296 protein-coding genes, 2 tRNA genes and 2 pseudogenes are annotated in these 336345 nt (G+C 66.9%); 145 read left to right on the top strand and 155 right to left on the bottom strand.

Translation table 11 applies throughout. The annotated features are described in order from the left end of the window. Positions 1 to 2162, bottom strand: a 2162-nt coding sequence (locus QZ951_RS15465) for a CarD family transcriptional regulator (protein ID WP_293002144.1), incomplete at its 3' end; no start/stop codon positions are given. Between the two features lie 33 nt (positions 2163 to 2195). Further along, entirely contained in the window at positions 2196 to 3116 is a 921-nt protein-coding gene (locus QZ951_RS15460) for a metal-dependent hydrolase (protein ID WP_293002142.1), read from the bottom strand. Positions 3117 to 3199: 83 nt separating this feature from the next. Here QZ951_RS15460 and QZ951_RS15455 point away from each other — a divergent pair, with 83 nt between their 5' ends. Both QZ951_RS15455 and radA read left to right on the top strand, forming a co-directional pair. Continuing rightward, positions 3200 to 3682 (top strand): hypothetical protein, encoded by a 483-nt coding sequence (locus QZ951_RS15455; protein WP_293002139.1) that lies wholly within the window; start codon positions 3200 to 3202, stop codon positions 3680 to 3682. A gap of 16 nt (positions 3683 to 3698) precedes the next feature. Further along, the gene (radA, locus tag QZ951_RS15450; RefSeq protein ID WP_293002137.1) at positions 3699 to 5069 is read left to right on the top strand and encodes a DNA repair protein RadA; all 1371 of its coding nucleotides are present in this window, start codon (positions 3699 to 3701) and stop codon (positions 5067 to 5069) included. A 6-nt stretch (positions 5070 to 5075) separates the two neighbouring features. Here the strand turns inward: radA and QZ951_RS15445 are convergent, their stop codons facing one another. The 3 genes from QZ951_RS15445 to QZ951_RS15435 form a co-directional block, all read right to left on the bottom strand. Next, positions 5076 to 5657, bottom strand: a complete 582-nt coding sequence (locus QZ951_RS15445) for a redoxin family protein (protein ID WP_293002135.1) — start codon at positions 5655 to 5657, stop codon at positions 5076 to 5078. Between the two features lie 82 nt (positions 5658 to 5739). Then, positions 5740 to 7077 (bottom strand): chromate efflux transporter, encoded by a 1338-nt coding sequence (gene chrA / locus QZ951_RS15440; RefSeq protein ID WP_293002133.1) that lies wholly within the window; start codon positions 7075 to 7077, stop codon positions 5740 to 5742. Then, positions 7074 to 8243 carry an aromatic ring-hydroxylating dioxygenase subunit alpha gene (locus tag QZ951_RS15435; RefSeq protein WP_293002131.1) on the bottom strand — a complete coding sequence of 390 codons (1170 nt, stop codon included), beginning with the start codon at positions 8241 to 8243 and terminating at the stop codon, positions 7074 to 7076. The genes chrA and QZ951_RS15435 overlap by 4 nt, the downstream gene beginning before the upstream one ends. A gap of 154 nt (positions 8244 to 8397) precedes the next feature. Between QZ951_RS15435 and QZ951_RS15430 the strand changes: the two genes are divergently transcribed. Then, positions 8398 to 9702 (top strand): amino acid permease, encoded by a 1305-nt coding sequence (locus tag QZ951_RS15430; protein ID WP_293002129.1) that lies wholly within the window; start codon positions 8398 to 8400, stop codon positions 9700 to 9702. A gap of 22 nt (positions 9703 to 9724) precedes the next feature. On the opposite strand, the gene QZ951_RS15425 is transcribed toward QZ951_RS15430, so the two are convergent. Both QZ951_RS15425 and ccsA read right to left on the bottom strand, forming a co-directional pair. Further along, positions 9725 to 10993 (bottom strand): HlyC/CorC family transporter, encoded by a 1269-nt coding sequence (locus tag QZ951_RS15425; RefSeq protein WP_293002127.1) that lies wholly within the window; start codon positions 10991 to 10993, stop codon positions 9725 to 9727. 106 nt (positions 10994 to 11099) lie between these two features. Further along, on the bottom strand, positions 11100 to 11885 hold the full coding sequence (gene ccsA / locus QZ951_RS15420; protein WP_293002125.1) for a cytochrome c biogenesis protein CcsA: 786 nt from the start codon (positions 11883 to 11885) through the stop codon (positions 11100 to 11102). Between the two features lie 188 nt (positions 11886 to 12073). Between ccsA and QZ951_RS15415 the strand changes: the two genes are divergently transcribed. The 3 genes from QZ951_RS15415 to QZ951_RS15405 all read left to right on the top strand — a co-directional run bounded on the left by QZ951_RS15415 (position 12074) and on the right by QZ951_RS15405 (position 14784). Then, positions 12074 to 12838, top strand: coding sequence for a 3',5'-cyclic-nucleotide phosphodiesterase (locus QZ951_RS15415; RefSeq protein WP_293002123.1), 765 nt, complete (start codon positions 12074 to 12076; stop codon positions 12836 to 12838). Positions 12839 to 12923: 85 nt separating this feature from the next. Beyond that, positions 12924 to 14294 carry a signal recognition particle protein gene (ffh, locus tag QZ951_RS15410; RefSeq protein WP_293002121.1) on the top strand — a complete coding sequence of 457 codons (1371 nt, stop codon included), beginning with the start codon at positions 12924 to 12926 and terminating at the stop codon, positions 14292 to 14294. A gap of 4 nt (positions 14295 to 14298) precedes the next feature. After that, the gene (locus tag QZ951_RS15405; RefSeq protein ID WP_293002119.1) at positions 14299 to 14784 is read left to right on the top strand and encodes a GNAT family N-acetyltransferase; all 486 of its coding nucleotides are present in this window, start codon (positions 14299 to 14301) and stop codon (positions 14782 to 14784) included. On the opposite strand, the gene QZ951_RS15400 is transcribed toward QZ951_RS15405, so the two are convergent. From QZ951_RS15400 to QZ951_RS15385, 4 genes are all read right to left on the bottom strand, one after another. After that, a complete protein-coding gene (locus tag QZ951_RS15400; RefSeq protein WP_293002117.1) occupies positions 14781 to 15416 on the bottom strand; it encodes a nucleotidyltransferase family protein in 636 nt (211 codons plus the stop codon). The genes QZ951_RS15405 and QZ951_RS15400 overlap by 4 nt on opposite strands. Further along, the gene (locus QZ951_RS15395) at positions 15413 to 16519 is read right to left on the bottom strand and encodes an XdhC family protein (RefSeq protein ID WP_293002115.1); all 1107 of its coding nucleotides are present in this window, start codon (positions 16517 to 16519) and stop codon (positions 15413 to 15415) included. The genes QZ951_RS15400 and QZ951_RS15395 overlap by 4 nt, the downstream gene beginning before the upstream one ends. Before the next feature lie 121 nt (positions 16520 to 16640). Then, positions 16641 to 18935: a xanthine dehydrogenase family protein molybdopterin-binding subunit gene (locus tag QZ951_RS15390; RefSeq protein ID WP_293002113.1), complete on the bottom strand. Its 2295-nt coding sequence runs from the start codon at positions 18933 to 18935 to the stop codon at positions 16641 to 16643. Between the two features lie 20 nt (positions 18936 to 18955). Next, positions 18956 to 19414: a (2Fe-2S)-binding protein gene (locus tag QZ951_RS15385; RefSeq protein WP_293002111.1), complete on the bottom strand. Its 459-nt coding sequence runs from the start codon at positions 19412 to 19414 to the stop codon at positions 18956 to 18958. Between the two features lie 345 nt (positions 19415 to 19759). On the opposite strand from QZ951_RS15385, the gene rpsP reads away from it, so the two are divergent. From rpsP to QZ951_RS15345, 8 genes are all read left to right on the top strand, one after another. Beyond that, a complete protein-coding gene (gene rpsP / locus QZ951_RS15380) occupies positions 19760 to 20014 on the top strand; it encodes a 30S ribosomal protein S16 (RefSeq protein WP_293002109.1) in 255 nt (84 codons plus the stop codon). Position 20015: 1 nt separating this feature from the next. Beyond that, complete coding sequence (gene rimM / locus QZ951_RS15375; protein ID WP_293002107.1) at positions 20016 to 20552, top strand: ribosome maturation factor RimM; 537 nt, start codon at positions 20016 to 20018, stop codon at positions 20550 to 20552. 18 nt (positions 20553 to 20570) lie between these two features. Beyond that, a complete protein-coding gene (gene trmD, locus QZ951_RS15370; protein WP_293002105.1) occupies positions 20571 to 21314 on the top strand; it encodes a tRNA (guanosine(37)-N1)-methyltransferase TrmD in 744 nt (247 codons plus the stop codon). Positions 21315 to 21353: 39 nt separating this feature from the next. Next, positions 21354 to 21704 (top strand): 50S ribosomal protein L19, encoded by a 351-nt coding sequence (gene rplS, locus QZ951_RS15365; protein WP_293002103.1) that lies wholly within the window; start codon positions 21354 to 21356, stop codon positions 21702 to 21704. Between the two features lie 246 nt (positions 21705 to 21950). Beyond that, a complete protein-coding gene (gene glsA / locus QZ951_RS15360) occupies positions 21951 to 23780 on the top strand; it encodes a glutaminase A (protein WP_293002101.1) in 1830 nt (609 codons plus the stop codon). A 141-nt stretch (positions 23781 to 23921) separates the two neighbouring features. After that, positions 23922 to 25814 carry a molecular chaperone HtpG gene (gene htpG, locus QZ951_RS15355; RefSeq protein WP_293002099.1) on the top strand — a complete coding sequence of 631 codons (1893 nt, stop codon included), beginning with the start codon at positions 23922 to 23924 and terminating at the stop codon, positions 25812 to 25814. Positions 25815 to 26087: 273 nt separating this feature from the next. Beyond that, entirely contained in the window at positions 26088 to 26459 is a 372-nt protein-coding gene (locus QZ951_RS15350) for a hypothetical protein (RefSeq protein ID WP_293002097.1), read from the top strand. Between the two features lie 116 nt (positions 26460 to 26575). Next, on the top strand, positions 26576 to 27019 hold the full coding sequence (locus QZ951_RS15345; protein WP_293002095.1) for a hypothetical protein: 444 nt from the start codon (positions 26576 to 26578) through the stop codon (positions 27017 to 27019). A gap of 33 nt (positions 27020 to 27052) precedes the next feature. Here the strand turns inward: QZ951_RS15345 and QZ951_RS15340 are convergent, their stop codons facing one another. Continuing rightward, on the bottom strand, positions 27053 to 27508 hold the full coding sequence (locus QZ951_RS15340; RefSeq protein WP_293002093.1) for an NlpC/P60 family protein: 456 nt from the start codon (positions 27506 to 27508) through the stop codon (positions 27053 to 27055). Between the two features lie 86 nt (positions 27509 to 27594). After that, the gene (trxB, locus tag QZ951_RS15335) at positions 27595 to 28548 is read right to left on the bottom strand and encodes a thioredoxin-disulfide reductase (protein ID WP_293002091.1); all 954 of its coding nucleotides are present in this window, start codon (positions 28546 to 28548) and stop codon (positions 27595 to 27597) included. A 400-nt stretch (positions 28549 to 28948) separates the two neighbouring features. Between trxB and sppA the strand changes: the two genes are divergently transcribed. Continuing rightward, positions 28949 to 30808: a signal peptide peptidase SppA gene (sppA, locus tag QZ951_RS15330; RefSeq protein ID WP_293002089.1), complete on the top strand. Its 1860-nt coding sequence runs from the start codon at positions 28949 to 28951 to the stop codon at positions 30806 to 30808. 75 nt (positions 30809 to 30883) lie between these two features. Here the strand turns inward: sppA and QZ951_RS15325 are convergent, their stop codons facing one another. Continuing rightward, complete coding sequence (locus QZ951_RS15325; RefSeq protein WP_293002087.1) at positions 30884 to 31735, bottom strand: DUF1003 domain-containing protein; 852 nt, start codon at positions 31733 to 31735, stop codon at positions 30884 to 30886. A gap of 225 nt (positions 31736 to 31960) precedes the next feature. On the opposite strand from QZ951_RS15325, the gene QZ951_RS15320 reads away from it, so the two are divergent. From QZ951_RS15320 to QZ951_RS15310, 3 genes are read left to right on the top strand one after another with little or no spacing between them, the layout of a single operon-like run. Continuing rightward, positions 31961 to 33778: a thiamine pyrophosphate-binding protein gene (locus tag QZ951_RS15320; protein ID WP_293002085.1), complete on the top strand. Its 1818-nt coding sequence runs from the start codon at positions 31961 to 31963 to the stop codon at positions 33776 to 33778. A gap of 31 nt (positions 33779 to 33809) precedes the next feature. Next, on the top strand, positions 33810 to 35519 hold the full coding sequence (locus QZ951_RS15315) for an FAD-dependent oxidoreductase (RefSeq protein WP_293002083.1): 1710 nt from the start codon (positions 33810 to 33812) through the stop codon (positions 35517 to 35519). Next, on the top strand, positions 35512 to 36516 hold the full coding sequence (locus tag QZ951_RS15310) for a hypothetical protein (protein WP_293002081.1): 1005 nt from the start codon (positions 35512 to 35514) through the stop codon (positions 36514 to 36516). The genes QZ951_RS15315 and QZ951_RS15310 overlap by 8 nt, the downstream gene beginning before the upstream one ends. Positions 36517 to 36600: 84 nt before the next feature. Here the strand turns inward: QZ951_RS15310 and QZ951_RS15305 are convergent, their stop codons facing one another. The 4 genes from QZ951_RS15305 to QZ951_RS15290 form a co-directional block, all read right to left on the bottom strand. Then, the gene (locus QZ951_RS15305; RefSeq protein ID WP_293002078.1) at positions 36601 to 40494 is read right to left on the bottom strand and encodes an AAA family ATPase; all 3894 of its coding nucleotides are present in this window, start codon (positions 40492 to 40494) and stop codon (positions 36601 to 36603) included. Between the two features lie 88 nt (positions 40495 to 40582). Further along, positions 40583 to 41452, bottom strand: coding sequence for a carboxylating nicotinate-nucleotide diphosphorylase (gene nadC, locus QZ951_RS15300; protein WP_366943932.1), 870 nt, complete (start codon positions 41450 to 41452; stop codon positions 40583 to 40585). 39 nt (positions 41453 to 41491) lie between these two features. After that, positions 41492 to 42388 (bottom strand): ornithine carbamoyltransferase, encoded by an 897-nt coding sequence (gene argF, locus QZ951_RS15295; RefSeq protein ID WP_293002074.1) that lies wholly within the window; start codon positions 42386 to 42388, stop codon positions 41492 to 41494. Between the two features lie 212 nt (positions 42389 to 42600). Continuing rightward, entirely contained in the window at positions 42601 to 43176 is a 576-nt protein-coding gene (locus QZ951_RS15290; RefSeq protein WP_293002072.1) for a Fe-Mn family superoxide dismutase, read from the bottom strand. A 200-nt stretch (positions 43177 to 43376) separates the two neighbouring features. On the opposite strand from QZ951_RS15290, the gene grxD reads away from it, so the two are divergent. Then, the gene (grxD, locus tag QZ951_RS15285; RefSeq protein WP_293002070.1) at positions 43377 to 43697 is read left to right on the top strand and encodes a Grx4 family monothiol glutaredoxin; all 321 of its coding nucleotides are present in this window, start codon (positions 43377 to 43379) and stop codon (positions 43695 to 43697) included. A 105-nt stretch (positions 43698 to 43802) separates the two neighbouring features. On the opposite strand, the gene QZ951_RS15280 is transcribed toward grxD, so the two are convergent. After that, positions 43803 to 44369 (bottom strand): DJ-1 family glyoxalase III, encoded by a 567-nt coding sequence (locus QZ951_RS15280; RefSeq protein WP_293002068.1) that lies wholly within the window; start codon positions 44367 to 44369, stop codon positions 43803 to 43805. A 174-nt stretch (positions 44370 to 44543) separates the two neighbouring features. On the opposite strand from QZ951_RS15280, the gene icd reads away from it, so the two are divergent. The 7 genes from icd (at position 44544) to QZ951_RS15240 (ending at position 53316) form a co-directional block, all read left to right on the top strand. Beyond that, the gene (gene icd / locus QZ951_RS15275; RefSeq protein ID WP_366943930.1) at positions 44544 to 46325 is read left to right on the top strand and encodes an isocitrate dehydrogenase (NADP(+)); all 1782 of its coding nucleotides are present in this window, start codon (positions 44544 to 44546) and stop codon (positions 46323 to 46325) included. Between the two features lie 193 nt (positions 46326 to 46518). Continuing rightward, a complete protein-coding gene (locus QZ951_RS15265; RefSeq protein WP_293002066.1) occupies positions 46519 to 47280 on the top strand; it encodes a molybdopterin-binding protein in 762 nt (253 codons plus the stop codon). Between the two features lie 39 nt (positions 47281 to 47319). Beyond that, the gene (locus QZ951_RS15260; protein ID WP_293002064.1) at positions 47320 to 48579 is read left to right on the top strand and encodes a Coenzyme F420 hydrogenase/dehydrogenase, beta subunit C-terminal domain; all 1260 of its coding nucleotides are present in this window, start codon (positions 47320 to 47322) and stop codon (positions 48577 to 48579) included. Between the two features lie 97 nt (positions 48580 to 48676). Next, positions 48677 to 50968: an NADP-dependent malic enzyme gene (locus tag QZ951_RS15255; RefSeq protein ID WP_293002063.1), complete on the top strand. Its 2292-nt coding sequence runs from the start codon at positions 48677 to 48679 to the stop codon at positions 50966 to 50968. Positions 50969 to 51202: 234 nt separating this feature from the next. Next, positions 51203 to 51724: a molybdopterin-dependent oxidoreductase gene (locus QZ951_RS15250; protein WP_293002062.1), complete on the top strand. Its 522-nt coding sequence runs from the start codon at positions 51203 to 51205 to the stop codon at positions 51722 to 51724. A 153-nt stretch (positions 51725 to 51877) separates the two neighbouring features. Continuing rightward, positions 51878 to 53062 (top strand): pyridoxal phosphate-dependent aminotransferase, encoded by a 1185-nt coding sequence (locus QZ951_RS15245; protein WP_293002059.1) that lies wholly within the window; start codon positions 51878 to 51880, stop codon positions 53060 to 53062. 178 nt (positions 53063 to 53240) lie between these two features. Continuing rightward, positions 53241 to 53316 (top strand) — tRNA-Asn (locus tag QZ951_RS15240). Here QZ951_RS15240 and QZ951_RS20420 read toward each other — a convergent pair. The 18 genes from QZ951_RS20420 to QZ951_RS15145 form a co-directional block, all read right to left on the bottom strand. Continuing rightward, positions 53275 to 54867: a recombinase family protein gene (locus QZ951_RS20420; protein WP_366943943.1), complete on the bottom strand. Its 1593-nt coding sequence runs from the start codon at positions 54865 to 54867 to the stop codon at positions 53275 to 53277. The genes QZ951_RS15240 and QZ951_RS20420 overlap by 42 nt on opposite strands. Positions 54868 to 55855: 988 nt before the next feature. Then, the gene (locus tag QZ951_RS15225) at positions 55856 to 58723 is read right to left on the bottom strand and encodes a toprim domain-containing protein (protein WP_293002053.1); all 2868 of its coding nucleotides are present in this window, start codon (positions 58721 to 58723) and stop codon (positions 55856 to 55858) included. A 6-nt stretch (positions 58724 to 58729) separates the two neighbouring features. Next, positions 58730 to 58999 (bottom strand): hypothetical protein, encoded by a 270-nt coding sequence (locus QZ951_RS15220; RefSeq protein ID WP_293002051.1) that lies wholly within the window; start codon positions 58997 to 58999, stop codon positions 58730 to 58732. Continuing rightward, positions 58999 to 59220: a hypothetical protein gene (locus QZ951_RS15215; RefSeq protein WP_293002049.1), complete on the bottom strand. Its 222-nt coding sequence runs from the start codon at positions 59218 to 59220 to the stop codon at positions 58999 to 59001. Before QZ951_RS15215 ends, QZ951_RS15220 begins: the two co-directional genes overlap by 1 nt. After that, entirely contained in the window at positions 59217 to 59453 is a 237-nt protein-coding gene (locus QZ951_RS15210) for a hypothetical protein (protein WP_293002047.1), read from the bottom strand. The genes QZ951_RS15215 and QZ951_RS15210 overlap by 4 nt, the downstream gene beginning before the upstream one ends. Further along, positions 59450 to 59689, bottom strand: coding sequence for a hypothetical protein (locus QZ951_RS15205; RefSeq protein ID WP_293002045.1), 240 nt, complete (start codon positions 59687 to 59689; stop codon positions 59450 to 59452). The genes QZ951_RS15210 and QZ951_RS15205 overlap by 4 nt, the downstream gene beginning before the upstream one ends. Then, the gene (locus QZ951_RS15200; RefSeq protein ID WP_293002042.1) at positions 59686 to 60288 is read right to left on the bottom strand and encodes an ASCH domain-containing protein; all 603 of its coding nucleotides are present in this window, start codon (positions 60286 to 60288) and stop codon (positions 59686 to 59688) included. Before QZ951_RS15200 ends, QZ951_RS15205 begins: the two co-directional genes overlap by 4 nt. Beyond that, positions 60285 to 60848: a hypothetical protein gene (locus QZ951_RS15195; RefSeq protein ID WP_293002040.1), complete on the bottom strand. Its 564-nt coding sequence runs from the start codon at positions 60846 to 60848 to the stop codon at positions 60285 to 60287. Before QZ951_RS15195 ends, QZ951_RS15200 begins: the two co-directional genes overlap by 4 nt. Then, positions 60845 to 61015, bottom strand: a complete 171-nt coding sequence (locus tag QZ951_RS15190) for a hypothetical protein (RefSeq protein WP_293002038.1) — start codon at positions 61013 to 61015, stop codon at positions 60845 to 60847. Before QZ951_RS15190 ends, QZ951_RS15195 begins: the two co-directional genes overlap by 4 nt. After that, positions 61012 to 61365, bottom strand: coding sequence for a hypothetical protein (locus tag QZ951_RS15185; protein WP_293002036.1), 354 nt, complete (start codon positions 61363 to 61365; stop codon positions 61012 to 61014). Before QZ951_RS15185 ends, QZ951_RS15190 begins: the two co-directional genes overlap by 4 nt. Before the next feature lie 43 nt (positions 61366 to 61408). Beyond that, positions 61409 to 61762 carry a hypothetical protein gene (locus tag QZ951_RS15180; protein ID WP_293002034.1) on the bottom strand — a complete coding sequence of 118 codons (354 nt, stop codon included), beginning with the start codon at positions 61760 to 61762 and terminating at the stop codon, positions 61409 to 61411. Then, on the bottom strand, positions 61763 to 62239 hold the full coding sequence (locus QZ951_RS15175) for a hypothetical protein (RefSeq protein ID WP_293002032.1): 477 nt from the start codon (positions 62237 to 62239) through the stop codon (positions 61763 to 61765). Further along, positions 62236 to 62511 carry a hypothetical protein gene (locus QZ951_RS15170; RefSeq protein WP_293002030.1) on the bottom strand — a complete coding sequence of 92 codons (276 nt, stop codon included), beginning with the start codon at positions 62509 to 62511 and terminating at the stop codon, positions 62236 to 62238. The genes QZ951_RS15175 and QZ951_RS15170 overlap by 4 nt, the downstream gene beginning before the upstream one ends. Beyond that, a complete protein-coding gene (locus QZ951_RS15165; RefSeq protein ID WP_293002028.1) occupies positions 62508 to 63122 on the bottom strand; it encodes a tyrosine-type recombinase/integrase in 615 nt (204 codons plus the stop codon). Before QZ951_RS15165 ends, QZ951_RS15170 begins: the two co-directional genes overlap by 4 nt. A 36-nt stretch (positions 63123 to 63158) precedes the next feature. After that, complete coding sequence (locus QZ951_RS15160; RefSeq protein WP_293002026.1) at positions 63159 to 63458, bottom strand: hypothetical protein; 300 nt, start codon at positions 63456 to 63458, stop codon at positions 63159 to 63161. Continuing rightward, complete coding sequence (locus QZ951_RS15155; protein ID WP_293002024.1) at positions 63446 to 63619, bottom strand: hypothetical protein; 174 nt, start codon at positions 63617 to 63619, stop codon at positions 63446 to 63448. Before QZ951_RS15155 ends, QZ951_RS15160 begins: the two co-directional genes overlap by 13 nt. Next, entirely contained in the window at positions 63606 to 64073 is a 468-nt protein-coding gene (locus QZ951_RS15150) for a phage regulatory CII family protein (RefSeq protein WP_293002022.1), read from the bottom strand. Before QZ951_RS15150 ends, QZ951_RS15155 begins: the two co-directional genes overlap by 14 nt. Before the next feature lie 164 nt (positions 64074 to 64237). Next, positions 64238 to 64489, bottom strand: coding sequence for a hypothetical protein (locus tag QZ951_RS15145; protein ID WP_293002019.1), 252 nt, complete (start codon positions 64487 to 64489; stop codon positions 64238 to 64240). 14 nt (positions 64490 to 64503) lie between these two features. On the opposite strand from QZ951_RS15145, the gene QZ951_RS15140 reads away from it, so the two are divergent. Continuing rightward, positions 64504 to 65253: a hypothetical protein gene (locus tag QZ951_RS15140; protein WP_293002017.1), complete on the top strand. Its 750-nt coding sequence runs from the start codon at positions 64504 to 64506 to the stop codon at positions 65251 to 65253. Here QZ951_RS15140 and QZ951_RS15135 read toward each other — a convergent pair. From QZ951_RS15135 to QZ951_RS15090, 10 genes are all read right to left on the bottom strand, one after another. Further along, the gene (locus QZ951_RS15135) at positions 65237 to 65581 is read right to left on the bottom strand and encodes a hypothetical protein (RefSeq protein WP_293002015.1); all 345 of its coding nucleotides are present in this window, start codon (positions 65579 to 65581) and stop codon (positions 65237 to 65239) included. The two genes, QZ951_RS15140 and QZ951_RS15135, sit on opposite strands and share 17 nt — an antisense overlap. Then, complete coding sequence (locus QZ951_RS15130; protein WP_293002013.1) at positions 65578 to 66054, bottom strand: hypothetical protein; 477 nt, start codon at positions 66052 to 66054, stop codon at positions 65578 to 65580. Before QZ951_RS15130 ends, QZ951_RS15135 begins: the two co-directional genes overlap by 4 nt. Next, positions 66051 to 68798: a hypothetical protein gene (locus tag QZ951_RS15125; RefSeq protein ID WP_293002011.1), complete on the bottom strand. Its 2748-nt coding sequence runs from the start codon at positions 68796 to 68798 to the stop codon at positions 66051 to 66053. The genes QZ951_RS15130 and QZ951_RS15125 overlap by 4 nt, the downstream gene beginning before the upstream one ends. Beyond that, positions 68795 to 71506: a host specificity factor TipJ family phage tail protein gene (locus tag QZ951_RS15120; RefSeq protein ID WP_293002009.1), complete on the bottom strand. Its 2712-nt coding sequence runs from the start codon at positions 71504 to 71506 to the stop codon at positions 68795 to 68797. Before QZ951_RS15120 ends, QZ951_RS15125 begins: the two co-directional genes overlap by 4 nt. Next, a complete protein-coding gene (locus QZ951_RS15115; RefSeq protein ID WP_293002007.1) occupies positions 71503 to 71973 on the bottom strand; it encodes a DUF1833 family protein in 471 nt (156 codons plus the stop codon). Before QZ951_RS15115 ends, QZ951_RS15120 begins: the two co-directional genes overlap by 4 nt. Next, complete coding sequence (locus tag QZ951_RS15110; RefSeq protein ID WP_293002005.1) at positions 71970 to 72758, bottom strand: hypothetical protein; 789 nt, start codon at positions 72756 to 72758, stop codon at positions 71970 to 71972. The genes QZ951_RS15115 and QZ951_RS15110 overlap by 4 nt, the downstream gene beginning before the upstream one ends. Next, positions 72758 to 75322: a tape measure protein gene (locus QZ951_RS15105; protein ID WP_293002003.1), complete on the bottom strand. Its 2565-nt coding sequence runs from the start codon at positions 75320 to 75322 to the stop codon at positions 72758 to 72760. The genes QZ951_RS15110 and QZ951_RS15105 overlap by 1 nt, the downstream gene beginning before the upstream one ends. A 166-nt stretch (positions 75323 to 75488) precedes the next feature. Beyond that, positions 75489 to 75671: a hypothetical protein gene (locus QZ951_RS15100; RefSeq protein ID WP_293002001.1), complete on the bottom strand. Its 183-nt coding sequence runs from the start codon at positions 75669 to 75671 to the stop codon at positions 75489 to 75491. Then, positions 75668 to 76060, bottom strand: coding sequence for a BRO family protein (locus tag QZ951_RS15095; protein WP_293001998.1), 393 nt, complete (start codon positions 76058 to 76060; stop codon positions 75668 to 75670). Before QZ951_RS15095 ends, QZ951_RS15100 begins: the two co-directional genes overlap by 4 nt. Further along, a complete protein-coding gene (locus tag QZ951_RS15090) occupies positions 76057 to 76575 on the bottom strand; it encodes a hypothetical protein (RefSeq protein WP_293001995.1) in 519 nt (172 codons plus the stop codon). Before QZ951_RS15090 ends, QZ951_RS15095 begins: the two co-directional genes overlap by 4 nt. A gap of 260 nt (positions 76576 to 76835) precedes the next feature. Between QZ951_RS15090 and QZ951_RS15085 the strand changes: the two genes are divergently transcribed. Together QZ951_RS15085 and QZ951_RS15080 are read left to right on the top strand one after the other, a co-directional pair. Then, positions 76836 to 77423, top strand: coding sequence for a hypothetical protein (locus tag QZ951_RS15085; RefSeq protein WP_293001992.1), 588 nt, complete (start codon positions 76836 to 76838; stop codon positions 77421 to 77423). Between the two features lie 28 nt (positions 77424 to 77451). Continuing rightward, the gene (locus QZ951_RS15080) at positions 77452 to 77727 is read left to right on the top strand and encodes a hypothetical protein (protein WP_293001990.1); all 276 of its coding nucleotides are present in this window, start codon (positions 77452 to 77454) and stop codon (positions 77725 to 77727) included. Between the two features lie 10 nt (positions 77728 to 77737). On the opposite strand, the gene QZ951_RS15075 is transcribed toward QZ951_RS15080, so the two are convergent. The 28 genes from QZ951_RS15075 to QZ951_RS14940 all read right to left on the bottom strand — a co-directional run bounded on the left by QZ951_RS15075 (position 77738) and on the right by QZ951_RS14940 (position 98042). Further along, entirely contained in the window at positions 77738 to 77938 is a 201-nt protein-coding gene (locus QZ951_RS15075) for a type II toxin-antitoxin system HicA family toxin (RefSeq protein ID WP_293001987.1), read from the bottom strand. 32 nt (positions 77939 to 77970) lie between these two features. Further along, entirely contained in the window at positions 77971 to 78330 is a 360-nt protein-coding gene (locus tag QZ951_RS15070; RefSeq protein WP_293001984.1) for a hypothetical protein, read from the bottom strand. A gap of 193 nt (positions 78331 to 78523) precedes the next feature. Further along, positions 78524 to 79540, bottom strand: coding sequence for a tyrosine-type recombinase/integrase (locus tag QZ951_RS15065; protein ID WP_293001981.1), 1017 nt, complete (start codon positions 79538 to 79540; stop codon positions 78524 to 78526). Continuing rightward, positions 79527 to 79763 carry a hypothetical protein gene (locus QZ951_RS15060; RefSeq protein WP_293001978.1) on the bottom strand — a complete coding sequence of 79 codons (237 nt, stop codon included), beginning with the start codon at positions 79761 to 79763 and terminating at the stop codon, positions 79527 to 79529. The genes QZ951_RS15065 and QZ951_RS15060 overlap by 14 nt, the downstream gene beginning before the upstream one ends. 44 nt (positions 79764 to 79807) lie before the next feature. Next, positions 79808 to 80221: a hypothetical protein gene (locus QZ951_RS15055; protein ID WP_293001975.1), complete on the bottom strand. Its 414-nt coding sequence runs from the start codon at positions 80219 to 80221 to the stop codon at positions 79808 to 79810. A gap of 9 nt (positions 80222 to 80230) precedes the next feature. Then, on the bottom strand, positions 80231 to 81196 hold the full coding sequence (locus tag QZ951_RS15050) for a phage tail tube protein (RefSeq protein WP_293001971.1): 966 nt from the start codon (positions 81194 to 81196) through the stop codon (positions 80231 to 80233). A 15-nt stretch (positions 81197 to 81211) separates the two neighbouring features. Then, a complete protein-coding gene (locus QZ951_RS15045) occupies positions 81212 to 81628 on the bottom strand; it encodes a hypothetical protein (RefSeq protein WP_293001969.1) in 417 nt (138 codons plus the stop codon). After that, positions 81625 to 82152 carry a hypothetical protein gene (locus tag QZ951_RS15040; protein WP_293001967.1) on the bottom strand — a complete coding sequence of 176 codons (528 nt, stop codon included), beginning with the start codon at positions 82150 to 82152 and terminating at the stop codon, positions 81625 to 81627. The genes QZ951_RS15045 and QZ951_RS15040 overlap by 4 nt, the downstream gene beginning before the upstream one ends. Beyond that, positions 82149 to 82796 (bottom strand): hypothetical protein, encoded by a 648-nt coding sequence (locus QZ951_RS15035; protein ID WP_293001965.1) that lies wholly within the window; start codon positions 82794 to 82796, stop codon positions 82149 to 82151. The genes QZ951_RS15040 and QZ951_RS15035 overlap by 4 nt, the downstream gene beginning before the upstream one ends. After that, the gene (locus QZ951_RS15030) at positions 82793 to 83206 is read right to left on the bottom strand and encodes a hypothetical protein (RefSeq protein ID WP_293001963.1); all 414 of its coding nucleotides are present in this window, start codon (positions 83204 to 83206) and stop codon (positions 82793 to 82795) included. Before QZ951_RS15030 ends, QZ951_RS15035 begins: the two co-directional genes overlap by 4 nt. Before the next feature lie 12 nt (positions 83207 to 83218). Next, entirely contained in the window at positions 83219 to 83512 is a 294-nt protein-coding gene (locus QZ951_RS15025; RefSeq protein ID WP_293001961.1) for a hypothetical protein, read from the bottom strand. Further along, positions 83509 to 85140 carry a hypothetical protein gene (locus tag QZ951_RS15020; protein WP_293001959.1) on the bottom strand — a complete coding sequence of 544 codons (1632 nt, stop codon included), beginning with the start codon at positions 85138 to 85140 and terminating at the stop codon, positions 83509 to 83511. Before QZ951_RS15020 ends, QZ951_RS15025 begins: the two co-directional genes overlap by 4 nt. Then, positions 85140 to 85493, bottom strand: coding sequence for a hypothetical protein (locus tag QZ951_RS15015; protein WP_293001957.1), 354 nt, complete (start codon positions 85491 to 85493; stop codon positions 85140 to 85142). The genes QZ951_RS15020 and QZ951_RS15015 overlap by 1 nt, the downstream gene beginning before the upstream one ends. Next, the gene (locus tag QZ951_RS15010; RefSeq protein WP_293001955.1) at positions 85493 to 86101 is read right to left on the bottom strand and encodes a hypothetical protein; all 609 of its coding nucleotides are present in this window, start codon (positions 86099 to 86101) and stop codon (positions 85493 to 85495) included. The genes QZ951_RS15015 and QZ951_RS15010 overlap by 1 nt, the downstream gene beginning before the upstream one ends. 6 nt (positions 86102 to 86107) lie before the next feature. After that, positions 86108 to 86833 carry a hypothetical protein gene (locus QZ951_RS15005; protein ID WP_293001953.1) on the bottom strand — a complete coding sequence of 242 codons (726 nt, stop codon included), beginning with the start codon at positions 86831 to 86833 and terminating at the stop codon, positions 86108 to 86110. Then, positions 86830 to 87303 (bottom strand): DUF5675 family protein, encoded by a 474-nt coding sequence (locus QZ951_RS15000; protein WP_293001951.1) that lies wholly within the window; start codon positions 87301 to 87303, stop codon positions 86830 to 86832. Before QZ951_RS15000 ends, QZ951_RS15005 begins: the two co-directional genes overlap by 4 nt. A 7-nt stretch (positions 87304 to 87310) precedes the next feature. Next, complete coding sequence (locus tag QZ951_RS14995; RefSeq protein ID WP_293001949.1) at positions 87311 to 87631, bottom strand: hypothetical protein; 321 nt, start codon at positions 87629 to 87631, stop codon at positions 87311 to 87313. A 63-nt stretch (positions 87632 to 87694) separates the two neighbouring features. Continuing rightward, on the bottom strand, positions 87695 to 87886 hold the full coding sequence (locus QZ951_RS14990) for a hypothetical protein (protein ID WP_293001947.1): 192 nt from the start codon (positions 87884 to 87886) through the stop codon (positions 87695 to 87697). Further along, on the bottom strand, positions 87856 to 90249 hold the full coding sequence (locus QZ951_RS14985) for a hypothetical protein (protein ID WP_293001944.1): 2394 nt from the start codon (positions 90247 to 90249) through the stop codon (positions 87856 to 87858). The genes QZ951_RS14990 and QZ951_RS14985 overlap by 31 nt, the downstream gene beginning before the upstream one ends. Positions 90250 to 90357: 108 nt before the next feature. Beyond that, positions 90358 to 90693: a hypothetical protein gene (locus QZ951_RS14980; protein WP_293001942.1), complete on the bottom strand. Its 336-nt coding sequence runs from the start codon at positions 90691 to 90693 to the stop codon at positions 90358 to 90360. Beyond that, complete coding sequence (locus QZ951_RS14975; protein WP_293001940.1) at positions 90690 to 90911, bottom strand: hypothetical protein; 222 nt, start codon at positions 90909 to 90911, stop codon at positions 90690 to 90692. The genes QZ951_RS14980 and QZ951_RS14975 overlap by 4 nt, the downstream gene beginning before the upstream one ends. Then, a complete protein-coding gene (locus QZ951_RS14970; RefSeq protein ID WP_293001938.1) occupies positions 90908 to 92044 on the bottom strand; it encodes a hypothetical protein in 1137 nt (378 codons plus the stop codon). The genes QZ951_RS14975 and QZ951_RS14970 overlap by 4 nt, the downstream gene beginning before the upstream one ends. Before the next feature lie 552 nt (positions 92045 to 92596). Beyond that, complete coding sequence (locus tag QZ951_RS14965; RefSeq protein WP_293001936.1) at positions 92597 to 93991, bottom strand: hypothetical protein; 1395 nt, start codon at positions 93989 to 93991, stop codon at positions 92597 to 92599. Then, positions 93991 to 95574: a hypothetical protein gene (locus tag QZ951_RS14960; RefSeq protein WP_293001934.1), complete on the bottom strand. Its 1584-nt coding sequence runs from the start codon at positions 95572 to 95574 to the stop codon at positions 93991 to 93993. Before QZ951_RS14960 ends, QZ951_RS14965 begins: the two co-directional genes overlap by 1 nt. Continuing rightward, a complete protein-coding gene (locus QZ951_RS14955; protein WP_293001932.1) occupies positions 95571 to 95822 on the bottom strand; it encodes a hypothetical protein in 252 nt (83 codons plus the stop codon). Before QZ951_RS14955 ends, QZ951_RS14960 begins: the two co-directional genes overlap by 4 nt. Next, positions 95803 to 96717, bottom strand: a complete 915-nt coding sequence (locus QZ951_RS14950; RefSeq protein WP_293001930.1) for a hypothetical protein — start codon at positions 96715 to 96717, stop codon at positions 95803 to 95805. The genes QZ951_RS14955 and QZ951_RS14950 overlap by 20 nt, the downstream gene beginning before the upstream one ends. Before the next feature lie 189 nt (positions 96718 to 96906). Continuing rightward, positions 96907 to 97458 (bottom strand): DUF4142 domain-containing protein, encoded by a 552-nt coding sequence (locus tag QZ951_RS14945; protein ID WP_293001927.1) that lies wholly within the window; start codon positions 97456 to 97458, stop codon positions 96907 to 96909. Then, positions 97455 to 98042 (bottom strand): hypothetical protein, encoded by a 588-nt coding sequence (locus QZ951_RS14940; RefSeq protein WP_293001925.1) that lies wholly within the window; start codon positions 98040 to 98042, stop codon positions 97455 to 97457. The genes QZ951_RS14945 and QZ951_RS14940 overlap by 4 nt, the downstream gene beginning before the upstream one ends. 273 nt (positions 98043 to 98315) lie before the next feature. On the opposite strand from QZ951_RS14940, the gene QZ951_RS14935 reads away from it, so the two are divergent. The 3 genes from QZ951_RS14935 to QZ951_RS14925 all read left to right on the top strand — a co-directional run bounded on the left by QZ951_RS14935 (position 98316) and on the right by QZ951_RS14925 (position 101840). Continuing rightward, positions 98316 to 99245, top strand: coding sequence for an alpha/beta hydrolase (locus tag QZ951_RS14935; RefSeq protein ID WP_293001923.1), 930 nt, complete (start codon positions 98316 to 98318; stop codon positions 99243 to 99245). Positions 99246 to 99366: 121 nt separating this feature from the next. Beyond that, complete coding sequence (locus QZ951_RS14930) at positions 99367 to 100320, top strand: cupin-like domain-containing protein (protein ID WP_293001921.1); 954 nt, start codon at positions 99367 to 99369, stop codon at positions 100318 to 100320. Between the two features lie 71 nt (positions 100321 to 100391). After that, positions 100392 to 101840: an oligosaccharide flippase family protein gene (locus QZ951_RS14925; RefSeq protein ID WP_293001919.1), complete on the top strand. Its 1449-nt coding sequence runs from the start codon at positions 100392 to 100394 to the stop codon at positions 101838 to 101840. Between the two features lie 3 nt (positions 101841 to 101843). On the opposite strand, the gene QZ951_RS14920 is transcribed toward QZ951_RS14925, so the two are convergent. The 10 genes from QZ951_RS14920 to QZ951_RS14875 form a co-directional block, all read right to left on the bottom strand. Then, positions 101844 to 102254 (bottom strand): GtrA family protein, encoded by a 411-nt coding sequence (locus tag QZ951_RS14920; protein ID WP_293001916.1) that lies wholly within the window; start codon positions 102252 to 102254, stop codon positions 101844 to 101846. Continuing rightward, positions 102251 to 103858 (bottom strand): hypothetical protein, encoded by a 1608-nt coding sequence (locus QZ951_RS14915; RefSeq protein WP_293001913.1) that lies wholly within the window; start codon positions 103856 to 103858, stop codon positions 102251 to 102253. The genes QZ951_RS14920 and QZ951_RS14915 overlap by 4 nt, the downstream gene beginning before the upstream one ends. A 14-nt stretch (positions 103859 to 103872) precedes the next feature. Next, a complete protein-coding gene (locus QZ951_RS14910; protein ID WP_293001911.1) occupies positions 103873 to 105471 on the bottom strand; it encodes a hypothetical protein in 1599 nt (532 codons plus the stop codon). After that, complete coding sequence (locus QZ951_RS14905; RefSeq protein WP_293001909.1) at positions 105468 to 106964, bottom strand: hypothetical protein; 1497 nt, start codon at positions 106962 to 106964, stop codon at positions 105468 to 105470. Before QZ951_RS14905 ends, QZ951_RS14910 begins: the two co-directional genes overlap by 4 nt. A 165-nt stretch (positions 106965 to 107129) precedes the next feature. After that, entirely contained in the window at positions 107130 to 108107 is a 978-nt protein-coding gene (locus QZ951_RS14900) for a cupin-like domain-containing protein (protein ID WP_293001907.1), read from the bottom strand. 91 nt (positions 108108 to 108198) lie between these two features. Continuing rightward, positions 108199 to 112266, bottom strand: coding sequence for a condensation domain-containing protein (locus QZ951_RS14895; RefSeq protein WP_293001905.1), 4068 nt, complete (start codon positions 112264 to 112266; stop codon positions 108199 to 108201). A 30-nt stretch (positions 112267 to 112296) separates the two neighbouring features. Next, entirely contained in the window at positions 112297 to 120453 is an 8157-nt protein-coding gene (locus tag QZ951_RS14890; RefSeq protein WP_293001903.1) for a non-ribosomal peptide synthetase/type I polyketide synthase, read from the bottom strand. Next, a complete protein-coding gene (locus QZ951_RS14885; protein ID WP_293001901.1) occupies positions 120450 to 122333 on the bottom strand; it encodes a non-ribosomal peptide synthetase in 1884 nt (627 codons plus the stop codon). Before QZ951_RS14885 ends, QZ951_RS14890 begins: the two co-directional genes overlap by 4 nt. A 774-nt stretch (positions 122334 to 123107) precedes the next feature. Next, complete coding sequence (locus QZ951_RS14880) at positions 123108 to 123557, bottom strand: hypothetical protein (protein ID WP_293001899.1); 450 nt, start codon at positions 123555 to 123557, stop codon at positions 123108 to 123110. Further along, a complete protein-coding gene (locus tag QZ951_RS14875) occupies positions 123554 to 124942 on the bottom strand; it encodes a GMC family oxidoreductase (protein WP_293002146.1) in 1389 nt (462 codons plus the stop codon). The genes QZ951_RS14880 and QZ951_RS14875 overlap by 4 nt, the downstream gene beginning before the upstream one ends. Before the next feature lie 501 nt (positions 124943 to 125443). Between QZ951_RS14875 and QZ951_RS14870 the strand changes: the two genes are divergently transcribed. The 3 genes from QZ951_RS14870 to QZ951_RS14860 all read left to right on the top strand — a co-directional run bounded on the left by QZ951_RS14870 (position 125444) and on the right by QZ951_RS14860 (position 129274). Beyond that, positions 125444 to 126415, top strand: coding sequence for an NAD(P)-dependent oxidoreductase (locus QZ951_RS14870; protein WP_293001896.1), 972 nt, complete (start codon positions 125444 to 125446; stop codon positions 126413 to 126415). Then, positions 126412 to 127329 carry an NAD(P)-dependent oxidoreductase gene (locus QZ951_RS14865; protein ID WP_293001894.1) on the top strand — a complete coding sequence of 306 codons (918 nt, stop codon included), beginning with the start codon at positions 126412 to 126414 and terminating at the stop codon, positions 127327 to 127329. Before QZ951_RS14870 ends, QZ951_RS14865 begins: the two co-directional genes overlap by 4 nt. Positions 127330 to 127423: 94 nt before the next feature. Further along, positions 127424 to 129274, top strand: coding sequence for a hypothetical protein (locus QZ951_RS14860; RefSeq protein WP_293001892.1), 1851 nt, complete (start codon positions 127424 to 127426; stop codon positions 129272 to 129274). An 82-nt stretch (positions 129275 to 129356) separates the two neighbouring features. On the opposite strand, the gene QZ951_RS14855 is transcribed toward QZ951_RS14860, so the two are convergent. The 6 genes from QZ951_RS14855 to QZ951_RS14830 all read right to left on the bottom strand — a co-directional run bounded on the left by QZ951_RS14855 (position 129357) and on the right by QZ951_RS14830 (position 136154). Then, a complete protein-coding gene (locus tag QZ951_RS14855; RefSeq protein WP_293001890.1) occupies positions 129357 to 130094 on the bottom strand; it encodes an SDR family oxidoreductase in 738 nt (245 codons plus the stop codon). Then, positions 130091 to 131398 carry an FAD-binding oxidoreductase gene (locus QZ951_RS14850; RefSeq protein ID WP_293001888.1) on the bottom strand — a complete coding sequence of 436 codons (1308 nt, stop codon included), beginning with the start codon at positions 131396 to 131398 and terminating at the stop codon, positions 130091 to 130093. Before QZ951_RS14850 ends, QZ951_RS14855 begins: the two co-directional genes overlap by 4 nt. Continuing rightward, positions 131398 to 132828 carry a UbiA family prenyltransferase gene (locus tag QZ951_RS14845; protein WP_293001886.1) on the bottom strand — a complete coding sequence of 477 codons (1431 nt, stop codon included), beginning with the start codon at positions 132826 to 132828 and terminating at the stop codon, positions 131398 to 131400. The genes QZ951_RS14850 and QZ951_RS14845 overlap by 1 nt, the downstream gene beginning before the upstream one ends. Before the next feature lie 4 nt (positions 132829 to 132832). Continuing rightward, a complete protein-coding gene (locus tag QZ951_RS14840) occupies positions 132833 to 133813 on the bottom strand; it encodes a lysylphosphatidylglycerol synthase transmembrane domain-containing protein (RefSeq protein ID WP_293001884.1) in 981 nt (326 codons plus the stop codon). A gap of 191 nt (positions 133814 to 134004) precedes the next feature. Then, entirely contained in the window at positions 134005 to 135894 is a 1890-nt protein-coding gene (gene dxs / locus QZ951_RS14835; protein ID WP_293001882.1) for a 1-deoxy-D-xylulose-5-phosphate synthase, read from the bottom strand. Positions 135895 to 135908: 14 nt separating this feature from the next. Further along, a complete protein-coding gene (locus QZ951_RS14830; RefSeq protein ID WP_293001880.1) occupies positions 135909 to 136154 on the bottom strand; it encodes an exodeoxyribonuclease VII small subunit in 246 nt (81 codons plus the stop codon). A 147-nt stretch (positions 136155 to 136301) separates the two neighbouring features. Between QZ951_RS14830 and QZ951_RS14825 the strand changes: the two genes are divergently transcribed. From QZ951_RS14825 to htpX, 8 genes are all read left to right on the top strand, one after another. Then, on the top strand, positions 136302 to 136724 hold the full coding sequence (locus QZ951_RS14825) for a DUF6249 domain-containing protein (RefSeq protein WP_293001878.1): 423 nt from the start codon (positions 136302 to 136304) through the stop codon (positions 136722 to 136724). Positions 136725 to 136746: 22 nt separating this feature from the next. Next, a complete protein-coding gene (locus QZ951_RS14820) occupies positions 136747 to 137358 on the top strand; it encodes a sigma-70 family RNA polymerase sigma factor (protein ID WP_293001876.1) in 612 nt (203 codons plus the stop codon). 50 nt (positions 137359 to 137408) lie between these two features. Continuing rightward, positions 137409 to 137780, top strand: coding sequence for a hypothetical protein (locus QZ951_RS14815; RefSeq protein ID WP_293001874.1), 372 nt, complete (start codon positions 137409 to 137411; stop codon positions 137778 to 137780). A 155-nt stretch (positions 137781 to 137935) separates the two neighbouring features. Further along, positions 137936 to 139891, top strand: coding sequence for a DNA topoisomerase IV subunit B (gene parE / locus QZ951_RS14810; RefSeq protein WP_293001872.1), 1956 nt, complete (start codon positions 137936 to 137938; stop codon positions 139889 to 139891). A 92-nt stretch (positions 139892 to 139983) separates the two neighbouring features. Beyond that, a complete protein-coding gene (locus QZ951_RS14805; RefSeq protein ID WP_293001870.1) occupies positions 139984 to 140241 on the top strand; it encodes a hypothetical protein in 258 nt (85 codons plus the stop codon). Beyond that, positions 140238 to 141887 carry a GMC family oxidoreductase gene (locus QZ951_RS14800; RefSeq protein ID WP_293001868.1) on the top strand — a complete coding sequence of 550 codons (1650 nt, stop codon included), beginning with the start codon at positions 140238 to 140240 and terminating at the stop codon, positions 141885 to 141887. The genes QZ951_RS14805 and QZ951_RS14800 overlap by 4 nt, the downstream gene beginning before the upstream one ends. A gap of 189 nt (positions 141888 to 142076) precedes the next feature. Beyond that, positions 142077 to 144320: a DNA topoisomerase IV subunit A gene (gene parC, locus QZ951_RS14795; RefSeq protein WP_293001866.1), complete on the top strand. Its 2244-nt coding sequence runs from the start codon at positions 142077 to 142079 to the stop codon at positions 144318 to 144320. A 59-nt stretch (positions 144321 to 144379) separates the two neighbouring features. Further along, a complete protein-coding gene (gene htpX, locus QZ951_RS14790; RefSeq protein ID WP_293001864.1) occupies positions 144380 to 145252 on the top strand; it encodes a protease HtpX in 873 nt (290 codons plus the stop codon). 366 nt (positions 145253 to 145618) lie between these two features. On the opposite strand, the gene QZ951_RS14785 is transcribed toward htpX, so the two are convergent. The 6 genes and pseudogenes from QZ951_RS14785 to metG form a co-directional block, all read right to left on the bottom strand. Continuing rightward, positions 145619 to 147724 (bottom strand): GGDEF domain-containing response regulator, encoded by a 2106-nt coding sequence (locus QZ951_RS14785; RefSeq protein WP_293001862.1) that lies wholly within the window; start codon positions 147722 to 147724, stop codon positions 145619 to 145621. 2 nt (positions 147725 to 147726) lie between these two features. Continuing rightward, positions 147727 to 148743, bottom strand: a complete 1017-nt coding sequence (epmB, locus tag QZ951_RS14780; RefSeq protein ID WP_293001860.1) for an EF-P beta-lysylation protein EpmB — start codon at positions 148741 to 148743, stop codon at positions 147727 to 147729. Positions 148744 to 149078: 335 nt separating this feature from the next. Next, positions 149079 to 149705 (bottom strand): annotated as a pseudogene (gene nth, locus QZ951_RS14775) (endonuclease III); the annotation flags it as partial. Between the two features lie 16 nt (positions 149706 to 149721). Then, positions 149722 to 150348 (bottom strand): RnfABCDGE type electron transport complex subunit B, encoded by a 627-nt coding sequence (locus QZ951_RS14770; protein ID WP_293001856.1) that lies wholly within the window; start codon positions 150346 to 150348, stop codon positions 149722 to 149724. A gap of 118 nt (positions 150349 to 150466) precedes the next feature. After that, the gene (locus tag QZ951_RS14765) at positions 150467 to 150826 is read right to left on the bottom strand and encodes a hypothetical protein (RefSeq protein ID WP_293001854.1); all 360 of its coding nucleotides are present in this window, start codon (positions 150824 to 150826) and stop codon (positions 150467 to 150469) included. After that, positions 150826 to 152958, bottom strand: a complete 2133-nt coding sequence (gene metG / locus QZ951_RS14760) for a methionine--tRNA ligase (protein WP_293001852.1) — start codon at positions 152956 to 152958, stop codon at positions 150826 to 150828. Before metG ends, QZ951_RS14765 begins: the two co-directional genes overlap by 1 nt. A 153-nt stretch (positions 152959 to 153111) precedes the next feature. Here metG and aqpZ point away from each other — a divergent pair, with 153 nt between their 5' ends. The 3 genes from aqpZ to QZ951_RS14745 all read left to right on the top strand — a co-directional run bounded on the left by aqpZ (position 153112) and on the right by QZ951_RS14745 (position 157301). Continuing rightward, the gene (aqpZ, locus tag QZ951_RS14755; RefSeq protein WP_293001850.1) at positions 153112 to 153819 is read left to right on the top strand and encodes an aquaporin Z; all 708 of its coding nucleotides are present in this window, start codon (positions 153112 to 153114) and stop codon (positions 153817 to 153819) included. 97 nt (positions 153820 to 153916) lie between these two features. Further along, a complete protein-coding gene (locus QZ951_RS14750; RefSeq protein ID WP_293001848.1) occupies positions 153917 to 155362 on the top strand; it encodes an aldehyde dehydrogenase family protein in 1446 nt (481 codons plus the stop codon). Between the two features lie 250 nt (positions 155363 to 155612). Next, complete coding sequence (locus QZ951_RS14745; protein ID WP_293001846.1) at positions 155613 to 157301, top strand: acetolactate synthase large subunit; 1689 nt, start codon at positions 155613 to 155615, stop codon at positions 157299 to 157301. A gap of 18 nt (positions 157302 to 157319) precedes the next feature. On the opposite strand, the gene sbcB is transcribed toward QZ951_RS14745, so the two are convergent. Next, positions 157320 to 158765 carry an exodeoxyribonuclease I gene (gene sbcB / locus QZ951_RS14740; RefSeq protein WP_293001844.1) on the bottom strand — a complete coding sequence of 482 codons (1446 nt, stop codon included), beginning with the start codon at positions 158763 to 158765 and terminating at the stop codon, positions 157320 to 157322. Positions 158766 to 158837: 72 nt separating this feature from the next. Here sbcB and apbC point away from each other — a divergent pair, with 72 nt between their 5' ends. From apbC to QZ951_RS14720, 4 genes are all read left to right on the top strand, one after another. After that, positions 158838 to 159926 carry an iron-sulfur cluster carrier protein ApbC gene (gene apbC, locus QZ951_RS14735; protein ID WP_293001843.1) on the top strand — a complete coding sequence of 363 codons (1089 nt, stop codon included), beginning with the start codon at positions 158838 to 158840 and terminating at the stop codon, positions 159924 to 159926. A 16-nt stretch (positions 159927 to 159942) separates the two neighbouring features. Continuing rightward, positions 159943 to 160557: a hypothetical protein gene (locus QZ951_RS14730; RefSeq protein WP_293001841.1), complete on the top strand. Its 615-nt coding sequence runs from the start codon at positions 159943 to 159945 to the stop codon at positions 160555 to 160557. Between the two features lie 61 nt (positions 160558 to 160618). Beyond that, entirely contained in the window at positions 160619 to 161188 is a 570-nt protein-coding gene (gene dcd, locus QZ951_RS14725) for a dCTP deaminase (RefSeq protein WP_293001839.1), read from the top strand. A gap of 159 nt (positions 161189 to 161347) precedes the next feature. After that, the gene (locus QZ951_RS14720; RefSeq protein WP_293001837.1) at positions 161348 to 163015 is read left to right on the top strand and encodes an amidohydrolase; all 1668 of its coding nucleotides are present in this window, start codon (positions 161348 to 161350) and stop codon (positions 163013 to 163015) included. 43 nt (positions 163016 to 163058) lie between these two features. Here QZ951_RS14720 and rlmKL read toward each other — a convergent pair whose 3' ends face one another. Then, on the bottom strand, positions 163059 to 165473 hold the full coding sequence (gene rlmKL, locus QZ951_RS14715) for a bifunctional 23S rRNA (guanine(2069)-N(7))-methyltransferase RlmK/23S rRNA (guanine(2445)-N(2))-methyltransferase RlmL (protein ID WP_293001835.1): 2415 nt from the start codon (positions 165471 to 165473) through the stop codon (positions 163059 to 163061). A gap of 277 nt (positions 165474 to 165750) precedes the next feature. On the opposite strand from rlmKL, the gene QZ951_RS14710 reads away from it, so the two are divergent. After that, positions 165751 to 166467 carry a YjbF family lipoprotein gene (locus tag QZ951_RS14710; protein ID WP_293001833.1) on the top strand — a complete coding sequence of 239 codons (717 nt, stop codon included), beginning with the start codon at positions 165751 to 165753 and terminating at the stop codon, positions 166465 to 166467. Between the two features lie 114 nt (positions 166468 to 166581). Here QZ951_RS14710 and QZ951_RS14705 read toward each other — a convergent pair whose 3' ends face one another. After that, positions 166582 to 166845 carry a hypothetical protein gene (locus QZ951_RS14705; protein WP_293001831.1) on the bottom strand — a complete coding sequence of 88 codons (264 nt, stop codon included), beginning with the start codon at positions 166843 to 166845 and terminating at the stop codon, positions 166582 to 166584. Between the two features lie 395 nt (positions 166846 to 167240). Between QZ951_RS14705 and QZ951_RS14700 the strand changes: the two genes are divergently transcribed. The 22 genes from QZ951_RS14700 to QZ951_RS14595 all read left to right on the top strand — a co-directional run bounded on the left by QZ951_RS14700 (position 167241) and on the right by QZ951_RS14595 (position 193948). Further along, positions 167241 to 170108 (top strand): SLBB domain-containing protein, encoded by a 2868-nt coding sequence (locus QZ951_RS14700; RefSeq protein WP_293001829.1) that lies wholly within the window; start codon positions 167241 to 167243, stop codon positions 170106 to 170108. Positions 170109 to 170133: 25 nt separating this feature from the next. Continuing rightward, entirely contained in the window at positions 170134 to 172302 is a 2169-nt protein-coding gene (locus QZ951_RS14695; RefSeq protein ID WP_293001827.1) for a YjbH domain-containing protein, read from the top strand. Positions 172303 to 172484: 182 nt separating this feature from the next. Continuing rightward, positions 172485 to 173270, top strand: coding sequence for a flagellar basal-body rod protein FlgG (flgG, locus tag QZ951_RS14690; protein WP_293001825.1), 786 nt, complete (start codon positions 172485 to 172487; stop codon positions 173268 to 173270). Further along, positions 173267 to 173923, top strand: coding sequence for a flagellar basal body L-ring protein FlgH (locus QZ951_RS14685; protein WP_293001823.1), 657 nt, complete (start codon positions 173267 to 173269; stop codon positions 173921 to 173923). Before flgG ends, QZ951_RS14685 begins: the two co-directional genes overlap by 4 nt. 14 nt (positions 173924 to 173937) lie before the next feature. Further along, positions 173938 to 175062 (top strand): flagellar basal body P-ring protein FlgI, encoded by a 1125-nt coding sequence (locus QZ951_RS14680; RefSeq protein ID WP_293001821.1) that lies wholly within the window; start codon positions 173938 to 173940, stop codon positions 175060 to 175062. After that, the gene (gene flgJ / locus QZ951_RS14675; protein ID WP_293001819.1) at positions 175062 to 176057 is read left to right on the top strand and encodes a flagellar assembly peptidoglycan hydrolase FlgJ; all 996 of its coding nucleotides are present in this window, start codon (positions 175062 to 175064) and stop codon (positions 176055 to 176057) included. Before QZ951_RS14680 ends, flgJ begins: the two co-directional genes overlap by 1 nt. A gap of 2 nt (positions 176058 to 176059) precedes the next feature. Beyond that, on the top strand, positions 176060 to 177943 hold the full coding sequence (flgK, locus tag QZ951_RS14670; protein ID WP_293001817.1) for a flagellar hook-associated protein FlgK: 1884 nt from the start codon (positions 176060 to 176062) through the stop codon (positions 177941 to 177943). A 25-nt stretch (positions 177944 to 177968) separates the two neighbouring features. Further along, positions 177969 to 179165 (top strand): flagellar hook-associated protein FlgL, encoded by a 1197-nt coding sequence (flgL, locus tag QZ951_RS14665; RefSeq protein ID WP_293001815.1) that lies wholly within the window; start codon positions 177969 to 177971, stop codon positions 179163 to 179165. 209 nt (positions 179166 to 179374) lie between these two features. Beyond that, positions 179375 to 180526, top strand: a complete 1152-nt coding sequence (locus tag QZ951_RS14660; protein ID WP_293001813.1) for a flagellin — start codon at positions 179375 to 179377, stop codon at positions 180524 to 180526. A gap of 79 nt (positions 180527 to 180605) precedes the next feature. Then, positions 180606 to 180989, top strand: coding sequence for a flagellar protein FlaG (locus QZ951_RS14655; RefSeq protein ID WP_293001811.1), 384 nt, complete (start codon positions 180606 to 180608; stop codon positions 180987 to 180989). A gap of 13 nt (positions 180990 to 181002) precedes the next feature. After that, positions 181003 to 182334, top strand: a complete 1332-nt coding sequence (gene fliD, locus QZ951_RS14650; RefSeq protein ID WP_293001809.1) for a flagellar filament capping protein FliD — start codon at positions 181003 to 181005, stop codon at positions 182332 to 182334. Positions 182335 to 182441: 107 nt separating this feature from the next. Next, entirely contained in the window at positions 182442 to 182843 is a 402-nt protein-coding gene (gene fliS, locus QZ951_RS14645) for a flagellar export chaperone FliS (RefSeq protein ID WP_293001807.1), read from the top strand. 161 nt (positions 182844 to 183004) lie between these two features. Next, complete coding sequence (locus QZ951_RS14640; RefSeq protein WP_293001805.1) at positions 183005 to 183190, top strand: DUF1843 domain-containing protein; 186 nt, start codon at positions 183005 to 183007, stop codon at positions 183188 to 183190. Position 183191: 1 nt separating this feature from the next. After that, entirely contained in the window at positions 183192 to 184631 is a 1440-nt protein-coding gene (locus QZ951_RS14635; RefSeq protein WP_293001803.1) for a radical SAM protein, read from the top strand. A 73-nt stretch (positions 184632 to 184704) separates the two neighbouring features. Next, positions 184705 to 185268: a PilZ domain-containing protein gene (locus tag QZ951_RS14630; protein WP_293001801.1), complete on the top strand. Its 564-nt coding sequence runs from the start codon at positions 184705 to 184707 to the stop codon at positions 185266 to 185268. A 110-nt stretch (positions 185269 to 185378) separates the two neighbouring features. Beyond that, entirely contained in the window at positions 185379 to 186014 is a 636-nt protein-coding gene (locus tag QZ951_RS14625; RefSeq protein WP_293001799.1) for a response regulator transcription factor, read from the top strand. Between the two features lie 223 nt (positions 186015 to 186237). Beyond that, positions 186238 to 187716, top strand: coding sequence for an RNA polymerase factor sigma-54 (gene rpoN / locus QZ951_RS14620; RefSeq protein WP_293001797.1), 1479 nt, complete (start codon positions 186238 to 186240; stop codon positions 187714 to 187716). Positions 187717 to 187820: 104 nt separating this feature from the next. Further along, the gene (locus QZ951_RS14615; protein WP_293001795.1) at positions 187821 to 188216 is read left to right on the top strand and encodes a response regulator transcription factor; all 396 of its coding nucleotides are present in this window, start codon (positions 187821 to 187823) and stop codon (positions 188214 to 188216) included. Then, the gene (locus tag QZ951_RS14610; protein ID WP_293001793.1) at positions 188209 to 189768 is read left to right on the top strand and encodes a sigma-54 dependent transcriptional regulator; all 1560 of its coding nucleotides are present in this window, start codon (positions 188209 to 188211) and stop codon (positions 189766 to 189768) included. Before QZ951_RS14615 ends, QZ951_RS14610 begins: the two co-directional genes overlap by 8 nt. Positions 189769 to 189944: 176 nt before the next feature. Continuing rightward, on the top strand, positions 189945 to 190874 hold the full coding sequence (locus tag QZ951_RS14605; RefSeq protein ID WP_293001791.1) for a hypothetical protein: 930 nt from the start codon (positions 189945 to 189947) through the stop codon (positions 190872 to 190874). A gap of 180 nt (positions 190875 to 191054) precedes the next feature. After that, positions 191055 to 191702, top strand: a complete 648-nt coding sequence (locus tag QZ951_RS14600; protein WP_293001789.1) for a hemerythrin domain-containing protein — start codon at positions 191055 to 191057, stop codon at positions 191700 to 191702. Positions 191703 to 191827: 125 nt separating this feature from the next. Beyond that, a complete protein-coding gene (locus tag QZ951_RS14595) occupies positions 191828 to 193948 on the top strand; it encodes a catalase (RefSeq protein ID WP_366943942.1) in 2121 nt (706 codons plus the stop codon). On the opposite strand, the gene QZ951_RS14590 is transcribed toward QZ951_RS14595, so the two are convergent. Next, positions 193949 to 194953, bottom strand: a complete 1005-nt coding sequence (locus QZ951_RS14590) for a GGDEF domain-containing protein (RefSeq protein ID WP_293001785.1) — start codon at positions 194951 to 194953, stop codon at positions 193949 to 193951. A 263-nt stretch (positions 194954 to 195216) separates the two neighbouring features. On the opposite strand from QZ951_RS14590, the gene fliE reads away from it, so the two are divergent. The 8 genes from fliE to QZ951_RS14550 all read left to right on the top strand — a co-directional run bounded on the left by fliE (position 195217) and on the right by QZ951_RS14550 (position 204242). After that, positions 195217 to 195552 (top strand): flagellar hook-basal body complex protein FliE, encoded by a 336-nt coding sequence (fliE, locus tag QZ951_RS14585; protein ID WP_293001782.1) that lies wholly within the window; start codon positions 195217 to 195219, stop codon positions 195550 to 195552. A 13-nt stretch (positions 195553 to 195565) separates the two neighbouring features. After that, entirely contained in the window at positions 195566 to 197299 is a 1734-nt protein-coding gene (gene fliF / locus QZ951_RS14580; protein ID WP_293001780.1) for a flagellar basal-body MS-ring/collar protein FliF, read from the top strand. A 20-nt stretch (positions 197300 to 197319) separates the two neighbouring features. Beyond that, positions 197320 to 198306, top strand: coding sequence for a flagellar motor switch protein FliG (gene fliG, locus QZ951_RS14575; protein WP_366943941.1), 987 nt, complete (start codon positions 197320 to 197322; stop codon positions 198304 to 198306). A gap of 30 nt (positions 198307 to 198336) precedes the next feature. After that, complete coding sequence (locus tag QZ951_RS14570; protein ID WP_293001776.1) at positions 198337 to 198981, top strand: FliH/SctL family protein; 645 nt, start codon at positions 198337 to 198339, stop codon at positions 198979 to 198981. Next, positions 198978 to 200330, top strand: coding sequence for a flagellar protein export ATPase FliI (fliI, locus tag QZ951_RS14565; protein WP_293001774.1), 1353 nt, complete (start codon positions 198978 to 198980; stop codon positions 200328 to 200330). Before QZ951_RS14570 ends, fliI begins: the two co-directional genes overlap by 4 nt. Positions 200331 to 200333: 3 nt before the next feature. Further along, on the top strand, positions 200334 to 200774 hold the full coding sequence (gene fliJ, locus QZ951_RS14560; protein WP_293001772.1) for a flagellar export protein FliJ: 441 nt from the start codon (positions 200334 to 200336) through the stop codon (positions 200772 to 200774). Next, complete coding sequence (locus QZ951_RS14555; RefSeq protein ID WP_293001770.1) at positions 200771 to 202105, top strand: flagellar hook-length control protein FliK; 1335 nt, start codon at positions 200771 to 200773, stop codon at positions 202103 to 202105. The genes fliJ and QZ951_RS14555 overlap by 4 nt, the downstream gene beginning before the upstream one ends. A 103-nt stretch (positions 202106 to 202208) precedes the next feature. Next, entirely contained in the window at positions 202209 to 204242 is a 2034-nt protein-coding gene (locus QZ951_RS14550) for an NADPH-dependent 2,4-dienoyl-CoA reductase (RefSeq protein WP_293001768.1), read from the top strand. Here the strand turns inward: QZ951_RS14550 and QZ951_RS14545 are convergent. After that, a complete protein-coding gene (locus QZ951_RS14545) occupies positions 204212 to 205411 on the bottom strand; it encodes a GNAT family N-acetyltransferase (RefSeq protein ID WP_293001765.1) in 1200 nt (399 codons plus the stop codon). The genes QZ951_RS14550 and QZ951_RS14545 overlap by 31 nt on opposite strands. Positions 205412 to 205853: 442 nt before the next feature. Between QZ951_RS14545 and QZ951_RS14540 the strand changes: the two genes are divergently transcribed. From QZ951_RS14540 to QZ951_RS14520, 5 genes are all read left to right on the top strand, one after another. Then, positions 205854 to 209468 carry a hydantoinase B/oxoprolinase family protein gene (locus tag QZ951_RS14540; protein ID WP_293001763.1) on the top strand — a complete coding sequence of 1205 codons (3615 nt, stop codon included), beginning with the start codon at positions 205854 to 205856 and terminating at the stop codon, positions 209466 to 209468. Between the two features lie 2 nt (positions 209469 to 209470). After that, positions 209471 to 210151 (top strand): DUF969 domain-containing protein, encoded by a 681-nt coding sequence (locus QZ951_RS14535; RefSeq protein ID WP_293001760.1) that lies wholly within the window; start codon positions 209471 to 209473, stop codon positions 210149 to 210151. After that, complete coding sequence (locus QZ951_RS14530; RefSeq protein ID WP_293001758.1) at positions 210148 to 211104, top strand: DUF979 domain-containing protein; 957 nt, start codon at positions 210148 to 210150, stop codon at positions 211102 to 211104. The genes QZ951_RS14535 and QZ951_RS14530 overlap by 4 nt, the downstream gene beginning before the upstream one ends. Positions 211105 to 211140: 36 nt before the next feature. After that, on the top strand, positions 211141 to 212160 hold the full coding sequence (locus QZ951_RS14525) for a DUF2891 domain-containing protein (protein ID WP_293001756.1): 1020 nt from the start codon (positions 211141 to 211143) through the stop codon (positions 212158 to 212160). A 236-nt stretch (positions 212161 to 212396) separates the two neighbouring features. After that, positions 212397 to 213035 (top strand): hypothetical protein, encoded by a 639-nt coding sequence (locus tag QZ951_RS14520; protein WP_293001754.1) that lies wholly within the window; start codon positions 212397 to 212399, stop codon positions 213033 to 213035. A gap of 658 nt (positions 213036 to 213693) precedes the next feature. On the opposite strand, the gene QZ951_RS14515 is transcribed toward QZ951_RS14520, so the two are convergent. The 6 genes from QZ951_RS14515 to QZ951_RS14490 form a co-directional block, all read right to left on the bottom strand. Continuing rightward, positions 213694 to 214905, bottom strand: coding sequence for an acyl-CoA dehydrogenase family protein (locus QZ951_RS14515; RefSeq protein WP_293001752.1), 1212 nt, complete (start codon positions 214903 to 214905; stop codon positions 213694 to 213696). 12 nt (positions 214906 to 214917) lie between these two features. Continuing rightward, positions 214918 to 216213 carry an acyl-CoA dehydrogenase family protein gene (locus tag QZ951_RS14510; RefSeq protein ID WP_366943940.1) on the bottom strand — a complete coding sequence of 432 codons (1296 nt, stop codon included), beginning with the start codon at positions 216211 to 216213 and terminating at the stop codon, positions 214918 to 214920. Between the two features lie 29 nt (positions 216214 to 216242). Next, positions 216243 to 216776, bottom strand: coding sequence for a hypothetical protein (locus QZ951_RS14505; protein WP_293001748.1), 534 nt, complete (start codon positions 216774 to 216776; stop codon positions 216243 to 216245). Between the two features lie 37 nt (positions 216777 to 216813). After that, positions 216814 to 218628, bottom strand: a complete 1815-nt coding sequence (locus tag QZ951_RS14500; protein ID WP_293001746.1) for a long-chain-acyl-CoA synthetase — start codon at positions 218626 to 218628, stop codon at positions 216814 to 216816. Between the two features lie 5 nt (positions 218629 to 218633). Then, positions 218634 to 219527: a metal-dependent hydrolase gene (locus tag QZ951_RS14495; RefSeq protein WP_293001744.1), complete on the bottom strand. Its 894-nt coding sequence runs from the start codon at positions 219525 to 219527 to the stop codon at positions 218634 to 218636. Between the two features lie 90 nt (positions 219528 to 219617). Further along, complete coding sequence (locus QZ951_RS14490; protein ID WP_293001742.1) at positions 219618 to 220481, bottom strand: class I SAM-dependent methyltransferase; 864 nt, start codon at positions 220479 to 220481, stop codon at positions 219618 to 219620. On the opposite strand from QZ951_RS14490, the gene QZ951_RS14485 reads away from it, so the two are divergent. The 7 genes from QZ951_RS14485 to QZ951_RS14455 all read left to right on the top strand — a co-directional run bounded on the left by QZ951_RS14485 (position 220444) and on the right by QZ951_RS14455 (position 230425). Beyond that, the gene (locus tag QZ951_RS14485; RefSeq protein WP_293001740.1) at positions 220444 to 221325 is read left to right on the top strand and encodes a helix-turn-helix domain-containing protein; all 882 of its coding nucleotides are present in this window, start codon (positions 220444 to 220446) and stop codon (positions 221323 to 221325) included. The genes QZ951_RS14490 and QZ951_RS14485 overlap by 38 nt on opposite strands. Positions 221326 to 221416: 91 nt before the next feature. After that, positions 221417 to 223606, top strand: a complete 2190-nt coding sequence (locus QZ951_RS14480; RefSeq protein WP_293001738.1) for a DUF1302 family protein — start codon at positions 221417 to 221419, stop codon at positions 223604 to 223606. Between the two features lie 106 nt (positions 223607 to 223712). Beyond that, the gene (locus tag QZ951_RS14475; protein WP_293001736.1) at positions 223713 to 225260 is read left to right on the top strand and encodes a DUF1329 domain-containing protein; all 1548 of its coding nucleotides are present in this window, start codon (positions 223713 to 223715) and stop codon (positions 225258 to 225260) included. Between the two features lie 115 nt (positions 225261 to 225375). Next, positions 225376 to 226485: a YCF48-related protein gene (locus tag QZ951_RS14470; RefSeq protein ID WP_293001734.1), complete on the top strand. Its 1110-nt coding sequence runs from the start codon at positions 225376 to 225378 to the stop codon at positions 226483 to 226485. Positions 226486 to 226530: 45 nt separating this feature from the next. Next, positions 226531 to 229122, top strand: a complete 2592-nt coding sequence (locus QZ951_RS14465) for an efflux RND transporter permease subunit (RefSeq protein ID WP_293001732.1) — start codon at positions 226531 to 226533, stop codon at positions 229120 to 229122. Between the two features lie 12 nt (positions 229123 to 229134). Continuing rightward, positions 229135 to 229368 (top strand): hypothetical protein, encoded by a 234-nt coding sequence (locus QZ951_RS14460; protein WP_293001730.1) that lies wholly within the window; start codon positions 229135 to 229137, stop codon positions 229366 to 229368. A gap of 4 nt (positions 229369 to 229372) precedes the next feature. Beyond that, complete coding sequence (locus QZ951_RS14455) at positions 229373 to 230425, top strand: hypothetical protein (RefSeq protein WP_293001728.1); 1053 nt, start codon at positions 229373 to 229375, stop codon at positions 230423 to 230425. Positions 230426 to 230503: 78 nt separating this feature from the next. On the opposite strand, the gene QZ951_RS14450 is transcribed toward QZ951_RS14455, so the two are convergent. Next, positions 230504 to 231286, bottom strand: coding sequence for an SDR family NAD(P)-dependent oxidoreductase (locus tag QZ951_RS14450; protein WP_293001726.1), 783 nt, complete (start codon positions 231284 to 231286; stop codon positions 230504 to 230506). A gap of 310 nt (positions 231287 to 231596) precedes the next feature. On the opposite strand from QZ951_RS14450, the gene QZ951_RS14445 reads away from it, so the two are divergent. The 3 genes from QZ951_RS14445 (at position 231597) to QZ951_RS14435 (ending at position 235813) form a co-directional block, all read left to right on the top strand. Continuing rightward, positions 231597 to 231992 carry a hypothetical protein gene (locus tag QZ951_RS14445; RefSeq protein WP_293001724.1) on the top strand — a complete coding sequence of 132 codons (396 nt, stop codon included), beginning with the start codon at positions 231597 to 231599 and terminating at the stop codon, positions 231990 to 231992. Positions 231993 to 232191: 199 nt separating this feature from the next. After that, complete coding sequence (locus tag QZ951_RS14440; protein ID WP_293001722.1) at positions 232192 to 234429, top strand: CehA/McbA family metallohydrolase; 2238 nt, start codon at positions 232192 to 232194, stop codon at positions 234427 to 234429. A gap of 163 nt (positions 234430 to 234592) precedes the next feature. Next, complete coding sequence (locus QZ951_RS14435) at positions 234593 to 235813, top strand: aspartate aminotransferase family protein (protein ID WP_293001720.1); 1221 nt, start codon at positions 234593 to 234595, stop codon at positions 235811 to 235813. Positions 235814 to 235886: 73 nt separating this feature from the next. Here the strand turns inward: QZ951_RS14435 and QZ951_RS14430 are convergent, their stop codons facing one another. The 5 genes from QZ951_RS14430 to QZ951_RS14410 all read right to left on the bottom strand — a co-directional run bounded on the left by QZ951_RS14430 (position 235887) and on the right by QZ951_RS14410 (position 240757). Next, positions 235887 to 236822, bottom strand: a complete 936-nt coding sequence (locus QZ951_RS14430; RefSeq protein ID WP_293001718.1) for a general secretion pathway protein GspB — start codon at positions 236820 to 236822, stop codon at positions 235887 to 235889. Positions 236823 to 236832: 10 nt separating this feature from the next. Further along, a complete protein-coding gene (locus tag QZ951_RS14425; protein WP_293001716.1) occupies positions 236833 to 238521 on the bottom strand; it encodes an ExeA family protein in 1689 nt (562 codons plus the stop codon). 73 nt (positions 238522 to 238594) lie between these two features. Then, the gene (locus tag QZ951_RS14420; RefSeq protein ID WP_366943938.1) at positions 238595 to 239056 is read right to left on the bottom strand and encodes a GNAT family N-acetyltransferase; all 462 of its coding nucleotides are present in this window, start codon (positions 239054 to 239056) and stop codon (positions 238595 to 238597) included. A gap of 17 nt (positions 239057 to 239073) precedes the next feature. Then, positions 239074 to 239418: a 4a-hydroxytetrahydrobiopterin dehydratase gene (locus tag QZ951_RS14415; protein WP_293001712.1), complete on the bottom strand. Its 345-nt coding sequence runs from the start codon at positions 239416 to 239418 to the stop codon at positions 239074 to 239076. A gap of 169 nt (positions 239419 to 239587) precedes the next feature. Then, positions 239588 to 240757, bottom strand: coding sequence for a PLP-dependent aspartate aminotransferase family protein (locus QZ951_RS14410; RefSeq protein ID WP_293001710.1), 1170 nt, complete (start codon positions 240755 to 240757; stop codon positions 239588 to 239590). A gap of 170 nt (positions 240758 to 240927) precedes the next feature. Between QZ951_RS14410 and QZ951_RS14405 the strand changes: the two genes are divergently transcribed. Together QZ951_RS14405 and QZ951_RS14400 are read left to right on the top strand one after the other, a co-directional pair. Beyond that, entirely contained in the window at positions 240928 to 242952 is a 2025-nt protein-coding gene (locus QZ951_RS14405; protein WP_293001708.1) for a TonB-dependent receptor, read from the top strand. A 456-nt stretch (positions 242953 to 243408) separates the two neighbouring features. After that, positions 243409 to 245397, top strand: a complete 1989-nt coding sequence (locus QZ951_RS14400) for a TonB-dependent receptor (protein WP_293001706.1) — start codon at positions 243409 to 243411, stop codon at positions 245395 to 245397. A gap of 135 nt (positions 245398 to 245532) precedes the next feature. Here the strand turns inward: QZ951_RS14400 and nikR are convergent, their stop codons facing one another. Beyond that, positions 245533 to 245988 (bottom strand): nickel-responsive transcriptional regulator NikR, encoded by a 456-nt coding sequence (gene nikR, locus QZ951_RS14395; protein WP_293001704.1) that lies wholly within the window; start codon positions 245986 to 245988, stop codon positions 245533 to 245535. 60 nt (positions 245989 to 246048) lie between these two features. Then, positions 246049 to 247416, bottom strand: a complete 1368-nt coding sequence (locus tag QZ951_RS14390) for a pyridoxal-phosphate dependent enzyme (RefSeq protein WP_293001702.1) — start codon at positions 247414 to 247416, stop codon at positions 246049 to 246051. A gap of 128 nt (positions 247417 to 247544) precedes the next feature. On the opposite strand from QZ951_RS14390, the gene orn reads away from it, so the two are divergent. Continuing rightward, on the top strand, positions 247545 to 248090 hold the full coding sequence (orn, locus tag QZ951_RS14385; protein WP_293001700.1) for an oligoribonuclease: 546 nt from the start codon (positions 247545 to 247547) through the stop codon (positions 248088 to 248090). A 171-nt stretch (positions 248091 to 248261) separates the two neighbouring features. Here orn and QZ951_RS14380 read toward each other — a convergent pair whose 3' ends face one another. Together QZ951_RS14380 and QZ951_RS14375 are read right to left on the bottom strand one after the other, a co-directional pair. Next, the gene (locus tag QZ951_RS14380; protein ID WP_293001698.1) at positions 248262 to 248393 is read right to left on the bottom strand and encodes a hypothetical protein; all 132 of its coding nucleotides are present in this window, start codon (positions 248391 to 248393) and stop codon (positions 248262 to 248264) included. Positions 248394 to 248638: 245 nt separating this feature from the next. Beyond that, on the bottom strand, positions 248639 to 250891 hold the full coding sequence (locus QZ951_RS14375) for a S8 family serine peptidase (protein ID WP_293001696.1): 2253 nt from the start codon (positions 250889 to 250891) through the stop codon (positions 248639 to 248641). A 241-nt stretch (positions 250892 to 251132) separates the two neighbouring features. Here QZ951_RS14375 and QZ951_RS14370 point away from each other — a divergent pair. Continuing rightward, a tRNA-Ala gene (locus QZ951_RS14370) sits at positions 251133 to 251208 on the top strand. A gap of 99 nt (positions 251209 to 251307) precedes the next feature. On the opposite strand, the gene QZ951_RS14365 is transcribed toward QZ951_RS14370, so the two are convergent. Genes QZ951_RS14365 through QZ951_RS14355 form a run of 3 tightly spaced genes read right to left on the bottom strand, consistent with a single transcriptional unit; the run spans position 251308 to position 253309 of the window. Continuing rightward, entirely contained in the window at positions 251308 to 251499 is a 192-nt protein-coding gene (locus QZ951_RS14365) for a DUF1272 domain-containing protein (protein ID WP_293001693.1), read from the bottom strand. Positions 251500 to 251525: 26 nt separating this feature from the next. Then, positions 251526 to 252287, bottom strand: coding sequence for an alpha/beta hydrolase (locus tag QZ951_RS14360; protein WP_293001691.1), 762 nt, complete (start codon positions 252285 to 252287; stop codon positions 251526 to 251528). Then, positions 252284 to 253309, bottom strand: a complete 1026-nt coding sequence (locus QZ951_RS14355; RefSeq protein ID WP_293001689.1) for a M14 family zinc carboxypeptidase — start codon at positions 253307 to 253309, stop codon at positions 252284 to 252286. The genes QZ951_RS14360 and QZ951_RS14355 overlap by 4 nt, the downstream gene beginning before the upstream one ends. A gap of 216 nt (positions 253310 to 253525) precedes the next feature. Here QZ951_RS14355 and QZ951_RS14350 point away from each other — a divergent pair, with 216 nt between their 5' ends. Then, positions 253526 to 253666: a hypothetical protein gene (locus QZ951_RS14350; RefSeq protein ID WP_293001687.1), complete on the top strand. Its 141-nt coding sequence runs from the start codon at positions 253526 to 253528 to the stop codon at positions 253664 to 253666. A gap of 50 nt (positions 253667 to 253716) precedes the next feature. Here QZ951_RS14350 and QZ951_RS14345 read toward each other — a convergent pair whose 3' ends face one another. Beyond that, positions 253717 to 254334, bottom strand: coding sequence for an ABC transporter substrate-binding protein (locus QZ951_RS14345; RefSeq protein ID WP_293001685.1), 618 nt, complete (start codon positions 254332 to 254334; stop codon positions 253717 to 253719). A 134-nt stretch (positions 254335 to 254468) separates the two neighbouring features. Between QZ951_RS14345 and QZ951_RS14340 the strand changes: the two genes are divergently transcribed. From QZ951_RS14340 to QZ951_RS14330, 3 genes are all read left to right on the top strand, one after another. After that, entirely contained in the window at positions 254469 to 257087 is a 2619-nt protein-coding gene (locus QZ951_RS14340; protein ID WP_293001683.1) for an MMPL family transporter, read from the top strand. Between the two features lie 34 nt (positions 257088 to 257121). Continuing rightward, positions 257122 to 257664, top strand: coding sequence for a molybdenum cofactor biosynthesis protein B (gene moaB, locus QZ951_RS14335; protein WP_293001681.1), 543 nt, complete (start codon positions 257122 to 257124; stop codon positions 257662 to 257664). Between the two features lie 182 nt (positions 257665 to 257846). After that, positions 257847 to 259211, top strand: a complete 1365-nt coding sequence (locus QZ951_RS14330; protein ID WP_293001679.1) for a hypothetical protein — start codon at positions 257847 to 257849, stop codon at positions 259209 to 259211. A gap of 10 nt (positions 259212 to 259221) precedes the next feature. Here QZ951_RS14330 and QZ951_RS14325 read toward each other — a convergent pair whose 3' ends face one another. From QZ951_RS14325 to QZ951_RS14295, 7 genes are all read right to left on the bottom strand, one after another. Continuing rightward, entirely contained in the window at positions 259222 to 259449 is a 228-nt protein-coding gene (locus QZ951_RS14325; protein ID WP_293001677.1) for a formate dehydrogenase subunit delta, read from the bottom strand. After that, the gene (gene fdhD, locus QZ951_RS14320; RefSeq protein WP_293001675.1) at positions 259446 to 260330 is read right to left on the bottom strand and encodes a formate dehydrogenase accessory sulfurtransferase FdhD; all 885 of its coding nucleotides are present in this window, start codon (positions 260328 to 260330) and stop codon (positions 259446 to 259448) included. Before fdhD ends, QZ951_RS14325 begins: the two co-directional genes overlap by 4 nt. Next, positions 260305 to 263241: a formate dehydrogenase subunit alpha gene (gene fdhF / locus QZ951_RS14315; protein ID WP_293001673.1), complete on the bottom strand. Its 2937-nt coding sequence runs from the start codon at positions 263239 to 263241 to the stop codon at positions 260305 to 260307. The genes fdhD and fdhF overlap by 26 nt, the downstream gene beginning before the upstream one ends. Positions 263242 to 263350: 109 nt before the next feature. After that, a complete protein-coding gene (locus tag QZ951_RS14310) occupies positions 263351 to 263728 on the bottom strand; it encodes a GxxExxY protein (protein WP_293001671.1) in 378 nt (125 codons plus the stop codon). A gap of 36 nt (positions 263729 to 263764) precedes the next feature. After that, the gene (locus QZ951_RS14305; RefSeq protein WP_293001669.1) at positions 263765 to 265360 is read right to left on the bottom strand and encodes an NADH-quinone oxidoreductase subunit NuoF; all 1596 of its coding nucleotides are present in this window, start codon (positions 265358 to 265360) and stop codon (positions 263765 to 263767) included. After that, entirely contained in the window at positions 265357 to 265875 is a 519-nt protein-coding gene (locus QZ951_RS14300) for a formate dehydrogenase subunit gamma (protein ID WP_293001667.1), read from the bottom strand. Before QZ951_RS14300 ends, QZ951_RS14305 begins: the two co-directional genes overlap by 4 nt. A gap of 25 nt (positions 265876 to 265900) precedes the next feature. Further along, positions 265901 to 267571, bottom strand: coding sequence for an OFA family MFS transporter (locus QZ951_RS14295; RefSeq protein ID WP_293001665.1), 1671 nt, complete (start codon positions 267569 to 267571; stop codon positions 265901 to 265903). A 162-nt stretch (positions 267572 to 267733) separates the two neighbouring features. Here QZ951_RS14295 and QZ951_RS14290 point away from each other — a divergent pair, with 162 nt between their 5' ends. After that, positions 267734 to 268837 carry a substrate-binding domain-containing protein gene (locus QZ951_RS14290; RefSeq protein WP_293001663.1) on the top strand — a complete coding sequence of 368 codons (1104 nt, stop codon included), beginning with the start codon at positions 267734 to 267736 and terminating at the stop codon, positions 268835 to 268837. Here QZ951_RS14290 and folD read toward each other — a convergent pair whose 3' ends face one another. After that, positions 268838 to 269695 (bottom strand): bifunctional methylenetetrahydrofolate dehydrogenase/methenyltetrahydrofolate cyclohydrolase FolD, encoded by an 858-nt coding sequence (gene folD, locus QZ951_RS14285; RefSeq protein ID WP_293001661.1) that lies wholly within the window; start codon positions 269693 to 269695, stop codon positions 268838 to 268840. It abuts the gene before it with no gap. Between the two features lie 112 nt (positions 269696 to 269807). Here folD and ccmA point away from each other — a divergent pair, with 112 nt between their 5' ends. Continuing rightward, positions 269808 to 270398, top strand: a complete 591-nt coding sequence (gene ccmA, locus QZ951_RS14280; RefSeq protein ID WP_293001659.1) for a heme ABC exporter ATP-binding protein CcmA — start codon at positions 269808 to 269810, stop codon at positions 270396 to 270398. Next, the gene (ccmB, locus tag QZ951_RS14275) at positions 270395 to 271060 is read left to right on the top strand and encodes a heme exporter protein CcmB (RefSeq protein ID WP_293001657.1); all 666 of its coding nucleotides are present in this window, start codon (positions 270395 to 270397) and stop codon (positions 271058 to 271060) included. Before ccmA ends, ccmB begins: the two co-directional genes overlap by 4 nt. Positions 271061 to 271213: 153 nt before the next feature. On the opposite strand, the pseudogene QZ951_RS20415 reads toward ccmB, so the two are convergent. Then, positions 271214 to 271408 (bottom strand): annotated as a pseudogene (locus QZ951_RS20415) (LysR family transcriptional regulator); the annotation flags it as partial. A gap of 263 nt (positions 271409 to 271671) precedes the next feature. Here QZ951_RS20415 and QZ951_RS14265 point away from each other — a divergent pair. The 11 genes from QZ951_RS14265 (at position 271672) to odhB (ending at position 283658) form a co-directional block, all read left to right on the top strand. Further along, positions 271672 to 272466 carry a heme ABC transporter permease gene (locus QZ951_RS14265; RefSeq protein ID WP_293001653.1) on the top strand — a complete coding sequence of 265 codons (795 nt, stop codon included), beginning with the start codon at positions 271672 to 271674 and terminating at the stop codon, positions 272464 to 272466. Then, complete coding sequence (ccmD, locus tag QZ951_RS14260; RefSeq protein WP_293001651.1) at positions 272463 to 272612, top strand: heme exporter protein CcmD; 150 nt, start codon at positions 272463 to 272465, stop codon at positions 272610 to 272612. Before QZ951_RS14265 ends, ccmD begins: the two co-directional genes overlap by 4 nt. Further along, entirely contained in the window at positions 272609 to 273076 is a 468-nt protein-coding gene (ccmE, locus tag QZ951_RS14255) for a cytochrome c maturation protein CcmE (RefSeq protein WP_293001649.1), read from the top strand. The genes ccmD and ccmE overlap by 4 nt, the downstream gene beginning before the upstream one ends. A 16-nt stretch (positions 273077 to 273092) precedes the next feature. After that, positions 273093 to 275066 carry a heme lyase CcmF/NrfE family subunit gene (locus QZ951_RS14250; protein WP_293001647.1) on the top strand — a complete coding sequence of 658 codons (1974 nt, stop codon included), beginning with the start codon at positions 273093 to 273095 and terminating at the stop codon, positions 275064 to 275066. A gap of 22 nt (positions 275067 to 275088) precedes the next feature. Next, positions 275089 to 275619: a DsbE family thiol:disulfide interchange protein gene (locus QZ951_RS14245; RefSeq protein WP_293001645.1), complete on the top strand. Its 531-nt coding sequence runs from the start codon at positions 275089 to 275091 to the stop codon at positions 275617 to 275619. 31 nt (positions 275620 to 275650) lie between these two features. Next, positions 275651 to 276160, top strand: a complete 510-nt coding sequence (locus tag QZ951_RS14240) for a cytochrome c-type biogenesis protein (RefSeq protein ID WP_293001643.1) — start codon at positions 275651 to 275653, stop codon at positions 276158 to 276160. 4 nt (positions 276161 to 276164) lie between these two features. Further along, complete coding sequence (gene ccmI, locus QZ951_RS14235; protein ID WP_293001640.1) at positions 276165 to 277460, top strand: c-type cytochrome biogenesis protein CcmI; 1296 nt, start codon at positions 276165 to 276167, stop codon at positions 277458 to 277460. 111 nt (positions 277461 to 277571) lie between these two features. Then, positions 277572 to 278447: a MaoC/PaaZ C-terminal domain-containing protein gene (locus tag QZ951_RS14230; RefSeq protein ID WP_293001638.1), complete on the top strand. Its 876-nt coding sequence runs from the start codon at positions 277572 to 277574 to the stop codon at positions 278445 to 278447. 85 nt (positions 278448 to 278532) lie between these two features. Continuing rightward, positions 278533 to 279465, top strand: a complete 933-nt coding sequence (gene galU, locus QZ951_RS14225) for a UTP--glucose-1-phosphate uridylyltransferase GalU (protein WP_293001636.1) — start codon at positions 278533 to 278535, stop codon at positions 279463 to 279465. A gap of 28 nt (positions 279466 to 279493) precedes the next feature. Beyond that, positions 279494 to 282358: a 2-oxoglutarate dehydrogenase E1 component gene (locus QZ951_RS14220; protein WP_293001634.1), complete on the top strand. Its 2865-nt coding sequence runs from the start codon at positions 279494 to 279496 to the stop codon at positions 282356 to 282358. A gap of 67 nt (positions 282359 to 282425) precedes the next feature. Continuing rightward, positions 282426 to 283658, top strand: a complete 1233-nt coding sequence (gene odhB / locus QZ951_RS14215; protein ID WP_293001632.1) for a 2-oxoglutarate dehydrogenase complex dihydrolipoyllysine-residue succinyltransferase — start codon at positions 282426 to 282428, stop codon at positions 283656 to 283658. A 90-nt stretch (positions 283659 to 283748) separates the two neighbouring features. Here odhB and QZ951_RS14210 read toward each other — a convergent pair whose 3' ends face one another. Then, on the bottom strand, positions 283749 to 286565 hold the full coding sequence (locus tag QZ951_RS14210; protein ID WP_293001630.1) for a PAS domain S-box protein: 2817 nt from the start codon (positions 286563 to 286565) through the stop codon (positions 283749 to 283751). A 323-nt stretch (positions 286566 to 286888) separates the two neighbouring features. Between QZ951_RS14210 and QZ951_RS14205 the strand changes: the two genes are divergently transcribed. Further along, positions 286889 to 287119: a DUF1653 domain-containing protein gene (locus QZ951_RS14205; protein ID WP_293001628.1), complete on the top strand. Its 231-nt coding sequence runs from the start codon at positions 286889 to 286891 to the stop codon at positions 287117 to 287119. Positions 287120 to 287300: 181 nt separating this feature from the next. Here the strand turns inward: QZ951_RS14205 and QZ951_RS14200 are convergent, their stop codons facing one another. Beyond that, a complete protein-coding gene (locus QZ951_RS14200; protein ID WP_293001626.1) occupies positions 287301 to 288764 on the bottom strand; it encodes a wax ester/triacylglycerol synthase family O-acyltransferase in 1464 nt (487 codons plus the stop codon). 232 nt (positions 288765 to 288996) lie between these two features. Between QZ951_RS14200 and QZ951_RS14195 the strand changes: the two genes are divergently transcribed. From QZ951_RS14195 to QZ951_RS14140, 12 genes are all read left to right on the top strand, one after another. Then, positions 288997 to 289584: a TIGR00730 family Rossman fold protein gene (locus QZ951_RS14195; RefSeq protein ID WP_293001623.1), complete on the top strand. Its 588-nt coding sequence runs from the start codon at positions 288997 to 288999 to the stop codon at positions 289582 to 289584. 137 nt (positions 289585 to 289721) lie between these two features. Then, positions 289722 to 290837 (top strand): M48 family metalloprotease, encoded by a 1116-nt coding sequence (locus QZ951_RS14190; RefSeq protein ID WP_293001621.1) that lies wholly within the window; start codon positions 289722 to 289724, stop codon positions 290835 to 290837. A gap of 58 nt (positions 290838 to 290895) precedes the next feature. After that, positions 290896 to 291753 (top strand): DMT family transporter, encoded by an 858-nt coding sequence (locus tag QZ951_RS14185; protein WP_293001619.1) that lies wholly within the window; start codon positions 290896 to 290898, stop codon positions 291751 to 291753. A gap of 25 nt (positions 291754 to 291778) precedes the next feature. Beyond that, on the top strand, positions 291779 to 292537 hold the full coding sequence (gene phbB, locus QZ951_RS14180; protein WP_293001617.1) for an acetoacetyl-CoA reductase: 759 nt from the start codon (positions 291779 to 291781) through the stop codon (positions 292535 to 292537). Positions 292538 to 292662: 125 nt separating this feature from the next. Continuing rightward, on the top strand, positions 292663 to 293031 hold the full coding sequence (locus QZ951_RS14175) for a thioredoxin family protein (protein ID WP_293001615.1): 369 nt from the start codon (positions 292663 to 292665) through the stop codon (positions 293029 to 293031). Between the two features lie 114 nt (positions 293032 to 293145). Beyond that, positions 293146 to 294210 (top strand): ABC transporter substrate-binding protein, encoded by a 1065-nt coding sequence (locus QZ951_RS14170; protein ID WP_293001613.1) that lies wholly within the window; start codon positions 293146 to 293148, stop codon positions 294208 to 294210. Between the two features lies 1 nt (position 294211). Then, complete coding sequence (locus tag QZ951_RS14165) at positions 294212 to 294970, top strand: ABC transporter permease (protein WP_293001611.1); 759 nt, start codon at positions 294212 to 294214, stop codon at positions 294968 to 294970. Beyond that, a complete protein-coding gene (locus QZ951_RS14160) occupies positions 294967 to 295725 on the top strand; it encodes an ABC transporter ATP-binding protein (RefSeq protein ID WP_293001608.1) in 759 nt (252 codons plus the stop codon). Before QZ951_RS14165 ends, QZ951_RS14160 begins: the two co-directional genes overlap by 4 nt. Next, on the top strand, positions 295725 to 296501 hold the full coding sequence (locus tag QZ951_RS14155; RefSeq protein WP_293001606.1) for an ABC transporter ATP-binding protein: 777 nt from the start codon (positions 295725 to 295727) through the stop codon (positions 296499 to 296501). The genes QZ951_RS14160 and QZ951_RS14155 overlap by 1 nt, the downstream gene beginning before the upstream one ends. Continuing rightward, the gene (locus QZ951_RS14150; RefSeq protein ID WP_293001604.1) at positions 296498 to 297463 is read left to right on the top strand and encodes a PQQ-dependent catabolism-associated beta-propeller protein; all 966 of its coding nucleotides are present in this window, start codon (positions 296498 to 296500) and stop codon (positions 297461 to 297463) included. The genes QZ951_RS14155 and QZ951_RS14150 overlap by 4 nt, the downstream gene beginning before the upstream one ends. A gap of 5 nt (positions 297464 to 297468) precedes the next feature. Then, positions 297469 to 298674 carry an ABC transporter substrate-binding protein gene (locus QZ951_RS14145; RefSeq protein ID WP_293001602.1) on the top strand — a complete coding sequence of 402 codons (1206 nt, stop codon included), beginning with the start codon at positions 297469 to 297471 and terminating at the stop codon, positions 298672 to 298674. Next, a complete protein-coding gene (locus QZ951_RS14140; RefSeq protein WP_293001600.1) occupies positions 298671 to 299477 on the top strand; it encodes an ABC transporter permease in 807 nt (268 codons plus the stop codon). Before QZ951_RS14145 ends, QZ951_RS14140 begins: the two co-directional genes overlap by 4 nt. 75 nt (positions 299478 to 299552) lie before the next feature. Here the strand turns inward: QZ951_RS14140 and QZ951_RS14135 are convergent, their stop codons facing one another. The 8 genes from QZ951_RS14135 to QZ951_RS14105 form a co-directional block, all read right to left on the bottom strand. Beyond that, the gene (locus tag QZ951_RS14135; protein ID WP_293001598.1) at positions 299553 to 300107 is read right to left on the bottom strand and encodes a PepSY domain-containing protein; all 555 of its coding nucleotides are present in this window, start codon (positions 300105 to 300107) and stop codon (positions 299553 to 299555) included. Positions 300108 to 300265: 158 nt separating this feature from the next. Next, positions 300266 to 300706 (bottom strand): hypothetical protein, encoded by a 441-nt coding sequence (locus QZ951_RS14130; protein WP_366943937.1) that lies wholly within the window; start codon positions 300704 to 300706, stop codon positions 300266 to 300268. Positions 300707 to 300889: 183 nt separating this feature from the next. After that, positions 300890 to 302023, bottom strand: coding sequence for a pyrroloquinoline quinone biosynthesis protein PqqE (gene pqqE / locus QZ951_RS14125; protein ID WP_293001594.1), 1134 nt, complete (start codon positions 302021 to 302023; stop codon positions 300890 to 300892). 10 nt (positions 302024 to 302033) lie between these two features. Further along, the gene (gene pqqD, locus QZ951_RS14120; RefSeq protein WP_293001592.1) at positions 302034 to 302342 is read right to left on the bottom strand and encodes a pyrroloquinoline quinone biosynthesis peptide chaperone PqqD; all 309 of its coding nucleotides are present in this window, start codon (positions 302340 to 302342) and stop codon (positions 302034 to 302036) included. Beyond that, the gene (gene pqqC, locus QZ951_RS14115) at positions 302335 to 303123 is read right to left on the bottom strand and encodes a pyrroloquinoline-quinone synthase PqqC (protein ID WP_293001590.1); all 789 of its coding nucleotides are present in this window, start codon (positions 303121 to 303123) and stop codon (positions 302335 to 302337) included. Before pqqC ends, pqqD begins: the two co-directional genes overlap by 8 nt. A gap of 10 nt (positions 303124 to 303133) precedes the next feature. Beyond that, positions 303134 to 304048: a pyrroloquinoline quinone biosynthesis protein PqqB gene (gene pqqB / locus QZ951_RS14110; RefSeq protein ID WP_293001588.1), complete on the bottom strand. Its 915-nt coding sequence runs from the start codon at positions 304046 to 304048 to the stop codon at positions 303134 to 303136. Between the two features lie 156 nt (positions 304049 to 304204). Further along, complete coding sequence (gene pqqA / locus QZ951_RS20410) at positions 304205 to 304279, bottom strand: pyrroloquinoline quinone precursor peptide PqqA (RefSeq protein WP_156891444.1); 75 nt, start codon at positions 304277 to 304279, stop codon at positions 304205 to 304207. Between the two features lie 248 nt (positions 304280 to 304527). Then, entirely contained in the window at positions 304528 to 306603 is a 2076-nt protein-coding gene (locus QZ951_RS14105) for a sigma-54-dependent Fis family transcriptional regulator (protein ID WP_293001586.1), read from the bottom strand. Between the two features lie 451 nt (positions 306604 to 307054). Here QZ951_RS14105 and QZ951_RS14100 point away from each other — a divergent pair, with 451 nt between their 5' ends. The 10 genes from QZ951_RS14100 (at position 307055) to QZ951_RS14055 (ending at position 319747) form a co-directional block, all read left to right on the top strand. After that, positions 307055 to 308566, top strand: a complete 1512-nt coding sequence (locus tag QZ951_RS14100) for an aldehyde dehydrogenase family protein (RefSeq protein WP_293001584.1) — start codon at positions 307055 to 307057, stop codon at positions 308564 to 308566. A gap of 150 nt (positions 308567 to 308716) precedes the next feature. Beyond that, positions 308717 to 309343, top strand: a complete 627-nt coding sequence (locus QZ951_RS14095) for a response regulator transcription factor (RefSeq protein ID WP_293001582.1) — start codon at positions 308717 to 308719, stop codon at positions 309341 to 309343. Next, the gene (locus QZ951_RS14090; RefSeq protein WP_293001580.1) at positions 309336 to 310748 is read left to right on the top strand and encodes an ATP-binding protein; all 1413 of its coding nucleotides are present in this window, start codon (positions 309336 to 309338) and stop codon (positions 310746 to 310748) included. The genes QZ951_RS14095 and QZ951_RS14090 overlap by 8 nt, the downstream gene beginning before the upstream one ends. A 329-nt stretch (positions 310749 to 311077) precedes the next feature. After that, on the top strand, positions 311078 to 312307 hold the full coding sequence (locus tag QZ951_RS14085) for a porin (RefSeq protein ID WP_293001578.1): 1230 nt from the start codon (positions 311078 to 311080) through the stop codon (positions 312305 to 312307). 514 nt (positions 312308 to 312821) lie between these two features. Continuing rightward, positions 312822 to 314606, top strand: a complete 1785-nt coding sequence (locus QZ951_RS14080) for a PQQ-dependent methanol/ethanol family dehydrogenase (RefSeq protein ID WP_293001576.1) — start codon at positions 312822 to 312824, stop codon at positions 314604 to 314606. A gap of 161 nt (positions 314607 to 314767) precedes the next feature. Next, complete coding sequence (pedF, locus tag QZ951_RS14075) at positions 314768 to 315202, top strand: cytochrome c-550 PedF (protein ID WP_293001574.1); 435 nt, start codon at positions 314768 to 314770, stop codon at positions 315200 to 315202. After that, entirely contained in the window at positions 315199 to 316092 is an 894-nt protein-coding gene (locus QZ951_RS14070) for a transporter substrate-binding domain-containing protein (protein ID WP_293001572.1), read from the top strand. The genes pedF and QZ951_RS14070 overlap by 4 nt, the downstream gene beginning before the upstream one ends. A gap of 144 nt (positions 316093 to 316236) precedes the next feature. After that, positions 316237 to 317028 (top strand): quinoprotein dehydrogenase-associated SoxYZ-like carrier, encoded by a 792-nt coding sequence (locus tag QZ951_RS14065; RefSeq protein ID WP_293001569.1) that lies wholly within the window; start codon positions 316237 to 316239, stop codon positions 317026 to 317028. Then, positions 317028 to 317960, top strand: a complete 933-nt coding sequence (locus tag QZ951_RS14060) for a quinoprotein relay system zinc metallohydrolase 1 (protein ID WP_293001567.1) — start codon at positions 317028 to 317030, stop codon at positions 317958 to 317960. The genes QZ951_RS14065 and QZ951_RS14060 overlap by 1 nt, the downstream gene beginning before the upstream one ends. After that, complete coding sequence (locus QZ951_RS14055; RefSeq protein WP_293001565.1) at positions 317957 to 319747, top strand: PQQ-binding-like beta-propeller repeat protein; 1791 nt, start codon at positions 317957 to 317959, stop codon at positions 319745 to 319747. Before QZ951_RS14060 ends, QZ951_RS14055 begins: the two co-directional genes overlap by 4 nt. 98 nt (positions 319748 to 319845) lie before the next feature. Here the strand turns inward: QZ951_RS14055 and QZ951_RS14050 are convergent, their stop codons facing one another. From QZ951_RS14050 to QZ951_RS14025, 6 genes are read right to left on the bottom strand one after another with little or no spacing between them, the layout of a single operon-like run. Then, positions 319846 to 320553: a hypothetical protein gene (locus QZ951_RS14050; protein ID WP_293001562.1), complete on the bottom strand. Its 708-nt coding sequence runs from the start codon at positions 320551 to 320553 to the stop codon at positions 319846 to 319848. 11 nt (positions 320554 to 320564) lie between these two features. Beyond that, positions 320565 to 321080, bottom strand: coding sequence for a hypothetical protein (locus QZ951_RS14045; protein WP_293001560.1), 516 nt, complete (start codon positions 321078 to 321080; stop codon positions 320565 to 320567). 28 nt (positions 321081 to 321108) lie between these two features. After that, positions 321109 to 321720: a hypothetical protein gene (locus QZ951_RS14040; protein ID WP_293001558.1), complete on the bottom strand. Its 612-nt coding sequence runs from the start codon at positions 321718 to 321720 to the stop codon at positions 321109 to 321111. A gap of 4 nt (positions 321721 to 321724) precedes the next feature. Continuing rightward, entirely contained in the window at positions 321725 to 322399 is a 675-nt protein-coding gene (locus QZ951_RS14035; protein WP_293001556.1) for a MotA/TolQ/ExbB proton channel family protein, read from the bottom strand. Further along, positions 322374 to 323666: an NAD(P)/FAD-dependent oxidoreductase gene (locus QZ951_RS14030; RefSeq protein WP_293001554.1), complete on the bottom strand. Its 1293-nt coding sequence runs from the start codon at positions 323664 to 323666 to the stop codon at positions 322374 to 322376. Before QZ951_RS14030 ends, QZ951_RS14035 begins: the two co-directional genes overlap by 26 nt. Then, a complete protein-coding gene (locus tag QZ951_RS14025; protein WP_293001552.1) occupies positions 323663 to 324127 on the bottom strand; it encodes a hypothetical protein in 465 nt (154 codons plus the stop codon). The genes QZ951_RS14030 and QZ951_RS14025 overlap by 4 nt, the downstream gene beginning before the upstream one ends. A gap of 376 nt (positions 324128 to 324503) precedes the next feature. Between QZ951_RS14025 and QZ951_RS14020 the strand changes: the two genes are divergently transcribed. Both QZ951_RS14020 and QZ951_RS14015 read left to right on the top strand, forming a co-directional pair. Beyond that, on the top strand, positions 324504 to 324785 hold the full coding sequence (locus QZ951_RS14020) for a DUF768 domain-containing protein (RefSeq protein ID WP_293001550.1): 282 nt from the start codon (positions 324504 to 324506) through the stop codon (positions 324783 to 324785). Between the two features lie 285 nt (positions 324786 to 325070). Then, on the top strand, positions 325071 to 326444 hold the full coding sequence (locus tag QZ951_RS14015; RefSeq protein WP_293001548.1) for an FAD-dependent oxidoreductase: 1374 nt from the start codon (positions 325071 to 325073) through the stop codon (positions 326442 to 326444). Here QZ951_RS14015 and QZ951_RS14010 read toward each other — a convergent pair. Continuing rightward, complete coding sequence (locus QZ951_RS14010; RefSeq protein ID WP_293001546.1) at positions 326438 to 326743, bottom strand: ferredoxin family protein; 306 nt, start codon at positions 326741 to 326743, stop codon at positions 326438 to 326440. The genes QZ951_RS14015 and QZ951_RS14010 overlap by 7 nt on opposite strands. After that, complete coding sequence (locus QZ951_RS14005) at positions 326743 to 328881, bottom strand: molybdopterin-dependent oxidoreductase (RefSeq protein ID WP_293001544.1); 2139 nt, start codon at positions 328879 to 328881, stop codon at positions 326743 to 326745. The genes QZ951_RS14010 and QZ951_RS14005 overlap by 1 nt, the downstream gene beginning before the upstream one ends. Before the next feature lie 246 nt (positions 328882 to 329127). On the opposite strand from QZ951_RS14005, the gene QZ951_RS14000 reads away from it, so the two are divergent. Continuing rightward, the gene (locus QZ951_RS14000) at positions 329128 to 330558 is read left to right on the top strand and encodes a hypothetical protein (RefSeq protein WP_293001542.1); all 1431 of its coding nucleotides are present in this window, start codon (positions 329128 to 329130) and stop codon (positions 330556 to 330558) included. Positions 330559 to 330668: 110 nt separating this feature from the next. Here the strand turns inward: QZ951_RS14000 and QZ951_RS13995 are convergent, their stop codons facing one another. Both QZ951_RS13995 and QZ951_RS13990 read right to left on the bottom strand, forming a co-directional pair. Further along, a complete protein-coding gene (locus QZ951_RS13995; protein ID WP_293001541.1) occupies positions 330669 to 331553 on the bottom strand; it encodes a metal-dependent hydrolase in 885 nt (294 codons plus the stop codon). 108 nt (positions 331554 to 331661) lie between these two features. Beyond that, positions 331662 to 332723, bottom strand: a complete 1062-nt coding sequence (locus tag QZ951_RS13990) for an AraC family transcriptional regulator (RefSeq protein WP_293001539.1) — start codon at positions 332721 to 332723, stop codon at positions 331662 to 331664. A gap of 114 nt (positions 332724 to 332837) precedes the next feature. Here QZ951_RS13990 and QZ951_RS13985 point away from each other — a divergent pair, with 114 nt between their 5' ends. Continuing rightward, entirely contained in the window at positions 332838 to 333236 is a 399-nt protein-coding gene (locus QZ951_RS13985) for a nuclear transport factor 2 family protein (RefSeq protein ID WP_293001537.1), read from the top strand. Positions 333237 to 333386: 150 nt separating this feature from the next. On the opposite strand, the gene QZ951_RS13980 is transcribed toward QZ951_RS13985, so the two are convergent. The 4 genes from QZ951_RS13980 to QZ951_RS13965 form a co-directional block, all read right to left on the bottom strand. After that, on the bottom strand, positions 333387 to 333887 hold the full coding sequence (locus tag QZ951_RS13980; protein WP_293001535.1) for a hypothetical protein: 501 nt from the start codon (positions 333885 to 333887) through the stop codon (positions 333387 to 333389). Positions 333888 to 334446: 559 nt separating this feature from the next. Further along, on the bottom strand, positions 334447 to 335079 hold the full coding sequence (locus QZ951_RS13975; RefSeq protein ID WP_293001533.1) for a hypothetical protein: 633 nt from the start codon (positions 335077 to 335079) through the stop codon (positions 334447 to 334449). Positions 335080 to 335165: 86 nt separating this feature from the next. Continuing rightward, the gene (locus tag QZ951_RS13970; protein WP_293001531.1) at positions 335166 to 335630 is read right to left on the bottom strand and encodes a hypothetical protein; all 465 of its coding nucleotides are present in this window, start codon (positions 335628 to 335630) and stop codon (positions 335166 to 335168) included. Between the two features lie 79 nt (positions 335631 to 335709). Continuing rightward, positions 335710 to 336207 (bottom strand): hypothetical protein, encoded by a 498-nt coding sequence (locus QZ951_RS13965; RefSeq protein ID WP_293001529.1) that lies wholly within the window; start codon positions 336205 to 336207, stop codon positions 335710 to 335712. Positions 336208 to 336345 lie beyond the last annotated feature (138 nt).

The raw sequence follows: 336345 nt of genomic DNA, 5'->3' as shown, positions 1-336345 counted from the left end.
GTGCCGATGACGATGTCGACCTGACCCTTGGCCAGATCGTCGAGCAACTGGTTCTGCTCCTTGCCGGTGCGCAGCCGCGACAGGCCGGCGATGCGGATCGACGGCGTGCCGGCCGGCTCGCCGATCGCTTCGCAGTACTGCGCGAAGCGGTCGCGGAAGTTCTTCTCGTGCTGCTGCACCAGCAGCGTGGTCGGCGCCAGCACGCAGACCTGCTTGCCGTTGGCGGCCGCCGCGAATGCCGCGCGCAGCGCGACTTCGGTCTTGCCGAATCCGACATCGCCGCAGACCACGCGATCCATCGGCTTCGGCAGCGCCATGTCGGCGAGCACGGCGTCGATCGCCTTCTGCTGGTCCGGCGTGGTCAGGAAGCGGAAGCCTTCGTTGAACACCGCGAAGGCATCCTCGTTGACCGGCAGCGCCATGCCTTCGCGCGCCGCGCGGCGGGCCTGGATCTGCAGCAGCTCGGCGGCGACGTCGGCGGCGCGTTCCTTGGCCTTGGCGCGGGCCTTCGACCAGCGGTCCGAACCCAGGTTGTGCAGCGGTGCCGCCTGTTCCTCGGCGCCGGTGTAGCGGTGGATCTGGTTGAGGCTGGCGACCGGCACATACAGCTTGTCGGCGTCGGCGTACTCCAGCACCAGGTATTCGGCTTCGACACCGCCAGCATCGAGCCGGATCAGGCCGCGATAGCGCCCGACGCCGTGCTCGACATGCACCACCGGCGCGCCGAGCTTCAGATCATTCAGATCGCGGAGGATGGTTTCCGGATCGCGCACCTTGCCGCGCTTGCGCATCGACACCGGCGCGCGCGAGCCGAACACCTGCGCTTCGGCGATCAGCGCGACGTTGGCGGCCGCCAGATTCAGGCCGTCCTGCAGCGGCCCGAGCACGATGCCGTAGCGGTTGGCATCCGCCGCGAATGCCGCCCAGCGCTCGTACTGGCGCGGCAGGATGCCGAGGCCCTTCAGCCAGCCGATCAGCGCTTCGCGGCGGCCGGCCGATTCGGCGACGAACAGCGCGCGGCTGGTCGAGGCCTTGAGGAAGGCTTTCAGTTCGTCGGCGGTGCCGGCGATCGGCGTGCAGCCGAAATCGGCTGCGTCATCAACGACTTCCGCAATCCGCACCTGCGGGTAGTAGCCCAGTTCCTCGAGCGCGGTCGCAGGCGTGACGAACAGATCGGCCGGCCGCATCAACGGCCGTTCGAGGTTGCCGGAGTAGCGCTCGAAGCGTTCCTCGATCTGCTTCCACTCGGCGGCGAGCGCGGTATCCAGATCATCGGTCGCGATGATCAGCGCGTGCACCGGCAGGTAGTCGTAAATCGTGGCCGCAGCCGCGGTTTCCGGCGCGAAGAACAGCGGCAGATAGGCTTCGATGCCACCCGGCATCAGGTTCTTCGAGACTTCCGAGTAGATGCGAGAGCGCGCCGGATCGCCGGGGAAGTATTCGCGGTAGCGGCGGCGGAAGACCTCGACGCCGGCCTTGTCGGTCGGGAACTCGCGGGCCGGCAGCAGACGGATCTCGTCGACCTTGGCCGACGAGCGCTGGGTGTCCGGATCGAACACCCGGATCGTTTCGACTTCCTCGTCGAACAGGTCGAGCCGGTAGGCCTCCGACGCGCCCATCGGGAACACGTCGATCAAGGCACCTCTGACGGCGAACTCGCCCTGCGTCTGCACCTCGGACACACTCTGGTAGCCGGCGGCGATCAGGCGCTCGCGGAAGGCGTGCGGCGGCAGCTTGTCGCCGATCTTCAGCAGCAGCGCTCGGCCATCGAGCCAGCTGCGCGGCGGCAGCCGTTCGAGCAGGGTGCCGGCGGTGACGATCATCACGCCGCGCGTCTGCGACGGCAGCCGATACAGTGCTGCCAGCCGATCGGACAGGATTTCCTGGTGCGGCGAGAACGGGTCGTACGGCAGGGTTTCCGCGTCCGGGAAATGCATCACCGGGATCGACGGATGGGCGAAGAAGCGCAGTTCCTCTTCGAGCTTGTAGGCGTGCTGCTCGCCGTTGGTGACGGCGATGACCAGCCCGTCATGGCGGGCCGCGGCCTCGGCGATCGCCAGCGCCGCCGAGGCGCCCGGCAGGCCGGTCCAGTGCAGGCGTGCGCCAGCCTCCGCAGGCAGCGGCGGCGACAGCAGGATCGGCAGGGACGGCGTCTTGCTCAAGGGCGCGGATTATGGCCGCGCCGGGCCGGGCTGTCAGCCTGTGACCGCCGCTTCCGGCGCTGCAATCCGCAGCATCGTCGCCAGTTTGGCGTGGTCGATCGCCAGCACGTCGCCGCCGTCGGCTTCGAAACGCCGCCACGCGATCTGGATCGGATTCTGCGCGGTGGTTGCGATCGGGTGATTGCGCGGGTGGTAGCGGCGGCCGAACACCGGCAGGGCTGCGATGAACAGGCGGCCGAGCATCTCGCCGCCGAAGGCCAGGGTCTTCAGCGCCTGCCACGGCGAACGCAGCCAGCCTTCGCGGCGCGCCATGCGTGGATAGATTCGGATCGTTTCGCGGGCAATATGCAGCGCGGCTTTGAGCACCATCCACTTGCGGTACCACTCGTGCTCGCCGTACAGGTGCTGCCAGACTTCGAACGCGACCGCGCCGTGCTCGATCTCCTCGACCTGATGCCAGACCCAGACCGCCTTCATCAGCGGATCGGCGTCGGCGAACCAGCGGTCATGGTTCTGCAGGATGATCATGCCGGCGAGGAAGGTGAAGGTTTCGTAGCCGGCGGTGAAGCCGATCCGCGCTTTCATGCCGTCTTCGGCCGCATGCTGCGTGAACCAGGCGATCGAGGCGTCGTCGATCGCCACCACGTCTGGATAGCGGGCGCGCAGGTGCTGGTTGAACGCGGTCAGATTGTGCGAATGGTTCGCTTCCTGGCCGATGATCGCGGTGACATCGCGCTTCAGCTTCGGGTCCGTGATCTGCTCGCGCGCCTTGCGCAGCGACACCACCAGATAGCGCTCGAAGTGCGGCACATGCATCGCCAGCGCGTTCAGGAACACCGCAAACGCGGGCTTGGTGCGGCTCCAGACCACGTCGACCGGCTGATCGGCGGCCAGCGGGAAGCGCAGCGGCCGGACCGGAAAATCATCCATCGGATGTAGCGAGTGCTGGGCCATGGCGCGCCTCGGTCGTGGTTTGTCTCCTCGCGGCCGAGCCTAGGGCAAACTGCGCCAGAAACCAACCACGACGGGAGCAGGAGATGACCAGCAAGACTTCGGCCGCATTGATCAAGCACGGGCTCGCTGCACTTCTCGTGGCCCTGATCGGCGGCTTCATGCTGACCTTCAAGATGCTCGGCGGCATCTCGTTCTCGCCGGTGCCGCTGTTCATCGAATACGACCTGCCGGGCACGGCCGCCGGCTGGCGCGCGGTGCATCTGGGCATGCTGACGAACGGCCTGATGGCGATCGTCCTCGGCATGGTCGTGCGCCTGTTCGTGCTGGCCGATGGCAGCGCCAACACCGTGCGCTGGGGCGTGCTGGTCGCGATCTGGGGCAATTTCTGCTTCTACCTGTTCAGCATGTTCGGCTACAACCACGGCCTGAGCCTGGGCACGAACCGGCTCGGCGAAGGCAACTGGGCCGGCGCTGCGGCGTTCATTCCGGCGCTGGTCGGCGCGGTGACCCTGATCACCGCGGTGATCGTGCTGTTGCGCGCGCCGCTGAAGTCCACCTCGAACTGAGCACTGATCGTCCGCGATGGCCAAGTCCCTGAATCCCGGCAGCGCCAAGCTGCGCTACGTCTGCAACAACTGCGGTGCCGATGCGCCGAAGTGGCAGGGCCAGTGCGCCGACTGCGGCGAGTGGAACACGCTGGTCGAGACCACGACGTCGAAGCCGAAGACCCGCGCCGGCAGCTTTTCGGTCGAACGCAGCGCCGTGCGGCGGCTCGACGAGATCACCGGCGAGGACAGCGAACGCGTTCCGACCGGCCTGTCCGAACTGGACCGCGTGCTCGGCGGCGGCATGGTGCCGGGTGCGGTGATCCTGATCGGCGGCGAGCCCGGCATCGGCAAGTCGACCCTGCTGCTGCAGGCACTCGCCGCGCTCGAAGGCCGGGTCAACACCTTGTACGTGACCGGCGAAGAATCGCTGACGCAGGTGTCCTTGCGCGCCCGCCGGCTCGGCCTGCCGCGGTTGGATCTGCCGGTGCTGGCCGAAACCGGGCTGGAGACCATCCTCGACACCCTGAGCCGAACCACGCCGGGCTTCGTCGTGCTCGATTCGATCCAGACGCTGTACACCGATGCCCTCGATGCCGCGCCCGGTTCGGTCTCGCAGCTGCGCGAGTGCGCTGCGCAACTGGTGCGCTACGCCAAGGGCAAGAGCTGCACGATCGTGCTGGTCGGCCATGTGACGAAGGAAGGCGCGATCGCCGGGCCGCGCGTGCTCGAACACATGGTCGACACCGTGCTGTATTTCGAGCAGGACGTCGGCTCGCGTTATCGCATCGTCCGCGCGGTCAAGAACCGCTTCGGCGCGGTCAACGAGATGGGTGTGTTCGCGATGACCGATGCGGGGCTCAAGGAAGTCAGCAACCCGTCGGCGCTGTTCCTGTCGCGCCACGAGCAGCCAGTGCCGGGCAGCGTGATCACCGTGACCCGTCAGGGCTCGCGTCCGCTGCTGGTCGAGGTGCAGGCGCTGGTCGATGCGACGCAGGGCAGCAATCCTCGCCGCGTGGCGCTCGGCCTTGAAGGCAATCGCCTCGCGATGCTGCTGGCGGTGCTGCATCGCCACGCCGGCATCGCGCTCGGCGATCAGGACGTGTTCGCCAATGTCGTCGGCGGCATGCGCATTCAGGAAACCGCAGCCGACCTGCCGCTGCTGCTGGCGGCGCTCTCCAGCTTTCGTGGCAAGCCGGTACCGAACGACACCGTGGTGTTCGGCGAGGTCGGGCTGGCCGGCGAGATCCGTCCGGTGCAGAACGGCGAGGAACGACTGCAGGAAGCCGCCAAGCACGGTTTCAAGCGCGCGATCGTGCCGGAGGCGAACAAGCCGCGGAAGAACGTGAAGCTCGATCTGGAAGTGGTGCCGGTGCAGCGGCTGACGCAGGCGCTGGACGCGGTCTGAACCGGGTTATGGCGTTTCCGCCAGCAGCCGGTCGATCGCCGATTCGATCTGCCGGGCATTGCTGTCGCCGGGATGGGTTTCGCCGGCGAACGCGCCGCGCACGCGGCCTTGTCGGTCGACGAGATACCACGCCGGCCAATAGCGGTTGCCGAACGCGTTCCAGTACGAGTAATCGTTGTCGATCATCACCGGGTGCTTCAGGTCGAACTTCGCGACCTTGGCCACGACGTTGTCGCGCACGTACTCCTGCGGCAGTTCCGGCGTGTGCACGCCGATGACCTGCAGCCCCTTCGCTTCGTACTTCGCTTCCAGTTCCTTGAGCCACGGGAACGAGCGGTAGCAGTTCCAGCAGTCGAAGGTCCAGAAGTCGATCAGCACGACCTTGCCGCGCAACGCTTCCCACTTCAGCGGCTTCGAATTCAACCAGTCGGCGTCGCTGCCGTGGGTGAACGCGGGGGCGATGGGCGCGTCCGACGACGCGGCCTCGGCCACGGCAATCGGCTGCGGAAGGCCGCCGTGCCCGCCAAAGCTCCAGATGCCATAGCCGATGACGGCGACGGCAATCGGCCACCAGCGCAGCTTCGTCATGTCCGTCGGCTCCTGTCCCGCGTGCGTGAAGCCACGAGTATAGGTTTGCCGCGTCCGTCGCTCGGCAGTGCGTTGATGGCGGTCAACGCAGGCCGAACTGCACCGCTAGCCCGGCGAGCGCGCAGGCGCCGATCAGCTTCGGCACGCTCACCTGCAGGCGCAGCAGCGCGACCAGCGCCACCGCACCGATTGCCGCCGCGGGCCATTCGAACGCGCCGTCGAAGCCCTGCGGCCACAGCACGTGATACGCGAAGAACAGCGCGAGATTGAGGATCACGCCGACCACGGCGGCCGTGATGCCGGTCAGCGGCGCCGTCAGCCGCAGATCGTCGCGCGTGGCTTCCACCAGCGGCCCGCCGGCGAGGATGAACACGAACGACGGCAGGAAGGTGAAAAAGGTCGCGACACCGGCGGCCAGCGCACCCGCGGCCAGCACATGGCCCGGGCCCAGCGCCGCCGCCAGCGCATCGGTCTGCCAGCCACCGACGAAGCCGACGAACGCGACGATCATGATCAGCGGCCCCGGCGTCGTTTCGCCGAGGGCGAGGCCATCGATCATCTGCGGCGCGGCCAGCCAGCGGAACTCGTTCACCGCGGCCTGATAGACGTACGGCAGCACCGCGTAAGCACCGCCGAAGGTCACCAGCGCGGCGCCGGAAAAGAACATCGCCATCTGCGTGATCGGATTGCCCGCGCCGAGGCTCGCCAGCAGCGCGAGATAGACGCCGATCCACAAGCCGAGCCCGGTGGCCAGCACCCGCGCCAGGTGCGTGTGGCGGTAGGCCGCGTGCGGGACCACCGTATCGTCATCGATCAGGCATGGGCCGTGGCCGCCTTTTGCTGCGCTGTGCGTGCCGCCGGTGCGGAAGCGCTCGGGCGCCAGCTTGCCGCCGATGACGCCAAGAATCGCGGCGCCGACCACGATCAGCGGAAACGGCAGGTGCAGCGCGAAGATCGCGACGAACGCCGCCGCCGCGATCGCCCACAGTGCGGCGTTGTTCAGGGCCCGCTTGCCGATGCGCCAGGCGGCCTGCACGACGATCGCGGTCACCGCCGGCTTGATGCCGTACAGCACGCCGGCGATCAGCGGCACGTTGCCGAACGCCAGATACGCCCAGGTCAGGCCGATCAGCAGCACCAGCGACGGCAGCACGAACAGCGCGCCGGCGACGATGCCGCCGCGCGTGCCGTGCATCAGCCAGCCGATGTAGGTGGCGAGCTGCTGCGCTTCCGGCCCGGGCAGCACCATGCAGTAGTTCAGCGCGTGCAGGAACCGCCGTTCCGACAGCCAGCGCCGGCGTTCGACCAGTTCCGCATGCATCACCGCGATCTGGCCGGCCGGGCCGCCGAAACTGACGCAGCCGAGCCAGAACCAGAAGCGCAGTGCCGTGACGAACGGCACCGGCGGCGCGGGTGTCACGCGCGACGGCCCCAGCCGGCCGGCGGCGGCTGCCGCAGGCGGCTTTCGGGGATCAGGTCGCGCAGCCGCCGCGCGAAGCTGCGCATGCAGACTTCGCCATCGCCGAGCGGCCCGGTGCTGTAGCTGGACGAGGCCATGCCGGCCTGCACGCGCGCGATCAGCGTGGTGTCCTCGCGGTTGACCTGCCGGTTGATGCGCCAGTTCAGGTAGCGGGCAGCCTTCATCTCGCGTCGGCCATCCGGATGGACGTAGGCGATCTCGCGGATCAGCGTCTCGGTCGGCGAAATCGGCAGGAACTGCATGAAGTCGACCTGATCCGGATACAGGTCGAAGGCCACGTTCGGCCACAGCTTGAAGTAGGTCCACTGGCGCTGATGACTCGCCGGAAGGTGGGGCGCGGGCGGCAGGAAATGCTGGTAGCCGCGCTCGCACCAGTTCTTCGACGGCGCGTCGACGAGGGTGCCGACCATCCGGTCGACCCAGGGCTGGGCCTCGATCGCGTAGCTGCCGCCGAACAGCCGGGTCAGCCCCGGATGCGCGACCGGGATGTGCAGGCCGTCGGAATAGTTGTCGCTGACGTTCTTCCAGTTGACCGGGCGCGGCCGCAGCCGGACCTTGCCTTGCGGCTGCAGCGCATCCAGCCGGTACAGCGCCAGTTCGTCGAGGTACGGCGCCATCATCTCGCGCACGCTCGGCAGGCCCGGTTCCAGCCGCACGAAGACGAAGCCCATGAAGATTTCGACATCGACCGGTGCCAGCCCGTGCGCGGCGGGATCGAGACCGGTGAAGTTCTTGCGCTGCGGGAGTGCGGCGAGCTGGCCGTCCAGCGCGTAGGTCCAGTGGTGATACGGGCAGGTCAGCCGCCGGCCGCAGTGGCCCTTGCCGGGTTCGACGAGGCGCGACGCGCGGTGCCGGCAGACGTTGTGGAAGCCACGCACCACGCCGTCATCGCCACGGACGACCAGCAGCGATTCATCGAGGAATTCCAGCGTGTGGTAATCGCCAGCGGCCGGGATGTCGCTGACATGGCACACCACCTGCCAGCTCGGCCGGAACACGGTGCGGACTTCCTCGGCAAAGAAATCCGCATCGCGATATGTCCACGCCGGCAGGCTCAGGGCGTCGTCGGCGGTGGATGCGGTGGCGGGCGAGACATCAAGGCTCATGGCGCGATGCGGGGCAGGTCGAACGGGAAAGCGCGGCGGCGAGCGAAGCGTTCCGGAATTGCGGATCGACAAGGCCCAAGCGCGTGGCGCATGGTAAACCGGCAGCGCCGGCCCGGACCGGCCGCCTTCTCCATCGAATCACTCAGGGCCATCGATGATCCGCAACCGCAAGATCGGGCCGGTGCTGGCCACGGCACTGGTCGCCAGCAACATGGTCGGTTCCGGGCTGTTCCTGCTGCCGGCAACACTCGCCACCGTCGGCAGCATCACCGTGTTCGGCTGGCTGATCGCGACCGTCGGCGCGCTGCTGGTGGCCTCGACTCTGGCGCGGCTCGGTCAGGTGTCGCCGCAGGCGGGCGGGCCGTGCGCCTATGCCGATGAAGCGCTCGGCCGCTACATGGGCTTTCAGTCGACGACGATCTACTGGCTGTCGTGCTGGACCGGCAACATCGCCATCGCGGTCGCCGCGACCGGCTATCTGGCGAGCTTCTTCACCGCACTGATCGACCCGCTCACGGGCTCGCTGGCCACGGTGGCACTGATCTGGCTGCTGACCCTGATCAACATTTACGGCGCGCGGCTGGTCTGCAAGCTGGAATCGGTCGCCATCGTGCTCGGCCTGATTCCGATCGTGCTGGTCGCGACCCTCGGCTGGCGCTATTTCGACGGTGGGCTGTTCCTCGCCTCGTGGAACGTGCAGCAGTTGCCGGCCACGACAGTGATCCCGGAGTCGCTGGTGCTGGTGTTCTGGGCCTTTACCGGGCTCGAAAGTGCGTCGGTCGCCGCGAGCGTCATCGAGAACCCGCAGCGCAACGTGCCGATCGCCACCATCGCCGGCGTGCTGCTGGCAGCCGTGGTTTACATCGCCTCGACCACGGTGATCATGGGTCTGATTCCGGCACGCGAACTGGCGACGTCATCGGCCCCGTTCGCCGATGCCATTCGGCTGATGCTCGGGCCGGCGGCCGGTGCGCTGTTCGCAGTCATGGTGCTGATCAAGGCCATCGGCACGCTCGGTGGCTGGATCCTGCTGACCGCGCAGACTGGCAAGGCCGGGGCCGATCGGGGTCTGTTTCCGGCCGTGTTCGGGCAGGTGGATCGCCACGGCATCGCCGTGCCGAACCTGCTGATCATGGCGGTGATCATGACCGTCGTCGTGTTCGCCACCGCTTCGCCGACGCTCGGCCAGCAGTTCGGCAAGCTGATCGAGATCTCGGCGATCTTCTGCCTGCTGGTCTATGTCTACGCCGCACTCGCGGTCTGGCATTACGACCGCCAGGCGCAGCCGCCGCGCGGCTTCAATCGCCATCAGGTGGTCGCGGCGCTGGCGATCGTGTTCTGCCTGTGGGTGATCGTGAAATCCGGCGATGGGCTGCTGATCTGGTCCGGCTGCACGCTGGCCGTGACAGCGCTGCTGTATCCGTTGATTGCGAGGCGGGCGGTGCTGGCAAGCCCGTGATCGCCGCTGCTGCCGCTGGCGCTCAGCCGGTGGCCAGCTTCGCCGGCCGCACCCGGGCGCTCTTGATCGCGTTGGCGCGGATGTCGGTGATTTCGATCTGGTAATCGCCGATCACGAGCTTGCGGCCCGGCTTCGGCAGTTCCTGCAGCTGTTCCATCACGAGGCCATTCAGGGTCTTCGGGCCGCCGGTCGGCAGCTTCCAGCTCAACGAGCGATTGAGGCTGCGGATGGTGACCGAGCCGTGCACCAGCACGCTGCCATCGGCATCGAGATAGACGTTCTTGACGCGCGTTGCCGGGTCGGACGTGAACTCGCCGACCACCTCTTCGAGGATGTCTTCCAAGGTCACCAGCCCCTGGATGTCGCCGTACTCGTCGACCACGAAGCCGATGCGTCGCTTCTGGTCCTGGAAGTTCAGCAGCTGCTGGTTCAGCGGCGTGCCTTCGGGGATGTAGTACGGATCGCGCACCAGGGTCAGCAAGGTGTCGAGCGTCAGGTTGTCCTGCACGGTCAGGCGCAGCACCTTGCGCAGGTGGACGATGCCCTTCAGATCGTCGATCGAGCCGTCGAATACCGGCAGCCGGGTGTGGCTCGACGCGACGATGGTCTCTCGGATCTTTTCCCAGGGCTCGGAGATATCGATGCCGACGATCTCGTTGCGCGGCACCATGATGTCTTCCACCGTCGCCTTTTCCAGATCGAGGATCGACAGCAGCATGCGCTGGTGGCGCTCGGGAATCATCGCGCCGGCTTCGGCGACGACCGAGCGCAGCTCTTCGCTCGACAGGCTGTGCTCGGCGGCATCCTCGGAGCTGACGCCGAACAGCCGCAGCACGCCGTTCGACAGCAGGTTGACCACCCAGACGATCGGATAGACCACCCACTGCAGCACCGAATAAATGTAGGCCGACGGAATCGCGACCCGTTCCGGATGCAGCGCGCTGAGGGTCTTCGGCGCGATCTCGCCGAAGATCAGGATGAACACGGTCAGGATGCCGGTGGTCGCGGCGATCCACGCGTTGCCGTACAGCTCCAGCGTGATGATCGTGGCGATCGCGGTCGATGCGGAATGCACGGCGATGTTGCCGAGCAGGATCATGCCGATCAGCCGGTCCGGCCGTTCGAGCAGTTTTTCGGCCAGGCGGGCGCCGCGGTGCCCGGTGCTGGCGAGATGGCGCAGGCGGTAGCGGTTGAGCGCCATCAACGCCGTTTCCGATCCGGCGAAGAAGGCCGATAGCAGAATCAGGAAAACCAGCAGGAACAGCAGCGCCACTAGCGTTTTGTCGTCCAACTGGAAATCGGCCCCGTCACCTCGTTACCCGCATTAAAGCGGACGGGCCGGGTAGCCTGTCAAGCCGCCGCAACGGTGGGCGCGGCGACCGCGCCGGTGCCGGTCGTCAGTACCAGCTGCGGCCGAGCACCTGTTCCAGGATCAGCTTCGAGCCGAAATACGCCAGCACCAGCGCGACATAGCCGGACAGCGCCCAGCGAACGGCGGTGCGGCCACGCCAGCCATGACGCACGCGGCCCCACAGCAGCAGGCCGAAGATCAGCCACGCGAAGAAGCTCAGCACGGTCTTGTGCACCAGGTGCTGGGCGAACAGGTTGTGCACGAACAGCAGGCCGCTGACCAGGGTCATCGACAGCAGGAAGAAGCCGAAGAAGATCAGCTGGAACAGCAGCCGTTCCATCGTCTGCAGCGGCGGCAGGCGGCGCACCAGCATCATGTTGCCGGGCTTGCGCAGCATCCGGTCGAGGCTCAGCGTCGCCACGGCCTGGATCGAGGCGAGGGTCAGCAGCCCGGCACTGAGCAGCGAGAACACGATGTGCAGGCCGATGCGCCAGTCCGCCAGCGGAATCGGGTGGCCGTGATCGGTGAACACGGCCGGTGCCAGCACCCACAGCGCGGTGACCGGGTAGTGCACCGCGCCGATGGCGTGCAGCGGCTCGCGGAAGCAGAAGATCCACAGCATCAGCGACGACAGGAACGCCAGCATCGACAGCGATTCGGCGATGCCGATCACCAGATTGCCGCCGGACACCACCTGCTGGGACAGCGCCAGCCCATGCGCCAGCAGCGCCAGCGTCAGCACCAGCCGCTCGCGGTCGTACTGGGCGCGCAGGGCACGCCAGCCGGCAAAGGCGTAGAAGGCGCTGGCGATCAGGCTGAAGAGCAGGGACATGGGCACTCGCAAGGGACGCGCAAAGATAGCATCGCCCGGCCGCGCCGAAGGTCTCGCCGGCGCTGATGGCACCGCATCGACAGGCCGCGTTTCCGGCCGGCGTCCGGCTTGTGCTTGGGCGGTGCGGGCCCGGGAACACGGAAAGTTCGCGTGCTACATTCGGGCTTCGATCGTCTTCGCGCCTTTCGATGCAGATCAGGATCCTCGGTTGCAGTGGCGGCATCGGCCCGGGGCTGCGCACCACCAGCCTGCTGGTCGATGGTCACCTGCTGATCGATGCCGGTACCGGCGTCGGCGATCTCGACGCGCGGGCGCTCGCCGCGATCCGCACGGTGATGCTGACGCACAGCCACCTCGACCACGTCTGCGGCCTCGCGTTCATGGCCGACAACCTGTTCGGCGAGATCGACCACCCGCTGCAGGTTCACGCCATTCCGGAAACGCTTTCCGTGCTGCGCGAGCACATCTTCAACTGGAAGGTCTGGCCGGATTTCACGGCGCTGCCAAGCCCGGAGCAGCCACTGCTGGTGTTCAACCCGCTGGCGGCCGGGCAGTCGCTGACCATCGACGACCTGACGCTGACGCCGTTCCGGGTCTGCCACACGGTGCCGGCCATCGGTTACGCCGTGGCGACCGATGCCGGGCTGTTCGCCTTCAGCGGCGATACCTGCGCCGGCGACACGCTGTGGAACGCGCTGAACGCGCTGCCGCGACTCGATCACCTGATGATCGAGGTGGCATTTCCGAACCGCGACGGCGAGTTGGCCGAATTGGCGCGGCATTTCACCCCGGCCGTGCTGGGCGCCGAACTGGCGCGGTTGCGGCATCGCCCGATGCTTCACCTGACCCACGCCAAGCCCGGCGCCGAAGCCCGCATTGCCGATGAATGCGCGGCGGCGCTCTCGGGCTGGCGCTACCGCCATCTGAAGACCGGCGACAGCATCACGCTGTAGCGCCGCCGGCCGATTCGGGCCCGCGCGGCGGCGGCGCCGTCCGGCATAATCGCGCGGCCTCCAGACCCACCGGCGACCGCGCTCCATGTTCGAAAACCTAAGCTCCCGCCTGACCCGCACGCTCGACGTGCTGCGCGGTCAGGGCCGTCTGACCGAAGACCAGGTCAACACCGCCGCGCGCGAACTGCGCATGGCGCTGCTCGAAGCCGATGTCGCGCTGCCGGTCGTCCGTGATTTCATCGACAAGGTCAAGGCGCGCGCGGTCGGCACCGAAGTCACCGAAAGCCTGACGCCGGGCCAGTCGATGTTGCGCGTGGTGCAGCAGGAACTGACCGCCACACTCGGCGGCAGTGCCGAACCGCTGAACCTGCGCACGCAGCCGCCGGCCGTGATCCTGATGGCCGGCCTGCAGGGATCGGGCAAGACCACGTCGACCGGCAAGCTCGCGCTGCGGCTGCGCGAGGTCGAGAAGAAGAAGGTCATCGTCGTGTCCTGCGACGTCTACCGCCCGGCGGCGATCGAGCAGCTGCGCGTTGTCGCCGGCCAGGTCGGCGTCGACTTCTTCCCGTCGACCGGGGCCGACCAGCCGGTCGAGATCGCCAAGGCGGCGCTGGCGCACGCCAAGCTGCAGTTCGCCGATGTGCTGATCGTCGACACCGCCGGCCGTCTCGGCATCGACGAGGAAATGATGCAGGAAGTGGCCGCCCTCCACGGCGTGCTGAATCCGATCGAAACCCTGTTCGTCGTCGACTCGATGACCGGTCAGGATGCCGCGAACACCGCCAAGGCGTTTGCCGATCGCCTGCCGCTGACCGGCGTGATCCTGACCAAGACCGATGGCGACTCGCGCGGCGGCGCGGCGCTGTCGGTGCGCCATGTCACCGGCAAGCCGGTGAAGTTCATCGGCGTCGGCGAAAAGAGCGGCGCGCTCGAGGTGTTCCATCCGGACCGCATCGCGGCGCGCATCCTCGGCCAGGGCGACATGCTCGGCCTGATCGAGGAAGCCGCACGCAAGGTCGACAACGATGCCGCGATCAAGCTTGCGAACAAGATCAAGAACAAGAAGGGCTTCGATCTCGAAGACTTCCGCCAGCAGATGGCGCAGATGGAGCAAATGGGCGACATGGCCTCGATGCTCGAAAAGCTGCCGGGCGGGGCGAAGCTGCAGGCGCAGATGAAGAACGTGAAGCCGGAGAAGGAAATCAAGCGCGCGGTCGCGATCATCAACTCGATGACCAGGCAGGAACGCCGCTTTCCGGACCTGATCAAGGCCTCGCGCAAGAAGCGCATCGCCACCGGCGCCGGTGTCGAGGTGCAGGAAGTCAACAAGCTCATGCGTCAGTTCGACCAGACCAAGGAGATGATGAAGAAGCTCCAGGGCGGCGGCATGATGAAGATGATGCGCGCGCTGTCCGGGCGCATGCCGCCGGGCTTCGGCGGTCCGCCGGGGCGCTGAGCCCTTGGCAACGGTCGTCCGGGTTGCCGACTGCGACCCCGGCCACCCCGAAACCGCGGCCCTGATCGCGCGCAGCGATGCCTACATGAGCGCGCTGTACCCGGCCGAGAGCAATCACTTCGACGGTCTCGACACGCTGCGCCTGCCGAACGTGCGCTTCGTCGCCGCGTGGCTCGGCGAGCGCATCGTCGGCTGCGGCGCGGTGAAGCGCCTCGACGGGCCGCCGGCATATGGCGAGATCAAGCGCGTGTTCGTGGCCGAGGACTGCCGCGGGCAGGGCGTTTCGAAGCAGATCATGGCGGTGCTCGAACAAACCCTGGTCGAGGCCGGCGTGCATCTGGCGCGGCTGGAGACCGGCATTCACCAGCCCGAGGCGATCGGCCTGTATCGCGCGCTGGGCTATGCCGAACGCGAGCCGTTCGGTGCGTATCAGCCGGATCGCTTAAGCCTGTTCATGGAGAAGCGGCTGGTCGCAGGCACGTCGCCCTAGCGATTCGGCTGCACGATGCGCCGGTAGTCCGCTTCGGTATCGACGTCATCGAGCCCTTCCGGCAGCCACACCGTCCGGACAGTGGCGGCATGGGTCTTGAGCACGGCGCGCGCGCCTTCGTCGCCGTCGAGTGCGGCCAGTTCGGCAAAACACCGCGGCGGGAACAGGCATGGCGGGCCGCGCGTGCTGCCGTAGTCGGAGACGATGATCGCGTCCGGATGCGCGGCGGCGACATCCAGCAGCCGTCGCAAGGCTTCCGCGCCGACGCGCGGCTGATCGGCGAGGCACAGCAGGGCAGGGCGGTCGACGCCATCGGCGATCAGTGACGCGAAGCCGGCAGCGATCGATCGGCCCATGCCGCGTGCCCAGTCCGGGTTGTCGACGACTTGGACATCAATCCCGGCGAGGGCTTCGATCACGGCTTCGCGATGGGCGCCGACGATCACGCGCACGTCATCGGCGACGGCCAGCGCGGCGCGTGCGGCGTGCTGCACGAAGCGGCTGCCGTCCGGCAGCGTTTCGACTTGCTTGGCGCGGCCATAGCGGCGGGCGGCACCGGCGGCGAGCACGATCGCGACCGGCCGCCGCGCAGCGGGCAATGGCGCGCGCGGCGATGCCGGATCGCGGCTCACCGGTGGATCGGCCCGTCGGTGCGGCTCAGCGGCTGCGAGGCGCGGCCGCTGGTGACGGCGAGAATCTCGGCGGCGATCGCCAGTGCGATTTCCTCGGGCGTTTCGGTGCCGAGATCGAGGCCGGCGGGGGCGTGCAGCCGCTCGGCGTCGAGTCCCGATCCGGCGAACAATTGCGCCACGCGCTTGCGCGAACCGAGTGCGCCGAGGTACGCCAGCGGGGCGTCGGCGAGCGCCCGCAGGTAATCGATGTCGCGGCCGATGTTGTGGGTCATCACGACGGCGAAGCTGCGGCTGTCGAATTCGAGCCGGTCGCGGATCTGTTCCGGGCGGGCGGCGATGCGGCGAGCGGCGAGCGGCACTTCACCGGGCATCGCGCGATCGTCGCGGTCATCGACCAGAGTGAGGTCCCAGCCGAGGATCGTGGCGTAGCGCGCCAGCGCAAGAGCAGCTGAATTGCTGCCGACGATGGTCAGCGCGTACGGCGGAATCAGCGCTTCGAGCAGCACGTCGTACTGATTGCCGCCATGCTGGAACGGCTCGATGGTCGGCGACGACGGCGTGCGCTCCAGCGCGAGATCGGCGAGGACGCCGCTGATCAGACCGGCGCCGAAGTCGTTGACCAGGATGCGGCCTTCGTCGATCAGCATCCGGCGCGGTTTCGGCAGCATCACGGCGCCGTCGCGACGGAAGACGGTGGCCAGCACGCCGCTGCGACGGGCGGCGAGCGTGCTCGACGCCGCTTCGATGAACGCGATGTCGCGCGGCTGCACCAGCGGTTCGATCAGCACTTCCAGCTCGCCGCCGCAGCCGAGTTCGAGCAGCGCGTCGAGGCCGGATTCGCGGTCGTAGCGGACGATCCGCGCGTCGCCGGCCGCGATCACGTCCTTCGCGCGGCTGATGATGTCGGCCTCCGGGCAGCCACCGGACAGACCGCGCACCACGGTGCCGTCGCCGCAGACCAGCATCCGGGCGCCGGCGCGGCGGAAGGTCGAGCCGCGGGTCTGGGTCAGGGTCGCCAGTGCGCCGCCGCCGTTGGCGAAACCGCTGGCGGCCAGCGCGCGCAGGCCCGCGAGCAGGGTTCCGAACTCTTGCGGGGTGTTCACGGATCGCGGGTGGGATTTTGCTTGGAAATCAGGATCATGCGGCGGAATTCGATGAAGCCTGCAACGCCGAAAGCCCGGAGCCGGCGATGAGGCCGACTCCGGGCTTTCGAGGGCGTGCGCGTCAGGCGCTCAGCTGATCGCCGAACGGCAGCTTGCGGATGCGCTTGCCGGTGGCCGCGGCCACGGCGTTCGCGACGGCCGGACCGATCGGCGGCGTACCCGGCTCGCCGACGCCGGTCGGCGGCTCGGCCGACGCCACAAGATGCACGTCGATCTTCGGCATCTCGGTCAGCCGCAACGGCGGGTAGCTGTCGAAATTGCCCTGCACCGGGCGGCCCTTTTCGAAGGTGATCTCGGAATGCAGGATCGCGGCGAGGCCGAAGCCGATGCCGCCCTCCATCTGCGCCTTGATCACGTCCGGATTGATCGCCAGCCCGCAGTCGACGGCGCAGACCACGCGGTCGACGGTCAGCGTGCCGTCGGCATCGATCGACACTTCGGCGACTTCCGCGACGTAGGTATTGAACGACTCGTGCACGGCGATGCCGCGGCCGCGCTTTTTGCCGGCGACGGCCGGCAGCGGCGTGCCCCAGCCGGACTTCTCGGCGACCAGATTCAGCACGCCGAGGTGGCGCGGATGCTTCTCGAGCAGGCCGCGCCGGAACGCGACCGGATCCTGGCCGGCGGTCTGCGCCAGTTCGTCGATCATCGTTTCCATCACGTACGCGGTGTGCGTGTGGCCGACCGAGCGCCACCACAGCACCGGCATCGAATACTCGATGGTATGCAGTTCGACCTGCAGGTTCGGGATGTCGTAGCGGGTATCGGCCGAGCCTTCGACCGAGGTGCCATCGACGCCGTCCTTGACCATGAACGCCTCGAACGGCGTGCCCTTGGCGATCGACTGACCGACCGTGCGCTGCTGCCAGCCGGTCAACTTGCCGCCGGCATCGAGACCGGCGCGCACGCTGTGGAACATGGCCGGGCGGTAATAGCCGCCGCGCATGTCGTCTTCGCGGGTCCAGACCATCTTGATCGGCGCCTTCACGCCCTGCGTTGCCGCGGCCTTGGCGATCTGCGCGGCTTCCAGCACGTAGTCGGACTTCGAACTGGCGCGGCGGCCGAAGCTGCCGCCGGCGTACATCTGCTTGATCCGGACCTGCTCCGGCTTGATGCCGAGCAGCGCCGCCACCGAACCCTGATCCGGCGTGTGCATCTGCTCGCCGTTGACGATGTCGCAGCCGCTGTCGCTGATCGTGACGATGCAGTTCAGCGGCTCCATCGGTGCGTGGGCGAGGTACGGGAACTCGTACTCGGCGACAACCTGCTTCGCCGGTTCCTTGAGCGCGGCGGCGACATCGCCGCGCTTGATCGCGACCGCGCCCGGCTTGGCTGCCAGTTCCTTGAATTCCTTGAGGATATCGGCGGAGCTGAGCTGGAAGGCCTTGCTCTCGTCCCACTCCAGCACCAGCGCGTCCCGGCCCTGCTTGGCGACCCAGGTGTTCTTCGCCAGCACCGCGACACCGGCGCGGAAGATGCCGTTGTACGACTCGAACGGGATAACAGCGGTCACGCCGGCGATGGCCTTGGCCTTGCTGTCGTCGACCTTCTTCAAGGTGGCGCCGAAGCTCGGCGCATGCGCGACGACGGCGACCAGCTGGCCATCGAGCTTCACGTCCTGCGTGAACATCGCGGTGCCGTCGGTCTTGGCCTTCGAATCCTTGCGCGGCGTGCCGAGCGTGCCGATCAGCACGAAATCCTTCGGATCCTTGAGCTTGACCGCCGTCGGCGACGGTACCGGCTGCTTCGCCGCGGCCTCGGCCAGTTGGCCGAAGGTGGCGGTCTTGCCCGATGCGGCATGGCTGACCACGCCCTTCGACACGGTGATCTCGCCGGCCGGCACCTGCCATTCGGCCGCCGCGGCGCCGACCAGCATCGAGCGGATCGCGGCGCCGGCGCGGCGCATCTGGTCATGCGAGTTCGCCATCGCGGTCGAGCCGCCGGTGACCTGCACGCCCATCAGCGTGTTCGCGTACTTCGAATTGTCGGCCGGCGCGGCCTCGACCGTGACCTGCGACCAGTCGGCGTCCAGCTCTTCGGCCGCCAGGGTGGCGAGGCCGGTGAAGGTGCCCTGGCCCATTTCGAGGTGCTTCGAGATCACCGTCACCTGATTGTCGGTGCCGATGCGGATGAACGCCGTCGGTTCGATGGGCGGCGGCGCCGCAGCCGGGGCGGGTGTCGGCGCAGGGGCCGGCGCCGCGTCCTTCGACGAGCAGCCGGCGACGCCGCCGAGGAACACGCCGACGACGAGACCGCCGCTACCCTGCAGGAAGCCGCGCCGGCTCAGGTTGACCAGCGGCTCGGACGGCGCCGACGGAGCCGGACCGTTGCCGGCGATGCGATTGAGGATGCCCATGTCAGTTCTCCGGATGCGGTTCAGGCCAGCGACGCGGCGGCGTCGTGGATCGCCGCGCGGATGCGGGCGTAGGTCGCACAGCGGCAGACGTTGCCGTTCATCGCGGTGTCGATGTCGGCATCGCTCGGCTTCTTGTTCTTCTTCAGCAGCGCCACGGCCGACATGATCTGCCCGGACTGGCAGTAGCCGCACTGCACCACGTCGAGCTTGCGCCACGACGCCTGCACGGCCGCGCCGACCTTGTCGGACGCCGCGCCCTCGATCGTGGTGATCGATTTGCCGGCGGCGACCGACACCGGTGTCACGCAGGAGCGGATCGGCTGGCCGTCGAGATGCACGGTGCAGGCACCGCACTGGGCCACGCCGCAGCCGAACTTGGTGCCGGTCATGCCGACTTCGTCGCGGATGAACCACAGCAGCGGCATGTTGGGGTCGCCGTCGTGGTGCTGCTTGACGCCGTTGATCGTCAGATCGGTCATGGCTGGAACTCTCGAGGAAAGGTGTCGATGCAAAATGATAGGCGGCGGGCGGCGCACGAAGGTGACGGCCGCGTGACCGGGGACGAATCGCTTCGACGCCCGTCAGGCGTGCTGCGGCTGGCCGATTCCATCAATAGGGAGTGTACCCGGCAGGAATCAAGCCAGAAGTCGCTCGAAAGGAGGAGATCGGTCTCGAAGCGGCAGCCGGATGCCGGCAATCGCCGGAACAGGACGGGGCGGGTGCGACCATCGGGCGAACGCGGGGTGGCAATCCGGGGCACTGCGCATTATCATTCCGCGCTTTCGCGTTCCCAGCGTCAGTATTTCCCGAGAGTTCAAAAGATCATGATGAAGATTCGTCTGGCCCGCGGTGGCGCCAAGAAGCGTCCGTTCTATCACGTCGTGGCGACCGACAGCCGTTCGTCGCGCGACGGCAAGTTCGTCGAGCGCCTGGGCTACTACAACCCGAATGCCCGCGGTCAGGAGCAGAAGCTGGTGGTCGACGCCGCCCGCATCGCCTACTGGCAGCAGAACGGCGCCCAGATCTCGGAGCGCGTGGCGTTCCTGGTCAAGGGCGTGACGGCGCCGGCCGCCGTCTGAAGTGACGGCAGCCCAACGCCGGGTGACGCTCGGTCGCGTCGCCGGCGTTTTCGGCATCAAGGGCTGGGTCAAGATCGTTTCGAACACCCGCCCGGCCGACAACCTCCTGAAGTATCCGCAGTGGTGGCTCGGTGCCGAAGACGGCTACCTCGCCACGCTGGTCGATGCCAAGGCGCAGGTCAACGGCATCATCGCCCAGGTCACCGGTCGCGATGGCCAGCCGATCGCTGATCGCGACATCGCGGCTCGTCTGGTCGGGCGGGACATCGCGGTCGATCGGTCGGAACTGCCGCCGGCTCCGGCCGGCAGCTACTACTGGGCCGACCTGCTGGGTTGCGTCGTCACCTCGAAAGAGGACGAGGCGCTCGGCACGGTCACCGCGATGATGGAAAACGGCGTGCAGGACGTGCTGGTGCTGACCGACGGTGAAGGCGAAGCTGCGAAGGAGCGCCTGATTCCGTTCGTGCAGGGGCCGATCATCGTCTCGGTCGACATCGACGCGAAACGGATCGTTGCTGACTGGTCGCCGGATTACTGATCCGATGGCCGGGTGGTCGTGAAGATAGAAGTCCTGACCCTGTTCCCGGAGTTCGTGGAGCAGGTGGTCAAGGTCGGCATTCCGCGCAAGGCGGTGGAGGTCGGCGCGCTGAGCCTCTCGGCGCGCGATATCCGCAACTACAGCGACGGAGCGGATCGCCGGGTCGATGACCGTCCTTACGGCGGCGGTCCGGGGATGGTGATGGAACCGGGGCCTCTGGCCGATGCGATCGCCGCCGCGAAAACGGCGATCGGCAACGCCAAGGTCGTCGCGCTGAGCCCGCAGGGCTTGCCGATGACGCAGGCGCTGGTGAAGCAGTTGGCCGTGGAACCGGCGCTGGTACTGGTTTGCGGACGCTACGAAGGTCTCGACGAGCGGGTCACGCCGCTGATCGATTTCGAAGTGTCGCTGGGAGATTTCGTGCTGTCGGGCGGGGAGCTCGCCGCGATGGCACTGGTGGACGCGGTGTCGCGCTGGTTGCCGGGCGTGCTGGGGCATGAAGGGTCTGCGGAAGCGGATTCGTTCAGCGCCGGCCTGCTCGACCATCCGCACTACACGCGGCCGCCGTCGTGGCGCGGTGAAGCGGTGCCGGACGTGCTGCTGTCCGGGGATCATGCGAAAATCGCGCGATGGCGTTTGAAACAGGCGTTAGGGGCCACGTTCCTGAAGCGGCCTGATCTGCTGGAAGAGCTGGAATTGAGTCGTCCCCATGCCGAGTTGCTCAAGGAATTCCTCCACGAGCGCTCCGGCGAGAAAAACTAGGCGTCGAAATGACGTCGTCTTTGAACGAGGTGTAGTGACATGAGCAAGATCATTCAGCAGCTGGATGCGGAAACGATGGCCGGCAAGGTCGTCCCGGATTTCCGTCCCGGCGATACCGTCGAAGTGAAGGTCAAGGTCAAGGAAGGCGACCGCGAGCGTCTGCAGGCCTATGAAGGCGTGGTCATCGCCAAGCGTTCGCGCGGCGTCAACTCCGCGTTCACCGTGCGCAAGATCAGCCACGGCGAAGGTGTGGAGCGCGTGTTCCAGACGTACAGCCCGCAGGTCGCGGAAATCGTGATCAAGCGCCGCGGCGAAGTCGCCCGCGCCAAGCTTTACTACCTCCGCGGCCGTCAGGGCAAGGCGGCGCGCATCAAGGAAAAGCTGGGCTGAGGCAGTCGATCGGCGCGCCCTGCGCGCCATCGCCCGGCACGAGCCGGCATCGGAAACGATGCCGGCTTTTTTTTCGTGGTCGCCGGATCGCGGCGCAGCCGCTCAAGGCGTACGGCTCGCGAGAACCGCATCGCAGAACGACTGCACGCTGACGGTCGCAGACGCTTGATCGGCATGGCTATTGCTCCCAGGGCGGCTGCCATGGACGGCGAACGATCCCCCTGTTCGCAGCCGAGACCTTGCCGAATGCCGTCCCCGATTGCCGACTATCTCTCCCGGTTGCATGCCGACCTGTCGTCGCTCGATGCCGGCGCGCTGGCTGACTACATCCCGGAACTGGCGAAGGCCGAGCGCTCGGATTTCGGCATCTGCATCGTCACCCTGGATGGCATCGCCTACTCGGCCGGCGACGCCGACAAGCGCTTCACGATCCAGTCGATCTCCAAGCCGTTCGTCTACGCCGCGGCACTGGCGGATCGCGGGCAGGCTTTCGTCTCCGGCAAGGTCGGGGTCGAGCCCAGCGGCGATGCCTTCAACTCGATCAGTCTCGATCCGAAAACAGGTGCGCCGAAGAACCCGATGATCAATGCCGGTGCAATCGCGAGCACCAGTCTGGTGCGAGGCGACACCGCGGACAGCCAGTGGCAGCGGATCCGTGCCGCGATGGCGGCGTTCATCGGTCGCGAGGTCGAGATCGAAGAGTCGATCTACCGCTCGGAAAGCGAGACCGGTCATCGCAATCGCGCAATCGCGTGGATGCTGAAGAACTTCGGGATCATCGATCACGACGATCCGATGGCGCCGCTCGAAAACTACTTCCGGCAGTGCTCGATTCTCGTCGACTGCCGCGATCTGGCAATGATGGCGGTGACGCTGGCCAACCGCGGCGTCAATCCGGTGACTGGCCAGCGGGCGCTGCCGGCCGAACTGACCGCGCCGGTGCTGTCGGTGATGGCGACCTGCGGCATGTACGACTACGCGGGCAGCTGGCTGTACGAGGTCGGCATGCCGGCCAAGAGCGGCGTCGGCGGCGGCATCATCGCCGTGCTTCCGGGCCGCTTCGGCATCGGCATCTATTCGCCGCTGCTCGATGCCAAGGGCAACAGCGTGCGCGGCATCGAGGTCTGCAAGCGCCTGTCGCAGGACCTGCAGCTCAACGTGTTCAGCCACAGCAGCCAGCCGAGCATGGCGCTGAGCCGCGTCTACACGGCAGCCGAGGTGCCGTCGAAACGGCATTACCCGGCGGCATTGCGTGCCCGGATCGATCCTCGCGCCTCGCGCATCAAGTACTACACGCTGCACGGCCCCCTCGCCGCCGACGGCGCGGAGTTCATCACCCGCCGGATGCTGGCGCTGGCCGATGACAGCGACTGCTGCATCCTCGACCTGCACCAGGTCACGCAGATCACCGACAGCGCCGCGCGCCTGTTCGGGCACACGCACGCGCAGCTCGCCGCGCGCGGCATCGCGGTGGTGTACTCGCGCCTGCACGGGCGGGAAAGCCTGCGCGCGGCGCTGCGTCGCGGCATGCGGGCGGTGGACGGGCCGCACGGCTTCCTGTCGTTCGAGGACAACGATCTGGCGGTGCAGTGGTGCGAACGCCGGCTGATCGAGGCCGACGGCGATGTCGGCGCCGAGATGTCGTTCGCCGAGGCTCCGCTGTTCCGCGGCCTGTCGGCGGCGCTGCTGGCGCAGGTCGAGGCGATGAGCTGGACCGAGCACTTCGCCAAGGGCGACCTGATCCTGACCGCCGGGCAGCAGAACGACCGCCGGATCTTCGCGATCGAAAGCGGCTTCGTCAGCATCCTGCTGCCGCTGATGAACGGCGATCACCATCGCATCGAATCGATGGGGCCGGGCAGCAACTTCGGCGAGCTGATCCTGCTCGGCGCCACCGCGCGCAGCGCCTCGGCCAGCGCCGACAGCGACGTCCGGCTGCGGGTGCTCGATGCCGACGACGTCCATCGCCTGTCCGCCACGCACCCGGAACTGAAGATCGCGCTGCTCGAGAATCTGGCGCGCGATGTCACCTACAAGCTGCGCCGCACCAACCAGTCGATCACCGCGCTGGGCTGACGCGGCAGCACGCTCCGGTCTTGATTCGTGCCATGCCCGCCCGCCGCAGACGGGTCGGCGACCCGGCGCGGCTCTTGAAAAGCGCGCGGCCTGAGCCCAACAACACGGCGTCCGCATCTTCTGCAACCGGAGCGCCCCACGATGACGACTGATACCGCCACGCCGCAACAGCATGAGTTCCAGACCGAGACCCGTCAGCTGCTGAAGCTGATGATCCACTCGCTGTACTCGAACAAGGAAATCTTCCTGCGCGAACTGGTCTCGAACGCTTCGGACGCCGCCGACAAGCTGCGTTTCCTCAGCATCCAGAACCCCGGGCTGCTCGATGGCGATGCCGATCTGGCGGTGGATCTCGTCGTCGACAGCGCCGCCGGCACCCTGACCATCCGCGACAACGGCATCGGCATGAGCCGCCAGGACATGGTCGACAACCTCGGCACGATTGCCCGCTCCGGCACCAAGGCGTTCATGGAGCAGCTGTCGGCGGACGCGAAGAAGGATGCGCAGCTGATCGGCCAGTTCGGCGTCGGCTTCTACTCGGCGTTCATCGTCGCCGACCGCGTGACGGTGACCTCGCGCAAGGCCGGCGAGACCGAGGCCCACGTCTGGGAATCGACCGGCGAGGGCAGCTACTCGCTGGAGCCGGCGGACAAGGCCAGCCGCGGCACCGACGTCACGCTGCACCTGCGCGAGGACGAAAAGGAATTCCTTGAAGAGCACCGCCTGCGCCATCTGGTGCGGAAGTATTCCGATCACATCGGCCTGCCGGTGCGGCTGAAGATCGGCGACAAGGACAGCGAAACGCTGAACAAGGCCGCCGCACTGTGGACGCGCCCGAAGGCCGAGCTGACCGACGACGACTACACCGGCTTCTACACGCACCTGTCGCATGACCCGGCCAAGCCGCTGACCTGGGCCCACCAGCGAGTCGAAGGCAACCTCAGCTACATCTCGCTGCTGTACATCCCGAGCGTCGCGCCGTTCGATCTGTGGGACCGCGACAAGTCGCGCGGCCTGCAGCTGTACGTCAAGCGCGTGTTCATCATGGACCACGGCGCCGAACTGCTGCCGGCCTACCTGCGCTTCGTGCGCGGCCTGGTCGATTCCGACGACCTGCCGCTGAACGTCTCGCGCGAGCTGCTGCAGGGCAATCGCAATGTCGAGAAGCTGAAGGCCGCGCTGACCAAGCGCGTGCTCGACCTGCTCGACGACATGGCCAAGAACAAGCCGGAGGACTACGGCAAGTTCTACGACGTGTTCGGCGCGGTGCTGAAGGAAGGTCTGGTCGAAGACACCGTCAATCGCGAGCGCATCGCCAAGCTGTGCCGCTTCGAATCGACGGCCAGCACCGATGGCAGCCGCGTGTCGCTGACCGATTATGTTGCCCGGATGCCGGAAGGCCAGTCCAAGATCTACTACGTCACCGCGGACACGCCGGCTGCGGCGCGTGCCGTGCCGCATGTCGAAGGCTTCCGCAAGAAGGGCTGGGAAGTGCTGCTGCTGACCGACCGGATCGACGAATGGGTGGTCATGCACCTGCCGGAGTTCGACGGCAAGGCGCTGGAATCCTGCGCCACCGGCGGGGCTGATCTGGATTCGGCGATCGCCACACCCGAGAAGGAAAAGATCGAGACCGAATTCGCGCCGCTGCTGGCACGGATCGGCACCGCGCTCGGTGCGAAGATCGAATCGGCGAAGGTGTCGTCGCGGCTGGTCGAATCGCCGGCCTGTCTGGTGGCGCCGGACTACGGCATGAGCCGCCGCCTCGAAAAGATCCTGAAGCAGGCCGGGCAGGCCGCGCCGGCGCTGCCGCCGGTGCTCGAGATCAACCCGGACCATCCGTTCGTCACGCGCCTGCAGAACGCGACCGACGACGCCGAGTTCGGCGATCTGGCCGCGATCCTGTACGACCAGTCGGTGCTGGCCGAAGGCGGGCAGCTGGAAGACCCGGCGGCGTTCGTGCGCCGCCTGAACGCGCTGATCCTGTCCGGCGCCAAGCCGGCAGGCGAGGCGAGTCGGATTATCGTCAGCTGAGTCGATGTCGCGGCGCCGGTGCCGGATCGACCGGCATCAGCGCCCCGGCGGCGTCGGAATCCGATCACGATCCGCGACTCGACGGACGCCGGGCGCGGCTGACGCATCGCGCAAAACGGCTGATTCATCAGGGATTTGATGAATGGGAGGCGCCGCCCGAGACCGCTGCTGCCGGCCCCGCCGTCGCGGGAACGGAACTTGTAAGGCGCCACCCCGGAGCAACACAGGAGGTGGGCCATGTTCCGGATGCCGTGGTCACGACAAGCGCTCACGATGATCGTCAGCCCAGCCGGACGTCAGCGGGTTCGCGCGATCCGCGCACGACAGACGCAGGTCAGGCGCTGGTCCGAAGGCGGGCTGGTCGCGCTCAGCGTGCTGGTGATGGTTGCCCTGTTCGCCATCATGGCCAAGCGTCACGGCGTGCTGGATTCGTCGCGCTCGATGGCGCAGGCGTTCGATGTGCTGAACGAGAACATCCTGTCGGGCACGCGGCTCGACGGCAGCCGCGGCAACCGGGCCTACGGCGCCTGTGGCGACCTCTGCGACGCCCAGGGCGCTTGCCGGTTCGTCGTGCTGACGGACGGCGTGCACAACCGCCAGCAGGTCTCGCGGGACTATCTGAACGCGGCGCAGCCCTGCCACTGAGACCCGCTGCGCGCTGTTGCATCGGAAAAGGTGACGGGCGGCAGCCGGGGCAAGGCCGGTTCGGCTATCCTCGATCCGGGTCGGCAGGGCAGCGACCCGACCATCGGAGCACACGGATGTCCCGTTCGATTTCACTGGCAGCCGCGGCGCTGCTGGCCAGCGTCAGCACCGCGTCGTGGGCCGGCCCGTTCGCCGACGATCTGTCGAAATGCATGATCACCGCGACGACGCCGGCCGACCGTGCCGCCCTGGTGCGCTGGATGTTCACGGCCGGCGCGGCCCATCCGGACCTCGCGTCGATCGTCAAGGTCACCGCCGAGCAGGTCGAGGCTTCGAACAAGGCAGTAGGCGAACTGACGATGAAGCTGGTCACCGAAGCCTGCCGCGAGCAGGCGAAGAAGGCGATCCAGCTCGAAGGCCCGAACACCTTCCAGACCGCCTTCCAGGCGCTGGGACAGGTGGCCGGCACCGAGCTCTACAGCAACCCGGGTGTCACCGCCGCAATGTCGGGACTGCAGAAGTACATCGATCCGGTCAACCTGCAGGAACTGGCGAAGTAAGCGCCGACCTCGCGCGCCTTGCCAACGCGCAGCTCAGCGCAGCAGCCGCACCGTTTCGACGTAGCGCTTCTTCCACTCCGGCGCTTCGACCGCCACCAGACTGACCTGCTTGCCCGATGCCGGCGCGTGCACCATGCGGCCGTCGCCGATGTACAGGCCGACATGCAGGCCATTGCCGCGTTCGAAGCGATAGAACAGCAGATCGCCGGGCCGGGCTTGATCGAGCTCGATGGTCTTGCCGAAGTCGCGCTGGGATTTCGTGTCGCGCGGCACGATGACACCCGCCTCGGCATACGAGAACTGCACCAGCCCGCTGCAATCGAAGCCGGACGGATCGCGCCCACCATAGCGATACGGCCGGCCGAGCTGGCCGAGCGCGGTCTCGATGATCGCCTGCCGCTGCGCGCCGAAATCATCCTTCGGCGCGCTGGCGCATCCGGCCAGCATGGCCAGAACGACGATCAGCAGCAGAGTTGCAAGGCGGCGCATGTGGCGAGAGTGCCATCGCCGCGGCCACAAAAAAACCCTCCTGTGCGGGGAGGGTTCGGGGCTTCCGCGCGTCGACGCGGACGGCCTCAGTGGCCGTGCAACTTGTCCAGATACTTCTCGGCATCGAGTGCGGCCTGGCAGCCGGTGCCGGCGGACGTGATCGCCTGACGGTAGACGTGATCCATGACGTCGCCGGCGGCGAACACGCCGTCGATGCTGGTCGCCGTGGCACCACCCTCGCTGCCGCTCCTGACCTTGAGATAGCCGCCCGCCATCTCGAGCTGCCCGTCGAAGATCGCGGTGTTCGGCGAATGGCCGATGGCGATGAAGACACCGGCCAGCTTGACCTCGCGGGTCGCGCCGTCCTGCACGTTCCGGACCCGCATGCCGGTCACGCCGCTGGCATCGCCAAGCACTTCGTCGAGTTCGGAATTCCAGATGATCTCGACCTTGCCTTCCGCCTGCCGCTTGAACAGCTTGTCGTGCAGGATCTTCTCGCCCTTGAACTTGTCGCGGCGGTGCACGACGGTGACCTTGTTCGCGATGTTCGACAGGTACAGCGCTTCCTCGACAGCGGTGTTGCCACCGCCGATCACGGCGACGTCCTGACCCTTGTAGAAGAAGCCGTCGCAGGTCGCGCAGGCCGACACGCCCTTGCCGCGGAAGGATTCTTCCGACGGCAGGCCGAGGTACTTGGCGCTGGCACCGGTGGCGATGATCAGCGCATCGCAGGTGTATTCGCCGCTGCCGCCGGTGAGCTTGAACGGCCGATTCTTGAGATCGACCGCGTCGATGTGGTCATAGATGAACTGGGTGTCGAAGCGCTCGGCATGGCGGCGCATGCGGTCCATCAGATCGGGGCCCATCAGGCCTTCGACATCGCCCGGCCAGTTGTCGACTTCGGTGGTGGTCATCAGCTGGCCACCCTGCTCGATGCCGGTGATCAGCACCGGCTTCAGGTTGGCGCGCGCGGCGTAGACGGCGGCCGTGTAGCCGGCGGGGCCGGAGCCGAGAATGATCAGGGGATGGTGGTTGCTCATGGACGGGCTGAAAGTTTCCTGTAAGCGGCAAGACGTTGATCGTGCAGGGATTGCCGGTGAATCTGGATGAACGCGGCGGAGCGGTGCCAGCGACCTGACCGCCAGCCGGCGCGAGTCCGCCACATGCCGCCATTTTCGCTGTTTCGATCATGGGGTGTCGCCGCCGGCAGACAAGGCCGCCGTGCCGGCTGCCTGCCGCAACGTGCGCAGAGGTGCCGACCACGCGCGGGGCGGCAGGGTAGCAAACCCGGACGGCGACCGACGCATCCCAAGGCGTTGCGCCTCAGCGTCACAGCGATTCGCCGGTCGCGACGACACGCGCGTTCGCCGAGCGCGCCGCGCTTTTTGCGGGCCTGTGGGATACATTCGCTGCTCCCCCTTATTCCCGGATTTTTCACGAATGAAAGAACCGCGCTCCCTGATCGTGCGCCTGTTCAGCTGGATCTGGACCCTGATCGTCTTCTGCTGGCGCGCCCTCGTGGTCATCACGCTGGTCGTGATCGGCGTCAGCCTGTGGGCGGGCTCGAAGAACACCGCACCGACGATCGAGGACAACCTGGCGCTGACCGTCATCCCGTTCGGCGAACTCAGCGATCAGGTCGTCGATGATCGCGGTCGCCACTTCCTGCGTCAGTTCAGCGATGCCAAGCCGACGCAGACCTCGCTGCGCGAAGTGGTCGAGGCGATCGACGCCGCGACCACCGATCCGCGCATCCCGTACCTCGTGGTCAAGCCGGACGAGATGGAAGGCGCCGGGCTGCCGCAGCTCGAGGAAATCGCCGTCGCGCTGCGCAAGTTCAAGGCCGCCGGCAAGCCGGTCTACGCCTACGGCGACTCGTTCGACCAGAAGCAGTACTACCTCGCGGCACAGGCTGACGAGATCTCGCTCGACCCGTTCGGCTCGGTGCTGCTCGAAGGCTTCTCGGTCTACACCAACTACTTCAAGGACGCGCTCGACAAGCTCGGGGTCGAGGTCAACATCTTCCGCGTCGGCGAGTTCAAGTCGGCAGTGGAGCCGTACGAGCGCAACGACATGTCGCCGGAAGCGCGTACCGCCAACCAGGCCTGGCTCGGCGACCTGTGGAAGGAATACGGCAAGAACGTCGGCGAGGCGCGCAAGCTGACGCCGGATGCCGCCGACCGCTACATCACCGGTCTGTCGGCCGGGCTGGAAAAGCATCGGGGCGACATCGCCGCCTACGCGCTCGACGCCAAGCTCGTCACCCGAGTCGAAACCCAGGCCGAGTTTCGCAAGCGGATGATCGAGAAGGTCGGCGAGGACAGCGACCACGGCTCGTTCCGGCAGATCGACACCGGCAGCTATCTGGCGGCGGTCAAGGCCGAGAAGGCGGCGCAACTCGCGTCGAAGCAGATCGCGGTCGTCGTGGTCCAGGGCGAGATCGTCGATGGCGAAGGCGACGAAGGCACGGCCGGCGGCGACACCGTCAGCGAGCTGCTCGAAAAGGCCCGGCGCGATGACAAGGTCAAGGCCGTGCTGCTGCGCGTGAACTCGCCCGGCGGCAGCGTCTTCGCGTCCGAAAAGATTCGCCGCGGCGTGCTGGCGCTGCAGGCCGACGGCAAGCCGGTGGTCGCATCGATGTCGACGCTCGCGGCGAGCGGCGGCTACTGGGTGTCGATGGACGCCAACAAGATCTTTGCCGAGCCGACGACGATCACCGGCTCGATCGGCATTTTCGGCATGATCCCGACGTTCGCCGAGCCGCTGAACAAGATCGGTGTCCACACCGATGGCGTCGGCACCACGCCGCTGGCCGGCGCGCTGCGCATCGACCGGCCACTGGGGGCGGAGATCAAGACCCTGTTCCAGCTGCAGATCGAGAAGGGCTACCGCAACTTCATCGAAGGGGTGGCCAAGGGCCGCAAGATTCCGGTCGAGCAGGTCAACTCGATTGCCCGCGGCCGGGTCTGGAGCGGCAAGGCGGCCAAGGAACTGGGTCTGGTCGACGAACTCGGCAGCTTCGGTGACGCCGAAGCCGCGCTGGCCACGATCGCGCAGCTGGAACCGGGCAGCTACCGGATCAACGAGCTGCAGCCGGATCGCGATTTCTTCAAGCAGTTCGTCGGCGATCTGTTCGGCAGCAGGAGCCGGATCGACCTGTCGCAGTTGCTGGCCGCGCTGCCCGGGGGCAAGGCGCTCGCCGCACCGGCCGATGCGCTCGGTGATGCCGTGAAGCGTCTCGATGACCCGAAGCGGATCTACGCGATCTGCTTCTGCACGCCGTCGCTCGGCGGTCGCTGAAACTTACCGGCACGTGCATCGTCGGGTGCGCGTGCCGGGTTCACCGTCGATCCGACCCGACCATCGCCGGAGGCATCAGCCGCCGGACGTCTCGCTGGACGAACGGGCCTGCTCCCGGCGCAGCATGTCGAGCTGATCGCGCAGTTCGGCAATCTCGAACAGGATGCGGTGGATACCGGTCTCGTTCTTCAGGTTGACCTCGTAGTCGGCATCGGCGTGCAGCCGTTCCTTCCGGGTCTGCCGGTTCTGGCTCATCATCAACAGGGGCCCCTGGATCGCGACCAGCAGCGCCAGGAAGAAGTTGAAGAACTGGAACGGGTAGGGGTCGAACTTCAGCGCCGGAATGCTGTTGATGCCGGCCCAGATCGCCGTGCCGATGATCAGGATGAGCAGGAACGACCAGCTGCCGTTCCACTCCGCAACGCGATCCGCCAGCCGCTGCGACCAAGTCAGTTCGGCATCCGCCTCCTTGTTGATGTCGCGCGAGGCCGTGGTGCCGAGCAGCTCGGCGGCGATCCGCAGGCGCTTCGACATGATCGCCAGCATCGCGATGCCGACTCTCGGGGAGCCGTCGAGCTGCAGCATGAAGTTCTCGCGAGTCAGTTCGAGCAGGTCTGCCCCGCCGGGGGAATCGACGCTGGCCATGCGCGGCGCGCTGTCGATCAGTCCCATCTCGCCGACGAATTCGCCGGCATCGAGCTGTTCCAGCACCACCGGCTTCCTGCCCGGCTTGGCCGACGGCAGCAGCACGCGCACCGTGCCGCGCAGCACGACATACAGGGCGGAACCCGGATCGCCGCGCTCGAACAGCGTTTCGCCAGCGCCGAGGCGGCGCAGGGTCATGCGATCGGCAATGCTGCGCAGATCCTCGTCGGTCAGTTCCGAAAACAGCGGCACGCGGCGCAGCAGGTGCAGGTCGTGGCTCAAGTCAGGGCTCCTTGGCGTGTCATGCCGCACCGAACCGGATTCGGCAGCGCTCGCGCGAAGGCTAGCAGGCAAGGTCCGCTTTCGGCACGAAGCCGGTGCAAATTGCGACACAGCGCTCGCACCGGGCGCCCGCGGCGGCCTGCAGGGCTGTTCATGCGATGGGCTCGGGGCCATTCTTCGGGCATGCCGCTGCAGACGGCATTTCGGCTCAGGAGCCACCCGCACATGTCCCCATCTCCCTCTCCCGCCGCGCTGGTGACGCCGCCGGCACCGGTCGATGTCACGGTCGCCGACACCATCCTCCATTACCTGAAGCTCGAAGGCGCGCGACACGTCTTCGGCATCCCCGGCGGCGGGCTGCAGAACCTGCTGGTCAATTTCAAGAATGCGCGGGACGAGGTTCGCTACGTCATCTGCCGGCACGAGACCGGCGCCGCCTACGCGGCCGACGGCTACGCCCGGATCAGCGGCGGGCTCGGCGTGGTCATGGTCACCACCGGTCCCGGCGCCACCAATGCCCTGACCGGCACGATGAATGCCGACAACGACGGCTCGCCGCTGCTGACCATCACCGGCGAAGTGGCCCAGCAGTTCTTCGGCAAGGGTTATCTGCAGGAGGGCACGGACTTCAGGCTCGACGTCAATCGCCTGTACGCGGCCAGCACCGATTTCAGCGCGATGATCAGCACCGGCAGCAATGCCCAGGAACTGATCGAGCAGGCGCTGCGCATCGCGCTCGGCACGCCCGGGCGCTCGACCCACCTGAGCCTGCCGGACAACGTGTCGCTCGAAACCCTGCCGGCCGCGGGTCTGGCCAAGGCGACGACCCGCTACCGCTGCGGCCCCGGCGGCATTGCCGCCAGCGACGTCCAGCGCATCGCCGAAATCCTCAGTCGGGCGAAACGGCCGCTGGTCTTCCTCGGCAACGGCTGCCGCAAGGCGCTCGCGGCCGGCGGGCTGGCCAGGCTGCTGGCCTTCGTCGAGCAGTACCAGATTCCGGTGATCACGACTGCCGACGGCAAGGGAATCTTCCCGGAATCGCATCCGCTGTCCTTGCGGGTCTACGGCTTCGCCAGCTGCCAGTGGCCGCAATACTGGATGAAGCCGACGCTGGCCGATCCGAACGCCGAACCCTACGACGCGCTGCTGATCATCGGCTCGGCGCTCGGTGGGCTGGCCACGCACAACTGGCTGCCGATGATCGAACCGCAAGGTCCGATCGTGCAGGTCGATGTCGACAGCCGCGCGCTCGGCCGCGGCCTGCCGCTGGCGCTCGGCGTCGTCGGCGAGGCCGGCGCACTGTTCGACGCGTTGCCGGCGGCCGCCGCCGCGTGCACCTGGAGCGCGGCGGACATCGAAGCCCGGCGCGACTTCCTCGCCGGCATCAAGCGCCGCTTCTCGCCGTTCGTGGCGCCGAACGACTACAAGGGCAAGGCCCGGCCGATCAAGCCGCCGGCGCTGATCCGCGTGCTGCAGGACGCGCTGCCGGACGATGCCATCGTGATGCTCGACTCCGGCAACTGCGTCGGCTGGGCCTCGCACTACTTCGTGATCGACCCGCCGCGGCAGATTCATCCCTCGCTGGCGATGGGGCCGATGGGCTTCGGCGTCGGCGCGGTCATCGGCGCCAAGTTCGCGGCACCGGAGCGGGTCTGTCTCGCGGTGGTCGGGGATGGCGCCTTCCTGATGCACGGTGCCGAAGTCTCCACCGCGCAGGCCTACCGGCTCGGCGCGATCTGGGTCGTTCTCAACGACGACGACCTGCACATGGTCACGCAGGGCATGAGCATCCTGCATCCCGATCCGACGGACCCGAAGGTCTACGACGGCCTGTACGGGCTCGGCAAGCCCGATCTGGTCAAGTTCGCCGAAGGCCTCGGCGCCGACGCCCATGGCATCGATTCGCCGGACGATCTGGCGGCCGTGATGCCCGCGGTGCTGAAGGCGGCGGCGAAGGGCCGGCCGCAGGTGATCGTGGCCCGCATCGATCGCAAGCAGGTGCCGCCGTACTACAACCCGGCCTATCTGCCGCCGCATGCCTGACGCGCCATCACGCTCGCCGAGGAACCCGCGCATGACCCGCAAGACCAGCACTGATCTGCAACCCGATGTCGATGTCGCCATCGTCGGCGGCGGCGTCTCCGGCCTCTACACCGGCTGGCGCCTGATGACGGCCGATCCGGCGTCATCGCCGATCCTGTCGAAGTGGACCCGAGGCGGCCGCACGCTCAGCGTCACCGTCATCGAAGGCAGCGCGCGGATCGGTGGCCGACTGCTGTCGGCCCGGCCGCCGACGATGCCGAAGGTCACCTGCGAGCTCGGCGGCATGCGCTACGTGTCGAGCCAGACGCTGGCGCGCAGCCTGATCGAGAACGAGCTGAAGATGGCGCGCCATCCGCAGATCGTCGACACGGCCGCGAACCTCGCGTACCTGCGCGATCACCGGCTGCGCAACCGCGATCTCGGCGATGCCGCAAAGCTGCCGTATCGCCTGCGCTGGGCCGAGCAGCAGGCGCTGGACGCGAGCAACCCGGCGCCGACCCTGATCGGCTGGGCGGCCGAGCAGTTGCTGCCCGGCATCTCGACCTTGAGCGGCGACGCGCTGCGCAGCTTCCTGCACACCGCCCGCATCGACGGCCAGCCGCTGCATCGCTGGGGCTTCTGGAACCTGCTGGCGCGCGTGCTGAGCCCGGAAGCGCACGAGCTGGCGATCAAGACCATCGGCTACGACTGCCTCGGCTCCAACGCCAACGCGGCGGACCTGCTCGCCGAATACTTCGACTTCACGCCGACGGTGAAGTACTCGCTGCTCGATGACGGCTACGAAAGCCTGCCGTGGCAGCTCGAACGGCGCTTCAAGGCGGTGGGTGGCCGCGTCGCGACCGAGACCTGGGTGGCCGGCTTCGATGCCGTGACCTTTGCCGATGGCAGCACCGGCGTCGAGATCCGTCATCACGATGGTCGGCCGAGCCTGAAGGCGCGGGCGATCGTGCTGGCGATGCCGAAGCGCGCGCTGCGCCTGCTGCGGCCGGAAGGTCCGGTGCTCGATCCGGCGCGGGCGCCGGCCGTGCAGTCGCTGCTCGACTCGGTCGAAGGCGTGCCGCTGTTCAAGCTGTTCGTGGTCTATCCGAACGCCTGGTGGCAGGCGGTCGGCGTCAGCCAGGGCCGTTCGCTGACCGACCTGCCGCTGCGCCAGTGCTACTACTGGGGCTCGGAGCCGACCAGCAAGGTCGATCCCGAATCCGGCCACGCCGCGATCATGGCCTACAACGATGCCACCAGCGTCTCGTTCTGGGCCGGGCTGCGGCAGCGGCCACCGTCGCTGGACGAGGGCCGTCCCGCGCACTTCCGCGGCGCCCGCGACCACGCGCACGGCCAGACCGCGAACGCGTTCGGCCCGGCGCACAAGTCCGTGCGCAACGAGCATCCGTACCGGCGCAACTGGCGCACGCACAAGGCGCCGGACGTGATGGTGGCCGAGATGCATCGCCAGCTTCAGCAGATGCACGGCGTGCTGCACGCGCCGGCCCCGATCGACGCGGCGTACATGGACTGGGCCGATGATCCGTACGGCGGCGCGGTGCATTTCTGGAACCCCGGCTATCGCTCCGAGCAGGTGCTGCAGACGATGACGCAGCCGGTGGCCGACTTCCCGGCCTACGTCTGCGGCGAGGCGTATTCGACCAATCAGACCTGGGTCGAAGGGGCGCTGCAGACGGCCGAGATCGTGCTGCAGCAGCGTCTGCAGCTGCCGGCGCCCACCTGGGTGACGCCGAATGCATGAGGCCAGAACCGAGCCGCGCATCCTCGGCACCGGCTACTGCGTGCCGAAGACGATCCGCGGCAACGACGATCCGATCTTCGCGTGGCTGCACGCCAACGACCCGCCGGGCAAGCACCTGTTCGCCGGCTACGAGCAGCGCCGGGTGCTGGCGCCGGGTGAGGACCTGATGACGATCATGGTGCCGGCCGCCAGGTCGGCGCTGGCGGCGGCGACGCTTGCGGCCGGCGATGTCGACCTGCTGCTCGGCATCGGCTCGGTCAGCGCGTTCGACCCGCCGAATGCCCTGAGCCAGCTGCATCGCGAGCTCGGCCTGTCGGCGACCTGCTGGGTGCTGCCGCTGGCCAACGACTTCTCGAACTTCAACGCCGGCCTGCTGCTGGCCGACGCGATGATCCGGGCGGAGCGCGCGACGAACGTGCTGGTGGCGGTCGGCACCAACTGGACGCGGCATGTCGACTACCACACACCACAGGCGATCAGCGCCGCCGATGGCGCGGCGGCGGCCGTGGTCGGTTCCGGCCGGCGCGGCTGGCGCATCGTCGACCAGCAGGTGCTGATGGCGACCGAGCACTACGGTTCGATGATCATGGCCGGGCAGCCGGTCACGCTGGCGCTGCCGGTCGAGGGCTACAGCAGCCTCGACACGCCGCCGACGTTCGTGATCACGCCCGACGGCGCCAAGGCGTTCGGCAGCTTCGGAGTCGATGCCTCCGTCGGCGCGGTGTTCGAACTGCTGAAGCGCAACCATCTCGCGGGTGCCGACATCAGCCTGATCAGCCATCAGGCATCGAGCGTGCTGACCAACGCATGGCAGGCCGCGATCCAGCCGGCGCAGTACCTCGGCACGCTGGCGCTGTTCGCGAACATGACGGCGGCGAACATTCCGGTGAACCTCGCGTGGGCCGAGCTGAACGAAGGCATCGCGAAGGACCGGCTGGTGCTGTTCGCGCTCGGGCCGGACATGCACGCGCACGCGCTGCTGCTGGCGCGGGACTGAAGCCGCGGCACCTGACAGCGCGGGTCTGCCGAGCCGTCATTCCCGCGAACCCGGGAATGACGCGTTTCCGAAAGGCGGTTCGAATCAGGCGCTGCGCAGTCGCCGCGCCATGGCCCGCGCGCCCCAGGCCTGCCAGGCGTCCGCTGCGCGCTCGCGCAACGCCGGTGCCGCCGCCGGTGCCGCGGCACGCGCAGCCCATTCCAGCGCCAGCGCGTGGTCCTGCGCGTAACCAGCGCTGGCGGCGGCATCGGCGGCTTCGATCAGCAGGGCTTCCGCTCGCGGGTGCTCACCGGCGGCCAGCGCCAGTGCACCATCGAGCAGCCGTGCCTTGTGCGCGAAGTTCGGCGGACACAGCGCCGCCCACGCGCGCATCTGGTCGGCGAAGGCGGTGGCGCGCGCGTCCACAGGCGCACCCGACGCCAGTGCCTGCCCGGCACCGGCGAGCGCGGCGTACTGCACCAGCTCGAATTCCGCGGTCTGGCCGCCATAGGCCTGCCGCGCGGCTTCGGCGCGCTCGGCCCAGGCCAGCGCGTCCGTCCAGCGGCCAGCCAGCGCGTGGACCTTGAGCTTGGACACGAGGAAATAGCCGATCTGGTTGCTCAGCGTCGTGTCGAGGATCGACGCCAGCTCGCGCGCCTCGTCGTGCTCGTCGTCGCCGAAGCTGCACAGGTCCGCCGTCTGCCCGGCCAGTGCCTTGGCCACCTGCATCTCGTGAATCAGGTGGAAGGCCGAGTTCTTGACCCGGCCGCCGTTGCGGTCCAGGTGCCGGCGCGCGGTGTCGATCACGGTCTCCAGATGCACGCCGGCCGCTTGCTGGTAGATCACGTGGCCGGCGAGGTTGAAGCAGGCGTACAGCAGGTTGCCGGTCGCCAGTGCGCGCTCGGCGGCGTCGAGGCTGATGCGCAGGCTGTCGCGCAGCGGCCGCTGCCAGTGGCTGTGGAACCAGGTGTGGACGAAGCCGACTTCGCCGTAACGGCTGCCGCCATCGCGCAGGTCCAGCATCAGGGCCAGATCGCTCCACGCGGCGGCACCGGCGCGGTCGCCGGTCAGCGCGCCGTGCACGACCGAGTACAGCGAATAGACCTGCGCGGCATCGGCGCCATTGCCGTGGCGCAGCGTGCGCTGCATCGCGGTGATCGAAGCCAGTGCATAGAGATCGATGCGATTGCTCTGGAACGCCAGCGGCGCGACGGTCAGCAGGGTGGCGACGGCGCGCGCGGCGTCGGCATCGGTCATCGCCGGCAGGTCGGCGTGATCGGCTGGCGTGCGGTTGCCGATCAGGCTCTGGATCTCGCCCATGCCGGCGCCGATGGCGGCACCGACCTCGGCCGGATCGTTCGGCAATTCGACGCCGAGCAGTGCCAGCGCCGCGAGTCCCGTCGTCAGCGCCTGCTGCGCGTGGCCGTTGCTGAACACGCGCACCGCCTCGCGTTCGAGGTAGCGCGCGGCACGCTCCGGATGACCGGCCGCGGCCCAGTGCGAGGCCAGCACCGGGTAGCAGCCGGCCAGATCGTCGCCGCGGGTCGACTCGTACCAGCGTGCGAGATCGGCATGCAGCATCCGCCGCATTTCGGGCAGCACGAGGTCGTAGACCACTTCGCGGGTGATGTCGTGGCGGAATTCGAAGCCCGGCCCGGCATCGACGGTGATCATGTCGACCAGCCCCATGCGCTGCTGGGATTGGACATGTTCGGCCAGCGTGCGGCTGTCGATGTGCAGCGGGTGCACCTGCTCGACCGCCGCCAGCGGCCCGCGATGGCCGGACACGCTTTCGACCTTCAGCGTCAGCCGCGCCGATGGCGCCATGTTGTCGATGCGATTGGTGATCGTCGCCCGCACCGTGGTCGGCAGGCTGGCCGGGCGTCCGGCCTCGCGCGGCGCGCGGCGGACCTCGCCGTCGGCGCTGCGTTCGAGATCGCCGCTGTCGAACAGGTAGCGCGCCAGTTCGGCGGCGAAGAACGGATTGCCGGCGGCGCGCTCGTGCAGGCTGGCCACGACGTCCGGTGCCACGCTGACGGCGCCGAGCTGGGTCACGATCAGCGTGCCGCACTCGTCCGCCGTCAGCGGACGCAGTTCGATCAGCGTCGCGCCGCTGTCGATCAGATCGTTCAGCGCGAGGGTCGGCGGCCGGGTGCTGATCAGGATCGCGGCGCCGGCGAGCCGGCGGCCGAGTCGCTCGAGCAGCAGCAGGCTTTCGTCATCGGCCCACTGCGCATCCTCGATCACCAGCAGCAGCGGGTGTTCGCGCGCGGCGGCCTGCAGCAGTTCGGCCAGCAGGCTGCGGATGCTGGCCACGCGCTCGGATGGCAGCAGGCCGGCAGCCCACGGGCTGTCGTTGAAATCGAGCGGAATCACGGCGTTCAGCAGGCACAGGCGGTCGCCGTGCGCAGCGCCCCAGACCGCCTCGAGATGCGCGCGCCGGGCGCTGTTGTCGGCCAGCGTGTCGAGCCCGAGCAGGCTGGTGTAGATGCCGCGCAGCGCCTGGAACGGCGTGTTCTGCTCGATGCGGGCGCATTCGCCGACCAGCACGTGCAAGCCCTGATCGATCGCGGAGCGCCGTGCCGCCCCGATCACCACCGACTTGCCCATGCCCGACTCGCCGACGACGACACAGGTCGCGCTCTTGCCGTTGCGGGCGCGGGCGAGGGCGGCGTTGACGGTGTCGAGCACGTCGGCCCGGCCGACCAGCGTGACCGGGGCGCGGACTTCAGCTTCGTGGTCGGGCGACCAGATCGGCAACGGCTCGGACCAGCCCTTGACCGTCACCCGTGGCAGCGCCGTGAAGCGCGCGCGGTCGGCGCAGTCGCGCACGCTGGCCTCATCGCACAGCACCGGTGCGTCCTTCAGGTGCGACAGGCGCGACGCGAGGTTCACGGCGTCGCCGATCACCGCGTAATGGCGGCGCAGATCGTTGCCGAGCACGCCGATGAAGGCATCGCCGGCGGCGATGCCGATGCTGGACGCGACGCCGCGCAGCGCGAACTCGGCATGCAGCTCGCGGGCGCTGCGCAGGGCGCGCAGGGCATCGTCGTTGTGCGACAGCGGCGGCAGGCCGAACACCAGCTGGAAGCCCACGCCCTTGTCGTCGACCGCGAGGCAGCGCAGCACGCCTTCATGGCGCCGGCATACCTGCTGCACCAGCCGCGACAGCTCGTGGATGCGCGGCGGAAAGTCGGCCGCGGCCTGATCGACGCCCGGCAGCTGCACGCAGACCGCGATCACATGGCGCAATTCCGCCGCCCAGCGCAGCTCGCCGATGGCGATGCCATGGCGCACCGGCGGGGCCAGAAAGGCCTCCAGTCCCGGCGGCGGCGGCGCGGCGTCGGGTAACGGCACCGCCGTGCCCGGCGAGAGCGGTCCCTCGAACACGAGGCCGCCATGCGGCAGGCGGTCGACGATCACCGGCCGGTCGACCAGGGCCGCGAGTTCCGGCGACACGATGATCCGGTTCGGCGACTGGTCGCGCGTGATCTGCGCCAGCTGCGCCAGTGCATCGCCGGCGACCGCGTGCAGGCGCTCGCCGCCGACGCCGCCGAAATCGAGCAGTTGCAGCGCGCCGGCGGTCAGATGCAGATGCAGCGACAGTCGCAGGCCGGGTTCCAGCTCGTCACGACATTCCGCGATGATCGCGGCAGCGCAGGCCAGTGCCTGGCGCGACGCATCGGCGAGCCCCTGTTCGGACGCCGCGGCGAAGATCACCAGCACGCCGTCGCCGAAGAATTCGCTGCAATCGCCGCCGTGGCGATGGACGATGCCGGTGACGCGGTCGAAATGCCGCTGCAGCAGGCGGGACAGTCGTTCGACCCCGGTGCTGCCCTGCGCGACCAGCGCCTTCGCCAGCGGCGAGTACTTCGCGATGTCGCACCACAGCACGGCACCATGACTGCCGAAGCTGGCATGCGCGTCGTCGGGTGTCGGCCGATGCTGCCAGCCTCGGCGCAGCATCTCGGGAACCAGCGACGCGGAAAGGTTCGACATGAATTAGGCAGTGGCGCGTGGTCTGGGCGAGTCGAAAGTAACCGATGCCCGTGTGTCGCGTCCGTGCGCGGGGTTCAATCAGCCTGCATCAGGCTCCGATGAAGCGCATCGACAGGTCGATGGCCCGCAGATGCTTGGTGATGGCGCCGATCGAGATCCGGTCGACGCCGGTTTCGGCCAGCTGCCGGATCGTCGCAAGGGTCGCGCCACCGGAGTATTCGATCAGCGTCTTGCCGCCGGCGGCACGGTGCGCGCGGGTCAGGCGCACGGCTTCGCGGATGTCGGCATCGCTGAATTCGTCGACCAGCAGCAGGTCGACATCCGCGGCCAGCGCGGCACGGGCCTCGTCGAGGTTTTCCGCTTCCGTCATCAACTGCACGCCGGCGTTCAGCGCGCGTGCGGCGGCAATCGCGTGGACGATGCCGCCGGCCGCCGCAATGTGGTTTTCCTTGATCAGGATGCCGTCGTACAGGCCGATGCGGTGATTGGCGCCCCCACCGCACAGCACCGCGTACTTCTGGCCGTTGCGCAGGCCGGGCAGGGTCTTGCGGGTGTCGACGATCGCGGTACCGGTGCCGGCCACGGCATCGACGTAGGTCCGCACCGCGGTGGCGGTGCCGGACAGGGTCTGCAGGAAGTTCAGCGCGGTGCGCTCGCCGGTCAGCAGCGCACGCGCCGGCCCATGCAGGCGATACAGCTCCTGATCCGGCGCCACGCGCTCGCCGTCGGCGACCTGCCAGTCGACGCGCACGGCCCGGTCGATCTGCGCGAACACGGCATCGACCCAGGCCTGCCCGCAGATCACCGCCGCCTCGCGCGAGATCACGCGCGCAGCCGCCTGACGATCGGCCGGGACCAGCTGCGCGGTCCAGTCGCAGGCACCGACATCTTCGGCAATCGCCTGGGCGACCACGGCATCGAGGTCGTTGACGTACACCGGTAGTCTTCCTGCAATCATCGCCTCACGCCTCACGCCTCACGCCTCACGCCTCACGCCTCACGCCGACAGCAGGAATTCCAGCAGCGCCATCTGCGCCCACATCCGGTTCTCGGCTTCGTCCCAGACCACGGACTGCGGGCCGTCGATGACCTCGGCCGACACTTCCTGACCGCGGTGTGCCGGCAGGCAGTGCATGAAGATCGCGTCCGCCTTGGCGCGCGCCATCAGCGGGCCGTCGATCTGGTAGTCGGCGAACGCCAGCACCCGGCGGTTGTACTCGGCTTCCTGACCCATGCTGGTCCACGTGTCGGTGACCAGCAGGTCGGCGCCGTTGGCGGCGAACGTCGCACCGCGCAGGATCTCGATCGAATCGCCCGCGGCCTTGACGATGTCGGCCTGCGGCTCGAAGCCTTTCGGGCTGGCGATGCGCAGCTTGAAGCCGAACAGCGGGGCTGCCTCGATCCACGAATGGCAGACGTTGTTGCCGTCGCCGATCCAGGCGGCGACCTTGCCCGACGGATCGCCGCGGTGCTCGAACCAGGTCTGCATGTCGGCCAGCAGCTGGCAGGGGTGGTGCAGGTCGGACAGGCCGTTGATCACCGGCACGCGCGAGGCCTGCGCCAGCGCTTCCTGATCGGCCTGCGAGTCGTTGCGGATCATGATCGCGTCGCACATGCGCGACAGCACTTTCGCCGTGTCTTCCAGCGGCTCGTCACGGCCGAGCTGGGTCGCGTTGGAGTGCAGGAACAGCGCGTGGCCGCCGAACTTGGCCATGCCGGCCTCGAAGCTGACGCGGGTCCGGGTCGAGTTCTTGGTGAAGATCATCGCCAGCGTCTTGCCGGCGAGCACGCCGGTCCGGTTCGGGCCCGCAGTCTTCATCTCGATCGCGCGGCGCACGATGGCGCGCAGTTCGTCGGGGCTGAAGTCGCTGAGCTTGAGCAGGTGACGGGTCATCTCGGTATCCGGTGGCGCGCCGCCCGGGTCACGGCGGGCGGCGGGAACTGCCTGTGAATGCTTGAAAATCCAATTGAAACAATTATTTGCCGCTGAAACGAAAAGAGTCGCCGAAGCGACTCTCGACACCATAATGAACTTGCAGTCAGACGTCCATGCCGCGACTGTTTCCGCGCCGCGAACCGGAGACCCGGCCCGCGGCGCGTACGACCTCAGTTCAGGTTCTTCTCGACGAATTCCCAGTTCACGATCGACCAGAAATGCTCGAGGTAGGTCGGACGGGCATTGCGGTAGTCGACGTAGTAGGCGTGTTCCCAGACGTCGCAGGTCAGCAGCGGCGTGTCGCCATTGGTCATCGGGTTGCCGGCGCCGGTGGTCGAGACGATGGCCAGCGTGCCGTCGCCCTTCTTGACCAGCCAGGCCCAGCCCGAGCCGAAGGTGCCGATCGCGGCTTCGGTGAACTGCTTCTTGAAGTCCTCGACGCCGCCGAAGGTCTTGACCAGCGCATCGGTCAGTTTCTTGCCCGGCGCGGTCTGGTTCGGGGTCAGGCAGTGCCAGAAGAACGTGTGGTTCCAGATCTGGGCCACGTTGTTGAACAGCTTGCCGGACGACTTCTTGATCACGTCCTCGATCGACGCGTTCTCGAATTCGGTGCCGACGATCAGCTTGTTGGCCATGTCGACATAGGCCTTGTGATGCTTGCCGTAGTGATACTCGAAGGTCTCGCGCGACATGTGCGGTTCGAGCGCTTCGCGGGCGTACGGCAGTTCCGGCAGGGCAAAGGTCATGGTGATTCTCTTGAAGGCGGTGAAGAAGGGATGAACGAATAATCCATCGATGCATCGAAACTCGGCACGGGCGCGTTCGACTGGCCCGGCGGCTGGCGCGATTTTAGCATCGCCGTCGAGGCCACCGCGCGCCGGCAGAATGTAGCCGATCCGGCAGGGTGGTAAAATGACCCATCCGCAGCACCTCAACGGGATGAACCATGGACGCACTCGAACGCATCAAGCAGCAGGTCACTCAGAACCCGATCATCGTCTACATGAAGGGCACGCCGGACTTCCCGCAATGCGGCTTCTCGTCGCGCGTGGTCAAGGCGCTGAACGCCTGCGGCGCCGAATACGCCTACGTCAATATCTACGAGGACGAAGAGGTCTACCGCGCGCTGCCGAAGTTCGCGAACTGGCCGACGTTCCCGCAGCTGTACGTGAAGGGCGAACTGGTCGGCGGCTGCGACATCACGCTCGACTTGTACCAGTCCGGCGAACTGCAGAAAATGCTGAAGGAAGCCGTCGTTCCGGCCTGATCACGCATTGCGTGATCGAAAACGCCCGCCTCGCGCGGGCGTTTTCGTTGGTGCGGTCGTCTGGGCGCCGGTGCTGAGCCCCACTGGCCAATACGGAGCGAGCCCCTAGAGCGCGTCGACCAGCAGCGCGCCGGCGACCGCATTGCGCGTTTCCCGTCCCGCCATCCGCTCGAGCAGCGCCAGGGCGAACGCGATCGCGGTGCCCGGCCCCTGGCTCGTGATCAGCGCACCGTCGCTGACCGCCGCCTGGTTCTGCCAGTCCGGCACTTGCGCGCGGAAGGCCGGATAGCCGGTTGCCCGGCGACCGGCGAGCAGCCCGTGCGCCGCGAGCACCAGCGCCGGCGCCGCGCAGATCGCCGCCACCGGCTGGTTCGCGGCGAGGCGCGCCCGCAGCTGGTCGATCAAAGGCGCATGCGCGGCCAGCGCCCGCGCGCCCGACTCGCCGCCCGGCAGCACGAGCAGGTCCCAGGGATGGTCGGCGACATCGGCATGACGAACGTCGGCCACGAAGCGGATGCCGCGCGTGCCGGCAATCACCCGGTCCGGGCCGATGCCGGCGACCTGCACCTCGAGCCCGCCACGGCGCAGGACATTGATCACGGTCACCGCCTCGAGGCTTTCGGAGCCATCGGCGACAACCACCAGAACACGTGCGGCAGCGGCGTTTTGCATCGGTTTCCTCGAATGTCGGGGGGCGGCCGGGGCCGGGTCTTTGCGCCCGGAGCGGCGGCTGTCGAATGCTAGAATCGGCTATCCGGAGCCGGAAAGCGCTTCGGCTCCCCGAAACACGAAAAGCCAAACGAACAGTTGCTCGAAATTCGATCATCGCGTCAGGAGCGCGAGGCCATGACTACCCCCACTGCAGCGCAGTACCGCCACATCAAGATTCCCGCCACCGGCGAGAAGATCACGATCCAGAACGGCAAGATCGTGGTGCCGCACCAGCCGATCATCGGCTACGTCGAAGGCGACGGCATCGGCCCCGACATCACGCGCGCCTGCCTCCGCATCTGGGATGCGGCGATCGAGAAGGCCTACGGCGGCCAGCGCAAGATCCACTGGTGCGAAACCTTTCTCGGCGAGAAGGCGGCCGGGCTCTATGACGGCAACTACTGCCCGGACGAGACGCTGAAGGTGCTGCAGGACCTCGTCGTGTCGATCAAGGGCCCGCTGACCACGCCGGTCGGCGGCGGCTTCCGCAGCCTGAACGTCGCGCTGCGCCAGGACCTCGACCTGTACGCCTGCGTCCGTCCGGTGCGCCACTACGCCGGCGTGCCGAGCCCGCTGAAGCATCCGGACAAGGTCGACATCGTGCTGTTCCGCGAGAACACCGAAGACGTCTACGCCGGCATCGAATACAAGACCGGCACGCCGGAGAACAAGAAGGTTGCGGATTTCCTGCGCAACGAGATGAAGGCCAAGTTCTTCGAAGGCGCCGGCATCGGCATCAAGCCGGTCTCGGAATTCGGCTCCAAGCGTCTGGTGCGCAAGGCGATCCAGTACGCCGTCGACAACGGTCGCGAGTCGGTCACCCTGGTGCACAAGGGCAACATCCAGAAGTTCACCGAAGGCGCGTTCCGCAACTGGGGCTATGAAGTCGCCCGCGAGGAATTCGGCAGCGTCACGATCACCGAAGAACAGCTCTACGGCGAGTTCAAGGGCAAGCAGCCGGAAGGCAAGATCGTGATCAAGGATCGCATCGCCGACATCATGTTCCAGATGATGCTGCTGCGGCCGGACGAGTTCGATGTCATCGCCACCACCAACCTGAACGGCGACTACCTGTCGGACGCCATCGCGGCCGAAGTCGGAGGCATGGGCATCGCTCCGGGCGCCAACATCGCCGACCACGTCGCCGTGTTCGAGGCGACGCACGGCACCGCGCCGAAGTACGCCAACCTGAACAAGGTCAACCCGGGCTCGCTGCTGTTCTCCGGCGTGATGATGCTGGAATACATGGGCTGGACCGAAGCCGCCGACCTGATCACGCTGGTCTATCCGGAAGTGGTCAGCGACGGCATCGTGACCTATGACTTCGCGCGCCAGATCGACGGCGCCACCGAAGTCAGCACCTCGGCGTTCGCCGACGCGCTGATCGAGCGCATCCAGGGCGGCATCGATCTGGAAGCCAAGCGCCGCGCGCAGCAGGCGCAGCTGGTCAAGGAGCGCAAGCAGCGCGAAATCCGTCGCCTGCTGCAGCCGATGGAAGAGATGACCGAATCCGGCCGCGTGCCGCAGTCGGTCGGCGATCTGATGACCCGCTCGCTGATCACGGTGAACGGCGACGAGACGGTCGAGAACGCGATGCACCTGATGACCGAGAACAACATCAGCTCGATCGTGGTCGAGCCGGATGCCCGCGGCATCTGGGGCATCCTGACCCGCCGCGACATCGTTTCGAAGATCGTCCGCAACAACAAGTCGCCGTCGACGACGAAGGTCGATGCCATCGCCACCCGCCCGGTGGTGTCGGTGCCGGCCGAGACCTCGATCCGCGAAGCGGCGGAAATGATCGCGGATGCCCGCTACAGCCGCCTGACCGTGGCCCAGGGCGACAAGATCATCGGCATCGTGACCGAGACCGACATCTTCAACGCGGTCGAGAAGTTCGGCTGGGCTTCCGAGTAAGCGCTTGATCCAGCGGTAGAAAAGGGCAGCGCAAGCTGCCCTTTTCGTTGGCTCCGCCCGCGTCGGGGGCGGGACGGCGGACTGGGGTCGCGTCAGCGTCATCAATCGGTAAAACTATGGCGCTTGTGGCACGCAGCGGCCGGCTTGATCCGGTCGCGCGACGAATCGAACTGCGGAGAAAGGATCCATTGCCATGTCGATCGGTCTGTTGATCGTGGGTGACGAGTTGCTGTCCGGAAAGCGCGCGGATAAGCATCTCCCGAAGGTGATCGAATTGCTCGGCGCGCGTGGCATCGCGCTCGAGTGGGCCCACTTCGCCGGCGACGACGAGGAACAGATTGCCGCCGTGATCCGTGCGGCACGCGGTCGCGGCGATGTGCTGCTGTCGTGTGGTGGGATCGGCGGCACCCCGGACGATCGCACCCGGCAGGCCGCGGCACGCGCCTTCGATGTGCCGATCGCGCGTCATCCGGAGGCACTGGCGATCATCGAGCGTCAGTACGGTGACAAGGCCTACCCGAACCGCGTGCTGATGGCGGACTTTCCGCTCGGTGCCGGACTGATTCCGAATCCGATCAACAACATCGCCGGTTTCTACATCGGCACCTGCTACTTCGTGCCGGGTTTCCCGGAAATGGCATGGCCGATGCTCGAATGGGTGCTCGACGAACGCCTCGGCGCGTTGCACAACGCCGAGCCGCCGGTCGAATTCACGTTCCGGGCCTACGGGTCCGGCGGCGAGGGCGACCTGATCGACCTGATGGAAGCCACGCTCAGCGCCTACCCGCCGATCAAGCTCGCCAGCCTGCCGTTCCGCGGCAGCCCGGAGCGCGAGCGGCACATCGAATTCGGCATCAAGGGCCCGCGGGCCGATGCCGAAGCCGCGACCCGCTGGTTTCGCCAGCGTCTGCTCGCGCGCGGCGACATCCGGATCGAGGATCTCGGGCACCCTTAGCCGTCCTGACCTGCCACCGAGTGGAGCCCGCAGACCCCGATGACCCTCCATTCGACTGGCCCGATCACATCGCGGCAAGCGCTCGACGTATTGCCGGTTGCCGCGGCCGCCGCGCGCGACCTGTGCACGGACTGCGGCATTTCGCGCTCCAGCCAGCCCGGCCGCTGCGGCAGCGCCTGTCAGTTCATCAAGCCGGACTATCCGAAGCTCGAAGCGCAGGTCCATGGCCGCGCCCGTGATCCGGCGCGGCCGGACGAAATCCACTTCGGCCCGCATCGGCAACTGCTGCGCGCCGCACTGACCACGCCGCGCCCCGGCGCGCAGTGGACCGGCATCACCACGCGGATCGCCGAACGGCTGCTCGAAACCGGTGCCGTCGATGCCGTGCTGACGATGGCGCCTGACGCGGCCGATCCGTGGCGCCCGGTGCCGGTGCTCGTCACCCGGGCAGAGGATCTGGCGCAGTGCCGCGGCATGCGCATGGGCTACGCGCCGCTGCTGGCGCTGCTCGAACCGGCCCGCGCGCGCGGCTACAAGCGCCTCGCGGTGATCGGCATCCCGTGTCAGGTCTATGCGCTGCGGGCGCTGGAAGCGGAACTCGGCTTCGAGCGGCTGTACGTCATCGGCACGCCGTGCTCGGACAACACCACGACCGAGAACTTCCACACCTTCCTCGATCTGCTGTCGGAACGGCCGGAAACGATCAGCTACCTCGAATTCCGGGCCGACTATCACGTCGAACTGCGCTTCACCGATGGCCGGATCAAGACCATCCCGTTCCTGCAGCTGCCGATCTCGAAGCTGCCGCGCGACTTCTTTCCGCTGACCTGTCGCACCTGCGTCGACTACACCAACGTGCTCGCCGACATCACCGTCGGCTACATGGGCGGGCAGGGCGAGCAGTGGCTGCTGGTGCGCAATGAACGCGGAGCCGAACTGCTGGCGCTGCTCGGCGACGAGGTCCGCACGTCCGAACCCGGCAGTGCCGGCAAGCGGGCCGGACCGGTCAAGGGTTTCCTCGCCAACACCGAGCGCGCCGCCGGCGGTCTGCCGCTGCGTCGGATGCCGGATTGGCTGAAGCCGATCGTGGGCTGGCTGATGCCGAGAGTCGGCCCGCGCGGGCTGGAGTTCGCCCGCGCCCGCGTCGACATGAAGGCGGTCGAGACCATCGTTCATCTGCGTCGCGAACAGCCGCGGCGGATGAAGTCGATGATCCCGGCGCACGTCTGGAAGCTGGTCGAGCCGTACGGCCTGAAGCCGGAAGCGGGCGAAACGCCTCGGCAGCAGCCCGCCGAATAATGTGTATCTGACCCCGATTGTTTGCGGGCCGAGCGCCGCGCCACGCAGGCCCTAGAATGCGCGACCCGATTTCCCGATGCCATCGAGACCGCCGCCCATGAATCCGATCGAAGCCCAGCGCAAGGCCGCGCTCGAGTACCACGAGTTTCCAACGCCGGGAAAGCTCGCGATCGTGCCGACCAAGCAGATGGTCAACCAGAACGATCTGGCGCTCGCGTACTCGCCCGGCGTCGCGGCGGCCTGCGAGGAAATCGTCAAGGACCCGGCCAACGCCTTCCGCTACACCGCGCGCGGCAATCTGGTGGCGGTGATCACCAACGGCACGGCGGTGCTGGGCCTCGGCGCGATCGGCCCGCTGGCCGCCAAGCCGGTGATGGAAGGCAAGGCGGTGCTGTTCAAGAAGTTCGCCGGCATCGACGTGTTCGATCTCGAAGTCGACCAGCGCGATCCGGACAAGCTGATCGAGCTGATCGCCGCGCTCGAACCGACTTTCGGCGGCATCAACCTCGAAGACATCAAGGCGCCGGACTGCTTCTACATCGAGCGTCGCCTGCGCGAGCGGATGAAGATTCCGGTGTTCCACGACGACCAGCACGGCACGGCGATCGTCGTCGGCGCGGCGGTCACCAACGGCCTGACCGTCGTCGGCAAGTCGATCGACGCGGTGAAGCTCGTCGTCAGCGGCGCCGGTGCGGCGGCACTGGCCTGTGTCGGCATGCTGGTCGAACTCGGCGTCCGGATCGAGAACATCTGGCTGACCGATCTGGCCGGCGTCGTGTACCGCGGCCGCACCGAACTGATGGACGACGACAAGGCGCGCTATGCGCAGGAAACCTCCGCCCGGACGCTGGCCGACGTGATTCCGGACGCCGATGTTTTCCTCGGCCTGTCCGCCGGTGGTGTGCTCAAGCCGGAGATGGTGAAAGTGATGGCCGCACGGCCGCTGATCCTGGCGCTGGCCAACCCGACGCCGGAAATCCTGCCGAACGAAGTTCGCGCCGTGCGCGACGACGCCATCGTCGCCACCGGCCGCACGGATTATCCGAATCAGGTCAACAACGTGCTGTGCTTCCCGTTCATCTTCCGCGGCGCGCTCGATGCCGGCGCGACGACGATCACGCGCGAGATGGAAATCGCGGCGGTGAAAGCGGTGGCGGAACTGGCGCGGCTGGAACAGAGCGATGTCGTGGCCAATGCCTACGGCATCGAGGACCTGGCCTTCGGCCCGGAATACCTGATTCCGAAGCCGTTCGACCCGCGCCTGATCGTGCACATTGCGCCGGCCGTGGCCAAGGCGGCGATGGAGTCCGGCGTGGCGACGCGGCCGATCGCCGACTTCGACGCCTATCGCCAGAGCCTGCAGCAGTTCGTCTACCACAGCGGCACGATGATGAAGCCGGTGTTCGCCGCGGCGCGCCGCGTGCCGATGGAGAAGAGCCGCATCATCTACGCCGAGGGCGAGGACGAGCGCATCCTGCGCGCCGTGCAGATCGTCGTCGACGAGAAGCTGGCGAAGCCGATCCTCGTCGGGCGGCCGAAGGTGATCGAGCAGAGCATCGCCAAGTTCGGGCTGCGCCTGACCCCGGGCGAGCAGTTCGACATCGTCAACCCCGAGCACGACGATCGCTACCACGCGTACTGGAGCGAGTACCACGCGATCATGGCGCGGCGCGGCGTGACGCCGCAGTACGCGCGGATCGAGATGCGCCGCCGCACGACGCTGATCGCCGCGATGCTGCTGCGCATGGGCGAGGCCGACGGCATGATCTGCGGCACGTTCACCACGACCTGGCGCCACCTGCAGTACATCGACCGGGTGATCGGCAAGAAGCCGGGTGCCAATTGCTACGCCGAAATGAATGGCGTGATCCTGCCCACGCGCCAGGTGTTCATCGTCGATACCCACGTCAATGTCGACCCGAGCGCCGAGCAGCTGGCGGAAATCACGCGGATGGCGGCCGACGCCATCCGCCGCTTCGGTATCGTGCCGAAGGCGGCTTTGCTGTCGCATTCGAACTTCGGGTCCAGCGATTCACCGAGTGCGCTGAAGATGCGCGAGACGCTGCGCCTGCTGCGCGAGCAGGCGCCGGATCTGATCGTGGACGGCGAAATGCACGCCGACTGCGCGCTCGACGCCGCGCTGCGCCGCACGGTGCTGCCGGAATCGACCCTGACCGGCGAGGCGAACCTGCTGGTCTGCCCGAATCTCGACTCGGCCAACATCGCCTACAACCTGCTGAAGACGGCGGCCGGCAACAACGTGGCGATCGGCCCGGTGCTGCTCGGCTGCGCCCGGCCGGTGCACATCCTGACGCCATCGGCGACGGTGCGGCGCATCGTCAACATGACGGCGCTGACGGTGATGGAAGCGGCCACCGGCGTCGCCTGACGGCCGCCGCTATGGGACAACGCGGTGGCTTGTCAGCCCCAGGGTCGGGTGTTGCAATATTGCTGACACCTTGCTCAGGCCGGTGCCGGACGCGAGACTGATGCCCGGTTCGGCGGCGGCCCGGCGCTGGTGATCGCATCGAACCCGGCCCGTTCCGGCCGTGTCTCGATGCGGTGGACCGCCGTGATGCGGCGGTGCCGTCACCCGTCAACCGATTCGATAACGGACGCGCGAATGAGCCGTACTCTGCCGCTGCTGGCACCGATGCTGGCCTTGCTGCTGCTGATCGTGACCAGCCCGGCGCCGGCGGCCGAAAGCCTGCCCGTGGCGACCGAGGCTAGCGGCATCACGGTGTTCCTGCCGAATCGCGCCAGCGTCCGGATCACGCCCGAGAAGCTGGCGTCGATGCCGCGCGTGTCGCGTGTGGTGATGCTGCGCGACGCGGGTCATCTGTTCGAAGGCGTGGACCTGCGCGAGCTGCTGAAAGCGGCCGGTGTCGACGAGATCGACGGCATGCGCGGTGCGTCGCTGCGCCGGGTGATCGTCGCCGAAGGCGCCGATGGCTACCGCGTGGCCTACGCGTTCGGCGAACTCGATCCCAGCATCGGCGACAAGCTGGTGATCGTCAGCAATCGTCAGGACGATGCGCCGCTGCCGAGCGAGGATGGTCCGTGGCGGCTGATCGTGCCGACCGACAAGCGCAACGCCCGCGGCGTGCGCAAGCTGGTCAAGCTGACGGTGACCGAGCTTCCCTGAACTTTTTCCCGGGGTCCGGGGGCTGAGGCCGCCTGCGGGCGGCCGGCGAGCGACGCACGGCGATGGGCTGGGGCCTCGACTTCCAGTATCCTTCGCGCGCTTTTTTGGTGCCTTGCACGCGCCGCTTTTGCCGACCCAACTTCAGGACATCTCGTGGACCAGACGCTCGCCGCCCGCGTGGGCCGTATCAAGCCCTCTCCGACTCTCGCCGTCACCGCCAAGGCCGGTGAACTGAAGGCGCAGGGGCTCGATGTGCTCTCCCTGAGTGCCGGCGAACCGGACTTCGACACGCCGGACCACGTCAAGGCTGCCGCCGTCAAGGCGATTGCCGACGGCTTCACCAAGTACACGCCGGTTGGCGGCACGCCGTCGCTGAAGAAGGCGATCATCGCCAAGCACCAGCGCGACAACGGCCTCGACTACGCACCGAATCAGGTGCTGGCCTCGGTCGGCGGCAAGCAGGCCTGCTACAACCTGTGCCAGGCGCTGCTGAACGATGGCGATGAAGTGATCATCCCGGCGCCGTTCTGGGTCAGCTACCCGGACATGGTGCTGCTGGCCGACGGCACGCCGGTGATCCTGCCGACCGATGCCTCGACCCGCTACAAGATCACCGCCCCGCAGCTTGAAGCGGCGATCACGCCGAAGACCCGCCTGATCTTCCTGAACTCGCCGTCGAACCCTTCGGGTGTCGCGTACACGCGCGCCGAGCTTGCGGCGCTGGCGGAGGTGCTGCTGAAGCACCCGCGCATCATCATCGCCAGCGATGACATGTACGAAAAGATCCTGTGGAGTGACGAGCCGTTCGCGAACATCGTCAACGTCTGCCCGGAACTGTATGACCGTACGGTCGTCATCCACGCCGTGTCGAAGACCTATTCGATGACCGGCTGGCGGCTCGGCTGGTCGTGCGGCCCGAAGTGGCTGATCACGCCGATGGCCGATATCCAGAGCCAGAGTACGTCGAATCCGACGTCGATCGCGCAGGTTGCCGCCGAAGCCGCATTGAACGGCGACCAGCGCTGCGTCACCGACATGACCGTCGCGTTCAAGCGCCGTCACGATTTCCTCGTCGCCGGACTGAACGAGATTCCGGGCATTCGCTGCCAGCCGAGCGATGGCACGTTCTACGCGTTCCCGGACGTCTCCGGCCTGGTCAAGGCCAAGGGTCTGGCCGACGATCTGGCGCTGGCCGACGTGCTGCTGAAGGAATCGCTGGTGGCGCTGGTGCCGGGATCGGCGTTCGGCACGCCGGGTCACATGCGCCTGAGCTTCGCGACCAGCGACCGCGTGCTGACCGAGTGCCTGAAGCGCATCGACGCCTACGCCCGCAGCTGATCGACGCCACCGCCGTGCCTTGAGCCCCGCAGCGCGAATCGCGTGCTGCCGGGCCGATGTCGGGCGAGGTCGGGGTGGGGTCGGGGTGGGGTCTGGACGCGGATCAAGAACATCGCCGGGATGTCGAAAAGGGTGTTGCTTTGCGGAACGAGTTGGGTAAAATGCGCGACCGCAATGTTCCTTGATAGCTCAGTCGGTAGAGCAAGTGACTGTTAATCACTGGGTCCCAGGTTCGAGTCCTGGTCAAGGAGCCAACTTTTCGTGCTATGAACCCCGACCACTTGTGTCGTCGGTTCAGAGAGTAGGGCAGTTTTGTAGTTGATCTCAGCTGTCTCGGAGTGTAGCACCACACTTTCGAGCACCTGCTGCAGCATCGCTCGGCTGCGCTTGATGTCGGACTGGTCGCTGACAATCTCCATCAGCGACTCCCGCAACGCCTCCAGATCTGCATCGTTCAGATCGAACCTCGGAAGCGCCTGAGCTCGTAACCGCTCGATCTCCTCCCGCAGCTGCGATTCGCGTTCGCGAAGCTCTGCCATGCGTGGACCGATGTCGCCCAGGTTTGGCGCATCGATGCCGTGCAGCTCGAGCACTTCCATCAGCTTCCGCTTTCGCTTGGTGGCATCCGCCAGTTCGCGATCGAGCCCGGCCATCTGCTGTTTGCGCTCGCTGGCCCACTTGCCGCAGGCGCCGTTCAGTTCTTGCGCGACTTCCAGCATCACCTCGCGCGTGAACACCCGCGTTGTGATCGCTTCCAGCAGCCAGCCGTCGAGCGCATCCGCGCGGCGCCGGCGATCGCCGCACGCACGGGCCGACAGCCAGGCGTGGCAGTTGTAGTAGGCGTAGCGCGTGCCATGGCGGTTCATCGCGGTTTCGACGTGCATGCGCGCGCCGCAGTGGCCGCAGGTCAGCAGACCGGTCAGCAGGTGCGTCGACATTGGCGATCCGCTCTTGCGCCGCGCCGATCGCCGCTTGATCTCCTGCGCCTGATCCCACTGTTCGCGCGTGATGATCGGTTCGAAGCTCTGCACCTCGATCTGACCTTGCGATAGCCGAGCGCGCCCCGGATTCCGACGTGACGGGCGACGGTTGAACACGATCACCCCCAGCACGGCCGGACTGGCGAGGATGTTCGAGACCGCCGTGCTGTTCCACCGCGCCCCGCGGTGCGAATGCCCCTGATCGTTCAGCGCCGCGGCGATCTGCAGCGGCCCTGAGCCCTCACAGCGCCAGCGAAAAATGCACTGCACCAGCCAAGCCTCCTCCGGTGCTGGCACCAACGTCCGCCGGCGAGCATCGCGTGGCGATTCCACCGCCTTGTAGCCGTACGGCATCCGTCCGCCGTTCCAGTGGCCGGCGCGCGCGTTGTTCATCAGCGAGCGCAGCGTGTCGATCGACACCTGGCGCGAGTAGACCTCATCGATCATCGACAGCACGTTGTCGAGGATGAAGCCTGCGGTGGTGTCGCGATCGATGTCGACGGTGCAGTACGCCAGCTCCACGCCCGCTTTTTCGAGTCGCCGCTTGTAGACCGCCGCGTGCACCGAGTCGCGGCTGAAGCGGCTGGTGGACCAGGTCACGAAGTAATCGATCCGCTCCGCCTCGGCGTACGCAATGGCATCCTGGAAGCCTGGCCGGTCTTCATCCGTGCCGCTGATGCCGCGATCGGCGAACACCTGCAGCACATCGGCGCCAAGTGCCGCCGCCTTCGCGCGACACTGCTCGATCTGACTGGTGACAGGCAGCTCCTCGGCAGCCTGTTTGGCCGTCGAAACGCGGGCATAGATCAAAGCAGTTTTGCGCATGGCTCGGTCACCGGTCGCGCGCGCCAAAAAAGCGCTTCTGGATATTGCGGATGTTCTGGTACCCACCTACCCACCTGATAGGGCGGGGCTATCCTGCCGAGCCCCCACCCCTGCCGGGACTATGGTCCGGCCGCTGCACGATGACCGACGATCGCGACACTGGCGAATGAACTTCGCTTATCTCGCACGATGGCATCCGCAAGCCCTTGATCGGCCGTGTCGTCATCGTCGGTCAACTTCGCAATCTTCCAGAACGCGAAGTTCAGCACACCGCTTGAGATAGGCCGCTCCAAGGCCTTCTTAGAGACCCCGCGCAAACGTCCGCCTGCATAGCTTCTGAGAGTGTGCGCAGCCCCGGCTCTACGATTTGCATGGGCTGGCCGGGCAGCGCGCGCGCCTGCCGCCGGCGCGTCCTCGATCGCGCCCCATCGCCAGGCTGCAGCTCGATGTCGCCGCCGTCGCTGCTGCCGATCGCGTGGCAGGCATGCGATCAACCTGCACGGTCCCGCTTTCTGCCCGGAAAGCGGCGTAAGTCATTGATCTGTCGAGGATCGGGACTGTGCAGGTTTGCGATTTCCGCACTGAGAAGTTGCACGGTCCTTTTTTCGGGACCGACGAAAGTTGCACATGCCCGCTTTCTCCATTCTTCTTCTTCTTTTTCAATAAAAAGAGAGAGATAGATATGAAAGCTCGAAAGACTTCATGTGCAGCGGAAGGTGAAAAGGTGAACGGTACAGCGGGAAAGTTGCACGGTAATCGTTGGAAGTTGCACGGTGCAGTTGCTTAGACAATCAAAGGCTTAGGCCAAAAGGCAGGGGGCACCGTGCAAGTTGAAACGGAATGCCTGCCTCACACGCGCGGTAAACGGCTTTTTCCCCCGCAAGCGAGGGGATCAAGGCAAGTGGACCGTGCAGGTTTGCGGGGGACCGTGCAGGTTCCGGGCAAAAAAAAGCCCCGCGGGGCGGGGCAGTGCAGCAGGGGATCGATGTCAGACGGGCGCTTCATCCGCAGCGCGCATCTCGGCAGCCAGTGCGCGGCCGATCTCGGTCTCACTGCCGTCCTTGATCACCTTGACCGGCAGGTCGATGCCCTTGGCTGAGCACCGCTTCACGCCGATCGCGATGCAGTGGTACTGGTCGCGGCCGTTGATGACGGTGCGGAAATCGGGATCAACCACCAGCTCCGCGTCGACCAGCTGCTGCTTGAACACGCGCGCGGTCTTGATCGGCAGCGTGTCGTAGAAGTCGCGCAGGTTGTTGGACGTCGACAGGTGATCCATCACGTACTGCGCCTTGACCACCAGGCACACCTCCGGCTCCTGATCCGGCCCTGGCTTCACCTCGCGCCACGCGAACGGATAAACGAAGCGATCGCTGGCGATCTCGCTGGCCAGCTTCTCCAGGATCCACACGAACGGCTCGCGATCGTGCTCGGTCTCGGTCATGTGGGCGTTCATTTCCGCGATGCAGTCGCGCGGAAAGTCGCCCGCGTTCTCCTCGATGCCGGCGAACTCGGTCATCAGCTTCCACGCCAGCAGCAGCGCGCTGTAGTTCGTGGCCATGCGCTTGGCACCGAGATCGCCCTTGGTGCTGCGGCTGTTGCGATAGCAGTACTCCAGCAGCCGCTCGTGACGCTTCACCACCGTTTCCGGGTCGAGCTCCGCCACCCAGTCCAGCCAGTTGCGCATCGGCCACAGCGGCAGCTTCTTCGGCATCACCGGGCCCTGCTTTTCGCTGGTCAGCTTGGTGCGCACCAACTTGCCGGTGATGTCCTTGGCCGGCACGTCTTCACCTGCCAGCAGCACCGGTGCGGCATTGAGATACCGCAGGTTCTCGGATCCGCGCGTGTGCGGCGTGAACTGGTAACTCTCCTGCAGCATGGTGATCGCCATCGCCAGGCTCACCTTGCCGGCCTTGCTGACTTCTTCCCAGCCCACCGGGATCGAGGAATGCCCCACCGAGCTGATGATGCGGTACGAGGTCTTGAGCTGTTCCGAGCTGAACATCTGGAAGCCCGTGGTGCCGCTCAGGCGCTCGATCAGCGTCGACTTGCCGGATGCCTTCTTGGCCTGCATCTCGAAGTGCGGCCAGAAGCCCAGGATGCACTTCAGCGCCACGGCGCCGCAGACCCACACCAGCGGGATCGCGGCCGCGTTCTGCTTGAACGTGGTCTGGTAGGCATCGATCACCGCCCGGGCGTCGCTCTGCGTGCCGCGATGGAACACGGCATCGTGATAGATGCACTGCTTGTCGGGCCGCTCGAAATAGCAGTCCGTGCCCTCGTTCACGCGCAGCTTGCCGTCCAGCCAGCACAGGCCCACGAAGTTGGCCGCGCGGCGTTCGCCGAAGTGCACGGCGCGCTCGAACAAGGTGACCAGGCGCTTGAACTGCTTCGGGTCGTAGATCGGCCCGAAGTCCTCCCAGCGCGCCAGTCGATGCAGATCTTCATCGCGGAACACCCGGCGCAGCAGCCGCGGCCCGTGGCGTGGCACCTGCACCGTGGCCGCGAACTGCGTCGTCGGTGCGGAATCCTTCACGCCGCTGACCGTCGCTTTCGGGCTCTGGATGGTCACGCGCGAGATCGCCGCAATCCGGAAGCCGGCCAGCGGCGCCAGCTTCACGCCGCGGCGTTCGCCGCCAGCTTCATCGTCGTCATCGCTGCCGGAATCTTCCTCCGGGTCGTCGCCGAGATCGCTGATGTACTGCGTGAAGTCGGCTTGCGCCTTGAAGCGGCCGTACACCGCGAAGTCATAGCCCGGCAGCCACAGCCGCTTCGGCCCGGGCTGCACCTTCGCCGGTACGCCGGCGATCGCGGAATCCTCCAGGCGCCGCAGCCGCGTGCGCAGGCCGTCGACCCCTTCGGCCTTCAGCACGTCGTTGCAGTCGTTCAGCTTGCGGCGGGCCCAGTCGGTCTGGTCCACGATCGCGCAGCCAATGTTCAGCGCCGTCAGCTGGTCATACAGCGCCCAGGCCGCTTCCGGCCCGGGCCGGCGGTCCCTGGCGTTCGGTTCGTCGGCATCGAACACGATCACCACGTGCTTGCCGTGGCACTGCGTCCAGTCGATCGCCGCCGCGCCCTGCAGGCCGCGCACGGCCATCGCGCAGGCACCCTTGATCTCGCAGGCCTCGATCGACAGCGCATTGATCGCAGACTCCACCACGTAGACCGTGCGCGCGGCCTTCAGCGATCGACGGCTGGCCAGCCACGGCAGGCCTAGCTTTTCGCCCTTGCTCCAGGTCTTCAGCCCGCCGTTCAGGGCGGGATCGATGAAGCGCTTGTCCACGCCCTCCGCCAGGCCCGTGGTGGGGTCATACGCGATGAAAGCCACCGCCGGGCCCTGATGTCCGATCTCGCCGGCCGGCGTCTTGTCGCTGGTCCAGCTCGAATAGCCCAGTGTGCGCGCCTTGATCGCTTCGCGGATCGTCGCTTCCGGGATCTTCCGCTCATCGCGCAGATAGGCCACCGCCGGCTCAGGATCCGCAAGGCAACTGGTGGCGATGAACTCGGCCGCGCTGCGCTCTCGCCGCGGGGCTTCCTTGGCTGTTGGCCAGGGGATGTCGCAGTAGTCATGCAGCCAGCGGCTGGCCTCGGGGAAGTCGCAGCCGTTCACATACATCACCAGGCTGAAGGCATCGCCGCCGGCGTCGCTGCTCCAGTCCTTCCAGCCGGTGCCGCCGTCGAAGATCGACAGGCTCGGGCTCTTGTCCTTGTGGTGCGGGCTCTTGTAGTTGCCGCTGCGCACCGGCCGCTCCAGCCCAAGCTTCTCGGCCAGATCGTGCAGATCCACCCGTTCCTTGATCTCCGCCGCGTTGCGCCATAGTGCTTCCTTGAATCCCTCTGAGTCCGATGGCTGCATGTCCGCTTATGGTTGTTGGTCTGTTGAAGGTGCCCACTGGTGGCAGGCGGGTGCATCCAGCCGAATGTCCGTCACGGCGCTGAAGCGCCGCTTCACCAGGCTGCACTTGTACCAACGCCGCGCGCGTCCGCCGGTGTGGTGTTCGTGGCAGGTCAGGTGATCGCAGGTCTTGCAGGTCTGCCCCTGCGGGCCGGTGCCGGGGGTGCCGGCGTAACCCTCTCCGGGCAGCCGCGGGTGCGCGGTTTTCGCCGGAAACAGGTCGGCCTGGCGCGGCATCAGATCGTTGAAGCCGGCACCGTGGCCGGGTCTGCCGGCAGCACGGCGATGGTCAGGCGCGAGCTCGGGCCGGGGCACTCGAACACCCGGCGCCCCACGCGGATCGAGCCCACGCCCATCCACAACATCGCCTGCTGGATCTTCACGCGCCGGCCTTGCACGATAACCTTCGCGCTGCACAGCTCCTCCAGCACCTCGAACGGGCTGCGGCCGGCGCTCATTCGGTCGCACCTTCGGCCTGCAGCCGTTCCAGCGTGCGCAGCGCGGAAGACAGCCGCCAGTCCTCCAAGCGATAGAACGTCGGGTTCGCGTTCGAGCCCACCGCCATGATCTTCTTGTGATACCGGCGCTGGCCTTCCTGCGCGCGCTTCAGCGCCTCGATCTGATCGGCGATCGGCGCGGAGCGCCACGGCTTGGTCTCTGCCGCCACCGGCGGCTTGGCGGGCAGGGTCATTTCAGATCCTCGATGACTTTCACGCGCGCCAGGCGATAGTGGCCAGCCTTCAAATCTTCGCGGCGTCGCTGCTGACCTTCGAAGTCCCACAGGGCGAGGAACGATTCCCAGGCAGCGCGCCGTGTGCGGGCGATCGACGTGTAATGAATCCAGTCACAGCGCGAGTTGACGACGATCACCGCCCACATCTTCACGGGCGCGGGCGGCTTGCGGGCCTTGGCTGTCGGCGCGCTCATGACTTCACATCCGGCGTTCGAAAAAAGCCCAGCTGCCCGGTGTAGGCGCGGAACGGCAACGGCCTGGCATTGGCGAGCACGAAGCCGAAGCTGCCGACGAACCAAGGGCTCGAATGCTGATCGGTGCAGTCCAGCAACTCGGCATCGCCAACGATGCCGCCCAGCGCGAACTGCTCCGGCAGCTTGATGGCAGGAAAGCGCTGAATCACCTGAGCGACATCCTCGCGTTGCTCGCGACCGAATCGCTTGCCGGCATGAATCAGAAATCGTCCGCGGAAGCTGGTTGCCCAGTCACGGTTCTCGATGTCCTTGTAGCCATGCACGATCAGCCACGCCCACGGCTGCAGGATGCTCAGGGTGTGAATCATCGGCACTCCGATTTCATCGGCGCAGTTCGATCGGATCCATTCCTGAACGGCGTTCGCTGCAGCGACATACTCCAGCGACGGATCCTTGGTGATCTCCTGGCCGCGTCGATACGTCGCCGTCACCAGATCCCGCAGGTGCTTTGGCAGCCTGAACCAATGGCTGCGGCATCCCCACAACGCCGGCGGCACTGCGCTTGAACAACCAGGCCAATGGCAGCGATGCGCGCTCATGCCATCAGCCTCGCGTGCAGCCGCTGCACCCTGAGCTCGGTGATCGCCAGCACTTTCGTACGCTTGATCTGCAGATATGGCTGCTGGTAGCCCAGCGCCTTCGCCAGCTGCGCTTCGGTGAAGCCCTCCTCGAGGAGCTCGTTCAGCAGCTTCCACGTGGTCTTCGCCGACACCAGCGCGTGGTCGCTGCACTGTTGGACGGTGATGCGCAGGATCTTGCGCGCGGTCTCGGCGCGGATCTTCGGCTTGCGGCCGCTGGCGACCTCTTGCTGCACGGTTTCAGACACGCCCGATACCGCGTGCACCGCACGCCGGCCGACGTGGCGCTTGCGCAGGTACAGCAGGTGCTCGCGGGCCTCGGTGGCATCGACAATGCCGTTGTGCTCGCCGCGGGCCCGGGCTTGCCGCCGCGCGTTCTCGTATAGCGAATTGGCCTTCTTGCACCACTCGCAGCGGCAGCCGGCGAGATACCGCAGGCGATCGCCGTGCGGCCGGTTGGCGGCGAGTGCCGCGATCGGGCGCAGGGTGTCGAGATGGCGAACCGGCATTTGGGCGCTCATGACTCATCACCCTCCCGCTGCAGCAGCAACTTCAGCGTCTCGGCATCACGCGCCGGATCGCCCGTGAGATTGGCTTTCATCGCCACGCTGTCCGCCCACCAGCCGACAAGGCCGCAGACGATCCCGATCACGATCAGCAGCAGGAACAGATGCACCAGCAGGCTCATGACTCACCGCCTGCAGGCGCATTGCCGGCCGTGCTGTTGTTGGCGATCGGCATCGACGCCGGCGGGTGCCAGCCGGTCATGGCCTCGATGCCATCCCAGGTGAAGTAATTCGCCGGGCGGTGCTGCAGGCAGTGGCCACAGACCACGGTCGGGATGCCATCGGCCAGCGTCACGAAGTAGAAGCCGGCGGTGGAGCCAGACGGGTGGATCCGGAATTTCGCCGGTACATGGTCATCGGGGATCGGGTACTTCACCAGCACGTTCTCGCCGATGAAGGCTCGGCCGTGCGGGCTCAGGCAGCGCGAGTTGACCAGGATCGCTTCGGCCCCGGGGGCAAAGTGCTGGGTCATGATTTGCTCCGGCGATAGGCGATGTCGGCATCGATGACGGCCATCAGCGCTTGATCCGCGCTGAGCTCACCTTCGGTGCCGAGTCGCTGGACGAATCGGCCGCCATCGAGTGCGTCGGTGTAGGCGTAGTAATCCCCCCGCCACGCCACGACACCATCGAAATGCTCAGCGAACCGACCTCGGCTGATGTCAGCCCCGTGTCCGGTACCGGCAGCCAGATCGAGCACTCCCCGAACGTCGCCATCATCTGAGCGAAGGGGCAGTCCGGATCCGCACCGTTCAGCATCGCTGCCGTCGCGGGCCGCTCGGTCTTGATGAAGGTCCACACCCGGCGCTTGAGCTCGGGCGGCAGCCGGCTGATGCAGATCATCAGCACCTTGTCCTGCGGCGAGTCCATTCATCGGGCCCTCCGCTTCCGCTCGAGGCGGTAGGCCGAAATCATCTTCTCGAACACCGCGCTGCCATTCGGCAGGTAGCGGTGGATCTCCATCACGTTCTCGTGATGCAGGCGCAGCACATGGATCAGGTGCTCGATCAGATCGCTATCCAGCCCCTTGAGATCGAACAGGTTGGGCTTCACGCGGTCGCCGTTGTACATGCCGGCCAGCACCCCGGCCACGACATAGCTCTGGCCGCAGGTGAAGTTCACGTGCATCACCAGATTCATCAAATGCGCCAGGCTCTTTCGGCCCTGCTCGATGTCGGCGTTGCGCAGCTGCAGGCGGCGATCAAACTTGTCGCCGGTCTTCCAGTCCGACCAGAAGGTCAGGAACTTGTCCTTCTCGGACGCCGGCATGGTCACCGTGAATGTCACGTCGAGCTCGCCGTGCAGGGCGGCATGGCGGTTGTCATGGGTCTGCGCAGCGGCGGTCATGACAGGGCCACCAGCTTGTTGGTGCCGACCACGGCGAACAGGTGCAGATCTTCGCGGCGGTACCTGCCACCGGGGCCGCCGATAAAGACCCAGCCAAACATGTCGTCTTGCGTCGAGACCGGGAACGCCAACTGAACGGTGAGCGAGCCCGGCGCGAAGTCCGCCTGGCTGTAGTACGGGCTGCTGGGCTTGATCGTGGCGACAAGGCGCACCAGCCCGGCTTCCTCTGCAACGCGGTCCGTCAGCACTACGTTCTTCAGCGCGCGCTTCACAGTGCCGCCTCGCGCAGGCTGCTGGCCACGGCTTCGCGGGTGGGGCGGGTGTAGATCATCGTGCTGCGCAGATCGCGGTGGCCCAGCACGGCGGCGGCGTGCAGCACCGGTTCCTTGCCGGTGCTGCGCTCCACCAGGCGCTGCCCCAACGTATGGCGCAGCCAGTGCGGGGAGACCTCCACGGATAGACCCGCAGCCTGACTCCAATGCCGGCAGCGCATCTGCAGCGCGCGCGGCGTGAGCCCGGTGCCGCCCACGCCGCGCGTGCGGCTGATCACTAGCGGCTCGGCCAGATCCATCGACAGGCCTTCATCCTTGCGCAGCTTCAGCAGGGCGCGCAGCTCCTCGGTGATGGCCTTGGTCAGCGGCACCTCGTAGCCGCGGCCGCCCTTGGCGATCGCGCTGCGGAACTGCAGGGACTGCTCGGCCAGCGCGTTGCGGGCATCGCCCACGGTCAGCTTGCAGATCGCGCCCACGCGGCCGCCGCACAGGCGGATCAGGCGCAGCACGTGATAGTCCCGCGCGGCTGCGAAGCCACTGCGCGCCTTGATGGCATCGAAAAACTGTTTCTCTTCAGCCGGCGTGAGATACCGCCGCAGGATGGTTTGCATGGCTCGGTCACCTTGTGGATCAGCGGAACAGCAGGGTCAGTGCAGCTCGACGTCGATCAGCACAGGGCTGCCGGCGTCGTCGAAGGTCGTGGCGTTGTGGGTCAGGGCCCAGCCGATGGCGAAGACCTGGCCGCGGAAGCCCGCCTGCAGGCCGTGCATGCGGATCACGACGCCGTTCATCTGCAGCTCGAAGCGCAGACTTTTCTGATCGCGTTCATCGCGGTCCACGAACGCGGTCAAGGTCCAGCCCAGGACAAACGGCGCGGGCTTGCCCGGCTCCAGCAGAAAGCGGAACGCAGGGGTCTCGGGCAGATCCCGATAGGTCACGGTGGGCATGGCTTGGCACTCGCAGGCACAGCGGGGGAGGGCGGCGTGGCCAGCCGGGCCAGACGCGGCCCGGCGGTCAGCACCAGCAGGCGGGCAACGGCCGCGGCGTTCAGGCCGTTCGGCGCGTTGTCGGTGATCACGGGCAGCGGCAAGGCCTTAGCGCGCGGCATCGGCGAGGCCTTCCAGGCGTGCCAGCAGTTCGAGCTCCGCCGTGATGTGGGCGTGCACGCCGTCGCGGATGTCGGAGATCTCCGCACCGCTGATTCGGCCGTCCTCGAGCGCGCGGCGGATGCGATCGCTGCGATCGCCTTCGGCCCGCACCTGCATCAGCAGCAGGTCCAGCAGCTCGAGGTCGGAGGTGCGGCGGTAATCGCCCAGGCGAACCACGCAGTGATCCACCGAGTTGGCCAGCGCATGCAGCACGCGGTAGTCGCTGCTGGCCGTCATCAGCATCACGATCTCGGCGATCGTGAAGCCGTGCTCGCTATCGGTGGCCGCCTTGTTGTAGACGGTGCCCGGTGCCCGGCCGATCGCCTGCGCGGCGGTCTCGATCGGGTTCAGCCCGCGGCGGGCTGGAAACTGGTGCACGGTCAGGTAAATCGCCGTGCGAATGGTGCTGTGCATGAAAGCAGCCCCTCGATTCACTTGAGATCGAGAGGGAAAACCGGCGAACTACCCCGGACAGCTGAAAACTGTTAATTTTTCACCGGGGACGAACGGGTGACCAAGCCAGTAATCCCTCGCACCGGTCAGGGTTGCCGCCCTGATCGGTGCACCTTTTTCTCTACTTAAGTTGCGGCGCTGCCGGCGGACGATTGACCCGCTCCGTGCGCATGCACCCCCTCCATCGCATCGAGGGCGCGCCGAATGCATTCCCCTCCCATGCTCGACAACGTTCGGTTCTCACGCTCGGCTGCGCCCTCCAACCGCTGCCGCAGATCGAGCGGCAGCCGGATATTCGTGTGCTTGCTGGCCGTGCGCTTCCAGCGCCCTTCGCGCTCGCGACCTGCCGTCTTTTTCGCTGCTGCCCGTGCCGTCATCGCGGGGTGTCTCCGTGGTGCGTGGTGAAAAATCTAATCACAAAAACCGTACTAAGCAAGCCGCTGATACGGAAATTCGCACTGACGCGAGCCTGTTCATTGATCGCATTGAGAAAATAGCGGCCGGCCGAAAACTCACGCCTTGGCTGAAGGGCATCGGCTGGATTGCCAACGATGTCACCCGGATCAAGGCCGGCGTGGTACCGGGCAGCACCAAGCTGCAGCAGCTGGCGGAGGCCGAAAACGTCAACGTCACTTGGCTGCTGACCGGCATGGGTGCGCCGTACCAGGTGGAGCATTTCGAGACCGATGTCAGCGCCGCGCGCCGCATGCGCGAGATCCTGTCGCCGGCCACTGCTGCGCGTGCCATCCGCGCGATCGACGCCACGACCAAGCGCTGGCTCCTGGTGATCGAGCGTCAACCATTCGCAGCGCTGCCCGCCGCGTTCGTGGTGCTGGCTGGCGAGCTGGGGCGGATATCGCTGGATCAGTACGCCGTATGCACGCACCAGCGGTTCGGCTCGGAAAACCACCTGCTGGAATCAGCCGTCTTCGCGGCCGTGGCGGAGGGCCGCGTAGGCCGCTACGAAATGCTGCAGGCACAGCCGCCGCTGTTCGGTAGCGCCCCGGTACCCCCAGCCGTTGCCGTAGCAGACACGGCGCTGAACTACGTCTCCAGCAAGGAAGCCCTGCACGCGGAAGTCGAGCGCATGAGCGACGAAAAGGCCGCGCGCTGGCTGCAGCTGCTCAGGCTGCAGGACTGACATCACCAGCCGGCAGCGCGGCCGCGCTGATCAGCACGCGATCGCCCAGCTCGCCCTCGATCACCACGCTGCAGCCGAACCGGCTGACGCCTGCGGGGGTCAGGCTGTAGCGCTCGCCCAGCGCCTCGCCGTACATCACCGCCACGTCGATCGCTGGATCCACGGCGGTACCGGCATGCGTCAGCAGCGCGCGCCAGACGCCCGTCGCAACGTCGGCGGAGATCTCGATCGGTAGCTGGGCCAGCGTCACCGCCAGCATGCTGCCCGACAGCACGGCGTGATCGCCGATCAGCAGCCTGCCCACCTCGCAGCGGATCTCGATCGTCACAGCAGGTCTGCCAGGTCGTACGCCGGGCCCTCATTGGTTGCCGCGGTGATCGCGTTGCGAATGCTGACGCTGGCGCGCACATCATCGGGCCAGATGATGATGGGCTCGCCTTCGATCAGCGTTGGCGGCTCACCGAGAAGCATCAGCAGCAGCTCGCGCTTCAGCGGCCCCTCGCCATAGCGCGTCAGCTGCCCCACGCTGGCCGTGTGCTGCATGGTGACCATAACGCGGCGATCCAGCGCATCGAGCACCGCGCCACCTTCATGATCCAGCCAGCGCACCACGCCGATCAGCGTCCGGCCGCCCATGTGCTCGTGCCGATAGGCCGAGCAACTCGCTGCCACGTAGTCGCCGGTGTCCAGTAGCAGCAGTTCCTCGTCTGGCGCGATGACGCTGATCGGCTCGCCAGTGTCAGGGTCAGGCAGTGTGAACGCCGCCAGGTCGGCGGGATCGGTGACCTTGGTGTAGCTCATGGAATGACTCCGCCGCCGCCTCTGGTTGGAGTGCCGCCCGAGCCGGACCCTCCGCTGACCGGAACGGTAAAAGTGATGGTGCCCACATGGATGCGCAGATCGCTGCTGACCAGCGTCACTGGGTTGGATGTGGCCTGCAGGCTGAACGTCCCGCCCAGAAGGATCGTGCTGCCCTCGTAATACAGCCGGAAGGTCTGTGGCGAACCGCGGGGAATTGCACCGAGAGCGACGCTTGAGGCGCCAAAGCTGGCGCCAAAACTGCCCTGCTGCAGCGTCCCCGCCGCCGCCGTGATCGTGACATTGGCGGGACTCGCTGAGTCCCACGACGCAGTGAGGTTCGCGCCGTTCCACTGGCTCCCCGCTCCGGCTGTTCTGACTGGCGGCAGATTGCGGCCGCCGCCTACGCGCACACCGGTTGTAGGGTCTGTGAGCGCCCATCCCGCAAAAGCGTTGCTCCTTACGATCGCGGCTGCCGTGCCATTGACATTGGCCACGTCATTGGCCGTGCCCATGCTCGTGATCACATCGGCATCGTCGAGCGTCACGCCGCTGTTTCGCCGCAGGTTCACGCCGGCAGTGGCGCCGACCGTCGCGCCGCTTTCGGCAGCCCAGCGCCGACCGCCAGTCTCGGCAATGTAGTCGGCGGTCCGGTTCGGGATCGGCTTGGCGAAGTCCGGTCGGTTGTCGGTCAGGATGTCGACGCGCGTCTTGCCGAAGGTGCCGCCGTCCAGCACTTCAGCATCGAGCGACACCGGCTGCGTGAAGCTCAGGTCGTCGACCCGGAACACCGCATAGAAATTGCCGGGCGTGATCGTCGCGCCGGTCGTGTTGCGGACGAACAGGCCGATGTAGACCCGGCCGAAGGCCGCCGCCGCCGGCACTGATCCGGTCATCGTGAAGCCGGCGTAGGCGCTGCCGGTGCCAGCACTCAGATCGGCGAACTGAAAACCACCGGATGACAGCAGCGTACCGGTGCTGGTGAACCAGCAGATGCCGACCCGCGCGATGAACTCGAGCCCGGCCACGCTCGTGAGATAGGCCGAATCGACCCAGCGCTGGCCGGTCAGCAGGAACGCCTCGTTCGGCCGCGGATAGACGCGATCGCTCTGCAGCGCGAGCGCGTGATAGCTGTTGCTGTTGACCGTGATGCCTTGGCCCGCTGGCACGCGGAGCTGCACGGCACGCGAACCCGCGAACGCCACCGTGTCATAGGCGAACTGCACGGCATCCTGCGGGAACGCGCCGATGTTGGTGCCGTCGCCGCTGGTCGTCTCCCAGCCGTCCAGCACGATCACGCCCGCCTGCATCGTCGTGACGCCACCACCACCGGTGCCGATGCCGACGCTCGCCAGTTCGAACGTTGGGTTGACCAACATGTTCTTGCCCGACGTGACCGAGCGCGGCCGGCCCGCCTGCAGATACGGCGTGCCGGTGCGGCTGTAGACCGGCCCGTCGACCACGTGCTTGTCGATCGACACCGCCGCGGTCAGGCGCATGTCATCGAACCGGGCATCGCAGTACAGCGAGCTGCCGGTATTGAACGTGCCGCTGGCCACGATGATGAACGCCGCGCACTGGAACCGCGCATAGGCGGCATCGCTGGGGGCCGTGATGCGGTAACTCAGGTAGTCCGCCTCGTAGGCGATGCCGGCCGCGCCGGTGGCGTCGGCATAGCTTTCCGGAGGCGTGCACGCGGAGCCATCCGCCCGATACCAGAACAGGCCGATGCGCCGCAGCGCGCTGACCGTGCCAGGCAGCGAAGCATGGGCATCGGCCCGGCGGAAGCCGCCATAGATGTAATCGTCACCGCCAATCACGTTGATGCGGTCGGACTGCACCACGCACCCATAGGTGCCGGGCCCCAGGCTCTGCCCGGGCTGCAGGCTGATCAGCAGGTTCGCGCCACCGGAATGCGGCGCGAAGCCGCTGGTCTCGCGGGACACCGCCCAGCCGCCGGTCGAGACCGACCGATACCAGCCATCGCAGATACCGGTACTCGCCGTCAGCACCGCGCCGGCCGGGAAGTCAGCATCGTTCAGCTCGAAGCCCGGGTTCGGGCACAGGTTCGCGCCTTGGATCTTGCCGATCAGCACGCCGCGCTGAAGCTGGTTTGCGCGCAGCCGCGCGTAGTTCGTGCCGTCCGGGAACTGGTCCAGATTCGAAACCACGCCGCCGCCACCGGGCAGCATCAGGTTGGTCCCCAGCACCGCGCCGTTGGTGGCCCCGTCTTCCACCGTCTTGGCCCGGGCATACACCGGTGTGCTGTAGCTGCCGCTGCTGCCGCCGTAATCCACGAAGCGCATCGTGTACCAGTACAGCGCGCCGTTGGTCACGGCATCGTTGTAGGCGGTGCCCGGGGCGATGAACAGCAGGGTGAAGGTGCCGGGCATGCCGCCGGCGTCCGGCGCGCGGTAGATCTCGGTGCGCACGTCGGCTGCCAGTCCGGCCGGGCGGGTCCACATCAGGTGCACGCCATCGGCCAGCGGCGTGGCGGCAGCGCCGGTCACCTGCGGCAGGTACAGGCGCGCGGCCTGCACCGTGTGCGTGGCTGCACTCCAGTCGCTGGGAATGCCGCCGAGCTTCGGCACGCAGCGGGTTTCCACTACGTACTGCACGCCCACCTCCACGCCGGGAATCAGGATCGGCTGGCCGGGGGCAAAGCGGTGGTATTTCCAGTCATCCGGTACGGCGCTCGGCCGCACGCGGACCTCCACATAATCGATCGGCAGGCAGGCAGCGGTCACGGAATGGACACTCGAATCACCGGGCTCGTGGATCCGCCGGGGGCGGTGGTCGGTGCCGTGCCGGACGTGCCGCCGCTGGCCAGTGTCGGCAGCCGCGGGCAGCACTGGATCAGCGCCGGGTCCACCACGATGTCGCCGCGTGGCGGGAACGCCGGCGGCGTCAGGTTCTGGGTTTCCAGCAACTCCGGTGCGTCATCCACCAGGGTCAGCGTGGCGGTCAGGTCCGGGCCGGGATCCTGCGAGACCACGCGGCATAGCCGGGTTTCGCTGTTCAGCTCGCCGACCATCGCCAGATCGCCGACATTCACGCCGCCCAGCGGCGTCATCAAGGTGAAACGGTTGACCGTGCCGACCACCGACGTCACCTGCGAGACCACGCTGGCCGCAATGTTCCGGCGGATCCGCAGCGCATACGTGCGGCCGGCAGCCAGCGTCACGAATTCATCGATCTCCACCTCGGTGGCCTGGCTGCTGCCATTCAGCACCACGCGCGTTACCCGGCCGCTGCCAAGCCCTACGCCGATCACGTCACTGGCGACGCCCACCAGATCGCCGCGGCGCGCCACCAGATTCTCCACGTCGCAGGTGAGCGTGTAGTTCGTGCGCCGAAGCCGGTTCTGCGCGAGGAAGTACTTGCCGCCCAGCCAGGCCTGCTGCGGGCTGGTTACCCCGCGCAGCTGCAGCGTCTCGAAGCGGGTGGCGGTGGCCTCGGTGTAGCCGGTATCCGGCACGATGATTTCATCCTGCTGGTAGTCCAGATCGGGATTGACGAAGCGCACGCGCACGGCATGGGGTAGGGGCTCCAGCGAGATCTCCGCCTCGAAGTTCTGGCTGTTGCGCGGCGTGAACCACTGCACCGGCACGCTGATCGCCTGGTCCTGAATCACCGTGAACCGGCCATCGCGCTGGCTGATGCTGGCGCGCCCCACGCTGGCAATGTCCCGCGCCAGCTCGAACACCGTGGTGCGGCTGTCGATCACGGCATCGAAGGTGCGGCCACGCGTGGTGCACTCGGCTGCCCAGTCGATGATCTCGGCCAGCGCCAGCCGGCTGTTGCGGTCCACCGCGCGCTCGGTCGCGATGCCGGTCAGCACGTCGACAAACGCCCACGCCGGCGATCGCGTGGCCTGTGTCACCCAGGCGCTGCCGCTCCACACCGGCAGTGCACGCTGCGCCAGCACGTTGATGCGATCGGTCACACCATTGAGCTGGTCGGTGCTCTTGATCCGCATGGCCAGCAGCAGCGTGTTCGGCACGGCACTCGGCACGGTGTAGGTAACGCCGCGCAGCGCAATCAGCTGGCAGTCTGCCGCCGTGATTGTCGGGCTGCCGATCTCGGTCACCGTGTTCTGCCGGGAAATCCGCACCTCGTACTGGCCGCGCGCGCCGGGCTTCACGCGGATGCCGGCCATGCGCGTCTCGCGCACCATGCCCACGCAGGCAAAGGCGTAGTCGCCGCCCGGCACGCTGATCCAGCCGGCGCTGAAGCTGGCCGTGCCAGTCAGCACCGGATTGATCCACGCGCCGCCGCTGCCGGCTGCGCGGTACTCCACCGAAAAGCGCACTGTGGCCAGCCGCGTACGGTTGCGGTCATCCACGCTGTACAAACCCTGCGGAAAAGCCAGATCGAAGCTGAACTCATCCACGCCCAGCGCCGTGGTGCGGGTCACGGTGCTGGCGGGGTCATTCAGTTCCACTGCCAAAGTCTCCTCGCTGACATCGTTGGCGAACAGCGACGGCGCGCTGCCGATCTCGACCTCCACGCCCTGGAACGAACTGATCGGCGTGGTGCCGATGCGGATATCGCTGATCGTCAGCGGGCCGTATCCCAGCATCAGCAGCACGCGCAGGTATTGGGTGTCGCCCACCTGTTCGGTGAACGGCAGCGCGGCGAACGGCGGATAGAAGCGCATTCGCCCATACACGCAGGGCACCACCTCGTATGGCGCCACGTTGTTGCGGGTGCCGGTCAGCGCCGTGCGCCGGTTGAAGCTGTCGCCCGCACCCGGGGCGGACGGCACCGGCGGTGCCAGCAGCTTCAGCAGCGGCTTGGTGATGAAGCTGATGACGCCCAGCAGCGCGCCCAGGATTCGGCGGAACACCCGCTGCGGCACCGCATGTGCCGTGACCAGCGCGCCGGGCTTCGGCCGCACGTGGGGCCACTGCTCGCGCGGAACTTCCACGCCGTTGACGCTCACTCGGTAGTGGCCCGCCGCGTCGCCCAGCAGTTGCTTCAGGCTGCCGCCGGCGGGCGCCTTCGCCTCGAGGCAGTCAGCGCGCAGCGGCTGCGGGAACACGCGGATCGTTACTTCCGGTGCCTGCCGGTAGTAGCCGGCAATTCGTGTGGCCCAGCGCGGCCCGTCCAGCCGCTCGATCGCGCTGCCAACGTCGTCCGTGCTGCTCAGCATCTGCAGCGGCGCGGTGGCCACCACCACGCCCGCGTGGCGCACATGGCTGCCGATGCGTAGCAGCACCACGTCGCCCGGTTGCGGATCGGTGACCGCTTCCCAGTCGCGCGCACAGGCATCGATCAGCCCGTGTCGGTCCGGCTGGTCGGCGCGGCACTGTTCGCGGTAGTCCGGTGTGGCCAGGCCGTACACCTGCTCGCGCACCGCCTTGACCACGCCCCAGCAGTCCAGCCCGATCGCCGGATCGCGGCCCATGTCCACGTACGGCACGCCGACAAAGCGGGCAATTGCCGGCGTCACCCGAACAGCCCCGGCGAGTTGACCGGCGTGAACTGATCGCGCGGGAATGGTTCGTCCAGGATGTTCTCGTACGCCAGCTGCAGGTTCACGCTGTCCGCGTTCACCCGCCAGCGCTTCAGCGTCAGGGTGTAGGGCCCGGCCTCGATCGTGTTCGGCTGGCTGGCCAGCACGATCTCCAGCCGCACCGTGGGCGTGCCGGTGATGCTGCGCAGCGTCGCGGCAATCGCCTGGTCCACGTTGTCGATCACCATGCTGAGCTGCGGCAGGCTTTCGCCATCGTCTTTCGGCAGCACCAGCTCGAAGGCCAGCGGCTGGAACGTGCCTTCGCTGCGCACCAGCGGCACCGGGTCGTTGACGATGCGCACCGGGCTGGCCAGCCCGCCGCCGGACAGCACCGCGCACTCCACGAACACCTCGCCGGTGTTCTCGGCCAGCACTGCCTGCAGCGCCCGCAGCGACAGGCTCACGGCAGGCGCACCAGCTGAAGGTCCGCGGTCCACACGCGGGCACCCGCCAGCCGATAGGTCGGCCCGGCCACTACGCTGTAGCGGGCATCCAGCGGCGAGGTCGAGACCGACAGCTCGGCAAACCCGGCCGGGCCAATGTTGGTACTGGCCGGTCCGTTGATCACCAGATAGCCGCGGCCGCTGACCGCACCATCCGGCACCAGGCATGACGCCGTGACCAGCGTCCAGCCGGTATTGGCCGGCAGGTCGCCGCCGGCGCCGAACACGAAGTTCGCGCCGCTGGCGTTGGCAAAGGCCACGTTGAACGCCAGCGGATACGTGCAGCCGGTGGATCGCATCCGCAGCCGCGTGAACAGCCGCTGCCCGGGCGTGACATCGAACGGCGCGTTCTCGGAATTGTCCCGCTGCAGCGCCTGAAAAAAGCCGCCCCAGGCTTCCGTCGTGCTCTGGATCGTGCTGCCGGAACCGGTCCACAGTCCGCGCTGCAGATCCGCGAAGCTGCCCTTGTTCAGCAGGTTGCGTTCGCCCAGCGCCGAGCCCAGCGCTGGCCAGGCGAAGGGCAGGGCGCCACCGGCCAGCGTGTACTGGAACCAGTTGTCCAGCAGATCCTTCTCCGCCTGTGAGCGCAGCAGCACCGTGCAGCTCAGCGGCCGCTCGGCTGCGGTGTAGCGCTGCCGGGCCTTGCGCGGGCCGCTGTCGTTCTGGCTGCGGATCACCGTCTCCGGGGCAGCGTCGGCAAAGCTGGCGCGCAGCGGCGCCTGCAGCAGGCTGGCCGGGTACTGCATCAGAGCACCCGCCCGGCGCGGCGCAGGCCGTAGGTATCGCGGATCGCGCTGCCCACTTCGCCACCCTCCCGGATATCGCGCCCGATCTCCGCCACGATCAGCCGCAGGGTCGGCCGGCCATCGGCATCGGTGCTGCGCTCGGTGCGCACCTGCGCGTTCGCCACCTGGTTGATCACCTGCACGTTCAGGTTCAAGGCCCCGCCGCCAGCAGCGCCACCATTGCCGCCACCACTGCCCAGCGGCACCACCTCGCCGGCATTGCCGGGCAGCAGGTAGCTGCGGCTGGTTCGGCTGTCGCGAAACACTTCCGGAACACCCGACTCGGTGACCTCGTACAGCCCGCCGGCGGCCACGCTCCCGCCGAAGCGCCGGCCGGGTGGCTGGGCGGCGCGGATCTGCGCCACCTGCCGCAGCTGGATGGCCACGGCCGTGGCCGCAGCCACCGGTGCCAGGAACGGGCCGACCACCGGGATGCCTACCGTGCTCTTGTATGCCTCGATCGCTACGCCCGGGATCGCGACCAACGCCTGAGCAATTGCAAATGCCTTGTAGGTTTCGAAGCCTTTCCGTCCAAAGCTTTGAGCCAAGGTCGCTAACTGGCCGAAGACTGCCGCCGTGCCCATCGAAATCTCGGCGAAGACCTGCACCCGCGCATTGGCATAGCCTTGATCGATCTCCATCAGCGCTTCTGCATGTGCCGCTGCAAGGTCTCTTTGCCGCTGCAGATTCGCAGCAAAGTCTTCGGTTCCAGCCGCGCGCGACGCGATTTGCGCATCGAGTTCTAGGCGCAACAAGCTTTGATACTCCTGCCGGGCAAGCCCCCTTGCACGCTCTTGCCCGCTATCGAGCCGTCCGAACGGATCGGAGTCCTCTTCGCCACGCGCCAAGTTCGGACCCTGATCCCGGCGACGCAAGAAGCGCTGCGAGGCAGCGTCCGCGCGGTCGCGGGCACGCTGGGCATTGCGCGCCAGTTCCTCGGAATCTTTCTGCGCCTTCACCTGCGCCTCGAGCGCGGCCAGCTTCTCCAGCTCGGTAGCGAGCGACGCCTGGTCAGTGCTCCGGCCTCGGGCCTTCAGCTCGAACAGATCGCGCGCCGCACCGGTCAGGGCCTCGCCAGTGCGCAGCTCCTCCGCCACGATCGCCGCCCGTACGCGCGTGTCCTCGATCGTCCGGCGCTCCGATGCCTCGCGCTCCACCGCGATCTCCAGCGCCCGCTGGCGGTCGCGCAGTTCGTCGGCGGCGGCACGCGCGGCCTCCCGGGCATCGTCGCGCAGCGCGCGGTTGGCGTCGCGCTGGGCGTCTCGTTGGGCTCGCGGATCCGGCGCGCTCTGGCCGAAGCTCAGCAGGTTGGCGCCGGTCAGGAAGTCCGGCGCAGGCCGGCCGGGGGAAATGAACGGCGCAGCCGCTGGTCGGTTCGGGTCGAAGAGCTGCGGCGCGAACGGGTTGGCGGTGACGAAATCGCGGGCGGCATTCGTGCTCCGCGCCAGCGAGCCGATGCCGCGCAGATTGCCGCCGGTGATGGCATTGGCGCCGGCAATCGCCGTATCCACCAGCGGCGCGAAGAACGTCTGCACCGAAGCGGTCAGCCCGTTCTCGCGCTCGTAGCGCAGCAGCGTCGCGATGTAGCTGCTCAGATCCCCGAACGCGGACTTCACCGGGCCGGATGTGTTGTCAGCCAGTAGAAGCAATTCGTTGCGTAGGCGCTTCACCTCATTGGCCGCGCCAGCAATCTCGGTCTGCGCGCTGGTGCCCAAGGCGAGACGCAGACCGTCGCCCAAGGCTGGCAGCACTTCGTTGCCGGCCAGTTCGCCGTTCTTGATCAGATTCCGAAGCTGGTCGTTGGTTATGCCCAGCCCACGGGCCACGGCGTCAAAAGTCTGCGGCAGGTTGGTGCCAAGAGTGCCGGCCAGATCGTCCAGCGTGATCTTGGCCTTGCCGCCGATGCGGATCACCTGGTCGAAGTTCTGGTTGATCTGCTGCTGCGTCAGGTTGTAGGCCGCGCCGGCCTCGTTCAGCGCGCTGAAGATGTCGTCGCGGCGAGTGCGGGACAGCCCGCTGCTGGCCGTGCCTGCCACGAAATCCGCGTAGTTCGCGGCGGTGTCCTGGATCTGCAGCGCCAGCCGGTCCGCTTCCAGCCGCACGAACGTGAAGCCCGCTGCGCCCGCCGCTGCAGACCCGGTTGCGGACGTGATCTTCCCGCGCAGGTCATCGAACTCGGTGCCCACGGTGAACACGGTCTGACCAAGCTGCACCAACCCGGCAACGCCGATGCCAGCAATCACCCCCCGGACGGCTGATTCCAGAAAACCGATCTGTCGGCCAGCCGCCTGCGACGCCGCGCCGACCTTCATTGTTTCGTCCTGCTGCTTGCGCAGCATCTGGCCGGCGGAATCCGCCGTGGTCGCCAGTCCGGCGTTCTCCAGCTGCACCCGCTGGAACTGCTGCGTGGCCATCGCGGCGGCATCGCCCATGGCCTTCAGTTGTGCCGCGACCCGCGCCAGATCGGCGTCGACCGACTTGGCACTGGTGCCCAGGCCTTCGGTTTCCCGGCGCGCCTGCGCCATGCGCGACGTGAATTCCTGCCCGTCGAGCGAAAGGACCAGCCGGATCTGATTGGGCTCTGCCATCGCTGCCTCGATGGCCCCGCAAACGAAAAAAGCCGCAGCATCCGGTTGGATGCTGCGGCTTTCGCGACGGGGCGTTATGCCTGATGGCGGGAGTGTAGTCCCGTCAGGCCGTGGCCGTCAGCCGCTCCTCGATCACCTGCAGGCGCGTGGCCACCGGGGCAAACAGTTGCAGCAACGCGGTGCTGCTCATCTGCACCGGCTGTTCCCCGAAACAGCACAGGGTCTGCACGCCTTCCACGTAGGCCCGCAGTTCCATCAGGTCCACCGAGATATCCGGGGCGCTCATGCCTTGGCTCCCTGGTTGCCTGCAGAAAGGAGTCCGCTTTTCCGCAGTTCAGGGAGAAGACTTTTGCGAATCCAACCCCGGAACCGGTGCGCGATTGACCCAACCTCCAGCGCCTGATGCGTCCGCAGCACCAAAGCATAGAGCCCAGACTCTGAGACGAAATTCATCAACACCAGCCTCCCTTTCCTGTCTCGGCACTGCAGTTTCTGAAGTTCGTCCTCGTCCAGTCGCCTGACAAACTCGCGCGTGTTGCTGATCTGCAAAATCCGCGACAAGTCGGTAGCGCAAAACCAAGGTAGCCCGGACTCAACCTTGACCCGAATCTCGTCTCGCTCGAACGGAAAACGTAAAGGTGCAAAGTCGGTAAGCGGTCGCTTGCGATTGCTCATGACCGCACCTCCATCGCCGCCCGCACGGTGCTGGCGAACTGCCGGTGCTGCCAGTAACCGCGCTCGATTTCAAGATCGGCTTGCGCACGTCGAATTCCGAAAACGAACGCTCGGGTTTCCGGGGTGCGCCCGTAGCGGGTCCCAAGGCACAGCCGCAATGCCAGATCAAACAGCACCCAATTCACAGGCCGCTGACTGCCGGGATATTGCAGCATCCACTCGCGGACCCATCGTCCGGTAATGGGCTGATTGTCGGGAGTCTTCACGCCCTGAGCATTCAACGCCGTTGCCGCACGGGACACGCAGCGATGTTCGATGATCGCGGCACACAGCTGGTCGCCGTAGGTCTTCGGCTTGATGCCGGTGGCCTTGATCCAGCGGTCAAGGTCTTCCAACTGCTGCGCCACGTCCCGCAGCAGCGCGCGGCGCGCGTGCTGCAAGGTGGCAACGGTGGGGGTGGAACGCTTGAAGTGCAGCCGGATATGGCTGCAGGGCACTGCGGCGGATGACAGCATGACGGACTCCTTTAGCTTCAGTAGTCCGCCTTCAAGATGAGGAAGGCGGGACTCAACTACCGCTAAAGACGGCTGACCTTATTCCCCTTGCGGGTATTGTATTGGGGCCTATCGTCCCGCCATGGAAAGCCTACCCGTTCTGTGATGACGGGCACAAAAAAACCGCAAGCCTTTCGTGTGCGGGTAACGCTTTAGTAGCAGTGCACGTAACATGCACCAGCGGTGAAAAAATTTCAACTTCGCTTTTGGAGGGACAGGGAATGCTGAAGGTTCTGATCGTCGCGTTGGCATCGATTGGGTTGGCTTCATGCGCTTCCACATCCTCCGGATTCCTCGGCGTGGGCGGCGTCACGGAGCGGGTCGATACCTTCACCGGCAAGCGTGTCATCGAGACGGGCGAGGGCTTTGTCTATTGCCCCTCGAGTGAAGGCTTGCTGTGCGACACCCGCATGACCCTTCGGTTTCTGTGGGCCGGCGGCGACTCGATCTTGGTCGTGGCCAAGCTCCGCGATATCAAAAGCATTCAGGCTATCCAGTTCAACCTCGGTGCCGAGCCGATTACGATACGGCCCGCTGGCACATTGACGGATTTCACTTCGGACGTGACACGCTCCGGGAATACCCTCTACACCAAGGCCGAATCGACTCAGCGTTTCATCGTCACGACCGAGTTCGCCCGCAGCTTGATTTCTTCGCCTAAGGCCCTGGTGAGACTTGAATTGCTCAACAGCAATTACAACCAGCCGGGCGACTTCCTGAGACCTACGGTAGCCGGGCAGCCTGCAGCAGCGTCTTTGCTGACAGAGTTGCTGAACCGCATCGACAAGTCGGTGACGCCACCTGCATGACCACCGCCACCACGGACAACTGGTAGCCATGCCCCGGAAACCGCCAGCCGCTCCTGTCACTGATCAGCAGCGCGAAGCCGATGCCCTGATCGCGGCAGAGCTAGCTGCCGACCCCAGGAATGGGCCGAGGTTCGATAACGTCGACGCGTTCATGGCGGCGCTGAAAAGCGCTCCGGATGTGCCGGACCTGAAGCTGGGTTCGCAGTTCCGCGCAGCACGTGCTCAGGCTGTTGCTGAGGGTATGCCAACGCTCTCGGCTGACGAAATCAATCAGGCCAGACGGGATTTGTGGCGGCGCGGCTAAAGCGCTGGAGTCACGGAAGCGCGTCGTAAAACGCCTGCTTTGATACTCCAGCCTGGCTCGCCATGCTGGTGATCAAGGTCTGGCTGAAGGGAGCATTCGGGCAATCCACGGTCACGCTGCGGAGCTTGCCGTCTACGATCTTTTGCCACTTCTCGTGCGATCCGCGCTGCACGACGAAGGCGAACCCTAGTTTTTTCAAAATTCGTTTCACGTCCCTGCATTCCAGGGGCGGGAACTTCGAACTCATGCAGCAGCGGGTCTCTGCGGCGAAAGTGGTAGCAGGTCGCAGAAGGCACGCACCCGCTCCCGCATGGCGCGGAACCGGCTCATCGCGTGTACCACGTGGTACCGCAGCACAAGTGCGACAGGAGCCTTGCGCTGCAGCAAATCCACCCCGTGAGCCTGATCGTCGCCTGCCACCGCGTCGTAGACGTACCAGAGGATCTGATGGTGAAGTTTTTTGCGAGCTTCCTCAAAACTGTTGGCCTGCGCCGCCAAATTGAAATCAATACAAACTGCGACCCACTGATCGCCTTCCAGCTGCGCATAGCACCGCAATTGCATATCTGCTGGGTGGATCACCCGCTTTTTTCTCGTCGCCATGGCGTTCGCTCTCTGTGCAGGGCCTTCTGTGAGGCCCGTTTTCGGCGAAGTCAGGGAATTTCCTGCTTCTCTGCGTGAATCACCCGTTGACACGGCTGTAATTCAGGAGTTGCAAAAGCGTACCACTTCGCGGAACAGAGGTGAAAAGTATTTTCACCGCGCGGAACAGAGGCTGTTCCGGCACGTCAGACGGTCACTTCCCCCTCAAAAACGCCGCCAGCCCGCTCGCCGGGTTCTTGATCCGCTTCATCGGGTTGGCGTCGGTCGCTGCCTTTCTGAGTTTCCGGAACGCGATGTGGCTGTAGATCGCCGTGCTCTTCGGGTCGGCGTGGCCCATCAGCTTCTGGCGGATCACCAGATCCACGTCGCCTTCCGCCAGCTCCTGGCCGTACAGGTGCCGGAACGCATGCGGGTGCAGGTGGCGCGGGTTCACGCCGGCGCGCTCGCCGTGGGTCTTGATCATGTTCCACACGCTCCACTCGGTCAGCCGGCGGGCCTCGCCGCGGTGGTCCGGGCCCAGCGTGTGGGTGTTGGTCTGGTTGACCCATAGCACCTGCTCGCCGCTCGGCAGGCGGCGGTCGATCGCCTCGAGCTCCGGGTGGCCAAGGTAGGCACGCACCAGCAGCCGGGTTTCCTCCGGCGCCGGCACGTAGCGCTCGTGCTTGCCCTTCTCGCGCAGGCGAATCACCATCTCCTCGATGCCGGCATCGCTGGCGGCAAAGATCAGGTCGCCCTCGTTCATCGCCACCAGGCCGCTCACGCGCGGCCCGCAGCCGATCAGCACGCTCAGGATGGCCACGTCGCGCACGCCGGCAAAGGTGTCCAGATCGCACTGCGCGAGGATCTTCTCGGCATCCGCGGTCGGGATCGGCAGCGGCAGGTTCCGGCCCAGCTTCGGGTAGGGGAGCGTCTCGCAGGGGCTCACGCTCATCAGTCGCCGGTTCACCAGCCACTTGAACCAGCCCCGCAGCGCGGAGACATACACCCGCCGCGTGGCGGTGCTCAGGCCGCGTTCGTGCAGCACGATGCCGGCGAACTTCTGCACCTGCTCCGGCGTGATCCGGGTCATCACCAGCCGCTGGCTGTCGCACCAGGCGCTGAGCTGTTCCACGGCCGCGCGGTAGTTCGCCACGGTGGTGCCGGCATGGCCCTTGTTGTGGGCGTTGTGCTGCAGCCAGCTTTCGAGCTGGAATCGCTCAGCGTCGGTCATCGGCTTGCCCGTCGCGCGGCTGCAGTGCGGCCTCGATCACCCGCAGCAGCCCGAACGCGAGATCCGGGCACCAGCCCTGCGTGCGGATCAGCTCCAGCCACGCGGCCCGGCCAGCACGTGGGCCGCCGCCGGCGGTCGGCACTTCGGCCAGCCGCCAGAACCACGTCCAGATCTCGGTTTCCCACTGCAGGCGCGGCGGCAGATCGGCCTTGCCCGGCCGCACCTTGAGATCGCGCAGGGTGGCCAGCGCGCGTGGGCCGCCGGCGTTTACCCAGGCAGCGCACGCGCGGAGTCGTTTCCCGCGTCGGTCTCCAACTGCTGCAGGTGAATGCCCAGGCCGGTGACGGTGTTGATCACGAACGCCGCCACCGGGTCGATCTCCATCAGCGCGGTGCGGCCGTCTGCGCTGAACGGCACCGGGTGCGGGCGGCCGTCGTCGCCCTGTTCGTCCACACCATCCCAGCCGTGCAGGCATTCAGCCGCCACCAGTTGGCCGTATACGGCCTGATCGAACACCGGCGGCGGGCTCTTGCGGGCGCCGTTCGCCGGCGGCCTGGTGACCATCGCCTGCTCGATCAGCGCAGCCCGGCGGGATGCCGGCAGTGGCGATAGCTGCAGGCGCGTGCCTTGGCTGCCGGGCAGATCGATCCAGCGGCGGCGAGTGTTCAGGATCAAGGTCATGGGGAGGCTTTACGGGTAGGACGGGACATCGTTCACCAGCACCACGGTCACCGGGTTGGCGCCGGCGGCGTAATGCGCGCGCCAGTTCACGCCTTCCACCACCAGGCCCTTGCTGGTGTTGACGTTCAGCTTCGGGCGATCGAACTCGATGTTCGGGATGGTGACCTTCATCGTGGCGTTCCCGGTCTCATCGGCCTGATCGATCACCAGCGTCTTGCTGACATTGCCCCAGGCGTGATCGAACAGGGTGGCGTCCTCGAACAGGCCGCCCAGCGTACCGCTGACGGCGGGCTGCCCCAGCAGGATCGCGCCGAAGCCCTCCTGGCCATCGGCCAGCGGATAGCCGGTGAGGTCGTTGCTCCACTGGATCGTGGTCTGGTTCAAGCGGCCCAGCGTGTTGCTGCCGCTGACGTCGTACACGTTCGCGCGTTTGGTGCAGGCCCGGCGCGTGGCAAAGCGCGGGGTCAGCGAGGCATCCAGCGGCGCAGTGGGCCGCGGCTTCACTTCCACCGCGCCGATCAAGCTGGCGCTGAAGCTCTGGTTGTTGGCCAGCGCATCCCAGCTCAGCTGGTTCAGCATCATGCCGATGAAGCGGTGATAGCGGACCACGGCGTTCGCGGTGACCGTGGCCTCGAACGCCAGGCTCGGCCGGTCGTTCAGGTTCAGCGTGAACGTGTGCGTGTAGGTGCCGGTGCCGGTGGTGGTCGGGGAGCCCAGCAGCGCTTTCAGCCACCAGCCGATGTCGTTCAGGCACAGGATGGCACTCAGCTCCATGCTGGCGCTGCTGTCCATCTCGGTGCGCTTGTCGGTGAGCGCGTTGGCCTGAATCGTCGGGTTCTCCTCGAGCACCGCCTCCTGCCCGGGATTCATCGTGCTGAACTTCAGCAGCTGGCCCTGCGGCGTGGCGCCCGGCGTGCGGAACGCGGATTCGAAGTAGCCGGCGAGGGTGGCCGTGCGGCCGGGGTAAACAAACATGGCGTGCTCCTGGGATCAGTCCAGCTCGGAAAATTCAAGGTCGGCGAACAGCCAGCCGGTGGGCACCACCGCCTGCTTGCTGAACTCCGCGCTCAGGATGGCCAACGGGCACAGCCCGTCGCCGGGGGAACGGATGAAGGCGCGCAGCTCCTCGAGGAAGGCCCACTCGGCACGCTCGACGGCCTCGCCATCGGCTTTCTCTGACAGCTCGAACTCGTACAGCAGCCCCAGCCGCAGCCGGCCCGCCACCTCGAAGAACGCATTCGGTGCGCGCAGGTCGCCGATGAAGTTGCTGGCCAGCGTGATCACGCCGCGCTTGCGATCGGCCGCTGCGCGCTGCGCGAAATCCACTGCGCTGCGCGTGACCAGGCGATTCGGGAAAGCGCCCTGCAGCGCGGTCCTGATCAGTGCCACCTTGGCCTCGGTGGTCACCGGATCAGCCCCGCTTCAGTCAGGCCGCGGCGAGCTGCAGCCTGCACCAGATCCGCGATGCGGCCGGCGTTCTGGCGGTTGTTCGCGGGCGCCAGATACGGCTGCGCGCGGGTGCCGTCGCGGGCGATCTTCCGGGCAATCAGGAACGGCAGCTGCGCGGGCGTCACGCCATTGCGCGGGGTGATGCCGCGGCGGCGAATCCACGCGGCGATGTTGGCCAGCCCGTTGGTCCCCAGCCCGCCCTTGCCGGGCGCGCGCCGCTCCGGGCCGTAAAGCCCGGTGCCGCGCTCCACATACGCGCCGTGCGCGGCGCGGCTGTTGATCTGGTGCAGCAGCACCTGCAGACGGCCACTCTGAATGTTCCGCGCCAGCGTGCCATCGGCCTTCGGCGCGGCGCGCACGGCTTCGCGCTGGATCAGCGCGGCACCGGTGGCCAATGCCTGGTCGACGTAGCGCAGCACCAGCGGCGATCGCGCCAGCGCATCCTGCACGCCGGTGGCTTCCACCTTCAGCGAGATGGTCATGACCGGAAGCCCTCGCGCACCTGTACTTCCCAGGCGTCCAAGGTCATCTGCGCCAGCGCGGCCGGCGTGCTGTTGCGGGTCTGGCCATAGCTGGGATCGCGCGTGGTGAACGGCTTGTGCGCGTTGCGGATGGCCAGCGCGCGCAGGCTTTCCACCTGCGCCCGCATCACCAGCAGCGGCAGATCCGCATCGGCAAACGTGGTGTCGTTGGCATCGTCGGCCAGCACGTGCGCCACGATGGCCGTGTAGCGGTACCGGCAGCCCAGCGCGCTGATCAGCCGCTGGGTCGGCACCGGCCGGAAGCGCCAGCTGCGGCCGGTGCTGGTGCGGATCAGTAACGGCAGCGGCACCTGCGGCTGGCGGCGCGGATCGTAGGGTTCGAACAGCGCGTTTGCATCGACCATCTCCGCCAGGTGAAAGCGCAGCGCACCGGCCGGGGCCGGGTAGTCCGCCTGATCGGCGATCAGCGTCAGCTCGAAGGGTTCGATGCGCGGCCGCACGCGGTTGAAATCGGCCGCCGCCGCGCGCAGGTGGTTGTCCAGCGCGGCACCCTGCGCTGCGCTGCCGTCCTCGCCGAACAGGCTGCGCGCATCCAGCAACGAGCTCGCCAGCTGCTCGCGTGCCGTTTCGAGCGTGAAGCTCACGCCGCGCGCTCCGGCTGGCCGTGCCCGGCGGTCGGCACGTTCAGCGCATTGAGCTTGTTCATCCACTCGGTCATCGACATTTCGCCGTCGATCACCAGCTGCGCGTCCGGCAGCTTGCCGCGGAAACGCCAGTCCTGGCTAAGGATCATGCTCATGGCGAGGATGCAGGTCTGGCTGCGCTGCAGCTCCTCGCGCAGCGCAGCGCGATCCGCTTGGCTGTGCATCAGCAGCCAGACCAGCAAGGCCGCGATGATCAGGATGCCGATGGTCAGCGCCAGCGGGTGCTGCATGAACTCGCCGATCAGCACCAGCCAGTCGCGCACGGATTGCGAGGTAAGCCCCAACGACGTAAGGGCGGCAAGAGCGGCAAACAGCTGAGCCGGCGTGACGGTGCGAAGGCGATCTTTCATGACGGTGGCCGGTCAGGTGATGGGAACCGCATATGCGGTATCGATGGAAATCCGGATCGTGGTCGGCACGCGCTCGCCGCTGCTCAAGACCGCGATGAAGGTGACCTCGTAGGTCTTGCCCAGCACGCCGCCGGCGATCACCGCGTACACCGTGGTGCCGTCCCGCACGCCTTCGCCGGTGGCACTGAGGCCAGGGGCATTCACGGTGACCTCGACGGTAGCCACGGTCACGCCGGCGGCGAGGCAGTCGCTCATGTCGACGCCATAGGGGCCTTCGTAGCGCGGATCCTTGACGAACGTGCTCATGCCGCCGCCTTGCAGGTGGTCGGGCGCGCCACGGCCCGCCCGTTGATCTGCGGCCGCAGCGCGCGGGCCCGGGTCGTCGGCCGCTTCGCGCGCGCCGTACGCGCCGGGATCAGCTCCAGACTGCCGCGCGCCTGCATTGCATCGAGCACGGCCGAGCGCATCGCCAGGCTGGCGCCAATGCGCGCCGCGGCAGTTGCCGTGCTCTCGACGTCGACCGCAGCCATCAGATCCGCCGTGATCGCCACGGTACTGCCGAGGCTGGCCAGCACGGTGTCGATGCCGGTGCTGAGGCTGGCGCTGATCGCGACACCGGCGGCGAGATCGCCCGCCACCGGGTCAAGAATCTGGCTGGCATCGGCTTGGGTGACCGCCACCGCGGAGCCGGACAGCTCGCTGCCGGTGCTGACGCTGCCCGCGGTGCCGGCGGCGATCGCGTTGCCGGCTTCGGCCGCACTGGCGGCAGAGCCATCGCCCAGCAGCGCGCCGGCGGTCGCCGCGTTGCCGCCATAGCTGCCCAGGACGGCATCCAGCAGCTGCGCCATGCTGGCGCTGATCGCGCTGCTGGCATCGCTGGCCGCCGTGATCGCGATCGCGCCATCGAGGTCCGCCTGCCGGATCGCCACGGCTGCCGCGCTCAGGTCGCCGGCTTGCGTGGTGGTCTGCGCGGCATCGGCAGCGATTGCCGCCATGCCTGCAGCGCTGCCATCGCAGGCGACGCCGCCGGCGGCAGCGGCTGCGATCGCTGCGATGCCGTAGAGACTGCCGAGCACGGCATCGAGCCCGTGGCTCAGGTTGGCGGTGATCGCCGTGCTGGCCGCAGCCGTGCCGGCCTGATCGGTGGCAGCCAGCGCGCTCGAGGCGATCGCACTGGTGGCCGCGGCGCTGCCGGCCTGCACCGAGCGATCCGCCGCGGCCGCCGCGACCGCGCTGGTGGCCGCCGCGCTGCCCGCAGCCGTGGTCTGGTCAGCCAGATCCCCGGCGATGCCGCCACCGCCACCGCCGCCGGCATCCTCGGCAACGGCGAGCAACAAGGCACCCGTGGGGCTGCCGCCGTCCCACGTCGCTTGCCGGGCATAGGTGCCGGCCGCAATCGGCCCCTGATATGCCGCTCCCATCGAGACAAACGAGGATCCGCTGCTGCCGCCGCTTGCCACGGCCGCCGGCTGCGTCATGCCATCGGGCGGGGTCATCGTCCGCCCTTGCGTGCCAATGCCGGCCACGTACAGCAGCCACTGGTTGGCGCTGGTCGTCGTGACCGAGATCGACGGCGGCTGGTTGGCAAAGCCCGTGCTGTTGACCGCGAAGACGGTGGCCGCACCCAGCGCGCCGAACGCCAGGATGGTGACGGCCTGCGAGATGGCGCTGGCGCTGATCGAAATCACGTCGGCATCGCCAGCCTGCCGAGTCCGGCGATAGGCGCGCAGCGTGATGTTGTCGGTGACGGCCACCGGCGTACCGCTCACGGTGACCTCATCCCAGCCGGACGGCATGGTGACGCTCGCGTCGCTGCCTTCGACCATGACAAACGCAAACAGGCCGTCGCCCGTCGACAGGCCAGCGGGCAGCGCCACGTCTACGGCGCCATAGCCTGAATAGGCCACTGCGCTGGCGGCGATGAACGAGGCCATTACGCGAACGCGATCGTCAGCAGCGTGTTCAGCGGCAGGATCTGCAGGCGCATCTCGGCCATCGCCTCCGCACCCACTGCGGCAAGCCCTTGCGCGCAGCAGGTACCGGCGGCGTCGCACACGCGGAAATGACCGCGCCAGTCGTCTGCAGGGCTGAACGCGCACGGCACGCCGCGCTCGGCTGCGTGCTTCCAGCCTGCCGGCAAGGGCACCTGCCAGACCGACTCGCCAGCGTTCGGGCTGGCGCAGTCGGCCGGGGCTGCCGGATCATCGAAAACCAGCAAGGTCGGCCACGGCCCGCACGCGCTTTCAAGCGCTGCAGCAGAAGGCACATGGGCGGCCAGCTGCAGCATCAGGCGTTGCCGGCAGTCTTGGTCACGGTGTTGATGGTGATCACCTGACCGTTCGCCACGTTGCGGTTGTCCACGTACATGTCGCCGCGGAAGGTGATCGTCACGCCGGAACCGACACCGGCCGAACTGGTGTGGCTCAGGGTCACCGTGGTACCGGTCACGGCCAGCACTGTGGCACCGGCCGGCACGCCGGTGCCGGTGGCGAACATGCCGACCACCACGCCAGTGGTCGACGCGAAGTTCAGGACGTTGCCGTTGGCAGCCGTTACAGCATTGGTGTTCAGCGTGACCGTATTGGTCACCGAGCCCTGCTCCATGCAGGTGGTGCCGGCGCTGTCGTAAACGCGGTAGTAATCGAGGTTGGTGCCGGCACCGGCAGCGGCCAGGCCGGTCATCGTCCAGGTGCCGTTCTTGCCGCTGGCGCCGCTAGCCGGGGCGGTCAGCGGATCGGCCGGCAAGGTGCCCTGCGCGATGCGCGTACCGGCATCGGCCGCCGCGCAGTTGGCCGGCATGCTGCCGCTAAAGCCGGCGATGATCGCGTTGGCTCCCCAGGTGGTTTCGATCGCCTGAAGGATCGCGTTGCGGACGCCTACACCGTATTGAGCCATGGGGAGTTACCGATCAGGGGTGTCAGCACGCACGGCGCGGATCCACTGGATCAGCGCCGTGCGCGAGTCCTCGATGCCGGCGCAGCGCTCGGCATTGAGGGTGTGGTTTTCGAGGAGGGCGGCAGGCGTCACGCCGGCGGCGATCGCGAGCTCGGCACCGGCAGCAGGTTCGCCGGGCGTGGTGTCGGTGGATCCTGCGGCAGCGGAATCGGAGGCGGCGAGGGTGCCAGCATCCACGCGGGTGGCGTCGGGATCGGTTGCGGCTCGCAGGCGATCGGCCTCGAGGGCTGTGTTCCACAGGCGGCGATAGCCAGCAGTGAACAGGCAAGCAGGCAGCGGCTCAGCGGCTGCACCAGGTGCCGGCACATAGACAGTGGTGACATCGGGGATCCTCTTGATGATGGTCCGCACGGTGGTCTGGCGCTGCTGCGCCAGCCGGTCGATGTGATCGCGCAGCTGCTCGGCAATCGTCACCGACTCATTCAGCAGCTTCAGGGAACGCGCCCGCTGATCGCTCAGCGCGCGCTCGTGCTGCAGCGCCAGCTGCAGGGCCTTCTGCGCACCGCGCGTGCGCTCCACGCTGACGCCGTAGCGGTAGGCGGCTACCGAGTAGGCGGCCCAGAACCCCACCACAATGGTGATCGCCAGCAGCGCCCACAGCAGGGACTGAATCCGCTCGGCCGCCGCAGCACCGAAGCGCCGCACCAGCCACGCCGTGAACAGCGCAGTCACGGGGCGGCCTTCGGAATCGGGCACAACCAGCGCACCGTCGCCGTGTGGCCGCGCCGGTTGCCCCAGACCTTGCGCAGCGCCTTCAGCGTGTCCTGGCTGTCGGTCACCGCCATGCCGTACGGCGGCAGCGGGGCGATGTGCTTGCCCAGTGCGATGCAGCCCTGCAGCTGGTGCGGCCAGTTGGCGGCGTGCATCAGCACCAGCGAACGGCCGATGCCGCGCTGCGCCGGCGGCACATCAGCTTCGGTCGCGAACACCTGCAGTGCAGGGTTCACGAACATCAGCACCATGCCGAACTGCGGGCTGTCCCACGGCCGCAGCTCGTAGTCGCCGGCGGGGATGCAGCTGCGGCCCTTCGCGTTGTTGCGCCACGGCTGTTCGGCCGTGACGCAGAACGGCACCTGATCCAGCGCCAGCCGGCCGAACACGCCGTTCGGTTCCACCAGCGTGCGCTCGAACAGGAAGTGCATGGCCGGCTTACGCCCCGCCTGCCGCGCGCTTCAGCTTCTCCGCCTCGATCTCGCTGATCAGCGTGGTGCGGGGCTTTGCAGCATCCTGCTCCAGCTTCAGCAGCGCATCGAGATCGCCACCGGTCAGCGCTGGCAGCGCCTTCTTGATCGAGTCGATGCTGCCCTTCTGCAGATCGGCCAGCGTCGGCGCCGTGCCGTCGTTCGTGGTGGAGGTTTCGTCGGCATCCGGCACGTCCGCAGTGACGGATTCGCCCGGGTACACCAGCCGGCTGCCGATATAGGTCGGGCCGCGGGCGTCGATCGGGTGCGTGATGATCTTCAGCGTCATGAATCGGTCCTCGAAAAGGATCGGGGCGGTTGCCCGCCCCAAGGGTGCGTCGGAGGAAAGGGCTCAGACCGCGGCGCGGGCGGTGGCCGAGTAGACGATCACGCTGGTCAGGCGGCCACGCAGCGGCAGCGGCACGTGGATGGTCGAGTACTCCTCGCCATACGCCTGCTTTTCGCCGGTCGGGCGCATCGTCGTCGGGTCCATCACCTCGAACGGCGTGCCGGTCACGAACGGCTTGGCGATGCGTAGCTGCACACGTTCGATTCGCCCATCAGGATCCGGCTTTCGCCGAGATCGATGCCGGGCTGGTTGGTGCCGAACGCCGGCAGGCCCTTGACGTTGGCAAGGTCGCCGCGCACGTCCAGGTTGGTGCCGTCCTTCTGCTGATCACGCTCGAACTGGGTGGCCTCGGTGATCGTGTTGTGCAGCGTGGCGGCACAGACCAGGAACTGCGCCTGAACGAAACGCTCCTGGCTGAGGATCGCCTTGCGCCGGCCGATGATGTCCAGCAGCGTGTTCGCGTGGTCGCGGAAGCTGGCCACGCCGCCCGGAATATCCAGATCGAACAGGCTGCGGTTGGTGCTGTTCGAGTAGCTGATGACCACCGCCGTGGCATTGGCCAGCGTCTGCACCGCGCCGGCCTGGTTGACGATCTGGAAATAGCCCAGGTTCCAGTCGGTGAAGCGCCAGTAGTTGCCGGCGCCCTGCGTGCCGGTGCCGTCGTACATCGGCCGGGGCGTGCCGCTGATGGTCAGCGTGATCGCGTTCTGTTCGGTGCCGATCGCGTTGCCCTGCAGATCCCGCACGGTGCGCGGCCGCACCACCGGGAACTGCGCGGTCTTGAACGTGGTGCGGGTGCCGTTGACCTGCGCGGTGATGGTTTCGCTGGTCACCGTGCCGGCGCCGAAGGCATCGGCGCTGCGCTGCATCTCGTTCGCCACGGCGGTGGCGATGATGTCGCGCATCAGGCGGGCATTGCTGGCGATGTTGCGCGCCCAGGCATCCCAGTTGATCAGCGCGCGCTGGGTGAAGTGGATCAGCTCATTGCTCATCAGCATGGCGATCTTGCGCGGCACCACGTAGGCCTGATCCATCAGCTGGCGAACGCCGCCGTACGGAATCGGGTTGCCCTCGTACACCACCGCGCCGTTGGTCACCTGGCCGGTGTTGCGCTGCTCGTACGGGATCTGCATCGTCGCCTGCGCCTGCGGGTCGACAATGGTCTGCACCATCTGCAGGAAGCGCAGATCGGCCAGCAGCTCGATGATCACCTGGCGCTGCGCCACCACCGGGAACTGGCTGTCCGCCACGTTGGTGCTGCCATCACCGGCCAGCCGCTTCACCTCGGCATCCAGCCGCGCACCGTGCAGGCGATCGAACTCGGCCAGCACCTTGCGGGCGAAGCTGGTCAGCTGCTTTTCCTCCGGCAGCCGCAGGCCGGCGTTCGCGGCCGAGAACTGCAGGTGCTCGCGCATCAGGCCGTGCGCCTGCGTGCCGATATCGCTGGTCAGCATCACGTTCGGCAGTACGCCGGTCATCGTGCCGCCAAAGCCAAGCTGCGCGCGCCGCAGCGTCACCTCGGTGGCGTTGCCGATCTCGATCGCCGCATCGGCCAGCGTCTTGACCTGTTCGGCCGTCATCTCCGCCGTGATGGCGGCGGCCTGCTTGCGCAGCGAGGCGCGGGTGACTTCGCTCAAGCCCTGTGCCGCGTTGATGGCATCGGTGAACGTCTTGCGGTGGGTCTCGGCCGTCTGCGCCAGGGTCACGCGGCGGGTCTCGGCATCGGCCAGCGCCTTGGCCACGGCCGTGCTGATCGCGTCTGCCGTCAGACCGCCGTTCACGGTCAGCGTCACGTTCGATTCGCCGGCGGCGAGCTGCGTTGCCGTGGCTTCGAAGGTCTCGCCCAGCTTGTGCAGCTTGCCTTCATCGTCGCCCAGGCCCAGCGCGATCGCCTGCGCCTCGAACTGCGCCAGCAGGGTGGCGACCATCGCGTTGCTCAGCTTCAGGCTCAGCAGTTTGGCGCGCAGCGCCTCCAGATACTTCTTCATGTCGCAGTCCTCGAGACGCAGGTGGGAAGGAACGAACACCGAGCGCCCTTGGTCGCTCAGCATCAGGCGGCCGGGTCCGGCCGAAGGGGTCATGTTCTTGATGAACGGCCGCGGCACCAGGCCAGCGCCGAACAGCAGCGGGCCGTGGCTCTTGCCGGTTTCCGGGTGCACGAAGTCGTCGGTGAAGTCGATCGAGAAGTACTTGAAGCCGTCCTCGGTGAACGTCTTCACGCCCAACGGCTTCCACTCCAGATCTCCCAGCAGCCGGCCCTGCCGGTCCACCTGCAGGCCGCGGAATACGCCGTTCACGCCATCGCCCGGGTTGTGGTTCCGGTCCAGGTAGATCTCCTGCCCCAGCGTGTTCGCCTCGAAGTTGCGGACGAAGCTGCGGAAGGTCTCCGCGTTCAGCCGCACCTTGCCGAACAGCGAATGGTTGGCATCGATCGGCCGCGCCAGCTGCTCAATCGACCGCAGCCCCGCGCCGGGGCCGGTCTCGACGGCGGCGAGGGCGTAGTAGTGGCGCTGGGTGTCAGCCCCTTCATTCAGCGTGATGCGGCGGCGGTGCTGCATGTGCGGCTCCAGAAACGAAAAAAGCCGCCGCACCCTTATCGAGTGCGGCGGCTTTCGCGACGTGGCGTTATGCCTTGCCTCTCCAGTATGCGCCAACTGCGGGCGCGGTCAAATCGGGGAGCGTCGGGCCTTGAACACGCGCCGGCGGCCGGCGCTGGTGATCGGGAACGGGTCCGGCTTCGGCGTGACGGTAGCTTTCATCGCCTCCAGCTTGGCCAGCACCTGCGCCAGCCCTTCATCGCCGTCCGCGGCTACGGCCTCCGGTGATCGCCAGCCGCCGAATTCGGAGGTGGTGCCGTAGTACCACCGCCCGGCGTCGGCATCGTTGCCGAACACGGCAATCGCAGCGAAGTGCGCCTGGTCCACACGATCAAGCCGTGCGATCTCCTCGGGCTTCAGCGAACCCAGCGCGGCATCCCGCAGCCGTTCGCGCCAGGGCTTCATGCCGTGCCCGGTGGCGCATAGGTCACCGGTACCGCCACCCAGGCCTTGCAGCGGCACAGCGCCTCGGCACCGCCGCGCGGCAGCAGCCGCACCACGCGGCTCTTGATCACCACGCCATCGAAAATCGTGTGATTGCAGACACAGACCACGCGCTGGCGCTCACCGGTCAGGTCGACCACGGTGGCCATGCGAGGCTGAACGGGCAGGGGAAGGCTCAAGCGGCGCGCTCCGGAAGGCGGGTGCCGTATTTTGACGCCAGCAGCCGCCACGGCGTGGTGATCTCCCCCGGCTGCAGCAGGCCGGCCTGTAGCGCCGCCACCTTGTCCCGGCTCTGCAGCACGCCCAGCTGCTCGCCGGCCGGGCGGCCTTGCAGCCAGGCGATCGGATCATCCCGCTGCGCGCGGTCCTCCGGCGTGACCTCCCAACTGAACACCGCTTCCTCGAAGCTCAGGGTGTTCGGGTGTGCCGGCAGCGGGCTTTGCCCGCGCGGATACACGCCGCGGCCCAGGCCGTGCAGGTTCACGTTGGCGTGCAGATCGCAGATATCGAACTTCGGGTGAGACGGGCTCAGCAGAAACCGCGTGCCCACCACGTCCTCGACGGCATAGATGCCTTCGCGCGTCGTCAGGATGTTCGCCTGGTCCACCTCGCTGCGCAGCACCCGCAGCGCATTGGCATAGGCCTTGGCCTCCGGCCCGGTCAGGATCTCCGCCGCCCGGTCACCCAGCGCGCCGGCCTTGGCCAGCTCGATGTCGCCGATCTGCTGCGCCGTGGCGGCACCGGCCCGGCCCAGCACGCCGCGCACGGCATCCCGCGCGGCCTGCCCGTTGATGATTGCTGTCTGGATCGCCGGCAGCAGCTCCGCCCGCAGGCCCTGATGATTGCGCCAGATCCGGTCGGACAGCCGCAGGCCATCCGGCCCGGGCGCGTGCACCAGTTGCTGCCGTACGCGTTCCGCCACCTCGCGCGCATCCGGCAGCCGCGCCACCGAATCCGCCTCGATCTCGCCATTCGTCGCCAGCAGCCGCAACTGATCAATCGCCCCGGCGCCGATCACCGCCGCCCGGAACACCTGCTGCTCCGCCAGCGCCTGCTGCGCCACCAGCAAGGCCTCAAGCGCCAGATTCACCCGGCCGATCACTTCCTGCAGCGCCGCCACCGGCACCGCGCCGTCGCGATCCGCTGCGGCCCGCAGCCCGCGCAGGATCTCCACCGCCGCGGCCTGGTACTCCGCCAGCACCAGCCGCTGGGATTCGGCATCGAGGGCTGCGACCTGATCCCAGGCGTTCCGCAGCGCTTGGTTCAGACCTTGATTAATCGCGCGTTGCTGGGTAGGGGTGAGATCCGCCATTCGTGTCTTATAACTCGGCTAAAAGGTTGTTATCTGTCAATTTGTCGGATAACCCACGTTGGGCTTCAAAGCGTATTGCAGCAGTGATCGAGCCACCAACAACCCGTAGCCCTGTAATTGAAGGCGGTCGTGCAAGTCGCCTAGCCGCGGGTGTAGAACAATCCCAGGCGGCAGTGGCGGCAGCACAAAACCTCCCGCAATCGCCAGTTCAAGCGCATGTTTCAACAGCTCGGCAATATCCAGCCCAACAAGGCACTGACACGGCCGGAAGGAATACCGGCAACGTCGGCCAGAACTTCGGCAGTGGCGGACCCTTCCAGTTCCAGATGCCGACGCATAGCATGCGTGGGTGGAATTCGACTATCAGCGGCAGCCAATCTCCCCACTGCCGCTTTCTGTCTTCCTCCGCCTTCAGGGGTATCGGCGGCCGTCGCGATGCGGGGGCTTACGGTGCGAGCAGAGGCAGCAATCTGCGAATGGCCGGATGCCTCGCACAGCAACCTCCCGGCCCTCATGACTTCGTGCGTGCGCGTGGACACGCTCAGCCCCCTACTAGGTATTCGTGACACTCGTTGCACTTTCCCCCTTCGGCCGATTCCCCGGCGTGATCGACACCCGCGGCTGCGGCCGGCCAGTGCCGCCGGCGGCGCCGGGGTAGGGGTCGTAGTTCTCCCCGGCGGCGTCGATGTGCCTCTGCACCTCCGAAGGATCCAGACCGGCCGCGCTCCAGACCATCGGCCGCGGCACGCCCAGTGCCTGGTGCTTCAGCGCCAGATCCGCGCGCTGGTTCGGGGTGTCGGTCTTGCGTTCGGCGAACTGCACGCTGAATTCCTCCGCATCCGGGTTGATGCCGTGCAGCAGCAGCTCCAGCCGGAAGCCCAGCTCGTAGATGAAGCTCACGTTGTCCTGCAGCGCGTCGAGCTCGTCGAAGTAATCCTGCTTCAGGTCCGCCAGCACATCGCGCGCGGTCTCGCCCAGGTAGCCGAACAGGGCCTTCGGCGCCGGCGCGCCTGAAAAGAACGTGTCCAGCAGGTAGGACACATCGGCGATCTGGTCCAGGTTGGCGTCGCCGGTAATGCCGGTCACGCCGCCCTTGCGGTTCAGGTAGTAGTCCGTCGTGACCAAGCCTTGCTTGCTCCGGTGGTTCTGCTCGTAGGCCTGCAGCTCGGCATCGGTGGCGCCTTCCAGCACGTGCACCTGGCGCTGCGGCGCGCGAGTGTGGCGGCGCACCACCAGATCCCGTTCGGTCATCACCAGTTGGCGCCACACGGTGCGCGTGGCGTCCAGGTACGGCCGGCCGAAGCTGCCCCAGTTGTCGTAATTGTCCGGCCGGATCCGCACCAGGTTGAGCTGCCACAGCGGGAACTTCGCGATCGCCTGACCGCGCAGCCAATCCCACTGCTGGTAAGCCGCTGCCGGGTCTTCGAATTGCCCGTTCGCGCCCACCAGCGGCTTGATCGTTTCGGTCGGCATTCGAACGCCGCGGATCACGCGGGCGCTGTCGTGGTCGATCACCCACTGGATCGGCAGGTTGCCCTCCATCAGCGCGCCGCGCATGTCGCTTTCCAGCTTCTCGCGCCGGTGCAGCTCCAGCCGCCGGTGATAGCTGTCCCACAGCCGCTTCACCGTGTCTGCCTGCGGGCTCACCTTCAGCATCAGCCCGCCCTTGCAGGCCGCCCGGGCGGTGCGCTCGTGGATCTTCTTCACCCGCGGATCACGCTGATCCATCTCGCGGATCTCGTTGATCGTGTTGCGCAGCACGAAGCTCGGCTCCATGCGCAGGTACATCAGCTCCAGCTGCTGTTCCGGCGTGGTGCGGAAGCCGGCCTCGGTGGTGCGCGGTGGCGATTCGCCGGGCAGCAGCGTGCCGATCGTCGGCGCCGTCAGCGTGGGCAGCGGGGCCGGGTTGCTTCGGAAATACCGCATCAGGGGATCGAGCAAGCTCATCACATCAGCTCCACGGTGGTGCCCAGCAGATCCGCTTCGGATTGCTGGCGCGTCAGGATCAGGGTCTGCACCTGGCCGGTGCCGCGCGTGTTCAGCGCGTGGCTGGCGGCGCAGTAGGCGTCGAAAAGGTCATCGCCGATCTTCTTTTCCTGTCGGCTGTAGCTGCTGTAGGCCTTGCTGGTGGCGCTGGCCACAATGTTCGTCAGCTGCCGCTGCAGGTCGCGCATGTCCACCGCGGCGCGGTCGGTGTCCGGTGCGTCATCCACGTAGGGCATCGCCACGCGGTGATTCTGGAAGCTGGCGCGCAGCTGCTGCGCCATGGTGTGCTTGGTCATGCCTTCGAAGCGGATCGGCGCAAAGGCCCACTCCGCCCACGTGGCCGGGCTGGATTGCCCGTCGCCGATCGTCCGCCGGTCGATCGGCGTCAGGCCGGTGGCCAGCAGGTCATCGTTCAGCGCCGTCAGCATGCCGATGCCATAGGCATCGCCCATCGCGTAGTCCGGCCGGTAGTAGCGCCAGAAAGAACGCAGGTCGTTCTTCACGTCGGTTTCGTCGGCGGTGGATGACCAGGTGCGGGCATAGATCGGCACCTCGAAATTGCCGATCTGCTCCAGCACTACCAGCGCCGATCGCGAGCTGGTCGGATCCTCGCCGTGGCCCAGGTGGTCATAGCCGAACGAGATCAGCCCGCGCTTGCGGTACGTGTCGCCCGGGATCGGCTCGCAGATCTCGATCTTCGCCTTGATCGCCAGTTGGATCGCCGCGCGCACCCAGGCTTCCCAGATCAGGTTCTTGCCGGACACGTTCCGGCACAGCAGCTGCCGGATGTACTCGTGCGCCGGCAGGCTATCCCGCATCTCCTCCATGAACGCCGCGTTGACGATGCCCATCTCGATCGCCAGATGGACGTCCACCACCGGCAGCGCGTGGTACTTGCCGCTGGCCACCATGTTGGCCAAGGTGTCCGCGCCTTTGTAGACCCCGGTGATCCGGATGATCGGTCGGTTCACGGATTCCGTGCTGGCACCGAGGCGGCGGCTGGATCCCAGCATCAGCAGGAAGCGGCTGTACAGCCGGTCCGCCGGCATGTCGTCCACCTCCTCGAGGCTGGCCACCGTCAGGTCGCCGCCGTCCACCTGGCTCATGATCCCGTAGCTCGCCGCCACGCTGCGGTTCGCGAACTGGTACCGGGTGTCCCCGAACTGGCGCCGGCCGCGGTCGAACATCAGCCAGGCATCGAGCACCGGCGATCGCCGGATCGCGTCCAGGTGATAGCGCAGGTTCACCTGCGCCTGTGCCTCGCGCGGGGCCACCACGCCCAGTTCCTGGTCGGCGTTGGTCGCCAGGTACTTCAGATCCCACAGTTCCTTGGTCGAGGTTTTGCCGGTGCGGCGGCAGCTGAAATCGACGGTCGACGGGTGCTGATCCATCTCCGTCATCTTCAGGATCTGCATCGTGTCCAGATCCACGTTGTGCACGTGCTTGTGCCACATCGCGTGATCGTCGGCGTAGCGCATCACCTCCACCTCGGCGAGGTTCCGCGCCCGCAGCCGCTGCGCCGGGCTGACGCGATCGCCGCTCACGCCGGCAGGCCCTCGGTGATCGCCGCCCGGCCGGCATCGGTCACGAAGAAAATCCAGCCCGGCGAGATCGCGCTGCGCCGCTGCAGCATCAGCCCGGCCTGCACCAGCGCCTGCAGCGCGGCCCAGTCGGTGTGCCCCACATCGGCGCAGAAATGGTTCCGGTACGGCGTCTTCTTGCGGTCAAGGCCCAGCGCGTGCCGCAGCACCGCCTGCTGATCCGCCGGCAGCTCAGGGCTTGGGCTGGCCATCGTCGTTCTCCAGCGCCTCGTGCTCGAGGAGCACCGGGTCACGGCTCGCGCGCTGCTGCGATCGCTGGATCAGCGTGCCCAGCTTCTCCAGTGCCGCCGTCTGTCGGGCGCGGAAGTCGTTGGCGCTGTCGGTTGCCTGCTTGTCGTCGGTCAGGAAGCCGCTGATCGTTTCCTGCTCATCCTTCACTTTCATCGTCATGCCCGAATCCGGCAGGGTCATGCCGTTGCGGTTCATGAACTCGATGATCAGCTTCAGCAGCGGGTGCGCCTCCACCTTCTGGATCGTCCGCGTGTCGCCGTAGTCATCGACATAGGTCGCCAGTCGCACAGTGCCTTCCTTGTCCAACGCCCATTCCGGCGTCCGCAAGCTGACCCCATCCTTCAGGATCGTCAGGATCATGTCGTTCGTCATCTGCCAGACCAGCGCCTGCAGCCGCGCCTGGTACCGCCCCAGCATCTTCGGATCCCGGGTATCGAAGGCGATCGTGAAATCCATGAACAGCTCGGTGCGCTTCAGGCAGCCCGGCGGGTTCTTGTGCCCGCGCGCCGGCCGAACGTCGCAGCCAGCATTGAAGTGCTCGCAGCCGTCGCAGTGTGGGTACTGCCCCGGCCGGGCCGGAAAGTACTGCGCGGTTTCGGCAAAAACGCCGTGTTTCATCGCATTGAAGCGGGTGATCCGCGCCTCCTCCGGCGTCGGGTGCCCCTTCAGGTTCGCCGCGCTGGCCGCTTTGCCGCCGTCCGTCCGCGGCCCGGTTGCCCGCGTCCAAGCCTTGGCCAGGTTCACCTCCCAGGCCGCCTGCTCCGCCTCCGCCCCGCAATCGCGGCAATTGGCGAAGTAAGCGGTCGGCAGAAACTCCCGCTCCGGCATCTCCTCGGAGCGCGTCGGCACCGCCACGAACCGCAGCTGGCAGCCCCGACAATGAAAGTTCAGCGACCGCCCATCCATCACGCCGCGCGCCTCAGTCGATCCGGCAAGGAAACCACCAGACTCCGGGTTCGCAGCACGGCATGGTCGGGGAGCCAACTCATTCGCTGCATCGTTGTGAAAAAGCCCGCCTCGCGCGGGCTTTTTCGTGGGTGCGGCTCAGGGCGTGCGTTCGAGCAGCCGCACGCCGTCGAGATGCGACTGGATCAGCGGCAGCTGACGCCGCGCGAAGTCGGCAATCGCGCGATCGGGCAGGTCCTGCGCGTCGCGGAAGACGGCGACATCGCGCACGTGGTCGATCCGGATCGAGCGCAGATAGCGCGGTTCGAACGGCGCGCCGTTCGCCTCGGCCAGCGCGGCGAGGCCGCTGCGCTTGTCGGCGCCGATTGTCGCCGGCAGCACCACGTTGGCTGCCAGCGCAAGCGCGCGCAGTTCGGCCAGCAGCCGCGGCTGGTCACGCAGCATGGTGTCGGCATAGTCGCGAACCGCTGGCGTGGTCGCGCGTTCGAGCGCGAGCCGGCTCTCCTCGATGTCCATCCGCCGGGCATCGGTCATGTCGATCAGGAACAGCACGGACGGTCGACTGAGGGTCACCGGCCGCTCGGCATTGACCCGGCGTGCGGCCGCCACGCTGTCCGGCCCGCCGGCACAGGCTGCGAGTGCGGCGGCGCCGGCAAGCAGCAGGATGCGCAGCGATTTTCGTGCGCTCATGGCCTTGTCGGTTTTCGTCGGATGGCAGGGGCGGGCCCGCGTGCCGGGCGAAAGTACTGACGTTCAAGCAACTGGCCGATGGCAAGCCGGCGCGCGTCCAGCTCGTCCTTGATGCCTTGCAGGAACTGCTTGAGCCCCGGCTCGGGTTCCCGTTCGATCATCACGCCGACCAGATGCCGTTGTTCGTCCAGCGCGTAGTAGAAGGTCAGCAGCAACTGCCGCTCGAACGGCAGGCCGCTGGCGCCGGTCAGCGGCGCGATGTCCTTCGCCAGATCCATTCCGACGGCCGTTCGCGTTTCGGCTATGACCGGCGGCATCGTTTCGGCATCGAGCCGCAGCGCCGGATACTGGCCGGCAAGCTTTTCCAGCGATGCCGACAAGCGCCGGTACAGATCGAGCAGCTCGGTGGTCACCGGCAGCAGATTCGGGCGCTGCTGCTTGAACATCAGCAGCCATTCGATCTTCGGAATCCCCACAGCCTGCTGGTACAGCAGGCTGTAGCCGACATTCAGCTCGCGCCGGGCGCGATCACCCGCCGGTGCCGGCACCTTCGCGGCTGCCGAGGCCGGCGCAGCGGGCGCCATCTTCCGATCGTCGCAACCCGCCGGCGCCGCCGCCATCAGCCCGACAACGAGCAGCGACGCGAGCGCACGGCCGGCCGTGCCGCGCGGACGCTGGCTCGGGCCGGATCGATGCTGCACATGGGATGTCATGACCGCAGGGCCGCATGCGCCGTGCCCGCGTCGCGCTGACGCGAGGGCTGCGGCCGGGGCTCGGTGGGGCAGCGAACGGAACGCCCCGAAGATCGCACCGACAGTGCGATGGCCTTGTCCCGTTCACCCCAGGAGCCGCCCGCCATGCCGATCGTCACCACGCGCGACCAGACCTCGCTGTACTACAAGGATTGGGGCAGCGGCCCGGCCGTGATCTTTCTGCACGGCTGGCCGTTGTCCGCCGACAGCTGGGACGATCAGGCGATGGCAATCGCCGAGGCCGGCTATCGCACCATCGCCTATGACCGGCGCGGCTTCGGTCGCTCGTCCCAGCCCTGGGTCGGCTATGACTACGGCACGCTCGCGGACGATCTGGCCGATGTCATCGCGCACGTCGGTGTATCCGATGTCACGCTCGTTGGCTTCTCGATGGGCGGCGGCGAGATTGCCCGGTATCTGACGCGGCACGGACGCGCCGCGATCAGCCGCGTCGCACTGATCTCGTCGGTGGTGCCGTACATGCCGAAGACCGACGACAACCCCGATGGCACCAACGCCACGGTGTTCGCCGAGATGGCGCAGTCGATGACCGCCGATCGCGCGGCGTTCTTCGAAGGTTTCTTCCGCGATTTCTTCGGCGTGAGCCTGATCAGCCATCCGGTCGGCAGCGAGCTGCTGCGCTGGTGTCAGACGGTGGCGATGCAGGCCAGCCTCAAGGCCACGCTGGAATGCGCGAAATCGTTCGCGACCACCGATTTCAGACCGGATCTCGCGAGCTTCGATCTGCCGACCCTGATCATCCACGGCACGGCCGACAAGACCGTGCCGATCGACGCCGCTGGCCGTGCCGCCGCGCGCGGCATTCCGCAGGCGCGGTTGATCGAGTATCCCGGCGCGCCACACGGCCTGTTCGCGACCGACAAGTCCCGGCTGACGCTGGATCTGCTCGAATTCCTCGGCCACGTGCCGACCATCGCGCAGAGCGAAGCCCGACGGCAGGACCTGTGCGACGACTTTGCCGGCGGCCAGATGCAGGCCCCGCTGCTGATCGCCGGTCGCCCCTTCGCTGCGTGACGGCGTCGCGAGAAGCGGTGCTCGCTGCAGACGGATCGCTAGCGCATCCTGACCTTTGACAAGGGGGGGCTGGGTCAACAGACTTGCCGGTGTCTAGCAACAGGCTGAACGGATGACAGGCATGCACGCGACACCGACCCCGGCAACGGCACCGAACCACGATCCGCTGCGCCAGAACGGCCGGCCGGTGCTGAACGACCCGAACGGCGATTTCGCCCGCCACTACAACCGTCAGAGCTTCTGCTTCGAGCACGGCCTGAAGGGCAATCCGCTGTTCGAACTCGACAGCCTGGTCGAGCTGTCGAAGCGGCTGCCGGCGCATCCGGACTTCGCGTACTGGTCGAACGGCCGGGTCTCGATCAACGATCCCTGGGAAAAGGGAATGGCCGAGCGCTATTCGCTGCAGGACACGATCCGCGGCATTGCCGACAACAACTCGATCGTGATCATGAAGCACACCGAGCAGGACCCGGTGATCGGCCCGGTGTTGCAGGAAATCCTGTCGAAGTTCGTCGAGTATTCGGGCGCGCAGATGCGCGACGACGTGATCGTCGGCGAATCGCTGATCCTGGTGTCGTCACCGAACCGGATCACGCCGTACCACTTCGATGCCGAGCTGAACTACCTCGTGCAGGTCACCGGCGACAAGACCTTCCACGTCTTCGATCACACCAAGGCGCAGCAGGTGACCGACGAGGAACTGGAAGGCTATTTCTCCGGCGCGCCGAGTGCCGCACGCTACGGCGAGGCGAAGCAGGCGCACGCCACCGTCTATGACCTCAAGGCCGGGCAGGGCATTCACATTCCGGTCACGGCCCCGCACTGGGTGCAGAACGGCGACAACATCTCGGTGGCGCTGTCGATCAACTACGAGCTGAAGTCGGTCGCGCAGCGCGCCAAGAGTTACTGGCTGAACCACCGGCTGCGCAAGCTCGGCATCAATCCGTCATCGCCCGGCCGTTCGGCAATGCTCGATGGTATGAAAGCGGCTTCGGCGACCAGCCTGCAAGGCCTGCGGGGTCTGTTGAAGCCGGCCCCGCCGCCGCCGACCTGGCAGGTCTGGACGCCGCGCTGAGCCCTGCGCCGCCGGATCGGCGAACGCCACCGGTCCGACCTTCATCCTGATGCGATTCGAGCCCTCCGCCGATGGCGCTGCGCCTGCCTGACCTGTCGCCCACTGCCTGGAACACGCTGCGCAACCTGTTTGCGCAGGGCTTCGGCCTGCTGCTGTTCGCAGTGCAGGCGCCGCTGCTGGGGCCGCATGCCTTCGGGCTGATCACGCTGGTGATGATCTTCGTCGGCTTCTGCGAGCACGTGATGGAGATCGCGACCACCGAAGCGCTGCTGGCGCTGCGCGAACCGGATCGCCGGCACTACGCGACGATGACGACGGCGGGTGGTGCATTCGCCATCGTGCTCGGCGTGACCGTGGCGCTGTGCGCGGAGCCGATCGCCATGCTGTTCAAGGAGCCGGAACTGGCGCCGGTGCTGCGCTGGATGGCGCTGCTGCCGGTGCTGACCGCGATCACCACGGCACCCAACGCCGCCGCCCGGCGCGAGATGAACTTCAAGCCGCTGGCGCAGCGGACGATCCTGTCGATCGGCATCAGCGGCATCGTCGGCCTGACCCTGACCGTGCTCGGCTACGGCGTCTGGGCGCTGGTCTGGCAGGCGATGCTGCAGCGGGCGATCAACCTGATCCTGATCTGGTACTTCGTCCCGCTGCCGTTCGAACTCGGCTACAGCCGCCGGCACATGGCCGAGATGATGCCGTTCACCGGGCCGATGCTGATCACGCAGACCATGTCCTGGGGCGCCGGGCAGGCACCACGCTTCATCCTCGGCCTGTATGTCGGCACGACCGAAGTCGGGCTGTTCAGTCTGGCGTCGCGACTCAACGAAATCCTGCTGCAGCTGACGATCTCGCCGCGCTTCCAGGTCGCGCGAATCGAGATGCGCCGCTACACCGATGATCAAACCGGCCTCGCCGACGCACTGGCGCGGGTGCTGCGCGACATGGCGGTGCTGAGCTTCCCGATGGCGATCGGTGCGGCCGCGGTGATGCCGGTGCTGTTCGCGGTCTGGCTCGATGCCCGCTGGGCCGGCGGTGTCGTCGCCGCGCAGCTGCTGATGCTGATGTGCCTGCCGTACGTCACCCACTACGCGCTCAGCTCGGCGCTGCTCGGACTGCATCAGCAGAAGCCCGTGGCCAAGACGTCGACGGTGCAGACCGCGTCGACGGTGCTGGCAATGGCGGTGGCAGCGCCATTCGGCCTGGTTCCGGCCGCGGCGGCGCTGGCGATCCAGCCGGTGCTGACGGCCGTGCTGCCGGTGCACTACCTGCGACGAGCATCCGGCATCGGGCTCGCCACGGTGCTGCGGGCGCAGGCGCCGTTGCTCGCTGCGGCGATCGGGATGGGCGTGGTCGTCAGCGGCGTGATCCTGCTGCTGCGCGGCCACGCGCACGATGCGGTGGTGCTCGCGGTGGCCACGCTCAGCGGCGTGCTCAGCTATGCCGGGCTGCTGCAGAAGCTGGCGCCGGACGCGGCGCGACCGTTTCTCGACAAGATCCTGCGGCGCTTCAAGCGCCGCTGAGCGTCAGCGCGGCGCGCGATTGCCGGCGAACGTGAACAGGCGGCCGAGGCTGAAGTTCCACATCATCACCGTCCCGGTCGCCAGCACCTGCGCCACCATGTAGTGGCTGTGCAGCGCCTTGTTCAGCAGCCAGAAGATGCCGGCATTCAGCGCCAGCCCGGTGCCGGACACCACCACGTAGCGGCCGATCGAGCGGGTGATTGGCGCGGCGCTCCGGAACGTGAAGAAGTAGCTGGCGGTGAAGTTGAACATCGCGCTGATCGCGAAGCCGGTCGAGGTCGCCGGCACCAGCGGCCATCCGTAGTGCTCGTGCAGCAAAATCAGGATGCCGTAATGAATGCCGGTGGCGGTGCCGCCCACGAGCACGAAGCGCAGGAACTGCGTCGCCACCTCGCGCGGCAGCCTGACGGTCACAGCGCGAATTCTCCGCGCAGCCGGATGTCTTCCGGCAGCGGCTTCACCCAGGACTCGCATTGGCCGGTCGCCGGATCGGGCGGCGTGTGGCGCCAGATCGCGAAGTGGTTGCCGCGGCTGACCAGGCACATCGCCGACAGCGCCTTGACCACATCCGGGTCGCGCTCGAAGAACGTGGTGATGCGGGTCATGTCGAGCACCACGCGCTCGGCATCGGCAATGCTGGCCAGCAGCCGGGTCTTGTCGGCCGGCAGCAGCTGGCCGTAGTTGATGATCCAGCTCTGCGGCGTGTGCACCGTCGGGTAGTAGTGATGCACGCCGGTGGCATAGGTCAGCAGCAGCAGCTTGGTCTGCTTCGACAACGCGACGATCTCGCCGAAATCCTTCACCACCTCGGGGAACGCGTAGAAGCCGCGGCTTTCGGCGCTGGGCTGGGTCGATTTCCACAGCCAGCGCGTGTTGCCGGCCTGATTGCCGAGGCTCATGACCGCCACCAGCGCCCAGATGCCGATCAGCCCGCGCTGCAGCGTGGGTTGGGTGATGCCGGCCAATGCGACGACGACGCCGGCCACCAGCAGGAAGTCGTAGAACACGTGCTGGCTCGGAATGCCGTAGGCGACCAGCACGAACACGATGTGCAAACCGCCGGCGAGCAGGATGAACTGGCTGCGCGCGGAAGGACGCCGCTTGACCAGCACGTCCTTCAATGCCGCTGCGCTGAACACGGTCAGCAGCGCGGAGCTCAGCAGCCACCAGGTCGCGCGGTCGAACAGGTAGTAGCGCAGCGGCGACCATTCCGGCCGCGCTTCGGTGCGTCCGGGGTACAGGAAGATCTTCAGCGACGTGAACAGGCCGTAGTCGACGCTCTTGTAGAACGACGCGCCCTGGAACGGCAGTGCCGTGGCCAGCACCGATTCGAAGCCATAGCGCAGAGTCAATGCCGCGCCGATCGCGAGGTAGGCGATCGCCGCCGGAACCACGGCGCGCAGCAGCGCGGCAAGGCTGCGGCTTTCGCTGCGCCACCAGTCGATGGCGATCAGCAGCAGCAACCCGGCGGTCAGCACCAGCGGCAGGCTCGGCACGCTCCAGCAGCCGATCGCCGACACGACCAGCGCCAGCGGCAGTCGCCGTTCGAGCACCAGCGCCAGCGCCCAGATCATCGACACGTGCACGAACAGGTACTGCACGTTCTGGTTGACCCAGATGATGATCGGGCTCATCGCGAACAGCAGCAGCGTCCAGCGCAGCGGATGGGTCGCGTTGCGGACCAGCACCGCGAAGCCGCCAGCCATCAGGGCGAGATAGACGACATGGCAGCCGATGATCGGCCACGGTCCGCGCCCGAACACGGCGAACAGGCCGTCCTGCACCAGCACCGGCAGCAGACCGTACAGGTAGTAGGTGTCGACGCCGATCCGCAGCCCGGCATCCTGCAGATAGGCGAGATTCAGAAAGTTGCCGCGATCGCCGAACACCCAGTAGCCGAACGAGTACTCCACCGGCCACGACACGAGGTGCAGCAGGACGAAGCCGGCAAACAGGATCGCGGCGCGGCGCGCGTCGTCGGACGTGAAACGGAACGGAGTCGCTATTTCGGTCGGCATGGCAGGGCTCGTCATCAGACCGCGTTCTCGCCGCGCATCCGGGGGTCGGCCGGCAGTTCCTTGACGTAGGTCCTGCACTCGCCGGTGACCGGGTCCGGCGTGCGGCTCCAGTAGATGAAGTACGGATTCATCCTGAACATGCAGAGTTTGGCCAGCTCGGCCTTGATCTCCTCGTCGCGCTCGAAGATCGTGGTGATGCCGGTGACGTCCTCGACCACCACCTCGGCCGTGCGCAGCTTGGCCAGCAGCCGCTCACGGTCCGGCGGCAAGGTCTGGCCCCACTGGATCAGCCAGCTTTCGGCGGTATCGATCGTCGGGAAGTAGTGATGCACGCCGGTGGCGTACGACAGCAGGAACACCGGCCGCTGCTTCGACAGATCGACGACTTCCTTCCACGCGCTGGTGAACTCCGGTGGCGAATAGAAGCCGGCGCTGTCCGGGCTCGGCTTCGTCGCTTTCCACAGCCACCAGGTGTACGAGGCCTGATTGCCGTGACTCAGCGCCGTGACCGTGAAGAACACGCCGATCAGAAGGTTGCGGGCGCGCGACGCGGCGAGCATCGACAGGCCCAGCAAGGTGCCGGCTGCAACCAGCGGGTCGTAGATGATGTGCTGCGGCGGCGTGCCGTAGGCCACGAGGATGAACACGATCTGCATCACGGCGCAGAACAGCACGAACAGGGCCTTCGGATCGAGCTGCCGCTCGCGCCACATGCGCAGGAAGCCGCGGGTGCCGAAGACGGTCAGCAACACCGTGGCCAGGACCCACCAGGTGGCGCGGTCGAACACGAAGTAGCGCAGTGCCGACCAGTTCGGACGGGATTCGGTCTGGCCGGGATACAGGAAGACCTTCAGCGAGCTCAGGAAACCGTAGTTCACGGCCTTGTAGAACGAGGCGCCCTGAAACGGCAGCGCGGTCGCCAGCACCGAGTCGATGCCGAAGTACGCGGCGAGCCCGGCCCCGATGCCGAGATACGCGAGCAGGCCGGGATAGCCGAGCTGCAGCAGCCGCTTCAGCGTGCGCGGCCCTTCGAGCCACCAGCAGGCGAACAGCAGCACCACCAGCGACGCCGACAGGACCAGCGGCATGCTCGGCACGCTCCAGCAGCCGAAGGCCGAGACCACCACGGCCAGCCGGTAGCGCCGTTCCAGCAGCAGCGCGATCGACCACAGCATCGTCACCTGCACCAGCACGTACGACAGGTTCGGATTGACCCAGATGATGATCGGCACCAGCGCGATGGCGCCGAGATTCCACAGCATCGGCTTCGGCGTGTGCCGGACCACCACGGTCAGCGCGGCGCTCATCAACGCCAGGTAGCAGACGTGCAGGCCGATGATCGGCCAAGGGCCGCGGCCGAACAGGTCGAACACCACGTCCTGCAGCAGTACCGGCAGCAGGCCGTAGAGGTAATAGGTGTCGACCCCGGGCCGAAAGCCCTTGTCGAGCAGGTAGGCGAAGTTCAGGAAGTTGCCGCGATCCTTGAACACCCAGAGATCGAACGAGAATTCGGTCGGCCACGAGGCGAGCACCATCGCCAACATGCTGCCGAACAGCATCAGGAAGCGCAGGAGATCGGTCGAGCGCGGATCGGCTTCGCGGTTCAGGGTCATGGCGTTGCGTCGATCGAGGAGGTAGCGGGAGCCATCACGCCGTTGCGGACCGGCGTTGGCCAGTAGCGGCTGGTGACCTCGGGATACGGCGACCGATCGCTGTCCAGCAGCGGGGACGTCTTGCCTCGCAGGGCGCGGTCGAACCAGGCCAGCACATAGGCGTGCAGGATCTCGTAGCCGCGCAGCGGCGCAATCGGGCCGCGCCCCGCGATGCGATCGAGCGGCGAGGTCAGGCAGAGATCGGCGAAATTGAAATGCTGCGTGCCCGCGATCATCACGTGCTGGCCCCCGTGCCGGGCGAGGTTGCGCAGCAGCGCGTCGCCGTCGGTCTGATCCTCGATCGCGTTGTAGCGCGTGTCCGGATCATCGGCGGTGAACAGCGCCGGATCGATCGGTGCCAGTTCCTCGTTGATCATCAGCATCGGCTTGTTCGCGCCATCGGCACGGCCCTCGGCCCACATGCGGCCGTCGAGGTTGATCGCCGTGATGAAGCGCGGGTCCTGATTCGCGGCCTGCACGGCCACCGCGCCGCCAAGCGAGAAGCCGACGAAGCCGGCGCGGCTGGCGTCGAAACGGCCGCTGAAGACCTGGCCGGGCGTTGCCGCGACCTCCGCGAGCCGGGTCAGCGCGGCCGAGGCGTCGCGCGCGCGGCTGCGCACGCGGTCCTTCGAGATCTCGACCAGTTCGAGATAGCGCGCTTCGCTGCCGTAGTAGAAATCGCGCTCGAGCTCCGCCTTGAGTGCCTGCCAGCGTGCGTCGGACATCCCCGCCTGTCGTCCCGGGTACTCGATCGTGGCGACGTAGTAGCCATGGCTGACCAGCTCGCGAACCAGCGCGGCACTTTCGATCGCCACCCCCGGCCAGCCGGGAAAGTAGAACAGCAGCGGCGCTGGCGATGGCAGATCGACCGGCGGCGCGTTGCGGATGGCCGGTTCCGGCAGCTGCTTGCCGCGCTCGCCGAAGGCGGCGACCCGCTCCGCAAGGAAGGCCGGATCGAGCAGGCGACTGCCGCCCGGGGCCACGGCCGGGTACCAGAGCTTCAGCAACGGCGGCGGATGGCGCAGTTCGTCGGGGGTCGGGACATCGCCGACCGGTGACTGGCCCAGCACCGGAAACGCGATCTGGCCGATCACGGCGTACTCGCCACCGGGCGTCGGGTAGCTGACCGCCGGACGCAGCCAGTTGCTCGCGGTGCTGGCGATCAGCAGCAGACCGGCCGCAGCCAGCCCGAGCCGCGCAAGGATGCCGTCGCCCGGCAGCTTCAGCAGCGACAGTACGAGCGGCATGAGGCACAGTCCCAGCAGCGCCACCGCCGCGAATACGATCGGCTTGCGCCAGCCTTCGAAAAAGACCTGCAGCAGGATCAGGCCGACGCTCGCGGCCAGCAGCGCCAGCGCGACAGTCGTCGAGCCGCGCGGGCTGGCCACGAAGCAGCGGCCGAGCTGCAGGGCCGCAGCCAGCCAGACCAGCAACTCGAACAGCTTCAAGGACACCCCCCGAAAGTGTCAGCGCAGCGGTCCCGCCCGTTCCCGCAGTCAGGACGCTCGTGAAGGCGCGGGCCTGCCGTACCGCTGCGCGGTGGCGATCAGGTCGGCGCCTGATCGACCCGCGTCCCGGCGGGTCGAATGCAGACGTGGCTCAGCCGTTGGCGGGCCGCATCAGAACGCGTCGTCCGGCGTGCGATCGTGAATGCCGTCGGCGTTCGGCCCGATGTTGCGCAGGTTGCCGAAGCGCGCCGTCCGATAGGCCTGGATCGCCGCGCCGACCGGCTGCTTCAGTGCGTCGAGCAGCTTCGACTGGAACGGCGGCGTCGGATTCAGCCCCATCCGGCGCAGGTAGTAATTGGTGCTGTACAGGTTGTAGTAGGCGCTGTCCCACGAGTGGTAGAGGATCGCCGCCGACACCGAGATGTTGTTGCCGTTCTTGACCCAGTGCGGGCTGTTGACCGGAATGTGCACGCCATTGCCGGGCCGCAGCTTGAACACCGTGGCGCGGTCCTGCAGATGCGGCTTGTAGACGGCAGCGTTGACGTCGACCGTCCATGAACGCTCGATCTCGACTTCCGGCAGCACCTCGCGATCCTTGCGGTCGAACAGGCTGATCTCCTTCTCGCCGCGGATCTGCAGCAGGAAGTTCACTTCGCTGTCGATGTGGTACGTGCTGATGCGGTTCGGCGAGGTCACGAAGATCGCCATCTGCTTGCGCCGCATGTTCTTTTCGAGCTGGCGGCCGCTGATCTTCAGGATGTCGCAGATGATCGTGTTCAGGACCTTGCCGTACTCCTTGCTGCGCTCGGCCGACTTGAAATCGATCCAGGCTTTCGAGGTCTCGATGCGGCGCATCAGGTCCTCGACCGTGATGTCGGCCGGCGCGCCGCTCCAGCGCTGGCCGATGTCGTCGACGCCGGCGTCGAAGTAGATGTCCTTCGGCCACTTCTTGGTCATCTCGTCGGCCAGTTCCAGCAGGCGCGGGATCTGGAACAGCGGATGGTCGGCCAGCTGGTGCTGGACCTCGAAGAAGTTCCGGTTGAAGTTGGCCTCGAACTCGGCACGGTCCAGATTCAGCAGCGTGCCGTTGCCGGCGAGACCGTGTCGGCGAGCGCCGGCCTCGGAGTAGTCGCGAATTTCAGCGTTCATGACGGGGCTCTCTCGATCGACCGACACGGCGCGTCGGCCGGTCGTGTCCGGGGAAGGGGAATCGTGGCGCAGCATGACCGGGCCTGCATGCTCAGCTCGCAGGACCGGACGCGGCCTGATCCAGTTGCGCGGTGATCTGCGCGGCCATCTGGCTGACGCCGGGGTCCTGGAACATCGTGAAGTGATCGCCGTCGACCATGTGCAGCTCCACGCCCTGCCGGGCAAACGGCCCCCAGCCGGCATGCGGATCGAACCACAGGCCGGTCGGTTCCCGGTAGCTGCGGAACAGCGTGATGCGACCGTCGAACGTCTTTGGCTCGTAGCGCGAGGTCACGTCCTGCAGGTAGCCGAGCAGCCACTGGTCGTAATCCTCCGGCGCCGCCTGCTGGGCCATCGCGGCTTCCGCTCGCGGCATGCGACCGCCTCCGCCGAACAGCTCGCGCAGCGCCTTGACGAAGCCGCGGTTCGCGAGGAACGCGCCGAAGCCCTTGCCGGTCTGCTGCTTGCTCTGCCAGTCCTCGAAGATGAACTGCCAGCGCAGCGTGTAGCCGTTGATCAGGCGGCGCAGCGGCGACAGGCGCTTCAGGTAGTTCGGCACCCACGAGTCCATGAGGTACAGGTTGCGCACGGTCTGGCCTTCGGCCTGCAGCTGCCGGCCGACCTCGAAGGCAAGCGCACCCGCGACACACCAGCCGACCAGCGAATACGGGCCCTGCGGCTGCACGCGGCGGATCAGCTGCACGTAGCCGGCGGCGATCTCTTCCAGCGTCTTTGGCAGCGCCTCGCCCTGCACCGAGGGATCGAACAGCTGCAGCGAGGTCACCGGCTGGTCCTGCCCGAGGCGCTTGGCCAGCAGGTAATAGCTGCCGGTGTTGTTGATCGCGATCATCGGTGGCCGCGAGCCGTGCGGCTGCAGCTTCACCACCTGGCGGAAATCGAAGTCGCGCGAGTCGCTGCGCTCCAGCAGTTGCGCCAGTTCGCGGATCGTCGGTGCGCGGAACAGCGCGGCCAGACTGACGCGTCGCCCGAACAGGGCTTCGACCTTGCCGAGCATGCGCGCCGCCAGCAACGAATGGCCGCCGAGCTCGAAGAAGTTCGATTCGGCGTCGAGGTCGTCACGGCCGAGCATCGAGGCCCACAGCGTGGTCAGACGGCCTTCGATCGCGCTGGGCGCACCGAGCCGCAGTTCCGGCGGCGTGGCCGGTCGGCGCAACTGGCGGAAATCGACCGTGCCATCCGCCGCGCGCGGCAGCGACGGCACGATCTGCAGCGGCTGTGGCAGCAGGCGTGGCGGCAGCCGCTGCGCCAATGTCGTGCGCAGCGCCTCGCCGACATCGCTGATGCCGCCGCCACCGCTGAGCACGACCCACGCGGTCAGGGCCGGCTGGCCGTTGCCGTCATTCGCGAAGGTCACGGCGGCGTCGGCGATGTTCGGATGACGGGTCAGCGCGGCTTCGACCTCGGCAGGATCGATCCGATGCCCGTCGAGCCGACGCGCGCGGTCCTGCCGGCCCAGCCATTCGACCCGGCCATCGAGCCGCACGCGGCCGAGATCGCCGGTGCGCAGCAGCGAGGCATCGGCCACGAACGGATCGGCGCGGAAGCTTTCGCGCTCGGCATCCTCGTCGAGCATGCCGAACGACACGCCGACGCCCCCGACATGCAGCTCGCCGACGGCGCTGGTCGGCAGCAGCTGGCCTTCGGCATTCAGGACGCGTATGCGGCAGGTCCCGTTGGCGATGCCGACGAGCGCGACTTCGTCGGCACGCTCGTGACGCTGCGCCGTCGCGAACAGCGCCACGCCCGGCACCGTGTACAGCGTCCACAGTTCGTGGCCGAGTTCGAGCATGCGCTGCGCCAGCCGCGCGTCCGGACGCTCGCCATGGGTCCACATGCGCAGGCGCGGGATGCCATCCCATTCGGTGGCGAGCAGGCGCGACCACAGCACCGGCGTGCTGGCCATCGTCACGCGGTCCGTGCGCAGCGTCATCAGCAGGGTCGTCAGCCGGCGGATGTCGAGCGACTCGCGCTCGCCGGCGATCACCAGACGGGCGCCGACCAGCAACGGCAGCAGCAGTTCGGCCAGCGCGAAGTCGAGCGAGACCGGCGCGGTGGCGACCAGCACGTCACCGTCACCGAGACCCGGCTGCGCGGCCAGCGTCGCGAGCCGTTCGGCCAGCGCGCCATGCGAATACCGGAACGCCACGGCCTTGCCTTTCGACCAGCCCTGCACGCTCAGCACGGCCTCGTCTTCCGGCCGGACGTAGGCGTCGGCGATGCTGCCTGGCCCGCGGCTGATGACGGCGGCTTCGGCGTCGATATCGATCAGCGAGGTTCGTGTCGCGGCGAACAGCCCAGCCTGCGCCGTGCGCAGCACCACGGCGCTGATGCGCCCGGCGTCGATGAAGGCCGCAAGTCGCGTCGGCGGCTCCTGCGGATCGAGCAGCACGACGCTTGCGCCGACGCGCTGGGCAGCCAGCAGCGCGATCGGCAGTTCGGCGGCGCGCGGCAGGCAGATGCCGAGCCGCGAGCCGGCTGCGACGCCGCGAGACAGCAGGTGATGGGCCAGTCGTGCCGATTCGAAATCGACCTGGCGGAACGTGTGGCGGCGCTCGTCACCGACGATGGCGATGGCGTCCGGCACGCGTGCCACCTGGGCCGCGAAGCGCTGGCCAATGCTGACGAACTCCGCGGCCTCGGCCACCGGCGGCAGCAGCCGCGCACGCTCGTCGGCGCCGATCAGGTCGATCTCGGCGAGGCGCAGGCTCGGCTTGCGGGTGGCGAGATCGAGCACCGTCTGCACGTAGCCCAGCAGGCGGTCGACGGTCTCGCGCTCGAACTGGTCGGTGTTGAACTGGCACGAGAAGCGCCAGCCATCCGGCCGTTCGACCATGAAGAAATTCAGGTCGTAGATCGCGCCCGCCGGCAGCGACGGCATGTCGACCAGCCGGAAATCGCCGTAGTCGTCGTTCTGGATGAACGTGCGCTGGAAGATGAAGTTGACCGAGATCAGCGCGCTCTGGGCGCTGTTGCGCTCGCCCTTGACCATCGACAGCAGGCGCTCGATCGGGATGTGCCGATGCTCCAGCGCCTGCGCACTGACATCGCGCAGGCGCTCGATCAGCGTGCCGAAGCTCGGATTGCCGGACAGGTCGTTGCGCAGGATCAGCGAATTGACGAACTGGCCGACCATGCCTTCGAGCTCGACCTGATCGCGGTCGGACACCTGGGTGCCGATGACGATCTCGGTCTCGCCGGTGTAGCGGTGCAGCATCGTGGTCAGCGCGGCGAATGCCGCCGCGAACAGCGTGGCGCCGTGATCGGCGCTGACGGACTGCGCCCGGTTGGTCAACTCCCGCGGCAGCACGATCGACGTGATCGCGCCGTTGGTCGTCGGCACCAGCGGTTTCGGCTTGTCGGCCGGCACCTTGAACGGCTTCAGGCCGGCCAGCTGCTTCGACCAGTACGCCTCCTCCGCCGCCGTGCCGCGCTCGCGCGTCCATTCCAGATGCCACTGCGCGTAGTCGGCGTATTGCAGCGCCAGATCTTCGAGCGGAATCGGCTTGCCGGCGCGCAGCGCCTGGTAGATCAACCCCATCTCGCGCGCCATGACGCCGATCGACCAGCCGTCGGACACGATCTGGTGCGTGGTGACGAGGATCACCGCGTCGTCCGGGGCATAGCGCAGCAGGGTGGCGCGGACCAGCGGACCGCCAATCAGATCGAATGGTGCGCGCGCCTCGATCACGCCGATGCGATCGCCTTCGGCATTGCGGGCATCTTCCGGCAGGCCGGTCAGATCGATCTCGGCGAGCCGGAACTGCGAGCGCGGCAGCACTTCCTGCACCGGCTTGCCGTCGACTTCGCGGAAGATCGTCCGCAGCACTTCGTGGCGATTGATCAGGTGCAGCCACGCCTTCTCGAGCAGTGCGGTGTCGACCTTGCCGAGCAGTCGCCAGCGCACCGCGACATTCAGTGACGAGTTGCCCGGTTCGAGACGATCCAGCAGCCAGAAGCGTTCCTGGGCGATCGAGCACGGGAACAGCAGGGGGCCGTCATCGACAGCCGCGTCGGAGACGCCGCTGTCGAACTCGACCTCCATGGAATCGGCCTCGACAATCTTGTCGGGCTCGAAATCCGGATTCCGCAGGCTGTTCATTCCGTGTTGCGTGATGGCGTGGTGGGTGAGTTACCGGATTTCGGTGCCGGTGCGGCGCTTCCGCTGGAACTGCGCCAGCGTCGGCAGCGCCTTGCCGGTAGCGGCCGGGGCCTCCGCCGGGGCGGCGGCCAGCGACTTCGCAAGCACCGAGATGGTGCGGCTCTGGATCAATTGCTTCGCCGTCAGCTTGATGTTCTCGCGGTTGGCGCGGGCCGCGATCTGGAAGATCTGGATCGAATCGGCGCCGAGTGCGAACAGGTCATCGCCGGTGCCGACGCGCTCGCGCTTCAGCACTTCGGCCCAGATGCGCGCCAACGTCGCTTCGGTGTCGGATGTGGGGGCGTGGTACTCGGCTTCAACCGTCTGCGCGGCATCCGGCACCGGCAGTGCGCGGCGGTCGATCTTGCCGTTCGGCGTCAGCGGCAGCTGCGGCAGTTCCAGCCACGCCGCCGGGATCATGTACTCCGGCAGATGCAGGGCGAGCGCGGCGCGCAGGTCGGACGGGCTGCGGCTGATGCTCGGTGCCAGCTGGTAGTACGCGACGAGACGCGGCGCGCCCGGCGTGTCCTCGCGCAGCAGCACGGCGGCATTGGCCACGCCGCCGTGGGTCATCAGCCCGGCTTCGATTTCGCCCAGCTCGATGCGGAAGCCTCTGAGCTTGGTCTGGTGATCCATGCGGCCGAGATGCTGCACGCGGCCGTCCGGCAGCCAGCGGGCGAGGTCGCCGGTGCGATAGATCCTGCCGGCGCCGAACGGATTGGCGATGAATTTCTCCGCGGTCAGGGCTTCGCGCTGGTAGTAGCCGCGCGCCAGGCCGTCGCCGCCGATGTGCAGCTGACCGGCGACGCCGAGCGGCACCGGCTGATCGTTGGCATCGAGGATGTGGAACTGGGTGTTGGCGATCGGCTTGCCGATGCTGATCGGCTCGTCGCCGGCGGTGACGCGATCGCACGATGACCAGATCGTGGTCTCGGTCGGGCCGTACATGTTCCACAGTTGGCCGTCGCCGGCGGCGATCAGGCGATTCGCCAGTTCGCGCGGCAGCGCTTCACCGCCGCACAGCATCTTGAAGCCGGCCTTCGGCTTGAAGTCGGCTTCGAGCAGGATGCGCCAGGTCGCCGGCGTGGCCTGCATCGCGGTCGCCTTCACGCTTTCAAGGTGGCTCAGCAGCCGGAAGCCGTCGGCCAGTTCTTCGCGCTCGGCAATCACCACGCGGGCGCCGACGATCAGCGGCAGGAACAGTTCGAGCGCTGCGATATCGAACGAGATCGTGGTCACGGCGAACAGCACGTCGTCGCGGCTCAGGCCGGGCTGGCGCGCCATGGCCATCAGCAGGTTGACCACCGCGCGGTGGCTGACTTCGACACCCTTCGGCAGGCCGGTCGACCCCGAGGTGTAGATCGTGTACGCGATGCTCTCGGCGTTCGTCGCCACGCTCGGCTTGTCGGCGGACGCGGCATCGAGCGCGGCGGCATCGCGGCTCAGTTCGATCACCGGCGCGCCGACGTCGATCGTGCCGATCGCGGTCGGATCATCGGTGATCAGTGCCGAGATCTTCGCTTCGCCGAGGATGTGCTTGAGGCGCGCGGCCGGGTGCGTCGGATCGAGCGGGATGTAGGTGCGGCCGGCCTTCATCACGCCGAGCAGCGCGGCGAGCATGTCGGTCGAACGCTCGATCAGCACGCCGACCGGCTGGTTCGACGCCGAGCGCGCCAGCAGCAGGTTGGCGAAGCGGTTGGCCCGCGCATTCAGCTCGCGGTAGCTCAGCGTGGTGTCGCCGAAGCTCACGGCCGGTGCGTCCGGGCTCGCGGCGGCGCGCGTCTCGAACAGCTGGTGCACGCAGTGTTCGCGCGGATAGTCGCTGGCCGTGTGGTTGAAGGCGGTCAGCAGCTGTTCGCGCGCCGCCGGCAGCAGGCAGTTGGCCTTGACCAGCGGCTGCGCCGGATCGGCGACGAACGCCTGCAGCAGCGCCTGATAGGCGTCGAGCCAGCGGCCGATCGTCGCTTCGTCGTACAGCTCGGTGTTGTAGTCGCAGTCCAGCCGCAGGCCGTCGTTCGACTCGATGACGTTCAGGAAGATGTCGAAATTGACGAAGGCCTTGGCGTTCGGCGCGACATCGACGGTGAGGCCCGGCAGCTGCAGGCGATCGGCCAGACGTTCGAGGTTGAACTGGATTTCGGTCAGCGGCAGGCGGTTCGGTTCGCGCTTCAGCAGGCCGCGCTCGGTGAGCCGGCGGACCAGCGTGCCGAAGGTGTAGCTCTGGTGCTCGAACGCGTTCAGCACCTGCTTGGCGACTGCGCCCAGATGCTCGGACACCTTCATGTCCTTCGACCAGGCGCCGCGGATCGGCAGGAAGTTCACGCAGTGGCCGACCAGGACCTGGTCTTCGAGCAGCGACTGGCCGGCGGTCGGCACGCCGACCACCACCTCTTCGAGCCCGCTCAGACGTCCGGCCAGCGCCTCGAATGCGGCCAGCAGGGTTGCGAACAGCGTGCTGCCGAGGCGGGCGCCGGACTTCTTGACCGTCTTGTACAGCTCGGCGTCGATGCGGCGGCACAGGCTGGCGCCGTGATAGCCGCGCAGCGCACCGCGCGGACGATCGGTCGGCAGGTCCAGTGGCGTCACCGGCGCCTCGAACTCCTTCAGCCAGAACGCCTCGGTCTTCGCGCCATCGGCGGCATTGCGCTCGATCTCGGTCCGGGCGTAGGTGCTGAACGGCAGCGGTGCCGCGAGTTCGGCAACCCGGCCTTCGCAGGCGGCAGCGTAGATGTCGGCCAGTTCGTTGACGATGACGTTGACGGACCAGCCGTCGCAGACGATGTGATGCGCCGTGATCATCAGCACGTGCTGGGTCGGCGCGAGGCGGACCAGCTTGGCGCGCATCAGCGGGCCGGCGACGAGATCGAACGGCGTGCGCGCGTCTTCGTCGAGCAATTCGGCAAGCCGGGCTTCGGCGTCGGCACCGGACACGTCGACGGTCGGGTAGGCGAAGGCGGCAGGTGCCGCGATGTTCATCGTCTCGCCGGTCTCGCTGAACGAGGCGCGCAGCGCGTCGTGGCGGGCGACGACGCGGGTCAACGCGTGCTGCAGCGCTTCAGGATTCAGCGTGCCGTTCATGCGCAGCGACACCGACTCGTTGAACGCGCACGACGCTTCCTCGCCAAGCTGCGCCGACAGCCAGATCTCGACCTGCGGTTGCGTCAGCGGCAGGCCGGCCTGCGCCGGCTGGCTGGCCTCGTGCGCCGGAATCGCCTTCGGCACTTCGGCCGGCGGCAGGGCGGCCACCGTCGCCACCGCGGCTGCCGGCGCTGCAGCCAGCGCCGGGGCCGTTGCGCCGAAGATGCCGACCTTGCGCAGCTCGTTCACGGCTTCGCGGAACGCGCGGCGGATGCGGTCGAGATCCTCGTCGCTGTGCGCCGTGGTCAGGAAGCACGGGAAGCCGTCCTGAATGTGAATGCCGCGCAGGCGCAGGTGATAGAAGAACAGCGTCGCCAGCGGATGCTCGCCCGACAGGTTGAAATAGAACCAGCTCGAGAAGCTTTCGATGCGGGTCTTGAGGCCGCCTTCGGCGAAGATCGCGTTGAGATCGGCCACCAGCGCGGTGGTGCGCGCAGTCAGGCGCTCCTGCAGCTGCGGGCCTTCCTGCTTCAGGTGCAGCAGCACCGCGTGAACCGCGGCCAGCACCAGCGGATGGCGCACGAAGGTGCCGGCGAAGAAGGTCACGCCGACTTCCGGGTAGGAATCGTCACCGTACTGCCAGAAGCCGCCGTCGAGGCCATCCATGAACTTGGCCTTGCCGGCGAGGATGCCGACCGGCATGCCGCCGCCGACCACCTTGCCGTAGGCCGCCATGTCGGCCTCGATGCCGGCCAGCGCCTGCATGCCGCCCTGATGCACGCGGAAACCGGTGACCACCTCGTCCATCACGAAGACCGTACCCGCAGCCTCGGTGATCTTGCGCACTTCGCGCAGGAACTCCAGCGGGTAGAGATGCGGATGGCGGCTCTGGATCGTCTCGACGATGACCGCCGCGCAGTCCTCGGCGTTGTCCCGAATCCACTGCAGCGATTCCGGCGTGCCGTAGTCGAGCACGACCATGTTGGCGACCGATTCTTCCGGAATGCCGTTGGCACCCGGCTTGGTCCGCGGCTTCGCGCCGGGCTTCTGCACGCCCTTGACCAGCACTTCGTCGAACTGGCCGTGATAGTCGCCGTTGAACACGACGACCTTCATGCGGCCGGTGATGTTGCGGGCCACGCGCATCGCCGCCATCACCGCTTCCGAGCCGGTGTTGCAGAAGGTCACGCGCTCGTTGCCGGTCATCTCGGCAAACATCTGTGCAACCTTGCCGGCGAGGTCGGCCTGCGGACCGATCGCGAAGCCGCGGTCGAGCTGCGCTTTCACCGCGTCGGACACGAAGTCCGGCGAATGCCCGAACGCGGTCTGGCCGTAACCGTTGACGAGGTCGACGTACTCGTTGCCGTCGACATCCCAGATCTTCGAGCCTTTCGACCGCGCGCAGACCACCGGGAACACCATTTCCTTCCACTCGGCGCGAAAGCCGGAGGCCGTGCGCGGATCGGCATGCGGCCGGCGGAATTCCTGGCTGTGGGCCTTGGAGCCGGCGAGACGTGTCGCGTACTGCTCGACCAGTTCGGCGATGTGCGCGACCTGTTCCGGCGAGGCCGAGGTATCCGCAGTCTTCTTGCGGACTTCCTTGAAGATGTCGAAGCGCGACGGCCGGTGGAATTCGCCTTCGGTGTCGGCAGCCGGTGCTGCGGGCGTCGCGGCAACGGGTGTCGCAGCCGCTGGCGGCACCACGTTTGTTGGCATCGCCGGGGCCGAGCCACCGCTGATGCCGAGGCCCTGCAGCGCTGCCATCTGGTTCTGGACCAATGCCGACATGGCCGCGATCTGCTCGCGGAACAGCGCCTCGATGCCGCTGCCGGCGACCGCTGCGGCGGACATCGTCGGCATCGGCATCATCTGCGCGACATACGGCTGCGGCGCGGCTGACGGTGCCGGGCTCGGCGCGGCCGGCGCTGCAGCGGCCACGGCCGGGCGCGGCGTCGAATCGGCGAGGAACTGCGACAGCGTCGGGATCGTCGCGTAGTCGCCGAGCAACTGGCGGAACGTGATCTTGACCTTCAGCTTGCTCTGGATGCGCTGCGCGACCTGGGTCAGGAACAGCGAATCGAAGCCCATCTCGAGGAAGCTGAGATTCGGCTCGTCGGCCGGCGGCGTCTCGCCGGACAGGTCTTCGAGGATCGCGACGACGGTCGCGCGAATCGATTCGAGGTGGGCATCGGCAGTGGCGAATGTCGTCACGGGAGTGTCCTGACTGGCAAGGGCAACGGGGAAAGAGGAATTCGGGGCCGCATCGGCAGCCGGTGCGGAATCGCGGGCGACGGCGGTCGCGGCCGGTGCTTCGCGCCGCGCCGGCAGCGCCGCGGCGGAAACGTCGCCGACGGCAGGCGCATCCAGCCAGTGACGGCTGCGCTGGAACGGGTAGGTCGGCAGCGCGATCCGCTGCCGGGTGCCGCCGTGCAGCGCGCGCCAGTCCGGCACGTGACCGGCGATCCACAGCTTGCCGAGCGCGGACAGCACCATGTCGACATCGGCGATCTCGCGCTCGGCGTCCGGCAGCGATGGCGTGATGGTCAGGCCGCGGCCCTTGGTGATCTGCGTGGCGAGCGTGGTCAGCACATTGCCGGGGCCCACTTCGAGCAGCAGCGGCGCGCCGTCGGCTGCAACCGTTGCCAGTCCATCGGCAAAGCGCACCGGAACCCGCGCGTGGCGCGCCCAGTAGTCGGGCGAGGTGGCCTGCTCGGCGCTGATCCAGGTGCCGCTGACGCAGGAGACGTACGGGATCGTCGGGGCCGACAGCCTTGCCTTCGCGACGACTTCGCGCAGCGGCGCCACGATCGGCTCGACCATCGCCGAGTGGAACGCATGCGAGGTGTGCAGGCGGCGATGAACGCTGCCGCGCTCGGTCAGCCGCGTCTCGAAGGCTTCAATCGCGTCGAACGGGCCCGAGACCACGCACAGGCTCGGTCCGTTGATCGCGGCAATCGCCAGCCCCGATCCGGATCCAGAGTCCAGCAGCGGCAGCAGCTCGCTTTCCGGCAGGCGGACCGACAGCATCGCGCCACCCGGCAGCTCCGCCATCAGACGTCCGCGGGCCGCGACGATGGCGAGCGCATCGTCCAGCGTCATGACGCCGGACAGCGTGGCCGCGACGAACTCGCCGATCGAGTGGCCGATCATCGCGGTGGGTGCGATGCCGAGGCTCAGCCAGAGCTGGGCGGTGGCGTACTCGATGGTGAAGATCGCCGGCTGCGCCGCCAGCGTCGACATCAGCGCCTTCGCGGCGCCGTCGGCATCGGCCTTCGGATACAACAGGGTCCGCAGGTCCAGCCCGAGGTGCGGGGCGAGGATGGCCGCACAACGATCGACGGCGTCGCGGAACACCGGCTCGGCGGCGTACAGGCCGGCGCCCATGTCGGGATACTGCGCGCCCTGACCGGGAAACATGAAGACGACTGGCGACGGCTGCGCGGGCTTCGCGCCGCTGGCCACCCGCGCCGGCTCAGCACTGGCGAGCCGGGCAATTGCCTGCTCGACCGACGACGCGACGATCGCGCAGCGCTGGTCGAAGCCGCGGCGGCCGGCCTGCAGGGTCCACGCGACATCGGCGAGGCTTGCCGACGGCGTGGCGCGGAGATGCGCGGCGAGGTTGTCCCGTGCGGCGGCGAGCGCTGCGGCATTGCGCGCCGACAGCACCAGCAGCTGCGGGCCGGCATCGCGATCATCGCGAACTGCCGCTGGCGCTTCCTCGACCACGACATGGACATTGGTGCCGCCGACGCCGAATGCGCTGACGCCGGCGATACGTGGACCGTCGCAGTGCCACGGCGTCAGCGCGGTGTTGACGAAGAACGGGGTCGACGCGAAGTCGATCTGCGGATTTGGCCGCGTGTAGTGCAGCGAGGCCGGAATCTGCCGCTTGTGCAGCGCCAGCGTCGTCTTGATCAGGCCACTGACGCCGGCCGCGGCATCGAGATGGCCGATGTTCGATTTCACCGAGCCGATGCGGCAGAACTGCGCATCGTCGGTTGCACTGCGAAACGCGCGCGTCAGCCCGGCAATCTCGATCGGATCGCCGAGCGGCGTGGCGGTGCCGTGGCATTCGACGTACGAGATCGCGCGCGGATCGACACCCGCCGCGGCGTGGGCCATCTCGATGCAGCCGGCCTGACCTTCGACGCTCGGTGCCGTGAAGCCGACCTTGCCCGCACCGTCGTTGTTGACGCCGCAGCCGCGGATCACCGCGTAGACGGTGTCGCCATCGGCAAGCGCGTCTTCGAGGCGCTTCAGCAGCACCATGCCGGCGCCACTGCCGAACACGGTGCCGGTGGCATCGGCATCGAAGCTCTTGCAGTGACCGTCGGCGGAAGCCATGCCGCCTTCGAGGTGCTGGTAGCCGCGCTGCTGCGGCAGGCTGATCGACACGCCGCCGGCCAGGGCCATGTCCGACTGGTACAGCATCAGGCTCTGGCAGGCCTGGGCGACCGCGAGCAGCGAGGTCGAGCAGGCGGAGTTCAGGTTGATCGCCGGGCCGCGCAGGTCGAACTTGTAGGCGATCCGGGTGGCGGTGAAATCATGGCCGGCGCCGAGCAGCTGCGGGTACTGGCTGACCTGGTAGCCGCTGGTGAAGTCCGCGACCTTCTGCCGGTCGGTCATCACATGCCGCAGGAAATAGGTGTTGATGCTGGAGCCGGCGAACACGCCGATGTTGCCGCCGAACTGCGCCGGATCATGGCCGGCGTGCTCGAACGCTTCCCACGCGCACTCGAGCAGCACGCGGTGCTGCGGATCGGTCAGCTCGGCTTCCTTCGCGTACATGCCGAAGAACTCGGCATCGAAGTTCTCGATGCCGCGCAGGATCGGCCGGGCCTTGACGAAGTTCGGGGCGGCACGAGTGTCGGCATCGAACGCGTCTTCGAGCTCGGCATCGCTGAAGCGGGTGATCGATTCGCGACCGGCGGCGAGGTTCTGCCAGAACTGCTCGACCGTGCTGCAGCCGCTGTCGGCACCGGGCAGGCGCACGGCCATGCCGATGATCGCGATGCCGCCGGGCGGCGGTGCGTCGTCGGCGGACTCGGGCAGGTTCGGATCGGCGTTCATCGGACCGTGGGACGGGGAGCGGGGCGCGCGCGGGCCAGCGCCGCATTCTGGCGGCGGGCGCGTTCCTGCGCGTTGAGCATGGCCGCGGATGCCTGCGGTGCGGCCGCTGGTGTCGCGTTCGCGAGCCAGTTCGCCAGAAGGCGGATGCGCGGATAGGTGAACAGGTCGACGATCGACGCCGGCCGCGGCAGCAGCGGCTGGATCGCCGCGTGGACTTTCATCATCTGCAGGCTGGAGCCGCCGATGTCGAAGAAATTGTCGTCGACGCCGATGTCGTCGCTGCCGAGCACCTCGCGCCAGACGCGCAGCAGGCTGGCTTCGAGCGCGTTGCCGGCGGCGGCGCGCGCCGGGCTCGACGGCGCAGCGTCCGGCACGGCGAGCTTCGCGCGGTCGACCTTGCCGGACGTGGTCAGCGGGAAGGCTTCGAGTGCGAGCAACTGTGCCGGCTGCATGTAGTCCGGCAGCTCGGCGCGCACGAAGCCGCGCAGCGCGTCGAGATCGATCGCGCCGCCGTCACCGGCGGTGACGAACGCGGCGATGCGCCGATCCCCGGCGACCGGCTCGAAGGTCTTCACCGCGGCTTCGCGAACCGACGGGTGGCGACGCAGCACGGCTTCGATCTCGTCGAGCTCGACCCGCTTGCCATTGATCTTGACCTGACGATCGGCGCGGCCGTGGAACTCCAGCACGCCATCGGCGCGACGGCGCACGAGATCGCCGGTGCGGTACAGGCGCGCGCCGGGCGTCGGGTCGAACGGGTGCGGAATGAAGCGTTCAAGGTCGAGCTCCGGGCGATTCAGATAGCCGCGTGCAAGTCCTGGTCCGCCGACAAACAGCTCGCCCATGTCGCCGACCGCACCGTCGTTGCCGTCCGGCACCGGCTGCAGCGCAGCGTCCAGCACCCAGGCTTCCGAATGCCGGATGGCGCGGCCGATCGGAATCGGCCCCGGCTGGCGGTCGCCATGACCGATCGGCGGAATCGTGTAGCAGCAGGAGAACGTGGTGTTCTCGGTCGGCCCGTAGCCGTTGATCAGCCGCAGCGTCGGGTGCGCGGCCAGCAGGCGATCGACATGGGCGACCGACAGCACGTCGCCACCCGCCAGCAGCTGGCGCAGACCGCGCAGCGCGTCGAGCTGGTGATCGACCATCAGGTGAAACAGGCCGGCCGTGAGCCAGGCGGTGGTGACGCCGTGCTCGCGGATCGCGCCGGCGATGTCCGCGAGGGATGGATGCGCATCCGGGACGATGGCCAGACTGCCGCCGTGCAACAGCGCGGCCCACAGCTCGAAGGTCGATGCGTCGAAGGCCAGCGGGGCGAGGTGCAGCACCGTTTCGTCGGCACCGAAGGTCGCGAAATCGTTGTCGATGACCAGCCGCAGAATGCCGCTGTGCGGGATCTGCACACCTTTCGGGCGGCCTGTGGAGCCCGAGGTGTACATGACATAGGCCAGCGCGTCCGGCGTGATCGCCGGCAACGCGGGCGCCGTCGTCACCGGCGGGAAATCGCGTGCCAGGTCGAGTGTGGCGCGCGCGGCGAAGACGCTGGCGGCGGGCAGGGCCTGCATCGCGCCGGTGGTCAGGATCACGGCCGGTGCGGCATCGTCGAGGATGAACGCGAGCTGCGCGGCGGGGTAGGCCGGGTCGAACGGGACGTAGGCGGCGCCGGCCTTCAGCACGCCGAGGATCGCGGCGACGGTGTCGATCGAGCGGCCCATGAACAGGCCGACGAGGCTGCCCGGCGTCACGCCGCGCGCGATCAGGCCGCTGGCAATGGCGTTGGCACGGGCGTCGAGCGCGGCATAGGTCAGCGTGTCGCGGCCACAGGTCAGCGCCACGCGTTCGGAATACGCGCGGACAGCCTGCTCGAATGCAGCCGGCACGGACTTTCCCGACGCCATTTTCACGGCCATGCCGTGGACGGCGTTTGCGGGGTCGCGTTCCGACATCGGTTCCCGATTGCTCAACCTATGGCTTCCTGGGCTCGGCCATGTTGCTGAATTCCCTGAGTTCTTTTCTGTCACGGCGTCGATCGTTGTACATCATAAACGACCGTTGCCGGGCACTGATGAGACACCTTGCCCACGCCGCAAACCGGCCGTTTCGATGACGGTCAGGCCCGCGGTTCCTTCCGCTGCAAATTTTCCCGATCTTCACCGCCTACGGCGCAACAGTTCGCAACAGTTTCGGGGCGAATTCGCCGCCTTCTCGACACTTCGATGATGCACGCGCGAACGTCAGTCTGCGCCACGGACGGCATCATCAAAACGGAATCGGCATCTGGTCGGGTTTCTGAAGCACATTGCCGGTTTCGAGGCGAAAAGCGGACGCAACCACGAACTCGAACGATATTTCAAGAAACCGTTGCGATTGCGAGGCCGGTCGTGATGCCGCTTGTTCGCCGGCAGGCCCAGACGCCGTGCGGCCTCCGCAAGCGGCGCCGGAACGCTTTGCCCGACGGCATTTTCCGATTCTAGCGACGGCGCGGTGAACGCGATGTGCGTTCCCTCACCGTTCTTCGGATTTCGGGCCCGCAGCACGGCGCAACTGTGAGCCCCGTCACGCTGCACGCGCCGGCCCCCATCGATCGGTGTCCGATGACGGGGCCGGAAAGCGTCGTTCAGCCGGCTCGCCGCGCGGCGAGCGCGTGTGCGTGATTACGCGGCGTCGTTTCCGAGTCGGGCAAACGGGTTCTGGCAGGCCAGCGGGTTCGCCCAGGGATCGAACAGGCCGAGATATCCGACCGGCTGCTGCTCGTCCGCTCCGTTGGCGAAGAAATCGCTCGACAGCAGGTAGGCCGATACCACGCGCTCCTCGCCATGGCGTACCGCGGCCGGCGTGCTGTCATCGGCGGGCAGCCATCGATACAGCGGTGCCAGCGCGGCGATCAGCCGCAACTTTCCGCGCGCCATCTTGCCGGCGGCGGTGTAGTCGTGCGCGAAGGCACGCAGCCCGGCTTCGTCGAGCTTGAGATACGACAGGCGCTTGCGCAGCACCGTGACCACCGCATCCTCCGGCTGGGTCAAGCCGAGGTGCAGCGCGGCGAGGCCAACGGCAGCGGCGCCGCCAAACAGGAACGTGCGACGCGACAGCAGCTTGGCACTCATGACGCCTTCGATTCCAGCAGATGATCCGCCGCCCACAACGACAGTGCGGAGATGGTCAGCGACGGGTAGGCCGGCGATGCCGTCGGGTAGGCGCTGGCGCCAAGCACCAGCAGATTGCGCAGCTGGTGATGGATCAGGTGACCGTCGACGACACTGGTTTCCGGGTCCTTGCCCATCACCACGGTGCCCTGAATGTGCGCGGTGGTCGGCCCGAGTTCGGTCTTGACCACGCGCTCGATCGGCAGCGCCTGGCTCAGCACGTCGATCATCCGCGGCAGCTCGGCCCACGCACGATTGGCGTAGTCGGAATAGCGCACGAATTTCGCGACCGCCATGTCCGGATTGTCGGGATTGATCGTGACCGTGTTGTCGTCCTGCGGAATCTCGTCAAACATGAACCGCATGTACATCCGTTCGGTATGACGGCCGCGCTCGAGGCGGAAAGCGGGATGGCCGTAGGCGAACGGCGCGTTCCAGGTCTCGATCATGCAGCCCGGGTAGTGGCGTCGATGCTCGCCCTCGTAGAACAGGTAGCCGTTGCCGGAGACCGTCGACGAGCCGCCGTAGCCCTTGACGCCGCGAAGGTCGAGACAGACATCGATCGACATCTGCTCGTGCAGCCGCTTGCCGACCAGCGGGTGGTCGATGCCCGAGCGCAGCAGCACGTGCGGGTTGAACATCGCACTCGCCGCGAGCACGACGAGATCACCGTCGGCGCGTTCGGTCTTGCCGTCCCGCCGGTAGACGACACCGGTGGCGATGCCGGCCGCGGTTTCGATCGCTTCGACCGGACACAGCAGTTGCAGCGTGACGCGCGGATCCTGATAGATGCTGGCCAGCCCGTTCTGGATAGTGAACTTGGCGTCGACCGGGCACAGCTCGCAGATGCCGCTGGCGCAGCAGACGCCGCGGGTGCCGGTGGCCACACGGGCGCGGCTGGTGGCGCCGTGAAACCAGCCATCCGGGAACTTCTTCTTCAGCAGTTCGTCCGGCTCGGAAAAGCGGTGCGGCGGCTGCGGATAGGGCTTCGAACGCCGGTGCGGACTGTCGGGCGGCCCGGAGATCGACATGATGTCCTCGACCACCGTGTAGTGCGGTTCGAGATCGTCATAGCGCATCGGCCAGTCGTAGCCGACGCCATAGCGCGACTTCAGCTCGAAATCGCCGGGCATCATCCGGGTGGTGCCGCCCCACCAGCAATTCGAGTTGCCGCCGAAGCCGGGGCTGGTCAGCCATTCCTTCTCGGGCGTCAGATTCTTGAAGACCTCGGTCGGCGCGATGCGCGAGGTGCGGCGATTCTCGATCTGCCAGCGTTTGGGGTCGTGACCGCCGCGGTCGAGAACCAGGATTCGCGCGTTCGCGGGCGCTTTCTCCAGGTATCGCATCAAGAAAAAGGCACCGGCGAAGCCGGTCCCGACCACAATCAGGTCATATCTACCCGCCACTATCTTCCCCTGAGATTCACAGCCAATTCGCCACCGTGATGCACCAACGCCGGTGGCGACTGCCCGTCAATTGAAATTGATTTGAAATCGTTCGCTCGTTGCGACGGTCAGCCGATTGTCCGGGCGCCCGCGATGAGCGGTATTGAAGTGACGATAACCGGATGATTCCACTCTGCAGACGCGATGGGGAGTTATTTTCTGCACAGGCTTCGTGTCGCTGAGACTTTGCGCACATGCGTCTGACAAAATGCGTGCCGGCCGACCTGCCTGCCTTGCTGCCACGTGCCTGGGTGCGTGCGGGTCGCCACCTTTCCGCATCATTACTTTCCCGACCATGATCGAACCGAGCGCCTTGCCCGGGTCTCACGCCGCCATCATCCGCTGCGCGATCCGCGCGTCAGGCCTGTGCTCCGCCACCGGCGCAGACGGCGCCGTCCGGCCATGACGTCATCCGTCCTGGTGCTGGGCGCCGGCGGCTTCATCGGTCGCCGGATCGTGGCCGCACTCGCCGCGAGCGGCATGCGCGTGCTTGCCGGTGTCCGACAGGCCGGTGCCGGCTTCCCGGCCGGCGTCGAATCCGTGACCGTCGATGCCACCGCCGCCGATTCGATTGCCGCCGCCGCTTCGAGCGCCGATGCCATCGTCAATTCGGTCGCGGGCGATGGCGCCACCATCGTCGCCAACGCGGCGGCACTGTTCACGGCGGCGGCCGGTCGCCGAGTCGTGCATCTGAGCACGATGTCGGTGTACGGCCAGATGCATGGCGTGGTCGATGAAGCGATCGATTTCGAGGTGCTGAGTCGGGGCGATCTCGATGACTACGGCCGCGCCAAACTGGCTGCCGAAGGCCGCGCCAATGCGTCGTCGGCCGCCGTCACGCTGCTGCGGCCGGGCATCGTCTACGGACCGGGCAGCCGTGAATGGAGCCAGCTGATCGGCGACCTGCTGCTGGCCCGACGCCTCGGCGATCTCGGAGCTGCCGGCGCCGGCGGCTGCAATCTGGTGCATGTCGACGACGTCGCTGCCGCCGTCGTCGCGTCGCTGGCCACACCGGCCAGCATCGGCCGCGTCTACAACCTCGGCCACCCGGCGCCGGTGCCGACGTGGAACGACTACTTCCGCGCCTATGCCGAGGCCTTGGGCGCCGGCCCGGTCGCCGCGATCACGCCGGGCCGGCTGGCGCTGGAACTGAAAGCCTTCGGCCCGCTGCGCAAGATCGGCGAAATCGCCCTCGGCGTCGGCAAGGTCGGCCCGCCGATCCGGCCGTGGCTGACGCGCTTGTGCGCGCAGCCCATCAGCCTGTCGGTGCGGCGTGCCGAGCAGGAACTCGGCATGCGCTGGACGCCGCTGGCCACCGGCCTCGCGCAAACCGCGGCCTGGCACGCGGGGCGTCGCGGCGGAGCAGCGTCATGATTCGCGTTCTGGTGGTCGGCGCGGACAACTTCGTCGGCCGTCGCCTCGTCGAAGCCCTGAACGCCAGCGACTGGGCGGAACCGGTGATCGCCGGGCCGATCGGCGTCGGCAGCTTCGTCGGCGTGAAAGCGGTGGTCAACTGCACGGTCGGCGAGCCGAAGGCGATCCTGTCGACCGCACGCGCGCTGTACCGGACGCTCGATGCTCGCGAAGGCGCGCCGCTGCGCATCGTCCATCTCGGCTCGATGACGATCTACGGGGCCGCGCACGGGCAGGTCGATGAGCACGCCGGGCCGGAAGGTGCGCTGGGGCCTTATGCGGCGGTGCAGTACGCCGCGGAACAGCTGGCGCGCAGCGTCGGCGCGGTGGTGCTGCGCGCCGGGGTCGAGTACGGGCCCGGTGCCCCGGCGTGGGGCGAGCGGGTCGGTCGCTGGCTGCTGGCGGATCGCATCGGCGATCTCGGTGCGGACGGCGAGGGCGTCTGCAACCTCGTGCTGGTGGATGACCTGGTGGCGGCGCTGATCGCTGCGCTGCGGGTGCCCGGTATCGAGGCGCAGGCGTTCAACATCGCGCAGCGCGACGCACCGAGCTGGAACGGCTACTTCGCGGCCTACGCGGCGGCGCTGGGCCGTCCGCTGAAGGCGATTCCGCCGTGGCGGCTGGCCATCGAGACGCTGCTGCTGGCCGTCCCGCTGAAAGTGCTTCAACGGTTGCTGCGCGCGCTGAAGCTCGGCGCGATCCGGATCCCGGAGCCGATTCCGCCGTCGCTGCCGGCGACCTGCCGTCAGACCCTGCGACTCGACGTGCAGCGTGCGGAGCAGGTGCTGGGTCTGCGCTGGACGCCGCTGGACATCGGCGTGAAGGCCGCTGCGGCGGCGCTCGACGATCGGGTGCAGACCGGCGCATCGACGTGATTTGCTTTTTGCTGCAGTGCGGCAAAAAATATCGGCCCTTCAATTGATCCCGGTGCGAGCTGCTGCGTACCGCATGACCAACCCTGACGCCTGAATGCTAGCTTGCAATCGATTAACACTGGCGGCCTATCTCGGACTTTTCGCGGCAGCCTTCGGCATCGAGCTGTGGTTGTTTCGCGACGTCTGGCAGAGCTATCACCCCGCCAATGACGACATTGCGCTGATCCTGCATTCCACCGACTTCGGCCAGGAGCCGTTCTGGCCACGCGTCAAATCCTGGTTCACCGAAGGTTTTTCGAACTACTGGTACGTGTTCCCGGAGTGGAGCGAACCGCACACCAATTACCTGCGGCCGGGCGTCAATCTGGCGTTCTTCCTGCTGTTCGCGCTTATCGGCACGTGGTGGAGCGGCTATCTGATTGCCTGCTACGCGCTGTATGCACTGGTGCTGGTGCTGACCGTCGACCTCGCGTTCCGGACCTATCACCTTCGCGGCTGGCCGTTGGTGGTGGTGGCGATCAGCATGGCCACCACGTCGTCGGCGTGGTTCAACGGCGAACTGTTCTTCAATCCGACCTTCGCCTTCGATGCCGTGGTGACGGCCATGATCGTGCTGGCGTTTCGTGCCTATCTGGCCCGGAACTACTTCGGCATGACCCTGATTCTCGCGATTGCAGTGTTCACCAAGGAAACGGCACTCGCCGCCGCTGCGGCGGCGTTCACGGGCGTGCTGCTGCACGAACTGCCGCTGATCGATCCGCGCCGCGCCCGCTTTGTCTTCGGCCGGCGGCCTGCAGCCGCATCGGCGATCGAATCGCCGAAGCAGGGTTTCGTGCGTGGCCTTGCGATCGCCGGCATGGTCGGCCTGCCGGTCCTGGCGTGGCTCGGGCTGCGCTGGCTGGCGTTCGGGGATCAGATCGGCGTTGCCGTGGCGTCGACCGGTGTCCACAGCCCCGTGCTGCATTACATTCGCCAGTTGCTGGAATGGCCGTTCAACGACGGCATGATCAACGGCGAGTCGGTGTCGGCGCTGCGGCATCGGAATCTGCTCGCCGTGTCCCCCGGCTTCTATGCGCAGGTCGCGGCCAATGCCGCGTTTTTCGTGCTGGTGGTCGTGGCGCTGTGGCAGCGCTGGCGAGCGATCCCGGCAACGCCAGCCACATCGCCGCCGGTGACCAACGATCGCGCGCATCTGTTCGACAGCTGCTGGTGGCTGTTGTGGCTCGGTTTGATGCTGCTGCTGACGGCCGTGTCGCCCCGCATCGGGCACGCGGTGACGGTGTTTGCGGCGTGCATCATCGGCGCCCTGTGGCAGGACGCGCGCCAGGTCTGGATGCGACGCGCGTCGATGGCGCTGCTGACGGTCGTGGCGGTGACCAACGTCCTGACCAGCATCGGTCTGGTCAACAACGGCTATCTGGAAACCAACATCGAGCGCAATCGAAATCAGCTCGCGCTGTTCGCGTTGATGCGCGAACACGCGGCACCGGATCGCCAGTTGCTGGTCGTCAACGACTTCTCGTCGCGATACGCCAGCAACGAGGACCTGCGGCGTTTCGCCGGCGTGCCCGGCCGGCTGACCCGCCTGAACAGCGTCGGCTATCTCGACGATTCGATGTCGCACCGGCGTCCACCAGCGGATTTCCCGATCGACTCGGTGCGCATCCGCCGCGACGGTGATGGCATCGTCGTCGAGACGCAGTTGCCGGATTACCTGCGCTACCAGTTCGAGGATGTGCGCTACGAGCGCCTGCTGCAGTTCCGCGACGGCGACAGCCTGACCACGATGCAGTGCCGCTATCACTTCCCGGATCTGACCGTGGCATTGCCGCAGCCGATCGATTTCGGCCGATTCATGCGCTTGAGCTGCACCGTCGACGGCGATTTCCGGGTGATCTACTACGACCCGGGCCAGCGCCGGTATCGCATCTGGTCAGCCGACTGAGTCCGCGCGCGGTCGCCCAGAACGCGCCGGCGACCACGCCGCACTCGCGCGCGACGCGGCGAACCGCGTTCGCGCAGCGGGCTCAGAGCTTGAGCTTGCGGAAGATCGTTTCCGGCACGTTCTTGATGATCTGCATGATTCCCCACCAGAACCATGGCGTGTAGAGCACCGGCTTGCCGCGCTGCACGGCCTTGACGATCGACTTCGCGACCGACGCCGGCGTCGCCCACAGCGGGCCTTTCTTGAAGCTGGCGGTCATCGGCGTGTCGACGAAGCCGGGCTTGATCGTCAGCACGTGCACGCCTTTCGGGTGCAGGCGCTGGCGCAGGCCGCTGGTGAACGCGGTGACGGCAGCCTTGGCCGAGCCGTAGACATAGTTCGACTGCCGGCCACGATCGCCGGCGACCGACGAGATCACCGCGATCGAGCCGCGACCCTGCGCCTCGAAGCGGTTGCCGAGCTCGGTGCACAGCACCATGTAGCTCAGCGCATTGGTCTGGAACTCCGCCAGCATCAGGTCGCTGGAGGCTTGGGCAGCGGTCTGATCGGTCAGCGTGCCGTGGGCGATCAGCGCGGTGTCGAGCCCGCCGAGGCGGCGCGTGGCTTCATCGACCAGCGCCGGGTAGTCGGTCAGCGAGCGGGCATCCATCACGTGGATCTCGGCCTGCGGCGCACCGCGCAGGCGCAGGTCATCGGCAATCGCGCCGAGGCGATCCGGGTTGCGACCGACGAGGAACAGGGCATCGCCCAGCGCGGCAAATTCGCGGGCGGTGGCTTCGGCGATCGCCGAGGTGGCGCCCATGATCAACACTCTTCTCATTTCGCGGTTTCCGTGACGCGTCGCCAGAACGACGACGAAAATTTCGGATCGACGTAGCGGGAAAACGCTTCCCACTGCGGAAAATACTGCTGGAACGACGCGGCGCTCATCCGCGCATCCTTCGCCGGATAGACCGCGCCGCCGACGCTGCGCGTCAGCCCGTCGAGCGATTCGAGCAGCGCCAGCGTCTTCGCGCCGCGGTTCGGGAAATCCAGCGCCAGGGTCGCGCCGGGACGCGGGAACGACAGCAGCCCGCGCGACGCGACCGTGCCGAACGTCTTCAGCACCACGAGGAACGAGCCGAGGCCGGACTGGCCGATCTGCCGCAGCATCTCGCTGAGCACCGCTTCGGCGCCGTCCTGCGGCACCACGCACTGGTACTGGTAGAAGCCGCGCGGGCCGTACATCCGGTTCCATTCGAGGATCGAATCGAGCGGATAGAAGAACGGCCGGTAGTGCCACAGCGCGTCCTGCGCCACTGCACTCGGACGGTGGTAGTACAGCTTGTTGAACGCGGTCAGGCTCAGCGCGTTGACGGCGGAGAGCGGCGGCGTGAACGGCATCGTCATCGTGCCGCTGCCCGGACCGCGGGCGCTGGCCGGCGTCACCGCGTGATTGCCGCGGATGAAGTGGCCGCGGCCGAGCCGCCGGCCGACGCCGGAGCAGTCAATCCAGGCGACGGTGTATTCCCAATCGCGCTCGGATTCGGCGGCGATCTCGAAGAACTCGCGCAGATTGCCGAAGCGCTGGCTGTCGCCGCGCAGCCACGGCCCCGGCACGCGCTTCAGCTGCACCGTGGCGCTGACGATCAGGCCGGTCAGGCCGAGCCCGCCGATGGTGGCGGCGAACCAGTCGCTGTTCTCGCTCGGCGAGCAGCGCAGGGTGCTGCCATCGGATCGTCGCAGCGTGAAGGCCAGCACGTGATTGCCGAAGCTGCCGGCGCGGTGATGGTTCTTGCCGTGCACGTCGTTGGCGATGGCGCCGCCGACGGTCACGAAGCGGGTGCCCGGCGTCACCGGCGGAAACCAGCCGCTCGGCAGCGCCAGATCGATGATTTCGCTCAGCAGCACACCGGCTTCCAGCTCGATCACGCCGGTGGCCGGATCGAACGCGATGAAGCGGTCGAGCTGACGGGCATTCAGCAGCGCCGCGCCATCGTTCTGGCAGGAGTCGCCATAGCTGCGGCCGTTGCCGAACGGCAGCATCGAGGCCTCGTCCGGCAGCCGGTCGAAGCGGCTCGCGAGGCCGTGCACGCGATGGCTCGCGCGCGGCCAGCGGCCCCAGCTGGTCCCCGGCGCTGCCATCAGATCGCGAAGGCGACGATGGCACCGATCATCGCGATCACCGCGATGCTGATCCGGTCGCGGATCGCGAACAGGATCGGGTCGTCGTGCATCTGGCCGCGCGTGGTCAAGAGCCAGACCCGGCTGATCCAGTACAGCATCAGCGGCGGTACCAGCCACAGCGGCTTGGAATCGGCATACAGCGCGGCCGATTCCGGGCTGTTGATGTACAGCGCCATGACCACGATCGCGGCATAGCCGCTGGCGGTGCCGAGACTCATCAGCAGCGGCAGATCGTCAGCGGTGTAGCCGCGGCCGGCGGCCTTGCCCTTGCCGGCGCGGGCGGCGTCGTCGAGTTCGGCATAGCGCTTGACCACGGCCAGACTCAGGAACAGGAAGATCGAGAACGCCAGCAGCCAGAACGACACGGTGACGCCGCTCGCGGCACCGCCGGCGATGATGCGGATCGTGTACAGGCCGGCCAGCATCATCACGTCGACGATCGCGGCGCGCTTGAAGCGCAGCGAATAGGCCCAGGTGAACACGTAATACGCGCCGAGCACGGCGACGAACTGCCAGCCGACCTCGAGCGCGATGACCAGCGCCGCAACGAACAGACCGCCGGCCACCATCACGCCGCGGCTGGCCGGCAAGGCGCCCGATGCGAACGGCCGATGACGCTTGCGCTTGTGGCGGCGATCGGACGACAGGTCGAGCAGGTCGTTGAACAGATAGACGCTCGAGGCGCACAGCCCGAACGCGACGAAGGCCAGCAGGCTGTTGCCGAGCACGGCGCCGTCGAGCACCTTGTGGGCCAGCAGTGCCGGCACGAAGATCAGCAGGTTCTTGACCCACTGATAGATGCGCATCGCCTTGATCCACAGCTTGGGCGAACTGCGCAGCGCCGGGAACACCGGGCCGAGTTCCGTGACCTGACTGGCGGCATCGGCCAGCCCAGGCCCGGCAACGACGATGGCCTGCCGCGCCGACGACCAGACCTTCAGGTCGACCGTGTCGTTGCCGGCGTAGTCGAAACCCTTTTCGCCGTAGCGGGCGACCAGCGCCGCGCGCTTGCGCTCGCCGGACAGGTTGTCGCCGCCATCCGCCGCGATGACCTCGTCGAAGATGCCGAGATGGGCGGCGACGGCGTCGGCAATCGAGCGGTGGGCAGCGGTCGCGAGAATCAGCGGCCGGCCGGCGGCGCGCTGCTCGCGCAGCCAGGCCAGCAGGTCCTCGCGGTACGGCAGGCTGCTGACATCGATTTCAGCCCGGGCCGAGACTTCGCGCTTGAACGTCGCCTTGCCCTGCGCGACCCAGCCGGGCAGGGCGAGCAGCGACGACGGCGACTGCTTGGCCAGCCCGAGCAGGGTTTCGTGCAGGGTATCGATCGGCGTCAGCGTGCCGTCGAGGTCGACGCACAGCGGGAAGCCGGCAGGTGCAGAAGCGGTCATGGAGTCAGACGGAACCGGAAACGGGGGCGGGAACGGCACGGGTTTCAAGCACGGTGGCTGCGATCAGACCGAGGACGACGGCGAACCACAGCGTGGCGAGACGGCACAGCAGCATCGCGATGACGGCCGTGGCCAGCGGCACGCCCTGCGCCACCAGCAGCGCCGGCATCACCACTTCCATGCCGCCGATGCCGCCAGGCATGAAGAATGCGGCACCACCGGCGAGCACCGACACACCGTAGATGCCGGTCGCCTCGGGAATCGACGACTCGATCGCCAGACCTTGGAGAATCCAGTAGAACCCGACGCCCTCGGCACCCCAGGCGACCACGCCGAGCACCAGCCCGGACAGCAGCAGGCGCGGCGTCAGCAGGGCCTTCGACGAGCGCAGCAGATTGGCGATGCCGGTCAGGGCCGCCGCGATGCGGCCGCTGCGCCGCGCACCGAGACGGTCGAAGCCGCGTGCGACCTGCGGGCGGCCGATGAACACGACCAGCGCCAGGGTCGTGCCGAGCGCGCCGACCAGCACCGGCCAGTACGACGGATCCTTCAGCACGATCAGGCAGGCGATCAGCGCGATCGCCATCAGATCGAGCACGCGCTCGACGAACAGCGCGGCAATGCTGTCCGGATAGCTGACGCCGTGCTCGCGCAGGTACAGCGAGCGCACGGCCTCGCCGGCCTTGCCCGGACTCACCGTGAACGCGAAACCGCAGAGGTAATAGAGCAGGTGACGCCCGCGCGGCACGTCGTGCCCGAGTTCGCGGATGTACATCGACCAGCGCCCGAAGCGCAGCAGATAGTTCAGCGCCGAGGCGCCGAGCACCAGCGCGGTGCCGCCCCAGCCGAGCGCCAGCAGCGCCGCTTCGAGACGATCGGCATCGGTGATCACCGCCGCCGCCAGATAGACCAGCACGCCGAGCCCGGCGATCGCGATCAGCGCCCGTCGGCGTCCGTTGGACGGTTTCGCGAGTTCAGCGGTCAAGCGGTTCCCCGGCAACGATGCATGGAGCGTTCAGCCTGGTTCGCGGCCGTGGTGGACACGGCGTCGCGTCGTGGTGACGGTGGTTGCATTCCCGTATTGTCGCAGTGCACAACGGCTTTGGCATTGATGAAAGCACACCGCTCGTCGATTGATCCGATCAAGCCGTCAGGTACTGTGACGGGTGCCCTGATTCACGTCGGGTTTTCGAGTTTCCGGCCGGCGCCGGGCGCGGCTTCCGCGAGCATGTCGACGGTTCTCGCGGCTGCGGTGCCATCGGCACGGCACAACAGCCGCAGGCGCGCCTGAATCGCCCGCAGCAGGCCCCCGGCATCGAGCCCGCAATCGGCCAGCAGCTGCTCGCGGCTGCCGTGGCTGACGAAATGATCCGGCAGGCCGAGGTTCAGCACCGAGCGGATGAGGCCCTGTGCCGCCAGCCATTCGTTGACCGCGCTGCCGGCGCCGCCGGCAACGGCGTTGTCCTCGATCGTCACCAGCAGGTCGTGCCGCGCGGCCAGCCGGTCGATCAGCGCGCCGTCGAGCGGCTTGACGAAGCGCATGTCGGCGACCGTGGCATCGAGCAGGTCGGCGATGTCGAGCGCGGCCGGCAGCAAGGTGCCGAACGACAGCAGCGCCACCTTCTGGCCGCGCCGCCCGCGGCCCTCGCGGCGGATCACGCCGCGGCCGATCGCGACCGGCTCGGCTGCGGCGATCGTCGCGCCCGGCCCGCGGCCGCGCGGATAGCGCACGGCACTCGGGCCAGCGTGGGCGAGCCCGGTCGCGAGCAGTGCACGGCATTCCTGCTCGTCGCTCGGTGCCATCAGCAGCAGGTTCGGAATCGCCCGCAGCAGCGACAGGTCGAACGCGCCGTGGTGGGTCGCGCCATCGGCCCCGACCAGCCCGCCACGGTCGACCGCGAACAGCACCGGCAGCTTCTGCAGCGCCACGTCGTGGATCACCTGATCGAGCGCGCGCTGCAGGAACGTCGAATAGATCGCGACCACCGTCTTCAATCCGGCGCAGGCCATGCCGGCGGCCAAGGTCACCGCATGCTGCTCGGCGATGCCGGCATCGAACAGGCGATCCGGAAACGCCTTCGCGAAGTCGACCAGGCCCGAGCCCTCGCGCATTGCCGGCGTGATCGCGACGATGCGCGGATCGGCCGCCGCCGCTTCGCACAGCCACTGGCCGAACACTTCGGAATAGGCGGGCGAGGGTGCCGTCGTTGCCGGCCGCGTGCCGGTCACCGGATCGAAGCGGGTGACGCCGTGGAAGCCGATCGGATCGGCCTCGGCCGGGGCATAACCCTTGCCCTTGACCGTGACCACGTGCAGGAACTGCGGCCCCGGTGTCTGGCGCAGCCGCTGCAGCGCCGGCAGCAGGCGGTCGAGATCGTGACCATCGATCGGCCCGCTGTACGTGAAGCCCAGCGCCTCGACCATCGCCGCCAGGGTCGCGCCGCCGCCCGCCGCCGGACGACTGCGGCCAAGCTGCCGGGCCACGGTGTCGCGCAGCGCGCCGACGTTTTCCGAGATCGACCAGTCGTTGTCGTTCAGGCAGACCAGCAGGTCGAGCCCGAGCGCACCGGCGTGATTCAGCGCTTCGAACGCCATGCCGGCGGTCAGGCCGCCATCACCGATGACGGCGACCGTCTTGGCGCGGGTGGCTTGCGCGCGCGCGGCCGCAGCGAAGCCCGTCGCGGCGGAAATCGCGGTGCCCGCGTGGCCGCCTCCGAACGTGTCGTACGCGCTTTCGCCGCGATCGAGAAACGGGGCCAGCCCGCCGTGCTGGCGAATGCTGTCGAGCCGTGCCCGGCGGCCGGTGACGATCTTGTGGACATAGGCCTGATGGCCGATGTCCCAGACCAGCGCATCACGCGGCGTGTCGTAGACGCGGTGCAGCGCCAGAGTCAGCTCGACCACGCCGAGGCTGGCGGCAAAGTGGCCGCCGACGCGCGACACGGTCTCGATCAGGTAGCGCCGGATCTCGTGCGCCAGTTGCGGCAGGTCGGCCGCCGACAGCCGGCGCAGGTCGGCCGGATCGGCAATGCCGCCGAGCAGCGCGTAGCCGGGGATGTCATTCATGGACAGCGCTGCGCTCAGGCCTCGGACGGACCGGCGTCGGCATCGAGCAGGTTCCGGACCCGCAGTTCGGCGGTTTCGAGCGAGCTGCGGCAGACCTTGGTCAGGCCCATGCCGCGCTCGAACAGCACCAGGCTTTCCTCCAGCGGCAGATCGCCTCGCTCCATCTTGGCGACGATCGCTTCGAGTTCGGCCAGCGAGCCTTCGAAGCGCGAGACCGGATCGTCGGCGGGAGTTTCGGCAGCGGCGGCTTTCTTGGTCATCGGATCGGGATTCAAGGCGGGCGGCGCAATTGTAGGTCAGTGGTCGCCGGCCGGCCGAACGCCGGCAGCCATCGCGTAGGCTGCTGCATCCGTTTCCGCGGACCGCTGCATCTGACTGACCGAACCCAACGCCACCCGGAGCACCCCATGTTTCTTGCATCAGCAGCAGAGTTCGGCATCGACTTCGGCCAGCACGCCGGCGGTGATTCCGGCTTCACGATGGTCGAGGCACTGGTGCCGCTGTTCGGCATCGTCGCCGTGTTCGGCATGCCGGTGGTGATCGTGCTGGCCGTGCTGCGCTACCGCGCCAATCGGCAGAAATCGATCAACGAAATGGTGCTGAAGCTCGCCGACAAGGGTCAGCCGATCCCGCCGGAGCTGTTTCTGGAGCCGGGCAAGAAGCGCAAGAGCGACATCAGTTCCGGCCTGAGCCTGGTCGGCGCCGGTGTCGGCCTGATGGGCTTCTTCTGGTTCGCGGGCGCCGACGAAGCGATCGGCATCGGCTTCATCCCGCTGGCGATCGGGGTCGGCCAGCTGATCGCGTGGAAGATCGAACAGCAGCCGAAGTAAGCCCGAGCCCGCACGACGCGACATGTCCAGCGACGCCGTCAAGGTAGCCGCCGCGCAGGAACCGGTGCCCTCGGAAGGGCCGCCGGATTCCGCCCTCGTGGCCCGCGTGCTGGCCGGCGACGACCGCCACGCCTTCGCGGTGCTGGTGCGTCGCCACCAGGGCGCGGTGCGCGCGCTGCTGCGCCGGCTGTGCAAGGGTGACGATGCCTTCGCCGACGATCTGGCGCAGGAAACCTTCCTGCAGGCGCATCGAAAGCTCGACCAGTTTCGCGGCGATGCCCGCTTCAGCACGTGGATCTACCGCATCGCCTACAACAGCTTCCTGATGGCGATCCGCTCGCGCCACGTGGAGGAATCGCTCGACGATCACGAGAACGACGTCGACGACGAAGGACCGCAGGACCTGCACCCGGAAGAGACGACCGCCGACCTGCAGATGGATCTGCAGCGCGCATTCGCGATCCTGTCTCCGGCCGAGAGAGCCGTGATTGCCCAGTGCTACTATCTGGATCGCAGTCACGAGGAAGCGGCCTACGCGCTTGACTGCCCGCTGGGCACGGTGAAATCGCACATTTCGCGTGCCAAGCAGAAGCTGAAGGCGCATCTGCAGGTCTGGGAGCCACGAACGTCATGACTATCGAGCGCAAGCCCCCCCCAGCTCCGGGACAACCCGAGGACCCTGCAATGGACGGATCGATGTTCCCGGCCGGTTTCGGCGGCCCGATGGATCGCGGCGACGCCGGCAGCGATGCCTGGATCGAAAGCCTGCTGCGCGAAGATGCCGCGCGCCAGCCGCACATCGCCGATGACGGCTTCGCGTTCCGCGTGATGATGAACATGCCGGCGCCGCGCAAGCCGGCCCCGAAGTGGATCGTGCCGATGGCGGCGATCGTCGGCAGCGCGGCGGCCGTCGGCCTGACCCCGGCGGGTGCCTTCATCGTCGACAACCTGTTGCATCTGCTTGATTTCCGGAATTTTTCGCCGGTGCAGATGATGGTGCTGGTACCGGTCGTGCTGGCCTACGCCTGCTCGTTCTCGGCACTGCGCGAGCGCTGAATCCCCCGCGGTTCCGGGCTCGCTGAAGTGCCGGGGCGCCGGCACGCCGGGTTTCGCGTTCGCCGCTGCGCCTGACCGGAGACTCGCTTGCGACCCGGGAAGGCATTGGGTACCGTCCGCGCACTTTCGCAGTCCCGATTCGACTCCCCGCGACGATGGCCACCCCGAACAACAACGCCTATGGCGCCGATCAGATCGAAGTTCTGAGCGGGCTCGACCCGGTGCGCAAGCGCCCGGGCATGTACACCGACACCGCGCGCCCGAACCATCTGGCGCAGGAAGTGATCGACAACTCGGTCGACGAGGCGCTCGCCGGCCACGCCAAGCGCATCGACGTCACCCTGCTGGCCGACGGCTCGCTGAAGGTCAGCGACGACGGCCGCGGCATGCCGGTCGACATCCACCCGGAACACGGGGTGTCCGGTGTCGAGCTGATCCTGACCAAGCTGCACTCGGGTGCGAAGTTCTCGAACAAGGCCTACGGCTTTTCCGGCGGCCTGCATGGCGTCGGCGTGTCGGTGGTCAACGCGCTGTCGAAGGTGCTGGAAGTGCGCGTGGTCCGCGGCGGTGGCGAGTACCTGATCGGCTTCGCCGACGGGCACAAGGCCAACGAGCTGACCCGGGTCGGCGACGCACCGCCGCGCAAGTCCGGCACCACCGTGCATTTCTGGCCGGACGAGAAGTATTTCGACTCGCCGAAGTTCTCGATTCCGCGACTCAAGCAGGTGCTGCGCGCGAAGGCGGTGCTGTGCCCGAACCTGAAGGTCACGCTCGATGACCAGATCAGCAACGAGCAGACCGTCTGGCAGTACGAGAACGGCCTGCTCGACTATCTGAAGGATTCGCTGAACGGTGCCGAGGTGCTGCCGGCCGAGCCCTTCGTCGGCAAGTTCGCCGCCAAGCGCGAGGAAGCCGAATGGGCGCTGTGCTGGTCGGTCGGCGCCCAAGGCGGCGCCGGGGCGGAGGCGGTGTCGGAGTCCTACGTCAACCTGATTCCGACGGCGCAGGGCGGCACCCACGTCAACGGCCTGCGCACCGGGCTGACCGAGGCAATCCGCGAATTCTGCGAGTTCCGCAACCTGCTGCCGCGTGGTCTGAAGCTGTCGCCGGAAGACGTCTGGGCCGGCTGCAGCTACGTGCTCAGCATCAAGATGCTCGATCCGCAGTTCGCCGGCCAGACCAAGGAACGGCTGTCGTCGCGCGAGACCGCGGCTTTCGTGCAGGGCGTGGTCCACGACTCGTTTTCCGTGTGGCTGAACCAGCATCCGGCCGAAGGCGAGCAGGTGGCGCAACTGGTCATCGCCAACGCCAATGCGCGGATGAAGCTCGCGAAGCAGGTCGTCCGCAAGAAGGTCACCAGCGGCCCGGCGCTGCCCGGCAAGCTGGCCGACTGCGTGCTGACCGACCTCAATCAGACCGAGCTGTTCCTGGTCGAAGGCGATTCCGCCGGCGGCAGCGCCAAGCAGGCGCGCGATCGCGACACGCAGGCGATCATGCCGCTGCGCGGCAAGATCCTGAATTCCTGGGAAGTGGACGCCAACGAAGCGCTCGCATCGAATGAAATCCACGACATTTCGGTGGCGATCGGCGTCGATCCGGGCTCCAAGGATCTGACCGGCCTGCGCTACGGCAAGATCTGCGTGCTGGCCGATGCCGATTCCGACGGCCTGCACATCGCGACGCTGCTCTGCGCGCTGTTCCTGAAGCACTATCGGCCGCTGGTCGCGGCCGGCCACGTCTACATCGCGATGCCGCCGCTGTTCCGCATCGACGCTGGCAAGCAGGTGTTCTACGCGCTGGACGATGCCGAGCGCGAAGGCGTGCTGAAGCGCCTCGAGGCCGAAGGCAACAAGGCCAAGATCAGCGTCACCCGCTTCAAGGGTCTCGGTGAGATGAACCCGCTGCAGCTACGCGAAACGACGATGGCGCGCGACACGCGACGTCTGGTCCAGCTGACGCTCGACGGCAGCCTCGACACCGGCATTCCGGATGCCGAGGACGCCGCCCCGGTCACCACCGTCGACCAGATCATGGACATGATGCTGGCCAAGAAGCGGGCGGGGGATCGCAAGGCCTGGCTGGAAGAGAAGGGCGACAAGGCGGAGGTTTGAGCGCCCCTGCGTGGGGCATCGGATCGGCATGACCGCTTCCAGTGCCCGAAACCGCCCCGCTCGTGCCCGCAGCCACGCGAGGGAATGGCGCGATGCCGGTCGCCGGATTGCCGAAAACCCGCGCGCTGCCGCGCCGCATTCCGACCTGGATTCCCGCATACCTTCAAGGGCTTGCGGAAGCCGCACCCGCCATTTCACGCCGGAGCCGGGCGGAGCACGGACCGTCCGGTTCCTGCACGGCGCTCAGGACGAGCAAGAATGTCTCCGACCGAATGGCGATGCCGCCGCCCTTCGGCACGAATGATGTTGCGACTGAAGCAGCACCGGATCCGAACGCGCACCTGACATGATCGACGACGCCAAAACCACCCGCCCCGGCACCGAACTGACCGCCGATATCTGCATCGTCGGCGCCGGTGCCGCCGGCATCACCTTGGCGCTGGAACTGATCGGCAGCGGCAAGTCGGTCCTGGTGCTCGAATCCGGCGGGATGAAGCCGGAGGACAGCGCACAGGCGCTGTACACCGGTGAAACGACGGACGAAGCGCTGCATCCGCCGCCGGACAAGTACCGCGTGCGTACCTTTGGCGGTTCGACCACGATCTGGGGCGGCCGCTGCATGCCGCTCGATCCGATCGATTTCGAGGCGCGCGACTACCTGCCGCACAGCGGCTGGCCGATCCGGTACGACGATCTGGCGCCGTTCTATCCGCGCGCCAACGAACTGGTCGAGGCCGGCAAGTTCGCCTACACCGCCGAGACCGCGTATGACGGTCCGGCACCGCCGGCGATCCGTGGCTTCGACAGCGACAAGGTCAGCCAGAACCGGCTCGAACGCTTCAGCCTGCCGACCAATTTCGCAGCGAGCCACGGCGACAAGTTGGCGGCCGCGACCAATGTCCGCGTGCTGCTGCATGCCAACTGCACCGGCATCCGCCTGACCGCCGATGGCACGGCGGTCGATCATCTCGATGTCGCGGTGCTCGACGGCCCGCGGTTCACGGTCAAGGCGCGTGAAGTCGTGCTGGCGACCGGGGGGCTGGAAGTGCCGCGCCTGCTGCTGGCGAGCAATGACGTGAAGCCGGCGGGTGTCGGCAACGATCACGACGTCGTCGGCCGCTACTACATGTGCCACATCGCCGGCACCGCCGGCACCTTGACCGTCACCAAGCCGCGCAGCGACGTGCACCACGGCTACGTCGTGACGCCGGACGGCATCTACGCCCGCCGCCGCTTCGCGATCAACGAGCCGGTGCAGCGCGCACTGAGGGTCGGCAACTTCATCGCCCGCCTGCATTTCGCCAATCTGAACAATCCGGCGCACCGCAGCGGCATCCTGTCCGGGCTGTATCTGGCGAAGTCGTTCATCAGCTATGAGTACTCCAAGCGCCTGCACGACGGCCAGCCGCGCACGTTCAAGACCTGGCTGCTGCATGCGCGCAACATCGTGTTCGATCCGTTCGACACGCTGGCCTTCCTGTGGCACTGGATCACCAAGCGCACGCTCGCCAGACGCAAGTTCCCGTCGGTGGTGATTCCGTCGCGCGCGAACCGCTTCAGCCTCGATTTCCACTCCGAACAGCAGCCGTCGCCGGACAGCCGCATCACCTTGATCGAGCAGCGCGACGCGCTCGGCCTGCCGCAGATCCGCATCGACTGGCGCTACACGCAGTGGGACATCGACACCGTGCGCGTCTCGCTCGGTGTGATCCGCGACGAACTGGCGCGCACCGGCTGCGGCCGGCTGGAATACAACGAGGCGACGGTGGCCGAGGAAGCGCTGCGCTACGGCGCGTACGGCGGCCACCACATCGGCACCGCGCGCATGGGGGCGGACCCGAAGACCAGCGTCGTCGACGCCGATCTGCGCGTGCACGGCGTGCGGAACCTGTCGATCGCCAGTGCCGCCGTGTTCCCGACGTCGAGTCAGGCCAATCCGACCCTCACCATCGTCGCGCTTGCCGTGCGGCTGGCGGCGCGGCTGCGCGCGGCCTGATCGTTCGGCGTCATTGCTGGCGAACGGTAGGCCGGAATGGGGGGTCGAATGCAGACGCCTGAAACGCGCCACCCGGTTTCGCCTGATGCTGGCGACGGCCGCGGTATCGCCACTTTTCGCGGCGTCAATGCCAAACTCCGCGCCCTCCGCCGCTGCCGCTGCGGCGCCATCTGACTGTGCACGCGATTCATGAGCGAACCGACTGAAACCGAACGCATCCCGCTCCGCCTGTTTGCGGAGAAGGCCTATCTCGACTACTCGATGTACGTCGTGCTCGACCGCGCGCTGCCGCATGTCGCCGACGGCCTGAAGCCGGTGCAGCGCCGCATCATCTACGCGATGAGCGAGCTGGGGCTGTCGGCGCAGTCGAAGCCGAAGAAGTCCGCCCGCACCGTCGGCGACGTCATCGGCAAGTTCCATCCGCATGGCGACAGCGCCTGTTACGAGGCGATGGTGACGATGGCGCAGCCGTTCAGCTATCGCTATCCGCTGGTCGATGGTCAGGGCAACTGGGGCTCGGCGGATGATCCGAAGAGCTTCGCGGCGATGCGCTACACCGAAGCCAAGCTGACGCCGTACGCGGCGACCCTGCTCGGCGAGCTGGAAATGGGCACGTCCGACTGGGTGCCGAACTTCGACGGCACGATGACCGAGCCGAAGCTGCTGCCGGCGCGACTGCCGAACATTCTGGTCAACGGCACGACCGGGATTGCGGTCGGCATGGCCACCGACATTCCGCCGCACAACCTGCGCGAGCTGGCGGCCGCCTGCCAGATGCTGCTGAAGAACCCGCAGGCGACGCTCGATGAGGTGATGACCGTGCTGCCGGGGCCGGATTTCCCGACCGGCTGCGAAATCATCAGCGAATCCGCGGAGTTGCGGAAGCTGTACGACACCGGCAACGGCATGGTGCGGATGCGCGCGCGCTGGGAAAAGGAGGACGACAACGTCGTCATCACCCAGCTGCCGCATCAGGTCTCGCCGGCCAAGATCCAGGAGCAGATCGCCGAGCAGATGCGGGCGAAGAAGCTGCCGCTGGTCGAGGATCTGCGCGACGAATCGGACCACGAGAACCCGACGCGGATCGTCATCATTCCGCGCAGCAATCGCGTCGACATCGATGCGCTGATGACGCACCTGTTCGCGACCACCGATCTGGAAAAGTCGGTGCGCGTGAACCTGAACATGATCGGGCTGGATGGCCGTCCGCGGGTCAAGAACCTTCCGGAAATCCTGCGCGAGTGGCTGGTCTACCGCGTCGCGACGGTCAAGCGCCGCCTTGAATTCCGCCTGAAGAAGGTCAACGAGCGGCTGCACATCCTCGATGGCCTGCTGATCGCGTTCCTGAACATCGACGAAGTGATCCGGATCATCCGCTACGAGGAAGATCCGCACGCTGAACTGATGCGCCGCTTCGGCCTGAGCGATCTTCAGGCCACCGCGATTCTCGACCTGCGCCTGCGCCACCTGCAGAAGATCGAGGAAATGCAGATCAGGGGCGAGCAGGCCGAACTCGCCGCCGAACGCGACAAGCTGCAGGACCTGCTGTCGTCGGACGCGAAGCTCAAGAAGCTGGTCGGCAAGGAAATCGACGAGGACGCGAAGAAATACGGCGACGCACGGCGCTGCCCGCTGGTCGCGCGTGCGCCGGCGGTGGCGCTGGAAGCGACCGAGATCCTGCCGAGCGAGCCGATCACGGTGATCCTGTCGAAGGCTGGCTGGATCCGTGCCGCCAAGGGGCACGAGGTCGACGTCACCGGCATGAGCTACAAGACCGGCGACGAATATCTGACCTCGGTGGCCGGGCGCACCAACCACCTGCTGATCCTGCTCGATTCCAAGGGCCGCGCGTACACGCTGAACCCGCGCGAGCTGCCGAGCGCGCGCGGGCAGGGCGAGCCGGTGACGACCAAGCTCGATCTGCAGGACGGGGCCGCGATCGTCGCCATGCTGGCCGGCGACGGCGGCGATCGCTACGTGCTGGCCGGGTCCGATGGCTACGGCTTTGTCGCCAAGCTTGACGACCTGCAGGGTCGCAACAAGGCCGGCAAGGCCTGCCTCAGCCTCGACGGCACGCCGCTGGCACCGCTGTTGACGCGAAATTCAGCCACCGATCGTTACGCGGTGGCGACGGCGGAAGGACGGCTGCTGGTGTTCCCGGTGTCGGAACTGCCCGAGCTGGCGAAGGGCAAGGGCAACAAGCTGATCCAGCTGAAGGGCGAGGACCGCATCGTCGCGTCGTGCCTGCTGCCGGCCGGATCGGCGCTGGAAGTGATGAGCCTGAAGCGGCGGCTGACGATCAAGGCCAGCGATCTGGAGTCGGGCTATGTGGCCGCCCGGGCTTCGCGCGGCAACCCGCTGCCGCGCGGCTATCAGCGAGTCGATGGGCTGGCCGCGATCGCCAGCGGCCGCACCGGCGAATCAGGGTCTTGATTCCGGACGCGCCATCGCCAATTTGTCGATACACCTGAAGGACTGACACGGAACGGAACATGAAGCGCATCGGCCTGTTTTTGTTGACGAATATCGCCATCATGCTGGTGTTGTCGGTGGTCGTGAGCCTGCTCGGCGGCGACCGCTTCCTGACCCGGCAGGGCTTGAATCTGGGCAGCCTGCTGATCTTTTCGGCCGTGTTCGGCATGGGTGGCTCGTTCATCTCGCTGGCCATGTCGAAGTGGATGGCGAAGCGCTCGACCGGCGCCGTGGTCATCGAGCAGCCGAAGAGCGCGGCCGAGGCCTGGCTGCTGGCGACGGTCGAGCGCCAGGCCCGCGCCGCCGGCATCGGCATGCCGGAAGTCGCGGTTTATGACGCGCCGGAAATCAATGCTTTCGCCACCGGCATGTCGAAGAACAGCGCGCTGGTCGCGGTGTCGACCGGCCTGCTGCGCTCGATGAGCCAGGACGAGACCGAGGCCGTGCTCGGCCACGAGATCGCCCACGTCGCCAACGGCGACATGGTGACGCTGACGCTGATTCAGGGCGTGCTCAATACCTTCGTGATCTTCCTGTCGAAGGTCATCGGTTATGCGGTGGACTCGGCACTGAAGCGCGGCGACGACCGCAGCGGTCCCGGCATCGGCTACTACGTGACCTCGATGGTGATGCAGGTCGTGCTCGGCTTCGCCGCATCGATCGTCGTCGCCTGGTTCAGCCGCCGCCGCGAGTTCGCGGCCGACGCCGGCGGTGCCCACTACGCCGGCAAGCGCAAGATGATCGCCGCGCTGCAGAAGCTGAAGGCCGCGCATGAACCGTCGAGCCTGCCGCAGGGCATGCAGGCGATGGGCATCGCCGGCGGCGTCAAGAGCCTGTTCATGACGCATCCGCCCCTGGAGGACCGCATCGCTCGTCTTCAGGCTTCGGTCTGAGCGGGGCGATGCCGCTCCCGATCGCCTTGCGACCGATCCCCGAGGAAAGCGCGCGGGGGCCCTCGGTCGGTGACGATCGTGAGCACCCGCCCCTGGAGGATCGAATCGCTCGTCTTCAGGCTTCGGTGTGAGCGGGGCGATGCCGCTCCCGATCGCCTTGCGACCGATCCCCGCGGAAAGCGCGCGGGGGCCCTCGGTCGGTGACTATCGTGAGCACCCGCCCCCGGAGGACCGCATCGCCTGTCTTCAGGCTTCGGTCTGAGCGGCGGCGCTGCAAACAAGAAGGCGACCCTCGGGTCGCCTTTTTTGTGTCTTTCTGCGGGTCCGGATTCATCTGGACTGCGCTTCCGCCAAACCTCGCAGGCCTCAGCGCCGCTGCACGAAATCCCCGCTGAGCAGCACGACTTCGGGCTCCTGCACGTGGTAGCCCCGAATGAAGTTGACGCCCATCTGCCAGAGCCGGGCCATGACGTTGGCGTCCTCGACATGGCTGACGATGGTCTTGATCTTCCGGATCTTGGCCGCCTCGACCAGTTCGACCAGCCGGCGCTGGCTGTCCTTCTCGCCGAACGCGTGAGTGAACGAGGCGTGGAACTTCAGGAACTGCGCCGGGATGTGGTCCAGCATCTGGATCGAGTTCGAGCCGATGCCGAAATGCTCGATCGCGATGCCGGCACCGAGGTCGGCCAGTTCGCGGGTCAGCGCCTTGGCCTTGCGGATATGGTTCTGCAGCACCAGTTCCTGCGCCTCGAACACGATCTCGTCGGCTTTCAGCCGGCGGCCGTTCAGCACCGTGCGCAGCCAGACGATGAAGGCTTCGGAATCGCGCAGCGTGTCTTCGGACAGCTTCACGAACAGCACCGAGGCCTCGGCGTTCGGCTTGCGGCTCAGGATGATGTCGATGACGGTGCCGACGACCCAGCGGTCGACCGACCGCATCAGATTGAATTTCTGCGCGGCCGGCAGGAATTCCGACGCCGTCCACTCGCGTCCGGCGTCGTCGAACATGCGCACCAGCACGTCGTAGTGACTGCGCGCTTCGCCTTCGAGACTGGCAATCGACTGGTACGCCAGCTTCAGCCGGTCTTCGGCGATCGCGCGGCGGGTTTGCGCGGCCAGCCGTGCTTCCTCGCGCACGTTCTGCGTCGCCCGCGCCGTGCTGCCGAGCAGTACCACGCGATTGCCGCCCTTGCACGACGCGCTGCGCGCTTCGGTGACCAGTTGCCGGATCACGGCCTGTGCGCCGTCGGCCGCACCGAGATGGAACACGGCGATGCTCAGCGACACCTGCGATTCATGATCGTCCAGCGTGTAGATCTCGTCGCGCAGGGCCTTGCGCAGCGATTCGGCGAGCTTCTCGACATCGCCGGCGTCCGGTCGGCACACCAGCAGCGCCAGCTCATCGGTCGAAAACGGAAACAGCTGGTCGAGCGGACCGAGCTGCCGCTGCACCGAGGCTGCCACCTGCGCCGTCAGCGTTTCGGCATCGGCGTGGCCGACGCGGTCTTCAAGGCCGGCGAAATCGTCGATCCGCAGCAGCAGCGCGCTGCGCGTGGTGCCGGTGCTCAGGTTCGGCGTGGCCAGCGCCCGCGCCAGATCGGTGCGGCCGGCGCGGGCCGACGGCGCACAGGCCGGCGGATCGATCACGGCATCCACGGGGCCCGCCGCGCGGATCAGCAACTCGATCACGCGTTCGCCGTCCTGATTGCCGAGGATCAGCTGGGCCTTGACCTCGACCGGCCCCGTGCGACCGACCAGGCGAAGTTCCAGCAGTTCGCCGACATGCTTGCCCTTCAGCACGGCGCGCAGCCGCTCCTTGATCTTGAGCTGCTGGGTAGCCTCGACCAGATCGATCAGCGGCTGGCCGGCCAGCGGCGCCGGATCGTCGTAGCCGAGCAGGCGGGCGAACGCGACATTGGCGCGGGCCAGGATGCCTTCCTGCACCACGCCGACGGCATCGGCCGTGCAGTCGGTGAGCTGCGAGTGCCGTGACTCGAAATCGGCCAGCCGGGCTTCGGTCGTGCGCAGGCGGCGCAGCTGCTGGTGTTTCAGGAACTCCCGGACAACGACCAGTTCCAGATGCCGAAGCTGGGTGGCGTCCTCATACGAAACAAGGTCTTGCGCACCGCTACTGATCGCCAGCACGGTTGCTTCCAAGGTCGGGCTGCGGCTCAGCAGCAGTACCGGCAGATCGGGCTGCAGGCGGCGAACCGACTCCAGCACGCGGTCGCGCGGCGCGGCGCGCACGTCCTTGTCGGCCAGAATCAGGTCCGGCGGTGCGCGGCGAATCCAGTCCTCGACGTCTTCGAGCGTGTTGACCCAGGTGACCCGCAGCGGATGCCCGGCATTGCGCAGATGGCTTTCGATGCGCTTGGCGACATCCTCGGCCGCAGTGACCACCAGCAGCACGCCGCACACGGCATCGGCAGCGGCCACCGGGGCCACCATCGGCGCGTAGGTGTCGGCGGGCATCGCTACCACGGCAGCAGAGTCTTCGCAGGTTCGCCGGCGATTTCCCGGACGAGGCGCGGCACCAGATACCCCGGCAGCCGGGCCGCCAGGCCTTGCATGATGCTTTGGGCGTGTTTGTCGCTCACGTCGAAATGGGCGGCGCCTGACACTCGATCCAGTACGTGAAGATAGTAGGGCAAAATTCCGACAGAAAAGAGCCGTTCGGACAGCTTGACTTGGTCTTCCGTCGCGTCATTGATTCCGCGCAACAGCACGGCCTGGTTCAGCAGCGTCACTCCGGCGTCGCGCAGATCGCGGCAGGCAGTGGCCACCGCATCATCGATTTCGTTCGCGTGATTGATGTGCAGCACCACCACTTTCTGCAGGCGGCTGGCGCGCAGCCACGCGGTCAGCCGGGCATCGACCCGCGCCGGCAGCACCACCGGCACCCGCGTGTGCAGCCGCAGGCGCCGGATCCACGGCCGGGATTCGAGCGCTTCGGCAAACGCGGCGAGCTTGTCGTCGGTCAGCGCCAGCGGATCGCCGCCGGACAGGATCACTTCCTCGATGCTCGGGTCGGCGTCGAGCGCCACCAGCGTTTCGCGCCACTGGCCGCGCGCGGCCATCGTGTCGCCGTACGGGAAATGCCGGCGGAAGCAGTAGCGGCAGTTCACGGCGCAGGCGCCGGTCGCGATCACCAGCGCGCGGCCGTGGTACTTGTGGATGACGCCGCCGGTTTTCAGCTTGTGCAGGTCGCCGACGGCGTCCGCGGTGAACCCCGGCACGTCCTCCGCTTCCTGATTCGACGGCCAGACCTGCCGGAACAGCGGGTCCTGCGCATCGCCCCTGCGCATGCGCGCGATGAAGCTGTGCGGCACGCGGATCGGAAAATCGCGCAGCCGTTCGGTGTCGAGCGCCGGCAGCGCCGGATCGATTCCGAGCGCGGTCAGCAGATCCGCCGGACGCGTGATTGCTTGCGCCAGCGCGGTCTGCCAGGCAGGGCGGGCGGAAAATTCGGTAGGGGCGAGTCCGTCGTCCATCGATTCAGATCAGGTGTCGGCGCCGCGGCCGGGGTCGGCCAGCGGCGCACGAATGCGGGAATTCGGAAAGCTTATCGGCCGATTTCGAAAAAACTGCAAAACAGCCGGTCAGCGAAAGCAAACCTCGGGCCGACGGTCGCCGGTCATGCGGACGGCTTGCGCTCGCGTTTCGAGGCAACGGTAGTGGCCGCGCGCGGCGAACGCGGCTTCGAGGCAGCTTTGGCGCCCTTTCTGACCGCCTTCTTCACAGCTTTTCGGGCCGACTTCGCCGCCGTGCGCGATGCATTCGCCACCGGCTTGCCCTTCAGCGGTTCCGGCTCGGCGTCTGCCGCACGCGACTTCGGCTTGTAGCGGCACAGTTCGACGATCTGGCAGCGCCAGCATTCCGGGCTGCGCGCCTTGCAGACATAGCGCCCGTGCAGGATCAGCCAGTGGTGCGCGTTCAGCAGGTAGTCCTTCGGCGTGACCTTCTCGAGCTTCGCGGCCACCTTGTCCGCTGTCTTCTCCGGCGCCAGCCCGGTGCGGTTCGCCACGCGGAAGATGTGGGTATCGACCGCGATCGTCGGCACCCCGAACGCGACATTCAGCACGACGCTGGCGGTTTTCGAGCCGACGCCGGGCAGCGCTTCGAGCGCGGCGCGATCATTCGGCACCTCACCGCCATGCTGCGCGATCAGCAGTTCGCACAGCTTGATCACGTTCTTGGCCTTGGTCTGATAGAGACCGATGGTCTTGATGTAGTCGCGCAGCTTCGCTTCGCCAAGCGCGAGGATCGCCTGCGGCGTGTTCGCCACCGGATACAGCCGCGCCGTGGCCTTGTTGACGCTGACATCGGTCGCTTGCGCCGACAGCACCACGGCGATCAGCAGCTCGAAGTGGTTCGAGTACTCGAGGTCGCTGCGCGGGTTCGGATTGACGGCGGCCAGCCGCCGGTACAGTTCGACGCGGTGTTCGGGTTTCATCGGCAATTGTCTGGATTCACGAAGGATTCGTTCGCCGGGCGCGGGCCCGCGCGATGGCCGCGGCAATGTCGATCGACTGCGCCTGCGCCGCCAGCACTTCGCCCCGGCGCTGCCGGCGCGCCTCGTCGCGGCTTTCGCGTTCGCGCGCCAGCCGCGCCTTGCGCATCCGATGCAGCTGCCGCCAGCGCTCGGCCATCGCATCCACCGGCGGCAGTTCGGGCGGCCGCGGCACCAGTTCGATGCAATCCACCGGGCACGGCGGCAGGCACAGGTCGCAGCCGCTGCAGTCATCGCTCAGCACCGTGTGCAGGAATTTCGGCGCGCCGATGATCGCGTCGACCGGGCAGGCCAGCACGCACTTGAAGCAGCCGATGCAGCGGCTTTCGTCGATCCGCGCGACGGTGGGCAGCAGCGACTGATCGGCGCGCAGCACGGCGTCCTGCGGCCAGACGTCGGCATCCGGCGGCAGCGGCGGCTGCGCCAGCACTTCGGCGAGCGCAGCAATCGTGGTCAGACCGCCGGGCGGGCAGCGATTCAGCGTTGTCTCACCCGCGGCAAGCGCTTGCGCGTAGGGCCGGCAGCCGTCGAAGCCGCAGCGGCGGCACTGCGTCTGCGGCAGCAGCGCGTCGAGCCGGTCGACCATCCCGGTCGCCGTTTCTCCCGCTGCCCCGGGAACAAGGCCGGGGGGCGGCGCACGCAGCCCGGACGCAGCCATCAAGCGTGGAAAAGGCTGATCGAATCAGTGGGATGGACGGCAGTGCTCATCGCACGTCCTCCAGATACAGCGTGCGCCCGAGCGCAGCGGCGAGGAGACCGGCGGCAAGCTCCATCGCCAGCAGTCGCACGGTCGCCACGGTGGGCCATTCGAGCGCGATCACGGCATAACCCAGCCCCGCGACAAACGCGAAGCCGCAGACGACCGCGCACAGCACCATCAGCGCCGTCAGGCGCGTGGTCCGGCCGAACGTGCCGACGATCAGGAACAGACCGGCACCGGCCAATGCCGCGCCGGTGTACGGATTCGCACGGTCGGCTTGCCACGCCGCCAGCCCGAGTGCGGTCAGCAACGCGCCGGACAGTGCGCAGTAGACGCGCGCGGCCAGCGTGGCGTCGATCGTCATCACTTCACCTTCATGCCCGGCTGCGCACCGTCGTCCGGCGCCAGCAGGAACGGCCCGCCGTCATCGCCGCTGGCCGCCAGCACCATGCCTTCGGACATCCCGAAGCGCATCTTGCGCGGCGCCAGATTGGCGACCATCACCGTCAATCGCCCGATCAGCTTTTCCGGCGGATACGCGCTCTTGATGCCGGCGAACACCTGCCGCTTGCCCATTGCGCCCAGATCCAGGGTCAGGCGCAGCAGCTTGTCCGCGCCGTCAACGCCTTCCGCGTGCTCGATGCGGGCGATGCGGAGGTCGATCTTGGCGAAGTCTTCGATGCTGGCGTGTGTGTCGCTGCCGCCAACTGGTGCCGCAGCGGCCGGAGCCGATGCTGCCTTGGCCGGTTTGGCGTTTGGCACCTCGACCGGAGCGAGGCTTTCGGTCGAGGCGGCGATCATCGCCTTGATCTGGGCCAGGTCGATGCGATTCGCGAGGTTCGTATAAGACCGGATCTTTGTCCCCAGAAGTCGACTATCCACATCGTTCCAAGACAACTCTGGAATATCGAAAAACAATTCGACTTCTTTAGCCAAATTAGGTAGGAGTGGTTTTAGATATACCGTTAATACTTTGAAAATGTTTAAAAAAATACCACAAAACTGATGGAGATCAGTACGTTTTTGTTCGGTGTCAAGATTCTTCGCAAGCGTCCAAGGTGCCGTGTTATGAATAAACGTATTTGTAGTGTCCGCTAGGTCCATCACCTCCCGGATCACGGCCGCATAGTCGCGTTTTTCATAAAGAGCTCGAATCGGATGGAGATGACTTGAGCCATCGTCGATAGACGTTACGGGGTTTTCGACGTTCGAAAGCAAGCCGATCGCGTCAGAGCAAGCACCATCGAGCGACATGGGAAGCTTGCCGGCGAAAAACTTCTCAACGAACCCCGCACACCGACTGGCAATATTCACGTACTTGCCCACAATGTCGCTGTTCACGCGGGCAACGAAATCATCGAGATTCAGGTCGAGATCATCGACGCCGTCGCTCAGCTTGGCCGCGAAGTAGTAGCGCAGATATTCCGGATTCAGCCCGGCATCCAGATACGTCCGCGCCTTGATGAAGGTGCCGCGGCTCTTCGACATCTTGGCGCCGTTGACGGTCAGGTAGCCGTTGACCGACAGGCCGGTCGGCTGGCGATAACCCGCACCCTTCAGCATCGCCGGCCAGAACAGGCCGTGGAAATTGATGATGTCCTTGCCGATGAAGTGCCACAGCTCGGCGGTCGAATCCGGGCCGATGAAGGCGGCGAGCTTTTCAGCATCGTTGCCAAGCAGGGCGCTGAGGCTCGCGAAGTAGCCGATCGGCGCATCCAGCCACACGTAGAAATATTTGCCCGGCGCGCCCGGAATCTCGAAGCCGAAGTACGGCGCATCGCGCGAGATGTCCCAGTCTTTCAAGCCGCCGTCCAGCCATTCGGCGAGCTTGGCCTTGACGCTGGCATGCACGTCGGCCGCGGCGAGCCAGGCCTGAACCTCGGCCTGCAGCTTCGACAGGCTGAAGAAGTAATGCTCGGATTCCTTCAGCACCGGCGTCGCGCCCGACACGACCGAGAACGGGTTCTTCAGATCGGTCGGGCCGTACGTCGCGCCGCAGTTCTCGCAGTTGTCGCCGTACTGGTCGGCGGTGCCGCACTTCGGGCACTCGCCCTTGATGTAGCGATCCGGCAGGAACATGTCCTTGACCGGGTCGTAGGCCTGCTCGATGAAACGGCTCGCGATGTAGCCGTTGTTCTTCAGCGCCGTGTAGATGGTTTCCGATAGCTGCCGGTTCTCGTCCGAATGGGTCGAGTGGTAGTGATCAAAGGCGATGCCGAAGGCCTTGAAGTCCGCTTCGTGGCTTTTCTGGATGTCGGCGATGAACGCTTCCGGCGCCAGGCCGGCTTTTTCGGCGGCGAGCATGATCGGCGTGCCATGCGCATCATCGGCACAGACGTAGGTCACGTCATGCCCGCACATCCGCTGGAAGCGCACCCAGATGTCGGCCTGGATGTAGCCGACCATGTGGCCTAGGTGCAGCGGGCCGTTGGCGTACGGCAGCGCGTTGGTGACCAGGATCTTGCGGGAAGCAGTGCGGGGCGCCGGAGCGGACATGGGGTTCGGGACGGGCGAAAAACGGGCAGGCCGCGATTATCGCATGGCCCCCGCGGCGGGCCGGCATCGCCTGCAGTGCCCGGAATCATTGACTTTCTGCCCGATTCCCCCGGCACACTAAGGCTTCGGAGTTCACTCACAGGGAGGTAAGGCATGACCAGCAGCACCCCTCAGAAGCTTGCAGCGGAATTCATCGGAACGGCGTGGCTGATGCTGGGCGGCTGCGGCAGCGCTGTGCTGGCGGCCGGCTTTCCGCAGTACGGCATCGCGTTTGCCGGCGTGTCGCTGGCCTTCGGCCTGACGGTGCTGACGATGGCTTACACCATCGGCCACATTTCCGGCTGCCACCTGAACCCGGCCGTGTCGTTCGGGCTGTGGGCGGGCGGTCGCTTCCCGGCGTCGCAGCTTGGGCCGTACATCGCCGCACAGGTGCTCGGGGCCATCGCCGGTGCCGCCGTGCTTTACGTCATCGCCAGCGGCGTGCCGACGTTCGATGTCGCCAACGGCTTTGCCTCGAACGGCTATGGCGAGCATTCGCCCGGCGGCTTCACCGTGGGCGCGGCGGCGGTCACCGAGTTCGTGCTGACCTTCTTCTTCCTGACTGTGATCCTCGGCGCCACGTCATCCCGCGCGCCGGCCGGCTTCGCGCCGATCGCCATCGGTCTGTGCCTGACCCTGATCCACCTGATCAGCATCCCGGTGACCAACACGTCGGTGAACCCGGCGCGCTCGACCGGCCCGGCGCTGTTCGTCGGCGGCTGGGCCCTGAGCCAGCTGTGGCTGTTCTGGATCGCGCCGATTGCCGGGGCTGTTGCCGCCGGCTTCTTCGCGCGCTGGCTGGATGATCAGAAGGCGGCATGACGACCTGATGCGATGCTGACGACGAAGGCCCGCCGCGTGCGGGCCTTTTTCGTGAGCCTTGCGAATACACTGCCGGCTCCTGAAACCGGAGCCTGCCATGTCGCTTCCCCATTTCGGCCTGATGATTCCGGGCGCGGTCAGTTCCTCGGCGGCGTATACCGTCGAGGCGCCGTTCGATCGTGCCCCGATCGCCACCGTGCAGACGGCGGACGCCACCTGCGTGCAGCAGGCGCTGATTGTCGCCAGCACGCTGTACAAGCATCGCGACGCCTGGATTCCGCTGGCCGAGCGTCTGGCGATCCTCGATCGTGCGGGCGCGATCATGAAATCCCGCGCCGAGGAACTGGCGGTGGAAGCGGCGCGCGAAGGCGGCAAGCCGCTGATCGATTCCCGGGTCGAGGTCGCACGGGCGATCGACAGCCTGAAGATCTGCGTCGAGACCATGCGCGTCGATCAGGGCGACGTGATCCCGATGCGCACCAGCGCCTCGTCCGCCGGGCGCATCGCGTTCACGCAGGTCGAGCCGATCGGCGTGGTCGTCGCGATCAGCGCCTTCAACCATCCGCTGAACCTGATCGCGCATCAGGTCGGTCCGGCGATCGCGGCCGGCTGCCCGGTGATCGTCAAGCCGGCGCGGTCGACCCCACTGTCGTGTTTCCGCTTTGTCGCGATCCTGCGCGAAGCCGGCCTGCCGGCATCCTGGTGTCAGGCGCTGGTGCCGGACAGCAACGCATTGGCCACGACCTTGGCGACCGATCCGCGAGTCGCGTTCCTCAGCTTCATCGGCAGCGCGGCGGTCGGCTGGAAGCTCAAGAGCCAGCTCGCGCCCGGCGCGCGCTGCGCGCTGGAACACGGCGGCGTGGCGCCGGTGATCGTCGCGGCCGATGCCGATCTCGATACCGCGGTGCCGCTGATCGCGAAGGGCGGTTACTACCATGCCGGTCAGGTCTGCGTGTCGGTGCAGCGCGTGTTCGTGGCGCGCGCGATCGTCGATGACTTCGTCGCGCGGCTCGCGGCGGCGGCGCAGAAGATGGTGATCGGCGACCCGACGCTGCCGGCGACCGAGATCGGCCCGATGATCTCGCCAGCGGAAGCCACACGCGTCGTGCAGTGGATCGACGAAGCGGTGGCGGCGGGTGCGAGGCGGGTCTGCGGCGGCAAGGCAATCGGCACGACGATGGTCGAATCGACCCTGCTGGTCGATCCGCCGGCCGATGCCAAGGTTTCCACCCACGAGGTGTTCGGCCCGGTGGTCTGCGTCTACACGTTCGACCACGTCGACGAGGCGATCAACCGCGCGAACAGCCTGCCGTTCGCGTTTCAGGCGGCGGTGTTCACGAAGAATCTCGACACCGCACTGCGCGCCTATCGACGGCTCGATGCGTCGGCTGTCATGGTCAACGATCACACCGCGTTCCGGGTCGACTGGATGCCGTTCGCGGGTCTGAAGCAGTCCGGCTACAACGTCGGCGGCATTCCGCACACGATCCACGATCTGCAGATTCGGAAGATGATGGTGCTGCGCTCGGGGGAGATCGGCTGAGCGGCTGCGCGGCCGCGGCCGGTGCCTGAGTCGCGGAATCCGCACCTCATTCACATCCGTCATTACCGCGAAGGCGGGAATCCATCGGCAGCGGTCTGGGAAATCGCGACAAGCAAACAAGAAGCTGGATTCCCGCCTCCGCGGGAATGACAGTCGATTGAAACCGGCAAGCGCTTCAACGGCGCGCAGCAGGCAGCCTTCACTCACATCACGGCGCTGACATCGGCCCTCACGCAGCACAGGCAGGGACATGGCCGACACGAATGCTGCAAACCCCAAGGACATCAAGGCGGCGGAGCTGTTCGTCCGCTGCCTCGAAGCGGAAGGGGTGGAGTACATCTTCGGCCTGCCGGGCGAGGAAAACGCCGATCTGATGATCGCGTTGCTCGACTCGCCGATCCGATTCATCCTCGTCCGCCACGAGCAGGCCGCGGCGTTCATGGCCGATGTCTATGGCCGGCTGACCGGCCGCGCCGGCGTCTGTCTGGCGACGCTCGGCCCCGGTGCCACCAACCTCGTCACCGGGCTGGCCGACGCCAATCTCGACCGCTCGCCGGTGGTCGCGATCATCGGGCAGGGGCCGACGCGACGCCTGCACAAGGAAAGCCACCAGAACATGGACGCCATCGCGATGATGCGGCCGGTATCGAAGTGGGCGCAGTCGATCATCGATGCCGACGCGATCCCGGAAATCCTGCGCAAGGCGTTCAAGCTGGCGGAGGCCGAGAAGCCCGGGGTCTGCGTGGTCGAACTGCCGGAAGACGTGGCCAAGCAGCGGCTCGATGCGCAGCCGATGGCGGTCACCAAGACCCGCCGGCCGTCGCCCGATCCGCAGGCGGTGGCGCAGGCGGTGGCGATTCTGCTGGCGGCGAAGAAGCCGGTGATCCTCGCCGGCAATGGCGCGCTGCGGAAACGCGCCGCGCTGCAACTGCGGTCGCTGGCCGAGAAGACCGGGCTGCCGGTGTTCAACACCTTCATGGGCAAGGGCGCGCTGGCACGTTCGGACCGGCATAACCTGTTCACCATCGGCCTGCAGGCGAAGGATTACGGCAATCAGGCGATGGCGGCTGCCGATTGCGTGCTCGTGGTGGGCTACGACCTCGTCGAGTACAGCCCGCGCTTCTGGAACGTGGCGCGCGACAAGCAGATCATCCACATCGATTTCCTGCCGGCGGAAGTCGATCAGGACTATCCGGTGGCGGTCGATGTGGTCGGCGATATCGCGGCGACCCTTGCGCAGATCAACGACGCGCTCGATCAGCAGCCTGCTGCCCGCCTGCCGCTGCACGACATTGCCGAGTGGCAGCCGCTGCGCGACCAGATCGCCGCCGATCACGGCTGTGAGCGCAACGACGCGAGCTTCCCGATGAAGCCGCAGAAAGTGCTGTGGGACGTGCGCGAATTCCTGCGCGGCGACGACATCCTGCTGTCCGATGTCGGCGCGCACAAGATGTGGATCGGCCGCTATTACCCGGCGGAAACGCCAAACAGCGTGCTGATCTCGAACGGCTTCTGCTCGATGGGCTTCGCGCTGCCGGGTGCCATCGGCGCGCAGTTCGCGGCACCGGACAAGCGTGTGCTCGCGATCTGCGGCGACGCCGGCTTCCTGATGAACGTCCAGGATCTCGAAACCGCCGTCCGCTACCGCCTGAACATCGTCGTGATGATCTGGGTCGATGGCAGCTATGGCCTGATCGAATGGAAACAGCAGAACGAGTTCGGCAAGCACTCGCCGCTGAGCTTCGGCAATCCGGATTTCGAACTGCTGGCGCAAGCCTTCGGCTGCTGGGGCAAGACCCTGACCGCCGCGAGCGAACTGCCGGCGGCACTCGACGAAGCGTTCCGGCAACCGGGCCCGGCGCTGATCGCCGTGCCGGTGGATTATCGGGAAAACGTCAAGCTGACCGAGCGGATGGGGACGCTCGTCGCGAAGCTCTGACCATCGGACTTCCCGCGGTCAGCCGCGCAGCAGCCGCTCCAGCCCGGATTCCTCCGGCCAGACGGCGAGCTGCGCGAGGATGCGCAGGCGCTCCGGGTTGCCTTCGCGTTCCGCCAGCATTGCCACGTGTTCGCGGAACGCGTTCAGCGTGAGGCTGGCCAGCCCGGTGTCGTAGCGCAGCTTGCCGGCGACGAAATCCTGCCAGCGGGCGCGTTCATCCTCATCCAGCGTGTCCGGATAGTGACGTGCGCGGTAGCGGAACAGCAGTTCGTCATAGCGCGGATCTTCGAACGTGCCGTGCAGTCGTGCGATCGAATCAGGACCTGCGGCGCGCACCTTGGCCAGCCGCGGCTTGTCGGCATCGGGCAGGAAGCCGCCGTACAGCGACAGTTCCGGATCGGCCCAGTCGCGCGGCTCCTGCGTGAACACCTCGCGCACCTTCTCGCGCAGGGCATCGCCGGCGGCCAGCAGCTTCGCCTGGTTGGCCAGACACAGCGCCAGATCGACATTCCAGCGCTCGGCATCGGGCCCGCGCAGGGTCGCGATCGGCGACAGCATCGGCGACTTGTTCAGGTGCACGCCTTTCAGCGGCAGCCGGGTCACGCCATCCGGGAGATCGTCGTTCGAGGCGAACACGCGGTCGCGCAGATCGTCGGCGTCGAGTTCCAGCAACTCGTCGATGTCGCTGCTCAGATCGAACGTCAGCACGCAGTTGCTGTTGGTCGGATGCAGGACGATCGGCGCGATCACGGCCAGGCAACCGCGCGCAGCCGGAATCTTCGACGAGACATGCACCACCGGCGTCATCTCGGTGACGTTCAGAAGTGTGGCGGCGAACTTCTTGTCGCGCAGCTTCAGCGCGTGCTCGAACAGGCGCGGCTGCGCGCTTTTCAGGCGTTTGGCGATCGCGATCGTGGCATCGACGTCGCTCAGCGCGTCGTGCGCGCGGGCATGCACGAGCTGATTCGCCTCGGTCAGCCGTTCGAGCTTGAACGTGGTCGCGCCGTTGTCGCCGACCGGCCATTCGAGGCCCTGCGGCCGCAGCGCATGCCACAGGCGGACGACGTCGATCAGATCCCAGCGCGAATTGCCGCCGCGCCATTCGCGGGTATAGACCTCGTGGAAGTTGCGATACAGCAGATGCCGCGTCACCTCGTCATCGAAGCGGATCGAGTTGTAGCCGGCGGCACAGGTGCCGGGCACGCTGAACAGATCGTCGATCTGGCGCGCGAACTCGTATTCCGGCAGGCCTTCGTCGCGTGCCAGCTGCGGCGTGATTCCGGTGAGCAGGCAGGCTTCCGGATGCGGCAGCACGTCGATCGGCGGCTGGCAGTAGATCGTCAGCGGCTGGCCGACCGGCTCCAGATCCTCGTTGGTGCGGCGCGCGGCGAACTGCGACGGCCGGTCGCGCGCCGGATCGGTGCCGAAGGTTTCGTAGTCGTGCCAGACGAAGCTGAAGCTCATGGCGAGGTGACGAGGCAGGGCAGGGAATGCGCGACAATAGCGGAAGACCGGTCCCGATCCCCAATGCTGCCCATGCCTGCGTCCGCTACCCGAGAAGTCCTGCTTGCCGCGCTTGATGCGTACGTCCATCCGCTGATCGGCCAAGGCCTGGTCGCGGCCGGCTGCATCGTCGATCTGACACCCGGCGCGACGCCGCACGTCGTGGTCGAGCTGGGCTTCCCGGCTGCCGGCATCGCGATCGATATCGTCAGCGATATCAAGACCTTGCTGCGCGCGAGCTGTGATGTCGAAGCGACCGTGCGGATCGGTTGCCGGGTGCTGCCGCAGGCGGTCCAGAAAGGTCTGAACCCGCTGCCGGGCGTTGCCAACATCATCGCCGTGGCCTCGGGCAAGGGCGGCGTCGGCAAGTCCACCGTCGCGGTCAATCTGGCGCTGGCGCTGCAGGCGGAAGGGGCGAGCGTCGGCATACTCGATGCCGACATCTACGGCCCGAGCCAGCCGCTGATGCTGGGCTCGAAGCAGCGTCCGACCTCGCCGGACGGCAAGCGGATGAACCCGATCATTGCCCACGGCCTTCAGGCGATGTCGATCGGCTTCATCATGGCCGACGACGCCCAACCGGCGATCTGGCGCGGGCCGATGGTGACGCAGGCGCTGACGCAGCTGCTGAACGAAACGGTCTGGGACGATCTCGACTATCTGATCATCGACCTGCCGCCGGGCACCGGCGACATCCAGCTGTCGTTGAGCCAGCGGGTGCCGGTGTCGGCCAGCGTCATTGTCACCACGCCGCAGGACATCGCGCTGCTCGATGCCCGCAAAGGGCTGCAGATGTTCCGCAAGGTCGGCATTCCGGTGCTCGGCGTGATCGAGAACATGGCGACGCACGTCTGCACCAACTGCGGCCACGAGGAAGCGATCTTCGGTGCCGGTGGCGGCGACAAGCTGGCCAACGAAGCCGGCACCGAGCTGCTCGGCTCGCTGCCACTGGACCTTCGCATCCGCCTGCAGGCCGACAGCGGCAACCCGACCGTCGCCGCCGATCCGCAGTCCGAGCTGTCGCAGCGCTATCGCGGCATCGCCCGTCTGATGGCGGCGCGGCTCGCGTACGGCGCCGGCGGCGAGCTGGCGTTTCCGACCGTCACGATCAGCGACGACTGAGCCGGCGCTACGGCCGATGCTGAACCGCCCCATCCGCGGCGTCTGGCTGGTGCTGGCGCTGGCGCTGTGGGGTGGCTGGAATGCCTCGACCCATCGCGCGGTCGAGCCGCCGCCCGGCGTCCTCGTGCCGGACGCGCCACGGCAGACGACACTGGCCGCAGACGAGGCGCAGCCGTTCGAGTTCGACGGCTACCGGCTGACGCCGCTGGCCGGCTTCGAACTGCAGGCGCGGGTGCTGGGCACCGAGACCTATCGTTTCGACCGGCTGGCGAGTCTGGTGCCGACCGATCTGGCACTCGGCTGGGGACGGATGTCGGACAGCGCGGTGCTGAAGCGGATCGACATCAGCCAGAGCGGGCGCTTCTTCTACTGGCAGGTGGCGCAGTTCCCGATTCCGCAGGACGAGCTGATCGCCAGTGCCGCGAACATGCATCTGATTCCGGCGAACGCGGCAGTGCGGCGGGCCATCGGCAGCGTGCGGGTCGGGCAGGTGATCGCGCTGCGCGGCAAGCTGGTCGAAGCGCAGTCGCCGGGCGGCGTCACGATGCGCAGCTCGCTGCGCCGGGACGATACCGGCGCCGGTGCCTGCGAACTGATCTGGGTCGAAGACTTGCAACAACTGCGGCGATAATCGCGACACGACATTCAGCGGTACTCACTCGCCAGTTGGTTTGGCATCGGGCAGGCAGGCAATGAGCATCAAGAGCGACAAGTGGATCCGGCGCATGGCGCAGGGCGCCGGCATGATCGAACCGTTCGAGCCGGGGCAGGTGCGCGTGGCCGGCGACGGCCACAAGATCGTCAGCTACGGCACGTCCAGCTATGGCTACGACGTGCGCTGCGCCGACGAATTCAAGATCTTCACCAACATCAACTCGACCATCGTCGATCCGAAGAACTTCGACGAGCGCAGCTTCGTCGACCTGAAGTCCGACGTCTGCATCATCCCGCCGAACTCGTTCGCGCTGGCGCGCACGGTCGAATACTTCCGCATTCCGCGCAGCACGCTCGTGGTCTGCCTCGGCAAGAGCACGTACGCGCGCTGCGGCATCATCGTCAACGTGACGCCGCTGGAACCGGAATGGGAAGGCCACGTCACGCTCGAATTCAGCAACACCACGCCGCTGCCGGCGAAGATCTACGCGAATGAAGGGGTGGCGCAGATGCTGTTCTTCGAAAGCGACGAGGTCTGCGAGACGTCGTACGGCGATCGGGGCGGCAAGTACCAGGGGCAGCGTGGCGTCACGCTGCCGAAGACATGATGGGCCTACAGACGCTGGCCCCGATCGCTGGCGCCCGTCGCCTTGCCGTCGATCCCGCTGGAACACAGCATCCAGCGGGTCCCTCGCCGGGTGGCTCCGGTCGCCATCGTGGCGGGAAGTACCAGGGGCAGCGTGGTGTGACCTTGCCGAAGACCTGAGATGAAAACGCTCGCTGCCGTTGTCGCCGCCGTCTTCGCCTTCGGAAGTGTCACGGCATCAGCCGTCGACACGCTGCTGATTGCGCCGCGCATCCACACGATGAACCCGGAGCAGCCAACCGCGACCGCGATGGCGTGGAACGGCGACGGCGTGCTGCTGGCCGTCGGCGAGGCAGCCGCGCTGAAGGCCCGCTTCCGCAAGGCCCGCGTCGTCACGGCGCGCGGGGCGACGGTCGTCCCGGGGCTGATCGATGCCCATGGCCACATCATGGGGCTCGGCTTTTCGCTGCTGCAGGCCGACCTGACCGGCACCACCAGCAAGGCCGATGTGCTGGCGCGGCTCAAGACGTTCGAGAAGACCCTGCCGGCCGATGCCTGGCTGATCGGCCGCGGCTGGGACCAGAACGACTGGCCGGACGCGACATTCCCGACCGCCGCCGATCTCGACAGCGCGTTCCCGAAGCGCCCGGTCTGGCTCGAACGGATCGACGGTCACGCCGGCTGGGCCAACACGGCGGCGATGAAGCGCGCGAAGCGCGATTTCAGCGGCGACTGGCAGCCGGAGGGCGGTCGCATCGAACGCGGTGACGACGGTGCCGCCGCCGGCGTGTTCGTCGACGGTGCCACGGCGCTGATCGATGCCGTGGTGCCGCCGCCGAGCGAAGCGCTCCGGGCACAGGCGCTGTCGCGCGCGCTGGCTGCCGCCCACGCGGTCGGCCTGACCGGCATCCACGACATGGGCGTATCGCGCGCCGATCTGGCGCTGTATCGCCGCTTCGCCGATGAAGGCCGCCTGCCGCTGCGGATCACGGCCTATGCCGACGGCGACCGCGATGCCCTGGCCGATCTCTGCGCGAACGGGCTGTATCGCCACGCCGGTGGTCGCCTGCAGATGCGCGGCGTAAAGCTCTATGCCGACGGCGCGCTCGGCAGCCGCGGCGCGGCCCTGCTCGCCGACTACAGCGATGCGCCGGGGCAGCGCGGCCTGCTGGTCACCGAGCCGAAGGCGATCGAACGCGCGGCCCAGAAGGCGCGCGACTGCGACGTGCAGGTGGCCGCGCATGCGATCGGTGATCGCGGCAACCAGATCGTGCTCGATCGCTACGAATATCTGTTCGCCGCCGATGCCAAGGCGGCACGGCCGGATCGCCGCTGGCGCATCGAGCACGCACAGGTGATCGCACTGAGCGACATCCCGCGCTTCGCTGCGCTCGGCGTCATCGCGTCGATGCAGCCGACGCACGCGACCTCGGACATGCCGTGGGCGGAAACCCGCGTCGGGCCCGAGCGGATCAAGGGCGCGTATGCCTGGCAGCGCCTGCTCGGCAGCGGTGCGCGGCTGGCGCTGGGTTCGGATTTCCCGGTCGAATCGGTCGATCCTCGGCTCGGCCTGTATGCCGCGGTGACGCGGCAGGATGCGGCCGGCCAGCCGGTGGCCGGCTGGTATCCGGATCAGCGCCTGTCCGCGCTGGAAGCGCTGCGCGGCTTCACGTCGGACGCCGCGTTCGCCGGCTTCGCCGATGCCGACGTCGGCATGCTGAAGCCGGGAATGAAGGCCGATTTCGTGGTGCTCGAAGCCGATCCGCTGACGGTCGCGCCAGCGACGCTGCGGACGCTGGGCATCCGCTCGACCTGGGTCGATGGCCAGAAGGCGGCGGCCAAGCCCTGAGCGGATCGGGCTGAGGGTGTGCCGCGCGCGGCGCTGACCGCTGTCAGCCGCCGGCCTTCCGGTTCGCCAGCCACGCCGTTCCCACCTTGCGGATCGCCCACGCGCGATGCGCGGGCGGCGGCCGCTTGAAGTCCTCGTCGAGCGTCTTCTGCGTGATGTCCTCGACATCCAGCCCGTGCGGCGCCAGATCGTCGAGCCGGAAGCGCTTGCGGTTGCACGAGAAGTACAGCACGCCGTTCGGGGCCAGCAGGCGGGCGGCGAGGGTGATCAGTTCGACATGGTCGCGCTGGATGTCGAGCGTGCCCTCCATCTTCTTCGAGTTCGAGAACGTCGGCGGGTCGCAGAAGATCAGGTCGAACTGCGGCGGGCGGGATTTCTCCGCCTGCTCGCGCAGCCAGGCGAGGCAGTCCGCGCGGTAGAAGCGGTGCGGATTCTCCTTCGCCGACCGGCGTTCGATGTCGACCATCCGGATGCCGTTCAGGCGCAGGTTTTCCTTGGCCCAGTCGAGATAGGTGTTCGACAGGTCGATCGACACGCTTTCGATCGCGCCGCCGACGGCGGCCTGCGCCGTGGCCGTGCCGGTGTAGCAGAACAGGTTCAGGAAGCGCTTGCCGTGCGCTTCCTTGCGGATGCGCAGGCGCATCGGACGGTGGTCGAGAAAGATGCCGGTGTCGAGGTAATCGGTGAAGTTCACCTGCAGGCGGCAGCCCTGCTCGTCGATCGTGTACATCGCGCCGGTTTCGGCCTGCCGCGTGTACTGGGCGTCGCCTTTCTGCTGCCGGCGCACCTTCAGATGCAGGTTCGCGATCGGCACTTCGAGCACCTGCTGGATCGCGTTCAGGCCTTCGCGCAGCCGGCGTTCGGCGGCAACCGGATCAACCGTCTTCGGCGGCGCGTATTCCTGCACATGCACGTGCAGCTGGTCGCTCTGGTACAGGTCGACGGCGACGGCGAAGTCCGGCAGATCGGCGTCGTACAGGCGGTAGTTGGTGACGCCGGTGCGCTTGGCCCACTTGCCGAGGTGCTTCAGGTTCTTGCGCAGGCGGTTGGCGAAATCGCCGTCGATCACCTGCGGCGCCGCCGGACTTTCCGGATCGCGCGCGGCGATGTCGAAGGTCAGCAGCTTGCACGGCAGATCGCCGTTGTAGAACGAATACAGGCGCTCGGCGCGCAGACCGAGGCGCGGACCGAGGTCCGGCCGGCCGGTGAAGACGCCGGCGCGCCAGCCCGGGAAATACTGCTTCAGCAGCGCGCCGAGCAGGCTGTACAGCTTGACCATCTCGGCCTCGCTGCCCATGCGCTCGCCGTAGGGCGGATTGGTGCAGACCAGGCCCGGCGTGTCGGTCGGCGGGCGCATCAGCGAGACATCGGCCTCCTTCAGTCGAATCTTCCAGACCAGTCCGGCCCGCTCGACATTGCCGCGCGCGGCCTTCAGCGCCGTCGGGTCGAGATCGGCGCCGTACAGGATCGGGATGCGCTCGGCACCAGCTTCGCGCCGGGCCTTGGCTTCGTCCATCAGCGCGCGCCAGGCGTCGATCTCGACGCCGTTGAGCGACAGAAAGCCGTGCCGCGTGCGCATCAGCCCCGGGGCGACATCGCCGGCCATCAGCGCCGCTTCGAGCAGCAGGGTGCCGGAGCCGCACATCGGATCGAACAGGCTGCCGCCGCGCGCGAACACGGTCGGCCAGCCGCTGCGGATCAGGATCGCGGCGGCGAGGTTTTCCTTCAGCGGCGCACCGCCGGTAGCCAGACGATAACCACGGCGGTGCAGGCTTTCGCCGGAAAGATCGAGGCTGATCGTCGCCTGCGCACCATGCAGGTGCACGTGGATCGAGACATCAGGATCTTCGGCGTCGACGTTCGGACGCTCGCCGCAGGCGTCGCGGAAGCGGTCGGCAATCGCGTCCTTGACCCGCAGCGCCGCGAAGTGGGTGTGGGTGACGGTGTTCGAGCGGCCCGCGACGTCGATCGCGAAGCTGGAACGCACATCGAACCACGCCGGCCAGTCGATGCGCCGCGCCCCGTCGTACAGGGCATTGGCGTCCGGAATCTCGACCAGATCGAGCGGCAGCAGGATGCGGCTGGCCAGCCGCGACCACAGGCAGGCGCGATAGGCATCGACCCATCTGCCGGTCGCGGTGACACCGCCGCCGCGCTCGGCCACGTCGGTGAAACCAAAGGCTTTCAGTTCGTCGACCAGCAGCGGTTCGAGGCCGCGCGCGCAGCTGGCGAACAGCGGGCCGGGCAGCGGGCGGGAGTCGATGCCGATGCGCCGATCGATCAGCGCCGCAATCGGATTCGGCACGGCCGGCTTCGCGACCGGCTCGGTGACCGGCTCAGTCACTGGCTCAGTGACTGGCGCATCGACATCGTCATCGGCCGGTGCGTGATCGAGTGCGACGGGCACGCTGGCCGGAGCTTCGGAATCGGCGGCGGGGGAAGACGGATTGCGGGGCATCGGGTGTCCGGTCAGGCAGGCTGCGGACGGGGCCGCTGGGCAGGGAACGCGGTCGGCGACCGGCATGGCGTCACGGCGCCGAAGGCCCGATGCAGGGCTTCATCGTCGTGCCATGACGCTGGCACGATACTGGCAACCGGGAAGGCAACCCGATCCGCTAGAGTCGCGGGATTCCCGCCATTTTAGCGGCCATTGGCCCGGGCCATCCGACGCCGCTGCCGCGCGCCACCTTGCCGACTTCATCGATGACTGATCGTCACCACGGATTGATCGACGCATGAACAAGGGACTGACCCGCCGCCAGCTGATGCAAGGGCTGGCCGCCTGCACCGCCGTCCCCACGCTTGGCCTTCTCGGTGGCTGTTCGAGCCAGTCGCTGCAACTGCTCGGATCGAGCTTCGCCGGCGCGCGCACGGCCGTCAGCGGCGATCGCTACGGCTTGAGCGATGACCAGATCGAAGCCTTGCCGTATGCCAGCCTGGGTGTGCGCATCGGCCGTCTGGCGCCGGCCGTGCTGATCCTGGCCAGCATCGATCAGGACGAACTGCGCTGGGCGTCCGCGGACCGCGTGGTGCTGGTGACGCGGCGCGGCCGGCTGGTGAAGTCGGTCGGGCTGGTGCGCGATCTGCTCGGCACGCAATGGGCGTCGCCCGATCCGCTGCTGGGTTATCCGAACACGATTCCGGCGAGCACCGAAAGCCGCGTCGGCCGCTTCGTCGACCTTCGGCCGAAGGATGATTTCGGCGTGGCGGTCGAAAGCCGTTACGACACGATCGGCAACGAGACACTGACCCTGCTCGGACGCACGCGGCGCACCGTGGTGCTGCGCGAGCGGATTTCGGTGCGCAAGTGGCGCTGGTCCGGCGAGAACCTGTTCTGGCTCGATGCCGCCAGCGGCAAGGTCTGGAAATCCCGGCAGCAGTTCTGTCCGGACGTGCCGCCGCTGACGCTGGAGGTGCTGAAACCGGCCGAGGAACCGCCGCTCAGCACGTGAGCCGCGCGCAGGCACGAAAAAGCCGCGGCGAAGTCGAGCTTCGGCGCGGCTTTCGATGAAGCGCGGCCTCCGATCGAATCAGGCCGAAGGCCGGACCCGATCAGGCCATGACGCTCAGCGCGTCGTCGCGGTTGCGGTCGACGTCGAGTTGTTCGGGCCGTTGTCGCCGGCACCGACGACGAACACGGTGATGGCGGCGCTGACGCCGAGGCCGATCGCGAGGATCGTCGGCAGGCTGCCGTCGGCGAAGCTGGAGGCGGTGGCGACGTTGCCGGCCGGTGCACCCGGAGCCGGTTCCGGCTTGGCGTCCTGGGCATTGGCGATCGGGAACGTGGCTGCAACGAGGGCAACGGCAACGGCGGTCACAACATGCTTCACGGTCGTATTCTCCTGAACGGTACGGATGTGGAATCGACTGAGCATGGATCGTGCCGCATCAGTCATTTCCCGGAGAATATAGGCGGCGCGGCAATTGCGTCCAGCCCTGAACCGCACGTGCCACGGAACTGTCATCCGCGGCCGTGTTCCGGGGGATCGCCGGGATCGCGTGTCATCGTTCATCAAACGGCCGGCAACGGCCGTCATCGCAGGGCCCGGATCAAGCCGGTATCCTTTGCCGCGGGCGTCTTCCAGACCGTGCCGACCTCGATTTCGGCGACCGTGACGTGCTGTCGCCCGCCGTGCCGCCGCCGCGCTTGCCGATCGACGCGAGCCGGTCGCGGCGCAACCGCAGCGGCAGCGCCATTCGTTTCAACCAGGGAACCAGAGCAATCGTGAGCAAGCGGAATTTCCGGGCGGTTTCGGCTTTTGTCGGCGGTCTCGCCATCGCCGCGCTGCCGTGGCTGGAGGCGCGGGCGCAGCTGCCGTTCGACCCGGCGGCGATCGAGCAGCTGACGCCGGAGCAGCGCCAGCGCGCGCTCGAAGCGATCGGTTCCAATGGCGGCAGTGGCGCGGCGCAGGCGTCGCCGGACGGCAGGTTCCGCGACCAGAAGCTGGCCACGCCGGAAACCGCCGTGCCGAATCGGCGCGGGAGCACGTCGCGGTCCGGCGCCGGCAGCAGTGGCGGCAGCCAACGCGATCGCGCGTCCGCCGATGACCTGCGCGACGAGGGCAGCGATGCCGATGCCGATTTCCAGCGCGATGCCCGCAGCACCCGATCGCGCGAAGCGACGCTGGAACTGGCCAATCGCGACTACGCGCTCGAAGATCGCGAACGCCGCCGCCTGCGGCCGTTCGGCTACGACCTGTTCGAGACCACCGCGACCACGTTCGCGCCGGCGACCGACATCCCGGTGCCGGCGGATTACGTCGTCGGCCCCGGCGATTCGGTGCGCGTGCAGCTGTTCGGCAACGAGAACGGCAACTACAGCCTGCAGGTCGCGCGCGACGGCCAGATCAATTTCCCGAAGCTCGGCCCGATCGCCGTGGCCGGCCAGCGCTTCGAGGACGTGCGCAAGCTGCTGACCGAGCGCATCGGCCGCGAGCTGATCGGCGTGCAGTCCAGCATCACGCTCGGCGAACTGCGCTCGGTGCGCGTGTTCCTGCTCGGTGACGTCAACCAGCCGGGGTCTTACACGGTCAGTTCGCTGTCGACGATCACCAACGCGATCTTCGTCGGCGGCGGCATCAGCCCGGTCGGCTCGCTGCGCAACATCGAACTCAAGCGCAATGGCCGGCTGGTGCAGAAGCTCGATCTCTACGCGCTGCTGCTGCGCGGCGATTCCAGTGCCGACGTCCGGCTGCAGCCTGGCGACGTGATCTTCGTGCCGCCAGTGGGCCCGCGGGTGTCGGCCGACGGCGAGGTCAAGCGTCCGGCGATCTACGAGCTGAATGGCGAGAAGACCATTGCCGATGTCGTGTCGCTGGCCGGCGGGCTGCTGGCCTCGACCAACACCAGCACCGCGCAGATCGAGCGCTTCGACGGCAATCGCAAGAGCATTCGCCAGATCGATCTGGCCAAGGCCGGCGACCTCGGCGGCCGCGTCCAGAGTGGCGACGTGCTGCGCTTCGGCCAGATCGCCGCGAAGCTCGACAACAACGTGCGCGTGCTCGGCTACGTGAAGTACCCGGGCAACTATCAGTGGAAAGCCGATTCGGACCTGCGCTCGGTGCTGCAGCAGGCCGAGATCCAGAACTCCGATTCGCAGAACGAGGCGTATCTGCCGCTCGGTCTGATCGAGCGCACCGCCGCCAGCAGCGGCGTGCGCGGCTGGGTCGGCTTCAGCATTCGCGATGTCATGCTGCCGGACGCCGCACCGTTCCCGCTGCAGCGCGACGATCGCGTGATCATCCTGACCCGTGACGACGTCAGCTATCTCGACTCGCGCGAAGTGCGTGCCGTGGCGGCCGGCGAAGTCACCGCGATCCGCCAGTGCCCGGCGCTGGAATCGCTGGCGGAACTCGCGAACACCGAGCGCGCCGCGCGCTTCCTGAAGGCGTTCACGGCCGAAAGCACCCGCACCGGTGCCAGCGCGCGCGACCGCGCGGCCGTCGATCCGCGCACTGGCCTGTTCCCGGGCGAGCGCGAGACGCTGGACCCGCGCACCGGCGAGCCGATCAGCGCCCGGCCGGTCAACGCCCGCTGTCCGGCGGTCTATCGCGCCGCGCCGCGCGCGCTGCAGTACCTGCTCGAAGAATCGGTGGCGATGTACGGCGAAGTGCGCCGCCCGGGCCTGTACCCGATCGCCCGAGGCACGCCGCTGCCGCTGCTGATCGACGCCGCGGGCGGCCTCAGCAACGAGTCCGATCCGCGCAACATCGAGTACATCTCGTATACCGATGCGCTGAAGAACGGCCGCTCGGCCTACCAGACGCTGGACCTCAAGAGTGCCGACGCCGCCGCGCTGAAGGTGGCGCCGGGTGACGTCTTCAACTTCAAGCCGCTGTACCTCGGGCAGGAAGTGGGCACGGCGCGGGTGTCGGGCGAATTCCGCTTCCCGGGCTCGTACGGCATCCTGCGCGGCGAGCGCCTGAGCCAGCTGATCAAGCGTGCCGGCGGGCTGACCAGCAACGCCTATCCGTACGGCGCGGTGTTCACTCGCCAGGCGGCACGCGAGGCGGAACGCGAGTCGTACAAGCGCGCCGCGAACGACCTGCAGGAGGCTGTTGTCACCGCCGTCACCAGCGGCGCGCTCGGCAAGGAAGGCGCGACCTCCGCGCAGTTCCTGAGCACGGTGATTTCCCGCCTGCAGACCGCCGAGCCGGTTGGCCGCGTCGTGATCGAGGCCGATCCGACGATTCTCGAAGCCCGCCCGGAGCTGGACCCGATCGTCGAGCCGGGCGATCTGCTGACCATTCCGAAGCGGCCGATCACGATCACCGTCATCGGGCAGGTGCTGAACCCGGGCACGCAGGCCTTCGTGCCGGGCACCACGCTGAAGCAGTACATCGAGCGCGCGGGCGGCTACTCGCAGGCCGCTGACGATGGCCGCGTGTTCGTGATCCTGCCGAACGGCACCGCGCAGAAGGTCAAGGCCAGCTTCTGGAACTACACCGCGCAGGACATTCCGCCGGGCAGCCTGATCGTGGTGCCGCGCGACGCTGCGCCGTTCAATGTGCTGGCGCTGTCGGAACGCGTGTTCGGCCTGCTGTCGAACCTCGCGCTGTCGGCCGCGGCGCTGGCCACGATCAGCCGCAACTGATCCGGCCGCCGGGTTGCCTGTCGGCATGAGCCGTTCGCGGGCAGCGCTGGCTGCGGCCGCGCTGCTGTCCGGCACGCTGCAGCCGGGCACGGCGGCGGCGGCCGACTTCGACACGCTGAACGACCTGGGCGGCGTCGGCCTGCTGCAGACGCCGAGCGCCCGGTTTTCGGATGTCGGCACCTTCGGCGTCGGCATTTCGCACATCAAGCCGTACAACCAGATCCAGTTGTTCGCCACGCCGACGCCGTGGCTGGAGACGACGTTTCGCTACACCGACGTCACCGATCGCGCGTTCGGCCCGGTCGAGTTCAGCGGCAACCAGTCGTACAAGGACCGCAGCTTCGGCTTCAAGCTCCGGCTGATCGAGGAAAGCGAGCGCGGCCCGGCGGTCGCGATCGGCGTGCAGGATTTCGGCGGCACCGGCGTGCTCGGTGGCGAGTACATCGTCGCCAGCCGCCGCTACTACGACTTCGACCTGAGCTTCGGCCTCGGCTGGGGTCGGCTCGGCGCCGGCGGCGACCTGCGCAATCCGCTCGGCCGCCTGATCAGCCGGTTCGACACGCGCGGCGCAGCGGCCGATGGCAGCAACACGCCCGGCGGCTCCGGCGTCAGCCGCTTGTTTCGCGGCAAGCTCGGGCCGTTCGGCGGCATCCAGTGGCGCACGCCCGTCCCGTACCTGAACCTCAAGCTCGAATACGACGGCAACGACTATTCGAGCGAACGCGGCAACGGCACGCGCATCCGGCAGTCGCTGCCGATCAATGTCGGGCTCGATTACGCGGTCAGCGACAGCTTCTCGGTCGGCGTCGGCTTCGAGCGCGGCGAACGGGCGAGCTTCCATCTGGCGCTGCGCACGAGCCTGGAAGGCAGTGGACCGCGCAAGACGCTGGATCCACCGCCGCCGCCGCCGCGGGTGCGCGCGCCGGAATCCATCGGCCAGCCGGCACCGGACGCGATCAGCGAAGCCGATGGCGACGCGCTGGTGCTGGCGGCGGAAACCGCCCTGCGCCAGCAGGCTTTCGAGATCGCGGCGGTGAAGCTGTCGCCGGATCGCCGCGGCCTGTCGCTGTGGATCGAACAGAACAGCTACCGCAGTCCGCTGGTCGTGCTCGGCCGCACGGCGCGGGCGCTGAACACGGTGATGCCGGCGTGGGTCGATCACTACACGGTGATCGGCGTCGATGCCGGCGTGGAAGTCTGGCGCCTGCACGTGCTGCGCAAGGATTTCGAGGCGATGGCGCAGTACCGCGGCAGCCCGGAGGAAACGCGCCGGCATGCCGATTCCGATCCGCCGCTGCCGGACGATCCGGCTGCGCAGGGCGCCGATCATCCGGACCGCTTGCGCCTGCCGCGCTTCAACTGGGACACCGGCCCGGGCTTCCGCCAGCAGATCGGCGGGCCGGACGGCTTCTACTTCGGCCAGATCCTCTGGCGCCTGACGGCCGATGTCCGACTGACGCAGGGCTGGACCATCGGCGGCGGGCTTGCGTTCAACATCGTCAACAATTTCAATAACATAACGCTGGCTTCGGACAGTCAGCTGCCGAGAGTCCGCAGCGACATCGTGCAGTACCTGCAGAACGGCCAGCAGGCGGTGACGAAGCTCGAGACCAACTACATCTGGTCGCCGGCGTCGACGGTCTATGCCCGCGTCTCGGCCGGCATCTTCGAGGAGATGTACGGCGGCATCGGCGCCGAAGTGCTGTGGCGGCCGCAGTTCCAGCGCTGGGCGATCGGCGCCAACGTCAATGTCGTGCAGCAGCGCGACTTCGCCGAGCGCTTCAATTTCCGCGACTACCGCGTCGCGACCGGCAACCTGAACCTGTACTACGAGTTCCCGTGGTACGGACTGAAGGCGAAAGTCAGCGGCGGCCGCTATTTGGCCAAGGACTACGGCAGCACCATCGAACTGACGCGCGAGTTCAAGAGCGGCGCCAGCCTCGGCGTGTTCGCGACGTTCACCAACGTGCCGGCGCGCGTGTTCGGCGAAGGCTCGTTCGACAAGGGCTTCTTCATCAACATCCCGTTCGATCTGCTGTTCGCGAAATCGACCCGGCGCAGCGCCAGCTTCCTGTTCCGCCCGCTGACCCGCGACGGCGGCCAGAAGGTGCGCGACGGCATCGATCTGTACAACGCCACCGACGCCGGCAATCCGGGCCGGATCGTCGGCGACTGGGCCGACGTGACGCGCTGACGACGCGGGCGGCGGGCGGCGGCCGCGACAGGAATGCGGCTTGCCCGTTCGCGACGAGGCTGATTCACCGGCACATCCGGGCGACGCAATTCCGTCGCCGAACCGCGGAATGCGGTCTGGTCCGCAACTTGTAATGCCCCGGCTGTCCGCCGAATTTTCGGCCAGTCAGATGGGGCCAGACGATGAATTCCGCACTCTGGGTTGCAAAGACCGGGCTTGATGCGCAGGCCACGCGCATGAGCGTGGTGTCGAACAATCTCGCGAACGTCAACACCACCGGCTTCAAGCGCGGTCGCGCGGCGTTCGAGGATCTGCTGTACCAGACCGTGCGCCAGCCGGGCGGGCAGACCACGCAGTCCACCCAGTCGCCGAGCGGCCTGACCCTTGGCACCGGCGTGCGCGTCGTCGCCACGGACAAGCAGTTCACCCAGGGCAATCTGCAGCAGACCAACAATTCGCTCGATGTCGCGATCAATGGCCGCGGCTTCTTTCAGGTGCTGCAGCCCGATGGCAGCCTCGCCTACACCCGCGATGGCAGCTTCCAGCTCAATTCGCAGGGCGAGCTGGTCAATTCGGCCGGGTATCCGCTGCAGCCCGGCATCACCATTCCGGCCAACGCGCTGTCGGTGACCATCGGCCGCGACGGCACCGTCTCGGCACAGTTGCCGGGGCAGGCCGCGGGCCAGCAGATCGGTTCGCTGACCGTCGCCGACTTCGTCAATCCGGCCGGCCTGCAGGCGACCGGCGGCAATCTCTATGTCGAAACCGCGTCCAGCGGCGCACCGCAGGTCGGCACGCCGGGCCTGAACGGCACCGGCGCGCTGCAGCAGGGTTCGCTCGAAGCCTCGAACGTCAACGTCGTCGAGGAACTGGTCAACATGATCGAGACGCAGCGCGCCTACGAGATGAACTCGAAGGCGATCTCGACCACCGACCAGATGCTGCAGTACATCGGGCAGAACCTGTGAAGACGGTCCTGCTCGGCGTCGCGGCGCTGTGGCTCACGGCCTGCGGCTCGATGTCGCCGCGCGCCTCGCTGTACGACGAAAAGCCGAAGGCGATCCCGATCCCGCTGCCGGAAGGCGTGCCGCTGGACGGCTCGCTGTTCAACGCGTCGTCGTCAATGTCGCTGTTCGAGGACGCAAAAGCGCGCAACGTCGGCGATCTCGTCACCATCCTGCTCACCGAGAAGACGCAGGCGCAGAAGAACGCGGAAACCAACACGAGCAAGGCGTCGAGTGTCGATCTGACCGATGTCACCCTGCTCGGCAAGCCGATCGGGATCAACACCGGCATATCCGGCAAGCGCAGCAGCGCCGGCAGCGGCGACTCCAAGCAGAGCAACAGTCTCGACGGCAGCGTCACCGCGGTCGTCGTCGGTCGTTTGCCGAACGGCCTGCTGCAGATCCGCGGCGAGAAGCAGATCGAGCTGAATCAGGGCTCCGAGGTGATCGTCATCGATGGCGTCGTGCGCCCGATCGACGTGCTCGCGAACAACACCGTGTCGTCCGACAAGGTCGCCAACGCCCGCATCACCTATCGCGGTCGCGGTGCGCTGGCCGATGCCAACTCGCAGGGCTGGCTCGCGCGCTTCTTCAATTCCCCGTGGTTCCCGTTCTGAACACAGGCCCCGCCATGAACTCGATGCGCGTGATGTTCCATGTCATTGCCGGGCTGCTGCTGATGCTGGTGATCGCCTGTGTCAGCGTGGCCCACGCCGAGCGCGTGAAGGATCTCGCGAGCGTGGCCGGCGTGCGCTCGAACCCGCTGGTCGGCTACGGCCTCGTCGTCGGCCTCGACGGCACCGGTGACCAGACCTCGCAGGCGCCGTTCACCGTGCAGAGCCTGAAGGCGATGCTCGCGCAACTCGGCGTCACCATCCCGCCGGGCGTCAATCCGCAGCTGAAGAATGTCGCGGCCGTGGCGATCAACGCCGAACTGCCGCCGTTCGCCAAGCCCGGCCAGCAGATCGACATCACCGTGTCGTCGATCGCGAACTCCGGCTCGCTGCGCGGCGGTACCTTGCTGATGGCGCCGCTGAAGGGCGCCGACGGCCAGATCTACGCCATCGCCCAGGGCAACATCGTGGTCGGCGGTCTCGGCATCTCGGCGAAGGATGGCTCGCGGGTGTCGGTCAACATTCCGAGCGCCGGCCGCATTCCGAATGGCGCCACGGTCGAGCGCGCGGTGCCGGTCACCTTCGGCGCGTCGCCGGACCTGCGGCTGGACCTGCACACGGCCGACTTCACCACCGCCACGCGGCTCGCCGCCGGCATCAACGCCGCGCTCGGCGGCAGTCAGGCCAAGGCGGTCGATCCGGTGACCGTGGCGGTGGAAGCGCCGGCCGATCCGAATGCCCGCGTCGCGTTCCTGTCGCAGTTGGAGAACATCGACATCACGCCGGCCGATGGCCCGGCGCGGGTCATCGTCAACGCCCGCACCGGCACCGTGGTGATCTCGAGCCTCGTGCGCGTGCTGCCGGCGGCGGTGTCGCACGGCAGTCTCAGCGTCACGATCAGCGAGAAGCCGGAGGTCAGCCAGCCGGGGCCGTTCTCGAAAGGCGAGACCACGGTGGTGCCGCGGTCGCAGATCGAGGTGACCTCGAATGCCGGCCCGGCGTTCGTGTTCGATGGCGGCACCAATCTCGACGACATCGTCCGCGCGATCAATCAGGTCGGCGCGGCGCCGGGTGATCTGGTGGCGATCCTCGAAGCGCTGCGCGAAGCCGGCGCGCTGCGCGCCGAGCTGGTGATCATCTGATGGCCGCGCAAGGCCCGCTGCTGCCGGGATCGACGGCCCCGTCGACGACGGCCGCCAACACCAGCGACTTCGGCCAGTTCGCGAAGCTGCGGGCCGGCGCCCGCGACCACAATCCGGACACCATCCGGCAGGTCGCGCGGCAGTTCGAGAGCCTGTTCACGCAGATGCTGCTGAAGGCCTCGCACAGCGAGGATTCGAGCCACAACGACCTGCTCGGCGGGACCTCGAGCGACACCTATCGCGACATCTACGACCAGCAGATGGCCGCACAACTGTCGTCCGGCAAGGGTCTGGGTCTGGCGGAGCTGCTGACCCGGCAGCTGCAGGGCCTCGCGGCCGCGCCGGAGATGTCGGCGGAGGACATCGCCACGCTGCGCAAGCCGGACAGCGGCGCCTTGGCCTTGCCGGCCGCGGCGCATCCGGCGGCCGTGCAGTCGAATGGCGCCGGAAAAGCGTCGCCGGCGGCGGCGACGTCGGCGTCGGCCGATGCCTTCGTCGACGAGATCACGCCGCATGCCGAGCGCGCGGCGAAGGAACTCGGCGTGCCGGCCCGCGTGCTCGTCGCGCAGGCCGCGCTCGAAACCGGCTGGGGCCAGAAAAGCATCCGGAATGCCGACGGCAGCAACAGCCACAACCTCTTCGGCATCAAGGCCGACAAGGCCTGGACCGGCGCCAGCACGTCGACCACGACGCATGAGTATCGCAACGGCGAAAAGACGTCCGAGCAGGCCGCGTTCCGCTCGTATGGTTCGGTCGGCGAGGCTTTCGACGACTACGTGCGCTTCGTCAAGGACAACCCGCGCTACGCCGCCGCGCTCCGGCATGGCGGCGACGGCAGCCGTTACGCACAAGGCTTGCAGAAGGCCGGTTATGCAACCGACCCGGCCTACGCGAGCAAGATCGCCCGCATCGCCTATGGCCGCACGATGACGGCGTCGCTCGACGTGACGCCGGCTGCGGCTCTCGCCTCGGCCACCAGAACCTGGGAGACCTGAGCATGGGTGACATTCTCGGCATCGGCATCTCGGCCCTGCTCGCCAACCGCAGCGGGCTCGATGTCACCGGCCACAACATCGCCAACGCCAATACCGAGGGCTATTCGCGGCAGCGGATCGACCTCAGCTCGCGCATCGGCGCCGTCACCGGTTACGGCTTCGCCGGCGCCGGGGTCAACGTCCGCTCGGTCACGCGGCTCAGCGACCAGTTCGTGTTCGGCCGCGAACTCAGCGGCAGCTCGGCCTTGTCTCGCGTCGCGGCGTTCACCACCGAAGCGAAGCGCACCGACACGCTGCTGTCCGATGCCGCGACCGGCCTCGGCGCGCCGCTGAACAGCTTTTTCGACAGCGTGTCGGTGCTGGCGACCAATCCGTCGTCGACCGCGACGCGACAGGCCGTGGTCGGTGCCGCCAATGCGCTGGCCGGCCGCTTCAACGACCTTCAGGCCCAGCTCGACACCAACGAGCGCGCGATCAACGCCCAGATCGGCCAGACCGTCACCGAGATCAACAACTACGCGACCAGCATCGCGCAGCTCAACGACCGCATCGCGCAGGCCATCGGCTCGTCGGGTGGCAAGCCGCCGAATGACCTGATCGACCAGCGCGATCAGGCCGTGCGCGATCTGTCGACCCGCGTGTCGGTCACCACGGTGACGCAGGACAACGGCGCGCTGAATGTCTTCGTCGCCAATGGCCAGAGTCTGGTCGTCGGCACCACGGTCAGTGCCCTCGGCACGGTGCAGAACGAGTTCGATTCCGGCCGCACCGAAGTGACGGTGAAGGGCGGGGCGGTGATCAGCGGCCAGCTCGGCGGCGGCTCGCTCGGCGGCCTGTTCGACGCCCGGCGCGAAGTGATCGACCCGGCGCGCGAGAAGCTCGGCCGCATCGCGATCTCGCTGTCGGAAGCGGTCAATGCCCAGCAGGCCCGGGGCGTGGACCAGAACGGCAACTTCGGCCAGCCGCTGTTCACGCCGCTGGCCGGCGTGGCACCGGCCTCGGTCAAGAACACCGGCACGGCGACGGTCACCGTCGGCTTCAGCGACGCCACGCAGCTCGATGGCCGCCAGTACCAGCTCAGCTACAACGGCAGCGCCTACACCCTGACCGATGCCGGCAGCGGTGCCAGCGTGCCGTTCACCGGCACCGGCACGGCCGCCGATCCGTTCGTCGCCAAGGGCCTGTCGCTGACGGTGACACAAGGCGCGCAGGCCGGCGACAAGTTCCTGGTGCAGCCGGGCCGCCGCGCGGCCGGGCAATTGAAGGTGGCCATCGACAGCCCGACCCAGTTGGCTGCCGCCGCGCCGATCAAGGCCGCGGCCACCGTCGGCAACACCGGCACCGGCACGATCACGCCGGGCGAGGTGGTCGACGTCAGCAACCCGAACCTGCGCACGCCGACGACGATCCAGTTCACCAGCGCCACGACCTACACGGTCAACGGCACCGGCAGCTACAGCTACACCGCCGGCAGCGCGATCACCATCAACGGCGCGAAGGTCGCGATCAGCGGTGCGCCGGCCAGCGGCGACAGCTTCACGCTCGGCCCGGTCGCCGCCAACAGCGGCGATGACCGCAATGCCCGCCTGCTGGCCGGTGTCGCGAACAAGGCGCTGCTCGATGGCGGACTGAACACGCTGACCAGTGCCAACGGACAGCTCGTGCAGCAGGTCGGCAGCCAGGCGCAGACCGCGCAGCTGCAGCTCGATGCCCAGACTTCGCTCGCGGCGCAGACCACCAGCGAGCGCAACTCGCTGAGCGGCGTGAACCTCGACGAGGAAGCGGCGGACCTGCTGCGCTTCCAGCAGGCCTATCAGGCCGCAGCCCAGATCATTTCGGTGGCCAGCACGGTGTTCGATTCGCTGCTCGCCGCCACCCGTCGCTAACGATTCATCCTGAGGGAGAGAGACGATGCGAGTCTCGACCGCCGATTTCTATCGCCAGAGCATCTCGTCGCTGCAGCGTCAGCAATCGCTGGCGCTGGCGACGCAGAACCAGTTGTCGTCCGGTCAGAAGCTGCTGACCGCATCGGACGATCCGACCGGCGCCGCGCACGGCCTGTCGCTCGATCAGGCGTTCAGCGCCAATGGCCGCTACGCCGAGAACACCAAGGCCGTCAGCGAACGGCTGGGGCTGGAAGAGAACGCGCTGGGCGGCGTCACCGAAACACTGAATCGCGTGCGCGAGCGCACGCTTCAGGGCAACAGCGGCACCTTGAGCGATTCCGATCGCAAGACCATCGCGGCCGATCTGCGGCAGTCGCTGGAACAGTTGCAGACCTATGCCAATGCCACCGATGGCGAGGGCCGCTACCTGTTCGCCGGCAGCAACGACGCCACCGCGCCGTTTTCGCTGACCACGAGCGGGACCGTGTTCACCGGCGACGACGTGATCCGCCAGGTGCAGATCGGCCCGAACCGAGCGGTGCAGTCCAGCGATGGCGGCGCCGACGTGTTCCTGCGCCACAAGTCCGGCAACGGCACGTTCAGCATCGCCGCCGATGCCGGCAACACCGGCAGCGCCACGATCGCGTCGAGCAAGGTGTCGAACGCCGCGGCCTACGACGGCGGCAGCTATTCGGTCAGCTTCGCCGGCGGCAATTACGCGGTGACCGATGCCAGCAACACCGTCATCGCCAGCGGCGCCTACACGCCCGGCACCAGCATCCGCTTCAACGGTGTCGATCTGACCTTCACCGGCCCGCCGGCCAATGGCGACCGCTTCAGCGTCGGCCCGAGCGCGCAGAAGGACGTGTTCCAGACCATTCGCGATCTCGCGGCGCTGTTCGACACGCCGACCGCGAACAGCCCCGCGCAGCGCGCGCAGGTGCAGACCGGCGTGCTCGAGAACCTGAGCGCGCTGGAAGGCGCGCAGAACCGTGTGGCCGACATCCGCGCCTCGCTCGGGGCGCGGCTGGTGGCGGCGGACGACTCCGCCAACCAGCTCGGCGCGCAGAGCGTGCAGATCCAGGCGGCACTGTCGGGCCTGCGCGACATCGACTACGCCGAAGCCACCGGCCGCCTGAACCAGCAACTGACCGGACTGCAAGCGGCGCAGCAGTCCTTCGCGAAGATCCAGAATCTGAGTCTGTTCAATTACTTGCGCTGAATCGGCGAGCTTTCGCGGCGCCTGCCGCTGCTCCGCCGGACACGACCGTTCGTCCCGACCACGCTGAGATCAATCAAGTTTTTCCGGCACCGACCGCTACACCCATCAGAGCAGCAAGCAGCACCGAAACAACCCCTCATTCCCGAAAGCCCGCCGCACCCTCGACACGGTCCTGAGCCTGCCGAGACCTTCCATCCAGGAGAATTGTCATGACCGCAGTCATCAACACCAACGTGGCGTCTCTGAACGCGCAGCGCAACCTGTCGTCGTCCCAGAGCACGCTGAACACCTCGCTTCAGCGCCTGTCGTCGGGCCTGCGCATCAACAGCGCCAAGGACGACGCCGCCGGCCTCGCGATTGCCGATCGCTTCACCTCGCAGATCCGCGGCCTCGACGTCGCCTCGCGCAATGCCAACGATGGCATCTCGCTGGCGCAGACGGCGGAAGGCGCCCTCGGCGAAGTCACTAGCAACCTGCAGCGCGTCCGTGAACTGGCCGTGCAGTCGGCCAACGCCTCGAACAGCTCGACCGACCGCGCCGCGCTGAACACCGAAGCGACGCAGCTGCTGTCGGAAGTCGATCGCGTGGCCAACCAGACCAAGTTCAACGGCGTCAGCTTGATCGACGGCAGCTTCACCTCGGCCGTGTTCCAGGTCGGCGCGAACTCCGGTGAAACGATCACGATCAGCTCGCTGGTCGATGCCAACACCGCCGCGCTCGGCTCGGTCACCTCGGCTTCGGCCCAGTCGGCCGCCGTCACCGGCATCAGCAGCCTGACCGCGGTCGGCGCCGGTGCGCTGACCATCAACGGCACGGACGTCGGTGCCGGCATCGGTGCCGCGGGCACGGCGCAGCAGCGCGTGGCGCAGGTCGTCGACGCGATCAACAACTACTCGACCACCACCGGCGTCAACGCGGCGTTCGACACGGCCACCAACAAGATCGTGCTGAGCTCGGAGGCGACGATCACCGTCGGCGGCACCGATGACGGCACCGCCACCGGCTTCGATGGCGCCACCGGCATCACCGGCACCGCCGCGACCACCACCGGTCTGACCTCGCTCGATCTGTCGAGCTACGCCGGCGCTTCGCTCGCGATCAAGCAGATCGACTCGGCCCTCGGTCAGGTCAACACCGCTCGCGCCACGCTCGGTGCGATCCAGAACCGCTTCAGCTCGGTGGTCTCGAACATCGCTTCGACCTCGGAAAACCTGTCGGCTTCGCGCAGCCGCATCCAGGATGCCGACTTCGCGAAGGAAACGGCCCAGCTGACCCGTGGCCAGATCCTGCAGCAGGCCGGCACCGCGATCCTGTCGCAGGCCAACTCGGCTCCGCAGAGCGTCCTGAGCCTGCTTCGTTAAGGGCAGGTCCGGCAGTCGCGCTTCAGGCCTGATCGGGGACTGACGCGCGGCTGCCGGGCTTTCTTCAGAGGGTCCGCACATGTCTCTGAACACCACATCGGCGGTCACGGCGATCCCGGCAAATGCTGTCGTGGATCGCTTTGCCGTTCCCGTCTACACGCCCGTCGGCGGCGCGGTGGCGCAGGCTGCCACGCCGCAGATCGATCAGCCGCCGGCCACGGCCGCCACCGACGCCGCCGCACCGCCGGTGCAGCTGGCCAACGCGGTCGATTCGCTGAACCAGAAGTTCAAGGACAGCCGTACCGACCTGCGCTTCACCGTCGATCAGGACAGCGGCCGCACGATCGTCTCGGTGGTGACCGAGGACGGCACCGTGATCCGCCAGATTCCGGGCGACGAAGTGCTGCGCATCGCCAAGGCGCTGGACAAGGCGCTCGGCACCTTGATCGAACGCACGGCCTGACGGAGAAAACCTCATGGCAGCAGTCACTTCCGCCGGCATCGGCTCCGGGCTCGACGTCACCGCGATCGTGTCGCAACTGGTCGCGGCCGAACGCGGTCCGGCCGATCAGCGCATTGCCACGGCGACGTCGAAGGCGCAGTCGAGCATTTCCTCGCTGGCCAGTTTCCGTTCGGCGATCGCCAATCTGCAGACGGCGGCCAAGGCGCTGCTGCCCGGCACCGGCGGCAACGCCAGTGCGCTCGGCAAGCTGACCGCGACGGCGGCCGAAACCACGCGTTTCTCGGCCACTGCGGCGAACAGCGCCGTGGCCGGCAACTACTCGATCGAGGTCGTGTCGCTGGCGGCGGCATCGAAGCGGGCTTCCAGCCTGTTCACCAGCAGTTCGGCCACGGTCGGCAATGGCGATGTCACGATCGCCGTCGGCAGCAAGTCGTTCACCGTGTCGCTGGCCGATGGCGCCAATTCCCTCGCCGATCTCCGCGACAAGATCAATGCCTCCAGCGACAACCCGGGCGTCGGCGCGGCGATCGTTTCCGACGCCGGTGGCGCCCGCCTGCTGCTGACCAGCCGCTCGACCGGCACGGCGAACGCGGTATCGGTGACGACGTCGCTGTTCACCACGACCGAGTCGCAGCCGGCGGCCGATGCCGTGGTCAAGGTCGATGGCTTCACCACGACCAGCAGCAGCAACCAGGTCACCGGTGCCGTCGATGGCCTGACCCTGAACCTGACCAAGGCCGAGCCCGGCGTCACCACGGCGCTCGCGGTGTCACTGGACGGTACCGCCTCGCAGACGGCGGTGGCGGCGTTCGTCAACGCGTACAACAACCTCGCGCGCTTCGTTGCCGCGCAGACCAAGTTCGATCCGGCCAGCAGGACCGGCGGCGTGCTGCTGGGCGATACCACCGTGCTGTCGGCCAGCCAGCAGCTGCGCGGCATCATCGGCGGCACCGCGACCAGCGCCGGCGCCTACCAGACGCTGTCCTCGGTCGGCATCACGTCGTCCGCGACCGATGGCACGCTGAGCGCCGATTCGAGCAAGTTCTCGAAGGCGCTGGTCACCGATTTCACCTCGGTGCAGAAGCTGTTCGCCGGGACTGACGGCATCGCCACCCGGATCGATACCCTGGCCAAGACATTGCTGGCCGATGGTGGCCAGCTCGCCGCGAAGACCGATGGCCTGAATGCGCGGATCAAGGATCTGGGCAAGCAGCAGATCGCCGTCGATACCCGGATCTCGGCCTATCAGGCGCGGACGCTGAAGCAGTTCAACTCGCTGGATTCGCTGCTGTCGAAGCTGCAGTCGACCAGCAGCTACCTGACCCAGCAGCTCGCGCGGCTGTAGCGGCAAGGGCCGCAATGCCGCCGTTCGCGGCCGACGGACGACGCTGAATTCGCTCAAGTTTTCGGACGGATCGCCGCTAAGCCGGGTACGCAAACGAGGAGCAGACCATGGCTTACACCAGCAACGCCGCGATGAACCAGTACCGCCAGACCGGTGCGGCCGCGGCGAGTGTCGAGACCGATCCGAAGAAGCTGATCGAGATGCTGCTCGGCGGTGCGATCGATCGTCTGGCCTATGCCCGCGGCGCCATGATCCGCAAGGAACGCGAAGCCAAGCATCACTACATCACCGCCGCGATCTCGATCATCGAACACCTGCGCGTGGTGCTCGATCTCAAGGCGGGCGGGGCGCTCGCGCGCAACCTGATGAGCCTGTACGACTACATGCTGGCGCGTCTGCCGGCCGCCAATCTCGCCGACGACACCCAGGGCATCGATGAAGTGATCGGCCTGCTGCGCGACATCAAGAGCGCCTGGGACGTGATCCCGTCCGGTAGCCAGCGGCACTGACGCCGCCCCGGCGACGGACGCCTCCCGGTCGCCGGCATTGACGAAAATCATTGAACCGTCACCCGGGACGATTCGATCATCACCTCAGCCCTTTGCAACGGAACCGGTCGCGAGCCGCGAGGCCCGTGATCTTCTCGAAGCAACTGGAGGAGGGAAAAACGATGGCTCGAAAGACAGTAGTGCTGTACGGCATCCCGACGGGCGAAGCGATCAAGAAGGGCGATCTCGAAGAGATGAAGGCCCTGCTGGCCGGTGGCGAGGCCTGGCTGGCGCAGGTCGCCGAAGTGGAGGCGAGCGTCAAGAAGCTGAAGGCCGAGATCAAGAAGCGCTCGAAGCCCGCCAGCTGACGTGGGCAGCCACGGCGACGCCGAAGCGTTCGGCGTCAGCCCCCGACATCGAACCGATCGCGATGATCGCGACTGCATTCCGGTGCATGTCGTCTGGGAGCTGACGCTCGCCTGCAATCTCAAGTGCGGCCATTGCGGATCGCGTGCGGGACGGCGTCGACCGTCCGAACTGACCACCGAAGAAGCGCTGGCCGTCGTCGATTCGATGGCCGCGCTCGGCACGCGCGAGCTGACCGTCATCGGCGGCGAAGCCTATCTGCGGCGCGACTGGACCGAGATCATCGCCCGCGCGACGGGGCACGGCATCTACGTCGGCCTGCAGACCGGCGGCCGGGCGCTGACACCGGCGCGTCTGCAGGCGGGCATCGACGCGGGTCTGAAGCAGATCGGCGTGTCGGTCGATGGCCTCGAGGCGCTGCATGACCGGCTGCGCGGCGTGAACGGATCGTGGCGCGCCGCCATCGACGTGCTGCACCGGGCACGGGCCGGCGGCGTGCGGACCTCGGTCAACACCAACATCGGCCCCGAAACCATCGCGCAACTGCCGGCGCTGCTGGACGTGCTGGCCAAGGCCGGCATCAGCAACTGGCTGGCGATGATCACGGTCGCGATGGGCAATGCCGTGGACCATCCCGAATGGCTGCTGCAGCCGTACCAGATGGACGACGTGATGCGCCAGCTGGCGGCCCTGCACGAACCGGCGCGCGCGGCGGGCATCCTGCTGAAGCCGGGCAACAACGTCGGCTACTTCGGGCCGTACGAACACCTGTGGGCCGACGATCGCGATGCCGACAGCGACGAGTTCGCCGGCTGCTCGGCCGGCCACACGCTGATCGGCCTCGAAGCCGATGGCACGGTCAAGGGCTGCCCGTCGCTGGCCACGCAGGATTTTGCCGGCGGCAACATCCGCGATGGCTCGCTCGAAGCGGTCTGGCGGCGCGCGGCCGGCAGCGGCGCGCTGCGACCGTCGCCCGACCTCTGGGGGCATTGCGGCAGCTGCTACTACGCGCAAGCCTGCGGCGCCGGCTGCACCTGGACCGCTCACGGCGTGCTCGGGCGGCCCGGCAACAATCCGTACTGTCACCACCGCGTGCTGAAGCTGCGGGCGGAAGGGCGACGCGAGCGCATCGTCAAGCTGCAGGACGCCGGGCCGGCCTCGTTCTCGGTCGGCCGCTTCGCGTTGATCGAGGAGACGCTGGACGGCTCGCCGCTGCCCGCAAGCGAGCCCGCCGCCGCGGTGCCGCTGCGCCGCGACCGTCCGCTGGTGCTCGATCTGTGTCGCGGCTGCCAGCAGTACGTGCATCAGGGCACCTTGCAGTGCCCGTTCTGCGGCGGGGATGTTCCGGCGCTGCGCGAAGCCCATGCCGGCAGCCGGGCGGAATTGCGCCGGACGATGGACGATCTGCGACAACGGCTCGGCATCGGCGAGACGGCGCGTTGACGGCCTGCCGGTCGCGGCACGGGCGCGCAAGTTGCAAAGCCCGGAGTCATTGCCGGAGAGGCCTTCGTTCCCGATGACTGCCCACGATCATTCCGCGGCGCCGCTGATCGGTGCCCCAAGCTACGAGGCGGCGCTGAAGCTGGCCTGGACGCCGCTGTCGGCAGCCGTCGGCGGGCTGCGGCGCGAGCGGTACAACGACGACAACCTGCGCGTGCTGGCCGCCGTCGCCGTGCTCGATGAAACCCGGGCACCGGCGGCCAGCGACGAGGCCAGCGCGCTGGATGCCGAGATCGGTCGCCTGAACCAGAAGCTCAATCTGGTGATCGATCTGCTGGGCTTTCTGGTCGCGCAGCAGTCGTCGGTCGAAGCGCCGTCCCGGGTGCGTCTGTCGTGGCAGGGTGCGGTCTTCATCGGCCAGCAGCCGCTCGGCGAGAGCGGCTTGCTGAGCCTGCACCTGCATCGCGGCGTGCCGCAGCCGTTTGTCTGGCCGGCGCGCATCAGCCATGTCGACGGCGAGGACCGGCATGCGCGCTTCGAGCCGTTCGGCGATGCCCTGCAGACGGCGCTGGAGCGGCACGTGTTCCTGCACCATCGACGCGAAGTGGCCGGCACGCGGCGATCGCCCGGCGTCGGCTGAGGCGCGCCGAACCTGCAGGTTCCGCTGCCGGCCGTGGTCACCGTGCGGCGTCTCTGCACTAGACTTCGGCTTGCTCGCGGTTCGCCGCTCCGCCCTGAAGCCCGCTGCCGATGCGCCTCGTCCTTGCCGATCCCCAGCCTCTTGTCCGCGCCGGCATTCGTCGGCTGTGCGAGGCGATTCCGGGGCACGAGGTGCTGGCCGAGACCGGTGACGGCCAGCAACTGCTGGAACTGGTCGCGCGGCAGCAGCCGGAGCTGGCACTGATCGAGCTGACCCTGCCGACGCTGAACGGCATCGACGCCCTGCAGCAGATCCGCCGTCACTATCCGTCGACGATGGTGATGATCCTGTCGGCGCGCAGCGAGGCCTCGCAGGTGCGCGCGGCGCTGAAGGCCGGCGCCGTCGGCTATCTGTCGAAGCAGGGCGAGGCGGTGGAACTGGACCTCGCGCTGCGCGCCGTGGCCAAGCGCCAGACCTATCTGAGCCCGAGCATCTCGCACACCATCGTCGGCACGCGGAAGTCGGCCCGCGCCGAAGACAGCATCGTGCTGCCACGCCGGCAGCAGCAGGTGCTGCAGCTGATTGCCCGCGGCAAGTCGACCAAGGAGATCGCGCAGCTGATGGGCATCTCGACCAAGACCGTCGAGACCCATCGCGCCCGGATGATGGACACGCTGGGTCTGTACGGCACCAACGCGCTGATGCGCTACGCGATCCGCACCGGTCTGGAAGGCGCGGAAAGCTGAGCGTTTGGGCGTTCGCGGCACGATCGAGAAAGCGTGCCGTTCACGCCGCCCGAATCTTGCAGCAGGACCGGCGAGGGCAATTTCCGGACCAGCGGTAAGGCCTCCGTTCAGGTTTTGAAACATGTCAGGATTCGCCTGACAAGCAGTCAGGAATAAACTGATTGGGCGACTTCCCGCTTTCGCTGACGATGCTTCCACGGGATCACTCACGGGGAGCGCGTCAATGAAGCCAGCAGCGAGAATGGGAATGTCACAAGGCGTTGCAATGACGCCGCAACTCCTTCAATCCATTAAACTTTTGCAGCTCTCAGCGATCGAGCTGGAGCAGGAAGTGGAAGCTGCGCTGGAAGGCAATGTGCTGCTCGAACGCGATGAGGACACCACCCCGACAACGGCTGGCGCCGAAGCCCCGCTTCCCGAGCTGATCGAACACACGACCAGCCTTGCGGAGTCTACCGAAGTGCCGGTCAGCGGCTGCGACGAAGCCGCCGGCGATCGCGTCGATGCCGATTTCGACTGGTCGAGCGCCGAGTCCTGGTCCGGCGGCGAGCCGACCGAAGACGGCGAGCCGATCGAAGCCCGCCGCGCCGCTGCCCCGATCGAGGACGCGCGCGTCTCCGCGCTGAGCCAGCTGGAACTGATGATCGCATCGCGCCGCGAGTGGCAGCTGGCCGTCGCGATCATCGAGCATGTCGACGACAACGGCTATCTCGAAACCGCTCTCGAACAGATCCTCGCGACGCTGCCGCCGGAATGGCAGGTGACGCTGGACGAACTCGACGCGGCGCTGACCACGGTGCAGAGCGTCGAGCCGACCGGCTTCGCTGCCCGCAACCTGCGCGAATGCCTGCTGCTGCAGCTCGACGCGGTCAAGGCCGGCACGCCGGGCAAGAACCTCGCGGAAACGCTGGTGGCCGATCATCTGGATCGCGTCGCTGCCCGTGATTTCGTCAACCTGCGCAGCGAACTGGGCGCCACCGAAGCGAAGATGATCGCGGCGATGGACCTGATCCGCACGCTGGACCCGAAGCCGGGCGCTTCACGCACCGAGCCGGCACAGGCCGTCGTGCCGGACCTGATCGTCAGCGGTGTTGCCGGCGCCTGGAAGGTCGAGCTGAATCCGGTGAACCTGCCGAAGCTGCGCATCAATGGCCAGTACGAGCGGATGATGAGCGGTACCGCCGGCGGCCATCGCGGCCTGAAGGATCAGCTGCAGCAGGCGCGCTGGCTGGTGCGCGGCCTGGAAATGCGGCACGAAACGCTGCTGAAGACCGCCCGCGTGGTGTTCGAGCGCCAGCGCGATTTCTTGCGCCGCGGCGAGGAAGGAATGATGCCGCTGACCCTGCGCGAAGTGGCGGACGCCATCGCCATGCACGAGTCGACGGTATGCCGCGTGACCTCGAACAAGTTCGTGCAGACGCCGTGGGGCGTGTACCCGATGAAGGCGTTCTTCCCGAGCCAGATCCAGGGCGCGGAAAGCGAAACCTCGGGCATCGCGGTACGGGCGATGATTCGCCGGATCGTCGATGGCGAGAAGGCCGGCGCACCGCTGTGCGACGGGGCGATCGCCGCTATTCTTGCGCGCAACGGCGTGCTGATCGCCCGCCGCACGATTGCCAAGTACCGTGAAGCCATGAAAATTGCACCGGCCAAGGAACGCAAGCTGCTGGCGGCCCGCGTTCCGCTCAGAATGGCGAGCTGATCGGAGCCGGAAATGCGTCACCGCCGTTCGACGATCGCACGGCAGGATTTCAACAGAATTCGCTGAAGGTTCAGGGGGACGCGAAAGCGCCCGGGGAGACTGTCATGAACACCATTCGCACCTTGCTGGTCGATGACAACGAAGCGTTTCTGGTGCTGGCGCGCCATCTGCTGGCGTCGGTGCCGGAGATCAGTGTCGTCGGCCTGGGTCACGACGGCTACGACGCCGTCCGCCTGGCCGAGGAACTGCGCCCTGACCTGATCCTGATGGACCTGTCGATGCCCGGCATGGGCGGTCTGCAGGCCACCCGCCTGATCAAGGCCCAGGACGCGCCGCCGCGCATCCTGATCGCCAGCCATTACGACGACGCCGAGCACCGCGAGCACACCGCGCAGGCTGGTGCCGACGGTTTCATTTCCAAGCACGACTACGAACACCGGATCGCCGAGTACGTGCGCTCCAACATGACCAGCACGGTGACCGGAGACGCCCATGGCTGAGTCCCGCGTGCTGGTGATCGACGGCGACGAGCAAAGCTCGGCGACCCTCGCATCGATCCTGCAATTCATCGATTTCGCACCGATCTGCATCGGCAGCGCCGCCGAACTGAAGCTGGCCGACCGCAAGCCGCAGGAGTGGCTCGCCGTGGTGGTCGGCCACGAAGCCGATCCGGCTGCGCTCGGCCGCTTCATCGACTGGCTCAAGCGCGATCGGCATCACCCGCCGCTGCTGGTGGCGCCATCGAAGCAGGAAGCGATCTGCGACCAGTACGGGCTGGATCGCAGCGCCTGCTTCGCGCTGGAGCAGCCGGTGCGCTACGCCCAGCTCAACGATCTGCTGCGCCGCGCCGGTCTGGTCCGGATGGATCAGGAAGCCGCCGCCACGCGCCTGATCGGCCCGACCGGCAACTCGGCGCCGATCCGCAAGGTGCGGCGGATGATCGAGCAGGTCGCCGCTCACGAGACCACGGTGCTGGTGACCGGCGAGTCCGGCACCGGCAAGGAAGTGGTGGCCCGCGCGGTGCACGAACAGTCCGCCCGGCGTGACAAGCCGTTCGTCGCGGTCAATTGCGGCGCCATTCCGAGCGAACTGCTCGGATCGGAGCTGTTCGGTCACGAGAAGGGTGCGTTCACCGGCGCGATCACTTCGCGCAAGGGCCGCTTCGAAATGGCCGACGGCGGCACGCTGTTCCTCGACGAAATCGGCGACATGACCTTGCCGATGCAGGTCAAGATCCTGCGCGTGCTGCAGGAACGCACCTATGAGCGCGTTGGCTCCAGTCGCAGCATGCGCTGCGAAGTGCGGATCATCGCCGCGACTCATCGCAACCTCGAGGACAACATCGTCAAGGGCACGTTCCGCGAAGATCTGTTCTATCGCCTGAACGTGTTCCCGATCGAAATGCCGGCGCTGCGCGAGCGTCTGGAAGACCTGCCGCTGCTGATCGACGATCTGATCGAAGCGATGAAGCGCAACGGCCATGGCTCGGTGCGGCTGTCGGCCGATGCCGTGCATGCGCTGCGGGCCTATCACTGGCCGGGCAATGTCCGCGAACTGTCGAACCTGATCGAGCGTTTGGCGGTGCTGCATCCGCATGCGCTGGTCGGCGTCGCCGAACTTCCGGCGCGCTATCGCCAGAACGTGGCGCTGCCGGTGGCGCCAGCGCCGGTGCCGGTCTCGGTGCCGGCCGTGCTCGAGGAAGCGGAACCGGTTGCGGTCAATGCCCGCGGTGCCGGTCTGGCCGCGCCGTTCGGCACGTCGCTCGGCGGCACCGGCTTTACCGCGGTCAGCAATCTGCCGCCGCTGGCATCGGCCTCGTCGACGTACTTTCCGTCGTCGCCGACGCAGCTGCCGCCGGATGGCGTGAATCTCAAGGACCACATCGAAACCATCGAGCTGGCGCTGATCCGGCAGGCGTTGCAGCAGTCGTCCGGCGTCGTCGCCCACGCCGCGAAGCTGCTGAACACGCGGCGCACGACGCTCGTCGAAAAGCTGCGCAAGTACGGTCTGCAGCGCGACGACGGCAGCGATCCGGAATCGGCCCAGCTCTGATTCCGGGCACCCGTCGGGCCCGGTCGCTGGCTTGCGGCACGGGTCCGCGGCGTTTGGCTGATCCGCCCGTCTAAGCGCGACAGCGTACCGAGCCCTGCCGCGGCAGCGGCCACGCTCCGGCTTCAGGAAGTCTGCCTCTGCGGTCACTCGACCGCTCGCAGCTTCATGGAGCGCCGATGAATACTGCCGTCCGTCCCGATGTCGCGTACCTCCCTTCCGACCTGCCCTCGGGCAGCGGTCCCCGTCCGGTCAGCGCCGTGTCGTGGAGCGCGATCGCGGCGGGTGCCGCCGGCGCGGCGGCGCTGTCGCTGGTCCTGCTGGTGCTCGGCACCGGGCTCGGTCTGGCGTCGGTCTCACCGTGGTCGAACGCCGGTGTCGGCGCCTCGGCGTTCGGCCTCGGCACCATCCTGTGGATGCTCGCGATGCAGATCGCGGCGTCCGGTGTCGGCGGCTTCATGGCCGGCCGACTGCGCAGCCGCTGGCCGGATGCCCACGCCGACGAGGTCTACTTCCGCGACACCGCGCACGGCTTCCTGGCGTGGGCGCTGGCGTCGCTGGCGATGGCCAGCCTGCTGGCCTCGGTCGTCAGCTCGCTGATCGGTGGCGGCGTCGCCGCCGGATCGGCCGCGGCCGGTGCCGTGGTGTCGGCCGGCGGACGCGGCCTCATCGCCGCGGGTGATGCCGCCGCCGCCAACGCCGATGATCTGGCCAGTGCCCTGTTCCGCAGCACCGACCGCGCGCCGGCCGCCGCCGCACCGGCCGGCACCGCGGCACCGGCCCTGTCCTCGGTGCCGCCGGAAGTCGCGGCGATGGTCACCCGCGCGCTGCGCAGCGGCGAATGGCCGGCTGCCGATCGCGCCGAGGTCGTGGCCGTCATCGCCCGTCAGACCGGGCTGACGCCGGAGCAGGCCGACCAGCGCCTGACCGAGGTCGTGGATCGCGCCAAGGCGGCCTTGCAGGTCGCCGAGACCCGCACCCGGGCCGCGGCGGACACCGCGCGAAAGGCCACGGCCACGGCGTCTCTGTGGCTGTTCGTCTCGCTGATGCTCGGCGCGTTCGTATCGAGCGTCGCCGCGATCTACGGCGGACGCCTGCGCGACCGCTGAACTGCCCGTCGTTCCCGCTGCCGCCCACCGGAGCCCGTCATGCGTTCGATCCTGCTGCTGCTGCTCGGAATTCCGATTCCGATCGTCATCCTGATTGCCCTGCTGGTGCGCTGAGCCGCACGCGCCACGGCGCGCCGGCCTGCTTGTCAGTCCCTGCCGTAACCCGTGCGAGAACCCCTCATGAACCCGAACCACTCCAGCACCGCCACGTCGAAAGCCGCCGCTGCCAGCCCGACCGACCGGAAGGCGGGCGGCGCCTCCCACCGGCCTGCGGACAGCAGCCCGGAAAAAGCCTCTGGCAAGCCTTCTGACAAGGCGGCCATCAAGCGCGTCGACAAGCGCACCGACCGGGCATCACCCGGCAAGTCGGCATCGGAATCGGCCCCGCCGGTTGAAGCCACGGCACTGCTGCGGGCCGATCACGAACAGGTCGACGCGATGTTCGTCGCGTTCGAAGCGGCGCGCAGCCCGGCCAAGAAGCAGCAACTGGTCGCCAGCATTTGCGAAGCGCTGACCGTCCACGCGCAGGTGGAGGAAGAAATCTTCTACCCGGCATTCAAGGCGGCACTGAAGGACCACGCGCTGGTGCCCGAAGCGATCGTCGAGCACGCATCGCTGAAGGCGCTGATCGCCGAACTCGAAGGCATCGCGCCGGACGGCGAGATGTACGACGCCCGGGTCAAGGTGCTGTCCGAGTACGTCAAGCATCACGTCAAGGAAGAGCAGGACGAGATCTTCCCGAAGGCGCGCGCCAGCAAGCTCGACCTGCTGCAGCTCGGCAACGCCATCGCCGCCCGCAAGGCGGAACTGGCGACGGCCGACCGGTGACCATTCTCGGCAACGACCCGCGCAATCAGCCGCCCGGCTCGGCCCCCGATCCGGATTCGGATTCAGGGACGGACGCCGGCGTGGACGATGCCGTGGACGGCAGCGGCGACGGCAAGCGCGAGCAGCTGGCGGCCATCACCCGCCGCGGCGACGGCGAGCGGCTGACGACGAACCAAGGCCTCGGCATCGTCGATGACCAGAACACGCTGAAGGTCGGCGACCGCGGCCCGGCGCTGCTCGAAGACTTCCTGCTGCGCGAGAAGATCACGCACTTCGATCACGAGCGGATTCCGGAACGGGTGGTGCACGCCCGTGGCGCCGCTGCCCACGGTTATTTTCAGGTGTACGCCGACCAGTCCGCGCTGACCAAGGCGGCATTCCTCCAGGACCCCGCGGTGCGCACGCCGGTGTTCGTGCGGTTCTCCACCGTGGCTGGCTCGCGCGGCTCGTCCGATCTGGCGCGTGACGTGCGCGGCTTCGCGGTGAAGTTCTACACCACGGAAGGCAACTACGATCTCGTCGGCAACAACATGCCGGTGTTCTTCATTCAGGACGCGATCAAGTTTCCGGACCTGGTCCACGCCGTGAAACCCGAGCCGCACAACGAGATTCCGCAGGCCGCATCGGCCCACGACACCTTCTGGGATTTCATCTCGCTGATGCCGGAAGCGATGCACATGGTGCTGTGGGTGATGTCGGACCGCGGCATCCCGCGCAGCCTGCGGATGATGGAAGGCTTCGGCGTGCACAGCTTTCGCTTCGTCACCGCCGATGGCACGTCGAGCTTCGTCAAGTTCCACTGGAAGCCGCTGCTTGGCGTGCATTCGCTGATCTGGCCGGAAGCGCTTCAGGTGTCCGGACATGATCCGGACTTCCACCGCCGCGACCTGTGGGAAGCGATCGACGGCGGCGCGTTTCCGGAGTGGGAACTCGGCGTGCAGGTCGTGCCGGAGGCCGATGAACACCGCTTCGCGTTCGACCTGCTCGATGCCACCAAGCTGATTCCGGAAGAGCTGGTGCCGGTGCAGCGCATCGGCAAGATGACCCTGAATCGCAACGTCGACAACTACTTCGCCGAAACCGAGCAGGTGGCGTTCCACGCGGGCCACGTCGTACCCGGCATCGATTTCAGCGACGACCCACTGCTGGCCGGCCGCCTGTTCTCGTACACCGACACCCAGCTGTTGCGGCTGGGCGGGCCGAACTTCCACCAGATTCCGATCAACCGGCCGCTCGCCTCCGCGCACAACCACCAGCGCGATGGCCTGCATCGTCAGACGATCGATGCCGGTCGCGTGGCCTACTCGCCGAACACGCTCGGCGGCGGCTGCCCGATGCAGGTCCCGTCAGCGGCGGGCGGATTCTCGACGCATGCGGCAACGGTGACCGGCGACAAGCGCCGTCGGCGCGGCCCGAAGTTCTTCGACCACTACAGTCAGGCGGCGATGTTCCTGAACAGCCTCGCGGACTGGGAACAGGCGCATCTCGTGGCCGCGCTGCAGTTCGAGCTCGGCAAGGTCGTCACCGCAGCCGTGGTCGAACGGATGCTGGGCCAGCTGCAGCAGGTGCAGCCGGCGCTGGCGCAGCGGGTGTCGATCGGCCTCGGCATTCCGGTGCCGGCGAGCATCGAGCTGCCGCTGAATCGCAGCGTTCCCGAAGACGCCGATCCGGCCGCGTTCGCGTCGGTGCCGGTGGATTCGTCGCTGCTGCCGTCCCCGGCGCTGAGCATGGCGCGGCGTCAGCCGGGCGGCATCGCCACGCGCTGCATCGCGATCCTCGCGGCGAACGGGGTCGATGCCGGCAGCGTGCACGCGATGCAGGACGCGCTGCTGGCGGCAGGCGCCCGCAGCAAGATCGTCGCGCCGCATGGTGGCGCGCTGCATTGCGCCGACGGCAGTTCGATGCGGATCGACCACAGTCTGCTGACCACGCGCTCGGTGATGTTCGATGCCGTGTTCGTGGCCGGTGGCGCCGACAGTGTCGCGGAACTCGCGCGCCACTCGGGTGCCCGTCATTTCGTGCACGAGGCGTACTGGCACTTCAAGACCATCGCGGCGGTGGCCGAAGGCTGTTCGCTGGTCGATGCCGCCGATGTCGGCGAGACGCTGCCGGACGGCAGCGGCGCCGATCCCGGCATGCTGCTGCTGCGCGAGGGCGCCGTGGCTCCGATGATCGACGGCTTCATCGGCGCGATCGGTCGCCATCGTCACTGGGAGCGCGAGCGGGCCGCGCTGCGGCGTGGCTGATCAGCGCTTGCCGCGCTTCTGCTCGTACATGCGGGCATCGGCGGTGGCGAGCAGCGCGTCCAGCGATTCGCGGCCGCTGGCCGGGCAATCGAGCAGGCCGATGCTGAACCCGAGCTGCGCTTCGAGGATCGGATTGCTCGAGAGGTCGGCCACGGCCTGATCGAGCCGGCGGCGGATGGCGTCGGCATCGCCGTCGGTGTCCGGCGCGAAGATCGCGAATTCGTCGCCGCCGATCCGCGCGACGATGTCGGTGGCGCGGAACACCTTGCGCAGGATCATCGCGGCCAGCGCGATGATGGCGTCGCCAGCGGCATGGCCGAGGCGATCGTTGACGCCCTTCAGGCCATCGAGATCGACCAGAGCCAGCGTGCAGGCCGAGCCACGGCGCCGCGCGCGCGACAGTTCCGGTGCGGCGAGCGTGTCGAAGCCGCGACGGTTCAGCAGGCCGGTCAAGCTGTCGGTGATCGACTGCCGGCGGATTTCCTCGTAATGCCGCGCGCGGGCAGTGTCGTCCTGCGCGATGCCGCCGACAAACCGTTCGCCGCGCGCGTTGTGGAAAGGGAAGCGCGTGACCAGCCAGCTGCGGGTATCGCCATCGATGCCGTCCTCGACCACCATCATCCGCGTCGGCTCATGGCCGCCGAGCACGTCGAGATCGTGCGCGCGCTCACGCGCCGCGACATCGGCCGGCAGCAGTTCGAAGTCGCTCTTGCCGATGGCTGCGGCCTCGTCCAGCCCGAGCTGCTCGAACCACTGGCGATTGGCATAGACCAGCCGGCCGCGCTCGTCCTTGAGCCAGGCCCGGAGGTTGCTGCGATCCATGTAGGCCCGCAGCAGCAGGCTGTCGCGTCGGGCCGTGTCGGCATCGTCCAGCTGCGTCTGCGCCGTCGCCAGGTCTGCACGCAGGCTGGTGTTCTCGAGGCGCAGCGCGGTCACGCGTGCAGCCAGCGCGTCGCGCTCGCGCTGCAACTGCTCGAAGCTCGGGCGGTCTTCGGAAATCATCATCGGAGGCAGTCGTGGGTTTGGTGCCAAGCATGGGCGCGGTCGCCTGCCGCAGCGGCCGACGCCGGTGACAAAAATGACCCAATGACGACCGACGGTAGCGTTGCCCGGAAGCCCGGTCGATGGCCGCGCCACGTGCCGGAATTCCGTCGCGATTCCGACGCCGAAAACCCCGTCAGTGCTGCGTTTCACGAGCATTTCGAACGGTGCCGGTCGGGAACAGGACTTGCTCGAAGCCCGTCGACCGCCGTTCCCGGATTCCGTGCATGAATGCCATCGACGTCAACAGTGTGCTGTCGCAGATCAGGGCGATGCAGGCCCAGGCCGGCAATCGTCCGGCCCCGGTCGCGCCGGCGGAGACCAGTGCCGCCGCCAGCACCGGCGGCTTCGGCTCGCTGCTGAAGTCATCGATCGATTCCGTCGCGAAAAGCCAGAACACGGCCGCCGACCTGCAGAAGAAGTTCGAGCTGGGCGACCCGTCCACCGATCTCGCGAGCGTGATGCTGGCGACGTCGAAATCGCAGGTGTCGTTCAAGGCCATGGTCGAGGTACGCAACCGCATGGTCGCGGCGTACCAGGACATCATGAACATGCCGCTGTAACGGAAGCCCATCCATGTCCGAAGTCGCGGTGCCGATCACGCTGAGCAACACCCGCTCCCTGTTCGAGATTCCGATCGTTCGCCAGTTGATGGCGATCGGCGGCGTGGCGCTGGCCATCGCCATCGGCATCACGCTGTTCTTCTGGGCACAGAAGCCGAACCTGACCCCGCTGTACCCGAACCTGAGCGAGAAGGACTCCGCCGAGATCGCTGATGCGCTGCGCGCGTCCGGCATCGAGTACAAGCTCGATGGCGCCACCGGCGCAGTGTCCGTCGCCGGCGACAAGGTCTACGAGGCACGCATGCGGCTGGCCTCGCAGGGGTTGCCGAAGGGCTCGTCGGTCGGCATGGAAATGATCCGAGGCGAGCAGGGCTTCGGCACCAGCCAGTTCATCGAGACCGCGCGCTACCAACTGGCGCTGGAAACCGAGCTGTCGCGCACCGTCGGCAGCCTGCTGGCGGTCAAGGGTGCGCGGGTGCATCTGGCGCTGCCGAAGGCGTCCGCGTTCGCGCGCAACCGCGAGCAGGCCAGTGCCTCGGTGCTGCTGGAACTGCATCCGGGCCGTCAGCTGGAAGCGGGGCAGGTGGCGTCGATCGTGCACATCGTCGCGTCGAGCGTGCCGAATCTGCTGCCGTCCGCAGTGACCGTGATCGATCAGTACGGACACCTGCTGACGCGCGACGGTGCCGACAGCGATGCCGATGCCTCGGCCGAGCAGTTCGCGTACACGCGGCGCGTCGAGGATGACTACGTGCGCCGCATCGAGCAGTTGCTGACGCCGATGATGGGGGCCGGCCGGGTCAGCGCGCAGGTCACGGCCGATCTCGATTTCAGCGTCACCGAAGAAGCGCGCGAAGCCTACAACCCGAATCCGCAGGCGATCCGCAGCGAGCAGACCAGCGAGGAAGCGTCGCGCACCGGCACCAATGGCGCGCAGGGCATTCCGGGGGCCACCTCCAACCAGCCGCCGAACGCTGCACAGGCCGTGCCGCTGAACAGCGTCAACGGCGCGCCGCCTGCCAATGGTGCCGCCGCCACGCCGGACCCGAATGCGCCGCCGACCAACGAAAGCCGCTCGGCCACGCGCAACTTCGAGCTCGACAAGACCGTCAGCCACACCCGCAAGTCGCCCGGCAAGATCCAGCGCCTGTCGATCGCGGTGCTGGTCGACAACCTGCCGAAGCCGGACCCGAAGCCGGAAGCGAAGGGCGCGCTGGTGCCGACGCCGCTGACCGAGGCCGAACTGGCCAAGGTGCAGTCGCTGGTGCGCGAAGCGGTCGGCTTCGATGAAAAGCGCGGCGACACGGTGACCGTGCAGAACGCGCCGTTCCTGCAGAACGAAGCGCTGCAGCCGCTGCCGGCACTGCCGATCTGGCAGCAGCCCGAGATGCGCGATTACGCCCGGCAAGGCCTCGGCGCGCTCGTCGTGCTGCTGATCGGCCTGCTCGTGGTGCGGCCGATGCTGAAGAGCCTGATGGGCCCGCCGCCGCCGCGCACGGTGGAAGCGGTGCTCGAATCGATTGCCGAGCGCAAGGCCGCGGCCGCGGCGGCCGGTGATGGCGAGATCAGCGGCGAAGTCGTCGACGATCGCCTGAGCCTGGGCTCGACGGCAGCGGCTGCCGTGCCGGCCGTGCCGGAAGTGCCGAAGGTCTACGAACAGAAGCTGGTGCTGGCGCGGCAGGCGGTGGAGCAGGACCCGAAGCGCGCGGCCCAGTTGGTCAAGAACTGGATCGGGAGTGAAGGATGAGCAGCCTCGCCAAGAGTGAAATTCCAGGCCCGGAACGTGCCGCGATCCTGCTGATGTCGCTCGGCGAGGCCGAAGCCGCCGAAGTGCTGAAGCACATGGGCGCGAAGGACGTGCAGAAGGTCGGACAGGCGATGGCGACCCTGACCAACGTCTCGCGCGAGCGCGCGACCGAAGTGCTCGAAGCCTTCGTCACCGAGCTCGACAGCCAGACCAGCCTCGGCGTCGGCGCCGATGACTACGTCCGCCGCGTACTCGTCGGCGCCCTCGGCGAGGACAAGGCCTCGGGCCTGATCGATCGCATCCTGCTCGGCCGCAATTCCAAGGGTCTGGAAGCGCTGAAGTGGATGGAAACGCGCGCGGTGGCCGATCTGGTGCGCAACGAGCATCCGCAGATCGTCGCCATCGTGCTGGCCTATCTCGATCCGGATCAGGCGGCGGAGGTCGTGCTGCAGCTGCCGGATCGCATGCGCAGCGATGTGCTGATGCGCATCGCCAAGCTCGATGGCATCCAGCCGGCCGCGCTGAAGGAACTGGACGAGATCATGGAGCGCCAGTTCTCCGGCGGCTCGAACCTGAAGGCGTCGAGTGTCGGCGGCGTCAAGGTTGCCGCGAGCATCCTGAACCTGATGGATTCGTCGAGCGAAAGCGCGATCACCACGCGCATCACCGAACTCGATGGCGATCTCGGCCAGCGCATCCAGGACCTGATGTTCGTCTTCGACAATCTCGCCGATGTCGACGATCGCGGCATCCAGACCTTGCTGCGCGATGTCCAGACCGAGCAGCTGGGCCTGGCGCTGAAGGGGGCCGATCCGAAGATCCGCGACAAGTTCCTGAAGAACATGTCGAAGCGCGCGGCCGAAATGCTGGTCGAGGACATGGAAGCGAAGGGCCCGGTGCGGCTGGCCGATGTCGAAGCCGCGCAGAAGGAAATCCTCACCGTCGCCCGTCGTCTGGGCGATGCCGGCGAGATCATGCTCGGCGGCAAGGGAGAGTCCTTTGTCTAACGGCGATCACCGCAACGCGGGCGCGCTGCGATGAGCGAATCGCCAAGCTACTGGCGGGCCGAATCGCTCGGCACGGTCGAGCGCTGGGACATTCCAGTCATCCGCGACGAACTGGACCTGCCGCCGCCCCCGCCGCCGCATACCGCGGATCATCTCGACGAACTCGAACGCGCCGCCTACGAAGACGGCTACGCCCGCGGCCACAGCGAGGGCTACGCCGCCGGTGATGCCCAGGGCTATGCCGATGGTGCCGCTCGTGTGCGCGAACAGACCGCGCACCTGAAGGCGCTGCTCGATCATCTGGCCAAGCCGATGCGCGATCTCGACGGCGAGGTCGAGCGCACGCTGATCGCGCTGGCGCTGGAAGTCGGCCGGCGTCTGGCGCAGGCCACGCTGATCCAGGAGCCGGAAGCGATCGCTGGTGTCGTGCGCGAAGCGCTCGGCGCACTCGGCGCGCCGGCCCGCGATGCCCGCATTCACCTGCACCCGAAGGATGTCGAACTGGTCGGCGAGACCCTGACCTTGCCGGCCGATTTCAGCGGCTGGCGGCTGGTGCCGGATCGCGACCTGATGCGCGGCGATGTCCGCATCGTCACCGACTCGGCGCAGGTCGATGCCCGGCTTGATACCCGCGAAGCGTCCGTGGCCCAGGCCTTGCTCGGCGAGCCGTCATGAACCCGCATGCCGCCCGCCGTGATGCCCGCTTGACCAAGGCCCTGAACATCGCGGCGGATCGCGTCAGCCAGTCGCGCAGCGTCATCGTCGAAGGCGTGTTGAAGCGCGTCGTCGGGCTGACGCTCGAAGCGGTTGGCTGCCAGAGCCAGATCGGCAGCCGCTGCCGCGTGGTCAACGCCGATGGCGGCATGCTCGAAGCGGAAGTCGTCGGCTTCTCCGGCGATCGCACCTTCCTGATGCCGACCGGCGAGATGCACGGCCTGAAGCCGAACGCCCGCGTCATTCCGATGGCGCGGATGCCGCGCGTGCCGGTCGGCGAAGGCCTGCTGGGCCGCGTGCTCGATGGCGAAGGCGAACCGCTCGATGGCCTCGGCCGGCTCGACTGCGAGCGCCGCCCGGCGTCCACCGCGCCGATCAATCCGCTGGCCCGCGCGCCGATCAAGGAGCCGCTCGATGTCGGCGTGCGCGCGATCAACTCGCTGCTGACGATCGGCCGCGGCCAGCGTCTGGGCCTGTTCGCGGGCACCGGCGTCGGCAAGTCGACCTTGCTCGGCATGATGACCCGCTACACGCAGGCCGACATCATCGTCGTCGGGCTGATCGGCGAACGCGGCCGCGAAGTCCGCGATTTCATCGACAACGCACTCGGGCCGGAGGCGCTGAAGCGCGCCGTGGTTGTCGCGACACCGTCGGACCGCTCGCCGCTGGCCCGCGTCCGCGGCGCCTGGCTCGCCACCGGGATCGCCGAAGCGTTCCGCGATCAGGGCAGGAATGTGTTGTTACTGATGGATTCGCTGAGCCGCTTCGCGCAGGCATCGCGCGAGATCGGGCTGGCAGTCGGTGAACCGCCGGCGACACGCGGCTATCCGCCGAGCGTCTTCGCGCAGTTGCCGCGGCTGGTCGAACGGGCCGGCAACGGCCTGCCCGGCGGCGGTTCGATCACCGCGTTCTACACCGTGCTCGCCGAAGGCGACGACCAGAACGATCCGATCGCCGATGCCGCCCGCGGCATCCTCGATGGCCACATCGTGCTGAGCCGTGCGATTGCCGATTCCGGCATCTATCCGGCGATCGACATCGAAGCCTCGATCTCGCGAGTCGCGCATGAAGTCACGCCGCTCGAGCACCAGAAGCGCGTGCGCCTGTTCAAGCAGATGTTTTCGGCCTACCAGCGCAATCGCGACCTGATCAACATCGGCGCGTACAAGGCCGGTTCCGATCCGCGCATCGACACGGCGATGGCGCTGTGGCCGCGGATCGAGGCCTTCCTGCGACAGGACGTGCACGAGCCATCGGATTTCGCCGCCAGTCGTTCCTCGCTCAACGCCCTCTTTCCGGAAGTGAAATAAGCCATGGCCCTGTCTAGAGTCCGACTCGAACTGCTGCTGCGCGTGGCCGAACGTCATGAGGACGAGGCGCAGCGGGCGGTCGCCCGCGCGCAGGCCAAGCTCGCCGAGCAGCAGATGATGCTCAGCGAGCTGCGCCGCTATCTGGACGATTACGAAGGCCAGCGTCCGGCCCGCGTCACGCCGGCGATGCTCGAAAACCAGCGCCAGTTCAACGCGAGGCTTGGCGAGGCGGTGAAGTCTCAGGAAGGGCTGGTCGAAGCCGAGGCCGCGCGCGTCGAGCAGGTGCGGCAGAGCTGGCTCGACAGCCGCCGCCAGCTGCGCATTGCACAGCACATGCACGAACAGGGGTGTCTCGCCGAGCGCGCCGTCGCCGAGCGCAACAGCCAGAAGGAAATGGACGAATTCGCCGCCGTGCGGCACTTCATCGCCGGAAATGCCTCATGACCGATCTCGCCGTCACCGCCACTGCTGCCAGTGCATCGCCCCGAAGCGTCAGCCGTCGATCCGGCCACGGTGGCGACAGCGGTTCGCCGTTTGCGGCATTGCTCCACGCCCGGGATGCGCAGGACACCGCGGCCGCCGACCGCCGTGACCGCGTTCGTGAACCCGAGCCCGCCGGCAAGGCGAAGGCCACGGCGGAAGCCCGCGAGCCCGCATCGAACGAGGACGATCAGGACGACGGCGCGACCGATGCCGTGAAGGCGGGCGACGGTTCGTCGCCCGTGCCGCCGTGGCTGCTGGCCTTGCGCAATCCGACCGCCGAGGCACCGGCACCATCGACGCCAGCCGTCGATCCCGCCGCGACGCCGACGCCATCGACCGATCCTGCCACCACGCTTGACGGCGTTGCCGCACTCGCCGGCTTCGTGCGCGGTGCGGGCGGTACGGGCGGTGCTGCCAGCGGCAAGACCGTCGGCACGCCGCCGACGCCGCCAACGCAGGCGCCGAAGGATTTGCCGGCATCGGCATTGACCTCGGCATTGGCGACGGCAGGCGACGACGGCAGTGCTGATCCCGCGGCTTCGACCCTCCGCGCCGGGTTCGGCACGGAACCGACTGTGGCAGCGCCCGATGCCGTCCTGGGCCCCAGCCAGACCGCTGCCCTGAACGCCGCGCTCGACAAGCTGGCCGCGCAGATCACGCCGGCAACGCTCGCCGATGCCGCGCCGAATGCCGCCACGGACATCCTGCCGGGACCGATATCGACGCCGGCCCCGACCGTCGCGACGACTCCACCCGCAGCCGCCGCGCCGCCGTCGCCACAGGCTGCGGGCGCGGCACTGCTCAACGCGTTCGGCGAGCCGCTGGCGCTGAACCAGTCCGACGCCGGTACTCGGCTTGGCGAGCGCCTGCGCTGGCTGCACGAGGCCGGCGTGCAGGAGGCGCGAATGCAGTTGCATCCGCGCGAACTGGGGTCGGTCGACATCCGCATCCGCATCGAAGGCCAGAACGCCAACGTCTGGTTCGGTGCCGAGCATGCGGGTGCCCGCGCCGCACTTGAGGCGGCGCTGCCGCAGTTGCGCGAGCGCTTGGCCGCAGACGGTCTGGCACTGTCGCAGGCGCAGGTCGGCGGGCGTGATTTCGCATCGAACGCGCACGCCGGTGGTCAGCCCCAAGGGCAAGCGGGTCATGGTTCGGCGGGCGCGGGCAACGGGGCTGCGGCGCGCGAACGGGACGGCCGGGCATCCGGCGGCGATGCCGTGTCGCTCGATCCGGCGACAATCCGCGATGCCGTGACGCGGCGACAGACCGGTCTGGTCGACCGCTACGTCTGACCGCGGTTCAGCCGGTTACCGGCATTACCGGCGCGGCCTCGCGATTTTTTCTACAGTGGCGGCCCGTCCGACCCTGTTGCTGGCCCTGCTGCTGGATATTCCGATGACCGCTGCCTATCCGAACCTCCTCGCTCCGCTCGATCTCGGCTTCACCACGCTGAAGAACCGGGTGTTGATGGGCTCGATGCATACCGGGCTGGAGGATGCGCGCAAGCACACGCCGCGGCTCGCTGCCTACTTCGCCGAGCGCGCGCGCGGCGGCGTCGGCCTGATCGTCACCGGCGGTGTCGCGCCGAACATCGCCGGCTGGGCCAAGCCGCTGGCCGGCACGCTGTCGAGCCACTCGGCTGCGCGCCGTCACAAGGTGGTGACCGATGCCGTGCATGCCGAAGGCGGCAAGATCGCGATGCAGATCCTGCATACCGGCCGCTACGGCTATCACCCGTTCGCGGTGGCACCGAGCCCGATCAAGTCGCCGATCTCGCCGTTCAAGCCGCGCGAGCTGTCGGCACGGGGCGTCGAGAGCCAGATCAAGGCTTTCGTCAACTGTGCGGCGATGGCGCGCGAAGCCGGCTACGACGGCGTCGAAGTCATGGGCTCGGAAGGCTATTTCATCAACCAGTTCCTGAGCCTGCACACCAACAAGCGGCGCGACGAGTGGGGCGGCGACTACAGCAATCGCATGCGCCTGCCGGTGGAGATCGTCAGCCGCGTGCGCGAAGCGGTCGGCCGCGATTTCATCATCGTCTATCGCCTGTCGATGCTCGACCTGATCCCCGACGGCAGCACCTGGGACGAGATCGTGCAGTTGGCCAAAGGCGTCGAAAAGGCCGGTGCCACGATCATCAACACCGGCATCGGCTGGCACGAGGCGCGAGTGCCGACGATCGCCACCTCGGTGCCGCGTGCGGCGTTCGCCTGGGTCACGAAGAAGATGAAGGGCGAGGTCGCGATCCCGCTGGTCACGACCAACCGCATCAACACGCCGGAAGTCGCCGAGCAGCTGCTGGCCGACGGCTATGCCGACATGGTGTCGATGGCGCGGCCGCTGCTGGCCGATCCGGATTTCGTCAACAAGGCCGCGCGCGGTCTGGCGCGCGAGATCAACACCTGCATCGCCTGCAATCAGGCCTGTCTCGATCACGCTTTCCAGAACCGGATCGCGTCCTGTCTCGTGAATCCGCGCGCCTGCCATGAAACCGAGCTGAATTTCGACCGCACCGCGAAGCCGAAGCGCGTCGCCGTGGTCGGGGCCGGCCCCGCGGGGCTGGCCTGCGCCACGGTGCTGGCGCAGCGCGGCCATCACGTTGACCTGTTCGAGGCCTCGGGCGAGATCGGCGGCCAATTCAATCTGGCCAAGCAGATCCCGGGCAAGGAGGAGTTCCACGAGACCCTGCGTTACTTCGGCACGCAGATCGAGCGTCACGGCGTGCAGTTGCATCTGAACACGCGGGTCGATGCCGCGAAGCTGCTGGCGGACAAGTTCGATGAGGTGGTGCTGGCCACCGGAGTCGTACCGCGCGATCCGAAGATCAAGGGGCAGGATTCGCCGAACGTCGTCAGCTACATCGACGTGCTGCGCGGCACCCGGCCGGTCGGCGCGAAAGTGGCCGTGATCGGGGCCGGCGGCATCGGCTTCGACGTCGCCGAGTTCCTCGTCCACGACGGACATTCGGCGACGCTGGACATCGACGCGTGGCGGGCCGAGTGGGGCGTCGGCGATCCGGCCGCGGCGCGTGGCGGCCTGACTCGACCGCAGATTGCGCCGCCGGCGCGCCAGGTCACGTTGCTGCAGCGCAAGACCGGCAAGCCGGGTGCCGGCCTCGGCAAGACCACCGGCTGGATCCATCGCTCGTCGCTGAAGATGAAGCGGGTCGAGATGCTGTCCGGCGTCAACTACGATGGTATCGATGCCCGCGGCCTGCACATCAGCTTCGGCGAGAAGAAGGAGAAGCCGACCCTGATCGAGGCCGACACCATCGTGCTGTGCACCGGTCAGGAAAGCCTGCGCGAACTGGAAGCGCCGCTGAAGGCCGGTGGCGTCACCGTGCATCGCATCGGCGGAGCCGATCTGGCGGCGGAACTCGATGCCAAGCGCGCGATCGATCAGGGCTCGCGGCTCGCGGCCTCGTTGTAGGGGCCGGCGACCCGCTGCAGCACGGCGGGTCCGGTCGGGCGGTCGAGCGGCGTCGGGCTGACCGGCAGGTTCAGGTCGCGCAGCCAGCGATAGACGCCGAAGCGCAGGCGGCTGTGCCAGGTCTCGCTGGCCTGCAGCGCCTGCAGACAGCGGCGACTGTCCGGCCGCCAGCGCAGCTTTGAAGGATCGCTGCCGGTCGACAGGTTGACCCGCCTGACGCCGCGCTCGATCGACCAGCGCAGCGCTTCGGCCACGACCGTCGTCATCACGCTGTACCGGCCCCAGTCCGGCAGGTAGCCGGAGTAGTACAGGAACAGCTCGTTGCCCATCTGGAAGGCGACGCGCGTCGCCACGATCTCGCCACCGATCTCGAGCTGGAACACGCGCAACTGGTCGCGCTGCGCCAGGTGCTGGCAGAAGTCGAGCAGGAAGGCGCGCGCCGCCGGCTCGGCGAACACGTTCGGGTGGGTGACGGTGTCTTCGCGCAGCGCACGCTCAGCGTGCAATTCGAAGAATCGATCAAGCGCTGCCGGCGTCTGGTCCGGCCGTGACGCCACGCGCAGACGGAACTCGTGGCCATCGCGCTTCAGCGAGTTGTAGCACTTGCGCAGCGCTTCCTTGGTGTTGCGGGGCAGGGCAGCCCGGAAGTCGTCCCACTGGCGCGGCATCGGCAGGAAGAAGTCCTCGATCGGCGGCCCCCAGCGCACGGTGCCGGTCTGCTCGATCGCCTCGCGCGCGGCCGGACTGTCGTCGATGCCGGCCCAGTGGATCACGTCCCAGTCGGCCCGGCTGTCGTTGAACGCCTCGCGCAGCGCCGCGATCACGCCCGGCTGATGCTCCGCGCGGCAGACCAGCCCGCGCTGCTCGGTGATGTTGACGTCGGCGCCGAAGAAGCGAAGCTCGCGCACCAGCCGCATCAGGGCACCGGGGCGGCGCGTGATCATCATCGGGGCGATCGCCAGCAGCTCGCGCTGGGCATTGCGCACGGCGTAGACGCGCATCTCGTCGCGGACCAGCGCGTGCGACTTGCCGAGGTGGTGCCACCACAGCAGGTTCCACCACGGCGTGCGGAACGGCATTCGCGGCGTGATGGTGGCTTCCAGCGCGGTCCATTCGGGCACCAGCCGGAACAATTCGGCGTCGTCGACGACGGTTTCGACAGTCAGCATGCTGCTTGGGGGCGCTCCGCGTCCGTGTGTCATGGCCCGATCAGACGCGCCGGCAGCGGCCTGCGGTCTGCGTGATCAACCCAGCCTGGTTGTCAGCGGACGCTTCCGATGGTTGTACAACCGGTCCCGGAAGCGAACCGCAGGCAATAATAACGCCGTTAGCGGAACACCGGCCGCAGTCGCCGGTACCCTGCGGCAAGCGCCTGATTCCAGTGTGCTTGTCGTGTCGGCGGGGCATCGCGGTCAGCCGTCGCGTGGCGACGCCAGGTCGCGCGTGCCGGCCCGGTCGGTTCAATTTGCCGATCACGCAGTCATCGTTTCCGATTCCGGCAGGACCGGCGGCGTCGGCACCAGACCCTGCCGGGCGCGCGCCGCCGCGCATGCGTCGCAGGCGAGGCGGCCCGGGCATCGATGCCACCAAGACCTCGGGCACACTGCACGCATGACTGTTCCTCTCGAAAACACGGTGCCGGGCTGGCACTTCTGGGTCGATCGCGGTGGCACGTTCACGGACATCGTCGCGCGGCGTCCGGACGGGTCGCTGCTGACGCTGAAACTGCTGTCCGAGAATCCCGGCCAGTACCGCGATGCGGCCACGCACGGGATCTCCCGGCTGCTCGCAGGCTACGGCGGTGGCCGTATAGAAGCCGTGAAAATGGGAACGACCGTCGCCACCAACGCGCTGCTGGAGCGCCGCGGCGCACCGACGGTGCTCGCGATCACGCGCGGCCACGGCGATGCGCTGCGCATCGGCACCCAGAGCCGGCCGAAAATCTTCGCGCGCCGGATCGAACTGCCGTCGCTGCTGCACGGTCTCGCCATCGAGATCGACGAGCGCGTCAGCGCCGACGGCGAAGTGCTCAGGCCGCTCGACGAAGCCGCCGCGCGGCGCGATCTCGCCGCCGCCTATGCCGCCGGCTACCGCAGTGTCGCGATCGTGCTGATGCATGGCTATCGGCACAGCGCGCACGAGGCACGGCTGGCCGACATCGCGACGGCAGTCGGTTTTTCGCAGATTTCCGTCAGCCACGCCGTCAGCCCGCTGATCAAGCTCGTCGCGCGTGCCGACACCACGGTCGCCGATGCCTATCTGTCGCCGGTGTTGCGCCACTACGTCGACACCGTGCAGCAGGCCCTGCCGGCCGGGACCCGCCTGCTGTTCATGCAGTCCAACGGCGGGCTGGTCGACGCCCGCGCGTTTCGCGGCAAGGACGCCGTGCTGTCAGGCCCGGCCGGCGGCATCAACGGGCTGGCCGTGACCGCAGCCGAAGCCGGCATCACGCAGGCGATCGGCTTCGACATGGGCGGCACATCCACCGACGTCTCGCACTGGGCCGGGGCGTTCGAGCGCTCGTTCGAGACCGTGGTCGCCGGCGTCCGGATGCGCGCACCGATGCTGAGCATCCACACGATCGCGGCCGGCGGCGGCTCGATCTGCCGGTTCGACGGCGCGCGGCTGCGCGTGGGGCCGGAATCCGCCGGCGCCGTGCCCGGGCCCGCCAGCTATCGCCGCGGCGGGCCGCTGACGGTGACCGACTGCAACGTCATGCTCGGCAAGCTGCAGCCGGCCTTCTTTCCGGCCGTGTTCGGCCCGAACGGCGATCAGCCGCTGGATCGCGAGGTGGTCGTCGCGCTTTTCACCGAACTTGCGGCGGACGTGGCCGCAGCGACCGGCATCGCCCAGACGCCGGCCGGCCTCGCCGCCGGCTTCGTGCGCATTGCGGTCGAAAGCATGGCGCGGGCGATCCGGCAGATCTCGACCCAGCGCGGTCATGACGTGACGCGCTACACCCTCGTCAGCTTCGGCGGCGCCGGTGGCCAGCACGCCTGCCTCGTCGCCGAGGCGCTCGGCATGCGGCAGGTCATGGTCCATCGGTTCGCCGGCGTGCTGTCGGCCTACGGCATCGGGCAGGCCGATGTCCGCGTGCTGCGCGAACGCAGCATCGAGGCGCCGCTCGCGAGCGCTGGCGAGGCCCGCTTGCGCGCGATGGCAGATGCGCTGGCCAGCGAAGCGATGGCCGCTCTCGACGCACAGCAACTGCCGCTGGCGTCCCGACGCACGCAGGTCACGGCGCGGATCAAGGTCGCTGGAACCGACAGTGCGATCGCCGTCGACCATGCCGATGCCAGGACCCTGCGGCGCAGCTTCGAAGCTGCGCATCGACAGGCCTTCGGTTTCGATGTGGCCGGCCAGCCGCTGGTGGTCGAGATGCTCGTGGCGGAGGCGATCGGCACGGCGGCTGCGTCGTCCCCGGGCACCGCATCGAGCATCGATAGCGGCGAGCCTGCCGCGCTGGCGACCGTGACGATGCACGACCATGACGGCGTGCCGGTGTTCGATCGCGAGCGCTTGCCGAGCGGCTGGACCGCGCGCGGCCCGGCGATCATCCGCGAAGCGACCGGCACCACCATCGTCGAGCCGGGCTGGACGGTGACGGTCGATCCACTGCGCAACCTGATGCTGGTGCGCGATGCGGCGGCCTGCGCGAGCGTGCAGGCGAGCACGGCCATCGACCCGGTGCTGCTCGAAGTCTTCAACCATCGCTTCATGGCCATTGCCGAGCGCATGGGCCACGCGCTGCAGAACACCGCGACCTCGGTGAACATCAAGGAGCGGCTCGATTTCTCCTGCGCGCTGTTCGATCGCGACACACGACTCATCGCCAACGCGCCGCACATTCCGGTGCATCTCGGCTCGATGGGCGATTCGGTGCGCGCCGTGGTCGAGGCCCGCAGTGCCGCCAGCCCGCTGCGTCCGGGCGATGTCTGGATGCTGAACGCGCCGTACAACGGCGGCACGCACCTGCCGGACATCACCGTCGTGATGCCGGTGTTTGCCGCCGACGACACGCTGCTGGCCTTCGTCGCCGCGCGCGGCCATCACGCCGACATCGGCGGCATCTCGCCGGGATCGATGCCGCCGAACAGCCGCACGGTCGACGACGAAGGCGTGCTGATCGACAACGTGCAACTGGTCGAGGCCGGGCGCTTCCGCGAGGCCGAAGTCCGCGCCCTGCTCGGCGCCGGTCGCTGGCCGGCCCGCAATCCGGATCAGAACATCGCCGATCTCAAGGCGCAGGTGGCCGCCTGCCATACCGGTGCCGACGAGCTGCGGGCGATGATCGCGAGTTTCGGCCGCGACGTGGTCGAGGCCTACATGGGCCACGTGCAGGACAACGCCGAAGCGGCCGTGCGCAACGTCATCGGCCGCCTGCGCGATGGAGAGGCCACGGTGACCATGGACGATGGCGCGGTGATCCGGGTCGCCGTGCGCATCGATCGCGCCGCGCGCGGCGCGACGGTCGATTTCACCGGCACCTCGCCGCAGCTCGCAAGCAACTTCAATGCGCCGCGCGCGATCTGCCGCGCCGCCGTGCTGTACGTGTTCCGCACCTTGATCGACGACGACATCCCGCTGAACGATGGCTGCCTGCGGCCGATCAAGCTGCGGATTCCGGACGGTTCGATGCTGAGCCCGGTGCCTCCGGCCGCCGTCGTCGCCGGCAATGTCGAGACCAGTCAGGCCATCACCGATGCGCTGCTCGCCGCACTCGGCGCGCTCGCCGGCTCACAGGGCACGATGAACAACGTCACCTTCGGCAACGCGCAGCATCAGTACTACGAAACGATCTGCGGCGGCGCCGGTGCCGGGCCCGGATTCGATGGTGCCAGTGCCGTGCAGACGCACATGACCAACAGCCGGCTGACCGATGCCGAAGTGCTCGAATCACGCTTTCCGGTGCTGGTCGAACGCTTCGCGATCCGGGAAGGCTCCGGCGGGGATGGCCTGCATCGCGGCGGTGACGGTGTCATCCGCAAGCTGGTGTTCCGGGAGCCGATGACCGCCGGCGTCCTGTCGAACCGTCGCCGCGTGCCGCCGCAGGGTCTCGCCGGTGGCGGCGACGGCGCCGTCGGGCGCAACACGGTGCTTCAGGCTGATGGCGCGGTGCGCACGCTCACCGCGACCGACAGCGCCGAGATGCAGCCGGGGGATGCCATCGTCATCGAGACGCCGGGCGGCGGCGGCTGCGGCCGCGGCCCGGACGGAGCGCTCTGACCATGCTGGTGCTCGGCGGCATCGCAGTGGTCGTCGTCGGCTTCGCGCTGCGGCTGCATCCGCTGCTGGTGATCGTGGTTTCGGCACTGGTCACGGGCCTGGCCGCCGGCTTCGATCCGCTGGCAGTCATCGCGGCACTCGGCAAGGCCTTCAACGACAGCCGCTACATCAGTCTGGTCTGGCTGGTGCTGCCGGCGATCGGCGTGCTGGAACGCGCTGGCCTGCAGCAGCGGGCGCGGCAGCTGGTGACCGGCCTAAGGACCGCGACCACGGGCCGCCTGCTCGCCGCGTACTTCGTGCTGCGGCAGCTCACCGCCGCGCTCGGGCTGACCTCGCTCGGCGGCCACGCGCAGATGGTGCGGCCGCTGATCGCGCCGATGGCGGAAGCGGCGGCCGAATCTCGGCTGGGGCCGCTGTCGCAGCGCATTCGCGATCACGTTCGCGCGCAGACGGCGGCGGTCGACAACATCGCGCTGTTCTTCGGCGAAGACATCTTCATCGCGATCGGCTCGATCCTGCTGATGGTCGGCTTCCTGCACAACAACGGCCATACGGTCGAGCCGCTGCGGCTGGCGCTGTGGGCGATTCCGAGTGCCGTCGCAGCACTGCTGATCCACGGGTTCCGGCTCTGGCGGCTGGATCGCCAGCTGGCGCGCGCCGTGGCCGAGGAGCGGGCCGCGTGATCGGCCTGCACGAGGTCTATCTCGTGGCCGGTGCGATGTTCGCCCTGTTCGCGATCGGCAGCGTCGGCGATCGTGCCAACCCTCGTCGCTTCACCAACACGGCGTTCTGGGGCCTGTTCGCGCTCAGCTTCCTGGCTGGCGATGCGCTGGGCGACCTCGGCAACGGCGCACTGGTCATCGCGATGGTGCTGCTGGCCGGCATTCGGGGGCTGGGCCTCGGGCAGCCGAAGACGACGAGCGCCGAGCAGCGCACGGCGAGCGCGCAGCGGCTGGGTCTGAAGCTGTTCGTGCCGGCGCTGGCGATTCCGCTGACGACCCTGCTCGGAACCTTGCTGCTGAAGCGCATGACGATCCACGGCGCGCCGCTGATCGATCCGAAGCAGGCCACCTTGGTCTCGCTGACCTTGGGTGCGGTCGTCGGCATGACCTTGGCGATCACGCTGCTGCGGCAGCCGTGGTCCTCGCCGGCGCATGACGGACGGCGGCTGATGGATACCGTGGGCTGGGCGGCACTGCTGCCGCAGATGCTGGCCTCGCTCGGCGCAGTGTTCGCGCTCGCCGGCGTCGGCCCGGTGATCGGCGATCTGGCGACGCAGAGTCTCGCGGTCGACAGCCGCATCGCCGCCGTCTGCGCCTACACCGCCGGCATGGCGCTGTTCACGATGGTGATGGGCAACGCTTTTGCGGCGTTCCCGGTGATGACGGCGGGCATCGGCCTGCCGCTGATCGTCGGCCGCTACGGCGGCGATGTCGTCGTGATGAGCGCGCTCGGCATGCTGTCCGGCTTTTGCGGCACGCTGATGACGCCGATGGCGGCCAACTTCAATCTGGTGCCGGCCGCCCTGCTTGAACTGCGTGATCGCCATGCCGTGATCAAGGTGCAGGTGCCGACGGCACTGCTGCTGCTCGCGTTCAATACCGTCGTGATGATCGCGTTCGTGTTCCCGGACTGACCCGCCACCGCCCCCGAGTCATCACTCGTCGACGCCATGACCCGCCATCGCCTGACCGAAGCCACCGCTTCGAAGTTCGCCCGCATCGCACTTGGCCATGTCGGCCGCGAGTATCCGAACGCAGTGAAGCTGATCCTGCGCGACGATGCCGATCTGAAGCTGCCGCGGATGCTGTATCCGATCTTCCACGGCAGCCTCGACTGGCATTCCTGCGTCCACGGCTACTGGCTGCTCGCGACCGTGCTGAGGCTGTTTCCCGGCATTCCGGAAGCCCCCGCCATCCGCCGTCAGTTCGAGCACGCGTTCACCGCCGACAAGGTCGCCGGCGAGCGCGCCATGCTGGCGCAACCCGGCAATCGCGGTTTCGAGCGGCCGTACGGCTGGGCCTGGCTGCTGATGCTGCAGGCGGAACTGCTGCGCCATGTCGATGACGCCGGCCGTCGTCACGCCGCGATCCTGCAGCCGCTTGCCGATGATTTCGTCGCGCGCTTTCGCAGTCATCTGCCGCTCGCGACCTATCCGGTGCGCGTCGGCACGCACTTCAACACCGCGTTCGCGCTGCGGCTCGCGGCCGACTACGCCGATGCGGTCGGCGACACTGCGTTCATGGCCCTGCTCAAGGACTGCGCTTGGCGCTGGCATGCGCAGGATCGCGACGCGCAGGCCTGGGAACCGTCAGGCGACGACTTCCTGTCGTCGACCCTGATCGAAGCCGAAGCGCTGCGCCGCCTGCTGACGTCGTTGGACTTCGCACGCTGGTTCGACGCCTTCCTGCCGCGCCTCGCGGCGCGAGAGCCGGCCAGCCTGTTCATGCCGGCCGAGGTCAGCGACCCCAGCGACGGCAAGATTGCCCATCTCGATGGACTCAACCTCAGCCGCGCATGGTGCTGGCGATCACTGGCCGCGAGCCTGCCCGTGACCGACGCTCGCCGCGCCGTGCTGCTGGAATCGGCGGAGCGCCATCTGGACGCCAGCCTCGCGGCCGTCGCTGGCGACTACATGGGCGAACACTGGCTCGCGACCTTTGCGCTGTTGGCGCTGCTCGCCGCCGAATAATGTGCCTGACTCCTTTCTACTGTAGGTTCATCATGAAGTGTGGTGTGAGTCAAAACTCGATGACGAAACCTGCATGCAGCTGAACTCCGGAATGGCCGCCAATGGCTTGGGCATGGACCAAGCGGCAGGATGCCTTGCAAGCATCGTTCTTCGGGTTTGTCCGACAACAGGACGGATGAGGCAGGTACGACGGTGTTATTCACTAATGTTTAGCTAGTTAGCGTTGGACGGCATAAATGGCGCGTGATGATTGGTTCCGAAACACAGAGTGGAACTCGGAAATTGAGGCTGCATTTCTTGTCAAGCTGAAGCGCGCACGCGACAAGGCCCAATATCTAAGAATTCAGGCATGCACACTCGCACGTAAGCACCCTGCCGCTGCCCTATACCTGCTGGAGCAATACTTCGGCCTGGGCGAGCATTTCGATCACGCGCAAGCGCATGTGGATCGTGCAACGGCGCATCTTGCGCTCGGCAGTTTAGAAGAAGCTATAAGGTCTTATGAGGCCGCTCTTGCAACGGAAGAAAAGCGCCCGAACCTGAAAACTCAGGCTTACTTGGATCTGCCGTTCGTAATCGCAACTCAAGGTATCAGAGGGCGTTATCAGCAGGCGTTGCACATCCTCAGTGAGCACAAGTCGAGGCTTACGTTTCCGATCGATCATTTTCGCTGGCACACCGCTCACTCGCTGATCTACGCCGAGCTCGGTAATGCGCCAGATGCACAAGCTCATGCAGTGCGCGCGCTTGAGGCAGCAGACAAGGAGCACTCTGGGTTCCGCTACCATCCGGGCGTCGGCCTAGTTGGCGATTCATACGTCGGCATTCGCAAGAAGCTGGCGGTCAATGCCATTCAACTAGCCATTGAGCCCTAGTGCCCCGCCTCCGGCCGTTCCGCAGGTGAATTTTGGCGTTAGTTTCCGATGGACAGTTTGTCGCGCTACCCCGAAGCAATAGACAGTGCGCTCGTGGGCACCTATCCGGCATCAGCCAACGCTGGGGCGGCTAGATTTGGAATGCGGTTCTGGAGTATCGAGTTTGGTGCTATCCCAGCGCGGCAGCAGCTGACATCTGCGGCGGTTGTGACTATTACTACGCTTTCGCTTCATTCGAGGAAGCTGAAGACTTTTCCTTCAGGACAGTAGGGGCCCACAAGCCGCTCGCGCTCGTGCTTCTGGAGGAGTACGTCGACGAGGAAGAGCCGCCCCGGTCCGTCCACGTCAAAGCGCATCGCATTACCGAGTGGCCTGCAGAGTTCCTATCACGTCCAAGGCGAACCCCGTCCACTATTTCTGACTTCATGTCCCTGACTGCACCTGCAAACAGCCTCGCCGTCCTCAGGGGGCTTGCCGAATGAGTCTGTCGTATTGGCATCGAACTTCGCGTTCAAATGGACCTCGGAGAGGTTTCGATGTTTCCTGATGCGTGGTCGCGGCTCGGCCGCTTGACGCGGCGTTGGACCCAGAAAAAAAGCCCTCCACCGCGCAAGCGGAGGAGGGCCGAGGTACCGCATCGAGATGCGTGCCGCTGGACTCAGCGCAGTTCCGCGGAGCTCTTGCCGAGCAGGCGACGGGCGACGATCAGCTGCTGGATTTGCTGCGTGCCTTCGAAGATGTCGAGGATCTTCGCGTCGCGGGCCCACTTTTCGAGCAGGCTGGTTTCGCTGTAGCCGACCGCGCCGGCCAGTTCCAGCGCCTTCAGCGAGACATCGACGCAGGTGCGGCCGGCCTTGGCCTTGGCCATCGAGGCCTGCAGCGAGTTCGGCTTGCGGTTGTCGGCCATCCATGCGGCCTGCAGGGTCAGCAGGCGGGCGGACTCGTAGTCCGCTTCCATCGCGATGAACTGCGCGGCGGCGGCACTGAGCGCGATCACCGGCGCGTTGTAGTCGATCACCACACCGGCTTCCTCGAGGATGCGGCGCGTTTCCTCGAGCACGGCGCGGGTCAGGCCCAGCGCCATGCCGGCGACCAGCGGCCGGGTGTTGTCGAAGGTCTGCATGACGCCGGCGAAGCCCTTTTCGACATTGATTTCCGGATCGCCGAGCAGGTTCTTCGCCGGCACGCGGACATCCTTCAGCACGAACGCGGCGGTGTCGGACGCGCGAATGCCGAGCTTGTGTTCGAGGCGCACCAGTTCGAAGCCCGGCGTGCCCTTCTCGACGACGAAGCTCTTGATCGCGGCACGGCCGATGTTGCGATCGAGTGTTGCCCAGACCACGACCAGTTCGGCACGGTCGCCGGCCGTGACATAGATCTTTTCGCCGTTCAGGATGTAGTCGTCGCCATCCTTGACCGCGGTGGTACGGATCGCGGCGGAGTCCGAGCCGCAGCCCGGTTCGGTGATCGCCATCGCGGCCCAGCGGCCCTTGAAGCGTTCCAACTGCTCCTCGTTGGCAACGGCCGCGATCGCCGAGTTGCCGAGGCCCTGACGCGGCATCGACAGCAGCAGGCCGACGTCGCCCCAGCACAGTTCCATCACGCCGACCAGCGACGACAGGTTCGAGCCATTGCGGTTCTCGTTGCTGCTGTCACGGGTGCCGCGGCCGACACCGGCGGCACCGGCGCCGGCAGCGCCGCCGCCGGCGGTCATGCCGTCGAGCAGCGAGGCCAGCATGTCCAGTTCCTTCGGATACGCGTGTTCGGCGAGATCGTACTTGCGCGAGATCGGCCGGAAGATTTCCTTCGCGACCTGATGGGCCTGCATCGCCAGGCCGGCGAACTTCTTCGGGGTTTCGAGATTGATCATGTTCGGAATTCCTTAGACGAGGACCACGCCTTCCATCACGCCGACTGCGCGCAGGTCGCGGTACCAGCGTTCGGCCGGATGCTCCTTGACGAAGCCGTGGCCACCAAGCAGCTGCACGGCGTCTGAGCCGATGGTCATCGCCTTGTCGCTGCACAGCTTGCGGGCGATGGCGGCCTCGCGCGCGAAGTCGAGGCCCTGTTCGGCACGCGCGGCGGCGCGATAGGTCGCCAGCCGCATGCCTTCGAGTTCGATGCCGATGTTGGCGATGTTGAACGCCACCGACTGGCGATGGCTGATCGGCTCGCCGAACGCGACGCGCTCGTTCACGTACGGAATCAGGTAGTCGAGCGCGGCCTGCGACGCGCCCACGGCCAGCGCGCACCAGCCGATGCGCGCGAGCTGGATACAGTCGGCATAGGCGCTGGCATCACCGGCGGCGAGCAGTGCTTCGTCCGGCAGGCTGACGTCGGTGAACCGGACGCGACCGGTGCCGGCCGCGCGCAGACCCATTGCCGGCTCGGCTTCGACGCTGATGCCGGCGCTGCCGGCTTCGACCACGAACAGGGCGGGGCCATGTCCTTCGAGATCGGCAGCGACGATGAACAGTTCGGCATCGGCGGCCAGCGGCACCAGCGACTTCTCGCCGCTGAGCAGATAGCCGTTCGCCACCGGCTTCGCGACGGTCTTCAGCGCAAACGGGTTGAACAGCGCGCGCGGTTCCTGGATCGCCAGCGCGGCGGCTGGCAGGCTTTCGCCGGTGAACGCCGGCAGATACTTGGCCTGCTGCGTTTCGTTGCCCCACAGCACCAGCGCGGTCGAAACCGCACTCGGCGCGAGGCAGGCCACGGCCAGGCCGAGATCGCCCTGGGCCAGCGCTTCAGCGACCAGCACATTGGTGACGGCGGAGCGCTCGGCACCGACGCCACCGAGATCTTCCGGGATGCCCATCATCGCGATGCCGAGTTCGGCGGCCTGCGTCAGCAGCTCGCGCGGCGCCTTGCACGCGGCATCGGCGGCGACGGCGGCCGGACGCAGCTGCTCGCTGGCAAAGCCGAGCACGGCGTCGCGCAGCATCTGCTGCTCTTCGCTCGGCGTGAGGTCGAACAGATCGCGCGACGGCGCCTTCGGCAGGCGCGACGGCTTCAGCAGCTTCTGCGTCGCGGCGAACTGGCGGCCGGCGGCACCGGCGACGCGGAACGCGTTCTTCGACGTGTTGAACAGCAGACGTTCGGCCGGCTTGCGCAGGCCAAGGCGGTCGATCACGGGCAGGGCGGACACGCGGTTCAGCACGCGCAGGCCGCGGCCCATCAGGACATCGGCAAGGGGGGCAGCAGGTTTCATGGTTTCTTCGGTGCAGGTTGTTTCGGGGAACGGGATTTCGGCTGCGACGCCGGCGCTGCCGGCTCGGCGGCGAGGGCTTCGGCGGTGCGAGCGAGGAAGCGCTCGATCAGCGTGCTCATCTTGGCGCTGATGAAACTCGGGGCCAGCGGCCGGTACAGCAGCGGCACCGGCACGTCGTTCATCACGCCATTGACCTTGAACTGCATCTGCGTGGCGTCGCCGCTCGCGGTCAGGCGAATCTCGCCGCCGATGCTGGCATTGCCGTGACCGGGGACCGGCACCCAGCGGATGACGCCGTTGCCACGGTCGATGCTGTAGCGCGCGGCGTAGCTCAGGTCATGCGCGATGCGGGCGATGCGCACGCCCATCGTGCGCATGTCCCAGCGGTAGCTGTGATCGTCGAGCCGGGTCAAGGCTTTCAGATTCGGGAAGCGGCCGATCGTGCTTTCGACGTCGTCCAGCAGCGTCAGCGCGCGCGCATGCGAGACAGGCAGCATCAGGCTGCGTTCGATATTGAGGTCGATTTTCATCGGATGACAGGACGGGCAGGGCGAGCGGCGGGCGGGTTCACAGGCGCAGCGCGCCGCTGACGATCTTCGCGTGCAGCGCGCGGGTCAGGCGGACATAGCCATCGCGATCGAGCAGATACAGCGGGTCTTCGACCACGGCCGGATCGAAGCCGTCGCGCTTGAGATCGACCTTGCGGTACTTGAAGGTGGCGGTGACTTCCTGCTCCTGCCGCAACCGGATGAACAGCGGCACGGCATACGCGGGCAGCGCCTGACGCAGCGTCGCGGCGACCGCCTTGCCGTCGAAGCGTTCGCCGACGCAGGACAGCGAGGCCATCCCGGCGCGGCCGTCGCAGTTCGGCACTTCCACACCGTAGACCACGGCCTGCTCGACGCCGTCGATCTGGTTCAGTGCCGCTTCGACCTCGGTGGTGGCGACGTTCTCGCCTTTCCAGCGGAAGGTGTCGCCGACGCGGTCGACGAACTGGATGTGACGCCAGCCCTGATCGCGCACCAGATCGCCGGTGTTGAACCAGCAGTCGCCGCGCTTGAAGACATTGCGCAGCTGCTTGCTGTTGCTGGCCTTGGCGTCGGTGTAGCCGTCGAACGGCGCGCGATCGGTGATCTCGGCCAGCAGCAGGCCGACTCCGCCGCTCGGCACCTTCTTCAGGAAGCCGCGAGCATCCTTCACCGGTGCTTCGGCTTCGGCATCGAACTCGACGATGGCGAACGGCAGCGGGCAGAAGCCGGTGGTCTTCGACAGGCCGAAACCATTGACGAAGGCCACGTTCGATTCGCTGGCACCGTAGAACTCGTTGATCCGCGGAATCGCGAAGCGGGACTGGAACGCGTCCCAGATTTCCGGACGCAGGCCGTTGCCGACGATCAGCCGGATGCGATGTTCCTGATCACGCGGGCCCGGCGGCTGGTTCAGCAGGTAGCGGCACAGTTCGCCGATGTAGCAGAACGCGGTGGCGTCGAAGTGGCGCACGTCGTCCCAGAAGCGCGAGGCCGAAAACTTGCGGCCGATGGCCAGCGCCGCACCGGCGCCGATGGCGGCGCCCCACGACACGGTCAGCGCATTGTTGTGATACAGCGGCAGCGGGCAGTACAGCGTGTCATCGGCGTGCAGGCGCAGCGACATCTGGCCGAGCCCGGCCATGCCGCGCAGCCAGCGGTAATGCGTCATCACCGACGCCTTGGGCAGGCCGGTGGTGCCGGACGTGAAGATGTGGAACGCCGGCGTCTTCATCGCCACGGCCTGAGTTTCCGGGCAGTCGGCGGACGATTCGTCGTCGGCGAGCTTGGCCAGATCGCGCCAGCCGCGCGGCGCCTTGCCGCTGCCGAGCCAGAGCCGGACGACGCTGGCATCGAGCCGCTCGCCCGCCGCCAGCGAGTCCAGCGCTTCGAGGCATTCCTCGCCGGCAACGATGATGCCCGGCGCGCTGAGCTTCAGGCTGTGCGCCAGCACGCTGCCGCGCTGGTTGTGGTTGACCATCGCCGCCACGGCACCGAGCTTGACCACGGCGGTGACCACGGCCAGGGCTTCCGGCCGGTTGTGCAGCAGCACTGCCACGCGCTGGCCGGCGCGCAGGCCGCGCCCGCGCAGCACGGCAGCGATGCGATTGGCCCAGCCATTGAACTCGGCATAGGTCCAGGTCCGGTCATCGAACTTGATCGCGATGTTCTGGCCGTGACTGCGCGCCAGTTCCTCGATGCGCAACCCGATCGAATCGATCGAGGCCGGCTTCTTCAGCGCCAAGGTCGCTAGCCCCTGCCCGACGATCAGGGCATCCGGCAGCGCCGACAGCGCGCCGCGCACGATGTCGGTCAGGTGCAGGCGATCCTGCGGCTGATCGGAGCTTCCGCGCATGGGGTTCAGGCAGCGCGCGGCAGGTTGCGGGCGACCGAGACCGGCTGCCAGCCTTCGAGCAGCGCGCGGTTGTCGTGCTGCCACGGGTGGAAGCCGGGACGGAAGTACGCAAGCCACGGCAGCACGATGCGGCGAAGCAGGCCCGGTCGGCCCCAGAGATGGTTCATCAACCGCAACCAGCCGCGCAGGTTGCGATGCTCGCCGTCCTGCCGGATCAGGTGGTAGTGGGTGCGCGCGGTCTGCCACAGGAAGCGGATCGAGACGCTGACCATCACCGTGCAGCGCAGCACGTAGCCGCGAACCGAGCCGCGGGTGATCGCGCGGAACACGTCGAACGCGACGGCCTTGTGCTCGGTTTCCTCGACCGCGTGCCAGCGCCACAGCGCGGCCATGCGCGGGTCGGCACCGGCGGTGAGGCGCGGCTCGCGCAGCAGCACGTCGGCGAGGATCGCGGTGAAGTGTTCGAGCGCGATGGTCGCGGCCAGATGATGGATCGGCGGCAGGTGCTGGCGAGCGAAGTTCAGCAGGCTCAGCGCGCGGGCTTCGAGCAGCTCGGCGTCGTAGCCCTGCTCGGCCAGGCGGGCGTTGTAGGCGCGATGCTCGCGGCCATGCATCGCTTCCTGACCGATGAAGCCCTTGATGTCGGCCAGCAGCGCCGGATCGGTGATGCGTTCGCGGTAATGACGGACGCTGTCGATGAAGAATTGCTCGCCTTCCGGGAAGAACAGCGACATGGCGTTGTAGAACTGGCTGACGCTCGTGCCGTCGCCGTGCCAGTGCTTGAGGTCGACGTCGTCGATCGCGAAATGCAGATCCCGGCGCGTGATCGCGGCGGCGCCGGAGGGCGCGACGGTGACGGTGCTGCCGGGGTTCGGGCTGCCCTCGGTCGTGCGATTCATGGACGGTCTCCTCCTGCGATGCGGCGGATAATGGAACAAGTGTTCACAAACTTCCACCGGTTGGTTTTTGCCTAGTCCGGTCGCGTGCACTCACGCGGCGCGCGGAGACTCGGTGTGGGCGACGATCACGCGGACCAGGCGCGCGGCCGGATCGCGACAGTCCGGCCAGTCTTTCGCAAGGTCCGACGGGCGCAGCAGTTTCGCGCTGGAAAAGCCTGCTGATTCAATTGCTTGGACTGCCTCGTCGGCCGACGAGAAGTGCAGGTGCACGCGGCCGCGGACGAACACCGACAGCGCCTGCACGAACGCGCGCACGGCCGGATTGCGGTTTTCGCCGCCGATGTGCAGGTCCGACAGGTACAGCCCGTTCGGGAAGCGCGACAGCGTTGTCGCCATGCGCGACCACAGGCCGGTGACGGCATCGACCGGGAAATAGTTGATCAGGCCTTCGGTGATGATCGCCGTGCCTTGGGTCGGATCGAGGGTGTCGGCGATGGCCGCGAGGCTCATCGGCCCGGCTTCGGCGAAGGCGTCGATATCGACCACGCGATGGCGGTCACCGTGATGCCCCAGCCGCGTCAGCAACGCGCGCTTGCGTGCCGCCATGCCCGGCAGGTCGGCCTCGATGTAGCGGATGCGCGGGCCGTAGTGCTTGACGAAGCGCCAGCCGCGCGGCGACAGGCCGGCGGCGATCTCGATCACCTGCGTGACCCTGCCGGCCTTGATCGCGGCATGGAGTTGCTGGTCGATGACCCGATGGCGCGACAGCAGCAGACCCTCGAGCGTCGGTCCGCCGAGCGCGCGCGCCAGCGCCAGCGCCGGCCGCGCGGCCTGGAACATCAGATGGCCTTCGAGCGTTGCGAAGGCCGGATGCGACAGGCCGTTGCGGGCCCAGACGGCACCGGTGTACAGCGCGGTGGGGCTGACGGCGGCGGCACGCGACGGTTTCGGCATCACTGAACTCCTTTGGGAAAAATTCACTGCAGGCTTGCCGCGAAAACATGAATGCGACTATCGTAATGGAACCGCATTAACTCCTGGATGTCGCCCCCCGTCCATGCTGATCGCTGCCAAACGACCTGTCGCCAGCAAGAAAGCCGATGGTCGTGCCGTGGTCTCGCGGGCCATTGCGCGCAGTCCGCGCAGCAAGCGCATCGCCGAAAGCACCAGCGGCACCCGCGAGGTGCTGATCCGGGAAGCGATGAAGCTGTTCGCCGACCGCGCGATTGGCGCTGTCAGCCTGCGCGAAATCGTGCAGAAGGCCGGGCAGGGCAATCAGTCGGCGATCCACTATCACTTCAAGGACAAGCAGGGCCTCGTCGACGCCGTGGCCGAGCATGTCCAGCAGATTTTCCAGCCTTACTACGATGCGGCGCTGGCCGATGTCCGCGCAGCCGACGAGGCCGGCACCCTGGGCACCGAGGATCTGGTCACCGCGCTGGTGATGCCGGTGGTGCTGGTCTTCCACGCCAACGAAACCGGCCGCGATGCGATCCGCTTTCTGGCCAAGCTGGCCTCCGATGGCGGCGATGTCGGCCAGTCGCTGCTGCTGAGCAAGAGCGCGTCGTACGTCATCGAGATCGAACGGCTTCTGGCGAAGCGCCTGCCGCGCAAGCCGCGTGAAAAGCTGTGGCTGCAGATGTTGCTGTGCCTGAGTTCCACGTTGTTCGGCTTGACGGCGCTGGGCGGACTCCGCTTTTCGCCATTCGGAAACAACGCGCCGCTGTACCCGGGGCGGCGCGATGAACTGATCCGGGATTACGTCCATTTTGTCAGCCGCGGAGTGCTGGGCGACTGACCTGCAGCAGACCAACGATGCCCGCTCGGGGGCATACGACAACAAGAACAACCGCCGTGCACGCATGCGGCGTCCAGTGGGGAGAAAGTTGATGAAACTGAATGCATTCCGCAGCGCCGTTCTCGTGGCGCTGGCCTATCAGATGCCCGCGCACGCGATCGACTTCGAGTTCGGTGAATTCACCGGCTCGTGGAAGAGCAGCCTGTCGGTCGGTGCCGCGGTTCGCGCCGAGAAGGCCGACGCCCGACTGATCGGCAAGACCAACATCAACCCGGCGCTGTGCCCCGACGGCTGCCTCAGCTTCACCGGTGATCCGGCCCCGAACCAGCGTCTGGTCGATGCGCCCGGCGCCTTCGTCGGCACCAACAAGGACAACGGCGACCTGAACTACGACCAGTGGGATCTGGTGTCGGGCGTCACCAAGCTCAGCACCGATCTCAGCGGCCAGTACGACAACCTGAACTTCAAGTTCGGCGTGCTGGCGTTCTTCGATCCGGTGAACTACCGCTTCACCGAAAGCCATCCGGACACCAATTTCCAGCCGGCGCGAACCGCCCGTCCGAGCAATCAGGGCCGTCCGGTCGGTCAGGATTTCCAGATCAAGGACGCCTTCATCGGCGGCGCCTTCAACCTGCTCGGGCAGGATTTCAACGCCACCGTCGGCTACCAGCACATCCGCTGGGGCGAGTCGAGCTTCGTGGTGCTGAACTCGATCAACGAACTGCAGCCGCCGGACGCCCGCCTGCTGCACCAGCCGGGTACGCCGATCAACGAAGTGTTCCAGTCGGTGCCGCTGCTGAGCTTCAACACCCAGCTCGGCGAAGGCCTGTCGCTCGACTTGATCTACCAGTTCGCGTGGCGCCGCGTGAATCCGGACGTGGGCGGCACGTTCTATTCGTTCCTCGATTTCTACAATGCCGACAGCTTCCTGGTGTCGGTCGGCCAGTTCTCGGAAGATCCGGATCGCCTGCAGCGGATTCCGTTCCCGATCAACGCCATCTCGAACTCGTCCCTGACGGCGCAGGTACTGCCGCTGAGCTTCGCGCAGCCGAACAATCAGGGGCAGGGCGGCTTCAAGCTGACCTGGTATCTGCCGGAGTTCAACGGCGGCACCGAACTCGGCTTCTATGGGCTGAACTATCACAGCCGCCTGCCGTACGTGAGCGTGATCGCGACCAGCGAATCCTGTGCCCGCGACGCCAACGGCTTCGTCGATGCGTTCACTTCCTGCAATGGCTTCGTCGGCCTGAATCCGGAGACCGGGCTGGAGCCGGCGCCGATCGATTCGCTGAAGGTGTTCTTCGACTACCCGGAGAACAACCAGGTGTTCGGTGTCAGCTTCAACACCAACATCGGCAAGTGGTCGCTGGCTGGCGAGTATTCGGTGCGCCCGAATCTGCCGCTGCAGGTCAGCGTCGTCGATCTGTTCTTTGCCGGCCTGCAGCCGTCGCTGCCACGGCAGGACATCACCCTCGGCCTGTCGCCGCAGTTCATCACCCAGACCATCGCTGCGCTCGGCCCGGCGATCGGCGACATCACCACGTCGAATCCGCAGCAGCTGCTCGGCAATGTCACCGGTCTGCTGAACGGCCTGCCGACGCTGCTCGGCGCCGTCGGTTCGGGCGATGTCTTCACGCTGCCGTCGTCGCGCAATGCCGTGCCGGACTTCATCTCCGGCTATCGCGGCCAGGAAATCCAGCCGAACCAGCGCATTCGCGGCTATGAGCGCTTCACGGTCGACCAGCTGGACCTGACCGGCATCCGCGCCATCGGTGCGTCGGAAAACCCGTTCGGCGCCGATCAGGTCATCATCCTCGCGGAAGTGGGCCTGACCCACATCTACGGCCTGCCGAGCATCGATCGCCTGCAGATCGAAGGCGGCAACAACAACAACACGCACGCCAGCCCGGGTGCCGACGGCACCGGCCGCCCGAACGGCACGCCGGACGCGCGCTCGCTGAACCCGACGCAGCAGCGCAAGGGCTTTGCCAGCGACTTCTCGGCCGGCTACCGCATCCTGACGCGCTTCGAATACAACAACGTGTTCTTGGGCCTGAACTTCAAGCCGGCGCTGTTCTTCGGCCACGACGTCTATGGCATCTCGCCGCTGCCGGTGCAGAACTTCATCGAAGGCACGATCACGTATTCGATCAGTACCGAAATCGAGAATGGCGGCCCGTGGGCCGGCCAGCTGATCTATCTCGGCTCGACCGGTGGCGGCACCAACAACACCCAGCGCGATCGCGACACTTTCGGCTTCCAGATTTCGTACACGTTCTGATCCCTGATGCATGCCGCCGGCGCGTCGCAGGGATGCGGCAGGCCGGCACGCCGCAACCCCCGAGCCACCTCGATTGGCAATGAAGAATCACGAGAGGAGCACACCGATGTTCAAGAAAATGAGTCTGTATGTGGCGGGTGCCGCGATCGGCATGGCCGCCAGTTCCGCGGCATTTGCCAAGGCGGGTCCCGATGAGGCGGCCAAGCTCGGCAAGGAATTGACGCCGGTCGGTGCCGTGGCCGGTGCCAACGCCGACGGCTCGATTCCGGCCTGGGTCGGCGGCAAGAACTTCGACGCCGAAGTGCGTGCGCTGACGCCGGCGAAGCTCGAGGAACTGCGTCAGCAGTTCGAAGCGATCCGCGCGAAGAGCCCGGGCGACTTCGACGCGCTGCTGAAGTATCTCGATACCTTCACGCTGGCCGACTACCCGAAGATCTCCAAGCAGATCGACGACATCATCGCCAAGCTGCCGCCGGATCTGGCCAAGCTGGCCACCAAGCAGCGCCAGCAGATCGGTGGCGGCGGCACGTTCGAGAAGCCGCTGTTCATCATCACCAAGGCGGATGTCGCGAAGTACGCCGACAAGCTGACCGAAGGTCAGAAGGCGATGTTCGCGAAGTACCCGACGTACAAGATGATCGTCTACCCGACCTTGCGTTCGGCGTTCTTCCCGGACCAGATCAACGCCGCGACGATCAAGAACGCGACGACGGCCGAGCTGAAGGGCACCGATGAAGTCGAAGGCGCGGTGCTCGGCTTCCCGTTCCCGATTCCGAAGTCGGGCGCGGAAGTGATCTGGAACCACAAGATGCGCTACCGCGGTTCAGCGGTGAAGCGCTACAACAACCAGGCCGTGGTCAAGGCCGATGGTTCGTACAAGATCACCAAGCTGATCGAGGACGTGAAGTTCAAGTACGCGAACCTCGAGGAAGCCAATCCGGGCACCAAGATCCTGCTGTACTACCTCTCGAACGTCGTGGCGCCCGCCAAGGTCGCCGGGCAGCTGACGCTCGTGCATGAAACCTCGGGTGCCGGCGGTTCAGGCCGTGATGCGTGGATCTTCAACCCGGGCCTCGGCCGCGTGAACCGCGCGCCGGACGTGGGCTACGACAACCCGTACATCGGTACCGACGGCGAGCAGTTCAACGACCAGGTCGACGTGTTCAACGGCGCGCTCGATCGCTATGACTGGAAGCTCGTCGGCAAGAAGGAGATGTACATCGCGTACAACTCGTTCCTGATCAACGCGCCGCTGATCAAGTACAAGGACATCGTCCGTCCGGGCCACATCAACCAGAACCTGTCGCGCTATGAGCTGCATCGCGTCTGGATCGTCGAGGCCACGCTGCGCGCCGGCCTGCGTCACCAGTTCAAGAAGCGCCGCTTCTATGTCGACGAGGACAGCTGGGCGATCGCCGCGGTCGATGCCTACGACAACCGCGACCAGCTGTGGAAGGTGCAGGAAGCGCAGCTGATCTCGGTGCCGTTCGTGCCGACCGTCACCGGCATTCCGGAAGTGATCTACGACCTGCAGTCGGGCCGCTACTTCGTCACCGCGCTGTCGAACGAAGACAAGATCAGCGACTTCAAGATCGGCTTCAAGGATGACTACTTCTCGCCGGGCAGCCTGAACCGCAAGTCGCAGTCGAAGTAGTCGCGCAGTCGCAGTACTGGCAGCTCCACCGGGCCGGCGAGACCACTCGCCGGCCCCGTGCCGGAAGCGCCGTCGTTGACGGCACGGCGCCGGCTCAAGATTTCAGGACCCTCGCATGAATCGTCACGCTCTCTCGCTGCGCAAGCTGGCCGCGCTGTCGTCGCTCGCGGTCGCCGTTGCCTTCCCGGTCTACCTGTTCGCGCAGGAAGCGGAATCTTCCGGCGACGAAGACACCGGTACCGACACGACGCTCGTCGCACGGCCTTCGGTCGAAGCGCCGCGTGCGGTGTCGAGCCTGCTGCTGGGCATCGCCAAGGCCGGCTCGGGCTATGTCGCGGTGGGCCAGCGCGGCGGCGTGCTGCTGTCCGAAGACGGCAAGGCGTGGAAGCAGGTTCCGACTCCGGCGGATGCGACCCTCGTGCGCGTCCGCTTTCTCGATGACACCCATGGCTGGGCCGTGGGCTACGACGGCACCATCCTCGCGACCGAGGATGCCGGCAAGACCTGGACGCTGGCGCAGTTCGATGCCAGCTGGGGCAAGCCGTATTTCGACATCCTGTTCTTCGACACGAGCAATGGCCTCGTCGCCGGCGGCAATGGTGCGCTGAAGCGCACGGCCGATGGCGGCAAGACCTGGGAGACGATCGAATCGTCCGTGTTCGAGGATCAGCCGAATCTCTACAACCTCGTCACGCTCGGCGATGGCAGCCTGCTGCTGACCGGTGAACGCGGCTTCCTGGCGCGCTCGGTCGATCGGGGCTCGACCTGGACACAGCTCAAGTCGCCGTACACCGGTTCTTACTTCGGCACGGTGCCCGATGGTGCCAACGGTGCCGTGATGTTCGGCCTGCGCGGCAACGCGTTCCATGCGGCCGACCTGTCGAAGGCGGCCGTGCTGACCGAAGCCGACCTCGCCGCGCTGCGGGAACTGGCCGCGAATCCGGAAGCCTCGGGCAGTCTGGCCAATCCGATCAGCGAAGTCGCGGGCTGGACCCGTCTGGCATCGGAAGACACCGAAAGCCTGTTCGGCGGCTCGGTCAGCGACGACGGCCAGGTGCTGCTGTTCGGCGCCAACGGCCGCGTCATGAAGGCGGATTTCGCCGCCGGTGCGCTCAACCGCATCGTGCTGCCGACCAACATCAACATGAACATGGGGCTGGCTGCTGCCGGCGGCCTGATCGTGGTCGGAACCTCGGGCGTGCAGGCGCTGCCGGTTCCGAACTGACGCTCGCTGCTCACACCACATAACGATTCGTCGCGGAGAAGGGACATGGCAGGTGCAGCAGTAGGCGGCGTCTGGGCCGAGAAGATTCTCAAGGTCGTTGAACCGATCATCTACGGCAAGCGGCACATCACGCACTGGGTGCTGATCGTGCTGACCCTGCTGTTCGTCGTGCAGACCGGGCGCCTGAAGCCGGACGCCGGCTGGCTGAAGTCGGTGCCGCTGGAACATCCGTACATGGAGAAGTTCCGCGAGTACTACCGTGACTTCGGTGGCGCCAACACGGTGCTCGTCGCGCTGATCAAGGACGAGGGCACCGGCGACATCTACACGCCGGAATTCATGGGCACCTTGCAGAAGGCGACCGATGAAGTGTTCTTCATGCCGGGTGTTGACCGCGCCAAGGTCACGTCGCTGTTCACGCCGAACGTCAACTACGTCGAGAACATCGAAGGCGGCCTGTCCGGCGCCACAGTGATTCCGCCCGACTATCAGCCGACGCCGGACGTGCTGCAGAAGGTGAAGTCGAACGTCGCCAAGGCGCAGGTGATCGGTCGCATCGTCACCAACGACCAGCGCGGCGCGATGATCCTGACCGAACTGCTCGAGATCGATCCGCAGACCGGCGAGAAGCTCGACTACCCGAAGGTCGGCCAGTATCTCGAACAGTTGCGCGCGAAGTACGAGAAGGACGGCATCAAGGTCCACATCATCGGCTTCGCGAAAATCGTCGATGACATGACCAAGGCCTCGCTCGAGGTCGCCGGCTTCTTCGGCCTGACCCTGATCATCACCGGCTTCCTGCTGTGGATCTATTGCGGCTCGTTCAAGCTGGCGATGATCCCGCTGTTCTCGTCCGTGGTCGCCGTGGTCTGGGAAATGGGTCTGTTGAAGACCCTCGGCTACGGGGTCGATCCGTTCGCGATCCTGGTGCCGTTCCTGATTCTTGCGGTGTCCGTGTCGCACGGCGTGCAGTACGTCAACGCCTGGGTCGATGAAGTGCACGCCGGCAAGTCGAGCTTCGATGCCTCGCTCGAAACGTTCCGCCGTCTGGCCATCGCCGGCACCATCGCGCTGCTGACCGACGTCGCCGGCTTCGCGACGATCTACCTGATCAAGATCCAGATCATTCAGGAGATGTCGATCAACGCCGTGCTCGGCGGACTGGCGATCATCGTCGCCAACAAGATGTTCGTGCCGATCTGGCTGACGATGGTCAAGCTGAAGGACGTGAATGCCTTCATCGATCGCCAGACCAAGAAGGACGCGAAGCTCGATCCGATCTGGTGGTGGCTGTCGGGTGTCACCAAGCCGGCGGTGGCGACCGGCGTGCTGGCGGTGTCCGGTGCCATGCTGGGCTGGGCGCTGTGGGGCAAGGCGGATCTCAAGATCGGCGACGCGCTGAAGGGCGTGCCGGAACTGCGGCCGGATTCCCGCTTCAATCAGGATTTCAACGCGATCACCGACAACTTCCAGATCGCCGTCGACATCTTCAAGGTCATCGCCGAAACCAAGCCGAATGGCTGCGTCAGCTACCAGCTGATGGATCAGGCCGACCGCTTCGCGTGGAAGATGGAAAACACCGATGGCGTGCAGTCGACGCTGAGCCTGCTGACCTTCGCCAAACTCGTCTATCAGGGCCTGTCGGAAGGCCGCCTGAACGCGCTGGTGCTGCCGCGCAACCAGTTCGCGCTGGCGCAGGCCACGGCACTGGTGCCGACATCCACCGGCCTGCTGAACGACGACTGCGACGCGCTCGCGATCTACCTGTTCACCAAGGATCACAAGGCCGCGACCATCAGCCACATCGTCGAGGAAGTGAAGAAGTTCAATGACGAGAACGCCAAGGACTTCTTCTCGCGCGCCCCGGACGTGACCCCGGAGTACTGCTCGACCAAGTACACGACGTTCCAGAAGCTGAAGGCGGCGAATGCCGAAGTGTTCCAGCTCGGCGACTCGGCCAAGCCGGAAGTGCTGGAAGCCGCCCGCAAGAACCAGACGGACCTGCGCACGGCCTACGAAGGCATGACCAAGGATTGCCCGGTGAACTTCGCGCTCGCCACCGGCAACGTCGGCGTGATGGCCGCCACCAACGAGGTGGTGGAGGAGCAGGAAGGCCGCGTCGTGCTGCTGGTCTACGCCGTGATCCTCGTGCTGCTGTGGATGTGCTTCCAGGAGTGGCGCGCACTGGTCTGCATTCTCGTGCCGCTGGGTCTGGTGTCGGAGATGGGCTACGCGGTGATGGCCTCGCTCGATATCGGCATGAAGGTCGCGACCCTGCCGGTGCTGGCACTGGCGGTCGGCATCGGCGTCGACTACGGCATCTATGTCTACGGCGTGCTGGTGTCGGGCCTGAAGGAAGGCAAGAGCCTGCGCGTGGCCTACTTCGAAACCCTGCGCGGCACCGGCAAGGCGGTGATCTTCACCGGCATCACCTTGGCGGCGTCGGTTTCGACCTGGCTGCTGTCGCAGCTGCAGTTCCAGATCGACATGGGCCTGCTGCTGCTGTTCATGTTCACCGCGAACATGTTCGGCGCCGTGCTCGGCCTGCCGGCCATCGCGGCATTCCTGTACCCGCCGAAGCCGGGTGAAGCGCCGGCCGTGCGGCCGACCAATCTGGCGCCGGCGCGTCCGGTCTGATCCTTCATCGTCATGGATCGATCAGACACCCGATCGGCAGCGCTCGGCGAACTGGAGGCTGCGCTTGAACGGCAGCCGCCAGCCGGGCTCGATGCACTGGATGCGGCCGAACTCGGCAAGCTGGCGCGCCTGCTGAGCGAGGCCAAGCGCACGCAGAAGGCGCAGGTCGATGCGGCGCTGACCGAATCGCTGAGCCACGTGCCGTTGCTGCTGCGCGGCGCCGTGCGCAAGATCCTGGATCTGTAGGCCGATGGCGAAGTCCACCACCCAGGCGGCACTGACCGCGCTGTCGCTGGCGCAGCGGGCGGAAATCATCAAGCTGGCGCGGCTGTGCCGGGTCGAGGACGCGTCCTTGGCCTGGCTCGGCAAGCTCGACGCGCCGCTGATCCGGGCGCTGCGCGAGCGGGCGACCGCGGCGATGTTCGATGCCGATCGCAAGCGCTTCCAGAACATGGCGACGGCCAGCCGTCTGCTGCCGATCCCGATCCTCGTGCTGATCATCGAGAAGGTGATCGGACCCTTGATCTGCGCGCGCGTCTGCGGGCTGGTGCCGGCGGCGCGGGCGATCGAGATCGCCGAGAAGCTGAAGCTGCCGTTCCTCGTCGATGCCTGCATCGAACTCGACCCGCGCTCGGCCCAGGAGTTGATCGCGGGCTTTCCGAAGCATCTGATCGTCGCAATTGCCCGCGAACTGGCACAGCGCGGCGAATACGTGACGATGGGCCGCTTCATCGACCTGATCGCGCTCGACGCGATCCGGCCGGTGGTCGATGCGATCACCGATGACGCCAAGCTGCTGCACATCGCGTTCTTCGCCGAAAGCACCGAGCGGCTCGGCGACATCGTCGCCCGCATCGCGCCGGAGCGCCTGCAGGCGGTGGTCGGTCACGCGGCAACCGGTTCGTCGGACCTCTGGGCCGAAGCGCTGGCGCTGATTTCCGGCGTCGATGCCGCGCTCCAGCAGAAGCTGGCAGCGATCACCGGCGAACTGCCGGAAGCGGCTCTGAACAACATCGTCAAGAACACGCAGGCGATCGGCCGCTGGGACGTGCTGCTGCCGATCGTGGCGCGAATGGAGCCAAGGCTTCAGAAGCGCGTGATCAACCTGCCGGTGATTCAGGACGACGCAATCTTCGGCGACATCATCCGTGCCGTGTTCCGGCTGCCGGACATCCGGCCGGTGATCCTGCTGCTGACGCAGCTGGAAGCGGATGCCCGCACCAAGCTCGACGCCGTCGCGCAGCAGATCGGTCTGACCCTGCCGGACCCGGCGCTGCTGATGCCCCTGCTGAACGACCGCTGATCTCGCGGCTGACGAAACAGAAAGCCCGCGACCGAAGGCTCGGTCGCGGGCTTTTTCATGCGTGCTGCCGGGCGTCGCTCAGCGCGGCGCCATGCGGATGGCACCATCGAGGCGCACGCATTCGCCGTTGAAGTAGCCGTTCGAGCACATCTCGACAACCAGACTGGCGTATTCGGCCGGATTGCCGAGGCGCTTCGGAAACGGCACCGAGGCGGCGAGGCCGTCCTGCACGTTCTGCGGCATGCCCGCCATCATCGGCGTCATGAAGATGCCCGGCAGGATGGTGTTGATGCGGATGCCGTCGTTCATCAGATCGCGGGCAATCGGCAGAGTCATGCCGACGACGCCGGCCTTCGATGCCGAGTACGCCGACTGGCCGATCTGGCCGTCCTGTGCGGCGACCGACGCCGTGTTGATGATCACGCCGCGCTCGCCGTGCTCCAGCGGCGCCGCGGTGATCATGCCGGCGGCCGACTTGGCGATGCAGCGGAACGTGCCGATCAGGTTGATCTGGATGGTCTTTTCCCACTGATCGAGCGCGAAATGCTTGATTTCGCCGGTCTTCTTGTCGAAGCCGGCGGTCTTCGCAGCGGTGGCGATGCCGGCGCAATTGACCAGGATGCGTTCCTGACCGAGCGCGGCGCGCGACTTGGCGAAGCCGGCGTCGACATCGGCGTCCGACGTCACGTTGACCTTGCAGAACACGCCGCCCAGTTCGGCGGCCAGCGCTTCGCCGCGGGCCTCGTTCATGTCGAACAGGGCCACGCGAACGCCGTGGGCGGCCAGGCGGCGGGCCGTGGCCTCGCCCAGACCGGATGCACCGCCGGTGACCACGGCAGTGACGGAACCATCAAGAATCATCGTGCTTTCCTCGGGGTTGTGGGAGGTATCGGGTAAACAAGTGTAACTTTTTTGGACTCCGTCAATTCAATGACGGAATAACAAAATAACGGTGCTGAAAGCGCCGTGGACTCAGTGTTTCGAACCGTACATTTGTTGAATCTTCTGTCAGTTCGAAAATCGAGATTACCGCGTGCAAAATGACCGCTGATCGGTTGATCGATACCGCTCCCGCCTTGACTCAAGTCAAGCCGCTTCAGAACACGGTCGTATGGCCGATAGGACGCACACAGAAAACCAAAACCCTTCTCACGCTTCAGGACGCCCCGCCATGCTCAAACTTGACGACAGCATCTTCGAATACGCGCTCTATGACGTGCTTCATGCGCTGCACGCGGAAGCCGGCAAGCCCGTGCCGCTCGACAGCCTCCGGTCGCAGTGGCGCATGACCGGCTTGCGACACACGGATTTGTACCTGTCGCTGGAACTGCTGACCACCGCCGAAAGTCTGGTTGCGCTGGCGGACGATGCCTGGACGCTGACCGATGTCGGCGCCGAGCGAATGCTCCGGGTTGCATCGGTATCGACCCCGACCATGGCCGATCAGGTGGCCCGCAGTGTGCTGCAACTGATCAAGGAACGGGTGCCGGCGGCGGCGCGTGCGCCACGCCCCGTCATGGCCCGTCGTCGCGCCGTGATGCGCGTGCGGGTGCGCGACCGCGGCTGACCGGCGTTCGGCGCCGGGTTGCCTGGTCCGGTTGTCGCGTGAAAACGCTGGATTCCGGGCACACGGCCGCCGTCTGCGCGCTTGATCTGAACCTCGATCAAGCCCGAACGCAGTAACTGACCTGATGCAATGACCGTGCAAGCTTCTTCGCGTGTAGTGGCGGCGTTTTATACCCACTACACGAATACGGAGAAGCATGATGAAGCCTGTGCTCAGGGCGATGACCGGCTGGATCCTGACCGGCGCTGCCGCGATGGCGGTTCCGGTGTCTGCCGAAAACCTCGTCGACCATTTCGAGTTCGATGCGATGCTGGCAGCGCCGTATCGCGCCGATGCCAACGGTCGCCGCGACATCGAGTTGCAGTTCAGATTCCCCGGCGCGGTCGATCGTACCGTCGCGGTCTGGCGTCTTGAACTGCTCGGCAGCCGCGATCGGGTCATTCGCAGCTGGCGTGGCGATACCCGCCTCACCGGCGGCCGTTCCGATGAAGTCGTCAGCTGGTACGAGCGCGACCCGCGCAACGGTCTGCTGCCCGACGGCCATTACCGCTTCCGCCTGACCTCGACGGCGCTCGACACCGGCAAGCTCGGGCTGACCGCGCTCGGCTTCGGCGACAAGCGCATCGACGATGCGCTGGCGGCCGGTGATGCGCAGCAACAGGAATGGTCGATCGAAGTCGGCAATGTCCCGCCAGCCCCGATCACGCCGATGCCGGCGATGGCGTTCGCCGACAACGAGCGCCCGGTGCTCGCGTCGGCCGAGCCGACCAAGGCCGAAAGCGCCAAGGCGGCGGCGAACGGTGCGACCACGCAGGCGTCCGCGCCGGCGCCCGGCGGCCTTCCGTACACGGTCTATCTGGCCAACCTGCACAGCCAGGCGAACCACAGCGACGGCGGCGGTGCCCTGACCAACTGCACCAGTTCGCAGGCGCCGCAGGCCGGTGCTTTCGGCCCGGCCGACGCCTTCACCTATTCGCGCGGGCGCAACACCAACATCCTCGCGGTGACCGAGCACAACCACTATGCCGACGGCTCGACCGGCACCAATGCCTCCGCCAACCCGACGACGGCGATCAACCGTTATCAGTCCGGCCTGTCGGCCGCGACCTCGTTCAACAGCGCCAACCCGGGCTTCCTCGGCGTCTACGGCATGGAATGGGGCGTGATCAACAACGGCGGTCACCTCAACATCTTCAATTCCAACGAGCTGCTGGCCTGGGAATCGAACTCCAGCGGTCAGCTGATCGGCAACACCTTCACCGAGCAGGGCAACTATCAGGCGCTGTACACCCTGATGCGCAGCCGTGGCTGGATCGGCCAGTTCAACCATCCGGCGACCACCGGGCAGTTCCAGATCGGTGGCACTCCGCTGGCCTACACGGCGGATGGCGACAACGCGATGGTGCTGTGCGAAGTGCTGAACAGTTCGGCGTTCTCGACCAACACCAGCGAGACCGAAACCGGCCGTTCGAGCTATGAAAGCGCCTGCAACACGCTGCTGGAGCGTGGTTACCACGTGGCCTTCAGCACCAATCAGGACAACCACTGCGCGAACTGGAGCGCGAGCTACACCAATCGCACCGGCGTGCTGCTGCCGAACGGCACGGCGTTGACCCAGGCCAGCTTCGTTGCCGCCCTGCGCGCCCGTCGCGTCTACGCGTCGACCGATCGGACCTCGCAGATCGCCCTGACCGCCAATGGTCGTCTGATGGGCGAAACCTTCAGCAACTCCGGCCCGCTGACGCTGACAGTCAACTACGCGCCGGGCCCCGGCCGCAGTGCTTCGCAGATCCAGGTCTTCCGCGGCGTGCCGGGCCGCAACGGCACGGTCACCCAGTTGTCGACGACCGCGACCACGACGCTGACGCCGACCGTCGGCGCGCATTTCTTCTACGCGCGCATCACCCAGAACAACGGCACGATCCTGTGGACCGCGCCGGTGTGGGTCAATCAGACCGCCGGCGCCGCGCCGACCGAGCTGCTGACCAACGGCGACTTCGAAAGCGGCGCCACCGGCTGGACGGCCTCGACCGGCGTCATCACCAATTCGACGGCGCGCCCGGCGCGCACCGGCAGCTGGAAGGCCTGGCTCCTGGGCAACGCGGTGTCGTCGACCGAGACCGTCAGCCGCAGCGTCGCGATTCCCGCGGCGGCGACCAATGTCACGTTCAGCTTCTGGCTGCGCATCGACACCGCGGAAACCACCACCACCACGGCGTGGGACACGATGCAGGTGCAAGTCCGCAACACGGCCGGCACCGTTCTGGCGACGCTGGGCACCTACTCGAACCTCAATGCGGGTGCCAGCTATGTGCAGCGCAGCTTCAATCTCAACGCCTACCGCGGGCAGACGGTGAACCTGTTCTTCACCGGCACGGAAGGCTCGACCTTGCAGACCTCGTTCGTGGTCGATGACGTGAGCGTGCTGTCGCAGTAAGCGGCTGCGGCAAGAGAGCGAGCCGGAAATCGCCGCAATCCCGGGATTGCGGCGATTTCATCGGCCCAGTGAACCATTTTCATATCGAACTGCGACGCAAACTGTCACCATAATCTGTGGGCTTTTCCACGAATTCCAGTTGCGGCAGTCCCGCAGGTAAGACATGAACGTCACACGCTCGACCTTCAACGAGGTCATGGTTCCCAACTATCAGCCCGCCGACATGGTCATGGTGCGAGGCGAGGGCAGCCGAGTGTGGGATCAGGCCGGCCGCGACTACATCGACTTCGCCGGCGGCATCGCCGTGACCCTGCTCGGTCATTGCCATCCGAAGCTGGTCCACGCGCTGACCGAGCAGGCCGGCAAGCTCTGGCACCTGTCGAACGTGATGACCAACGAGCCGGCGCTGCAACTCGCGACCAAGCTGGTCAATGCGACGTTTGCCGATCGCGTGTTCTTCTGCAATTCCGGCGCCGAAGCCAACGAGGCGGCGTTCAAGCTGGCGCGTCGCTACGGCAACGGAATCAGCCCGACCAAGAACCAGATCATCTCGTTCTACAACGCGTTCCACGGCCGCACCCTGTTCACGGTCAGCGTTGGTGGTCAGGCCAAGTACACGCAGGGCTTCGAGCCGATTCCGGCCGGCATCACCCATCTGCCGTTCAACGATGTCGCGGCACTCGAAGCGGCGGTGTCCGAAAACACCTGCGCCATCGTGCTGGAGCCGATTCAGGGCGAGGGCGGCATCATGCCGGCCACGCCGGCATTCATCGCCGCGGCGCGCCGTCTGGCCGATCAGCACCGGGCCCTGCTGATCTTCGACGAAGTGCAGAGCGGCATGGGCCGCAGCGGCCATCTGTATGCCTACCAGCACTACGGCGTGGCGCCGGACGTGCTGACCTCGGCCAAGGGCCTCGGCGGTGGCTTCCCGATCGGCGCAATGCTGTGCACCAAGGCTGCGGCCGATGTGCTGGCCTTCGGCACGCATGGCTCGACCTACGGCGGCAACCCGCTGGCCTGCGCCGTGGGCGAAGCGGTGATCGACACGGTCAACGATCCGGCGCTGCTGGCGGGCGTGCTGCATCGCGCCCAGCTGTTCCGGGACGGGCTGGACTCGATCGGCCGGCGTTACGGCGTGTTCACGCCGAGCCGTGGTCTGGGTCTGCTGATCGGTGCGCCGATGAGCGACGCCTGGAAGGGTCGCGCCAAGGACATCGTCAACGCGGCGATGGCACATGGCGTCTGGACACTGGTTGCAGGCCCGGACGTGCTGCGCATGGCGCCGAGCCTGATCATCAGCGAGGCCGACATCGCCGAGGGCCTGCGCCGGCTCGAAGCGGGCGTGGCGGATCTGGTCGGCACGGCGAAAGCGGCTGCCGCCTGATCGGCCGACAAGATGTGAAAAGCCCGCTCGATGGCAACATCGAGCGGGCTTTTTTTGTGCCGCAAGCCAGCGTTCAGCGAACCGGGAACAGCACCTGTTCGTTGCGCCAGTCGAAGACGATGCCTTCGGGCACGATCCGCGCGATTCTCGGCCCTTCGGCGATGACATCGGTCTCGCGATAGCGCTTGCCAGTGATCAGCACGAAGCGCCGCTGCGGATTGTCGTTGTAGACGTGAACGTCGACCGACAGCGGCGGGAACTCGGACCGGAATCCGGCGGGCATGTCCTTCAGGCGGCGGAACTCCGCAGCTGGCGCGGGTGCGATTTGCGGCTCGGGAATGGCGGCCACGGGCGGTGGTGCCGGGGTCGGCTCCGGCGTGTTGGCCGCCGGCTGGGCCGTCAGCGGATTGGCATCGAGCTGGATCGATGAACTGGCGCCCGGCGGTGGCGGTACCGCAGCGGGGGCCGGCTGTGGCCGCGGTGCCGCAGCCACCGGATTCGGTGTGCGCAGCGTCGACGGCGTGTCCGCGCCTTGCGCCGCATCCTGCGAATAGGCTGCAGCGGCCGCAGCCTGCGCCTGCAAGGCGGCCGCCTGCTGGGCAGCGGCCAGTTCCGCTGCTGCCTGTGCGGCGGCAGGATCGGCCGCCGGATCGGTCAGATCATCGAGCGATGCGATCTCGCCGCCATCCTCGATCCGGGCGTCGACGCTGCCGTCCGGCGTCGCCACGACGGTGACCGGCGCCGGTGGCGGTGCTGGCACGGGGGCCGCGGCAACCGGCAGCTCCGGGGCAGCGGCCGGCGCGGCCGGAGGTGGCCCGCGGAACAGGAACACGGCGTAGCCGGCGAGTGCTGCGACGACGATCGCGGCAAGACCGATCAGCAGATTGCGCGGACCGGCCTTGGCCTTGGTGACCGGTGGCGGCGCGGCCACCTCGTCCAGCGCTGCCGGGGCCTGGCCGAGCTTGCGTTCGCGTTCGGCGCGTTTCAGCGCTTCCAGGATGTAGCTCATGGACAGTCACTCATGGCACGTCGTCCAGCGACGGCAGGCCGGGTTTCGGGGCGAGATTGGTCAGTGCGATCAGGGTGCGGGTGCCGGCGACACCATCGGCATTCAGGCCACGCGCGGTCTGGAAGCGGATCAGCTGGGCCCGCAGTTCCGGGCCGTAGTTCGTCGGAATGGCACCCGTCAGCGTCTTGCCTTCGGCCTGCGCCAGCATGCGCCGCAGCCAGACGATGGCATCGCCGCGCGTCGCCGGATTGACCTCGACTTCCTCGATCGGCCGCTGCCACAGCAACAGGAATTCGCCGGTCCAGGCGGTTTCGAGTTCCGAAGCGGCGACCTTCAGCGGGCCGGACGCGGTCTCGATCACGGCGTCCAGGCCGCTGATCGCGCGCAGCAGCACGAACTGCCGAGCGCTGTCGTCGAGTGCCAGGGTCAGGATCGCCGGCCGGTTGATCTGGCGCAGCTCGTTCAGCGTCGCTTCGCCCTTGTAGCAATCGAGCGCATTGCGCGCCAGCACGCGACAGACGTTTTCGCCGCGCGGCACGTTCAGGCCGGGCCGCCACAGGCCGATCAGCTTCGACATCACCTGCGGCAGCGGCTGCGCGGTTGCCCGCAGCGCACCGAGGCCGACCGGCGTCTGCGCGGCGATCGGGGTCGCGACCGGCGGCGGTGCTGCCACCGGCGCCGGGGCCGCCGCAACCGGTGCCGCGGGCGGCGCGACGGCCGTGACCGGTGCTGCAACCGGGCGGTTCAGCGCCTGATTCAGCAGCACGCCGGCGATCAGCAGCGCGGCAATCGCGAGTGCGCCCTCGACCCACGGCAGCGGCACGCCACGCGCGCCGAGCCGGCCGAACAGTTTGCTGAACGCCGAGCGGTGCGGCTGCGCGCCAAGCACTTCGACCGCCGCCTGATCGACCACGGCAGGTGTCACCGAGCGCAGGCCCTTGGCATAGGCGCCGAGCAGCGAGCGGTCGCAGATGATGTTGATCTGGCGCGGAATGCCCTTGGCGTAGTGATGCACGCGACGCATCGCGGCATCGGTGAACAGGTCTGCCGGGCCGCCCGCCACATGCAGGCGATGGATGATGTATTGCAGCGTCTCGACCACGCTCAGCGGCGTCAGGTGGAAACGCGCCGTGATACGGCTGGCGAGCTGGCGCAGGTCGGCGCGGGCCAGCAGGTCGGCCAGCTCCGGCTGGCCGATCAGCATGATCCGCAGCAGCTTTTCCTTGTCGGTCTCGAGGTTGGTCAGCAGGCGCACCTGCTCCAGCACCGGCTGCGGCAGGTTCTGGGCTTCGTCGATGATCAGCACCGTGCGCCGGCCGGCTGCGTGATTGGCCAGCAAGTGCAGGTTCAGGGCATCGACCAGCACCTTGATCGACATCGCCGCCAGATCGCCGCCGCGGCCCGGGTAGTCCACGCCGAGCTCGTCGCAGATCGACGCCACGAACTCGATCTCGTTCTGGCGCGGGTTGTGGATCATCGCGATGTCCACGTTTTCCAGCTTCTGCGCGAGCAGCGTGCGGACGATCGTGGTCTTGCCGGTACCGACTTCGCCGGTCAGCTGGACGAAGCCGCCGTACTGGCCGGTGCCGTAAAGCAGGTGACCGAGCGCCTCCTGATGACGCGAGCTCATGTACAGGAACGCCGGATCGGGTGCGATCGAAAACGGCGGCTCGCGGAGCTTGTAGTGCGCGGCGTACAAGGCGTTCAGTCAGAGGAAAGGCGGGGGACAGCGGAGTATAGCGGAGGGTCTGCGCGGTTCTTCTTGCAGTGCGTCAGCCTGCGACACGCATGTCGATATGCCAGATGCCGTCTTCCAGATACGGCTCGCTGATCTGCATGAAGCCGAGGCTGCCGTAGAACTTGCCGAGATGCTGCTGGGCACCGATCCGGATCGGCTGCCCCGGCCAACGAGCGCGGCACAGCGCGAGGCTGGTTTCCATCAGCCGCACGCCAAGCTTGAAGCCGCGCGCCGATTCGTCGACGACGACCCGGCCGATCGACGCCTCGTCGTACTTGAGCCCGGGCCGCAGCAGCCTGGCGTAGGCCAGCAGCCGGCCGGCTGCATCGGTGCCGCAGACGTGTTCGCAATCCGGGTCGATGCCGTCCATTTCCGGAAACACGCAGTTCTGCTCGACCACGAAGATATGGCTGCGCAGGCGCAGCGCGTCATACAGCTGGGTGTTCGACCACTCGTTCCACTGCCAGCAGCGCCAGGTGATCGCCGGCGCGTTCACGTCCGCCACCGGCGCGCTCAGAGCAGCAGTGCGTCGACTTTCGCCGCGCAGATGAAGTCGTTTTCCGAAAGCCCGTCGATCGCATGGGTCCAGAACGTGATGTCGCAGTTCTTGTATGTGAAGGTGATGTCCGGGTGATGGTCCTCGTGGATCGCGATGTAGGCCACCGCGTTGACGAACGACAGCGTGCGGAAATAGTTCTTGAACTCGAAGTGGCCGACAATCTGCTTGCCGTCGGCGGTCAGGGTCCACTGGCTGCCGAGCTTCGGCAGCAGCGCGGTGGCCTGATCGAGCGTGAGCGCGGCAACGCCGCCTTCACAGGGGAGGCAACGGCGTTCGGCGAGGGTTTTGGTGGTGGTCATCGGAAGCCTGAGCGAAAGGTGGGAGGACGTGGCCGCGTTCTGGCGGCGAGAATCGGACGACGCACCGGACATCGGGTGAGGCGAATCACCCGAGCCGGGACGTCTCCGATTTCCGGACGCGTGCCTTGAATGCGCGGATTATCCCAGATGCACGTCGCAGGACCGACGTTCAGTTCAGCGCGTGGTCCAGATCCGCCCGAAGGTCTGCCAGATCCTCGATGCCGACCGACAGCCGGCACAGCGAATCGCTGATGCCGAGCTTGGCGCGGTTCTCGGCGGGGATGCTGGCGTGGGTCATGATCGCCGGGTGCTCGATCAGGCTTTCGACGCCGCCCAGGCTTTCGGCCAGCGCAAACAGTTCGCAGCGCTCCAGGAAGCGTCGGGATTCGGCCAGACCGCCTTTCAGGTCGATCGAGATCATGCCGCCGAAACCGCGCGGCATCTGACGCAGCGCCAGCGCGTGCTGCGCGTGCGACGGGAGCCCCGGATAGTAGACGCGCGCCACTTTCGGATGCGCTTCCAGCCAGCCCGCCAGCGCCAGCGCGCTCTGGCAATGCCGCTCCATGCGGATCGCCAGCGTCTTGACGCCGCGCAGCGCCAGGAACGAATCGAACGGCCCGGCGATGCCGCCGACGGCGTTCTGCAGGAAGGCGAGGCGTTCGGCCAGATCGGCATCGTCAGCGACCACCAGCATGCCGCCGACCATGTCGCTGTGGCCGTTCAGATACTTCGTGGCCGAGTGCATGACCAGATCGAAGCCGAGTTCGATCGGGCGCTGCACGTACGGGCTGGCGAAGGTGTTGTCGGCGGCGGTCAGCACGCCGTGGCGCTTGCCGATGGCGGCGATGGCGGCGAGATCGGCCAGCTTCATCGTCGGGTTGGTGGGTGTTTCGACCCAGATCAGCTTCGTGTCCGGCGTGATCGCGGCTTCGACGTTCGCGGCATCGCGCATGTCGACGAACGAGAACTTGAGCCCGGCCGATTTCGCGCGCACGCGCTCGAACAGCCGGTAGCTGCCGCCGTACAGGTCATCGCTGGCGATGATGTGGGCGCCGGGCTCGAACAGGTCGAGCACGGTTGCCGTGGCGGCCAGACCCGAGGCAAACGCGAAGCCGCGCGTGCCGCTTTCGAGATCGGCCACGCAGCGCTCGTAGGCGAAGCGGGTGGGGTTGTGCGTGCGCGAGTACTCGAAGCCCTTGTGCACGCCCGGGCTTTCCTGGACGTAGGTCGAGGTCGCGTAGATCGGCGGCATGATCGCGCCGGTGGTCGGGTCCGGGCTCTGGCCGGCGTGGATCACGCGGGTCGCAAAGGCATTGCGCGGGTTGGCTGTGTGGGTCATGACGAATGAAGAGCAGGGAGAGCCGTCGGTGGTCGGCGAATACCCTGCAGTGTTCGCGAGCGCATGGCTCTGACGCAAATCAATGCTGCATCGGTTGCCTGCCGGACAAGATGTATGACGTATGAGAAATATTGCATACGTCCCATTTTATCCTGTCGAGGATCCCGCCGATGCGCCGCTCCGATCGCTTCCGTCCGATATCGCCTGCCGCCCTGCTGCCGCTGGTTTTCCTGGGAGGTCTGCAGGCAAGGCCTGTTGCCGCCGACGAGACGCCGACCGTCGTGGCGGTTGCCGAGCCGGTCCAGCTCGACGGCGTTCAGGTCCGTGGTGAAAGCCAGCGGCGGACGGTGAAACCGGCCACGCAGACCACCGTGATCGAGGCCGAGGACATCCGTCGCCTCAACGTGCGTACCGTGGCCGACCTGTTCCAGAAGGTCCCGGGTGCGCAGTCGCATACCTTCGGGCAGGGCGACATCGGCCATCCGCTGCGCCTGCGCGGATTCAACGGCGAACATGGCCGCGATGTCGCGATCATCATCGACGGCGTGCCGCAGAACACGCCGTCCGGCTCGTCCGGAGGCCACGGCAACGCCGATTACAGCTGGCTGACGCCGGACATGATCGAGCGAATCGAGGTGGTGCAGGGGCCGGCCACGGCACTGGCCGGCGATCAGGCGCTGTCCGGTGCGGTGTTCATCACGACGCGCACGCGCGCCAAGTCGAGCGTCAACGTCCGGGCCGGCAGCTATGGCGATACCCAGCTGAGCAGCGTGTTCGGGCAGCGCATCGGCGAGGTCGACGTCCTCGGCGTGGCCGAACTGACGCGTCGCGACGGCTATCGCGCCAATTCCGACTACGACCGTGTCAACGTCTTCCTGAAGGGCTCGAAAGCGATCTCGAGCGGTGTGCTGTCGGCACGCGCGAGCCATTATTCGGCGGACTGGAGCGCACCCGGCTACATTCCGTTCGCGGCCTATCAGGCCGGCGCCTTCTCGCCGACCGACTCGCTGTTCGAGACCGATGGTGGCCGCGGTCGCAAGACTTCGCTGGTGATCACCCATGCGCCGGCACCCGGGAACGGCCTGACCGCCACCGCCTACTACGAGAACATCCGCCGGTCGCGCTTCGGCACGTTCGGCACCGCACCGCAGAACGAGCAGGATGACCTGCGCAACGTCTTCGGCAGCAAGGCCTACTACACCTGGGAATTCGAGGGCCGCGGCGATCTCAACGTCGGCTACGAATATCGCCACGACAATGGCGTCAATGGCCAGTTCCAGGCCGTGCGCCGTGCGCGGAACGGCGTGGTCAGCCGCGATTACGAGTTCGATATCGATGCCATCTCGTTCTACACCGAAGGCAGCGTGCGGCCCTGGCAGCGGCTCAAGCTGCTCGGCGGCCTGCGCTACGACATCTTCCGCCAGGACATCTTCAATCGGCTGACGCCGACCCAGTCCGGCGATGGATCGCAGACCATCGCGTCACCGCATGTCGGCCTCGTGTTCGAGGCGACCGATTGGCTGGAGCTGTTCGCCAACTACGGCACCGGATTCCGGTCGCTGCAGGTCACCGAACTGTCGCCGGTCAGCGCCACGCGACCGCAGGGGTTCGACCTGACGCCGCCGCAGGTCAGGGCGCGCGACACCGGGCTGCGCCTGTCGATGGGAGCGGCGATGGTCAACGTGTCGGTCTACACCGCGACGGTCGCCGACGAGATCCAGGAAACCGCGCCGGGGAGCAATGTCTTCGCCAACATCGGCAATACCAAGCGACAGGGGTATCAGGTCGATGGCCGCCTCGAGGTGATGCCGGGCTTGAGCCTGACTGCGGCGTATTCGCACGTGCATGCGCGCGTGATCAATCCGGCGATCGCGGGTCGCGACCGGGTCGACAGCAATCCGCGCAGCACGATCAGCGCTGGCGTGCAGCACTCGATGTCGGCGTTCGGCGGCTCGGTGCTGACCGACTTCTTCCTGCAGCAGGTGGGTGCCAAGCCGTACTACGCCAACAATGTGCTGTTCGAGACCACGCCTTATCAGGAGAACAACCTGCGTGTGGCCTACGAGCGCGGCCACTCCGCAATCGCGCTGTTCGGCGTCTGGCGGCCTCGCGATTTCGCCTCGGATCAGGCGGGCAGCTCGTTCAACCCGCAACCGAACTTCGAATACGGCGCGTCCTATCGCTACACGTTCTGATCGTTCGATCGGCAGACGCTGTCGCCATTGCCCGCGACAGGCGTCGTCGTGCTGTCGATCACCGATCGACGGCGCTTCACGCTCGATTCGATGCGTCTTCCCGGCTGCAGGCGACCGCGGATCGAAAGGAGCCACGCCGACGCGATCATGGGGGCCTGATTCCGGGCAGCTTCGTTGCGGATGCCGCCATCAGGCGGGGCCGGCGTTGCGGTTGATGGTCATCAATGGTTCATTCGTATGAACAAAGCTATACAGGTAACACTGCATACGTGCATCGCGCAGCGCTTCATCGACAGCGGCGCCTCAATGGCACGCGGTGGCCCCGGGCACATCCTCCCAATTCTGGAAGCTACAGTGAAATCAAGGCTTTACAGGCGTTCGCCCGTCATTGCAGCGGCCATCGCGTCGACCTTCGGCATTCCGCTTGCGCACGCTGCCGGTCTGCCGGGAGAAGCCGTGAAGCTGGATACCGTCGTGGTGACGCCGGATGAACTGGTCGGCGAAAGCGATTCGGCCTCGATCGGCACGGTCTACGCGGAGCAGTTCGAGAATCGGCCGATCTCGCGCACCGGCGAGGTTCTGGAGGTGGTGCCGGGCCTGATCGTCACGCAGCACAGCGGCGAGGGCAAGGCGAACCAGTATTTCCTGCGCGGTTACAACCTCGACCACGGCACCGATTTCGCGATCTTCATCGACGGCCTGCCGGTCAATGCGCCGACGCACGCCCATGGTCAGGGTTACGCCGACAACGGCTTCTTCATTCCGGAACTGGTTGATTCGATCGAGTATCGCAAGGGCCCGTACTACGCGCAGTACGGCGATTTCTCGGCGGCCGGCGCGGTCGATATCCGCTACAAGGAAAAGTTCGACCAGAACCTCGTCGAACTCACCGGCGGCGCCTACGGCTACGGCCGCGCGCTGTCGGTCGGCTCGCTGGGGCTCGCCGGCGGCAACCTGCTGTACGGGCTCGAATACGTGCATTACGACGGCCCGTATGACCTGAAGCAGAGCTTCAACAAGGGCAACCTGGTCTTGCGTTATTCCCGGCGCTACGACGGCGGCAGCTACCACCTCGCCGCCACCGGCTACTCGACGCGCAACCTGTCGCCGGACCAGATCCCGGTGCGCGCGGTCGAGCAGGGCATCATCGGGGCCCGTGGCTTCCTCGACGGCACCGACGGCGGCAAGACCCATCGCGTCAACTTCTCCGGCGGGCTGGTGCAGGACCTCGGTCCCGGCACCCTGACGGTCAACGGCTATGCCTTCCGCTACCGGCTGGATTTGTTCTCGAACTTCACCTACTTCCTCGACGATCCGGTCAACGGCGACCAGTTCGAGCAGTCGGACAAGCGCAACGTCTTCGGCGGCGACATCAGCTACAAGGTCGATACCCAGCTGTTCGGCCTCGAATTCCACAACGAGATCGGTGCCCAGACCCGCTACGACGACATCGACGATGTCGGCCTGTACCTGACGCGGGCCCGTACGCGGCTGGAAACGACCACGGTCAGCGACGTCAAGGAATGGATCGGCTCGGGTTATGCGCAGACCGGCGTGCACCTGACCTCCTGGCTGCGCGTGAACGCTGGCGTCCGCTTCGACTCGATCAATTTCGACGTCGTCAACAACAACCCGGCGAACACCGGCAAGGCGTCCGACACCTTGATCAGCCCGAAAGGCGCGCTGGTGTTCGGCCCATGGGCGAAGACCGAGTTCTTCATCAACGCCGGTCAGGGCTTCCACTCGAACGATGCCCGAGGGGCGACGCAGACCATCGACCCGCGCAGCGGCGATTCGGTGAATCCGGTGACGCCGCTGGCGCCGGCGCGCGGCATCGATCTCGGCGTGCGCACCGCGATCATCCCGAAAGTGCAGGTGGCCGCCAGCCTGTTCCGCCTGCGCTCGGATTCGGAACTGGTCTACGTCGGCGATGCCGGCACCACCGAAGCCTTCGGCTCCACCGAGCGCTACGGCGGCGAGCTGTCGATCTACTGGAAGCCGGCGAAGGGCCTCGTGGTCGACGGCGACGTGGCCTACACCAGTGCCCGCTTCCGCGATCAGCAGCTCGACGAGGACGGCAATCCGATCGGCAAGCGCGTGCCGCAGGCGATTCAGGGGGTGGCGACGCTGGGCGTGACGTACACCAGCCCGCGTGGCTGGGATACCGCGTTCCGCTTCCGCTACTTCGGACCGCGGCCGCTGACCGAGGACAATTCGGTGAAGTCCGCCTCGACCACGATCGTCAGCGTCGGCGCCGGCTACCGCGTGACGCCGCGGTTCAAGATCAGCGGCCAGATCAACAACCTGTTCAACTCGAAGGATCACGACATCGACTACTTCTACACGTCGCGCCTGCAGGGCGAAGCGCCGGAAGGCGTCGACGACATCCACTTCCATCCGATCGAGCCGATCAACGGCCGAGTGACGTTCAGCTACAGCTACTGACCGTTCGCCGGCCGCGACGAGTTTCGTCGTCGCGGCCGTGGGATAAAGGCTGCGAGTGTTTTCTCCGATGAAAGTTTTGGCCGCCCTCGAGGCGGCTTTCTTTTTGTCCGCCGTGTTCGAATCCGGCGGTCGGCGCTAGCTGGTCGGGCTCACGTGCATGTGCGGCTCGCCCATCACGCGCGAGATTTCCAGCGCCACCGGCACCAGATGCAGATAGCCGTGACGCACGCCGCGTTCGGCGATCAGCGATTCGCCGAACTCGCGGACCCGTTGCAGCGGCCCGCGCAGCGCCATGGTTTCCAGGCAATTGTCGTGGTCGAGATGGACGTGCATCGTCGCCATGCTCAGGCCATGGTGATCGTGCTGGTTCTCGGCCAGACGGCTGGCAAGCTGACGCTCGTGATGGTTGTAGACGTACGACACCGTCGCCACGCAGTGACTGGCGCGGCCGTCGTCGATCCGCTCATTCTCAAGCCGGCCGCGCAGCAGGTCGCGGAACGCTTCCGAGCGATTCTCGTAGCCGTGGCGCTCGGCCCACTGGTCGAACTGGTCGGCGAGGTTGTCGTCGAGAGACAGGGTGATTCTGCGCATGGAAAGTCCTTGAGATGGCCCGAGGCTGGTCCGAAGCCGGCCCGGAGATTGGCGTGGTGATCAGAGCTGCTGGCGCAGATAGTTCAGCAGATCGATCTTCGTGATCAAGCCGATGAAGCGGCCATCGGCACCGGCCACGACCGCCACGTGGTCGCGCTGGAACACGGCGACCAGATCGGCGATCGGCGCGTCCGGGCGGATCGTCTCGACCTTCGCCACCATCGCCGTCGACACCGGGTCGCTGAAGCGCGCCGGATCGGCCTGGACATGCAGCAGCAGGTCGGATTCATCGACGATGCCGACCACTGCTTCGCCGGCCATCACCGGAATCTGCGAGACGTCGAACAGCTTCATCCGGCGATAGGCGAGCAGCAGCGAATCGGTCGCGGCTAGGGTGACGGTGCCGCCTTCCTGGTAACGCCGCAAGATCAGGTCGATCAGGTTGCCGTGCTTCGGACGCGGCAGCAGTTCCTGCTCGAACATCCAGTAGTCGTTGTACATCTTGGTCAGGTACTTGTTGCCCGAGTCGCAGATGAAGGTCACCACGCGCTTCGGCGACGTCTGGTCGCGGCAGTAGCGCAGGGCAGCCGCCACCAGCGTGCCGGCCGACGAGCCGCCGAGGATGCCTTCCTTGGCCAGCACTTCGCGCGCGGTCAGGAAGCTTTCGGCGTCGGTGATCGAATAGGCCTTCTTCGCGTACTTCAGCTCGCAGTTCGGCGGAATGAAGTCCTCGCCGATGCCTTCGACCAGCCACGATCCCGGCGTGATCGTTTCGTTGCGCTCGATCAGCGGTTCGAGGATCGAGCCCTTCGGATCGGCCAGCACCATCTCCAGATGCGGCGCGACGCGGGCGAAATAGCGTCCGAGCCCGGTCAGGGTGCCACCGGAGCCGACGCCGACGACCACGGCATCGCACATCTGCTGGGTCTGGGCCCAGATTTCCGGGCCGGTGGTCGACTCGTGCGCCAGCGGGTTCGCCGGATTGGCGAACTGGTTGACGTAGAAACTGTTCGGAATCTCGCGGCTCAGTCGCTCGGCGATGTCCTGGTAGTACTCCGGGTGGCCCTTGCCGACATCGCTGCGCGTGATGTGCGTGACCGCGCCGAGCGCGCGCAGATGCAGGATCTTCTCCTGCGCCATCTTGTCCGGAATCACCAGGATGATCTTGTAGCCCTTCTGGGCTGCCACCAGCGCAAGACCCAGGCCGGTGTTGCCGGCGGTCGCTTCGATCAGGGTGCCGCCGGGCTGGATCAGGCCCTGCTTCTCGGCCGCTTCGATCATCGACAGGCCGATGCGGTCCTTGATCGAACCGGTCGGGTTCTGGTTTTCCAGCTTGACGAACAGCCGGCACAGGCCGGTATCGAGATTTTTCAGCTCCACCAGCGGCGTATGGCCGATGGTGTTCAACACGTTGCCGTCGCGGGCCATGAGACCCTCCGAAATGGTGCAAAAGGGAAGTTGGGCGGAGAGTAGCACGCAGGTTTTGGCCCGCTGCTTGATGCCGGTCGCCCGGCTGCGGCCGCGAAAATCGGGCGCTCCCTGCTAGGCTTCGCGCCATGAACAACCCTGATCTGAACCTGATCTGGATCGACTGCGAGATGACCGGTCTGATCCCCGACGAACACCGCATCATCGAGATCGCCACCCTCGTGACCGACAGCGATCTGAACCTGCTGGCCGAAGGCCCGGTCATCGCCGTGCACCAGCCCGAGCACGAACTGGCCAAGATGGACGACTGGAACGTGCGGCAGCACGGCCAGTCCGGCCTCACTGCACGCGTGCGCGCCAGCACCATCGGCGAGGCCGAAGCGGAAGCGCTGACGATCGAGTTCCTGCGGCAGTGGGTGACGCCGGGCAAGTCGCCGATCTGCGGCAATTCGATCTGTCAGGACCGGCGCTTTCTCGCGCGCGGCATGCCGAAGCTCGAACGCTACTTCCACTACCGCAATCTCGACGTCAGCACGCTGAAGGAACTGTGCGTGCGCTGGTCGCCACAGGTGGCGCGGGGCTTCACCAAGGAATCGACGCATCTGGCGCTGGACGACATCCGCGATTCGGTGGCCGAACTGCGCTACTACCGCGAGCACTTCATTCGCGTGTGACCGCGGGCTGCGCCGCATTCCGGCGGCACGAACGGAAAAGGCGCGATCGGTGATCGCGCCTTTTCCGTTGTTAGCGTCCAGACTCGTGGAAGCCGTAGCCGCGAGCACCTTTGCCAAGAGCGCTCGGCTCGAAGACGCGAACCGGCAGCGCGCCGCGCCGGCGCGGCTCGATCAACTGGTGCGGCGGCGGCCTGGCTTGTCGTCGAGGAAATCGTCGAAGTCTTCGCCGATCAGCTTCTTCAGTTCTCGATCTTCGCGAAAGCGCTCGACGTCGCGCCAGTCGCGCGACTTGGCGGCGGTCACTGGGTTGCCCTTGGCGTCGACGTTCGGGACGTCGTCGTCGAAGCCCTCGGACTCTTCCGCGAACTCGTCGAACGGCTTGGGCTGCGGCTACGCTTTCTTGGCGGGTCTGCCTGCCATACCTGCGGTGTCTCCGTGTCGATCGGGGGTGCTGTTCGGGCGCGTTTTATCAGGCTTTCGCAAGGCGTGGAAGCCCCCACGACCACTGCGGCCGCGGATCAGGCGCGCGCCTTCGGCGAGACCTGCCGTCAGCCGTGAGTCAGCGGGCGCCGAACAAGCTTGGCGCGGCGATTTCGCCGCCGCATCAGTGCGCCAGCGAACAGTCCGGTCAGGCTCCACAGCCCGAGTGCGCCGCCGCCGCCATTGCTGCCGCCGTTGGCGGGCGGGGCCGCGGCATCGAGCGATGCGCGCAGGGTGTAGGTCGCATTCGGCGCGCGATCGAAATTGACCACGGTGACGTAATAGGTCCCGACGCGCGGTGTGGCGATGGTCACCGATTCGTTGCCATTGGTACGCGCCGCGCCCTGCTGCGTGGCCGGCACGTTGATGAAGTAGAACGGCGCCGGGTTGGTGTCGGTCGGCGGCGATGGGTCGGCGGCCAGTTCAATGTCGTATTGCGCCGGTTCGCCGTAACGCACGAAGAAATCGATGTCGTTGCTGCCGGTGGTCGCGAACGTCAGGCTGCCGCCGTTGGCCGGCAGGCTGGTGACATCGAAGGTCCAGGTATGGAATTCGTCGTACAGGTTGCTGTTGTTGGCGCCGGTCTGGATCGTCTGCGTCACCGTCTGACCGTTGCTCAGGCGGCCGATCTCGAGGATGAAGCTGCGCGTCGCCGTGTAGCCGCCATCGGCGGTGATCGCCAGCGTGAAATTGACGTACTGGTGGCCGGTGGTCGTCGCTGGCACCGTCACGTTGAAACGCCCGGTGATGGCCCCCTGCGGCGCGATGTTGCCGAAAGTCACCGCACCACTGTTGACGGTGACGCCGCCGCCTGATGCGCTCAGCCGCGCCTGCACGTTGGCCGCCGCGAGCCACAGGTTCTCCAGCGTGACGGCGATGTTCGTGGTCTCGCCCGGGTCCAGCGCGCGGTTGCCGTTGTCCTCGACCAGCACCGGAATGTAGACCGGCACATCGATCGTGCCGCTGCTGAACTGCAACTGGTAGCGGCTGCTCTGCAGCGGGCGGATGACGATCGACGGCCGCGGCGTCAGATTCAGCGCGGTATTCGCATCGACCCGGCCGCCGGCCGTGCGCAGGTTGACCGGGCTGTTCGGGTCTACGCCGGCCGAGCCGCTTTCAATGAGTCTTGCGCGGATTTCGCTGACCGTGACGGTCGGTATGTAGTCGCGGATCAGCGCGGCGATGCCGGCCACGTACGGCGCCGAGAACGAGGTGCCGCTGATGCCGGTGGTGGTGTAGCCGCCATTGATCGTCGTCGTGACGATCTGCAGGCCCGGTGCGGCCACCGGCACCGTGACCGAGCCATAGCTGGAGAAGCTGGCGATGCCGTCCTGGCGGTTGGTGGCAGCGACGGCGATGACGTTCGGCAGCCGGTAGTTCGCCGGGTACGAAGCCCCGGAGATGTCGATGTTCGAATCCTGATTGCCGGCCGAGGCGACGAGCAGCACGCCGGCATCGTTCAGGGCCGAGACGGCATCGAATTCGGTGCGCGTGTAGGTCGGCCCGCCGAAGCTGGCGTTGACGATGGTCGCGCCGTTGTTGCGCGCGAATTCCAGCGCGCGGACTTCGCTGGCGGTGTCGAAGCCGAAGCGCAGCGGCATGATCCGCTCGTTCCACGCGGTGCCAGCCACGCCGATGCCGTTGTTGCCGACCGCCGCCGCGCTGCCGGCCACCGCCGTGCCGTGCGACTGGCTGCTGGTATTCGGATTCGGGTTGCTGTCGTTGTCGGCGAAATCGAAGCCCGGCACGAGGTTGCCGACGAGATCGGGATGCGAAGTCTGGACGGCGTCGTCGACAATCGCGATCACGACGCGGCCGCGACCGGTGCGATCGGCGGTGCCGTCATTGTTCGCGTCCCAGGCATTGATCATGTTCAGGTCGCCGCCGGGAATGCCGGCCGGGCCGCCGCTGACGAAGTTCGGCTGCCCGGTGTTGCGCAGACCCCATTGCTGCGGAAATTGCGGATCGTTCGGAATCACGGCATCGGGAAAGCGCAGGAAGTTCGGCTCCGCGTACTCGACCGCCGGGTCCGCCGACAGCATCGCGATCGCGCCCGGCACATCCATCGCCGACGGCAGGACGAGATGGTCCATCCGGCCATCGAGCAAGGTCTGCTTGGCGACGAAGCCGTGCGCGTCCTTGAGCGCGCTCGCAGCCGGCGCGGATGCGCGGGCGCGGTACTTCACCAGCACTTCGCCGGGGCGATACCAGCGGGCATCGGTCGCCGACGATGCGGCGGATGATCCCGATGGCGCGATGGCCCATGCCGGCGGCGTCGCGGCGAGTACCAGCAACAGCACGGACAAGGGCTTGCGATTCATGGGGGGCTCGGTCGGAACGCGAAGGGAAAGGCGCTTGATCGCGATCATCGGCCAAGCGCTTGGCCGTGCGCCAGTCAGGGTCGGGACGTGGCGACCGAGCGGCGGCCGACGGCGGTGCGAACGGCCTCGAAAAAGTTGCGCCGCGACATGGCAACACTGTTAAACTGCGCGCCGTCGAGCAGGGCCCGGTCAATGCACCGTCCGCCGTGGATCGACGTCGAGGCAGCAGCAGGTTTCACGTGGGGACGTAGCTCAGCTGGGAGAGCGCGTCGTTCGCAATGACGAGGTCGTCGGTTCGATCCCGATCGTCTCCACCAAACCTTTCGCCTCGACCGTGCCGGCAGGCTGCCGGCACCGTGTGACAGCTCCGCTTTCCATCCCGACGAAGCCCTGTGGCTCGCTGGCGCGTGGACAGGTCAGTCCGCGCGTTCTGGCGCCATCACCCGTGTCGGTCGTGCCAGCAGCACGCCGCTGCAGTTCGGACAGGTGTGTTGCATGCGCGCGGCGCATGCCGGGCAGAACGTGCATTCATACGAGCAGATGAACGCTGCGGCCAGCAGGGGCAGCGGTGCGGCGCAGGCTTCGCAAGCAGGTTTCATCAGCAGCATCGTCAATCCTCCGCGCGTGATCCCGGTTACAGCCAGTTGCGGATGCTGGCCGCCACCCAGTGTCCGTCGTCGAGCGGCAGATCGTGACCGGCTTCGGGATGCACGCGCAACGGGCAGCCCCAGCGCTCGGCCAGACGGCGCGAGCAGCGGCTGTCGACCAGTTCGTCCTTCGCGCCGTTCAGGATCAGCACCCGGGTATCGGGGCAGCGCTTCGGTGCCCGATAGGCTGCGGCGGCCAGCAACTGCCGCAGCGCGTTGCTGCGTGATACCGGATCGGACTCGCGCCACGCGGTCCATTGGTCGAGCAAGGCTTGCGGCGCTCGCTCGGGCCGCCGCGCAAGCTGCGTGGTCAAGTCGAGGATCATCGCTTCGATGGCGCGCGGCGCCGGTGGCCGCAGCGCGATTTCCAGCACGCGCGGCCAGACCTTCGGCCGCAGGCGCCAGTGCGGCGGGCTGAACGGGCGCAGGCTGGTGTTGATCAGCACGCAGGCGTCGATGTCCTGCGGATGGCGATCAGCCCATGAGGTGGCCGCCATCGCGCCGAGCGACATCGCCAGCAGCCGATACGGCGGCTTCAGGCCGCGACGCAGCAGGTCGGCGCGGGCATCGTCGGCCATTGCCTCGATCGTGCGCGCGCTGCGCTCGCGATGGCGCGTGCCGTTGCCGGCGAAGTCCAGGCATTCGATCCGAGTGTCGGGTATCAAGTCTCGGAAAACGTGAGGAAATTCGCCCCAGTGGCGCTGATCGCGCATCAGGCCACGCAGGAACACCCAGGTCGGCGCGCTCATCGCGGCTTCTCGCGATACCAGCGGCTGATCGCGGCATCACGATGGCGCGCCAGATCGTCGTCCGACGACGGCAGCCAGCGCAGGTGACTGCTGGCGGCGCGGGCGAGGAAATCGAGCAGGGCGATGTGGCGGCGCATCACGCGATGGTGCCGGTGATCGAGGATCGGGTTGAAAATGCCGAGCCGCGTGAACATCTGCCGCGGGTTCTTCTTGATCCACATCCACGAACCCATTTCGAGCGTCAGCGGCAGGAACACGCGATCGCGCGCCTGCTCGGCCTTGCGGTAGAGGTAGTCCCAGATGTCGCCATGCGTGAGGTACTGGCGGCTCTGGGGCTCGAACAGGTAGACGTGATGGTTGTGCGTCTGCTCGAAGATGGTCTTCAGCGCATGGATTTCCGGCAGATGCCGGATCGGCGTGGCGGTGTGCGCGTACGGAAACCAGATGCGGTCCTGCGTGCCGAAGCCGGAATGGCAGTCGACCGCCAGGCTGAAGCGCCGGCTCAGCAGTTCGGCCTCGACGAACGCGCACAGCGCACGGCTTTCGATTTCCATCGGCGCGCCGGCCTCGCCGCGGAACCACGGCAGGCCGCGGCTGATGCGCTGGCCGCCGATCAGGAAGGGCACCTTCTCGACCGCTTCCATCGGCGCGTTGCGCATCAGATCGACGCCGCGCGGATTGGCGCGGGTGCCGAGCAGCAGCCCGCCCGGATTGACCAGCGGCATGAACACCAGCCGGACCTTCTGCAACTGCGCGTGCAGCACGCTGTCCCAGGCCAGCCGCTTGACCAGACTGCCGAGGAAGGCGATCACGACGTCGGCGCCGATCCGCTCCAACCCGTGCACGCCGCCGAAGAAACCGACGGCGGGGACTTCCGGATCGGGATTGCCGAGCGTCAGCGCATGGATCGGCAACCGGTGCCGTCCGGCCTGGACCTGACCCACGACCTGCGTCTGCAGGAGTGGCTGCCCCTCGTCGATCAGCGCTTCGAGCGCGGCAAGTTGCGGCAAGTCAGGGGACATCGCGGAGCGCGTGCGAATTCGGTCAGGGGAGTCGGCAGGCCATGAGCATATAAACGAAATATGTCAGCGCATCGACGGTGGCGACAGCCCGGCGTCGGCGGCTGTCACCGGGCTGCCATCGTCCTGTCACCGAAGCGCCGTAAGGTTCGCGGCGCTGACGCGAAGCCGCTGCAGGATTCGTTCCGTCAGCGAACGAACACCATCGGAGACCGTCCCATGAACCGAATCGCACAGATGTTCAGCTCCCCGCCGGTCGTCATCGGCGGCCTGCTGTTGCTCGGCGTGCTCGAATTCGTCGCGCTGCAGCGCTCGCAGCGCGCGTCGCGGCAGGACCTGGAGGCGCTGGAATCGGCCTGAAGCCGGTCGGCTGACCGTCTCGGCCGGCCAGCGATCGACGCCGGCCGCGATCAGCAGCCGGCCTTGTTGGCTTCGGTCTGCTGCTTGATCTGCTTGATCAGGCCATCGAAGCCGCTGGCCTTGTAGATTTTGTCGTATTGGCTGGCGCGGATCGCCAGATCGCTGACCCCATCGGCGACGACGTTGATGATCCGCCAGCCCTTGCCCGACTCGGGCACTTCCCGCAGCACGTAGTCGAAGTTGACCGGCGCGCCGCTGCCCGGTGTCAGCTTGGCATTGACCAGACGCGTGCCATCGGCCAGATCCTTGGTCTCGCGGGTTTCGAACTTCTCGCCGCCGAACTTCGCGAACTGGCTGGCGTAGGTCGCCAGCACCAGTTCCCGGAACGTCGCGATGAACTGCGCGCGCTGTTCCTCGCTCAGATCCTTCCACTGCCGGCGCAGCACGCGCTGCGCGAGGAACGGCAGATCGAAGTCGGCATCCACGGCCGCACCGACCTTTTCCGCGCGCCCGCCGCATTTCAGCGTGGCACCGGCCTTCATGTTGTCGATCAGCACGGCGTGGAACGAGGTGACGGTCTCGGCCGGGGTGGTCGTGGCGGCGGACGCGCTGAACGCGGCGCCGGCAGAGAAGGCGAGGGCGAGCAGGGATACGAAAGGCTTCGGCATCGGCGACAATGGAGGGATCATTCCGGGTGGGATGCGAGTGCGGCGGTCTGCAGCGGCGATCAGCGACTGCCATCCGCCTCTCATCGACCCCGGTCCTCACATCAAGTTCAGACTAGCACAGGGGTTTGCGGCGGATGAGTCGATTTTTGGCAGCGCTGGTGGATGCCGCGCAACGCCGCGCAGTCTGGGTGGTGATCATCGCCGTGCTGGCCGGGGCGGGGCTTGCGAAGTACACGGCCACGCATCTGTCGATCGATACCGACACGCAGAACCTGCTGTCGGCCAAGCTGCCGTGGCGGCAGGCCGAGATCGAGATGGACCGGCAGTTCCCGAAGCTCGGGTACACGCTGGTCGTGGTCATCGAAGGCGGCATTCCGGAAGTGCTCGACGAGGCGCAGGCGCGGCTGGTGGAGACCCTGCGCAAGCGCACCGATGTCTACGACGAAGTGTTCGCGATCGAGACCGAAAGCTATTTCCGCCGCAACGGGCTGATGTTCCTCGAGCCGGACGCGCTGCAGAAGCTCGCCGACGACGTGACCACCGCGCAGCCGTTCCTCGGCGCGCTCGACCAGGACCCGAGCCTGCGCGGCCTGTTCACCCTGCTCGGCCGGGCGCTGAACGCGCCCGAAGGCACGGATTTCGACCTGTCGCCGGCGTTCACCAAGATTGCCGCCAGTGTCGACGGCAGCGTGAAGGGCGAGGACCAGCCGCTGAGCTGGCAGGGCCTGATCGGCGATTCCGCCAGCGGCCTCGGCGGCAGCCGGCGCTTCATCGAACTCGGCGCCAAGCTCGATTTCAAGCAACTGCTGCCGGCGCAGGCGCCGGTGCAGGGTGTGCGCGACGCTGTTCGTGATCTGAAGCTGGCCGAGCGCGGCGTCCGCGTGCGCCTGACCGGCACCGTCGCGATGGAGCACGAGGAAATCCAGACCGCGTTCTCCGGTGCCGGCATCGCCGCGTTCCTGGCACTGTGCGTCTCGGCCTTCCTGTTGTGGTTCGCGCTGCGTTCGGTGCGTCTGGTGCTGGCCACGGTGATCTCGCTGGCCTACGGGCTGCTGCTGACGACGGCGTTCGCGGCAATCAGCATCGGGCACCTGAACCTGATTTCGGTGGCGTTCGGCGTGCTGTACATCGGGCTCGGCCTCGATTACGCGCTGTACCTGTGCATGCAGTACCGCGAACGGCTCGGGCAGGGCCTGCCGGTGAAGGGCGCGCTCGGCATTTCGGCGGCGGACGTCGGCGGCTACATGACGGTGTGTGCGGCGACGACCTCGCTCGGCTTCTTCGCCTTCATTCCGACCGATTTCGTCGGCATCGGCGAGCTCGGCATCATTTCCGGGGCCGGCATGATCATCAGTCTGCTGGTGACGGTGACCCTGCTGCCGGCGCTGATCGAGCTGTTCGCGCCAGATCCGAAGAAGCTTGCGTGGCAACCGGTCATCGGCAATCGCCTGTCGGCCGTGCTGGCCTGGCCGTTCGCGCACGCCAAGCCGATCTGGATCGTCTCCGGCGTACTGATCGTCGGTTCGCTGCTGCTGGTGCCGGGCGCGCGTTTCGACAGCGATCCGCTGAATCTGCGTGATCCGAAGTCCGAAGCGATCATGACCTTCCGTGACCTGCTGCAGGACCCGGAACTGCCGACCTTGACGCTGTCGACGCTGGTGCCGGACGCCGACACTGCGGCGCGACTGGCAGCCGAGCTGTCGAAGCTCAAGGAAGTGAAGCGGGCCCTGTCGCTGCGCAGCTTCGTGCCGGTGCAACAGGACGAGAAGCTGCCGATCCTCGAAGACCTGCGCTTTGCCCTCGGCCCGCAGCTGGCCGATGCGCCGGCGCCGACCGAACCGGCCGTGCGTGACGACGACTTTGCGACGATCGACGCGATGCGCGTCGGCCTGCCGGCGTATGTCGCGCAGCAGACCGGCGCGCAGGGCGCGGCGGCGAAGGCACTGCAGGCCGCCCTCGATGCCTTCGCGGCGGCGTACACGAAGCGTGATGACGCGGGCAAGGCTGTGCTGCTGGCGCAATTGCGTGCGAACCTGCTCGGCACCCTGCCGGCGCGGCTGGCGGGGCTGAAGGAAGCGCTGAAGGCGAGCGCCGTCGGCGAAGCCGATCTGCCGCCCTCGCTGGTCGATCGCTGGAAGAGCCGGGACGGGCTGTTCCGCGTCGAAGCCGCGCCGAACGAGATCCTCGACAACCCGGATGCCGCCCACCGCTTCATCGATGCCGTGCGCTCGGTGTCGCCCACGGCGATCGGTGCGCCGCTGGCGCAGGATGAGGCCGGCAAGGCGGTCGTGCTCGCGTTCCAGAAGGCCTTCGCATTCTCGTTCGCCGTGATCACGCTGCTGCTGCTGGTGCTGATGCGGTCGATCATCGACACGCTGCTGGTATTGGTGCCGCTGGCGATGGCCGGCCTGCTCACCGTGGCGGCCTCGGTGCTCGCGGGCGTGCCGTTCAACTTCGCGAATGTCATCGCGCTGCCGTTGATCCTCGGCGTCGGCGTCGATTACGGCGTCTACCTCGTGCAGCGCGGACGCGATGCGGCCGATGGCTCGCTGCTGCGCACCGGCACCGCGCGTGCCGTGCTGTTCGGCGCGCTGATCACGATGGTCAACTTCGGCAACCTCGCCTTCGCCAAGCACCCAGGCATGGTCAGCATGGGCCTGCTGCTGACGCTGGGCCTCGCGATGACCCTGCTGTGCGCGCTGGTGCTGCTGCCGAGCCTGCTGGCGCTGCGCTGGCGGCATCTGGCCAAGTGATCACGAGTCCGCCGTTCGACTGGAGGAACACCCGATGAATCTCGGCATCGCCGTGCTGACCGTTTCCGACACCCGCACCCTGGACGACGACAAATCCGGCAACCTGCTGGTCGAGCGCATCGCCCGGGACGGCCATCGCCTGGCCGCGCGCGTGATCCGCAGCGATGATCGCTACGGCATCCGTGCCCAGGTCTCGAACTGGCTGATCGACGAGACCGTCGACGTGATCCTGATCACCGGCGGCACCGGCTTGACCGGCCGCGATCTGGTGCCGGAGGCGGTCAAGCCGCTGCTGGACCGGATCACCGATGGCTTCGGCGAACTGTTCCGGATGCTGTCGTATGCCGACATCGGCACGTCCGCGATCCAGTCGCGGGCGTTCGCCGGCTCGGCCAATGGCCGCCTCGTGTTCTGCCTGCCGGGTTCTCGCGGTGCCTGCGAACTGGCCTGGGACAAGATCATCGGCCTGCAGCTGAGCGCGGCGACGCGACCGTGCAATCTGGTCGACATCATTCCGCGGATGAAGGAATCGCCGGATCGTCCTGCCGGCCCGAAGCGCCCGTCGAACCGGGACTGATCGGGAACGCGGACCACTCCGCTGGCCCGGGCTGACCAGCGCGTCAGCCGACCATCGGCCGGGTTCGGCCGTTGGGTGGTTTCGATGGCGCGCCCGTTCACATCGCGCCTTGCTGCCCGGCATTCTTGCCTCGGGGCCGCGTCGCGAACGCGCTCCGCCATGAATCCGAATCGAGACCAGGAATGTCCGCCAAGCTGCCGCTGCCGTCCGTGTTGCTGCTGTGTCTGTTGCTGTCGGCCTGCGGAGGCGGCAGTCCCGGTTCCGGCGGCACGTCCGGCACCACGAGCGGCGGGACGACCGGAGGCTCGACGACGGGTGGCTCGACCGGTGGCACCAGCACTGGCAGCACGACGGGCGGTTCGACGACGGGCGCAACCAGCGGCGGGTCAACGACCGGCGGCTCGACCGGCGGCGGCAGCACGGGCGGCACGACCGGAGGCTCGACGGGTGGCACCACCGGCGGCACCACGGGCGGAAGCATCGGCACGGGTCCGGCAGCGCGGCTGTCGGCGCGCCTCGGTCGTGCCAATCGCCTGCTGATCGGCCTCGGCGAAGGCAATGATCTGTCGCGGATCAACAGCCAGGCGCTGCGCCCCGACATCTACGATCGCTATCTGACCGGCATCGGTACCGGACAGTGGCCGGAGTACGTGCCCGGCGCGCCGCGCGGCGAGTATGTCAATCAGGTGGCCGCCGCCGCCGACAGCATCGGCGCGATTCCGATGTTCACGCTGTACCAGATGGCCGCGCTCGGCGACGGCAACCTGTCGATTCTCGACAACCGCAACGTGATGACCCAGTACTGGTCACAGACGGTGCTGCTGTTCCAGCGACTGGCAACCTACAACCGGCCGGCGCTGGTCAGTTTCGAGCCGGACTTCTGGGGCTATGTCCAGCAGCAGACCGCTGGCGGCGATCCGACCGCACGCTTCGCCTGGGTCAACATCACGCCGGAATGCGCGACATTGCCGAACGATGTGACGGGCGTCGGCCGCTGTCTGGTCCGCATCGCCCGGCAGTACGCACCGCGAGTCGCGGTCGGCTTTCCGCCGTCGACGTTCGGTGACCCGGTGCAGGCCAATGTCGAAGCGTTCATGAACCGGATTGGCGCGGCGACTGCGGATTTCGTGACGATGCAGACGCTGGATCGGGATGCCGGCTGCTTCGAGGCCGTGCCGCAGCCGAGCTACTGCCAGCGCGTGCGAATCCCGTATTACTGGGACGAGTCGAACCAGACCAGTCCGAACTTCCGGGAGCATTTCGCCGCGGCGCAATCATTCGGACGGGCAATCGGCAATCTGCCGCTGGTGTGGTGGCAGACGCCGATGGGCCAGCCGGCCGCGTCGTCACTCGGCGGCCGTTCCAAGCGCTGGCGCGACAACCGGGTGAACTACTTCCTGACGCACGCAAGTGAATTGGTCGCCGCGGGTGGCATGGCCGTGGTGTTCTCGACCGGCGAACCCAACCAGACCGACATCAGCTCCGATGATGGCCAGTTCCAGCGCCTGTCGAACGCCTATCTGCTGGCACCGGCTGCGCTGCCGTGACGATCTGCGCTCAGCCAACAGCCGCCGTTGCTGAGAGCGTCCGCATCGCTTCGATCACCAGCGGATGCACGTGCTCCTCGCCCTTGGCGATGCAGGCACGAAGCTGCTTCTGCATCCGCGGTTCCCAGAACTTGTCGATGTGATTGGCGACACCGGCCACCGCTTCGGCGTGATCGGGTTCGGCGGCAAAGAAGTCGGCGATGCTGTTCGCCATCTCGCTGAGGTTCTGCGGGTTCATGCAGGCATCTTCTCGTTGTCGGCGGGCAGCACTTCGGGCGTCGCGATCAGGCGCGCACCGCAGGCATAGACCACGTGGTTGTTGTTCCGGGCGAAGCCGACCAGGGTCAGCCCGGCGTCGTCGGCCATGCGCACGGCCAGTGCCGTGGGTGCGGAGATCGCCGCCAGCAGCGGCATCCCGATCGTCGCCGCCTTCAGCACCATCTCGTAGCTCGCGCGCGAGGTGATCACCGCGAAGCCTCGGGCACAGTCGAGGCGTTCGTGGCTCATCGCGCCGATCAGCTTGTCGAGCGCGTTGTGACGGCCGACATCCTCGCGAACCAGCAGCAGCCGGCCGCTGACATCAGCCCAGCCGGCGGCATGGGTGGCACCGGTCACGGCGTTGATCGGCTGGCGCTGACGCAGCGCGTGCAAAGCCTTGTGGAGTGCCGCGGCGTCGATCGGCAGGCCGGCCGGCACATGCGGGGCAGGGCGCATGGCCTCGGCAATGGTTTCCGAGCCGCACAGCCCGCAGCCGCTGCGGCCGACCAGATTGCGGCGGCGGTCGGCCAGCCGTGCGTGGCGGGCCTCGGGAATCCGCAACGCGACTTCGTAACCATTGTCAAGCGCCGTGATGCCGAGCAGCTCAAGGTCCTCGCGACACTCGACGATCGCCTCGCTCAGGCAGAAACCGAGCGCGAAATCGGCGAGGTCGCAGGGGGTCGCCATCATCACCACGTGCGGCGCGCCGTTGACGATCAGCGCCACCGGCACTTCCTCGGCGACGCAGTCCTGCGTCGCCTGTGCGATGCCATCGCTCAGGGTGGCGACCGGCAGCAGCGCGTAGCCGGCTGCCGAGTCGTCGATCAGCGGCGTCCTACTTGGCGACTGCGGCGCCGACATCGCTGGCCTGTTGCAGCAACTGCTGCTGGTTGTCGCTGAACTCGCGATAGCGGCGCTGCCATTCGCTCGGCTGGCTGACCCGCGTCACCTGCACGGCTGTGACCTTGAACTCCGGGCAGTTGGTCGCCCAATCGGAGTTGTCGGTGGTGATGACGTTGGCGCCGCTGAACGGATGATGGAACGTGGTGTAGACGACGCCGGGCTGGACGCGATCGGTGACCTTGGCTCTGAGCACGGTGTTGCCGGAGCGGCTTTCGATGCCGACCCAGTCGCCATCCTTGACACCTCGGGTCTCGGCATCGTGCGGATGGATCTCGAACACGTCCTCGCTGTGCCACTCGCTGTTCGCGGTACGCCGGGTCTGCGCACCGACGTTGTACTGGCTCAAGATGCGGCCGGTGGTCAGGATCAGCGGGAACTTGCCGTTGACCTTCTCGTGCGTCGGCACGTATTCGGTCAGCAGGAAACGACCCTTGCCGCGCACGAACTCGTCGATGTGCATCGTCGGCGTGCCGAGCGGGGCGTCGTCGTTGCACGGCCACTGCACGCTGCCCAGTTCATCGAGCTTCTTGAACGACACGCCCTTGAAGGTCGGCGTCAGGCGCGCGATCTCGTCCATGATTTCGGCCGAGCTCGTGTAGTTCATCGGATAGCCGAGCGCATTGCTGAGCATCTGCGTGGCTTCCCACTCGCCGACACCCGACTTCGGCCGCATCACCTGCCGGACCGGCGAGATGCGCCGCTCGGCGTTGGTGAAGGTGCCGTCCTTTTCGAGGAACGACGAGCCGGGCAGGAACACGTGGGCGAACTTCGCGGTCTCGTTCAGGAACAGGTCCTGGACGACGACGCATTCCATCGCGCTCAGTGCTGCGGTCACATGCTGGGTGTTCGGATCGCTCTGGGCGATGTCCTCGCCGTGGACGTACAGGCCGAGAAATTCACCGTCCAGTGCGGCTTCGAACATGTTCGGGATGCGCAGGCCGGGTTCGTTCGACAGCGACACCTTCCACTCGCCTTCGAACTCGCTTCGTGCCGCGACATCGGACACGTGCCGATAGCCTGGCAGTTCATGCGGGAAGCTGCCCATGTCGCAGGAGCCCTGCACGTTGTTCTGGCCTCTGAGCGGGTTGATGCCCACGCCTTCGCGGCCGACGTTGCCGGTGGCCATCGCCAGGTTGGCGATACCGATCACCATCGTCGAGCCCTGGCTGTGCTCGGTGACGCCGAGGCCGTAGTAGATCGCGCCATTGCCGCCGGTCGCGTACAGGCGTGCCGCACCGCGCACCATCGCCGCCGGCACGCCGGTGACCGCTTCCATCGCTTCCGGCGAGTTGCGGGGCTGGGCGACGAAATCGCGCCATTTGTTGAACGAGCCGACATCGCAGCGCTCGGCGACGTAATCCTCCTTGACCAGCCCTTCGGTGACCACGACGTGGGCGAGCGAATTGATCAGCGCGACATTGGTGCCCGGCAGCAGCTTCAGGTGGTAGTCGGCCTCGATGTGCGGCGTGCGCACCAGATCGATGCCGCGCGGGTCGGCGATGATCAGCTTCGCGCCCTGCCGCAGGCGGCGCTTCATCTGCGATGCGAACACCGGATGGCCGTCGGTCGGGTTGGCGCCGATGACGACGATGACGTCGGACTGCATCACCGAGTCGAAGGTCTGGGTGCCGGCCGACTCGCCGATGGTCTGCTTCAAGCCATAGCCGGTCGGCGAGTGGCAGACGCGGGCGCAGGTGTCGACGTTGTTGTTGCCGAACGCCGCGCGAACCATCTTCTGGACGACGTAGACCTCTTCGTTGGTGCAGCGGCTCGACGTGATCGCGCCGACCGAGCCGCGCCCGGCCTTGGCCTGGATGCGCTTGAATTCGCTCGCCGCGTGGTCGATCGCTTCCTGCCAGCTCACTTCGCGCCACGGGTCGGAAATCTTCGCGCGGATCATTGGCTTGGTGATCCGGTCCTGGTGCGTGGCATAGCCGATGGCGAAGCGGCCCTTGACGCAGGAATGGCCGTGGTTCGCGTGGCCGTCCTTGTTCGGCACCATGCGGACGATCTCTTCGCCCTTCATCTCGGCGCGGAAGCTGCAGCCGACGCCGCAGTAGGCGCAGGTGGTGGTGACGCTGTGCTCGGCCTGGCCCTTGGCGATCAGCGATTTCTCGCTCAAGGTTGCGGTGGGGCAGGCAGCGACGCAGGCGCCGCAGGACACGCACTCCGAGCCCATGAAGTCATCGTTCTGGCTCGGGCTGACCTTGGAGTCGAAGCCGCGACCTTGAATCGTCAGCGCCAGCGTGCCCTGCTGCTCGTCGCAGGCGCGCACGCAGCGTGAGCAGACGATGCACTTGCTCGGATCGAAGGTGAAGTAGGGGTTCGATTCGTCCTTCGCGACGAAGCGCTCGTTGGCCTTGCCGTCCACTTTCGGATGGACATGGTTCTCGCCGTCGTAGCCGTAGCGCACTTCGCGCAGGCCTACAGCACCAGCCATGTCCTGCAGTTCGCAGTGGCCATTGGCCGGGCAGGTCAGGCAGTCCAGCGGGTGATCGGAGATGTACAGCTCCATGACGCCGCGGCGCAGGTCGGCCAGCTTGTCGTTCTGCGTGGTCACCTTCATGCCGTCCGCCACCAAGGTCGTGCACGAGGCCGGATAGCCGCGCATGCCTTCGATCTGCACCAGACACAGGCGACAGGAGCCGAAGGCTTCCAAGGTGTCGGTCGCACAGAGCTTGGGGATGTTGATGTCGGCCAGCGCTGCGGCGCGCATCACCGATGTGCCTTCCGGCACCGTGACCTCGCGGCCGTCGATGCTGAGCGTGATCTGCTTGGCCGGGATTTCGGCAACGGCGGTCTTCTGGCCGACATTGCGCGGCGGGCGCGGCGCGGGGGTGCCGAGATCCTTGTCGATGATCGAGAACATGGCTGCTTACCTCGGGAGACTGATCGCTGCGTAGCGGCGGGAAAAGCAACCGTTAAACGCAAAGGCGCGAAGGGAAAAGAAAGGACGCAAAGTAACGCCTGAGAGGAATTCAGAGCTGATTGACGACGCGGCGGGTGCCGTCGCGGATTGAATCCGCATGGAAGTTGAACAGCAGGCCGAGACGCTTGCCGGAAAGACGGAGGTACGTGAGGACTTGCGCGGAATGAACTGGAGCCAGCGCGGTAACGGCTTTGAGTTCAACGATGACCAAGTCTTCAACGAGAAAGTCGATTCTGTATGCATCACCCAACTCCACACCTTTGTAGCGTGCAGGCAACGCAAGTTGTCGATGAAACTGGAGTCTGCGATCAGTGAATTCGATTGCGAGCGCAGCTTCATAAGCTGATTCGAGCAGCCCAGCGCCGAGCTCGTTATGAACTTCGATGGCCGCACCAATGATGATCTTCGAGCATTCATTTTCATCCACCTTTGCGTCCTTTCTTTTCCCTTTGCGCCTTTGCGTTTAACGGTTGACGTTGGCCATTTGGGCCGCAGTCGCACGAGGACGGAAGTCGTCAGGGAAATGGTTGAGCGCCGACAGCACCGGGAACGGCGCCATGCCGCCGAGCGCGCACAGCGAGCCGGCCAGCATCGTGTCGCAGAGATCGCGCAGCAGCGCTTCCTGCTTGACCGGCTGATCGCCGGCGACGAGCTTGTCGATCACCTCCATGCCGCGCGTGGAGCCGATGCGGCACGGCGTGCACTTGCCGCAGGACTCGGTGGCGCAGAACTCCATCGAGAAACGGGCCTGTTCGGCCATGTCGACGGTGTCGTCGAACACGGTGATGCCGCCGTGGCCGACCATGTTGTTGAGCTTGGCGTAGGCCTCGTAGTCCAGCGGCAGATCGAACTGCGATTCCGGGATGTAGGCGCCGAGCGGGCCGCCGACCTGCACGGTGCGGATCGGCCGGCCGGACAGCGTGCCGCCGCCGTAGGTGTAGAGCAGATCGCGCAAGGTGACGCCGAAGGCCTTCTCGACCAGCCCGCCGAACTTGACGTTGCCAGCGAGCTGCACCGGCAAGGTGCCGCGAGAGCGGCCGACGCCGAAGTGCTTGTAGAACTCGGCCCCCTTGTCGAGGATGACCGGCACCGAGGCCAGGGTGATGACGTTGTTGATCACCGTCGGGCAGCCGAACAGGCCCTTGATCGCCGGCAGCGGCGGCTTGAAGCGGACCATGCCGCGCTTGCCTTCCAGCGATTCCAGCAGCGAAGTTTCCTCGCCGCAGATGTAGGCGCCGGCACCCATACGCACTTCCAGATCGAAACGCTTGCCGGAGCCCTGGATGTTCGCGCCGAGCCAGCCGCTCGCGTAGGCACTGGCAATCGCTTCATTCAGCGCGCGCTCGCCGTACGGGTATTCGCAGCGCAGGTAGATGTAGCCGCGCGTGGCGCCGACCGCGAGGCCGGCGATGGTCATGCCTTCGATCAGCAGGAACGGGTCGCCTTCGCAGACCATGCGATCGGCGTAGGTGCCGGAATCGCCTTCGTCGGCATTGCAGACGATGTATTTCTGCGCGCCTTCGGCCCCCAATACCCCCGGCGTGCCGCCAGGCGCGCCTAAAACAGTTCTCCACTTGATGCCGGCCGGGAACGCCGCGCCGCCGCGACCGCGGAGGCCGGATTCGGTGACGGCGGCGACGATCGCGGCCGGCTCCATCGCCAGCGCGTTCTTCAAGCCCTTGTAGCCGTCATGGGCCAGGTAATCGTCGAGGCTGACCGGATCGGTGATGCCGGCGCGCGCGAAGGTCAGGCGCTCTTGGGTCTTCAGGTACGGCAGTTCGTCGACGATGCCCAGATTCAGCGAATGGGCATTGCCGAGGCCGGCCGCGAACAGGCTCGCGACATCCTCCACCTCTACCGGGCCGTAGCCGATGCGACCGGCGTCGGTCGCGACCTCGACCAGCGGCTCCAGCCAGAACATGCCGCGCGAGCTGTTGCGGACGAGATTGATCGCGATACCCAGACGAGTCGCTTCGGCCGCGATCGCGACCGCGACCTCATCGGCACCGAGCGAGATCGCCGCCGAATCGCGAGGGACGTAGACGGTGATCGGCTTCATGCCATCGCTCCGGTCAGGCGATCGAAGCGCTCCGGCGTCACGCGGCCCTTCAGCTGCATGTCGATCAGCAGGCTCGGGCCGACCGCGCAGTTGCCGAGGCAGTAGGCCGGTTCGAGGGTGTAGCGGCGATCGGCCGTGGTCTCGTGGAAATCGATGCCGAGCTTCGCCTTCACGTGCGTTTCCAGCGCCCGGCCGCCAACCGCCTGACAGGCTTCGGCGCGGCACAGGTGGATGACGTGCGCGCCCGGCTTTTCGGTGCGGTACCAGTGATAGAACGACACCACGCCATGCACTTCGGCGCGCGACAGGTTCAGCGACTTCGCCACCATCGGCACCGCGTCTTTCGGCACGTGGCCAAGCGCGTCCTGAATGCCATGCAGCACCGGCAGCAGCGCGCCGGGCAGGTCTTTCAGCTTCGCAAGCACGCCGTTGACGGTCGCGAGATCGGATGGCGACAGCGATGACAGCTCGGCGAGCTTGATCGGCGGTTTGCGCTCGAAGGTGGAGGTCGACATGGATGGATCCGGATAAGTGTCTGATTTACTTGAACAGAACGGCGGCTTTCGCGACGGTCTGGGCAACGCCCCACGCCAGCGGAATGCCGACGGCCAGCCACGCGAGCAGCACCATCGGGCTCGGGCCGCTGGCACCGGCAGCCTGAGTCCCGGCAGCGGCTGGCGGTGCAATTTCATGTGCCAGTTTTCTGGCTTCCGCGACCTCTGCCTCGGTCATATGCCATTTCGGGGCCACGGGCTTGATCAGCAGGTTGCACAGGAAGCCGGCGACCAGCAGACCGGCCAGAATCAGCATGGTGGTGTCGTAAACCTGTGCCTTGGCGACACCCTGGCTGAGCTGGTACTCGCGCAGGTAGTTGACGATGATCGGGCCGAAGATTCCCGCCATCGACCACGCCGTCAGCAGCCGGCCGTGGATCGCGCCGACAAACTGCGTGCCGAACATGTCGGCGAGGTAGGCGGGCACCGTCGCGAAGCCGCCGCCGTACATCGACAGGATGATGCAGAAGGCGCCGACGAACAGCGCCGTGCTGCCGATGTGACCGGATCCCGGCACCGAGGCGTACAGGGCGATGCCGAGCGCGAAGAAGGTGGCATAGGTGAGCTTCCGGCCGAGCCTGTCCGAGAACGAGGCCCAGAAGAAGCGGCCGGCGATGTTGAACAGGCTCAGCAGACCGGTGAAGCCGGCGGCGATCGCGGCAATCGCCTTCTTCTGGTCGGCGTCGAGGCTGCCGATGCCGAGATCGAGCCCGATCAGCTTGCCGCCGAACACTTCCTGCAGCATTGGCGACGACATCCCGAGCACGCCGATGCCGGCGGTGACGTTCAGGCACAGCACGGCCCAGATCAGCCAGAACTGCGGCGTCTTGTGGGCGTTCTTCAGATGCACCTGCTTGGTCGTGATCATCGCGTTGCCGCTGGCCGCCGTCGGCGGCGACCAGCCGGCCGGTTTCCAGCCGGCCGGCGGCACCCGATACCCGAGCGCACCGCAGGTCATGAACACGGCATAGCCGAGCGCCATCACCACGAAGGTCTGCCAGACGCCGACCGAGGTCGATGTGGCGAAGCTCGTCATCAGCTTCTGCGCCAGCGGGCTGCCGATCATCGCGCCGCCGCCGAAACCCATGATCGCCATGCCGGTGGCCATGCCGCGGCGATCCGGGAACCACTTGATCAGGGTCGACACCGGCGAGATATAGCCGAGGCCGAGACCGATGCCGCCGATGACGCCGGAGCCGAGCAGCATCAGCCAGAACTGGTGGCTGTAGACGCCGAATGCCGAGATCAGCATGCCGCCGCACCAGCAGAGGGCCGAGATCAGGCCCGCCTTGCGCGGGCCGGCGCGCTCGAGCCAGCCGCCCCAGATCGCGGCGCTGGAGCCGAGGAACACGAAGAACAGCGTGTACATCCAGCCCAGCGTGGAGATTTTCCAGTCGCAGGTGGTGGTGAACATCTCGTCGAAGAACCCGGTGCCGGTAGGGCAGGCAACCGGATCGGTGATGCCGATCGCCTTCGACAGCGGCAGCCAGAACACACTGAAGCCATAGGCCATGCCGATGCACAGATGAATCGCGAGCGCGGCGGGCGGCACCAGCCACCGGTTGAAGCCGGGGCCGGCGATCGTGCGCGCTTTCGACAGGAACCCGGCGGTCGCCGCCGGGCTGTCGTGCGCGCTGTCAATGGGGGTGCTGGTCATGCGGGCTCCTCGCGTGTCCGTTCAACGATATTTATCCTCTAGTACGCATATTGAACCGGCACAACTTCACGCGACTACGCTACGTTAGTCTGATGCCGGAGTGATTAAAATAGGCTGCGAACAGCCGAATCAGACGGGTCATCGCGAGGCTTCGAGGCAGACATGTTCAAGGTATCGATCCAGCCGCAATGGCAGCTCGAACAGGCCGATGGAAAGCAGTCGCTGCCCCGTCTGGTCGAACTGCTGGCGCGTGTTCGCGAGACCGGCACCCTGGCTGAAGCCTGCATCCAGGCCGGTCTGTCGTACCGCTATGCCTGGGGGCTGCTGCAGGATGGCACCCGAACCTTCGGTGCGCCGCTGGTGACGATGCAGCGCGGTCGCGGGGCGGTGCTGACGCCGCTGGCGGAAAAACTGGTCTGGGCCGACAAGCGCACCAACGCGCGCCTTGCGCCACTGCTCGACAGCCTGGCGTCGGAGCTGGAAGTCGAACTGGAACGGGCACTGACCGATACCGGCACGATCCTGCGTGTGCAGGCCAGCCACGGCTTTGCCGTCGAAACCTTGCGCGACTGGTTCGTGCGCAGCCGCATTCCGATCGATCTGAAGTACCGGTCCAGCTTCGAGGCGCTGGCCTCGCTGAAGACCGCATCCTGCGATCTGGCCGGCTTTCACGTGCCGGTCGGCGAGTTCGAGACGCAGGCGCTGCAGCAGTGCGCCGCCTGGCTCAAGCCGCAGACCCAGCGCCTGATCATGCTGGCCACGCGTCGTCAGGGACTGATCGTGGCACCGGGCAATCCCAAGGGCCTGCAATCACTGGCCGATCTGACGCGGGACGATGTCCGCTTCGTCAATCGCCAGCCGGGATCCGGCACGCGGATGCTTCTGGATCTGATGCTGAACCGCGCCGGGCTCGACGGCGGCAAGATCAACGGCTACGAAAGCGGCGAGTTCACCCATGCGGCCGTGGCGGCGTACGTCGCCAGCGGCATGGCCGATGCCGGCGTCGGCGTCGAGGCTGCAGCGAAGCGCTTCGATCTCGGTTTCGTGCCGCTGGCCGGCGAGCGCTACTTCTTCCTGTGCTCGAAGTCGGCGCTGAAGACACCGGCGCTGCAGAGTGTCATCGATACCCTGTGCAATCCGGATTTCCGCAATCTGGTCAATGCATTGCCGGGCTACGACGCATTGCGCTGCGGCGAAGTGCTGAGCATCGACGAAGCCTTTCCGCAGTTCGGCAAGGTGCCGAAACCGCGGGCGGGCCGACGCTAGTCAGGCCGTTTCGCGCAGCTCCGCCGCGCGCAGCGTGTTTTCCATCAGCATGGCCACCGTCATCGGCCCGACGCCGCCCGGCACCGGGGTGATGAACGCCGCTTTCTGACGCGCCGCGTCGAACTCGACATCACCGCACAGCTTGCCGCTCGGCAGGCGGTTGATGCCGACATCGATGACGATGGCGCCTTCGCGGATCCAGTCGCCCTTGATCATGTCCGGAATGCCGGTGCCGACGACCAGGACCTCGGCCCGCGCCACTTCCTCGGGCAGGTCGCGGGTCTTGCTGTGGGCCACGGTGACCGTGCAGCCGAGCAGCAGCAGTTCCAGCGCCATCGGCCGGCCGACGATGTTCGACTGGCCGATCACCAGCGCCCGCTTGCCGGCCAGCGGCACGCCGGTGGACTTCAGCAGCTCGACCGAGCCCCACGGCGTGCATGGCCGCAAGGTCGGCGTCTTCTGCGCAAGACGGCCGAAGTTGTACGGATGGAAGCCGTCAACGTCCTTGTCCGGACGAATGCGCTCGATGACCTTGTCGGCGTTGATGTTCTTCGGCAGCGGCAGCTGCACGAGGATGCCGTCGATGCTGTCGTCGGCGTTCAACTGATCGACGACGGCCAGCAGCTCGGCTTCGCTGATCGCGGCGTCGAGATGGGTCGGCACCGAGCGGATGCCGATCTTCTCGCAGGTCTGGCGCTTGCTGCGGACATAGATCTCGGACGCCGGGTCGGCGCCGACCAGCACCGTGGCCAGCGCCGGGGCGCGCTTGCCGGCCGCGACGCGCGCTTCGACGGCCTGCCGCACCCGTTCGTGCACCTGCGCTGCCACGGCCTTGCCATCGATCAGTTGTGCGGTCACGGCGCGTCGTCCTCTGAAAGTTCGTGCCGGATTGTGTCATGGCGCCGCGGCGACCCGCAGGCCGGCCGGGGCTTCACGTAAACTTTCGCGCTCCCCACCGGCCTGCGCGTCCATGTCCAGCCTGCACGTCCACCAGCTCGTCGTCAGCCGCGGCGATCGCACCGTGCTCGACGATCTGAGCTTCAGCGTGGCGGCCGGTGAAGTGCTGCACATCCGCGGGCGCAACGGCGCTGGCAAGACCTCGCTGCTGGAAGTGCTGTGCGGGCTGCGCACGGCCAGCGGCGGGCGGATCGAGCAACAGCCTGCGCCGTCCGAGCGGCACTGGATCGGCCACAAGAACGGCCTGAATCCGGTGCTGTCGGCGCTCGAGAATCTGCAGTTCTGGGCGGGCCTGAACGGCGTCACCTTGCGCGACCCGCGGGGCGCGCTCGCATCCGTCGGCCTCAAGGCGCAGGCGTTGCGGCCGGCCGGCACCTTGTCGACCGGCCAGAAGCGCCGCGCCGCGCTGGCAAGGCTGGTGGCAGCGCCGCGACCGTGGTGGTTTCTCGATGAGCCGCTGGCCGGGCTCGATCTCGAAGGGCTCGACGTGTTCGCGCGACTGGTGACGGCGCAAGTCAGCGGCGGCGGCACGGTGATCGTCACCAGCCATCAACCGCTGCCGGGCGAGATTCCCGGACTGCGGGCACTGAGCCTGACGCCATGAGCGCGGTCGCCGCCGTCTTTGCGCGGGAGTTGCGGATTGCGCTGCGCCGGCCGGCGGAATGGGCTCAGCCGCTGGTGTTCTACGGCATCGTCGCGCTGCTGTTTCCACTGGGCATCGCGCCGCGCGATCCGGCCCTGACCACGTTTGCGCCGGCGATCGTCTGGGTCGGGGCGCTGTTGTCGGCCCTGCTCGGCGTCGAGCGCCTGTTTCGCGGCGATCTCGATGACGGCACGCTGGAGCAGATGCTGGTCAGCGATACGCCGCTGTCGTTTCTGCTGGCCGCGAAGCTCGCCGCGCAATGGCTGCTGACTGCCGCGCCGCTGGTGCTGGCATCGCCGCTGCTGGGCTACGGTCTGGGACTCGAAACGCCGGCGGTGCAAGTGCTGGTGCTGAGCCTGTTGCTCGGCACGCCAACGCTGGTCTTCACCGGCGGCTTTGCCGCGGCGCTGACCGTCGGGGCTCCGAGGGCCGGCCTGCTGCTGCCGATCCTGGTGCTGCCGCTGATGACGCCGGCAGTGATCTTTGGCGGCGGTGCCGTGCGTGCGGCAACGTCCGGGCTGCCGAGCGATGCGCCGCTGTATTTCCTCGGCGCGCTGCTGGCGCTGAGCCTGACGCTGCTGCCGGTGGCGGCCGCCGGCGCACTGCGCAACGCCATCGACTGACGGACCGGCCGTTGCAGCGGCAGGTCCGCCCGTCGCGGTGGCTCAGGGCGCGGCCGGGACCACGTCCGGGCTTTGCGTGGCGGCCGATTCCCGCAGCGACCGCGCCAGCACTTCGATGTTGCGGGCCTCGGTCGTCGTGTTCCGCATCAGGCCGATCAGACGGCGACCGACCGGCGTCAGCTGTACCGGGTGCGATTGCCGCTCGAACAGCTCGAGCCCCAACTGCTGCTCGAGACTGCGAATCTGCAGGCTCAGCGTCGGCTGCGACACTTGGCAACGCTCGGCGGCGCGGCTGAAGTGGCCCAGATCGGCAACGGCAACGACATATTCCAGCGTGCGTAGGTTCATGGTGGACAGGTTGGGATGGAAAAGGAGTGATCGTTGGATATCACGATTTCCATGCACACAGATTCATTTTTTCCTTTGCAGTCGATAGCCAATTCTTATGTTGAAGACCCGGATGCGGCGCACGGATGAAATCGTCATCCATCTGGCGCGAATCGCGGATCGATCAACCCGACAGAGACATCGGAACGGGCATAATGCTTCGATCCGCCGGCATCCCGGCGCCCGCCATTGCCGCCGTTCGCCGTTGGAGCGCTGCTGAACCCATGTGGACCTGGTTTCATCGACTGGCATCGCCGCCGACGTTCTACCGGTTCGCCGAACGACTGGCACCGTGGCTGCTGGCGATTGCGGTGGTGCTGATCGGCATCGGCGTCTGGCGCGGCCTGTTCGTCGCCCCGACCGATTACCAGCAGGGCGACTCGTTCCGCATCATCTACGTGCACGTGCCGGCAGCGGCGCTGAGCCTGTCGATCTACACCGCCATGGCCGTGGCCGGTGCCATCGCCCTGATCTGGCGAATGAAGCTGGCCGAGGTTGCCGTGGTCTCGGCGGCTCCGATCGGCGCCACGTTCACCGCACTCGCGCTCGTCACCGGCATGCTCTGGGGCAAGCCGACCTGGGGGGCGTACTGGGTGTGGGACGCGCGACTGACCTCGGAACTGGTGCTGCTGTTCCTGTACCTCGGCGTCATCGGCCTGCAACAGGCCTATTCCGATCCGCGCACCGCCGCGCGCGCCTGCGCCTGGCTGGCGCTGGTCGGCGTGGTCAACGTGCCGATCGTCCATTACTCGGTCACCTGGTGGAACTCGCTGCACCAGGGTTCGACCATCCTCAGCGCCGAAGGCATTGCCAAGCCGAAGATCGCCGGCGAGATGCTCGGCCCGCTGCTGATGACGCTGTTCGGCTCCTACCTGTTCTTCGGCGCGATCTGGCTGCGCCGCATGCAGAACGAAGTGCTGGTGCGCGAAAAGCGGGCCAAGTGGGTCAGGCAGATCGCGTTGCAGGCATCGCCCGCCGATCTGCTGGATGTCGCTCCCCGAGCCGGCAGCAACCCATGAATCCGAAGCACGCCGTCTTCATCTGGACCAGCTACGCCCTGACCTTCGGCGTGCTGCTGTGGAACTGGCTGGCGCCGCGATTTCGGCGCAACGAACTGCGCAGGCAGCTGTCTGAGGATGCGCCTGACGAGGAAAACGCGGAATGACCAAACGTAGACAGAGACTGCTGGCGGTGGCCGCCTTGGTCGTTGGGGTCGGCGTCGCCGCTGCGCTCGGCTTTACCGCCTTCCGCAAGAACATGATGTATTTCTACACGCCGAGCGATCTCGTCGCCGGCGGTGTGCCGGAAGGCGCCAGCCTGCAGCTCGGCGGACTCGTGGTGCAGGGTAGTCTGGTGCGTGCCGAAGGTCTGAAGATCGAGTTCAAGGTCGCCGACTGCGAAAAGAACGTGCCGGTGCGCTATGAAGGCGTGCTGCCGGACCTGTTCCGTGAAGGGCAGGGCGTGGTCGCCGATGGTCACCTCGGCCCGGACAAGGTGTTCGTCGCCACCCGCATCCTCGCCAAGCACGACGAAAACTACATGCCGCCGCAGGTGGCGGAGTCGCTGAAGGGCAATCCGGAATCGGGCAAGCATTCGTGCATGCCGTTCAAGGCCGTCGCAGCGTCATGACCGGTGGCACCGTCGAATGATTCCTGAACTGGGACACTTCGCGCTGATTCTGGCGCTGGGCATTGCGCTGCTGCAGACCGTCGCACCGCTGATCGGCTACGCGCGCCGCGATGCCAAGCTGCTCGCGTTCGCCGGCTCCGCGGCGCAGGGGCAGTTCTTCTGCATTGCCGTGGCGTACGTTTGTCTGACGATCTCGTTCGTCGACACCGATTTCTCGGTTGCCTACGTCGCCGCCAATGCCCACACCGATTTGCCGCTGATCTACCGCGTGTCGGCGGTCTGGGGCGCGCACGAAGGTTCGCTGCTGCTGTGGATGTTCATGCTGTCGGGCTGGACATTTGCCGTGTCGGTGTTCAATCGCCGTCTGCCGGCCGATCTCAGCGCGCTGGTCATCGCCATACTCGGCGTGATCAGCACCGGCCTGCTGCTGTTCATGCTGCTGACCTCGAACCCGTTCGAACGCCTGTTCCCGGTGCCGCTGCAGGGACGGGACCTCAATCCGCTGCTGCAGGATTTCGGCCTCGCCATCCATCCGCCGACGCTGTACATGGGCTATGTCGGCTTCAGCGTCGCGTTCGCGTTCGCCGTGGCGGCGCTGATCACCGGCAAGCTCGATGCGGCCTGGGCGCGCTGGACGCGCCCGTGGACGACGACGGCGTGGATGTTCCTGACCTTGGGCATCACGCTGGGTTCGTGGTGGGCCTACAACGAACTGGGCTGGGGTGGCTGGTGGTTCTGGGATCCGGTCGAGAACGCCTCGTTCATGCCGTGGCTTGCCGGCACCGCGCTGATCCATTCGCTGGCGGTGACCGAGAAACGCGGCCTGCTGAAGAGCTGGACGGCACTGCTTGCGATCCTGACCTTTTCGCTGTCGCTGCTCGGCACGTTTCTCGTCCGCTCCGGCGTGCTGGTGTCCGTCCACGCGTTTGCCAGCGATCCGGCGCGCGGCCTGTTCATCCTCATCTTCATGGCGATCGTCACCGGCAGCGCCTTGCTGCTCTATGCGTGGCGGGCACCGAAGCTGGTCAGCATCGGCGAGCTGAACCTGTTCTCGCGCGAAGGCCTGCTCCTGTTCAACAACGTGTTTCTGGTCGTCGCGGCAGCCGCCATTCTGGTTGGCACGCTGTACCCGCTGGTGCTCGATGCGCTGAACCTCGGCAAGATTTCGGTCGGCCCGCCGTACTTCAACGCCGTGTTCCTGCCGATGATCGCGCCGCTGTTCGTGCTGGTCGGTCTCGGCGCCGTCGTGCCGTGGAAGAAGGGCAAGGTCGGCGAGACCTGGCAGCGCCTGAAGCTGCCGGCGCTGGCTGCGGTGGCGATCGCCATCGTCCTGCCGCTGGCGCTGCACGGACGCGCGACGCTGCTGGCCGTGACCGGCGCCCTGCTCGGTGCGTGGACGATCATCGCCGCGTCGCAGGATGTCTGGCGCCGCATCCGCGCCAAGCGTCAGTTCATCACCGGGCTCACGTCGGTCCCGCGCGCCGTCTGGGGCATGACGCTCGCGCACGCCGGCCTCGGCGTCTGGGCGCTCGGCGTGGCCTTCGTCATCAGCTACGGCTTCGAGAAGGACGTGCGGCTGGCACCGAACGCCAGCACCGAGATCGGCGACTTCACGTTCGGCTTCGTCGGCGCGCAGGAAGCGAAGGGCCCGAACTTCGTCGCCCAGCAGGGCGAGGTGACGATCGAGCACGGCGATCACTCGGTCGCGACGCTCTATCCGCAGAAGCGCTTCTATCCGTCGCAGCGCAATGTCATGACCGAGTCGGCGGTCGAGGCCTCGCTGCTGCGCGACCTGTATGTGTCGCTCGGCGAACGCTTCGATGACGGTTCGTGGAGCCTGCGCATCTACGTCAAGCCGATGATCCGGCTGATCTGGCTCGGCGGTGTGCTGATGTTCCTCGGCGGGTGCCTCGCCGCGAGCGACCGCCGCTACCGTCTGGCGATGGCCGCCGATCGCAAGGCCGTGCTCGACGGCGCACAGCCGGCCTGATGCGCGCGATGAGACTGGCGCGATGAGATTCGCGATTCCGTTGCTGGTGCTGGCCGTGCTGATCGGATTTTTCGCGGTTGGCCTGAATCGTGACCCGCGGACCTTGCCGAGCCCGCTGATCGGCAAGGCGGCACCGGCGTTCGAACTGCCGGTGCTCGAATTCCCGAAGAAGGACGGCGCGCCGCCGTTGCTGACCAATGCCGATTTCGTCGGCAAGCCGATCCTCGTCAATTTCTTCGCCAGCTGGTGCGCCGGTTGCCAGGTCGAGCATCCGTTCCTGATGCGTCTGGCCCAGAGCGGGCAGGTGCAGATCGTCGGCGTCGACTACAAGGACGCCGATGCCGATGTCCGTCAGTGGCTCGGCGTGCGCGGAAATCCCTACGCGCCGATCCTGGTCGATCTCGACGGCCGCACCGGCATCGACTGGGGCGTCTACGGCGTTCCGGAGACCTTCGTCGTCGATGCCCGCGGCACGATCCTGCACAAGCACATCGGCGCGATGACGCCGGAAGCCTGGGAAAAGGACATCAAGCCGTTGCTGGTAAAGCCATGAGCACGAAGCGACAGTCACGAGGCGTCGAAGCATGAGCGCGACGCGGCCGCCGAACCGGCTGTTTCGGCTTTTCGCGCCCCGCGCGAGCGCCTTGCTGCTGATCGCGTTGTGCGCGCTGTCACCCCTTCGCGCGAGCGCGCAGGTGACGACGGTCAAGCCCGAGATTCCGCTGACCGCCGCGCAGGAAAAGCAGCTTGAAGTGCTGCTGCCGGATCTGCGTTGCCTCGTCTGCCAGAACGAGTCGCTGGCCGAATCGCGCGCGCCGCTGGCGCTGGACCTCAAGTACGAGGTGCGCAATCTGGTGGCGCAGGGCAAGTCGGATGCCGAGATCAAGCAGTACCTGACGGCGCGCTACGGTGATTTCGTGCTGTTCCGGCCGCCGTTCGATCCACGGACCTGGCTGCTGTGGCTGGGACCGATCGGTCTAGTGATCATCGGCCTGCTGGCGCTGCTCTGGAACGTGCGCCAGAGCCGCAAGCCGAAAGCGACGACGACACCGACCGTGGACCCGGCAGCGCTCCGCAAGCTGCTCGACGAATAGACCCATGACTCCTGCGTTGACTGCCGGCCTGCTGATGGCCGTGTTGCTGCTGATGGCCGTCGCCGTGTCGACGCACCCGTGGTGGCGCGCCAAGGCCGGCACACGGCAGAACCGGCGGGCGGCCAATGTCGCGGCCTATCGCCTGCGGGTGGCCGAGATCGAGGCCGAAACCGCGTCCGGCATGATTCCGGCGGAAGAGGCGTCCGCCCTGCGCGCCGAACTCGATGCCCGGCTGCTGACCGATGCCGACGGCACCGAGCCGGAGCTGGTCGCCAAGGCCGAACGTCGGCCGCTGTCGGTGCTGGTCGTCGCATCGCTGCTCGGCATGTTCGCGATCGCCTGGTATGCGGTCGGCGGCAGCTGGCGGGTACAGCAGGAAATCGCCTCGGCGCCGCCGCCGGCAGCGGCTCCGGCCATCGACCCGCAGGTGGTCGCGATGGTCGACAAGCTGGCCGAACGCCTGCAGCAGAAGCCGGATGACCCGACCGGCTGGACCATGCTCGGCCGCTCGTACGTGGTGATGTCGCGCTACGCCGAGGCCGCCGCCGCGTATGCCGAGGCGCGCAGCCGCACGCCGACGCCGACCGCCGAGCTGCTGGCCGACGAAGGCGAAGCCATCGCGTTCGCCAATGGCCAGGACGTGTCGGGCGAGTCCGCCGCGCTGTTCGACGCGGCGTTGAAGCTCGATCCGGATTACAGCAAGGCGCTGTGGTACGGCGGGCTCGGTTCGGCCGTGGCCGGCGACTACGCGACGGCGAAGGCGCGCTGGCAGCGCCTGCTGGCGAAGAACGATCTGGCGCCCGAGATGCGCAGCGCCCTTCAGGAGCGGATGACCACGCTCGAACAGGCCATTGCCGCCAACGGCGTGAATCCGGCTGCCGCCGAAGCCGGCGCCGCCGCCGCGCAACCGGCGGCCGCGGCGGGCGATGCCGAATCTGCGGCCGGGCCGGCGATCAGTCTGAAGGTCAAGGTGTCGCTGGCACCGGAACTCGCGTCCAAGGTGCCGGCGGGCGCCACGCTGTTCGTGTTCGCCAAGGCCGCCAGCGGTCCGCCGATGCCGCTGGCGGTGCAGCGTCTGCCGGGTGCCACGCTGCCGCTGGAAGTGTCGCTCGATGAAAGCATGGCGATGGCGCCCGGCCTGAGCCTGTCGCGGTTCGAGCAATACGTGATCACGGCCCGGCTCAGCGCCGCCGGCAGCGTTCAGGCGCAGCCGGGCGATCTCGAAGGCCGCATCGAGGCGACGCAGGCGCAGTCCGGCGGCAAGGCCTTGACCTTGGTCATCGACAAGCAGCTGCCGTGACCATTCACAGGCCGAATCCTGCCTTTCAACCACCTTCGTGCGACCAAAATCCCGAGCAAGGCGCGTAAGATTCGCGCGTCGGTGGCAGGGGCCACCGAACTCGTGAGTCCGATGAGCCCAAATACAGTCCGCGTCTTCGATCTTCCGGCCCTGCCGCCGGTGCTTCCAGCCTTCGCCCGCGCCGCCTGGTCCGCGACCCGCTCGGTCCGCGCGCCGGTCGAGATTCCGGACTGGAAAGTCCGCGTGCCGGGCCTCGGTTTCGACCGCCAGCATCTGGCCGACTACAACGCGCTGTGCGGTTTCACCCGCAGCGACTCGGTGCCGATGACCTACCCGCAGGTCCTCGCCACGCCGCTGTACCTCCATCTGATGACGCAGCCGGGTTTCCCGCTGCCGCTGATGGGACTGGTGCACGTTCGCAACGCGATCGAGCAGCGTCGCGAGCTGGCGCTCGACGACAGCTTCGATGCTTCGGTGCGTCTCGGCCCGAGCCGCGAGGTGCGCGCCGGGCTGGAACTCGATCTGATCGTCGAATTCGCCGAGCTCAACGGCGATGTGCTGTGGAAAGCCACGATGACCGTGCTGAAGCGCGGTGCCCGCAAGGAGTCCGGCCCGGCGGCGCCCGCGGCACCGGCGCTGCCGAATGGCGTGGCGCAATACCTGTCGATCGCGGCACCCGCCGACATCGGTCGCCGCTACGCCCGGATTTCGCAGGATTTCAACCCGATCCATCTGTACGCCACGTCGGCGAAGCTGTTCGGCTTCAAGCGCGCGATTGCCCATGGCCTGTGGTCGAAGGCCCGCGTGCTGGCAGCACTCGAAGGCCGGCTGCCGTCCGTGCCGCGCCTGTTCGATGTCCAGTTCAAGCAGCCGCTGCTGCTGCCCGGACGCGCCACGCTGCGCTATGTGCAGGAGCCGGCGCGCGTCGATTTTTCGCTGCTGGAGCCCTCCGGCGGCAAGGTGCATCTGACCGGGACCCTGCGATAGACTTGTTTCACCACTGACACACTGACACCCGCTCCGGTGTCGCCATCCACCGAACAACGAACTTCAAGGACCGCTGAGGCCCGCCATGCGCATCAGAAAAGCCGTATTCCCCGTCGCCGGCCTCGGCACCCGCTTCCTCCCGGCCACCAAGGCCAGCGCCAAGGAAATGCTGCCGGTCGTCGACAAGCCGCTGATCCAGTACGCGGTGCAGGAAGCGATCAGCGCCGGTGCCGAAGAGCTGATCTTCATCACCGGCCGCTCGAAGAACTCGATCATGGATCACTTCGACAAGGCCTACGAACTGGAAGCCGAACTGGCCTCGCGCGGCAAGGGCAAGCTGCTGGAGACCGTGCAGGAAATCCTGCCGCCGGGCATCACCTGCATCTTCATCCGCCAGGCCGAAGCGCTGGGCCTGGGCCACGCCGTGCTGTGCGCCTGGCCGGCGGTCGGCGACGAAGACTTCTCCGTGATCCTCGCCGATGACCTGATCGATGGCCGCCTGCGTCCCTGCCTCGCGCAGATGCAGCGCGTGTATCAGGAGTACGGCACCAGCGTCATCGCGACGCAGCGCGTGCCGATGGACGAGATCTCCAGCTACGGCGTGGTCGATACCCAGCCGGTGGGCCCGGGGCTCGGCGAGATTCGCCGCATCGTCGAAAAGCCGAAGCCGGAAGATGCGCCGTCGAATCTGGCCGTGGTCGGTCGCTACATCCTGACGCCGCGCATCTTCAAGCTGCTGGAACGCACGCCGCGCGGCGCCGGCGGCGAAATCCAGCTGACCGACGCGATCAGCATGATGATCCAGGAACAGACGGTGCTGGCCTACGAATTCGAAGGCACGCGCTATGACTGCGGCTCGAAGCTCGGCTATCTGAAGGCCAACGTCGAGTACGCGCTGAAGCATCCGGAACTGGCGGGCGAGTTCCGGGATTATCTGGGCAATCTGACGGCCGACTGGCCGGCACAGGGTCAGGTTCCGAACAATCTCGAAGCGGCTGCCAAAGCAGCCCGAAAGTAAGCGAAGCGCCTGAGGCGCAGGAAGAGCAATGACCGGAAGCAAGTATCTGAGCCTGATCGAGAGTTCGTCGATTCAGGGCGGCAACGCCAGTTACGTCGAAGACCTGTACGAACAGTATCTCGACGATCCGACGCAGGTCGACGATTCGTGGCGGGCGTATTTCCGCAGCGTGCAGGGACCGGGCGGCGGCAGCGAAACCGCCCACGGCCCGGTCCGCGCACAGTTCGAGAAGCTCGCGCGCGAGCCCAAGGTGGCCGTCGCGAACAATCCGCCGGCCGGCGATCTGGTGCAGGCGGAAAAGCAGGCCGCGGTACTGCGGCTGATCAACTACTACCGGGTCCGCGGCCATCAGGCAGCGAAGCTCGATCCGCTCGGCCTGACGCCGATTCCGCAGATCGCGGATCTCGATCCGGTCTACCACGGCCTGCAGCCGGACGATCTCGACACCGTCTACAACACCGGCACGCTGGCCGCTGCCGAACGCCTGCCGCTGCGCGAGATCATCCGTATCTGCAAGGCGGTGTACACGGACACCATCGGTGCCGAGTACATGTACGTCACCGAAACTTCGCAGAAGCGCTGGATTCAGGCGCGTCTCGAAACGCGCGCGTTCCAGCCTCGGCTGTCGCCGACCCGGCGCAAGGAAGTGCTGACGCAGCTGGTGGCGGCGGAAGGCATCGAGCGCTACCTGCACAACAAGTACGTCGGCCAGAAGCGTTTCTCGCTCGAAGGCGGCGAAGCGCTGATCCCGGCGCTCGACGAAGTGATGCGCACGGCGGCGGAATCCGACGCCGATGAAGTCGTCATCGGCATGGCCCATCGCGGCCGCCTGAACGTGCTGATCAACGTCCTCGGCAAGTCGCCGAAGGACCTGTTCGCCGAATTCGAGGGCAAGTACTCGGTCGAGGCGCTGTCGCGCGCTGGCGACGTCAAGTACCACATGGGCTTCTCGACCGACGTCGAGGTGTCCGGCAAGCGCCTGCACCTCGTGCTCGCGTTCAACCCGTCGCATCTGGAAATCGTCAACCCGGTGGTCGAAGGCTCGGTCAAGGCCCGCCAGACCCGCCGCAAGGACGAGAGCGGCAACAAGGTGCTGCCGGTGCTGATCCACGGCGACGCCGCGTTCGCCGGGCAGGGTGTCGTGATGGAAACGATGCAGCTGTCGCAGTCGAAGGGCTACGCGACCGGCGGCACGATGCACATCATCGTCAACAACCAGATCGGCTTCACCACGCCGAACCCGATCGAGGCCCGCGAAGGCCACGAATCGCGCACCAGCCGCTACTGCACCGATCTCGCGAAGATGTCGGAAGCACCGGTGTTCCACGTCAACGGCGATGATCCGGACGCGGTCGTGTTCGTCACCCGGCTGGCGATGGACTTCCGCAACGCGTTCCACAAGGACGTGATCGTCGACATCTGCTGCTACCGCCGCCTCGGCCACAACGAGGCCGACGAGCCGTCCGTCACCAGCCCGGTGATGTACGAGACGATCAAGAACCTGCCGACGACCCTGGCGCTGTACTCGCAGCGTCTGGTGCAGGACGGTACTGTGAGCAAGGACGAGCCGGAAAAGCTGGTTCGCGCGTACCGCGACGCGCTGGACCGCGGCGAGAACATCGCCCGCACCACGCTCGGTCTGGTCGGCAACAAGTACACGGTGAACTGGGCGAACTACTCGAAGGGCGACTGGGCGACCCCGGCCGACACCTCGATGAGCCGCGACATGATCCAGAGCCTGTCGGCGCGGCTGCTGAAGCTGCCGGAAGGCTTCACGCCGCACGCCCGCGTCGCCAAGATCCTCGAGGATCGCGCGAAGATGGCCGAAGGCAGCCTGCCGATGGACTGGGGCTTCGCCGAGACCATGGCCTATGCCGGCCTCGTCACCGAAGGCTTCAATGTCCGCCTGTCCGGTCAGGACGTCCGCCGCGGCACGTTCTTCCACCGTCACGCCACGCTGCACGACGCCAAGACCGGCTACAGCTACACGCCGCTGCGCCATCTCGATGCCGACAAGGACAAGTTCATCGTCAGCGACACCCTGCTGAGCGAGGAAGGCGTGCTCGGCTTCGAGTACGGCTATTCGACCACCGATCCGGACAGCCTCGTGATCTGGGAAGCGCAGTTCGGCGATTTCGCCAACGGCGCGCAGGTCGTCGTCGACCAGTTCATCGCCTCCGGCTACGTCAAGTGGGGCCGTCTGTGCGGCCTCACGATGTTCCTGCCGCATGGCTATGAAGGGCAGGGCCCGGAGCACTCGTCGGCGCGCCTCGAGCGCTACCTGCAGCTCTGTGCCGGCAACAACATGCAGGTCTGCGTGCCGTCGACGCCGGCCCAGTTCTTCCACATGATCCGCCGCCAGATGAAGCGCAGCCTGCGCCTGCCGTTGATCGTGATGACGCCGAAGTCGCTGCTGCGCCACAAGCTCTCGGTGTCGACGCTCGAAGACCTGACGCAGGGCAGCTTCCAGTACGTCATCGACGAACCGGCGAGCACCGACAAGGCCAAGATCAAGCGCATCGTGTTCTGCTCGGGCAAGGTCTACTACGACCTGTTCGAAGCCCGCGAGAAGGCCAAGCGCGACGATGTGGCGCTGGTCCGTCTGGAACAGCTCTATCCGTTCCCGCGCACCGAGTACGAAGCGGTGATCGCCTCGTATCCGAACGCCAAGGATGTGGTGTGGTGTCAGGAAGAGCCGGAAAACCAGGGCGCCTGGTACCAGATCAAGCATCGCCTGCGCGCCTACCTCGCGGCCGACCACCAGTTGTACTACGCCACCCGCAAGGGCAGCGCGACGACGGCGGTCGGCTACCTCAAGGTCCACGTCAAGGAACAGGCGGACCTGTGCGAAGCCGCGCTGAGCGGCGGTCTGCCGCTGCAGGGCGGCGCCTGATCCGCTGCCCGTTTCACTGCCTCGACCATCATTGCTGCACGAACTACAACCAGAATCCGGAGCTGTCATGAGTATCGAGATCAAAGTCCCCAACCTGCCGGAATCGGTCTCCGAAGCCACGGTATCGGTCTGGCACCTGAAGGCCGGCGACAAGGTGTCGCGCGAGCAGAACCTCGTCGATCTCGAGACGGACAAGGTCATGCTGGAAGTACCGTCGACCGCCGACGGCGTGCTGACCGAGATTCGCGTGCAGGCTGGCCAGACGGTCAAGGCCGGCGACGTCATCGGCGTGGTGTCGGAAGGGGCCACCGCTGCCGCGCCCGCCGCTGCGCCGGCCAAGGCGGAAGCTGCAGCACCCGCGGCCGCTGCCACTGACGACGACGCGCAGGGCCCGGCCGTGCGCAAGCTGCTGGCCGAACTCGGCCTCTCGGCGTCGACCCTGATTTCAGCGGGGGCCGGTACCGGCAAGGGCGGCCGCCTGACCACCGAAGACGTCAAGGCTTACGCCGCCAATCAGAAGGCGGCGCCGGCTGCCGCGCCGAAGGCTGCGCCCGCTCCGGCGGCCGTGGCCGCGCCGGCACCGAAGGCCGTGCTCGGCGCCCGCACCGAGCAGCGCGTGCCGATGACCCGCATCCGCGCCCGCATCGCCGAGCGTCTGGTCGAAGCGCAGGCCACGGCCGCGATGCTGACCACGTTCAATGAAGTGGATCTGAAGGCCGTCGGCGAGATCCGCGCGAAGTACAAGGAGCCGTTCGAGAAGGCGCATGGCGTCAAGCTCGGCTTCATGAGCTTCTTCGTGCGCGCCGCGATCGAAGCGCTGAAGAAGTACCCGGCCGTCAATGCCTCGATCGACGGCAACGACGTGGTCTACCACGGCTATTACGACATCGGCGTGGCGGTGTCGACCGAGCGCGGTCTGGTCGTGCCGGTCGTGCGTGATGCCGATGCCCTGAACCTCGGCGACATCGAAAAGGCGATCGGTGCGCTCGGCGTCAAGGCCCGCGCGAACAAGCTGACGATGGAGGACCTGTCCGGCGGCACGTTCAGCATCACCAACGGCGGCGTCTTCGGTTCGATGATGTCGACGCCGATCCTGAACCCGCCGCAGGCCGCGATTCTCGGCATGCACGGCATATTCGACCGCCCGATCGCCGTCAACGGCCAGGTCGTGATCCGGCCAATGATGTATCTCGCGCTGACCTACGATCACCGCCTGATCGATGGCCGCGAAGCCGTGCTGTTCCTGAAGCACATCAAGGACTGCCTCGAAGACCCGGCGCGCCTGCTGCTTTCGCTGTAAGGCGCAACGCGCGATCCATCGACCCGCGGCATCGGTGACAGTGCTGCGGGTTTTTGGTGTCTGCCGCCATCGTCGGTGGATGGCGCGTCGTCACCCGGACTGCGGCAGCAGCTCGCAGACCACGCGGTTGCGGCCTTCGGCCTTGGCCCGATACAGCGCCGCATCGGCGGCGTGGATCAGCTGCTCGGCCGTCAGGCTGTCGGCGGCGGCATGCGCGACGCCGATAGAGACCGTCGTTCCGAGTTCCTTCGTGCCGTTCGCGGCGGGCAGGCGCAGTTGCTCGAACCGGGTGCGAATCTCTTCGGCCCGGCTGACGGCGTCCGCCAGACTGCTCCGCGGCAACACGATCACGAATTCCTCCCCGCCGTAACGGCACAGCACATCGGTGCTGCGCAGGTTGGCGCGCAGCAGCTCGGCCCAGGCTTGCAGCAGCGCATCGCCGGCCTGATGACCGTAGCGGTCGTTGATGCGCTTGAAGTGGTCGAGATCGGCCATGATCAGGCTGACGCCGTGATCCTCGACGGCCGCTCGGTCGAGTTCACTGGCCAGCCGCTCATCGAAGTAGCGCCGGTTGTAGAGGCCGGTCAGGCCGTCACGGATGGCCTGCTCGCGGAGCTGCTCCTGCAGTTCCGAAACTTCCGCGATCCGGTTCTGAAGCATCCGGTTGGCTTCGCCGATGCGCTTCTCGGCCATCCAGCGCTCGGTCACGTCGAGATTCACGCCGACCATCCGCACCGGGTTTCCCTCGTCGTCCATCACCGGGCCGAACAGGGATTCGATAAAGCGCTGCCCGAGCCTGGGATGAACGATGCGGAACTCGCTGGACCCGCGAGTCTTGCTCCGGATGGCTTCCGCCATCGCTTCCTCGCAGTGCGACAGGTCTTCATCGACGACCGCGCTGCGCCACGTCTCGTAGTGCAGCGCGATGCCGTCGTTGACGCCGTAGATGCGTCGGATCCCGGCGTCCCAGGTCAGCAGGTTGGTCTTGAGGTCCCATTCCCAGACGCCGATGCCCGAGGCGCGCAGGGCGAGGGTCAGCCGTTGCGTGAGTTCTTCCTGATGCGCTTCCATCTCGCGGCGCACGGTGACGTCCTGCATCTGCGAGATGAAATGCAGCGGCTGGCCGTTGGCGTCGCGCAGCAGGCTCACATGCAGCTGCACGTAGACGATGGCGCGGTCGGCGCGCAGATAGCGCTTGCCCATCTGGTAGCGCTCGCGAATGCCGTCGAGCAATTCCCGGCGATGGGCGACATCCTTGGCGACATCATCGGGATGGGTCACGTCCTGAAAGGTTCGGGTCAGCAGCTCGGTTTCCGAATAGCCGAGCATCCTGCACAGCGATTCGTTGACCGACAGGAACTGACCATCAAGCGAGACCAGCGCCTTGCCGATCGGTGCGTTCTTCATCGCCAGCCGGAAACGGTTCTCGCTTTCCTGCAGCGCCGCCCGCGTGCGCCGCTCCTCGGTCACGTTGCGGCCCTCGGGAATCAGCAGCACGATCCGGCCAGTCTCGTCGCGGACGGGTTTCAACGAGAAATCGATGGTGATCAGGGCGCCGCCGGCGCCTTGCACCTCGCAGTCGTAGCGAACGAATTCGCCTTCGGCAGCGCGCAGCACGGCCGCCTTGAGCTGCAGCTGAGCGTGCAGCGAGTAAGTCCACCAGTGACAGTCCCAGAACGGCCGGCCGAGCAATTGCGATGCGTGCACGCCGGTGAACTGCACCGCGGTCTCGTTGGCTTCCAGCAAGGTGCCGTCAGGCTGGAGCAGGCCGATGAACTGGAAGGTCGAATTGAAGATCGCCTCAAACCGTTCCTGCGCCTGGCGCAAGCCGTCGCGCGTGCGCCGCTCCTCTGTGACATCCCGACCCTCGGGAATCAGCAGCACGACATTGCCGCTATCGTCGTAGACCGGCTTGATCGAGAAATCGACAGTCACGCGCCGGTCCTTCAGATCCAGCACTTCGACGTCGTAGCGCACGAACTCGCCGTGGGCCGCGCGCGAGACGGCGGCGCGAATTCCGTTGCGGGTGGGTTCACTGATGCGCCACCACGGCGTCGCCCAGAACGGTCTGCCGAGCAGATCGGACGCTGGCCCTCCCGAGAAGCTGGCGGCGGCATCGTTGACCTCCAGCAGGGTGCCGTCCGGCGCCAGTATCGCCATGAACTGGAACATCGAATTGAAGCTGGCGCGGAAGCGCTGCTCGCTGATCTGCAGCGCCCGTTCGCGCTCGGCCAGCGCGGTCATCAGCTGGTGGCGATCGGTGACATCGGTGACCGTGCCGCGCAGGCCGATGATGCGGCCCGATGCCTCCCGGATCGCTTCGCCGCGCGCAGTGATCCAGCGCGGCTCGCCCGAGGCGTGCCTGATCTCGAGTTCGAGCGTGTACGCCGTGCCGCTGACCACCGCATTGGCGACGGCCGCGTCCAGCCGGGCAAAGCTCTCGGCCGCGTAGAGGCTGGCATGTTCGCGATAGCTCGGCGCTGCCAGTGCCGGATCGCGACCGAAGATCGCGTACAGCGCGGCGGACCACTCCACCGTGTCCGACTCGATGCTCCAGCACCAGCTGCCGACACCCGCCAGGCGCTGCGCTTCGACCAGTTCGAGGTCGGTCGGGGCGATCCGTGACGCGGGCGGCGCGATCGGCACGGTGCTGACCCGCTGGCGTGCCGCCCAGGCGCAGAGCGCGCCCCAGCCGCCGATCGCCGACACGGCCAGCGCCTGCGCGACGATGGGCCAGCCGACGGCGACCAGCATCATGCCGACGGCACTCAGCGCACTGATCGCCAGGCTTGCCCGGTGGCCCCACAGCCAGGCGCCGGCGGCAATCAACGGAAAGCTCAAGGTCAACGGCGCAGCCGGTGTCGCCAGCAATGTCTGCAGCGCCGCCTGAATCATGTTGATCGCCATGATCGTTCCATCGATCGGTCTCCGTGTGCAGCGGTCGAACCGGCTCCGGTCGGCAGGCTCGCCCCCATGCACGGGGGCGATCCGCTGTCCGGATGGGCAAGCAGTTTTCATACGCGGGGGTGACGAGATGCGCGAGGCCACTTGCAAGTTTCGGTCTCGACGGGCGTCGCATTTCCGTCACCGAACGGTCATCCCGTCATCCGCGACCGTGCCGGCCCGACGGCGGGCATCCGCTGCCGGGCCATGCCTTGCCAAGCCGGCCGCAGTGCGGTGGGATCACCTGGCCGAATTCCCGGCTCGAACACCGGCTGGCTTGCCCGACCATGAATGATCTTCCGCCGCTGCCCGTAGCCCCGATCGGCCGCTATCGCCACTACAAGGGCGGCGAATACGAGGTGATCGGGGTCGTGCGGCACAGCGAAACGCTGGAGCCGCTGATGCTGTACCGGCCGCTGCACCACGACAGCGGTCTCTGGGTACGGCCGTACGCGATGTTCCTCGACGAGATCGAGCACGACGGCGTGCGCCAGCGCCGATTCGCGCCGATTGCCTGAGCGCCGGTCATCCCGCGGCGGCTGGTTCGACTGCGTCGACGGCAGTTGCGGCTGGACCGGGCCGGCATCTGCGGCCCGGCGACGGGCGCCGCCGACGACCAGCATCCCCGGCGCGGCCGCCGCGCGCGATCCGGCGATGGTCGCGGGGGCGTCGCGCGCCGTCCCGGGCGCTAGCGCGCGTTCACGGCGCCGGCTCCGACGCCGCGGGCGACAGCACCTCCAATTCGGCGGTCGGCTCGCCCTCGAGCATCGGAACCGGCCTGCCGACGGCGATCGTCATTCGCGCCAGCCGCTCGATCTCGTCGAGACCGTCGCCGAGGTAGTCCATCAGCGATTCGACGTTCGGCAAGGTGCGGCGGCAAGCCAGCACGCCGAAATCGAGGGCATCGGCCCGGCTGGACGCCGTGATGTTCAGCGCCATGCCGTCGGCCAGCACGGAGACCGGGAACATCCCTTCGACCGCGCAGCCCTGCCAGTACAGTGGCGAGCGGGGGCCGGGAACGTTGGAGATCACGAGGTTGAACGCCAGACGGCCGCGCTTCGGCGCCAGCAGCATGTTGACCAGCCCCGGCAGCATCTGGGCCGCGGCGAAGCCGAGGATCGCGCCCGGCTTCATCGGCGCGTAGCGCTGCTTGCTGTGTTCGACCGACGCCCGGATCACCCGCAACCGTTCGGCCGGATCGGCCAGATGGGTGCCGAGATTGGCCAGCAGGAAGCTGATCTGGTTGCCGACGTCGCTCTTGTCGCGCCGGGTGGACATCGGCACGCCGGCGATCATCGGCTCGCTCGGCAGGGCGCGCTGGTCGATCAGGTAGCGGCGCAGCGCGTGGCTGCACATCGCCAGCATCACGTCGTTGACGGTGCAGCCGAGCGTGCGGCTTGCGGCCTTGATCCGCGCCAGCGGATAGCTGCGCGCGAGGTAGCGGCGCGAGGCGCTGATCGGCTGGTTCAGGATCGTCGGCGGCGCCTGATGGCCGGACAGGGCATCGACGTTGCCGTCGCGCCGGTCCTGCCGGGCCTTGCGCAGTTCGCGATAGACCGTCGGCAGATGTTCGACCACGCCGCCGAAGCGTCCGGCGAGCTTGACCACGCCGTCGACCGGCGCGGCGAGCAGGCCGCTGGGCCGTTCGCGCCGCCCCTGCGGCGGCACCGCCCACGGCGGCGGCAGGATGTCGTTCGGGTTCAGCGACATCGAACGCAGGAACAGCCGGGTGCCGGCCACGCCGTCGGCCACCGCATGGTGAACCTTCGAGTAGATCGCGATCTGGCCGCCGGCGATGCCCTCGATGATGTAGGTGCGCCACAGCGGGTAGGCGCGGTCGAGATGGCTGGCATGCATGCGCGACACCATCGCCAGCAGCTGATCCATCGTGCCGGGCTGGGGCAGGGCCAGATGGACGACGTGCTGGGCGATGTCGAACTCCGGGTCCTCGACCCAGAAGCCCTTGCCGAGCCGGCTTTCCAGCCGCTGGTTGAACGGCGGCAGCGGCGACGCGTACGAGCGCAGGCGCGCGACCAGCGTCTGCGCGAAGTCCGGCGGCGCATCGGCCGGCGGGCGCAGCAGGGTCAGGTAGGCGACATGCAGCGGCTGGTTGCGCCGCTCCAGATGGATGAAGCCCATGTCGAGCACGGTGAGTCGTTTCATCGGTTCTCCTCCCGGATGATGGTCCTTCGGCGTCCGTGCGGGTCAGCGCTTCGGCCGCGGTCATGCAAGCTGCAGCAATTCAGCTCGCAACAAGCGTGCTGAATCATGATGACGCCGTGGAGACGGCCGGACGATCCGGGTGCCGGCGCGGTAACCGGAGTGGCGCTGCGGCCTGCGGGATGGGCCGCCGCTCGGTGGATAATGCCGGCCTGAATTCCATGGCCACCCGTCGATGACCACCGCATCCTCCGATTCGTTCCCTTCGCCTGCCACCGGCATCCGCTCGATCTGCGTGTTCTGCGGTTCCCGCTTCGGCAGCAATCCGGCCTATGCCGATCACGCCCGCGAGCTCGGCAGGCTGATGGCCGCACGCGGCATCCGGCTGGTGTACGGCGGCGGGCGGGTCGGGCTGATGGGGGTGGTCGCCGATGCCGTGCTGGCCGGCGGCGGCGAGGTGGTCGGCGTGATTCCGAAACTGCTGATCGAGAAAGAGGTGGAGCATCGCGGCCTGACCGAACTGCACGAGGTCGACTCGATGCACACCCGCAAGGCGATGATGGAGCGGATGTCGGACGCCTTCATCGTGCTGCCGGGCGGCTTCGGCACGATGGACGAGATGTGCGAAATTCTGACCTGGGCGCAGCTCGGCCTGCACGAGAAGCCGCTCGGGCTGCTGAACACCGCCCACTATTACGATGGGCTGCTCGGCTTCTTCGACCGCTCGCGCGACGAGGATTTCGTCTCCGCGAGGAACCGGGCGCTGATCCGGACCGAGGCCAGCCCGGCCGCGCTGCTGGATCGCCTCGCAGCACGGGGATGACGCGAAGCCGATGCTTGGCGAGGATCCGCGGCGGACGCGCACCCTGTCTGCCAAGTGCCGACATGGTCTCAATGCGCCATTGCCGCGTCGTCGTTGATCTGGAACAGTGCAAGCGGTTTTCTGACTGATCGATCCGCGTGCTGCCCGTCTTCGTCCTGCTCTGCCTGATTGCGGTCCTGCGGCTGGCTCTGCTGCTGCGGCAGCGCGCCGTGCTGACCGACGAGGCCTATGCCCGCGGCCTGGTCACGCAGCGCGTTGGCCAGCAGCTGTGGCAGCAGGGCTGGCCGCTGTTGCTGGTGGCGCTGGCACCGTTCGTCGCACAGGCGGGCGGCCTTGCGCCGTCGGTGCTCGCGCTCGTGCTGCTGGTCGCGCTCGGCTGGCTTTGGGAATTGCCGCCGAAGATCGTCAAGGTGTTCGGGCTGGATGCCGCGCATGGCATGAACCGGATGACCGTCGCGGCGTTTGCCCGCGAGCAGGCGCTGAAGCTGGTGCTGCTCGTCGTGCTGGCCGTGCCGGGTGCGACGGTGGCGCTGGCGCTGATCGAGCGCAGCGGCGACCACTGGTGGCTGCCAGCCTGGGCCGTCGGCTGGTCCGGCTGGGGCGTGCTGCGCTGGGCGCAGCCGCAGTGGATCACGCCGCTGTTCGACCGGGTCGAGCCGCTGCCGGCCGGCGATCTGCGGCAGCGGCTCGAACGCCTGCTGCTGCGTTGCGGCGTCGTCGAACCCCGGCTGTATCTGGTGCGGGCTTCGGCGCGCTCGGCGCAGGCCAATGCCCAGGTTACCGGCGGCATCGGCGCGCCGCGCATCGTGCTCAGCGACACCTTGATCGACAAGCTGCCGCCGGACGAAGTCGAAGCCGTGGTCGCGCACGAGTTGGGTCACCTGCAGCGCGGGCACCTGCGCTTCCAGGTGCTGATGCTGGGCGCCGCGTGGCTGCTGCTGATGGCCGTCGCCGGAATGGCGACCAACGAGATCGGCGATCCCGTGACCCGGCTGGCGATGGCCTGGGCGCTGCTGCCGTCGCTGTGGTTCTTCGCGCAGCCGCTGGTGAATCATTTCTACCGCCGCTTCGAGTTCGAGGCCGATGCCTCGGCGGCCGAGAACGCCAGCGGTCATGCGCTGGCGCGCGCGCTGCGCACGCTGACTCGCAACAATCGCAACGCGCCGGTCGCCGATCGCTGGTACGAGCGCGTCTACCACACGCATCCGGCGACTTCCGAACGGCTGCGCCTGCTCGATCAGGCGAGCCATTGAAGCCACTGGCGCCGCCGATCGCGTCGACGCGGGTCCCGGCTCGCCCGGCGGCCGCCTGATGCGTCTGGTGCTGCTGACCCTGATGGCGCTGGTCGCGTTCGCCGCGAACTCGATCCTGTGCCGCCTGGCATTGCGCCATGGCGAGATCGATCCGGTCAGCTTCACCGCGATCCGGATTGCGGCCGGCGCCATCGTGCTGGTGGCGCTGGTGCGGCTGCGCGGCATTGCCATCGGCGGCAACTGGCCGTCGTCGCTGGCGCTGCTCGCGTACGCGATCGGCTTCTCGCTGGCCTATGTCGCGCTGCCGGCCGGCACCGGCGCGCTGATGCTGTTCGGCGCGGTGCAGGTGACGATGATCGGCACCGGGCTGGTCAACGGCGAGCGCCCGCAAGCGCACGAGTGGATCGGCGAGGGGCTGTCGATCATCGGGCTGATCGCGCTGCTGCTGCCGGGGGTCACGGCACCGCCGCTGGGCGGCTCGCTGCTGATGCTCGGTGCCGGCATCGCCTGGGCGATCTACAGCCTGCGCGGCCGCCGTGGCGGCGATCCGACCGGCGCGACCGCCGGCAATTTCCTGCGCGCGACGCCGCTGGCGCTGCTGCCGATCGCGCTACAGCCGCAACTGCATGCCAGCGCGACCGGCGTGGTGTTCGCCGTGCTGTCCGGCGCGGTGGCATCCGGCCTCGGCTATGCCGTGTGGTACACGGTGCTGCCGAAGCTGACCGCGATCCGCGCCGGCCTGGTGCAGATCGCCGTCCCGGTGCTGGTGGCGCTGGTCGGCATCGGCTTGCTTGGCGAGCCGCCAAGTCTCCGGCTGCTGCTGTGCGCGCTGCTGATTCTCGGCGGGCTGGCGCTGGCCACCCTGTACCGTCCCGCGTCGCGCCGGCCTGCGCGCGCCGCGGCCTCCACGCGCTGATGGCGCTCGAAGCCTGCTGCTGCCGATGAAAACGGAATCGATCTCCCGCACCGCGCTCGTCACCGGCGGCACCGGCGCCATCGGCGCGGCCATCAGCCGGCAACTGGCGCAGGCCGGGCACCGTGTGATCGCGGTCTGTCTGCCGGCGGATCGACCGCAGGCCGAAGCGGTGCAGTCCGGCTGGCAGGCGGAAGGTCTCGACATCGCGCTGGCCAGCTTCGACGCGTCGGATTTCGACGACACCGCGGCGTCGATCTTGCGGCTGGAAGCGCGATTCGATGCGATCGACATCCTCGTCAACTGCGCCGGCATCACCCGCGATGCGCCGCTGCGGCGAATGACGCCCGAGCAGTGGCAGGCGGTGCTCCGGGTCAACCTCGACAGCGTGTTCAACACCTCGCGTCAGGTGGCCGATGGCATGGCGCAGCGCGGCTGGGGCCGGATCGTCAACATTTCGTCGGTCAACGGCCAGCGCGGGCAGTTCGGCCAGACCAACTACTCGGCGTCGAAGGCCGGCGTGCACGGCTTCACGATGGCGCTGGCGCTGGAAGTCGCGCGCAAGGGCGTCACCGTCAACACGGTGGCCCCGGGCTACATCGACAGCCCGATGATCAGCGCCGTGCCCGACGCGATTCGCGCCGACATCCTCGCCGGCATTCCGGCCGGGCGTTACGGCCAGCCGGCCGATGTTGCCGCTGCCGTCGCGTTCCTGTGTTCGGAGGCCGCAGCCTACATCACCGGCGCGCAACTGCCGGTCAACGGCGGCTTGTACCTCAGCGCCTGATCGCGGACCCGCGAACATGGCCGAGGGAACCGGCCGGCCTGGCGCGTGTCCATGAATCGGCAGACGCGCCGATCTCGTGGACAATGGACGCCGCCAGCCCCTGCCGCTATTGCCCGGAGATTCCGATGAACGACGTCGCCAGCCCTGCCGCCACCCTGCCGGAAGTCGACGCCGCCGGCCTCGCCGCGGCCTTGTCGGATCACGCGCTGCCGCTGCTGGTCGAATACATGGCCGACCACTGCGTCTGGTGCCAGCGCCTGGAGCCGGTGCTGGCTGCGGCGCAGCCGAAGTTCGACGGCCGCCTGCGGATGCTGAAGGTCAACGTCGAGCGTCATCCCGAGGTCAAGCCGACCGATCATCCGCGCGCCGTGCCGACGATCGCGCTGTATCGCCAAGGCCGGATGATCATGACCAAGAGCGGCATGATCCAGCGCCAGCAGCTCGACGTGTTCCTGAATCACTGGCTCGATCCCGCGAACGACGGCCTCGCTTGAGGCAGTGTCCGGAACGCGCCGCAGTCCAGTAGCATGCGGGCGGCAACGCGGCAGGTGGCAAGCGCGGCACACGATCCGGCAACCCCGGACGAATAACGAAAAGCTGGAGGAATGATGATCGGAAGTCGCACGACGGCGCGGGTCCAACCGCGCTCGAACCGGACCGCGCTTCGGGCCGTCCGCGGATGGCTGCTGACCGTGCTGGCCTGCGTCGGCATCGGCACGGCACAGGCGGCGGACGACAAGACCATCCGCATCGGCATCCTGCAGTTCGGCACCGTCGCGTGGACGCTGGACACCATGACCGCGCGCGGCTTCGACAAGGCCGGCGACTTCAAGATCGAGATCGTGCCGATGGCGGCCAGCAATGCCGCGCAGATCGCGCTGCAGGGCGGGGCGGTCGACATGATCACGTCGGACTGGCTGTGGGTGACGCGCAATCGCTCGGAAGGCCGCAGGCTGCAGTTCGCGCCGAATTCCACGGCACTCGGCGGTGTCTACGTGCGCAGCGATTCCGGCATCAAGACCGTGGCCGACCTCAAGGGCCGCGAGATCGGCGTGGCCGGCACGCCGGTCGACAAGAGCTGGCTGTTCCTGCAGGCCTGGGCACGCAAGTCGGCGAAGCTCGATCTGAAGCGCGACGCACGCCCGAGCTTCGCCGCGCCGCCCGCGCTGAACGAATTCATCCTGCGCGGCAAGCTTCCGGCGGTGCTGAACTTCTGGCCGTACGCGGCGCGTCTGAAGGCGGCCGGCCTGACGCCGCTGATCGATCTCGATGACGTGCTCGTCGGGCTCGGCGTCGACAAGCCGGTGCCGATGGTCGGCTGGGTGTTCAATGAAGGATGGGCCGGCAGCCATCGCGAGCTGCTGGCGCGTTTTCTCGCCGCCGCCGACAAGACCAACGAGGTGCTGCGTCGCGACGATGCCGAATGGCAGCGCCTGCGGCCGCTGATGAAGATCGAGACCGATGCCGATTTCCTCGCCCTGCGTGACGCCCACCGCGCCGGCATCGTCGCCGAACAGCTCAAGGTCAATCTGCCGGTGATGCAGTCGCTGTACGCGCTGCTGGCGGCGGAAGGCGGCGAGGAACTGGTTGGCAAGGCGACCACGCTCGACCCGCAGACGTTCTACGCCGTGCCGGCCGAGAACGCGGGCGGCAAGTCCGGCTCGAAACCCTGACGTGACCGCGGTCCGGACACTGCCGGCTGCGGTGGTGCGCGGCGCAGCGTTCGTCGTGCTGCTGGCGCTGTGGCAAGCGCTGGCGGCGATGGTCAATGATCCGCTGCTGCCGTCGCCGCTCGCCGTGCTGCTGAGCCTGCAGCACCACCTGATGCAAGGCGAACTCCTGCATCACCTGGCGAAGACCCTGATGCGGGTCGCGGCCGCGTTCGTCATCGCGATGCTGATCGGGGTCGCCGTCGGCGTCTGGATGGGGCGCAGCAAGCTGGTCAACAACTTGCTCGACAGCCTGCTGGTGCTGATGCTGAACCTGCCGGCGCTGGTCGCGGCGATCCTGTGCTTCATCTGGATCGGCCTGAACGAGACCGCTGCGGTGCTGGCGGTGGCGCTGAACAAGGTTCCGACCGTGATCATCAACATCCGGGAAGGCGCGCGGGCGCTCGACACGCAACTGCTGCAGGTGGGCGAGGTTTATCGCGTACCGCGGCTGACCGTGCTGCGCCGCATCGTGCTGCCGCAACTGTACCCGTACATCATGGCGTCGGCGCGCTCTGGGCTCGCGCTGATCTGGAAGATCGTGCTCGTGATCGAACTGCTCGGCCGCTCGGATGGCATCGGCTTCCAGCTCGGGACGTTCTTCCAGTTCTTCGACCTGACCAGCATCCTCGCGTACACGGCGGCGTTCGCCGGCGTCGTGTTCGTGATCGAAGCCGTGCTGCTGCGGCCGCTGGATCGCAGGCTCAACGGGTGGCGGGCATGACGGCGCTGACAGTCGATATCCAGCGCAAGCGGCATCCGGGCGCGGCCGGAGACACCATCGGGCCGCTGCGCTTTGCGCTGCGTTCGGGCGAATTCGTCGCCATCGTCGGGCCCAGCGGCGCCGGCAAGACCAGTCTGCTGAAGATCATCGCCGGGCTCGATCCGGACTTCGTCGGCACGGTCGGCGCAAAAGTCGACGGGTTGGGCAGCGGCAAGCTCGGGTTCGTGTTTCAGGAACCACGCCTATTGCCATGGCTCACGGTGGCCGACAATCTGCGCCTGGTGATGCCGGCGCTCGACACCGGAACGCTCGATGCGGCACTGGCGCGGGTCGGCCTCGCCGGCACCGCACAGCAGTTTCCGCTGCGGCTGTCCGGCGGCATGCAGCGGCGCGTGGCATTGCTGCGGGCGTTTCTGATCAGGCCGGCGTTGCTGCTGCTCGATGAACCGTTCATCTCGCTCGACGTGCCGACGGCCGAAAGTCTGTACGCGCTGCTGGCGGACCTGCGGCGCGACGTGATGCCGACCACGGTGCTGGTGACGCATGACCTGCGCGAGGCGCTGGCGCTGGCGGACCGCGTGCTGTTCGTCAGCCGCAGCCCGGCGCGGATCATCCTTGATCACGCCGTGAACTTGCCGAAACCCCGCCGCCGCGATGATGAGGCGGTGGACCAGATGCATCGCGCGCTGATGGCGCGGCATCCAGAATTGCTTGGCGGGTTGCAGTCGACCCGCCCCGAACCGGAGAGCGCCTGATGGCGTCGTCCACACCGACACTTGAAGTCCGCGACGCGGTCAAATCCTACGGCGAGGTCAAGGCGCTGCAGGGCGTCTCGATGCGCATCGAAGCCGGCCAGTTCATGGCGCTGCTCGGGCCGAACGGCGCCGGCAAGTCGACGCTGTTCCAGTTGCTGAGCGGTCTGTTCGTGCCGGACGCCGGCGCAATCGCGATCTGCGGCGAAGACTTCCTGAAGAAGCCGACCATCGGCCTCGCCAAGCTTGGCGTCGTGTTCCAGCAGCCGACGCTCGATCTCGATCTCAGCGTCACCGGCAATTTGCGCTTCCACGCCGCGCTGCATGGTCTGGGTGCCGAAGGCCGGGCGCGGATCGCGCCGCTGCTGGCACAGGTCGGCCTTGGCGATGCCGGCGACAAGATCTGCCGCACGCTGTCCGGCGGCAATCGTCGCAAGGTCGAACTGGCGCGCGCGCTGCTGCACCGCCCGGCGCTGCTGCTGATGGACGAGGCCACCGTGGGCCTGGACCCGCAGTCGCGAACCACGCTGATGGCGCTGGTCAAGGGTCTGTGCCGGGATCAGGGGCTGGCCGTGCTGTGGGCCACGCATCTGGTCAACGAAGCGGAAGCCGCCGATCGCGTCTACGTGCTGCACAAGGGCCGAAAGCTCACCGAAGGCACACCGACGGAAGTCGTGGCCGCCAGCGGCTGCGCGTCGCTCGAAGAAGCGTTCCTGAAGATGACCGTTCCGCCGGCGGGCGCTGCACCCGGCGGCAAACCCGAGGAGAAAGCGGCGTGAACCAGAAATTGATCGTGGCCGCGGCCTGCGGCGCCCTGGCCTGTGCTCCGGCGATGGCCGGCAAGCTCTACGTGAGCAGCGAGAAGGACAACGTGGTCACCGTGTTCGACGGCGCAAGCCTGAAGCAGCTCGCGAAGATCAAGACCGGCGACAAGCCGCGCGAGCTGGTGTTCTCGCCAGACCAGAAGAAGCTCTATGTCGCCTGCGGCGAAGGCAACGTGATCAATGTCATCGACACGGCCACCGACAAGATCAGCGGCAAGCTCGATGTCGGCCCGGATCCGGAACGCTTCGTCTTCTCGCCGGATGGCAAGACCGTGTGGGCCACGCTCGAGGAAGACGGCGTGGTCTCGGCGACCGACGTCGCCACCGGCAAGCGACTGGCCGAGGTCAAGGTTGGCGAGGAGCCGGAAGGCATCCTCATCACGCCGGATGGCAAGACCATTTACGCCACGTCCGAAGTGGCCAATCTGGTCCACGTGATCGATACGGCAAGCAAGACGGTCAAGGCCAACATTCCGGTCGGCAATCGGCCGCGGCGCTTCGCGCTGACGCCGGATGGCGGTGAGCTGTGGGTCTCGAACGAACTGAGCGGCACGATTTCCGTGATCGACACCAAGGCCAATGCCGTGAAGGGCGAGATCAAGTTCGCGATCAAGGGCTTCCGGCAGGAAGACATCACGCCGGTCGGCATCCTGATGACCAGGGACGGCAGCACTGCGTACGTGACGATGGGCGGCGCGAACCATGTCGCCAAGGTCGACGTGAAGAGCCGCACGCCGAAGGAATACCTGCTGACCGGCAGCCGCCCGTGGGGCATCGGCATCTCGAAGGACGAGAAGACGCTCTATGTCACCAACGGTCGCTCGGACGATCTGGCCGTCGTCGACCTCGGCAGCTTCAAGGTCACCAAGGCCGTCCCGGCCGGTCGCGTGCCATACACCGTCGGGGTGCACGAATGAGGGCGATGCTGGCCACGGTTGCGCTGGGGCTGCTGGCGCTGCTGCCGATGGCGCGGGCGGCCGACACGCCGTTCCGCATCGGCTATCTCGAATGGTCGGAAGACCCGCGTTACCGTGCCGAACGGCTCAAGGCGCAGTACCCGCTGCAACCCTGGGGTCGACCGTATGCCGGTGCTGCGCAGGCGATCAGCGAAACCGCTTTCTCGGGTGCCGCGCTCAAGCTCAAGTTCGAGCTGCTGAAGCGCGAGGCTGCCGATGTCGCCGGCATGGCCGATGCGGTCAAGGCGATGGTCACCGCCGGCATCCATTACGTGATCGTCGATGCCGATGGCCCGGTGCTGGCCGATCTCGCCAAGCGCACCGCGGCCCTGCCGGTGACGCTGTTCAACATCGCTGCCGCGCAGGACAGCCTGCGCGGCGCGCAGTGCCAGAGCCGGCTGCTGCATGTGCTGCCGAATCACGCGATGCTCACCGATGCGCTGGCGCAGTATCTGGTGCTGCGGCGCTGGGCCAGCGTGCTGGTGCTTCAGGGGCCGAATCCTGCGGATGCCGAGCTGGCGGCCGCGTGGGCGCGCTCGGCCAAGCGCTTCGGCATCAAGACCGTCGACAGCAAGCCATTCAAGCTGGGCCAGGATCCGCGCGAGCGCGAACTGAACAATCTGCAGCTGCTGACCGGCTCCAAGGATTACGACGCCGTGTTTGTCGCCGATACCGATGGCGAGTTTGCCCGCGCCGTGCCGTATCAGACCGCCAAGCCGAGAGTCGTGATCGGCGCGGCCGGGCTGGTCGCCGATGGCTGGCACTGGTCGTGGGAACGCGACGGTGCGCGCCAGCTGAACAATCGCCTGATCAAGGCGGCGGGGCGGCAGGTGACGTCGTATGACTGGGCGGCATGGATGGCGGTCAAGAGCGTGGTCGAGGCGGTGGTCCGTGCCGGCACGCCGGACTACGACAAGAGCGACGCCTACCTGCGCGGCCCGGACATCGTGCTCGACGGCTTCAAGGGCTTCCGCATGGGCTATCGGCCGTGGGATGGCCAGCTGCGCCAGCCGGTGCTGCTGAACACCGGCAATTGGGCGATCGCGATCGCGCCGATCGAGGGCTTCCTCGATCCGGTCAACAATCTCGATACCTTGGGCTTTGATTCGAAGGAAACGGCCTGTTCGAAGTCTTCGGCTTCGAAACCGGCAGCAGCGGGAGCGTCCAAATGAAGCTGGGACATGCGCTCGAGGCGCTGTGGGCCATCAGTTCGCGCGAGTTGCGCAAGTTCATCCAGCAGCGCTCGCGACTGCTGTCGGCGCTGGTGCGGCCGAGCCTGTGGCTGGTGGTGTTCGCGGCCGGCTTCCGCAACGTGTTCGGCGTGGCGGTGATCGAGCCGTACACGAGCTTCGTCGAATATCAGGTCTATGTCGCGCCGGGTCTGCTCGGCATGGTCTGCCTGTTCAATGGCATCCAGTCGAGCCTCGCGATGGTCTATGACCGCGAGATGGGCATGATGCGGCTTCTGCTGACCGCGCCGCTCGCACGCGCCTATCTGCTGGCGTGCAAGCTGGTGGCCGGCACCTTGCTGTCGCTGGTGCAGTGCTACGCGTTTCTCGGCGTCTGCGCGCTGTTCGGCGTCGACCTGCCGTGGATCGGCTGGCTGTACGCGCTGCCGGCCTTGTTGCTCGGCGGCCTGATGCTCGGTGCGCTGGGCCTGTTGCTGAGCGTCTACATCAAGCAGATCGAAAACTTCGCGAGCACGATGAATTTCGTGATCTTCCCGATGTTCTTCATGTCGTCGGCGCTGTATCCGCTGTGGAAGCTCAAGGAATCGGGCGCCGACTGGCTGTTCTACGTGTCGAGCATCAACCCGTTCACGCACTCGGTGGAGCTGACCCGGTTCGCGATGTACGGCCAGCTCAATGTCGAATCGCTGGCCGTGGTCGCCGGCACGCTGGTCGTGTTCTTCGCCTGGGCGGCGTATGGCTACGACCCGCAGCGCGGCATGGTGAAGAAGCGGGCACAGGCCTGAACGTACGGCCGACATAAAAAAGCCGCCGGTTCGCACCGGCGGCTTTTTCGTTGCAGCGAACCGCGAAGCCGCGGATCAGACGTTGCCGATCTCCAGCAGTTCCGGCGATTCCTCGACGATGGCGCCGGTTTCGGCATCGACTTCGACGCGAACGTCGCCGTTGGCGCCCTTGATGTCGAATTCGTACGACACCTTGCCGTCCGGTTCGACTTCGTATTCGACGCGTTCGATCGTGCCCGGCACCTTGTCGGTGGCGGTCTTGGTCGCCGTCGCTTCATCGACCTTGGCCTTCGCAGCGAACGCCGGATCGGCGGCGCTGGCAACGCGGGTCTCGGTCTCGACAATGGTGCCGGCGGTGTCGCTGCACTCGATGTCGAGCAGCTTGCCATCGGCCTGCTTGACCTCGAACTCCCAGACCTTGCCAGCGCTTTCGGACTTCAGGGTCGCCTGCAGCAGTTCGCCTGGTGCCTGCGCGAGCACGGCCTTGGCGCAACCTTCGATGCCGGCCGCAACCGGGGCCGCTTCGACGGCCGGGGCGGCGGTTTCGGCAGCGGCGGGGGCCGGTGCCTTGCTGCAGGCAGACAGCGCGAGCACGGCAGCAGCCATCATCAGGGTCTGATTCTTGAGCATCTATCACTCCGGGCGTTGGGCGCGATGGATATCGCGATGCAACATTTGAGAGTCTGCCGAGCCGTTGCTGGGAAAAAAATCCGGTCGATAGTCGGATTTCACCAACATTAATGGATTGACCGCTATTCGGAATCCAGACCTGTGCCGTCGTTACCGGATCAATGCCGATCCTTGTCCTTTCCCTTGCCCTTGCCATGACCGCGGTGGTCGTCGTGGCCATGGTCGTCGTGACCGCGACCACCATGGTCGTCGTGGTCGCCATGACGCTCGCGGTACCGCGGCGCATAGTCGTTGTTGTACCAGTCATCGCGAACGAAGTAGACCGGGCGGCCGCAGGCGCTGTAACGGCCGCAGTAGCGCTTCCAATCCTTGCGGTGACCCGGCGGCACACGCACATACACCGGCCGCTCGACGACGCGATGGCGCTCGATGATCACCGGCTGCTCGTAGATCACGCGGGGCTGCGGGAAATCGCCGATGTCGATCTGGCCGTAGAAGCCGGGCTGGCCGATGTTCACCGAAATGCCGACGTCGGCTGCCTGCAACGGGGCAGCACAGGCGCTCAGCGCGATGGCGGCAAACAGCGTCTTGAGATTCATTTTCACGATGACATTCCTCGAATTTTCACGGATCGGTTCAGCATCGCCGGGCCCGAATCGGACTCGCGGACAGCGACGTGATGGCGCCATCGTGGACCCGTCGCGATGAACGTCGCCTGAACTCTGTTTCGCCGTGCACCGATCGCCGCGCGTGGCGGCGGATCGGTGCGGGCTTGGCGCGTGCTACCTCGGCGTCGTCAATTCCGCGAGCTTGATTGCGTGCCGGTCAGAATTCTTCGGATTGCGGAAGATGATCGGCTTTTCGATCGTCGTGCTGCGGGCGCTGGAGACGGCTTCATCGACGAGATGCCGCAGCGGGGACTTGTCGCAGACCGGATCGGTGGCGGCGGCATCGCCGGTGAACTGGAAGGCCTGACAGCGGCAGCCGCCGAAATCCTTTTCCTTCTCCGGGCACGACAGGCACGGCTCCTTCATCCAGCCGAAGCCGCGGAAGCGGTTGAAGGCATCCGAGGTCTGCCAGATGTCCTTGACCGACGAGGTCTGCACGTTCGGGAACTCGAAGCCCGGCAGCTGGCGCGCGGCGTGGCAGGGCAGGGCGGTGCCGTCCGGCGTCACCAGCAGGAACACCGAGCCCCAGCCGTTCATGCACGGCTTCGGACGCTTCTCGTAGTAGTCCGGCACCACGAAGTAAATGTCCATCTTGCCCTTGAGGCGCGCCTGATACTCGTTGGCAACGCCTTCGGCTTCGCGAACCTGTTCAAGCGTCGGCAGCAGGCGGTCGCGATTCAGCAGCGCCCAGCCGTAGTACTGCGTGGTCGCCAGCTCGACGTAATCGGCTTCCAGTTCGATCGCCAGATCGAGCATTTCGCGCAGGCGATGCAGGTTGTCCCGGTGGAGGACAAAGCACAGCACCATCGGGAAGCCGGCGGCCTTGACCGCGCGCGCCATGTCCAGCTTGTGCGCATAGGCGCGCATGCCGGCGATCTCGTCGTTCTGATTGGCTTCCGAACTCTGGAAGCTGACCTGGATGTGGTCGAGGCCGGCCGCCTTCAGCGAACGGGCGCGGGCGGCATCCATGCCGATGCCCGAGGTGATCAGGTTCGAGTAGTAGCCGAGCTTGGTGCTCTCCGCGACCAGCGTTTCGAGGTCCTGACGCACCAGCGGTTCGCCGCCGGACAGGCCAAGCTGCAGCGCGCCCATCGAGCGGGCATCGCGCAGCACGCGAATCCAGGTCTCCGTGTCCATGGTCTTGCCGTGGCCGTTGAAATCGACCGGATTCGAGCAGTACGCGCACTGCAGCGGACAGGCATAGGTCAGCTCGGCGAGCAGCCACAGCGGCGGCTTGATCGCCGGCATCGCGATTGGACTAGGCGATCCACCCTCGTGCATGGGCTACCTCCAGAAAGCTCTTCACATCGCCGGAAATGTCGCCGGCTTCGGGAAACTGCGCCATCAGCGCGGCCGCGATCTCGGTCGCGGACTTCTGGCCGTCGACGGTCTTCAGGATCATCGCGGCGGATTCGCTGAGCTGGACCACACCTTCCGGATACAGCAGCACATCGCAGCCCTGCACGGTCTCGTACTGGATGCGATGACCGCGCGCGAGCCTGATCGGCCCATCGTGCAGCGGCTTGTATTCGGTGGCGTACTCGATCTTCTTGTCCGGCTCAGACATGCGCCGCTCCGCTGATCTCGGCGGCGTTCATGCCCTGCGCGAAGCCGGTCACGCAGTGATACGGCGGCTCGTTCTTGACGTAGGCCATGGTCATGGCATCGAGCATGGTCCACAGGATGTCGAGCTTGAACTTCAACAGCTCGAGCGCACGTTCCTGCTCGGCGCGGGTGACGAACAGATCCAGAGTCAAACCCAGGCCGTGCTGCACGTCGCGATGCGCTTCCTGCACGCGGCCCTTGAAGTAGTCGAGCCCGCTGCTTTCGATCCACGGATAGTGCTTCGGCCACTCGGAGATGCGTTCCTTGTGGATCGACGGCGCGAACAGCTCGGTCAGCGACGACGCCACGCCTTCCTGCCACGACGCACGGCGCACGAAGTTGACGTAGGCATCAACGGCAAAACGCACGCCGGGCAGCACGTAGCGGTGGCTGACGATGTCCTCGCGCTTGAGTCCCACCGCTTCGCCAAGCCGGACCCAGCGCTCGATGCCGCCTTCGACCTGATCGTTGCCATCGTGATCGATGATGCGCTGGATCCAGCGGCGGCGGACTTCGCGATCCGGGCAGTTGGCCAGCAGTGCGGCGTCCTTGTTCGGAATCGCGGTCTGGTAATAGAAGCGATTGAGCACCCAGCCCTGAACCGCTTCCTTCGACAGCTTGCCGCTGTTCATCGCCACCTGAAACGGATGGTGGATGTGGTAGTACGGCTCGAAGGCCTTGAGCCGGGCCGCGAACTCTTCCTTGGTCCACGGCAGATTGGAGGTATCGACCGATGCGTTCATTGCCCGACTCCTACAGTTCGAAAACCATGCCGTCCTGCGCCACTTCGACACCATGCTGCGCCACCAGCGCGCGCTCGGGGCCGTTGTCGACGAGGATCGGGTTCGTGTTGTTGATGTGGATGAGCACGCGCCGCGCGTTCGGATAGGCGCTCAACACTTCGAGCATGCCACCGGGGCCGGACTGATACAGGTGCCCCATCTCGCGCGCGAGCTTGCTTCCAACGCCGCGACGGCTCATCTCGTCATCGGTCCAGGTCGTGCCGTCGACGAGGATCAGGTCGGCTTCGCGCATCGCCTGCTCGACCGGTGGCTCGATCACGCCCAGACCCGGCGCGTACAGCGCCTGCTTGCCGGTGCGTGTGCTGCGGATGACGAGGCCAAGGTTGTCGCCGGGCGCGGGATTCGCGCGATGCGGCGAATACGGCGGCGCCTTGCTGGTCAGCGCGAACGGCGCGAACTCGATGTGATCGATGCCGTCGACGGTGAACGTCGTGCCGTCCGGCTTCACGTCGTGCCAGTCGACACCGCAGTAGTGTTCGAGGATGTTGAAGATCGGGAAGCCGGATGTCAGATCGGCCTTGACCCGCGCCGAGCAGTAGATCGGCAGCCGGACTTTGGACTCGCGCAGCATCAGCAGACCGGTCACGTGATCGATCTGCGCATCCATCAGGAACACGGCCTTGATCCCGGTATCGCGCAGGGCACGGTTCGGCTGCAGGTCCGGCGTGGCCAGAATCTGCGAACGGATGTCCGGCGATGCATTGATCAGCACCCAGTCCTGACCGTTGTCGCTGACCGCGATCGACGACTGGGAGCGGGCCGTTGCCAGCAGAGTGCCGCTACGCTGGCCGGCGCAGGTTTCGCAATTGCAGTTCCACTGGGGGAATCCTCCTCCCGCCGCGGAACCCAGAATTCTTATTTTCATGTTCGGGGTTTCGTAACGGACGCCGCGTCGATTGCTGCGCTGCGTCGCAAAAACGCGCCCTCAAAACAAAGCCCCCAGTTTTGGCCGGGGGCTTCGTCACCGCTATCTGGCTGGCGCCGCTTCGGGAGAACCCTGGGCGGACCGGTGCCGGAAGGCTTAGCGGTTGAGGATGTACATCGTCACTTCCATGCCAAAACGCATTTCGGTGAAGCTCGGCTTCGTCCAACGCATGATTGATTCCTCCGTCTGATCGCAGTGATTTTGCCAGCATGCCCTTAAAGGACATCCCGACAGTGCAGAGACTATGCCACGTCAGGATTAGTTCCCAATCGTATGATTCAATGGTGCGAATTGCTTCTTCGCAAGTCCCTGTCACTGCTGGAATTTAAGCCGTTTCCGACGCGCGAATCAAGGTCTTTTTCACGGCCTTTTCGAGACGACGGCAAATTGTCACGGCGCTGCCTGAAACGGTCGTTGTGTCACATCCGGGACAGATCGTCGCGCCGCGCATCGCCCACGGGAATGCTGTGCCGCTTGAGCTTGCGATACAGCGTGTTGCGACTCATGCCGAGTTCGCGCGCGGTCAAGGTCATGTTCCAGGCATTGCTTTCGACCGCCCTCAGGATCGCGCCGCGCTCGGCCGCTTCCAGCGGATTGACGCCTGCGACGGCCTGCAGGCTCGGCGGTGCCGGCAGGGCCTCCGGGGTGCTGACCGCTGCCGTCACCGCCGGTGCCGGCAGCGCCGCGGCGGGGGTCGGCAGGCCCGGCTTGCGCTGGCGGTGCGACACAGTGCGCGGCAGGTCCACGCTCCGGATCACCCCGTTCTCGCAGATCGCCAGCGCCGTGCGGATGACATTGCGCAGTTCGCGGATGTTGCCCGGCCAGTCGTAGCTGACGAGACTCTCGAAGGCGTCGGCCTCGATCGACACGGCCTGCCCGGCGCGGGCTTCGAGCGCGATGAAGCGGCGGATCAGGCTTTCGGCGTCGACCCTGTCCTTGAGCCCCGGAAGCTCGAGCGTCATGCCGTTGAGTCGGTAGTACAGGTCTTCGCGGAATTCGCCGCGGGCGATCATGTCCTGCAGGTTGCGGTGCGAGGCGCTGACCACGCTCAGCTCGACCTTCACGGCCTGCTCGCAGCCGAGCGGCACCACTTCCTGTTCTTCGAGCACGCGCAACAGGCGCGTCTGCAGGTTCAGCGGCATGTCGCCGATTTCGTCGAGAAACAGCGTGCCGCCGGAGGACTGCACGATGCGGCCGCGCATGCCTTCCTTGCGCGCGCCGGTGAAGGCGCCAGCCTTGTAGCCGAACAGTTCGGATTCGATCAGCGTCTCCGGAATGGCCGCGCAGTTCACCGCGACGAACTGCTGCGACGCGCGGCTGCTGGCCAGATGAATGGCCTTGGCGAACACTTCCTTGCCCGAGCCGGTCGGTCCCTGGATCAGGATCGGCACCCGCGAATCGGCCAGCCGGCGTGCGGTGCGGATGTTCTGCAGCATCTGCGGATCCTGGCCCGCGAGATCCTCCAGCGACAGCGCCGTCATCAGCGGTGCCGGCGTGATCTGGACGCGCTCCGGCATCGAGCGGCGCGGGCGATCGCCGGAATCGACGAGGCGAGTCAGCATCTGCGGCGGCGCGAGAGTGACGAAGAAGCGCCGGCCGAAGCGCTGGTCGCGCATCGGCAGCAGCGCCTGACGCGTGGTCACCAGTTGTTCGAGTTCCAGCTCGCCAAGATCGAACAGTTCGCTGACCGGCCGGCCGATCAGGCTGGCGCGGCTCGGGGCCGACAGCAGCGACACGGCCATGTCGTCGGCGGCGGCGACGTGACCGTCCTCGGTCAGCGCGAGCGCCGCGTCATGCAGCAGGTTGACGAATTCCGGGCGGCTGTGGAATCGCAGGATGCGGTACGGCTGGCAGCGGCGCAGGAACAGGCACTTCTCGATCAGCCGCGCCGACGTGTTGACCAGCGCCATCGTGTGCATCTGGCTGGCGCGGGTGTCGTGACTGCCGACGGACGAGGCATCGAGCACGGCGATCATGTTGCCGTTCATGTCGCGGATCGGCGAGCCGGAGCACGACAGGCCGATGTGGCGCGCGCGGAAGTGATCGTTGCGGTGAATGGTGATCGAGCGGCCTTCCGCGATGCAGGTGCCGATGCCGTTGGTGCCTTCGCTCTTCTCGCTCCATTCGGCGCCGACGATGAGGCCGGCGCTGCGGAACATCTTGGTCAGCGTCGGATCGACCTTTTCGGTCAGGATGATGCCCTTGGCATCGGTCAGCAGCAGCGCGTAGCCGGAGCCGCTGATCTGGTCGTACAGCGTATCCATCTCGGCCCGGGCGATTTCCACCAGTTCGTCGTGGCGCGCCTGCAGATCCTTGAGGTTGTTGCTGTTGATCACGCTTGGTGCATGCAGCCGTGCAGGATCGAGCTGGAATTCGTTGAGGCAGCGCTGCCATGACACGCGAACGGCTTCATCGAGCCCGGTCCGCGCCATGCCATCGCCATTGATCAACCGCAGCACGCCATTGGCATGCTGTACGGCGGCGTTGTCGCCCATCTCATCGCTCCTCATCGCACTCCCCGCGCTCGTCGTCACGGGGCTTGTTGTGTTCTTTCTGGTCGATGCCGGTGCCCGCGAACCCGCATACGCGCGGCCCAAGCAACTGTGATGCCAAGGCACGGTAGACCCGGAATCGCCCCCGGTCAACGAAAAGCGGACGGCCGTCGGCCCGTCTGCCGCCCGAAGGCGCACCACTGTGTCAGCCCTGCAACACCGATGCCGGCGCACGCGCCGCGGCTGTGACAGCAGGGGGTGCACCACCTCGGTACATCGTCAGCAACTTGAGAAAAAACAGGCAGTTGATTCATTTTTTCAGGCGCGCGGGCGGCTGGCTTGGTTCTTGCCATCAGCGGTTCGTTGCGATGCCCGGGTGTAGAGTCCACGCACCCGGCGCAACATCGCCGGCAGTATGTCCGTCACCCCAAACAATGCACGAGGAGATCGAAAAATGGATGGATCAAAAGGCCTGGAAGCACTGGGCGCAGAAGCCCGCAAGTTCATCAGCAGCCCGAAGAAGATTCTGATCGACGGCGAGTGGGTCAACTCGACGTCGGGCGAAACCTTCGAAATCTACAACCCGGCCACCGGTCAGGTCGTGGCCCACGCCCAGAGCGGCAGCAAGGAAGACGTCAACGCGGCTGTTGCCGCGGCCCGTCGCGCGTTCGACGATCACAGCGAGTGGCGCAAGATGTCGCCGTCGAACCGCGGCAAGCTGCTGCATCGCATCGGTGACCTGATCCTGAAGCATCAGGACGAGCTGGCCCAGCTGGAATCGCTCGACAACGGCAAGCCGGTCGTCGTTGCCAAGGTGGCCGACGTCGCGCTCGCCGCCGACATCTTCCACTACATGGCCGGCTGGACGACCAAGGCCGATGGCGGCGTGCTCGACCTGTCGGTGCCGTTCACCCCGGGCACCGAGTACCACGCCTACACCAAGCGCGAGCCGATCGGCGTCGTCGGCCAGATCATTCCGTGGAACTTCCCGATCCTGATGGCGGCGTGGAAGCTCGCTCCGGCGCTGGCCTGCGGCTGCACCGTCGTGCTGAAGCCGGCCGAGGAAACCCCGCTGACCGCGCTGCGCCTGGCCGAACTGATCCAGGAAGCCGGCCTGCCGAAGGGCGTGCTGAACGTGGTCACCGGTTTCGGCGAAACCACCGGCGCGCCGCTGGCCAGCCACCCGGGCGTCGACAAGGTCGCCTTCACCGGTTCGACCGAAGTCGGCAAGCTGATCGTCAAGGCGGCCGCCAACGACCTGAAGAAGCTGACCCTGGAACTCGGCGGCAAGTCGCCGAACATCATCCTGAACGACGCCGACCTGTCGAAGGCGATTCCGGGTGCCGCCAGCGCGATCTTCTTCAACCAGGGCCAGACCTGCAGCGCCGGCTCGCGCCTGTTCATCCAGGACAAGGTCTATGACGAAGTCGTGGCCGGCATCGCCGCCTACGCCAAGGGCCTGAAGATGGGCCCGGGCCTCGACCCGTCGACCCAGCTCGGACCGCTGGTGTCGCAGAACCAGTTCGACCGCGTTTCGGGCTACATGGCTGCCGGCAAGACCGAAGGCGCGTCGCTCGCCACCGGTGGCGGCCGCTGGGGCAACGAAGGCTACTTCGTCGAGCCGACCGTCATCATCAACGCTGCCGACAGCGCCAAGGTCGTCCAGGAAGAAATCTTCGGGCCGGTTCTGGTCGCCACCCGCTTCAGCGACGTCGATGACGAGCTGGTCCGTCGTGCCAACGACTCGGTCTATGGCCTGGCCGCCGGCATCTGGTCGCAGGACGTGTCGAAGATCCACAAGCTGGTTCCGCGCCTGCGCGCCGGCACGGTCTGGGTCAACTGCTACAACATCTTCGATGCTTCGATGCCGTTCGGCGGCTACAAGCAGTCGGGCTGGGGCCGCGAAATGGGCCATCAGGTGCTGAACAACTATCTCGAAACGAAGGCTGTCTGCATCGCCTACTGATCGAGCGGTCGACATCGGCTGGCTTCAGCCGATAGTTGTCAGTGACACGAGGCCCGGGCGATGCTTGCCCGGGCCTTCGTCGTCGCGGACTTGAGACAGACGAACACAAGCGCCGATTCGAGCGCGCCCGCTGCCTGAGGAGAAACCCCGATGATCCGTATCCTGCTGGTCGACGATCACGCCGTCGTGCGTGCCGGCTATCGTCAGTTGCTCGAGTGCGCTCCCGAATATCAGGTCGTCGCCGAAGCGTCATCGGCCGCCTGCGGGTATCGCCGCTTCCTGGAATGTGCGCCCGATGTGGTCATCACCGACCTGTCCCTGCCCGGTGTCGGCGGCATCGAACTGCTGCGCCGGCTGAGCGCGCGGCAGCCGGATTTGAAGGCCCTCGCGTTCAGCGTGCACGAGGAGCCGATGTTCGTGAATCGTGCGTTTGCCGCCGGCGCGCTCGGCTATGTCAGCAAGCGCTCGGCGCCCGACACGCTGGTGGCGGCCGTCGACAGCGTGGCCCACGGCCGTGAATTCCTGTCGCCGGATCTGGCCGGCACCCGACAGCAGCAACGGCGGCCGGACGATGCGCTGCATCGCCTGAGTCAGCGCGAATTCGAGATCTTCCGCCAGATCGCCGAAGGACGATCGGTGCGCGACATCGCCAGCGGCCTGTGCATCAGCGGCAAGACGGTTTCCAACCATTACTCCCAGATCCGGCTGAAGTTGGGTCTGCGCTCGGCCGCCGAGATGGCGCGCCTGGCCATCGTGGCCGGCGTCGTGCGTGTCTGACGTCGCCGCGCTGGCGCCACCCGGCTGGGTGGATCGCGCGCGACTGCGTCTGCATGGCGCGCTGACCCGGATCGATCTCAAGACTCGGCTCAGCCTGTCGATCGGCCTGCTGCTCGGCATCGTGCTGCTGCTGGCGGTCTATGCCGTGCTCGGCAACTCGCGCCGTTCGGTCCAGGGCGAGATCGATGCGGTGATGCGGCTGGCGTCGAGCCTGCTCGACGAACACGCGATTCCGGTCGAGGCGACCGACGCCGACCTGCTGCCGGTGCTGCTCGGCGTGTTCGAGCACACCCGGCACCTGTGCGTCGAGAAGGTCGGCGAACTGCCGGCGGCTCGCGGGTGCCCGGCGGCGGTCGACGACAGCGTGCCGGACTGGTTCGTCGCCCATGTCACCACGGCACCCCGTGAGCTCCGGCGCAATGTCACCGGACGCGACGGACGAATCGCCGCAGTCGTCATCCGCTCCGATCCCGCCGATGAAATCCTCGAAGCCTGGAACGAGGCGCGGCCGCTGCTGCTGCTGATCGTCGCGATCGGCTTCCTGACCAATGCCATCGTCGTGTTCTCGGTCTGGCGCGCGTTCCGGCCGATCGACCTGATTCGCGACGCGCTGGCTCGTATCGGCCGCGGCGAGCTGCACCCCGGCATGCCGACGGCCACGACACCGGAACTGCGCACGATCATCGACAGCGTCGTCGAACTCGGCGAAAGCCTCGAACATGCGCGATCGGACAATCAGCGCCTGCTGCGCCACAGTCTGGAAGTGCAGGAGCGCGAACGGCGCTCGATCGCCCGCGAGCTGCACGACGATCTCGGCCAGAGCCTCGCGGCGATGGATGCCGAGGCGGCGGTGCTGCAGCAGAAGGCCGGTACCGCGGTGCCGGAGCTGACCCATCGTGCCTCGGCGATCCGGTCCGGCATCGCCAGCCTCTACGACGGCCTTCACGGCCTGCTGGCACGGCTCCGGCCCGCCGGTCTCGAAGAGTTCGGGCTGGGGCCGGCGCTCGAGAATCTGGTGATGGACTGGGCTGCGCGCTGCCCGCAGATCCGCTTCGAGCAGCACATCGCGCTGGACCGCGTGCCGGGCGGGCCGCTGGTGCAGGTGTATCTGTTCCGCATCGCGCAGGAAGCGCTGACCAACGCCACACGGCATGCCCGTGCGCGGCGGATCAGCCTGATGCTGGAAGCGGGCAGCGACGGCGCGATCGAGCTGCGCATCGTCGACGACGGTTGCGGTCTTCCCGGCACTGCCGGCACGACCCGGTCGGCGTCGGAGCGGGTCGGGCTCGGACTGCTCGGCATGGCCGAGCGCGCCGAGACCCTCGGGGCCACGCTGACGCTCGGCGCGAACCCCGGCGGTGGCACCTGCATCCTGCTGCGACTGCCGGCCTCGCGCGACGCCTGAGGTTTTGCACCCCTGCGCTGGCGGTGTAACGGAACTGACTCGAAAGTCGTCCCCTCAATGAAACAACGAGCGATTGTCACATCGCGTGTGGAACATCGTAAAAAACAATAAATACAATAGCTTGTGAGATAAATTTATCTTGGCATGGCCGTTGCTCTATGGGTCACGCCGACACACTTGTGCGGGCCGCGCGCGCTGAAAGCCGATCTCAACAAAACGGCTGAACGGCAGCGGGGCTGAAGAGGAAGTGTGGCGGCAGGAGTGAGCGATCCACCGGGTCGGTGGATGGCTGCGCCGTTCAACCTCTCAACAATATTGGGGATTCACTAATGAAAGCAGCGAACCAGCGAAATCTGATTGCGGCCGCCGTGGCCATGCTGTCCGCCACCAGTGCCAGCGCACTGGAACTCAATGCCGGTGACTACAAGTTCACGGTCAACGGCAATATCAACGTCCATTACGTTTACTCGGATTGCGACAGCAGCTCGCCGGCTGTCATCGCCGCGGGCCTCGCCTGCACCGGCGGCGGCGGTACCGCCAAGAGCGCGTCCGCCGTCACCAACGGCCTGCTGCCGGCTGCGCTGTCGTTCGGCATCATCACCAAGCAGGCCGGTCTGGATATCGAAGGCCACTTCGGCTTCTATCCGGGCATCAGCACCAACGACGGCGGCAGCCCGAACCAGGTGGGTCCGCAGAACAATGTGGCGCTCGGCACCACCGGCCTCGATGTTCGTCAGGTCTATCTGACCTTCGGCAACAAGGACATCGGTACCTTCACGCTGGGTCGCAACTTCGGCCTGTTCGGCTTCGACGCGATCATCAACGACATCACCATTCCGGGTGTCGGCGTTGCCGGCGCCGCCGCTTCGGGCGCTCCGGCCAACACCACGCTGGGCTCGATCGGTCTCGGCTACGTCTATACCGACACGCTCGGCCAGATCAACTACACCACGCCGAGCCTGTTCGGCCTGAATGCCACGGTCGGCATCTACGATCCGCTCAACTCGCTGACCGGCGGCTCGGGCCGCAAGTCGCAGCCGGGCATCCACGGCAAGCTCGCGTACAAGACCGACATCGGCGGAGCGAAGCTGTACGCCTCGTCGACCTTCATCACGCAGCAGACGCGTGACGATGGCGGCAACGACGACTATCGCAGCTACGGTGTCGATGCCGGCGCCAAGCTGAACATCGCCGACCTCGAACTCGGCTACTGGTACTACTACGGCAAGGGCCTCGGCACGACCGCGCTGTTCGCGTTCGCCTCCGACGGCAACGGCGGCCGCCGTGGCTCCAACGGCTATCTGGCCCAGGCGTCGTACAAGATCAACGCCCTGAAGCTCGGCGTGAACTACGGCACCAGCCGCCTCGGTCAGGCCGATGGCGAACTGCAGTCGAGCGTGCCGGTCCGCAGCAACAGCAAGATCACCGGCGGCGCGTACTACTCGCTGACGAAGAACCTGACCCTGGTCGGCGAAATCTCGTCGGTGACCGCCAAGGCTCACGGTGGCGGCAAGAACGAAGCCCTGAACTTCAACATCGGCACGTTCCTGTCGTTCTGAGTCGTCGGCTGATAAAGAACCTCTCCTAGCGCCAAATTGAACCGGGCTTTGCGCCCGGTTTTTTTTGGCCCGGATTCCGGCGGAGGTCATGGCTCAAGTCCGAACGATAGCGGCCGATGAACTGTGTCATCCACTGTGACAAACTCGACACACCATGGCTTGCCATGGCGTGTGGATGGTGTCGACGCCGCGCTTGCGTCCCGGTGACGGTACAGCGAAAAAGGGGCTGTCCCCGGCTGGTGACACTGGCGGCACTTGCGTCAGACCCCGTTGTTCACGTGCTGGCAAGGTCCCCCGCATGACGTCGGTCCGGCTGATGGAGTCGTCGAATTTATTATCGAAGAATCATGGACTTGAAGCGGAATCGCCGGGATTGAATAGCTGCTTTCAATGGCGATGCGCACGCGAATGTTGCGTTGCGTTAAATGGCATTGATCATGCTTCTGGCGGCGCGATGACTTTGGTCGGGTCGTCACACTTGTGTACGAATTGAAACCTGAGGAGGAGAAAACAGATGAACCACAAAATTGAACGAACCAGCATCGCTCGGGCCGTTGGCCTGATCGGGCTGGCGGCGGCGGCGAGCGCGCTGCCGGCAGTGGCCGCGGTGCCGGTCACCGATGCCATGATCGCGAACGACCAGAACACGCCGAACGATGTGCTGACGGTGGGCATGGGCTTCAGCGGCCAGCGCTTCAGCACGTCGACGCAGATCAATTCCGACACCGTCGTCGACCTGGTTCCGGCCTGGTCGTTCTCGATGGGTGGCGAAAAGCAGCGCGGCCAGGAAACCCAGGCCCTGGTGCACGACGGCAAGATCTTCATCACCGGTTCGTACTCGCGTCTCTGGGCGCTGGATCAGAAGACCGGCGCCAAGCTCTGGTCGTATGAGCATCGCCTGCCGGAAGGCATCGTGCCGTGCTGTGACGTGGTCAACCGCGGCGCCGCGCTGTACGACAACCTCGTGATCTTCGGCACGCTCGACGCCAAGCTCGTCGCGCTCGACCAGACCACCGGCAAGGTCGTCTGGACCGAAACCATCGCCGACTTCAAGGGCGGCTACTCGTACACGGCAGCGCCGCTGATCGTGAAGGGCAAGCTGATCACCGGCGTGTCCGGCGGCGAGTTCGGCGTGGTCGGCCGCGTGGAAGCACGCGATGCCAAGACCGGCAAGATGGTCTGGACGCGTCCGACGGTCGAAGGCCACATGGGCTACTTGAACGGCAAGGAAAACGGCGTGTCGGGCAAGACCAACGCGACCTGGCCGGGCGACCTGTGGAAGACCGGCGGCGCCGCCACCTGGCTCGGCTGCACCTACGGTGCCGACACCAACCAGATCTACTGCGGCACCGGCAACCCGGCTCCGTGGAATGCCTTCACCCGTCCGGGCGACAACCTGTACTCGACCTCGACCGTCGCAATCAACGCCGATACCGGCAAGATCGAGTGGAGCTACCAGGGCACGCCGAACGACCATTGGGACTTCGACGGCGTCAACGAGTTCATCTCGTTCGACATGAAGAAGGACGGCAAGACCGTCAAGGCCGGCGCCAAGGCTGACCGCAACGGCTTCTTCTACGTTCTGAACCGCACTGACGGCAAGCTGCTCAGCGCCAGCCCGTTCGTCACCAAGCAGACCTGGGCCTCGGGCGTCGACCTGAAGACCGGTCGTCCGATCGAGTCCAACAACCGTCCGGGCAATCCGGGTTCCGGCGAGAAGGGCAGCGCGGTGTTCGCCGCTCCGTCGTTCCTCGGCGGCAAGAACTGGATGCCGATGGCGTACTCGGGTCAGACCGGCCTGTTCTACGTGCCGGCGAACGAGTGGGGCATGGACATCTGGAACGAGCCGATCACCTACAAGAAGGGTGCGGCCTATCTGGGCGCCGGCTTCACCATCAAGCCGCTGTACGACGACTACATCGGCGCGCTGCGCGCGATGGATCCGGCCACCGGCAAGGTCGTCTGGGAATACAAGAACCCGGCTCCGCTGTGGGGTGGCGTCATGACCACCGCCGGCAATCTGGTGTTCACCGGTACCCCGGAAGGCTTCCTGAAGGCGTTTGACGCCAAGACCGGCAAGGAACTGTGGAAGTTCCAGACCGGTTCGGGCGTCGTCGGCCAGCCGACGACCTGGGAAATGGACGGCGAGCAGTACATCGGCGTCGCGTCGGGCTGGGGCGGTGCGGTTCCGCTCTGGGGCGGCGAAGTCGCCAAGAAGGTCAAGGACATCAGCCAAGGTGGCTCGTTCTGGGTCTTCAAGCTGCACAAGTCCGGCAAGGCCACCGTTGCGCAGAACTAAGCTCGACCGGCCTCGGCCGTCGAAGCTGAACGAAAGCTAGAAAGCGGAACGAAAAGGAGCCCGGATTCGGGCTCCTTTTTCGATTCACGCGGTCTCATCGATCATCCCCCCACCCATTTTTTTCATTACCACTCGGTCTCACACCCATGATGATTCGCACGATGTTCAAGTCCGCAGCACTGGCCTCGGCGGTTGCCGTGGCCGCGGTCGCCACGTTCGCGTTCAACAGCCCGGCGGTCAGCGCCCATGGTGACGTCACGCCGCAGGCAGTCGATGTCTCACACCTGCCGCCGCTCGACGGCCCGAAGACCAGCAATCCGTACGTCGGCAACCCGGACGCGATCAAGATCGGTTCGTCCGCGTTCAACCAGAACTGCGCGCGCTGCCATGGCCTCGGCGCCGTGTCCGGCGGCATCGCGCCGGATCTGCGCTACCTGCCGACCGACGCCGAAACCGACGAATACTTCAAGGGCAAGGTCCAGGGCGGCGCGATCCGCAACGGCGTGACCTACATGCCGGCATTCAAGGATGTCTTCAAGGAAGAAGCGATCTGGGCGCTGCGCAGCTACCTCGTCAGCATCCACACCGAGCCATGAGCCTGTTCCGGACGTCGGTCCGGTTGCTGGCACGCGGCATCCTGACGGTACTGGCGCTGGCGGCCACGCTGCTGACCGGCGTGGCGTTCGCTGACGAAGGCGACGACCGTCTCGATCTGGTTCGCAAGAAGGGCGCGATCGAGTTCGTGGTCTATCGCGACTTCCCGCCGTACTCGTATCAGGTGGATGGCGCGTTCAAGGGCGTCGACGTCGAGATGGGCGAAGCGCTGGCTGCAGCGCTCGGCCTGAAGGCCACGTTCAAGACCTTCATTCCCGGCGACGACCTCGACGATGACCTGCGCAACCAGTTGTGGCGCGGCACCATCGTCGGCGGCAGCGTCGGCGACGTGATGCTCCACGTCGGCGCTGATCCGCAGTACGTCGCGCGCCAGGACAAGGTCTGGATTTTCGGCGTCTATTTCCGCGAGACGGTGTCGCTGTCGTTCGATCCGAAGAAGTTTCCGGACTATTCGGTGCTGGAGGATCTCGAAGGCAAGCGCATCGCCGTGGAACTGGGGTCGATTGCCGATCTGTACCTGACGAACTTCAACGACGGCGCGCTGCGCCAGTCGCTGAACCGCTACCCGACCGCGAACGAGGCGGTGAAGGCCTTTGTCGCGGGCAAGGCCGATGCCACGATCGCGCCGCGCGGTGAACTGCAGGGCCTGTTGAAGCTGAATGGGGAAAACGGTCGCGCCTCGCCGGCGCAGACGGTGCAGTTCCAGGGTCTGTTCCGCAATGCCTGGGAAATCGGCATCGCGGTCAAGCGGGACAGCCCGAAACTGCGCGATGCGCTGGCCGACGCGCTGGCCACGATGATCGAGAACGGACAACTGAAGGCGATCTACGCCCGTCACGGGATGGATTACCAGACGCCGGGCTTGAAGTAGGCAACGGCTGGCACCGGCCGCGCCCCCGCGCTGCCGGTGCTGGACCACACGAAGCGTCATTCCCGCATGATCGGGAATCCGCGCTGGTCTCGTTTCGACGGCCGGAGCGGCGATACGCCACGGTGCAAGGACGAGGACAGGCTCATGAATGAAGTCGCAGGCAGGGCAGCGCAGCGCGTTGCGCGAATGATCGGCGCAGCAGCTTGCCTGCTGTCCGGATTCGCGGCACTAGCCGCGGAGCGCCCGGTCGATCCGCTGAACTCCCCGGGCTGGAGCACGATCCACGGCCGCTACTTCAAGGACCAGACCGTGGTCTTCGACGAGCGCGTGAAGGTGATGGCGCCGTCGGCAGCGGAAAACCCGCTGGACGTGCCGGTGCAGATCGACGCCGATGGCCTGGCCGATGTCGAGCAGGTGCTGGTGGTCGCCGATTTGAACCCGATCCAGAAGATCCTGAGCTACGAACCTACGCGGGCGCTGCCCAGCCTGTCGTTCCGGTTCAAGGTGGAGCAGTCGACGCCGATCCGCGCCGCAATGCGGACCAAGGACGGCGTCTGGCATGTCGGCGGCGTCTGGCTCAGCGCCGCTGGTGGCGGCTGCACCACGCCGAGTCACGGCAGTGCCGACCCGCTGTGGCAGACGCATCTGAACGAGGTCAGCGGCCGTCTGTGGCCGAAGGCCGACAGCAACACGCAGCGCCTGCGCCTGCGCGTGGTCCACCCGATGGACACCGGTCTCGCCAGCGGCATCCCGGCGTTCTACATCGACCGTCTGGTGATCAGCGACGCCCAGGGCGAGCAGATCGCGCGGCTGAACACCTACGAGCCGATCTCGGAGAATCCGGTGCTCAGCTTCGATCTGAAGGGCAGCGGTCCGGTGCGCATCACCGGCGGCGACATCCAGGGCAACAAGATCGCGGCCGAGATTCGTCCGTGATGCTCCGATGGGCAGGCGCGGCGCTGATCGTGGCCGGAGCCATGACGGCGCGCGGCGACGATTTCGCCTACCAGCTCAAGCCGACGGCGGTTGCCGACGGCGTCTACGCGCTGATCGGGAAGACCGAGAATTTCACCCGCGACAACGGTGGCAACATCGTCAATACCGGTTTCATCGTCGGGCAGGATGGCGTCATCGTCATCGATTCCGGTCCGTCGAAGGCCTATGGCACGCAGCAGCGCGCGGCGATTGCCGGCGTGACCCCGCAGAAGGTCACGCAGGTCTATCTGACCCATGCGCACCCGGACCATTTCCTCGGCAACCAGGCCTATGCCGATGTGCCGATCGCGGCCACCGTCGCGACCAACGCGGCCCTGCGCCAGAGCGGTGACGCGCTGCTCGACAATCTGTATCGCTTGGTCGGCGGCGCGATGAGCGGCACGCAGGTGCAGTTCGGCTCGGCCGATGCAGCTCCCGGCAGCGTCCGGATTGCCGGCCGCGCCTTGCGCCTGATTCCCGCGGCTGGCCACACCGCTGGCGATCTGATGGTGTTCGACGAAGCGACGAAGACCCTGTTCACCGGGGATCTCGTGTTCTTCCAGCGCGCGCTGACCACGCCGAATGCCGACATCCCGCGCTGGCTGGCGACGCTCGATGCGATCGACAAGCTTGATTTCAAGGTGATGGTGCCGGGCCATGGCCCGGTGCTGCGCGACCATGCGGGCGTCATGCAGACCCGCGACTATCTGCAATGGCTCAGCGGCGCGTTGAAGGACGCCGCGAATCGCGGCCTCGACATGCCGGAAGTGATGCGGCTGCCGATTCCGGAGCGATTCCGCACGCTGGCCGTGCTGCAAACGGAGTACAGCCGATCGATTGCCCATCTGTATCCGGCGTACGAACTCGAAACCCTGCCTGCGGCACGACCATGATCCAGAAACTCCTCCGTCACACGATCTTCGGACTGCTGTCCGCTTCCGTGTTCGCGATCAGCGCTGCCAGCCCGTCCAAGGCCCCCCGGACGCTGGACTGGCCGGTCTACGGCCTCGACAACGCCAACAGCCGTCTAGCCGCGATCACGTCGATCAACCCGACAACGGTCGGCAAGCTGGTGCCGAAGTGGATCTACCAGAGCGGCGTCAGCGGCACGTTCCAGGCCACGCCGCTGGTGGTCGACGGCCGCATGTACGTGTCGCTGCCGTTCTCGTCAGTGGTCGCGATCGATCCGAAGACCGGCCACGAGCTGTGGCGTTACGAACACAAGAAGCGTAGCGAGCGCATCTGCTGCGGGCCGGCCAATCGCGGCGTGGCCGTCGCCAACGGCAAGGTCTTCGTCGGCACCGTCGACGCGCGTCTGGTCGCGCTCGATGCTGCCTCCGGCAAGGTGCTGTGGGATGTCGAGGTCGCGCGCCCGGAAGCGGCCGCGGAAACGCAGGCCGGCTTTGCCGCGAGCGACAGCCTGAAGGATGTGAAGGTCACCGGTGCGTCCGGCGTCGGCATCGCTTCGGCGCCGCTCGTGTTCGGCAATCGCGTGATCGTCGGCGTCAACGGGCTCGGCTACGGCCTGCATCTCGACAGCCTGCGCCCCGGCGCGCCGCTGGGTGCCGTGGTCGGCCTGCCGGGTCAGTACGGCGGCATCGGTTTCCTTGCCGCGTTCGATGCCGACAGCGGCAAGCCGTCGTGGCGGTTCGATACCGTGGTTCGCCCGGAGAACGGCGGCTGGGAAGGCGAGTTTGCCGCCGCCACGCCGGACGGCGTGCCGCTGAACCGCAATGTCGACGCGGAGCGCAAGCTCGCGCCGACGCGCAGGGACGCGTGGAAGTTCGGCGGCGGCTCGGTCTGGAACACGCCGGCGTTCGATCAGAAATCCGGCCTGCTGTTCTTCGGCGTCGGCAACCCGAGCCCGCAGATGAACGGCGACGGTCGCCCGGGCGACAACCTCTACACCTCGAGCCTGGTCGCGGTCGACGTCGAGACCGGCGAGCGCCGCTGGAGCTGGCAGCAGGTGCCGCACGATCTCTGGGGCTACGACGTGGCGTCGCCGCCGATGCTGCTCGAGGCCACCGTCAACGGCCAGAAGGTGCCAGCCGTGGCGCAGGCGTCGAAGCTCGGCTGGCTGTTCGTGCACGACCGCTACACCGGCAAGCTGCTGTACAAGTCGGACGCCTACGTCCCGCAGAAAAACCTGTTCGCGCAGCCGAGCCGCGACGGCGTGACGATCTCGCCGGGCATCGGCGGGGGTGTCAATTGGTCACCGGCCGCGCTCGATGCCGCGCGCCAGTTGGTGTTCGTCGCGGCAATGCATCTGCCGACAACCTACAAGGTCAAGGAAATCCCGGCCGATGGCGACAAGCCGGCGGTGCCGTACTTCGCGGCCGAGCCGTCCAACGAGCAGAGCTGGGGCGTTCTGGCGGCGATCGATCTGGGGAGACAGGGCCAGATCGCGTGGTCGACCAAGACCGCGCAGCCGCTGATTGGCGGCGTGCTCGCGCTGCAGGGCGGTGTCGTGTTCACCGGCGAAGGCGACGGCAACCTGTCGGCCTTCGATTCCAGGACCGGCAAGCGTCTTTGGCAGTTCAACTGCGGCGCCGGCGTCAACGCTCCGCCGATCGCGTGGATGATGGACGGCAAGCCGTACATCACGGTGGCCGCCGGGGGCAGCCAGATCTGGGGTTATCGCCAGGGCGATGCCGTGGTGACGTTCGGCCTGCCGGACTGAACCCGGGCTCTAACGCGTGAGGCGCTGCAGGCCCGCTCAGGTCTGCCGCGCCGGTTCAGTCGCGCGGCCGGCTCGATCAGTCGGGGCCGCGCGCGGGATCAGCGCTCGAACGACTCCAGTTCCATCGTCACTTCGCCGCCGACGATCTGCGTGGTTTCGAGCGGCTCGACCCGCTGCAGCTTGATCAGCCCGACACCGGGCGCATACCACTCGGTATGCCGGACCACGACTTCGGAGCCGCCGAGTCGCGGATCGGCCAGCACGTAGATCAGCGCATCGCCTTCGGCCTTGATGCAGTGCTTGAAGGTGCCGGCCGGCACGGTCACTTCCTCGTCCACGGCCGTGATCTTCATCTGCAGCGCGAAGCGCACCGATTCATGGTGCAGGAAGCGTTCGCGAAACGGCACGGCGCGTTCGAGGATGAACGGCTGGCTCGGCTGTTCCCAGCCATCCCCGAGCTTCGGGGCGATCGGCAGCACGGTGCGCGGCGTCGGTTCGTCCCGCGGCTCGAACTCGACCGTCGTGCGCAGGCCGGCACGAACGATGTTGCGGTCGTCGAGCTTCAGCCAGTACTCGGTGCCGAGACTGTTGCGACGCAGCCAGAAGGTTTCGCCGTTGCGCTCGCGCGGGCCGGCGCTGGTGATCTCGAAGGTCTCGGTCTTCTCGCCGAGGGCATTGGTCTCGTGCAGCGTGTACGTCCAGCGACGTCCCGATTCGAGCGGAAAGTACGGTGTGTCGGGCGCGTTGCCGCAGGCTGCGAGCAGCAGGCTGGCGAGGGCAGTGAACGGCAGAGGAAGGCGACGCATGCGCACGCGCCTCACTTTTCCGGCAGCGCCGGATCGGGCAGATCGGCCAGCGTGAAGCTCGCCAGCGCCGCGGTCCGTCGGGCATCCGAGACCACGTTCGACTTGTTCCGGACACCGGCCTTGCGGCCGATCTGTGGCAAGCCCTGCTGCCGCTGGCGCTCGCGCGCGTCCTGAATCTGCTTCTGGTCCTCGGGGCTGTACGGCAGTTCGTAGGCGCGCGGTTCCTTGGCTGGACCGGACGGCGTCAGCTCGGTGGCCCAGATGTGGATCAGGCCCGGGTCGCCGGTGGCGCTGTTCGGCTCGCGCACGCTGGCCGCGTGATACAGGAAGCGTTCGGGCAGCACGGCGCGGGTCGGCCAGCCTGCCATCTGCTTCCAGCCGTAGTGGCTGAGCCCGGCCATCGCGACGAACGCGACGATCATCACGGTCTTGAGCCGCGCGCCGAGCGTAGTGCGGACCAGCAGCGCCAGCAGCAGCAAGGCCAGCGAGAAGTACAGCAGCGACAACAGCACGAGTCCGTTGGACATGGAGGCTTGAGGGTGGTGACGAGAATGATCAGTTGCTGGACTTGACCAGCGATTTCTGCAGCGTGTTGACGTTGATGACGTCGCCTTCCGGCGTCACGGTAAAGCGCACGGCGGTCTTCTCCTCGCCCTGCCGCGTCAGCGTGATGGTGTCGTAGAAGATCACCCGCAGCACCGGATTGACCTTGACGACATTGACCTGCACCGGCACCGGTCCGGTGTTCGCCGACTTGTAGTTGTTGACGTTCACCGTGTACTCGCCCGGTGCCTTGCCGCGCAAGGTCACCACTTCCTGATTCAGCGGATTCACGACTTTCTGGCCGTTGACCGTGATCGTGTCGTTGGCCAGCCCGCGGTCGTCGCGGTCCAGATGCATCTGCCCGTCGTCCGGATGGCTGAACCAGACCACGTCGCCGGTGCCGGACTCGACCCAGGTGTCGATGTCGTCCTCGGCGCCATCCGGCCAGGTCGTGGTCACGATGAACTCGGCCTTGGTGTCGATCACGCCGGTCTTCTTCGATGGCGGGTTCAGGAACAGCAAGGTCAGGAACAGCAGCATCGTGAAGCCCATCAGGGCATTGAACAGCAGATCCGTGAACGGATCTTCCTCGTAGTGATGACGGTTGCTGCCGCGGCGAGACATCGGCTCAGCGCGCGCCCGGATCGGGCATGGTGATGATCAGCGCGAACAGGCGATCCGCCGCGCGATCGATCACCAGCATCTGGATGCCGATCATCATCGAGCCGATCAGGCCGACGATCGTCGTGTACAGCGACACGCGCATGCCCAGCCCCATGTTCTGGATCAACCGATCCAGCCCCTGACTCTGCAGATCGCTGGCGTTGCCGATCGACGCCAGCATGATGACGAAGCCGATCACCGTTCCGAGCAGCCCCAGCTTGATCTGCAGACCGGCCGAGAACCAGCCCAGTTCGGTACGGCCCTTGATCCGCTCGTGCAGCAGGTCGCCGAGCGCGGTCGAGTCGGCGCCGTTCAGCGCCTGACGTTCGGCGAGATAGTCGCCGACCCAGCTCGGTCCGGCGCTCGGCTGGCCGTTCTGCAACCCCTGCAGCACCGCATGTTGCCGCGCCAGTTCGAAAGCCATGCTGCCGCAATAGATCGACGCGGCGACGAACAGCACGATGATCCCGAACGTCAGCCAGGTCGGGTCGCCAAACGCGAGCAGCGGCAGCCAGCCCAGATCGTTGCTGATGTACAGACCATAGGCGATCGCAGCCGCGATCAGCAGCCAGCGATGCCAGCAGGCGCCGACCGGATCTTCCCGGCGCAGCCCCTCAGGTCCGTTTCGCTTGCGCGCCAAAACTGTCAGTCGTGATGCTTTCATACCAATCGCGTGCCTGGGCCGCTTCCTGCTGCCGCAATTCGGCGCTGCCCGACAACGGACTGACGCCGTCGGAAATCACCGAGATGCGGCCATTGGCGGCCGAATAGAAACCGGAAACGGAGATTGCTGCATCCTCGGCAACGAGGCTGTAGCAGGTGTTGACGAAGCGGGCGAGCGGTGCCTCGCGGCCCTCGAACGCCGCGACGATGACCGATGCGCAGAGCTTGGCCTGCGTGTTCGCCGCGAAGGCCGACTTCGGCATCGGCGCTGCCACCGAGGCGTCGCCCAGCACGTGAATGCCGGCGTGGCGGGTCGATTCGAACGTCGTCGGCTCGATCGGGCACCAGCCGGATTCGTCGACCAGATCGCCCTTCGCCGCAATCGCGGCGGCCTGCTGCGGCGGCACGATCGACGCGAGATGGGTGCCGATGGACGTGTTCGCATCGCGCAGCCAGACCTCGCCGGTCGTGACATCGACGCGAACCACCTCGCCACCCTTGGCGCGCGGCAGCCACTCGATCATCGCGCCGTAGCGGTTGTCCCATTCGAGCAGGAACAGCGCGCGCTTGGTGAAATCGTCCTTGGCATCGGCGATCAGGATCTTGCAGCGCTTGCGGCCGGTCTTCCGCAGGTGATCGGCGATCAGGCCGGCACGCTCGTACGGCCCGGGCGGGCAGCGGTACGGATTCGGCGGCGAGCCGATCAGGATCACGCCACCGTCCGGTACGGCATCGAGGCGATCACGCAGGTTCAACAGCTGCGTGTCGCCGAGCCAGGCGTGCGGCATCGCGCCGCTGTTGCCGGCATCGAGCCCGGCGATCGGCCCCCAGTGCATCGCCACGCCGGGCGAGACCACGATGCGGTCGGCGGTGTAGCGCTGGCCGCTCGCGGTCGTCACCGACTTCGCGACCGGATCGAGCGCGATCACTTCATCGACCACGGTCCGCACGCCATGCGCCTTGCCGATGTCCGCCGTGCGCCGCGTGATGCTGTCGACTGTGCGCAGGCCGGTGATCGCGAGGTTGGTGAACGGGCCGGTGCAGTAGCGCTCGCGCGCCTCGATCAGCAGCACGTCGATCGACGACGACAATTGCCGCAAGGTCTTGGCGCAGGTGGCACCGCCAAATCCGGCGCCGATGACGATGACGCGCGCCTTGCGGCGGCTGCCCGCTGCGGCCGCAGTCATCGGCACCATGGCCGATGCCAGCAGGCCCTGCAGCAAGGTGCGGCGCGACAGGCTCATCGCGGTTTCGCGTTCGAGCCGACCGCTTTCGACGAGGACGTGGCTTGACCCAGCTCGGCGGCGAGCTGTTCGATCTCGGCATCGCCCAGCTTCACGGCGAAGCGCGCCATGATCGAACCCGGTTGCGGCTGATCGCGCGCGGCACGCAGCGAGGCAGCGATTGCCGCCGGCGCGTAGTGATCCAGCGCCGGCATCGACGCGGCATTGACCGCCGGCTGATGACAAGCGAGACACGACAGGGCGAGCGGCGACAGCGACTTTGCCGGCGCCGCGACAGCCGGGCCTGTCGCCAGCAGCAAGGCGATCAGCGCGGTGACGGAGCGAGGGCGGGGCAGCGGCATGGTCGGCGACAAAGGCAGAAAGCGTGCCGTCTGGCACGGCACGCAGAATAACGCGCAAGCCCTTGTTTGCAAGCCATTATCCGGTGTCGTGACCGCACCCCGCGTGCGCGCGGCTGTCACGCGGATGGGACAGTGCTTCCGACCGGGCGCTCCCGGCGAAGCACTCGAAGCACCCTTGCTGCGATTGCTCGTGCGGCCGCGCGTGCAAGCGCGGGTGGCCGATGGTCCGGCGTCCCGCGCGGTTTGGCGAACCCACGGCCGTTCGGAAACTGCCGACGTATGCGGACCGTCGACGCGATCCGGCGCCCTCGAAACCGGATGACATGGCAAGCCCGTCCTCGCTAATCTGCAGGTTAGGTCTTGCCGCGCACGTGCGGGCTCGCAGCGCCGATTGCCGTGGCAGCGTCCGGCGGGCCCAGCGCTCGATCACGGCATGATGTGAGGCGCCGTTCGCGGGACACCGCGCCGAATTCGACATAGGAGCAGAGCAGACGTCATGAGCAATCGCTTCCTGAGATGGGCCAGCACCTGGATCGAGGACAACATCCTGCCCGGTGCCAATCCCGACGTTGAAACGTATGCAGCACGCGCGAAGCGCATGACGGACAAGATGATCGCCGACGCGCTTGACGCCGGCTTCACCAGCGCGGAGATCGACGAGGAACGCGCCCGCCTCGCACCGCAGGTGCTCGCCGCGGCCTCAGACGACCGGGACTTCGACGTCAATGCCTACCACCTCAAGTCCCTGCTGGCGCAGGAGAATGAGGACGGGGATTGAACGCTGCCTTCCCGGCAGCCGATGGCCTTGCGCGACGGTGGCGCGCGGCGCCGAGAATTCCCAGCAGCTTCGTTCGATGAGTCCTCCGAGCGGGCCGTGACTCGCTTGCTGACCCGCGATTCGGCCATTGACCGGGCTCGCGACGCATCGATCACCCACGTTCGCCGGCCATCACAGAGCCGAAGGCGGCAGGGCGCGACACGCCACGGGCGCTGATCGCGGCGCTCGCTTGCGTCAGCGCGCCGCCTCCGGTGTCATCAAGGTTCGACCTTGCCACGCGCGCCCATGTTCGACTCCGATTCAACCGTCCCGTCGTTCGATGCCGTGGTCATCGGCGCCGGCTTTGCGGGCCTTCGGGCAGCGGTCGATCTGCAGCGTGCCGGCCTGCATATCGCGCTGCTTGAAGCGCGGGATCGCGTCGGCGGCCGATCGCGGCCTGGGATGCTGGCCGGGCGTGTCGTCGATACCGGCGGCCAATGGGTCGGCCATGGTCATGCGCAGCTGACCCGGCTCGCCGCCGACGCCGGTGCACCGTTGCTGTCGCAGGAACGGCCGGGGGCGAAGCTGCTGCAGATCGGCGACCGGCTGCATCGCTACTCGGGCCTGATTCCGCCCGCGTCGCCGGTCGCGCTGATCGAGATGCAGATCCTGCTGTGGCGTCTGCGTCTGATGCAGCGTCAGGTGCCGCCAGACGCGCCGTGGACGGCGACCCGCGCCACGCAGCTCGACGCGCTGACGGTCGCCGACTGGCAGCGCCGCTGGTTGCGGAGCGACGGCAGCCGGATGCTGTTCGACGCCGCGGTGCGCGCGGTGCTGTGCACGGAAGCGTCGAACCTGTCGATGCTCGGCTTTCTGCATTACCTCGGCAGCAGTGGCAGTTTCGACGCGCTGCTTGCGGTGCGCGATGGCGCACAGGCACAGACGGTCGGTGGCGGCATGCACGCGCTGGCCACTCACCTGGCCCAGCAGCTGATGCCGGGCACGCTGAAGCTGTCGACAGCCGTGCTGGCGCTCGAACAGCGGTCAAACGACGTCCGGATTCGGCTCGATGGCGACCGTTGCCTGCAGACGAGGCGGGTCATCGTCGCGATGGCGCCGCGGATGGCCGGTGACATCGCGATGGCACCGGCTTGCGCGGAACGAAGCGCGCTGGCCCACGGCATGCCGATGGGCTCCGTGATCAAGTGCGTGATCGCCTACGCCCGGCCGTTCTGGCGCGATGCCGGCTTGAATGGCGAATTCGTCGGCGACCGGGCACTGCTGTCGCCGGTGTTCGATGCTTCGCCAGCGGATGGCAGTCACGGCGCGCTGGTCGGCTTCATCGATGGCACCAACGCGCGCCACTGGAGCAAGGCCACACCCGAAGCCCGGCGCGCCGCCGTGCTGGCCAGTCTGGTCGGCGCGTTCGGCCCGCAGGCCGCGGCGCCGATCGATTATCTCGATCACGACTGGATCAGCGATCCGTGGAGTCGCGGTTGCTACGTCGGAGTGCCGACGCCGGGCATCCTGAGCCGACATGGCCCCGCGCTTGCCGCGCCGAGCGGGCGCATCCACTGGGCCGGCACTGAAACCGCGGGGCGCTGGTGCGGCTATATCGAAGGCGCGCTGTTGTCTGGCGCGCGTGCCGCGTCGGAAGTGCGCACCGCGCTGGCTCAGTAGCCCAAGGCCGCCCGCCGCGCCTCGGCCGTCGGCAGCGCGGCGGTCTTGCTGTCGATCACCGGCAGTTCGCGGGATCGCTGGCGATTCAGCGCGATCAGTTCGTCCGCGCGGCTTTCGAGATCGAAGGCATCGACGATTGCCTTGACCGGGCAGACCGGCACGCAGGCCGCGCAGTCGATGCAGGCCTCCGGGTCGATGTAGAGGCGGTCCTCGGCGGCATGGAAGCAGTCGACCGGACACAGCGCCACGCATTCGGTGTAGCGGCAGGCGGTGCAGCTATCGGTGACGACGTGTGGCATCAGGCGCGCTCCACTTCGACGGCGTTGTCGGAGAACGTCGGCGCGCCGCCGAGATCGCCCAGCACCGTCGGGTTCAGCGCGGCGGGCGTGGCCTTTGCCCGCGAACTCGCGATCCAGTAGCCCATCGGGGCGACGACCACGCCGGGCATCGCGTCATCGCCAACCTTGGCCACGGCGACGAAGCTGCCTCGGGCATTGCGCACCCGGACCAGATCGTCGCTGCGGATGCCGCGCGCGTCGGCATCGACCGGGTTCATGAACAGCCGCTGCTCGCTTTCGCGCGCCAGTTGCCGCCGGTGGTTGGCATAGCTGGAGTTCAGGAACGAATGGCTCTTCGGCGACATCATCGCCAGCGGGTGGCGGGCGCCGGGTGCGGCATCGCGGATGCCGGATTCGCGCGGCGGCTGGTACGTCGGCAGCGCCGGCACCGGCGAGCCGTCCTGAAGCTCGCCGTAGCCCTGCCGGAAGGTCGGCAGCACGAAGTTGCCGCCGGCGGCCATCGAGGCTTTCATCTCGACCTTGCCGGACGGCGTCGGGAAGCCACCTTCGGCATGCGGCGCAAAGACATCGGCCGCCGGCAGGTTCAGGCGGGCGTAGCCCTGCGCTTCCAGCAGTTCCATGGAGATGCCCTGCATCGTCGGCGCGTCCCAGTCCAGCGATTCGCGAAGGATGGTCTCGTCGCTGCGCTGGAAGAACGGATCGTCGAAACCCATCACCGTCGCCAGCCGGCGGAACAGTTCGGCGTTCGACACTGCTTCGCCCTGCGGCGGCACCGCCTGCCGGTTCAGGGTCAGGTACAGATGGCCCCAGGAGAACATCAGGTCGTCCTGCTCGACCTGCGTCGTCGCCGGCAGCAGCAGGTCGGCGTAGCGCGCGGTGTCGGTCATGAACTGCTCGCTGACCACGGTGAACAGGTCTTCGCGCGCCAGCCCTTGCTGCAGCCGGAGCTGGTCCGGGGCGACCACCAGCGGATTGCTGTTGTAGACGAACAGCGCGCGGATCGGCGGGTCCAGCGGCAGGCTGCCGGTCAGCGCTGCGCCGAGCTTCCACTGGTTGATGACGCGTGTACCCGGTGTCGCCAGATCCGCGCGATGCAGCCGATCCCAGCGCACCGGGAACGCCCACAGCGGCAGTTGCAGCAAGCCGCCGCCGGGACGTCGCCAGGCACCGACGAGCGCCGGCAGACAAGCGATCGCCCGCACCAGTTGCCCGCCGCCGGCCGAGCGTTCGATGGCCACGCCAATCCGGATCGCCGACGGCTGGGCGGTGGCGTAATCGCGCGCCAGCGTGCGGATCACTTCGGCATCGATGCCGGTTTCGTCTGCCGCGAACTCCGGCGTGTATTGGGCGACATGGGCCGACAGTTCGTCGAAGCCGATCGTGTGGCGATCGACGTAATCACGGTCGACCAAGCCTTCGCGGATGATCACGTGGATCATTGCCAGCGCCAGCGCGCCATCGGTGCCGGGGCGCGGCCGCAGGTGCAGATCGGCCATCGCCGTCGTGCCGGTCTTGACCGGGTCGATCACCACCAGCTTGGCACCCTGCTTCCGCGCCTGATCGACGAACGGCCACAGATGGGCGTTGGTGCTCAGCAGGTTGCAGGCCCACAGGATGATGAAGCGCGAGTGGGCGAGGCTTTCCGGGTCCATGCCCGGCGTCGGGCCGACGGTCATCACGTAGGCCGTTGAAGCGCCCGAATCGCAGAACGTGCGCTCGGAAATGGTCGCGCCGAGCTGGTTGAAGAACGGATCACCGACGGTCAGGCCGTTGACGATGCCCTGCGTGCCCAGATAGCTGTACGGCAGGATCGCGGTCGGGCCGTCGGCCTTGATGATCGCGCGCCAGCGCTCGCCGATCGTCGCCAGCGCTTCATCCCAGCTGATGCGCTCGAACTGCCCGGAACCCTTCGGCCCGCTTCGGCGCATCGGATAGAGCACGCGTTCCGGGTGGTAGACGCGTTCCTGATAGTGGCTGGTCTTGGCGCACAGCCGGCCCTGCGTGAACGGATGCGCCGGATTGCCCTGCACGCCGGTGACCTTGCCGTTGGCGACCTTGACCAGCATCGAGCAGGTGTCGGGGCAGTCGTGTGGACAGGCGCCGAGCACGGTGGCGTCCTGGGCGAGCATCGTCGTCATCGCGGTCTCCGATCAGGCGGGCAGGTGCTCGAAGCATGCTGTGTGCGAAACGACGATTCAATTGGCCGCGAGACTCGTTCCGGCGGTCATTCCACTTCGGCACCTGCAGAGGCGAGCCGCGCCCTGCACATCGAACCGCGTGGCGATTGATTGAATTCGAAGCATCGTCAACGGCTGTTCGACCGTGCTGTACTAGGATTCAGGTCATTCGATCAACAGTCCACGTTCCGGAGTCGGAGTACCGCCATGTCGCTCAACCGCGTCGTTCCGATGCTTGCCGTGTTGCTGGGCCTATCCATTGCCGTGCCGGTGGCACGCGCGCAGACGGCGGCGGCAAACGAATTTCCGGTCAACGTGCTCGGATCCCAGAACGAGGTCGACTCGGCCGTCGCCCGCAATGCCAGCGGCCGCACGGTGATCGTCTGGGACGACAACGGCACCATCCGCGCGCGACGCTTCGATGCCGCCGGCGCACCGCTCGACAACGGATTCGTCGTGGACGCGGCGGGCATGCGTCCGGATGTCGCGATCGCGGCCGACGGCGGCTTCATCGTCACCTGGATCCAGCCTGGAGCCGATGCCAATGCCCGGTTTCGCCGTTACAGCGCAGACGGGCTGGCGACCGGTCCGGCCTCGCCGGTGCTGGTCGGCACGCCAGCGCGCAATGCGACGCAGGCGGCGATCGCGCTCGACGATCACGGCCGTTTCGCGATTGCCACCGCGCATGCCGATCCGGCGCGGGGCATCTCGACCGGGCCGTTCCTGTTGTGGCTCGTCGGTGCCGGCATCGTCGATCTGCTCGCGGCGCCGATGCAGGTCAATGTCAGCCATTTCGATGTCGACGGCCGGGCGCTCAACTCGGCGACGCTGTCGCGCGCCAGCGACCTGACCTTCTACCTCGCGGTGCAATCGCTGGTCGGCGGCGGCATCGAAGGCGTCACGCCGCAGCTCGGTGGCAATGTCGATGTGGCGTTGGACGCGTTCGGCAACGCGACCGTGGTCTGGGACAGCATCAGCGGCTTCGGCGTGACGCCGCTGGTCGTGCTGGGCAGCACGCTGGGGCGCGTGGCCGGCACCGTGCAGGTGCGCAGGTTGCGGCGCGGTGCGTCACAGCCGGGGCCGGAGGTCACCGTCGATGTGGGCCAGAGCGTCGTGTTGCAGTCGTTCAACCCCGGCACCATCGCGTTCGCCCCGCCGCCCCCGAAGCCGTCGATCGCGCTTCGGAACGATGGCCGCGCCGTGCTGGCCTATGCGCTGCCGTTTCGGTTCGAGATCGTGTCGCGGCCCCTCGATGTTGGCGACACGCGCGAAATCGATCGCAGCCTGCGTCTGACCACGCTGTCGCCGACGCTGTTGCCGCAGCGACTGCCCACCGTGGTTGCGGAGCAGGTTGAAGCCGCGTCGATCGCGGTCGATGCGTCGGGCAACGCCGTCGTCGCCTGGGAAGGGTCGCTACCGGGTCCGATCATGGCGCAGCGTTTCGACGCCGCGCTGGCGCCATTGGCCGCACCGGTTGCCGTCGGCAGCCGTCAGCGCACCACTTTCGCCCCGACCACATCGCCGATCGGTCTTGGCGCGGCGGCCGACGGCAGCTTCGCGCTGAGCTGGCAGCAGCGCGTGACGAGCCCCGGGCCGCGCCGCACGACCGTTCGCGCGCGCTTCTACACGGTGCCGTGAGTCTGCACCTCGGGCGCGCCCGAGTGCGGCGCGCCACCAGTGGCCATCACTGACGCGCGCGGAATCGACAACCGCGGCCTGAACTGGCGCCGCCGCGCACGCCGTGACGCTCAGGCCGCGCTGGCGTACGCCTCGTTGCCGGCAGCCACGGCATCGCCGCCGGTCCGCGCATAGGCATCGGCCCAGCGCTGGTAGGTCTGCATCTCGCCGTCCTGCCACGGGTGGAAACCCGGCCGGTAGTACGCGAGGTAGTGGCCCAGCAGCGGTCGGAACAGGCCATTCCAGCCGTACAGCCAGCGCAGGCCGCGCGCCCACAGGCCCATGCGCTGGCGGAAGCTGAAGCCGTCGACGACGAGCATGTGCCGCAGGATCAGGAACACGTGCAGCGGGAACATCACGGACGTGTACAGCATCACGCCGGTGCGCAGGAAATAGCCGGACTTGGCGACGTTCTTCATCACGTCATACGCCACCGCCTTGTGCTCGATTTCCTCGACACCGTGCCAGAGGTACATCGCCCGGATGCGGGGATCGGCGTCGGCGAACACCTCGTGCCGCTCGAAGAAGCTGTGCGCCATGATCGAGGTCATGTGCTCGGCCGCCGCGGTCTGCGCCAGCGTGAACGAGGCCGGCAACAGGCGGCGCATCTTGATCAGCATCTCGCGGGTCTTCGCTTCGATCACGTCGACGCGAACGCCCTGTGCCTGCAGGCGATCGTTGAACTGCTTGTGGACGCGGCCGTGCTGCGCTTCCTGCCGCATGAAATCCTTGACCTGCTGCTGCAGTTCCGGATCGGTGATCTGGTCGCGGTAGTCGCGCACGCAGGTGATGAAGAATTTCTCGCCTTCCGGAAACAGCGTCGACATCGCGTCGAAGAAGCGCGACTTGAAGGCATCGCCACCGAACCAGTGGCGCGGAATGTCGCCGTCCAGATCGAAATCGACCTCGGTGCGCGGCACGATCGGATAGCCGCTGGTGACGGTGGTCTGCTTCATGGGGCGCTGCCTCGATGGAATGGCGTGCCTGCACTCTAGGCCGCGCGGCTTGTGCCGACTATGACCGACCGCGACCTCGAGGGAACATTTCGCGACAGGTGCGCCGGCTCAGCCGTCCGCCCGTTCCTTGCCGCGAAACGCGCTCGGCGAGGTGCCGGACCAGCGCCTGAACGCGCGCGTGAAGCTGCGGCGATCGGAAAAGCCGAGCCGCTCGCTGATCGTTTCGATGTCCTGCGCGCCGTCTTCGAGCCAGCGCACGGCCAGCCTGAAGCGGGCGCGATCCTGAAGCTCCGCATAGCGCTGATCCTCGTCCTGCAAGCGTCGCTGCAAGGTGCGCGGATGCAGGCCGAGCACCGCCGCCATCCGGTCGATGCCTTGTCCGAGCAATGCCGGCTGCGTGGCGAACGCCTGTTCGATCGCCGCCACCAGGCCCGGCGACGGCAGCGCATCGTGGCCCGCCTTCGGCGGCAGCTGTGCCAGCCGCTGCTCGACACGAAAGCGCGCCTGCCTGTGCAGCGCCGGGAACGCGCCGTCCAGCGGCTGATCGAGCAGCGCGCGGTCGAAAGCCAGCAGCTGCTGCGGCTGGTCGAACAGCACCGGCACGCGGAAATAGGCGTCGTACGCCGCGACATGCGCCGGCCGCGCATGACGGAAGCACAGGCGACGGAACGGCACGTCCGATCCCAACAGCCGCCGGCCGAACTTCACGATCGACGCGAACGTGGTTTCGCTGAAATACGGGTACGGCGCAGGCTCGCCGGACGGCGCGAGATCCAGCACCAGATGGGCCTCGGCATCGATTTCGGCCAGCCGCACCTGAATCAGCGGGTTGATCAGCTCGCGCACCCAGTCGAACACGCGCAGGCCATCGCGCAGGGTCGGGCTGGTGGCGAGAAACGTGTCGATGTCCGGCAGATAGTCGAACGCGAAGGTTTCGCCCAGCACGAACGGAAAGTGCTGCGGCGAGTCGCGGGTTCGCGTCACGCAGGCTTCCATCACCTTCTGCAGCAGCGGCGCACTGACCGTCGCGCTTTCGACATGGATCAGGTCGGTTTCGATGCCCAGTTCGCGGAACACCGGCTCGATGTTGAAGCCGCACTGCGACGCCGCCTTGACCCAGTTCGGCAGGGTGATGAACGGAATCGGTTCGAGGTGCAGCGGCGGGCTCATTCACCGAGTATGCCGCAGCGGTGATGGCCAATTGCAGCACGGACCGCTATGCAGATGGTGCGCGCAGCGGGCAGGCTAGACGCAGGCACCACCACCCGCCGGAGCACCCGCACCATGCGCCAGACCGACCCGATCCACCGCTGGCACGAGATGGTTCGCGCCCGCAGCCCGCGCGGCCTCGAAACGCTGCTGGCCGATGACGCGGTGTTCCACTCGCCGGTCGTGCACACGCCGCAGGTCGGCAAGGCGATCACCGCGAAATACCTGACGGCGGCGTTCTTCGTGTTCTTCAACGACACCTTTCGCTACGTCCGCGAAGTGCGCAGCGGCAATGACGCGATCCTGGAGTTCGAAGTGACGCTGGACGATATCGCCATCAACGGCGTCGACATGATCCGCTGCAACGACGCCGGCCAGATCACCGACTTCAAGGTCATGATCCGGCCGCTGAAAGCGATCAATCACATCCATCAGAAGATGGCGGCGATGCTGGCGAGCGGGAAGGCGCCGTAGTCGGGCGGTCGCCGGTTTCGGGCCGAAAGCTAAGTAGCCCGGATCGACCAACGCGAAATCCGGGGCGATACCGATTGCGGAACGTGGCAATCCCCGATTTCGCGACGCGCTAAGAGGTCTGCGCTCGCTACGCAGCCTTCCGCGCCGACATCAGCTGCGGCCAATGCGCAGCGCGTTGTACAGACAGATGCCGGTGGTGATCGTGGCCGCGACCACGGCAATGTAGAACGTGCCGTAAGACACCAGATTCGGCCAGTCGCCGATCGGTTGCAGGCCACGCTCCGGTGCGTAAACCGCCGTCGAGTAGCCGATCATGTTCCCCCACAGCAGCACGATGGCCCAGTAGTACACCCACTTTGCCTGACGAACGCTGAAGTCCAGTCGGGCACTCAAGCCGACCATGGCCATGACATAGATCGAATTCAGAATCGTGCCGACATGCACGTTTCGGAGCAGCTCTTTCTGGTCCGGGACGATCACTTCAAAACGCGGCAGCGGCACGATGTGGAAGACGTTGCCAGCCAGCGCGATCAGCCACACGAAGCCGCCCGCGAAGCCGAGAAACATCATGATGAAGCAATGGGTCAGCAGCTTGCCGCTGATTCGGTCCGAGAACCCTTTGCCCGCCACCACCCACGTCTCCTGCTTCATCGGCTCTCCCCTGTTTGTTTTCGGTACATTCGCGGCACGTCGCGGCAAACGCTGAATTGGCCACTGCCGATCGGGCACGTCCGCTGCGAGCAGGACGGCGCTCCCACTCCGACCCCCTTACGCGGCTACGTTTCCGTATTAAGTAAACAGTATTAACGTAACGTCGTCAACGCAAAAAATCGGAAGAGCAGCTGCGAACCAAGCTCCTAGTAGCGCGGTCTGCCAGTTAACTGGTCCGCAGGGCGGGTTGCGATCCACCACAGAGAAAGCGCACTGCGGCAATCAGTTTTGATGGCAGCGTGTGGCCTGTTCAAGGCAGGCGACACTCACGGCACTGAAAGCGGGGTATGCGACCGCCCCTGCGTGCTTCCACATCATGTGACCGCTTTCGCGAGAGACCGAATCCAAGTCGCCCGGATTTCGCTAGGCTCAATCCGGACTGCGCTGGCTGATGGATAACGTTTGATATGAGAGGCCCCCGTAGCGGCGAAGCCGCGTAGGGAACCTGCAAGCGCAGCTTGCAGGCTGTCCCTCTTGACGGAATAGTTAGCTGCAGTACTCATTGGACGACGAACTCACCGGAGGCTTGGCCAACGATAACTCGTGGCGGCACGCCACTGCTTGGTGCCTCAACAACCCACACGCCAGAAAATTGTGGTGTTCGGATTGTTGTGAAATGCCACGACAGCAGAGAGCGAGTGGCGGCAATGACTTCGGGAATGTCTTTGGCCAGATTGTTTAAGCCCTTGTCGTTTCCCCAAGGATTGTCAGCATGCAGGTGCTTCCCTAATCGATCATAGAAACTCTCAAATTCATCTTTGGAAAGAGAGTTGTCTTGCCTCCGATCGAAGCGCCAATTTCCGGGAGATACAGCGATTGGAGCTGAAGCAGGCACGGGGTAAAAATCAGAATTGATCTTGCCTAGGAACTGCAAGATCGATCTGGCATTGAAGTCTTTCGTGAGATCGGAATTTTTATCGGCTTGTGCCCGATATTCCGCGTACTGGGTCTTGTTGGGGGCAATGGCAGCAAATGCAACCGCTTCCAGAGCCTTGCGAATTTGCAGGACAGCTGACTCTAGAGAAAACACATCTTTGGAAGAGCCATATGCACCGAGAAGACGCTCGCAGGCCGCGAGCCTAGCAAGTGCCTCACTGATTTTCCCAAGGTAAATGGTCTGAAGCTCTGTCATGGTGGAAGAACTAAACCGCTAACGCTCAGGTTCAGCCGTGACCACGCGAAGCGTGGTCACGGCTGAACCATTGGTTGGATCGCACGTTAGCAACCACAGGACACCCACACAGCGATCTTGGATTTGATTGTACCGGCCTCGATGGTGAGAGGACCCGTGAACTCTGATACCTCGCAGCCCTCCGAATCTTTAGGACATACCCAGACGCTCGTGAGCGTGCCTGCGACGCTCAGTTGCTGAGACGATAGTGACACTTGCTGCTTCTCGCCCAGGGCCGACGCGTACGGGATGTCTGCAGCAGGCTGCAGTTTGTGAAGGTTGCCTCGAGTAAACATCACGGCCGGGCCGCCGAGCTCCCAACTAATGATAAAAGAGCCAGCGCCCTTCTTCTCTGCCGGGTAGTAGAAGCCGCAGCCGCAGCCAGCCTCATAGTCTCCGGCACGAAGCTCTCCAACCTCGAGACCGCCTAAGCTTTGAATCTTTCGTGACTGATCGCCCGCAATGGCGTTCGCCGCAAAGCCCCAGAGCGCTACTGTGAAGAACGTAAGCATCATTGCGGTCCAACGCCCGCGCTCAGCCGCGGATTCGCCGCGGCGCAGCGGAGTCAAATGCGTCTGATGGAGCGGCTGGTTAGGCGCGCGGTGTAGACAGTGCGTCTTCAAGTATGCGACGTGCTTTAAGTGCTTCGGAAAAGAAGCTCAAGAGAATCATAGCAATGCCGAAAAGTAACATGCTAATCGGGAACCAACTAGTGCCTTTACTTGCGCTATTGGGGTCGATGAGAACACGCCAAGCAGTGTAACCAACTCCCGCAAGCCAAACCCCAGTGAAAGCAGCAACGATAGGTTGCAAAAACATGGTCACACTGATTCGCGACCCAAACGAAGTAGGCGTAATACGACCGCAGATAACAGGAAGACAAGAGTTAGGAAAACGAATGTCGCGGCGCACGCGAAACGAATCCTCGGTGACTTCGCCGAGAAAAGATGGCTCCAGAGTTTTAGGAGTAGCAAAGCTTTTACGGATTTTCTCTACAAACCGGCGCGGTGGCCGAACAAATGGCCGAATGCGCGCCACTACGATATGAACTGGAGAAGGCACATGAAGCGCGAAACGATAAATTGGCATTTAGTAAGCGCCTAACGAGCCTGTAGAAAAACGTCGGAATCGCACACGCCCCTATCTATTTCTGACTCTGGAGCGCAACTCGAGCAACTCAGCGTCCAGATTTCGTTTTGGTGAAGGATAGGCATCACGGCGACCGAG

Source organism: Nevskia sp. (genome assembly GCF_021732705.1).
In the GTDB taxonomy this organism is placed as follows: Bacteria; Pseudomonadota; Gammaproteobacteria; order Nevskiales; family Nevskiaceae; genus Nevskia.
Note: the sequence above shows the minus strand (reverse complement) of the source record. Positions and strands in the feature narration are given on the sequence as shown.

Excerpts from the sequence above, each read along its gene's own strand:
- QZ951_RS15460 (WP_293002142.1), bottom strand. The coding sequence starts at position 3,116 with ATGGCCCAGCACTCGCTACATCCGATGGATGATTTTCCGGTCCGGCCG.
- QZ951_RS15455 (WP_293002139.1), top strand. The coding sequence starts at position 3,200 with ATGACCAGCAAGACTTCGGCCGCATTGATCAAGCACGGGCTCGCTGCA.
- radA (WP_293002137.1), top strand. The coding sequence starts at position 3,699 with ATGGCCAAGTCCCTGAATCCCGGCAGCGCCAAGCTGCGCTACGTCTGC.
- QZ951_RS15445 (WP_293002135.1), bottom strand. The coding sequence starts at position 5,657 with ATGACGAAGCTGCGCTGGTGGCCGATTGCCGTCGCCGTCATCGGCTAT.
- QZ951_RS15435 (WP_293002131.1), bottom strand. The coding sequence starts at position 8,243 with ATGAGCCTTGATGTCTCGCCCGCCACCGCATCCACCGCCGACGACGCC.
- QZ951_RS15430 (WP_293002129.1), top strand. The coding sequence starts at position 8,398 with ATGATCCGCAACCGCAAGATCGGGCCGGTGCTGGCCACGGCACTGGTC.
- ccsA (WP_293002125.1), bottom strand. The coding sequence starts at position 11,885 with ATGTCCCTGCTCTTCAGCCTGATCGCCAGCGCCTTCTACGCCTTTGCC.
- QZ951_RS15415 (WP_293002123.1), top strand. The coding sequence starts at position 12,074 with ATGCAGATCAGGATCCTCGGTTGCAGTGGCGGCATCGGCCCGGGGCTG.
- ffh (WP_293002121.1), top strand. The coding sequence starts at position 12,924 with ATGTTCGAAAACCTAAGCTCCCGCCTGACCCGCACGCTCGACGTGCTG.
- QZ951_RS15390 (WP_293002113.1), bottom strand. The coding sequence starts at position 18,935 with ATGGGCATCCTCAATCGCATCGCCGGCAACGGTCCGGCTCCGTCGGCG.
- QZ951_RS15385 (WP_293002111.1), bottom strand. The coding sequence starts at position 19,414 with ATGACCGATCTGACGATCAACGGCGTCAAGCAGCACCACGACGGCGAC.
- rpsP (WP_293002109.1), top strand. The coding sequence starts at position 19,760 with ATGATGAAGATTCGTCTGGCCCGCGGTGGCGCCAAGAAGCGTCCGTTC.
- rplS (WP_293002103.1), top strand. The coding sequence starts at position 21,354 with ATGAGCAAGATCATTCAGCAGCTGGATGCGGAAACGATGGCCGGCAAG.
- glsA (WP_293002101.1), top strand. The coding sequence starts at position 21,951 with ATGCCGTCCCCGATTGCCGACTATCTCTCCCGGTTGCATGCCGACCTG.
- htpG (WP_293002099.1), top strand. The coding sequence starts at position 23,922 with ATGACGACTGATACCGCCACGCCGCAACAGCATGAGTTCCAGACCGAG.
- QZ951_RS15350 (WP_293002097.1), top strand. The coding sequence starts at position 26,088 with ATGATCGTCAGCCCAGCCGGACGTCAGCGGGTTCGCGCGATCCGCGCA.
- QZ951_RS15345 (WP_293002095.1), top strand. The coding sequence starts at position 26,576 with ATGTCCCGTTCGATTTCACTGGCAGCCGCGGCGCTGCTGGCCAGCGTC.
- QZ951_RS15340 (WP_293002093.1), bottom strand. The coding sequence starts at position 27,508 with ATGCGCCGCCTTGCAACTCTGCTGCTGATCGTCGTTCTGGCCATGCTG.
- trxB (WP_293002091.1), bottom strand. The coding sequence starts at position 28,548 with ATGAGCAACCACCATCCCCTGATCATTCTCGGCTCCGGCCCCGCCGGC.
- sppA (WP_293002089.1), top strand. The coding sequence starts at position 28,949 with ATGAAAGAACCGCGCTCCCTGATCGTGCGCCTGTTCAGCTGGATCTGG.
- QZ951_RS15320 (WP_293002085.1), top strand. The coding sequence starts at position 31,961 with ATGTCCCCATCTCCCTCTCCCGCCGCGCTGGTGACGCCGCCGGCACCG.
- QZ951_RS15315 (WP_293002083.1), top strand. The coding sequence starts at position 33,810 with ATGACCCGCAAGACCAGCACTGATCTGCAACCCGATGTCGATGTCGCC.
- QZ951_RS15310 (WP_293002081.1), top strand. The coding sequence starts at position 35,512 with ATGCATGAGGCCAGAACCGAGCCGCGCATCCTCGGCACCGGCTACTGC.
- QZ951_RS15305 (WP_293002078.1), bottom strand. The coding sequence starts at position 40,494 with ATGTCGAACCTTTCCGCGTCGCTGGTTCCCGAGATGCTGCGCCGAGGC.
- nadC (WP_366943932.1), bottom strand. The coding sequence starts at position 41,452 with ATGATTGCAGGAAGACTACCGGTGTACGTCAACGACCTCGATGCCGTG.
- argF (WP_293002074.1), bottom strand. The coding sequence starts at position 42,388 with ATGACCCGTCACCTGCTCAAGCTCAGCGACTTCAGCCCCGACGAACTG.
- QZ951_RS15290 (WP_293002072.1), bottom strand. The coding sequence starts at position 43,176 with ATGACCTTTGCCCTGCCGGAACTGCCGTACGCCCGCGAAGCGCTCGAA.
- grxD (WP_293002070.1), top strand. The coding sequence starts at position 43,377 with ATGGACGCACTCGAACGCATCAAGCAGCAGGTCACTCAGAACCCGATC.
- QZ951_RS15280 (WP_293002068.1), bottom strand. The coding sequence starts at position 44,369 with ATGCAAAACGCCGCTGCCGCACGTGTTCTGGTGGTTGTCGCCGATGGC.
- icd (WP_366943930.1), top strand. The coding sequence starts at position 44,544 with ATGACTACCCCCACTGCAGCGCAGTACCGCCACATCAAGATTCCCGCC.
- QZ951_RS15265 (WP_293002066.1), top strand. The coding sequence starts at position 46,519 with ATGTCGATCGGTCTGTTGATCGTGGGTGACGAGTTGCTGTCCGGAAAG.
- QZ951_RS15260 (WP_293002064.1), top strand. The coding sequence starts at position 47,320 with ATGACCCTCCATTCGACTGGCCCGATCACATCGCGGCAAGCGCTCGAC.
- QZ951_RS15255 (WP_293002063.1), top strand. The coding sequence starts at position 48,677 with ATGAATCCGATCGAAGCCCAGCGCAAGGCCGCGCTCGAGTACCACGAG.
- QZ951_RS15250 (WP_293002062.1), top strand. The coding sequence starts at position 51,203 with ATGAGCCGTACTCTGCCGCTGCTGGCACCGATGCTGGCCTTGCTGCTG.
- QZ951_RS20420 (WP_366943943.1), bottom strand. The coding sequence starts at position 54,867 with ATGCGCAAAACTGCTTTGATCTATGCCCGCGTTTCGACGGCCAAACAG.
- QZ951_RS15225 (WP_293002053.1), bottom strand. The coding sequence starts at position 58,723 with ATGCAGCCATCGGACTCAGAGGGATTCAAGGAAGCACTATGGCGCAAC.
- QZ951_RS15220 (WP_293002051.1), bottom strand. The coding sequence starts at position 58,999 with ATGCCGCGCCAGGCCGACCTGTTTCCGGCGAAAACCGCGCACCCGCGG.
- QZ951_RS15215 (WP_293002049.1), bottom strand. The coding sequence starts at position 59,220 with ATGAGCGCCGGCCGCAGCCCGTTCGAGGTGCTGGAGGAGCTGTGCAGC.
- QZ951_RS15210 (WP_293002047.1), bottom strand. The coding sequence starts at position 59,453 with ATGACCCTGCCCGCCAAGCCGCCGGTGGCGGCAGAGACCAAGCCGTGG.
- QZ951_RS15205 (WP_293002045.1), bottom strand. The coding sequence starts at position 59,689 with ATGAGCGCGCCGACAGCCAAGGCCCGCAAGCCGCCCGCGCCCGTGAAG.
- QZ951_RS15200 (WP_293002042.1), bottom strand. The coding sequence starts at position 60,288 with ATGAGCGCGCATCGCTGCCATTGGCCTGGTTGTTCAAGCGCAGTGCCG.
- QZ951_RS15195 (WP_293002040.1), bottom strand. The coding sequence starts at position 60,848 with ATGAGCGCCCAAATGCCGGTTCGCCATCTCGACACCCTGCGCCCGATC.
- QZ951_RS15190 (WP_293002038.1), bottom strand. The coding sequence starts at position 61,015 with ATGAGCCTGCTGGTGCATCTGTTCCTGCTGCTGATCGTGATCGGGATC.
- QZ951_RS15185 (WP_293002036.1), bottom strand. The coding sequence starts at position 61,365 with ATGACCCAGCACTTTGCCCCCGGGGCCGAAGCGATCCTGGTCAACTCG.
- QZ951_RS15180 (WP_293002034.1), bottom strand. The coding sequence starts at position 61,762 with ATGGACTCGCCGCAGGACAAGGTGCTGATGATCTGCATCAGCCGGCTG.
- QZ951_RS15175 (WP_293002032.1), bottom strand. The coding sequence starts at position 62,239 with ATGACCGCCGCTGCGCAGACCCATGACAACCGCCATGCCGCCCTGCAC.
- QZ951_RS15165 (WP_293002028.1), bottom strand. The coding sequence starts at position 63,122 with ATGCAAACCATCCTGCGGCGGTATCTCACGCCGGCTGAAGAGAAACAG.
- QZ951_RS15160 (WP_293002026.1), bottom strand. The coding sequence starts at position 63,458 with ATGCCCACCGTGACCTATCGGGATCTGCCCGAGACCCCTGCGTTCCGC.
- QZ951_RS15155 (WP_293002024.1), bottom strand. The coding sequence starts at position 63,619 with ATGCCGCGCGCTAAGGCCTTGCCGCTGCCCGTGATCACCGACAACGCG.
- QZ951_RS15150 (WP_293002022.1), bottom strand. The coding sequence starts at position 64,073 with ATGCACAGCACCATTCGCACGGCGATTTACCTGACCGTGCACCAGTTT.
- QZ951_RS15145 (WP_293002019.1), bottom strand. The coding sequence starts at position 64,489 with ATGACGGCACGGGCAGCAGCGAAAAAGACGGCAGGTCGCGAGCGCGAA.
- QZ951_RS15130 (WP_293002013.1), bottom strand. The coding sequence starts at position 66,054 with ATGAGCTACACCAAGGTCACCGATCCCGCCGACCTGGCGGCGTTCACA.
- QZ951_RS15110 (WP_293002005.1), bottom strand. The coding sequence starts at position 72,758 with ATGCAGTACCCGGCCAGCCTGCTGCAGGCGCCGCTGCGCGCCAGCTTT.
- QZ951_RS15105 (WP_293002003.1), bottom strand. The coding sequence starts at position 75,322 with ATGGCGCAGGCGCGCCGGGAAACCGAAGGCCTGGGCACCAGTGCCAAG.
- QZ951_RS15100 (WP_293002001.1), bottom strand. The coding sequence starts at position 75,671 with ATGAGCGCCCCGGATATCTCGGTGGACCTGATGGAACTGCGGGCCTAC.
- QZ951_RS15095 (WP_293001998.1), bottom strand. The coding sequence starts at position 76,060 with ATGAGCAATCGCAAGCGACCGCTTACCGACTTTGCACCTTTACGTTTT.
- QZ951_RS15090 (WP_293001995.1), bottom strand. The coding sequence starts at position 76,575 with ATGCTGTCATCCGCCGCAGTGCCCTGCAGCCATATCCGGCTGCACTTC.
- QZ951_RS15085 (WP_293001992.1), top strand. The coding sequence starts at position 76,836 with ATGCTGAAGGTTCTGATCGTCGCGTTGGCATCGATTGGGTTGGCTTCA.
- QZ951_RS15080 (WP_293001990.1), top strand. The coding sequence starts at position 77,452 with ATGCCCCGGAAACCGCCAGCCGCTCCTGTCACTGATCAGCAGCGCGAA.
- QZ951_RS15070 (WP_293001984.1), bottom strand. The coding sequence starts at position 78,330 with ATGGCGACGAGAAAAAAGCGGGTGATCCACCCAGCAGATATGCAATTG.
- QZ951_RS15065 (WP_293001981.1), bottom strand. The coding sequence starts at position 79,540 with ATGACCGACGCTGAGCGATTCCAGCTCGAAAGCTGGCTGCAGCACAAC.
- QZ951_RS15055 (WP_293001975.1), bottom strand. The coding sequence starts at position 80,221 with ATGACCTTGATCCTGAACACTCGCCGCCGCTGGATCGATCTGCCCGGC.
- QZ951_RS15050 (WP_293001971.1), bottom strand. The coding sequence starts at position 81,196 with ATGTTTGTTTACCCCGGCCGCACGGCCACCCTCGCCGGCTACTTCGAA.
- QZ951_RS15040 (WP_293001967.1), bottom strand. The coding sequence starts at position 82,152 with ATGACCATCTCGCTGAAGGTGGAAGCCACCGGCGTGCAGGATGCGCTG.
- QZ951_RS15030 (WP_293001963.1), bottom strand. The coding sequence starts at position 83,206 with ATGAAAGATCGCCTTCGCACCGTCACGCCGGCTCAGCTGTTTGCCGCT.
- QZ951_RS15025 (WP_293001961.1), bottom strand. The coding sequence starts at position 83,512 with ATGAGCACGTTCGTCAAGGATCCGCGCTACGAAGGCCCCTATGGCGTC.
- QZ951_RS15020 (WP_293001959.1), bottom strand. The coding sequence starts at position 85,140 with ATGGCCTCGTTCATCGCCGCCAGCGCAGTGGCCTATTCAGGCTATGGC.
- QZ951_RS15015 (WP_293001957.1), bottom strand. The coding sequence starts at position 85,493 with ATGCTGCAGCTGGCCGCCCATGTGCCTTCTGCTGCAGCGCTTGAAAGC.
- QZ951_RS15010 (WP_293001955.1), bottom strand. The coding sequence starts at position 86,101 with ATGGCTCAATACGGTGTAGGCGTCCGCAACGCGATCCTTCAGGCGATC.
- QZ951_RS15000 (WP_293001951.1), bottom strand. The coding sequence starts at position 87,303 with ATGCACTTCCTGTTCGAGCGCACGCTGGTGGAACCGAACGGCGTGTTC.
- QZ951_RS14995 (WP_293001949.1), bottom strand. The coding sequence starts at position 87,631 with ATGACGCTGAAGATCATCACGCACCCGATCGACGCCCGCGGCCCGACC.
- QZ951_RS14985 (WP_293001944.1), bottom strand. The coding sequence starts at position 90,249 with ATGCAGCACCGCCGCCGCATCACGCTGAATGAAGGGGCTGACACCCAG.
- QZ951_RS14980 (WP_293001942.1), bottom strand. The coding sequence starts at position 90,693 with ATGAAGCCCTGGCGCGAACGGCTGCGGGATGCCGCGCTGGGTTCGCTG.
- QZ951_RS14970 (WP_293001938.1), bottom strand. The coding sequence starts at position 92,044 with ATGGCGGATCTCACCCCTACCCAGCAACGCGCGATTAATCAAGGTCTG.
- QZ951_RS14965 (WP_293001936.1), bottom strand. The coding sequence starts at position 93,991 with ATGAGCTTGCTCGATCCCCTGATGCGGTATTTCCGAAGCAACCCGGCC.
- QZ951_RS14955 (WP_293001932.1), bottom strand. The coding sequence starts at position 95,822 with ATGGCCAGCCCAAGCCCTGAGCTGCCGGCGGATCAGCAGGCGGTGCTG.
- QZ951_RS14945 (WP_293001927.1), bottom strand. The coding sequence starts at position 97,458 with ATGAGCGCACGAAAATCGCTGCGCATCCTGCTGCTTGCCGGCGCCGCC.
- QZ951_RS14940 (WP_293001925.1), bottom strand. The coding sequence starts at position 98,042 with ATGGCGCCCGCTGCGCCGGCCTCGGCAGCCGCGAAGGTGCCGGCACCG.
- QZ951_RS14935 (WP_293001923.1), top strand. The coding sequence starts at position 98,316 with ATGCCGATCGTCACCACGCGCGACCAGACCTCGCTGTACTACAAGGAT.
- QZ951_RS14930 (WP_293001921.1), top strand. The coding sequence starts at position 99,367 with ATGCACGCGACACCGACCCCGGCAACGGCACCGAACCACGATCCGCTG.
- QZ951_RS14925 (WP_293001919.1), top strand. The coding sequence starts at position 100,392 with ATGGCGCTGCGCCTGCCTGACCTGTCGCCCACTGCCTGGAACACGCTG.
- QZ951_RS14915 (WP_293001913.1), bottom strand. The coding sequence starts at position 103,858 with ATGCCGACCGAAATAGCGACTCCGTTCCGTTTCACGTCCGACGACGCG.
- QZ951_RS14910 (WP_293001911.1), bottom strand. The coding sequence starts at position 105,471 with ATGACCCTGAACCGCGAAGCCGATCCGCGCTCGACCGATCTCCTGCGC.
- QZ951_RS14900 (WP_293001907.1), bottom strand. The coding sequence starts at position 108,107 with ATGAACGCTGAAATTCGCGACTACTCCGAGGCCGGCGCTCGCCGACAC.
- QZ951_RS14895 (WP_293001905.1), bottom strand. The coding sequence starts at position 112,266 with ATGAACAGCCTGCGGAATCCGGATTTCGAGCCCGACAAGATTGTCGAG.
- QZ951_RS14890 (WP_293001903.1), bottom strand. The coding sequence starts at position 120,453 with ATGAACGCCGATCCGAACCTGCCCGAGTCCGCCGACGACGCACCGCCG.
- QZ951_RS14880 (WP_293001899.1), bottom strand. The coding sequence starts at position 123,557 with ATGAGTGCCAAGCTGCTGTCGCGTCGCACGTTCCTGTTTGGCGGCGCC.
- QZ951_RS14875 (WP_293002146.1), bottom strand. The coding sequence starts at position 124,942 with ATGCGATACCTGGAGAAAGCGCCCGCGAACGCGCGAATCCTGGTTCTC.
- QZ951_RS14870 (WP_293001896.1), top strand. The coding sequence starts at position 125,444 with ATGACGTCATCCGTCCTGGTGCTGGGCGCCGGCGGCTTCATCGGTCGC.
- QZ951_RS14865 (WP_293001894.1), top strand. The coding sequence starts at position 126,412 with ATGATTCGCGTTCTGGTGGTCGGCGCGGACAACTTCGTCGGCCGTCGC.
- QZ951_RS14860 (WP_293001892.1), top strand. The coding sequence starts at position 127,424 with ATGCTAGCTTGCAATCGATTAACACTGGCGGCCTATCTCGGACTTTTC.
- QZ951_RS14855 (WP_293001890.1), bottom strand. The coding sequence starts at position 130,094 with ATGAGAAGAGTGTTGATCATGGGCGCCACCTCGGCGATCGCCGAAGCC.
- QZ951_RS14850 (WP_293001888.1), bottom strand. The coding sequence starts at position 131,398 with ATGGCAGCGCCGGGGACCAGCTGGGGCCGCTGGCCGCGCGCGAGCCAT.
- QZ951_RS14845 (WP_293001886.1), bottom strand. The coding sequence starts at position 132,828 with ATGACCGCTTCTGCACCTGCCGGCTTCCCGCTGTGCGTCGACCTCGAC.
- dxs (WP_293001882.1), bottom strand. The coding sequence starts at position 135,894 with ATGAATGACATCCCCGGCTACGCGCTGCTCGGCGGCATTGCCGATCCG.
- QZ951_RS14830 (WP_293001880.1), bottom strand. The coding sequence starts at position 136,154 with ATGACCAAGAAAGCCGCCGCTGCCGAAACTCCCGCCGACGATCCGGTC.
- QZ951_RS14825 (WP_293001878.1), top strand. The coding sequence starts at position 136,302 with ATGTTTCTTGCATCAGCAGCAGAGTTCGGCATCGACTTCGGCCAGCAC.
- QZ951_RS14820 (WP_293001876.1), top strand. The coding sequence starts at position 136,747 with ATGTCCAGCGACGCCGTCAAGGTAGCCGCCGCGCAGGAACCGGTGCCC.
- QZ951_RS14815 (WP_293001874.1), top strand. The coding sequence starts at position 137,409 with ATGGACGGATCGATGTTCCCGGCCGGTTTCGGCGGCCCGATGGATCGC.
- parE (WP_293001872.1), top strand. The coding sequence starts at position 137,936 with ATGGCCACCCCGAACAACAACGCCTATGGCGCCGATCAGATCGAAGTT.
- QZ951_RS14805 (WP_293001870.1), top strand. The coding sequence starts at position 139,984 with ATGCCGGTCGCCGGATTGCCGAAAACCCGCGCGCTGCCGCGCCGCATT.
- QZ951_RS14800 (WP_293001868.1), top strand. The coding sequence starts at position 140,238 with ATGATCGACGACGCCAAAACCACCCGCCCCGGCACCGAACTGACCGCC.
- parC (WP_293001866.1), top strand. The coding sequence starts at position 142,077 with ATGAGCGAACCGACTGAAACCGAACGCATCCCGCTCCGCCTGTTTGCG.
- htpX (WP_293001864.1), top strand. The coding sequence starts at position 144,380 with ATGAAGCGCATCGGCCTGTTTTTGTTGACGAATATCGCCATCATGCTG.
- QZ951_RS14785 (WP_293001862.1), bottom strand. The coding sequence starts at position 147,724 with ATGCCCGCCGACACCTACGCGCCGATGGTGGCCCCGGTGGCCGCTGCC.
- epmB (WP_293001860.1), bottom strand. The coding sequence starts at position 148,743 with ATGGACGACGGACTCGCCCCTACCGAATTTTCCGCCCGCCCTGCCTGG.
- QZ951_RS14770 (WP_293001856.1), bottom strand. The coding sequence starts at position 150,348 with ATGGTCGACCGGCTCGACGCGCTGCTGCCGCAGACGCAGTGCCGCCGC.
- QZ951_RS14765 (WP_293001854.1), bottom strand. The coding sequence starts at position 150,826 with ATGACGATCGACGCCACGCTGGCCGCGCGCGTCTACTGCGCACTGTCC.
- metG (WP_293001852.1), bottom strand. The coding sequence starts at position 152,958 with ATGTCCGCTCCGGCGCCCCGCACTGCTTCCCGCAAGATCCTGGTCACC.
- aqpZ (WP_293001850.1), top strand. The coding sequence starts at position 153,112 with ATGACCAGCAGCACCCCTCAGAAGCTTGCAGCGGAATTCATCGGAACG.
- QZ951_RS14750 (WP_293001848.1), top strand. The coding sequence starts at position 153,917 with ATGTCGCTTCCCCATTTCGGCCTGATGATTCCGGGCGCGGTCAGTTCC.
- QZ951_RS14745 (WP_293001846.1), top strand. The coding sequence starts at position 155,613 with ATGGCCGACACGAATGCTGCAAACCCCAAGGACATCAAGGCGGCGGAG.
- sbcB (WP_293001844.1), bottom strand. The coding sequence starts at position 158,765 with ATGAGCTTCAGCTTCGTCTGGCACGACTACGAAACCTTCGGCACCGAT.
- apbC (WP_293001843.1), top strand. The coding sequence starts at position 158,838 with ATGCCTGCGTCCGCTACCCGAGAAGTCCTGCTTGCCGCGCTTGATGCG.
- QZ951_RS14730 (WP_293001841.1), top strand. The coding sequence starts at position 159,943 with ATGCTGAACCGCCCCATCCGCGGCGTCTGGCTGGTGCTGGCGCTGGCG.
- dcd (WP_293001839.1), top strand. The coding sequence starts at position 160,619 with ATGAGCATCAAGAGCGACAAGTGGATCCGGCGCATGGCGCAGGGCGCC.
- QZ951_RS14720 (WP_293001837.1), top strand. The coding sequence starts at position 161,348 with ATGAAAACGCTCGCTGCCGTTGTCGCCGCCGTCTTCGCCTTCGGAAGT.
- rlmKL (WP_293001835.1), bottom strand. The coding sequence starts at position 165,473 with ATGCCCCGCAATCCGTCTTCCCCCGCCGCCGATTCCGAAGCTCCGGCC.
- QZ951_RS14710 (WP_293001833.1), top strand. The coding sequence starts at position 165,751 with ATGAACAAGGGACTGACCCGCCGCCAGCTGATGCAAGGGCTGGCCGCC.
- QZ951_RS14695 (WP_293001827.1), top strand. The coding sequence starts at position 170,134 with ATGAGCCGTTCGCGGGCAGCGCTGGCTGCGGCCGCGCTGCTGTCCGGC.
- flgG (WP_293001825.1), top strand. The coding sequence starts at position 172,485 with ATGAATTCCGCACTCTGGGTTGCAAAGACCGGGCTTGATGCGCAGGCC.
- QZ951_RS14680 (WP_293001821.1), top strand. The coding sequence starts at position 173,938 with ATGAACTCGATGCGCGTGATGTTCCATGTCATTGCCGGGCTGCTGCTG.
- flgJ (WP_293001819.1), top strand. The coding sequence starts at position 175,062 with ATGGCCGCGCAAGGCCCGCTGCTGCCGGGATCGACGGCCCCGTCGACG.
- flgK (WP_293001817.1), top strand. The coding sequence starts at position 176,060 with ATGGGTGACATTCTCGGCATCGGCATCTCGGCCCTGCTCGCCAACCGC.
- flgL (WP_293001815.1), top strand. The coding sequence starts at position 177,969 with ATGCGAGTCTCGACCGCCGATTTCTATCGCCAGAGCATCTCGTCGCTG.
- QZ951_RS14660 (WP_293001813.1), top strand. The coding sequence starts at position 179,375 with ATGACCGCAGTCATCAACACCAACGTGGCGTCTCTGAACGCGCAGCGC.
- QZ951_RS14655 (WP_293001811.1), top strand. The coding sequence starts at position 180,606 with ATGTCTCTGAACACCACATCGGCGGTCACGGCGATCCCGGCAAATGCT.
- fliD (WP_293001809.1), top strand. The coding sequence starts at position 181,003 with ATGGCAGCAGTCACTTCCGCCGGCATCGGCTCCGGGCTCGACGTCACC.
- fliS (WP_293001807.1), top strand. The coding sequence starts at position 182,442 with ATGGCTTACACCAGCAACGCCGCGATGAACCAGTACCGCCAGACCGGT.
- QZ951_RS14640 (WP_293001805.1), top strand. The coding sequence starts at position 183,005 with ATGGCTCGAAAGACAGTAGTGCTGTACGGCATCCCGACGGGCGAAGCG.
- QZ951_RS14630 (WP_293001801.1), top strand. The coding sequence starts at position 184,705 with ATGACTGCCCACGATCATTCCGCGGCGCCGCTGATCGGTGCCCCAAGC.
- QZ951_RS14625 (WP_293001799.1), top strand. The coding sequence starts at position 185,379 with ATGCGCCTCGTCCTTGCCGATCCCCAGCCTCTTGTCCGCGCCGGCATT.
- rpoN (WP_293001797.1), top strand. The coding sequence starts at position 186,238 with ATGAAGCCAGCAGCGAGAATGGGAATGTCACAAGGCGTTGCAATGACG.
- QZ951_RS14615 (WP_293001795.1), top strand. The coding sequence starts at position 187,821 with ATGAACACCATTCGCACCTTGCTGGTCGATGACAACGAAGCGTTTCTG.
- QZ951_RS14610 (WP_293001793.1), top strand. The coding sequence starts at position 188,209 with ATGGCTGAGTCCCGCGTGCTGGTGATCGACGGCGACGAGCAAAGCTCG.
- QZ951_RS14605 (WP_293001791.1), top strand. The coding sequence starts at position 189,945 with ATGAATACTGCCGTCCGTCCCGATGTCGCGTACCTCCCTTCCGACCTG.
- QZ951_RS14600 (WP_293001789.1), top strand. The coding sequence starts at position 191,055 with ATGAACCCGAACCACTCCAGCACCGCCACGTCGAAAGCCGCCGCTGCC.
- QZ951_RS14590 (WP_293001785.1), bottom strand. The coding sequence starts at position 194,953 with ATGATGATTTCCGAAGACCGCCCGAGCTTCGAGCAGTTGCAGCGCGAG.
- fliE (WP_293001782.1), top strand. The coding sequence starts at position 195,217 with ATGAATGCCATCGACGTCAACAGTGTGCTGTCGCAGATCAGGGCGATG.
- fliF (WP_293001780.1), top strand. The coding sequence starts at position 195,566 with ATGTCCGAAGTCGCGGTGCCGATCACGCTGAGCAACACCCGCTCCCTG.
- QZ951_RS14570 (WP_293001776.1), top strand. The coding sequence starts at position 198,337 with ATGAGCGAATCGCCAAGCTACTGGCGGGCCGAATCGCTCGGCACGGTC.
- fliI (WP_293001774.1), top strand. The coding sequence starts at position 198,978 with ATGAACCCGCATGCCGCCCGCCGTGATGCCCGCTTGACCAAGGCCCTG.
- fliJ (WP_293001772.1), top strand. The coding sequence starts at position 200,334 with ATGGCCCTGTCTAGAGTCCGACTCGAACTGCTGCTGCGCGTGGCCGAA.
- QZ951_RS14555 (WP_293001770.1), top strand. The coding sequence starts at position 200,771 with ATGACCGATCTCGCCGTCACCGCCACTGCTGCCAGTGCATCGCCCCGA.
- QZ951_RS14550 (WP_293001768.1), top strand. The coding sequence starts at position 202,209 with ATGACCGCTGCCTATCCGAACCTCCTCGCTCCGCTCGATCTCGGCTTC.
- QZ951_RS14545 (WP_293001765.1), bottom strand. The coding sequence starts at position 205,411 with ATGCTGACTGTCGAAACCGTCGTCGACGACGCCGAATTGTTCCGGCTG.
- QZ951_RS14540 (WP_293001763.1), top strand. The coding sequence starts at position 205,854 with ATGACTGTTCCTCTCGAAAACACGGTGCCGGGCTGGCACTTCTGGGTC.
- QZ951_RS14535 (WP_293001760.1), top strand. The coding sequence starts at position 209,471 with ATGCTGGTGCTCGGCGGCATCGCAGTGGTCGTCGTCGGCTTCGCGCTG.
- QZ951_RS14525 (WP_293001756.1), top strand. The coding sequence starts at position 211,141 with ATGACCCGCCATCGCCTGACCGAAGCCACCGCTTCGAAGTTCGCCCGC.
- QZ951_RS14520 (WP_293001754.1), top strand. The coding sequence starts at position 212,397 with ATGGCGCGTGATGATTGGTTCCGAAACACAGAGTGGAACTCGGAAATT.
- QZ951_RS14515 (WP_293001752.1), bottom strand. The coding sequence starts at position 214,905 with ATGATCAATCTCGAAACCCCGAAGAAGTTCGCCGGCCTGGCGATGCAG.
- QZ951_RS14510 (WP_366943940.1), bottom strand. The coding sequence starts at position 216,213 with ATGGGCCGCGGCCTGCGCGTGCTGAACCGCGTGTCCGCCCTGCCCGTG.
- QZ951_RS14505 (WP_293001748.1), bottom strand. The coding sequence starts at position 216,776 with ATGAAAATCGACCTCAATATCGAACGCAGCCTGATGCTGCCTGTCTCG.
- QZ951_RS14500 (WP_293001746.1), bottom strand. The coding sequence starts at position 218,628 with ATGCGCGGAAGCTCCGATCAGCCGCAGGATCGCCTGCACCTGACCGAC.
- QZ951_RS14495 (WP_293001744.1), bottom strand. The coding sequence starts at position 219,527 with ATGAATCGCACGACCGAGGGCAGCCCGAACCCCGGCAGCACCGTCACC.
- QZ951_RS14490 (WP_293001742.1), bottom strand. The coding sequence starts at position 220,481 with ATGCCGAAACCGTCGCGTGCCGCCGCCGTCAGCCCCACCGCGCTGTAC.
- QZ951_RS14480 (WP_293001738.1), top strand. The coding sequence starts at position 221,417 with ATGAAACTGAATGCATTCCGCAGCGCCGTTCTCGTGGCGCTGGCCTAT.
- QZ951_RS14475 (WP_293001736.1), top strand. The coding sequence starts at position 223,713 with ATGTTCAAGAAAATGAGTCTGTATGTGGCGGGTGCCGCGATCGGCATG.
- QZ951_RS14470 (WP_293001734.1), top strand. The coding sequence starts at position 225,376 with ATGAATCGTCACGCTCTCTCGCTGCGCAAGCTGGCCGCGCTGTCGTCG.
- QZ951_RS14465 (WP_293001732.1), top strand. The coding sequence starts at position 226,531 with ATGGCAGGTGCAGCAGTAGGCGGCGTCTGGGCCGAGAAGATTCTCAAG.
- QZ951_RS14460 (WP_293001730.1), top strand. The coding sequence starts at position 229,135 with ATGGATCGATCAGACACCCGATCGGCAGCGCTCGGCGAACTGGAGGCT.
- QZ951_RS14455 (WP_293001728.1), top strand. The coding sequence starts at position 229,373 with ATGGCGAAGTCCACCACCCAGGCGGCACTGACCGCGCTGTCGCTGGCG.
- QZ951_RS14450 (WP_293001726.1), bottom strand. The coding sequence starts at position 231,286 with ATGATTCTTGATGGTTCCGTCACTGCCGTGGTCACCGGCGGTGCATCC.
- QZ951_RS14445 (WP_293001724.1), top strand. The coding sequence starts at position 231,597 with ATGCTCAAACTTGACGACAGCATCTTCGAATACGCGCTCTATGACGTG.
- QZ951_RS14440 (WP_293001722.1), top strand. The coding sequence starts at position 232,192 with ATGAAGCCTGTGCTCAGGGCGATGACCGGCTGGATCCTGACCGGCGCT.
- QZ951_RS14435 (WP_293001720.1), top strand. The coding sequence starts at position 234,593 with ATGAACGTCACACGCTCGACCTTCAACGAGGTCATGGTTCCCAACTAT.
- QZ951_RS14430 (WP_293001718.1), bottom strand. The coding sequence starts at position 236,822 with ATGAGCTACATCCTGGAAGCGCTGAAACGCGCCGAACGCGAACGCAAG.
- QZ951_RS14415 (WP_293001712.1), bottom strand. The coding sequence starts at position 239,418 with ATGACCACCACCAAAACCCTCGCCGAACGCCGTTGCCTCCCCTGTGAA.
- QZ951_RS14410 (WP_293001710.1), bottom strand. The coding sequence starts at position 240,757 with ATGACCCACACAGCCAACCCGCGCAATGCCTTTGCGACCCGCGTGATC.
- QZ951_RS14405 (WP_293001708.1), top strand. The coding sequence starts at position 240,928 with ATGCGCCGCTCCGATCGCTTCCGTCCGATATCGCCTGCCGCCCTGCTG.
- nikR (WP_293001704.1), bottom strand. The coding sequence starts at position 245,988 with ATGCGCAGAATCACCCTGTCTCTCGACGACAACCTCGCCGACCAGTTC.
- QZ951_RS14390 (WP_293001702.1), bottom strand. The coding sequence starts at position 247,416 with ATGGCCCGCGACGGCAACGTGTTGAACACCATCGGCCATACGCCGCTG.
- orn (WP_293001700.1), top strand. The coding sequence starts at position 247,545 with ATGAACAACCCTGATCTGAACCTGATCTGGATCGACTGCGAGATGACC.
- QZ951_RS14375 (WP_293001696.1), bottom strand. The coding sequence starts at position 250,891 with ATGAATCGCAAGCCCTTGTCCGTGCTGTTGCTGGTACTCGCCGCGACG.
- QZ951_RS14365 (WP_293001693.1), bottom strand. The coding sequence starts at position 251,499 with ATGCTGCTGATGAAACCTGCTTGCGAAGCCTGCGCCGCACCGCTGCCC.
- QZ951_RS14360 (WP_293001691.1), bottom strand. The coding sequence starts at position 252,287 with ATGAGCGCGCCGACCTGGGTGTTCCTGCGTGGCCTGATGCGCGATCAG.
- QZ951_RS14355 (WP_293001689.1), bottom strand. The coding sequence starts at position 253,309 with ATGTCCCCTGACTTGCCGCAACTTGCCGCGCTCGAAGCGCTGATCGAC.
- QZ951_RS14350 (WP_293001687.1), top strand. The coding sequence starts at position 253,526 with ATGAACCGAATCGCACAGATGTTCAGCTCCCCGCCGGTCGTCATCGGC.
- QZ951_RS14345 (WP_293001685.1), bottom strand. The coding sequence starts at position 254,334 with ATGCCGAAGCCTTTCGTATCCCTGCTCGCCCTCGCCTTCTCTGCCGGC.
- QZ951_RS14340 (WP_293001683.1), top strand. The coding sequence starts at position 254,469 with ATGAGTCGATTTTTGGCAGCGCTGGTGGATGCCGCGCAACGCCGCGCA.
- moaB (WP_293001681.1), top strand. The coding sequence starts at position 257,122 with ATGAATCTCGGCATCGCCGTGCTGACCGTTTCCGACACCCGCACCCTG.
- QZ951_RS14330 (WP_293001679.1), top strand. The coding sequence starts at position 257,847 with ATGTCCGCCAAGCTGCCGCTGCCGTCCGTGTTGCTGCTGTGTCTGTTG.
- QZ951_RS14325 (WP_293001677.1), bottom strand. The coding sequence starts at position 259,449 with ATGAACCCGCAGAACCTCAGCGAGATGGCGAACAGCATCGCCGACTTC.
- fdhD (WP_293001675.1), bottom strand. The coding sequence starts at position 260,330 with ATGTCGGCGCCGCAGTCGCCAAGTAGGACGCCGCTGATCGACGACTCG.
- fdhF (WP_293001673.1), bottom strand. The coding sequence starts at position 263,241 with ATGTTCTCGATCATCGACAAGGATCTCGGCACCCCCGCGCCGCGCCCG.
- QZ951_RS14305 (WP_293001669.1), bottom strand. The coding sequence starts at position 265,360 with ATGAAGCCGATCACCGTCTACGTCCCTCGCGATTCGGCGGCGATCTCG.
- QZ951_RS14300 (WP_293001667.1), bottom strand. The coding sequence starts at position 265,875 with ATGTCGACCTCCACCTTCGAGCGCAAACCGCCGATCAAGCTCGCCGAG.
- QZ951_RS14295 (WP_293001665.1), bottom strand. The coding sequence starts at position 267,571 with ATGACCAGCACCCCCATTGACAGCGCGCACGACAGCCCGGCGGCGACC.
- QZ951_RS14290 (WP_293001663.1), top strand. The coding sequence starts at position 267,734 with ATGTTCAAGGTATCGATCCAGCCGCAATGGCAGCTCGAACAGGCCGAT.
- ccmA (WP_293001659.1), top strand. The coding sequence starts at position 269,808 with ATGTCCAGCCTGCACGTCCACCAGCTCGTCGTCAGCCGCGGCGATCGC.
- ccmB (WP_293001657.1), top strand. The coding sequence starts at position 270,395 with ATGAGCGCGGTCGCCGCCGTCTTTGCGCGGGAGTTGCGGATTGCGCTG.
- QZ951_RS14265 (WP_293001653.1), top strand. The coding sequence starts at position 271,672 with ATGTGGACCTGGTTTCATCGACTGGCATCGCCGCCGACGTTCTACCGG.
- ccmD (WP_293001651.1), top strand. The coding sequence starts at position 272,463 with ATGAATCCGAAGCACGCCGTCTTCATCTGGACCAGCTACGCCCTGACC.
- ccmE (WP_293001649.1), top strand. The coding sequence starts at position 272,609 with ATGACCAAACGTAGACAGAGACTGCTGGCGGTGGCCGCCTTGGTCGTT.
- QZ951_RS14250 (WP_293001647.1), top strand. The coding sequence starts at position 273,093 with ATGATTCCTGAACTGGGACACTTCGCGCTGATTCTGGCGCTGGGCATT.
- QZ951_RS14245 (WP_293001645.1), top strand. The coding sequence starts at position 275,089 with ATGAGATTCGCGATTCCGTTGCTGGTGCTGGCCGTGCTGATCGGATTT.
- QZ951_RS14240 (WP_293001643.1), top strand. The coding sequence starts at position 275,651 with ATGAGCGCGACGCGGCCGCCGAACCGGCTGTTTCGGCTTTTCGCGCCC.
- ccmI (WP_293001640.1), top strand. The coding sequence starts at position 276,165 with ATGACTCCTGCGTTGACTGCCGGCCTGCTGATGGCCGTGTTGCTGCTG.
- QZ951_RS14230 (WP_293001638.1), top strand. The coding sequence starts at position 277,572 with ATGAGCCCAAATACAGTCCGCGTCTTCGATCTTCCGGCCCTGCCGCCG.
- galU (WP_293001636.1), top strand. The coding sequence starts at position 278,533 with ATGCGCATCAGAAAAGCCGTATTCCCCGTCGCCGGCCTCGGCACCCGC.
- QZ951_RS14220 (WP_293001634.1), top strand. The coding sequence starts at position 279,494 with ATGACCGGAAGCAAGTATCTGAGCCTGATCGAGAGTTCGTCGATTCAG.
- odhB (WP_293001632.1), top strand. The coding sequence starts at position 282,426 with ATGAGTATCGAGATCAAAGTCCCCAACCTGCCGGAATCGGTCTCCGAA.
- QZ951_RS14210 (WP_293001630.1), bottom strand. The coding sequence starts at position 286,565 with ATGGCGATCAACATGATTCAGGCGGCGCTGCAGACATTGCTGGCGACA.
- QZ951_RS14205 (WP_293001628.1), top strand. The coding sequence starts at position 286,889 with ATGAATGATCTTCCGCCGCTGCCCGTAGCCCCGATCGGCCGCTATCGC.
- QZ951_RS14200 (WP_293001626.1), bottom strand. The coding sequence starts at position 288,764 with ATGAAACGACTCACCGTGCTCGACATGGGCTTCATCCATCTGGAGCGG.
- QZ951_RS14195 (WP_293001623.1), top strand. The coding sequence starts at position 288,997 with ATGACCACCGCATCCTCCGATTCGTTCCCTTCGCCTGCCACCGGCATC.
- QZ951_RS14185 (WP_293001619.1), top strand. The coding sequence starts at position 290,896 with ATGCGTCTGGTGCTGCTGACCCTGATGGCGCTGGTCGCGTTCGCCGCG.
- phbB (WP_293001617.1), top strand. The coding sequence starts at position 291,779 with ATGAAAACGGAATCGATCTCCCGCACCGCGCTCGTCACCGGCGGCACC.
- QZ951_RS14175 (WP_293001615.1), top strand. The coding sequence starts at position 292,663 with ATGAACGACGTCGCCAGCCCTGCCGCCACCCTGCCGGAAGTCGACGCC.
- QZ951_RS14170 (WP_293001613.1), top strand. The coding sequence starts at position 293,146 with ATGATCGGAAGTCGCACGACGGCGCGGGTCCAACCGCGCTCGAACCGG.
- QZ951_RS14160 (WP_293001608.1), top strand. The coding sequence starts at position 294,967 with ATGACGGCGCTGACAGTCGATATCCAGCGCAAGCGGCATCCGGGCGCG.
- QZ951_RS14155 (WP_293001606.1), top strand. The coding sequence starts at position 295,725 with ATGGCGTCGTCCACACCGACACTTGAAGTCCGCGACGCGGTCAAATCC.
- QZ951_RS14145 (WP_293001602.1), top strand. The coding sequence starts at position 297,469 with ATGCTGGCCACGGTTGCGCTGGGGCTGCTGGCGCTGCTGCCGATGGCG.
- QZ951_RS14140 (WP_293001600.1), top strand. The coding sequence starts at position 298,671 with ATGAAGCTGGGACATGCGCTCGAGGCGCTGTGGGCCATCAGTTCGCGC.
- QZ951_RS14135 (WP_293001598.1), bottom strand. The coding sequence starts at position 300,107 with ATGCTCAAGAATCAGACCCTGATGATGGCTGCTGCCGTGCTCGCGCTG.
- QZ951_RS14130 (WP_366943937.1), bottom strand. The coding sequence starts at position 300,706 with ATGAATCTCAAGACGCTGTTTGCCGCCATCGCGCTGAGCGCCTGTGCT.
- pqqE (WP_293001594.1), bottom strand. The coding sequence starts at position 302,023 with ATGCCGGCGATCAAGCCGCCGCTGTGGCTGCTCGCCGAGCTGACCTAT.
- pqqD (WP_293001592.1), bottom strand. The coding sequence starts at position 302,342 with ATGTCTGAGCCGGACAAGAAGATCGAGTACGCCACCGAATACAAGCCG.
- pqqC (WP_293001590.1), bottom strand. The coding sequence starts at position 303,123 with ATGAACGCATCGGTCGATACCTCCAATCTGCCGTGGACCAAGGAAGAG.
- pqqB (WP_293001588.1), bottom strand. The coding sequence starts at position 304,048 with ATGAAAATAAGAATTCTGGGTTCCGCGGCGGGAGGAGGATTCCCCCAG.
- QZ951_RS14105 (WP_293001586.1), bottom strand. The coding sequence starts at position 306,603 with ATGGGCGACAACGCCGCCGTACAGCATGCCAATGGCGTGCTGCGGTTG.
- QZ951_RS14100 (WP_293001584.1), top strand. The coding sequence starts at position 307,055 with ATGGATGGATCAAAAGGCCTGGAAGCACTGGGCGCAGAAGCCCGCAAG.
- QZ951_RS14095 (WP_293001582.1), top strand. The coding sequence starts at position 308,717 with ATGATCCGTATCCTGCTGGTCGACGATCACGCCGTCGTGCGTGCCGGC.
- QZ951_RS14085 (WP_293001578.1), top strand. The coding sequence starts at position 311,078 with ATGAAAGCAGCGAACCAGCGAAATCTGATTGCGGCCGCCGTGGCCATG.
- QZ951_RS14080 (WP_293001576.1), top strand. The coding sequence starts at position 312,822 with ATGAACCACAAAATTGAACGAACCAGCATCGCTCGGGCCGTTGGCCTG.
- pedF (WP_293001574.1), top strand. The coding sequence starts at position 314,768 with ATGTTCAAGTCCGCAGCACTGGCCTCGGCGGTTGCCGTGGCCGCGGTC.
- QZ951_RS14070 (WP_293001572.1), top strand. The coding sequence starts at position 315,199 with ATGAGCCTGTTCCGGACGTCGGTCCGGTTGCTGGCACGCGGCATCCTG.
- QZ951_RS14065 (WP_293001569.1), top strand. The coding sequence starts at position 316,237 with ATGAATGAAGTCGCAGGCAGGGCAGCGCAGCGCGTTGCGCGAATGATC.
- QZ951_RS14060 (WP_293001567.1), top strand. The coding sequence starts at position 317,028 with ATGCTCCGATGGGCAGGCGCGGCGCTGATCGTGGCCGGAGCCATGACG.
- QZ951_RS14055 (WP_293001565.1), top strand. The coding sequence starts at position 317,957 with ATGATCCAGAAACTCCTCCGTCACACGATCTTCGGACTGCTGTCCGCT.
- QZ951_RS14050 (WP_293001562.1), bottom strand. The coding sequence starts at position 320,553 with ATGCGTCGCCTTCCTCTGCCGTTCACTGCCCTCGCCAGCCTGCTGCTC.
- QZ951_RS14045 (WP_293001560.1), bottom strand. The coding sequence starts at position 321,080 with ATGTCCAACGGACTCGTGCTGTTGTCGCTGCTGTACTTCTCGCTGGCC.
- QZ951_RS14040 (WP_293001558.1), bottom strand. The coding sequence starts at position 321,720 with ATGTCTCGCCGCGGCAGCAACCGTCATCACTACGAGGAAGATCCGTTC.
- QZ951_RS14030 (WP_293001554.1), bottom strand. The coding sequence starts at position 323,666 with ATGAGCCTGTCGCGCCGCACCTTGCTGCAGGGCCTGCTGGCATCGGCC.
- QZ951_RS14020 (WP_293001550.1), top strand. The coding sequence starts at position 324,504 with ATGAGCAATCGCTTCCTGAGATGGGCCAGCACCTGGATCGAGGACAAC.
- QZ951_RS14015 (WP_293001548.1), top strand. The coding sequence starts at position 325,071 with ATGTTCGACTCCGATTCAACCGTCCCGTCGTTCGATGCCGTGGTCATC.
- QZ951_RS14010 (WP_293001546.1), bottom strand. The coding sequence starts at position 326,743 with ATGCCACACGTCGTCACCGATAGCTGCACCGCCTGCCGCTACACCGAA.
- QZ951_RS14005 (WP_293001544.1), bottom strand. The coding sequence starts at position 328,881 with ATGACGACGATGCTCGCCCAGGACGCCACCGTGCTCGGCGCCTGTCCA.
- QZ951_RS14000 (WP_293001542.1), top strand. The coding sequence starts at position 329,128 with ATGTCGCTCAACCGCGTCGTTCCGATGCTTGCCGTGTTGCTGGGCCTA.
- QZ951_RS13995 (WP_293001541.1), bottom strand. The coding sequence starts at position 331,553 with ATGAAGCAGACCACCGTCACCAGCGGCTATCCGATCGTGCCGCGCACC.
- QZ951_RS13990 (WP_293001539.1), bottom strand. The coding sequence starts at position 332,723 with ATGAGCCCGCCGCTGCACCTCGAACCGATTCCGTTCATCACCCTGCCG.
- QZ951_RS13985 (WP_293001537.1), top strand. The coding sequence starts at position 332,838 with ATGCGCCAGACCGACCCGATCCACCGCTGGCACGAGATGGTTCGCGCC.
- QZ951_RS13980 (WP_293001535.1), bottom strand. The coding sequence starts at position 333,887 with ATGAAGCAGGAGACGTGGGTGGTGGCGGGCAAAGGGTTCTCGGACCGA.
- QZ951_RS13975 (WP_293001533.1), bottom strand. The coding sequence starts at position 335,079 with ATGACAGAGCTTCAGACCATTTACCTTGGGAAAATCAGTGAGGCACTT.
- QZ951_RS13970 (WP_293001531.1), bottom strand. The coding sequence starts at position 335,630 with ATGCTTACGTTCTTCACAGTAGCGCTCTGGGGCTTTGCGGCGAACGCC.
- QZ951_RS13965 (WP_293001529.1), bottom strand. The coding sequence starts at position 336,207 with ATGCCAATTTATCGTTTCGCGCTTCATGTGCCTTCTCCAGTTCATATC.